This window comes from Pseudomonas sp. B21-012 (genome assembly GCF_024749305.1).
Lineage (GTDB): Bacteria > Pseudomonadota > Gammaproteobacteria > Pseudomonadales > Pseudomonadaceae > Aquipseudomonas.
In genome coordinates this window covers 182,672-644,044 of the sequence record NZ_CP087197.1, presented here as the reverse complement: position 1 = coordinate 644,044, position 461,373 = coordinate 182,672, and the positions used below count along the sequence as shown (strand labels likewise).

Here is a 461,373-nt window from a genome sequence, read left to right as displayed (position 1 = left end):
ATGAACTACGTCAAGGGCAACCAGACCAAGGCCAGCGAGCTGCTCGGGCTCAACCGCGGCACCTTGCGCAAGAAACTCAAGCAGTACGATTTGTTGTAAGCAAGCATCCAAACCAGAAAAGGCGGCTCCCATTCGATGAGGTCGCCTTTTTTGCTGACTCCACCGCGTTATGGAATCTGAAATGACCGACCAGACTACCCGCCTGCCGATCCGCCGCGCCTTGATCAGCGTCTCCGACAAGACCGGGATCCTTGAATTCGCCCGTGAGCTGCAACAGCTCGGCGTCGAGATCCTGTCCACCGGCGGCACCTTCAAGTTGCTCCAGGACAATGGCGTTGCCGCGGTGGAAGTTGCCGATTACACCGGCTTCGCCGAAATGATGGACGGCCGGGTCAAAACCCTGCACCCGAAAATCCACGGCGGCATCCTCGGCCGTCGCGGTACCGACGACGCCATCATGGCCGAGCACGGGATCAAGCCGATCGATCTGGTCGCGGTCAACCTCTACCCGTTCGAAGCCACTATCTCCAAGCCGGGCTGTGACCTGCCGACCGCCATCGAGAACATCGACATCGGCGGCCCGACCATGGTCCGCTCGGCGGCCAAGAACCACAAGGACGTCGCCATCGTGGTCAACGCCAGCGACTACGGCCAGGTCCTGGAAAGCCTCAAGGCCGGTGGGCTGACCTACGCCCAGCGCTTCGACCTGATGCTCAAGGCATTCGAGCACACTGCAGCCTACGACGGCATGATCGCCAACTACATGGGCACCGTGAACCAGGCCGCTGAAACCCTCAGCACCGAAGGTCGCAGCGAATTCCCGCGGACCTTCAACAGCCAGTTCACCAAGGCCCAGGAAATGCGCTACGGCGAGAACCCGCACCAGAGCGCGGCGTTCTATGTCGAGGCCAAGCCGGCCGAAGCCGGCATCGCCACCGCGGTGCAGCTGCAGGGCAAGGAGCTGTCGTACAACAACGTGGCCGATACCGACGCCGCGCTGGAATGCGTGAAGAGCTTCGTCAAGCCGGCCTGCGTCATCGTCAAGCACGCCAACCCGTGCGGCGTGGCGGTCAGCCCCGACGCTGAAGGCGGTATCCGCCAGGCTTACGAGCTGGCGTACGCCACCGATACCGAATCGGCGTTCGGCGGCATCATCGCCTTCAACCGCGAACTGGACGCCGAAACCGCCAAAGCCATCGTCGAGCGCCAGTTCGTCGAAGTGATCATCGCCCCGAGCGTCAGCGACGAAGCCCGCGCCGTGGTGGCGGCCAAGGCCAACGTGCGCCTGCTGGCCTGCGGCGAGTGGTCGGCAGAACGTGCCGCTGCCTGGGACTTCAAGCGCGTCACCGGCGGCCTGCTGGTACAAAGCCGCGACATCGGCATGATCACCGAGGGCGACCTGAAAGTGGTCACCAAGCGTGCGCCGAGCGAGCAAGAAATCCACGACCTGATCTTCGCCTGGAAAGTGGCCAAGTACGTCAAGTCCAACGCCATCGTCTACGCCAAGAACCGCCAGACCATTGGTGTCGGCGCCGGCCAGATGAGCCGCGTCAACTCCGCCCGTATCGCTGCGATCAAAGCCGAGCACGCCGGCCTGCAGGTGCAGGGCGCGGTCATGGCATCGGATGCGTTCTTCCCGTTCCGTGATGGCATCGACAACGCGGCCAAGGTCGGCATCACCGCGGTGATCCAGCCAGGTGGCTCGATGCGCGATGCCGAAGTCATCGCCGCCGCTGACGAAGCCGGCATTGCCATGGTCTTCACCGGCATGCGTCACTTCCGTCACTGAGTGAAGCAGCGACAAGCTCCAAGCTGCAAGCTGCAAGAAAAAGCGCATCGCGTCGCATCCTCTTGCAGTTGCAGCCCCTTAAATTTCAGAGTTGCAAGCTACGCAAATGGCAGCACTGGCTGCTTTTTCTTGTAGCTTGCAGCTTGCAGCTTCTCCGAAGGAGCCTTCATGAATATTCTGATTATCGGTAGCGGCGGTCGTGAACACGCCCTGGCCTGGAAAGTCGCTCAGGACCCACGGGTCGAAAAAGTCTTCGTTGCCCCGGGCAACGCTGGCACCGCCACTGAAGCCAAGTGCGAGAACGTCGACATCGACGTCAGCGCTTTGGAGCAACTGGCCGATTTCGCCGAAAAAAATGTCGCCCTGACCATCGTCGGCCCTGAGGGCCCGCTGGTTGCCGGTGTCGTCGACCTGTTCCGCAGCCGCGGCCTGGACTGCTTCGGTCCAACCAAGGGCGCGGCCCAGCTGGAAGGTTCCAAGGCCTTCACCAAGGACTTCCTGGCGCGCCACAAGATCCCGACTGCCGACTACCAGAACTTCACCGAGATCGAGCCGGCCCTGGCCTACCTGCGGGAAAAAGGCGCACCGATCGTGATCAAGGCCGACGGCCTGGCCGCCGGTAAAGGCGTGATCGTCGCCATGACCCTGGGCGAGGCCGAAGACGCCGTACGCGACATGCTCGCCGGCAACGCCTTTGGTGACGCAGGTTCGCGCGTGGTGATCGAAGAGTTCCTCGACGGCGAGGAAGCCAGCTTCATCGTCATGGTCGACGGCCACAACGTGCTGCCAATGGCTACCAGCCAGGACCACAAGCGCGTCGGCGACGGCGACACCGGCCCCAACACCGGCGGCATGGGCGCCTACTCGCCAGCGCCAGTGGTCACCGCCGACGTGCACCAGCGCGTCATGGACCAGGTGATCTGGCCGACCGTGCGCGGCATGGCCGAGGAAGGCAACGTCTACACCGGCTTCCTCTATGCCGGCCTGATGATCGATAAAGCCGGTAACCCGAAAGTCATCGAGTTCAACTGCCGCTTCGGCGACCCGGAAACCCAGCCGGTCATGCTGCGCCTGGAGTCGAGCCTGGTGCTGCTGATCGAAGCCGCTTTCGCCAAGGCCCTGGACAAGGTCGAAGCGCAGTGGGATCCGCGTCCGAGCCTGGGCGTGGTGCTGGCTGCTGGCGGCTACCCTGGCGACTACAGCAAAGGCGCGGTCATCCACGGCCTGGATGCTGCAGCGCAGATTGAAGGCAAGGTGTTCCACGCCGGTACCGCGCTCAAGGACGGCCAGGTAGTTGCCACTGGCGGCCGCGTACTGTGCGCCACCGCCATGGGCAGCAGCGTCGAGTCGGCCCAGCAACAAGCCTACCGCCTGGCAGCCGAGATCAATTGGGATGGCAGCTTCTACCGCAAGGACATCGGCTACCGTGCCATTGCCCGCGAACGCGGTGAACACCAGGAGTAAACTGGTGCCTGGTGGCAGCGGCGCGACGAGCGCCCTGCCCCCGGCTCGTCGACAGGGCCCGCCATGGGCCTTGCCTTCGGCTTGGCGCGCCGCGCATAGTTACCATCCGGCATTTGGCTAAGAAAGGATTTCGTCTTGCGTTGGCTCAGGATTGCCATTGGTCTTACTGTCAGCTTGCTGACCCTGCTCTGCCTGTTCCCGGCCGTGGCCGAACAGGGCAGTGGTTGGGCGGTATTGCTTGACGACCAGGCCAGCCTGCAATTGAGCGATGTACGTTCCGAACGCTACCGCAACCAGTTCAGCCCCCTCGAACTCAACGAACTCAACGCTGCCACGCCCGACCAGGCGTTGTGGCTGCACTATCGGCTGGAACCCGGACAGCAGGAAAAACTGCTGCGGGTGTTCGCCCCCGACCTGTCACGGCTGGACCTCTACGCCCTGCAAGGCGACCGGCTGATCAAGCAGATCCACAACGGTCGCCAGAGCGACAGCGGCGACCCTTACCTGCGCAGCAGCGACCATGTCCTGGCCCTGCCCAACAGCACGCAACCGCTGGATGTGTACCTGCGCCTGGTGTCGGAACACCAGCTGCGTCCGGCCATCAGCCTCGAGCCTGCCGCCCAGGCCGCCGCCGACCAGCGCCAGCCGCTGTTCTTCGGCCTGTTGTTCGGCTGCCTGCTGATGCTGATGCTGCACAACCTGATCCGCTTCGCTTACTCACGCTCCAGTACCAGCCTGGCCCTGGCGGTCTACCACGCGCTGATGCTGCTCAGCGCACTGATTCTGCTCAACCTCAGCGGCCCCTGGTGGAGCCTCTGGCATTCGGCACAAACACCGGCGGCCTACCTTACTGCCCTGCTGGCATCGCTGGCCGGCCTGACCTTTACCCTGCGCTTCTTCACGCCTTGCGAGCAACCGCGCCTGAGCCGCCTGCTGCAGGGCGAGATGCTGCTGATCGCGCTGTGCGGCCTGTTGCTGTTGTTCGTCGATACCTTGCCGCTGAACCTGATGACCTATGCGCTGATGGCCGTCGGTAGCCTGAGCATGCTGCTGGTGGCCAGCTACCACTGGTACAAGGGGTATGCCCCGGCGCGGCTGTTCGCCCTGGCCATGCTGGCGTTCAACATCGGTTGCCTGGTGGTGTTGCCGGCCCTGCTCGGCCTGACCCGCACGCCGACCCAATGGCTGCTGTTCATTCTCCTCGGGCTCACCAGTTTCAGCGGCCTGCTGCTCAACCTGGCCGTCAGCGAGCGCTTGCGGCGCATCAGCGAAGAGCGCTTCAGCGCCAGCCGCGAACTGGCCGCCAGCAACGCCGAGATCAACGCCAAGGCCGAGTTCCTGGCCAAGATCAGTCACGAGATCCGCACGCCCATGAACGGCGTGCTGGGCATGACCGAGCTGCTGCTCGGCACCCCGCTGTCGGTCAAGCAACGCGACTACGTGCAGACCATCCACAGCGCCGGCAACGAGCTGCTGACCCTGATCAACGAGATTCTCGACATCTCCAAGCTCGAATCCGGGCAGATCGAGCTGGATGACGTGCAGTTCGACCTCAATGCCCTGATCGAGGATTGCCTGAGTATCTTCCGGGCCAAGGCCGAGCAGCAAAACATCGAACTCATCAGCTTCACCCAGCCGCAGGTACCGCGGGTCATCAGTGGCGACCCGACGCGTCTGCGCCAGGCCTTGCTGAGCCTTTTGGAAAACGCCCTGAAGAAAACCGACCAGGGCGAGATCCTGCTGGTGGTCGCCCTCGACCAGCGCGGCGACAGCCCGCGCCTGCGCATTGCCGTGCAGGACAGCGGCGAACCGATCCCGCCGGGCGAGCGCGAAGCGCTGCTGCAGGCAGAGCTGCACAGCAAGCACTTCCTCTCCAGCAACAAGCTCGGCGGCCACCTGGGGCTGGTGATCGCCAAGCAACTGATCACTTTGATGCAGGGCGAGTTCGGCATCAAGACCAGCCACAACATGGGCAACACCCTGTGGATGACCCTGCCGCTCGACCCGCACCGCCTCGAACAGCCACCCACCGACCTCGACGGCCCGCTGCGCGGCGCCCGGGTGCTGGTGGTGGACGACAACGACACCTGCCGCAAGGTCCTGGTCCAGCAGTGCAGCGCCTGGGGCATGAACGTCAGCGCCGTGCCGTCGGGCAAGGAAGCCCTGGCCCTGTTGCGCACCAAGGCGCACCTGCGCGATTACTTCGATGCGGTGCTGCTCGATCAGAACATGCCGGGCATGACCGGCATGCAACTGGCGGCGAAGATCAAGGAAGACCCGAGCCTGAACCACGACATCCTGCTGGTGATGCTCACCGGTATCAGCAACGCGCCAAGCAAGGTCATCGCCCGCAATGCCGGGGTCAAACGCATCCTGGCCAAACCGGTGGCCGGCTACACCCTCAAGACCACCCTGGCCGAAGAGCTGTCCCAGCGCAGCAAGGGCCAGCCGAGTATCCCGGTGCAGACCGGGCTGTCGGCGCCACTGAACCTGCCCAGCGATTTCCGCATCCTGGTGGCCGAGGACAACAACATATCGACCAAGGTGATCCGTGGCATGCTCGGCAAGCTGAGCCTGGAGCCGGACACCGCCAGCAATGGCGAGGAAGCCCTGCAGGCGATGAAGGCCAACCATTACGACCTGGTGTTGATGGACTGCGAAATGCCAGTGCTCGATGGCTTCTCGGCCACCCAGCAACTGCGCATCTGGGAAGTCAGCAACCAGCGCCGGCGCACACCGGTGGTGGCCCTGACCGCGCACATCCTCGCCGAGCACAAGGAACGCGCACGCCTGGCCGGCATGGACGGGCACATGTCCAAGCCGGTGGAACTGTCGCAGTTGCGCGAGCTGATCGAGCATTGGGTGGCGCATCGCGAAGCCGAATCAAGTCAGATTCCAACCCCGTAATTCGCATACACTTGCTCCACATCACCCTTGCCGCGAGCCTCGACCATGCTCCATGAGTTGTTCAGCGTCTACCTGAAAATGCTCGTGCTCTACAGCCCGTTCTTCGTGCTCTCGTGCTTTATCAGCCTGACCCGCGGCTACTCCAGCAAGGAGCGCAAGCAACTGGCCTGGCGCGTGGCAATCGCCGTGTTGATCGCCAGCGTATTGCTATACCTGTTCGGCAGGGTGATCTTCGGCATATTCGGCATCACCGTGGATGCATTTCGCATCGGTGCCGGCAGCGTGCTGTTCATTTCCGCGCTGGGCATGGCCCAGGGCAAGTCGGCGGTGCAGACCGACAACGTGCAGCAGGATGTAACCATCGTGCCGCTGACCATCCCCCTGACCGTCGGCCCTGGCACCATCGGTGCACTGCTGGTAATGGGGATTGGCCAGCCGCACTGGGACGACAAGCTGCTGGCCATCGTCAGTATTGCCATGGCCAGCTTCACCGTCGGCCTGGTGTTGTACCTGTCGAACCGTATCGAGCGGATTCTCGGCGACCAGGGCCTGCAGATTGTCAGCCGTTTGATGGGGTTGTTTGTCTGCGCCCTGGCGGCGCAGATCATCTTTACCGGAATCAAGGGTTACCTGGTGCCCTAGACCAGAAATGTGCCCAGGTTGCGCATACGACCGGCCTGGCGCATTTTTTCCACCTTGGCACGCAGCTTCTGATCGAACAGCGCGACGTTGAAGCGCACCAGCTCGGCCTTGACCTGCCGGGTCTGGCGCTCGCGGAACAGAAAGCCGGCACTCGTCTGCGTAAGCGCCATCGTTTCGTGATACACCACCATGTCTACCTGCCCGGCCTTGCCTGGAGCACAGGGTAGCAATTGAAAAACTCCCGTTTTTTGCACCCGCTGCTCAAAATGCACCAGCGCGTCGCGTGCGCCCCTGAGGGCCTCCAGGGTCCCCCCCATCGATAGTGCCAGTTCACTACCGCCGCTGGCCGCGGCAATGCTGCGCAGAGCCTTGTCGACGATGTTCGGTCGTTCACCGCCGGGCCAGTGCACCTCGCTTGCCTGAAGCGGGTCGTAACCGTAGAACATCAATTGCCGACGGTAATAGTTGAACCAATCGTCGATCAGTCCCTGCTCGTAGGCATCACGGGTAACCATCTCGGCTGCCGATATGGCCAGTAGCACAGAATCGCGCTGCGCAGCGCTAACCTCCGGATGAAACGACAGGATGCTCGAGTCGGCGACCACGCCCGTTAGCTTACTCATGATTATCACCTTCAGGTTGACTGTCGAGCGCCATTACATAGTTGTGCTCCTGCTGCTTGCGCGCCATCAAACTGCGCAGATCGGCGCGCGAAGCCTCGAATAGCTTGCCATCCAACACAGCCGCCCCGCCGTTAATCACAACCTCGTTGCATAACACTTCGCCGGCCAACGACTGCTTGATCCCGGCCACTTCAGGCGCCTGTGCGTGGGTAATGAAGATACTGCACAAGTCGATTACAGGACCGGGGTGTACCAGCCCGATCTCCATGATCAGAACTGCGCCCGTATCGCGTGCCTCGAAAGTAAACCCACCAAAACACTCCAGGCCCTGTGCATCCCGAGTCAGCGCCGCAATCCCTTGATCGATGATTGCACTTGCGCCGGTATATCGGGTTTCCAGCCAGAGTTGCATCGGTTGGATCGCAGAGAGTAGCGAGCAATCCGATGCGGATTTGCTCTCATGATGGAACTTGGTGAAGATCCAGTCGCGTTCAGTCAGGGTGTTGCGATAGCGTTCGTACCACTTCTGGTAATTCGAAAAGCGCGAGCCGGCGAACTTGTTCGCCACCAGTTGCGCATACAACACAGAATCGAGTACTGCCTGGCGTTGATGCGGCAGTACGTCGGGGGCGATAAGCAACAACGAGCCACCATTCACCCATACACAATAGTCTTCCATGATCCCTCCTGGTCCAGTAGAAGCTTGAATGTCGGGATGGCTAAAGCCTCCAGCCATCCCGACCGCCCAATCAGATATCGTGGAGGAGGACACGGCTCTGCTTGTGTTGTTTCAGCTTGTCGATAATGGCATCGCGAATGCTGTGATAGAGCTTGCGGTTCAGCATCAACGCTGCCGCAGCCTCGTAGGTATCAGAAGAGCTGCCTGCCCATTCGAACAAGGCCCAGTCAGCGTCTTTACCCGACTTGCTCGTCTGCACAGCACTTGTCACCAGCACGACGTCGTCGCTTTCGGTCACCAGGCAAGCGGCGAGGCCTGCAGAGGCGGTTTTGCTATTGTCGGTCTTACGTTTGATTATTTGCTGAGCCTCTTCACTAAGGCCAAGCTTTTTCAGCGCCCCGTCAGCCAGCTTGCGCAAGGCCGTACCCGCCGGCCCGCCCAGAACAGCGCTGCCAATTCCGCTTACGGCTTTAGAGGCAATGGCGCCGATCTTGAGCGATTGGGATCCCGACTCAGTTTTTTGGTACTTCTGACGGACTACGACCCAGCCACAGTCCTGCATGACGCTGAGAAACTTCTTGAACCACTCTTCACTCTGGGTATTAGGGTTGAAGAGTTTCCCGGCAACTTCGGAAGAAAACTGATAAGAGTCAATTACATCTTCACGGGTTGGATCTTTGATCTTGCCGGCAATGGCCAACAGCGCGCCTGGAATAGCGATAGCCAGATCGTTAGAGGGCTCTTCTTTTTTAGCGACGTCGTTCATCTCGAATAATCCTTTATATGAAGCCCCGCTCGACATCGGCGGGAACTTCACACTATTCGAGCCACGACCTTCGGTCAGGGCCGAAAGCCTTCCACGCCAGCATCAACCCTGCGTCGTATACCAGCGCGGGGTATAGACCCACTGCCCACCGTCAGCACGGGCAAACTCGCAGGTCGTCGAGGATCCGACCAGCACCATGGTGCGCATATCGACCATGTCCGGTTGCAGCTCACCGAGATTGACTACTTTCAGCGTCTGCCCCGGCCTACCGATGTCGCGTCCAAGGACTACAGGGGTCAGGGCGGTGCGATGCTGGCGGACGATTTCCAGGGCCCGCCCGAGCTGCCACGGCCGCGAGCGCGAGATCGGGTTGTAGAAGGCCAGCGCCAGGTCGGCCTGGCAGGCCAGGTCCAGGCGCTTCTCGATGATCGACCAGGGCTTGAGGTTGTCCGACAGCGACAGCACGCAGAAGTCGTGGCCCAAGGGAGCGCCGGCCTGCGCTGCAGTTGCCAGGGAAGCGGAAACGCCGGGCAGCATTTCCAGCTCCACTGCGTGCCAATCCGGATCGTTCGACTCGTGCAGCGCTTCGAGCACCGCCGCGGCCATGGCGAACACACCAGGGTCGCCCGAAGACACCACCACTACCGAACGCCCTTGCGCCGCCAGCTCGAAGGCATGCCGGGCACGCTGCATCTCTTCGCGGTTGTCGGTGCAATGCAGCACCTGATCGGCACGGAACGGCCCGGCCATGCGCACATAGGTTTCATAGCCGAGCACATCGTTGGCTCGCGCAAGCTCGGCCTTGACCGCCGGCACCATCAGGTCGGCAGCGCCAGGGCCGAGACCGATCACCGCCAGGCGACCGCGGGCGCGGCCGATCTGCTGCGGGTCGATCGGCTGGTTCGAGACCACGATGGCCAGGCCATCGCTCACCGACTGCGGTGGCAGCAATTGCGGCAGTGCCTGAGCGGCCAGGGCGCTGGCATCACCAGCGCCTGGGGCAAAGCGCAGGGCCACACCCAGCTCGGCAGCAGCCGCGTGCAGGGCCGGGTTGGCCATGTGCGGCTCTGCGGCCAGCAGGCAAGCCAGCGCCGGCTCGGCAATGCGCGCCGCCTGCAGAGCAGCGCGAATGGCCTGGGCCAGTTCCGGCAGCACCTCGCTGACAGCCACCATGACACAACGCGGATAGATCACCAGCTCATTGGCCGAGGCTTCACGGGCGTCACAACCGACATGGATCGCCAGTTGCGCCTGCTCGCTTTGCGGCAGCTGCGCCTGTTCAAGCCAGGGCGCAGCGCCGTCGATACGCACGCTTTCGCCGGCCAGCAGGTCGGAGACGAAACGCTTGCCCAGCTCAAGGTCGGCCAGGGCATAACCGCTGGGCGGGTTGAGCAGGCAGGTACCGAAACGCAGCTCGCCACTGGTGGTGATCGCCGCCGCCACGCCCAGGCCGGCGCCGATTTCCCGGGCCATGCGATTGACCCCGCCGAGCCCGCCGAGCAGCGGCACCACAGCGCTGCCATCCTCGGCCACCGCCAGCACCGGCGGCTCGGCGCCCTTCTCCAGCAACAGGCCAGCCAGGGTGCGGATGACGATACCGGCAGCGCACAGGGCGATGATCGGTGTGTCGTGCTGATAGAGCTGGCGCACGGTGGCGCCGAATTCCTGGTAACTGCGGTCGGCGCCTTCGACCCGGCCCTCAAGGCCATGGATCAATGCGTCCGGGTACAGCTGCTGGATCTTGCGGGCAGTGGCCAGGCTGCCGTTGCCAAGGATGACAATGGCCGGGGCTTTACGGGTCATCAACCTTGCCACCTTTCACCGGGTACGATGATCAGCGAGAAGTACGGTGAGGACTGCGGGTCGACCTGGTCCAGGGCGACGATCTTCTGGTTGGCCATGGTTGCCCGCTCCACATACAGGGCACGCTCGGCCAGGCCGAGCTCGGCCAGCACATCGCGAACCTTGGGGAAGTTACGCCCAAGTTTCATGATCACCGCGGCATCGGCATCGGCCAGGCGGCGCTTGAGTTCGTCATGCGCCAGCACGCCGGAGAGCACCGACAGACTCTGGTTGCGATACACCAGCGGCGCACCGAGCACCGAGGCGCCGCCGAGCATCGAGCAGACCCCCGGGATCACCTGCGCATCGTAGCGCTCGGCGAGGCGGTCGTGCAGGTACATGTAGGAGCCGTAGAAGAACGGATCGCCTTCGCAGATCACCGCCACATCGCGGCCGGCATCCAGGTGCGCGGCAACCTCGAGGCTGGCGGCATCGTAAAAGTCGCTGATGACCTGTTCATAAGACAACGGCGCCGGCAGCACCTCGGTGGTCACCGGGTACACCAGCGGCAGCAAGGTCTGGGCTTCCTGCAGATGGCTTTCGATGATGCCGAAGGCGTTGCCGCGCTTGCCCTTGGCGACAAAGTAGGCCACCACCGGCGACTCGCGCAGCAAACGCAGCGCCTTGACGGTAATCAGTTCTGGATCGCCGGGGCCAACGCCCAGGCCCAGCAAACGTCCACGAGCCTGCATCATTCGACCTCCGTGGCCAGGGCATTGACCGCGGCGGCGGCCATGGCGCTGCCGCCCAGGCGCCCTTGCATGATCACGAACGGCACGCCACGGCTGTCGGCAGCGAGCATCGCCTTGGACTCGGCGGCGCCAACAAAGCCCACCGGGAAGCCGAGAATCAACGCCGGTTTAGGCGCGCCAGCGTCGAGCATTTCCAGCAGGTAGAACAGCGCGGTCGGCGCGTTGCCGATAACTACCACGCTGCCTTCCAGGTGCGGCCGCCACAGCTCCAGGGCCACCGCCGAGCGGGTGTTGCCCAGCTCGCGGGCAAGTTCCGGCACCTGCTCGTCGCGCAGGGTGCAGATCACCGGGTTGTTGGCTGGCAGGCGTGCACGGGTAATACCCTCGGACACCATCCGCGCATCGCAGAGGATCGGCGCGCCGGCGGCCAGGGCATCACGCCCGGCCTTGCCGGCACCCGGGGAGAACTGCAGGCCATCGATTGCATCGACCATGCCGCAGGCGTGTATCACGCGGACCGCAAGCTTTTCCAGATCGGCCGGGATGCGATCGAGCCGGGCTTCCTCTCGAATGATCGCGAAGGAATTGCGATAGATCTCCTGACCATCGCGGATGTAATCAATCATCAAGGGTGCTCCGTGAGCAGGCGTCTAGCAGTGCGCCGGCTTCTTTTAGTGTGAGGTTGCGTGCGCGCAGGCGGCCGAAGCCAGGCTCGGTTGCGTCACGCAGGTACAAGTCGTAGTGGCCGGGGCTTTGCGCCAGCAAGGTGGCGGGCGCCACGTGGGCCATGGCGCACGAGCGCAGGCAGCCGCTCAAGTGCACGCTGGCCGGTGCTCCGGGCGCCAGCATGGTGGCCAGCAGGCGCGCATCGCCCTTGGTTTCGGCCTGGCCTTTGGCGCAGCCGGCGCAACCGGTGCAGGCGACCAGGCGCGCCAGTCGATCATGGGTCGAGACCAGCAGCCCCAATCGGGCCAGGCCGTCGACCACCTGCCCGGCATGATGGTGGCCAATGTTGGGCAGCAGCACGCCCTGCCAAGGGGTCATGCGCAAGGTGCCGTCGCCCTGCTCCCGTGCCAGCCGGGCCGCAGCGCGCAGCATCGAAGGGTTCAGACGCCCCAGGGGCGCTGCCGAACCGACGGCGCTCAGGCCGTGTTGCAGCTGTGGATAAATCCCCAGATAGCCCGCCGTTACCGGCGAGCGACGCCACTGGCAAACCGCCGCATCCGCCCGCACCGGCAAAACCAGCCCGGCGATAAACGCCTCGGGCGTATGTTCGCTGAGCAACTGGCGCATCCGCGTCTGCTCTGGCCGGGCCAGATCGAGAAAGCGCTTGAGTACCGCCAGTACCAGTTCGTGCCCGCGCGTCAGGGGTACAGCACCCAACGGCGCATCCGCGGCCGGGCAACCGGCAAGGCCGAATGCCAGCCACAGTTCGTCGTCAAGCTTCAGCGGGCTGAGCCACAGGTCATGGGGGTGTTCAAGCATCGCCAGGGCCTCGCCGCCATCCAGCTGCACGGCGAACTTGGCCGAGAGCTGATGAAAACGCGGGGTGGTTTCCAGCGACTGCAGCACCTGCTGCGCCAAAGGCCGGGTATCGAACAGCATCTGCCGATCAAGGCCGGCGACGGGACTGAGCATCAGGTTGCGCACATCGTCGCCGGCGGCCTCGCGCGGGCCCAGGCCTGCGGCCAGCAGCCCTTCGATCAGCCCGGCGTGGTCGCCGCCGATGCCGCGAATCTGCAGGTTGCCACGGTTGGTGACTTCGATTTCACCACCGGCATAACGCTCGGCCGCAGCGGCCACGGCCTCGGCCTGAGCCGCCGTCAGCGCCCCGCCGGCCAGCTTGATCCGGCAGATGCCGCCGTCCAGCGCCTGGACGATGCGCCACAACCCCGGACAGGCCGAGGGACGCAGCGAAGCTTGGGGCTGGTGGGCCGATACAGGCTGGTTCAAAAGGTCACCCGGCAATCGTGAAAAGGCACTTCAGTGTAGAAGGCGCGGTATTATGCCTGCTTTGTCCAAAGGCATGAAAAGCCTGCCGGTCGGATTGCGTTGAATTGAGGAAATCCATGTCGCCCTGGCTGACAATAGTAGGTATCGGTGAAGACGGCTTCAGTGGCCTGGGCAAGCAGGCCCGGCGCGCGCTGCTGGGCGCTTCACGGGTGTTTGGCGGCCAGCGCCAGCTGGACCTGTTGCCGCACTGCATCAGCGGCGAACGCCTGCTGTGGCCCAGCCCGTTTTCCCTGGCGCCGGTACTGGCCCTGCGCGGCGAGCCGGTGTGCGTGCTGGCCAGCGGCGACCCGATGTTCTATGGCGTAGGCGCAAGCCTTGCGCGCCAGCTCGACGTCAGCGAAATGAACGTGTTGCCGATGCCCTCTTCCTGCGCCCTGGCCGCCGCCCGCCTGGGTTGGCCACTGCAGGAGGTGCTGACGCTCTCGCTGGTGGCGCGGCCGATCGCTGCGCTCAACGCCCAACTGTACAGCGGCGTGCGCCTGCTGGTGCTGAGCAACGATGGCAGCAGCCCGGCCGCGATCGCCGCCCTGCTGCGCGAACGCGGTTTCGCGCTGAGCCGCCTGCAGGTCTTCGAGCACCTGGGCGGCAGCGCCGAGCGTCGCCTCGAGGGCACTGCCGCGCACTGGCCGCACCCGCAAGTTGCCGACTTGAACCTGGTCGCCATCGAATGCCTGGCCACGCCCGATGCACCGCGCCTGTCGCCGCTTGCCGGTCTGCCAGACAGCGCCTTCAGACACGACGGCCAGCTGACCAAGCGCGATGTGCGCGCCATCACTCTGGCGCGCCTGGCCCCGCAGCCGGGCGAACTGCTCTGGGATGTCGGCGCCGGCAGCGGCTCGATCGGTATCGAGTGGATGCGCGCCCACCCCAGTTGCCGGGCGTTGGCGATCGAGTCCGACGAGGGCCGCCAGCAACTGATCGAACACAACCGCGATGCCCTTGGCGTGCCTGGCCTGCAGTTGATTCGAGGTCGTGCGCCGATGGCCCTGCAGGGCCTGGAACGCCCGGATGCGATCTTCATCGGTGGCGGCGTGACCCGCGAAGGCGTGCTGCAACACTGCTGGCAGCAACTGCGCCCGGGTGGCCGCCTGGTGGCCAATGCCGTGACCCTGCAAAGTGAACTGGCGCTGGTCAACTGGCGCGAGCAGCATGGCGGCGAGCTGACCCGCATCCATATCGCCCAGGCGCAACCCCTGGGCGAGTTCGACACCTGGCGCCAGGCCCTGCCGATCACCCTGCTAGACGCGGTCAAGCCTGCCGATGCGTGACGAAACCCGCGAACAACCCGCGCCACTGCGCAGCGGCCTGACCACTGGCAGTTGCGCCACCGCCACTAGCCTGGCGGCGGCGCGGCTGCTGCTGGGCGGCCAGAGCAACGATGCGGTGCAGATCACCTTGCCCAAGGGCAAGGTGGTGCAGATGCGCCTGGAGTTTTGTCGCCTGCACGAGGACGGCGCCGAAGCCGGCACCCTCAAGGATGCCGGCGATGACCCGGACGTGACCCACGGCGCCCTGCTCTACAGCCGCGTGCGCCTGCAGGCCGAACCCGGTGTGCGCTTTGTTGCCGGCCACGGCGTCGGCACGGTGACCCGCCCAGGCCTGGTGCTCGGCGTGGGTGAACCGGCGATCAACCCGGTACCACGCAGGATGATGACCGAGCACCTGCTGCGCCTGGCCGCCGAATTCGCCTACAGCGGCGGCTTCGAGGTCACGGTAAACGTGCAGGACGGTGAGAGCCTGGCGCTGAAGACCATGAACCCGCGTCTGGGCATTCTTGGCGGCCTGTCGATCCTCGGCACCAGCGGCATTGTCCGGCCGTTCTCCTGCTCGGCCTACATCGCCTCGATCCATCAGGGTATCGACGTGGCCAGGACCAATGGCTATCAGCACATCGCCGCCTGCACCGGCAATGCCAGCGAAGACACCATGCGCCGGGTCTACAACCTGCCGGAAATCGCCCTGATCGAAATGGGCGATTTTGTCGGCGCGGTGCTCAAGCACCTGCGCAAGGTGCCTGTGGATAAACTCAGCCTGTGCGGCGGCTTCGGTAAGATCAGCAAGCTGGCCGCCGGGCACATGGACCTGCACAGCCGCCATTCGAGCATCGACCTGCCGCAACTGGCCGACTGGGCTGCAGCCATTGGTGCCGACCCGGCGTTGCAAGACGCTATTCGCCAGGCCAACACCAGCCAGCAGGCGCTGGCCCTGGCCAGTGCCGCCGGCGTTGCCCTGGGCGATGCGGTCTGCGCCCATGCCCTGGCCTTTGCCCGTAGCGTGGTGCCGGCGCAGGTGCAGGTGGAAGTGTTCGCCATTGATCGTCAGGGCGGCATCGTTGGCCATGCAGGGGGCTTTGCATGAAGCGCATCCTGTTGCTCGGCGGCGTCACCGAGGCGCTGGCGATTGCCCGCACCCTGGGCCCACAGCACGTCTACAGCCTGGCCGGGATCGGCCGGGTGCCTACTGACCTGGACTGTCAGGTCCGGGTCGGCGGGTTTGGCGGCGCCGAGGGCCTGGCCGCTTACCTGCGCGCAGAACGCATCGACCTGCTGATCGACGCCACCCACCCCTACGCCGCCCGCATCAGCGCCAACGCCGCCCACGCCGCGCAACTCACCGGCGTGCCGTGCTGGGCGTTGCGCCGCCCGGCCTGGCAAGCCCAGGCCGGCGATGACTGGCGCGAGGTGAGCGACTGGGCCGAACTGATCGACGCCCTGCGCCCGTTCCAGCGCCCGCTGTTCACCCTCGGCCGTGAGCCATTGCAGCATCTGCACGAAATTCCCGCCCATCAATTCTGGACCTTGCGCGCCCTCGAAGCCTGCCCCGGCAATGCACGCTGCGAAGTGATCGGCGCCCGCGGGCCATTCCACCTGGAAGACGAACGCGCGCTGTTCGAGCGTCGGCAGATCGATGTGCTGATCAGCAAGAACAGCGGCAGCGGGGCGACCGAGCCTAAACTTGCAATCGCCAGGCAACGGCGAGTGCCGGTGTTGATCCTCAAGCGACCAGTGCTGCCGGAAGTTGACAGGGAGTTCTTCAGCCCTTCAGAGATGCTGGCAGACCTGCCTAGATAGATTCGCTTGCATCAAGACCTGAGGGTCATAGCCATACAAAAAAGCTTTTAGGAAGTTTCTTACTGGCTTGATTTGCCCCAACCTTACCCCACTGCCTTACACTACGCCCCTCCTCCCCCCGGAAGACTTCACCCATATGGAAATGCAATGGTGGATCTGGCTGGTATTCGGTTTCGGCCTCGTAGTGCTCGAACTGGTCCTGCCAACCTTCTTCATCCTCTGGTTCGGCATTGGTGCCGTGCTGGTTTCGTTCATTGCCTTCCTGGCACCGAGCCTGCAGCTCGATATGCAGGTGCTGCTGTGGGTGGTGTTCTCGTCGATCACCACGCTGCTGTGGTTCAAGGTATTTCGCAGAAAGCAGCCGGACACCCGCTGGACTGCCGACAGCGTGATCGGCGAAGTTGGCCTGCTCACCGCCACAGTCTCAGAGTTCCACAAGGGCCGCGTGCGCTTTCAAAAGCCGATTCTCGGCAATGAAGAATGGGTGTGCGTCGCCGATGCCGAGATCCCGGCCGGCGAGCGCGTGCGCCTCACTGCCATCGAAGGCAATACCGCCCGGGTTGCCCGGGCCTGATCAGTAAAAGGAAGCATTGACTCATGACCAGCCTTATCGTCGTCGGCACCATCGCCGCATTCGCCCTCATCACCCTGTTCAAGGGCGTGCGCATCGTGCCCCAGGGCGAGGAGTGGATCGTCGAGCGCCTGGGCCGCTACCACAGCACCCTCAAGCCGGGCCTGAACCTGCTGATCCCGTACATGGACGTGGTCGCCTACCGCCTGCCGACCAAGGACATCATCCTCGACGTGCAGCAGCAGGAAATCATCACCCGCGACAACGCGGTGATCGTCGCCAACGCCCTGTGTTTCGCCAAGGTCGTCGACCCGCAAAAAGCCGCCTACGGCGTGCAGGACTTTTCCTTCGCGGTCACCAGCCTGACCATGACCTCGCTGCGCGCCATCGTTGGTGCCATGGACCTCGACGAAGCGCTGTCGAGCCGCGAGCAGATCAAGGCGCGCCTGCGCGAAGCGATGTCCGAGCAGACCGAAGACTGGGGCGTGACCGTGCGCTCGGTAGAGATCCAGGACATCAAGCCGTCGCAGAACATGCAGGCGGCCATGGAGCGCCAGGCCGCCGCCGAGCGTGAACGCAAAGCCGACGTCACCCGCGCCGAGGGCGCCAAGCAGGCCGCCATTCTCGAAGCCGAAGCGCGCCAACAGGCGGCCAAGCTCGACGCTGAAGCGCAGATCAACCTCGCCGAAGCCTCGGCGCGTTCCATCACCCTGGTTCGGGACGCGGTCGGCACCGAAATCACCCCGGCCATGTACCTGCTCGGCGAGCGTTACATCGGCGCCATGGAAAGCCTTGCCAGCAGCGACAACGCCAAGGTCGTGGTGCTGCCGGCCGACCTGCAGGAAACCGTGCGCGGCCTGATGGGCCGCAACAAACAGGCCTGATGCGAACCGGGAGTGCGGCACTTCACCGCACCCCCGGTAATTTTTCCTATACTGGGCGCTACAATAGCCACCTCTGATTCCTGACCGGATCTTTCCATGTCCCCATATCGGCCCGCCATCGCCTGGATCGCCTGCTTCGCAGTGCTGTTCAATCTGCTGGCCATGCCGTTGGCGTCCGCAGCCCCCAAGGGCCCGGCCGAACAACTGCTGTGGGGGGCCTTCTGTTCGAGCGTCGGGGCCAAGGCCAATCCGGCAATCATGGCCCTGGGCAAGATCGACCTCGGCCAGCAAGGCGATGACCATTCGAACATGCAGCACTGCTGGTGCTGCTCGGGCGCCGCGCCGTTGCTGGCGCTTCCCGGGCATGCGCCGCAACTGAGCAAACCGCTGGCCCTGTCGATCGGGCTCGAACCGCTGCTCACCGCCTATCAACCCACGCCACGCCAACAGTGGCCGGCCCTCAACCCCCGCGCCTCCCCTCTGGTCTGAGTTCACTACGCTACCTGTTGCGAACCTGAATCGACTGGAGAATCACCATGTTCAAGAACGCCCTGCTGCTGGCCGCGCTGATGCTGCCGGCGACCTTTGCCACTGCCCATGAATACACCGTCGGCGAGCTGCATATCGCTCACCCGTGGTCGCAGGAGTTGCCGCCGAACGCGCCCAACGTTGCCGCCTATTTTGTCGTGCATAACAACGGCAAGAGCGCCGACACCCTGACCGGCGTCGACAGCCCGATCAGCGACGATGCCCAGCTGCACGAGCATGTGCACAAAGATGGCCTGATGAAAATGCAGCAGGTAATGAGCGTCGAAGTGCCTGCAGGCGGCGAGCTGAAATTCGCCCCCGGCGCCTACCATGTGATGCTGATGCAGCCCAAGGACCGCAGCCTGCTGGCTGACGGCAAGCGCTTCCCGCTGACCCTGCATTTCAAGCACGCCGGTGACATCACCGTCGAGGTCGCGGTGCAGAAACAGGCACCCGACGAGGCAGCCGCTCACAATCACTGATCGCTGAAGGCTGCCCGGCGTGACTAGCGCCCGCAGCAGGTTCACCCGCCCCGCGCGTCCTGGCTCCAGGACGCTTCGCGGCAGCTGGCTGAGCCTGTTCGCCATGTTGATGATCTTTATCGGCCCACTGGTTTCCCAGTCGATGCCGATGGATCACCGTGCCATGCCGCCAGGCATGAACATGAGCATGGCCATGGACAGCGCCGCCGATTGCCATGCCGACAACCATCACGGCGGCAGCCCGGCGCTGAAGGTGATCTGGGAGAAGTGCGGTTACTGCAGCCTGTTCTTCCATTGCCCGGCATTGCCCCAGGCCCTGAGCCTGCTCAACACTGAAGCCGTCCCCGCCAACAGCCAACTGCTCGTTCACCCGCGCCAGGGGCATGCCCGGCAGACAGTATTCCCCGGCGCCCGCAGCCGCGCGCCGCCACCCTTCATCGTCGTCTGAGTCCACTCCCTGCGCCCGAAGTCCGGCATCAGCCGTCGACTGCGCGCACCCTTATGACTGATCGATGTTGGAATCATTATGTCCGGCTGCACCGCTGTTTTTCGTCTGTCCCTGCAAGGGACCATCGCCGTGATCTGCGGCACCCTGCTCAGCCCCCTGGCCCTGGCCGCAAGCCAGGCCGAAGACGCGCATGTTCATGACCAGGCCGAGCTGAGCCCGACGGTGATCACCGCCGTGGCCCCGAGCTCGCCGCTGACTATCGTCACCAACCCCAAGGACCCACGCCAGCCGGTGCCGGCCAGCGATGGCGCCGACTACCTGAAAACCATCCCCGGCTTCTCGGCCATCCGCGCCGGCGGCACCAATGGTGACCCGGTGCTGCGCGGCATGTTCGGCTCGCGCCTGAACATCCTCACCAACGGCGGCGTGATGCTCGGCGCCTGCCCCAACCGCATGGACGCCCCGACCTCGTACATTTCGCCGGAGACCTACGACCGCCTGACCGTGATCAAGGGCCCGCAAAGCGTGATCTGGGGCCCGGGCGCATCGGCTGGGACCATCCTTTTCGACCGCGAGCCGGAAAAATTCGGCGAGCTGGGCAGTCGCGTCAACGCCAGCCTGCTGGGCGGCTCCAACGGCCGCTTCGACAAGGTCCTGGATGCCGCCGCCGGCAACCGCTACGGCTATGCGCGCTTCGTCGGCAACCAGTCGCGCTCGGACGACTATGAAGACGGCAATGGCGACACCGTACCGTCGCGCTGGGACAAGTGGAACGGTGACGTCGCCCTGGGCTGGACCCCGGACGCCGACACCCTGGTGGAACTGACCGCCGGCAAGGGCGACGGTGAAGCGCGTTATGCCGGGCGCGGCATGGACGGCTCGCAGTTCAAGCGCGAAAGCCTTGGCCTGCGCTTCGAGAAGTCCAACATCGGCGAAGTCTTCGACAAGCTCGAAGCCCAGGTCTACTACAACTACGCCGACCACGTGATGGACAACTACAGCCTGCGCACGCCCTCGGGCATGGGCATGATGGGCATGCCGATGGTCAGCAACGTCGACCGCCGCACCCTTGGCGGGCGGATCAAGGGCACCTGGCGCTGGGATGACCTGCAACTGATCAGCGGCATCGACGCACAAACCAACGAACACCGCCAGCGCAGCGGCATGGGCGTCGATGTGCACAAGCACATGGCCTGGACCAAGGACGCCGACTTCCACAACTACGGGGTATTCGGCGAACTGACCTGGTACGCCGCCGAACAGGACCGGCTGATCACCGGTGCGCGCCTGGACCGCGCCTCGGCCAAGGATTATCGCGCCACCAGCGCCACCGGTGGCGACACCCGCGCCGATACCCTGCCCAGCGGTTTTATCCGCTACGAGCACGACCTGGTGGATATCCCCGCCACCACGTACGTCGGCCTCGGCCACGCCCAGCGCTTCCCCGACTACTGGGAGCTGTTCTCGCCCAAGTCCGGCCCGGCAGGTTCGGTCAATGCCTTCGACAGTATCAAGCCGGAGAAAACCACCCAGCTCGACTTCGGCATCCAGTACCAGACCGAGACCGTCGACGCCTGGGCCTCGGGCTATGTCGGGCAGATCCGCGACTACATCCTCTTCGACTACCGCCCGGGGATGATGGGCATGCCAAGCTCGCAAGCGCAGAACATCGACGCGCGGATCATGGGCGGCGAACTGGGCGCGGCGTACAAATTGACCAGCAACTGGAAAGCCGACGCTACCCTGGCCTACGCTTGGGGCAAGAACAGCAGCGACGGCAAGGCACTGCCGCAGATGCCACCGCTTGAAAGCCGCCTGGGCCTGACCTACAGCCGTGATGTGTGGAGCGCCGGGGCTTTGTGGCGCCTGGTGGCGGCGCAGAACCGCATTGCCGAAAACTCCGGCAACGTGGTGGGCAAGGACTACGAGAAGAGCGGCGGTTTCGGCGTGTTCTCGCTGAACGGCGCCTACAAGGTCAGCAACAACCTCAAGCTCAGCGCCGGGGTCGACAACCTGTTCGACAAAGCCTACGCCGAGCACCTGAACCTGGCGGGCAACGCCGGCTTCGGCTACCCGGCCACCGACCCGCAGCCGATCAACGAGCCGGGGCGTACGTTCTGGACCAAGGTCGACCTGAGTTTCTGATCCAACCCGGGCGCGATCGTTGATCGCGCCTTACCCAGGCAACACGGGAGCGCTGCATGAGCAAACCGCACATATCCTTCTACAACCTGGCGTGGCGCTGGCATTTTTACGCCGGGTTGTTCGTCGCGCCGTTCATGATCCTGCTGGCGATCACCGGGATCATCTACCTGTTCAAGCCGCAGCTCGACCCATTGCTGTATCGCGACTTGATGGTGGTCGAGGCCGGGCATCACCGGCACAACGCCGACAGCCTGCTGCAACAGGTGCAGCAGGCTTACCCCAAGGGCCAGGTCAGCCAGTACCTGCCGGCAACCGCCAGTGATCGCAGTGCCCAGTTCGTGGTGCACAACGCTGGCCGTGAATTGAATGTGTTCGTCGACCCCTACAGCGGCCAGCTGCTCGGCGAACAGGACGCGAACAACAACCTGCAGGCCGTGGCCCGTGCGCTGCACGGTGAACTGATGATCGGCACCTCTGGCGATCGCCTGGTGGAACTGGCCGCCGGCTGGGGCGTGGTGCTGGTGGTCTCGGGCCTGTACCTGTGGTGGCCGCGCGGCACGCGCAGCGCCGGTGTGCTGTGGCCGCGCCTGAACGCCCGTGGCCGCCTGCTGTGGCGCGACCTGCATGCGGTCACAGGCTTCTGGGGCGCGGCGCTGTTGTTGTTGATGCTGCTCAGCGGCATGACCTGGACCGGCTTCTGGGGCAAGCAGTACGCCGACCTGTGGAACCGTTTTCCGGCGGCAATGTGGAACGACGTGCCGCAGTCCGACCAGCAAGCCCGGGCGCTCAACAGTGCCAGCCGCCAGACCGTGCCCTGGGCCATGGAAAACACACCGATGCCGCAATCCGCCGCCCACGCCGAGCATGCCGGCCACAGCATGGGCTCCAGCGCCCCGGCGGCGCCGCAGGTCAGCCTGCAACAGATCGAAGAGCTGGCCACTACCCGCCGCGTCGAACCTGGCTACAGCATTACCCTGCCAACCAGTGCCGAAGGCGTGTACACCATTGCCGTGTTCGCCGACGACCCGCGCAACGACGCCACCTTGCATGTCGACCAGTACACCGGCCAGGTGCTGGTGGACGTACGCTGGCAGGATTACAGCAACGTCGCCCGGGCCACCGAGCTTGGGGTGATGCTCCACGAAGGCAAGATGTTCGGCACGCTGAACCAGCTTATTGTCCTGCTGATCTGCCTGATGATCCTGCTCGGCTCGGTCAGCGGCCTGGTGATGTGGTGGAAACGCCGCCCCGAAGGTGGCCTCGGTGTACCGCCGCTGCGCCATGACTTGCCGCGCTGGAAGACCGCGACCGTGATCATGCTGATTCTGGGGGCGGCCTTCCCGCTGGTGGGCGGCTCGATGCTGCTGGTGTGGCTGGTGGATCGTTATGCACAACCGCTGGCGCGGACAAATCCGCTAACATGAGCGCCCGTTTTCGATACGGGCCTGTTTTTGGCGTCATCGCCCGCAGGCCCGCAGGACCTTGATGAGCACCCTGAGTATCAGCGACCTGCACTGGTCGCCCCTGGGCCACGGCCATTGCCACCACCAGTTCCAGCTGCGCGACGTCGAGTTGCAGGTCGGCGCCGGCGAGTTCGTCGGCCTGATCGGCCCCAATGGCAGCGGCAAGACCAGCCTGCTGCGCTGCGCCTACCGTTTCAACAAGCCGGAACGCGGCCAGGTGCGCCTGGGCGAGCATGACCTGTGGCAGCAGTCGCCGCGCTGGTGCGCCCAGCGTATCGCCGTGGTGCTGCAGGAGTTTCCCGATGCCTTCGGCCTGAATGTCGAGGAAGTCGTGGCCATGGGCCGCACGCCGCACAAAGGCCTGTTCGACGGCGACAGCCCAGCCGATCGCCAACGGGTCCAGGACGCCTTGCAGGCAGTCGGCCTGCAGGGCTTTGACGACCACACCTTCGCCAGCCTGTCCGGTGGCGAGAAACAGCGGGTGATCCTCGCCCGGGCTCTGGTCCAGCAACCGCAGGTGCTGATCCTCGACGAGCCGACCAATCACCTTGACCCGCGTTACCAGCTGGAGCTGCTGCAGCAGGTGCGGCGCCTGGGCATCGGCACCCTGGCGAGCATCCATGACCTGAACCTGGCGGCGGCCTTTTGCGATCGCCTGTACGTGCTCGACCACGGCCGCATCGTTGCCAGCGGCACGCCAGACCAGGTGCTGACCGCCGAATTGCTGCAGGAGGTGTTCGGCGTACAAGCGCTGATCGACCGCCACCCTCTGGCTGACCACCCTCGCCTTACCTGGATAACCCAGCGATGATTCGATCCATCCTGTTGCTCGGCCTGGCCTTGCTGCTGGCCAGCCCCGGCGCTTTCGCCGAGGCCACCCAATACCCATTGACGGTGCAGAGCTGCAACCGCCAGGTGACTTTCACCAAGGCCCCGGAGCATGCCCTGAGCCACGACATCAACATGACCCAGATGATGCTCGCCCTCGGCCTGCGTTCGCGCATGGTCGGCTACAGCGGTGTCAGCGGCTGGAAGGCGGTCACCCCGCAGCTGCGCAAGCAACTCGACGGCCTGCCGGAACTGGCGGCCAAGTACCCGTCGGTGGAAACCCTGCTCAACGCCAATGTCGACTTCCTGTTCGCCGGCTGGGACTACGGCATGCGCGTCGGCGGCGACCTCACCCCGCAAAGCCTGGCGCCGCTGGGCATCCCGGTGTACGAGCTGACCGAATCCTGTGCCTTTGTCATGAAGCGCCCGGCAGCCAGCCTCGACGACACCTACACCGACCTGCGCAACCTGGGCAGGATCTTCGACGTGCAGGCGCGTGCCGAGCAGTTGATCGGCGACATGCAAGCGCGCGTTGCCGTGGTCCAGCAGCAACTGCCGTCCGAGCGTCCACGGGTGTTCCTCTACGACAGCGGTGAAGACCGGGCCATGACCTCCGGGCGCCTGGGCATGCCCGAGGCGCTGATCACCGCCGCCGGCGGGCGCAATGTGCTCAATGACATCGAAGCCAGCTGGACCCGGGTCAACTGGGAGAGCGTGGTCGAGCGCAACCCCGAGGTCATCGTCATCGTCGACTACGGCGAAGTCAGCGCCGCGCAGAAACAGGCGTTCCTCGAACAGCATCCGGCCCTGCAATCGGTGGAGGCGATCCGCAACAAGCGCTTCGTGGTCATTCCCTACGTGGCGGCCACGCCGAGCCTTGAGAACGTCGAAGCCATCGAGACCATCGCCAAGAGCCTGCACGGCGCATGAGGTCGGCAAACTCCCGGCAGCGGTTGTTGCTGCTCGCGCTGTTGGCCCTGCTGCTGGTGTCCTGCGTGGTGTCCCTGGGCTTTGGCTCGGCACCGGTGCCGGTCGAGGTGGTGTGGCGCGTGCTGCTGTTCAAGCTGTTCGGCGTTACCCCCGAGACACCGGCGTGGACCACGGGCCAGGAACATATCGTCTGGCTGATCCGCGTGCCGCGCATGCTTCTGGCGGCGCTGGTGGGCGGCGGGCTGGCGATGATCGGCGCGGTGCTGCAGGCGGTGACGCGCAACCCGCTGGCCGACCCGCACTTGCTCGGCGTCACTTCCGGGGCAACCCTGGGTGCGGTACTGGTGGTGCTGCATATCGGCGAACTGCTCGGCGTGCTGACCTTGCCCCTGGCCGCCTTTATCGGCGCGCTGTGCAGCATGCTGCTGGTGCTGGCCATTGCCAGCCGCCACGGCCGCCTGGACAGCGACCGCCTGCTGCTGTGCGGCGTGGCCGTGGCCTTTGTGATGATGGCGGCGGCCAACCTGCTGCTGTTTCTCGGTGACCACCGGGCAAGCTCGGCGGTGATGTTCTGGATGCTCGGCGGCCTGGGCCTGGCGCGCTGGGAGCTGCTGCCGATTCCGGCGATCAGCGTATTGCTCGGCCTGGCCTTGTTGCTGGGCATGGCCCGCTCGCTGAATGCGTTGATGGCCGGCGAGCAGACCGCCGTGACCCTTGGCCTGAACGCGCGCAAGGTGCGCCTGCTGGCATTTCTGATCTGCTCGCTGCTGACCGGCGTGCTGGTGGCGATCAGCGGCTCGATCGGCTTTGTCGGCCTGATGGTGCCGCACATCGCCCGGCGCCTGGTCGGCGCCGAGCACAGCCGCCTGCTGCCGGTGTGCCTGCTGCTGGGCAGCCTGTTCCTGATCTGGGTCGACGTCGCCGCACGTACGCTGATTTCGCCCGAGGACCTGCCGATCGGCATCGCCACTGCCGCCATTGGCGGTCTGTTCTTTATCGGCCTGATGCGCCGACGTTGATCACGGTCAACACCGCCCCCGCGTTGAGACGTATTGTCGCGCTAGCGCCAGGAAGGCGCGTGTTAGCCTAGCGGCGCACAACAAGACTGAACTCAACGGAATGCCTGCCTATGACCGCGAACCTGCCCCCGCAACACCCCACGCCGGAAAACCATGACCACCTGCAACGCAGCCTGTCCAACCGCCATATCCAGCTGATCGCCATCGGTGGCGCCATCGGTACCGGGCTGTTCATGGGCTCGGGCAAGACCATCAGCCTGGCCGGCCCGTCGATCATCTTCGTCTACATGATCATCGGCTTCATGCTGTTCTTCGTCATGCGCGCCATGGGCGAGTTGCTGCTGTCGAACCTCAACTACAAGTCGTTCATCGATTTTTCGGCCGACCTGCTCGGGCCCTGGGCCGGCTACTTCACCGGCTGGACCTACTGGTTCTGCTGGATCATCACCGGCATCGCCGACGTCATCGCGATATCGGCCTATTCGCAGTTCTGGTTCCCCGACCTGCCGCAGTGGGCGCCGGCGATTGCCTGTGTCGGCCTGCTGCTGTCGCTGAACCTGATCACGGTGAAGATGTTCGGCGAGATCGAATTCTGGTTCGCCATGATCAAGATCATCGCCATCGTCGCCCTGGTCGGCACCGGCCTGTACATGGTCATGGCCGGCTTCCAATCGCCGGCCGGACGCACCGCGGACCTTGCCAACCTGTGGAACGACCAGGGCATGTTCCCCCATGGCCTGATGGGCTTCTTTGCCGGGTTCCAGATTGCCGTGTTCGCCTTTGTCGGCATCGAACTGGTGGGCACCACCGCCGCCGAAGCGAAGAACCCGGAGCGCAACCTGCCACGGGCAATCAACTCGATCCCGATCCGCATCATCGTCTTCTACGTGCTGGCGCTGATCACCATCATGGCGGTGACGCCGTGGCGTGACGTGGTGCCGGGTAAGAGCCCGTTCGTGGAGCTGTTCGTGCTCGCCGGCCTGCCGGCGGCGGCCAGCATCATCAACTTCGTGGTGCTGACCTCGGCGGCCTCGTCGGCCAACAGCGGCGTATTCTCCACCAGCCGCATGCTCTTCGGCCTGGCCCAGCAGGGGGATGCACCCAAGCGTTTCGAGCAGTTGTCCAAGCGCAGCGTGCCGGCCAGCGGCCTGCTGTTCTCGTGCACCTGCCTGTTGGCCGGGGCGCTGCTGATGTACGTGATTCCGGACCTGGTCGAAGCCTTCACCCTGGTGACCACGGTGTCGGCGATCCTGTTCATGTTCGTCTGGTCGCTGATCCTGCTGTCGTACCTGAACTACCGCAAACAGCGCGCCGCGCTGCACCAGGCCTCGAAGTACAAGATGCCTGGCGGGCGCCTGATGTGCTGGGTGTGCCTGGCGTTCTTCGCCTTCATCCTGGTGCTGCTGAGCCTTGAGCACGACACCCGCCAGGCGCTGATCGTCACGCCGTTGTGGTTCGTGCTGCTGACCGTGACTTACCAGTTCGTGCGGCGCAATCGCGCGCTGCTGACCGCCAACGCCGACAACTGATCAGTCGAACTTCAAGCCTTCTTGTTCGTACGCCGACGCCGCACGGTCCCACTGCTGTTCCAGTGCGGCGTCGGCTTCGGCTCGTTGCGCCTCGCTCGGGCCGTCGATGAACACACTGCGGCCCTGGCCAAGGCTCAGGCAGGCATTGATGTCACCTCCCCAGATGTAAGGAAGGATAACTAGAAAACTGTCCGAGTCGACTTCGGCGTAGTGCGCCAGTTGCCGCAGCGGCGCCAGCAGTTGCAGCATCTCGCCATAATTGTCGGTGAACTCCAGCACGGCGAACGTCCACACCCCAGCCTGCTCATCGTAATGACTGCTGTTGCCCGCAGAAAACTCAACCCAGCCTTCGATCAGATCACTCAGGCTGCAGGAGGCGGTACGATCCAGGTCCTCGGCGGGGAGTTCGCCCGGGCCGTACGCGTCTTTGCTGTCATACCAGCATTGCCAGTCGTCGAACTGCCGCGGGTTGGCTACCGGCGCGCTCATCGCGGCCTGATAGGCAGCGGGGTTGAGGTTACAGCGAATGTACAGCGACGAAGCTTCCATCGGGTCTTTCCTTGTTCCGTGGGTGAATACTGATCAAACCGAGCTCAGAGAGGCTCAGCCTTCTGCTGCCTTGAGCAGTTCGGCCAGCACGGCATCGGCCTCGGCGCGTTGCGCTGGGGTCGGTGCCTGGGCAAACTGGCTGCGGCCGTTGAGGGTCAGGTAGGCGTTGTCGCCGTCACCCCAGATGTACGAATAGACCAGCATGAAGCTGTCGGAGTCGGCGGCGCAGTACGGCGCGACACTGCGCAGTGGCGCCAGCATGGAGATCATCGCCCCGTAGTTTTCGCTGAACTGCAGCAGGGCGAAGCGCCACACGCCGGTTTTTTCGTCGTACTCCGATAGCGAGCCGTAACGGCTGCCGCCGGCGATCTGGCTAAGGGTCTCGGCCGGCATCGGCCGCAGGTCGTCTGTATCAACCTTGCCGCCACCGTACATTTCCTTGCTATCGAACCACTGCTGCCAGTCAGTGAATGCCGCGGCCTCGCCCGGCCGGGCGGCCATGACCGTGGCGTACTGCGCCTTGGTCATGCTGCAGCGAAAATACAGCGAGGACGGCTCACTGGCCTGTACCTGCCCCATCGCGGCCCACACGCCGGCCATCACCATCCCTGCACGGGCGAATCTGTTCACTGTCGTCATCCCTGAACTGCGTTCAAAGGCGGCGATGATACCTGCGCGAACCAAAGCTGTGCAGACTTGTTTGCCGCGCACCGGGCACAGCGCCATCACGGTGCAAGCATGCTCGCCCGCCATCGCCAATCGCCGTGCAAACCCCGCACCAGACAGCTGCGCGCCACTCGGCACAGCCCTTGCTAACGCTCTTGGGCGAAGTCGCCATCTGCCCAACAGAGCATCCGATTCCATGGAGAGAGCACTATGAAGCGTCGCAGTCTGATCAAGGCCTTTACCCTTTGCGCGTCCATCGCGGCGATGGGCCTGAGCTGGAGCATCCAGGCCGCCGAGACCATCAAGGTCGGCATCCTGCATTCGCTGTCGGGGACCATGGCGATTTCCGAGACTTCGCTCAAGGACATGGCCCTGATGACCATCGAGCAGATCAACGCCAAGGGCGGGGTCAACGGCAAGCTGCTGGAACCGGTGGTGGTCGACCCGGCGTCGAACTGGCCGCTGTTCGCCGAAAAGGGCCGCCAGTTGCTGACCCAGGACAAGGTCGCGGTGGTGTTCGGCTGCTGGACCTCGGTGTCGCGCAAGTCGGTGCTGCCGGTGTTCGAAGAGCTCAACGGTTTGCTGTTCTACCCGGTGCAGTACGAAGGCGAAGAGATGTCGCCGAACGTCTTCTACACCGGTGCCGCGCCCAACCAGCAGGCGATCCCGGCAGTGGAGTACCTGATGAGCGAAGACGGCGGCGCCGCCAAGCGCTACTTCCTGCTCGGTACCGACTACGTCTACCCGCGCACCACCAACAAGATTTTGCGCGCCTTCCTGCACAGCAAGGGCGTGGCCGACAAGGACATCGAAGAGGTGTACACGCCGTTCGGCCACAGCGACTACCAGACCATCGTCGCCAACATCAAGAAGTTCTCTGCTGGCGGCAAGACCGCGGTGATCTCCACGGTCAACGGCGACTCCAACGTGCCGTTCTACAAGGAGCTGGCCAACCAGGGCCTGAAAGCCACCGACGTGCCGGTGGTGGCCTTCTCGGTAGGCGAGGAAGAACTGCGGGGCATCGACACCAAGCCGCTGGTGGGACACCTGGCGGCGTGGAACTACTTCGAATCGGTGGATAACCCGGTCAACAGCCAGTTCGTCGCCGACTGGAAAGCCTACGCCAAGGCCAAAAACCTGCCGGGCGCCGACAAGGCGGTGACCAACGACCCGATGGAGGCCACCTACGTCGGCATCCACATGTGGGCCCAGGCGGTCGAGAAAGCCAAGTCCACCGATGTCGACAAAGTCCGCGAAGCCCTGGCCGGGCAGACCTTCAAGGCGCCATCGGGCTACACCCTGACCATGGACAAGAGCAACCACCACCTGCACAAGCCAGTAATGATCGGCGAGATCCAGGATGACGGCCAGTTCAGTGTGGTCTGGGAAACCGAGCAACCGCTGCGAGCGCAGCCGTGGAGCCCGTTCATTCCAGGTAACGACAAGCGGCCGGATTATGCGGTGAAGGGCAACTGAGCCCATCGCGGGTCAAGTCGAGTCGTCGCACCGCCGCTCCCACTGTAGGAGCGGCGGTGCGACGCCTCGACTTGACCCGCGATGCGGCCGTACAGCACACCACAAGGAAACCGTCATGTCCAAGGCCCTCCTGTGCCTTTTCCTCAGCCTCCTGCTGTTGCCCCTGACTGCCCAGGCCAGCGACGCAGACTACTTCATCGCCGCCAAGGCCAATGAGCAGGCGCGCCTGCTCCAGGACTGGGCGGCGCAACCGGACCCGGCCCGTCTTGAGCTGCTAAGCGCCCTGCAACAAGGCCGCATCGCCGCCGGCGACACCCGCAAGCTGCGCCTGAACAACCGCCTGCGCGGGCTTGTGGATAACGCCCTGGCCAGCCATCAGTTGCTCAGCGCAGATAGCACAGTGCGCCTGGCGGCTGCCCAGCAACTGCAAAAAAGTGCGCAGCCGGCCCAGGTCGCCTTCCTCGACCGGCGCTTCGCCAGCGAAGCAGACGCCGCCGTGCATGCCGCCCTCGGCCTGGCCCTGGCCAACCTGCAACTGGTCGACAGCGACCCGGCGGTACGCCTGGCCGCGGTGCGCCTGCTCGGCGAAACCGGCGATCCCATGGCCCGCACGCGCCTGGAGGCCTTGCTCACACCTGGTGTCGAAAACAACGCCGGGGTGCGCACCGCGGCCGAAACCAGCCTGGCCCAGGTCAAGCGCAAGCTGTTGTTCGGCGAGTTGCTCGGCCAAGCCTTCAGCGGCCTGTCGCTAGGCTCGATTCTGCTGCTCGCGGCCTTGGGCCTGGCGATCACCTTCGGCCTGCTCGGGGTGATCAACATGGCCCACGGCGAGATGCTCATGCTCGGCGCCTACGCCACTTACGTGGTGCAGATACTGGTGCAGCGCTACGCCCCCGGAGCCATCGAGTTCTACCCGCTGATCGCCCTGCCGGTGGCCTTCGCTGTCAGCGCCGGGGTCGGCATGCTGCTGGAGCGCACGGTGATCCGCCACCTGTACGGGCGGCCGCTGGAAACCCTGCTGGCGACCTGGGGCATCAGCCTGATCCTGATCCAGGCCATCCGCCTGCTGTTCGGCGCGCAGAACGTCGAAGTGGCCAACCCGGCCTGGCTTTCCGGTGGCCTTCAGGTGCTGCCTAACCTGGTGCTGCCCTACAGCCGCCTGGTGATCATCGCCTTCGCCCTGTTCGTGGTGCTGCTGACCTGGTTGCTGCTCAACCGCACGCGCCTGGGCCTGAACGTGCGCGCGGTCACCCAGAACCGCAACATGGCCGCCTGCTGCGGGGTGCCCACCGGGCGGGTGGACATGCTCGCCTTTGGTCTCGGCTCGGGGATCGCCGGGCTCGGCGGCGTGGCCCTGAGCCAGATCGGCAACGTCGGTCCGGACCTGGGCCAGAGCTACATCATCGACTCGTTCCTGGTGGTGGTGCTCGGCGGCGTCGGCCAGTTGGCCGGCAGCCTCTGGGCAGCCTTCGGCCTGGGCATCGCCAACAAGCTGCTGGAGCCGCAGATCGGTGCGGTGCTCGGCAAGATCCTCATCCTTGCGCTGATCATTCTGTTCATCCAGAAACGCCCGCAAGGCCTCTTCGCGCTCAAGGGACGGGTAATCGACTGATGAACCAGCCTCTGCTTGTAACCGCCAGCCAGAAGGCCGGCCCGCGCTGGACCCTGGCCATCGGCGCCGCTGTGCTGCTGGTGCTGCTGGCCCTGCCCGTGTTGTCGCTGCTGCCCGCCGGGCACAGCCTGCAGGTCTCGGCCTACACCCTGACCCTGGTCGGCAAGATCCTCTGCTACGCCATCGTCGCCCTGGCCCTGGACCTGGTCTGGGGCTACGCCGGGCTGCTGTCGCTGGGCCATGGCCTGTTCTTCGCCCTCGGCGGCTATGCCATGGGCATGTACCTGATGCGCGAAGCGGCCGGGGATGGCTTGCCGGCGTTCATGACCTTCCTGTCGTGGAGCGAGCTGCCCTGGTACTGGGCCGGCACCCAGCACTTTGCCTGGGCCCTGTGCCTGGTGGTGCTGGCGCCGGGGTTGCTGGCGCTGGTGTTCGGCTTTTTCGCCTTCCGCTCGCGGATCAAGGGCGTGTACTTCTCGATCATGACCCAGGCCCTGACCTTCGCCGGCATGCTGCTGTTCTTTCGCAACGAAACCGGCTTTGGCGGCAACAACGGCTTCACCAACTTTCGCAGCATCCTCGGCTTTGAAATCACTGCGCAAAGCACCCGCGCAGTATTGTTCCTGCTTACCGTCGCCTTGCTGGTGGCCAGCCTGTACCTGGGCTGGCGCCTGGCCCGGAGCAAGTTCGGCCGGGTATTGACCGCGCTGCGCGATGCCGAGAACCGGCTGATGTTCTGCGGCTACGATCCGCGTGGTTTCAAGCTGTTCGTCTGGGTCTTGAGTGCGGTGCTGTGCGGCCTGGCCGGGGCCCTGTACGTGCCGCAAGTAGGCATCATCAACCCCAGCGAAATGTCGCCGACCAACTCCATCGAAGCTGCGGTGTGGGTGGCCCTCGGCGGGCGCGGCACGCTGATCGGGCCGCTGCTGGGCGCCGGGCTGGTCAACGGCATGAAAAGCTGGTTCACCGTGGCCTTTCCCGAGTACTGGCTGTTCTGCCTGGGTGCACTGTTCATCCTGGTGACCCTGTACCTGCCACGGGGCGTGGTCGGTCTGCTGAAGAAAAGGGGCGAACAATGAGAGCCATCCCGTTAGCGCCGGTGCACCCGGAATTCATGCTTGAACCGATCCTCGACGCCGGCAGCGGCCGCGATGCCATCGGCCTTGGCCAGCGCCGCGGCGAAGGCCTGGACGTGCGTCACGGCACGGTGCTGACCCTGGAAGACATCAACGTCAGCTTTGACGGCTTCAAGGCGCTCAACAGCCTCAACCTGTACATCGGCGTCGGTGAACTGCGCTGCATCATCGGCCCCAACGGCGCTGGCAAGACCACGCTGATGGACGTGATCACCGGCAAGACCCGCCCCACCAGCGGCAAGGCCTGGTTCGGCGACACCCTGGACCTGACGCGCATGAGCGAAGTGCAGATCGCCCAGGCCGGGATCGGCCGCAAGTTCCAGAAGCCGACAGTGTTCGAGGCGCTGAGCGTGTTCGAGAACCTGGAGCTGGCGCAGAAGGCCGACAAGTCGGTGCTGGCCAGCCTGGTTGCGCGCTTGAGCGGCGAGCAGCGCGACCGTATCGACGAGATCCTGCAGACCATTCGCCTGAGCGGCTCGGCCCAGCGCCAGGCCGGGTTGCTCTCCCATGGCCAGAAGCAGTTCCTCGAGATCGGCATGCTGCTCATGCAAGACCCGCAATTGCTGCTGCTCGATGAGCCGGTGGCGGGCATGACCGATGCTGAAACCGAGTTCACCGCCGAACTGTTCAAGCGCCTGGCCGGCAAGCATTCGCTGATGGTGGTCGAGCACGACATGGGCTTTGTCGGCAGCATCGCCGACCACGTCACCGTGCTGCACCAGGGCAGTGTGCTGGCCGAAGGCTCGCTGGAGCAGGTACAGGCGGATGACCGGGTAATCGAGGTTTATCTCGGACGATGAGGCCAACACAGGACGACAACATGCTGAAAATCGATTCCCTGCACCAATACTACGGCGGCAGCCACATCCTGCGTGGCTTGTCGTTCGAGGCCAAAGTTGGCGAGGTCACCTGCCTGCTCGGGCGCAACGGCGTCGGCAAGACCACCCTGCTGCGCTGCCTGATGGGCCTGCTGCCCACCCGTGAAGGCAGCGTGCACTGGGAAGGCCAGGCAATCACTACGCTCAAGCCGCACCAGCGGGTGCACGCCGGGATCGCCTACGTGCCCCAGGGCCGGGAGATCTTCCCGCGCCTGACGGTCGAGGAGAACCTGCTGATGGGCCTGTCGCGCTTCGGCGCCGGCCAGGCCAAGAGCGTGCCGGCGTTCATCTACGAGCTGTTCCCGGTACTGGAGCAGATGAAGCAGCGCCGTGGCGGCGACCTCTCCGGCGGCCAGCAACAACAACTGGCCATCGGCCGTGCCCTGGCCAGCCAGCCGCGGCTGCTGATCCTCGACGAACCCACCGAGGGCATCCAGCCTTCAGTGATCAAGGAGATCGGCGCGGTGATCGCCAAGCTGGCTGCCCGTGGCGACATGGCGATCCTGCTGGTCGAGCAGTTCTACGACTTTGCCGCCGAGCTTGCCGACCAGTACCTGGTGATGTCACGCGGCGAAATCATCCAGGCCGGGCGTGGCGAAAATATGCAAGCCGAGGGTGTGCGCGGCCTGGTAACCATTTAACCTGAGCCGATCACAGTGCCCCTGTTCGAGACCCTGCCATGACCTACCTGCTGCGCGATGCTGTGCCTGCCGACCTGCCGGGCATTCGCGAGATCTACAACGATGCCGTGCTCAACACCACGGCGATCTGGAACGAGCAAGCGGTCGACCTCGCCAACCGCCAGGCCTGGTTCGACGCCCGCCAGGCCCAGGGCTACCCGATCCTGGTGGCGGTCGATGCTGGCGAGCAGGTACTGGGCTATGCTTCGTTTGGCGACTGGCGGCCGTTCGAAGGCTTTCGCCATACCGTCGAGCACTCGGTGTACATCCGCAGCGACCAGCGCGGCAACGGCCTGGGCCCCAGGCTGATGCAAGCGCTGATCGAACGGGCCCGCGCCTGCAACAAGCACGTGATGGTCGCCGCCATCGAAAGCGGCAACAGCGCCTCGATTCGCCTGCACCAGCGCCTGGGCTTCACCCTCAACGGGCAGATGCCCCAGGTCGGGGTGAAGTTTGGTCGCTGGCTGGACCTGACCTTCATGCAGTTGATCCTCAACCCCGATGCCCCGCCGCCGACAATGGAGTGACGCCTGTGAATGCTGCGCAGCTCAACCGTGTGACCCATGAAAGCTTTGCCTATTACCGCGACGGCCTGGTGGCGTTGCTGCTCGATGCCGTGCAACACGGCGCTTCGGTGGGGTTTCTGGCGGATATCGATGCGCAGCAGGCCGAGCACTACTTCGAAGAGGTGCGCCAGCGCCTGGTCAGCGGCGAGCTGTTGCTGTGGGTGGTGGGCAAGGACAAGGAAGTGCTCGGCAGTGTGCAGTTAGGGCTGTGCCTGAAACCCAACGGCTTGAACCGCGCAGAGGTGCAAAAGCTGCTGGTGCACAGTGCCGCGCGGCGTCGCGGCCTCGGTCAGCAACTGATCCAGGCGCTGGAACTGACGGCGCGGCAAAAGCAGCGCGGCATGCTTTACCTGGATACCGAGGCCGGCTCCGGGGCCGAGTTTTTTTATCGATCGCTGGGCTACAGCAAGGCCGGCGAGATTCCGGATTACGCCTGTGGCCCGGATGGGGTTTATCGGGCGACGGCGTTGTACTACAAATTGCTTTAGGGACTCATCGCGGGGCAAGCCCGCTCCCACAGAGATTGTGTGATCCTGTAGAAGCGCCCCGCGATCAGCCCTGCACAAACCGCCCCAGGCGCTGCCTGAGCATGCTGTTCTCGCTACGCAGCTGCTGCACTTCCTCCAGCAGTTCCAGCGCCAGCGCCACCCCTTCCCACTCCAGTTGCAAATCGTGATGCAGTTTGGCCGCGCGCTTGGCCAGCACCGGCGCCTGATCGTCAAACAGCCAGTCTTCCGGCGTTCGCCCGGAAGGCTCGACAATGCCGTGTTCGACGATTTCGATCACGTAGGCCGCCGGCAGATCGGCTTCCTGACAGAGGGTCTGCATGTCCAGTTGAACGATCAGGGTACTGCTCATGATCAGCTACTCCATTGTGTCCTCGGGTTGAACGCGGCCTTTTCCGACAACTTGCTCCACAGCTCACGGGCAGCGGCATCGGACTGGCTCGGCATCACCACCTTCAATTGCGCATACAGGTCGCCACGCTGGCCCTGCTTGTTGCTCAGGCCCATGCCCTTGATCCGCAGGCGCTGGCCGTTCTGGCTGTCCGGACGGATGGTCAGGTTGACCTTGCCGGTCAGGGTCGGCATCTCGACCTTAGTGCCCAATGCGGCTTCCCACGGTGCCAGCGGCACGGTGATGATCAGGTCATGACCTTCGACATCGAACAGCGGGTGCGGTGCCATGCGAATGGTCAGGAACAGGTCGCCATTGGCGCCGCCACCAACGCCCGGGGCACCCTGGCCCTTGAGGCGGATCTTCTCGCCGTCACTGACGCCGGCCGGGATCTTCACGTTCAAGGTCTTGGTGGTGAAGCCGGTGCGCTGGCCGCTGGCGTTGTGCTGCGGCACCTGGAAGCTGATCTGCTTGGATTCGCTGGACAGGGTTTCCTCAAGGAAAATCGCCAGTTCCATTTCCACGTCCTGCCCCCGCCGTCCGGCACTGCGTTGCTGGCCGCGGCCAAAAGGATTGCCGTTGCCACCGCGCGAACCGAAGATCGAGCTGAAGAAATCGGAAAAATCGCCACCGTCGCCGAAGCCCTCGGCACCTGCCGAACCACGGCTTTGCCAGCCCGGCGGGCCCTGGAACGGCCGGCCATGCTGGCCGTACTTGCGCAGCTCGTCGTACTCGGCGCGTTTTTCCGGGCTGCTCAGGGCTTCATAGGCCTCGTTGGCCTCCTTGAATTTCTCCTCGGCGTCACGCTCTTTGCTGACGTCGGGGTGATACTTGCGCGCAAGCTTGCGGTAGGCGGTCTTGATCGCCTTGTCATCCGCAGTGGGCTCAACGCCAAGAATCTTGTAATAGTCTTTGAAGTCCATCTAAGGAATCACCATGGGTTAATCGAATGCTTGTGTAGATTGGGGTCAAGCATAGCCTTTCAAGGTGCCCATGGGTTTGCCGCAAAGCAGATAATCGGTCTTGATTCTGCTGCCAGCTGGCATAAACTGCGCGGCCGTTTTTCCCCGGAAGTACAATCCATGAGTCAAGCATCCCCGGCCCGTGCCTGCGGCATCGACTTCGGCACCTCCAACTCCACCGTCGGCTGGCACCGCCCGGGCGTGGAGTCGTTGATCGCCCTGGAAGACGGCAAGATCACCCTGCCGTCGGTGGTGTTCTTCAACATCGAGGAGCGCCGCCCGGTGTACGGCCGCCTGGCCCTGCACGAATACCTCGAAGGCTATGAAGGCCGCCTGATGCGCTCGCTCAAGAGCCTGCTGGGTTCCAAGCTGATCAAGCACGACACCAGCGTGCTGGGCACCGCGCTGCCGTTCAAGGACCTGCTGGGCATGTTCATCGGCGAGCTGAAAAAGCGCGCCGAGGCCAATGCCGGCCGCGCCTTCGACGAGGTAGTGCTGGGCCGCCCGGTGCATTTCGTCGATGACGACCAGGCCGCCGACCAGGAAGCCGAGGACACCCTGGCAGAAGTGGCGAAGAAAATCGGCTTCAAGGACGTCTCGTTCCAGTACGAACCGATTGCCGCCGCATTCGACTACGAGTCGAGCATCCAGGGCGAAGAGCTGGTGCTGATCGTCGACATCGGCGGTGGTACCTCGGACTTCTCCCTGGTACGCCTGGCCCCGGAGCGGCACATGCTCGACGACCGCCAGCAGGACATCCTCGCCACCGGCGGCGTGCACATCGGCGGTACCGACTTCGACAAGCAGCTGAGCCTGCAGGGCGTGATGCCGCTGTTCGGCTACGGCAGCCGGATGAAAAGCGGCGCCTTCATGCCCACCAGCCACCACATGAACCTGGCCACCTGGCACACCATCAACTCGGTGTACTCGCAAAAATCCCAGCTGGCCCTGGGCAGCATGCGCTACGACATCGAAGACACCGACGGCATCGACCGCCTGTTCAAGCTGATCGAACAGCGCGCCGGGCACTGGCTGGCGATGGAAGTGGAAGAGACCAAGATCGAACTGACCCACAACGACCGCCGCCTGGTCGACCTCAAGCGGGTGCAGCCGGGGCTCAGCGTCGATCTGACCCGGGCGCTGTTCGAAGAGTCGATCGACAATCTGCTCGAGCGCGTGCGCGGCAGTGTCAGCGAGCTGCTGGCCAAGGCCGGCGTGGGTGTGGCGCAGGTCGATACGGTGTTCTTCACCGGCGGCTCCAGCGGCATTCCGGCGCTGCGCCAGAGCGTGGCGGCGATGCTGCCCAATGCCCGGCATGTCGAAGGCAACATCTTTGGCAGCATTGGCAGCGGCTTGGCGATCGAGGCGCGCAAGCGGTACGGCTGACAGCATCGCGGGCAAGTCGAGGCGTCGCACCGACTTGCCCCGCGATAAAATTCACACCAGCTCTTGCTGGCGCAACTCACTCTTCAGGTAGGCGTAGTAAATCGGCCCGGCCACCACCCCCGGCAGCCCGAACGCCGCCTCGCACACCAGCATCGCCAGCAGCAACTCCCACGACTTGGCACTGATCTGCCCGCCAACGATCCGCGCGTTGAGGAAGTACTCGACCTTGTGGATAACGATCAGATAACCCAGCGCCGCCATCGCCACCCAGATCGACAACGACAGGCCGACGATGGTGATCAGGGTGTTGGACATCAGGTTGCCGATCACCGGCAGCAGGCCGAGCAGGAAGGTCAGCACGATCAAGGTCTTGGTCAGCGGCAGGTGCACACCGAACAGCGGCAGCACCACGGCGAGGAAGATGCCGGTGAAGAAGGTGTTGAGCAGGGAAATCTTGATCTGCGCAAAGACGATGTTGCGAAACGCCTGCACCAAAAGCGCCAGGCGGTTGAACAGCGCCGCCGCCAGGGGCTTGCGCTTGGAAATGTCGGGAATGCGCTGCAAGGCGACGATGGCGCCGAGGATCATGCCGATCAGCAAGGTGACGAACATGTGCGCCGCGCCCTTGCCCACCAGTTGCAATTCGCCCAGGTGGGTCTTGAGCCATTCGCCGATGGCCACCTTGAACTCCGAGGCACTGGCCGGCAGGTAGGCGTCGATGAACGGCGGCAGTTGCCCGCGCGCCTGGTCGACCAGGAGCATGAACTTGTCCAGCGATGCCCCGGGGTTTTCAGCCTCGTGCAGCAAAAAACTGATGGCGCCGGCAAACAGCAAGGTCAGGGTGCTGACCACCAGGGTGCCGAGCAGCGCGACCGCCAGCCAGCGCGCCCGTTGCCCGGCAATCAGGTGCTGCAGCTTGGGCGTGAGCATGTTGACCAGTTCGAACACCAGCAGCCCGGCCAACAGGCTTGGCAGCAACTTGAGCGGCAACACCAGCAACAGGCCGGTGAAGACGATGATCCAACTGGCCAGGGTGATCTGGCGCTGAGTAAAGGTCATACAACCTCGAAAGGCGACGGCATGGAAAACCGGCAGTCTGCCAGCCTTCGCCCGGCAGGCATAGTGGCACGCAGCGGCGTTGCGGCTGGTAATGCCGCCCTGATGTTTCTATGATTGCCGCCCCCAATGGAATGGCGGCGCCGCGCTGGCGCATTCGCAGGCAGGCGAAACAGGAATCCCTCTGTGCCTTCCCACCTTCAAGGCACAGAGTTCAAAACCATGCGCAAACTGCTTGTCCTGCTTCCCCTGTTGCTGCTTGGCGGCTGTTCGGAAGATTTCGCCACCCTGCATTTCGCCCAGCCGGTCAGCGCCTACTATGGCGACCTCAAACAGCAGTACGGCGATGACCTGTACCAGGCCATCCTGAAACTGGGTATCGACCCGAAGGACATCGAGGTCGAACTCGACAATGACCACCGCCAGGACTTGCTCATCAGCGTCTCGCGCTCGCTCGATGCCGGTAAGCGTCAGGCCCTGCGCGAGTTGTTCGACGAAATCCCCCGGGCCCGAGCGGCCACGTCCTGGGAAGTCGACGTCACCCTTGAACCGCAGTCACTGGAGCCCCAGTACCAGGTCTGGCGCGAGGCGCTGGAAAAGATCAAGGGCCCGGTCACCCTCGAGATCAAGCTTGGCAGCCGTATCGAAGCGCTTTCCACCGCCACCCTCATGGACAGCATCCAGGCCGCCGAGAAAAAAAGCGAAGTGTCGAGCATCATCACCTGCCACGTGCTGGCCGAAGTTTCGCGCGGGCCATTCAAGCTCAGGTCGATCGTGCAGCTCGAGGAAGGCCCGTCGGAACGTGCGCAGGTGGTCATCGAGTACGGTCAGATGCGTTATGCCACGGTGCCTGCACAGTTCGACTTCAAGGACCCGGTCCTGAAGGAACGAATCCGTAATGGCCAGATCAAGGCCTGGCAAGCCGAACGGACGCTGCAGCGCAATCCGTACGGCCCGTTCGAGATGGCCTTCGAAATCGGCTCGCTGGGCAAGCAGAGCGTTAACCTCTACTCAGGCACCGACCAGCGCATCAGCATGCTCCAGAGTGACTGCCGGGAGCTGGCCGACCACGCCGGCCGGCCGTTCTCGCTGTTTATCGGCCAGGGCCTGGACCGGCTGGAGTCGGTGACTTACGCCAACTGACGCAGGTTACTTTTTCTTCAGGCAGTCGCTCATGTACGCCTTGCGCTCATCACCCTTGAGCGCTTTGGTGGTGGCGTCGGCGTTGCAGGTTTTCATTTTGTCCTGCTGGGTCGCAGGCTTGGCTTTCAGGCAGGTGCTCATGAACGCCTTGCGCTCGTCGCCCTTGAGCGCCTTGGTGGTGGCATCGGCGTTACAGGTTTTCATTTTCTCCTGTTGCGCCGTGGCGGCAAATCCTTGGGAACACATCAGCAAACCGAGCAACAGCAACGGCACACGCACCATCTTCATGGCGTTTTCTCCTGGTCGCTGCGCACCACGCGCAGCCTTGGCCGAAGTGTAGACAAATATTCTTACAAACCTCCAGCGCGAGCCTGCCGCCGGTACTGCTCCGGGGTGCAATGGGCCTGGCGCTGGAACATGGCGATAAATGCCGAGGCGCTGCTGTAGCCCAGGTCGAAGGCAATCTGCTGGGTCGGCAGGTTCTGCTCCAGGGCCTCGATGGCACGCAAAAAGCGCAGGCGCAGGCGCCATTCGCCAAAGCTCATGCCCAGCTCGCGAATGAACTGCCGGGCCAGGGTGCGTTCACTGACATGCACGCTGGCCGCCCAATGGCCGAGCGGGCGATTGTCGCCAGGCTCGGCGTGCAGCGCCTGCAACACCTCAGCCAAACCGGCGCTGCGGGCGTAGGGCAGGTAACAGGTCTGGGCCGGGGCGCGGCGCAGTTGGTCAACCAGCACCTGGGCCAGGCGCTGGTCGGTTTCATCTTCAGGCACCTTGACGTCACGGGCGGCAAAATCGCCGAGTATGGCTTTGAGTATGTCGCTGATCACCAAGGTGCAAGGCTCGCCTGGCAGCCCTTTGCACACCTCGCGATCCAGGTACACCGAGCGATAGACAATGGCCTGGGGGTTGTAGCAGCTGTGCTCGGTATCGGGCGGCACCCACACCGCATAGTGCGGCGGCGAGATGAAGCGCTGGCCGGCGATCTCCAGGTGCATGATGCCGTGGGCCGCATAGTTGAGCTGGCCCCAGGCGTGCCGGTGGGCGGCGCTGTGGGTGTCGGCGCCGAATTCGTCATAGCGAAAGTACACCGGGGCCGGCAAGGTCTCGAGTTGCGGGATGTTCAGGTACTTTATCGGCATGCTGTCTGGATCTATGCGCAAGTTGTCTGGATACAAGTATAAGCAACGGGACAGACAAGTGGATAATTGCCGCCTGTATCCTCAAGAGTTCCCGTTTCATGAATTACGCGTTTCCGTTGCTGGCAATCTTCATCTGGGCCGGCAATACCGTGGTCACCAAGATGTCCGCCGGGGCGATCTTCCCGGCCGAGATCGGTTTCTATCGCTGGCTGCTGGCCGGCCTGCTGTTCACCCCCTTCCTGCTGCGGCCGGTGTTGCGCAACTGGGCAGCCATCGGCCCGAACCTGGGCAAGATCTTCATCCTCGGCGTGCTCGGCATGGCGGTGTACCAGAGCCTGGCCTACTTCGCCGCCGCCATCACCAGCGCCACCAACATGGGCATCATCCTCTCGCTGATGCCGTTGATGTCCCTGGCCCTGGCGATCATCAGCCTCGGCCAGCGGCTGACCATCGGCGCGCTGATTGGCGCCGTGGTGTCGTTCGTCGGTGTGCTGGTGGTGGTCTCGGCCGGTGATCTGGCGGCGTTGGTGCAACACGGCGTAAACAGTGGCGATGCGCTGATGCTGATTGCCACCCTGGCCTATGCGGTGTACAGCACCCTGCTGAAAAAGTGGCAACTGCGCATCGCGCCGCTGCAACTGCTGTACCTGCAGGTGCTGGTGGCGATCATCGTGCTGTTTCCGCTGTTCGTGTTTTCACCGAAGACCGGCCTGGGCGCTGGCAATATCGGCCTGGTGATCTATGCCTGCGTACTGGCCTCGATGATCGCGCCGCTGGCCTGGATGCAGGCGGTCAGCCGCCTCGGCCCGAGCCGCACGACGCTGTTCTTCAACCTGCTGCCGGCAGTCACGGCAGTGATCGCCGCCATGGTGCTGGGCGAGCAACTGGCGCTCTATCACCTGGTCGGCGGGGTGTTGACCCTGGTCGGGGTGATCCTCGCCGAACGCTGGAAAACACCCCTGCACCGCCGCGCTACAGCCCCGCAGCCTTGAGCCTGGCGGCATGCTCGGTGAACAGCCGCACCGGCTCCGCGCCCTTGCCTACCGCCCCTAGCGACTGGTTGACGATGTCCAGGTGATCAAGCGGATAGTCATCGCCGATCACCTGGCCCAGGTGCGAACTGAAGCGCCCGACCATGCCGTCGCACTGGCCCTTTTCCCGTACGAAGGTGCGGGCGAACAGGCGGCAGAAGCGGTTGCTGCCATCCAGGCGGTTGAGACCGCGATCGGTCAGGCCCGGCTGCAAGGTGCCGGACCAGGAGTAGTAACGCACACCATTGACCTCGGCCGGGCCCTCGCCGCCCCAGGTCGTCGGCAGGCCCTGTGGATACGCCTGGTTGAAGCGCGCCACGCCGGCACTGGTGAGCGACTGGTGCGAGGCGTGCACGTCGATCGGCAGTTTCGGTCCGCGCCAGCCGGTTTCCAGCCAACCCATCAATACCGCCAAGCCGTGCAGCAAAGCCTTGAGCACACGGCCGCGGGCAGAGTGGGCGGGGTAATAGTCATGCAGGTGATCGGCCAGCTCCGAGCCGTGATTGGGCCCGGCAATCGAGGTGACCGAGGCCACCCATTCCGGCCGTTTGGCCGCCGCATAACGCGCGGTCAGGGCGCCCTGGCTGTGGCCGAGCAGGTTGACCTTGTCGGCGCCGGTACGCTGGCGGATATCGGCGATGATCAGCAGCAACTGCTCGCCGCGCACTTCGCAGGAGTTCAGCGGCGAGACCTGCACGGCAAACACCTGGGCACCGCCCCGGCGCAACGCCGAAACGATCCCGAACCAGTAGGGATACAGCAGCAAGCGGACAAACCCGAGCATGCCCGGCACCAGCAGCAGTGGATAACGCGTGGCGAGCCCTTGGGCCATGGCTGCATTCCCCGTTCCGTGGACACTCGGCCAACCCTACAGGCAATTCGATGGCAATCGCAATCGAACTCCCGCCGCTCGCTGGGGTTCCAAGCCAATAGACCCTCAGCAAGGAGCTCAACCATGTACAAGCATACCCTGGCCATTCTGCTGACCACCGCCACCCTGGCCGCCTGTGGCAGCCGGCCGGAGAACCCGGTGGACTACGTCACCTACCACGAGGAACCGCTGGTCAAGCAGGTCGAGAACGGCATGACCATGCAGCGGGTGATTGCCATTGGCGGCAGCCCCTCGACGGTGATCGACCTGCCCCATGGCGGTACCTGCAACAACTACATCCTCAACCGTGACGGCAAGCAGCAGGCCTACTACGTGCGCTTCGACGCCACCGGCCATGTCGACGCCAAGGGCTTCAAGACCTGCGAACAACGCCAGGTCGACGACGATGCCGTCGACAAGGCCAAGGCCAAGCTATAAAACTTTTCCGCGTGCCGGGGACTCACAGCTTAAGTAACCAGCGCGCCGACAGAGCGTGAAGATCGATCCGTTTTCAGCCTGGAGATGATGATGAGCAACGTTGAACTGACCGATGTTAAAACCTTGCGCGAACGCGCCCGCCAGCATGTCGAGCAGGGCGCGGTGACCGAGGGTTACAGCGCCGACCGGGAGAAAATCCTGCGCCTGCTCAACGAGTCGCTGGCCACCGAGTGGGTCTGCGCCCTGCGCTACAAGCGCCACTACTACATGGCCAGCGGGATCAAGGCCAGTGTCGCCGCCGACGAATTCCTCGAACATGCCACCCAGGAGCTGCAGCATGCCGACAAGCTGGCCGAGCGCATTGTCCAGCTGGGCGGCGAGCCGGACCTGAACCCCGACAACCTGAGCAAGAACTCCCATGCCCAGTACGTCGCTGGCAACAACCTCAAGGAAATGGTCCTGGAAGACCTGATCGCCGAGCGGATCGCCATCGATAGCTACCGCGAGATCATCCAGTACATTGGCGAAAGCGACCCGACCACCCGGCGCATCTTCGAAGATATCCTGGCCCAGGAAGAAGAGCACGCCGACGACATGGCGGATTTGCTGCAAGGTCTGTAGACCTTATCGCGGGTCAAGCCCGCTCCCACAGGTCTGGTGCACTCAGTTCCATTGTGGGAGCGGCGGTGCGACGGCTCGACTTGACCCGCGATTGCTTCCCCTCAACCCGCCTTCACCGCCCGCGGCGCCTTGCCAGCCTTCATCTGCTCCAGCAATGGCGTGCACTGGTTGGGCACATCACCACTCGGCGCAATCAACGCCAGCAAGCCGGCTGCCGGGCCGGCAACCACGCCCAACGCCACCATCCCCGCGCCCCGCAGCGCCAGCGGCAGCGCCTGCACGCCGGCACTGGGCTTGGCAAACGGCCCGCGCACATACAGCGGCGAGCGCAACGAGAACAGGCGCACGCCCTTGGATTCGGGGTTGATCTTCAGGTCCAGTTGCTCGCTGGCAAAGTTGGCCGTGCCATCGATGTAGATGATCGCGTTCTCGGTATCGAAGACGAACACCCGGGTCGTGGCCAAACCGTCCTTGATGCCGAAATCGGCTGCCGCGCAGTTGATCTTCACTTCCTTGTCGCCAAACAGCTTGCCGACCACGTAGTTGCCGACGTTGAGCCCGGCGATTTCCATCAGTCCGCGACTGATCGCACCGTCATTGATGAGCATCTTCAGGTCGCCATTGGCGGTGGCCAGCAAGGCTGCGACCGAGTTGCCGCGCCCACTGATGTCGGCGTCGCCATTGAGCTCGCCGAAGCTGGTCTTCATCGGCTCGAAGGTCGGGAACAGTTGCTTGAGCTTGAAGTTGCGCGCACTCAATTGCGCCCTGCCCTGCAACGGCACGCTACGGCCATCGAGGCGTACCTGGGCGTCGAGTTTGCCGCCGGCGATGCCAAAGCGCAGCGGCTCCAGGCGCAGCACACCGTCATCGAGGACGAAGTGGCTGGACAGGTCAGTGAACGGCAGCTCGGCACTGTGCACGATGCGCTTGCCGCTGAAGGTCACGTCGGCGTCCATGGTCCGCCAGCGTTCGGTACGAAACTCCTCGACCGGCAAGACCTTGCCTGCCGGTTGCTTGCTGGCACCGCCGCGAGCTTTCTGCTGGGCATTGGAGTCGGCGCCGATCAGCGGTGCGAGGTCTTTGAACAGCAACTGGTTGGAAACCAGCTTGCCGGTCAGCTTCGGCCTTGGCTGGCTGGAGACGAACGCCAGGTCGCCATGGATATCGCTGTCGCCGATCTTGCCGTTGAAGCCTTCATAGCGAAACACCGCGCCAGCGGGTTCATGCAGCTTGGCGGTCAGATGACCGTCGGTGGCGTAAGGCGGCGAATCGGGCAGGGTCACGCCGGTCAGCGGATACAGGTTAGCGAGGCTTGCGCCCGACAGCCGCAGGCGCAGGTCGAGGGCACCGAGGTTGCGGGGGTCGGTGAGGGTGCCAGCCACGGCGATGCGGGTATCGCCAATGGCCATGTCGGCCTGCAGCGGGAACGGTTGCGAGGCGTCCTGCAGGGCCAGCAAGCCGCCGATCTTGCCGGTACCGGCCAATGCCTGGCCTTTGTAGCGACCCTTGAGTTTGAGGCCGAAGGCGTAGTCCTGGGCGGCACCGGCCTTTTGTGCCGAAGCCTTGCCGACGATGTCGCTGAAAGGGATCGGCTTGCCCAGCGGGTCGATGAGCACGTCCAGCCGGGTCTTCAGGGTCTGGTCATCGAGGCTGACCTGGCCCTTGTCAAAGCCGATGGCGCCGATGTCCAGCACCCACTTCGACGGCTCTGCCTGCTCATCCTTGGGGCCGAAGTCGAAGGTCCAGTTGGCGCGACCATCGGCCAGACGCTTGAGGCTGGCGGTCGGCTGGTTGAGGTCGATGCGCGCAATGACGATCTGCTGCAGCAGCAGCGGCAGCGGCGCCAGGCGGAACTCGACGCGCTTTATGCCGACCATCTGCGGCTCTTTGAGCCAGTCGGGGTTGCCCAGGGTCAGGTCTTCGGCGATGAAGTGCGGCCATGGCAGCCAGGCGCGCCAACCAACCTGCTCCGGCTCGCGCTGCCAGCGCACCGCCAGGTTGCCGTTGATGGCGAAGGGCCGGTGTAGCGCTTCGGACACCTTGGCATTAAGGGTGGGCTTGACCCGGTTCCAGTCGAAGGTAGCGATGACGATTACCAGCACCGCCAGCACCAGCAGCAGGCTGGCGAGGGTCCAGGTGATGATTTTGGCGGGGCGCGTCATTGCACGATTCTCCTGATGACTGCATGGCAAAAAGCGGGCGCGTTGAGGGCACTTATCTGTTCGGACTGATGAAACGCCGAGGGGTTTAATCGATTGGCCATGATAACCAGGTTTTTTCTGACCTTTTTCTCAACTTTTGTCGATTGTTAGCGTGTTCGCCGACCTCGGTAACGGCCCCGCCGCAGTTGCTCATGGCGCCACAAACCACGTTCTAGAGCGGCTGGCGCGAAGCATCAATTGCGTTGATTGTTACCATTATCTTTATGAACTTTTATCTGGCGTTTCCCGGCGTAGCATTGGCTCCGTACCCACTTTCCAGCCCCGCCGAGGAGCACCGAATCATGAAACGCCAATTACTGCTGAGCCTGTCCCTGTCCATCCTGGCCGCCAACGCCTTTGCCGTACCTGCCGCCGACCAGGCGCTGACCGCTGAAGCGCGTTCGAGCTCGACGGTCATTTCGCAACCGCTGAACCCGCTGGCCGAAGGTGGTTCCGATCGCCTGATCGACCGTAACAACCGCGTTGCCGAAGGTGGCTCCGATCGCCTGCTGGAACGTAACAACCGCGTTGCCGAAGGCGGTGCTGATCGCCTGAACGACAGGGTCAAAGTCGCCGAGGGTGGTGCTGATCGCCTGAAACAGTATTACAAAGTAGCCGAAGGTGGTTCTGACCGTCTGAAAGCACGCTTGGAGGTCGCAGAAGGTGGCTCTGATCGCCTGATCGAAAACCAACGCGCGAGCTGAAGCCTATGCCAGACAACAAGACACACCAGCGCTGTAGCAGCTCCCCTCCCAGCCCGGTCCATTGACCGGGCTTTGTTTTTCTGGCGCCAGGCTATTAGAGTGCAGGGCTGTTTCACTGCCTGCCGATACTTGCCATGCTGCCGCGCGCCGAACAAAAGCAACAGACCCGCCACGCCCTGCTGGATGCCGCCCGCCACCTGATGGAGAGCGGTCGAGGCTTCGGCAGCATCAGCCTGCGCGAAGTGGCAAAAACCGCAGGCATCGTCCCTACCGGTTTTTACCGGCACTTTACCGACATGGACCAACTGGGCCTGGCCCTGGTCAATGAAGTGGGCGAAACCTTCCGCCAGACCATCCGCCTGGTGCGCCAGAACGAATTCGAGCTGGGCGGCATCACCGACGCCTCGGTGCGGATCTTTCTCGATGTGGTGGCGGCCAACCGTGCCCAGTTCCTGTTTCTCGCCCGCGAGCAATATGGCGGTTCGCAACCGGTGCGCCAAGCCATCGGTACCCTGCGCCAGGGCATCAGCTCGGACCTGGCCACCGACCTTGCGCGCATGCCGCGCTGGCAGCATCTGGACGCCGCGGCCCTGGCGGTGATGGCTGACCTGGTGGTGAAAACCGTGTTCGCCACCCTGCCGGAGCTGATCGACGAGCCAAGCGACAACGCCGGTGAACCGATCAGCGCCCAGGAGAAGATCACCCAGCAGCTGCGTTTCATCTTTGTCGGTGCCAAGCACTGGCAGGGGCTCAGTGCGCTGTAGGCAGTCTGCTGTGCTGGCTGTACTGGCCTCATCGCGGGGCAAGCCCGCTCCTAGCCCGCGATGAGGCCGGCAAAGTCAGCGCCTTTTCCTGCTACCATTGCGCGCAAACGCACCGACCGCGACGAAATTTTCCATGCCCGACCTTCATACTGCCCAGCCTGAACTGCCCGCCCTGCTCGCCGAGGTCCAGGCGCACTTTGACCAGCGCATCGTGCCGCTGTGGCAAGGCCCGGGCTGGAATGCAGAGATGGCCCTGCCCTTCGAAGCCCTCGACCCGCAGCAGCAACCCTTGCCGGTGCAACGCTACCGGGCCATGGCCTGCGCGCGCCAGCTGTACCTGTTCAGCAGCCGCATCGAGCAACCCGGCGCCAGCGAGCGCGCCGCCGCGCTGTTTCGCTCGTTGCAGCGGCATTTCCATGATGCCGAGCACGGCGGCTGGTTCTACAGCATCGACGCCCAGGGCAAGCCGCTGGACCGGCGCAAAGACCTCTACACCCATGCCTTCATCGTCTTTGCCTGCGCGCATTACTGGGGCAAGGTGCATGAGCCACTGGTCGAATCGGCCCTCAATGCCGCGCTGGAAGTGGTAACCGAGCAGTTCGCCCGTGATGACGGCCTGTACGAGGCGAGCCTTGGCGAAGACTGGTCGGACCTGGCCAGCGGCCCGCTGCAGAACCCGCTGATGCATCTGGCCGAAGCCTTCCTCGCCACCCTCTCGGTGCGTGACGACGAGGCTGTCGAACAAGCCCTGCAAAGCCTGGCTGCGGCGATGCAGACACACTTCATCGACCCCGTACACGGGGTGATGCTGGAGAAACCACGCGGGGCTGTGGATAACTGGTTCGAACCCGGTCACCAGTTCGAATGGTTCTACTTGCTGGAGTCTTCACCGCTGCTACGCGGTAGCGAGCTGCATGCCTCGCTCAGCCGCGCATTTGCCTATGCCGAACAGTGCGGTGTGAAGGACAGCTCCGTGCTGGCCATGCTCAGCGCCGAGGGCCAGGTGCGCGACGCCACCCAGCGCATCTGGGCCCAGGCCGAATACCTGCGCGCCCTGACCTTGCGCCCGGCCAGCGCCGCCACGGTGCTGGCCCAGCTCAAGGCGTTGCAGCAGAACTTCCTGCATGACGGTGGCTGGCATGAGTGCCGCGATGCCAGTGGCAAGGTCAGCCGCGCCGATATGCCGTCGACTACGCCTTACCACCTGGCGACTTGCCTGGAAGGACTGCAGCGTCAGGTTTGACGCTGTCGCGGGTCAGGCCTTGGCTGAACGATCGATCGAGAACCCTGCCCACGCCTGGCTCACCGGCATCAGCTCAAGGCTGTTGATGTTGATGTGCGCTGGCTGGTTCATGATCCAGAAGATGGTCTCGGCGATATCCTGCGGCTGGATCGCCTCAGCGCCGGCATAGGTGGCATCGTAACGCGCCTGGTCGCCAGCGAAACGCACCAGCGAGAACTCGCTCTCGCACAGGCCAGGCTCGATGTTGCTGACCCGCACGCCCGTGCCCTGCAGGTCGCAGCGCAGGCTCAGCGAGAACTGCCCGACGAATGCCTTGGTGCCGCCATACACATGGCTACCCGGATAGGGGTAATTGCCGGCTACCGAGCCGACGTTGAGGATGGTCGCGCCACGGCCGTGGGCGATCAGCCGCGGCAGCAGCAGGCGGGTGCTGTACATCAGGCCCTTGATATTGGTGTCGACCATGGTTTCCCAGTCGTCCAGGTCGCACTTGGGCGCCGGGTCGGCGCCCAGGGCCAGGCCTGCATTGTTGATCAGCCCGCGCAGCTTGGCGAACGACGGTGGCAGGTTGTTGATGGCTTCTTCCATGGCCTTGCGGTCACGCACGTCGAGTACCAGGCCGTGCACTTCGGTTTGTTGCGACAGCTCGGCACACAGCGCTTCCAGGCGCTCCTGACGGCGACCGGTCAGCACCAGCGACCAACCGGCTTGCGCAAAACGACGGGCGCAGGCTTCGCCGAAGCCGGAAGTTGCGCCAGTGATGAATACGGTAGAGGTCATGCGGGTCTCCTTGATGAGGCTGATCACAGGGGTTGCAGCATGCCCGCGGCCGCGTTCGGCAGCAAGCAATTCGCATCACTGTACAAAAAACGATCAAAGCTGTGAAAGCCCCGGTATAGAAGGCCTGCGGCAAGCTTTACGCATGTTATCCACAAGCCCTTCCACAAAATCCGGGGGCAACTCGAAAACCCTGCAAGCCGCGTAATCCGGGGCTTGCGCAAGTATTTCCCTTGACCTCTGGCGCAGGCCTTGACCTAAGGCCGGCAACAGGCGTCGAAGGCGTGGATTTCCATGATGGCTCCAGGCCTGTAACGACGCTGTCTTCGCCGATCTTTCCAAGGCTTGCCCACAGAGTTATCCACAGGCCGGAAGCGCGCTTTAATCGCCATTTGCGCTAAGGACAAAACACTTGACAAACCCCGATGCGAAAGCCGCGAAAAAACCTGATCAAAAAACAACCACAACTCTGGAAGCCTTGTAAACAAAGGGCTTCAGCAAGCTGCACCCAAGTTACCCACAGTCGGTTCCACACCAATGGTGGACAACTCAAACCTCTATGAAAACGCCCGCTGAAGCGACGTTCTGTCGCGCCCAAAAGAATGTCTGAACAATGTTTTCCACAAATCTGTGGACAAAAAAACGCCCCGTCAGCCGGGGCGCTTTTTTCACTACCGATCAGTGCCCGCCCAAGTAAGCGTTGCGCACCTCCTCGTTGACCAACAGCTCCTGGCCAGTACCGGTCATGCGGATATGACCGTTGACCATTACATAGGCGCGGTCCGAGAGCTTCAGCGCATGGTTGGCGTTCTGCTCCACCAGGAAGATGGTCATGCCGGTCTGCGCCAGCTCGCGCAAGGTGGCGAAGATCTGCTTGACCACGATCGGCGCCAGGCCCAGCGACGGCTCATCGAGCAGCAGCAATTTGGGCCGGCTCATCAAAGCCCGGGCGATGGCGAGCATCTGCTGCTCGCCGCCGGACATGGTCATGGCGCGCTGGTTGCGCCGCTCCTTGAGCCGCGGGAACAGTTCGAACATGCGCTGCATGTCCTCGCTGGCGAACTTGTCGCCGATCGGGATGGTGCCCATCATCAGGTTCTCTTCCACCGACATGTCGGGGAACACCCGGCGACCTTCCGGCGACTGGGCAATGCCGTTGGAAGCGATGTAGTGCGACGATTTGTGAGTAATGTCGGTGCCACGGTAGATGATCTGCCCGGCTGCCGCCCGCGGCTGGCCGAAGATCGACATCAGCAGGGTTGACTTGCCGGCGCCATTGGAGCCGATCAGGCTGACCGTTTCGCCTTCATCGATGTGCAGCGAGACTTTCTTCAGGGCCTGGATCGGCCCGTAGAACACGTCGATCTCTTTCAGTTCGAGGATCGGTGTACTCATACCAGTTCCTCTTCATCGGCGCCCAGGTAGGCGGCAATCACCGTCGGGTTGTGACGGATGTCCTGTGGCGCGCCTTCGGCGATCACGTTGCCGTGGTCAAGCACCACGATATGGTCGGAAATGCTCATGACCATGCCCATGTCGTGCTCGATCAGCACCACGGTCAGGTCATGTTCGTCGCGCAGCACGCGGATCATTTTGCTCAGCGCTTCGGTTTCCTGCGGGTTGAGGCCGGCAGCCGGTTCGTCGAGGCAGATGATCTGCGGCCGCGTGCACATGGCCCGGGCAATCTCCAGGCGCCGTTGCTGGCCGTACGACAGCTCACCGGCCAGGCGGTTGGCGCAGTCGACCAGGTCGACCACTTCCAGCCAGTAGAAGGCATGGTCGAGGGCATCGCTTTCGGCCTTGCGGTAGCCCTTGGTGTTGAGCACGCCGGCCAGCAGGTTGCGGTTGACCCACATGTGCTGGGCCACCAGCAGGTTCTCGACCACCGACATTTCCCGGAACAGGCGAATGTTCTGGAAGGTCCGCGCCAGACCTGCGCGGTTGACCAGGTGAGTACCGCCAAACATCTTGTAGTGCAGGCGGTTGATGAAGCGCTTGGGCGAGACGAAATCGCCCAGCTGAAAGCGTTCGCCCAGCAGCTGGATGACATTGGTGCGGGTGCCGCGCAGGTTCAGTTCGATCTTGCCGCCACTGGCTTTGTAGAAGCCGGTCAGGCAGTTGAACACCGTGGTCTTGCCGGCACCGTTGGGGCCGATCAGGGCGAAGATCTGGTTGCGTCTGACCTTGAGGCTGACATCGCTGAGCGCCTTGATGCCGCCAAACTGCATCATCAGGTTTTCAACCGAGAGAATCACGTCATCGCTCATGGCGCCACTCCTTTACGCGGGACTACACCGGTACGGCTGATACGAATCAGGCCGCGCGGTCTCCAGATCATCATCAACACCATCAGCACGCCGAACAGCAGCACCCGGTACTCGGAGAAGCTGCGCAATAGCTCCGGCGCCACGGTCAGCACGAACGCAGCAATCACCACGCCGACGGTCGAGCCCATGCCGCCGAGCACGACGATGGCAAGGATCAGCGCCGACTCGAAGAAGGTGAACGACGACGGGTTGACGAAGCCCTGGTAGCTGGCAAAGAACACCCCGGCAAGGCCGGCGGTAGAGGCGCCGAGGGTGAAGGCCGAGAGTTTCACCAGCACATGGTTCAGTCCCATGGAACGGCAGGCGATCTCATCTTCGCGCAGCGCTTCCCAGGCGCGGCCGACCGGCATGCGGGTCAACCGGTGCTTGATGTACAGCACCGCCAGCACCACCAGGAACAGCACGATGTAGATGAACAGGAATTTCACGTTGGGGTTGTAGGCAATGCCGAAGAACTCGTGGAACGGCACCCCGCCGTCCTTGGCCCGACGGCCGAACTCCAGGCCCATGAAGGTTGGCGACGGCACCGGCATGCCGTTGGGACCGCCGGTGAACGACAGCCAGTTGTTGAGCACCAGACGGATGATCTCACCAAAGCCGAGGGTAACGATGGCCAGGTAGTCGCCATGCATCCTCAGCACCGGAAAGCCCAATATGCACCCGGCCAGCGCCGCAGCGATTGCCGCCAGGGGCAACACCGTCCAGAAGCCCAGGCCCAGGTACTGGTAACCCAGGGCCAGGCCGTAGGCGCCGATGGCGTAGAAGGCCACGTAACCCAGGTCGAGCAGGCCGGCAAGACCTACCACGATGTTCAGGCCCAGGCCCAGCAGTACGTAGATCAGGCCGAGGATGACCACGGTCAGCAGGTACTTGTTGGCGAAGAATGGGAAGACGATGGCAATCACGATCAGTGCCGGAATGATCCAGCGCAGCCGCGACTTGTAGTCCGGCGCCAGCACGTGCACGCCGGAACCACTGCCCTCGAAGCCCTGGAGAATCGACTGGCCCTTGGGCGTCTGCAGGAACAGGCTGAGGAAAAACCGCCCGACCATCACCCCGGCCACCAGCCAGGCGACACGGGTCGGTTCAAGGTTGAAGCTGTAGCCGTCGAGCACCACGCCGACGATGGGCCCGAAAACGATCAGGGAAATCAGCCCGGCGAGGACCGTATCGATCAGGCTGCGCTTGATATCGAATGTAGTTGTTTTGGCAGCAGACATACTTACACCTTCGCCACGAGTGGGCGACCCAGCAGGCCTTGGGGACGGAAGATCAGGATCAGCACCAGCAGCGAGAAACTGAACACGTCTTTGTAGTCGGAGTTGATCAGCCCGGAGAACAGCGACTCGGAAATCCCGAGGATGATCCCGCCGAGCATGGCGCCCGGCAGCGAGCCAATGCCACCGAGCACCGCGGCGGTGAAGGCCTTGATGCCGATGATAAAGCCCGCATAGAAGTCGAAGGTGCCGTAGTTCATGGTGATCAGCACGCCGGCCAGGGCCGCCATGACCGCACCGATGACAAACACATAGGAGATCACCCGGTCAGTGTTGATACCGAGGATCGAAGCCATCTTGCGATCCTGCTGGGTGGCCCGGCACATGCGCCCGAGCTTGGTGAACTTGATGATGTAGGTAAGCGCCGCCATGCCGACGAAGGCCGCCACCAGGATGAAGATCTTGGTGTAGGTCAGTTGCACGAAACCGGTGCCCACTTCGACGCGCCAGGCGCCTTCAAGCAGGGTCGGTACGCCTTGCTGGCGTGCGCCCTGGCTGATCTGCGCATAGTTCTGCAGGATCAGCGAGATGCCGATGGCACTGATCAGCGGCGCCAGGCGGGTGGAGTTGCGCAGGGGTTTGTAGGCGATGCGTTCGATGGTCCAGCCGTAGACTCCGGTGACCACCACCGTGAAGATCAGCGTCCCGAGCATCAGCAAGGGGAAGGATTCGATACCGAAATACGCCAGCAATGCCAGGCTGATTGCCGCCAGGTACGCGGAAATCATATACACCTCGCCGTGCGCGAAGTTGATCATGCCGATAATGCCATAGACCATTGTGTAGCCGATGGCGATCAGGCCATAGACGGACCCGAGGGTCAGCCCGTTGACCAGTTGCTGCAGGAAAATACCATCCATAACGCAATCTCACGTATTTGAGATTGCACAAGCGCCGACTACGGTGAGCCCCGGATGAAGCGGCCCTCGCAGCGCAGGGTTGTGCAGATCTACGAGAAAAGACAGGTACGGCGCAAAACCGGGTAGCGACCCGGGCTCAGGCCCGGGTCGCCTACCGTTGTTATTTTTGTTTTTCCAGCTGGTGGTACTTGCCGTCCTTGTCCCATTGGTAGACCACATAGTCGGAGACCGTCAGGTCGCCCTTGCTGTCCCACTTTTTCTCGCCCATCACGGTTTGCACCGGGTTGGCCTTGAGCCACTTGGCAGCGTCTTCGCCCTTGTTCGACTTGGCGCCGTTGAAGGCTGCAGCCAGGGCCTGGACCGAAGCGTAGGCATACAGGGTGTAGCCTTCTGGCTCGGTGCCGCCTTTGCGGAACTCCTCGACCACCGCCTTGCTGTCTGGCAGCAGGCGCGGGTCGGCGCCGAAGGTCATGTACACGCCATCGACGTATTGCGCGCCACCGGCAGTGGCCACCAGTTCGTCGGTTACGATGCCGTCGTCGGACATGAACTTGACGTCTTTCAGGCCCGCTTCACGCAGTTGTCGCACCAGTGGACCGGCTTCCGGGTGCAGGCCACCGAAGTAGACGACGTCGGCACCGGCACCACGAATCTTGGTGACCACGGCGCTGAAGTCTTTCTCGCCACGGGTCAGGCCTTCGTACAGCACCGGTGTCACGCCGCGTTTGACCAGTTGAGCCTTGGTCGCATCGGCCAGGCCCTGGCCGTAGGTGTCCTTGTCATGCAGGACGACAACCTTCTTGCCCTTGAGCACGTCGACGATGTAGTCGCCGGCGACGATGCCCTGCTGGTCGTCACGTCCGCACATGCGAAACATGCCAGTCAGGCCGCGTTCGGTAACCGCCGGGTTGGTCGAGCCCGGGGTGATGGCGATGACACCGGCTTCGTCATACACCTCAGACGCCGGAATGGTGTTGGACGAGCAGAAGTGCCCGACCACACCGATCACCTTGTCCTGGTCGACCAGGCGGTTGGCCACCGCCACGGCCTGCTTCGGCTCGCAGGCATCGTCGCCCTTGACCAGCACGATCTTCTCGCCGTTGACGCCGCCCGCGGCATTGACCTTGTCAGCCGCTGCCTGTGCACCTTTCATGTACTGCTCGCCAAACGCTGCGTTGGCACCGGTCATCGGGCCTGCTACGCCGATCTTGATGTCGGCCTGAACATACGAAGAAACGCCCAGCGCCGTAGCTACGGCGAGGGCCAGAAAGCCTTTCTTGTAAAACGTCTGCGACATGAGGTGGTGCTCCTGGAGTTTTTTTTGGTTGGCACTACAACTTTCAGCAATTGCTCTGAGCAAGGGCCGTGCCATTGGTTTTTTATTCTGGAAAAACTCGTGAACAAGTTGCGCAGCCAGGATTCACGGCCTTTTTTTACTGGTCGTGCAACCGTCTGCCTCACGACAAGCGCCACCGGACACGAGAAAAAAGAGCAACCGCGAAGTGCCATCATTGCAACCCTGGGTTGTGGTTACGTGCAACCAGCCTGTAACAGGATGCGTAACCGAACTGCACATCCTTGGTGCGCGACTGCTACAGCGGGCACCATTACAGGCTAGCCGCTGCCCGACAAAAGCGCCGCTACCTGTAGCCTGCTACCGAATTACCCCGGCCTCGGCCTGCCCGCGTGGCGGCAAAGGCTGGCACAATGCGCAGGTCTGTGCGCCGTCGCTGGCGGTGATGGCGCGCGCCCCCTTTGGAGCCCCCTATGAGCGAGAGTGCATTTGCCGATCGCATCGTGCAGAACCTGCTCGACACCGATTTCTACAAGCTGACCATGATGCAGGCCGTGCTGCACAACTACCCCAACGTCGACGTGGAATGGGAGTTCCGCTGCCGCAATGGTGAAGACCTGCGCCCTTATCTGGCGCAGATCCGCGAGCAGATCGAGCAGTTGTGCGAACTGAGCCTGGGTAATGGCCAGCTGGGCTTCCTCGAGCAGATCAGCTTCATGAAGCCGGACTTCCTGCGCTTTCTCGGCCTGTTCCGCTTCAACCTGCGCTACCTGCAACTGGGGGTCGAGAACGACCAGCTGTACTTGCGCCTGCGCGGCCCCTGGCTGCACGTGATCCTGTTTGAAGTACCTTTGCTTGCGATCATCAGTGAGGTGCGCAACCGCCATCGCCACCCCCAGGCCAAACTCAGCGACGCCCGCGACCAGCTGTACCGTAAGTTCGACTGGCTCAAGGCCAATGCCAGCAGTGAGGAGCTGGCCGAATTGCAGGTCGCCGACTTCGGCACCCGCCGACGCTTCTCCTACAAGGTTCAGGAAGAAGTGGTACGGGTGCTCAAGGAAGATTTCCCCGCGCGTTTCGTCGGCACCAGCAACGTGCACCTGGCACGGAAACTGGATATCAAGCCACTGGGGACCATGGCCCACGAGTGGATCATGGCCCACCAGCAACTGGGGCCGCGGCTGATCGACAGCCAGATTGCCGCGCTCGATTGTTGGGTGCGCGAGTACCGCGGGCTGCTGGGCATCGCCCTGACCGATTGCATCACCATGGATGCTTTCCTGACCGATTTCGACCTGTACTTCGCCAAGCTGTTCGACGGCCTGCGCCATGACTCGGGCGATCCGGTGCAGTGGGCGGAAAAGGCCATCAGCCACTATCGCAAGCTGGGGATCGACCCGATGACCAAGACCCTGGTGTTCTCCGACGGCCTGAACCTGACCAAGTCGCTGGAGATCTTCCGGGCCCTGCGCGGGCGCATCAATGTCAGCTTCGGCATCGGTACCAACCTCACCTGCGATCTGCCCGGGGTGGCGCCGATGAGCATCGTGCTTAAAATGACCGACTGTAACGGCCAGCCCGTCGCCAAGATTTCCGATGAGGCGGCCAAGACCCAATGCCGCGACGAAAACTTCGTCGCCTACCTGCGCCACGTCTTCAAAGTGTCCAAGGAGTAATTCATGCAAGCCGTCCAGCGAGAGATTGCGCAAGCGCTCAAGGTCCAGCCGCCGTTCGCCGACAGCGCCGCGCTCGAAGCCGAAGTGGCCCGGCGCGTGGCCTTCATCAAGACCTGCCTGCACAACGCACGGCTCAAGACCCTGGTGCTGGGTATCAGTGGTGGTGTTGACTCGCTGACCGCCGCGCTGATGGCGCAACGGGCGATCAATGAACTGCGCAGCGAGACGGCTGATGAGCAGTACCGCTTCATTGCCGTGCGCCTGCCGTACCAGGTGCAGCACGACGAACACGACGCCCAGGCCTGCCTGGAGGTGATCAAGGCCGACGAGGTGCACACTGTCGACATCGCCCCGGCCGTGCGTGCCCTGGCGACCGAGGTCAAGGCCCTGGAAAACGGCGCGCCGGCGATGGTCGATTTCGTCGTCGGCAACACCAAGGCGCGCATGCGCATGGTTGCCCAGTACACCATCGCCGGCGCCCGCCAGGGCCTGGTGATCGGCACCGACCATGCCGCCGAAGCGGTGATGGGCTTCTTTACCAAGTTTGGTGATGGTTCCTGCGACCTGGCACCGCTCAGTGGCCTGGTGAAAAACCAGGTGCGGGCCATCGCGCGCAGCTTTGGCGCGCCGGAGTCACTGGTGGAGAAGGTGCCGACTGCAGACCTTGAGGACCTGGCGCCAGGCAAGCCGGACGAAGCGTCCCACGGCGTCACCTATGCGCAGATCGATGCGTTCCTGCATGGCGAGGCGGTGAGCCAGGAAGCGTTCGACATCATCAGCGCCACCTACCGCAAGACCCAGCACAAGCGCGAGATGCCGTTCGCGCCTTGAACGCATCGCGGGGCAAGCCCGCTCCTGTGGGAGCGGGCTTGCCCCGCGATCAGGTACCCGAATTACTTCAGGGTAACAGTGCCTTTCATCATCGAGATGTGGCCAGGGAACGAGCAGAAGAAGCCGTACTTCTCGTCAGCTTTCAGCTTGGACACGTCGATGGTCAGCGAATCCTTCTCGCCAGCGCCGATGATCTTGGTGTGGGCGATCACGCGCTCGTCGCCTTCTTTCAGGTAGCTCTTGTCGATGCCGGCAGCCAGGCCGTCGGTGGCGATCGGCTGCATGTCAGCTTCTTTGCTGATGACCAGGTTGTGGCCCATGACGTTCTTCGGCAACGAACCTGAGTGGGTCAGTTCGACAGTGAAGGTCTTGCAGCTCTTGTCGATTTCGATGGCCTTGGTGTTGAAGGACATCTGGTCGGTGGAGTCGATCGTCGCCTTGCACTCAGCGGCAAATACCTGAGTGCTGGCGAGGGTCAGCAAGGATACTGCGACAACTTTGGCAAACATCGTGAATCTCCATGGCAGGGGTTTTTTATCAGTTTGCAGACTGCCTGAAACCGCAAGGCCGGCCCATGATGTGGGTCAAGCACTGGCCGAAGAGCCAGGCAGTGAATTTGTTCTATGGATTGTATACAGGAAATCTAAGTGCCCATCATGCACCTTTGAGGGAGGATGAGACAACCTCTCATTTAGGAGTAAACGATCATGTCCTTTGGTACTTTCTTCAATGGCCTGCTGGCCGCCTACGCCTGCGGCGCTGCGGGCGCCTCATGCGAATTCGCCCGGCCGGAGTAACGACTGCGGGCTTGGAAGCGAGCGGCCAGCACCTTACTCTGTGTGCGCTTGTAACCGGAGAGAAGCAATGCCCGTACGTTCCGTTTGTGTGTTCTGTGGCGCCAGCACCGGCGTCAACCCGGCCTACCGCGAGGCGGCCATCGCCCTCGGCCAGGCCATCGCCGCGCGCGGCCTGACCCTGGTGTACGGCGGTGGCGCCGTGGGCCTGATGGGTATCGTTGCCGATGCGGCCATGGCCGCCGGTGGCGAAGTCATCGGCATCATCCCTGAAGCGCTGAAAAACGCCGAGATCGGCCACACCGGCCTGACCCGCCTGGAAGTGGTCGACGGCATGCACGCGCGCAAGGCACGCATGGCCGAACTGAGCGACGCATTCGTGGCCCTGCCCGGTGGCCTGGGCACCCTGGAAGAGCTGTTCGAAGTCTGGACCTGGGGCCAGTTGGGTTACCACGCCAAGCCCCTGGGCCTGCTCGACGTCAACGGCTTCTACAGCAAGCTGGGCAGCTTCCTTGACCATGTGGTGGAAGAAGGCTTCGTGCGCCCGCAACACCGCGCCATGCTGCAACTGGCCGACTCGCCAGCCGAGCTGCTCGAGGCCATGGACAACTTTGAAGCCCCGGTGCTGCCCAAGTGGGTCGACAAGAAGCCTGATTGACCCGCCTCATCGCGGGGCAAGCCCGCTCCTACAAGGCTGTGGCCTCATCCAGCGGCATCACCGTGACCTGCACCTGCGGGTCATGGCTGCCGCCACCGAGGATCACCCCACGCAGCGGCGAGACATCGGAAAAATCCCGGCCCCAGGCCAGGGTGATGTGTTCCAGCGCCGGGCGCAGGTTGTTGGTGGGATCGAAATCGATCCAGCCCTGCCCCGGGCAAAACACTGAAATCCACGCATGCGAGGCATCGGCGCCGATCAGCCGTGGCTGGCCGGGTGGCGGCCGGGTCAGCAGGTAGCCGCTGACATAACGCGCCGCCAGGCCGCGCGAGCGCAGGCAGGCGAGCATCAGGTGGGCAAAGTCCTGGCACACGCCGCGGCGGCGCTCCAGCACCTCCACCAGCGGCGTGGCGACCTGGGTCGCCTCGGCATCGAAGGTGAACTCGCTGAAGATCTTCTCCATCAACGCCTGCACGCCTTCCAGCAATGCCCGGCCAGGCTCGAAAGAGGATTCGCTGAAGGCCACGAAGCGCTGCTTGAGGCGTACATAAGGCGACTCGAATCGATAACGGCAGGCTTCCAGAAGCGCCGCTGCCATCGGCTGACTGGCATAGGTCAGGGCCTCGCGCACCTGCTCCCAGGCCGGCGAGGCGGCAAAGTCCGGCGCCGCCCGCTCGAGCACTTCAACCTGCAAGCGCGCCACCACCCGCAACTGCTCATGCTGGCGCTCGAACGCCAGGCGCGTCAGCGGGTTGCCGAACACGTCCCACTCATCGCGCCGCAGGGTCGGCTGCGGGCTGACCTGCAGGGCCTGGGCCGTGCAGCGTTGCCAGGCGCAAGGCCGTGGCCATAAGTGCGCCAGCTGCTGGGCCAGGGACACCGGGCTGTCGTAGCGGTAATGGGTGTCGTGGATAATCTGGTAGCGCGCACTCATCACAGCGACACCGTCTGCTGGCTGACATCGTCGACGTGAGCGAAATGGCGCAGGGCCAGGCGCTCGGAAATCTCGCCACTGGCCAGGGCCACCCCTTGCAGCAGGTCAGCAAGCCCCGACAGCACCGCTTGTACACTGGCGCTGCCGAACAACGGGTCTTCCAGGCTGCGCAGGTCGAAGTGACGCAATTGCTCGGCCAGTAGCGCCAGAGCCGGGTCGCGCGGGCTGTCGAATTCCTCGCTCAAGCGTTGGTTGGCACGCACCAGCAGTTTGAGCTGGAACAGCACGGCGTGGGGGTTCTGTTCATCGAGCAGGAGCAGATCGAGCACCGGGATCAACTGCGCCACCGCCAGGTAGCGCGAGCGGTAGGTGATGCTGCTATTGCCCAGCTCCAGCAACCATTCAAGCCCGGCCTGGTCGTACACCGCCGGCCCGCGCAGAAACGCCGCCAGGCTGCTGCACAGTGACTGCAATCGCTCGATACGCCGGCCAATCATCAGGAAGCGCCAGCCTTCGTCGCGGGTCATGTCGTCGAGGGCAAAACCCGACAGCGCCGCCAGCGACATCACCAGGCGGTTGAGAAAATCCACCCGCTCGCCAAAGTCCGCCTCGGCATCTTCCAGGCATTGCGCCTCCCGCTGCAGCTCGACCAGCGCCTGCCAGTTCTCCCGCGAGAGCTTGCCGCGCACCTGCGACGCCGCCCAGTGCAGACGCTGCAAATTGGCCCGCAGGCTGAAGGCCCAGTCGCCATCGTCCAGCGCCGCGCGCAGGCGCTCGGGCAACTCGCCCTCCTCCGGCAGCAGCGACAATTCATCGGCCAGTTCCACCGCCGCCTGCAGGGCCAGCGGATCGTCGCCGTCCAGGTAGCGGGTGAGGATGATCCGCAGCAGGCGCGCACTGGCATCGCAGCGCTCGCAGTAGCGCCCGAACCAGAACAGGTTCTCCACCACCCGCGACGGCAGGTAAGGGTCCTGGCGGATCAGTTCGGCCACGCCGATGGTGCGCTGGGCCCGCCATTGCTCGCCCGCTGGCGCCGCTTCGCCGAGCACCCAGGTGTCCTTGCTGGCGCCACCGCGCTGCATCGACACCACCTCGGCGTCAGCTTGCGCAGCAACCCGGGTCAGGCCACCGGGCAGCACCCGATAACCGTCCGCCGAGGCCACCGCGTACACACGCATGCCAATGGCCCGCGGCTGCACCTGGCCCTTGTCGGCCTGCCACACCGGCGCCTGGGACAACTGCGCCAGCTCCTGGGCGACATAGGCGTAGGGCCGTGCCTGGATGCGTTCGGCCAGGGCCTGGCGCTGGGCCGGGTCGAGGTCACGGCCGAACACCGGGCTGAAACTCTGTGACGGGAACGCCGGCTTGACCAATAGCTTCGGCAACTGCTCCAGTGCCCGCGCCATCACCGGTGGCTCACCGCACCACCAGGTGGCGATCGACGGCAGGCTCAGTTCTTCAGCAAACAAGCGCTGGTTGATCGCCGGCAAGAAACCGAGCAGGCCCGGCGACTCAAGCACGCCGCTGCCCAGCGCATTGGCCACCAGCACCCGGCCCTGGCGCACGGCATCGAGCAAGCCGGGCACGCCCAGGGCCGAGTCGGTGCGCAGCTCCAGCGGGTCGCAGAAATCATCGTCCAGGCGCCGCATGATTGCGTGCACCCGGCGCAGGCCGCTCAGGGTCTTGAGGTATACGGTGGCATCGCGCACGGTCAGGTCGCTGCCCTCGACCAGGGGATAACCCAGCTGCCGCGCCAGGTACAGGTGCTCGAAATAGCTCTCGTTGAAGCGCCCTGGGGTCAGCAGCACCACCAGTGGCGCCTCCTGGTCACTGGGTGCCAGGCGCGCCAGGGTCTGTTGCAGGGTGCGGAAGAAACCGGCCAGGTGTTGCACCTGCAAGTCGCGGTATAGCTCGGGCAACGCCCGCGAAACGATGGTGCGATTCTCCAGCGCGAAGCCTGCGCCCGACGGCGCCTGGGTGCGGTCTGCCGTCACCCACCAGCGCCCGTCCGGGGCACGGGCCAGGTCCACCGCGTAGACATGCAGGTAGGTGCCTTCAGGTGGCGCTATACCCTGGCAGGGCCAGAGGAAATTGTTGTGGCCATAGACCAGCTCGGCCGGCAGCAGGCCTTCGCTGATCAACTGCTGCGGCCCGTAGATATCGGCCAGTACCGCATTGAGCAAGCGCGCGCGCTGTTCAACACCGGCGGCCAGTTGCTGCCATTCGGCGGCAGGCAGCAGGTGCGGCAACAGGTCCAGCTCCCAGGGCCGGTCGGCGCCCTTGGGGTCGGCGTAAACGTTGTAGGTGACGCCGTTCTCGCGCAACTGGCGGGTCAGCGAGGCCTGGCGCTGGGCCAGTTGTGCCGGCCCGCTGCGCTGCAGGTAGGCGCACAACGGCTGCCAGTGCGGGCGCACCGCGCCCTGGCTTTCGAGCATCTCGTGATAAGTCCCCGCACTCAGCGGGTAAGCATCCAACAGGTCAGGCATGGCAATGCTCGAAGGCCACAGGTCAGTTCAGAGTAGCGCTCAGCCGCGGCGCAGATCCAGGGTAAAGGGTAGTTCCGGGTTCACCTGCGCCGATGGTATCTCCACTACACCCGGGCTGTGTCCGAGGCGGAAGAAGCGCGCCTGGCGCCGGCTCTGGGCTTCGTTGGCATTGACCGGCAGGGTCTGGTAGTTGCGCCCGCCCGGATGCGCCACGTGGTACTGGCAACCGCCCAGCGAGCGGCCCATCCAGGTATCGAGCAAGTCGAACACCAGCGGCGCATGCACCGCAATGCTTGGCTGTAGGCAATTGGCCGGCTGCCAGGCGCGATAGCGCACCGCCGCGACGAACTCACCGACGCGCCCGGTGGCTTGCAAGGGTAGCGCCCGACCGTTACAGGTCAGTTGATAACGCTCCGGCGGCAGGCCGCTGACCTTGACCTGCAGGCGCTCCAGCGACGAGTCGACATAACGCACCGTGGCACCGCCCGCGCCCTCCTCGCCCAGTACATGCCAGGGCTCCAGGGCCTGGCGCAGTTCCAGCTCGATGCCGTTGACGGCATAGTCGCCGACCTTGGGGAAGCGAAACTCCAGGTGTGCGGCAAACCACTCGGCACGCAGCGGGTAGCCGGCGGCGTTGAGCTCGACCAGCACATCGGCAAAGTCCTGTTCGATAAAGTGCCCCAGCATGAACCGGTCATGCAGCTCGGTGCCCCAGCGGGCCAGGCGCTTGGGCGCATAGGGCTCACGCCAGAAACGCGCGACCAGGGCGCGCAGCAGCAGTTGCTGGACCAGGCTCATGCGCGCATGCGGCGGCATCTCGAAGGCGCGCAGTTCCAGCAACCCCAAACGCCCGGCCGGGCCGTCCGGGGAGTACAGCTTGTCGATGCAGAACTCGGCGCGGTGGGTATTGCCGGTAACGTCGATCAGCAAGTTGCGCAGCAGCCGGTCGACCAGCCACGGCGGGCCTTCCTCGCCCGCTGCCGGCATCTGCGCGAAAGCGATTTCCAGCTCATACAGCGCATCGTTACGCGCTTCATCCACCCGCGGCGCCTGGGAAGTCGGACCAATGAACAGGCCGGAAAACAGGTAGGAAAGTGACGGGTGATTGTGCCAGTAGCTGATCAGGCTACGTAGCAAGTCAGGGCGGCGCAGGAACGGCGAGTCGGCCGGGGTGGCGCCACCGAGGACGAAATGGTTACCGCCACCGGTGCCGGTGTGTCGGCCGTCGATCATGAATTTTTCGCTGCTCAAGCGCGTCAGGCGCGCCTGCTCGTATAGGAACTCGGTGCGCTCCACCAGTTCGTCCCAACTGGCCGAAGGCTGCACGTTGACCTCGATGACGCCGGGGTCGGGAGTCACCTTGAAGTTGGCCAGGCGCGGATCGGCCGGCGGCTCGTAGCCTTCGAGGATGACCGGGCAATGCAGCTCGGCCGCGGTGGCTTCGATCACCGCAACCAGCTCGAGGTAATCCTGCAATCGAGACAGCGGTGGCATGAACAGGTACAGGCGCCCTTCTCGCGGCTCTGCACACAGCGCGGTACGGGTCAGCCAGTCGGCCGAGGCATCGACCTCGGGTGCTGCGTGCTCCTGCTCATCGAGCGCCTGCCCGGCGCTGGCCTTGAGCAGTTGGTCACGATCAGGCAGATCGCCGAGCACCTGGTTGGGATCGGTCGGATGCACGTAGGGATATTCCGCGGCCTTGACCCAGGGCTGCGCCGCCAGCGGCAAGCGGTAACCCAGCGGCGAGTCGCCCGGCACCAGGCGGCAATGCTCATCGCGCAAGTACCAGCGTCCGCTCTGCCAGCGTTGCTCGTCGGCACTGCGGGCCAGCGGCAGCACCTGGCCGATGACCTTGTCCAGGCCCTGGCTGAACACCTTGCGCAGCCTTGCACGCTCCATCTCGTCGTCCAGGCGCGCAGCGTCGGGGCGCACATTGGACGGCAGGCCGCCCTCGCGCCACAGGTAATAGAGTGAGTCTTCGTAGGCGCCGAAGACATAACGCGCAGGCAGCCTCAGCCGTTCGGCAACGCTGGCCAGGAAGCGCGCGGCCAGCGCGCTGTCGGCGCCGAGGTCCTGGTGTTGGTCGGCGATCAACGCCGGATTGTTCCACAGCGGCACACCATCACGCCGCCAAAAGCAGTTGAGCGACCAACGCGGCAGTTGCTCGCCCGGGTACCATTTGCCCTGGCCGAAGTGCACCAGGCCATGGGGCGCGTAATGCTTGTACAGGCGCTGGAACAGCTCACCGGCCAGGCGCCGTTTGTTCACGCCCAGCGCTGCGGTGTTCCACTCGGCGCCGTCAGGGTCGTCAATGGCCACGAAGGTTGGTTCACCGCCCATGGTCAGGCGCACGTCCGCTGCTTTCAGGTCGCTGTCCACCTGGCGCCCGAGGGCGACGATGGCCTGCCATTGTTCGTCGCTGTAGGGCAGCGTAACCCGCGGCGATTCCCACAGGCGCTCGACACTCATTTCATGCTCGAAAGTGCATTCGCAGGGCTCGACCAGGCCGCTGATCGGCGCCGCTGAAGTCGGATCGGGGCTACAAGCCAATGGGATATGCCCTTCCCCGGCAAACAGCCCGGAGGTGGCGTCCAGGCCGATCCAGCCGGCGCCGGGCAGGTACACCTCGCACCAGGCGTGCAGGTCGGTGAAGTCCTCTTCGGTGCCCGACGGGCCGTCCAGTGCCTTGATGTCGGCGGTCAGCTGAATCAGATAACCGGAGACGAACCGCGCCGCCAGGCCCAGGTGGCGCAACAACTGCACCAGTAGCCAGGCCGAGTCGCGGCAGGAGCCGGAACCCAGTTCCAGGGTCTGCTCCGGGGTTTGCACACCGGGCTCGAGGCGGATGAGGTAGCTGATGTCCTCGCTCAGGCGCTGATTGAGCGCCACCAGGAAATCGACACTGGCCTGGGGCGTGCGCTCGATGCTGTCCAGGTAGGTGGCGAACTTCGGCGTCAGCGGCAGTTGCTCCAGGTAGGGCAGCAGTTCGTGGCGTTCGTCTCGGCCATAACTGAAGGGAATCTGCTCGGCGTAGGGTTCGAGAAAGAAGTCGAACGGATTGAACACCGCCATCTCGGCGACCAGGTCGACTTCCACGCGCAGGCTGTCAGTCTTTTCCGGGAATACCAGGCGCGCCAGGTAGTTGCCCTGTGGGTCCTGCTGCCAATTGATGAAATGCCCACCCGGCTGCACCTTCAGCCCGTAGGAGAGGATCCGGGTACGGCTGTGGGCGGCCGGGCGCAGGCGAACAATTTGCGGGCCCAGTTCAACTGCACGGTCGTAGCGGTACTCGGTGACATGGTGCAAGGCGACATGAATCGACACGGCGGGCCTCCTGCGAGCCTGGGCGGTAGTGGAACCGCGCAAGACTTGTGCCATGGGCCCAGGCCTGCGATTCCCTGCATGCAGCCGGTACAGTCGCACCAAAAGCGCACCGTAGCGAGGCCGCCGTGCAAGCCTTGCACAGATTTGAGGCTTTGCCAGCGACGCAAACAAAAACGCCAGCCCGAAGGCTGGCGTTTCAGTTAGCGCGGCAGAACCGGCTGGCGGGCGGGCTTTTTCTTGCCCTTGCCGCCCTTGGCGGCATCTTTGCGCGCCTTGGCCGCTTCCTGGTTGCGGGCAAACGCCGCCGCCTTGGCCTGTTCACGCTTGTCCCACGGCTTGGAACCATCGCTGGCACGCGGCGGCAAGCCGTTGTGCTGGGTGAGGATCTTCTGCTCTTTGGCCACCTTGTGGCTGCCGGCCGGGGTCGAGTTCTTGCGCCGGGCACTCTGGTAGCTGTCGGTCGCCGGCTGGTGCAGCGGGATCAACTGGTGCTTGCCCGGGCCGATCAGGTCGGCGCGGCCCATGCGCTCCAGGGCTTCACGCAGCATCGGCCAGCCCTTCGGATCGTGGTAGCGCAAAAAGGCCTTGTGCAAGCGGCGCTGCTGCTCGCTCTTGACGATGGTCACCGGGTCGCTCTTGTAAGTGACCTTGCGCAGCGGGTTCTTGCCCGAGTGGTACATGGCCGTGGCCGAGGCCATTGGCGACGGGTAGAACGCCTGCACCTGGTCGGCACGAAAGCCGTTGCCCTTGAGCCACAGGGCCAGGTTCATCATGTCTTCGTCGGTGGTGCCCGGGTGCGCGGCGATGAAGTACGGGATCAGGTACTGCTCTTTGCCCGCCTCTTTCGAGTACTTCTCGAACATGCGCTTGAAGCGGTCATAGCTACCGATGCCCGGCTTCATCATCTGGTTCAGCGGGCCTTCCTCGGTGTGCTCCGGGGCAATCTTCAGGTAGCCGCCGACGTGGTGGGTCACCAGCTCCTTGACGTATTCCGGCGACTCTACCGCCAGGTCGTAACGCAGGCCCGAGGCGATGAGGATCTTCTTCACCCCCGGCAGGTCACGGGCGCTGCGGTACAGCTTGATCAGCGCCGAGTGGTCGGTGTTCAAGTTCGGGCAGATGCCCGGGAACACGCACGACGGCTTGCGGCACGCCGATTCGATCTCGGGGCTCTTGCAGGCGATGCGGTACATGTTCGCAGTCGGGCCGCCGAGGTCGGAGATGACCCCGGTAAAGCCGGGCACCTTGTCGCGAATCTCTTCGATCTCGCGAATGATCGACTCGTGCGAGCGGTTCTGGATGATGCGCCCTTCGTGCTCGGTGATCGAGCAGAAGGTGCAGCCGCCGAAGCAGCCGCGCATGATGTTCACCGAGAAGCGGATCATGTCGTAGGCGGGGATTTTCTCCTTGCCGTACGCCGGGTGCGGGATGCGCGCATAGGGCATGCCGAACACGTAGTCCATTTCTTCGGTGGTCATCGGAATGGGTGGCGGGTTGAACCACACGTCCACTTCGCCATGCTTCTGCACCAGGGCACGGGCGTTACCCGGGTTGGTCTCCAGGTGCAGCACGCGGTTGGCGTGGGCATAGAGCACCGGGTCGTTGCGGACCTTCTCGAACGACGGCAGGCGGATGACCGTCTTGTCACGGGTCATGCGCGGGCTGGCGAGGATCTGCACAACCTTGGCTTCGTTGGGGTCTTCGACCTCGCCCTTTTCCTGCTCGATGGCGCAGGCCTGGGTGTCCTGGGTGTTGACGTACGGGTTGATGATCTTGTCGACCTTGCCCGGACGGTCGATACGGGTCGAGTCGACCTCGTACCAGCCTTGCGGGGTATCACGGCGTACGAAGGCGGTGCCGCGAATGTCGGTGATGCTCTCGATCGACTCGCCGAACGACAGGCGCTGGGCCACTTCGACGATGGCCCGCTCGGCGTTGCCGTACAGCAGGATGTCGGCGCAGGCGTCGATCAGGATCGAATGACGGACCTTGTCCTGCCAGTAGTCGTAGTGAGCGATGCGGCGCAGGGAGGCTTCGATGCCGCCGAGGACGATCGGCACATGCTTGTAGGCTTCCTTGCAGCGCTGGCTGTATACCAGGCTGGCGCGGTCCGGACGCTTGCCGGCCATGCCGCCCGGGGTATAGGCGTCGTCGGAGCGGATCTTCTTGTCGGCGGTGTAGCGGTTGATCATCGAATCCATGTTGCCGGCCGCGACGCCGAAGAACAGGTTCGGCTCGCCGAGCTTCATGAAGTCGTCTTTGGACTGCCAGTCCGGCTGGGCAATGATGCCCACGCGAAAGCCCTGGGCTTCCAGCAGGCGGCCAATGATGGCCATGCCGAACGACGGATGGTCGACGTAGGCATCACCGGTCACGATGATGATGTCGCAGGAATCCCAGCCGAGCTGATCCATCTCCTCCCTGCTCATCGGCAGGAACGGTGCTGGCCCGAAGCATTCGGCCCAGTACTTGGGATAGTCGAAAAGTGGTTTGGCTGCTTGCATGTCAGTGACCGGTGGCTAATCGATGAAAAATCGCGGGCGCGGAATATAGCACAAAAATTGACCAATTCCGACGCTCAAGGTCGGAATTGTCCAAATTGCCCTTACTCGTCGTCGTCGAAGTTGTAACTGCCCGGCGCGAGGTTTTCGAAGCGTGTGTACTTGCCGATGAAGGCCAGGCGGATAAAGCCGATCGGGCCGTTGCGCTGCTTGCCGATGATGATTTCGGCAATGCCCTTGTGCTCGGTCTCCGGGTGGTACACCTCGTCGCGGTAAACGAACATGATCACGTCGGCGTCCTGCTCGATCGCACCCGATTCGCGCAAGTCGGAGTTCACCGGGCGCTTGTTCGGCCGCTGTTCGAGGGAGCGGTTGAGCTGCGACAGGGCAACTACCGGGCAGTTGAACTCTTTGGCCAGGGCCTTGAGCGAGCGGGAGATCTCGGAAATCTCGTTGGTACGGTTGTCGCCGCTGGAGCCCGGGATCTGCATCAGCTGCAGGTAGTCGATCATGATCAGGGCGATGTCGCCGTGCTCGCGCACCAGGCGGCGGGTCCGGGCGCGCATTTCCGACGGGCTGATGCCGGCGGTGTCATCGATGAACAGCTTGCGATCGTTGAGCAGGTTGACCGCCGAGGTCAGCCGCGGCCAGTCGTCGTCTTCAAGCTGGCCGGAGCGCACCTTGGTCTGGTCGATGCGCCCGAGCGACGACAGCATACGCATGATCAGCGATTCGCCTGGCATCTCCAGGGAGTACACCAGCACCGCCTTGTCGCTGCGCAGTACCGCGTTCTCGACCAGGTTCATGGCGAAGGTGGTCTTACCCATCGACGGCCGGCCGGCGACGATGATCAGGTCGGCCGGCTGCAGGCCGCTGGTCTTCTCGTCGAGGTCGGTGTAGCCGGTGGACAGGCCGGTGATCGCACTGTCGGTATTGAACAGCGTGTCGATGCGGTCGATGGCCTTGGTCAGCAGGTCGTTGACGCCCACCGGGCCACCGGTCTTCGGCCGCGCTTCGGCGATCTGGAAGATCTGCCGTTCGGCTTCGTCGAGGATCTCGGCAGCATTGCGCCCTTGCGGGTTGAAGGCGCTATCGGCGATCTCGTTGCTGATGCTGATCAGCTGACGCAGGGTTGCTCGCTCGCGGATGATCGCGGCATAGGCCTTGATGTTGGCCACCGACGGGGTGTTCTTGGCCAGTTCGCCCAGGTAACCCAGGCCGCCAACCTGCGAACTCAGGCCTTCCTTGTCCAGCTGCTCGTGCAGGGTCACCACGTCGAACGGGGCGTTCTGGTCAGCGAGCTTGTGGATGGCGCGGAAGATCAGGCGGTGGTCATGCCGATAGAAGTCGCCGTCGGAGACTTGATCGAGCACGCGCTCCCAGGCGTTGTTGTCCAGCATCAAGCCACCGAGCACGGCCTGTTCGGCCTCGATGGAATGCGGCGGCACCTTCAGGGCAGCGGTTTGCAGATCATATTGCTCGGGGGCGGTTATCTCGTTCATGGCCACGCAGGAATCAGGGTGATGAAAAAGACAAAGGGCACGACCTGCAAAGCAGGATCGTGCCCGATGTTAACCGGCTGACACCCAAGGTGCCAGCCGATCGGTACAGCTTAGGCTGCGACAACAACCACGCGAACGGTGGCTTCAACGTCGCTGTGCAGGTGCACGGCAACGTCGTATTCGCCGACGTTACGGATGGTGCCGTTCGGCAGACGAACTTCAGCTTTAGCCACTTCAACGCCGGAGGCGGTCAGGGCATCAGCGATGTCGTGGGTGCCGATCGAACCGAACAGCTTGCCTTCGTCACCGGCGGTGGCAGTGATGGTCACTTCCAGCTCAGCCAGTTGGGCAGCGCGAGTTTCGGCCGAAGCTTTTTTCTCTGCAGCGATTTTTTCCAGCTCAGCACGACGCTCTTCGAACGCAGCCAGGTTGGCAGCGGTCGCAGCGGTGGCTTTGCCGAATGGCAGCAGGTAGTTACGACCGTAACCGGACTTAACTTTTACCTTGTCGCCCAGGTTGCCCAGGTTGGCGACTTTTTCCAGCAGGATCAGTTCCATTTGGTAATAACCTCTTAACTTTTAACCTTCACCGTTCGCGGAATCGTTATCGGCGCCTTTTGGGGGCGCCTTGCGACCGCGAAAATCAATCAGGCTGTCGACAATGGCCAGGACCACGAGCAACGGATAAGTCAGCTGCATAAACAGCACCAGCGTCACGTACAACCCGACCAGCCAGAACTTGGCCAGTCGTCCTTGCGCCACCAGCCCATGCAGCAGAGCGAGCCCTGCAAACATCAGCGGTATGCTGCACAGGGGTGTCAACATCGCCAGCTCAGGACCGAAATTCGGCCCCACCAGCATGAGCACCACCAGCACCAGCGCCGGCACCAGGGGGAGCCTGACCGCTTGAAACTCGCGACCAAAACCACCCGGGTTATACAACAACGCCTGCCAGTAACGGCCCAACATCAGGGCCAGCACACTGACGGCTTGCAACAACGCCGCAATCAGGCCGACGAGCACCGGTGCAATAAGGCTTCCAAGACGGCCCCGCTCCTCTACCGATAACTGTTGGTAGAGACCGTCGAGCATCTGCGGCAGGGCTTTTTCAAGCGCTCCAGCCAGAGCTTCAATCGGTTCGCGGAACACCGAACCCAGTACAACCCCGTACACCAGGCCCATGCCGATGCTGAACAACAGCACCCGGTTCCAGGACTGCCCGGCGCGCAACAGCGCCGCCAGACCCAGCGTACCCAGCAACACCATCAAGGTGCGCGGCTCGCCGAAGAACCACCAGGCCATCGCCGGCAACAAAGCCCAGGCGAGGACACCGGAAGCGTCCTTGAAACCGCGCCGCAGGAACACCAGGCTCCCGGCGGCGGCACTCAACCAGAACAACAGCGGCAAAGCCGCACAACCCACCACCACGAGGGTGGCTTGCACGCGACCGCGCATGATGAAATCAGCCAAGGCGCGCATGCATTTTATCCTTTGCTACTTGTCGACGACCCGGTCTCAGCGGCCGTGGCTGTCGGTGTAGGGCAGCAGGGCCAGGAAGCGGGCGCGCTTGATAGCGGTAGCCAGCTGACGCTGATAACGAGCTTTGGTACCGGTGATACGGCTTGGAACGATTTTGCCGGTTTCGGATACATAAGCTTTCAGGGTGTTGAGATCTTTGTAATCGATCTCTTTCACGTCTTCAGCAGTGAAGCGGCAGAATTTACGACGACGGAAGAAACGTGCCATGTAATAGGCTCCTCAAAAGGTCCGTGGATTACTCGTCAGCGTTATCGCTGTTGTCGCTGTCATCACTATCAGCGCTTTCGGCGCTTTCGTGCTCAGGACGGTCGCGACGCTCACGGCGCTCACTGCGGTTCTCTTCAGCCTTGAGCATCTCGGACTGGCCGGTAACGGCTTCGTCGCGACGGATGACCAGGTTACGGATCACGGCATCGTTGTAGCGGAAGTTGTCTTCCAGCTCGGCCAGGGCCTTGCCGGTGCACTCAACGTTCAGCATCACGTAGTGAGCCTTGTGAACATTGTTGATTGCATAGGCCAGTTGACGACGGCCCCAGTCTTCCAGACGGTGGATTTTACCGCCGTCTTCTTCGATCAGCTTGGTGTAACGCTCAACCATGCCGCCGACTTGCTCGCTCTGGTCAGGGTGGACCAGAAAGATGATTTCGTAATGACGCATGAATGCTCCTTACGGGTTGTAGTCTGCCACCAGAGTGGTCAGACAAGGAGTGAAGGACACTTGTATGTCTTGCCCTGGGAAGAGGCGCGTGAACGCCTGCCAACATGGCAAGGGGCGCAATTGTAGAGAAGCGCCGGGGGACAAGCAAGGTCATTGGTGATTATTTGAACAGCCTTAAAAGCATCGCGGGTCCAGCCCGCTCCCACAAGGACCTGTGGGAGCGGGCTGGACCCGCGATAGATGCAACGCCGAAATCAAGCCTGGCGCTTTGCCTGGCGCTGACGAACGGCCTCGAACAGGCACACACCCGTCGCCACCGACACGTTCAGGCTGCTGACGCTGCCGGCCATCGGCAGCTTGACCAGAAAATCACAGTGCTCGCGGGTCAAGCGGCGCATGCCCTTGCCCTCGGCGCCCATGATCAGGATGGTCGGGCCGGTCAGGTCCTGCTGATACAGCTCTTGCTCGGCCTCGCCCGCAGTACCGACCACCCACAGGCCACGCTGCTGGAGTTTCTCCAGAGTCCGCGCGAGGTTGGTGACCGCCACCAGCGGAATGACTTCTGCCGCACCGCAGGCCACTTTCCGAACCGCTGGGGTCAGGGTCGCCGACTTGTCTTTGGGCACCACCACCGCCAGCGCGCCGGCGGCATCGGCGGTGCGCAGGCAGGCGCCGAGGTTGTGCGGGTCGGTAACGCCGTCGAGCACCAGGATCAGCGGCGCGCCTTCAGTGCGGTCGAGCAGCTCTTCAAGCATCGCCTCACCCCAGACCTGGCTCGGGCTGACTTCAGCCACCACGCCCTGGTGCACGCCTTCAACCCAGGCATCCATCTCGCGGCGTTCAGCCTGGCCGACCGCCACGCGGTTTTGCCCGGCCAGCTCCAGCAGCGCCTGCAGGCGCGGCTCGCTACGGCCTTCGGACAGCCAGATCTGCTTGACCCGCTTGGGGTGGTGACGCAACAGGGCTTCCACGGCATGCACGCCGTAGATTTTTTCCAACTGACTCATGACTTGGCCTTGGGTTTACGTGACGCGGAGCCGGCTTTCGGCGGCCCTTTACGATGCTTGCTCGGTTTTTCCGATTTGCCCGACTTCGACGCAGGCTTGCCGCCTGCGTGCTTGGCATCGGACATCAAGGCCTTTTTCATTTCCCGGCTCTTGCGCACTTCGGCGTTGTTGGCCACGGCATTGGCTGGGAAATAGGCTTCGGCAGTTTCGTTCTTGCGGCTTCGACGGGCAGGCTCTGCAGCCTTGGCCGGCGCCTCGGCCTTCTTGTCGAGCACCGGCACCGGCTTGCCGTCTTGCGGGCGCACGCCTTCACCACGCTGCTTGCGGCCAATCGGCGCCTTGAGGGTGTTCTCGGCCATCTCGAAGTCGATCTTGCGCTGCTCGAGATCGACGCGCATCACCCGCACTTCGACGGTATCGCCCAGGCGGAAGCTGCGCCCGGTACGCTCACCGGCCAGGCGGTGGTGCACAGGGTCGAAGTGGTAGTAGTCGCCCGGCAGGGCACTGACATGGACCATGCCTTCGACGTAGATGTCGGTCAGCTCGACGAACAGGCCAAAGCCGGTCACCGCGGTGATCACACCCGGGAAGCTCTCGCCGACGCGGTCTTTCATGTACTCGCACTTGAGCCAGTTGACCACGTCGCGGGTGGCCTCGTCGGCACGCCGCTCGCTCATCGAGCACTGCTCGCCGAGCTGCTCCAGGGTCGCCTCGTCGTACGGGTAGATGCGCGCCTTGGGGATGCTCATGGCACCGGCACGCTTGACGTGCGGGGTTTCCTGACGCGAACGGATCACGCTGCGGATCGCCCGGTGGGTCAGCAGGTCCGGGTAGCGGCGGATCGGCGAGGTGAAGTGGGTGTACGCCTCGTAGTTCAGGCCGAAGTGGCCGTTGTTGTCGGCGCTGTACACCGCCTGGCTCAGCGAGCGCAGCATCACGGTCTGGATCAGGTGGAAATCCGGGCGGTCGGCGATGCTCGCCAACAATGCCTGGTAATCCTTGGGCGACGGGCCGTCCTTGCCCTTGTGCAGGGACAAGCCCAGCTCGCCGAGGAAGGCGCGCAGTTTTTCCAGGCGCTCCGGTGGCGGGCCGTCGTGAACACGGTACAGGGCCGGAATTTCGTGCTTCTTGAGGAACTCGGCGGTGGCCACGTTGGCCGCCAGCATGCACTCTTCGATCAGCTTGTGGGCGTCGTTGCGCACGGTCGGGCGGATTTCGGCGATCTTGCGCTCGGAACCGAAGATGATCCGGGTTTCCTGGGTTTCGAAGTCGATCGCGCCACGGGTATGACGGGCCGCCAGCAGCACCTTGTACAGCGCATAGAGCTGCTTGAGGTCCGGCACCACTTCGCTGTACTGCTCGCGCAGGGCCTTGCCTTCGCGGGTACGAGCGTGTTCGAGCATGCTGCTGACCTTGTTGTAGGTCAGGCGTGCATGGGAGTGGATCACCGCTTCATAGAACTGGTAATCGACCATCTGCCCGGACTTGTTGATGGTCATTTCACAGACCATCGCCAGCCGGTCGACGTGCGGGTTCAGCGAGCACAGGCCGTTGGACAGCTCTTCAGGCAGCATCGGAACCACGCGCTCGGGGAAGTACACCGAGTTGCCGCGCACCTGGGCTTCGGCATCCAGGGCAGAGCCCAGGCGCACGTAGCTGGAAACGTCGGCAATCGCCACGTACAGGCGCCAGCCACCGGAGAACAGGCGCAATTTGCCCAGGCTCTCGCAGTACACCGCATCGTCGAAGTCGCGGGCGTCTTCGCCGTCAATGGTGACGAACGGCAGGTGACGCAGGTCGACGCGGTGCTCTTTGTCTTTCTCTTCGACTTCCGGCTTGAGCTTGCGCGCTTCCTTGATCACCGCTTCTGGCCAGACGTGCGGAATGTCGTAGCTGCGCAGGGCAACGTCGATTTCCATGCCCGGGGCCATGTAGTTGCCGATCACTTCGGTAACGTCGCCCTGGGGCTGGAAGCGCGGGGTCGGCCAGTGGGTGATCTTGACTTCGACGAACTGGCCGATCTTGGCACCGCCGTTACGCCCCGGGGTGATCAGCACTTCTTGCTGGACCTTGGGGTTGTCGGGGGTGACAAAGCCGATACCGCCTTCTTCGAAGTAGCGGCCAACGATGCTTTCGTGGGCGCGGGAGATCACTTCGACCACCACGCCTTCGCGGCGGCCACGACGATCCAGGCCGGAAACCCGGGCCAGGGCGCGGTCGCCATCGAACACCAGGCGCATTTGCGCAGGGCTCAGGAACAGGTCGTCGCTGCCGTCATCCGGGATCAGGAAGCCAAAGCCGTCACGGTGGCCGGCGATGCGGCCGAGGATCAGGTCGAGCTTGTCTACCGGGGCATAAGTGCCGCGCCGGGTATAGATCAGCTGGCCGTCACGCTCCATCGCGCGCAGACGGCGGCGCAGGGCTTCGATCTGGTCTTCGGTGGTCAGGCCGAACTCTTCGACCAGCTGCTCACGGGCTGCCGGCGAGCCGCGCTCGTCCAGACGCTGGAGGATCAGCTCACGGCTAGGAATAGGGTTTTCGTATTTTTCCGCTTCACGAGCGGCCTCGGGATCGAGGGTCTGCCAATCGGCCATTAGGAGGGGTTCACCTTGTCTATATAAGGGTTAGTTTGGCATAGGCGTATTGAAACCGGAAATTTCAGGCTTGGACAGCCCTGTCAGAGCCCCCTGGATGCTGCCAAAACCATCATAAGGAACAACGACTTGAATTTTTTAAGATTTTTTCTGAACGGGGGTTTACAGCTCTCAGGAGCATCCGTATAGTGCGCACCACAACGACGGACACCGTCGTTATAGTTGAGAAGCAGCACGATGTGAAGCATCATGTTCCTCAGCGAAATGCCCAGATGGTGAAATTGGTAGACACGCCAGCTTCAGGTGCTGGTGACCTTACGGTCGTGGAAGTTCGAGTCTTCTTCTGGGCACCAATTTCAAATCTTAGAACTGCCGCTGGCTTCTGAGATTTACTGCAACACGCTACACTGTTTTCGTTACAAGCTACACCGCTTCATTTTGCCCAGATGGTGAAATTGGTAGACACGCCAGCTTCAGGTGCTGGTGACCTTACGGTCGTGGAAGTTCGAGTCTTCTTCTGGGCACCAATTCAGATCAAACCCGCGAAAGCGGGTTTTTTCGTTTCTGCCCTACCCTTTTCCTCGCCTGCAATCCCGAAACGACCGATAGCCTGCTCATGAATTTTCCCTCACAAGGGCATTTGAGAAGCGATATCGATTATCATTGTTTCCAGATATGTAGCCGCAAGCGAGGAAGTACCCGCATGACGTTCCGCAATAACCCCCTGTTGCGCGGCCTGGCCGTCTCTGTTTTCGCCATGCTGCTCGGCACCCCAGCCGCCATGGCCGCCGACCCGGTGTCGCTGACCCTGTACAACGGCCAGCACAAGGAAATCGGTGAAGCCATCGCCAAGGCCTACGAGGCCAAGACCGGCATCCACATCAATATCCGCAAGGGCAGCAGCAACCAGCTGGCCAGCCAGATCATCGAAGAAGGTGATCGCTCCCCCGCCGACGTCATCTACACCGAAGAATCGCCACCGCTGAACAACCTCGGCGAACTGGGCCTGCTGGCCAAGATCGATGATTCGACCCTGCAGGTCCTGCCCAAGGAATACGTCGCCGCCAACGGTACCTGGATGGGCGTTACCGCACGCACCCGCGTGGTCGCCTTCAACCCCAAGGTAATCGACGAGAAAGACCTGCCACCTTCAGTGATGGACTTTGCCGACCCCGAGTGGGACGGCAAGATCGGTTTCGTGCCGACCAGCGGCGCCTTCCAGGAACAGGCCGTGGCCATCCTCAAGCTGCACGGTCGCGAGGCCGCCGAAGAATGGCTGACCGGCCTCAAGGCCTTCGGCAAGACCTACACCAACAACATGGTTGCGCTCAAAGCCGTGGAGAATGGCGAAGTGGCGGCCGTGCTGGTCAACAATTACTACTGGTACGCCCTGAAGAAAGAGCGCGGCCAGCTGGATTCGAAACTTTATTACCTGGCCGACGGCGACGTCGGTGGCCTGGTGACCATCTCCAGCGCCGCGGCGGTAAAAGCCAGCAAGCACCCGAAAGAAGCCCAGGCCCTGCTGGCCTGGATGGCCAGCGAAGAAGGCCAGCGGGTAATCACCCAGACCACCGCCGAGTATCCGCTGCATAAAGGCATGGTCTCGGACCAGGGCCTGAAGCCCTTCGAAGACCTGCGTCCGCCAAAAATCACCCCGGCCGACCTGGGTAACGCTGAAGAAGCCCTGGAACTCGAACGCGAAGTTGGCCTGCTGTAATGAGCGCAGCCCTGCCCGCGGCCGCACTGGCCAGCCGTTATATTCCCAAGCGCAAGCGCCCGTCGATCTGGGTGGTGCTGCCGGTGCTGCTGCTGGTCGGGCTGAGCCTGCTGCCGCTGCTGTACGTAGCGCTGAAAACCTGGGAAGCCGGCTGGCGCGAAGCCTTGCACTTGCTCTGGCGCCCGTTCGTCTGGGGCCTGATGCGCAACACCCTGATGCTGATGGCCGGCGTCACCCTGGCCTGCATGGCCTTGGGTGTATCCCTGGCCTGGTTGCTGGAGCGCAGTGACCTGCCCGGACGGCGCCTGTGGGGCGTGATCCTGTGCCTGCCGTTTGCCGTGCCAGCCTTTGTCAGCGGCTTTACCTGGGTGTCGCTGAGCCCGCGCTTCGAAGGCCTGGGCGGTGCCATCCTGGTGATGAGCCTGTCCAAGTACCCACTGGTGTTCCTGCCGGTTGCAGCGACCCTGCGCAACCTCGATACCTCACTGGAAGAGTCGGCACGGACCCTGGGGCAGACGCGCTGGGGGGTGTTCTGGCGCATCACCCTGCCACTGCTGTGGCCGTCGATCATTGGTGGCAGCCTGCTGATTGCCCTGCACATGCTGGTGGAGTTCGGCGCCCTGTCGATCCTCGGCCTGCAGACCTTTACCACGGCGATCTACCAGCAATTCGAGCTGGAGTTCAGCAACGCCAACGCCGCGATGCTCTCGGCAGTGCTGTTGTTCATGTGCTTGCTGATGCTCTGGCTGGAGCTGCGCGTGCGCGGCAAGGCCCGCCATGTGCGCATCGGCCAGGGCGTGGCGCGGCGCGGTGCGCCGATTCGCCTGCGCGGGTGGATGCCGGTCGGGCAGCTGTATTGCCTGGTCCTGGCGCTGCTGGGCAGCGGTATTCCACTGGGCATGCTCGGTTACTGGCTGAGCGTTGGTTCGTCGGCGGCCTTTCCGGTGGCCGATATCAGTCGCGCGCTGTTCTCATCGTTGTCGCTATCGCTGGGTGGTGCCGGATTGAGCTTGCTGCTGGCACTGCCGGTGAGTTTCCTGGTGGTGCGCTACAAGGGCCGCCTGGCGATCTGGGCCGAACGCCTGCCGTACCTGCTGCACGCCCTGCCCGGCCTGGTGATCGCCCTGACCCTGGTGTACTTCGCCCTGCACTATGTGCCGGCGCTGTACCAGACCACTGGCTTGCTGCTGCTGGCCTACGCGCTGCTGTTCCTGCCCCTGGCCCAGGCGCCGGTGCGCACAGCCCTGAACAAGGCGGCGCCGCAGCTCGAAGAAGCCGCCCGCACCTTGGGCGCAACCCAGTTCACGGCGTTTTGCCGGGTGACCCTGCCGATCATCTTCCCGGCCCTGGCGGCGGCGTTCGCACTGGTGTTCCTGGACGCCATGAAGGAGCTGACCGCAACCCTGCTGCTCAGCCCGACCGGCATGACCACCCTGGCCACCGAAGTGTGGGCGCATACCGCCAACGTCGAGTTCGCGGCGGCAGCGCCCTATGCGGCGTTGCTGATCCTGGTGTCGGGGCTGCCGGTGTACCTGCTGACCACGCGGATGTATCTGAACCGCGCGTGATATCTAAAAAGCATCGCGGGGCAAGTCGAGTCGTCGCACCGCCGCTCCCACCGCGGGAGCGGCGGTGCGACGACTCGACTTGCCCCGCGATTACTCTCACGCGCGGAACTGCCCCAGGCTGGCCTTGAGCTGCGCCGCCAGGTCATCGAGCACCTTGCTGCTGGCGGTGGTTTGCAGCACCACCTCGGCAGCCCGCTCGGCCTGGGCATGAATGGTCTGCACCCGACCACGCACGGCCTGCGCGCCATGAGCCTGCTGCTCGGCCGCACGGGTAGCCAGGCCAATCGCCGCATGCACCTGCTCAACCGATGCCTGCACCGTTTGCTGCAAGCGCGCGTTGTCGCGCAGTACCAGCAGGCCTTCGCTAGCCTGGCGCCCGGCCTGGCTGATCGCCGCCACTGCCTCTTTGGCGCCCTGCTGCAATGCGCCGATGTGCGCCTGGATATCGCCGGTCGAGCTTTGGGTCTTGCTCGCCAGTGCTCGCACCTCATCGGCCACCACGGCAAAACCGCGCCCGGTTTCCCCGGCGCGCGCCGCTTCGATGGCAGCGTTGAGCGCCAGCAGGTTGGTCTGTTCGGCAATGCCGTGAATTACCGTCAGCACCACCTCGATCTGCTCACTTTGCTGGGCCAGGCGCTCGATGACCTTGGAGCCGGTCTCGACCTGCCCGGCCAGGTCTTCGATAAGCTTGGCCACCTGGGTGGAAGTGCGGCTGTTCTCGTCAGTGGCCTGGCGAATATCCACCACCTGCTGCAGGGCCGATTGCATCGCCTGGCTTTCGGCCTGGGCCTCATCGGCCATGCTCGACAGGTCGCGCAGGCTGGCGGCGACTTCATCACGCTGCAGCTCGGCAGCAGCATCGGCGCCGGCATTGCGCTGGGTCATGGCGCCGATCTCGATGCCGGTACGCTGGGCCACTTCGCCAGCCTCACGCACAATAGGCTGCAGCTTGGCGACGAACTGGTTGACCGCCGCCGCCATGTCGCCGATCTCGTCGCGACTGTCGATGGAAACACGCTTGGTCAGATCACCCTCACCCGCCGCCAGGTCGTTCAGTGCCGCAATCAGCAGGCGCAGCTTGTTGACCACGCGCCGCCCCAGCACCACGGCGACCACCAGCAGCACGCCCAGGCCGACCAGGGCCAGCCCCACGCCGATGTTCCAGCGCAGGGTCGCGGCCGCGTCCTGAACGCTTTGCGAGGTGTTGGCCTGCATACCGGCAGCACTGCCCTGCGCTGCCTCCAGGCGCGCGCGCAAAGCCTTGTTGCTGTCGGCGGCGGCACCCACCAGGCTGTCGCCGACCAACTGATCACCGCTGGCGATCAACGCCGAGAAACGCTTGTCCAGCGCCACCAGCTCGTGGTCGACCACGGCCGTGGAAACGCCCATCAATACCTTGCCGATCTCGACCCCGTTAGGGTTGATCGAGGCCTCGACGAAGTACACCGAAGGGTCGTTGCGCGCGGCGTCCAGTACCTTGTCCAGCGCCCGCTCGCCCTGGCCCTTTTCCAGCAGCGCCTGGTTGATCGGGTTCTGCCGGTTGAGGTAGCGGGTCAAGTGCTGACCCTGGGCGTCGTCGTATACCACGAACAGCACGCTAGGGTTGCGCTGGGCCCGGCGGGAGAACTCCGACAGGGTCGGCACGTCGTTGTCCCACATGGCCCGTGGCGCCACCGAGGCGAGCAGTTCGGCCATGTCGTTGGCCGAATCCTTGAGGTTCTTTTCCAGGGTCGCGCGCAACTGCGCCTGCTCATCCTGCAAACGCGTGGACAAACCTGCGGTCAGGCGCTGGCGGGTACTGGCGGAGAGGCTGTCGAGCCCGGAGCTGACTTCGCGCCCGGCCTGCTCAAGCTCGGCGGAAAGTTGCTGGCTGTCGGCGGCCAGACGCTTGCCCAGATCGGCCTCAAGGGCTGTGACCGTGCTCCGGGTCAGCGCGACCGCGACCAGCACTTGCACCAAAAGAGCGATACCGAGGGCAACAAAGACAGGCCGCAACAGGCGGCTTCGTAACAGTGAGAGAACGGCGGACACGAAAGAACCCTCTACTTCTGGGGCCATTAAAGTGATGGCACCACTGGAGTGATTCTTACAGCAAAGGTTGTGCCGATCAGCCGACAGAAACGACAAAGGCCCCTATCAAGGGGCCTTTGTCTTTACATCAGTCGCGAATCAGGCGAACGGATGACGCAGCACGATGGTCTCGTTGCGGTCCGGGCCGGTGGAGATGATGTCGATCGGCGCGCCGACCAGCTCTTCCACACGCTTGATGTAGGCACGGGCGTTGGCCGGCAGTTCTTCCAGGGTCTTGGCACCCAGGGTCGACTCGCTCCAGCCCGGCATTTCTTCGTACACCGGCTCCAGGCCGATGTAGCTGTCGGCGTCGGTCGGGGCATCGATGACCGCACCGTTCTCGTTCTTGTAGCCAACGCAGATACGGATGGTTTCCAGGCCGTCGAGCACGTCCAGCTTGGTCAGGCACAGGCCGGAGATGCTGTTGACGTCGATGGCGCGACGCAGGATCACGGCATCGAACCAGCCGCAACGGCGGGCGCGACCGGTGGTGGCGCCGAACTCGTGACCACGCTTGGCCAGGAAGGCACCGACGTCATCGAACAGTTCGGTCGGGAACGGGCCCGAGCCAACGCGGGTGGTGTAGGCCTTGGTGATACCGAGGATGTAGTCCAGGTACATAGGGCCAACGCCCGAACCGGTAGCGATGCCGCCAGCGGTGGTGTTGGAACTGGTCACGAACGGGTAGGTACCGTGGTCGATGTCCAGCAGCGAGCCCTGGGCGCCTTCGAACATGATGTCCTTGCCAGCGCGACGCAGGTTGTGCAGCTCGGCGGTGACGTCGAGCATCATCGGCTTGAGCAGCTCGGCGTATTCCATGCACTCGTCCAGGGTCTTCTGGAAATCGATTGCAGGTTCTTTGTAGTAATTGACCAGCACGAAGTTGTGGTAGTCCAGCAGCTCGCCGAGCTTGGCAGCGAAACGCTCGCGGTGGAACAGGTCACCGATGCGCAGGCCGCGACGGGCAACCTTGTCTTCGTAGGCCGGGCCGATGCCGCGACCGGTGGTGCCAATCTTCTGCTCGCCACGGGCTTTCTCACGAGCCTGGTCGAGGGCCACGTGGTAGGACAGGATCAGCGGGCAGGAAGGGCTGATGCGCAGGCGCTCGCGCACCGGTACGCCTTTCTCTTCGAGCTTGTTGATTTCACGCAGCAGGGCGTCCGGTGCTACCACCACGCCGTTGCCGATCAGGCACTGCACGCCTTCGCGCAGCACGCCCGACGGGATCAGGTGCAGCACGGTCTTCTCACCGTCGATCACCAGGGTGTGGCCTGCGTTGTGGCCACCCTGGTAGCGCACTACGGCGGCAGCATGTTCGGTCAGCAGATCAACGATCTTGCCTTTGCCCTCATCACCCCACTGGGTGCCCAGGACTACGACATTCTTACCCATAACACTTGTCCTCATTCGCGCAAACTTGGCGCCGGCTCGTGCCGGCGGGGAATCTCAAATGGCCAGCGGCAGAACCTGCCAAAGCCCGTTTTGCTGAATCAATTGCCGATCGCAATCCGCCTCTACGGCGGCAGTCAATGGCTGCCCAGGCAAGGCCTGAACCACCCGCTGACCTTCACTGCGCAATTGGCAGACCAACTGCCAGAGTGCCGCATCGCTGCTGTCGGGCATCCAGATCCCGCCAGACGGCAATACCACCTCGGCTCGCCCCAGTGTGACCAGGGTCTTCAAATCCGTGGAGAAACCAGTGGCCGGGCGTGCCCGGCCAAAGTCCGCTCCGATGTCGTCGTAACGACCGCCCTGGGCGATCGACTGACCGACACCCGGGACGAACGCGGCAAACACCACACCGGTGTGGTAGTGGTAGCCGCGCAACTCGCCCAGGTCAAAATACAGCGGCAGCCCGGGATAACGCGTGGCCAGCCGCTCGGCGATCGCCATCAGGTCATCCAGTGCCGCCAGTACCGCAGCCGGTGCACGGCCCAGGCGCACGCGCGCCTCGGCCAGCACTTCACGGCCACCGCACAGCTCGGTGAGCGAGCGCAACATAGCGGCGAGGTCCGCTGGCAGCTTGGCAGTCAGCTCGATCACTTCGTCGACGGCCTTGCGCTGCAGGGCATCGAACAACTGCTGCTCGATTGCTCCGGACAGACCGGCGGCGCGGGCCAGGCCACGGTAGATACCGACATGACCGAGGTCCATGTGCACGTCCGGCACATCGGCCAGTTGCAGCATGGCCAGCATCAGGCTGATCACCTCGACATCGCTGACCGGGCTGGCGTCGCCGTACAGCTCGGCACCGAGCTGGATCGGGCTGCGCGACGTCGACAGCGCCCGCGGCAAGGCGTGCAGCACGCTGCCGGCATAGCACAGGCGGCTCGGGCCTTCACGACGCAGGGTATGCGCATCGATGCGCGCAACCTGTGGAGTGATGTCGGCACGGAAACCCATCTGCCGGCCCGATTGCGGGTCGATGACCTTGAAGGTCCGCAGGTCCAGGTCCTGGCCGGCACCGGTGAGCAGCGATTCCAGGTACTCGATATGTGGGGTCACGACAAAGTCATAACCCCAGCTCTGGAACAGATCCAACACCTGCCGACGCGCGATCTCGATGCGCGCCGCCTCAGGTGGCAGTACTTCTTCGATGCCATCTGGCAGCAGCCAGCGGTCTACCGTTGCCATTACGCCATTTCCCCTATGGTCCGGGCGGCTTGCCCGCGGGCGAGCCTTGAGTGAAGCAGGTATCGGCAAACAATGGCGCGCAGCACCGATTCCAGCGCTACCGCCGTGCCTATACCCTCGAATACCTTGGGCTGCTCTGTAGACCCGAACCGGGTTTGAACCGTTCGATCTTGCAGACGCAAAAAAGCCGGGAATTTCCCGGCTACCGCATCATACACCCGTTTTCTCGCGGGATCACCCCGCCAGGCGTTTTAGCCGCCCGGCGGGGTAGATGCTTATGGCTTGGACTTGCCCATGAAGCGGAAGAAGTCGCTGCTCGGATCGAGCACCAGCACATCGCTCTTGTCGGCAAAGCTCTCGCGGTAAGCCTTGAGGCTGCGATAGAACGCGTAGAAGTCCTGGTCCTGACCGTAGGCCTTGGCGTAGATCGACGCCGCCTGGGCATCACCGTCACCGCGGGTTTCTTCCGATTCCCGGTAGGCTTCAGCCAGCAGAACCCGGCGCTGACGATCGGCGTCGGCACGAATGCCTTCAGCCAGCTCGTTACCCTTGGCACGGTGCTCGCGGGCTTCACGCTCACGCTCGGTGCTCATGCGCTCGAACACGCTGCGGTTGACTTCCTTGGGCAGGTCGATGGCCTTGACGCGAACGTCGACCACTTCAATACCCAGCTCCTTGCTGGCCATGCGATTCAGCGAGGCAGTGATGTCAGCCATCAGCGCGTCACGCTCACCGGAGACCACTTCGTGCAGGGTGCGTTTACCGAACTGGTCACGCAGGCCGCTTTCCAGACGGCGCGACAGACGTTCGTCGGCAATCTGCTTGAGGCCCGAGGTTGCAGTGTAGAAACGCTCGGCATCCTTGACCCGCCACTTGGCGTAGGCATCGACCATCACCGCTTTCTTTTCCAGGGTCAGGAAGCGCTGGGTCGGGGCGTCCAGGGTCATCAGGCGGGCGTCGAACTTGCGCACCTGGTTGACGTAAGGAACCTTCACATGCAGGCCGGGCTGGACATCAGCCTGGACCACACGACCAAATTGCAGGAGTACCGCACGCTCGGTCTGGGCCACGATGTAGAAGCTGTTCCAGGCCACGATCCCCAGCACCACGGCCACGATCAGGGCGATCAGCGATTTATTGCTCATCAGCGGCTCTCCCTAGTACGCAACTGTGTTTGCTGCTGTTGCAGTTCCGCCGCACGGGCCGCATCAGCGTTGGCCGAAGGCGCAGCGCTGGTGGTCGGCGCAATACGCGAACCACTGTTCTGGATCATCTTGTCGAGCGGCAGGTACAGCAGGTTGCTCTGACCGTCCTTGCCGGAGACCAGGACCTTGCTGGTGTTGCTGTAGACTTCCTGCATGGTGTCCAGATACAAGCGCTGACGGGTCACTTCAGGGGCCTTGCGGTACTCGGCGACCAGCTTGGTGAAGCGGTCGGCCTCACCCTTGGCGCGCGAGACGACTTCGTCGCGGTAACCGTTGGCGTCCTCGATGATCCGCTGGGCCTGACCACGGGCTTCTGGCACCACGCCATTGGCGTAGGACTCGGCCTGGTTGCGGGCACGCTGCTCGTCTTCACGGGCACGGATCACGTCGTCGAAGGCTTCCTGCACTTCACGCGGGGCTGCCGCGCTCTGTACGTTGACCTGGGTGACGGTGATACCGGTACGGTAGGTATCGAGGAAACGCTGCAGGCGCTCCTTGATTTCCACGGCCATCTGCTCACGACCTTCGGTCAGTACCTTGTCCATTGCGGTGGAACCCACCACATGACGCAGGGCGCTGTCGGTCGCGTGCTGCAGGCTGACTTCAGGCTGATCGACGTTCAGCACGAAATCCTGCAGGTTGGTGATCTTGTACTGCACGGTCAGCGGCACCTCGACGATGTTCTCGTCTTCGGTCAGCATCTGCCCCTGCTTGGTATAGGCACGTTCGCGGGTAACGTTCTCCATGTACTTGCGATCGATCGGCGGGAAGTAGATGTTCAGGCCCGGCCCTACGGTTTCGTAGTATTTGCCGAAGCGCAGCACGACTGCCTGCTCCTGTTCGTCGACCACGTACACGGCGCTGTACAGCCAGATAGCTGCAAGCACGGCGAGACCGATACCGAGCAGGCCGAAGCCACCGCCCTTGCCGATGCCGCCATCACCACCGCGTTTCTTGCCACTGCCGAACATGCCGTTCAGGCTGTCCTGCAGCTTGCGGAAGGCCTCGTCGAGATCCGGTGGCCCTTTCTTGTCGCCACCACGGCGCCCGCCCCACGGATCCTGATTGTTCGAGTTGCCACCCGGCTCATTCCAAGCCATAGCGCTCTCCATCTGATAAAGCAAAGACGCGCCCACGGCGCGCCGTCCAATGCTACAGAATGCCTGTCACGGCTGCCCGACCGCGTCGCCGGGCATTTATTGCAAAGTATGTTGCTCGATGAACTCCAGCGGCTGCAAACCTTCGCGGCTGACCAGGCGGTTCAACTCCACCCGCGGCAGTCGCACAGCCAGCAGGCTGCTGCCTTCATCGTCGTGCTCTTCGCTCTGCACCGCACCCAGTTCAAAGAACTGCGCGCGCAGCCGGGCAAAACGCTGCTCAAGGCGCAAGGTACCGACAAACAGGTCATCCCCCAGCAATTCGGCGACCGCCTGCCCCACCAGCTCCAGCCCCCGACCATCGCGGGCCGAGACCCAGACCCGTTGCGGCTTGCCATCGGCATCGCGCTGAATCTGCGGCTCGACGCCTTCAAGCAGGTCGAGTTTGTTATAGACCTCGAGGATCGGCAAGCCTTCTGCACCGATCTCTCCCAGTACCGCCATGACCTGCTCGATCTGCGCCATGCGCTCAGGCTCATGGGCGTCGATCACGTGCAGCAGCAGGTCGGAGTTGCTCGACTCTTCGAGCGTAGCCCGAAATGCCTCGACCAGCTTGTGCGGCAGGTGACGAATGAAGCCCACGGTGTCGGCCAGCACGATCGGCCCGAGGTCGTCGAGCTCGAGCCGGCGCAAGGTCGGGTCGAGGGTCGCGAACAACTGGTCGGCAGCGTAGACCTCGGACTGGGTCAGGGCGTTGAACAGCGTGGATTTGCCGGCGTTGGTGTAGCCGACCAGGGAAACCGAAGGGATATCCGCCCGTTTACGGCCACGACGAGCCTGCTCACGCTGGCTGCGGACCTTCTCCAGGCGCGCCTTGATCTGGCGCAGGCGTACCCGCAGCAGGCGGCGGTCGGTTTCCAGTTGGGTTTCACCCGGGCCGCGCAGGCCGATACCGCCTTTTTGCCGCTCAAGGTGAGTCCAGCCACGTACCAGCCGCGTGCTCATGTGCTCGAGCTGGGCCAGTTCGACCTGCAGCTTGCCTTCATGGGTACGCGCCCGCTGGGCGAAGATATCGAGAATCAGACCGGTGCGGTCAAGCACGCGACACTCGAAGACTCGTTCGAGGTTACGTTCCTGACTGGGGGTGAGGGTGTGATTGAAAATCACCAAATCTACCTGTTCGGCGTTGACCAGGTCGCGCAATTCTTCGACCTTGCCGCTGCCAATCAGGTATTTGGCGGTGGGCTGATGTCGCGCCACATTGGCGAACGCGACAATATCGGCCCCAGCCGACAGTGCCAGCTCCTGAAACTCCTGCGGATCTTCGCGCGCCTCAGGGTTCTGACCTTCCAAGTGAACGAGGACTGCCCGTTCACCACCACCGTGGCGCTCAAAGAACAAAGCAGACTCCTATCAGGCGTTACCTGGCTCAGCGTCGCCTTGCTCGGATTCGGTTGCGCTAGGCAGACGGATCGGACGCACAGGGACAACTGTCGAGATGGCGTGTTTGTAAACCATCTGGCTGACGGTGTTCTTCAGCAGAATCACGAACTGGTCGAAGGATTCGATCGTGCCTTGCAGCTTGATGCCGTTAACCAGATAGATCGAAACCCCAACTTTTTCTTTTCTCAAAGTATTCAAGTAAGGGTCTTGTAGCGAATGCCCTTTTGACATATGCCGCACTCCTGTAAGGATCAATAGTAAAAAAATCAAAGAAAAACTGATGGCTCAAGCCGCCCCACCCCAAGGATAGACGGCAATTGCAAGGACTCAGCTCAATATGGAGACCGATCCAAGGTATTTCAAGGTGCGAGACAGATTGTCGCAGTCAAGGCTGTCCAGCCAGTGCAGGTCAGCCCAACTACGCAACCAGGTGAACTGCCGCTTCGCCAGTTGGCGAGTGGCAATAATGCCGCGCTCCTGCATTTCAACTGAAGTCAACTTGCCATCAAGGTGATCCCAGACCTGGCGATAACCAACCGCCCGTATAGACGGCAGCCCCGCGTGCAAGTCACTTCTGGCTCGCAGCAATCGGACCTCGTCAACGAAGCCCTGTTCCAGCATTTGCCCGAATCGTAGCGCAATCCGCTCGTGCAGTATGTGCCGATCGGTTGGCGCAATGGCCAGGCTGGCGACAGTATAGGGCAATTGTCCCGCTGCGGACGCGCCTGCGGCGCTACTTTGCGCGGATTGACGCTGACGATGTTCGGTCATCGTCAGGCCGCTGACCCGGTAAACCTCCAGCGCGCGGATCAGCCGCTGCGGGTCATTGGGATGAATACGCGCCGCCGACTCCGGGTCGACCGCCGCCAGTTGCTGGTGCAGGGCTTGCAAACCCAGGCGCTGAACCTGCTCTTCGAGCTCGGCACGCACGTGCGGGTCAGCCGCCGGCATGTCCGCCAGGCCTTCGAGCAATGCCTTGTAATAAAGCATGGTGCCGCCGACCAGCAGCGGAATCTTGCCGCGCGCGGTGATCTCGGCCATGGCCTCCAGGGCATCACGACGAAAATCGGCGGCCGAATAGCTTTCGGCCGGGTCGAGGATGTCGATCAGCCGGTGCGGATGGGCGGCGAGGATCTCTTTCGACGGCTTGGCGCTGCCGATGTCCATGCCACGGTAGACCAGCGCCGAATCGACACTGATCAGCTCGCACGGCAACACCTTGGTCAGTTCGATGGCAAGGTCGGTCTTGCCCGCCGCAGTCGGGCCCATCAGGAATATCGCGGGGGGTTTGCCGCTCATGTCATCGACCGCGCAAAAACAGTTTGTCCAGATCGTCCAGGCCCATCTGGGTCCAGGTCGGCCGGCCATGGTTACATTGACCGCTACGCTCGGTGTTTTCCATATCGCGCAACAGGCCGTTCATTTCAGCGATGGCCAGGCGCCGGTTGGCGCGGATGGCGCCGTGGCAGGCCATGGTCCCGAGCAGTTCGTTCAGGTGCGCCTGAATGCGGTCGCTAGTGCCGTACTCCATCAGGTCGGCCAGTACGTCCTGGACCAGGCGGTTGGCCTCGGCCTGCTTGAGCAGCGCCGGAATCTGCCGTATCGCCAGGCTTTCCGGGCCCAGGCGCTGCAACTCGAAGCCCAGGCGCTGGAACCACTCGGCGTGCTCTTCGGCGCAATCGGCTTCGCGCTGGCTCAAGGCCAGGGATTCGGGCACCAGCAGCGGCTGGCCGCTGAGGCCTTCGCTGGCCATGGCCACCTTGAGGCGCTCGTACATGATCCGCTCATGGGCGGCATGCATGTCCACCAGCACCAGGCCGACGGCGTTTTCAGCCAGGATATAGATGCCCTTGAGCTGGGCCAGGGCATAGCCCAGCGGCGGGATGTCGCCCTGGCCTTCGGGCAAGGCTGGCGGTGCTGCCTCGGCCAGCGGCGCGAAAAATTCCCGGTACACACCCTGGGCCTCGGCCGCAGGCAATGCCTGGGTCGGCCTTGGCGTGTACTGGTATTGATAACCGGCGCCACTGCCATTGCTGCCCACGGACGGGCGCAGGCCCGGTTCAGCGGGCGACTGCTCCAGCAGATTGGCGGCCAGGCGCATCTCGCCCTGGGGGCCGAATTCACCGGCCTGGATACCACTGGGGCGGACGATCTCGCTGCTGGCAGCGGGCGCGGCCAGTTGGTCTTCCGGGCGTACATCGGCCAGGGCGCGGTGCAGGGTGCCGTACAGAAAGTCATGGACCATGCGCCCGTCACGAAAGCGTACTTCGTGCTTGGTCGGGTGCACGTTGACGTCGACACCGGTAGGGTCGACCTCGAAAAACAGCACGAAAGTCGGGTGCCGGCCGTTGAACAGCACATCACGGTAGGCCTGGCGCACGGCGTGGGCGACCAGCTTGTCGCGCACCGCGCGGCCGTTGACGAAGAAGTACTGCAGATCAGCCTGGCTGCGCGAGAAGGTCGGCAACCCGACCCAGCCCCACAGGTGCAGGCCGTTGCGCTCGACCTCGATCGGCAGTGCCTGCTCGAGAAAACCCGGGCCGCAGATCGCCGCGACACGGCGAGCGCGCGCGGTATCGTCATGGGCTTCATGCAGGCTGAGGATGCTCTTGCCGTTGTGGCGCAGGTGAAAACCCACATCGAAACGCGCCAGCGCCAGGCGGCGGATCACTTCCTGCAGGTGATCGAATTCGGTTTTCTCGGTCTTGAGGAACTTGCGCCGTGCCGGGGTATTGAAGAACAGGTCACGCACTTCCACCGAGGTACCGACCGGATGCGCCGCCGGCTGCACCCGCGGGGCCATGTCGCGGCCTTCGGTTTCCACCTGCCAGGCCTGTTCGGCGTCGCGGGTACGCGAAGTCAGGGTCAGGCGGGCGACCGAGCTGATCGAGGCCAGGGCCTCACCGCGAAAGCCCAGGCTCATGACCCGTTCGAGGTCTTCCAGGTCGCGGATCTTGCTGGTGGCGTGACGGGCTAGGGCCAGCGGCAAGTCGTCGGCCGCGATACCACCACCGTCGTCGCGAACGCGCAGCAGCTTGACGCCGCCCTGCTCGACTTCGACGTCGATGCGCTTGGCACCGGAATCGAGGCTGTTTTCCAGCAGTTCCTTGATCACCGAGGCCGGGCGTTCGACCACCTCACCGGCGGCAATCTGGTTAGCCAGCCGCGGGCTGAGCAGCTCGATCCGGGCACTGCTGCTCATTGCTGGGCCGCCAGTGCCGTGGTCGGGATGTTCAGGTGCTGGCCGACTTTCAGTTCATCGGTCTTCAGGCTGTTGGCACTGCGCAGGCTGGCGACGCTGACCTGATAACGCACGGCGATCATCGCCAGGGTCTCGCCCGGGCGCACCGAATGCTCGCGCGGGCCCTGGGCGATCTTGCCGCTGTCACGCAGCCAGGCCACGTAGGTGCCCGGCGGCGGGTTCTGCTGGAAGAACTGGCGTACGCCACTGTGAATCGAACGCGCCAGCGACTGCTGGTGGCTTGGGGTGGCCAGCTTGGCCGCCTCGTTGGCGTTGGAGATAAAGCCGGTTTCCACCAGGATCGACGGGATGTCCGGCGATTTCAGCACCATGAACCCGGCCTGCTCGACGCGCTGCTTGTGCAGCGGCGTGATGCGGCCCATGTTGCCCAAAACCTTCTGGCCGACGTTGAGGCTGGAGCTCAACGAAGCGGTCATCGACAGATCAAGCAACACCCCGGCAAGCATGCGGTCCTTGTCATCGAGGCTGACGTTGCCGGCGCCACCGATCAGGTCGGAGCGGTTTTCGCTATCGGCCAGCCAGCGCGCGGTTTCCGAGGTAGCGCCGCGATCGGACAGGGCAAACACCGAGGCACCGAAGGCGGCCTTGGACGGTGCGGCGTCGGCGTGGATCGAGATGAACAGGTCAGCGCCCTTCTTGCGGGCAATCTCGGTGCGTTTGCGCAGCGGGATGAAGTAATCGCCGGTACGGGTCAGCTCGGCGCGAAAGCCCTTCTCGGTGTTGATCTGGCGCTGCAGCTCCTTGGCGATGGCCAGGACGATGTCTTTTTCATGCTGGCCCCGCGAACCGGAGGCACCCGGGTCTTCACCGCCGTGACCGGCGTCGATGGCGATGACGATGTCACGTTTGCCATTGGGCACCGGGGTCAGCTTGATCGCCGGTTGCGCCGGCGTGACCGGTACCGCAGGGGTGGTTGCCACCGGCGGTGTGGGCGGTGGCGGCGCGGCATCGGCTTCCTGGTCGAACAAGTCGACTACCAGGCGGTTACCGTACTGGGCATTGGGCGCCAGGGTGAAGCTCTTGGGCGTCACCGACTTTTTCAGGTCGACCACCACGCGCAGGTCGGTCGGCGTACGCTGGGCCGAGCGCACGCTGGTAATCGGGGTATTGGAGGTGGACACCGACAACGGCGCAGCCAGGGTCGCGCCATTGATGTCGATCACCAGGCGGTCCGGGGCGGTCAAGGTAAACACGCTGTGCTGCACAGGGCCCGAGAGGTCGAAGACCAGCCGTGTGTTATCGGGCGCTCGCCATAAACGCACACTTTTGACTTGCGTGACGGCCAGAGCGTTAACGGTCACTACCGTAAGCAGCAGTCCTACGACAGAAACCAGTGCGCGAATGCGCATACCTATCCCCATTTTCTATTTGAATTCCAAGGCCAGAGCGGCACACCAGGCTTCGCCACGTGCCCCCTGCGGCGACAGGTTGAGCGAACGACCGCCCGCCTGGGGGCTTATGGTAATGGTCAGGTCGGGCTTTGGCAAAATGCCTGCCCCTTTTTGCGGCCACTCGAACAGGCACAAGGCGTCACCTTCGAAATAATCGCGGATGCCCATGAATTCAAGCTCCTCCGGATCGACCAGACGATAGAGGTCGAAGTGGAAGGCACGAATGTCGTCAATCTCGTAAGGCTCAACCACAGTAAAGGTAGGACTCTTTACCGCACCTTGGTGGCCGAGGCCGCGAATAATGCCCCGCGACAGGGTGGTCTTGCCGGCCCCCAGGTCCCCTTCAAGAAAAATCACACCGTGGCCTTTGGTCACTTCGGCAATACGCTTGCCCAAATTCACCATGGCCTCTTCATCGGCCAAAAACAGGGTTATGCCAGACACGCTGAATGTTCCTCCAATAACTGACGAATTGCCGGGACCATGTCGCTGGCGGCCAGGCCACGGCCCTGCGCGCCTAGGCGCTCGCCGGCGCAGGCATGCAGCCAGACGCCCAGACAGGCCGCGTCCCAGGCCGACATGCCCTGGGCCAGCAAAGCGCCGAGCACGCCGCTGAGCACATCGCCCAGACCGGCGCCGGCCATGGCCGGATGACCACGCGAGCACAGCGCCAACTGCCCGGCCGGATCGGCGACCAGGGTGCCGGCGCCTTTGAGCACGCATACGACCGCGTATTTGCGTGCGAGTTTGCGCGCCGCCCCGGGCCGGTCGGCCTGTACCGCCTCGGTCGATACCCCAAGCAGGCGCGCCGCCTCGCCCGGGTGCGGGGTAATGATGCTGGCCTTGGGAAAGGGCAAGGGTTGGCGCGCCAGCAGGTTGAGGGCATCGGCGTCCCACACTTGAGGCAGTGGGCTGCTGGCCACCGCCGACAACAGGCTGCGCCCCCAGGCCGCCTGGCCCAGGCCTGGACCTGCCACCAGCACCGAGGCCCGCTCGATCGGCGCCATCAGCTGGTTGGCCGAATGCACGCCCAGGCTCATCACCTCGGGCAGGCGGGCCATGGCCGCAGGCACATGCTCAGGCCGGCTGACCAGCGATACCAGGCCGGCGCCGCAGCGCAACGCCGCTTCGGCGCTGAGCAGCACCGCGCCGCCAGTGCCGCGATCACCACCGACCACCAGCACATGGCCGAAGTCGCCCTTATGGGCGTCAGCAGGACGTGGCGCCAGGGGCGCAAGGGTGACGCTGGTGAGCCGATGGGGCTCGTTTGCGGGGTGTTTGGTCTGAGGCATGGGTCAAAGGCTCTGATGTCTGGCAGAATTATACGCACCTGAGTCCGTATTGCCTTATTCCCATGTCTGCTTCTGCCCCCGATCTACCTGCGCTGGCCCAATCGATCAAGGATTGGGGCCGAGAGCTCGGTTTTGCCCATGTCGGCATCACCGGGGTGGACCTGGGCGAGCATGAAAAACATCTGGAACGCTGGCTCGAGGCGGGCTACCACGGCGAAATGGATTACATGGGCGCCCACGGCAGCAAGCGCTCGCACCCCGATGAGCTGGTGCCCGGCACCTTGCGCGTGGTGTCGCTGCGCATGGACTACCTGCCGGGCGACACGCGCATGGCCCAGCAGCTGGCGCATCCAGAAAAAGCCTACATCTCCCGCTACGCCCTGGGTCGCGACTACCACAAGCTGGTGCGCAAACGCGTGCAGCACCTGGCCGAGCGCATCCAGAAGGATATCGGCCCGTTCGGCTTCCGGGCCTTTGTCGACAGCGCCCCGGTGCTGGAAAAGGCCATTGCCGAGCAGGCTGGCCTGGGCTGGATCGGCAAGAACACCCTGCTGCTCAACCGCAAGGCCGGCAGTTACTTCTTTCTTGCCGAGCTGTTTGTCGACATGCCGCTGCCGGTCGACCCGCCGCAGGCCAGCGAACACTGCGGCCGCTGCAGCGCCTGCCTGGACATCTGCCCGACCCAGGCCTTTGTCGGCCCCTATGTGCTGGATGCCCGGCGCTGTATCTCGTACCTGACCATCGAACTGAAAAGCGCGATCCCGGAAGATCTGCGACCGTTGATCGGCAATCGGGTATTTGGCTGCGATGACTGCCAGATCGTCTGCCCATGGAACCGCTTCGCCCGACCGAGCGGTGAAAACGACTTCAAGCCCCGGCACAACCTCGACAGCGCCGGGCTTGCCGAGCTGTTCATGTGGGATGAACAGACCTTCCTCGACAGCACTGAAGGCTCGCCGCTGCGCCGTGCCGGCTATGAGCGCTGGTTGCGCAACCTGGCGGTGGGGCTTGGCAATGCGCCGTCGACCATCCAGGTACTGGAGGCGCTCAAGGCGCGGCAGGATTTTCCGTCGGAGCTGGTGCGTGAGCATGTGCAGTGGGCACTGGGGCAACATGCCATGAAAACAGCGGCGAGCACCAAGCCACAAGCTTCAAGCTGATCGCCTCAACTTGCAGCTTGTGGCTTGCCACTTGCCGCTTAAGCCTTCAATGCTCGTCGTTGTAATGAAACTTGGGCATTTCCCAGTGGAAGCGAATCGCCAGCAGGCGTAGCAGGAAGCCGCCGAACAGGGTCAGCAGAATCGCCTGCTCGCCTGGCACATTGAAGTACACGCAGCCCAGGTAAAACCAGGCCGCGGCGAACGACACACTGGCATACAGCTCCCGACGGAAGATCAGCGGAATATCGTTACAGAAGATATCCCGGAGGATCCCGCCGAACACCCCGGTGATTACCCCGCTGATCGACGCCACCAGCATGCCCTGGCCCATTTCCAGCGCGGTCATGCAGCCAATCAGGGTAAAGGCCACCAGCCCCAGGGCATCGAGCACCAGGAATAGCGAGCGCAAGTGACGCATCAACGGCGCGATAAAGATCGTCATCAGCGCTGCGAAACTGGTCAGCACCAAGTATTCCGGGTGCTTGACCCAGGTCAGCGGGTAATGCCCCAGCAGCACGTCGCGCACCGAACCACCGCCCAGGGCGGTGATGCAGGCGATCAGCACCACGCCGAACCAGTCCATGCCGCGGCGCCCGGCAGACAGCGCGCCAGTCATGGCTTCGGCAGTGATAGCAATGAGGTAGAGCATCAACAACATGGCGCAGATCCGTGCAAAGGGGCGCGCAGTCTAACCAGTTGCCACAGGCACCAAAAGGGGGCGCCGCGCGGATTGTCTGTACAAGCCGGCGGCGTTGCGATCAGAACTTGATGAAGTGCTGGCGATAGTGGCGCAGTTCGTTGATCGACTCGCGGATATCGTCCAGCGCCAGGTGGGTGCCGCCTTTCTTGAAGCTGTCACGCACTTCAGGGGCCCAGCGTGCTGCCAGCTCCTTGAGGGTCGAGACGTCGAGGTTGCGGTAGTGGAAGTAGTTTTCCAGGCTGCGCATGTGGCGATAGAGGAAGCGGCGGTCCTGGCAGATGCTGTTGCCGCAGATCGGCGACTTGCCCTTTGGCACCCACTGTTCCAGGAAGGCGATGGTCTGCGCCTCGGCTTCGGCCATGCTGACGCGGCTGTCCTTGACCCGCTGGGTCAGGCCGGAGGCGCCGTGGGTGCGGGTGTTCCACTCGTCCATGCGCGCCAGCACCTCGTCACTGTGGTGAATGGCGATCACCGGGCCTTCGGCCAGGGTATTGAGGTCGCTGTCGGTGACGATGGTGGCCATTTCGATAATGACGTCTTGATCCGGATCCAGACCGGTCATTTCCAGGTCGATCCAGATCAGGTTCTGTGGGTTCTGCATGATTCTGCTCCTCGGTAGGTGCGCAGTTTAGCCTAGTGGAGCGTGCTAAACTCCCCGCGGTTAAATATTGCCTCCCGAACACGGAACCTTCATGGCCAAACGCCAGCTCAATCGACGCCAGAACTGGCGCATCGAAAAAATCCAGGGTGAACGCGCTGCCCGCGCCGCCAAACGCGAACAACAGACCCTGAAGGAGCTCGAAGGCGGTGACCTCGGCCCGGAGCAAATGGGCCTGGTCATCGCTCACTTTGGCGTGCAGGTCGAAGTCGAAGCCCAGGACGGCGACGTTGCCGGCCAGGTGTTCCGTTGCCACCTGCGGGCCAACCTGCCGGCGCTGGTCACCGGCGACAAGGTAGTCTGGCGCGCCGGCAACCAGGGCATTGGCGTGATTGTCGCGCAGATGCCGCGCCATACCGAGCTGTGCCGCCCGGACAGCCGTGGCCAGCTCAAACCGGTAGCGGCCAACGTCGACCTGATCGTGATCGTCTTCGCCCCGGCGCCGGAACCCCATGCCAACCTGATCGACCGCTACCTGGTCGCGGCCGAGCATGCCGGCATCCGCCCCTTGCTGCTGCTGAACAAGGCCGACCTGATCGACGAGCAGAACGCTCCGGCGCTCAATGCATTGCTGGCAGTTTACCGCCAGCTTGGCTACCCGTTGCTGGAAGTGTCGGCGCACCACGGCAACGGCATGGAGCAACTGCAGGCCCAGCTCGACGGCCATATCAGCGTGTTTGTCGGTCAGTCCGGGGTTGGCAAGTCGTCGCTGGTCAACAGCCTGCTGCCCGAGGTTCAGACCCGCGTCGGCGATCTGTCGGAATGGTCCGGCCAGGGCACCCACACCACCACCACCGCCCGTCTTTACCACTTCCCCGGTGGTGGCGAGCTTATCGACTCCCCGGGCATCCGTGAATTTGGACTGGGCCACGTCAGCCGCGCCGATGTCGAAGCCGGCTTTATCGAGTTCACCGACCTGCTCGGCACCTGCCGCTTTCGCGACTGCAAGCACGACCGCGAGCCGGGTTGTGCGCTGCTCAAGGCCCTCGAAGACGGCCGCGTGCAGCAGCAACGGATGAACAGCTACCGCTCGATCATCGCCAGCCTGCCGCAAGACACTTACTGAAACATCTGAGGCCCGGAAACGGGCCTCAAACGGTTCAAAGTAGGACTAATCCGTAGGATTTATTACCCAGCAAAGCAGGAAGCATCTGCTTTGCTGGTCGTACCTTGCTGTGCGAAAGACTTTCGCTGATTGTCACCTTTCAAGATTCGCCGCCATGAAGCGAATCGACCCCATGCCCTGCGTATGAAAGGAATCAACCATGACAATTCAGCTATTGCGCATCAATGCCACTCCCTCCTGCGTGGGAGGGCACTTCTGATGCCAGTCTTTATCAGCTATCGCCACAGCGAACGCCTGGACGCCTTCATCATCAATGAGCGGCTCAAGCTTGAAGGCATCAATACCCAGCTGGACCTGTTCGACAGCGAGGCCCAGCAGACCACCGACGACATCAGCGGAATCATCCGCCGCAATATCAGCCAGTGCACCCACCTGATTGCCGTGCTCGCACCGGAAACCGCCGAGGCCTGGTGGGTGCCCTTCCAGCTTGGCGCCGCCACCCTGGTCAATCGCCGGGTAGCCTTTTACCAGTGCGGCGAGGCCACGCTGCCGGGGTATCTGGAGAAGTGGCCAACCATGACCAACCGCGAACACATCGACCTCTACGTGCGCGCCTACCATGACGAGCAAACCTTCAAGCGCTCGATCGACAGCGAAGCCTGCGAGGCCAATGCCACCAACCGCTCCAACGCCGACTTCTTCCATGCCGACCTCAAGGCCAAGATCCGCCGCGGCTTTTAGCCTGTAGCGCCAAGCAAAACGCCCGTGGGCATCGCTGCGCACGGGCGTTTTTTTTCAGCCAGCAGGCTTACTGCTTGTTTTCGTCCATCTTCAACACACCGTCTTCGAAGATGTTCAGCTTCTGGCGCAACTCCCGTGGCTGCATCGGCTCGGGCTCGGCCGCCGGGGCTGGCTCCGGGGTCGCCCCTGGAGCCGGAGTCGGGGCGCCTGGCTGGCCGGCTTCGGGGGCGGCAGGCTGGGTCTGCTCGCCTTCGATGGTGCGCTGGGCCTTCTTGGTCAGGACGATGATGTCGATCCGACGGTTGACCGGGTTGAGCGGGTTTTGCCGGTCGAACAGCGACGACGAGGCATAGCCGACCACCCGCGCCACCTGGGTATCCGGGTAGCCACCGGCGACCAGCGCGCGGCGTGCGGCATTGGCGCGGTTGGCCGACAGTTCCCAGTTGCCGAAGTCGCCGGTGCCGGCGTATGGCTTGGCATCGGTATGGCCACTGATGCTGATCTTGTTCGGCACCGCCTTGATGGTGTCGGCCATGGCCAGCAGGATGTCCTCGAAGTACGGCTGCAGGCGCGCGCTGCCAAGGTCGAACATTGGCCGGTTCTCGGCATCCATGATCTGGATGCGCAGCCCGTCCTGGGTGATCTCAAAGAGGATCTGGTCCTTGAACTTCTGCAGTTGCGGGTTCTCTTCAACCTTGTTCTGCAGCTCCTGCAGGAGCAACTCGAGGCGCTCGCGCTCAACCTGCTCGGCCATGTTCTCGACCGTATTCTGGTCGATCGGGATGCTGGACTCAGGCGTTGGCTCGGACTTTTCTTCCGGGTTGATGGTTTTTTCCGGGGCGAGCTGGGGCGAACCGCCCAGGTCGATGATGTACGGCGTGCCGCTTTCGGAAAAGCCGATCGGGTCCTTGAAGTAGCCGGCAATGGCGATCTTCTGCTCCGGTGTGGCCGTCGACAGCAGCCACAGCACCAGGAAGAACGCCATCATCGCCGTAGCGAAGTCGGCGAAGGCAATCTTCCAGGCGCCACCGTGGTGGCCGTCGCCAAAGCGCTTGATGCGCTTGACGATAATGGGCTGATTGTTCTCCATGGCTTAGCGACCGCGAACTGCTTGTTCCAGCTCGGCGAAGCTCGGGCGGTGGGCCGGGAACAGCACCTTGCGCCCGAATTCCACGGCCAGCGATGGCGGCATGCCCGAGGCCGAAGCCACCAGCGAGGCCTTGATCGCCTCGTAGACGTTCAGCTCTTCCTTGGCGTCATGGCGCAGGGAAGTAGCCAGCGGGCCGAAGAAGCCGTAGGCGGCGAGAATACCGAAGAAGGTACCGACCAACGCCGCGCCGACGTGCAGGCCGATCGACTTCTGGTCGCCATCGCCCAGCGAGGCCATGGTCACTACGATACCCAGTACCGCGGCAACGATACCGAAGCCGGGCATGCCGTCGGCGATGCCGGTCACGGCATGGGACGGGTGCTCGAGCTCTTCCTTCATGCTCAGCAGTTCCATGTCGAACAGGCCCTCAAGCTCGTGCGGGGCCATGTTGCCAGTGGACATGATGCGCAGGTAGTCACAGATGAACGCAGTCATGCGTTCATCACCCAGTACCGCCGGGTACTTGGCGAAAATCGGGCTGGCAGCGGCGTCTTCGATATCGGCTTCGATCGCCATCATGCCTTCGCGACGGGATTTGTTGAGAATCTCGTAGACCAGGCCCAGCACCTCGATATAGAAGGTGTGGGTAAAGCGCGTGCCGAACATCTTCAGCGACTTCTTGATTACATGCATGGTCATGTAACCAGGGTTGGCCTGGAGGAACGCACCGAAAGCAGCACCACCGATGATCAGCACTTCGAAAGGCTGGATCAGGGCCGCAATCTTGCCGTGGGAAAGTACATATCCGCCGAGCACACTCGCGAATACGACGATGATGCCGATAATTTTAGCCATAGATAGAAAGCACTTACTGTCGTGGTCAGGGTCGTGAGCGGAAGTTAAAAAAACTCTTCTTCTACTTATCGGCAGAACTGCGCCAGACTATAGTCAGTCAAGGCGAAAAGCCAGTTCGGCCTACCTCCAGCATGCCTATTGAAACCATCGTGCCAAGTCAAACACCAAAAACACTCGATGCCTGGGTCAAGCTCCTCGATAGCGTGCGCCTGCCGGTTCCGCTGGCCAGCTACGAACGGGTCAAAGCCGCCATTGGCGACAGCCGCCGCTCGTTGCGCGACATCGCCGAACTGATGCAGGACAGCCCGGCGCTGGTGCTCAGCGTCATGCGCGAGGCCAACCACCACAGCAATACCGGCCTGGGCGAACCGGCCGAGAGCCTGGAGATCGCCCTCAACCGCCTGGGGCTGGCGCGTACCGCAGAACTGCTGGAGCGCCTGCCGGCGCTGCCCGAAGCCGAAATTGCCCCGACCCTGCGTCAGCTGCAGCTGGTCAGCCAGCACGCCAGCCAGCAGGCCAACGGCCTGTTCGCCAGCCGCCTGGCGCGGCTGTGGCAGGAAATCCATTGGGGCAGCCTGCTGTTTCTGTCACCGCTGTGGCCCCTGGCGCTGACTCACCCCAAGCTTCTCGATGAGTGGGAGCTGCGTGTGGTGCACAAAGGCGAATCGGCACTGCGGGTGGAACAAGAGCTGTTCGGCGTGCGGGTCATGAGCCTGTGCAAGGCCCTGGCCGAACACTGGCGCCTGCCGGACTGGGTAACGCGCGGTTACCATTTACTTCAGGAGGAGCGCCGGCTACTGGCCCAGGCGATCCTCATCGCCCGTGACCAGGACAGCCTGCACCAGCAGCAGCGCCTGGACGATCAACCAAGCCTGCGCCGCTGGTTCAACCAGCCGGCCAATACCGTGCTGCTGGCCAACGGCCTGGCCCTGGCCTCGCAGGTTGGCTGGACCAATGCCCATGTGCAGCGCTGGCAACTGCTCACCAGCCTTTACCTGCAAACGCCGCTGGATGATGTCCAGCAACTGGTGCACCAACAAGCGGCAATCAGCGCCCGTCATCACGCCTGCCCTGGCCTGTTCCACCCGGCCGAAGCGCTGCTCTGGCCCTGGCACCAGCAACGCCTGCATCAGGGCCAGATCGCCCCGCCGACACCATCGGCCCAGGCCCTGGGTACCTGGCGCAAGCTCTGCGGCGAGCTGTTGGCCGAGCCCAGCCCGTTCAGCAATGCTATCCACCTGACGACGTTGGCCCGCGACGCGCTGGTCGCCTGCGGCATGCAGCGGGTGATGCTGCTGATGACCGACAAGACCCTGAGCCAGCTGCGCGTCCATCAGATTGCCGGCCTGCCGGCGGATGCCGCCAGCCTGGTGCTGCCGATTGAACAAAGCAAACTGTTGCAACGGTTGCTGAGCAAAGCGGCGCAACTGCGCCTGACCCCGGAAAACCACGCGCAGTTCTCGGCCCTGCTGCCGCCCAGCCTGCGCGCCCTGTTTCGCAGTGAACACGTGCTGCTGCGCTCGCTGTCAAGCAATGGCCGGGTGGTGATGCTGCTGGTCGCCGACCAGGGCGGCAAGCCGTTGGCGGACGTCAGCGTGCAAGCCTTCGGCAAAACCGCGCAATGCATCGAGCGGGCCCTGACCGCCTTCGGCAACCGCAGCGCCTGAGCCATGCGCTACAATCGCCCCCTCTGTTCCGCCCTGGAGACTCTGGATGACTGACTTTTCTGGCCTGCCCCTGGTTATCGAGCCGGCAGACCTGCTAACCCGCCTGGATGCGCCAGAGTTGATCCTGGTCGACCTGACCAGCCCCAACCGCTATGCCAGCGGGCATATTCCGGGGGCGCGCTTCGTCGACTTCAAGCGCACCCAGCTAGGCCAGCCTCCTGCGCCGGGCCTGTTGCCGGCCAAGGCCGACCTGGAAAAACTCTTCGCCGAGCTCGGCCATAACGCCAATGCGGTCTATGTGGTCTATGACGACGAGGGCGGCGGCTGGGCCGGGCGTTTCATCTGGTTGCTGGATGTAATCGGTCACTCCCGTTACCACTACCTCAACGGCGGTGTCCACGCGTGGCCAGCGAGCAACCTCAGCACTGAAGTACCCGACGCTGCAAGCAGCACGGTCAACCTGACCCTGCACGAAGAGCCTACGGCCACCCGCGAATACCTGCAAAGCCGCCTCGGCGCCGCCGACCTGGCGATCTGGGACGCGCGCAGCCCGGCCGAATACCGCGGCGAGAAAGTTCTCGCAGCCAAGGGCGGGCACATTCCCGGCGCAGTCAATTTCGAATGGACCGCCGGCATGGACCTGAACGATCACCAGCGCATCCGCAAGGACATGCCCGAGATCCTCGAGCAGCTGGGCATCAGCAAAGACAAGGAAGTGGTCACCCACTGCCAGACCCACCACCGATCCGGCTTTACCTACCTGGTAGCCAAGCATCTGGGCTACCCTCGGGTCAAAGCCTACGCCGGATCCTGGGGCGAATGGGGCAACCACCCCGACACCCCTGTCGAAGTTTTTAAGGAAACCCAATGAAATCCCGCTTGTTCATCATCAGCCAGTACCTGCTGCCCCACCACCTGCTCTCGCGCCTGGCCGGCTGCGTTGCCGAATGCCGCGTGCGCTGGTTCAAGAACGCCTTCACCAGCTGGTTCGCCAAGCGCTACCAGGTGGACATGTCCCAGGCCCTGGTCGAAGACGTTACCGCCTACGAGCACTTCAACGCCTTCTTCACCCGCGCCCTCAAGCCCGGTGCACGCCCGCTGGATGAAACCCCGGGGGCAATCCTCTGCCCGGCCGACGGCGCCGTCAGCCAGCTCGGTCCGATCGAGCACGGCCGCATCTTCCAGGCCAAGGGCCACAGCTTCAGCGCCCTCGAGCTGCTGGGTGGCGATCCGGCCAATGCCGCGCCGTTCATGGGTGGCCAGTTCGCGACCATCTACCTGTCGCCCAAGGACTACCACCGCGTGCACATGCCGCTGGCCGGCACCTTGCGCGAGATGATCTACGTACCGGGCCGGTTGTTCTCGGTCAACCAGACCACTGCCGAAAACGTTCCGGAGCTGTTCGCCCGCAACGAGCGCGTTGTCTGCCTGTTCGACACCGAGCGCGGGCCGATGGCCGTGGTGCTGGTGGGCGCGATGATCGTCGCCTCGATCGAAACCGTCTGGGCCGGCCTGGTAACGCCACCCAAGCGTGAACTGAAGACGGTGCGCTACGACGAAGCCAGCCGCGCGCCGATCCATCTGGAAAAAGGCGCGGAACTGGGCCGTTTCAAACTCGGTTCGACAGCTGTCGTACTGTTCGGGCCAGAGCAGGTGAAATGGGCCGAACAGCTCGGCGCCGGCTCTGCCGTGAGCATGGGCGAGCGCCTGGCACTGCCGGTACAGGCCTGAAACTGAAAAAGCCCGCAGCGATGCGGGCTTTTTTGTACCTGTGGAAGCTGGATGGGCCGCCAGGCGGCCCCGCAGTCAGGCGCGACCGTCGCGATCGCGAAAACCCAGCAGGTAAAGCACACCATCGAGACCCAGGGTCGAGATCGCCTGCTTGGCCGACTGCTTGACCAGTGGCTTGGCCCGGAACGCCACGCCCAGGCCGGCAATCGCCAGCATCGGCAGGTCGTTGGCGCCATCGCCGACGGCAATGGTCTGCTCCATCTGCAGGCCTTCTTTGCGCGCCAGCTCACCCAGCAGGTCAGCCTTGCGCTGGGCGTCGACGATCGGCTCGACCGCCACGCCGGTCACCTTGCCATCCACCACTTCCAGCTCGTTGGCGAACACGTAGTCGATGCCCAGCTTGGCTTGCAACTGCTTGGCAAAGTAGGTGAAGCCACCGGAGAGGATGGCGGTCTTGTAGCCCAGGCGCTTGAGTTCGGCGAACAGCGTCTCGGCGCCTTCGGTCAGGCGCAGCGAAGCGCCGATTTCGTCGAGCACGCCAACGTCCAGGCCCTTGAGCAGCGCCAGGCGCTCCTTGAAGCTGGCACGGAAATCCAGCTCGCCACGCATGGCCCGCTCGGTGATTTCCGATACCTGCTCACCGACCCCGGCAGCCTTGGCCAGCTCGTCGATCACTTCGGCTTCGATCAGTGTCGAGTCCATGTCGAACACCGCCAGGCGGCGGTTGCGACGGAACAGCGAATCCTGCTGGAAGGCGATGTCGACGTTCAGCTCCTGGGCGACGCTAAGGAACTCGGCGCGCAGGGCTTGCGGATCAGCCGGCTCGCCTCGTACCGAGAACTCGATGCAGCCCTTGCTCTGCTCGGCCGGGGTGTCCAGCGCGACACGACCCGAGAGGCGATCGATATGGTCGATGTTCAGCCCGTACTTGGCGGTGATCGAGCTGACCCGCTGCAACTGCTCGGCAGTCACCCGCCGGGTCAGCAGGGTGACGATGTGCCGGGCTTTGCCCTGGCCTTCGACCCAATTCTGGTAGTCGGCTTCGGAAACCGGGGTAAACCGCACCTGCTGGTCGAGTTCGTTACCCGCAAACTGGATGTTCTTGAGCACCGACGAGGCCTTCTCGGTATCCGGAATTTCGACCAGGATGCCAAAGGACAGGGTGTCGTGAATCACCGCCTGACCGATGTCGAGGATGTTCACTCCACCCTGGGCCAGGACGCCGGTGATGGCGGCGGTAAGACCCGGGCGGTCTTCACCGGTGATGTTAATCAGAACGATTTCGCGCAAGACGGGCTCCGACTCGTTGAAAAAAAGCGCATTCTACCGATTTTCGCTGACCATCGGGCGCAGTCGATACTTTGCCCGCCCCTGAGCGCTCGCTATACTGCGCAGCAACTTCTCCGACATAAAGAGCCGCGCTCTGTGAACCGGCCCACGCCCGTTAAGACCGACAACTTCTTCCTGCTGATCTTCCACGCCCTGCGCCAACGCCGAATACCGCTGGCGCTGCGTATCGCCTGCCATAACGTGTTTCTGGTGGCACTGGCGCTGGTGATCTACGCCTGCGTGATGGGCCTGCAGTTCAAGGAAGCCATGCATGAGCAGGCCGATGCCCTCGGGCAGAGCCTGACCACCCAGACCGCCACCTCGGCCACCGAGCTGCTGGTGTCCAACGACATCCTCAGCCTCAACGTGCTGCTGGGCAACCTGGTGAAGAACCCGCTGGTGGCCCATGCGGCGATCTACAGCGTCGACAACCGGATCCTCGCCGAAGCCGGCCAGCGCCCGAAAAACGGCCTGCTGGGTGAAGCCGAAGGCCTGTACCAGACCAAGATCACCTTCCAGGACGTGACCGCCGGGCAACTGCGCATCAGCCTGGACATGAGCCAGTTCCAGCAGCCGCTGACCATCAGCCTGCAGAGCATGGGCATCCTTGCCGGTATCCTGCTGGCCCTGGCGCTAGCCATGAGCCTGCGCCTGGGCCGCTACATCTCCACGCCGCTGTTGCAGCTGCGGGTCTGGCTGCGCGACATCAACGAGTTCACCCCGGCCATCGAACGCCAGGATGAAATCGGCGACCTGGCGCGCCAGCTGCACACCCGCCTGGCCCCGCCACCACGGGAAATCGAGCCGGAAGAAGAAGAGTCCTTCGATGAGGATGAGCCGGAGTTCGAAGTGCGTAACCTGCGCGACCCGAGCTTCGACGAACAACCGGCTGTGGCCAAGGCCGCCAAACCGGTCAAGCCTGTAACGGACGACGACAGCGATGACGCCTTCGCCGACCTGCTCGACGAGGACCACAGCCCCGCCCCTGCCCTGGCAGCCCCGGTCAACCGCGAGCCACAGGCCAGCGCCGTGCTGGCGGTGCAACTGGGCTCCCAGGAGCAACTGCGACGCCTGCCACGCACGCGCCTGACCGAGCTGCTGGAACGCTACCGCGACTGCCTCGACCAGGCAGCCTCACTGTATGAAAGCGAAGTGCATACCCTCAACGACGGCAGCACCCTGCTGTTGTTCCACAGCCAGGATAGCGGCGAGGACTACCTCACCAATGCCATCTGCTGTGGCGAGCTGCTGCGTGCCCTGGGCCATGAGCTGCAAATCGAAGTGGCCGACAGCGGCATCACCCTGCAACTGCAGCTGGGCCTGGCCCTGGGTGAAGACCTGCACGGCCTGAGCCAGATCGACCTGCTGCTGACCGAAAAAGCCCAGGACGCCCTGGCCCTGTCGCAGCACAGCCGCAACCTGCTGCTGGTCGAGCGCAAGATCAGCGACGACGCCCTGGTTCGTCAGCGTGCGCGGATTCGCCCGATCGCCAGCCCCGAAGGCGCTTGCTGTGTCGAGCGTCTGATGGAGCCGTACCCATCGATGCTGGAGCGGCAACTGGCACGGATGCATGAGCGCCGGGTCAAGAGCTGACCCCTTGGCAGAGCAAAAGCCCGCAGTGATGCGGGCTTTTTTATGGCTCTTCACGGAATCCCGGGTTGGGATGTTGAGGCTGCGAGTTTATCCATTCAGTGTGGGGCTGCTGCTGGCCCCTTCCGCCTTTACGGCGGCCTACTTTTCTCTTGGGAAGAAGTAGGCAAAACCGCTTGCTCCTGCATACGGCCCTACGCTGCGCTTCGGGTCCCCTCGCTACGGCACCTTCCGGGGCATCGCGGCCTACGACTTGCTTCGCAAGTCTACATCTCGCGTCTTCGGCTGCCGCCGAAGGTGCTGCGCACCGCCCCTACAGGCACCTCCGCTCGGCCTCCTGAAGTCGCCTTTCGCGGCGCCTGGAAGTACGTGCATGAACATCAAGATGAAGCAAGTTGGTACTCATTTTACCAGCGGGCTTGTCCCGCTCCTGCGTCAGCATGGCTTCGCCAGCATCTGCTTTCGTAGATACGTCAGTGCAGGCGCCGCCCGTAACTTCGCGACTTCAGGAGGCTGAGCGCAGGTGTCTGGAGGGGGCTGGTGCGTAGCACCCTTCGGCCGAGGCCGAAGTCGCGAGACGTAGACTTGGCGAAGCAAGTCGTAGGCCGCGATGCCCCTGGAAGGCACCGTAGCGAAGGAACCCGGAGCGCAGCGTAGGGCCGTATGCTGGAGCGAGCGGTTTTGGTTCCTTTTGCCAAGAACAAAAGGGACCCGCCGTAAGGGCGGAAGGGGCCAACAGCGGCGCCACACCGAATGGATAAGTCCGCAACCCAACCCAAGAATCATAGCCCCCGGGATTCCGTGAAGAACCTTTTTTATTGCCCCGCGAAAACGCTAGCAACCCGATGTGTCGCCTGCGCCGACCGCATCGCGGGTCAAGTCGGATCGTCGCACCGCGGCTCCCACACGGGCACAAAAAAGCCCGCATCGCTGCGGGCTTCTTGTAAGTCCTCGACTTAGAAGCGGAACACTTCCAGGTCGGTACGAATCGGCGTAGCCAACGGGATCTTCGGCTTTTCCGGCTCTTTGCGCACTTGTACCGGTGCAGCTTTCTTCGGTTGTTGTTCTTCCACCACTGCCGGCTGGTTGGCCAGCGGCTTCAAGGCAATGCTCAACTGCTCGGCGAGCTTTTGCAGCAACTGGCCCTGGGCTTGTACCTGGGCGCTCTCGCTACCCTGGTGCTGCTGCTCCAGGTGCACGATGCGGTTGTCACGGACCTGGCCACGGCGATCGAGCAGGCGCCACTGGGCGTCGAGAATCGCTGGCTGGTTGGTGCCGGAGTCCAGGCGGGTAATCGACAGCAGCACTTGTACATCCGGGGTGAAACCGGTGCTGGCCGGGGCCAGGACCACACGTTGGCTGTCCAGACGCCAGGCCAGCTGACGGACCAGCAACTGGTCGATGTCGGCCGACAGGCTACCGGCCCAGCGGCCATCGGTGGCAGCAGTCAGGCTGCCATCGGCCTGGCGTTGCAGCAGGGTTTCGCGTTGCAGGTAGTCGGCAATCGACACTGGGCCGAGAACCACTGCCATACCCGCGCTTTGCTTGGGTTGGCCAGGCTCACCGCTGTCGAGCTGATACAGGGATACCGGTTGGTGCATGCTGCAACCAGCCAGTCCGAGCACGCCACACAGCAGAACCAACGGAAGGCGCAGAAATTTCATCATCCCATCCAGGCGGTCGCCACAAGGCAAACCGCAGTGATACTCATATAGATTCGTTCGGATACACAGCCACGCTGGTACCGCAAGGGGCCTATCATCCGCGAAATAGCGGCTCGACTCCAGTGTTTCAACCGCGAACGGGCACGAAAATACCCGTTCAGGCTGTCTAACCCGGCTTATCCGGGAATTTCGACCAACAGCGCGTCAACCCGCTGGAAGCCACGGGGCAATTTGTTGCCCCGGCGCCCACGTTCGCCCTTGTAATGCTCAAGGTCGTCGGCCTTCAGAGACAGGGTACGCTTGCCGGCCTGCAATACAAGGGTCGCGCCGTCGGGAATGACCGCCAGATCAGTGACAAATTCTTCACGCGAGGCCACCCGGTCGCCCGGGATGCCGATGATCTTGTTGCCCTTGCCCTTGCCCAGTTGCGGCAGGTCGCTGACCTTGAAGATCAGCAGGCGGCCTTCGGTGGTCACCGCCGCCAGCCAGTTGTGCTCGCGATCGGCGACCGGGCGCGGGGCAATGACCTTGGCACCGTTGGGCAGGCTGAGCAGGGCTTTACCGGCCTTGTTCTTGGCCTGCAGGTCCTCGCCCTTGACCACGAAGCCGTAACCGGCGTCGGAGGCGATCACATACAGGGCGTCATCTTCGGGCAGCAGCACGCAGTCGAAGCTTGCGCCCGGTGGCGGCGTCAGACGGCCGGTCAACGGCTCGCCCTGGCCACGGGCCGATGGCAAGGTGTGGGCGGCCAGCGAGTAGCTGCGGCCGGTGGAGTCGATCAGCACGGCAAACTGGTTCGAGCGCCCGGCAGCGGCGGCCTTGAAGCCATCGCCAGCCTTGTAGGAAAGGCCCGTGGCGTCGATATCGTGGCCCTTGGCGCAACGCACCCAGCCCTTCTCCGAGAGCACCACGGTGACCGGTTCGGTCGGCATCAGCTCGTTTTCCGACAGGGCCTTGGCTTCGGTACGGGCGACGATTGGCGAGCGGCGGTCGTCGCCGTAGGTTTCGGCATCCTTGATCAGCTCGGCACGCACCAGCTTGCGCAGCTTGGTTTCGCTGCCCAGCAGGGCGATCAGCTTGGCTTGTTCCTTGGCCAGTTCGTCCTGCTCGTTGCGGATCTTCATCTCTTCCAGGCGCGCCAGTTGGCGCAGGCGGGTCTCGAGGATGTACTCGGCCTGGGTCTCGGTAAGGTCGAAGCGGGCAATCAGCGCAGCTTTCGGCTGGTCCTCGGTGCGGATGATGTGGATAACTTCATCCAGGTTGAGGAAGGCTACCAACAGGCCTTCGAGCAGGTGCAGGCGGCGCTCGACCTTGTCGAGGCGGAACTTCAGCCGGCGGCGCACCGTCTGCACGCGGAATTCCAGCCATTCGACCAGCAGCGCCCGCAGGTTTTTCAGCTGCGGGCGGCCATCCAGGCCGATGATGTTGACGTTGACCCGGTAGCTGGACTCAAGATCGGTGGTAGCGAACAGGTGCTGCATCAGCTCGTCGAGGTCAACCCGGTTGGAGCGGGCGATGATGACGATGCGGCACGGGTTCTCGTGGTCCGACTCGTCGCGCAGGTCGGCGACCATCGGCAGCTTCTTGGCCTGCATCTGCGCGGCGATCTGCTCCAGCACCTTGGCCCCGGAGACCTGGTGCGGCAGCGCGGTAACGACGATATCGCCGTCCTCAATGCGGTAAACCGCGCGCATGCGCACCGAACCACGACCACTTTCGTAGATTTTCAGCAGTTCGGCACGCGGGGTGATGATCTCGGCTTCGGTCGGGTAGTCCGGGCCCTGGATGTGCTCGCAAAGCTGCTCGACCGTGGCCTTGGGCTCATCGAGCAGGCGTACGCAGGCCGAGGCGACTTCGCGCAGGTTGTGTGGCGGCACGTCGGTGGCCATGCCCACGGCGATACCGGTGGTGCCGTTGAGCAGGATGTTCGGCAGGCGCGCCGGCAGCACCGCAGGCTCATCGAGGGTGCCGTCGAAGTTCGGCACCCAGTCCGCAGTGCCCTGGCCCAGCTCGCTGAGCAGTACTTCGGAGTAGCGCGACAGGCGCGCCTCGGTGTAGCGCATGGCGGCGAAGGACTTCGGATCGTCCGGCGCACCCCAGTTGCCCTGGCCATCGACCAGGGTGTAGCGGTAGCTGAACGGCTGCGCCATCAGCACCATGGCTTCGTAGCAGGCCGAGTCGCCATGAGGGTGGAACTTGCCGAGCACGTCACCGACGGTACGCGCCGACTTCTTGTGCTTGGAGTCGGCGTCCAGGCCCAGTTCGCTCATGGCATAGACGATGCGCCGTTGCACCGGCTTCAGGCCGTCGCCGATATGCGGCAAGGCGCGGTCCATGATCACGTACATGGAGTAGTTGAGGTAGGCCTGTTCGGTGAAGTCAGCCAGTGACCGGCGCTCTACGCCATCGAGGCTGAGATCAAGGGAGTCGCTCATGCGGGCCTCATCATTTCAGGTTCTGGCGCAGCAGCAAGGTGCCGCCACGCTGGGTAAATTCGAGTTGTTTCAGGGCACTCATGCCCAGTAATACCTGTTCGCCATCGAGCCCCGGCACCACCAGCGCGCGCACATTGCGCAGGAGGATATCGCCCAGCTGCAGTTGGTCCAGGCGCGTGCGGTAGCCCTGGGTGCGGCCATTGGCGGTGCTCAACATCACCGGCGCACCGCGCTCCAGGCCTAGCTTGCCGGCCAGGGCTTCGGGGATCGCCACGTCGGTCGCCCCGGTATCGAGCAGAAAATGTACCGTCTGGCCGTTGATCCGGCCATCGGCGACGAAATGCCCCTGGCCGTTGCCGGCCAGTTGCACTTCGATGTAACCCTCGCCATGTTGCGAGGTGACCACGGCATTGGGGTTGGCCTGACGCTGCTCCCACTCGCCGAAAAAGCGCGTGGCCAGGAACAATCCAGCCGCCCAGGCCAGAATCAGCAGTACCCGGCCAGCACGCTTGCCCGGCGGCTGGCTCACGATTTGCCACTCCAGCCGCCGGCCGGCGCGGCAAAGCGCCAGACGATCGGTCGCGATTCGCCGTCCTGGCGGGTCGCACCGTTGTTGTCCAGGCCAATCCAGGCGCCCTTGTCATCGATCACCAGCGCCTCGGCCAGGCCGAATGGCTGCGAGTAACGCCGGGGTTCGGCCAGGGCATCGGCGGCAAACGACCAGCAGCGCTCGACCTTGGCTGTCTGCGCATCACGCCGGCAAATGCGATAGGCGTTGCGCTCCAGGGTAAAGAGCTTGTCGTTGAACAGGGCCAGATCGGCAAAGTCGCGCGACACCGGGCGCGGCCTGGGCATCTGCGGCGGCTGCATCTCGACCCCGGCTTCGCTGAGCAGCACGCAACCGTTGCCGCAGTTCCAGGTGGTCTGCTGGCGGTTGATCAGCAGCAGGCCGCGGCGCTCGCGCTCGGCCGCCAGCCAGATACGGTCACCGGCCGGGCTTACCGCCAGGCCTTCGAACAACGCATTGAAGTGCAGCAGCATGCCGCTGGCGCGCGCCTGGCGGACCATGCTCGAATCGATTTTCAGCCAGTTGGGCGCGCCTTCCATTGGTACCTGCAGCACGGCCGCATGGGCTTCACTGACCAGGTAATGGTTGCCGGCGGCATCACAGCTGATGCCTTCGAAGTCCAGCTCGCCGCCGCGCACCTGCGCGGCAGCCCAGGTGCGCGAGCGCAAGCCCCAGGGCAAACCGCTGTCCGGTACCGGCGGTACCTCCATGCGCTGCGCTTCGGCTTGCCAGACGGCAGCCGAGGTATCCAGGCGGTAAAGCAGCTCGTCATCGCGGTCGGAAACCGCCCACAGCCCGCCTCGGCATTCGCTCAGGCCAGACAGATTGCCGCCACGCATGCCCTCGACCGGGTGTTCGGCGACCAGCTTGAGCTCCGGCCACGGCGCGGCCAGTGCCGGAAGCGTCAACAACGCCAGAGCCGCAGTCAGGGCCACACGTATCAAGCCAGGACCTCGGCCAGGTTGCCTTTGGATTCCAGCCAGCTCTTGCGATCGCCGGCGCGCTTCTTGGCCAGGAGCATGTCCATGATTTCGCGGGTGCCGTCCAGATCGTCGAGGGTCAGCTGGACCAGGCGTCGGGTGTTCGGGTCCATGGTGGTTTCCCGCAGTTGCGGCGGGTTCATCTCACCCAGGCCCTTGAATCGGGTGACCTGCGGCTTGCCGCGCTTCTTCTCGGCCACCAGGCGGTCGAGGATGCCGTCGCGTTCGGCTTCGTCGAGGGCGTAGTAGATTTCCTTGCCCAGGTCGATGCGATACAGCGGTGGCATGGCCACATAGACGTGGCCGGCTTCGACCAGCGGGCGGAAATGCTGGACGAACAGCGCGCAGAGCAAGGTGGCGATGTGCAGGCCGTCGGAGTCGGCGTCGGCAAGGATGCAGATCTTGCCGTAGCGCAACTGGCTCATGTCGGCAGCGCCGGGATCGACGCCAATGGCCACGGCAATGTTGTGCACTTCCTGGCTGGCCAGGACTTCGCCGCCATCGACTTCCCAGGTGTTGAGGATCTTGCCGCGCAGCGGCAGGATGGCCTGGAACTCTTTGTCCCGCGCCTGCTTGGCCGAACCGCCGGCCGAGTCACCCTCAACCAGGAACAGCTCGGCGCGCATCGGGTCCTGGCCGGCGCAGTCGGCCAGCTTGCCCGGCAGTGCCGGCCCCTGGGTGACGCGCTTGCGCTCGACCTTCTTGCTCGCCTTCAGGCGCCGGCCGGCGTTGTTGATCGCCAGCTCCGCCAGTTGCATGCCCACCTCCGGGTGAGCGTTGAGCCACAGGCTGAAGGCGTCTTTGACCACCCCGGAAACGAACGCGGCAGCCTCGCGCGAGGACAGGCGCTCTTTGGTCTGCCCGGAGAACTGCGGCTCCTGCATTTTCGTCGAAAGCACGAAGCTGATGCGCTCCCAGACGTCTTCCGGCGCCAGCTTGACGCCGCGCGGCAGCAGGTTGCGGAACTCGCAGAACTCGCGCATGGCATCGAGCAGGCCCTGGCGCAGACCGTTGACGTGGGTACCGCCCTGGGCCGTGGGGATCAGGTTGACGTAGCTTTCCTGGACACTGTCGCCGCCTTCAGGCAGCCACAGCAGGGCCCAGTCGACCGCCTCTTTGTTACCGGCCAGGCTGCCGCAGAATGGCTCGTCGGGCAGGCGCAGGAACTCGCTGACCGAGTCGACCAGATAGGAGCGCAGGCCGTCTTCGTAGTGCCACTCGACCTTCTCGCCGGTGCCTTTGTCTTCGAAGCTGACCAGCAGCCCCGGGCACAATACGGCCTTGGCCTTGAGCACGTGCTTGAGGCGGCTGATGGAGAATTTCGGCGAATCGAAATACTTGGGGTCCGGGGCGAAGTACACGCTGGTGCCGGTGTTGCGCTTGCCAACGCTGCCGACTACTTCAAGCTCGGTGGCCTTGTAGCCATCGGCGAAGGTCATCTGGTACTCGTTGCCGTCGCGCTTGACCTTGACCCGCACCTGGCTGGACAAGGCGTTGACCACCGAAATACCCACCCCGTGCAGGCCGCCGGAGAACTGGTAGTTCTTGTTCGAGAACTTGCCACCCGCGTGCAGCTTGGTGAGGATCAGCTCGACCCCGGACACGCCCTCTTCAGGGTGGATGTCCACCGGCATGCCGCGACCATCGTCGGACACTTCCAGGGAATGGTCGGCGTGGAGGATCACCTGCACCGACTTGGCGTGCCCGGCCAGGGCTTCGTCGACACTGTTGTCGATCACTTCCTGGGCCAGGTGGTTCGGCCGGCTGGTGTCGGTGTACATGCCCGGGCGCTTGCGCACCGGGTCAAGGCCGGAGAGGACTTCGATGGCGTCTGCGTTATAGGCACTAGCGCTGGGAATGGCCATGGGTTCTCGTCGTCAGTCGTGGGTGAAAATAGGTTATCAAAATACAGAAAAATCGAGTGTTTGATACTGCTGCGGGGCAATGCCGGCAAAGCTCAGCAGGGCTGGCAGGCGTTCGGCAAAGCCCTGGAAGCTGTGATCGCCACCGGCCTGGATGCGCAGTGCACAGGCACGGTAGAACTGCTCAGCCTGGCGGTAGTCCAGGGTTTCATCGGCGGTCTGCAGCCACACTTGAAAGCGCCCGGCATCGGTCGGCGCCGGCACTTCCAGCTCGGCCAGGGCCTGCACGTGGTCCAGGGTCAGTTCCCAGGTTTCGCCGGTGTAGAGGTTCTGCTGCGGCCCCAGGTAGCCGTCGAACAGCCGGTGCGGGTTGATCGCCGGGTTGACCAGCAGGGCCTTGAGCCCATGGCGTTCGGCCAGATGGGTGGCATAGTAGCCGCCGAGCGAGCTGCCGACCAGTAATGGCGATTCGAGCTCGGCAATCGCCGCCTCAAGCTGGGCGATGGCCTGGCGCGGGTGATGATGCAGGGCCGGCACGCGCAGGCGCTCGGCCAGCCCCAGCTGGGCCATGACTGCTACCAGCTGGCTGGCCTTCTTCGACGACGGCGCGCTGTTGAACCCGTGAATATAGAGAATCGAACCCGACATGCCGCCCCCGATGCGCCTTGAATGCCTGGATCGCCAGGCAGGAAAGCGCGCATTTTAGCCTGTTAGACGGCAGATGCAGCAGTTTCAGCGATTTGGCAACACTTAATAGCCGTCGCCTTCGTAGTCGACGGTGAATTCGAAGTCGCTGACCCGTGACACGCCGGTGTCGATCGAGCCGTCCGCCTGCAGGCGCAGCCAGCGGTAGCCGGGGGCCTGCTCGCCGACTTTGAAGTCTTCGCTGCGCGGCTCGAACTGGATGCAGGTCGAGGGTGAGGCCAATAGCCGCACGCCGTCGCGAACCTGGTCCCACTCCTGGTGAATATGGCCCCAGAGCAAGGCCCGTACCTGTGGATAACCTTGCAGCACAGCAAACAGTGCGTCGGCGTTGCGCAAGCCGATCGGCGCCATCCAGGCGCAGTCGATAGATACCGGTTGGTGATGGAAACAGATCAGGTGATGGCGCTCGGGCGCTTCGTCCAAGGCGCTCTTTAGCAACCTGAGCTGGCCGTCATCGAGCAAGCCCGGCACCGAACCGGCCACCGCCGAGTTGAGCATGAGGATTCGCCAATTGCCGATATCCACCTGCGGATCAAGCAAATCAGTGCCCTGCGCCGCCTGTTCCATTGGCAACGGCTCGTCATGGTTGCCGGCGAGCCAGCGCGCGGGGGCCTCAAGGCTCGCGGTCAGGTCACGAAAACAGCGGTAGGACTCGACCGAACCATCCTGGGACAAATCGCCGGTGGCCAGCAGCAGGTCGATCCGCGGCTGCTCGTCGCGTACCCGCTCGATCACCCGCTGCAGGCTGTCGCGGGTATTCATGCCCAGCAGCGTGCCTTGCGCGTCGGCAAACAAATGACTGTCGGTCAGTTGCACCAGGTACACCGGCGCGTCGCTAGGGGGGATCGATGGTTGCGGCAAGGGCCGACTCCTTGAACGGATTCAGCGCGATTATGGCGGCTGGCGGGCGTTGAGCAAATACTCGAAAACGACCGTCATCACATTTCAGCGAACGACGGCCAACTCATGGCCACAGGCCAGGCAATGGCTCAGCCATTCACCGAGGAACAGATTCAGCTGGGCCTTTTCGTCCGGCTGGTGCATGGCCGCATTGGGGTACGGATAGATACTGCGAAAACGCCGGGCGTGCTCGGCGCTGACCACTTCGGCCATGCGCGCGTCGTGGTAGACCTGCACCTCCAGCTGCGGCACCGGAAGCCAGGGCAGGCTGTGCTCCTGGCGCACGCGCAAGGTGGTGGTGTAGGGACAGGCGAGCACTACATCGAGGACCAGCACGCCAAGCATCTGGTCGCCCTGGGTCATGCCGATCCGGCGCGAGCTCTGGGTGCTGCGCATGTCGGGCAGCAGGCGCATCAGGCGCGCATAGTTGGCCTCGCAGGCAGCCTGCAACCCGACCAGATCTACCCGGTAGCGCTCGCGCAGCAGATTCACGACCATAGCCCCCTGACTTCAGCGCGGTTCAAGGCCAGCCATTGCAAGGCAATGATGGTTGCCGCGTTGGCAATTTTGCCGTCGCGCACGGCCTGCAGCGCATCCTCGAACGCCCAGACCTTCACGCGAATATCCTCGCCTTCTTCTTCCAGCCCGTGCAGGCCACCGGCCCCAACGCTGCTGCAACGGCCCAGGTAAAGATGCACAAACTCGTCGCTGCCGCCCGGTGACGGGAAATACCGGGTCATCGGCCACAGCGTACTGAACACCAGCCCAGCTTCCTCCTCGGCCTCACGGTGTGCAACTTCTTCCGGTTGTTCGTCCTTGTCGATCAGACCGGCGACCAGTTCGATCAGCCAGGGGTTGTCGACCTTGCCGATGGCGCCGACGCGAAACTGCTCGATCAGCACCACTTCGTCGCGCTGGGCATCGTAAGGCAGCACACACACCGCATCATGGCGCACGAACAGCTCGCGGCTGATCTCGCGCCCCATGCCACCGGCGAACAGCTCGTGGCGCAGGCGCACCTTGTCGAGGCGGTAGAAGCCCTTGTAGCAAGTGGCCCGATCGACGATCTCGACCTGGCTGGGCACAGCGTTGTTGAACGTGTCAGACATGGGAATCCTCATTACCTCATTTACCGCATCGCGCCATCCTAACCTGCGTACCGCTGCGTTTCACCTCTTTAAAGATACCGTCCAGGCTGCGAGGATAGGCACCCCGCTGGTCTATTCAGCTTAGTGGCGAACTGACGGCCTTGCCGACGGTCCAAGTCCGATCACCTTTGCCTTACAAGGATCATCATGACGCTTGTGAAACTGACTTCCGTGGCCGTGCTGGCCCTGGCCCTTGGCGCTTGTCAGAGCCTGTTCCAGCCCAACATGCGCACGCCGCTGGAGGTCAAGCGCGATCGCTGGGAGCACATCAAGCCCGGTTGCAGCAATGCCGATTGCCCGCTGGTCAACATCGACACCATCCACTTCCCGGCCAACCCCAAGCTGGACGGGATCGTCGAGAAACGCCTGCTGCAACTGACCCAGGACAACGAGCGCAGCGCCCTGCCCAGCTCGCTCAAAGCCTACGAAGAGCAGTTCATGGCCAGCGCGCAAAGCCGCAACAGCAGCTACCTGCAAGCCAAGGTACGCGAGCAGCATGACGGACTGGTGATCATCGAACTGTCCAGTTACCTGGACACCGGCGGCGCCCACGGCATGCCCGGGCGCGGCTTCATCAACTATTCGCGCCAGCAGGACAAGGTGCTGAGCCTGCAGGACATGCTGGTGCCGGGCCAGGAAGCGACCTTCTGGAAGACCGCCGAAGAAGCCCACAAAGGCTGGCTGATCAGCACCGGCATGGACAAGGACGCCGAGTTCGTCAAGACTTGGCCGTTCCGCCAGACCCCGCACATCGCCCTGACCTACGGCGCGGTGGTGCTGAAGTACGAGGTCTATGCCATCGCCCCGTACTCCATGGGCCATATCGAGCTGAAAATCCCCTACCCGCGCCTGAACGGCGTGATCAGGCCGGAGTTGTTTCCCGGTCGCGGCTGACTGCCGGCGCGGCGGCCCAATAGACCACCCCTGCCAGCAGCAAGGCCGGCAGGGTCGAGCCGACGTTCGGCGCGTAGTGCGCCAGCAAATGGTAAGCCGCGACGCCAATCGCCCAGGCCAGCAATGCCGGCCAGTGCAGGCTGTGGATCGGGCTTGAGTCGCTGCGCCGGCGGCGGACGATGAAGTGATCGACCAGCACCACGCCGAACAGCGGCGCGAACACCGAGCCGATCAGCAACAGGAAGTTCTGGTACTGCGCCAGCGGCGCCAAGCTGGCGATCAGGGTGCACAGCACGCCAATGGCCAAGGCCAGGTGCTCGACCTTCAAGCGCAGCAGAAAACCTGTGGAAACCGCCGCCGAGTGAATATCGGCAAAGGCTTTTTCCGACTCATCAAGCAGGATCAGCAGCAACGGAATGCCCAGGCCGGCGCCAGCCAGGGCCAACAGCAAGGTATTGACCTCGCCCGCCGGAGCAAAGGCCAGGGTGTAGGCCACGCCCAGGCTCATCATCCACACGTTGCCGATGAAATAGCCCAGCGCCGTGCCGGCAAACACCCGGCTGGCGCGCTGGCTGAAGCGTGAGTAGTCGGCAATCAATGGCAGCCACGACAGCGGCATGGCAATGGCGATATCAATGCCAATCGCCAGCGGCATCGAACCATCGCCGGCGCGCGCCCACAGCGCGGCCAGGTCGGCCTTGGCAAACAGGTTCCAGGTCAGCCACAAGCAGGCGCCGATCAGCAGCCAGATGCCCCACTTGCGCAAAATCTTGCGCACGAAGGTCAACGGCCCGCTGACCGCCAGCAAGGTGGCCAGCGCGCCGAAGCACAAGGTCCACAGCAACGGATTGGTCAGCACGCTGCCTTCGCCGAAGGCGCGCTCGCCAAGCAGGCTGGCGGCATCGCGCATGACGATGATTTCGAACGAGCCCCAGCCGATCAGTTGCAGGAGGTTGAGCATAGCTGGCAGACGCGCGCCATTGCTGCCCAGGCTGCGGCGCAGGGCGGCCATCGACGACAGGCCGGTATCACTGCCGATGACCGCGACCGCGGCGAGCAGCAGCACGCCGACGCTGGTGCCGACGATGATCGCCAGCACAGCGTTGGCCAGGCCCAGGCCGGGGCCGAGCAAAGCACCGGTCTGCAGCACCATCAGGCCGATGCCGAGGGAAAACCACAAGGAACAGAGGTCGCGGCCGCTGAGCACGCGTTGCTCGGCGCTGACCGGGTGATCGGGGGAAAACTGGCTGGGTGTGCTCACGAGTGTGGTCTCGACAGGAGGGAAGTAGTTGTTCTTTAAGGCCCTATCGCGGGTCGAGCCCGCTCCCACAGGGGGAGCAGGTTTTACCCGTTAATCGGGTCAGACTTTTTTGTACAACTGGCTGCCTTCCTGGCGGAACCGCTCGGCCTGCTCGCGCATGCCATCCTCGAGCGCCACGTCCACCGCTTCGATGCGCTGGTTGGCAGCGTATTCACGCACTTCCTGGGTGATCTTCATCGAGCAGAACTTCGGCCCGCACATCGAGCAGAAGTGCGCGACCTTGGCCGAATCCTTGGGCAGGGTTTCGTCATGGAAGCTGCGTGCGGTGTCCGGGTCCAGGCCGAGGTTGAACTGGTCTTCCCAGCGGAATTCGAAGCGCGCCTTGGACAGTGCGTTGTCGCGGATCTGCGCGCCGGGATGGCCCTTGGCGAGGTCGGCGGCATGGGCGGCGATCTTGTAGGTGATGATGCCGGTCTTGACGTCATCCTTGTTCGGCAGGCCCAGGTGTTCCTTGGGCGTGACGTAGCAGAGCATGGCGCAACCGAACCAGCCGATCATTGCCGCACCGATGCCCGAGGTAATGTGATCGTAGCCCGGGGCGATGTCGGTGGTCAGCGGGCCAAGGGTGTAGAACGGCGCTTCGTCGCAGCATTCGAGCTGCTTGTCCATGTTCTCCTTGATCAACTGCATCGGCACGTGGCCCGGGCCTTCGATCATGCACTGGACGTCATGCTTCCAGGCGATCTTGGTCAGCTCGCCGAGGGTTTCCAGCTCGCCGAACTGCGCTTCGTCGTTGGCGTCGGCAATCGAGCCCGGACGCAGGCCATCGCCGAGCGAGAAGCTGACGTCGTAGGCCTTCATGATTTCGCAGATTTCGTCGAAGTGGGTGTAGAGGAAGTTCTCTTTGTGGTGCGCCAGGCACCACTTGGCCATGATCGAGCCACCGCGGCTGACGATGCCGGTGACGCGCTTGGCGGTCAGCGGCACATAGCGCAGCAGTACGCCGGCGTGGATGGTGAAGTAGTCAACGCCTTGCTCGGCCTGTTCGATCAGGGTGTCGCGAAACAGCTCCCAGGTCAGGTCTTCGGCCACGCCATTGACCTTCTCAAGGGCCTGGTAGATCGGTACGGTACCGATTGGCACTGGCGAGTTGCGGATGATCCACTCGCGGGTTTCGTGGATGTGCTTGCCGGTGGACAGGTCCATCACCGTGTCCGAGCCCCAGCGGATGCCCCAGGTCAGCTTGGCCACTTCTTCTTCGATGGACGAGCCCAGGGCGCTGTTACCGATGTTGCCGTTGATCTTCACCAGGAAGTTGCGGCCGATGATCATCGGCTCCAGCTCCACGTGGTTGATGTTGGCCGGGATGATCGCGCGGCCGCGGGCGATTTCTTCGCGGACGAATTCGGCGGTGATTTCTTTCGGGATGCTCGCGCCGAAGCTGTGCCCGGCATGCTGTTGGTCAAGCAGGCCGGCGGCACGGGCTTCTTGCAGCTTCATGTTTTCGCGGATGGCGACGTATTCCATCTCGGCGGTGATGATGCCCTGGCGGGCGTAGTGCATCTGGCTGACGTTGGCGCCGGCCTTGGCCCGGCGCGGATTGCGCACGTGGGCAAAACGCAGCTTGGTCAGCTCGGCATCGGCCAGGCGCTGCTGACCGAAGTCCGACGACAGGCCGGCCAGGCGCTCGGTATCGCCACGGGCGTCGATCCAGGCCGAGCGTACGTCGCCCAGGCCCTTGCGCACGTCGATGATAACGCTAGGGTCGGTGTAGGGGCCGGAAGTGTCGTAGACCAGTACCGGGGCGTTGGCTTCGCCGCCGAAGTCGGTCGGGGTGTCGTCGAGGCTGATTTCACGCATGGGCACACGGATGTCCGGGCGCGAGCCTTCGACATAGATTTTGCGCGAGCGGGTGAATGGCTGTACGGATTGTTGATCGACCCGGGCCGATTCACTCAGATTGGTATATTTTTCTTGTTTACTCATCACAGGCTCTCCAGACGACTTCCTAGCAGTGGAATGTCGGGGAGAACCTGAAAGGCACGGACGCACCATGGGTGGTGCTGTGCCAAATGCGCGGTGATGCCTGCAGCTGTGGTGGCTGACTCGACATTCCCGGACCTGGCACAAGAGACTCGCCGGGAAAGCGAGAAATCTTGTTCCCTACGCAGGCGCTAACCTGATCAGGTTCAACGGGATCCGGATTATCCGATCTCAGCCTCAACACAAGGCACCCCGACAAGAACGCGGCCAGTCTAAGCTGGAGTGGCATACAAAGCCAAGCACCTGGACATGGACACGATAAATGGCGCAAATAGCGGATTGTTGCAAAATGGCTGCGCAACTACACTCACCAGTTCAGAAATTCTCACCGTTCAAGGATTGCCCTATGCTGCGCAAACTTTCACTGGCCCTTGCCGTGTCTTGTGCTACCAACGGAATGGCCTGGGCAGCGGACGTGCCCCTGTCGGCGAAGACCGACCTGGTCAGTGTCTATCAGGAAGCCGTGAACAATAACGCCGACCTGGCGGCCGCCCGCGCCAACTACGGCGCCCAGAAGGAAGTGGTGCCCCAGGCCCGCGCCGGCCTGCTGCCGAACCTTTCGGCCGGCGCCGAAATGATGAACAACCGCACCAAGATCGACAGCCCTTCGATTACCGCCAACCGCAGCGGCAACTCCTGGTCCGCGACCCTGGCCCAGCCGGTCTTTCGCGCTGATCGCTGGTTCCAGTTGCAGGCGGCCGAAGCGGTCAACGAACAGGCGGCACTGGAGCTGTCGGCCACCGAGCAGAACCTGATCCTGCAAAGCGCCGAAAACTATTTCGCCGTGCTGCGCGCCCAGGACACCCTGGCCTCGACCAAGGCCGAAGAAGCGGCGTTCAAGCGCCAGCTCGACCAGTCCAACGAACGTTTTGACGTTGGCCTGTCGGACAAGACCGACGTGCTGCAGTCCCAGGCCAGCTACGACACCGCCCGGGCCAACCGCATCGTTGCCCAGCGCCAGGTCGACGACGCCTTCGAGGCGCTGATCACCCTGACCAACCGCGACTACAACTCGGTGCAGGGCATCGTCCACACCTTGCCGGTGCAACTGCCGGTGCCGAACGACGCCAAAGCCTGGGTCGAGACTGCCGGCAAGCAGAACCTCAACCTGCTGGCCACCAACTACGCGGTGAGCGCCGCCGAAGAGACCCTGCGCCAGCGCAAGGCCGGGCACGCGCCGACCGTCGATGCGGTAGCGCGCTACCAGAAGGGCGACAACGACAGCCTGGGCTTTTCCAACCCCAACCTCACCGGGCAGAACTACAGCGGCGATGTCGAGCAGACCAGCATCGGCCTGCAGTTGAACATTCCGATCTACAGCGGCGGCCTGACCAGCTCGCAGGTACGCGAGGCTTACCAGCGCCTGAGCCAGAGCGAGCAGCAGCGCGAGAGCCTGCGCCGCCAGGTGGTGGAAAACACCCGCAACCTGCACCGCGCGGTGAACACCGACGTCGAGCAGGTGCAAGCGCGCAAGCAGTCGATCATCTCCAACCAGAGCGCCCTGGAAGCCACCGAAATCGGCTACCAGGTCGGTACCCGCAACATCGTCGACGTGCTCGATGCCCAGCGCCAGCTGTACACCTCGGTGCGTGACTACAACAACACCCGCTACGACTACATCCTCGACAACCTGCGCCTGAAGCAAGCCGCTGGCACCTTGAGCCCGCAGGACCTGAGCGATTTGAGCCGCTACCTGAAACCGGACTACAACCCGGACAAGGACTTCCTGCCGCCAGACCTGGCAGCAGCGGCCAAGGCCAACTTCGAAGCCCGGCCCTGAAAAGCATCGCGGGTCAAGCCCGCTCCTACTGTAGGAGCGGCGGTGCGACGCCTCGACTTGACCCGCGATGATGTCAGAGCAAGCGCCCCAACCCTTCAAGCAAACGCTGCAAGGCCCCCTGGTTGGCCTTCATCACCGCCAACCCCGCCGCGCCCATGCGCTGCGCATCCCGCGGCAACTCAATCAGGCGGCGAACTTCGGCCGACAGCCCCTGGGCATCATCGACTTCCTGCAAGGCGCCGGCCTCGCGCAGCATGGCCGCAATTTCCAGGAAGTTGAACAGGTGCGGACCACTGAGCACCGGCAGCGACAGCGCCGCCGGCTCCAGCAGGTTGTGCCCGCCATTGGCCACCAGGCTGCCGCCTACGAAGGCGATATCGGCCAGGGCATAGAGAAACAGCAGCTCGCCCATGGTGTCGCCGAGCAGCACTGCGGTATCGGCCGCGACCGCTTCACCACTGGAGCGGCGCACGGTCGGCAACTGCCCGCGGCACAGCTCGAACACGCTGTTGAAGCGCTCCGGGTGACGCGGCACAAGGATCAGCAAGGCGTCGGCATGGTGTTCGCGCAACTGCCGGTGGGCGGCGAGAATGATTTGGTCCTCGCCTTCATGGGTACTGGCCGCGATCCATACCGGCCGCTGGCCGGCCTGCCACTGCTCACGCAGGGCACGGGCGCGCGGCAACAGTTGCTCGTCAATGCTCAGGTCGAACTTGATCGAGCCGGTTACCTGCACGCATTCCGGACGCGCCCCCAGTTGGCGAAAGCGCTGGGCTTCGGTTTCGGTCTGTACCGCGATCAGGCTCATCTCGGCCAGCATCGGCCGGGTCAGGCCAGCAAAGCGCGCATAGCCCCGGGCCGAACGCTCGGACAACCGCGCATTGGCCAGGACCACCGGAATGCCACGCTTGGCGCACTGGTGAATGTGGTTAGGCCACAGCTCGGTCTCCATGATCACCGCAAGCCTGGGCTGCACGTGATCGAGAAAGCGCCCGGCGGCCCAGGGCAAGTCATAGGGCAGGTAGCAGTGCTGGATGCGCGGCTCGTCGGCGAACATCGCCCGCACCCGCTCGGAACCGGTCGGGGTCATGCAGGTGATGGTGATCGGCAGCTGTGGATAAGCCTGCAGCAAGGCGCGAATCATCGGCGCAGCGGCGATGCTCTCGCCCACCGACACCGCGTGCACCCAGATGCCGCCCCTGGCCATGGCCGGCAGCTTGAAGGCAAAACGCTCAGCGATGCGCTGCCCATAGGCCGGCGCCTTGCGCGAACGCAGGAACAGGCGCAGCGCAACCAGCGGCAGGCCCAGGTGAAACAGCAAGGTATAGAGGGTTCTGTTCATGGCGCCGAAGTGTACTAGCCAATGGCGCGCAAGTGCACTGCGAAGCGTTCGGCCAACCACTGCGCGGCAGGGCCCAATGGCTCGTCACGGCGCCACACCAGCTCGACCACCAGTGCCGGCGGCGTCCATTCGCTGGCAAGCTCGACCATCTGCGCCTGATAGGTCGGGTACTGCACCACATGCCGCGGCAACCAGGCCCAGCCCAGGCCACGCATCAGCAATTCGGCCATGGCGTAGAAGCTGTCGGCGCGCCAGATCTGCGGGCTGATCGGCTCGCCACCGGGGTAGCCGCTTTCCTGCGGGGTGATCAGCAACTGGCGGTGGCGGGCCAGGTCCTGACGGCTGACGCGCTCAAGACGGGTCAAGGGATGATCCACGGCGCAGGCAGTAACCATCTCTATCCGCCCCACCGCCCGGCGCTCAAGAGACACCGGCATCTGGTCATGGTGGAACAGCAGGCCAAGATCGGCGCGCCGCTCGATCAGCTTGCGCGCCACGTCGCCCTGGGCGCCGCTGGCCATCTGCACTTCGAGCAAGGGGAACTGCCGGGCCAGTTCATCGAGGCTGTCGATCACCGGTTGATAGGGCATGGCCTCATCCTGGGCCACCCGCAATTGCGCCTCTTGCCCGCGCATCAGGGCCAGGGCCCGGCCATCCAGGCGCTCGCACTGGCGCAGCAGCTCGCGGGCATCTTCCAGCAAGGTTGCGCCGGCTTCGCTCAGGCGCGGCTGGCGGCCGCTGCTACGCTCGAACAGGGTCACCCCCAGGTCAGCCTCAAGCAAAGCGATGCCGTTGCTCACCGCCGATTGCGCCTTGCGCTGTTCACGGGCTACTGCCGAGAACGAGCGCAGTTCGGCGACCCGCACGAACATGCGCAACTGCTCCAGATTCCACTGCTCGGCCATCAACCTATCTCCAGAAAAGATAGGTAATGACTTTACCCCATTCAGGCTTGCTCTAGAATGCCCAGCCAGAACAGAGGATCACCGTCATGAATGCCTACACCTACCTGGCTATCGCCATCTGCGCCGAAGTCATCGCCACCGCCTCAATGAAAGCCGTCAAGGGCCTGAGCACGCCCCTGCCGCTGCTGCTGATGGTCTGTGGCTATGCCGTGGCGTTCTGGATGCTGACCCTGGTGGTGCGCAGCATTCCGGTGGGCATTGCCTATGCCATCTGGTCGGGCCTGGGCATCGTCCTGATCAGCATCGCCGCGCTGGTGATCTACGGCCAGAAGCTGGACCTGCCGGCAATGCTCGGCATGGCCATGATCGTCGGCGGCGTGGTGGTGATCCAGGTCTTCTCGAAAACCGCCGGGCATTGATCGGCAACAGGTGCAATGGCTCACAGGCTGTATACTGGGCGTCTGTCCACGCTTGTGAGGTTCATGCATGCCAACCGTAATTTCCACCGATGTGCTGATCGTCGGCGCCGGGGTCGCAGGCCTCTGGCTCAATGCCCGCCTGCGCCGGCTCGGCTATTCGACAGTTCTGGTGGAACGCGCCAGCCTCGGTGGCGAGCAGACCCTCAAATCCCAGGGGATCATCCACGGTGGCGCCAAGTACGCGCTGCACGGTGCCCTGACCGGCGCCTCGGAAGCCATCGCCGACATGCCCCGGCGCTGGCGCGAGGCCCTGGCCGGCAATGGCGAGCTGGACCTGTCCGGCGTGCGCCTGCTGTCCGAAGCCCACTACCTGTGGTCACCTGGCACCCTGGCCGGCAACCTCACCAGCTTCTTTGCCAGCAAGGCCGTGCGCGGCCGGGTCGATCAGGTCAAGGGCGAGCAGTTGCCACCCGCCCTGCAGGACCGTGCCTTCAAGGGCAAGGTCTATCGCCTGGCCGAATTGGTCGTCGATGTGCCAAGCCTGCTCAACAAGCTCGCGGAACTGGCCGGTGACAGCCTGCTTGCCGGGCAAAGCATCGAACCGTTTGAAGAGAATGGCGAACTGGCCGGCCTGCGCGTCGATGGCCGCGAAATTCGCGCCCAGCGCGTGGTGCTCAGCGCCGGTGCCGGCAACGCCGCCTTGCTCGAAGCCTTGGGCCTGAGCCAGCCAGCCATGCAGCGCCGGCCGCTGCACATGGTCATGGCCAAGGGCGCCAGCCTCAAGCCGCTGTACGCCCATTGCCTGGGCGGCGGGCCGAAGCCGCGCATCACCGTCACCAGCCACCCGGGCGCCGATGGCCAGTGGGTCTGGTACCTGGGCGGCGACCTGGCCGAAGCCGACGGCGTAGCCCGCGAGCCTGAAGCGCAGATTGCCGCGGCGAAAAAAGAAGTCAGCAACCTGCTGCCCTGGATCGACCTCAGCCAGGTGCGCTGGGCCACCGTGCGCATCGACCGCGCCGAGCCTGCGCAATCGGGCCTGGTGCGCCCCGACAACGCCTTCCTCGCCGAGCAGCAACGCCTGCTGGTGGGCTGGCCGACCAAGCTGGCCCTGGCGCCGGACTTCAGTGACCGGGTGCTGGCCAACCTTGAGCGCGACGGCATCAAGCCAGGCGGCCAGCCGGCCCTGCCCGAATTGCCGCGACCGCCCATGGCCCTGCCGGTGTGGGAGCAACTGCTGCCATGAGCCTGCCGAGCCTGCACGATTTGCATCGGCCCCTCGGCAGTACCGGTCTGACGGTTTCGCCACTGGGCCTGGGCACGGTCAAGCTTGGCCGCGACCAGGGCGTCAAATATCCCAGCGGCTTCACTATTCCCGACGACCACGAAGCACGGATGCTGCTGGCCCAGGCTCGCGAGTTGGGCATCAACCTGATCGATACCGCACCCGCTTATGGCCGCAGCGAAGAACGCCTCGGCCCGCTGTTACGCGGCCAGCGCGACCAGTGGGTGATCGTCAGCAAGGTCGGCGAGGAGTTCGAGGACGGCCAGTCGCGATTCGACTTCAGCGCAGCGCACACGCGCTTTTCCATCGAGCGTAGCCTCAAGCGCCTGGAAACCGACTGCATCGACCTGGTACTGGTGCATTCCGACGGCAACGACTTGCACATCCTTGAGCACGAGGAGGTTTACCAAACCCTCGAAGCCCTCAAGCAGGAGGGCAAGATCCGTGGTTTCGGGCTGTCTGGCAAAACCGCAGCGGGCGGTCTCAAGGCGCTCGAGCGCGGCGATTGCGCCATGGTCACCTACAATCTGAACGAGCAGGCCGAACGGCCGGTGATTGATTACGCCGCCAACCACGGCAAGGCGATCCTGGTGAAAAAGGCCCTGGCCAGCGGCCATGTGTGCCTTAGCCCCGGTGTCGACCCGGTGCGTGCCAGCTTCGAACTGCTGTTCGCCCACCCCGGGGTCAGCAGTGCTATTGTCGGCACCATCAATCCGCTGCACCTGGCCCATAACGTGGCAACCGTTGCCAAGGTGCTGCGCCGCTGACACTCACGCCGCCGCCGCGGCCGACCCCAACGCAAGACGGAGCCGACATGCCGCGAACGCTGATCCGCAAGAACCCGAGCAACTTCAAGACCCTGCCCTTGCACGTCGAGGCCAGCCCCGAAGGGCTGGTGTACCAGAGCATCGGCATGCCGCTGAACTTCGCCCAGACCCTGCAACGGCGCAAGCCGATCCAGGTTGCCGACAGCCAGCACTTTGCTGTCGAACTGGCCAACCTCGGCGTCTCGGTGCGCCTGACCCTGCGCTGGCAGAACCGCGATTACTGGGTGCTGGTACGCCAGCGCCGCCAGGACCGTGGCGATGTCGTGCTGAAACTGATTTCAGGCTATGTGCCGGCCCAGGAGCTGAACCTGCCGCTGCATACGGCAATTCAGGAGGTGGCCGAGGAATGCCTGCTGGAAACCCCGGAAGGCTGGCTGGGCGGGCGCTTCAACGATACCTGGCTGCCGGCGCCCTACGCCGACGCCCTGCACTACCGCGAAGCCCTGCCCTTTGTGCTGACGCCGCAGTCCGGCGCCGCACGGCCGGTACGCTGCGCCAACCTGCAGTTGCTGGAACGGCCACGGGCATATGTGCACTTGCCAACTGCCTCGCTGCAGCTGATCTACGACCTGTGCCTGCAAGTACCACGCGAGGCCAAGTCACTGAGCCTGTTCCACGTCGACGAACGCCTTGAAGGCGACCAACTGGTCGCGCGCCTCAACCGTAAACGCCCCGACCTGTACCTGATGCCGCTGGAAGACGGCCAGCCACGCGCCGAGCTCTACACCCTGAGCAAGGATCGCCTGGTGCCGGCCAGCACCCGCGGGCTGTACCTGGCAGAAAGCTTTGCCCAACAGGATGGCTGGCTGGTCAGGGATGAGCGGATTCGCTGGAAGGATTGGGTCAGGCAGCAAGGCCTGACACCCGCAAAACCGGACAGCGGCTTGAAGCGGCTGACCGGCAGGGCGAGGGAGTTGTTGCAGATGGCGCGTGGCGGGCTGCGCAAGTAGAACCGAGTGCGGGGCGACTTGCCCCGCGATGCTTCAGTTCTTGCGGATCTTCTCGACGATGGCGGTGGTCGAGCTGTTTTCCACCAGCCCCAGCACCTTCACGGTACCGCCGTAGGCCTTGACGATGTCGGCGCCGACCACCTGGTCGATGCCATAGTCACCACCCTTGACCAGCACATCCGGCTTGACCTGGCTCAGCAGGTTTTCCGGGGTACCTTCAGGGAAGCTGATCACCCAGTCCACGGCGCCGAGGCCAGCGAGTACGGCCATGCGCCGGTCAACGCTGTTGATCGGCCGGCCCGGGCCTTTAAGGCGGCTGACCGAGGCGTCGTCGTTGACCGCGACGATCAGGCGATCGCCCTGGGCCCGGGCCTGCTCCAGGTAGGTCACGTGGCCGGCATGGAGAATGTCGAAGCAGCCGTTGGTGAAGACGATCTTCTCGTTGTGTGCGCGAGCATCGTCGATGGCCAGCAGCAACTGGTCGAGGCTCAGTACGCCACGCTCGGAACCCTCTTCGCGCTGGATCGCGCGGCGCAGCTCGGGGGCACTGATAGCTGCAGTACCCAGCTTGCCCACCACGATACCGGCGGCAAGGTTTGCCAGGCCGACCGCATGAGGCAGCTCTTCACCGGCAGCGATGGCGGCGGCGAGGGTCGAGATCACAGTGTCACCGGCACCGGTCACGTCGAACACTTCACGGGCCCGGGCCGGCAAGTGCAAGGCCGGGTGATCGGGGCGCAGCAGGGTCATGCCGTGCTCGCCACGGGTCACCAGCAAGGCACCCAGTTCCAGCTCGCTCATCAACTGGGCGCCCTTGGCCACCAGCTCGGCCTCGTCGGCACAACGGCCAACGATGGTTTCGAACTCGCTGAGGTTCGGGGTGATCAGGCTGGCGCCTCGGTAGATCGAGAAATCCTTGCCCTTGGGGTCGGCCAGCACCGGAATGCCTTTGGCGCGGGCGGCCTGGATCAGGCTCTGGTGGTTTTTCAACGCGCCCTTGCCGTAGTCCGACAGCACCAGCACCTTGACGCCGTCGAGCAAGGTATCGACCTCGGCGCCCAGGGACAGCGGGTCGGTGGCGAAGGGTTCTTCGAAATCGATACGCAGCAACTGCTGGTGGCGGCTCATGACCCGCAGCTTGACGATGGTCGGCTGATGGGCGATACGCTGGAAGATCGAGCGCACACCGGCAGCCTGCAGGCTGTTGGCCAGGCTGTCGGCAGCCTCGTCCTGGCCGGTCACCCCGACCAGCGCCGCCGGCGCGCCAAGGGCAGCGATGTTCAAGGCGACGTTGGCGGCACCGCCCGGACGGTCCTCGATCTGTTCGACCTTGACCACCGGCACCGGCGCTTCAGGTGAAATCCGTGAGGTACCGCCATGCCAGTAGCGGTCGAGCATGACATCGCCCACCACCAGTACCGGGGCTTGATCGAAACGCGGCATGGACAACTTCATGGGCAACCCATATACAAAATAATTAACAGGGGCAGGATATTAGCACAGGCAAAGCGACGGCTTGTTTACCGCCTTGTTGCTAGGCATTCCAGGGAAACGCTGCCGGGGCACAAGGCCCCGGCGCGGTTGACTCAGGTGATGTCGACCTTGGCCGGCTCGTCCAGGCCCATGGCGTGCAGCCTGGCGTAAAAGCCGTTGGCTGCCAGCAGCTCGGTATGGGTGCCACGCTCGACCAGCTTGCCCTGGTCCATGACCAGGATCATGTCGGCCTTCTCGATGGTCGACAGGCGGTGGGCGATCACCAGGGTGGTGCGGCCTTTCATCACATGATCCAGGGCTGCCTGGATGTGTCGCTCGGACTCGGTATCCAGGGCCGACGTGGCCTCGTCGAGAATCAGCAATGGCGCATTCTTGAGCAACGCCCGGGCAATCGCCAGGCGCTGGCGCTGGCCACCGGAGAGCAGCACGCCGTTTTCACCGACCTGGGTGTCGAAGCCTTGCGGCAACTGCTCGACGAACTCCTTGGCATAGGCATCGGCGGCAGCGGCTTCGATCTCGGCCCGCGGCGCCCCGGCCAAGTCGCCATAAGCGATGTTGTTGGCCACGGTGTCGTTGAACAGGGTCACGTGCTGGGTCACCTGGGCGACGTGCTTGCGCAGGTTGCGCAGGCGGTAGTTCTCGATCTCCACGCCGTCGAGGAGGATCTGTCCGTCATCGTGGTGATAGAAGCGTGGTATCAGTGCCGCCAGGGTCGACTTGCCGCTACCTGAACGCCCCACCAGGGCGATCATCTGCCCGGGCTCTGCGGTAAAGGAAATATCGGTCAGCACCTGGCGGTCAGTACCCGGATAGGTAAAGTTCAGGTTGCGCACTTCAAGCCGCCCGACCACACGGTCCAGCTCGACGGTGCCGCTGTCGACTTCCGGCGCCTCGTCCAGTTGCTCGAAGATGCTTTCAGCACCGGCCAGGCCTTTCTGGATGGTCGAGCTAACCTCCGACAACTGCCGAATCGGCTTGGGTAGCAGACCCGCTGCGGTAATGTAGGCCACCAGGTCACCGGCAGTAGCCTCGCCGCGCAGGAACAGCACCAGGAACATCAATGCCGCCATGGCGGTGTAGATCACCAGTTGCAGCATCGGCGTGTACACCGCGCCGGTCTTGGTCATGCGCAGCTGCTTGTCGGTGTTGCTCTGGCTGGCGTTGGCAAAGCGCTGCTGCTCGTAGCTCTCGCCACCGAAGCTGCGCACCACGCGGTAGCCCTGGATGGTTTCCGAGGCAACATGGGTGACATCGCCCATGGCCACCTGGATCTTCTTGCTCTGCTTACGGAATTTCTTGCTCGCGGTACCCACCATCACGGCGATGATCGGCAGGATCGCCAGCATCACCAGGGTCAGCTTCCAGTTCATCCACAGCAGGTAGATGAACAGGAAGACCACGGTCAGGCCTTCGCGGATCACCACCTTGATGGCATCGGTCGCAGCACCGGTGACCATGGTCACATTGAAGGTGATGCGCGAAATCAGGTGGCCGGAATTGTGGCTGTCAAAGTAGCGGTTGGGCAGCACCAGCAGCTTGTTGAACAACTCGACCCGCAGGTCGTGAACCAGACCCAGGGAAACCTTGGCCAGGAAGTAGTTGCCCAGGAACGAGCCCAGACCCTGCCAGGCGGCGATCAGCACGATCAGCAGCGGCACGGCCTGCAGCAGTTGCAGGTCCTTGAGATACGGCACGTTGGGGAACAACACCGCCTGCGGGTTGCTCAAGCCATCGACGAAGTACTTGAGGATGCCGGCCAGCATCGGCTGGGTCGAGGCAAAGATCACGAAGCCGATGATACTCAGCAGAAAAATGCCGATATACGGCTTCACGTAGCTCAGCAGCCGGAAGTAGATTTTCAGGCTGGAGCTCTGCTCCGCCTCTCGCGGTGTTTCGGCCATCGTCGAGCTCGCTGTTCAGATAGAACCGGAAATTTTATCACAGCCTGGCGCCCGGGCACGTACCCAGACCAGGACAGTGGCCAGGCCGACCGGCAGCCAGCTGATGAACCACTCTGCACGCGGGGTGCCGGTCAGGCTTGCGGCGTCGAACTGCATGGCCAGGGTCGAGAACAACCACAGGCCCATCAGACCTTTGCCAAAGGCTGTATCGCGGGTTTTCCAAATTTCGCGCAAAGTGCACAGCCACACCGCCAGCCACAACAGCATGCCGGGGATACCCAGTTCGATGGCAATGTGGGTGAACATGTTGTGGGTGTGGTCGAACTGCATACCGGCGGCGCTGATGGAGTAGAACGACCCCAGGCCCAGGCCGGTCCAGGGATGTTCACCGATCATCTGCAGGCTTACCTCGAAGATCTCCGGCCGGTAGGACGCCCCCCGGTACATGACCAGCGAGTACAACAGCGCAAAACCAATGGCAGCGCCTACCAGCGCTGTTGCAGCAATCACCCGGCTTCTGCGGTCACGGCACCAGAGCGGCATGGCCAGCATCGTGATCAGCAAGCCCAAGGCCGCACCACGACTCTGGCACAACAACACGAATGCCCCCAGGCAGAGCAGGGCAACACCCCAGAGCAACTGCATCAGGCGTTGTTTAACTGGCCAATGGATCATCCAGACAATCGCTGCGCCGATGACGTAAGAACCAAGGATTGGGTGGGAAATTTCACCGATGCCATACAGCCTGGATGCCCACTCCTCGCCGCGGACCAGATAAAACTGCACGATCGACAATACGGCACCGATAGCCAGCCCCGCCCCACCCAGAAGCATCAGCAGGCGAATGCGCTGCTCCCCGAGCTGGGCCAACAGGGGGAAGAACAGCAGGAATACCGCTATGTACAGCAGGCGCTTGAGTTCACGCCCGGGCTCCTCTGTGGCGGCCCACGACAAGCTCAAAGCGGTCCAGCCGAGCATCAGCAGCAACGCCAGGCACAGTGCCTTTTGTGCATGCCAAAGCTCGACCAGCAATGCGCGGGCAGACCACAGCATGACCAGCGTAGGCAGCCACAGAAACGCAACCAGCCCTTGCTGGTAAAGCTTGTTGCTTGGCGCCAGGGCAATGCCCACCAAAAACCAGAAAAAGCCAATTGCCAGCCAGGCCTGCGCCCAGCGCCTCGAATACATCATGCACTTCCCCATTGATTCAACAACACCGGCATGGTGCAACCCTGAACTTTTCGGCATTATTGCCGGTCATTTTGCTTGCCCGCTAACAAGGCCCCTACCATGCAATGTTCCCGGCTCCCCCAAGTCGACTTCAATCAGCTGACGCTTGGTGCCCAGATACTGGAGGCCGACAGCTACGGCGCTAAAGTCTACCTGTTAACAGACGGCAATATCCTCAAGCTCTTCAGGCGCAAGCGGTTAATTTCATCTGCGCTGCTGCGACCTTACTCCCGACGCTTTATCGATAACGCGGTGATGCTAAAGAAAAAGGGAATTCCTACGCTTGAAGTGCTGGAGTACTACAAGCTGGACGCACCTGGAATGACGGCGGTACTGTACCGTCCACTGCCCGGCAAAACCTTGAGCCAGCTGTCTCGCGAGCCCGGTTTCAGCTGGCAGGAACGCCTTCCGGATCTGATCGGACTGGTGCGCCACCTGCATCAGGCGGGTATTTACTTCCGCTCACTGCACCTTGGCAACATTGTTGTTACCCCTGAGCAGCAACTTGGCTTGATCGATGTCGCCGACATGCGTTTCCTGCGAGCCCCGTTGTCCAGCCGAATGATTCGACGCAACGTGCAACATTTTGCCCGGTACATTGCCCGGGAACAGTTGGCTGACCAGTTTCCCCTGGCTGAGCTTGAGCGCGCACTGCTGCCGTAAAGAACTCAGGCCCTGCCCAGTAACGCCCTGGAAGCCTGACTGAAGCGTTGCCAGGCCTGCTCGGGCTGCAGGGCCTGGTATTGAGCGTTGGCAACAGTGCTTGCCTGAAGATCCGAGCACGCGGCAATCGCGTTGCTCCAGGCGCCGACATCACCCGCCGGCGCATAGTAGCCTGCGCTTCCCAACTGCTCGCGAAACACCGGCAACTCGCTGCACAGGACAGGCACATCGGCCATTACCGCCTCTTGCAGCACCAGGCCCAACCCTTCGGAGTGCGAAGGAATCAACAGCCAGTCAAATGCCCTGTAGAGCTTTTCCAGCCCGACACAGTGCCCTGGCATCGAGACTTTCTGAGCCAGGTCAAGCGCCTGGATCCGCGCCTGCAACTGTGAGCGCAAGCCGCCCTCACCGAGGATCACCAGGCGCAGATCAGCTTGCTGCCGAGCAGCCTGGGCAAAGGCATCGAGCAAGTAGTCAAAACCCTTGCTATCGACCAACCGGCCGACTGCGCCCAGGACACGTACGCCGTGCTCCGCGAGCCCCAGCGCCTGACGTGCCTGTTGCCGGCCTAGCAAGTTGCGACGAAAGCCATCTGGTTCAAGGGCGGTACGCAACACCTGCACCGGCACCCCGAGGTCTTGCTCCAATGCATCGGCAAGGGTTTGTGAGACGGCGACAAACGTCAGCCGAGAGGCAGGAAAAGCGCGCAACAAGGCAATATCGGCCCGGCGCAGGCGGGTCTTGCCATGAAACACGACGGTGGCCCGCAAGTCCGGCATGACCTTGAGCAGCGGCAGTATCAAGCGCGACACGCCCAACCCGTCAAGCAACAGCACCTGAGCATTGGCTTGTTCCAGCGCATCGCGAAACCGCCCCCGCAACCAGGGACGCAATGCGCGCCAGACATGCCGCCCCTTGAGCAGGCGATGGGACAAATGCCACTCGCGCGTTGACTCACCGCCATAGCAGGCACCCTGCCCCTGCAGCAGCCAACTGCTGATTTTCGCCCCAGGCCCGGCCTGGGACAGAATGTGTTGATGCACCTTGTGCACCGAGACATACGGCGAACCGCCAGCCCACATAATGTTGACGATATTCACGGGGATGTACCCCTTTTATCGGACTGGATCACTGGCAAGCCAGTTGAATCAATTCGCAAGAAAGCCAATAGCCACTCCCACTGCCAAACCGATCAACAAGGCAGCAGCCAGCTTGACCCGCTCGCGCTGACGCCGGCGTGCTTTGCGCTGACGCTCTTCAGGCAGGCTGACGTGCATGCCGAAGCCGGTATGCAACACGGCATCACCTTCCAGGCTCACGCCGGTCAGGTTCAATTCTGCATAGCGCTTTGACAGTGCCTTTTCACCAGCATAGGCGGCGAACGGCGCACAGCGCTGATAATCGCTCAAACGGCGCAACCCCGGGTTCAGAGAAAAACTCTGCCACTCAGGCTTGTCCGACAACAACGGGTAGCAGGGCACACCGGCAATCACCTGGCGCTCACCAAGGTGGATGTAGGGGCTATGCAACTTCAGGTCATAGACATAACTGCGCAACCAGACCTGAAGCAGCTCAGGGCTGACCGCCAGGATCGCTTGCGAGTCTTCGACGAAGCCAGGACGGTAGAACTCCCAATCATCTTCACAATGGAAGATGTAAGAGGTTTTTACATGGCTGTAAGCGAGATCGATCGAGGCCAGCTGACCCAGTTTCGGACGATTGACGAAGACCTTGCAGTGCGGCTTCCAATGCTCGGGCACAGCCTGGTGAACAGCGTCATCTCCCGAATCTTCGGTGATGAACACTTCACGAATAGGCGCGGTATTGAAGCGGTCAAAGCTTTCCAGCGTAAGTTTTAGCAAATCGAAGCGTCCGCAACTGGTGACAACCAGTGTTACGTCGCTATCTTGGCAGAATCGCACCGGACTCCCTCCCCATAAACTGTATTCAAATGTTCGAGACTACTTGCCTGGTTTCAGGACAGCCGGCTCATATGCCCAGTCTCAAACGCAAGCGTTGCCAGCCGGTCAGGGCTGGACGGGGACGAAGAGGTGGCTGCATTTTTTCCACGATGCTACGACCTACCTGGGCGAAGCTGAATTGCGAGACGGCCAGATCACGGCCGTTGTTGCCGATACGCTCGACCAGCCCGGGGTCGGCACGCAATACTTTCAGCTTCTCTTGCAACTGGGCAATGCTGTCATAGAGCACCACGTTATGCATGTCTTTCAAACCCAGGGCGCGATTTTCCGCCTCACCCTGGTCAAAGGCCAGCAAAACGCAGCCACAGGCCATCGCCTCGAAATTCTTGATCATGTATTCGCCCATGCCGACATCCGCGCTAACAAAAAAACGGATGCGGTTGAGCGTGTCGCAATACTCTTCACCGGACTTGGTACGGGTTACCAGCAGGTTTTCCACCTGCGCCAACTCATCGAGCAACGCCTTGCGGCCACTGTAGGCAACGCTGTTGGTGCTGCCGACAAAAGCCAGCTCGATATCCCGTTCACGACCCTGGTCGGCCAACAGCTGCTGGTCGTAGCCCTTGGGTACGAACTCGGCATCGAAACCCTCCTGACGCAGGCGCTCACTGACCATGTAACCGGAACTGATGACCCGCGCCCAAGGCAGTTGGCGGTAATGGGCGCTGAACTTGCCGGTGTACTTGCAGGGGATGTAGTTCTGGTAGGCATCATGTTCGAGGATGACCAGATTGGGCACCTTACGAATGAAACCGACCTGGCGAATCTCTTGCTTGAAGCGCAGGAAAAACACGATCCGGTCGTACTTGTCGACGTCGACTTCGCGGCGGAAGTAGCGGCGCAGGTTGCGCTGCTCGTCACTGCTCAGCCAGCGCAGGTCGCAGTCGCTGTGCGCAGCAACGCCGTCATACAAACGGTCTAGGATCGCCCGTTGTTCTTTCTGCACCAGAAATAGAACTTTCATTGTCTTCCTTGCGGCGCTCAGGCCACAGCTTTCAATCTTGTAGCATCGTGATCAGAGCTCACGACGCCAGAACAATTCGTGTCGACGCACAGCCTTGCGAAAGAATTCGTTCTCGCCATAGGGCGAAGGACGACGCCCGGCCAGCCAGCGTTGCAGCAGGCGGCGCAGGCGGCGCTTGAACGGCGCAGGCGGCTGCAGGTCGTGCATCATGCCCAGGGCCATGGCTTTGTCGCGCTGGGCGGGCAGGCCCAGCACCAGGCAGTAGGGAGACCAGGCCTGGGCTGCTTGCAGTTGCGGCGGCAAAGCAATGCCTGCACCGCTATCACCCATGGGCCAGCGGTCGTTGTCATGCAGGTGATTGGCATAGCACAGCAGGGTTTCAGGTTGCCACTCAAGGCCTTGCAGCGCTTCGAGCACAGCAGCCTGGGCGCAGATATGATCAGGGTGCGGATCGAGGGTCGGGTGCGGCATCACCAGCACCTGCGGCCGGGCCCTGAGCAACAATGCACGCAGATCGGCCAGCAGGTTGTTCCAGGTTGGCGCGCCGTCTTCATCACCCGGCAGGGTCAGCGGGTTGAACTGGCGAAACAGGCGGGTATCGGCAAGCCCGGCCTCGCGCGAAGCCATTGGCTCTGCAGGCGCAGCCTGCATGGCCGGGAGTTGCAAGCAGAAATACCCCAGCTGCACGCAGCGAGACTCGGGCACCCCGGCCCAACGCGGCACAGCGATGCTGTCCCAGGCTCGTAAACGGCCTTTCAGGCGCGCAGCCTCAGCCTTTTCCAGGCCCATTTGCTGGTAGTGTTCGGCTTCGATTTCACCGGCAGTCAAGGTCACCACCCAGGTCTCCTCGGCCTGGCTGTAGAAGCCAAAGGCTGCGAGCTCGGCATCATCGGCATGGGGCGCGATGACCATGACCCGGCGCTGGCGAAGATCGGCCTGTGGCGCAACCCATAGCGTTGCCTCGCCCACCAGGCGGCAGTGGCGTCCACGCAGGCGCAACTGTCCAGCCATCAACGGCTCGGCCAGCCCGGTGAGGTTCAGGTAACGCAGGCCGTTCACGCCCCGCTCGAACGTCTGAACGTCGTCACCGCCCAGGCTTACCGCAGGATCAAGGAACCGCCCCAGCCAATTGCTTTTCAGGTGCACCTGAAGAATCACCGTCTGCTCAGCACCAAGCTGCAGCGGCGATTCCAGGCACACAATTCCATCGACCAGTCCGACCGAATGCGCCACACAGTCTGGCGGGAACTGATACTGATAGTCTTCAGCCGGAGAGTAGAACAGATGGTCGGCAAACCACGCCTCGTGGGCGACCCACAACAGCGGCAACAGCAGCAGCGGCAACCACCACTGGACAAAAAACCCCAGGGCGAGCAGCACCAGCAAGCCGATCAGCAGCCCGAGGCGCTTGTTGCGCCGGTGGCGCTTGAGCAACTGCTGCTTGCGGCTCACACCTGAAACACCGGCACGGGGTTGCACCAACGGTCCTTGTACTCGCGATCGGCACGGCCGAAGGAGAACCGCAGGGGTTTGTTACACGCACGGGCATCTTCCCAGGCAGCCTGGGTATTGAGGAAGCTCAGCACGCTACCGGGGCTGAAAGCCTTGGTTTGCGGATCGACACCCCCGTTGATGTACTCGACGCTGATCCACGCTGGCGCTTCGACCCGATAAACCAGCTGGATGGCAATCGGCGCATCGTCAAGAAACAGCACCGAACCGATCAACAGCTCGCGCAAGCGCTCGATCACCTCGGCCATGCGCTCGGCGCCAGTAGCCGGAAACTCCCAGCGGCGCTGGAACAGGTCGCAGTAGATCGCCGCAAGTTCGCTACTGGAAAAATCCGTGACCGGCCGCACCTGGCCGCCCGCCTCTTCCAGCAGGCGCAGTTCGCGTCGCTGGTTGTAGCGAAACTTCTTCGACAGGTCTTCCGGCGTACGCGCCATGGCCAGCGATTCGGCCTGCGCCTTGAGGTTGGCAAAACGGCCCTGGTTGAGCTCGGACAGATAACGTCCGGCATGACGCAGCGGCGCCTGGGCATCGGCAGCGGCGGGCAGGATCAGCTCGGCATTGCCCAGGTCGTACAGGCCTTTTTTGCCCTGACGCTTAAGCACATCTTTGGACAGCGCCAGGTAGCGACCCCAGGTGGGAATCGCAGCCTTGAGCTCGCCGTTTTGCTCCCAGCCCAGGTAACGCACCGGGATCTGCGCCAGGTCAGCCAGCTGTTCAACAACAAGCGGATGGGTGGCGACACTGCCGCCAAACTTTTCCCAGGCCAGGGCGTAGGTTGGCGCATCGATCTGCGTCCAGCCGCGCTCGCGCCAGCCCTGAATATGGTTGAGCATCAGGCCTCCGCTGTCAGGGCACGAACGTGCGGCAATTGCCAGAAGGACTCGCGCACTGCGGCATCGGAGAAGCGCTCACGCAAACGCTCAAGCATGCGCCCGGCGCACTCCTGGCGCTGCCCGGCATCCAGTGCGGCCAGGTGCTGCAAACCTTGCCCAAGACGCTCGGCGTCGCCCAGCGGGAAGAGGATGCCGACACCCTCGACCACCTCGACCGCACCGCCGCAGGCCGTAGCCAGTAGCGGCACGCCGGCGACCATGGCTTCAAGCAGGACCATGCCGAACGGCTCATGGTCGGAGCTCAAGGCGAAGGCGTCAAAAGCACGAAAGTAGCGACGAGCGTCAGGCACCTGACCGAGAAAATCCACGTGCGCGGCGATTCCCAGTTCGGCGGCCTGCTCTTTGAGTTGCTGCTCCAGGCGACCCTTGCCAAGAATGGCCAGGCGAGCGCCGGCCGGCAGTTGCGGCAAGGCCTGGGCAAAACCACGCAGCAAGGTGGCCTGGTCTTTGTCTGGATGCAGGCGGCCGACGTTGCCGACGATCCACGCTTGCGGGTCCAGGCCCAACGCCTCGCGCGCCTGCGCGGCGGGCACCTGGCTGGCCTGCAGCGCCTCGATGTCGATGCGGTTGTAGAGGGTCTGGATACGCTCGGCCGGCCACTTGCGCAGGCATTTGCGCATGTCGTCGCGCACTGCGTCAGAAACACCGAGCAGGCTCAGGCGTTTGCTGAACAGGTTGGCAAACAGCTGGCGGCTGCGGCGCAGGTAGTCACCGAAGGCGTGGTGCACGCCGATCACTGGCAAGTTGCTGCCGAGCAAGGCGATATAGATCGGCTTGAAGCGGTGCGCGATGCAGAAGCTGAACTGGCGGCTGGCGACGATCCGCCGCAAGGCGCGGATCGCCCCCAGCTTAAGGCCACGAATGGCCTTGGAGCTGAACTCGAGGAAAATCACCTCGTCCGAGGCGCAGCCGGCCGCGACCTGAGGGTCGGCAGCGCCGGTCAGGAACACCGTGGTGACCTTGTAGCCGCTACCGTCGAACAGGCTGGCGTACTGGCGCGCACAGTCCAGGAACGGACCGTCATAACCATGACAGAACTGCAGGACGCGTTTTTCAGCCCTGGACGTCATAAGTGTCCGCGCCGTCCTTGACCACCAGGATGTCTTCCATGATCAGGTACTGCAGGTCCGAGCCGAAGAACATGTTCAGCGCATCGGTCGGCGAGCAGATCATCGGCTCGCCACGACGGTTGAGCGAAGTATTCAGCGACACGCCGTTGCCGGTCAGGGTCTCCAGCGCCTTCATCATGTCGTAGTAGCGCGGGTTGTACTCGCGCTTGAGCACCTGGGCGCGCGAGGTGCCGTCTTCGTGGACGACTTCCGGCACGCGGGTCTTCCACTCTTCAGCCACTTCGAAGGTGAAGGTCATGAACGGCGCCGGGTGATCGATCTTGATCATCTGCGGCGCGACGGTGTCGAGCATCGACGGGCAGAAAGGCCTCCAGCGCTCGCGGAACTTGATCTGGTGGTTGATGCGGTCGGCAACGCCTTCCACGCTCGGGCAACCGATGATCGAACGACCGCCGAGGGCACGCGGGCCGAACTCCATGCGGCCCTGGAACCAGGCCACCGGGTTGCCGTCGACCATGATCTTGGCGATCTGCTCGGGCATGTTCTCCAGCTTGCGCCATTTTGGCTGGCTCGGATGACGGGCACAGGCGGCGATCACGTCTTCGTTGGAGTACGCAGGGCCGAGGTAGACGTGCTCCATCTTCTCGACCGGTACACCACGGGCGTGGGACACATAAGCAGCAGCTCCGACCGCGGTGCCGGCGTCGCCGGAAGCCGGCTGGACGAACAGTTCCTTGAGGTCAGGGCGGGCAATGATCTTCTGGTTGAGCTTGACGTTAAGCGCGCAGCCGCCAGCGAAGGCCAGTTTGCCGGTCTCCTTGAGGATGTCGCCCAGGTAGTGGTCGATCATCTGCAGGGCGAGCTTCTCGAACAGCGCCTGCATGCTCGCGGCGTAGTGGATGTACGGCTCGTCGGCGATGTCGCCTTCGCGTTTCGGGCCCAGCCACTCGATCAGTTTTGGCGAGAAGTAGAAACCCTTGCCCTTCTCTTTATAACGACGCAGGCCGATGACATTGGCGTAGTCGGTGTTGATCACCAGCTCGCCATTTTCGAACGAGGCCAGGCGCGAGAAATCGTACTTGCTGGCGTCGCCATAAGGCGCCATGCCCATGACCTTGAACTCGCCATCGAGCATTTCGAAACCGAGGAACTCGGTGATCGCGCCGTACAGGCCACCGAGGGAGTCCGGATCGAAGAATTCCTTGATCTTGTGGATCTTGCCGTTTTCGCCGTAGCCAAAGAAGGTCGTGGCGTATTCGCCCTTACCGTCGATACCGAGGATCGCGGTTTTCTCTTTGAAACCGGAGCAGTGGTAGGCACTGGAGGCGTGGGCCAGGTGGTGCTCGACCGGCTCGATCTTGACCTTTTTGGGGTCGAAGCCCAGTTGCTCCAGGCACCAGACGATCTTCTTGCGGTAACGCTTGTAGCGACGGTTGCCCATCAGGATCGCATCAAGGGCGCGGTCCGGGGCGTACCAGTAACGCTTGGCGTAGTGCCAGCGAGCTTCGCCGAACAGGCTGATCGGGGCGAACGGAATCGCCACCACATCAACGTCGGACGGCTTGATACCGGCCTGCTCCAGGCAGAACTTCGCCGATTCGTAGGGCATGCGGTTCTTTGCATGTTTATCGCGCACGAAGCGCTCTTCTTCAGCGGCGGCAATCAGCTTGCCGTCGATGTACAGGGCCGCGGAAGGGTCATGACTAAGGGCGCCGGACAGGCCAAGAATCGTCAATGCCAAGGGTCTAGCCTCTTCAATCTGTAAAAGTGCGCCTCGGCCCGGAGGGCGGATGGCAGCGAAAGGGCGGGATTATAGCGCATTCACCTGCAACGCGGCACCGGGTGGAACTGGACAGATCGCAGGTGATGAATGAAGGCACCGCGCGGTCATTGCCCGAACGAAAGCCCCACAACGGCATGCACTCATACGACTTCAGCGAAAAGAAAAAGAAACAACTTACATTGCCGTGAGAAGTTTCTATATATACACAAAAGCCCGATAAGAATTAGATAGTCAACACCAGACGACCATCAACAAACAAGGGCACACACATGCAAATTGAACTTGCACCCACAATTGTTTACCCAGATGACTATGGAACCCCTACTTCAAAAGGCGGACAAACACCGCCAGGGCACCCCCTGGTTATTGCCAGAATGTGGAGCCAGCGAAACGAGGCTTATCTATCTGGCAATTGGTGGTCAATGCTTTGCCTCGACCTAAAAAGAGCGCAATACAACAAGCCTCCTTTCTCCCCCGGCCTAATGACCCTGGATCTTATTTGCGCCCACCACGCCGACCAACTAAAAGCGCTCGACCCGACACTAGAAAACAAAGTGGCATGGCATAAGGGGCGCATCAGGGCTAATACTTACGGAGCAGACAAATCACCATCCCTGACAACCGAAGTGCAATTTTCCGGAGGAATTTTTACCGCCACAAAAGCCATCGCGCATGCCATCTATGGCAAAGGGGCAAAAGCCACAGTCTCACTGAAAGACATCGGAATCTCTCCCAGCGTCGAAAAATCCCAGAACTCAAGAGTCTAATCGAGGCTGCAGAAATCGGCTCAACACAAATTGACATCAATGTACCGTATTACACAGGCCAAGACTCGTTCGCAGCCAGGACCTATCTCGGCAATATAACATTGCGAATTATTGGCACAATAACTCGAGACAGCGAGGGAAACGTCAGCTTCTCGGGACAGGCAAAAGCGTACAACGATCTATACGATGCAGAAGCAAGCGATCACAGAATACCTCTCGACGAATCAGCTACTACGGCATTGAGAAGCATGTTCAAAGTCACCAATGCAGTGAGCTACGAAATTGAAATGCCGGGCTCATTGCCAATCAACTATTCAACGACCCCATGAAAGCGCCAACCCTTATAACGACGGCAACTCTACTTCTACCCTCATTACTTCTGACACTAGCATGGATCAGCCTTACATTGGCCGTTCAAGGCATCCCTGAAAACCTGGACGATCCACTCGACACCAGAGGGGTGCCGGCCTCCGCAATCTGGACGGTTATTATCGCCATGCTTGGAGCACCTAGCATCGCGCTCTCAAGCATTGCAAATTTTTTAGCCAATAAGACAAGACACAAAGAGATAGGCCGATCAGTGAGCCTGCTGGCAAACCTTCCGACAATAGCGACTTCATTACTTGGGTTATTTGTTACGACAAGCTATGGCAGCGTGTCTATCGCCACAATACTTCCCGGAGCCTTGTTCCTGGCAAGCGCTGCAGCATCGAGCATCCTGATCCGGGCCCGCTTCAAAGCACCTAGCCAGTAACTGTGGGCAATCAAAGTCTGATTGCCTACCGCCCCTGCCGCGCTTATTCGGCGATCAGCCAATCCATCCGCCAGCTGCCCTGAGTCTGCGCCAGCACCTGCGACAGCCATGGCAACAGCGTGCGCAGTTCTTCTTCCAGGCCCCATGGCGGGTTGGCGATGGCCAGGCCCGAGCCGTTGAGGCCCTGCGGGCTGTCCTGCGGGTGCACATACAGCTCGACCCGCAGCAGTTTAGGCGCGCCGGTGCTGGTCAGGTCCTGGTAGAAGCGCACCAGCTGGCGCTGGTCCTTGATCGGGTACCAGATGGCCGCGACAGTCTGGCGCATGCGACTGATGGTCTCTTTCATCGCCTGGGTGCAACGCTTGAGCTCGTCGGCCTGCTCGAACGGCGGGTCGATGAGCATCACCGCACGCTTTTCCTGCACCGGCAGCAAGGCCCGCGGCACATGCCAGCCCTCGCCCAGGTGCACGGCAACGCGCGGGTCCTTCTTCATGTTGTCTTTGAGCAGGCGACCGTCTTCGGGGTGCTTCTCGTTGAGCAGCACGCGATCCTGCTGACGGGCCAGGCGTCGGGCCAGTTCCGGGGAGCCCGGGTAATAGCGCAGCTCGCCATCGGGGTTCATCTTACGCAGGATGCGCAGGTAGTCTGCGGTGATTTCCGGCAGGTCGTCGCGCCCCCAGAGGCGGCCGATACCTTCCAGCCACTCGCCGGTACGTGTCGCCTGATCGCCCTGCAGGTCGTAAAGACCCAGGCCTGCGTGGGTGTCGAGGTAGGCAAACGGCTGTTCCTTGCGCGACATCAAGGCGATGAGGCGGGTCAGCACAAGGTGTTTGAAGACGTCGGCGTGGTTGCCGGCGTGGAAGGCGTGACGATAGTTCATGGCAACTCCTGCAAGACCGCGCAGTTTACCTTGTCCCGCAGGCGCCGTCAGGCACGGCCCGCCAAAACGACCAAGGCCCGGACTCTTGCGAGGCCGGGCCTTGGTAAGACGCCACTCAACAGTCGATCAATGACCGGCCTTGAACGCCTCGTCGGCGGCTTCGAAGCGCGAAACCATCGCCTTCGAAGGGCTGCCGGCCCGGCTGACGAAGTAGATCGCCAGGGCGCCGAGGATGAAGCCCGGGATGATTTCGTACAGGCCCCAGATGGAGAAGTGCTTCCACACCACCACGGTGATCGCACCGACCAGGATACCGGCCAGTGCGCCGTCACGGGTCATGCCTTTCCACAGTACCGAGATCAGTACCACCGGACCGAAGGCAGCACCGAAGCCGGCCCAGGCGTAGCTGACCAGGCCCAGCACGCGGTTCTCAGGGTTGGAGGCGATCAGGATGGCGACCACGGCCACCAGCAGCACCATGGCGCGACCGACCCAGACCAGCTCCAGCTGCGAGGCACCCTTGCGCAGGAAGGTCTTGTAGAAGTCTTCGGTCAGGGCGCTGGAGCACACCAGCAGCTGGCAGCTCAGGGTACTCATGACAGCCGCCAGGATGGCCGACAGCAAGACACCGGCAATCCATGGGTTGAAGAGGATCTTGGCCAGCTCGATGAACACACGCTCGTGGTTCTCGGTGACCGGGCCTGCGACTTCAGGGTGCGCCGAGAAGTAGGCGATACCGAAGAAGCCCACAGCGCAAGTACCTACCAGGCAGAGGATCATCCAGGTCATGGAGATGCGACGGGCCTTGGCGATCGACTTGACCGAGTCAGCGGCCATGAAGCGCGCCAGGATGTGCGGCTGGCCGAAGTAGCCCAGACCCCAGCCCATCAGCGAGATAATGCCGATGAAAGTGGTGCCCTTGAGCATGTCGAAGTTGCCCGCGTCTTTCAGCTCGATGGCAGCGAAGGTGGTGTCAAGACCGCCGGTTGCGATCAACACGATAACCGGGGTCAGGATCAGGGCGAAGATCATCAGCGTAGCCTGGACGGTGTCGGTCCAGCTCACTGCCAGGAAACCACCAACGAAGGTGTAGGCAATGGTTGCCGCCGCACCAGCCCACAGCGCTGTCTCGTAGGACATGCCGAAGGTGCTTTCGAACAGACGGGCGCCGGCAACGATGCCGGAGGCGCAATAGATGGTGAAGAACACCAGGATCACCACGGCGGAGATGATCCGCAGCAGCCCGCTGTTATCTTCGAAGCGGCTGGAGAAGTAATCCGGCAGGGTCAGCGCATCACCGTTGTGCTCGGTCTGCACCCGCAGGCGGCCGGCAACAAACAGCCAGTTCAGATAGGCACCGATGATCAGGCCGATGGCGATCCAGCTTTCCGACAGGCCCGACATGTAGATAGCGCCCGGCAGGCCCATCAACAGCCAGCCACTCATGTCCGAAGCACCGGCCGAAAGCGCGGTAACCACGCTGCCGAGGCTGCGACCGCCAAGAATATAGTCGGAAAGGTTGTTGGTAGAGCGATAGGCCATGAAGCCGATCAGCACCATTGCCGCGATATAGATCACGAACGTGATCAAGGTTGGATTGCTTACACTCATTGTTGCGCCCTGGCGTTTGTTTTTATGTAGCGACAGCCTCGAAGAGGTTGCACCCAGGCCGCGAATCCTATGCAACAACGCAAAGAGGGTGCAACCTGTTTTTACAATCAAGTTGCACCTCGTCGGAAATTTTGCGTAACAGCAGGTTTTTGCTCCCTTTTGGAGCAAGAAGACCTGTTTTCAGAAGAAAATGCACCACAAACAGCCATTTTTGCTGTGTGGTTTTACCCTCCGGACGAGTAGCACTTTTTTCCTGCATATTTTGGGTTGCACTAGGTTGCACCCAAAATCGCGCACGGCTAATCTTGGCGCCAGCTTAAGCCACAGCCGGTGGCAATAATGAGGATAAGAAATGGCGACGACCACCCTTGGGGTCAAACTCGACGACCCTACCCGTGAGCGACTCAAAGCAGCTGCGACCTCTATCGATCGCACGCCGCACTGGTTGATCAAACAAGCGATCTTCAATTACCTGGAGAAGCTCGAGGGTGGCGCCACCCTGACCGAACTCAACGGTCAGCCCGGCATTCATGCCGACGATGCCGGTGAAGTACAGGCCGACCACGCCCACCAGTGCTTCCTCGAATTTGCCGAAAGCATTCTGCCGCAGTCGGTCTTGCGCTCGGCCATCACCGCCGCCTATCGCCGCCCTGAGCCGGAAGTGGTACCGATGCTGCTGGAGCAGGCGCGCCTGCCGGCCGCCATGGCCGAGGCCACCAACAAGCTGGCCGCCGGCATCGCCGAAAAACTGCGTAACCAGAAGAGCGCTGGCGGCCGTGCCGGCATCGTTCAGGGCCTGCTGCAGGAATTCTCCCTGTCGTCGCAGGAAGGCGTGGCGCTGATGTGCCTGGCCGAAGCCCTGCTGCGCATCCCCGACAAAGGCACCCGCGACGCCCTGATCCGCGACAAGATCAGCACCGGCAACTGGCAGCCGCACCTGGGCAACAGCCCGTCGCTGTTCGTCAACGCCGCCACCTGGGGCTTGCTGCTGACCGGCAAACTGGTCTCGACCCACAACGAATCCGGCCTCACCTCTTCGCTCAGCCGCATCATCGGCAAGAGCGGCGAGCCGATGATCCGCAAGGGCGTCGACATGGCCATGCGCCTGATGGGCGAGCAGTTCGTGACCGGCGAAACCATCGCCGAAGCCCTGGCCAACGCCAGCAAGTTCGAAGCCAAAGGCTTCCGTTATTCCTACGACATGCTCGGCGAAGCGGCGCTGACCGAACATGACGCGCAGAAATACCTGGCGTCCTACGAGCAGGCTATCCATTCGATCGGCAAGGCTTCCCACGGTCGCGGCATCTATGAAGGCCCGGGCATCTCGATCAAGCTCTCGGCCCTGCACCCACGCTACAGCCGCGCCCAGTACGAGCGCGTCATGGACGAGTTGTACCCGCGCCTGCTGTCGCTGACTCTGCTGGCCAAGCAATACGACATCGGCCTGAACATCGACGCCGAGGAAGCCGACCGCCTGGAGCTGTCCCTGGACCTGCTCGAGCGCCTGTGCTTCGAGCCGCAACTGACCGGCTGGAACGGTATCGGTTTCGTCATCCAGGCCTACCAGAAGCGCTGCCCGTATGTGATCGACTACGTCATCGACCTGGCCCGCCGCAGCCGCCATCGCCTGATGATCCGCCTGGTAAAAGGTGCTTACTGGGACAGCGAGATCAAGCGCGCCCAGGTCGAAGGCCTGGAAGGCTACCCGGTGTATACCCGCAAGGTGTACACCGACGTTTCTTACATTGCTTGTGCACGCAAACTGCTGTCGGTGCCGGAAGTCATCTACCCGCAGTTCGCCACCCACAACGCCCACACCCTGTCGGCCATCTACCATATCGCCGGCCAGAACTATTACCCGGGCCAGTACGAATTCCAGTGCCTGCACGGTATGGGCGAGCCGCTGTACGAGCAGGTTGTCGGCAAGGTCGCCGATGGCAAGCTGAACCGTCCGTGCCGCGTGTATGCCCCGGTCGGTACCCACGAAACCCTGCTGGCCTACCTGGTTCGCCGCCTGCTGGAAAACGGCGCCAACACCTCGTTCGTCAACCGTATTGCCGACCAGTCGATCTCGATCCAGGAACTGGTCGCCGACCCGGTCGCCACCATCGAACAGATGGCTACCCAGGAAGGCAATACCGGCCTGCCGCACCCGCGCATTCCGCTGCCGCGTGACCTGTATGGCACCGAGCGGGCCAACTCCGCCGGTATCGACCTGGCCAACGAACACCGCCTGGCTTCGCTGTCCTGCGCCCTGCTGGCCAGCGCCCACAACGACTGGAAAGCCGCGCCGATGCTCGGTTGCGCCTCCAGCACCGAAGCAGCTGCGCCGGTGCTGAACCCGGCTGACCTGCGCGATGTGGTGGGTCATGTCCAGGAAGCCAACGTCACTGACGTCGACAACGCCATCCAGTGCGCGCTCAATGCCGCGCCGATCTGGCAGGCCACCCCGCCGGCCGAACGCGCCGCGATCCTGGAGCGTGCCGCCGACCTGATGGAAGCCGAGATCCAGCCGCTGATGGGCCTGCTCGCCCGTGAAGCCGGCAAGACCTTCGCCAACGCCATCGCCGAAGTGCGTGAAGCCGTCGACTTCCTGCGTTACTACGCCGTCCAGGCGCGCAACGATTTCAGCAACGACGCTCACCGCCCATTGGGCCCGGTAGTGTGCATTAGCCCATGGAACTTCCCCCTGGCGATCTTCAGCGGCCAGGTTGCCGCGGCCCTTGCCGCCGGTAACCCGGTGCTGGCCAAGCCGGCCGAACAGACCCCGCTGGTTGCCGCCCAGGCCGTGCGCCTGCTGCTCGAAGCCGGTATCCCCGAAGGCGTAGTGCAACTGCTGCCGGGCCGCGGCGAAACCGTCGGCGCCCGCCTGGTCGGTGACGATCGGGTCAAAGGCGTGATGTTTACCGGTTCCACCGAAGTCGCCCGCCTGCTGCAACGCAACATCGCCGGCCGCCTGGATGCCCAAGGCCGTCCGATCCCGCTGATCGCCGAAACCGGCGGCCAGAACGCAATGATCGTCGACTCCTCGGCGCTCACCGAACAGGTGGTCATCGACGTCGTATCTTCTGCCTTCGACAGCGCTGGCCAGCGTTGCTCGGCCCTGCGCGTACTGTGCCTGCAGGAAGATTCTGCCGATCGCGTGATCGAAATGCTCAAGGGCGCCATGGCCGAAAGCCGCCTGGGCAACCCTGAACGCCTGGCCGTGGACATTGGCCCGGTGATCGACGCCGAAGCCAAGGCCGGTATCGAGAAGCACATCCAGGGTATGCGCGACAAAGGCCGTACCGTGTACCAGATGGCAATCGCCGATGGTGAAGAGATCAAGCGCGGCACCTTCGTGATGCCAACCCTGATCGAACTGGAAAGCTTCGACGAACTGCAACGCGAGATCTTCGGCCCGGTCCTGCACGTGGTGCGCTACAACCGCAAGAACCTCGACCAGTTGATCGAGCAGATCAACGCCTCCGGCTACGGCCTGACCCTGGGTGTCCACACCCGGATCGACGAAACCATTGCCAAGGTCATCGACAACGTCAATGCCGGTAACGTCTACGTCAACCGCAACATCGTCGGCGCCGTGGTCGGCGTGCAGCCATTCGGCGGTGAAGGCCTGTCCGGTACCGGCCCGAAAGCCGGTGGCCCGCTGTACCTGTACCGCCTGCTGTCGACCCGCCCGGCGGGCGCCATCGAGCAGTCGTTCCAGCGCACCGACGGCGAAAACGCCCCGGACACCCGCCTGCGCGACAGCCTGAGCAAACCGCTGCAAGCCCTCAAAGCCTGGGCGGCGAGCAATCAGCTGAACGACCTGAGCGGCCTGTGCGAGCAGTTCGCCCAGCAATCGCAAAGCGGTATCAGCCGCCTGCTGGCGGGCCCGACCGGCGAGCGCAACAGCTACACCATCCTGCCGCGCGAGCACGTGCTGTGCCTGGCCGAGGTCGAAGCTGACCTGCTGACCCAACTGGCGGCGGTACTGGCCGTGGGCAGCTCGGCGGTGTGGCCGGAAGGCGAGCTGAGCAAGACCCTGCGCAATCGCCTGCCGAAGGAAGTGCAAGCGCGCATCCAACTGGTGGCCGACTGGAACAAGGATGACTTGGTATTCGACGCCGTCCTCCACCATGGCGACTCCGACCAACTGCGCGCCGTGTGCGAGCAGGTGGCCAAGCGCGCCGGCGCCATCGTCGGTGTTCACGGCCTGTCGTCGGGTGAAACCGCGATTGCCCTGGAGCGCCTGGTGATCGAGCGCGCGCTGAGCGTCAACACCGCTGCTGCCGGTGGTAACGCGAGCCTGATGACTATCGGCTGATAGCCAGCAGCGCCTCTATCGCGGGTCAAGCCCGCTCCTACAGCGTAGGAGCGGGCTTGACCCGCGATGCTTTCTAGCCCAGAAACTTCGCACGTTGATGACGTACCAGCCACCCCAGGCTACCCGCCTTCACGACCTCGGAAGCAATGACGAAAACCAGGGGATCTGACCGCCACGAAGACTACCCTGGACATAAAAGACTATAAAAAATGCATCCATCCCACCCCACCAAAACCGGGTCATACGTGGGAGCTGATTCATAGGCTGACGACTGAAGGCCTCAGACATCAACAAAGATCCCGATGAAAAAACCTGCCAGCAAAACCACGAGAAAAGACACCAGCACTATCCAAACCAGAATCCCGACCGACATCCAGGCCCAATTCAGGAGTGACAAGCGGGAATTAGACTGGCCTTTCGGGTCGCCTACGCAGGTGTTTATCGCTCCCTGAATCCTGGCCATTACCCAAAGAATCACGACATCCATAGCCAATACCGCACTCAACAACGGCAGCGGCGCCAGCTCCATCATCTGGTTTGCCCACAACGAGAACGCTGTCAGCAGGATCAAGGCGCATACCAACCAGAACGGTGACCACCTGTAGCTACGGCCAGACAGGTGTAATTGCCGATCGACCCTGCTCAGCAGGCTGTAAAGAAACAGAATGCCGAAGATGCTTCTTACCAGCGGTAACACTCGCTCCCCGGTTTCCCGCCGGTAGAGCGCCCAGCTTTGGTAATGGCAAAAAGCCCAATAAAAGCCAAAGGTGAACAGGTTCATCACGATCATCTTTCTGATCGATACGACGAAGAACATTGGCCCCCTGCCTGAAGCATCAGAGAGATCAGGGCTCATCGAAGCGGTGCTGTTAGTGGTCATGGCTACGGCCTTCGGTAATGGGCCGACTATCAAAGCCTGCTCGTGCATCACAGATCTGCCCTCTGGCTCCTAAGCAAGGGTACGAACATTCCCAAACGCCTTGTGCCTTGCCATCACCCGCATCTATTTCACTGTGCAGTAGCAACGTCACTACCTAGACTCGGCCCATCCCCAGACAGGAATGCCGCCATGTCCGAGACCCTGCTCAGCGCCCGCAACCTGGCCTTCGAACTCTACGAAGTGCTCGATGCCGAGGCCCTGACCCAACGCCCGCGCTTTGCCGAGCACAACCGCGAAACCTTCGATGCCGCGCTGAGCACTGCGCGGACCATCGCCGAGAAGTATTTCGCCCCGCACAATCGCAAGGGCGACGAGCACGAGCCGCGCTATGAAAATGGCGAGGCGCTGTTGATCCCCGAGGTCAAGCCTGCGGTCGATGCCTTCCTTGAAGCCGGCTTTCTCAACGCCAGCCGTGACTTCGAGGCCGGTGGCATGCAGTTGCCGACCCTGCTCTCGCAAGCCTGTTTCGCCCACTTCCAGGCGGCCAACGCCGGGACCACGGCCTACCCGTTCCTGACCATGGGCGCCGCCAACCTGATTGAAAGCTTTGGCAGCGACGAGCAGAAGCGCCTGTTCCTGCAACCCATGATCGAAGGCCGCTTCTTCGGCACCATGGCCCTGACCGAGCCGCACGCCGGTTCGTCCCTGGCCGATATTCGCAGCCGCGCCGAGCCAGTCGGCGATGGCAGCTACCGGCTGCGCGGCAACAAGATATTCATTTCCGGCGGCGACCATCCATTGTCGGAGAACATCGTGCATATGGTCCTGGCCAAGCTGCCCGATGCGCCGCCCGGGGTGAAGGGCATTTCGCTGTTTATCGTGCCCAAGTTCCTGGTCAACGCCGACGGCAGCCTCGGCCCGCGCAACGATGTGTTGCTGGCCGGGTTGTTCCACAAGATGGGCTGGCGCAGCACCACGTCGACGGCGCTGAACTTCGGCGACAACGGCCAGTGCGTCGGCTACCTGGTGGGCAAGCCACACCAGGGCCTGGCCTGCATGTTCCAGATGATGAACGAGGCGCGTATCGGCGTCGGCATGGGCGCGGTGATGCTTGGTTATGCCGGCTATCTGTACTCGCTGGAGTACGCCCGCCAGCGTCCGCAAGGGCGCCTGCCAGACAACAAGAACCCGGCCACCGCTGCCGTGCCGATCATCAATCACAGCGACGTCAAGCGCATGCTGCTGACCCAGAAGGCCTACGTCGAAGGCGCCTTTGATCTGGGCCTGTACGCCGCGCGGCTGTTCGATGACACCCAGAGCGGCGAAAGCGATACGGTTCGCCAGCAAGCCCATGAACTGCTCGACCTGCTGACGCCGATCGTCAAATCCTGGCCTTCGGAGTTTTGCCTCAAGGCCAACGAGCTGGCCATCCAGATTCTCGGCGGCCATGGCTACACCCGCGAGTACCCGGTCGAACAGTACTACCGCGACAACCGCCTGAATCCGATTCACGAAGGCACCCACGGCATCCAGTCGCTGGACCTGCTCGGGCGCAAGCTGGCGCAGAACGGTGGTGCCGGGCTCAAGCAACTGGTCCGCCTGATCGCCAGCACCTGCGAGAGAGCCCATCCGCACGGCAGCCTGGATCGTCTGCGAGTACCGCTGGAGCAGTTGCTCAATCGCCTGCAGGAAGTGACCCTCGGCCTGCTCGGCGACCTGGCCCAGGGCCAGGTCAATGCCGCCCTGGCCAACTCGGCGCTGTATCTAAAGGCTTTCGGTCACTGCGTGATCGGCTGGCGCTGGCTGGAGCAGGCAATCCACGCCGAACAAGGCCTGGCCCGAGGCAACCCGGCCGATCGCGACTTCTACCTGGGCAAATTGCAGGCCGCGCGTTATTTCCTGACCTGGGAAGTGCCGGGCTGCCATAATGAGCTGGCATTGCTCGCGGCCCGTGACGATACCTGCCTGAGCATGCACGACGAGTGGTTCTGAGGGGGAACCACCGCGCACACGGAGGTTCCCGCATGTTCGAGTTGACCGCATTGCTGCGCCAGCGCTTCGCCGCCCTGCGCAGCAGTGGCGAATTTTTCTCCCTGCGTTATGTGCAACAAAGCCAGCAACACCTGTCGGTGCGCAAGAATATCGCCGAGCCGCCGTTTCTCAGCCGCGACGAAGGCGCGATGCTCACCGTGCGCGTCCATGGCGTGGAAACCTACGCCGCCACCGCCGACCTCTCGCAAGCCGGCTTGCAGCGTGCCTTGGAGCAAGCTGAGGCACTGGCCCGGCAAATCGCCGGGCGCGCCCTGCTCGACCTGCGCGAGCAACCGCTGGCCACAGGCCGCGCCGATTACTGCTCGCCCAACCTTGAGCAAGCCTTCCCGTCCCTGGCCGACTGCTACGCCCTGCTTGCCCAGGAATCTGCCAGCGTGCCGGACGACAGCCGCCTGGTGAACTGGCAGGCAAGCCTTGGCATCAGCACTATCGAGCAGATCTACCTGAACACCGCCGGCGCTGAACTGCGCCAGGCCCAGCGCTTTATCTACCCGGGTTTCAGCACCACCGCCTTCGACGGCCAGGACAGCCAGACCCGCACCCTGGGCCGGGAAAACTTCGGCCAGCAGGGCGGCCTCGATGTGATCGAGCGTTGCGGCCTGGTTGGTGCCGGGGCCAAAGTCGCCGAGCAGGCCCTGCAACTGCTGCTGGCGCCGAACACCCCCAGTGGTGTGCGCGACCTGCTGTTGATGCCCGACCAGATGATGCTGCAGATCCACGAATCGATCGGCCACCCGCTGGAAATGGACCGCATCCTCGGCGACGAGCGTAATTACGCCGGCACCAGCTTTGTCAAAGCCAGCGACTTCGGCAGCCTGCAGTACGGCTCGAAATTGCTCAACGTGACCTTCGACCCGTCGATCCGCGAAGAGCTTGCCAGCTACAGCCACGACGATGACGGCAGCGCTGCGCACAAGCAGTACCTGATCAAGGACGGTTTGCTGGTCCGCCCGCTCGGTGGTGCCCTGTCGCAGTTCCGTTCCGGCCTTGAAGGGGTGGCCAACAGCCGCGCCTGCGGCTGGAACCGCGCACCGATCGACCGCATGGCCAACCTCAACATCGAGCCGGGGGACAAGACCCTGGCGCAACTGATCGGCGGTATCGAGCAGGGCATCCTGATGCGCACCAACCGCTCGTGGTCGATTGATGATGCGCGCAACAAGTTCCAGTTCGGCTGCGAATGGGGCCAACTGATCGAAAACGGCGAGCTCAAGGGCGTGGTCAAGAATCCCAACTACCGCGGCATCTCCGCCCGGTTCTGGGGCAATCTCAGCGCCGTCGGTGACGCCAGCACCTTACAGGTACTGGGCACGCCAAACTGCGGCAAGGGCGAGCCCAACCAGGTGGTACGCGTGGGCCACGCCTCCCCCGCCTGCGTATTCAGCCAGATCGACGTATTCGGAGGAGACGCCTGATGGCTGCCACCCCACTGCAAAGTTTCCAGCACCTGGTCGCCAGCCTGCGCGACGCGGTGTGCGCGCCAGAGCATTTCACCTTGAGCTACAGCGGCGAGCACTCGCAGTTCATCCGCTTCAACCACGCCAGGGTGCGCCAGGCCGGCGAAGTGCAACAGGCCAGTTGCGTGCTCAAGCTGGTCGCCGACGGGCGCCAGGCCGAGCTGCAGTTCACCCTCGGCAACGACGCCGAGGTCGATCAGCTGCGCCTGCAACAAGCCCTGGAGCAACTGCGCCAGACCCTGCCGCTGCTTGAGCCCGACCCTTACCTGCAACTCAATGACAGCGCCTGGCACAGCCATAGCGTGCAGGATCAAGCGCTGCCAGACAGCGCTGCGGTGCTGGCGCAGATCGAGCAAGGCGCGGGTGATCTGGACCTGGTTGGCATCTACGCCGCGGGCCCGATCTGCCGGGGTTTTGCCAGCTCGTTCGGGGCCTTTGGCTGGCACCAGGCCAACAGTTTCAACTTCGACTGGAGCCTGTTCCACAGCAACGGCGAGGCGGTCAAAGCCAACTATGCCGGCCAGTCCTGGGACGGCGAAGCCTTCGCCCTGCGCCTGCAGCAGGCCCGCGAACAGCTCGACTACCTCGGCCGCCCGCTGAAAAAGCTCGCCCCCGGTCAGTACCGCGCCTACCTGGCACCGGCAGCGCTGGACGAGATCATGGGCATGCTCTGCTGGGGCGGCTTCTCGGCCCAGGCCATCGCCACCAAGAACAGCCCGCTGCAACGCCTGTACAGCGCCGATGCCAGCCTGAGCCCGTTGGTCCAGATAAGCGAGCAGGTCAGCGGCTCGCTGAGCCCGTCGTTTTCGGACGAAGGCCTGGTGCGCAGCGACCTGCGCCTGATTGACCAGGGCCGGGCCCACGATCGGCTGATCTGCGCCCGTAGCGCCGCCGAGTTCGAACTGGCGGCCAACGGTGCCGATAGCTACGAGTCGCCATGCGCGCTGAGCATGGCCGGCGGCGAGCTTGCGCAGAGCGAAGTCCTCGCCCGCCTGGGCACCGGCCTGTACATCAGCAACCTCTGGTACCTGAACTACTCGGACCTGCCCGCTGCGCGCATGACCGGCCTGACCCGCTTCGCCACCTTCTGGGTCGAGAACGGCGAGATCCAGGCGCCGGTGAGCACCATGCGCTTTGACGACAGCGTCTACAGTTTGCTGGGTTCGCAACTGGAGGCATTGACGACCGAACGCGAGCTGATTCTGTCGACCAGCACCTACGGCCAGCGCCAGACCAGTTCGAGCCATTTGCCGGGAGCGTTGGTCAAACGCCTGACGTTGACACTGTAATTAGCCCATCGCGGGTCAAGCCCGCTGCCACAGACCCGCGATGAGGCCCTCAAGGACTGCACACCAACCCATGCCCAACCGCGCCCCGCTGGACCCGACCACCGCCCGCTGGATTCCCTGGGTGGTGGCCATCGCCTTTTTCATGCAGTCGCTCGACGGCACCATCCTCAACACCGCCCTGCCGGCCATGGCCCGCGACCTGGCCGAAGACCCGCTGCGCATGCAGTCGGTGATCATCGCCTACATGCTCACCGTGGCCCTGCTGATCCCGGCCTCGGGCTGGATTGCAGACCGCTTTGGCACCAAGCGCATCTTCTTCGGCGCCATCCTCCTGTTCAGCCTAGGTTCGCTGCTCTGCGCCCTGGCCAGCAGCCTCGGCATGCTGGTAGCGGCACGGGTGATCCAGGGCCTGGGCGGTGCCTTGATGCTGCCGGTCGGGCGCCTGGTGGTGCTGCGTGCCTATCCGCGCTCGGAGCTGGTGCGGATCATGAGCTTCATCACCATCCCCGGCCTGCTCGGGCCGTTGCTGGGCCCGACCATGGGCGGCTGGCTGGTGGAAATTCTCAGCTGGCACTGGATTTTCCTGCTCAACCTGCCGGTTGGCGCCATCGGCTGTTATGCGGTGTGGAAGTTCATCCCCGACCTGCGCGGCTCTGAGCGTACCCGCTTCGACGGCATCGGCTTCGTGCTGTTCGGCGCGGCAATGGTGTTGATCACCATTGCCATGGAAGGCCTGGGCGAGCTGCACCTGCCGCACCTGCGGGTAATGCTGCTGCTGTTTGCCGGCATGGCCTGCCTGGCCGCCTACTGGCTGCGCGCCGGCAGCGTCGACAACCCGCTGTTTTCGCCAAAACTGTTCCGCACCCGGACCTTTTCAGTGGGTATCCTCGGCAACCTGTTTGCCCGCCTGGGCAGCGGCGCCCTGCCGTTCCTGGTGCCGCTGTTGCTGCAAGTGGCGCTGGGTTACTCACCGTCCCAGGCCGGCATGAGCATGATCCCCCTGGCTGCGGCGGCGATGGTCGCCAAGTCGATTGCCAGGCCACTGATCGAACGCTTCGGCTACCGCAACATTCTCACCGGCAATACCCTGCTGCTGGGCCTGCTGCTGGCAAGCCTGGGGCTGGTCGACGAACAGACGCCCTACGCCCTGTTGCTGTTGCAACTGGGCTTGCTGGGTGCGGTCAACTCGATGCAGTTCACAGCGATGAACACCGTGACCCTGATCGATCTCGACGACAACAGCGCCAGCAGCGGCAACAGCCTGCTGTCGGTGGTCGCGCAATTGTCGCTGAGCCTCGGTGTGGCCTGTGCCGGCGCCCTGCTTGGCGGTTTTACCGCAGCGGGCAGTGCCGAAGGCGTCGAGAGCACCCTCGGGGCGTTCCAGCTGACCTTTGTGACCATCGGCCTGATGGCCATGCTGGCGGCGGCGATCTTCATGCAGCTGTCCAGGGCGGACGGAAGGCGTGCCCCTCGTCCGGAACCGGAGATCGAGCCTTAGGGCTAAAGGCCATGAGGCTGGTACACTGCGCGACATTTTGTTTTGCAGGCCCGTCTCGTGACCACCATTGCCACCGCCTTCGCCACTTTGCCGCTGTCCGCCGCCATGCTGGCCAACCTGGACGCCCTCGGCTACGCCCAGATGACCCCGATCCAGGCCCAAAGCCTGCCGGTGATGCTCAAGGGCATGGACCTGATCGCCCAGGCCAAGACCGGCAGCGGCAAGACCGCCGCCTTCGGCATCGGCCTGCTCAACCCGCTCAACCCGCGTTACTTCGGGTGCCAGGCGCTGGTGCTGTGCCCGACCCGCGAACTGGCCGACCAGGTGGCCAAAGAGCTGCGTCGCCTGGCCCGCAGCGAAGACAACATCAAGATTCTGACCCTCTGCGGTGGCGTGTCCCTGGGCCCGCAGATCGCTTCGCTGGAGCACGGCGCGCACATCATCGTCGGCACCCCGGGCCGCGTGCAGCAGCACCTGAGCAAAGGCACCCTGGTGCTCGATGGCCTCAACACCCTGGTGCTCGATGAAGCCGACCGCATGCTCGACATGGGCTTCTACGACGCCATCGCCGACATCATCGGCCAGACCCCGAAGCGCCGCCAGACCCTGCTGTTCTCCGCCACCTACCCGGCCGGCATCAAGCAACTGGCCTCGGCCTTCATGCGCGACCCGCAAACCGTCAAGGTCGAGTCGCAGCACGCCGACAGCCAGATCGAGCAGCGCTTCTACGAGATCACCCCGGAACAGCGCATGGACGCGGTGAGCAAGCTGCTCGGGCATTTCCGCCCGCAGTCGTGCGTAGCGTTCTGCTTCACCAAGCAGCAGTGCCAGGAGCTGGTCGAGCACCTGCAGGCCAAGGGTATCGCCGCCCAGGCCCTGCATGGCGACCTGGAGCAGCGTGACCGCGACCAGGTCCTGACCCTGTTCGCCAACCGCAGCCTGTCGGTGCTGGTGGCCACTGACGTCGCCGCCCGCGGCCTGGATATCGACGCCCTGGACATGGTCATCAACGTCGAGCTGGCCCGCGATGCCGAGATCCACGTGCACCGTGTCGGCCGTACCGGTCGTGCCGGTGAGAAAGGCCTGGCGGTGAGCCTGGTGGCCCCGGCCGAAGGCCATCGCGCCCAGGCCATCGAAGACATGCAGAAGGCCGCCCTGCGCTGGGAACAGCTGGACAGCCTCAAGGCCCAGAATGGTGCACCGCTGCTGCCGACCATGAGCACCCTGTGCATCGCTGCCGGGCGCAAGGACAAGCTGCGCCCTGGCGACATTCTTGGCGCCTTGACCGGCGATGCCGGACTGCCGGGCACCCAGGTCGGCAAGATTGCCATCTTCGACTTCCAGGCCTTCGTCGCCGTCGAGCGCGCGGTGGCCAAACAGGCGCTGCAGCGGCTCAACAGCGGCAAGATCAAGGGCCGCTCGTTGCGGGTGCGGATCGTCTGATTACTTTTTTCGCGGGGCAAGCCCGCTCCTACACACCCTCCCTGTAGGAGCGGGCTTGCCCCGCGATCGCTTCACCACCGAATTCTCGAGGATTTTGCAGTGCGTTCCACCGAAGTGATCATCATCGGCGCTGGCGCCGCCGGCCTGATGTGCGCCCTGAGCGCCGCCAAACGCGGCCGTCAGGTGCTGCTGCTCGACCACGCCAACAAACCGGGCAAGAAGATCCTCATGTCCGGCGGTGGCCGCTGCAACTTCACCAACATGTACACCGAGCCGAGCAATTTCCTCTCGCACAACCCGCACTTCTGCAAATCGGCCCTGGCCCGCTACACCCAGTGGGACTTCATCGAGATGGTCGGCAAGCACGGCGTGCCCTACCACGAGAAAAAGCTCGGCCAGCTGTTCTGCGATAACAAGTCCAGCGACATCCTCGGCATGCTTCTGGACGAGTGCGACAACGCTGGCGCCGAGCTGCGCATGGAAACCCGCATCGAGCAAATCGAAAAACTCGACAGCGGCTACCTGCTGGAAACCAGCGCCGGCCAGTTCCAGTGCCAGTCGCTGGTCATCGCCACCGGCGGCCTGTCGATCCCGACCCTGGGCGCCACCGGCTTCGGCTACCAGGTGGCCCGCCAGTTCGGTCACACCCTGCTGCCGACCCGTGCCGGCCTGGTGCCGTTCACCATCACCGAGCCGCAGCTCAAGGCGATCTGCACTGAACTGTCGGGCACCTCGGTGGATTGCGTGGCCAGCTGCAACGCCAGCAGCTTCCGCGAAAACCTGCTGTTTACCCACCGCGGCCTGAGCGGCCCGGCGATCCTGCAGATTTCTTCGTTCTGGCAGGCCGGCGACACGGTTGAGATCAACCTGCTGCCCGAGCACGACGCCCTGAGCTGGCTGCAACAGCAGCAAGCCGAGCGCCCCAACAGCGAGCTCAAGACCCTGCTCGGCGAGATCTTCACCAAGAAGATGGCCAACCTGCTGGCCGAGCACTGGTTCGTCTCCAAACCGATGAAGCAGTACACCCCGGCGGAACTGGCCCAGGTCAGCGACAAGCTCGGGGCCTGGCAGGTGGTGCCGGCCGGTACCGAGGGCTACCGCACCGCCGAGGTAACCCTGGGCGGCGTCGATACCCGCGAGGTTTCGTCGAAAACCATGGAGTCGCTGAAAAGCCCGGGGCTGTACTTTATCGGTGAAGTGCTCGACGTCAGTGGCCACCTGGGCGGCTTCAACTTCCAGTGGGCCTGGGCCTCGGCTTACGCGGCCGCGCAGTTCGTCTAACCTTCGCGGTAGAATCAGCGCATCAAGGAACAAATTTTGCTGGTCAGATGGCGGCGGTAACACCGCTGCCATCTGACTGGCTCAATTTCGATCATCGCCCAAGGCCTGCCGACCCGACATGTCATCTTCCTCGTTCAGCCAATCGTTGCGCCGCCTCTGGGCCCTGGACAAGTTCAGCTACGCCATCCGCGTTCTCATCGCCCTGACCGGCAGCATGCTGCTGTGCTGGTACAAGGACGAGATGAGCCTGCTGATCCCGCTGTTTCTGGGGATTATCGCCAGCGCCCTGGCCGAGACCGACGACAGCTGGCAGGGGCGCCTGAATGCCCTGGCGGTGACCCTGGTGTGCTTCACGGTTGCCGCGCTGTCGGTGGAGTTGCTGTTCCCCTACCCGATCATCTTCGGCTGCGCCCTGGCCCTGGCCAGCTTTGCCCTGACCATGCTCGGTGCGCTCGGCGAGCGCTACGGCGCGATTGCCTCGGCGACGCTGATTTTGTCGGTGTACACCATGATCGGCGTCGACCAGCGCGGCGGCGAAGTCACTGACTTCTGGCACGAGCCGTTGCTGTTGGTGGCCGGCGCCGCCTGGTACGGCCTGCTTTCAGTGCTATGGCAGGCGCTGTTTTCCAACCAGCCGGTGCAGCAGAGCCTGGCCCGGCTGTTCCGCGAGCTGGGTCGCTACCTCAAGCTCAAGGCCACCCTGTTCGAGCCGATCCGCCAGCTGGATGTCGAAGCCCGGCGCCTGGAACTGGCGCAGCAGAACGGCCGGGTGGTGGCCGCACTGAATGCGGCCAAGGAGATCATCCTGCACCGGGTCGGCAATGGCCGGCCTGGCTCGAAGGTCAGCCGCTACCTGAAGCTGTACTTCCTGGCCCAGGACATCCATGAGCGTGCCAGTTCTTCGCACTACCCCTACAACGCCCTGACCGAAGCCTTTTTCCACAGCGACGTGCTGTTCCGCTGCCAGCGTCTGCTGCGCCAGCAGGGCGTTGCGTGCCAGCAGTTGTCCGAATCCATCCAGCTGCGCCAGCCGTTCACCTACGACACCAGCTTCGCCCAGGCCCTGGAAGACCTGCACGCCTCGCTCGAACACCTGCGCATCCAGAGCAACCCGGCCTGGCGTGGCCTGCTGCGTTCGCTGCGGGCGCTGGCGGCAAACCTGGCGACCCTCGACCGCCTGCTCAGCGATGCCAGCAACCCCGACAACCTTGCCGATGCCAGCGACAGCAGCCTGCTCGACCGCTCGCCGCGCAATTTCAAGGACGTCTGGAGCCGCCTGCGCCAGCAACTGACGCCGACTTCGCTGCTGTTTCGCCACGCCCTGCGCCTGCCTCTGGCGCTGTCGATCGGCTATGGCATGGTGCACCTGATTCACCCGACCCAGGGCTACTGGATCATCCTCACCACCCTGTTCGTCTGCCAGCCCAACTACGGCGCCACGCGGCGCAAGCTGGTGCAACGGATCATCGGTACGGGCATCGGCCTGACCGTCGGCTGGGCGTTGTTCGACCTGTTCCCCAGCCCGATCATCCAGTCACTGTTCGCCGTGGCCGCCGGGGTGGTGTTCTTCGTCAACCGCACCACCCGCTACACCCTGGCAACCGCAGCGATCACCCTGATGGTGCTGTTCTGCTTCAACCAGATCGGCGATGGCTACGGGCTGTTCCTGCCGCGCCTGTTCGATACCCTGGTGGGCAGCCTGATCGCCATCCTCGCCGTATTCCTGTTCCTCCCGGACTGGCAGGGCCGGCGCCTGAACAAGGTGCTGGCCAACACCTTGAGCTGCAACAGCACCTACCTGCGCCAGATCATGCAGCAGTACGCCCAGGGCAAGAGCGACGACCTCGCCTACCGCCTGGCCCGGCGCAACGCCCACAACGCCGACGCAGCGTTGTCGACCACCCTGGCCAACATGCTCATGGAGCCGGGGCATTTTCGTAAGGAGGCCGACGTCGGTTTCCGTTTTTTGGTGCTGTCGCACACCCTGCTCAGTTATCTGTCGGGCCTCGGCGCGCACCGCGACACGGCCCTGGATGCCGAGGTTCGCCAGCAGTTGATCGATGGCGCCGGGGCCAGCCTGGCCAGCAGCCTGGATGAAATCGCCGAAGGCCTGGCCAGCAAGTTGCCGGTAGCGATCCACAGTGATGCCGAAGAGGCCCTGGCCAATGAGCTTGAGCAGATGCCCGAAGAGCTCGACGAAAACCAGCGCCTGGTGCAAACCCAGCTGGCGCTGATCTGCCGGCAACTGGCGCCACTGCGCACCCTCGCCGCACACCTGATCAAGGACAGCGCGCCTGCCTGATTACAGGCCGTGCTGCTTGAGCAGCCGGGCATAACTGCCATCGGCTTTCATCTGGGCAATGGCGCGGTCGAAGCCGGCGACGATCTGCTGGTGCTCGGGATTCTTCAGGCTGACGAGGATATGCAGGCTGTTCTCGCTGACCGGCTTGTCGAAGAACTCCACCGCCTCACGCACTTCTTTCGGTTCGCGCTTGAGGTAATAACCGGCAACGAACTCATCCTCCAGCGCCAGGCGTACACGCCCGGCGGCGAGCATGCCGACAGCAACGGAAAAACTGCGCACCGGAACCTTCTGCAATTGGGCGTCACTGTCGAACTCGGGCGAGTAGGCGTAATCGCGTACCACGGCGACTGGGAACGGATGGAGGTCGCTCAAGGCATTGAAGCGCAGCGCATCGCCTTTGCGCTTGAGCAGCCGAATACGGTTGGTCAGGTAGCTGGCGGAGAACTGGCCAATTTGTGTACGCGAGTCGTTGTACCAAGCGTTGACCAGCACATCGTAGCGGCCTTCCCCCACCCCCAGCAGCGCCCGGGCCCAGGGCACCTGCTCGTACTGGCTGGTATAGCCGGCACGGGTCAGGGCGGTGGTGACGATGGCCGTGGCCAGGCCGCCGTTGGCCATGCTGGCATCGGTGAACGGTGGCCAGCTGTCGGCCACCAGCCGCAGCCGGGTGGCCTGCGCCGATGTGCTCAGCAGTAGCAGTATTCCCATTGAAGCCAAGACTCGAAGCAATGGCCGCATGCTCAAATCCTTTAGCGAACCCCTGGTTCGCGCCGTTGATTTCAACTGCTTGAGAATGTTCAGTGCCTATCAGCCATCGCAGGTTACACAAAGAAGAAGTAATCGGGCAGAGGCAAATGATATCAAATGGCCTCTATTCCGGTCGACTTCGAGCCTGTATTGACCTGGCGCAATTAGACCCTCGCCGCGCAGTCTGCCATGATCAGGACTATCAACCGCTTGAGAGACGCCCATGGCCATCGACTGGATCTGCAAACACCACAGTGACATTGGCAAGGAACAACTCTATGCCATTCTGCGACTGCGTACCGAAGTGTTCGTGGTCGAACAGAAATGTGCCTACCAGGAAGTCGATGGCCAGGACCTGGAAGGCGACACCTGCCACCTGATGGCCTGGGAAGGTGACCAGTTGCTGGCGTACCTGCGTTTGCTCGATCCACAGTCCCAGGGCGGTGACGTGGTCATAGGCCGGGTGCTGATCGCCCCCGAGGCACGTGGTCGTGGACTGGGCCATGAACTGATGGAGCATGGGCTCAAGTACGCAGAGCATTACTGGCCTGAAGTGCCGGTGTACCTGTCAGCCCAGGCGCACTTGCAGGGCTACTATGCACGCCATGGTTTCAAGGTGGCGGGAGAGGAGTATCTGGAAGACGATATCCCACACATTGGTATGCGGCGGGACTAGCAACATCGCGGGGTCAAGTCGGGTCGCCGCACCGCCGCTCCCACAATTATGTAAGAGCGGGATTGACCCGCGATGGGGCCTTCAGGGATAGCCCAGCACTTCACGAATACCGCGCAAATGCTGGGTGATCCACTGCTTGTCGATCGCCCCCCAGTCGCGAATCCGGTAGTGCCCGGCATGATTGCGCGCCCCTGCCTGCTGCTCGAACTCACAGACGATGTCCAGGTCGGCCAGGGCGGCAATGGTGTCCTGGGCGGTGCGCCGCGGCATGCCGGTGGCTTCCATCAAGGCCGGGACGGTGCTGGCAGTCTGGCTGTCGATCAGCCAGGCGACATACAGCCGGCGGTAGAAACTGCTCTTGGTCTTGCTCACTTCCATTGGCAAATCCTCAGGGCCTACAGGCTGGCGGGCAGCTCGCGGTAGGTCAGGTAAACGCGCAGGTCGAATTCCAGTTGATGGTAGCCCGGCTGCATATATTCACAGAGCTGGTAGAACGCCTTGTTGTGATCGGACTCTTTCAGGTGCGCCAGTTCGTGCACCACGATCATCTTCAGAAACTGCGGCGCCGCCTCCTTGAACAACGAAGCGATGCGGATTTCCTTCTTGGCCTTGAGCTTGCCGCCCTGCACCCGCGACACCGCCGTGTGCAGGCCGAGCGCGCGGTGGGTGAGGTCAAGGCGGTTGTCGAACAGCACCTTGTCGAGGTTCGGCGCGTTGCGCAGGTGCTCCTGCTTGAGCGCCTGGGCATAGCTGTACAGCGCCTTGTCGCTTTGTACCGCGTGCCGGTCCGGGTAGCGCTGCTGCAAGTAGTCGCCCAGGCAATTGCTGGCAATCAACTGGCGGACCTGGTCTTGCAGGGCGGGCGGATAGGCTTGCAGGTACTTGAGCACGGTCATGGGCAAAACGGCTGACGGTAAAGGCGCCAGTGTACCCAACTACAGCTGCTGCCAGGCAAAAAAGCCCGGAAACACCCCGGCATCACTGGCCGTCATCGGTCGCGCCACCAAAAAGCCCTGCACATATTCGCAGCCGTTGGCCTGCAGCCAGTGCGCCTGCTCGAGGGTTTCGACACCTTCGGCGATCACGCTGATTGCATACTGGCGACACAGGTCGATGACGCAACGCACCAGCGCCGCGTCCGCTTGCGAGCCGGGCAAGCGTGCGACCAGGTGGCGGTCGAGTTTAAGCGTGTCGATTGGCAGGTCGCGCAGCAGCCGCAGCGAACAATCGCCCGCACCAAAATCGTCGAGGGCGATGCGCACGCCCAGCTCGCGCAACTTGTGCAACTGTTTCAAAGCCACGTCGTTATTGACCATCAACGACGTCTCGGCCACCTCGACTTCCAACTGCGCCGGATCAAGGCCCTGGATGGCGATCACCCGGCCCAGTTCCTCGGCCAGGTTGGGCATGGCGAACTGCACGCGGCTGAGGCTAATGCCCAGCACCAGTGTCGGCTCGAAGCATTCCTGCCAGTCACGCCGCTGCGCCGCGCCCTGGGCGTATATCCAGCTGGCCAGGCGCGAAATCAGCCGCGCCTCTTCCAGCAAGGGCAGGAACAACCCCGGCGGCACGTCGCCGACACTGGGGTGCTGCCAACGCAGCAGCGCCTCGAAGCCGCGTAGACGGCCGTCGGCAAATGCCACCTGGGGCTGGTAGACCAGGCTGAAATCCTTGTGCTCGATGGCGCTGCGCACCGAGTCTTCGAGCATCAGCCGCGAGCGCGCCCGGCCATTGAGGTCCTGGTCGTAGTAGCGATACTGCTGGCGCCCGGCCTGCTTGGCCGCATACATCGCAGCGTCGGCCGCGCGCAGCAGGCCGTCGAGGTTGGCGCCGCAATCGGGGTAGGTGGCAATGCCGATGCTCACGCCGAGGGTCACTTCCATGCCCTCTATCTGCTGGCAGATCGACATGCGCTCGATCACCCCCTCGGCGAAACGCGCCGCCTGCTCGGGGTATTCCAGGGCATCGAACAAGGCGGTGAACTCATCGCCGCCCATGCGCGCCAGGATCGCATTGGCGCCCAGGCAATCCTTGAGCTGCTCGGCGACCCAATGCAGCACCCGGTCACCGGCCTCATGGCCGAGAAAATCATTGATACGTTTGAAACCGTCCAGGTCCAGGTACATCAGCGCCTGGGTCTTGTCGCTGCGTTCGTTGCGCACCAAGGCGCTTTCAGCGGCCTGGTAGAAGCCACGGCGGTTGAGCAGCCCGGTCAAGGGGTCGGTAACCGCCTGAAACTCCAGTTGCTGGTGCAGGTGGCGCACCACCGACATGTCCAGCACCGTCACCACCATGGCGCGCTGACCGTCGGTCAATGGCGAGCACGACAGCGCTACCGGCACCGGCTGGCCGCCGGCAGTACGCAGCAGGGCATCGTGGATACGGAAGATCTGCCGCTCCAGGTAGGCCTGGTAGAACGCCGATTCGGCCCACAAGGTCATCCCCGGCGACTGCACGAAATCCAGCAGGTTGGCGCCTTGCAGCAGCTCGACCGGGGCTTGGAGCAATTGCGAAATGGCCGGGTTGGCAAAGCTGATCTCACCCTTTTCGCCCACCACCAGGATGCCTTCGGCGGCATTGTTGAGCACCGAGGCGTTGAACGCCCGCGCCGCTTCCAGGTCGCGGCTCAAGCGCTGCAGTGAGCGCCGGTTGCGCTGCTGCTCGAGCAGGGCCTGAACCTTGGGCTTGAGGATTTGCGGATCGAAGGGCTTGAACAGGTAATCCACCGCACCACTGGCGTAGCCCTTGAGCACGGCAGCCTGGGACTGTTCGTTGGCGGTGAGGAAGATGATCGGCGTCAACCGCGTACGCTGGCTACCGCGCATCAGGCGGGCAACCTCGAAACCGTCCATGCCCGGCATCTGCACATCGAGCAGCACCAGGTCCACTTCATGTTCGAGCAGCGCGCTCAGGGCTTCCGTCCCCGAGCTCGCGGTGAGTACTTGCCAGTCCTGGCGGGCCAGCAAGGCCCGCATGCTGATCAGGTTTTCCGGATAATCGTCAACGACCAGCAGTACTGAGCCGCTATCGTGTGACTGAGGTTGCGCGCAATCCATGCTGCTTCTCTTAAGACACCAATGCCGGGCTTCGGCTGAAATCTGTGCGTAACTCTAGACCCGGCTGCCATAAATCTGAAGTCAGCACATTGCCATCATGGTCGGAATGGCCTGTTAGCCGACTAACGGTCTGTCCGTCCGGGCCATGCGCATTGCCTTCCTGGCGCGCAGGCACAAAAAAGCCCGCATCGCTGCGGGCTTTTCTGTTCAGGCTTAGTTGACCTTGGCGGCCAGCTCACCTTTGGCGTAGCGCTGGAACATCGCTTCGAGGGAGATCGGCTTGATCTTCGAGGCGTTACCAGCAGTGCCGAAGGCTTCGTAACGGGCGATGCAGACGTCGCGCATGGCCTTGACGGTTTCGCCGAAGAACTTGCGTGGGTCGAATTCGCTCGGGTTGGTGGCCATCAGGCGACGCATGGCACCGGTGGACGCCAGGCGCAGGTCGGTGTCGATGTTGACCTTGCGCACGCCGTACTTGATGCCTTCGACGATTTCTTCAACCGGCACGCCGTAGGTTTCCTTGATGTCGCCGCCGTACTGGTTGATGATCGCCAGCCACTCTTGCGGTACCGAGGACGAACCGTGCATCACCAGGTGGGTGTTGGGGATGCGCTTGTGAATTTCCTTGATGCGGTCGATCGCCAGCACGTCGCCAGTAGGCGGCTTGGTGAACTTGTAAGCACCGTGGCTGGTACCGATGGCGATGGCCAGGGCATCGACCTGAGTGCGCTTGACGAAGTCGGCAGCTTCTTCCGGATCGGTCAGCATCTGGCTGTGATCCAGTACGCCTTCAGCGCCGATACCGTCTTCTTCACCGGCCATGCCGGTTTCCAGCGAACCCAGGCAGCCCAGCTCGCCTTCAACCGAAACGCCGCAGGCGTGAGCCATGGCAACGGTTTGCTGGGTAACACGGACGTTGTAGTCGTAGTCAGTCGGGGTCTTGCCGTCTTCGCCCAGCGAGCCGTCCATCATCACCGAGCTGAAGCCCAGCTGGATCGAGCGCTGGCAGACGTCAGGGCTGGTGCCGTGGTCCTGGTGCATGCACACCGGGATGTGCGGGAATTCTTCGATCGCAGCCAGGATCAGGTGGCGCAGGAACGGCGCGCCGGCGTATTTGCGGGCACCGGCCGAGGCCTGGACAATCACCGGGGAGTCGGTCTTGTCAGCGGCTTCCATGATGGCGCGCATCTGCTCGAGGTTGTTGACGTTGAAAGCTGGAACGCCGTAGCCGAATTCAGCGGCGTGGTCCAGCATCTGGCGCATGCTAATGAGTGCCATTGTGTATCTCTCTCCCGACAAGCGTCGTTTTTCGTGCAAGCCTGCCGCAGCGGCGGTTGCTATTCAAGTAGTGTGGGCCTTCGAGGCCCGGCCAGTCACGGCGCCTTGCAGCCCCGCCCTATCAAATCGTTGGTGGCGACCCAGTACACCAGGCCTTCGTCACCCTTGCTGTGGAACGCCAGCACTCCATCGCTGTACAACGCACCCGAGCCACTAGGCTCCGGCTTGAGCCGGTAGACCTGGTCGCCGCCACCCAGGCGAACGTCCACCTCCTGCTGGCTGCTGTCGGCAAAGCGCCAGAGCACTTCAACCTGGCTGTCGCAGACCCAGCGGGTCCAGTTGTCGGCCGGTGCCGGCGCAGGCTTGAGGCTTGCGCAACCACCGAGTACTGCCAGGGCCATCAAGGCCGCAACCGCTTTCATCCAATATCCTCTAGCAGACCACAAACCGGCCGGTAGGTTGCCGTGAACCGATCAAGGGCAACCCTGGGCCCGGCGCTGATGTTCGTCGTCGTATTTTTCCAGGCCATCCGGGCCCAGCCTTTTGTTGATCACCGGTGCCGTTTCAGCCTGCCATTCAGACTGATAGCAGCCGCCTTTCGGCGCGCCGGGCTTTGCCGGCGCCTGCTCCGGGTTACTGGAGCAAGCGCCGAGCAGACCGGCCAGGATAATCACAGGCAATTGCTTGACCATGCAGGTCGCTCCCTTTGCCAGGCCGAATGGATCAGGCCTTGGCTCGCTGTTCCAGCACTTCAACGGCCGGCAGCACTTTACCTTCGACGAACTCGAGGAAAGCACCGCCACCGGTAGAAATGTAGGAGATTTGCTCGGCAACGCCATATTTGTCGATGGCCGCCAGGGTATCGCCACCACCGGCAATGGAGAACGCCGCGCTCTCGGCGATGGCCTGGGCCAGGACCTTGGTGCCATTACCGAACTGGTCGAATTCAAACACGCCGACCGGGCCGTTCCAGAGGATGGTCTTCGACGACTTCAGCAGCTCGGCGAAGTTGGCCGCGGTTTGCGGGCCGATGTCGAGGATCATGTCGTCTTCGGCAACGTCGGCAACCAGTTTGACGGTCGCGGCGGCGCTTTCGGCGAATTCCTTGGCAACCACGACGTCCACTGGCAGCGGTACGTTGACCTTGGCAGCGATGGCCTTGGCGGTGTCGATCAGGTCAGGCTCGTACAGCGACTTGCCGACCGGGTGACCGGCCGCGGCCAGGAAGGTGTTGGCGATGCCGCCGCCGACGATCAGCAGGTCGCAGATCTGGCTCAGGCTGTTGAGTACGTCCAGCTTGGTCGACACCTTGGAGCCGGCAACGATCGCCGCCATCGGCTTGGCCGGGGCTTTCAGGGCCTTGCCCAGGGCATCCAGCTCGGCCGCCAGCAGCGGGCCGGCAGCAGCGACCTTGGCGAACTTGGCTACGCCGTGGGTCGAGCCTTCGGCGCGGTGAGCGGTACCGAAGGCGTCCATCACGAACACGTCGCACAGGGCAGCGTACTTCTGCGCCAGCTCGTCGGCGTTCTTCTTCTCGCCCTTGTTGAAGCGCACGTTCTCGAACAGGACGATGTCACCGGCCTTGATTTCGACACCGTCGAGGTAGTCGGCAACCAGCGGCACGTCGCGGCCCAGGGCCTTGCTCAGGTACTCGGCGACCGGCTTGAGGCTGTTCTCGGCAGAGAACTCGCCTTCGCTCGGGCGGCCCAGGTGCGAGCAGACCATCACGGCCGCGCCCTTTTCCAGGGCCAGCTTGATGGTCGGCAGCGAAGCGAGGATGCGCGCATCGCTGGCAACCACACCGTCCTTCACAGGCACGTTGAGGTCTTCGCGGATCAGTACGCGCTTACCTTGCAGATCGAGGTCGGTCATCTTCAACACGGTCATGAATGCAGTCCTTCAGGGCTGTTTACAAGTGGAGCGGGTTTGATTGACGACGTGCAGAAAGTGATCGGCAACGTCGAGCATACGGTTGGCAAAACCCCATTCGTTGTCGAACCAGGCCAGCAGGTTGACCAGCCGGGGGCCGGAAACGCGGGTCTGGCTGGCATCGACAATCGCCGAATGCGGGTCATGGTTGAAATCACAACTGGCGTGCGGCAGTTCAGTGTAGGCCAGCAGCCCCTGCAGCGGGCCGCTCAGGGCGGCTTCGCGCAGCACCCGGTTGACCTCGGCCGCGGTGGTGTCGCGGGCGGTCTGCAGGGTGATGTCCAGGCACGACACATTGACGGTCGGCACGCGTACGGCTTTGGCCTGAATTCGCCCGGCAAGTTCCGGCAGCAGCCGTTCGATACCACGGGCAAGGCCCGTGGACACCGGGATCACCGACTGGAACGCCGAACGGGTACGGCGCAAGTCTTCGTGGTGATAGGCGTCGATGACCGGCTGGTCGTTCATCGCCGAGTGGATGGTGGTAATCGACACGTACTCCAGGCCAAAAGCCTGGTCCAGCACCCGCAACAGCGGCACGCCGCAGTTGGTGGTGCAGGAGGCGTTGGACACCAGCTTCTCGCTGCCGTCCAGGCAATCCTGGTTGATTCCGTAGACCACCGTGGCGTCGACATCCGCCTCGCTGGCCATGGGCTGGGAAAACAGCACCCGCGGCGCGCCGGCGTCGAGAAAACGCATGGCATCGGCGCGGGTGTTGTAGGCGCCGGAGCACTCCAGCACCAGGTCGACGCCCAGCGCCGCCCAGTCGATCCCTTCCGGGGTGGCACTGCGCAAGACTTTCACGCAGTCGCCATTGATATGCAGACAATCGCCGTCGACCTTCACCTCTCCGGGGAAACGCCCGTGGGTGGAGTCGAAGCGTGTCAGGTATTCGATACTGGCCTGGTCGGCCAGGTCGTTCAGCGCAACGATCTCGAAGCCCGCCTTCGCCCCCCGTTCAAAGAGTGCGCGCAAGACGCAACGACCAATACGGCCGTAGCCGTTGAGTGCAACTTTGTAAGGACGCGATTGGGGCATGGGATGCTCACGGAACAGAAGCGTTATCTGCAATCGCGGGGCAAGCCCGCTCCTACAGAACTGTAGGAGCGGGCTTGCCCCGCGATGATTCCAGCACTGTTGATCAGTCTTCCAGCAGCTCTTCAGCAGTACCCAGGATGTTTTCCAGGGTGAAACCGAACTCTTCGAACAGGGCCGATGCAGGTGCCGACTCGCCGTAGGTGGTCATGCCGATGACGCGGCCTTCGAGGCCGACGTACTTGTACCAGAAGTCGGCGTGGGCCGCTTCGATGGCGATCCGCGCGCCGACTTGCAGTGGCAGTACCGACTGCTTGTAGCCAGCATCCTGGGCATCGAACACGCTGGTCGACGGCATCGACACGACGCGGACCTTGCGGCCCTGCTCGGTCAGCTTGTCGAACGCCTGAACCGCCAGGCCGACTTCGGAGCCGGTGGCGATCAGGATCAGCTCAGGCTCGCCGGCGCAGTCCTTGAGGACGTAGCCGCCGCGGCTGATGTTGGCGATCTGCTCGGCATCACGCTCTTGGTGCTGCAGGTTCTGACGCGAGAAGATCAGCGCCGACGGGCCGTCTTTGCGCTCCAGGGCGGACTTCCAGGAAACCGCCGACTCGACGGCATCGGCTGGGCGCCAGGTGTCCAGGTTCGGGGTGCTGCGCAGGCTGGTCAGTTGCTCGATCGGCTGGTGGGTCGGGCCGTCTTCGCCAAGACCAATGGAGTCGTGGGTGTAGACGTGGATGACCCGCTGCTTCATCAGCGCCGACATGCGCACCGCGTTGCGGGCGTATTCCATGAACATCAGGAAGGTCGCGCCGTAAGGCACCAGGCCGCCGTGCAGGGCGACGCCGTTCATGATCGCGGTCATGCCGAACTCGCGCACGCCGTAGAACATGTAGTTGCCGCTGGCGTCTTCAGCGCTGACGCCTTTGCAGCCTTTCCACAGGGTCAGGTTGGAACCGGCCAGGTCAGCCGAGCCGCCGAGCAGTTCAGGCAGCAGCGGGCCGAAGGCGTTCAAGGCGTTCTGGCTGGCTTTACGGCTGGCGATGGTCTCGCCCTTGGCCGCGACTTCAGCGATGTAGGCTGCTGCTTTCTCGGCGAAATCGGCCGGCAGGTCACCGCTCAGGCGACGCACCAGTTCGTTGGCCAGCTCCGGGTGAGCGGCGGAGTAGGCAGCGAAACGCTGGTCCCACTCGGCTTCGACGGCCTTGCCGGCTTCCTTGGCGTCCCACTCGGCGTAGATCTCAGCCGGGATTTCGAACGGGCCGTGGTTCCAGTTCAGCTCTTTGCGCGCCAGGGCGATTTCGTCGTTGCCCAGCGGAGCACCGTGGCAATCTTCCTTGCCCTGCTTGTTCGGCGAGCCGAAACCGATGATGGTCTTGCAGCAGATCAGGGTCGGCTGCTCGCTCTTGCGCGCGGTGTCGATGGCGGTGCGGATTTCGTCGGCGTCATGGCCGTCGACATTGCGGATCACCTGCCAGTTGTAGGCTTCGAAACGCTTAGGGGTGTCATCGGTGAACCAGCCTTCGACTTCGCCGTCGATGGAGATGCCGTTGTCGTCGTAGAAGGCGATCAGCTTGCCCAGGCCCAGGGTACCGGCCAGGGAAGCGACTTCGTGGGAAATACCTTCCATCATGCAGCCGTCACCCAGGAACACATAGGTGTGGTGGTCGACGACATTGTGGCCTGCGCGGTTGAACTGGCCAGCCAGGACTTTTTCCGCCAGGGCGAAACCGACGGCGTTGGCCAGGCCCTGGCCCAGCGGGCCAGTGGTGGTCTCGACGCCCGGGGTGTAACCGAACTCCGGGTGGCCCGGGGTACGGCTGTGCAGTTGACGGAAGCTTTTCAGGTCGTCGATCGACAGGTCGTAGCCAGTCAGGTGCAGCAGCGAGTAGATCAGCATCGAACCGTGGCCGTTGGACAGCACGAAGCGGTCGCGGTCGGCGAAGTTCGGGTTGGTCGGGTTGTGCTTCAGGTAGTCACGCCACAGAACCTCGGCGATATCCGCCATGCCCATAGGGGCACCGGGGTGGCCGCTGTTGGCCTTTTGCACGGCATCCATGCTGAGGGCACGAATGGCGTTGGCACGCTCACGACGGCTGGGCATCGCTTATCTCCTGGGTGTTGAATTAGTTACGAAACGAAAAAAGGCGGCCATTTTCGCCCAGGCACGTGCCCGGGGGCAATGACGGATGGTCGATGCAGCATGATTTTCCTGTGATTGAGCAAAGAATCAGGCGTTAACTCGGGCAAACAGCCGGATCGGTCGCTTGGCCTGCGACGAATTGCCCCGCTTATCGAGCAATATCAAAACTTTTTGATATTGGCCTTGCGAGGCAATCGTTGCCTGACTAGACTGCCGCTCCATGAACCTACCCGTGCCGTCGATCCGCCAAGAGCAAAGCGATGCGCTGGCTGCCCTGTGCAAAGCCGGCGGCGATCCGCTGCGCCTTAACGTATTGCGCGCCCTGGCCAGCGATTCGTTCGGCGTACTGGAACTGGCGCAGATCTTCGCCATTGGCCAGTCGGGCATGAGCCATCACCTCAAGGTCCTGGCCCAGGCAGGCCTGGTCGCGACCCGCCGCGAAGGCAATGCGATCTTTTACCGCCGCGCCCTGCCCGATGGCCTGAGCCTGGGCGGCAAGCTGCATGCGGCATTACTCGAAGAAGTCGACGGGCTGAGTCTGGCCGATGAGGTCCAGGCCCGTATCGCCCAGGTGCAACAACGCCGGGCTGCCACCAGCCAGGACTTTTTCCTGCGTGTCGAAGAGAAATTTCGCGCCCAGCAAGATTTGATTGCCGGCTTGCCGCAGTACCGCGAAAGCTTGCTGGCCCTGCTCGACAAGCTCAGTTTTGAAGCCGGCGCCGATGCCCTTGAAGTGGGCCCCGGCGATGGCGAGTTTCTTCCCGAGCTGGCCCGGCGCTTTGCCCGGGTCACCGCCCTGGACAACAGCCCGACCATGCTCGACCTGGCCCGTAGGGTCTGCGAGCGTGAAGGTCTGGCTAATGTGAACCTGCAGTTGGCCGATGCACTCAGTGCAACGGATGTGGAAGCCGACTGCGTAGTGCTGAACATGGTCCTGCACCATTTCAGCGCCCCGGCCGAAGCCCTGCGGCAGCTGGCCAACCGCGTGAAACCAGGCGGAAGCCTGTTGGTAACAGAGTTGTGCAGCCACGACCAGAGCTGGGCCAGAGAGGCCTGTGGCGATATCTGGCTGGGCTTCGAGCAGGACGACCTGGCCCGTTGGGCCAGCGCTGCGGGACTGGCTCCCGGGGACAGCCTCTATGTGGGCTTACGTAATGGTTTCCAGATTCAGGTCCGCCATTTTCAGCGACCGGCTGGCGACATCACCATCGGTAAATTTTAGGAACCCGTCGAGATGAGCGAATACTCCCTTTTCACCTCCGAGTCCGTGTCTGAAGGGCATCCGGACAAAATCGCCGACCAGATTTCGGATGCGGTGCTGGACGCCATCATCACCCAGGACAAATTCGCCCGCGTGGCGTGCGAAACCCTGGTAAAAACCGGCGTCGCGATCATCGCTGGCGAAGTCACCACCTCGGCCTGGGTCGATCTGGAAGACATCGTTCGCAAAGTCATCGTCGATATTGGTTACAACAGCTCCGACGTTGGCTTCGACGGCGCGACCTGCGCGGTCATGAACATCATCGGCAAGCAATCGGTAGACATCGCCCAGGGCGTTGACCGCAGCAAGCCTGAAGACCAGGGCGCCGGCGACCAGGGCCTGATGTTCGGCTACGCCAGCAACGAAACCGACGTGCTGATGCCAGCACCGATCTGCTTCTCGCACCGTCTGGTCGAGCGCCAGGCCGAAGCGCGCAAGTCCGGCCTGCTGCCGTGGCTGCGCCCGGACGCCAAATCGCAGGTTACCTGCCGTTACGAAGGCGGCAAGGTAGTGGGTATCGACGCCGTGGTGCTGTCGACCCAGCACAACCCTGAAGTGTCGCAAAAAGACCTGCAGGAAGCGGTGATGGAGCTGATCGTCAAGCACACCCTGCCGGCCGAACTGCTGCACAAGGACACCCAGTTCCACATCAACCCGACCGGCCAGTTCATCATCGGTGGCCCGGTAGGCGACTGCGGCCTGACCGGTCGCAAGATCATCGTCGACAGCTACGGCGGCATGGCCCGTCACGGCGGTGGCGCGTTCTCCGGCAAGGACCCGTCCAAGGTTGACCGTTCCGCCGCCTACGCCGGGCGCTACGTGGCCAAGAACATCGTCGCCGCCGGCCTCGCCGAGCGTTGCGAGATCCAGGTTTCCTACGCCATCGGTGTCGCTCAGCCGACGTCGATTTCGCTGAACACCTTCGGCACCGGCAAGATCTCCGACGACAAGATCGTCCAGCTGGTGCGCGAGTGCTTCGACCTGCGTCCGTACGCGATCACCACCATGCTCGACCTGCTGCACCCGATGTACCAGGAAACCGCTGCCTACGGTCACTTCGGCCGTATCCCGCAGCAGAAGACTGTCGGCGACGACACCTTCACCACCTTCACCTGGGAACGCACCGACCGCGTCGACGCCCTGCGCGCTGCTGCCGGTCTGTAAGGGCTGAAGCTACAAGCTGCAAGTTGCAAGCTGCAAGCGAAGCCCCGGCCGGGTGACTGGTCGGGGCTTTTTCATTGGCCTAGACACATGACCTGACATGTTGAACACCTTCAAGGCGCTCAATCTTTCCTAGGCTTGGTATTCCACCCCGCCGAGCAAGGATGCTCGCCATGCTGCACACGTCCCTGCTGTCCCTTCTGCTCTTCTTCTGGCTGCTTCCGGCACACGCGCAGACTTGCCCCGACTGGCCGTCTGTTCAGGCCCGGGCTGAAATCCGCCAGCTCCAGCAGACGCTTGCCGACTGGGACGATCACTATCACCGTCAGGGTGTCTCGCTGGTCGCTGACGAACTCTATGACCAGAGCCGCACACGCCTGGGCCATCTGCAAAGCTGCTTCCCGACGCCAGCCAGGCCGCAGGACAGCCCGTTGAAAACCGCTGTCGGCCCCTTGCGCCACCCGATTGCCCATACCGGCCTTGGCAAGCTGGCCGACGACGCGGCGGTCAAAGCCTGGATGCACGGCAAGCAAGAGCTGTGGATTCAACCCAAGGTCGATGGCGTGGCCGCTACCCTGGTTTATCGCGACGGCAAGCTGGTGCAACTGATCAGCCGCGGCGACGGCGTCCATGGCCACGACTGGAGCCGGCACATCCCGGCCCTGGGCACACTCAACCAGCAATTGCCCAAGCCGCTCGACCTGGTGCTCCAGGGCGAACTGTTCTGGCGCCTGGAAGGCCACGTACAGGCCAATGCCGGCAGCCTCAACGCCCGCGGCAATGTCGCCGGCCTGCTGGCGCGCAAACGTATCAGTGCCGAACAGGGCGCGGTGGTCGGCTTGTTTGTCTGGGCCTGGCCACTGGGGCCGGCCGATCAGCGCGAGCGGCTCAAGGGCTTGAACGCGTTGGGTTTTGAGCATAGCGAGCGTTACAGCGAGCCCTTGAGCAGCTTCGCCGAGGCTGCCCGCTGGCGCGAACACTGGTACCGCAGCCCGCTGCCCTTCGCCAGCGACGGCGTGGTGCTGCGCCAGGGCCAGCGCCCGCACGGCAGTCGCTGGCAAGCGCGCGACCCGTACTGGGCAACCGCGTGGAAATACCCCTTTGCCCAGGCGCTGGCGCAAGTCCGGGGCGTACACTTCAACATCGGCCGTACCGGGCGTATCACCCCGGTATTGAAGATCGAGCCGGTGCAGCTGGATGACCGGCAGATCCGCCAGGTCAGCCTCGGCTCCTTCCAACGCTGGCAGCAGCTGGACATCCGTCCTGGCGACCAGGTGGCGATCAGCCTCGCCGGGCTGACCATTCCACGCCTGGATGCGGTGGTGCACCGCAGTGTTCAACGCATGGACATCGCAACCCCTGACCCTGCCCACTACCACTCGCTAAGTTGCTGGCAACCCGACGATGGCTGCCGTAGCCAATTCGTCGCCCGCCTCAATTGGCTCAGCTCCAAGCAAGGCCTGAACATGCCCCGTTTGGGCCCAGGCACCTGGGAAAAACTCATCGACAGTGGCCATGTGCAAGGCCTGGGCGACTGGCTCGACCTGCAGGATGAAGACTTGCAATCGGTGCCAGGGCTTGGCGAACGCAGCCGCCAGCAATTACTGCAAGCCTTCGACCAGGCCCGCCAGCAACCCTTTGTTCGCTGGCTCAGTGCCCTCGGCGTTCCAGCCGCGACGCCGTTGGCAGCAGACACCACCTGGACAGACCTGCGCCAGCGCGATGCCGGGCAATGGCTGGCCGAGCCGGGTGTTGGCCCAGGCCGCAGCGCGCAATTGCTGGCATTTTTCCGCTCACCGCAGGTGCAGATAGTGGCCGAACAATTGCGCAGACACACAATCGAGGGTTTCTAATTTCGCCGGATCAGGGCAGCATCATGGATTCTGCCAAGCCCGCGACAACGGAGCCCCTAATGAAACTGCTTTCCCCGCTTGCCCTGTTCACCGTCTGTTCACTCCTGGCCACGCCCCTGCTGGCTGCCGAACAACAGCCAGGCCTGACCGGTTGCGCAGCCAAGAAGCAAGCCATCAGCGAACAGATCGAACAGGCTCGCGCCCATGGCAACAGCAATCAGCAAGCCGGCCTGGAAAAAGCCCTCAGCGAAGTGACCGAGCATTGCACCGATGCCAGCCTGCGCAAAGAGCGCGAACAGAAAGTCCTCGATGCCCGTCACGAAGTGAACCAGCGCACCAAGGACCTGGACAAGGCCATGAAAAAAGGTGACGCCGAGAAGATCAACAAGCGCAAGGACAAGCTGGCAGAGTCCAAGCAGGAGCTGCAAGACGCTCTGAAAGAGCTGGAGAAGTAACTGACAGCGTTATTGTCGGAGCGGATTTATCCGCTCCCACAGCCACTCAGTGATTTCGAAACTCGGTATGACAGGCTTTGCACGCCGCCTCGACCTTGTCCATCGGCGCAGCCAGGTCAGCCGCCTTGAGCGGCTGGGTGCGGGTCACCGCGACCAGTTCGGCGGTACTGGCCTCCATCTGCCGAGCCAGGTCCTGGAAGCGTGCCTGCTTCTCCCAGACATCGGCGCGGGCGCTGGTATCATCCTCTTCGCGAACCTGTGGAAAGTGCTTCCAGGGCTCGCGGGACAGGTTGTCGAGCTTGACCGCGCCATCGGCGAACTTCTGCCCATCGAAGGCCAGGCGCCCACGCAGCATGCCGCCGAGGTCTTCACTGGTCTTGAGCATTTGCTTGAAGATCGTCTTGCGCTGGCCCAGTGGCGAGTTGGGATCGACCCCGCCACAGGCACTCAGGGTCAAACACGCCAGCAGTACAACAGAAAGTCGCTTGAGCATCTTGATCACTTCGGCTCACGGAAAAAGGCGGCCAGTATCCTCGCCTCACCGGCAAAGACCAATACCCTTATTAAAACTACGGTTTGCGAAAACGGCTGCAAGCCACGCCAACCGTCGAGGAACCCCGTTGATGAAACTTCCTTTGCGCCACCTCGGCTGGACCCTGTCGGTGCTGGCCCTGCTGGCCGGCTGCAACGGCAGCGCGCCGGAAAAACCCAAGCCACACCCGCTGGCTACCTACGTCGGCGCCACCTGGGAAGACCTGCCACAGGTCAGCGACAGCGACCTGGTCGCCGGTTTCGAGTCCTGGCGCAGTGCCTGCGAGCGGCTCAAGCGTGATGCGATCTGGGCCAACACCTGCAGCGCAGCGGCAGCCATTGCTGCCAGCCCGGCTGAAGTACGCAGCTTTCTTCAGGCGCAGCTGGACGTCTACAGCATGCGTTCGGCCGAGAACAACGCCAACGGCTTGATCACTGGTTACTACGAGCCGGTCTACCCCGGTAGCCTGACCCAGACCGACAGCGCCACTGTGCCGGTCTATGGCGTACCGGACGACATGATCGTGGTGGCGCTGGACAGCGTCTATCCCGAACTCAAGGGCAAGCGTCTGCGTGGCCGCCTCGAAGGCCGGGTACTCAAACCCTACGACACCGCAGAAACTATCAATGCCCAGGGCGCCAAGGCACCGGTACTGGCCTGGCTGACCGACCCGATGGACCTGCAGTTCCTGCAGATCCAGGGTTCTGGCCGCATCCAGCTGGAAGACGGCCGCCAACTGCGCATCGGCTATGCCGACCAGAATGGCCACCCCTATCGCCCGATCGGCCGCTGGCTGGTGGAACAAGGGCAATTGAAGAAAGAAGAAGTGACCATGGGCAGCATCCATGCCTGGGCCCAGAGCAATCCGGCGCGGGTTCCGGAACTACTGGCGAGCAACCCCAGCTACGTGTTCTTCAGCACCCGCCCGGACAGCAACGAAGGCCCGCGCGGCTCGCTCAATGTGCCATTGACCGCCGGCTACAGCGTGGCCATCGACCGCAAGGTGATTCCGCTGGGCAGCCTGCTGTGGCTCTCGACCACGCGCCCTGATGGCGCGCCGGTGGTGCGTCCGGTGGCCGCCCAGGATACCGGCGGGGCGATCACCGGCGAAGTGCGCGCCGACCTGTTCTGGGGCACTGGCACTGAAGCCGGCAAACTGGCCGGCGACATGAAGCAGCAAGGCCAGATCTGGCTGCTGTGGCCCAAGGGCGCAGCCTTGCCGGCCGTGCCCCAGGTGCCGTGACGCGGCTCAGATCGAGACGAAGAAGAACGACGCGATCAGGCCCAGGCCGACGAACCACACCAGCGAACGCAGGGCGGCCCAGTCGGCCAGGTAGCAGATGATGTAGAGCAGGCGGCTGGTGATGTACAGCACCGCCAGCACGTCCTGGGTCACCTGCTCGGCGTTGCCGACGATGTCGGCGATGATCACTGCCGCGGCGAACGCCGGGAAAGCTTCGAAGCTGTTCAATTGCGCCGCGTGGGCCCTGCGCGGCAAGCCTTCGAGTTTGTCGAGGAAAGCCCGCGGGTCGTGGTTCTGGCGCAGGTTGAAGCGCCCGCTGGCAACCTTGGCGATGCTGGTACAGACAATGGGCAAAAACAACGCAATCAGTACACACCAGAAGGCAACGGTCATGGCCAAGTCCTTGTCAGTAGAATTATCAGAGTTTCATGATCAGCATGCCGATCAGCACCAGGGCACAGGCTAAGAGCCTCGGCCCGCCAAAAGGTTCTTTGAGGTAGCGCATGCCGAACAGCACCACCAGAATCACGCTGACCTCGCGCAGCGCCGCCGCCTCGGCCACCGACCCCAGTTGCATGGCCCAGAGCACCAGGGCATAGCTGAACAACACGCAAAAACCCACCGCCAGGCCCAAGCGCCACTGCAGCCGCCAGAACAGCATGAACGGCGCGCGCCGGGCCACCCCTGCCAGCAGCGGAAACGGCCAGGCACTGATCAGCGTCAGCCATACAAGATAGTCCAGCGGCTGTGACCACAGGCGGATCGCCTGGCCGTCGAGCCAGGTGTAGCAACCGATGCACAGGCCGATCAAGGCCACCACCGGCAGCATCGACCAGGGCAGCCGGTCACCGCCGCCGCCCTGCCAGAGCAGGCAGGCCATGCCACAGGGAATGAGCAGGATGCCGATGATCTGCTGGCTGCTCAGGGCTTCGCCGGCAAAGGTCAGGGTCAGCGCCAGCACCACCAGCGGCGACAGGCCGCGCATCAACGGATAGACCAGCCCCAGGTCACCGACCCGATAGGCCTGTATCAGCAGGAACCGGTAGAAGAGTTCAAACACTGCCGAGGCCAGCATCCACGGCCAGACCTCGGCCGGCGGCACCTGGACGAACGCGACCATGGCGAGGGCAAATACCAGCGCCACCACGTCCATGCTGGCAATCACCAGCAGGCGTTCGCCGCTGAATTTGATCAGGGTGTTCCAGGTCGCGTGCAGCAGCGCCGCGACCAATACCAATGAGGTGGCTAACACGCAATGGTCCTTGGCAAGGCAGGTGAGGTCATCAATGGCCAGGCGCTATATAACCATTTCAGCACAGGCGGCTGGAAACGAAATCGAAAGAACGCGGTCAACGAAACCAGTCAAAAGTGTGTCCCGAAGCCCTCGGCAGGTCATCAAAGAAATGCCCGAGGCTATCGGGTGTCGACTTGGAAGCCACTACAGGACCTAGGATGCTTGAGCTCGTTGCTGCGTTTATCTGTTTGACCACCCTCCTCACCTATGTAAATTACCGTTTCATCGGCCTGCCCCCAACCATCGGCGTGATGGTCACCGCCTTGCTGTTCTCGCTGCTGCTGCAAGGCTTGAGCGTGATCGGCTACCCCGGCCTGGAAGAGCGCGTGCAGGGTTTGATGAACCAGATCGACTTCAACGATCTGCTGATGCACTGGATGCTGTCGTTCCTGCTGTTCGCCGGCGCCTTGCACGTAAACCTTGCCGACCTGCGCAGCTACCGCTGGCCGATCGGGCTGCTGGCGACCGTCGGCGTGCTGATCGCCACCGTGGTCATCGGCTTTCTCGCCCACTGGATTTTCGCCCTGTTCGGCTGGCATGTGAGCCTGCTCTACTGCCTGCTGTTCGGTGCCTTGATCTCGCCGACCGACCCGATCGCGGTTCTCGGCGCACTGCGTACCGCCAATGCCTCCAAGCCACTGAAGACCACCATCGTTGGCGAGTCGCTGTTCAACGACGGCACTGCAGTCGTGGTGTTCACCGTATTGCTGGGCATCGCCCAGCTTGGCGAAACACCGACGGCGGCCGACACCGCGATCCTGTTCGCCCGCGAAGCCATTGGCGGCATTCTGTTCGGCGGCCTGGTGGGCTACATCACCTACCGCATGATCAAAAGCATCGAGCAGTACCAGGTCGAGGTCATGCTGACCCTGGCACTGGTGATCGGCGGTTCGGCCATGGCCTATGAGCTGCACGTTTCGGCGCCGATCGCCATGGTCGTGGCCGGCCTGATCATCGGCAACCTGGGCCGCAACCTGGCAATGAACGACATGACCCGCCGCTACCTGGACGGTTTCTGGGAACTGATCGACGACATGCTCAACGCCCTGCTGTTCGCCCTGATCGGCCTGGAGCTGTTGCTGCTGCCATTCTCGTGGATGCACCTGGCCGCGGCCGGCGTGCTGGCGGTGGCGATCCTGCTGTCGCGCCTGCTGACCGTGGCACCGGCCATCCTGATGCTGCGCCGTTGGCGCACCGTTCCGCGCGGTACCGTGCGGGTGCTGACCTGGGGTGGCCTGCGTGGCGGTGTGTCGGTGGCCCTGGCGCTGTCGCTGCCATCGGGCACCGAGCGTGATCTGCTGCTGAGCATCACCTACATCGTGGTGCTGTCGTCGATCCTGTTGCAGGGCCTGACGATCGGCCGGGTGGTGCGCGGGGTTACCGAGCAGCCTTGAGACCGCTATCGCTGGCAAGCCTGCTCCCACAGGGATATATGGGAGCCGGCTTGCCGGCGGCGCCTATCACTCCACCGTGGTATCGAACTGATCCTTGATGTACTTGATCTCGGTCCGCCCGTGCGCTGCCGGCAAGCCGTCTTCACCGAGGTTGACGAAGACCATGCGGTCGACGGTGAGGATGCTCTTGCGGGTGATCTTGTTGCGCACTTCGCACTTGAGGGTGATCGAGGTGCGGCCGAATTCGGTGGCGGTGATGCCCAGTTCGATGATGTCGCCCTGGCGCGAAGCGCTGACGAAGTTGATCTCCGAAATGTACTTGGTCACCACGCGCTGGTTGCCCAGCTGGACGATCGCATAGATCGCCGCCTCTTCGTCGATCCAGCGCAGCAGGCTGCCGCCGAACAGGGTGCCGTTGGGGTTGAGGTCTTCGGGTTTTACCCATTTGCGGGTGTGGAAATTCATATCTGCTCCTGACCGTCTTGCCAATCGATGTGGGTAATGATGGCAGAGCCTGACCCCCTCCTCCATTTAACATCGACTATGGTCTCGATTAATCGACAGAAAACCTTGGGCAGTTGCGCTGGCGCAGCTATAATCGCCAACGCTTCAAAATGGTCATCGTCATCCACGACCGTTCCCGCCACCTGTCCGAGGGGCGCTGCAGCAGGTTCAACCTGTCAGGCTCGGATGGGGCGTTGTCCCGCCAGGCCTGCCTGCGGACACTAAACGCACAACGGCGCCCATTCGCACACTACGAATGGAGGCTCTCAATGAGCGCTGTAAACACGCCTGCTGGTTTTACCGATTACAAAGTCGCCGACATCTCCCTGGCTGCCTGGGGCCGTCGCGAGACCATCATTGCCGAATCGGAAATGCCAGCGCTGATGGGCCTGCGCCGCAAGTACCTTGAAGAGCAACCGCTCAAGGGTGCGAAAATCCTCGGCTGCATCCACATGACCATTCAGACCGCCGTGCTGATCGAAACCCTGGTCGCCCTGGGTGCCGAAGTGCGCTGGTCGTCCTGCAACATCTTCTCGACCCAGGACCAGGCCGCTGCCTCCATTGCCGCTGCCGGCATCCCTGTGTTCGCCTGGAAAGGCGAGACCGAGCAAGAGTACGAGTGGTGCCTGGAGCAGACCATCCTCAAGGATGGCCAGCCATGGGACGCCAACATGATCCTCGACGACGGCGGCGACCTCACCGAGCTGCTGCACAAGAAATACCCGGCTGTGCTGGATCGCGTCCACGGCGTCACCGAAGAAACCACCACCGGTGTGCACCGCCTGCTCGACATGCTGGCCAAGGGCGAGTTGAAAGTCCCGGCGATCAACGTCAACGACTCGGTCACCAAGAGCAAGAACGACAACAAGTACGGCTGCCGTCACAGCCTCAACGATGCCATCAAGCGCGGCACCGATCACCTGCTGTCGGGCAAGCAGGCGCTGGTCATCGGTTACGGTGACGTGGGCAAGGGCTCGGCCCAGTCGCTGCGTCAGGAAGGCATGATCGTCAAGGTTTCCGAAGTTGATCCGATCTGCGCCATGCAGGCCTGCATGGACGGCTTCGAGCTGGTCTCGCCGTTCATCGACGGTATCAACAACGGCACCGAAGCGAGCATCGACAAGGCCCTGCTGGGCAAGATCGACCTGATCGTGACCACCACCGGTAACGTCAACGTTTGCGATGCCAACATGCTCAAGGCCCTGAAAAAGCGCGCCGTGGTCTGCAACATCGGCCACTTCGACAATGAAATCGACACCGCTTTCATGCGCAAGAACTGGGCCTGGGAAGAAGTCAAACCACAGGTACACAAGATCCACCGTACCGGCCACGGCGATTTCGACCCACAGAACGACGACTACCTGATCCTGCTGGCCGAAGGCCGCCTGGTGAACCTGGGCAACGCTACCGGTCACCCAAGCCGGATCATGGACGGCTCGTTCGCCAACCAGGTCCTGGCACAGATCTTCCTGTTCGAACAGAAGTACGCCGACCTGCCAGCCGCTCAGAAAGCCGAGCGCCTGACCGTTGAAGTCCTGCCGAAGAAACTCGACGAAGAAGTGGCCCTGGAAATGGTCCGCGGCTTCGGTGGTGTAGTGACCCAACTGACCCCGCAACAGGCCGAATACATCGGCGTGACTGTTGAAGGGCCATTCAAGCCACACGCCTACCGTTACTGAAAGTTGGTAGCTGCAAGCTGCAAGCTGCAAGCGGTTCGCGCCGCTTCTGCTTGTCGCTTGCGGCTTGTAGCTTGCCGCTGAAGAGAACCTTCTATGTCTCAGGAACGTCGTTACAGCTTCGAGTTCTTCCCGACCAAGACCGATGCTGGACATGAAAAACTGCTCGCCACTGCCCGTCAGCTGGCCAGCTACAACCCGGATTTCTTCTCCTGCACCTACGGTGCCGGTGGCTCGACCCGCGACCGCACGCTGAACACCGTGCTGCAGCTGGAAAGCGAAGTGAAAGTCCCTGCCGCCCCGCACCTGTCGTGCGTCGGTGACAGCAAGGACGACCTGCGCTCGCTGCTGACCCAGTACAAGGCAGCCGGCATCCAGCGCATCGTCGCCTTGCGCGGCGACCTGCCGTCGGGCATGGGCATGGCCAGCGGTGAGCTGCGCTACGCCAACGAACTGGTGGAGTTCATCCGCCAGGAAAGCGGCGATCACTTCCATATCGAAATCGCCGCCTACCCGGAGATGCATCCCCAGGCGCGCAACTTCGAGGACGACCTGAAGAACTTCGTGCGCAAGGCCAACGCCGGCGCCGACAGCGCCATCACCCAGTACTTCTTCAACGCCGACAGCTACTTCTATTTCGTCGAGCGCGTGCAGCAGATGGGTGTGGATATTCCGGTAGTACCGGGGATCATGCCGATCACCAACTACAGCAAGCTGGCGCGCTTCTCTGACGCTTGCGGCGCCGAGATCCCACGCTGGATCCGCAAGCAGCTGGAAGCCTACGGCGACGATGTGAAGAGCATCCAGGCTTTCGGTGAAGACGTCATCACCCGCATGTGCGAGCAACTGCTGCAAGGCGGCGCTCCAGGGTTGCACTTCTACACCTTGAACCAGGCCGACCCGAGCCTGGCGATCTGGAACAACCTCAAGTTGCCCCGCTGATCGAACCGCTACACCGCAGGTAACAATTGCGTCAGAATACTGAAAAGGCCTTTAGCTTACGCTAAGGGCCTTTCTGCATTCCTGCCCCCAGACGGATTTTCGTGCCTTCCATGCGCCAAGGACTTACCCCTGCTCGACCGCAACTCGTTTACCTGGTCTTCGGGCCGCCCACCTACCACCAGGAAGCCCAGTTCAGCATCGTCAGCGCCCTGGCCAACCTGCGCAAGACCCCCGGGGAAGCACTTGATATCCAGGTCTACAGCGACAATCCCGAACCCTACCGGCACCTGCCGGTAACTGTTCATCCACTCGACGCCGCCACCCGTGAAGCCTGGAACCAGCCCTACGGCTACCACTTTCGCAGCAAGCACGTGGTGCTGCGTCAGGTGCTGGCCAGCGCGCCCATGGCCGTGCTGATCGATACCGACACGTTCTTCCATCAGTCGCCCATCGAGCTGTTCCGCCGGGTCAAGCCAGGCACCCTGCTGTGCAATGCCATCGGCAGTACCTATGGCAGTGATCTGCAGTGCCCGCTGTTCCAGAGCCTGGCAGCAATGCTCGAAGAACGCGGGCTGGCCGACCGGCACATGCCGCTGCTGAACTCCGGGGTGATTGGCCTGATGCAGGAAGATGCGCCATTGCTGGACCGCTCCATCGCCTTGATGGACGAGTACTACCCCCACGCCAACGGCGCCTACACCCTGGAGGAGTTCTGCCTGGGCGTGGCCGCCTACCGGCAGATGCAGGTCAACCAGTGCACCGACCTGATCCATCACTACTGGAGCCGCAAGCAGCTGTTCCGGGCCAAGGTCCAGGCCTGGCTGGCCAAGCACCAGCACGCGCCCCTGAGCGAAGAGGCGTTGGCGGATGTCACCCGCGTCAACGCCCAGTTGCCCAAACCGCCTACCTTGCAACGCCTGGGCTACAAGGCGCTGAGCCTGGCCCTGCCGAGCGAACAGCGCCAGTTCATGCGCGAGTTGCTCAATGGCTGCTACGACTACCCCAACGAGTTCGACCGCGCCTGTGCTTCGGCCTGGTGGGACAAGGCCCTGGACAACGTCAAGGCTCGCCATCCACGACCTATTTGCCCCGACACCCTGCAGCGATGGTTCGAGCACCCTGGCATGCGCCTGTCGCTGGGCCGCAAGCACCGCACGGTGCGTGATTCACTGTTAAAGCGATCACAGCACTGACACCCGGGCTGGCTCGACATGCACGGCTACTAGCCATAGCCGTGCACACGTCGTAATCTCCAGCCATGCCCGATTTCACCCGCCTGTTGACCGCGCTGATCCTCACTTGCCTGAGTGCCTTTGCCCACGGCGAGAAGCTGCGTATCGTCACCGAACCCTGGGCCCCCTACGTCTATCTCGAAGACGGCCAGGCCAAAGGCATCGACTATGAGGTCACCGCCGAGGTATTCAAGCGCCTGGGGGTCGAGGTGGAATGGCAGTTCCTGCCCTGGAAGCGCTGCCTGGCGATGATCGAGCAGGGCCTGGCCGATGGCGTGCTGGACATCTTCCAGACCGAACAACGCGACAGCCAGTTGTTCTACCCCAGCGAGCCGCTGTCCGACGTCGAATTTACCCTGTTCTATGCCAACGCTCGCCCGCACAAGGTCAAGCGCCTGGAAGACCTGCGCGGCCTTACCGTCGGCACTTCGCCCGGTTACAGCTATGGTGGCGCGTTTATCGACTCACCGCTGTTCACCCGCGAGCCGGCACCCACTCACGAGGCCAACTTCGGCAAGCTCCAGCGCGGACGTATCGACCTGTTGATCACCGACCGCCGTGTGGGCCGCTATATGATCAAGACATTGGGCCTGGAACAGCAGATCAGCGAACTGCCTCTGGTGATCAGCCGCCACAGCCAGTACCTGGCGGTGCGCCGCAATGTCGGCATGGACCTGCTGGCCCAGCGCTTTGCCGCCGAGCTGCGGCGCTTCAAGCGCGAGCCGGCCTATGCCGCGCTGCATGCACGCTACGCCGGCACTGCGGAAAACTTTCCAACCGCCGTTGAGCAGCAGGAAAGCAGCATGCGCTGAATGCTCTGTTATACTCGGGCCTTCCCGCCAGGCTTACGCCCGGACGCTCGGCCTTGCAAAAGGCATCCCGACCGGCAGGACAGCGCGGCCCAGAGCCCGCCCGCCGCCCCGGATGCGCATTGAAGACCCTGCTGGACCGGACGCGATAGCATCAGCTGATGCCCGTCGCGCCAGGCAAGATTATCCCATCGGGCTCAGCCCCCATTAGAACAGGATTACTCATGTCCTTTGCTTCCCTCGGTCTCTCCGAGGCTCTAGTTCGCGCCATCGAGGCTGCGGGCTACACCCAGCCCACTCCGGTGCAACAGCGGGCCATTCCCGCCGTGTTGCAAGGCCGCGACCTGATGGTTGCCGCCCAGACAGGTACTGGTAAAACCGGCGGTTTCGCCCTGCCGATCCTTGAACGCCTGTTCCCCGGTGGTCACCCGGACAAATCCCAGCGCCATGGCCCACGCCAGCCGCGGGTACTGGTGCTGACCCCGACGCGCGAACTGGCCGCCCAGGTTCACGACAGCTTCAAGGTCTACGCCCGCGACCTCAAATTCGTCAGCGCCTGCATCTTTGGTGGCGTCGGCATGAACCCACAGGTTCAGGCCATGGCCAAGGGTGTCGACGTGCTGGTGGCCTGCCCCGGCCGCCTGCTGGATCTCGCCGGCCAGGGCAGCGTTGACCTGTCCCACGTCGAGACCCTGGTGCTCGACGAAGCCGACCGCATGCTCGACATGGGCTTCATCCATGATGTGAAGAAGGTCCTTGCCCGCCTGCCGGCCAAGCGTCAGAACCTGCTGTTCTCGGCGACCTTCTCCAAAGACATTACTGACCTTGCCGACAAGCTGCTGCACAACCCCGAGCGCATCGAGGTCACGCCGCCGAACACCACGGTCGAGCGTATCGAGCAGCGCGTCTACCGCCTGCCGGCCAGCCACAAGCGCGCCTTGCTGGCACACCTGATCACCACCGGTGCGTGGGAACAGGTGCTGGTGTTCACCCGTACCAAGCATGGCGCCAACCGCCTGGCCGAGTACCTGGAAAAACACGGCCTGACCGCCGCCGCGATCCACGGCAACAAGAGCCAGAACGCGCGCACCAAGGCCCTGGCCGACTTCAAGGCCGGCAGCGTGCGCATCATGGTTGCCACCGATATCGCCGCCCGTGGCCTGGACATCGACCAGTTGCCGCACGTGGTCAACTTCGAACTGCCCAACGTTGAAGAAGACTACGTTCACCGTATCGGCCGTACCGGTCGTGCCGGTCGTTCGGGCGAGGCCATCTCGCTGGTCGCTCCGGATGAAGAAAAGCTGCTCAAGAGCATCGAGCGCGTTACCCGCCAGAAGATCCCGGATGGCGACCTGATGGGCTTTGATGCCTCCAAGGTCGAAGCCGAGAAACCCGAGACCCGTGAGCGTCCGCAAAACAATCCGCGTGGTGGCCGTGGCCAGCGCGCCGATGGCAGCAATGCCGGTAGCGGCGGTCGTAAGGACAAGGGTAAGGACCAAGGCAAAGACAAAGGCCGCGACAAGGACAAGGAAAAAACCGCGGAGAAATCCGCCGGTGGTCGCCAGGAGCGCAAGCCCCGCGACAACAAACCGCGTCAGGCCCAGTCGGGCCAGCCAGGTGTTCCGCAAGTTCCGGCCAATCGTGATCCGGAAGAGTTCCTGGATGACGAAGTCGACAACTTCGGCAACCGCGCCGACTACGTCAGCCCTTACCAGAACAAGGGCAACCAGGGCCGTAACCGTCGTCCGGGCGCACCTGCCCAGACCGGCACCGGCGCCAGCACCGGTGGCCAGCCACGTGGCGGCCAGCCGCGCAGCAACAACGGTCCGCGCAGCGGTGGTGGTGCTTCGGCCAATGGCGAGAAGCGCGGCGGCGGTGCCCGTAATGGTGGCGGCAGCCGCGACGGTGGCGGTCGCAATCGCCGCCCGGCGCGCGACGATCAAGCGAGCAAAGAGCCGGCCGTGCGCAATCCGCGTGAGGGCCAGCCGCAGCCGAAGATCGTGCACAAGGAGTCGAAGGTCGACCGCTTCCCGACTGCCGAACAGCTCGAGCAGCTGCCAAGCCGTCCACGTGGCGAGAAGCCTGCGCTGCTGACGCGTAACCGCTGATTCAGCGACCGCGCCAACAAAAACGCCGCCCCTAGGGGCGGCGTTTTCGTTTATGCAGCAAGCATTACTTCTGCTTGATACCTTCGATCGAGATGTCCAGATCCAGGGTCTGCGAAGACGGGCCTGGGCCTTTGATACCGAAGTCGTTCAGGTTCAGCGTAGTCTTGGCGTTGAAACCGGCGCGCTCGCCGCCCCATGGATCCTTGCCCTCACCGTTGAAGGTGGCCTTGAAGATGACTGGCTTGGTGACGCCGTGCAGGGTCAGGTCGCCAGTCACGTCAGCAGTTTTCTCACCGGTCGATTTGACAGCGGTGGAGACGAACTTGGCCTCTGGGAACTTGCTCACATCGAGGAAATCTTTGCTGGCGATGTGCTTGTCACGCTCGGCGTGGTTGGACCACAGGCTGGCGGTTTTCAGGTCGACGGCGATCTTGCTGGCTTCAGGCTTGGCGGCGTCCCAGCTGAAGGAGCCATCGAAGTCCTTGAAAGTGCCGTGGATGAAGCTGTAACCCAGGTGGCTGATCTTCCAATCAACGAAGGCGTGCTGGCCTTCCTTGTCGATCTTGTAGTCTGCTGCCATTGCCTGACCGGCCGAGAACAGTGCGGTACCGAGCGCCAGAGCGGCAAAAGTCTTTTTCAACATGCGTCTATATCCCTTTTGGAGTTGAGGTTGAACATCAAGCTTTGCGGCCCAGCATGCGGATCAGGGTCGCGTCACGGTCGATAAAGTGGTGTTTCAGGGCTGCCAGGCCGTGCAGCCCGGCAAAGATCACCAGGCCCCAGGCCAGGTAGAAATGGATCTCGCCGGCGACATCGGCCTGATCGGGCAGGTTGCTGACCAGCGCCGGCACTTCAAACAGGCCGAACACCGGGATGCCAACGCCGTCGGCGGTGGAAATCATGTAGCCAGCAACCATCACCGCGAACAGCCCCAGGTACAGCAGGCCATGGCCGGCCTTGGAGGCGAGGCGGGTGAGTTTGCCGTGGTTGGGCAGCGCTGGCGGCGGTGGGCTGAGAAAGCGCCAGAGCACGCGCAGGAGCATCACACCAAGCAGCACCAGGCCGATACTTTTGTGCAGGTCGGGGGCGTCTTTGCGCCATGGGCTGTAGTAGTCCAGGCCCATCATCCACAGGCCCAGGCCGAACAGGCCGAATACAGCCAGTGCAACACCCCAGTGCAGGACGATGCTGACAAAGCCATAACGAGAAGGTGAGTTGCGCAGTTGCATTGCCGTGTTTCCCTGTAAGAACTGTGCTCAGACTAACGATTTATTAATCGAATAAAAGCAGAAAAACTTGCTCTGAAATATCGAGAAATATGATCTTTAGTATGAAACGAAGCTATTAAGGAAACATTAACTACGTGGGAAGGGAAGACCCTGCGGGCCTTGGGGCCGCTGCGCGGCCCATCGCCGGCAAGGCTGGCTCCCACAGGTTCGGTGTGTACTTGCCCCTGTAGGAGCCGGCGTTGCCGGCGATGAAGTCAGCGCATTACTGCGCCTTGGCCTGGGTATTGGCTACCGGCTTTTTCACTGGTTCCGCCTTGGCGGCGGCTTTTTTCGCAGGCGCAGCCTTGGCTGCGGTTTTCTTCGGCTGTTGCGCCTTGGCTGCCGGCTTTTTCGCCGGTGCCTGCTTGGCCGCTGGTTTGGCCGGAGCGGCTTTCACCGGCGCCTTGGCTGGCTCTTCCTTGGCAACCGGGGCGACCGCAGGTGCTGGCGCAGCCGCCGGCGCGGGGGCCGGAGCCACCTCGGCCTGCTTGGCCGCTGGCTGCTCGGCAGGCTTGTCATCGCTACCGAACATGCGCTTGAAGAAGCCAGGCTTGCCCTCTTCCTTCTTCACCGGCTCTTCGGCCTTGGCCGGTTTGTCGGACGAGCCGCCAAACAGGTTGCTGAAGAAATTACCTTTGCTCGCCGCGGCAGCCGCGGTGCCGGCAGCGGCCGTGGCGGCAACCGCCTTGACCGGCTCGAACGACTTGCCCGCGGCCAGGTCCTGGACCTGGCTGGCAGCGCGCTGGCCACTGCGCAGAGCGCCTTCGAGGGTGCCTGGGTACATCGCATCGGTGTGCTCGCCAGCAAAGGCAACCCGCTGCACCGGACGCTCCCACAGGCGCCAGTACTTGCTGATCTGCCCAGGGCCATAGGCCAGGTAGGCGCCACCGGTACCCACGTCAGTGCTGTAACGGCGTACTTCGTAGCCGGTGAAGGCGCCACGGGCTTGCGGGTAGAAGGCGTGCAGGCGGATCAACACCTGGTCGACCATCTGCTTGTCGCCAAAGGCCTGCAGCAGGCGCGCGTTGTCACCGGAGAGGTTGATCACCACGTTAGCGCCGCCCTTGAGCGCAGGCTCGATCCAGAGCATGCCCAGGCCGGTGTTGCTGTAGATCTCGCCAGACATCCGCGCCCGGCTTTCCCACACCGGGGTCTTGAACTTGAGCATCAGCTGGTCGCGCCAGCCGTAGTTGGTGCCCTTGAGGGCGGCCAGGTGCTTGGTGTCCAGGCCCGGAGTCATCTGGATCTTCGACAGCGCGCGCAGCGGTACGGCCAGCACCACGTAGTCGGCCTGGTAACCGACGCTACCAACCTTGACGGTGACGCCGTCCTTGTCCTGGATGATGGCGCTGACCGGCGACTGGGTCTTGATGGTTTTCAATTGCTTGACGAAGGCCTGGGCCAGCACCGGGCTACCGCCTGGCAGGCGTGCGGCGCGCAGGTCACGGTCGCTGACGCCGCGGTAGACGCGGGTCTGCTGGGCGAAATAGAGCAGCGACAGGCGCGACGGCTCGTCATAGCGGGTACGGATTTGCTGGTTGACCAGCTGGCGCGCGGTGGCCGGCAGTTGCAGCTTGTCGAGCCAGCCGGAAACGTTGAGCTGGTCGAGGGCGAACAGGGTGCTGTTGGCTGCCGGGTTCAGCGGATCGTCGATCGAGCGTGCGAGGTCGTCGAGGGTCTTCTCGTAACGCTTGAGCGCTTCGGCGGTGGCCGGTTGCTTGGTGCTGAGGTCGGCGGCGCTGAAATACTCGCCATCGATCAGGTAACCCGGGGTACGCACGAACTCAGGTGCCGGCAAGGTGCTGAGCTTGAAGGCATCCAGGTACTGGTTGAGCACCGGCTGGGCCTTGCTGTTGCCGATCCATTCACTGGTGGCCAGGCCCGAGCGCCCGCCCATACCGGTCTTGGCTTCCAGCAGGGTCACCTGCCAGCCCTTGTTCTGCAACTCATAGGCGGCTGTCAGGCCAGCCAGACCGCCACCGACGACGATTGCCGTCGGGGCCTTGTCCTTGGCCAGCGCAGTGCCGCTGAACAGTCCTATCATTACCAGCGCACAGGCGCGCAGCCAACCAGCAGACATTCGGCGAACTCCGGATCAAAGCAGAAGTGTTTGGGGGGATCCCCCAGAAAGAGTAGCCGAAGGATACGCCACGCCAAGCGCCCCCGCCAGCAACGCCAGCACCCTGATTGCAGCGCACGGGTTGTTCTCGACCGGCGCATTGCATAGGCTTGCGCGGCATGTCCGAGCCGCCGTCGCCAGGAGAATCGAAATGGGCCTCAACCAACAGTGGATGCAACGTGACCTCAAGGTCCTGTGGCACCCCTGCACCCAGATGAAAGATCACGAACAACTGCCGCTGATTCCGATCAAGCGCGGCGAAGGCGTGTGGCTGGAAGACTTCGAAGGCAAGCGCTACCTCGACGCCGTCAGCTCCTGGTGGGTCAACGCCTTCGGCCATGCCAACCCGCGCATCAACCAGCGCATCAAGGACCAGGTCGACCAGCTTGAGCACGTGATTCTCGCAGGCTTCAGCCACCAGCCGGTGATCGAGCTGTCCGAGCGCCTGGTGCAGATCACCCCCGAAGGCCTGGACCGGGTGTTCTACGCCGATAATGGTTCGTCCTGCATCGAAGTGGCGCTGAAAATGAGCTTTCACTACTGGCTGAACAAAGGCCAGCCAGAGAAGAAGCGCTTCGTCACCCTGAGCAACAGCTATCACGGCGAGACCATCGCGGCGATGTCGGTCGGCGACGTGCCGTTGTTCACCGAGACCTACAAGGCGCTGCTGCTCGACACCATCAAGGTGCCAAGCCCCGATTGCTACCTGCGCCCCGAGGGCATGGGCTGGGAAGAGCACTCGCGCAACATGTTCGCGGCCATGGAGCAGACCCTGGCTGAACACCACGCCACGGTCGCCGCGGTGATCGTCGAACCGCTGATCCAGGGCGCCGGTGGCATGCGCATGTACCACCCGGTATACCTCAAGCTGCTGCGCGAGGCCTGTGACCGCTATGGCGTGCACCTGATCCACGACGAGATCGCCGTGGGCTTTGGCCGCACCGGGACGATGTTCGCCTGCGAGCAGGCCGGCATCCGCCCGGATTTCCTGTGCCTGTCCAAGGCCCTGACCGGTGGCTACCTGCCGCTGGCCGCGTGCCTGACCACCAACGAGGTGTACAGCGCCTTCTACGACGATTACCCGACCCTGCGCGCCTTCCTCCACTCGCACAGCTACACCGGCAACCCGCTGGCCTGTGCCGCGGCGCTGGCGACCCTGGATATCTTCGTGCAGGACAACGTCATCGAGGCCAACAAGGCCCTGGCCCAGCGCATGGCCAGCGCCACCGAGCACCTAGTCGACCACCCGCATGTTGGCGAAGTGCGCCAGACCGGCATGGCCCTGGCCATCGAGATGGTCCAGGACAAGGCCAGCAAGACCGCCTACCCGTGGCAGGAACGCCGTGGCCTGAAGGTCTTCGAGCACGCCCTGAGCCGTGGCGCCCTGCTGCGCCCGCTGGGCAGCGTGGTGTACTTCCTGCCGCCATACGTGATCACCCCGGAGCAGATCGACTTCCTTGCCGAGGTGGCCACTGAGGGTATCGACATTGCCACCAGCAGCCGTGTCAGCGTGGCGGTGCCGGCTGATTTCCACCCTGATTTCCGCGATCCGGGCTAACAGCATCGCGGGGCAAGCCCGCTCCTGCAAAGATCCCTGTAGGAGCGGGCTTGCCCGGCGATGAAGCCCGCACTGCCAACACATTTTTAGAGTTAGAACATGAGACTGTCCCGCTTCTTCATCGACGCCCCCCTGAGCCTCGGCGCCCACGACCTGCCTGAAGCCCAGGCCCACTACATCGGCCGCGTGCTGCGCATGGCGGTTGGCGATGCCGTGCAACTGTTCGACGGCAGCGGCCAGGAGTTTCGCGGCCAATTGCTGGAAGTCGGCAAGAAAACCGTCCGCGTGCAGCTCGACGAAGCCTTCGCCGGGCAAGCCGACTCCAGCCTGCAGGTTCACCTCGGCCAGGGCCTGTCGCGCGGCGAGCGCATGGACTGGGCAATCCAGAAGGCCACCGAACTGGGCGTCAGCGCTATCACCCCGATCGTCAGCGAGCGCTGCGAAGTACGCCTCAAGGATGAACGCGCCGACAAGCGCATGGCTCATTGGCGCCAGGTGGCGATCAGCGCCTGCGAGCAATGCGGGCGCTCCAGCGTACCGGTCATCCACCCACCACAGCCGCTGGCAGACTGGCTCAAGGCCTGCGACCAGGACCTCAAGCTGGTCCTGCACCCGGTCGCCGAACCCATGGTCAGCCATCAGCAGCCCGCCAGCCTGGCGTTTTTGATCGGCCCAGAAGGCGGCCTCAGCGAGGCCGAAGTCGAGCAGGCCAAGGCCACCGGCTTCCATGCCGCACGCCTGGGCCCGCGCGTATTGCGCACCGAAACCGCGCCAGTCGTGGCCCTGGCCGTGGCCCAGCAGCTGTGGGGCGACTTCTAGAGCACGTAGAAGAACACCGCGATGAAGTGCAGCAGGCTGCCGGCGATCACGAACAGGTGCCAGATGCCATGCCAATGGCGAAAGCGGCTGTCGTAGGCAAAGAAGATGATGCCGATGGTGTAGAACGCGCCACCGGCCGCTAGCCAGGCAAAGCCTGCGGCGCCGAGGCTGGCGAGCAGCGGCTTGACCGCCACCAGCACGATCCAGCCCATCAGCGCATAGATGATGATCGACATGACCCGCGCTTCGGAGCGCGGCTTGATCTCTTGCAGCATGCCGATCACCGCCAGCCCCCAGACCACCCCGAACAGGCTCCAGCCCCAGGGCCCGCGCAGGCTGACCAGGCAGAACGGCGTATAGCTGCCGGCGATCAACAGGTAGATCGACAGGTGATCGAGCTTGCGCATGATCACTTTGGCTTTGCCGCGCACGCTGTGATAAAGGGTCGAGATGCTGTAGAGCAACAGCAGGGTAAAGCCATAGATCGCCAGGCTGACGATCTTCCAGGGGTCGCCTTGCAGGCTCGCCACCACCAGCAGCCAGATGGCGCCGATGCAGGCCAGAACGGCGCCGACCAGATGGGTCCAGGCGTTGAAACGTTCACCGTGATACATGCAACAGGATCCTCCTGACTTAAAACAGGTCTCCCATCCTACACAGGCAAATGCTTCAAACCACCCCTGCGTCTACCAACAGTTGCTCCAGCGCGGGCAGGTCCGGCACCCGTGCCACCTGTTCGCCCACCTGTACCGCCGCCAGCTCCAGGCCGGCCAGCGGCACATCGACGTAGTTGAGCTGGCTGTCGAGCTTGCACGAGCGCGGAATACCCTGCACCAGCAAGGCGACAAAGCGCAGCGAGCTGTTGCCCAGGGCATTGAGCACAACGATCCGCGCCCGCTCGCCCACCTGCAACTGGCCATCGCAGGCCGACTCAAAACTCAGCAGCGGCAGGCGCTGGCCGCGCCAGTCGATCCAGCCAAGCATCCACTCGGGCGCGTCCAGCGCCGGGCTGCCGGCCTGAAAGCCGATCAGTTCGGCCACGGCCACGTTGGGCAGTACCAGGCAGCGATCGCTCAAGGGCAGCAGCAGGCCGGTGAGGCTGCTGCGCCGGTTTTGCCGGGCCGGTTGTTCAAGCATCGCGGCGACTCCATTGGGCGATGCTCTGCAGCAGCACCGATTCCTGATAGGGCTTGCCCAGGTAGTCATTGACGCCGATGGCCATGGCCCGGTCGCGGTGTTTCTGGCCGGTACGCGAAGTGATCATGATGATCGGCAGGTCCTTGAGCTTGGGGTCGTGGCGGATCTGCGTGGCGACTTCAAAGCCGTCCATGCGCGGCATCTCGATATCCAGCAGGAGAATGTCCGGGCGATGCTCCTGCAGCAGGGCCATGGCATCGACCCCGTCCTTGGCGGTCAGTACGTTCATGCCGTGGCGTTCGAGCAGGCGCCCGGTAACCTTGCGCACCGTCACCGAGTCATCCACCACCATTACCAACAGCGGCCGTTGCGGCAAGCTGCCATGGCTGTCCCGGCGCAGGCCTTCGCTGCTGTGCTGGTGCAGTGCCAACTGCTGCTGCAAACCGCGCAACTGGCCGAGCAGATCGAGAATCAGCACCACCCGGCCATCGCCCAGCAAGGTCGCCCCGGACAAGCCCTGGACCGCGGCAAACTGCGGCCCCAGGCTTTTGACCACGATCTCGCGGCTGGCCGCCAGGCCATCGACCTGCACAGCGTATTGCTGGTCGTGGGAGTGCACCAGCAGCACCGGCAGCGGCAGGCTCTGGCCCAACAGTTTCGGCTGCGCCGCCCCCTGCAGCAGCTCGCCCAGGTAGCGCAGCTCGTAGCGATGCCCGGCGTACTGGTAATGCGGCGGATCAAGCTGATAGCACGCCTCGAGTTCGGCCGGCGGCACGCGGACGATGCCTTCGATGGTATTGAGCGGAATCGCGTACTGCTCTTCGCCGTAGTGCACCATCAAGCCACGGTTGATCGACACCGTGAATGGCAGGCGAATCAAAAAGCGCGCGCCCTTGCCCGGCTTCGACTCGATCACCATCGAACCTCCGAGCTGCTTGACCTCTTCATGGACCACGTCCATGCCCAGGCCGCGCCCGGAAATCTGGGTGATCTTCTCGGCGGTGGAAAACCCTGGCTGGAGGATGAACTGCATGATCTCGTGGTCACTGAGCACCGCTGCAGGGTCGAGCAAACCGCGCTTGATCGCCTTGCGCCGCACGGCTTCCAGCGGCACCCCGGCACCGTCGTCGGTCATTTCAATGACGATGTCGGCGCCTTCATGCAGCAGGTTCAGCGAGATCAGCCCGTGCGCAGGCTTACCCGCTGCCAGGCGCGCCTCGCGCGACTCCAGGCCATGGTCGACGGCGTTGCGCAGCATGTGCTCCAGCGGCGCCATCATGCGTTCCAGAACGCTGCGGTCCATCTCGCCCTCGGCATTGCCGACCACCAGTTCGACCTGCTTGCCCAGCTCACTGGAGACCTGCCGCACCACCCGCTGCAAGCGCGGCACCAGGCGCTCGAACGGCACCATGCGGGTGCGCATCAGGCCTTCCTGCAGGTCGCTGTTGACCCGCGCCTGTTGCTGCAACAGGCTGTGCGCGTCATGGGCGCGCACGCTCAGGGTTTCCTTGAGGTCGAGCAGGTCGGAGGCCGATTCGAACAACGCCCGCGACAATTGCTGCAGCTGCGAATGGCGGTCCATTTCCAGCGGGTCGAAATCGTCGTAGGCCTGGCCGTCGCCATCGGCCTGGCGGCTGAGGATGCGCCCCTGGGTTTCGGTATCCAGGCGGCGCAACTGGTCGCGCATGCGCTCCAGGGTGGTTTCCATCTCGTTCAGGGCCACTTGGGCGTCGTTGACCTGCTGCTCAATGCGGCCACGGATGATCGAATTCTCTCCGGCCAGGTTGCCCAGGTCATCAAGCAGCTCCGAGGCCACCTTGACCATATCCCCGGCGCCACGCTCAGGGGCGGTCACCGGCAGCTCTGGCGGCGCCGTATCCGGGTGCGCCTGACCGGCAGCGGTATCGGCCAATGCGGCGCTGCTGAAGTTGCGGATGTAGTCGATCAGCGCCGTGGCCGCGTGCAACGGTTGCTGCAGGCGCACCGCATCGAGCATGTGCGCCAGGCGGTCGTGGCAATTCTGCAGCAGGCTGAACAGCGCCGGGCTCGGTTGCAACTGGCCGGCGGCGAGCAGTTCGTAGAGAAACTCCAGTTCATGGGCCAGATCGCCGATCGGCCCGATCTCGACCATCCGCGCACCGCCCTTGAGGGTGTGCAGGTCGCGCAGCAGGTTCTCTACCTCAACGCCATTACGCGGCTCGGCCTGCCAGCGCAGCAAGGCCGCGCTGGAGCTTTCGACCAGGTCCAGGCTTTCTTCGAGGAAGATCTCCAGCAGCTCTTTGTCGCCGGCATCCTGCTGCGCTTCGACGGGTTTATCCACAGGCACCGGCGGCGGCGCCTCATGACGAAACTCGCGCAGCGCCGCCAGCAGCTCTACCTGGGCAGCCGGCACCTGGCCTTGCTGCAGTTGTTCGAGCATCTGCGCCAGTTGCTGGTGGCTGCGCTTGAGCAGGGCAAACAGCTCGGCGCCAGGGCTGAAGCGCCGGTCCACCAAACCTTCGTAAAGCAGCTCAAGCTCTTGTGCCAGCACCTCGAACGCGCCCATGGCGGCCATCTGCGCGCCACCCTTGAGGGTTTGCAGGTCGCGGGCCAGCGACGACAGCGCCGAGGCGTTGTCGGTATCCAGCAGCCAGCGCGCCAGGGCCTGGTCGGCGCTGTCGAGAATGTCGCTGGCTTCATCGAGAAACAGTTCGAGCATGGCCGGGTCCGGCGCTTGGGCCGCAAGTTCGGCGGTGGCACTGGCAAGCTCGGTGATTGTCCCGCCCTGGCTATTGACCAGGCCCATGGCCGCTGGGTCGAGGCCTTCGTCAAGCAGCTCGCGCAAGGCCTGCAGGCGTTCCGGACGCGGGTCGACTTCCTGGCCGGCGGCGATCTGGTCGAGCATGTCAATCAGCGCTTCATGGGCGCTTTGCGCCTCGCTGAAGAACCGCGGGCTGACCGCCAGGCTGCTCTCCTCCACGGCGCCATAGAGGTCGAGCAAGGCTTCACACAGCTCATCCACCTGCCACAGGTCGGCCAGGTGTGCGCTTTGGCCGAGGGTGGTCAGTTCATCAAGCAGGGCATTGAGTTCCTGGCGCTCGCCCGGGTGCTCCTGCCAGCGCAAAAGCAACGATTCGGCGTCGAGCAGGATGTCCATGCCCTGGGCCAGGAAGCTGGCAATCAGTTGCGGGTCGCGCTTGACCCGCAGGCCCTGGCTTGGCGCCTCGAGCAAAGCTTGCAGGCGAGCATCAACCACCTGGTGAATATCGGCGATCAGCGTCGCGGCCCCGGCAATCGGCGCCAGAGGCGCGCTGGAGAGCTGCTGCACGCCACGGCGCAGCAGCGGCTCGGCAGTTTCCAGCAGGTAGATTTCTTCCAGGTCGAAGGCCAGCTGATGGGCCTTGAACTCCCGCGCCAGCAAGTCCAGGGCGCCGGCCAGCTCGGCAATCGGTACTACCCCGGCCATCGCCGCACTGCCCTTGAGGGTGTGCAAAGCGCGCTGCAGGTTATCGCTGACCGCCAGCGGCAACTGCTTGTCGGCCTCGTGCAGGAAGGCTTCGAGACTGTCCAGGTGACCCAGGGCTTCGTTGCGAAAGATCTCCAGCAATTGCGGGTCGATGGCTTCGCCGGCCTCGGCCTCGCTGCGCGGGTCGTTCATGGCCAGGGCGTGCAACTGCGCGGCCAGTTGCTCAACGTCCGGATGCGCCGGCACCAGCGCCTGGGCAAACTCGCCGAGCAACGCAGGCAGCGTGTCCAGCGCCTGCTGCAAGGCAGCCAGGGGCGCCGCGCCGATTTCCACCCGGCCTTCGAGCACCCGGTTGAGCAGGTGCTCCGCCGCCCAGGCCAGTTCCGCCAGCACCTGGGCACGGACCATGCGCCCGCTGCCTTTAAGCGTGTGCAGGCCACGGCGCAGCTCGATCAGGGCGTCGCGGTCGGTGCCGTCGGCTTGCCAGCGCGTCCACATCTGATTGAGCAATGGCAGCAGTTCATGCGCCTCTTCGAGGAATATCTCTCGCAGTTCATCGTCGATCGGCGCTTCTTCGGCGGCAACCACCACTGGCGCTTCTGCCACGGGATCCGGCTCAAGGCGGTAACCCAAGGCTGCCAGGCTGTGCTGAGCCGCCTCGAGAAACCGCGAAGGATTGGCCTGGGAATCGGCAATCAGCCATTGCAGGTAGCACTCGCAGGCGCTCAAGGCCTCGGCCAGATGGGTCAGGGCCGCAGGATCGGCAAGGGTTTCACTGCCCAGCAGCTGCTCATGCACATAGTCGCCGCATTGCCCGATCAACGCCGCTGCGCGCGGCAGCATCAACATCGCCAGCGCGCCACGCACCTGTTGCAACAGGCCCGGCACTGGCTGCAGACGCTGGGGCTGCCAGCCGGCGTCGAGGCAATCGCCGATCAAGTCCTTGACCTGCTGCAGCACGGCGAAGGCTTCTTCCAGCACCAACTGGCGAATCTCGGCCAGGTCGGTGCCCGGCAGCGGGCTCTGGCTGTTCTGTTCCAGCGGCCCGACCATGCCGGCCAGGGTGGCTTCGACATACAGCAGCGCGCCGGCGATATCCATCAACAGCGCATCGGCAGGCTCGCGCTGGCCCTGAGCCAGGCTTTGCAGCACCAGCACCTGGTCGATGATCACCCGCCGCGGCTGGCCAAAGCCGAGGACCGCCAGGGTGTCGGCGATCTGGCGCAGCGGCGCCAGCAGCGGTTCCAGTTCATCCAGGTGCTGGCGGTCGCCGCGCACGAACTGGTCGAGGCGTTCCTTGACCCGTTTGAGGTCTTCGCACAGGGCGGCGACCACCGAACGCAAGGCATCACGATCGGGGCCGGCCTGCAGGCGATCGCGCCAGGTGCCCAGGTACAGGTCGAGGTTGGCCAGCTCTTCGGCGTCGGCCGGGCTGCTGCTCAGCAGGCTGTCCTGGGCCAGGGCCTGGGCACCGCGCTCGGCACGCAATTGGTTGAGCACTGGCAACACCACCAGCGGCAAGTCGCGGCGGGCGCTGCGCAGGCGCTCCAGGTACAGCGGCAATTGCTCAAGGCCGCGAAACAGCGCGCCCAGCGCTTCACCGCGCTGGCTGGCACGGCCCTGGCGCAAGGCCAGGCCCAGTTGTTCCATTTCTTCGGCGAGCAACGCTGCGCCGTTGAGTTCGAGCATCAGCAGGCAACCGCGCACCTGATGCAGCTGTTCGACAAAGCCATCGAGCACGGCTTCATCGCCGGGCTCGGCGGCGAAGTGCTCAAGGGTCAGGCGCGCCTGGCCCAGGCAGTCGGCGATCGCCCCTCTGACCCAGGCCAGCGCTACCGTATCGTGCCGATCCGCCATAACTGCTCCCATCACCATGATGCCCTCAACGCGGCGGCGTCGGCGGCAGGGTAAAACCGGACACCGAGCGGCGCATTTCACTGGCCATGCGTGCCAGGTTGCCGATGCTCTCAGCGGTGGCGGTTGAGCCGGCCGAGGTTTGCGAGGTGATCTGCTGGATCACCGACATGGTATGCGAGATCTGCCCGGCCGAAGAGGTCTGCAGCTGGGCGGCGTCGGAGATGCTGTGAATCAGGTCGGCGAGGGTCTGCGACACGCCTTCGATTTCCGCCAGCGCCACCCCGGCATCCTGGGCCAGGCGCGCACCGCGCACCACTTCGGCGGTGGTCTGCTCCATGGAAATCACCGCTTCGTTGGTGTCGGCCTGAATGGTACGCACCAGCGCTTCGATCTGCCGCGTGGCCGACGATGAGCGTTCGGCCAGGCGCTGTACCTCGTCGGCAACCACGGCAAAACCGCGCCCGGCCTCACCGGCCAGCGAAGCCTGGATCGCCGCGTTGAGGGCGAGGATGTTGGTCTGGTCGGCAATGTCGTCGATCAGGCTGACGATATCGCCGATTTCCTGGGACGACTCGCCCAGGCGCTTGATCCGCTTGGCGGTGTCCTGGATCTGCTCGCGGATGTTGTCCATGCCGTTGATGGTGTTGTGCACCACCTCGTTGCCCTTGTTGGCGATGGCCACCGAACGCTCGGCCACCTTGGCCGATTCGTAGGCGTGGGTCGAAACGCGGTCGATGGATTCAGCCATGTCGCCCACCGCCACCGAGGCATCGCTGATCTGCTGGGCCTGGTGCTCGGAGGCCTTGGCCAGTTGCCGCGCGGTGTTCTGGGTGTCTTGCACGGCGGCGGCAACTTCCTCGGCGCTGAGGTTGATGGTCGCCACCAGGTCGCGCAGCTGGTCGATGGAGTAATTGATCGAATCGGCAATGGCGCCGGTGAAGTCTTCGGTCACCGACACGGTTACGGTCAGGTCGCCGTCAGCAAGGTCTTCAATTTCGTCGAGCAGGCGCATGATCGCTTGCTGGTTGCGCTCGTTCTTCTCGGCAGTTTCGTGCAACTGGCGGTGGGTGGTGCGAACCATCACCAGGCCGATGAGAATGATCGACGCCAGCGCCAGCAAGCCCAGTACATAGCCGCCAACGGTATCCAGGGTTCGGCCGCCAGCCAGGTTTTCAAACCCGGTGGCCAGGCGCGAGGCTTCATCGAGCAGGGTTTGCGACAGACCGAAGATGCTCCCGGCGGCTTCGCGCACACGGAACAGCTCGGGCGAGGTTTCGAGGATTTCGTCGACGGAGCCTGCGACAAACTGGAACAGCTCGGCGATCTCGCCCAGGCGCGCGCGGGCGTCCGGATCCTGCACGCGGGTAACCTGGATCGCTTCGTTACCGCCGAGCATGGCCTCGAGCACCTGGCCGAAACGACTGGCGTCGCGGCCGAAGGCATCGGCGGCCTGCACAGCGGTGTCGTCGCCGGCCAGTACGGTATTCACCGAGCCAAGAATACGCTCGGCCAGCAACGACTGGCGCTGAGCCACGGCTACCTGGCTGGCCGGCGCACCGCTTTGCAGGAGGATCTCGACGACCTTCTCGTATTCCACCTGCAACTGCGGCACGGTTTCAGCCAGGGTCGCGGCGACCTGGTGCAACGACAGCACGGTCTGCTCGCTGGCCAGGATGGTGTCGGTGTTCTTGCGCAGGTTTTCCCAGTCACGCAGCACTGCGTCCATTTCCTTGCGCACCGCCGGTGGCGCAGCGGGCAGGCCGGTGCTGGCATCGCCCTTTTTCAGGTAGCCCCAACGCTGCTCGAAGTCGTTACGCGCCTCGCTCAACAAGCGGAAAGCCACGGCCTTGCCGGCCGCCGCTTCAGTGGCGTTCTTGGCGATGCGCTGGGACAGCACCCGCAGTTCACCGGCATGGCCAATGTACTGCTTGTCGTAGTTGGCCTGGGTGTTGAGGTAGGCGAAGTTGGCAAACAGCAGGATGATCGACAGGATCAGCACCACGAACAGCGCGGCGATCTGTGCGCTGCTGCGGGAACCCTGGGTCGATGGAGCCGTCTTGGTCGTGGTCACGGAGGTGGCGTTCCTTTACAGCGCGACATCGAGAAAACCCGGCGCCTGGGCCAGGGCGAAGGGGCTGAAGATCGCCCAGCTGCGCTCGCGCTGGAAATGCCCCTGGACGAAGGGTGCGGCAGCGCTGAGCAACGGCGTTGGCGGCGACAGATCGAGGCTGTGCAGCGGGAAATGCTGCAAGCCCAGCACTTCATCGACCAGCAAGCCGGCAAACAACTCGTCATGATCGAGCACCAGCACCCGCCGCTGCTTGCGCGGTGCCGACAGGCCCAGGCCGAAGAAACCGCAGAGGTCCATCACCGGCAGCAGCCGGCCACGCAGGTTGGCGACGCCGCTGACCCAGGGCTTGACCCCGGGAATGCGGCTCAGGCGCGGCTCGTGCAGCACTTCGGCGACTTCGCCCATGGGCGCGACGAACCACTGCTCGGCGATACGAAAGCCAATGCCGCTCCAGCTCTGCAGGCGGGTTTCCTGCAACGGCAGGTCGGCGGCCAGCAGCCGGCAACGCCGGTCGATGTCCAGCAGCAGCTCGAAGGCCGTCAGCGACTCGCCCATGGGCCGGGTGGTCAACCTTTGAGCACGTCGTTGAGCTTTTTGATCAGGGTGTCTTCGTCCACCGGCTTGGTCAGGTAGTCCTTGGCGCCCTGGCGCTGGCCCCAGACCTTGTCGGTCTCCTGGTCCTTGGTGGTGACGATGATCACCGGGATATGCGCGGTTTCCGGGTCTTTGCTCAACTGGCGGGTAGCCTGGAAGCCGTTGACCCCGGGCATGACGATGTCCATCAGTACCGCATCGGGCTTTTCGTGGCGGGCCAGGGCTACGCCATCGGCGCCGTTTTCGGCCTTGAGCACTTCATGCCCGTGCTTTTCGAGCATACCGGTCAGTTTGTACATTTCGGTCGGCGAATCGTCGACGATCAGAACTCGGGCCATGCTGTTCCCCATAAGGAATAGACGCCTGCGCGGCGGCGCAACGTCAGGGTGCGTGTTGTTCTTCTGCGGCGAATCCGGGCACATGGGCCTTGATTGCGTCCAGCAGCTCTTCCTTGCTGAAAGGTTTGGTCAAAAATTGATCAGAGCCGACGACACGGCCACGGGCCTTGTCGAACAGGCCATCGCGGGACGACAGGAGAATCACCGGCGTGTCCTTGAAGGTGCTGTTCTGCTTGATCAGGGCGCAGGTCTGGTAGCCGTCCAGACGCGGCATCAGCACGTCGACGAAAATGATCTGCGGCTGGTGGTCGATGATCTTGGCCAGGGCATCGAAACCGTCGATGGCCGTGATGACCTCACACCCTGCTTCACCGAGCAATATCTGGGCGGTGCGGCGAATCGTCTTGGAGTCGTCGATCACCATCACCTTCAATGCCGCGCCGGGCTGTTCCATAATTGCTCTACCATCGCTGCTCGCTATGAGCGGCAAGCTACAAGTTTCTGGCGGCAAGAAAAAGCAGGGTGAACGCGGCGTGCTTTTTCTTGTGGCTTATGGCTTGTGGCTTGCAGCTGGAGACGGCCGTGCAGGCCACGTGCCAGGCCTTTTTAGCACACTCTGGGGGGTGCATTCCATCGGCCCGCGCCGACGCCCGGCGCAGCGCCGCCCAGGATGCGTTTTTCCCTTGACCGCCAGCGCTGCGAGCGCCACCCTGACGCCACTTTTCATTCGAGCCAATGCGGCCCATAGCCGCTGAGAGGATTTTGCCCATGAGCGTTCGCCTCGGGATTGTCATGGACCCCATTGCGCGCATTTCCTATAAAAAGGACAGCTCGCTGGCCATGTTGCTGGCCGCCCAGGAGCGCGGTTGGTCGCTGTTCTACATGGAGCAGCAGGACCTCTACCAGGGCGCCGGCCAGGCCCGCGCACGCATGCGCCCGCTGAAAGTGTTCGCCGACCCGGAGCACTGGTTCGAGCTCGACGCCGAGCAAGACAGCGCCCTGAGCGAGCTGGACGTGATCCTGATGCGCAAGGATCCACCGTTCGACATGGAGTTCGTCTACAGCACCTACCTGCTGGAACAGGCCGAAGCCGCCGGCGTGCTGGTGGTCAACCGCCCGCAGAGCCTGCGCGACTGCAACGAAAAACTGTTCGCCACGCTGTTCCCGCAGTGCACGCCACCGACCCTGGTCAGCCGCCGCGCCGATATCCTGCGCGAATTCGTCAACCAGCAGGGCGACACCATCCTCAAGCCGCTGGACGGCATGGGCGGCACCTCGATCTTCCGCCATCGCCCGGGCGACCCGAACCTCTCGGTAATCCTCGAGACCCTGACCGGCAACGGCACCCAGCAAATCATGGCGCAAGGCTACCTGCCGGCCATCAAGGACGGCGACAAGCGCATCCTGATGATCGACGGCGAGCCGGTGCCCTATTGCCTGGCGCGAATTCCGGCCTCGGGCGAAACCCGTGGCAACCTCGCCGCCGGCGGCCGTGGCGAAGCCCGCCCACTGACCGACCGCGACCGCTGGATCGCCGCACAGGTCGGCCCGACCCTGCGCGAGAAGGGCCTGCTGTTCGTCGGCCTGGACGTGATCGGCGAGCACCTGACCGAAATCAACGTCACCAGCCCGACCTGCATCCGCGAGATCGACAACGCCTTCGGCACCCAGATCGGCGTGCAGTTGATGGATGCCATTGATCGCAAGCTCAAGGCGCGCTGACAGCCGACGCGGAGCAACCGCGCAGAGTGGGGTATCATGCCGGTCGTTTTTATGACCTGGGCACCTGCTCTGCCGGTTCCCCCCGGTCTTTGCAGCTGCTGGATACCTGATGACGCTTCCTGCTGACATCCCTGCCGACTTCTCTCCACCCCGCGTACGCCCGGTGGATCGCCTGGGTTTTACCTTGTTCCTGGCAGCGCTGCTGCACCTGGCGCTGATTCTCGGTGTCGGCTTCACCTTCGCCAAGCCCGAAGAAATCCGCCGGACCATGGAAATCACCCTGGCCACCTTCAAAAGCGAGAAAGCGCCGCAGAAGGCCGATTACCTGGCCCAGGACAATCAGCAAGGCAGTGGCACCCTGGACAAGAAGGCGGTGCCGAAAACCACCGAAGTAGCGCCCTTCCAGGACAGCAAGATCAACAAGGTCACCCCGCCGCCGGCCGCCAAGCCCGAAGTACAACCGCAACCGACACCGCCCAAGGCAGTAGTGGCGACCAAGGCGCCGAAGCCGGAAAAGGTCGAAACCCGACCCAAGGAAGCCAAGCCGCAGCCCAAACCCAAGGCCGCGACCCCGGACTTCGACAGCTCGCAGCTGTCCAGCCAGATCGCCAGCCTCGAAGCCGAACTGTCCAACGAGCAGCAGCTGTACGCCAAGCGCCCGCGCATCCACAGGCTTAATGCCGCCTCGACCATGCGCGACAAGGGTGCCTGGTACAAGGACGAGTGGCGCAAGAAGGTCGAGCGTATCGGCAACCTCAACTACCCCGACGAAGCCCGGCGCCAGCAGATCTACGGCAGCCTGCGGCTGATGGTGTCGATCAACCGCGACGGTTCGCTGTATGAAGTGCTGGTGCTGGAGTCCTCCGGCCAGCCGCTGCTCGACCAGGCCGCCCAGCGCATCGTGCGCCTGGCCGCACCGTTCGCGCCGTTCACCGGAGACCTGGCCGATATCGACCGGCTGGAGATCATCCGCACCTGGCGTTTTGCCCGTGGGGACCGGTTGCAGAGTAATTGACTCGAACGTTCTGAGTTAAATTGCCAACACTCAAGAGTAACCCAGAAGACTATCTCTGTTACCTGATAAAACTGACAGTTTCGATATCACTCCCAAGCGCTCAATATCGCCATGTAAATCACCAAACTGGGAGGTTGCCATGAGCACTATCGTTGAGCTTGCTAGCGCAAAATTCAAATACAGCCTTAAGCACGCCAGTGGTTATTTCAAAGTAACCGTACGAAATGGCGTGAACGAAACAGTATACGAGAACGACAACGTCAGCTTTCTACGAGCTGGGGAGGCGAGTCTTATTTACTGCGTATTTAATGACTGGCCTTTCGATCCAAGCAAAACCTATCCGGCTGTGTGGATCTCAACACGCGGCCTTTTGGAATTACGTGAATATGCAATAAAGCCTGACCCAGCCGAGGGCGAGTTTTTGGGTCTTCTTGCAACGTACTCCAATGGCAATGTCAGCGGTAACAACCCAGGCACAGGAAAGCTGGAAATCACATCACTTTCCAACCAAACGGACCTGCTCCATATAGAAGGCAAAGGCGATTTCAGTTTCACACTTGCTGATGGTCGGACTACAAACGTAGTCATCGATATGTTTACCGCTCAATATCATTCACCGACTCTTCTTTTCTGAAAATACCATGGTCCTCTCTCGCCTCTGCTGGCTGCTGTCGGCCGCAACAGGCGGGCGGGATCTAAGGCTATACCTGATGGCAAAACAATAGCCATTTTGCGATGATGCGCGCCCGTATATCCCCTCAAGAAAGGATTCTGTTGATGTCGCGCATCAATTTCGCCCGCAAAACAGCCGCCCTCGGCCTGGCCCTGGCGGCCGGCGCCCTGCCTGCTGCTGCCTTCGCCGACGCCGCCGAGCTGTCGCAGAAGCTGTACAACGAAGTTGGCGAGTACAAGTACGACGAAACCCCGGCGCGCCTGGCCAAGATCCAGGCCTTGCTCGACCAGGGTGCCGATCCGAAAGGCCAGCCGATGTTCCTGGCCGCCTCCTACAAGATCGTCGCGCCGTTCGAGCTGTTCCTGCCAAAGATCGGTGACGTCAACACACCGATCCAGGAAAACGGCGAAACCCTGCTGCTGTTCGTCCTCAACCAGGCCGAGCAATCGAAGGCCTCCGAGGCCGACCTGCGCATGGTCAAGGGCCTGATCAAGGCCGGCGCCGACGTCAACGTGCTGGCCCAGGGCGATTCCGCTACGCCGCTGAACACCGCGGCAGGCAAGGGCTCAGCCGAACTGATCAAGCTGCTGCTGGCTTCCGGCGCCGATGCCAAGGCCGTCCGGCCGAACGGCTTTACCCCATTGACCGGACCGGGTGCCTCGAACCTGGAGGTGATCAAGCTGCTGGTCGCTGCCGGCGCCAATCCCTACCAGGTAACCCTGACCGGCACGACGCCGCTGCACCATGTTTGCGAACGCGCCTTTGAGATGAACGGCCAGCCTGACCCACAAGCGGCCGAGCGCATTGCCCTGCTGCTGAAAAAAGGCAGCTCGATCGATGCCTACCACGAGCAGCACGGCACCTTCCCGGTCGGTACGCCGCTGGAAGAAGCCGCCCGCACGGACAACCCGGACTGCGTCGCCGCGCTGATCAAGGCCGGCTCCAGCCTCAAGGCCCCGGCGTTCCCGGAGAGCTACCTGGCCAAGTACCCGCAGGCCAAGCAGCAAACCGTCCAGGAGTACGTGCTGTCGGCCGCTGAAGAGTCGCCAACCCTGTACACCGAAGAAGTGGTCAAGCTGTTCAAGTAACCCCGCAGTAAAGCTGACAAGGTGACGCCAGCACCTTGTCAGCGTGGCCACTCACCGCCACACTATCAGGCATGAAGAACCTCAGCCCGGATTACCTCAAGCATCAGTTCCTGATTGCCATGCCACACATGGCCGACCCGAACTTCGCGCAGACCTTGACCTACATCGTCGAGCACAACGCCAATGGGGCGATGGGGCTGGTGGTCAATCGGCCACAAGACCTCAACCTGGCCGATATCCTCGAACAGCTGCGCCCGGACGTCGAACCGCCGGCCAGCTGCATTCATGTACCAATCTATATGGGCGGCCCGGTGCAAACCGACCGCGGCTTCGTCCTGCACACCAGCGAGCGCAGCTTCCAGGCCACCGTCGAACTCGACGGCCTGTCGCTGACCACCTCCCAGGACGTGCTGTTCGCCATCGCCGACGGCCTTGGCCCGAAACAGAGCCTGATTACCCTCGGCTATGCCGGCTGGGAAGCCGGGCAGCTGGAAGCGGAGCTGGCCGACAACGCCTGGCTGAACTGCCCGTTCGACCCCGAGATCATCTTCGGCATGGCCTGTGAGCAGCGCCTTGCCGCCGCGGCGGCAAGCCTGGGGATCAACCTCAGCCTGCTGACCAGCCAGGCGGGGCACGCCTGATGGCCGAAGTACGTCTACTGCTGGGCTTTGACTACGGCAGCCGCCAGATCGGCGTCGCCGTCGGCCAGGTGATCACCGGCCAGGCCCGCGAGCTGTGCACCCTCAAGGCGCAGAACGGCACGCCGGACTGGGCCCAGGTGGAAAAACTGATCAAAGAGTGGAAACCCGACGCCCTGGTGGTCGGCCTGCCCTTGAACATGGATGGCAGCCCCAGCGAGATGAGCGAGCGCGCAGAAAAATTCGCCCGCCGCCTTAATGGTCGATACAACCTGCCGGTCCACACCCACGACGAACGCCTGACCACTTTCGAAGCCAAGGGCGAGCGCATGGCCCGTGGCGGCCAGCGCGGCAGTTACCGCGACAATCCGGTGGATGCCATTGCCGCCGCCTTGCTGCTGCAGGGCTGGCTGGAGGCCAATACCGGGGCCTGAGACCCGATCATCGCATTCAAGCCGGGCCAGCGCACCGCTCCCCGGCCTCTTGAGGAGCAAGCATGAGCCTACCCAATCCCGCCGAACTGATCCGGCAGATGGCCGTCGACCTTCGCGCCCATCTGGCCCGCCGCGCCATTGCCGAGCCGCGTTTCATCGGCATCCGCACCGGGGGTGTCTGGGTCGCCCAGGCCCTGCTCGAAGAGCTGGGCAGCGACGCCGCCCTGGGCACGCTCGACGTTTCCTTCTACCGCGACGACTTCAGCCAGAACGGCCTGCACCCGCAGGTGCGCCCGTCCGACCTGCCGTTCGAGATCGAAGGCCAGCACCTGGTGCTGATCGACGACGTACTGATGAGCGGGCGCACCATCCGCGCCGCCCTCAACGAGCTGTTCGACTATGGCCGCCCGGCCAGCGTGACCCTGGTCTGCCTGCTCGACCTGGATGCCGGCGAATTGCCGATCCGGCCGAATGTGGTCGGCGCCACCCTGTCGCTGGCCACCCATGAACGGGTAAAATTGACCGGACCCGCACCGCTCGCCCTCGAGCGCCAGGACCTCGCCTCCGCTTCCGCCCTTTAAGAGTCCCCCGCGATGACGCCAATCGACGCCAAGCGCCCGCTGCAGCTCAATGATCAGGGCCAGCTGCGCCACTTTCTCTCGCTCGACGGTTTGCCCCGCGAACTGCTGACCGAAATCCTCGACACCGCCGACTCGTTCCTCGAAGTCGGCGCCCGGGCCGTGAAGAAGGTCCCGTTGCTGCGCGGCAAGACCGTCTGCAACGTGTTCTTCGAGAACTCCACGCGCACCCGCACCACCTTCGAACTGGCCGCCCAGCGGCTGTCGGCCGACGTCATCACCCTGAACGTGTCGACCTCTTCGACCAGCAAAGGTGAAACCCTGTTCGACACCCTGCGCAACCTCGAAGCCATGGCCGCCGACATGTTCGTCGTGCGTCATGCCGACTCGGGCGCCGCGCACTTCATCGCCGAGCACGTGTGCCCGGAGGTGGCGATCATCAACGGCGGCGACGGCCGCCACGCCCACCCGACCCAGGGCATGCTCGACATGCTCACCATTCGTCGGCACAAGGGCGGCTTCGAGAACCTCTCGGTGGCCATCGTCGGCGACATCCTGCACTCGCGGGTGGCGCGCTCGAACATGCTCGCGCTGAAAACCCTGGGCTGCCCGGACATCCGCGTGATCGGCCCGAAAACCCTGCTGCCGATCGGTATCGAGCAGTATGGGGTGAAGGTCTACACCGACCTCGAGCAAGGCCTCAAGGACGTCGACGTGGTGATCATGCTGCGCCTGCAGCGTGAGCGCATGGCCGGCGGCCTGCTGCCCAGCGAAGGCGAGTTCTACCGCCTGTTCGGCCTGACCACCGCGCGCCTGGCCGGGGCCAAGCCGGATGCCATCGTCATGCACCCGGGCCCGATCAACCGCGGCGTCGAGATTGAATCAGCGGTGGCCGACGGCGCCCACTCGGTGATCCTCAACCAGGTCACCTACGGCATCGCCGTGCGCATGGCGGTGCTGTCCATGGCCATGAGCGGGCAGACCGCGCAACGTCAATTCGAGCAGGAGAACGCCCAGTGACCCTCAGTATTCTCGGCGCCCGGGTCATCGACCCGCTGAGCGGCCTGGACCAGACCACTGACCTGCACATCGATGCCGGCAAGATCATCGCCATCGGCGCCGCCCCGGCAGGCTTCAAGCCGGCGCGCAGCATCGACGCCCAAGGCCTGGTAGCCGCCCCCGGCCTGGTCGACCTCAACGTCGCCCTGCGCGAGCCCGGCTACAGCCGCAAGGGCAGCATCGCCAGCGAAACCCGCGCTGCCGCTGCCGGTGGCGTCACCAGCCTGTGCTGCCCGCCGCAGACCAAGCCAGTGCTGGACACCTCGGCAGTGGCCGAGCTGATTCTCGACCGCGCCCGCGAAGCCGGGCACAGCAAGGTCTACCCGATCGGCGCCCTGAGCAAAGGCCTTGAAGGCGAGCAGCTTGCCGAGCTGATTGCCCTGCGCGACGCCGGCTGCGTGGCCTTTGGCAACGGCCTCAATGCCTTTGCCAACAACCGCACCCTGGCCCGCGCCCTGGAATACGCCGCGACCTTCGACCTGACGGTGATCTTCCACTCCCAGGACCGCGACCTGGCCCAGGGTGGCCTGGCCCACGAAGGCGCCATGGCCAGCTTCCTCGGCCTTCCGGGCATCCCGGAAACCGCCGAGACCGTGGCCCTGGCGCGCAACCTGCTGCTGGTCGAACAGACCGGCGTGCGTGCGCACTTCAGCCAGCTGACCAGCGCCCGCGGCGCGCGGCTGATCGCCCAGGCTCAGGAACTGGGCCTGCCGGTGACCGCCGACGTGGCCCTGTACCAGCTGATCCTCACCGACGAAGCGCTGCGCGACTTCTCCAGCCTCTACCACGTGCAACCGCCGCTGCGCACCCGCGCCGACCGCGACGGCCTGCGTGAGGCGGTGAAGTCCGGGGTGATCCAGGCGATTTCCAGCCATCACCAGCCCCACGAGCGGGATGCCAAACTGGCACCGTTCGGCGCCACCGAGCCAGGTATCAGCAGTGTCGAACTGTTGCTGCCGCTGGCCATGACCCTGGTGGAAGACGGCCTGCTCGATTTGCCGACTTTGTTGCAACGTTTGTCTGCAGGCCCTGCAGCAGCGCTGCGCCTGCCAGCGGGCGAGCTGAAGGTAGGAAGTGCCGCAGACCTGGTGCTGTTCGACGCCAAGGCCTCGACCCTGGCCGGCGAGCAATGGCGCTCGAAGGGCGACAACTGCCCGTTCATCGGCCACTGCCTGCCGGGCGCGGTGCGTTATACCTTGGTCGATGGGCATATCAGTCACGAAGCCTGAGTTTGCGCTGCTACATCGCGGGTCAAGCCCGCTCCCACAGGATTTCACCCATCTCTGTGGGAGCGGGCTTGACCCGCGATAGCCATTACCACTCATCCTGCAAGGTTGAAATCCTTCCCACCACCCCCATATGAGTCTGCATCAGGCATTTTCGCCCCGCTGCGTGGAGACTCTCCCTTGACCACCATCGTTTCAGTTCGCCGCCACGGCAAAGTCGTCATGGGCGGCGACGGCCAGGTTTCTCTCGGCAACACCGTGATGAAAGGCAACGCCAAGAAAGTCCGCCGCCTGTACCACGGCCAGGTCATCGCCGGTTTCGCCGGTGCCACCGCCGACGCCTTCACCCTGTTCGAACGCTTCGAAGGGCAACTGGAAAAACACCAGGGCCATCTGATCCGCGCCGCCGTGGAGCTGGCCAAGGAGTGGCGTACCGACCGTTCCCTGAGCCGCCTGGAAGCCATGCTGGCGGTAGCCAACAAGGACGCATCGCTGATCATCACCGGCAACGGTGACGTGGTCGAGCCCGAAGACGGCCTGATCGCCATGGGCTCCGGTGGCGCCTACGCCCAGGCCGCCGCCCGCGCGCTGCTGCAAAAGACCGACCTCTCGGCCCGCGAAATCGCCGAGACCGCGCTGAACATCGCCGGTGACATCTGTGTGTTCACCAACCACAACCTGACCATCGAGGAGCAGGACCTGGCCGAGTAATTCAGCTGTTCTGGCGCCCGGCCCCGGTGGCCGGGCTTTTCCACGCTGACTTATCGAGCCCAAGGACCATCACTATCATGTCCATGACCCCCCGCGAGATCGTCCACGAACTCAACCGCCATATCATCGGCCAGGACGACGCCAAGCGCGCCGTCGCCATCGCCCTGCGCAACCGCTGGCGGCGCATGCAACTGCCGGCCGAGCTGCGCGTTGAAGTGACGCCGAAGAACATCCTGATGATCGGCCCGACCGGCGTCGGCAAGACCGAAATCGCCCGGCGCCTGGCAAAGCTTGCCAACGCCCCGTTCATCAAGGTCGAAGCGACCAAGTTCACCGAGGTCGGCTATGTCGGCCGTGACGTCGAGTCGATTATCCGCGACCTCGCCGATGCGGCGATCAAGATGCTCCGCGAGCAGGAAATCATCCGCGTCGGCCACCGCGCCGAAGATGCTGCCGAAGAGCGCATCCTCGACGCCCTGCTGCCACCGGCGCGCACCGGCTTCAACGAAGACCAGGTCGCCAGCCAGGACTCCAACACCCGCCAGCTGTTCCGCAAGCGCTTGCGCGAAGGCCAGCTGGACGACAAGGAAATCGAGATCGAAGTGGCCGAGGCCGTGGGTGTCGATATTTCCGCGCCGCCGGGCATGGAGGAGATGACCAACCAGTTGCAGAACCTGTTCGCCAACATGGGCAAGGGCAAGCGCAAGAGCCGCAAGCTCAAGGTCAAGGAAGCGCTCAAGCTGGTGCGCGACGAAGAAGCCGGGCGCCTGGTCAACGAAGACGAGCTCAAGGCCAAGGCCCTGGAAGCGGTCGAGCAGCACGGCATCGTGTTCATCGACGAAATCGACAAGGTTGCCAAGCGCGGTAACGTTGGCGGCGCCGATGTTTCCCGTGAAGGCGTGCAGCGCGACCTGCTGCCACTGATCGAAGGCTGCACGGTGAACACCAAGCTGGGCATGGTCAAGACCGACCACATCCTGTTCATCGCCTCCGGTGCCTTCCACCTGAGCAAGCCAAGCGACCTGGTGCCCGAGCTGCAAGGTCGCCTGCCGATTCGCGTCGAACTCAAGGCCCTGAGCCCGGAAGACTTCGAGCGTATCCTCAGCGAGCCGCACGCCTCGCTCACCGAGCAATACCGTGAGCTGCTGAAAACCGAAGGCTTGAACATCGAGTTCGCCGCCGACGGCATCAAGCGCCTGGCCGAGATCGCCTGGCAGGTCAACGAGAAAACCGAGAACATCGGTGCCCGTCGCCTGCACACCTTGCTCGAGCGCCTGCTCGAAGAGGTGTCGTTCAGCGCCGGCGACCTGGCCAGCGCCCACAGCGAAGCGCCGATCCGCATCGACGCCGACTACGTCAACAGCCACCTGGGCGAATTGGCGCAGAACGAAGACCTGTCTCGCTACATTCTCTAAAGCGGCAAGCTTCAAGCGGCAAGCTGCAAGTCAAGCGCGCTGGACGCCTTCTCTTGTAGCTTGTAGCTTGCAGCTTGTAGCCCAAGAGCCCTTATCCATGACCAGAATCCCCACCGGCATCAATCTGCATAAAGCCTCCAAGACCCTCACCCTGACCTACGGGCCAGGCGAGGTGTACAACCTGACCGCCGAATTCCTGCGCGTGCACTCCCCCTCCGCCGAGGTCCAGGGCCACGGCAATCCGATCCTCCAGTACGGCAAGCTCGGCGTTGGCTTGAGCGGGCTGGAACCTGCCGGCCAGTACGCCCTGAAACTGACCTTCGACGACGGCCACGACAGCGGCCTGTTCACCTGGGAATACCTCGAGCAGTTGTGCCTGCGCCAGCAGGAACTCTGGGATGACTACCTTGGCGAGCTGAAAAAAGCCGGCAAATCCCGCGACCCCAACGAGTCGATCGTCAAGCTGATGCTCTAGCTCGGGCCCCTCAGGGTTTAGAGCGCATTTTCTAATTCTATTTGCTTGAATGCCTGCACCACGGCCAATGAGTGGCCGTCTTGCGCTATACCAAAAAGTCGGGTAACCAATGGATCTGGCAAGTTCCCTGCATCGGATTTAATGCAGGGTCGGGCTGGTATGTAGAGGTCGCGAGCGAAAGCAGGCAGTCTTCTCACGCAGAAAAAACCCGCATGGCTCATCGTCGTTTGCATCCGGCCGCAGGACCGCAGTTCGTTATCACTGGTCACCCGAGCAGCAGTACCGGGCGTTCGTCTGTGTAACGCGCACAGTCAAACCGGTACTCGTCTCAGGACAACGGAGCGTCGTAGATGAGTAACAAGAATAACGATGACCTGCAGCGCCAAGCCTCGGAAAACACCCTGGGTCTGAACCCGGTGATCGGCTTGCGCCGCAAGGATTTGCTGACATCTGCTCGAATGGTCCTGCGTCAGGCCATTCGTCAACCGCTGCACAGTGCCAAGCATGTCGCCCATTTCGGCATGGAGCTGAAAGATGTGATCTTCGGCAAGTCGAGCTTGCAGCCCGAGGGCGACGACCGCCGTTTTCACGACCCGGCCTGGAGCCAGAACCCGCTGTATCGCCGCTACCTGCAGACCTACCTGGCCTGGCGCAAGGAACTGCACGACTGGATCGATACCAGCAACCTCTCCGACCAGGACATCAGCCGCGGCCACTTCGTCATCAACCTGATGACCGAGGCCATGGCGCCGACCAACACCGCAGCCAACCCGGCGGCGGTCAAGCGCTTCTTCGAAACCGGTGGCAAGAGCCTGCTCGACGGCCTGTCGAACCTGGCCAAGGACATGGTCAACAATGGCGGCATGCCCAGCCAGGTGAACATGGACGCCTTCGAAGTCGGCAAGAACCTCGGCACCAGCGAAGGCGCGGTGGTGTTTCGCAATGACGTGCTGGAACTGATCCAGTACCGGCCGATCACCGAGCAGGTGCTGGAAAAGCCGCTGCTGGTGGTACCGCCGCAGATCAACAAGTTCTACGTCTTCGACCTCAGCCCGGAAAAGAGCCTGGCGCGTTTCTGCCTGCGCTCCAACGTGCAGACCTTCATCGTCAGTTGGCGCAACCCGACCAAGTCCCAGCGCGAATGGGGCCTGTCGACCTACATCGACGCGCTCAAGGAAGCGGTCGACGTGATCCTGGCGATCACCGGCAGCAAGGACCTGAACATGCTCGGCGCCTGCTCCGGCGGTATCACCTGCACTGCGCTGGTGGGCCACTACGCGGCGCTGGGCGAAAAGAAGGTCAACGCCCTGACCCTGCTGGTCAGCGTGCTCGATACCACCCTCGATACCCAGGTGGCGCTGTTCGTCGACGAGCAGACCCTCGAGGCGGCCAAGCGCCACTCCTATCAGGCCGGTGTGCTCGAAGGCCGCGACATGGCCAAGGTATTCGCCTGGATGCGCCCCAACGACCTGATCTGGAACTACTGGGTCAACAACTACCTGCTGGGCAACGAGCCGCCGGTGTTCGACATCCTGTTCTGGAACAACGACACCACGCGACTGCCGGCCGCCTTCCACGGCGACCTGATCGAAATGTTCAAAAACAACCCACTGCTGCGCCCCGATGCACTGGAAGTGTGCGGCACGCCGATCGACCTCAAGCAGGTGACCACCGACATCTTCAGCGTCGCCGGTACCGCCGATCACATCACCCCGTGGCAGTCATGCTACAAGTCGGCGCAGCTGTTCGGTGGCAAGGTCGAGTTCCTGCTGTCCAACAGCGGCCATATCCAGAGCATCCTCAACCCGCCGGGCAACCCCAAGGCGCGCTACATGACCAACAGTGAAATGCCCGCCAGCGCCCTCGACTGGCAAGAGAACTCGACCAAGCACACCGATTCCTGGTGGCTGTACTGGCACACCTGGCTGGCCGAGCGTTCCGGCAAGCTGAAAAAAGCCCCGGTCAACCTTGGCAACAAGGCTTACGTCGCCGGTGCCGCCGCGCCAGGGACCTACGTTCACGAGCGTTGATAGCGAACACCGCCGCAGCTCGCGAGGGCTGCGGCGTTTATCCAACACAGGGCTTCGCGCATGCCGCAACCGTATATTTTCAGGACCGTCGACCTGGATGGCCAGACCATCCGCACCGCCGTCCGACCCGGCAAGCCGCACTTGACGCCCTTGCTGATCTTCAATGGCATCGGCGCCAACCTGGAGCTGGTGTTCCCCTTCATCCAGGCCCTGGACCCGGACCTTGAGGTAATTGCTTTCGACGTGCCGGGGGTCGGCGGTTCATCGACCCCGCGCCACCCCTACCGTTTTCCGGGCCTGGCCAAGCTCACCGCGCGCATGCTCGACTACCTCGACTATGGCCAGGTCAATGTCATTGGCGTGTCCTGGGGCGGGGCGCTGGCCCAGCAGTTCGCCCATGACTACCCCGAGCGCTGCAAGAAACTGGTGCTCGCGGCCACCGCCGCTGGCGCGGTGATGGTGCCGGGCAAGCCCAAGGTGTTGTGGTTGATGGCCAGCCCAAGGCGCTACGTACAGCCGTCCCATGTGATCCGCATCGCCCCGCAGATCTACGGCGGCGCCTTTCGCCGGGACCCGGACCTGGCCCTGTCGCACGCGGCCAAGGTGCGCTCAGGCGGCAAGCTGGGTTACTACTGGCAACTGTTCGCCGGGCTTGGCTGGACCAGCATTCACTGGCTGCACAAGATCCAGCAGCCGACCCTGGTGCTGGCCGGTGACGATGACCCGTTGATTCCCTTGATCAACATGCGCCTGCTGGCCTGGCGAATTCCCAATGCCCAGCTACACATAATCGACGACGGCCATTTGTTCCTGATCACCCGGGCCGAGGCCGTCGCCCCGATCATCATGAAGTTTCTCCAGCAAGAGCGCCAACGCGCCGTCATGCACCCTCGGCCCGCCCCCAGCAGCTGAGACGCCTGCCACACCCGAGCCCATGGCAGGATGCCAGGCACCCCGGGTGCGCGGCGTGAGGTTGGTGTCGCTCTTGCATTGATGTGTTTGTTGATGGCCTGACGACGGAGTGTTGCCTGATGAAAGACAAACCCGCTAAGGGATCGCTACCGGTCCCCGCCACCTATATGAACGTGCAGAGTGCAATCAGCGGTCTGCGCGGCCGCGACCTGCTCTCGACCTTGCGCAGCGTCAGCCGTCATGGCTTGCGCCATCCGCTGCATACCGCCAAGCACATGCTTGCCCTGGGCGGTCAGCTGGGCAAGGTGCTGCTGGGTGAAACGCCCTACCAGCCCGGCCCTCGAGACAACCGCTTCAAAGACCCCGCCTGGAGCCAGAACCCGCTCTACAGCCGCGGCCTGCAGGCCTACCTGGCGTGGCAGAAGCAGACCCGCCTGTGGATCGATGAAAGCCAGCTGGCACCCGATGATCGCGCCCGCGCACACTTTCTGTTCACCCTGCTCAACGATGCCGTGGCGCCGAGCAACTCGCTGCTCAACCCGCTGGCGGTCAAGGAGCTGTTCAACTCCGGCGGCCTGAGCCTGGTGCGCGGCATCAACCACCTGCTCGATGATTTGCGCCACAACGACGGCCTGCCGCGCCAGGTCAATCCGCAGGCCTTCGAAGTCGGCCGTAACCTGGCCACCACGCCGGGCTCGGTGGTGTTTCGCAACGAGCTGCTGGAACTGATCCAGTACAAGCCGATGAGCGAAAAACAGTACGCCAGGCCGTTGCTGATCGTGCCGCCGCAGATCAACAAGTTCTACATCTTCGACCTCAGCCCGGCCAACAGCTTCGTCCAGTACATGCTCAAGAACGGCCTGCAGACCTTTATGATCAGCTGGCGCAATCCCGACCCGCGCCACCGTGAGTGGGGCCTGTCGAGTTATGTCGAGGCGCTGGAGGAAGCACTCAACGTGTGCCGGGCGATCACCGGCAGCCGCGAGGTCAATCTCATGGGCGCCTGTGCCGGTGGCCTGACCATGGCGGCGCTGCAAGGCCATTTGCAAGCCAAGCGCCAACTGCGCCGGGTCAGCAGCGCCACCTACCTGGTCAGCCTGCTCGACAGCCAGATCGACAGCCCGGCGAGCCTGTTCGCCGACGAGCAGACCCTCGAAGCGGCCAAGCGCCGTTCCTACCAGCAAGGCGTGCTCGATGGCCGCGAGATCGCCCGGGTGTTCGCCTGGATGCGCCCCAACGACCTGATCTGGAACTACTGGGTCAACAACTACCTGCTGGGCAAGGCGCCACCGGCGTTCGACATCCTTTACTGGAACAACGACAACACCCGCCTGCCAGCGGCGCTGCACGGCGACCTGCTGGACTTCTTCAAGCACAACCCGCTGGCCCGCGCCGCAGGCCTTGAGGTATGCGGCACGCCGATCGACCTGCAGAAGGTCAACGTCGACAGCTTCAGCGTCGCCGGCAGCAACGACCACATCACCCCCTGGGATGCGGTGTACCGCTCGGCGGCACTGCTCGGCGGCGACAAGCGCTTCATCCTCGCCAACAGCGGCCATGTGCAAAGCATCATCAACCCGCCGGGCAACCCCAAGGCGCACTACGTCGACAACCCGCGCCTGAGCAGCGACCCGCGGGCCTGGCTCTACGATGGCAAGCAGGTCGACGGCAGCTGGTGGCCGCAGTGGCTGGAGTGGATTCAGGCACGCTCCGGCGTGCAGCGCGAAACCCTGATGGCCCTCGGCAACCAGAACTACCCTCCCATGGACCCCGCGCCCGGCAGCTACGTGCAGGCGCGCTGAATAAGAAGAACGGATGAAAACCCGCGACCGTATCCTCGAATGTGCCCTGCAACTGTTCAACCGCCAGGGCGAGCCGAATGTCTCGACCCTGGAGATTGCCAACGAGATGGGCATCAGCCCGGGCAACCTCTACTACCACTTCCACGGCAAGGAGCCGCTGGTGCTGGGGTTGTTCGAACGCTTCGAGGACGAGCTCACGCCGCTGCTCGACCCGCCGCTGGAAGTGCGCCTGGATGCTGAGGACTACTGGCTGTTCCTGCACTTGATCGTCGAGCGCATGGCCCAGTACCGGTTTCTGTTCCAGGACCTGTCGAACCTGACCGGGCGCCTGCCCAAGCTGGCCCGCGGCATGCGCAACCTGCTCAACGCGCTCAAGCGCACCCTGGCGGCGCTGCTGGCCAGCCTCAAGGCCCAGGGCCAGGTGCTCAGCGATACGCGGGCGCTGGGGCAACTGGTGGAACAGATCACCCTGACCCTGCTGTTCTCGCTCGATTACCAACGGGTGCTGGCTCGCGAAGGTGAAGTCGGAGTGGTGGTCTACCAGGTGATGATGCTGGTGGCGCCGCACCTGGAGGCGGGGTCGCGGTATGCGGCAGAGCAGTTGGCCTTGAGGTATCTGGATGGCTGACCCTAGGACTGCTTCGCAGCCCGTTCGCCGGCAAGGCCGGCTCCCACAAACCCGGTACAACACCCATAATGAAAACGCCCGGCACAAGGCCGGGCGTAGACTGACAGCCGCCTGAAATCAGGCCTGGCTGGTCGGGCTTGCCGATGGCGACGACGCCGGTGCGACCGGTGCAGCACTGGCTGCTGGCGCCGGGCTTGGTGACGGTGCAGCGCTGGCCGCAGGGGCCGCCGGCTTCGCCGCTGCAGGTTTAGCTGCTGGCTTGGCCGCTGGCTTTTTCACTGCCGGCTTCTTCGCCGCAGCCGGTTTGGCTGCAGGCTTGGCTGCTACCGGCTTGGCTGCTGGCTTGGCCGCAGGTTTAGCCGCTGCGGTTTTCGCCGCTGGCTTGGCTGCAGGTTTTGCCGCTGCAGTTTTCGCCGCTGGCTTGGCTGCAGGCTTGGCCGCAGGTTTCGCTGCAGCCTTGGCCAATGGCTTGGCTGCGGTCTTGCTCGCTGCCGGTTTCTTCGAGATAGGCGTAACCGATGCACCGGTCAGCTTCTCGATCTGCTTGGTCAGCGTATCGACCTTCGAATGCAGCGCCTTGACCTCACTGCGGCTCGGCACGCCAAGGCGCGAGATCGCACTGTTAAGGCGCTTGTCGAAAGCACCTTCGAGCTCGTCCCACTTGCCCAGTGCGCGGTCCTTGACGTCGCTGATGCGCGAGGTCGCCGACTTGGCGGTTGCCTTGGCGGAGTCGACAGAGCCCTTGGCGAGTTTTTCAGCTTTCTCACCCTCCTTGACCAGGTTGTCAAACACCTTGCTGCCATCCTGATCGATCTTGGAGTAGATACCCAAACCAGCCAGCCAGATCTTGCGGGAATACTTCTCGATCCCCCCGACCCAGGAGCTGCCTTCTTTTTCAGTATTCTTCTTGCCAGCCATCCCGCTCTCCTTATTGTTTACGTGCGACACGTTCAAGCAATGCCGTGAGCTCATCGAGCTTGACAGAGAGTGTCTCCACGTCATGTTTAGACGGAATGCCGATGCGATTCAAGGCGCTCGCGACCCGTGTGTCGAAAGCCTTTTCGATTTTGTCGAGTTGAACCTCGACCTTGCCCTTCACGCTGCTCAGTTCGCCCTTCACCGTATCGATCTCGGAGTTGGCGGCATCGACCTTGGCATCGAGCTTTTTCTTGCCGCGTTTTTCTACCGATTCACCGGCCTTGACCAGCTCTTTCAGGTAGTCGGCACCTTCCTGGCCGACCCGGGTGTAAGCCCCGAGGCCTGCCAGCCAGATCTTGCGCGCGTAGCTGCGCACTTCACCCAACGTGCGCTGGGCGTCGTCTTTTTTCTTCAGGATAACTTTGGCCATGCTCTGCACCTCACGCTCTGAACGGAAATGGAGGAACTGCCCAGGGAAGTTGGGCTTGAGCACAAGGTAGGGGGAAAAATTAGAATTGGCACACTAATAAAGGGGGCAGCGACAAGCTTCAAGCTTCAAGCTTCAAGCTTCAAGCGGCAAGAAAGGCAGCGGTGATCTTGAAACTGTCGTGCCCCTCCCACTCACCGCGAACCACTTGCAGCTTAAAGCTTGCAGCTCCCCCCTTGAGCCGCTAGGCGAGCGCCTTATCCAGCGCCCGCTCGATCTCGCTTTTGATGGTCCCGCTCATCATCGACAGCATCATGCCCAGCTTCAGCTCGACCTTGATGCTGTCCTCGCCAATCTGCACGCTGCCGTTGGCGCCGCTGCGCTTGACCTCGACCCTGTCGCCGTTCCAGCTGGCCTTGAGGTCGTATTCGCGGGCCAGCTTGTCGACCAGGGCCTCGGCCTTTTGCCGGGCCGCGTCGCGGCCCAGGCTGTGTTTGCGTTCAACGCTGATCTGGGTCATTCATTCAATCCTGGGTTCGAAGGCATACTTATATTATGCCCGCGCCCCACCTGCGACACACCCCGCCAAGACAAATCCGACCGTACGCCCTAGAATGGCCAGTAATTTTTTCCGGTGAAGCGATATGAACGATCAGCGCAAAGGCGACCACGCCGAACCCACCACCCACTTCGGCTACAAAGACGTGCCGGAAAGCCAGAAGGCCGAGAAAGTCGCCGAGGTGTTCCACTCGGTGGCGGCCAAGTACGACCTGATGAACGATGTGCTCTCCGGCGGCATGCACCGCCTGTGGAAGCGCTTCACCATCGAGCTGTCGGGCGTGCGCCCGGGTAACCGGGTGCTCGACATCGCGGGCGGCACGGGCGACCTAGCGGCCAAGTTCTCGCAACTGGTCGGCCCCACCGGCCAAGTAGTACTGGCCGACATCAACGAGTCGATGCTCAAGGTTGGCCGCGACCGCCTGCTCGACCGCGGCGTGGCCGGCAACATCGAGTTCGTCCAGGCCGACGCCGAAAAGCTGCCGTTCCCGGACAACCATTTCGACTGCGTGACCATCGCCTTCGGCCTGCGCAACGTCACCCACAAGGAAGACGCCATCCGCTCCATGCTGCGGGTGCTCAAGCCCGGCGGCCGCCTGCTGGTGCTGGAATTTTCCAAGCCGACCAACAAGCTGATGTCCAAGGTCTACGATGCCTATTCGTTCGCCTTCATGCCGCTGGCCGGCAAGCTGATCACCAACGACTCGGAAAGCTATCGCTACCTGGCCGAATCGATCCGCATGCACCCTGACCAGGAAACCCTCAAGGCGATGATGGTCGAGGCCGGTTTCGACCGCGTCACCTACCACAACATGACCAGCGGCATCGTCGCCCTGCACCGCGGAATCAAGCCCTGATGCTCCTGGCCGGCCTGCTCGCCAGCGTCGAACACGGCCTCAACCGTGTTTTGCGCCTGGACAGCACAGCGCTGCCGCGCCTGCGCCCGCTCGACGGCAAGGTGATTGCCATCGACTGCCGCCAGCCGGCCCTGCAGCTGTTCATCCTGCCCAGTGACGAAGGCCTGATGCTTGCCACGCACTGGGCCAATGAGGCCGACTGCACCTTGCGCGCGCCGGCCAGCAGCCTGCTGCGCCTGGCCCTCAGCCAGGACAAGAGCGCCGTGTTGCACAGCCCGCAGGTCGAGCTTGAAGGCGACAGTGCGGTGCTGCTCGACCTGGTGGCGGTACTGCAGGACCTGGAGCTCGACTGGGAGTACGAAGTCTCGCGCTGGCTCGGCCCGGTCGCCACGCAACTGCTCAGCGGCCACTTGCGCAGCCGCGCCAACTGGACCCGCCAGGGCCTGGCGGCGCTCAACCAGAACCTTTCCGAGTACCTCGCCGAAGAGGCCCGGACCCTGGTCGGCCAGCGCGAAGCCGAAGCCCGTTTCAGCGAACTCGACACGCTCAAAGTCGATATTGAACGCCTTGAGGCGCGCATCGAGCGCCTTGCCCGATCCCTTGATACCAGCGATAACGCATGAAGCTGCTTGCCGTCCGCCGTCTGTTGCGCATCCAGCGCGTCGTGATCCGTTACCGTCTCGATGACCTGCTGTTCGCCCTGCCCCTGCCCTGGTGGCTGATGGGCCTGCGCTATGCCATGCCCTGGCGCTGGCTACCGCGCAAGGAGCTGCAGCTTAGCCGTGGCGCGCGCCTGCGCCTGGCGTTGCAGGACCTGGGACCGATCTTCATCAAGTTCGGCCAGTTGCTCTCGACCCGTCGCGACCTGCTGCCCGAAGACATCGCCGACGAGCTGATGCTGCTGCAAGACCGGGTTCCGCCGTTCGATCCGCAAAAAGCCATCGCCCTGATCGAAGAACAGCTCGGTGCGAAGATCAGCGAAGTGTTCAGCCGCTTCGACGTCGAGCCGCTGGCTTCGGCGTCGGTAGCCCAGGTCCACGCGGCCAAGCTCAAGAGCGGTGAAGAGGTGGTGGTCAAGGTCGTGCGCCCGGGCCTCAAGCCGATCATTGCCCAGGACCTCGCCTGGTTGTTCCTGATCGCCCGCGGTGCCGAACGGGTTTCGGCCGATGCGCGCCTGCTGCACCCGGTGGAAGTGGTCAACGACTACGAAAAGACCATCTACGACGAACTTGACCTGTTGCGCGAGGCGGCCAACGCCAGCCAGCTCAAGCGCAACTTCGAAGGCTCGGAGATGATGTACGTGCCCCAGGTCTACTGGGACTGGTGCCGGCCGAAGGTGCTGGTGATGGAGCGCATCTACGGTATTCAGGTCACCGACCTTGCGACCCTGGCCGACCAGCGCACCGACATGAAGATGCTCGCCGAGCGCGGCGTGGAGATCTTCTTCACCCAGGTGTTTCGTGACAGCTTCTTCCACGCCGACATGCACCCTGGCAACATCTTCGTCAGCACGGTCAAGCCGTGGAGCCCGCAGTACATTGCCATCGACTGCGGCATCGTCGGCAGCCTGACCCCCGAGGACCAGGACTACCTGGCGCGCAACCTGTTTGCCTTCTTCAAGCGCGACTACCGCCGTGTGGCGCAGTTGCACATCGATTCGGGCTGGGTACCCGCGCAGACCAAGCTCAACGAATTCGAAGCGGCGATCCGCACCGTGTGCGAGCCGATCTTCGAAAAACCGTTAAAGGATATTTCCTTCGGCCAGGTGCTGATGCGTCTGTTCCAGACCGCGCGGCGCTTCAACATGGAAGTCCAGCCGCAGCTGGTGCTGCTGCAGAAAACCCTGCTCAACATCGAAGGCCTGGGCCGCCAGCTGTACCCCGACCTCGACCTGTGGAGCACCGCCCAGCCGTTCCTCGAACGCTGGATGCGCGAGCGCGTCAGCCCCAAGACCCTGCTGCAGAACCTGCATGGCCAGGTCGAGCAGATCCCGCACCTGGCCGGCATGACCCGCGACCTGCTCGAACGCATGTCGCAGCCGCACCTGTCCGACCCGCCAGCGCCCTGGCAGCACAAGAGCGATCACTGGGCCCTGCGCCTGCTCGGTGCCGGCCTGCTTGGCGGCGGCGCCACTCTGGCAGCCGGCGCGGTGAGCCTCAACGCCCCTGCTGCCTGGCCGGCCTGGCTGATGCTGGCCGCCGGCCTCTACCTGATCGTGCGTCGATAGCCAGCCGGGCCGCTGGCTGGCACACTAGCGCAAGGGTTCGGCGAAGGATCGAACCCGGTTTTGGAGTCGAAGATGAAAGACTGGCTGGACGAGATCAACTGGAACAGCGATGGCCTGGTACCGGCTATCGCCCAGGACCACAAGACCGGGCGCGTGCTGATGATGGCCTGGATGAACCGCGAATCGCTGGCGCTGACCGCCGCTGAGCAGCGGGCCATCTACTGGTCACGTTCGCGTGGCAAACTGTGGCGCAAGGGCGAAGAGTCCGGCCACGTGCAAAAACTGCACGAAATGCGCCTGGACTGCGACGCCGACGTGATCATCCTGATGGTTGAGCAACTGGGTCATATCGCCTGCCATACCGGCCGCGAAAGCTGCTTCTACCGGGTCTTCGAGCACGGTGAATGGAAGACCGTCGACCCCGTCCTCAAGGACCCGAATGCCATCTACAGCGCAGGACACTGACATGAGCGACACCCTGACCCGCCTGGCCGAAGTACTGGAAGCGCGCAAAGGCGCCGAGCCCGACAGCTCGTACGTGGCCAGCCTGTATCACAAGGGCCTGAACAAGATTCTGGAAAAGCTCGGCGAAGAGTCGGTCGAGACCATCATCGCCGCCAAGGACGCCGCCCACAGTGGCGACTGCAGCGATGTCATCTACGAGACCGCCGATCTGTGGTTCCATAGCCTGGTCATGCTCGCCCAACTGGGCCAGCACCCGCAGGCGGTGCTGGACGAACTGGACCGCCGCTTCGGCCTGTCCGGGCACGCCGAGAAAGCAGCGCGTCAGCCGTCGGCCTAACTGAATTATTTCGAGGGATTGCACCATGGGTATTTTTGACTGGAAACACTGGATCGTCCTGCTGGTCGTGGTGGTACTGGTGTTCGGTACCAAGAAACTGAAGAACTTCGGCAGCGACCTGGGCGAGTCGATCAAGGGCTTCAAGAAAGCCATGAACGAAGAAGAGTCCAAGCCGGCCGAGCAGACGCCACCGCCAGTGCAACCGGTCCAGCCCCAGGCCGCTTCGCCGCTGAACCAGCCGCAGACCATCGATGGCCAGGCCCACAAGGTCGAAGAGCCGATCAGGAAAGATTGATTAATGTTCGGGATCAGCTTCAGCGAACTGTTGCTCGTGGGCCTGGTGGCCCTGCTGGTGCTCGGCCCCGAGCGCCTGCCGGGTGCCGCGCGCACCGCCGGGCTGTGGATCGGCCGGCTCAAGCGCAGCTTCAATGCGATCAAGCAGGAGGTCGAGCGCGAAATCGGCGCCGATGACATCCGTCGTCAGTTGCACAACGAGCACATCCTCTCCATGGAGCAGGAAGCGCGCAAGATCCTCAACCCCAACAGCGTCACGCCCGAGCCGCCGGCAACCCCGGCAGCCACCAGCGAAAGCGCCCCGGCGCCCGCCCCGGTCAGCAGCGAACCCACGCCGCCAGCCACCAGCGCGCCCACCGAACCGACACAGCCACCGCGAGCCCCATGAGCGATATTCCGGAAAACGACCAGCCGATGCCGCTGGTTTCGCACCTCACCGAGTTGCGTACACGCCTGCTGCGCTGCGTCGCGGCCATCTTCCTGATCTTCGCCGGGCTGTTTTCCTTCGCGCAGCAGATCTACACCCTGGTCTCGGCGCCATTGCGCGCGCACTTGCCGGCCAACGCGACGATGATCGCCACCGACGTCGCCTCGCCGTTCCTGACGCCGTTCAAGCTGACCATGATCGTTTCGCTGTTCCTGGCCATTCCGCTGATCCTGCAGCAGATCTGGGGCTTCATCGCGCCGGGCCTGTACCGCCATGAAAAGCGCATCGCCATTCCGTTGCTGGTGTCGAGCATCATCCTGTTCTACGCCGGCATGGCCTTCGCCTATTTCCTGGTGTTCCCGCTGATCTTCGGCTTCTTCGCCAGCGCCACCCCGGAAGGGGTGTCGATGATGACGGACATTTCCAGCTACCTGGATTTCGTCATGACCCTGTTCTTCGCCTTCGGCGTGGCCTTCGAGATCCCGGTGGCCGTAGTGCTGCTGGTGTGGATCGGCGTGGTCGACGTGAAGTACCTGAGAAAGATCCGCCCGTACGTGATCATCGGCTGCTTCGTGGTCGGCATGATCCTCACCCCGCCGGACATCTTCTCGCAGACCCTGCTGGCGGTGCCGATGTGGCTGCTGTTCGAGATCGGCGTGCTGTTTGGCGGGCTGATCCGCAAACGCAGCGAGCACCCGCAAGACGCTGCCGACGACCATAACGACCAACCGCCAGCGACCCAGCCGTGAACCTGCTGTTACTCGAAGAAGCCGATTTCATCGCGGCCGACCGTGTGGTGCTGGCTGACCGGCGCTTCACCCACATGCAGGAAATCCACCGCGTGGCAGTGGGCGACAGCCTGCGGGTCGGGCGTATCGGCGGGCTGATGGGCCAGGCCGAAGTCCTGCGCCTGGAAGGCCATGAAGCAGAACTCAAGGTCAGTTTCGACCAGCCGCCTCCGGCCAAACTGCCGCTGACCCTGGTGCTGGCGCTGCCACGGCCGAAGATGCTCCGCCGGGTGTTCCAGACCGTTGCCACCATGGGCGTGCCGAAGGTCATCCTGGTCAACAGCTACCGGGTCGAAAAGAGCTTCTGGCAAACACCGTTCCTCGAACCCGAGGCGATCCGCGAACAACTGATCCTCGGCCTTGAGCAGACCCGCGACACGGTGCTGCCCGAGGTCATCATCGAGAAGCGCTTCAAGCCCTTTGTCGAAGACCGCCTGCCAGCCATCAGCGCCGGCACCCTCGGCCTGGTCGGCCACCCTGGCCAGTACCCGCCGTGCCCACGCGGGTTGAACGAGCCCGTTACCCTGGCGATCGGCCCGGAAGGCGGCTGGATTCCCTACGAGATCGACCTGCTGGGCAAAGCCGGCCTTGCCCCGGTACAGCTTGGCGAACGCATCCTGCGCGTCGAGACCGCGGTCACCGCGCTATTGGCACGCTTGTTCTGACTTCAGTTTTGCCGCTCCAGGCCGATGCATTGGCACCAGAACAATAATCGCCTCTGCCGATCGCAATGGAGTCCCACCATGTACCGTTGGTTAGCCCAGCACCTGGGTAACGTGAGCGTCAATCTCAAACTCGGCATCGGCTTCGGCCTGGTCCTGTTGCTGACCCTGGCCATTACCCTGACCGGCTGGCAGGGCCTGAACGGCATTACCGAGCGTGGCGACACCCTGGGCGGCATCTCCCAGGTGCACCAGGCCACCCTGGAGCTGCGCATTGCCCGCCAGGGCTTCCAGCTCAAGGGCGACGAGGCTGCAGCGCAGGGCCTGAGCAACGCCCTGGCGGCGCTTGAGCGCCAGCTGCAAGCGGTCGACCAACGTATTGTCCTGCCTGAGAACCGCCGCCGTATCGAGCAGCAGCACGACGCCGTGCGCCAGTACCACCAGGCCCTGACCAGTGCCGACAAAGCCGCCCAACAGCGCGAAGCCGCTCGCGCCGTGCTCGGCAGCAGCGCCGACGAGGCCGCAGCGCTGATCGCCCAGGTCGAGCAACAACTGCTCGGCGGTAGCGACCTGAATCTGTTCAACAGCGTGGTCGGCGCCAGCAAACTGCTGCAACAGGCGCGCTTCCAGGTGCGTGGCTATACCTACAGCGGCAAGCCCGAGTTCCAGCAAACGGCGCTTGAAGCCATCGACCAGGCCACCTCGCAGCTCAAGACCCTGGCCGAAGTACTGCCGGCCAGTTACACCAGCAACTTCAACCAGGCCGCCCGTGCCCTGGGCAACTACCGTGGCGCGGTGGTCGAGTTCGGCAATGCGCAAAGCGCCTCCGAGCAGGCCGCGCAGCACATGATCGTGCTCGGCCAGAGCCTGATCGAGCAAAGCCAGCAACTGACCACCACCCTCACTGGCCTGCGCGATGCCGAGTCGCAGCATGCCAAGTCGATGCTGGCCCTGGCCACCGTGCTGGCCCTGTTGTTCGGCCTGCTGGCCGCCTGGGCGATTACCCGGCAGATCGTCATCCCCCTGCGCCAGACCCTCAACGCCGCCGACCGCGTCGCCAGTGGCGACCTGCGCCACGACCTCAAGGTCGATCGCCGTGACGAGCTGGGCCAATTACAGCGCAGCATGCAGCGCATGACTGTGAGCCTGCGCGAACTGATCGGAGGCATCGGCGACGGCGTCACCCAGATTGCCAGCGCCGCCGAAGAGCTGTCGGCAGTCACCGAGCAGACCAGCGCCGGGGTCAACAATCAAAAGGTCGAGACCGACCAGGTCGCCACCGCCATGAACGAAATGGCCGCCACTGTGCAGGAAGTCGCGCGCAACGCCGAGGAAGCCTCCGAGGCGGCGGTAATGGCCGACCAGCAGGCCCGCGAAGGCGATCGGGTGGTCGGCGAAGCCATCGCCCAGATCGAGCGCCTGGCCAGCGAGGTCAACCACTCCAGCGAAGCCATGGGCCAGCTCAAGGCCGAAAGCGACAAGATCGGCAGTGTGCTCGATGTGATCAAGTCGGTGGCCCAGCAGACCAACCTGCTGGCCCTCAACGCCGCCATCGAAGCTGCCCGCGCCGGTGAAGCCGGGCGTGGCTTTGCCGTGGTCGCCGATGAAGTGCGCAGCCTGGCCCAGCGCACCCAGCAGTCCACCGAAGAGATCGAACAGCTGATCGCCGGCCTGCAAAACGGCACCCAGCAGGTTGCCACGGTCATGGACGCCAGCCGCGGCCTGACCGACAGCAGCGTCGAGCTGACCCGCCGCGCCGGCACCTCGCTGGAAACCATCACCCGCACCGTGTCGTCGATCCAGGCGATGAACCAGCAGATCGCCGCTGCTGCCGAGCAGCAGAGCGCGGTGGCCGAAGAGATCAACCGGAGCGTGATGAATGTGCGCGACGTGTCGGACCAGACCTCGGCCGCCAGTGAAGAGACCGCGGCGTCGAGCGTCGAGCTGGCGCGGTTGGGGACGCATCTGCAGACGCTGGTCGGCAAATTCCAGCTGTAGAAAGCATCGCGGATCAAGCCCGCTCCCACATAAGTGGGAGCAACTGTCTTGATCAGGCTGTTTGCACTCGCCAAGGGGTATTGTCCCGCAGCATTGCATTCAGCCTGACGATCAGCACCCGCATACAGGCTACGAGGGCGACTTTGGCGCACTTGCCACGCTCCCGAAGTGCTTCGTAGCGTGCTTTAAATTCCGTGTTGTGACGGATGATGATCCAGCTCGACATGTACAGGACTCGCCTTACATGCGCCCGGCCACCCCATATCTGGCGGTGCCCTTGATGGCTACCGCTATCGTTGTTGTAAGGCGCTACGCCCACTAGCGCGGCGATCTGACGGCGGTCCAATTGCCCCAGCTCTGGCAGTGAGGCGAGCAGATTTGCGGCGGTTACCCGACCAATTCCGCTCACCGCCAACAACTGACGCGCCCTGGTGTCGTCCAGTTGCACCATCGCCTGGTCAATTTCTTCGTCAAGGCGTTTGATCAGCACTTTCAGCTGCTCTATGTGCTCATCAAAGTGAGCCATCACCATTGCCGAGCGGCATTGCAGGCGGCGCCGTTTGTAGTCATCACGGCTCTGCACAAATTGGGCGCGCTGCTTCACCAACTCGCGCAGCTCTTCGCGTTCCGGGCTGATTAGTTGGTCTTGAGGAGCGCTGAGGTGTGCAGCGAAGTCCGCAAGGACCTCGGCGTCGATCTTATCGGTTTTGGCTTTTTTACCCATCGCCTCGGCGAATTTCCGGGCACGGGCTGGGTTGATGCAGATGGTTTCGAAACCGGCCGAGCGCAATGCAATCAGCACGTCTTTCTCGTAGCCGCCGGTCGCTTCAATCAACACTCTGCTGATCTTGAAGTCCTTCAGTCGCCCGATCAGCACATCAAAGCCTGGGCGCTCATTGATTACTTCGAAGCGGATTTTCTGAGGTTTGATGCAGATTTCCAACGTGGCTTTGGCAGTGTCGATTCCAACAGAAGACAACATGGCTGAACCCTCTTACACTCAGTTGTGAGAGCGCTCTGGCTTGGCCCACGCTTGTGATTCGAGAGGCGCTCAATCAACTGTTCGGGCTCGGGCCAGAGTGGAGAGGTGAATGGCAGCTTTGCTCCCACACGTGCTTTAAGCACTACCGGCGTACAGCTTGCCATTCACCGCTCTCACTTCTGATTCTATTCCAACCTCAAGACACAAGCGGCGGTGCGACGACTCGACTTGCCCCGCGATGAGGCCCTAGAGCACCTGGCGCAAAAACGCCTGGGCGCGCAGGTCCTTGGGTGAAGTGAAGAACGCCTCCGGCGGCGAATCTTCCAGCAGCTTGCCGTGATCGAAGAACAGCACCCGATCCGCCACTTCCCGGGCGAAGCCCATTTCGTGGGTGACGCAGACCATGGTCATGCCTTCCAGGGCCAGGGTCTTCATCACATCGAGCACTTCGCCGACCATTTCCGGGTCGAGCGCCGAGGTCGGCTCATCGAACAGCATCACCTTGGGGTCCATGGCCAGGGCGCGGGCGATCGCCACCCGCTGTTGCTGGCCACCGGACAAGCGTGATGGGTACTCGTTGGCCTTCTGGGCGATACCAACCTTCTCCAGCAGCGCACGGGCCTTGGCTTCGCGCTCGGCCTTGCCGCGCTTGCGCACGACTTTTTGCGCCAGGCACAGGTTCTCCAGCACGGTCATGTGCGGGAACAGGTTGAAATGCTGGAACACCATACCGACTTCGCGGCGGTAGGCGTTGACGTCGGTCTTCGGGTCGGCCAACTGCAGGCCGTCGATGGCCACGGTGCCTTCATCGAACGACTCCAGGCCGTTCAGGCAGCGCAGGAAGGTCGACTTGCCCGAACCCGAAGGGCCGAGCACTACCAGCACTTCGCCCTTGGCCACGTCGGTGCTGACGTGATCGACCGCGCGCACCACCTGCCCACGGGTGTCGAAGACTTTTACCAGGTCACGGACTTCAATCACTTTGCGCAAGCCTCCGCTCAAGCCGGCTGGCCATGTGCGACAGCGGCAGGTTGATCAACAGGTACAGGCCGGCGACGCAGAACCAGATCTCGAAGGTCGAGAACGAAGTGGTGATCGCCTCGCGACCGCTTTTGGTCAGTTCGGTGATGGCGATCACCGAGACCAGCGAGGTGTCCTTGACCAGGCTGATGAACTGCCCGGCCAGCGGCGGCAGCACGCGCTTGAAGGCTTGCGGCAGCACCACATGACGCATCGACTGGCCAGCGCTGAGGCCCAGCGAACGGGCCGCTTCACCCTGGCCCCTGGCAATCGACTGCACCCCGGCACGGACGATCTCGGCGACGTAGGCGCCGGTAAACAGCGCCAGCGCCGCCACCCCGGCAAACTCCCGGGACAGGTTGAGCACGGTGCCGATGAAGAAGTAGAAGATGAAGATCTGCACCAGCAGCGGCGTGCCGCGCACCAGCTCGACATAGACCGTCGACAGGTCGCGCAATGTCGGGTTGTTCGACAGCCGGCAGAGCCCGGCAAACAGTCCGATCAACAGCCCAAGCACACCGGAGGCGACCGAGATCCATACCGTGGTCCACAGGCCCCAGGCCAGCGGGCCCGCGGCCCAGTGGTGGGTAACGCCGATCAGGTCGCCTTCGGCCACATCGTCGCCGCGCGACAGCTGTACGCTGGCCTGCTCGACCTCGAAGACCTGCTCGCCACCGCTCTCGTCACGTACGGTGACGCTGGCCATGTCGCCCTTGCTGACGATGGCTTCGATGGTGCCGTTTTCACTCACGCGCTGGGCGACTTCGGCCTGGTAGGCGAAATACTGCGGCACCCGGTTCCAGCGCCACTCGTAGGACATCAGCGAGGTCGCGTAATACAGGCTGATCGCCAGGCCGATCAGGACCAGCGCGGTCAGCCCGTGCCAGGGCCACTGGGCTTTGTTGTGTTTGATCACGAGGGTACTTCCGTAAAAGCGAACGCGCAGGACCAGCCTGCGCGTCGGGTTTCAAGCCAGGCGTGGGGCCTTGGCCTTATTCCATGTCCTTGAGCCAGGCGGTGTCCTTGAACCACTTGTCGTGGATTCGATCGTAGGTACCGTCGTGCTTGATCTGGTGCAGGAAGTTGTTGATGAAGTTGAGGCTGTCGTAGTCGCCCTTCTTCAGGCCGAAGGCCAGCGGTTCGAAGGTGAACGGCTTGTCGAGGAACAGCAGCTTGCCAGCGCCAGCCTTGTTCACCGCCACGACGTTGTACGGCGCGTCATAGACGAAGGCGTCGGCCTTGCCGTTGACCACGTCCATCACCGCTTCCTGCTCGTTGTCGTAGCCGTGGTACTTGGCTTTGCCGATCAGCTTCTTGGCGACCATTTCGCCGGTGGTGCCGAGCTTGGAGGTCAGGCGGTACTTGTCGTTGTTCAGGTCTTTGTAGGACTTGATCTCGTCTGCCAGTTCCTTGCGGATCAGCAGGGTCTGGCCAACCACGATGAAGGGTTCGCTGAAGTTCAGCTTGAGGTTGCGTTCCTGGGTCAGGGTCATGCCGCTGCCGATCATGTCGAACTTGTCGGTCATCAGCGCCGGGATGATGCCGTCATAGGCGGTGGAGACCATCTCCAGCTTGACGCCCATGGACTTGGCCATGGCCTTGAGGATATCGACCTCGAAGCCGATGATCTCGCCGCGCTTGTTGGTCATCTGGAACGGCATGTAGGTAGGATCCATGCCGACACGCAGGGTGCCGCGCTTGACCGCGTCATCGATGGCACCAGCCGCCTGCGCGGCACTTACCGCAACCAGCGCCGTGACGCCGACCAGCAGCATCGACAGATACTTCTTAATCATCACCAGATCCCCTAGCAGGAAAGCTCGAATTTTATTTTTGGCGCGAACCGTCCTACAGCGACGGGTGCGAGATATTCGGGGTGGGATGCTAACGCATGAACGGCACGGTACATATAGCCGAAGATGACTTTGTTACGCATTGATACCAGAAAAAGCATCGCCGGCAACACCGGCTCCCCCAAGGTCAGTTGTGCATACAACCCTGTGAGAGCCGGCGTTGCCGGCGATTGCTTGAGCCTGTCAGACGATCAGGCGCTGGCCATCGAAGGCTGCGCCGCAGGCTCTGGATGCAGCGGCAGCAGCGGCGAGTGCGGATCGTTGGCGATCGACTGGCGCCAGACGCCCAGCCAGGCCTCGTTCTGCCCATCCCAGACTGCTGTGTGCAGGCGCGCCAGGGCGACCGGGTCGCTGAGCAGGGCCAGGCGGGTGTTGCCGTCCAGGCCGTTCGGGCCGACCTCCAGGGCATGGGCGATACGCTCGGCACGCAGTGCCTCGATCGGCGCCGCGACACCGTGGCGAGCGGTCGCCAGGGCACAAGCCAGGGCGTTCTGCTGCGGATCGACCACGGCACGCACGAAACCGTCGTGCATGGCATGCCAGCGGTTCTCGTGGGTGTACTGGTCGGTGGCCAGCAGCTCCTGCGGCGTGGCGTATTCCTCAGGGATCAGGAACAGGCTTTCGTCCTTGGCACGCAGGCCCAGGTGCACGCGGCTGGAGATCACCGAGACCGGGATCGACAGCATCAGCGAACCGACGATCGGCACCAGCCACCACAAAAAGCTCGGGTTGAGCCAGGCCACCAGCAGTGCCCAGGCCACGCCCAGCAGGGTTTGCGGACCATGGCGGCGTACCGCTTCGCTCCAAGGAGTGGAGTCGTCGTCACGCTGCGGCGAGTTCCAGGTCGCGGCCCAACCGAGGAACGCGGCGAGCACGAAGCGGGTGTGGAAAATCATCCGCACCGGCGCCAGGAGCATGGAGAAGAGCATCTCCAGCAGCATCGACACGGTGACCTTGAAGCGCCCGCCGAACTCTTTCGCGCCCTTGGCCCAGATCAGGATGACGCTGAGCAGCTTGGGCAGGAACAGCAGCACGATGGTGGTGGAGAACAGCGCGATGGCTTTCTCCGGGTGCCACTGCGGCCACAACGGATAGAGCTGGCGCGGTTCGAGGAAGTACTGCGGCTCCATCAGGGTGTTGGTCGCCAGCAACGCGGTCGACAGCACCAGGAAGAAGAACCACAACGGCGCCGACAGGTACGACATCACCCCGGTGAGGAACACCGCACGGTGTACCGGGTGCATGCCTTTTACCAGGAACAGGCGGAAGTTCATCAGGTTGCCGTGACACCAGCGGCGGTCGCGCTTGAGCTCGTCGAGCAGGTTCGGTGGCAGTTCTTCGTAACTGCCCGGCAGGTCGTAGGCAATCCACACGCCCCAGCCGGCACGACGCATCAGCGCCGCTTCAACGAAGTCGTGGGAGAGGATCGCACCGGCAAACGCGCCCTTGCCCGGCAATGGCGCCAGGGCGCAGTGCTCGATGAAGGGCTTCATGCGGATGATCGCGTTGTGGCCCCAATAGTGCGACTCGCCGAGCTGCCAGAAGTGCAGGCCGGCGGTGAACAGCGGGCCGTAGACGCGGGTGGCGAACTGCTGCATGCGCGCATACAGGGTGTCCATGCCCGAGGCTTTCGGCGCGGTCTGGATGATCCCGGCGTCCGGGTTGGCCTCCATCAGGCGCACCAGGCTGGTCAGGCATTCGCCGCTCATCACGCTGTCGGCATCGAGCACGACCATGTAGCGGTAGTCGCCGCCCCAGCGCCGGCAGAAGTCGTCGAGGTTGCCGCTCTTGCGTTTGACCCGGCGACGCCGGCGACGGTAGAAGATCCGCCCGAAACCTTTGGACTCGCGGCAGACTTCCAGCCAGGCCTGTTGCTCGGCCACGGCGATGTCGGTGTCGTTGGTGTCGCTGAGCACGAAGAAGTCGAAACGGTCGAGGTCACCGGTGGCGGCCACCGACTCGAAGGTCGCCCGCAGGCCGGCGAACACCCGTGGCACGTCTTCGTTGCAGATCGGCATGACGATCGCGGTGCGGGCACCGGCCTCGATCGGCTCATTGCCGGCACTGCTGCCCGAGATGCGGTATTTGTCCCGCCCGGTGAGCAGCTCGAGGAAGCCCATCAGCGCGGTCCAGAAACCCGCCGAGACCCAGCAGAAGAGGATCCCGAAGAGGATCAGGATGCTGGTCTGCAGGGCATACGGCCAGACTTGCGTGGCGGTTTGCAGCAGCGGCTGGTGCATGACCTCGTCGAGGTCGACGAACGACCAGCCCTGGTACGGCAGGATGCCCTTCATGTACCAACCGGCGACGATGGTCTGGCCGAGCATCAGCGCCAGCAGGATGTAGCGGCGCATCGAGCCGACCCAGCGCCAGCGTGCCTTGGGCAGCTCGCGTTTTTCCGGGGCCGGGGCGTTGGTGCGGCCGGTCAGGCGGCGCCAGGCGCGGATCAGGATGTTGGTCCGCCATGGCTCGGGGATGACCCGGGTGCGCCGGATCGGCGGCGTGGCCTTCAGGCACACCCGGCCGCTGCCGTCCACCGCGAGCATCTCGGCGTCTTGCAGCTCTTCGGCGCAGGTCACGTGCAGGCGCTCGCCCACCGAGGCCTGGACGGCCTCGGCAGCGTCGGCGCCCGGCTGGGCAGACAGGCGTTGATGCAGCTCGCTGAACGAGGAGCAGCGGGCGAGTTCCGCGCGCTGCTCGTCGCTCAGGGGCAGGTGGGCCAGGTATTCGCTGAGCGATTCTGGCCGGGTATGGGCATTACTCATCGGCAGGCAACTGATAGCTCCAGGTCTCGGTCAGCACCTGTTCGGTGGTGGCCGGTGCCCCGGTGGTGGACGCCGCGTCGGCGGCAGGTTGCTCGGCAGGCTTGTCGGCCTTGGCGTGTTTGGCCGCGGCTTTGTCCTGCTTGCTTGGTTTTGCAGGCTTGGCTGGCTCGACCGGAACGTCACGCAGCAGGGCGGCGCGCATCTCCACGGACTTGCCCGGATCCTTGATCTTCAACCGCAGGGTCAGGCGCCAGCCCTTGATGTCCGGGTTGTAGCGCAGGTTGTTCTCGACCACTTCGGCATTGTCGCCAACGCTGACCTGGCTGCGCACGGCGGTGTCTTCCGGCAGTTTAGCCAATACCGGGCCTTCGAAGTCGACCAGGAAGGCCACGCTGCCATCGGGCTGGCGGATCAGGTTGGACTGCTTGACGTCACCGGTCGAGCGCAGGGTCTGCTTGACCCAGCCCAGGTTCGGCGAATGCAGGTTGGACTCGTCGATGGTCCAGTGCAGGCGGTAGGCGTATTCGAACGGGGTACCTGGCTCCGGCAGTTTCTCCGGGCTCCAGAAGGCCACGATGTTGTCGTTGGTTTCGTCGGCAGTCGGGATCTCGACCAGATCGACGGTACCCTTGCCCCAGTCACCGACCGGCTCGATCCAGGCGCTTGGACGCTTCTGGTAGTTGTCGTCGAGGTCTTCGAACTGGCTGAACTCGCGCTGGCGTTGCAGCAGGCCGAAACCACGCGGGTTCTCGACGCTGAAGTTGCTCACGGCCAGGTGTTTCGGGTTGTTCAGCGGGCGCCACAGCCACTCACCGTTGCCGGCATGGATCGACAGGCCTTCGGAGTCGTGCAGGGCCGGACGGTAGTTGAGTACCTTGGACGGCTGGTTGCCGCCGAACAGGAACATGCTGGTCAGCGGGGCGATTCCCAGGCGGCTGACGTGGTCACGCAGGAACACCTTGGACTGCACGTCGACGATGGTGTCGCTGCCCGGACGCAGGGTCAGGCGGTAGGCGCCGGTGGAACGCGGCGAATCGAGCAGCGCGTAGATCACCAGTTGCTTGTCGGCAGGCTTTGGCCGCTCGACCCAGAACTCGGTGAAGCGCGGGAACTCTTCGCCCGATGGCAGCGCGGTATCGATCGCCAGGCCACGGGCCGACAGGCCATACACATGGCCCTTGCCGACCACGCGGAAATAGCTGGCGCCCAGCAGGGTCATGATTTCATCCTGCTTGTCGGCCTTGTTGATCGGGTAAAGCACGCGGAAACCGGCGTAACCCAGTTGTTCGGTGGCCTTGGCGTCGAACTGCAGGTCGCCGAAATCGAAACGACTCGGGTCGTACTTGATCTCTTTCACCGCCTTGGTGGTGATTTCGTTGATCTTGACCGGCGTGTCGAAATGCATGCCCTGGTGGTAGAAGGACAGCTTGAACGGCGTCTTGTCCTTGGCCCACTCGGCTTTTTCGTTGAGGAAGCGGATTTTCTGGTAGTCCGCGTACTTCATGTCACGGAACACCGCCGGCAGATTGCTTTTCGGCGCTTCGTACTTTTGTCCGGCAAGATCCTTCGCCTTGGCCGCGACATCGTCAAGGTTGAACGCCCAGAGCTGGCCTGCGCCGAGCAGGCTTACCAGCGTTGCGCCTGCCAACAGCGCCGTGCGCAGCCGATTGCCAGGAGTTCTTGGTGCATTACAGGGACTTACAATCACGAGCAACCCTCGCCGAAAACAGATCATAAAACCAACGGCCAGCGACATATGCCAGGTTGGCGAGCACTGTTCGGACTCCGAAAGGGCGCAATGATTCCCCAAACGGTTCCGGACAGTCTCAAGTCAGAGTGAAACGAACCCACGAACGCAGGCCCACATGGCGCGCGATTATCCAGCAGGCTGCGTTACAACGCATCAGGCTGATCAAACTATTTATGCTACAAAACCCCTTGTTTTCCCGCAAACAGGGGTTTTTTGCCATCAGATTTGTAACATAAATGTTACGGGGCCATCATTGACCAGGTGCACTTGCATGTCAGCACCGAACTGACCACTGGCAACCGTTGCATGTTGCGCCTGCGCCTGGGCCAGCAAATAGTCGAAAAGCTCGGCCCCTAGCGCTGGCGGCGCAGCCGTCGAAAAGCTCGGGCGCAGGCCGCTCTGGGTATCGGCGGCCAGGGTGAACTGCGACACCAGCAGCAGGCCGCCGCCGATATCCTTGAGCGACAGGTTCATCTTGCCCTGTGGGTCGCTGAACACCCGGTAGTTGAGCAGCTTGTGCAGCAGCTTGTCGGCATGGCCGCGGGTATCGCCGGGCTCGACCGCGACCAGCACCAGCAGGCCCTGGTCGATCGCGCCAACGGTTTTGCCCTCGACATCCACCCGCGCGCCACGCACGCGTTGCAGCAAGCCCTTCATGCTTCTTCCAGGGGCAGGTCAAGCAGGCGCCGGGCCATCTGGTCGGCGGCGCGCACCAGGGCGTCGGTGATGCCGGGCTCCGAGGCCGCGTGGCCAGCGTCGCGAATCACCTTAAGCTCACTGTTCGGCCAGGCCTGGTGCAGCTCCCAAGCGTTGTCCAGCGGGCAGATCACGTCGTAGCGGCCATGCACGATCACCGCCGGCAGGTGGGCGATCTTCGGCATGTCGCGGATCAGCTGGTCCGGTTCAAGGAAGGCATTGTTGGTGAAGTAGTGGCACTCGATGCGGGCGATCGACAGCGCGCGCTGTGGCTCGGAGAAGCGATCAACCACCAGCGGGTTGGGCCGCAGGGTCGCGGTGCGTCCTTCCCAGGTCGACCAGGCCTTGGCTGCGTGCATCTGGGCGATCTGGTCGTTGCCGGTGAGGCGCTTGTGGAAAGCCTTGACCAGGTCGCCGCGCTCTTCGGCCGGGATCGGCGCGATGTAGTCCTGCCAGTAATCGGGGAACAGGCGGCTGGCGCCGGCCTGGTAGAACCATTCGATCTCTTGCGGGCGGCACAGGAAGATGCCACGCAAAATCAGCCCATGCACGCGCTCGGGGTGGGTCTGGGCGTAGGCCAGGGCCAGGGTCGAGCCCCACGAGCCGCCGAACAGCACCCACTTGTCGATCCCCAGGTGCTTGCGGATGCGCTCCAGGTCTTCGACCAGGTGCCAGGTGGTGTTGTTTTCCAGGCTGGCATGCGGGGTCGAACGGCCGCAGCCGCGCTGGTCGAAGGTGATGATGCGGTACAGATTGGGGTCGAAGTAGCAGCGGCTCTGGGCATCGCAGCCGGCACCCGGACCACCATGGATGAACACCACCGGCAGACCTTCCGGCGAACCGCTTTCATCGACATACAGCACATGCGGTGCTTCCACGGCCAGATCGTGCCGGGCGTAGGGTTTGATCTGCGGGTACAAGGTCTGCATTACGCACTCCGTGTGGGAATTATTCTGCCGTTGGGCATCATAAACCTGAATTGCGCTTTGAGCATGTACCTGTGATGGCTTTGGGGCCTCATCGCGGGGCAAGCCTGCTCCAACGAGAACTGTGGGAACGGGCTTGCCCCGCGATGCAGGCGCCGCGCAATCAGCGTGAATAGCGCTCCTTGCCCCACGCCAGCAAGGTCTGGAGCAACTGCTTCAACACCACCTGGGTCGGCGCCGCCAGGTCCTCGCGGTACTTGAACGGCTCGACCTCTTCCATGTAGGTGCTCTGCGCCAGCTCCAGCTGCACTGCATGAATGTTGTTGGCCGGGTCGCCATAGTGGCGGGTGATATGCCCACCCTTGAAGCGGCCATTGAGCACGTGACTGTACTGCTCAAATTTTGCACAAACACCTTGCAGCCGTTCGGCCAGTTGCGGATCACAACTGGCGCCATTGAAGGTGCCGAGGTTGAAGTCCGGCAGCTTGCCGTCGAACAGGTGCGGGATGTGTGAACGAATCGAGTGGGCATCCCACAGCAAGGCATAGCCGAACTGCTCGCGCAGGCGCGCCAGCTCGCTGCGAATGGTGTCGTGGTAGGGCCGCCAGATGGCTTCCAGGTACCCCGCCCGCTCCTGCGCCGAGGGCGCCTGGCCGTCCTTGAACAACGGCTCGCCCTCAAACAGCGTGGCCGGGTACAGGCCGGTGGTGGCGCCAACGTACAGCGGCTTGTCGTCGTCCGGGCGGTTCAGGTCGATGACGAAACGCGAGTACTCGGCGGCGACCACGCTCACGCCCAGGCCTTGGGCAAACTCATATAGCTGCGGAATGTGCCAGTCGGTGTCCGGCAAGCTTTGCGCCTGCTTGACCAGGCCGTTCTGCACCGCCGGGGTCAGCTTCAAACCGGCGTGGGGCATGCTGATCAGCAGCGGCAGCGTGCCCTGGTGAAATTTCAGTACCTTGTCCATACGCCCTCTCTCAATTGGAAATTTCATCGCCCAGGCGCACCACCCGCTTGGGCAGGTCGCCGCCGAGCCAGTAGGCCAGGTCGGCCGGTCGCTCGATCTGCCAGGCGACAAAGTCGGCAACCTTGCCCACTTCCAGCGAACCGTGGCTGTCGCCCAGGCCCAAAGCGGTTGCCGCATGCAGGGTGACACCGGCCAGGGCTTCTTCCGGGGTCATGCGGAACAAGGTACAGGCCATGTTCAGCATCAGCCGCAGCGACAGCGCCGGCGAAGTGCCGGGGTTGAGGTCGCTGGCAATGGCAATTTTCACCCCATGCTTGCGCAGCGCATCCATCGGTGGCAACTGGGTTTCGCGCAGGAAGTAGAACGCACCGGGCAGCAGTACCGCTACGGTCCCGGCCGCAGCCATGGCGATGGCGTCGTCTTCGGTCATGAATTCCAGGTGATCGGCCGACAGCGCCTGGTAACGCGCCGCCAGGCTCGAGCCTGCCAGCGACGACAGTTGCTCGGCATGCAGCTTGACCGGCAGGCCCAGTTCGCGAGCCTTGATGAACACCCGCTCGACCTGGGCCGGCGAGAACGCCAGGTACTCGCAGAAGGCATCCACTGCATCCACCAAACCCTCGGCCGCCAGGGCCGGGAGCATTTCGTCGCAGATATGGCTGATGTAGTCGTCAGCCCGATCCTTGTATTCCGGTGGCAAGGCGTGGGCTGCCAGGCAGGTGCTGCGCACGGTGAGCGGCAGCTCCTCGCCAAGGCGGCGGATAACCTTGAGCAGCTTGCGCTCGCTGGCCAGGTCCAGGCCGTAGCCGGACTTGATCTCCAGGGTGGTGACGCCATCATGCATCAGCGCCTGCACGCGCTGGCGGGCACTGGCGAACAGCTCGTCTTCGCTGGCCGCGCGGGTCGCCCGCACGGTACTGGCGATGCCGCCGCCCTGGGCGGCGATCTCGGCATAGCTGACGCCTTGCAGGCGCTGCTCGAACTCGCCGCTGCGGTTGCCGCCAAACACCGCGTGGGTGTGGCAGTCGATCAACCCCGGAGTGACCCAGGCGCCGCCCAGGTCCACGGTTCTGTCAGCGACCAGGGCCGGCAGCTGCTGGCGCGGCCCGATCCATTCGATATGGCCGGCGCTGGTGACGATCGCCGCATCCTCGATGATCGAGTAAGTACCTTGCGCCATGCTTGCCACATGGCAATGCTGCCAGAGGGTTTTCATCCAGAGTCTCCTTGATCAGAGTTGAGAAGGTTCCTGCACCAGCGGCTGCTCGGCGGCAACCACCTGCGGCTTGCACCAGAGCTTGTAGGCCACCACCAGGAACAATACCCAGACCACGCCGACCAGCAGCGCGGCTTGAGTATCAGGGAAGTACCCGAGTACGCCAAAGACGAACAGCATGAAGGCAATCGCTGCCGCCGGGCCATAAGGCCAGAACGGTACCGGGAATTTCAGCTGGGCAACTTCTTCACGGCTCATGCTGCGGCGCATGGCAACCTGGGTTACCAGGATCATCAGCCACACCCAGACGGTCGCGAAGGTGGCGATCGAGGCAATCAGCAGGAACACGTTTTCCGGGATCAGGTAGTTGAGCACCACACCGCCGAGCAACGCTGCGCCCATGACCAGCACGGTCATCCATGGCACGCCATGCCGGGAGATCTTGGCAAAGCCTTTGGGCGCCTGACCTTGCTGGGCCAGGCCGTACATCATGCGCCCGGCGCCGAAAATGTCGCTGTTGATCGCCGAGACCGCGGCGGAAATCACCACGATGTTCAGCACGGTCGCCGCCGAGCCAATCCCCAGGTTACTGAAGATCTGCACGAACGGGCTGCCCTGGCTGCCGATTTGCGGCCATGGGTACAGGCACATCAACACGAACAACGTCAGCACATAGAACAGCAGGATGCGCATCGGCACGGCGTTGATTGCCTTGGGGATAACGCGCTGCGGGTCCTTGGCTTCACCGGCGGTGATGCCGATGATTTCGATACCGCCAAAGGCAAACATCACCACGGCAAACGAGGCGATCAGGCCACCAATGCCGTTGGGCATGAAGCCGCCATGCTCGAACAGGTTGCTGATGCCCACGGCGTTATCGGCAGCGGCATTGCTCAGGCCGAAGGCCATGATGCCGAAACCGGCGAGGATCATCGCGACGATGGCGCCGACCTTGAGCAGCGACAGCCAGAATTCCATCTCGCCGAACACCTTGACGTTGCACAGGTTCAGGCCGCCGATCAGGAAGACGATGCCCAGCACCCAGATCCAGCGCGCCACTTCCGGAAACCAGAAGCCCATATAGATGCCGAAGGCGGTGACGTCGGCGAGGCAGACGATGATCATTTCAAAGGCATAGGTCCAGCCGAGGATAAACCCCGACATCGGTCCCAGGTAGGTACTGGCGTAGTGGCCGAAGGAACCGGACACCGGGTTGTGCACGGCCATTTCACCCAGCGCGCGCATGACCATGAAGACCGCTGCACCACCGATCAGGTAGGCCAGCAGCACTGCAGGGCCGGCCATCTGGATGGCCGAGGCGGAGCCGTAGAACAGCCCGGTACCGATCGCCGAGCCCAGCGCCATGAAACGAATGTGTCGCGCGGTCAGCCCGCGCTTGAGTCCTTGAGCTTCTTGCATGTCACGTCCTTATTCTTGTTCTGGTCGTGAGAATGAACGGGCGCGCCAATCCCGGGGCAAGCCCGCCCCCGAAGTGGGAGCGGGCTTGCCCCGCGAAGGGCCCCGGGAGCAATTACAGGCTAGGCAGGACCTTGGCCGGCAGCAGGCCGGTCAGGCGCCCTTCGGCCAGCAGGGCGATGGCCGCCTCGATGTCCGGGGCGAAGAAGCGGTCTTTGTCGTAGTAGGCAACCTTGCTGCGCAGGGTTTGACGCGCCTGTTCCAGCTTCGGCGAGGTCTTCAGGCCTTCGCGCAGGTCCAGGCCCTGGCAGGCAGCCAGCCATTCGATGGCAAGGATACCGCGCACGTTGTCGCTCATTTCCCACAGGCGCTTGCCGGCAGCCGGGGCCATCGACACGTGGTCTTCCTGGTTGGCAGACGTTGGCAGGCTGTCGACACTGTGCGGGTGCGCCAGGGCCTTGTTCTCGCTGGCCAGGGCCGCGGCGGTAACCTGGGCGATCATGAAGCCGGAGTTAACCCCGCCATTGGCAACCAGGAACGGCGGCAGCTGGGACATGTGTTTGTCCATCATCAGCGAGATGCGGCGCTCGCTCAGCGAACCGATTTCGGCAATGGCCAGGGCCATGTTGTCGGCAGCCATGGCCACCGGCTCCGCGTGGAAGTTACCACCGGAGATCACGTCACCTTCGGCAGCGAACACCAGCGGGTTGTCGGACACGGCGTTGGCTTCGATCACCAGCACTTCGGCGGCCTGGCGGAACTGGGTCAGGCAGGCGCCCATGACCTGTGGCTGGCAACGCAGCGAGTACGGGTCCTGGACCTTGCCGCAGTTCTCGTGGGAGGCGGAAACTTCGCTGCCATCACCCAGCAGGTCGCGGTAGCACGCGGCTGCATCGATCTGGCCGCGCTGGCCACGGGCTTCGTGGATGCGCGCATCGAACGGCGAACGCGAACCGAGCACGGCTTCGACGGTCAGGCCACCGACCGACATGGCCGCGGCGAACAGGTCTTCACCTTCGAACAGGCCGCGCAGGGCAAAGGCGGTGGATGCCTGAGTGCCATTGAGCAGTGCCAGGCCTTCTTTGGCCGCCAGGGTCAGCGGCTCAAGGCCAGCAACCGCCAGGGCCTCGGTGGCCGACAGCCATTGACCGTTGTGGCGCGCCTTGCCTTCACCCAGCAGTACCAGCGACATGTGCGCCAGCGGGGCGAGGTCGCCGGACGCGCCGACCGAACCCTTGAGCGGGATGTGCGGATAGACTTCGGCGTTGATCAGCGCGATCAGGGCGTTGATCACCTTGCGGCGGATGCCGGAAAAACCACGGCTCAGGCTGTTGACCTTGAGCACCATGATCAGGCGCACCAGGGCGTCGTCGATCGGTTGGCCGACGCCGGCGGCGTGGGACAGCACCAGCGAACGCTGGAGGTTTTCCAGGTCGTGGCTGGCGATACGGGTCGAGGCCAGCAAGCCGAAACCGGTGTTGATGCCGTAGGCGGTGCGGTTCTCCGCGAGAATCTGCTCGACGCAGGCGACGCTGGCGTCGATCTGCTGGTCAGCGCTGGAATCCAGCTTGAGTTTTACCGGCTGCTGGTAGATCGCACGCAGCTGAGCCAGGGTCAGGGTGCCAGGCTTCAGGGTCAATTCAGTCACGTTAATGCTCCGTACTCGTGAGGCGTAGGCGCCTGCATAGATATCAGTATCAACCATTTAGCGCAGATCAGCGCGTGATCATCGGCAGGTTCAAGCCTTGTTCCTTGGCGCAGTCGATGGCGATCTGATAACCGGCATCGGCGTGACGCATGACACCGGTAGCCGGGTCGTTGGTCAGTACCCGGGCGATCCGCTCGGCAGCTTCGTCGGTACCGTCGCAGACGATGACCATGCCCGAGTGCTGGGAGAAGCCCATGCCTACGCCACCACCGTGGTGCAGGGATACCCAGGTCGCACCGCTGGCGGTGTTGAGCAGGGCGTTGAGCAGCGGCCAGTCGGAGACGGCGTCGGAACCATCCTGCATCGATTCGGTTTCACGGTTGGGGCTGGATACCGAGCCGGAGTCCAGGTGGTCGCGGCCGATAACGATCGGCGCCGACAACTCGCCGCGGCGGACCATTTCGTTGAACGCCAGGCCCAGCTTGGCGCGCTGGCCCAGACCAACCCAGCAGATACGCGCCGGCAGGCCCTGGAAGCTGATGCGCTCGCGGGCCATGTCCAGCCAGTTGTGCAGGTGGTCGTCGTCCGGGATCAGTTCCTTGACCTTGGCGTCGGTCTTGTAGATGTCTTCGGCATTACCCGACAGCGCCGCCCAGCGGAACGGACCGATACCACGGCAGAACAGCGGACGAATGTAGGCCGGTACGAAGCCCGGGAAGTCGAAGGCATTGGCAACGCCCTCTTCCTTGGCCATTTGACGGATGTTGTTACCGTAGTCGAAAGTCGGCACGCCCTGCTTCTGGAACTCGAGCATGGCTTGAACGTGGACAGCCATCGATTGCTTGGCGGCCTTGACCACCGCAGCCGGTTCGGTCTGCGCACGGTCGCGGTATTGCTCCCAGGTCCAGCCGGCTGGCAGGTAGCCGTTGAGCGGGTCGTGGGCGCTGGTCTGGTCGGTGACCATGTCCGGGCGCACGCCACGCTTGATCAGTTCAGGCAGGATTTCGGCGGCGTTGCCCAGCAGGGCAATGGAGATGGCCTTGCCTTCGGCGGTGTATTTGGCGATGCGCGCCAGGGCGTCGTCCAGGTCCTTGGCTTGCTCGTCGACATAACGGCTGCTCAGGCGGAAGTCGATGCGGCTCTGCTGGCATTCGATGTTCAGCGAGCAGGCGCCGGCCAGGGTCGCCGCCAGTGGCTGGGCGCCGCCCATGCCGCCCAGGCCCGCGGTCAGTACCCACTTGCCTTTGAGGCTGCCGTTGTAGTGCTGGCGGCCGGCTTCGACGAAGGTTTCGTAGGTGCCCTGGACGATGCCCTGGCTGCCGATGTAGATCCAGCTGCCGGCGGTCATCTGGCCGTACATGGCCAGGCCCTTGGCGTCCAGTTCGTTGAAGTGTTCCCAGTTGGCCCAGTGCGGTACCAGGTTGGAGTTGGCGATCAGTACGCGCGGGGCGTTGCTGTGGGTCTTGAACACGCCGACCGGCTTGCCCGACTGCACCAGCAGGGTTTCGTCGTCGTTCAGGTTGGTCAGGCTCTCGACGATCTTGTCGTAGCACTCCCAGTTACGCGCGGCACGGCCAATACCGCCATACACCACCAGCTCTTTCGGGTTCTCGGCGACTTCCGGGTCAAGGTTGTTCATCAGCATGCGCAACGGTGCTTCAGTCAGCCAGCTTTTGGCGGTCAGCTTGTTGCCGCGCGCTGCGCGGATTTCGACGTCACGGAATTTCTTGAAGTTGTTGTCAGTCACGGAAATGGCTCCTAAGCGATCGGTCCAGAGCAACCCAGGCATTGGGTGGGTCATGGCACTTATACAAACACATCTTTACTTGTATGTACAAGCATAGGCAATTGAAGTGCCAACTCCTGACCAGAGCGCTTTCCCCGGCGCCAACGCAGGTGCTAGAGCCCCGCGATGCGCGGGCTGTGGCGAATTAAAATTTTTTCCAGGAGATGAGCGGTCGAACCAAGGGGATCAGTGGCGTTGCACCACTTTGGGTCAATCGGTAACAGCCTCGGCCGCGCTGAACGGCCGAGGCGTAACACACTCAGCGCGGGCTGAGCTCGATCAGGCAGCAGCGCCCCTGAATGTTCAAGGTCTGCAGGCCCTGACTCGCCTCCAGGTGCAAGCAGTCATAGCGCCCGAGCAGCTGCACACCGCTGTCCAGTGTCACCTCGACCTGGGAAGCCACGGCAAACAGCAGCACGGTCGTGGCCGAACTGAACAGCCGCTGGCTGCCATCGAGCCACTGCAGGCGGGCGTTGTAGCGCTCGGGAGAATAGATCAGGTTGAAATCGCGAATTGCACCACCGAGCAGCGTGCAACTGACCTGGCTCTGGCCGCTGAAGGCAAAGGCGTCGAACGGCAGCAACGGCCGCGTCGGCTGGCCATCGACCTGCAGGCGCATGCCCTCGCCCTCGAGCACGGTGATGATCCGCTGATACCCGGCAAAGCTGGAAAAACCACCGGACTCGCTGATATCGGCAATCGACAGGCGCCAGCCGAAGCCGTCCAGGCCGACGCCGGCATCGCGGGCAATCTCTTCGGTGCTGCCGCCGCCGTTCTTCCATGGCATGCGGGGGTAGTCTTTGGCGCGTAATACCTGCAACTGGCTCATTTGCTGAAGCGTCCTTCCAAGCGATGACGGGATCCGGGATGAATCAGACGAGCGGCAGTCACTGGCTGACGCCCCGACCAGGTGCGGCGGCGGATCAGCAGGCACGGCTCGCCCGGTTCGATTTGCAGCAGGCGGCATTCATCCGGGTCGGCAAGAATCGCCTCGACCACGTGTTCGCCCTCGGTCAAGGGTGCGACCTGGGACAGGTAGGCGTAGGGCGTTTGCCGGGTGAAGTCCTGCTGGAGGTATTCGGGCGCTACCGCAGCATTAACGAAGCGGTCTTCGATCTGCACGGCGACGCCGTTCTCGTAATGCACGATCAGCGAGTGGAACACCCGCTGGCCTTCACGCATGTCCAGGGCCAGGGCGCGCTCGGAACCGGCGGCCTCTTCGGCGAGGATGATCACCTGGCAGCTGTGCTCGTGGCCACGGGCGGCGATCTCGTCGGCAATGTTGTTGACCTCGAACAGCGCCGAACGGCTCTTGGGCTCGGCCACAAAGGTGCCGACGCCCTGCATGCGCACCAGCAAGCCTTCGGCAGTGAGCTCGCGCAAGGCGCGGTTGATGGTCATGCGGCTGAAGCCCAACTGGTTGACCAGTTCGCTCTCGGACGGCACCCGGTGATGCGGCGGCCAGCTGCCATTCTGGATCTGCTGGGCGATCATCTGTTTGACCCGGGCGTACAGCGGCGCCGGACCCTCGCCCATCTGGGCAACCAGCGCGGAGACAGGAGGTGTCGGCACGGAAGATATCCTTGTTCGGTTGAATGAACGGTAGCTTGCCGGAGTTTACCCAGCAGGCAAACGTCTGTATATGTATATACAAATAATCACAATGAGGTGCCGTGCCGATGTCCGTCTTCTTTGCCGAACGTGCTTTGCTGCCTACAGGCTGGGCCGAAAACGTCCGAATCGAGGTCGGCGCCGACGGCCTGCTGACCCGCATCGAGGCCAACGCCTCGGCCGAAGGCGCCGAGCACCTGGCCGGCCCGCTGCTGCCGGGCATGCCCAACCTGCACTCGCACGCCTTCCAGCGCGCCATGGCCGGGCTTGCGGAAGTGGCCGGCAACCCCAATGACAGCTTCTGGACCTGGCGCGAGCTGATGTATCGCCTGGTCGGCAAGATCAGCCCTGAGCAGCTGCAGGTCATTGCCCGCCAGCTGTACATCGAGATGCTCAAGGCCGGCTACACCTCGGTCGCCGAATTCCACTACGTTCACCACGACACCCAGGGCCAGGCCTACGCCGACCCCGCGGAGCTGTCGCTGCGCATCAGCGCTGCGGCGCGCGCCAGCGGCATCGGCCTGACCCTGTTGCCGGTGCTGTACAGCCACTCCGGCTTTGGCGGGCAAGCACCGAACGAAGGCCAGCGGCGCTTTATCAACAGCACCGAACAGTACCTGAACCTGCAGGCGCGTCTGGCGCCGCTGCTCGTCGAACAGCCGGCGCAGGCCTTGGGCCTGTGTTTCCATTCGTTGCGCGCGGTGACTCCGGAGCAGATCGCCGAGGTCATGGCTGCCAGCGACAAGGCCTGTCCGGTGCACATCCATATCGCCGAGCAACAGAAAGAAGTCGACGACTGCCTGGCCTGGAGCGGGCGCCGGCCGTTGCAGTGGCTCTACGAGAACACCGAGGTGGATCAGCGCTGGTGCCTGGTGCATGCCACCCATGCCGAGCCCGACGAAGTCGAGTTGATGGCCCGCAGCGGCGCGATCGCCGGCTTGTGCCTGACCACCGAGGCGAACCTGGGCGACGGCATCTTCCCGGCCGTGGATTACCTGGCCCGCGGCGGGCGCCTGGGGATTGGTTCGGACAGCCATGTGTCATTGAGCGTGGTAGAGGAATTGCGCTGGCTGGAATATGGCCAGCGTTTGCGTGACCAGCGCCGTAACCGCCTGTACCGCGGCGATCAGCCAATGGTCGGGCGCACCCTGTACGACGCCGCCCTGAGTGGCGGCGCCCAGGCCATGGGCCAGCCGATTGGCGAACTGGCGGTGGGCAAGCGCGCGGACTGGCTGGTGCTCGATGGCAACGACCCGTACCTGGCGACAGCCAGTGAAGACGGCATTCTCAACCGCTGGCTGTTTGCCGGCGGTGACCGTCAGGTGCGCGATGTGATGGTCAACGGCCAGTGGGTCGTGCGCCAGGGTCGCCATGCCCAGGAAGAAGACAGCGCACGGGAATTTGCCGGGGTGCTGCGCAGCCTGTTGGGCTGATTACGCCATCGCGGGGCAAGCCCGCTCCTACACTGACGGAGTTGGCTTGCCAGCGATTTGGGTATCAAGGCTTGTGCGCCGCCATGTCCTTGTCCGTCACCCGCCAGATCAGCCGCTGGGTGTCGTAGCCCTGCTGGCGCGCCTTGGCCAGCAGGCTTTCGCGCTGCAACGCCGGAATGGTCGGGGTGCGCGAAAGTATCCACAGGTACTTGCGATCCGGATTGCCGACCAGCGCAGTCTGGTACTTGTCGTCGACGTAAAGGATCCAGTAGTTGCCCTTGGCGACCCCAGGCAGCAAGGTCGAGAACCAGTTGTCGAACTCCACCCAGAGCTTGTCGGTCTTGCCTGGCACCTGCGCAGTGGCCGTGCCGCTGGCCTCCTGCCATTCACCTTGCAGGGTCTGGCAGCGGTTGAGCACCCCGACATTACCGTCCGGCTTGAGGTTGTAATGAGCCTCGGACTGGGCGCAGTCGCGCTGGAAGAACATCGGCAGCCGCGCCAGTTCATACCACTTGCCCTGGTAGCGCTTGAGGTCGACGCTGCCGGCAGTCTTGGGCTCCAGCGAGCCTGCGCCGGTGCTGGCACAGCCGCCGAGGATCAACCCGGCGCACAGCGCCAGCAGCAGATGCAACCGCTTCATTTGAGGCCCTGCCCGGAATACATCAGCACTTTGTCACCGGCGTACTGGACACTGATAAAGGTCTTCTCGTCGCCCCAGGTGCAGCTGGACATGCCCAGGGCGCCCGAGCAATCGGTCGGCGCGCCGAGCAGTTTTTCGACCTCGGCCTTGGCCATCCCGGACTTGAGCTGTGAATAGTTTTCCTGGTTGATCTTGTTGCACGCAGTGAGGAACACGCACAAGGACAGCAGGGCGAGGGAACGCAACGACATGAAGGGTCACTCCTGGACATGAGGGTGCAGGCGCGGTGGCCTACCGACAGCTTAGAAGGGAAAAAGCTCATCCGGTTCCCGAGCGCCCAGGTTTTGTTGGCGTCAAAGCCCCGCCATTGGTCGACTGGTGAGTTCTGCGATTAATCTTTTGCCCATAACGGACGACACAGGAAGGCGCTGCGACCGATTGCCGCGCCCCACCCGTTGACCCGCCTTGTGCAGACAGACCTCGCAATGACAAAAAACCTGAAGTTCAGCCACAAGATTCTGCTCGCCGCCGCCCTGGTGGTCGCTGTCGCCTTCACCTGTTTCATCCTGTTCAACGATTACCGCCAGCGCCAGACCCTGCGCAGCAACACCGAAGCCTCGATGCAGGAGCTCGGCAGCCTGACCAGCAGCAATATCCAGACCTGGCTGCAAAGCCGCATGCAGCTGCTGCAGTCGCTGTCCCAGCAAGTCGCCATCGATGGCGCCAGCAAGGACAGCCTGACCCGCAGCCTGAGCTTGCCGGTGTACGGCAGCAATTTTTTGCTGACCTACTTCGGTGGCCAGGACGGCTACATGCAGTCGGTGCCGCTGGGCAATCGCGCCGCCGACTACGACCCGCGGGTGCGCGGCTGGTACAAGGCCGCCACCAGCGCCGGCCAGACCATCATTACCGAGCCGTACATTTCCGCTTCGGCCAACAAGCTGGTGATCACCCTGGCCACCCCGGTGCAGCACCAGGGCCGGCTGATCGGCGTCAACGGCGTCGACACCGACCTGGACAGCATCAGCGCGATCATCAATGCGCTGAACTTCGACGGCCACGGCCAGGCCTTCATCGTCAACGGCGCGGGCAAGATCCTCGTCCACCCGAAAGCCGACCTGGTGCTGAAGAACCTCAGCGACGCCTACCCGCAAGCCCCCCCGCAGGTCGGTAGCGGCCTGAAAGAAGCCGAGCTCAACGGCCACAAGCAGTTCATCACCTTCACCAAGGTCAACGGCGTGGCGTCGGCGGACTGGTACGTGGCGCTGGAGCTCGACCAGGATTTCGCCTTTGCCATGCTCAGCGAACTGCGCACCTCTGCAGTGGTGGCCACGGTGATCGCCGTGCTGATCATCATCGCCCTGCTCGGCGTGCTGATTCGCGTGCTGATGGAGCCGTTGCACGTGATGGGCCGGGCCATGCACGACATCGCCGAAGGCGAAGGCGACCTGACCCGGCGCCTGCGCATTCATGGCCAGGACGAATTCGGCAGCCTCGGCCAATCGTTCAACCGCTTTGTAGAACGTATTCACGAGTCGATCCGCGAAGTGGCCTCGGCCACCGGCCAGGTCAACGAAGTGGCGCTGCGCGTGATCAGTGCCTCGAACGCCTCGATCCACAATGCCGACCAGCAGTCGAGCCGCACCAGCAGCGTCGCTGCGGCGATCAACCAGCTTGGCGCCGCCGCCCAGGAAATCGCCCAGAACGCCGCCCTCGCCTCGCAGCACTCCAGCGACGCGCGCAACCTGGCGGCGCAGGGCCAGCAGGTGGTCGAGCAGACCATCGAAGTGATGAACCAACTGTCGGCGAAAATCAGCGACTCGTGCGGCAACATCGAGACGCTCAATGCCAACACGGTGAACATCGGCCAGATTCTCGAGGTGATCAGCGGCATTTCCCAGCAGACCAACCTGCTGGCGCTCAACGCCGCCATCGAAGCAGCCCGTGCCGGCGAGGCCGGACGCGGCTTTGCCGTGGTGGCCGACGAGGTCCGCAACCTCGCCCACCGCACCCAGGATTCGGCGCAGCAGGTTCAGCGCATCATCGAAGAGCTGCAGGCCGGCGCCCAGGTGGCGGTCAGCACCATGACCGAAAGCCAGAGCCACAGCCAGCACAGCGTCGGCATCGCCAACCAGGCCGGCGAGCGGCTGGGCAGCGTAACCTTGCGTATCGGCGAGATCGACGGAATGAACCAGTCGGTAGCCACCGCCACCGAAGAGCAGACGGCCGTGGTCGAGTCGATCAATGTCGATATCACCGAAATCAATACGCTGAATCAGGAAGGGGTAGAGAACCTGCAGGCAACCTTGCGCGCCTGCAATGACCTGGAGAATCAGGCCAATCGTTTGAAGCAATTGGTGGGGAGTTTCAGGATCTGATGTGAAGCTGATCGCGGGGCGACGACTCGACTTGCCCCGCGATTGAGCTCAACTCAAAACCTTGAGCCCGGCTCCAGCAGAAAATCCATCTCTTCGTCGGTGCTCGGCCGATTCAGCAACAGATTGCGATGCGGGAAGCGGCCAAAGCGGGCAATCACCCGCTGGTGCTGCTCGGCGTAGTCAAGGAACCCTTCGAACAAGCGCCGATCGGCATCCGGCTGGGCATCGAGCAGCAACTGGTAACGCTCGACGCTGATGTTCTGCCAGTCCAGTACCTCGGCATGCTCCAGCACCAACAGGATGAACACCCGCTGGATCGGCAGCAACTGGTAATCCCAGGCCTTGTCCAGCCCCTGCATCACCAGCACCTGGGCACGTCGGTCGCCATCGAAGGCGCGCGGCGTGTCGCGGTGGATCATGCGCGGCAACTGGTCGAGCAGCAACACCAGGCCAAGCCAGCCCTGCGGGCTTTGCAGCCACTCATCGAGGCCGCCGGCCAGCGCTTGCTCGACCAGCTCGCCGAAGCGCTCACGCGCTTCGTCGTCGTGGTGCTTGCCGAACCACAAGGTGCTCTTCTCGTCAGCCACATCCTGGGGGCTGGTGCCCCAGCCAAACCACCACTCCAGCAAAGGCTGCCAAGGTGCGAGCATGATTTACTCCTTGTGATAACCGGTAACGCGCTCGACTTCCTGCTTGGAGCCGAGGAACACTGCCACGCGCTGGTGCAGGCTCTCTGGCTGGATGTCGAGGATGCGCTGGCGACCGTCGGTGGAAGCACCGCCGGCCTGCTCGATGATGAAGGACATCGGGTTGGCTTCGTACATCAGACGCAGCTTGCCCGGCTTGGACGGTTCGCGGGCATCGCGCGGGTACATGAACAGGCCGCCACGGGTCAGGATGCGGTGCACATCGGCAACCATCGAGGCGATCCAGCGCATGTTGTAGTTCTTTTTCAGCGGACCGGTTTCACCGGCCAGCAGCTCGCCCACGTAGCGGGTCACCGGCTCTTCCCAGTGGCGCTGGTTGGACATGTTGATAGCGAATTCGGCGGTGGTTTCCGGCACCTGGATGTTCTCGTGGGTCAGTACGAAACTGCCCAGTTCGCGGTCCAGGGTGAAGCCCTTGACGCCGTTGCCCAGGGTCAGGATCAGCATGGTTTGCGGGCCGTAGATCGCGTAACCGGCGGCAACCTGCTTGGTGCCTGGCTGCAGGAAGGCCTGCTCGTTGAGGCTCTCGTTCTGGCTCAGGTATTCGTTCGGGCAGCGCAGTACCGAGAAGATGGTACCGACCGAGACGTTGACGTCGATGTTCGACGAACCGTCCAGCGGGTCGAAGACCAGCAGGTAGGCGCCTTTCGGGTATTTGCCCGGGATCTGGTAGGCGTTGTCCATCTCTTCGGAAGCCATGCCGGCCAGGTGACCGCCCCACTCGTTGGCTTCGAGGAGGATGTCGTTGGAGATCACGTCGAGTTTCTTCTGGACTTCGCCCTGCACGTTCTCGGTGCCCATGCTGCCCAGGACACCGCCCAGCGCGCCTTTGGAGACGTTGTGGCTGATTTCCTTGCACGCACGCGCCACCACTTCGATCAGGAAGCGCAGATCGGCAGGGGTACTGTTGCTGCGGGTCTGCTCAATCAAATAGCGACTCAGGGTAACGCGGGACATGTAAGGCTCCGAAGGAAGGGGGTAATAAAAACCCACGCAGTTTACAGGGAGAGTGAAGCGCTAGCGAGCAATCAGACACGCTTGGCCGATCAGACGGCACATCGGCCCGAGAGTTCAGCGCTCCCGGGCCGGCCTTTGCAGCTTAGTCAAGGGCTTTCCAGATATCGGTTGCGTACTCGCGGATGGTCCGGTCCGAAGAGAACCAGCCCATGCGCGCGCTGTTGAGCACTGCCATGCGCCACCACTGCCTGGGCTCGCGCCAGAGCGCTTCGACGCGCAATTGCGCTTCCCAGTAGGCATCGAAATCGGCGCACACCAGGAAGCGGTCATAAGCCACCAGCGAGTCGACCAAACCGACATAGCGGGCCGGGTCATCCGGTGAAAACACCCCGCCACGAATGGCCTGGAGCACGTCGTTGAGCCGATGGGAGGCACCGATCGCGGCACTGGCGCCAAAGTCGCCGCTGCGCTTGCGCGCCTCCACCTGCTGGGAGGTCAGGCCGAAGATGAACATGTTCTCGGCACCGACCTGCTCGCACATTTCGACATTGGCGCCATCCAGGGTGCCGATGGTCAGCGCGCCATTGAGGCCGAATTTCATGTTGCTGGTGCCCGACGCCTCGTAGCCGGCGGTGGAAATCTGCTCGGACAGATCGGCCGCCGGAATGATGCTCTCGGCCAGGCTGACGTTGTAGTTGGGCAAAAACACCACCTTGAGCAAGCCGCGCACGGTCGGGTCGTTGTTGACCACCTTGGCGATGTCGTTGCTCAGTTTGATGATCAGCTTGGCCTGGTGATAGCTGGCGGCGGCCTTGCCGGCGAAGATCTTCACCCGCGGCGCCCAGCCGCTGCCAGGTTCGGCGCGGATGGCCTGGTACAGGGCCACGGTGTGCAGCAGGTTGAGCAACTGGCGTTTGTACTCATGGATGCGCTTGACCTGCACATCGAACATCGCCTCGGGGTTGAGGGTAATGCCCAGGCGCTCCTGGACCAGGCTGGCCAGGGCCTTTTTGCTGTGCAGGCGCTGGGCGGCGAACTGCTTGCAGAACGACGCCTTGTCGGCAAACGGCTCAAGGTCGCGCAGGCGCCCCTGCGGGTCATCGAGCAGGTCGGCGCCGAGGGCCTCGACCAGCATGCCGGTCAGTTGCGGGTTGGCCTGGAACAGCCAACGACGGAAGGTGATGCCGTTGGTCTTGTTGTTGATTCGCTCGGGGTAGAGCTTGTGCAGTTCGGCGAACACCGTGCTGCGCATCAGCTTTGTGTGCAGCGCCGACACACCGTTGACGCTGTGCGAACCGAGGAACGCCAGGTTGCCCATGCGCACCCGGCGGCCGTTGTCTTCCTCGATCAGCGACACCGCGCGCAGCACGTCGAAGTCGTGGATGCCCTTGGCGCGCAAGGCGTCGATATGAAAGGCATTGATCAGGTAGATGATCTGCATGTGCCGCGGCAGCATGCGCTCCATCAAACCCACCGGCCAGGTTTCCAGGGCTTCGGGCAGCAAAGTATGGTTGGTGTAGGCCAGGGTCTCGACGGTCAGCTGCCAGGCGGTGTCCCAGGGCACTTCGTGCTGGTCGACCAGCAGGCGCATCAGCTCGGCGACCGCGATCGAGGGGTGGGTGTCGTTGAGCTGGATCGCCGCCTGCTGCGGCAGGTTGAGCAGGCTGTCATGCATGTTCAGGTGCCGGCGCAGCAGGTCCTGCAGCGAGGCGGAAACAAAGAAGTACTCCTGCCGCAGGCGCAGCTCCTGGCCGGCCTCGGTACTGTCGGCCGGGTACAGCACCCGCGAGATACTTTCGGCGCGCGCCACTTCGGCGACAGCGCCAAGGTGATCGCCGGCATTGAAGCGCTCCAGGTGTAGTTCTTCCAATGCCCGCGCCCGCCACAGGCGCAAGGTGTTGACGCTGGCACCGCGCCAGCCGACCACCGGCGTGTCATAGGCCACCGCACGCACCGTCTCGGCCGGCCACCACACCTGGCGCTGCTGGCCACTGGCATCGTGCACGGTCTCGACACTGCCACCAAAGCTGATCGGGTAGATCACCTCGGCCCGCTCGAACTCCCAGGGGTTGCCGAAATCCAGCCAGTTCTCGGTCTGCTCCTGCTGCCAGCCATCCACTACCGCCTGGCGGAACAGGCCGTGCTCGTAACGAATGCCGTAACCGTGGGCGGCGATGCCAAGGGTCGACATGCTCTCCATGAAACACGCCGCCAGACGCCCCAGGCCGCCGTTACCCAGCGCCGCATCGGGCTCCAGCAGGCGAATGCGCTCAAGGTCGACGTTAAGCCCGTCCAGCGCTTCACGGGCAACATCGAGCAGGCCGAGATTGCTCAGGCTGTCGTACAGCAGACGGCCGATCAGGAACTCCAGCGACAGGTAATACACCCGCTTCTGGCTCTTGCGGTAGATCTGCCGGGTATGGTCCATCCAGTGGTCGACCATGTGATCGCGGGCAGCCAGGGCAATGGCTTCGAACCAGTCGTGATCGAAGGCATGCTCCGGGTCCTTACCGACCGCGTAGGTCAATTTATCCAGCACAGCGGTGCGAAAAGCGGCCACCTCTGCGTCACGAGCGAGTGGTTCCTGAGACATGCGACGTCCTCGGGCAAGTTGACGAATGCGGATGGAGATTTCTCAGCCTAGACCGTTCGACACAGAGGGGAAGCTCTGGTTCGCGACTTTCTTGCGGCCAGCGGCAAACAAACCCGGAATAAAGCGGCAAATGGTTGTTCACAATTTGATCAACTCCGGTATCATCGCGCGCCCACAAGACTCTTCTAGCCTGAGCCCGATGAAACCGACCCTGATTGCCGCCGCCGAAGTCGACCGACTGGAAACCTGGCAGAAGTACCAAAGCCATATGTGCGGAGGCTGCAACTCGACCTGCTGCACCTTACCGACGGAAGTGAAAATCAAAGACCTGATCCGCATGGGCGTGGTGGATGAGTTCGAGGTGGGCGAGCCGCCGAAGAACATTGCCAAGCGCTTGCAGAAGGACGGGATCATCCAGCGCTTCAACCAGAAGTCGGGGATTTTCACCCTGGCGCAGATGAGCAACGACGATTGCCTGTACCTGGACCGTAAAAGTCGCATGTGCACCATTTACGACAAGCGCCCGGACACCTGCCGCAACCATCCACGGATCGGCCCGCGGCCGGGGTATTGCGCATATATCCCCAAGCCTGCGGTGCGCTCGCGCTAAGCGACGACCACTGATCGGAACGCCCGACCGAAGCGAGCTGGGCGTTTGACGATGACACCATGTTATGTTTACCTGACATTAACCAGCTAATGTTATGGATACGTAACATGCAGACCACGCTAATTTCCCAGCGCATCGGGCACAGCATCGAGCAGATGAGAAAACGCCGCGGCCTGACCAAAGTGCAACTGGCGGAACGTATCGGCATCACTCGGCAGAAGCTCAGTGAGATCGAGCAGGGCTCAAGCACCGTCGCTATCTCGTTTTACAGCAGAGCATTGAATGCCCTCGGCTGCGACGTCGAGGTCGTGGCAAAGTCCCTGCCGACCCTGGATGAGCTTGAGGACGTGTTCCGGTGAGCGCGGCAGACGAGCTGCTGGTGTCAACGCCTCAAGGCGTCAGCGGCAAGATTTACCAGCAGCCAAACGGCGACTACGTCTTTCGCTATAGCGACTCATCCTCGGCCTCGATTGCGGTGAGCATGACCATGCCCCCTCGCCGCGACGACTTCGTATCCAGGGACCTTCATCCGATTTTCCAGATGAACCTGCCCGAAGGCTATGTACTGGAGCAACTGCGCAATCGCCTGGCCAAGGTAGCAACCGTCAAGGCTATTCTCGACTTCGCCAAACGCTGCCATGTCAGTGACCCCAAAAGCCGCATCCAGGCAATCCTGCAAGCCGTCGAAGGCACACTGCTGCATCATCAGGAGCTGACGGAACAAGCACCGGACATAGCTGCTGCCATCCGCGCCAGCGCCGCGCCGTTCGAACAGTCCTTCGGCTGATTCACACTTTCCGCGCACAAAAAAACGCCCCCGGCCTTGCGACCGGGGGCGTTTTCATTCAGCCGGAACTAAGACTCAGTTCTTGGCTTTCTTGGCAGCGCGGGTACGCTCGCCTTCGTCGAGGATCTTCTTGCGCAGACGGATCGACTTAGGGGTCACTTCGCACAGCTCGTCGTCCTGGATGAATTCCAGAGCCTGTTCCAGGGTGAAACGAACAGGTGGAACCAGGGCGATGGTTTCGTCTTTACCCGAAGCACGCATGTTGTCGAGCTTCTTGCCCTTGGTAGGGTTGACGCCCAGGTCGTTGTCACGGCTGTTCAGACCAACGATCTGACCGTTGTAGATCTCCTGGCCGTGCTCGACGAACAGCTTGCCGCGCGCCTGCAGGGTTTCCAGGGAGTAGGTCAGGGCCTTGCCGGTTTCAACCGAAACCAGTACGCCGTTCTGACGGCCGGACATGTGGCCGGACTTCATCGGAGCGTAACGGTCGAAGATCGAGGTCAGGATGCCTGCACCGTTGGTCAGGGTCAGGAACTGGTTACGGAAACCGATCAGACCACGGGCTGGAATGTTGTATTCCAGGCGTACACGGCCCTTGCCATCCGGAACCATGTTGGTCAGGTCGCCTTTACGCAGACCCATTTCTTCCATGACCTTGCCCTGGGAGTCTTCAGGGATGTCGATGGTGACGTTTTCGAACGGCTCGTGCTTGGCACCGTCGACTTCACGGATGATCACTTCCGGACGACCAACACCCATTTCGAAGCCTTCGCGACGCATGGTTTCGATCAGAACCGAGAGGTGCAGCTCACCACGGCCGGAGACCTTGAACTTGTCAGCCGAGTCGCCTTCTTCAACGCGCAGTGCAACGTTGTACAGCAGCTCTTTGTCCAGACGTTCCTTGATGTTGCGGGAAGTCACGAACTTGCCTTCTTTACCGCAGAACGGCGAGTCGTTGACCTGGAAGGTCATCGAAACGGTTGGCTCGTCAACGGTCAGCGGCTTCATCGCTTCAACTGCGTCCGGGGAGCACAGGGTGTCGGAGATGAACAGCTCGTCGAAACCGCTGATGCAGACGATGTCGCCAGCCTGGGCTTCTTCGACGTCAACGCGGTGCAGGCCGTGGTGACCCATCAGCTTGAGGATACGACCGTTGCGCTTCTTGCCATCGACGTCGATAGCCACCACCGGGGTGTTCGGCTTGACGCGACCGCGAGCGATACGGCCAACACCGATAACACCGAGGAAGCTGTTGTAGTCCAGTGCCGAGATCTGCATCTGGAACGGACCGTCACGGTCAACAGCAGGGGCCGGTACGTTGTCGACGATCGACTGGTACAGCGGGGTCATGTCTTCGGCCATTTCGGTGTGGTCCAGACCGGCAATGCCGTTCAGGGCCGAGGCGTAGACGACTTTGAAGTCCAGCTGTTCGTCGGTGGCACCGAGGTTGTCGAACAGATCGAAGATCTGGTCCAGAACCCAGTCAGGACGCGCGCCCGGACGGTCGACCTTGTTGATCACCACGATTGGACGCAGGCCGGCTTCGAAAGCCTTCTTGGTCACGAAACGGGTTTGCGGCATAGGGCCGTCTTGAGCGTCGACCAGCAGCAGTACGGAGTCGACCATCGACATTACACGTTCAACCTCGCCACCGAAGTCGGCGTGGCCGGGGGTGTCGACGATGTTGATGTGGTAGCCGTTCCAGTTGATGGCGGTGTTTTTCGCCAGAATGGTAATACCGCGCTCTTTTTCCTGGTCGTTGGAGTCCATGACGCGCTCGTCGTTGAGCTCGTTACGCTCCAGAGTGCCGGACTGACGCAGGAGTTTGTCGACCAGGGTGGTTTTACCATGGTCAACGTGGGCGATGATGGCGATGTTACGCAGATTTTCGATCACGTGTGTATCTCGATCAGAGGATTCGGGTTGCCGCCCAGTCTAGGCGGCGAATATGAATGAATGGCGCTCAAACGGCCCGGTGGTCGGGAGGGCGATGGCGGATGCTCCCGCCATATAGCCCCGGCGTCTTATGTCGGACGATAAACGCGCACATTGGCATGTCCCTCACTGAGCAGATGATGGGCATGCAGGCGACTCATTACTCCCTTGTCGCAATACAGCAGGTACTGGCGCGTGGCATCCAGCTCCTTGAAGCGACTGTTCAGGGCGTAGAACGGCAAGGCCTGGACCTCGATGCCGTCCAGTTCCAGGGGCTGGTCTTCCTGGGCATCAGGGTGGCGAATGTCGATCACCACCTGCCCGGCCAGCGCCTGGCTGACTTCTTCGATCTGGATATCCTGGCTGAGTTCATCGATCACGTGGTCGATGGAGATCAGCCGAGCGCGCTCCAGGGCACGCTCGAGCACCGCCATGTCGAACTGCTTCTCTTCATGCTCGAGGCGATGACGCTTGGCGCAAGTGGTCGGGTTCACCGAAATCACGCCGCAGTATTCAGGCATGTGCTTGGCGAACTCGGCGGTGCCGATCTGCTGGGCCTGGTCGATGATGTCCTGCTTGTGGCTGGCCAGCAGCGGGCGCAGCACCAGCTTCTCGGTGGCCGAGTCGATCACCGCAAGGTTCGGCAGGGTCTGGCTCGAGACCTGGGAGATGGCTTCACCGGTCACCAGGGCGTCGATCTGCAGGCGGTCGGCGATGTTGGTCGCCGCGCGCAGCATCATGCGCTTGAGGGTCACGCCCATGTAGCTGTTGTCGACCTTGCCGAGGATCTCGCCGACCACTTCTTCGAACGGCACGCTGACGAACAGCACGCGCTGGCTGCTGCCGTACTTTTTCCACAGGAAGTGGGCGACTTCCATCACCCCCAGCTCGTGGGCGCGGCCACCAAGGTTGAAGAAGCAGAAGTGGGTCATCAGGCCGCGACGCATCATCTGGTAGGCGGCGACGGTAGAGTCGAAACCACCGGACATCAGCACCAGGGTCTGCTCCAGCGCGCCCAGCGGGTAACCGCCGATGCCTTTGTGCTGGTTGTGGATGACGTACAGGCGCTTGTCGCGCACCTCGATGCGCACTTCGACTTCAGGCGTGCGCAGATCGATACCGGCGGCGCCGCACTGCTGGCGCAGCTGGCTGCCGACGTAGCGGTCGACGTCCATCGAGGTGAAATCGTGGTGACCGCCGCGCTTGCAGCGTACGGCGAAGCGCTTGCCCGCCAGCAGGTGACCGAAGTGCTGCTTGCACTTGGCGACGATGTCGTCGAAATCACCCAGCGGGTATTCGTCGACCTGCAGGAAATGGGCAATGCCCGGCGTGCAGCTCAGACGCTCGGTCATCTCGCGCAGGACCTTCTCGTCCTCGATGTGAGTGATCACTTCGAGGTTATCCCAGACACCGTTAACCGCGAGCGCAGGATCGAGGTCCTTGAGCACGTTGCGGATGTTGCGGGCCAGTTGTCGGATGAAGCGCTTGCGAACCGGCCGGCTCTTGATGGTGATCTCTGGGAAGACTTTTACGATTAGTTTCATGAAAAACAGCGCGCGAGGTGCCGACTAAAAAAGTGGGGCGCGGATTATAGCGGAAATTGCTCAAGCTTTGAGCAACTTTTGTACAGAAGGTTTTTATCGCACCGTTATGGTGCATCATGGCTGTTTAGCGCATCGTAAGGGTGCAGAAAAAACCGCTGATTTCAGCGAATCGGGCGAAAACGCTTGGGTTTGGGGCAAAAATCCCAACTCGGGGCACTGGCATGCAATTTGCTCCCTTGTGAGGCAGGTTGCCTTGGCCGACTATTCGCGCCCGGCATCACCCAAATTAAAGGGCTGCACAGGCAAGCTCTACCCCACCCGGAGGACACTATGTCGAAGTCGGTTCAACTCATCAAAGATCATGACGTTAAATGGATTGATCTGCGCTTCACAGACACCAAAGGCACTCAGCACCACGTGACCATGCCAGCTCGTGATGCGCTGGATGAAGATTTCTTCGAAGCCGGCAAGATGTTCGACGGTTCCTCCATCGCTGGCTGGAAAGGCATCGAAGCCTCCGACATGATCCTGATGCCGGACGACTCCTCCGCCGTGCTCGACCCGTTCACCGAAGAGCCGACCCTGATCCTGGTCTGCGACATCATCGAACCTTCGACCATGCAAGGCTACGACCGCGACCCACGCGCCATCGCCCGCCGCGCCGAAGAGTACCTGAAGACCACCGGTATCGGTGACACCGTGTTCGTCGGCCCAGAGCCTGAGTTCTTCATCTTCGACGAAGTGAAGTTCAAGTCCGACATCTCCGGCTCGATGTTCAAGATCTACTCCGAGCAAGGCTCGTGGATGTCCGACCAGGACGTCGAAGGCGGCAACAAAGGCCACCGTCCAGGCGTCAAAGGCGGCTACTTCCCGGTACCACCGTTCGACCACGACCACGAAATCCGTACTGCCATGTGCAACGCCATGGAAGAAATGGGCCTGGTCATCGAAGTCCACCACCACGAAGTGGCCACTGCCGGCCAGAACGAAATCGGTGTGCAGTTCAACACCCTGGTGAAGAAGGCTGACGAAGTTCAGACCCTCAAATACTGCGTGCACAACGTTGCCGACGCCTACGGCCGCACCGCTACCTTCATGCCTAAGCCACTGTACGGTGACAACGGCTCGGGTATGCACGTGCACATGTCCATCTCCAAAGATGGCAAGAACACCTTCTCCGGCGAAGGCTATGCCGGCCTGTCCGACACCGCCCTGTACTTCATCGGCGGTATCATCAAGCACGGTAAGGCCCTGAACGGCTTCACCAACCCGGCTACCAACTCCTACAAGCGTCTGGTACCAGGCTTCGAAGCACCGGTCATGCTGGCCTACTCGGCGCGCAACCGTTCCGCCTCGATCCGCATCCCGTACGTTTCCAGCCCGAAAGCCCGCCGCATCGAAGCGCGCTTCCCGGACCCGGCTGCCAACCCGTACCTGTGCTTCGCAGCACTGATGATGGCCGGCCTGGACGGTATCCAGAACAAGATCCACCCAGGCGATGCCGCCGACAAGAACCTGTACGACCTGCCGCCTGAAGAGGCGAAAGAGATCCCACAGGTTTGCGGCAGCCTGAAAGAAGCCCTGGAAGAGCTGGACAAGGGCCGTGCGTTCCTGACCAAGGGCGGTGTGTTCTCCGACGACTTCATCGATGCCTACATCGCGCTGAAAAGCGAAGAAGAAATCAAGGTCCGCACCTTCGTACACCCACTGGAATACGAGCTGTACTACAGCTGCTAAGCCAGTGACGCTCGCGCAAGCGGCGTAGCTTGAAAAAAAGGCCTCCTTCGGGAGGCCTTTTTCATACATATTCTTCAGATGTTCCCGATAGGTCAGCCTCCTGACCTCGACCATGCTGGCTCAGCAATCCACGCCCGAGCCCATCATGACCCGCACCCCGATCACACTCACCCTGCTTGCCTTGCTGACAGGCTGCAGTACCCCGCCAGCACCGCTCGAATCACAGGTGCTGCTACGCACCAACACCGCCTGGGACGGCAGCCCCTACCCGCGCTACCCCGACGGCCCAGCGGAGCTGACCCTGGTTAAAATCCACATTCCGCCTGAAACAACCCTCGACTGGCACAGCCATCCGCTGCCCAACGCCGGCTACCTGCTTGCAGGTGAACTGCTGGTGGAAACTCGCGACAGCAACAAACAGGTAAGCATCAAGGCCGGAGACGCCCTCGCCGAGATCGTCGATGGCGTGCATCGCGGGCGTACAGGCGCGCAAGCGGCCGAACTGATTGTTTTTTATGCCGGCAGCCAGGGTGTGCCGCTTTCCCAGCCTGCGCCAGCCAGCACACCACTCGCCGCCTTGCTCGATAGCATCGACCAGCGCCTGCACATCGCCCACGCGGTTGCCCTGAACAAATGGGACTCGGGCCAGCCAGTAGAAGCGCCTGAACGCGAGCAGCAGGTGATTGCCAATGCCCAGTCCCAGGCCCTGCGCTTTGGTGTCGACGGGCAACGGGCAGCGCTGTTCTTCGCCGATCAGATCGAAGCCAACAAGCTGCTGCAGTACAGCGCGCTGTCGCGCTGGCATGCCGTCGGCAGCGCACCGCAAACCCCGCGGGTCGATCTGGGCAGCCAGTTGCGCCCGCAGCTGGATCGCCTGCAGCGCACCCTGCTCAGCCAGTTGGCCGAGTTTGATCGCAACCGCCCGGCCCACTGCCCGGCAACCCTTGCCCAGGCCATCGCGCAACGAGCCCGAGACCCGCAGCAATCCTTGGCGCTGATCCGCGCCACCACGCATTTGTGCTCGCCGCAGTAATCCTTCCTCTATGCTCTATATTGGTGCACGCATCTGCCTGCACCTGAGCAACTCAGCCCATTTTGGTTCACAAAAAGCGTGATCTCAGGACTTTGTAGGCATTTTTCGCGCAAATACAGGTCTTAATCCGGAAATTCCGCTTCTTTTCGGAGCCTTGGTTTGCTTTTTGCATTTTCTTTGTACCAGCGGATTACCAGCGACCGCGACTTGGGCCCAGGCCGAGGTTGTATGAGCCAAAAGAGGTCAACGACGCCCCATGACCATCAGCGATGCACTGCACCGACTGCTACTGGACAACCTGACCACCGCCACCATCCTGCTCGACGCCGAGTTGCGCCTTGAGTACATGAACCCGGCAGCGGAGATGCTCCTGGCCATCAGCGGCCAGCGCAGCCATGGTCAGTTCATCAGCGAGCTGTTCACCGAATCGCCCGAGGCGCTGAACTCCCTGCGCCAGGCAGTGGAACAGGCGCACCCCTTCACCAAGCGCGAAGCGCAACTGACCTCGCTGACCGGCCAGACCCAGACCGTCGACTACGCGGTAACGCCGATCCTCAGCAAGGGCGCGACCCTGCTGCTGCTCGAAGTGCACCCGCGTGACCGCCTGCTGCGCATCACCAAGGAAGAGGCCCAGCTGTCCAAGCAGGAAACCACCAAGATGCTGGTGCGCGGCCTGGCCCACGAGATCAAGAACCCGCTCGGTGGCATTCGCGGCGCCGCCCAGCTGCTGGCCCGCGAACTGCCCGAGGAAGGCCTGAAGGATTACACCAATGTGATCATTGAAGAGGCCGACCGCCTGCGCAACCTGGTCGACCGCATGCTCGGCTCGAACAAGCTGCCGTCGCTGGCCCTGACCAATATTCATGAGGTGCTGGAGCGGGTCTGCAGCCTGGTCGAGGCCGAAAGCCAGGGTGGCATTACCCTGGTGCGCGATTACGACCCGAGCCTGCCGGACGTGCTGATCGACCGCGAACAGATGATCCAGGCGGTACTCAACATCGTGCGCAACGCCATGCAGGCCATCAGCGGCCAGAACGAGCTGCGCCTGGGCCGCATCAGCCTGCGCACCCGGGCCATGCGCCAGTTCACCATCGGCCACACCCGTCACCGCCTGGTGGCCCGCATCGAGATCATCGACAACGGCCCGGGCATCCCTGCCGAACTGCAGGAAACCATCTTCTACCCCATGGTCAGCGGCCGCCCGGACGGTACCGGGCTGGGCCTGGCCATTACCCAGAACATCATCAGCCAGCACCAGGGCCTGATCGAATGTGACAGCCACCCTGGCCACACCACCTTCTCGATCTTCCTGCCGCTGGAACAAGGAGCCACCGCCTCATGAGCCGAAGTGAAACTGTCTGGATCGTCGACGATGATCGTTCCATCCGCTGGGTGCTGGAAAAAGCCCTGCAACAGGAAGGCATGACCACCCAGAGCTTCGACAGCGCCGACGGGGTCATGAGCCGCCTGGCCCGGCAACAGCCAGACGTGATCATTTCCGATATCCGCATGCCCGGCGCCAGCGGCCTGGACTTGCTCGCGCAGATCCGCGAGCAGCACCCGCGCCTGCCGGTGATCATCATGACCGCCCATTCCGACCTCGACAGCGCGGTGGCGTCCTATCAGGGCGGCGCCTTCGAATACCTGCCCAAGCCATTCGATGTCGACGAGGCGGTATCGCTGGTCAAGCGCGCCAACCAGCACGCCCAGGAGCAACAGGGCCTGGACGTCGCCCCGAGCCTGACCCGCACCCCGGAGATCATCGGCGAAGCACCGGCAATGCAGGAGGTGTTCCGCGCCATCGGCCGCCTGAGCCACTCCAACATCACCGTGCTGATCAACGGCGAGTCCGGTACCGGTAAAGAACTGGTCGCCCACGCCCTGCACCGTCACAGCCCACGGGCGGCGTCACCGTTCATCGCCTTGAACATGGCGGCGATCCCCAAGGACCTGATGGAATCGGAACTGTTCGGCCACGAGAAAGGCGCCTTCACCGGCGCTGCCAACCTGCGCCGCGGACGCTTCGAGCAGGCCGATGGCGGCACGCTGTTCCTCGACGAGATCGGCGACATGCCGGCCGATACCCAGACCCGCCTGCTGCGGGTGCTGGCCGATGGTGAGTTCTACCGGGTAGGCGGCCATGTGCCGGTCAAGGTTGATGTGCGAATCATCGCCGCCACCCACCAGAACCTGGAAACCCTGGTGCAGGCCGGCAAATTCCGCGAAGACCTGTTCCACCGCCTGAACGTGATCCGCATCCACATCCCGCGCCTGGCCGATCGTCGCGAAGACATCCCGACCCTGGCCCGCCACTTCCTCGGCCGCGCCGCCCAGGAACTGGCGGTGGAGCCCAAGCTGCTCAAGGCCGAAACCGAGGAGTTCATCCGCAACCTGCCGTGGCCGGGCAACGTGCGCCAGCTGGAAAACACCTGCCGCTGGATCACGGTGATGGCCTCCGGACGCGAAGTGCATATCGGCGACCTGCCGCCCGAGTTGCTCAACCTGCCGCAAGATTCAGCGCCGGTGACCAACTGGGAACAGGCCCTGCGCCAATGGGCCGACCAGGCCCTGGCCCGCGGCCAGTCGAGCCTGCTCGACAGCGCCGTGCCGAGTTTTGAGCGGATCATGATCGAGACCGCCCTCAAGCACACCGCCGGCCGCCGCCGCGATGCCGCAGTGCTGCTGGGCTGGGGCCGCAACACCCTGACGCGCAAGATCAAGGAGTTGGGGATGAAGGTCGATGGCGGCGACGAGGACGGTGACGACGAGGCCTGAGCGTTAACCTGATCGCGGGGCAAGCCCGCTCCTACCAATTGGTGTGGGAGCGGCGTTGCGGCGATCCGACTTGCCCCGCGATGCTTTTGCACCGAACCTGTGCCCTGCGCACCGCAGCAAAGCACAATTCCCCCGCCTACCCTCGCCTAAGCCCTTAAAATCCGCCATTTCCCGCACTGCAACAAAACTGGCACACACCCTGCATTAGTATCAGTACTTCCAGTTTTGGGGACCTTGGTACAGGCAGGCCGGGGAATCCCCTCTTTTATTCGCGCAGTTTCACCTGCACCCGCCAGCGTCCGCCCTCCTCTGCACCGGCCCATTCGCCATGCAGAGGGCGGGCCGCGACCAGGGTCACAAGCAAGCCACCGTCACTGTGCTGCACCCGCCAGCTCACCGGTTTGCCCTGCAACTGCAACTGACCCCGCGCAACCTTGCCCTCGGCCTCGAACAGCAGCGCCAGGGTACCTTCGACTTCTTCGCCGTGCAGTTGGGGTTCTTCGTTGAACCACAGGTTCAACCCCGCCTCGACCACCTCGACCTGCTCCAGCACCCGTGGCTCTGGCGCAGTCAGGCGACCAATCATCAGCCCCACCAGCATGCCGAACAGCGCCAGGGAAAACAGCACGCGCGGCCATAGCTGCGAACGCGGGTCCGGTTCAGGAGTAGAATGCTCGACATCTTTATGTTCGGAGCCGTGCATGTTTCACGTCATCCTCTTTCAACCAGAGATTCCGCCGAATACCGGCAACATCATCAGACTGTGCGCCAACAGCGGCTGCCACCTGCACCTGATCGAGCCGATCGGCTTCGAGCTGGACGACAAGCGCTTGCGCCGGGCCGGTCTGGACTACCACGAGTATGCCACGCTCAAGCGCCACCCAGACCTGCCCAGTTGCCTGGAAAGCCTTGGCCAGCCGCGGCTGTTCGCCTTCACCACGAAGGCCTCGCACCCTTACCACGAAACCGCCTTCCAGCCGGGCGACGCCTTCCTGTTCGGCCCGGAAAGCCGTGGCCTGCCGGCCGAGGTGCTGGACAGCCTGCCCGCCGAGCAGCGCCTGCGCCTGCCGATGCGCCCGGGCTGCCGCAGCCTGAACCTGTCCAACACGGTGGCGGTGACGGTGTACGAAGCCTGGCGCCAGCAAGGGTTTGCCTGAGCCAAGAAAAAAGCGCCCCGAGGGGCGCTTTTTGCTTCATCGCAACAGGCTTATTGCAGCGAAGGGGCTTCGCCAGCTTCCTGCATGCGTTGCATTTCCTGAGCGTACAGGGCGTCGAAGTTGACCGGCGAGAGCATCAGCGCCGGGAACGAACCACGGGTCACCAGGCTGTCCAGCGCTTCACGGGCGTACGGGAACAGGATGTTCGGGCAGAACGCGCCCAGGGTGTGGCTCATCGACGCCGGGTCGAGGTTCTTGATCAGGAAGATACCGGCTTGTTGCACTTCAGCGATGAAGGCCACTTCGTCGCCGTTCTTCACGGTCACCGACAGGGTCAGCACGACTTCGTGGAAGTCGCCTTCCAGGCCTTTCTGCTTGGTGTTCAGGTCCAGGGCAACGCTTGGCTCCCACTGCTGACGGAAGATCGCCGGGCTTTTTGGCGCTTCGAACGACAGGTCGCGCACGTAGATGCGCTGCAGGGAGAATTGCGGAGCGTTGTCGTCGGCTGCGGCTGCGGCGTCGTTGTTCTGTTGATCAGTCATGACAGATCCTTCTTTCCAGAGTCTTTAATGGTTTTCTGATTCAGGCCTTGAGCAGCGCATCGAGCTTGCCGGCGCGCTCCAGGGCATACAGGTCGTCGCAACCGCCGACGTGGGTGGAGCCGATCCAGATCTGCGGCACCGAGGTACGACCGGCCTTCCGGCTCATTTCGGCGCGCACCTGAGGCTTGCCATCGACCTTGATCTCTTCGAAGGCCACGCCTTTGCTTTCAAGCAGGTATTTTGCCCGCGAGCAGTAAGGGCAGTAATCGCTGGAGTAGACGATGACGTTGCTCATGTCACTTCACCAACGGCAGGTTATCGGCCTTCCAGCTCGACACGCCGCCCGACAGCTTGGCAGCGGTGAAGCCGGCCTTGAGCAGTTCGCGCGCGGTGGTGCCGGCGTGCTGGCCCATGGCGTCGACGATGATCAGGGTCTTGTTGGCCTTGTGCTTTTCCAGCTCGCCGATGCGCGCGGCGACCTTGTCCTGGGGAATGCTCACGGCGCCCACGATGTGACCGGCGGCGTAGTCCTTGCTCGAACGGATGTCGATCACCAGGCCCTTGTCGGCGTTGACCAGCGCGGTCAGTTCGCCAGTGCTGAGGCTGCGGCCGCCCTTGCGTGCTTCGGTGACGATCAGCAAAACCAGCAGAACGACGAAGATACCGACCAGCAGATAGTGATTTGTTGCGAATTCAATCAGGTGAGCAACCATCGGAGGGTGTTCCAGGCCATTAAAAATGTTGGCCAGTATACACAGCCCCCAAGGTCGGCCAAAGCCCGCCGGGCAGGCTAATCGCCAGTAATTCTCATTGCCGGGCTACAGCCCGTCGGCCCGCGCCGTCGGGCCTGCAAGGTTAATTCGTCATTCCTGGCCAATTTGCCCTAAAATGCGTGTCTTTATCATCTGAACAACCGTGAGTGTGGGATTGATGACGAGCACGCCAAAACCCTTGGTCCTGATCATCCTCGATGGTTTCGGTCACAGCGAAAGCCACGAATACAACGCCATCTATTCGGCCAACACGCCAGTCTACGATCGCCTGCGCGCCACCCAGCCGCACGGCTTGATCTCTGGCTCCGGCATGGATGTCGGCCTGCCGGACGGGCAGATGGGCAACTCCGAGGTCGGTCACATGAACCTCGGCGCTGGCCGCGTGGTTTACCAGGACTTCACCCGGGTGACCAAGGCGATCAAGGACGGCGAGTTCTTCACAAACCCCGTGCTGTGCGGCGCGGTCGACAAGGCCGTCGGCGCCGGCAAGGCGGTGCACATCCTTGGCCTGCTGTCCGATGGCGGCGTGCACAGCCACCAGGACCATCTGGTGGCCATGGCCGAGCTTGCCGCCAAACGCGGTGCCGAGAAAATCTACCTGCACGCCTTCCTCGACGGTCGCGACACCCCGCCGAAAAGCGCGCAATCCTCGATCGAACTGCTCGACGCCGCCTTCGCCAAACTGGGCAAGGGCCGCATCGCCAGCCTGATCGGCCGCTACTACGCCATGGACCGCGACAACCGCTGGGACCGCGTATCGGCTGCCTACAACCTGATCGTCGACAGCAGCGCCGAATTCACCGCCGACACCGCCCTGGCCGGCCTTGAAGCCGCCTACGCCCGCGACGAGAGCGACGAATTCGTCAAGGCCACGCGCATTGGCGAAGCGGTAAAAGTCGAAGACGGCGACGCGGTAATCTTCATGAACTTCCGTGCCGACCGCGCCCGCGAGCTGTCGCGGGTGTTCGTCGAGCCGGACTTCAACGAATTCCCACGGGCACGCCTGCCAAAACTGGCCGCCTACATCGGCCTGACCCAGTATTCGGCAAAAATCCCCGCCCCGGCCGCCTTTGCCCCTGGCAGCCTGAACAATGTGCTCGGCGAATACCTGGCGAAAAACGGCAAGACCCAGCTGCGCATCGCCGAAACCGAGAAATACGCCCACGTCACCTTCTTCTTCTCCGGTGGTCGCGAAGAGCCGTTTGAAGGCGAAGAGCGCATCCTCATCCCGTCGCCGAAGGTCGCCACCTATGACCTGCAGCCGGAAATGAGCGCACCGGAAGTCACCGACCGCATTGTCGAAGCCATCGAGCAGCAGCGTTACGACGTGATCGTGGTCAACTACGCCAACGGCGACATGGTCGGCCACAGCGGCGTGTTCGAGGCCGCAGTCAAGGCCGTCGAGGCCCTGGACCTGTGCGTCGGGCGCATCGTCGAGGCGCTGGACAAGGTCGGCGGCGAAGCGCTGATCACCGCCGACCACGGCAACGTCGAGCAGATGGAAGACGAATGCACCGGCCAGGCGCACACTGCGCACACCACCGAGCCGGTACCGTTCATCTATGTCGGCAAGCGCAAGGTGCAGGTCCGCGAAGGCGGCGTGCTGGCCGACGTGGCGCCGACCATGCTCAAGCTGCTGGGCCTGGAAAAACCGGCAGAAATGACTGGCACCTCGATTCTGATCGACGGCTAAAGCCGTTAGCGACAAGCTGCAAGCCGCAAGAAAGAGCCCATTGACCCGCTTTTCTTGCCGCTTGTGGCTTGCCGCTTGTAGTTAAAGCCGTTTTTTTTGCCGCCTATGGCGGGCATACTAGGCCAGTCTCTATGCCTGGTGCCGCCCACCCCATGTTTCGCGCCCTGATCGTACTCGCCCTGTCTTGCCTGCTCAGTCCGGCTTTTGCCGATGAGCGCGCGCAAACCCAGCAGCAACTGGACGCTACGCGCCAGGACATCGCCGAGCTGAAAAAGATGCTTGGCAAGCTGCAGGAAGAAAAATCCGGCGTGCAGAAAGACCTGCGCTCAACCGAAACCGACATCGGCAAGCTGGAAAAGCAGGTGGAGGCCCTGCAACTCGAACTAAAAAAGACCGAAGGCGAACTGGAGCGCCTTGATACCGAGAAAAAAAAACTCCAGAGCGCCCGCATTGAACAGCAACGACTGATCGCCATCCAGGCCCGTTCGGCCTACCAGAATGGCCGCGAGGAGTACCTGAAGCTGCTGCTCAACCAGCAGAATCCAGAAAAATTCGCCCGCACCCTGACTTATTACGATTACCTGAGCCAGGCACGCCTGACCCAGCTGCGTAATTTCAACGAGACCTTGCGCCAATTGGCCAACGTCGAAAAAGACATCAACCTGCAGCAGGCCCAGTTGCTGGCCCAGCAAGGCACCCTCGACAGCCAGCGCCAGGCGCTGGAAAAAGTCCGCACCGAGCGTAAAGAGGTGCTGGCCAAGCTCAACAACGACGTCAAGGCCCGCGACCAGAAGCTGCAGGCCCGTGAGCAGGACCAGGCCGACCTGAGCAAGGTGCTCAAGACCATCGAGGAAACCCTCGCCCGTCAAGCCCGCGAGGCCGAAGAAGCACGGCAAAAAGCCCTGCTCGCCGCCCAGGAAGCGGAAAAACAACGCCAGCGCGAAGCCCTCGCCGCCAACAGCAGCGACGCGCCGAAAAAGCCCAAGGCGCTTCCCGGCCCGCTGGTGTCCAGCAGCGGCGAAACCTTCGGCGGGGCTTTTTCTGCTGCACGGGGAAAACTTCCATGGCCCGTCAATGGTCGATTGCTGGCACGCTTTGGCGAAACCCGCGGCGATGACTCACGGGCCAAGTGGGACGGGGTAATGATCAGCGCCTCCCAAGGCAGCCAGGTGCGCGCCGTGCATGGCGGCCGGGTAGTGTTTGCCGACTGGTTGCGCGGCGCTGGACTTCTGGTCATTCTCGACCATGGTAATGGTTACCTGAGCCTGTACGGCCATAACCAGAGCCTGCTCAAGAGCGCCGGCGATGTGGTCAAGGCCGGTGAGGCCATCTCCACCGTCGGCAACAGCGGTGGCCAGGACAGCTCGGGGCTGTATTTCGCCATCCGCCAGCAGGGCCGCCCCAGTGACCCCGCACAATGGTGCCGTGCCCAGGGATAGGCAACACCCCTTATTTGACGGCGTAGCGCAACTTCGGGCTGCGCCGATGCTCTACGGAGCGCTACCAGGATCAGGAGTTCGTTCGACATGCTGCAATCGCCTCGCCTCACCTCGCTGGCCCTGACCATCGCCATGGTCCTCGGCGCGCCCCTGGCCCGCGCGGCCGAGCCGGCCAAGCCCGCCGCGATTCCAGCGACGACGGTCTCGGCACCCTCGGCCAAGGCACCGCTGCCGCTGGAAGAGCTGCGCACCTTCGCCGAGGTCATGGACCGCATCAAGGCTGCTTATGTCGAACCGGTAGACGACAAGACCCTGCTGGAAAACGCCATCAAGGGCATGCTTAGCAACCTTGATCCGCACTCGGCCTACCTCGGCCCGGAAGACTTCCTCGAACTGCAGGAGAGCACCAGCGGCGAGTTCGGCGGCCTGGGCATCGAAGTGGGCATGGAAGACGGCTTCATCAAGGTGGTCTCGCCGATCGACGAGACCCCGGCCTCGCGCGCCGGCATAGAAGCTGGCGACCTGATCGTCAAGATCAACGGCCAGCCGACCCGTGGCCAGACCATGACCGAAGCGGTCGACAAGATGCGCGGCAAGGTCGGCGAGAAAATTACCCTGACTTTGGTGCGCGACGGCGGCAACCCGTTCGATGTCACCCTTGCCCGCGCGGTCATCCAGGTCAAGAGCGTCAAGAGCCAGATGCTCGAAGACGGCTACGGCTACATCCGCATCACCCAGTTCCAGGTCAAGACCGGCGAAGAAGTCGGCAAGGCCCTGGCCAAGCTGCGCAAGGACAACGGCAAGAAGCTGCGCGGCCTGGTCCTGGACCTGCGCAACAACCCGGGCGGCGTGCTGCAATCGGCCGTGGAAGTGGCCGACCACTTCCTCACCAAGGGCCTGATCGTCTACACCAAGGGCCGCATCGCCAACTCCGAGCTGCGCTTCTCCGCCGACCCGGCCGATGCCAGCGAAGGCGTGCCATTGGTGGTGCTGATCAACGGCGGCAGCGCCTCGGCCTCGGAAATTGTCGCTGGCGCCCTGCAAGACCAGAAACGCGGCGTGCTGATGGGCACCGACAGTTTCGGCAAGGGCTCGGTGCAAACCGTACTGCCGCTGAACAACGACCGCGCACTGAAGATCACTACCGCGCTGTACTTCACCCCCAACGGCCGCTCGATCCAGGCCCAGGGCATCGTCCCGGACATCGAGGTGCGCCGCGCCAAGATCACTGCCGAGCAGGACAGCGAGAACTTCAAGGAAGCCGACCTGCAGGGTCACCTGGGCAACGGCAACGGCGGCGCCGACCGTCCGTCAGGCAAGGCCGGCAGCGCCAAGCCGCGCCCACAGGACGATGACTACCAGCTGAGCCAGGCCCTGAGCTTGCTCAAGGGCCTGAGCATCACCCAGGGTAAATAAGGCCAGTTGATGCGGTACCTGCTGCTGGCCCTGTTGTACCTGATGAGCGGCGTCGCCCTGGCGGCGCCGGCTCAAACGGGCAAGGCCTACCTGACACTGATCATCGACGACCTGGGGCAGAACCCTGCGCGCGACTCACGCACCCTGGCCCTGCCCGGGCCGGTGACCCTGGCGATCATGCCCGATACCCCGCATGCCACCGACTTCGCCCGCCAGGCCCATCGCGCCGGCAAGACGGTGATCCTGCACATGCCCATGGACCCGGCCACCGGCCCTTATGCCTGGCACCCCGGCACGCCGCTGCCGGAGCTGGAACGACGGCTGAACGCGGCGCTCGACAAAGTCCCCTATGCCGTCGGCATCAACAACCACATGGGCAGCCGCATGACCGCCGAGCCTGCGGCTATGGCCTGGTTGATGGGAGAATTGCAGCGCCGCGGCCTGTTCTTCGTCGACAGCCGCACCAGCGCCGCCACGGTAGCCGCCAAATCCGCGCAGGACATCAGCCTGGCCAGCGTCTCGCGGGATGTCTTTCTCGATGACGTGCGCACCACCGACGCCATTGCCGGCCAGCTGCAACAGGGCATCGCCCTGGCGCGCAAGCAGGGCACAGCAGTGCTGATCGGCCATCCTTATCCACAGACCCTGGAAGTGCTCGAGCGCGAACTGCCCAAGCTCAAGGCCCAGGGCATCGAATGGATCGAAATTGCGCAGATGATCGCCGAGCGCGGCAATCGGGCGATGCCGGCTCACGGCAAGCAGGGCCTTTACAGCCCTGCTCGTGCGGCCCAGTGAGCCTTCGTCAATCCCAGGGAAGGATTCGTTCGAGCTGACTGGCCTTCAGGTCTGCCCGATAGATCTCCAGGAACTGCTGGTTAGTCTTCGCCGCCTGCAACTGCGTCTCGCGTCCCCACGTGCGCTCGGCCCAGAGTTTCAGATGGCCTTTGCTGAACTGACGCCGGTTGGCGGCCTGGGAGCTGTAGTGCAGATGCACTTCCCATACACCGCTGTCCCGCACAGGCCCTTGCGCCTTGCGCACCTCATAGACATCCAGGTAATCGTCAGCTGCCAGCCTCTTGCGCTCAACGGTCCTTGCGATGGTGATCTGCCCTTCAGCGTGAAGGTAGGCAAGACTTTCACCCGTCGGTCGACTGCTGGCCAGATGCAGCGTCACCAGCAGAGTGCGCTTGCGCTCATTCAAGTGGCTGATGCTCTGCTCCACAGTTGTTCGCAATGCACTGTCATTGGCTGCGGCGTCTGTGCCTTCAAGCATTTTGGCTACGCGCTGCAGTTTCTCGACATGACGTTCGATGACAAAAGACAAGCTATGTGGTTCGTTCGAGGCGATGTAGCGCTTTGCCAGGGCGATTACACCGGCAACCTCGTTGTTCAGGCGCGAAGCCTGGGTACGCGCCTGCGCCCGCTCACTGGCGGTCACGGGCGCGGACTCAACCGGGAGCGTGGCCGGCATCACTTCGACCCAGACGTCACCCTGCTGGTGGTAGGTGCCAAGCACCTTTTTGCTCACGGGGTCACGCTGCTCGACCACTGGCTCGCCGAGCAGTTGCGTCTCTTCGCCGACCAGTGTTTTGCCTCCTCGCAAATGAACCACTCGACGCATGCCGGTCCGTGGCTTGTACGGCAAGCGCTTGAACGGTAGCGGGGTCTTCCATTGCTGCTCGCGAACGGCCGCCTCCAGCTCCAACTCCGCCGTCGCTTTAACCAGCCGCACCTGCTCCTTGTAATAATTGAGTGCCTGCTTGTTTACCGCCACACCACCAAAGCGCTCAAGATAGTCGACCATGGTCAAGGCATTGGCATACTCACTCTGCACGCTTTGCAGACCGCTGATGGTTTCTTCTGAGGTAAAGTTGCCGCTGATCAATTCATCCAGGGTACTGCCTGCACCGCTGACGGACTTGCCAATCAGGTAATCATTGGTGGAAACAAGTGTCTGCTCATCGGCGCCCGATAGTCGTTCAAGCGAGAGTTCGGCAAGATCTGCGATCTGGCCGATTCTCAGTTGCAGGGTTGTCACTGAGCGCTGGCCAACAATACTGTGAACCTGCTCCTGCTTGCCGTCATAGGCAATCGTGCCGTCGGTCAATGTATCAATCAGCAGCACGTCGAGTTTTTCCATGACCTCGAGTAGACGCAACTGCAATGGCACCACCGCTATGTGCCTTGCTCGGTAGGTGTTGTACGCCGCAGTCTGTTCCGGGGTGGCCGGCAAGGTTACAACCTGGTTGCGAAGTGCAGTTACCTCATCGAACCTGGCCAGCAGTAGCAATTCATCATGGAGTAACACATAGTTCCTGAGGATCTGCCTACGTACCGTACCCCGTCGCTGTTTCATCGGCATTGCCGTGGCTTCGGGCATGAATTTGGCGAACTTCGGCGTGAGCAGCTCTTTCATGCTGACCTCCACCTTCAGGTCAATATTGATTGACTGTTCCAACGTGTCGATCAGCGCCCTGCGTGTCGTGTCCAGCATGCTCTTCTTATCAGCAATCTTCGTACTTGTACTGTCGACCAATGCGCCCAGGCCTACAGCACCATCGCCTTGATCAATACGCGCCTGCAAGCTATCGCGCAGGTTCAGCAACTTCTGCAACGCACCCGAATGCTCCGCCATCGATGCCCACTGCGGTGTCAGTTGGGCAGCCAGCGCATTGTTTTTCAGGTCCAGTTCACCGATCTCGGACTGCAGCTTGCGCAGCGCTTCCTGGTTGACGTCCTGTTGCCCCGCCACTCGCCGCTTGGGGCCCCCTCCTCTGAGCCGCAGCCTCAGGTCAAACTGCCATGAATTGTTGTCCAGGGTCAGCCAGGGGCCAGGCTGGCTTTGCTCGTCGACTACCTGCACCCCCTGGGCGTCCGCCCTGACGGCATAAACATGACCTTCGATCAACGCGTAGTATCGTTCCCCAAGCAGGTAAAGCCCCCGGTACGGCCCTTGGCTCAACGGCGAATGATTCTCCAGTGAAGTCGCTGAGCGGTAACTGGAGAGCGGTCGAGGATAATCCATCGAGCTCGACTTGAGCCCCCGTGGCCCATACCAGGAAAAGTCCAGCTCCATGTCCGCTTTCCCCCGCAGGGCAGTGCGTGGAAAGGTTTTGCCCTGGACAGCAGTTACCCGGGGCACGGACGGCATGACCCGGCGCCCCGGACCAAAGACCGGGATCTCACGCTTGTCTGCGGCAACTGGCGGTTCGACCTTCGGCAGGCTGGCGTGAAACAGCACCATGACCAGGTTGAGCAGCAGATCGACCACTGCCGTTGATTTTTCGAACTCATTGCCATTTTTCAATGCACCTGCATCAGCATGCACCGTCAGCGCGCCCTGAACGAGCCAGGCAAGCACAGCCACTGGACCCCGTAAAAACGGCGTCGCCACGCTGAACAGCAGGTTGAACAACAAGCCTGCACCCTCGAGCAGCATCGCCCAGCGGTCTTCGGCGTTGGAGATCGTCTCGCGCTCGGCCAGCTCCACCAGCATCTGCGTATTGGCCATGTACAAGTTGGTGTCCGCTCCCGGTTGCCAGCCCTGCAACTCCAGCTGTGCCGGCTGAACGGGCTCCAGTTCCAGTTGAGTATCGAGAACAGGCCGACGCAGATGCGGCTCCTGGAAACCGCCATTGGCATATACCCGCTGAGCGTCGCTGCTCATCCAGGCCAAAATGCCTTGCTGCAGACCCTCGTCTGCGAGGATCTGTTCAAGCAACGCCTGTTGGCTGGCAAACTCCTGGAACGGTCTGTCGGCGCTCATTGGCCGGTAGAGCACGACCTTTCCCGCAGCGTGCGCCGAGATAAACACAAAGGTATTGGTCACCCGATCGGCTTCGCTGGCAGCCTCCTCACGCTTGAACGCCAAAGGCGCCAACAGGCTTTGACCCTCTCCGCTGTCCGCTCGAAAGAACGCGACAACACGCTGGTAACCGGTTTCAGACAGCGCTCCATCGATCTTGGCCTTGAGCGCAAGGAGCGGCAACTGGCTTGCCTGCTCCATGGCAAACAGGCTTATCCGCTCGACGTTCTGGTCCGTTTCCTGAAGCCTTTTGCTCAGGTACTGGGGATAGGTGCGACCGATATCTGCACGCTGCACCAGCGCTTTCAGGTAATCGGTAGTCAACCAGGACCACAGCTGCTGGTCGGTTTTGTGCGTGATTTTTTCCAACCTGGCGCCCTTGGCCGAGCCCAGGTTGCCAATGGCAAATTCAGTCAGGGACAACCGCTTGATCTCAACGCTCCCTGACGATGTACCCGCAACTCCACGCGCCAACCAGAACTCCAGCACCAGGTCGTCGGCATCATAATTGGCCTCAGTCAGATGGTCAGCGCGCATCAGTTCAAGCAGGGACTTGCGCGTAAAGGCGCGTAGATCAAGGATGCCATCAAGGGAGGATTTGCCGTTGGAGCTGGCTTGCGCGACCAGCAGATCCAGCACCCGCGCACGGTACTCCAGTCGATCCGCCAGGGAAGCTTGACGCAACCATTGCGGCAGTTCGGATTCGCCCTGCCGTAACTGCAAGAGCCGGTAAGGATGTGCGCTGAAGAAAGACGCTGGATCGGTCAAGGCAGCGCACCCCTGCTCCAGCTCGACTACGGTGCTGAAATGCCGCCCGTTCACAGGCTCCAGACCTTCAAGCAGCAGGTTCAGGAGCACTGCCCCCTGCATCGCAAACATGTCGGTTGTGATGGGGTATCGATCCCAAGCGAATGAATCAAGCTGATACTGAAGGGCCAGCCCATCACTCAGGTTCTGGGCCATGCTGTCCAGCGAGTCAAAGGCATCGATACGCCCACTGGGCTTGCACAACAGAACGATGTTGCGATTGCCCAATGTCCGCGTCACCAACAGGTCCGGCAGCAACTGCTGGTAACGGGCCTCGGCGCTAGCCACCGTGACATCCAGCAAAAAAACTTCAGGCACCCCGCTGGGATTGTGCCACTTGGTGCTGTTACTCGCTGCCAACAGCGCATAGATGCAGTTGCGCTGCTCATCATCCAGGCCTTGTGCTTCAACCCCGCTGGCCAGGGCGGCCTTGAGCATGTGCCCCACCTCCTGCAGAGGCGTGCTACCCGAACGGCTTCGCGCCTGCCAGAAATCGACCTGGGCGCGTTGAAGAAACGGCTCGACATTGGCCAGCAACTCATTGAGCGCGTCAGTGACCAGGGTCAGATCGAGAAGTCTGTCCAGACCACTGGCCGGGTCGCGGTCATAAATGGGTCGGGGCGTAGGGGTAAAGCTCAGGAAACAATTGGTCAGCTCAACCCCGGTGAAATTGAAGGTTGATTGCGAGACGAGCTTTTCGAGAAAGACTTCGGCCAGTGACATTATCGTCAATGTGTCGAGATCTTCAGGCTCTCGCGTACAGAGATAAATCTCTCTTGACTCGCGCAGTTGCGGGTAGTTTTTGTCGATTTCGGGGTATTGCTTGGCCAGCCGCTGCACCAATTGCTGATGCACTACAGCGCGCAGCGTTGGCCGGGAAGCAAACGCCAGGCCGACGGCTTGCTCAAAGGAGTCCAAGGCGATGTTCATTGTCGTTGTCTCTGGGTAAGGGACCCGTGACGATAACGACACCTATCGCATTGCCTGCGTTAACTATTGCTCAGGACTTTTACAGGTAACGAGCGAACACCTGCTCGACAAAGCCGTCGCGGCGCATCTGCTCAAGGGCCTGCTGCAGTTTGTTCACCACCTCGTCCGGCACTTCGCGGTTGAGCGCCAGGTACAGCTCGGCACCGTGAAAACGCAGCACCGTCTTGAGCTTGCTCACACCTACCTGACGCGCCAGGTAGCGACCAGCCGGATCGCCACTGGCCCACAGGTCGATTTCGCCGTTCAGCAGTTTTTTCGCGTTGTCGCGGTCGCGCAGCACCAGTACCGGGTTAAGGCCTTGCGCGGCCAGGTACTCGGCGATCGCATCGCCCTTGTAGGCCCCGATGCGGTAGCGCTTGGCCTCCTGGAGGTTGCTGATGGCAATCGGGCTGCCTTCGGGGGCCAGCAAAATCCAGTCATCCGGCCCCAACGGCCCGACCCACTTGAACAGCTTTTCCCGCTCCGGCTGTCGGGCCATGACGAATACGCCGTAGCCGGGCGTTTGCAGGGCCTGCTCGTAGATGCGCTGCCAGGGGAAGCGCAAGGTCATGCTGTAGGGCACCCCGGCGCGCTTGAACATCTCGCGCACCAGGTCCGCGGCAATGCCGTTGATGCCATCGTCACGGGCGAAGCTCTTGCCGTTGATGGCCATGTTGTAGGGCGGGAAGTTTTCGGTGAGCAGCACCATAGGCTCGCTGGCGCGGGCGAGGTGGCTGAACGACAGGCAACTGCACAACAACAGGACAAGACGCTTGAACATGATGGCACCGGGCTCCTTGGCAACGCCAAGAGTGCCGGGGCCTGCTGCGCCTGTCCAGTCTGCACCGGTATCACAACAAAAAGGGCCCTGTTCCTGCGAACAGAGCCCTTGCGGTGCATCAGCCGTTGTCAGCTATAGACACGCCCCAGCAACTGGCGGTGGCTTTCGAACTGATCGAGCACATCACGGGTGATCTGCTCCGGGGTGAAGCCCATCAGGTCGTACTCCTGGCTGCCATTGTGCAGGTACACCTCGGCGCGGTAGAAGCGCTGACGCACTTCCGTCTCGCCTTCCACCGGTGCCTCGCTCGGCGCGGCCAGGTAGCCGTCCAGGCTCACTTCATAAACGAACGGATTGCCTTCTTCCATGTCGATGCGCAGGCCCATGGCCGAGCGCGACTGGCCGACCCGGGTCTGCACCTGGAAGCCCAGGGTCTGCAACTGCGCAGCCGCTTCCTTGAGCGCCGGGCTGACGCGTTTGTCCATGAAGCGCTGAACGATGGCCTGGGTTGGCTGCAGGTCCAGCTGGCTCAAGCGCTCGCTGAAACCGCGACGACCACGGGCAGCCAGTTCGGCCTGCTCCTGCTCGACCTGGCTGTCCTGTTTCATGGCCTTGTACAGGCCGAACATGAACAGCACCAGCACCACCGAGAACGGCAGCCCCGCCAGTACCACCATGGTCTGCATGGCCTGGAAGTTACCGGCCAGAAGCAAACCGATGGTGACCACGGTAATGATCGCCGACCAGAGGATACGCAGCCAGTTCGGTGCATCTTCGTCGACATGGCCGCCTTTGCAGGAAAGGTTGGCCATCATCACCGCGCCGGAGTCGGCCGGGGTCAGGAACAGTACGAAGCCAACGAAAATCGCCACACCGACCACGATCTTGGCGAACGGATAGTGCTCGAGCAACTGGTAGATCGACATCGCCGGCTGTTCCAGCGCTGTTCGCCCAAGCTCCACCGCGCCCTGGTTCATGACCAGGTCCAGCGCCGAGTTGCCGAAGATCGACAGCCAGGCCAGGGTGAAGCCCAGCGGGATCAGCAGTACGCCGGCGACCAGCTCGCGCACGGTACGACCGCGCGAAATGCGGGCAATGAACATACCGACGAACGGGCCCCAGGAAATCCACCAGGCCCAATAGAACACGGTCCACAGGCCCAGCCAGCGCTCGGACTTGTCACTGTCACCTTCATAGACGTACAGGTCGAAGGTTTTGAGCACCACGCCGTTGAGGTAGTCGCCGATGTTCTGCACGAAGCTGTTGAGCAAGTGCAGGGTCGGGCCGTTGAGCAGCACGAACAGCAGCAGGCCGCTGAACAGGATGATGTTGAGGTTGGACAGGCGGCGGATGCCGTTCTCCACACCCGACACGGCGGCGATGGTCGCCACGGTGCTCATCACCAGAATCACGATCAGCAGGTTGGTGTCGCTGTGCTGCATGCCGAACAAATATTCCAGGCCCGAGGATACCTGCATCGAGCCAATGCCCAGGTTGGTCACCAGGCCCAGCAGGGTCACGAACATGCCGAAGATATCGACAGTGTGGCCTGCGGCGCCCTTGACCCAACGCTCGCCGACCAGCGGGTACAGCGCCGAGCGCAGGGCCAGCGGCTGGTTGTGGCGGTAAGCGAAGTAGGCAACGGACAGGCCGACCAGGGCATAGATCGCCCAGCCATGCAGGCCCCAGTGCAGGAAGGTCAGCTGCAGGCCTTCACGGGCCGATTGCAGGCTGGCCGGTGCGCCTTCAGGCGGGTTGAAGTAGTGATCCAGCGGCTCGGACGCGCCGAAGTACAGCAGCGAGATACCGATACCGGAGGAGAACAGCATCCCGGCCCAGGCACCGTAGCTAAAGTCCGGCTTGTCATCCTTGCCGCCAAGCTTGAGCTTGCCGAAGTTGGAGAAGGCCAGAACGATGACGAACAGCAGGTAGCCGCCAATCACCAGCATGTAGTACCAGCCGAAGCTGCGCGACAACCAGGCCTGAGCCTCGTTCAGCACGCGGCCGGCGGTTTCGGGAACTGCGATCAGCAAGGCAGTCAACAACAGGATCAGCAACGTCGAGGTGAAGAACACCACGCTGTTGACCCGGACCCTCTCGGCAGGGGTCTTGATTAGGGAGGCAGAACTCATTGCACATATGCTCCGGGCAGTGCGAGAGAAACACGAAACAATCGTTACCCGAGCAAATGGTGCAATAGCCCCACAGCTGCAGGTGTTATAAAAGCACCTTGAAAAAACCGTGATCCCGAATCGATTGCGTTGAAAAAAACAGGCCGAAAACCCCGTCCCGAGGGTTGGCCGCGCGGTGCTATACCGCTCGGCAGATCTGTTCAACGCGCCGTTTACACCCGTCAACACCTTGTATTCCGGGGGTTCCACGTCTTTTTGGGGTGCCAATTTGTGCAAACCGCAGGTAGGAAAAACCTGTCAATTGCACAGATTGTCGCAGAGCTTATTCTTTGTTGATTGAACGTTCAATCAAAACAAAATAGACTGGCCTTCGCCGAGGCAGCCGCTCGTCGACTGCTCGCAGGCCTGAGGAGATTTGCAAGATGCCCAAGGTCGGTATGCAACCCATCCGCCGTCAGCAGTTGATCGAAGCCACGTTGCTGGCCATCGACCAGGTCGGCATGGGTGACGCCAGCATTGCGCTGATCGCCCGTTTGGCCGGTGTGTCGAATGGCATCATCAGTCACTACTTTCAGGACAAGAACGGCCTGATCGCAGCGACCATGCGGTACTTGATGAGCGTGCTGAACGAGAACGTCGTCGCCAACCGGCAGGCGCTCAAGGACAACAGCCCGCGCGCCCACCTGCAGGTGATCATCGAAGGCAACTTCGACGCCAGCCAGGTCAACGGCCCGGCAATGAAAACCTGGTTGGCCTTCTGGGCCTCCAGCATGCACCAGCCGTCTTTGCACAGGTTGCAGCGGATCAACGATCACCGCTTGTATTCCAACCTGTGCTGCCAGTTCCGCCGCGCCCTGCCGTTGCCAGAAGCACGCAGCGCGGCCCGCGGGCTGGCAGCCTTGATCGACGGTCTGTGGCTGCGCGGTGCGCTGTCCGGAGACGCTTTCGACACCGACCAGGCGAAACAAATCGCTTACGAATACATGGATTTACAACTGGCGAAACAGACGAGCCCGGACACGCAAAACCAGGCCTCTGAACCACCGCGCGTCGCGATTGCCAAACAAGCAGGAGCGCTGCACGGATAGCCAAACACACATATGCACTTGCGAGGACACTATGGCCCGTTTCGAACTGCAAAAACTCTACATTGATGGTGGTTATGTCGACGCTTCCAGCGACGCTACCTTCGACGCCATCAACCCGGCCAACGGCGAAGTCCTCGCCCAGGTGCAACGCGCTACCGAAGCCGATGTCGAGCGCGCGGTAGAAAGCGCCGAACGTGGCCAGAAAGTCTGGGCAGCGATGACCGCCATGCAGCGTTCGCGCATCCTGCGCCGCGCCGTCGACATCCTGCGCGAGCGCAACGATGAACTGGCCGCCCTGGAAACCCTGGACACCGGCAAGTCGTACTCCGAAACCCGCTACGTCGACATCGTCACCGGCGCCGACGTGCTGGAATACTACGCAGGCCTGGTACCGGCCATCGAAGGCGAGCAGATCCCGCTGCGCGACAGCTCGTTCGTCTACACCCGCCGCGAGCCGCTGGGCGTGACCGTCGGTATCGGTGCCTGGAACTACCCGATCCAGATCGCCCTGTGGAAATCCGCACCAGCCCTGGCGGCCGGTAACGCGATGATCTTCAAGCCGAGCGAAGTCACCTCGCTGACCACCCTGAAACTGGCCGAGATCTACACCGAAGCCGGCCTGCCAGACGGCGTGTTCAACGTCCTGACCGGCAGCGGCCGCGAAGTCGGCACCTGGCTGACCGAGCACCCGCGCATCGAGAAAATCTCCTTCACCGGCGGCACCACCACCGGCAAGAAAGTCATGGCCAGCGCTTCGAGCTCGACGCTCAAGGAAGTCACCATGGAACTGGGCGGCAAGTCGCCGCTGATCATCTGCGACGACGCCGATCTGGATCGCGCCGCCGACATCGCCATGATGGCCAACTTCTACAGCTCGGGCCAGGTCTGCACCAACGGCACCCGCGTGTTCGTCCCGGCCTCGATGAAAGCGGCTTTCGAAGCCAAGATCGCCGAGCGCGTTGCGCGCATCCGCGTTGGCAACCCTGAAGACGAAAACACCAACTTCGGCCCGCTGGTCAGCTTCGCCCACATGGAAAGCGTGCTGGGCTACATCGCCAAGGGCAAGGAAGAAGGCGCACGCGTTCTGTGCGGCGGCCAGCGTCTGACCGAAGGCGAATTCGCCAAGGGCGCATTCGTGGCACCGACCGTGTTCACCGACTGCCGCGATGACATGACCATCGTCAAGGAAGAAATCTTCGGCCCAGTAATGAGCATCCTCTCCTACGAGACCGAAGAAGAAGTCATCCGCCGTGCCAACGACACCGAATACGGCCTGGCCGCGGGCGTCTGCACCAACGACATCAGCCGCGCCCACCGCATCATCCACCAGCTGGAAGCCGGTATCTGCTGGATCAACGCCTGGGGCGAGTCGCCAGCCGAAATGCCGGTTGGCGGTTACAAGCAATCCGGTGTTGGCCGCGAAAACGGCGTGAGCTCGCTGGCTCAGTACACTCGTATTAAATCGGTGCAGGTGGAACTGGGTGCGTACAACTCGGTTTTCTGAGGTGACACGTAGCCAGATGCTCTGAAGCCTCAAGCTTCGAGCTGCAAGCTGCAAGTAAAAGCCGGTGCGCGTTATGCCAACCGGCACTTGCAGCGCCCACTAAATCGCGAGCCTTGCACGACCGCTTTTTCTTGCGGCTTGTAGCTTGAGGCTTGCAGCTGCTTTCGGAGAAAGCCATGGAATATGACTACATCATCGTCGGTGCCGGCTCTGCCGGTAACACCCTGGCGACCCGCCTGACCGAAGACGAAGGCGTTACTGTCCTGCTGCTCGAGGCCGGTGGCCCTGACTACCGCATGGACTTTCGCACCCAGATGCCAGCCGCGCTGGCTTTCCCGCTGCAAGGCCGTCGCTACAACTGGGCCTACGAGACCGACCCGGAGCCGCACATGGACGGCCGCCGGATGGAATGCGGTCGCGGCAAGGGCCTGGGTGGCTCGTCGCTGATCAACGGCATGTGCTACATCCGCGGCAACGCGATGGACTTCGACGGCTGGGCAAAATTGCCAGGCCTGGAAGACTGGAGCTACCTGGACTGCCTGCCGTATTTCCGCAAGGCGGAAACCCGCGACATCGGCGCCAACGATTATCACGGTGGCGAAGGCCCGGTCAGCGTCACCACGCCTAAAGCCGGCAACAACCCGCTGTTCCACGCCATGGTCGAAGCCGGCGTGCAAGCCGGTTACCCGCGCACCGAAGACCTCAACGGCTACCAGCAGGAAGGTTTCGGCCCAATGGACCGTACCGTCACGCCTAAAGGCCGTCGCTCCAGCACCGCCCGCGGCTACCTGGACACTGCCAAAAAGCGTTCGACCCTGACCATCGTCACCCACGCCCTGAGCGATCGCGTGCTGTTCGACGGCAAGCGCGCTGTTGGCGTGAGCTACCTGGTCGGCGCCAGCGAAGAGCGCGTCGAAGCCCGTGCGCGCAAGGAAGTGATCGTCTGCTCCGGCGCCATCGCTTCGCCGCAACTGCTGCAGCGCTCCGGCGTTGGCCCGCGTGCTCTGCTCGAAAGCCTCAACGTGCCTGTGGTTCACGACCTGCCGGGCGTGGGCGAAAACCTGCAGGACCACCTTGAGCTGTACCTGCAGTACGCCTGCACTCAGCCGGTATCGCTGTACCCGTCGCTGCTCTGGTACAACCAGCCGGCCATCGGTGCCGAGTGGCTGTTCAAGGGCACCGGTATCGGCGCCAGCAACCAGTTCGAAGCGGGCGGTTTCATCCGTACGCGCGAAGAGTTCGAATGGCCGAACATCCAGTACCACTTCCTGCCAGTAGCGATCAACTACAACGGCAGCAACGGCGTACAGGAACACGGCTTCCAGGCCCACATGGGGTCGATGCGCTCGCCTAGCCGCGGCCGCATCCAGCTGAAGTCGAAAGACCCGCGCCAGCACCCGAGCATCCTCTTCAACTACATGGCCACCGAGCAGGACTGGCAGGAATTCCGTGACGGCATCCGCCTGACCCGCGAAATCATGGCCCAGCCGGCACTGGACGCCTACCGTGGCCGCGAAATCAGCCCGGGCGCCGACGTGCAGACTGACGAGGAACTGGACAAGTTCATCCGCGAGCACGCCGAAACCGCGTTCCACCCGTCCTGCTCGTGCAAGATGGGCGACGACGACATGGCCGTGGTCGACGGCCAGGGTCGCGTGCATGGCATGCAGGGCCTGCGTGTGGTCGATGCCTCGATCATGCCGATCATCATCACCGGCAACCTCAACGCCACCACGATCATGATCGCCGAGAAAATCGCCGACAAGATCCGCAACCGCCAGCCGCTGCCACGCAGCACCGCCAAGTACTACGTCGCCAACGGCGCGCCGGTCAAAGGCAAGGCGATGCGTGAGGTCAAGCAGGCCTAAGCTTTTTTCGCCAGGCAAGCCCGCTCCTACCTGTGGGAGCGGGCTTGCCCCGCGATGAGGCCCGCAAGAAGCGACACAATAAGGCACTCCAAGGAGTGCTTTTTTTGTCCCCGCGATTAACCCTTTACAGCCCGCCAACCCCTCAGGTTAGAATCCTTGGCACGCGACCTGCTTGATATTCAAAGCAAACCGCCCCTCCTTCCTGCTTTTCCCCGGAGTACTGCCTTTGGATGCGTCCACCATCAATAGCCTGTTCTTGATCGGCGCATTGCTGGTAGGTGCAAGTATTCTGGTCAGCTCACTGTCATCGCGCCTGGGCATCCCGATCCTGGTCATCATCCTTGCGGTCGGCATGATTGCCGGGGTCGACGGTGGCGGCATCATCTTCAACAATTACCCGACCGCCTACCTGGTGGGCAACCTGGCGCTGGCGGTGATCCTCCTCGACGGCGGCCTGCGCACGCGGGTGGCGAGTTTCCGCGTGGCCCTGTGGCCGGCGCTGTCGCTGGCCACAGTCGGCGTGCTGATCACCACCGGCCTGACCGGCATGGTCGCCGCCTGGCTGTTCGACCTGAGCCTGATACAGGGCCTGCTGATCGGCGCCATCGTCGGCTCCACCGACGCCGCAGCGGTATTCTCGCTGCTCGGCGGCAAAGGCCTGAACGAGCGGGTGACGGCAACCCTGGAGATTGAATCGGGCAGCAACGACCCGATGGCGGTGTTCCTCACCGTGACCCTGATCGAGATGATCGCCAGTGGCCAGACCGGCCTGCACTGGAGCCTGCTCACCCACCTGCTGCGCGAGTTCGGCATCGGCGGCCTGCTGGGCCTGGGTGGCGGCTGGCTGCTGCTGCAACTGGTCAACCGCATCAACCTCGCCGGCGGCCTCTATCCGATCCTGGTAGTGGCCGGCGGCCTGGTGGTGTTCTCGCTGACCAACGCCCTGCACGGCAGCGGCTTTCTCGCCGTGTACCTGTGCGGCCTGGTGCTCGGCAACCGGCCGATCCGTAGCCGCCATGGCATCTTGCACATGCTCGACGGCATGGCCTGGCTCGCGCAGATCGGCATGTTCCTGGTCCTCGGCCTGCTGGTCACACCGCACGACCTGCTGCCCATCGCCCTGCCGGCACTGGGCCTGGCGCTGTGGATGATCATCTTCGCCCGGCCACTGTCGGTAATCGCCGCCCTGCTGCCGTTCAAGGCTTTCCATGGCCGCGAAAAAGCCTTTATTTCCTGGGTCGGCCTGCGCGGCGCGGTACCGATCATTCTCGCGGTGTTCCCGCTGATGGCCGGGCTGCCCGATGCGCAGCTGTTCTTCAACCTGGCGTTCTTCATCGTGTTGGTCTCGCTGCTGGTGCAGGGCACCAGCCTGCCGTGGGTGGCCAAGCTGCTGAAAGTGACAGTACCGCCAGACCCGGCGCCGATCTCCCGCTCGGCCCTGGAAGTGCACATCACCAGCGAGTGGGAGCTGTTCGTCTATCGCCTGGGCGCCGAAAAATGGTGCATCGGCGCCGCCCTGCGCGAGCTGAAAATGCCCGAAGGCACCCGCATCGCCGCACTGTTTCGCGGCCAGCAACTGCTCCATCCGTCGGGAAGTACCACCCTGGAAGTCGACGACCTGCTCTGCGTAATCGGCCACGAACACAACCTGCCGGCCCTCGGCAAGCTGTTCAGCCAGGCACCGCAGCGAGGCCTGGACCTGCGCTTCTTTGGTGACTTCGTGCTCGAAGGGGACGCAGAACTGGGGGCTGTAGCGGCGTTGTACGGTTTGCAGCTCGACGGTCAGGACCCGCACATGCCACTCAGCCGCTTCATCGCGCAGAAGGTTGGCGGCGCGCCGGTGGTCGGCGACCAGATCGAATGGAACAGCACCTTGTGGACGGTTGCAGTGATGGAAGGGAACAAGATCCTCAAAGTGGGCGTCAAATTCCCCGAAGGTACTCGACCCGGCCCAGGGTTGTTCCTTTAAACTCCGTTCTTCGCCTCTGCCTGTACGAATTTTCTGCCTATGTCCCTGCGCACGTTTTTAAGCGCAGCCCTGATCGGGCTGTGCCTGTCCTTCTCCCCGGTGTGGGCGGCGGAACCGCCGACCACGGCAGCGATCCAGAAAAGCCTGGACAAGATCGCCGAACGCAAGCTGCCCGAGGCTGAACAGAAAGCCCTGCAGCAGGTGCTCGAAAAGACCCTGGCCTTCCTCGGCAACAAAGAGGACAGCGAGAAGAAGCTCACTGCGCTCAAGCACCAGCTCAACGACGCGCCGCGCCAGACCAGCGAAAACCAGCGCGAGCTGGCCAAGCTCAAGGACAGCAAGGTGATCCCGGTCACCCAGCGCTACGCTGCCTCCAGCGTGCCGCAGCTGGAGCAATTGCTGGCCGAGCGCACCACCGAGCAGGGCGAACTGCAAAAAGCGCTGTCCGAGGCCAACAGCCTGACCATCACCGCGCAGACACGCCCCGAACGGGCCCAGGCAGAAATCAGCGCCAACCAGACCCGCACCCAGCAGATCAACACCAGCCTGAAGATCGGCAAGGACGGCGGCAAGCCGCTCAGCGCCGACCAGCGCAATCAGCTCAACGCCGAACTCGCCGCGCTCAACGCCCTGACCCTGCTGCGCCGCCAGGAACTGGCCGGCAACAGCCTGCTGCAAGACCTGGGCAACAGTCAGCATGACCTGTTGATCGAGCGCGCCGCGCGCCTGGAACAGGAGATCCAGGACCTGCAGACGCTGATCAACCAGAAGCGCCTGGCCCAGTCCCAGCAAACCGTCACCGAACAGTCGATCGAAGCGCAGAAAGCCGGCGGCAGCACCCTGCTGGCCACCGAAAGCGCCGCCAACCTCAAGCTCTCCGACTACCTGCTGCGCAGCACCGACAGCCTCAACGACCTGACCCAGCAGAACCTCAAGACCAAGCAGCAGCTGGACAGCCTGACCCAGAGCGACCAGGCCCTCGACGAGCAGATCAGCGTGCTCAAGGGCAGCCTGCTGCTGTCGAAGATCCTCTACAAGCAGAAGCAGGCGCTGCCGCACCTGAAGCTCGACCGCGACCTGGCCGACCAGATCGCCGACATCCGTCTGTATCAGTTCGAGATCAACCAGCAGCGCGAGCAGATCAGCAGCCCGAGCAGCTATGTCGACAAGCTGCTCACCGCGCAACCGCCCGAGACCGTCACCCCGCAACTGCGCAAGGCCTTGCTGGAAGTGGCGATCACTCGCAGCGACCTGCTCGAACGCCTGAACCGTGAACTGAGCGCGCTGCTCAACGAATCGATCACCTTGCAGTTGAACCAAAAGCAACTGTTCAGCACCGCACAAAACCTGCGTGCAACCCTTGATGAGCAGATGTTCTGGATTCCCAGCAACAAGCCACTGGACCTGGAATGGCTGCGCAGCGTGCCCGAGCGCCTGCAAAAACAGGTTGTCAGCCTGCCTTGGGGTTCAGGCCTGCGCGAGCTGACCGACGGCCTGGCCCAGCGCCCGTTGCTGTTCCTGCCGTTGCTGTTGCTGATCGGCACCCTGCTGTGGCGGCGCAAATACCTGTATGCGCGCCTGACCAAGGTTCACCAGGATGTCGGCCACTTCAAGCGTGACAGCCAGTGGCACACGCCCCAGGCGATCCTGATCAACATCCTCCTGGCCATGCCCCTGAGCCTGGGCCTGGCCCTGTGCGGCTATGCCCTGCAGGTCGACGCCCGCGGGCAGAACGCCAACCTCGCCTCGGCGCTGTTCCAGGTGGCCCAGGCCTGGCTGGTGTTCTACACCGCCTACCGGATACTCGCCCCGGGCGGCGTGGCCGAGCTGCACTTTCGCTGGGAAAAGCCCCAGGTCGAATTCCTCCGTGGCTGGATCCGCCGCCTCGGCACCGTGGTCCTGGCCCTGGTCGGGGTGGTGGCGGTGGCCGAACATCAACCCTCGGCGCTGGCTGAAGACGTGCTCGGCATCGGCGTGGTGCTGACCTGCTATGCGCTGATGGCCTGGCTGCTCAGCCGCCTGCTGCTGAGCAGCCCCACCCACCGCAACACCTCGCTGTTTCGCAAGGCCGTGGGCGTGGCCTTTACCGCGTTGCCGGTGGCGCTGTTCATCGCCGTGTGCTTTGGCTATTACTACACCGCGCTCAAGCTCACAGACCGCCTGATCGATACTTTGTACCTGCTGATGTTCTGGCTGGTGATCGAAGCCGCCTTCGTCCGCGGCCTGGCCGTGGCTGCCCGGCGCCTGGCCTACCAGCGGGCGCTGAGCAAGCGCCAGGCGGCCAAGGAAGGCCTGGATGGCGAAGTGCTGGTCGAAGAGCCGACCCTGGACATCGAACAGGTCAACCAGCAGTCGCTGCGCCTGATTCGCCTGGCCCTGCTCGGCGGCTTCATCGCCGCCCTCTACTGGGTCTGGTCGGACCTGATCAGCGTGTTTGCCTACCTCGACAACATCACCCTGTACGAGTACACCAGCGGCACCGGCGCATCCATGAGCATGGTGCCGATCAGCCTGCGCGACCTGCTGGGTGCACTGGTGATCATCGGCATCACCATTGCCCTGGCCGGCAACCTGCCGGGCCTGCTCGAAGTGCTGGTGCTGTCACGCCTGAACCTGGCCCAGGGCAGCGCCTACGCCACCACCACGTTGCTGTCCTACGTGATTGCCGGGGTCGGCTTTGTTTCCACCCTTTCAGCCCTGGGCGTCAGCTGGGACAAACTGCAATGGCTGGTGGCGGCACTGTCGGTGGGCCTGGGCTTCGGCATGCAGGAGATCTTCGCCAACTTCATCTCCGGGATCATGATCCTGTTCGAGCGCCCGGTGCGCATCGGCGACACCATCACCATCGGCAACCTCTCCGGCACGGTGAGCAAGATCCGCATCCGCGCCACCACCATCACCGACTTCGACCGCAAGGACATCATTGTCCCGAACAAGACCTTCATCACCGGGCAACTGATCAACTGGTCGCTGACCGACACCATCACCCGGGTAACCCTCAAGCTCGGCGTCGACTACGGCTCGGATCTGGACCTGGTGCGCACCCTGCTGCTCAAGGCCGCCAACGACAACCCGCGGGTACTCAAGGAACCGGCGCCGATCGTCTACTTCCTGAACTTCGGCGAAAGCACCCTGGACCACGAGCTGCGCATGCACGTGCGCGACCTGGGCGACCGCAACCCGGTGCTCGACGAGATCAACCGCTACATCAACAAAGAGTTCAAGAAGCAACACATCAACATCTCCTTCCGGCAGATGGAGATCTACCTGAAGAACATGCAGGGCCAGGAATACAAGATGGTCCCGGTGGAAAACCTCGACAAGACCGTGCTGCCAAACGCCAGCGATGGCGAGAAGCCCGGCGACGAGGCCAGCGGCAAACCGGCCTGACTGGACGCCAGCGGCCATACCCTTGCAGAATGCTCAGGTTTTCTTCAGGAGATGGCCGTTGAAAGCCCTCGACGAACTGACTTTCAATAACCGTTTCGCCCGCCTGGGCGATGCCTTCTCTACTTCGGTGCTGCCCGAGCCGATTGCCGAACCGCGCCTGGTGGTCGCCAGCGAGGCAGCCATGGCGCTGCTCGACCTTGAGCCCACCGAGGCCCATTCGCCGGTATTTGCCGAACTGTTCAGCGGCCACAAGCTGTGGGCCGAGGCCGAACCGCGGGCGATGGTCTATTCCGGGCATCAGTTCGGCTCCTACAACCCGCGCCTTGGCGATGGCCGCGGGCTGTTGCTGGGCGAGGTGCGCAACGACGCCGGCCAGTCCTGGGACCTGCACCTCAAGGGCGCCGGGCAGACGCCTTACTCGCGCATGGGTGATGGCCGCGCCGTGCTGCGTTCATCGATTCGCGAGTTCCTTGCCAGCGAGGCCCTGCCGGCCCTGGGCATCGCCAGCAGCCGCGCGCTGTGCGTGATCGGCTCGAGTACGCCGGTGTGGCGAGAAACTCAGGAGCGCGCCGCCATGCTGCTGCGCCTGGCGCCGAGCCATATCCGCTTCGGGCATTTCGAGTACTTCTACTACACCCGCCAGCCCGAGCAGCAGCGCATCCTCGCCGATCACGTGCTCAACAGCCACTTTGCCGAGTGCAAGGACGAACCCGAGCCGTACCTGGCGATGTTCCGCACCATCGTCGAGCGCAATGCCGAGCTGATTGCCCGCTGGCAGGCCTATGGTTTTTGCCACGGGGTGATGAACACCGACAACATGTCGATCCTGGGCATCACCTTCGACTTCGGCCCCTACGCCTTCCTCGACGACTTCGACGCCAACTTCATCTGCAACCACTCCGATGACCAGGGCCGCTACAGCTACAGCAACCAGGTACCCATCGCCCACTGGAACCTCAGCGCCCTGGCCCAGGCCCTGACGCCGTTTATCAGCGTCGAAGCGCTTAAGGAAACCCTCGGGCTGTTCTTGCCACTATACGAGGCCCATTACCTGGACCTGATGCGCCGACGCCTGGGCCTGACCCAGGCAGAAGACGACGACAAGCTGCTGATCGAGCGCCTGCTGCAACTGATGCAGCCCGGCGCGGTGGACTACACCCTGTTCTTCCGCCATCTCGGCGACCAGCCTGCCGAGCAGGCGCTGCAGGTGGTGCGCGACGACTTCATCGATCTGGCCGGTTTTGACCTGTGGTCAGCCGATTACCTGGCGCGCCTGCAGCGCGAACCCGGCAACGCCGAAGGCCGGCGCGAGCGCATGCATGCGGTCAACCCGCTGTACATCCTGCGCAACTACCTGGCCCAGCGCGCCATCGAGGCGGCCGAGGGGGGTGACTACGAGGAAGTACGCCGCCTGCACCAAGTGCTGAGCAAACCGTTCGACGAGCAGCCGGGCATGCAGGCCTATGCCCAGCGGCCGCCGGAGTGGGGTAAGCACCTGGAGATCAGTTGCTCGTCGTGAGGCTTCACCGCCTCTGATCTTTAGAAGAACACGTCTGCGGGCACCGAAAAGCGCTTGGCCAGTTCACGCACCTGACGCAGATTGAGCTGACGCTTGCCCGCCAGCACCTCCGACACTACCGATTGCGAACCAATCTCCGGCAGATCGCTTTGCTTGAGACCATGTTCCTGCATCAGGTAGCGCAACGTGTCGACGCCACTGGCCCGGGGCAAAGGTCGATGCGCATGGTCATAGGCCTGCAGCATATCCCCCAGATGTACAGCGAGACTTGCCAGGGGATGGCCCTCATCCTCGCCGACCAAAACCAGCAGTTCATCCAGCGATTCGACCAGTGCATCGTAGTCCGCTTCGCTGGCTGGTTTGCGCAGCAACGGCGACACATACTGCCAATGCGCTGCCGCTTGCTTGATCAGTGGGCTCATTGCCTTCACTCCTTCCACTTGCCTTTGTCGTACTCGCCATGATCAAGCACATGCTTGATATACAGGCGCTGCGTCTTGTAGTGCACAACCGCAATCAGCCGCAATTTGTTGCCGCCGATATCGAATACATGCAACGCCCCTACCTTGTCAGTGGCAGGAAATGTCCCTTTCATCGCCGCAAAGTCCGCGGGATTGCAGGCCTTGACCAGTCGATACCAAGCGTCCAGCGCCGAGGCTGCTCGCGGCCATTTCGCCTTGGCCTCCCAGATGCGTTTTTCCGTTATCACATGCATGCCACACCCGAATCGCAAAGTGCTTTCAGGAGGGAGCTTGAGAGCAATACACAAATATAGCAATCTGCGATACTTATCAAAACATTCCGGATAATCGGCAAGCAAGCGGCGGCGGTATTTGTCTTTGCCCGAGAATGTTCTTAGTGTTTCAACATTCTCACCCTTCTCAGGTACTCAAATGAGCGACCCACTACTCATCCCCTGCCCCCACTGCAACGGCCTCAACCGCATCCCCGGCGAGCGCCTCGGCGACAGCCCTAAATGCGGCCGCTGCAAGAACCCGGTGCTGCTGAGCACGCCGTTCGATCTGCAACAGGGCGATTACGCCAGCCAGATCAAGGGCGACCTGCCGCTGCTGATCGATGTCTGGGCCGACTGGTGCGGGCCGTGCAAGTCGTTTGCGCCGATCTTTGCCCAGGCCGCCGCTCAGCTGAGCGGGCGCTGCCGCCTGGCCAAACTGGACAGCGAGGCCAACCAGCAACTGGCCGGGCAATTGGCGATTCGCTCGATCCCCAGCCTGATCCTGTTCAAAAACGGCCGGGAAGTGGCGCGCCAGAGCGGTGCATTCCCACTCCAGCAACTGCTGGAGTGGCTGCGCAGCCAGGGCGTCTAGGCGTTTTCTTCGAGCAGAGCGTGCAGCTCGACAAACTGCTGGGTCAGTTTATGCCGAGGCTCCAGGTGAATCAGCGGCAGGCTGGCCTGGTGTGATTCGCGCATCTTCACCGAGCTGTTGAGGTACACCGGCAGCACCGGCAGGCCCTCGGCGATCAACTCGTCGAGCATCTGCTGGGGCAGGCTGGCGCGGGCCTGGAACTGGTTGACGACGATGCCTTCGACCTGCAGCTCTTCGTTGTGGTCGTCCTTGAGTTCTTCGATCTCGGCCAGCAGGCCATACAGGGCCTGGCGAGAGAAGCTGTCGCAATCGAAGGGGATCAGCACACGATCGGCAGCGATCAGCGCCGAAACCGCATAAAAATTCAGCGCTGGCGGAGTGTCCAGGTAGATCCGGTCGTAGTCCTCGTCCAGCTCATCGAGCAGTTTGCGCAGCTTGTTGATCTTGTGCTTGGCCTCAAGCTTGGGCTGCAGGTCGGCAAGCTCGGCGGTGGCGGTCACCACATGCAGGTTGTCGAAGGGCGTTTCGTAGATATCGACCTTGTTCTTCTTGGCAAACGGCCCGGACGACAGGGTCTGCTTGAAGAAGTCGGCAATGCCCATGGGAATGTCCTCGCCGGTCAGCCCGGTGAGGTACTGGGTCGAATTGGCCTGGGCATCCAGGTCGATCAGCAGGGTCCGATAGCCTTCATTGGCACTCACCGCTGCCAGGTTGCAGGCAATGCTCGACTTGCCAACGCCACCTTTCTGATTGAATACCACGCGCCGCATGGAAAGACCTCCGTGTGTCTGGGGATGAGCGAGTATGTGCGGCCAATGACGGCTTGACCAGCCGCCAATGGCTCAAGTTTTCGGCGATCCGACCGAATAAACAACACCGCCATTGGTCGGGAAACCTCGGATCGGTCCGACGAATCATAAGGACCGCTGTCTGTTGCAGACGACAATCCGTACAACCAATATTTGCTACACACCAACTCCACCGGGATAATGCGCGCCACTCGGCGATTGCGCCACACCCCTGTCAGGTCGTTGTTCCGAGTCACTCCCTCGGCAAGGAAGTCCCTCAGGGCGGGAAGTACAGCTAAGTGATCACATTCAATATCAGCCAGTGGCGCGCGTGGGCGCCAGGCCTGCAGACGGCTGCCGATTGGCAGGCCTGGAGCCAGGCACAGCACTGCCCGGCAGTGGCTGAACAGGCACCGGATGTGTCGTTTTTGCCGGCCATGCAGCGCCGGCGCCTGAGCCGACTGGCGCGCATGGCCTTTGCCGTGGGCTGGCCATTGGCCGAAGGAATGCAGGATTTGCCGCTGGTGTTCGTCTCCCGGCATGGCGAAACCCCACGCACCTTCGAGATACTCAGCGACCTGGCCAACGAGCAGCCGCTGTCGCCAACCCAGTTCAGCCTGTCGGTACACAACGCGGTGATCGGCCTGTGGTCGATCATGCGTGGCGAAACCAGCGAAATGACCGCCCTGGCCGCTGCCGGTGACGGTTTCGAACACGGCGTGATGGAAGCCGCCTGCCTGCTGCGCGAAGGCGCCCCGGCAGTGCTGCTGATAATCACTGAAGAACAGCCGCCCGCGGCCTACGGCCCGTGGATCGATGACGTGCCGTTTGCCTACGCCCTGGGCCTGCTGCTGACGCCTGGCGACGACTGGCAACTGACCCTTGGCGATAACAGCGCTGGCGCGGCTGCGAGCGAACCCCATGCCCTGAGCTGGTTGCGTTGCCTGCTCAAGGGCGAAAGCACCTGTACCCACACCTGGAAGAGTCGCACATGGAACTGGCAACGCAAGCCATAAGCAGACCGCGCGACGCCTATTACTGGCGCCTGCTCGCCACCGCCGTCAGCTTCCTGCTGTTCGGTGTCGGCGGCCTGTGCCTGCGCCTGCTGGTGTTCCCGCTGCTGGCCTGCCTGCCCGGCGACGGCGTACGCCATCGCCAGCGCGCGCGGCACACCATCAGCTGGCTGTTCTGGCGTTTCATTCGTTTCATGGCCGCCAGCGGCGTGCTCACCTATGAGGTCAAGGGCGCGGAAAAACTCGGCCGCCCGGGGCAGATGATCATTGCCAACCACCCGTCGCTGATCGACGTGGTGTTCCTCATCGGCCTGGTACGCCAGGCCAACTGCGTGGTCAAGCAGAGCCTCTGGCACAACCCCTGCACCCGCGGCCCGGTGCGTTCGGCCGAATACATCAGCAACGACGGCAGCATGGACATGCTCGACAGCGCCGTCGGCGCACTACAAGGCGGCCAGACCCTGATCATCTTCCCCGAAGGCACGCGCACCCAGCCGGGCCAACCGCCGGCCTTCCATCGCGGCGCAGCGGCCATCGCCCTGCGCGGTGCGCAGATCATTACCCCGGTAACCATCAAGGTCACCCCCAGCACCCTGACCAAGGCCGAACCCTGGTACCGCATACCCCAGCGCCGGGTGCATTTCAGCCTGCAGGTCGGTGCCGACATCGACCCGCAGGCCTTCGCCGCACAAGGCCCCGCCCCGCAGGCCTCACGCAAACTCAACGACTATTTGCATCAGCACTTCACCAAGGAGCTCGCCGAAGATGAGCGATCCACAGAACACCCTTAACCACGACATCAAGCTGTTGATCATCGACGCCCTGGGCCTTGAAGACATCAGCGCCCAGGACATCGGTGACCAGCAGACCCTGTTCGGCGAAGGCCTGGGCCTGGATTCGGTGGACGCCCTCGAACTCGGCCTGGCGATCCAGAAGAAGTACGGCATCAAGATCGACGCCGACGCCAAGGACACCCGTAACCATTTCACCAGCGTGGCCAGCCTTGCGGCTTTCGTCACCGCCAAACAGGCAGCCTGAGACAGCACCATGCAAACCCGCGAAGACATCTTCAACACCCTGCGCGATGCCCTGGTCGAACTGTTCGAACTGGACCCGGCCAGCATCAGCCTGGAATCGAACCTGTATCAGGACCTGGAAATCGACAGCATCGACGCGGTCGACCTGATCGATCACATCAAGCGCCAGACCGGCAAGAAAATCGCCGCCGACGAGTTCAAGGCCGTGCGTACGGTCAACGACGTGGTCGAGGCGGTCTACCGCCTGGTCAACAACGCGGCATGAAACGCCTGATCGGCCTCGGCCTGCTGCTGGCCGGTCTGCTGTACCCCTTTGCGGTGCATTTTGGCATGGCCCACTTTGCCCCCTGGCAGTTCGGCCTGTTGCTCGGCGGCCTGTGGCTGGCGCGCGCCTTGAGCGAGCGGCGGCGCCCCGGCGGGCACTGGATGGCCGTGGCGGCGATTGCCTTCTGCGCGTTGCTGGCGCTGTTCAACAGCCCGCAGCTGCTGCGTTGGTACCCGGTGTTGATCAGCGCGTTCATGCTTGGCCTGTTCGGCCTGAGCCTGAAATTCGGCCCGCCGGTGGCCGAGCGCCTGGCGCGCCTGCGCGAGCCGCAACTGCCCGAGGTGGCGATCCACTACACACGCCAGGTGACCAAGGTCTGGAGCCTGTTCTTCCTGGCCAACGGCCTGGTCGCCGCCGCCCTGACCCTGTGGGCGCCGCTGAGCTGGTGGACCCTGTACAACGGCCTGATCGCCTACGGGCTGATGGGCCTGCTGTTTGCCATTGAATGGCTGATAAGACAACGCGTGCGAGGACGCTCATGAAATGGATTGCTCTTGAGCAACTGCTGCACCCAAGCGACGCGCCGCGCCCGGTAACCTTCGCCCCGGCGCTGGACCACGCGGGCCTGCGCCAGCAAGCCCTGCAACTGGCCGCTGGCCTTGAGCGCCGTGGTGTGAAGCGCATTGCCGTGCACCTGGAAGACGCCGCCGAGCTGGCCGTGGCCCTGCTCGGCGCCTGGCGCGCCGGCGTACAGGTGCTGCTGCCGGCCGACCTGCAAGTCCAGACCCGCCAGCGCTGGCAAGGCGAAGTCGAACTGTGGCTGAGCGACCAGGCGCAAGACACTGCGCTGGATGCACTGCTGGAGACGCCCCTGGCCGCTGCCCAACTGGACCTGGACGCTTGCCTGCTGAGCCTGTGCACCTCCGGCTCCAGCGGCGAACCCAAGCGCATCGACAAGAGCCTGCGCCAGCTGGCCAATGAAGTGCAGGCCCTGGAACAGCTATGGGGCACAGAGCTGGGCGCTGCGTGCATCATCGGCAGCGTCGCCGCCCAGCACATCTACGGCCTGCTGTTTCGCGTGCTCTGGCCGCTGTGCGCCGGGCGCCCGTTCGTGCGTCGGCAGTTGCCCTTCCCCGAAGACCTGCAGCGCGCCAGCCGCGAGCACCCGGCCTTTGCCTGGGTGGCCAGCCCGGCGCTGCTCAAGCGCATGGGTGACAACCTCGACTGGCCCGCGTTAAGCGCGGTACGCCGGGTGTTTTCCTCCGGCGGCGAGCTGCCGGCCAGCGCCGCCCAGGCCTTGCACCAGCGCCTGCAGCAATGGCCGAGCGAAATTCTCGGCAGCTCGGAAACCGGCGGCATTGCCTGGCGCCAGGGCGACAGCCTGTGGCAACCCTTTGCCGAGGTGCGCCTGAGCCAGAATGAACAGGGTGCGCTGCGTATCGAATCGACCTATTTGCCACCCGGCCACATCGAGCAAAGCGCCGATGCCGTCGAGTTCACCGCTGACGGGCGCTTTCGCCTGCTGGGGCGCCTGGACCGGATCGTCAAACTGGAAGAAAAACGCATCTCCCTACCAATGCTCGAACAGGCCCTGGTCGCCCACGATTGGGTCGAGGAAGCGCGCCTGGCGGTGATCCAGGAAAACCGCGCCAGCCTCGGCGCCCTGCTGGTGCTCAGCGCCGCAGGCCTGCACGCCCTGCGCAATCAGGGCCGACGCGCACTCACCGAAGGCCTGCGCCAGCACCTCAGCCAGCACTGCGAAGCCCTGGCCCTGCCCCGACGCTGGCGCCTGCTGCGACAACTGCCGTTCAACGCCCAGGGCAAACTGCCCCAGGCCGAGCTCGAAGCCCTGCTGCTGGCTCCACGGCCCAAAGGCCCGGAAGTGCTGAGCCAGGCCGAGGTCAACGGCGAACTGCAGTTGCAACTGGCGGTGTCGGCAGACCTTGCCTATTTCAACGGCCACTTCCCGCAGACGCCGGTACTGCCGGGGGTAGTCCAGGTCGACTGGGCGCTGGCGCTCGGGCAACAACTGCTCGACCGGCCACGCCAGTTCGCCGGCATGGAAGTGCTGAAGTTCCAGCAACTGGTGCGCCCCGGCGACCCGCTGCAACTGACCCTGCGCTTCGATGCCGAGCGTGGCAAGCTCTACTTTGCCTACAGCAATGCCGGGGCAGCCTGCTCCAGCGGCCGCATCGTGCTGGAGGCCATCGGTGAATAAACCCTGCGCGGTGATCCCGGTGTACAACCACGAACTGGCGGTGCCAGCGGTAGTTGCCGACCTGCTCGCAGCCGGCCTGCCTTGCGTACTGGTCGACGACGCCAGCAGCCCGGCCTGCGCCGCCGTGCTGCGCCAGCTGGCCGAACAGCAGCAGGTTTATCTGGTGACATTGCAGGTCAACCAGGGCAAGGGCGGCGCGGTCATGGCCGGCCTGCGCGAAGCGGCGCGCCTGGGCTTCAGCCATGCCCTGCAGGTGGATGCCGACGGCCAGCACGACCTGGCCGATGTCAGCCGCTTTCTGCAGCAGTCGCAGGCTTATCCACAGGCACTGATTTGCGGTTATCCACAGTACGACGCCAGTGTGCCCAAAGGCCGCCTGTACGCGCGCTACCTGACTCACGTGTGGGTGTGGATCAACAGCCTGTCGCTGCAGATTCCCGATTCGATGTGCGGCTTTCGCGTCTACCCGCTGCCGCCGACCCTGGCGCTGATCGATGCGGTCAAGCTCGGCAAGCGCATGGACTTCGACCCGGAGATCCTCGTGCGCCTGGCCTGGCGCAACCAGCCGATGCGCTGGCTGCCGACCAAGGTGCATTACCCGGCTGATGGCCTTTCGCACTTTCGTCTGTTCCACGACAACGCCTTGATCTCGAAGATGCACACCAAGCTGTTCTTCGGCATGTTGCTGCGTGCCCCGGCGATCCTCTGGCGGCGGTGGCAGGCATGAGCAACGGCGAACAACACTGGGCCGACCACCAGGAGCGCGGCAGCTTCTGGCTGATGAAGCTGACCGCCTTCGGTATCAAACTGCTCGGCCGACGCCTGCTCAGCCCGGTGCTGTATGGCATCGTCCTGTACTTCTTCGTGTTTGGCCGCCGCGCCCGGCAGAGCATCTGGCAATACCAGCAGCGCCTGGCCGACTGGAGCGGGCAAGCCGGCCTGCGCCCCAGCCAGCGGCGGGTGTTCGGCCAGTTCATGGCCTTTGCCGAGGCCCTGCTGGACAAGCTCGACGTGTGGAACGGCAAGCTGCGCCTGGAGCAGATCGAAATCGTCGACCCGGCACAATTGCGCACTCAACTGCGCGCCGAGCGCGGGCAGATGCTGGTCGGCGCGCACCTGGGCAACCTTGAAGTCTGCCGCGCCCTGGCCGAGCTCGGCGAGCAAGTGACCATGAACGTGCTGGTGCACACCAAGCACGCCGAACGCTTCAATCGCCTGCTCGGTGAATCGGGGGCGAGCAACCTGCGCCTGATCCAGGTCAGCGAGCTGGACCCGGCGATCATGCTGCAACTGAGCCAGCGCCTGGACCGCGGTGAATGGCTGGCGATTGCCGGTGACCGCGTGCCACTGCATGGCGCGCGCACGGTCGAGACGGATTTTCTCGGCCACCGCGCCGCCTTCCCGCAAGGCCCGTGGTTACTGGCCGGGCTGCTCAAGTGCCGACTCAACCTGTTCTTCTGCCTCAAGCAGCAAGGCCGCTATCAGGTGATTCTCGAACCCTTCGCCGAGGCCATCGAATGGCGCCGCGGCCAGCGCGATCAGGTGATCGCCGACTGGGCCGGGCGCTATGCCGAGCGCCTGGGCCACTATTGCCTGCAAGCGCCGCAGCAATGGTTCAATTTCTACCCTTTCTGGAAGACCGATGACGATGCATCCGCATAAGCCCGTGACCTTCGGCGCGTTGCCGCTGGCAATCGAAGACGTCCTCGCCCTGGCCAATCGCCAGACCGAAACCCGCCTGCAGGACGACGCCGAGTACTGCGCGCGGATTGCCCGTGGCGCGCAGTTCCTCGACTCGCTGCTGGACAAGGAAGGGGTAATCTACGGCGTGACCACCGGCTACGGTGACTCGTGCGTGGTGGCGGTGCCGCTGGAGCATGTTGAAGCGCTGCCCAAGCACCTGTACACCTTCCACGGCTGTGGCCTCGGCCAATTGCTCGATGCACCGGCCACCCGCGCGGTGCTGGCCGCCCGCTTGCAGTCGCTGTGCCATGGCGTGTCCGGGGTGCGCGTCGAGCTGCTGGAGCGCCTGCAGGCGTTTCTTGCCCACGACATCCTGCCGCTGATTCCCCAGGAAGGCTCGGTGGGCGCCAGCGGCGACCTGACGCCGCTGTCCTACGTGGCCGCCACCCTGTCGGGCGAGCGCGAGGTCCTGTACCGGGGCGAGCGCCGCAGCGCCGCCGACGTCCATCGTGAACTGGGCTGGCAGCCGCTGGTGCTGCGGCCCAAGGAAGCCCTGGCGCTGATGAACGGCACCGCGGTGATGACCGGCCTGGCCTGCCTGGCCTTCGCCCGCGCCGATTACCTGCTCAAGCTGGCCACGCGCATCACCGCGCTGAACGTGGTCGCCCTGCAAGGCAACCCGGAGCACTTCGACGAGCGCCTGTTCGCCGCCAAGCCCCACCCGGGGCAAATGCAGGTAGCCGCCTGGTTGCGCCAGGATCTGGCCATCGACGCACCGACCGCGCCGCTGCACCGCCTGCAGGACCGCTACTCGCTGCGCTGCGCACCGCATGTGCTCGGTGTGCTGGCCGACAGCCTGGGCTGGCTGCGCGGTTTTATCGAGACCGAACTGAACAGTGCCAACGACAACCCGATCATCGACGCCGAAGCCGAACGCGTGCTGCACGGCGGGCATTTTTACGGCGGTCATATCGCCTTCGCCATGGACAGCCTGAAGAACCTGGTGGCCAATGTCGCCGACCTGCTCGACCGCCAGCTCGCGCTGCTGGTCGACAGCCGCTACAACCATGGCCTGCCGAGCAACCTGTCGGGCGCCAGCGCCGAGCGGGCGATGCTCAACCACGGCTTCAAGGCGGTGCAGATCGGCGCCAGCGCATGGACTGCCGAAGCGTTGAAAAACACCATGCCGGCCAGCGTATTCTCGCGCTCCACCGAGTGCCACAACCAGGACAAAGTGAGCATGGGCACCATCGCCGCCCGCGATGCCCTGCGCACGCTCGAACTGACCGAGCAGGTTGCCGCCGCGACCTTGCTGGCGGCCAACCAGGGTGTCTGGCTGCGCGGCCGCGAAGCCGACGCCCGCGACCTGCCGCCAGCACTGGCCCAGATGCACGCCGCGCTGCTCGAAGACTTCGCCCCGGTCATCGAAGACCGTGCCCTGGAAGGCGACCTGCGCCTGTGCCTGAGCCGAATTGCCGAACAACACTGGAGGCTGCATGCGTAGTCAGGGAGTGTTGCACGTCGATAGCGAAGTGCTGGTGCCGTTCTTCGATGTCGACAGCATGCTGGTGGTCTGGCACGGCCACTACGTCAAATACCTCGAGGTGGCGCGCTGCGCGCTGCTCGACAGGCTCGAACACAACTACCTGCAGATGCAGGCCTCCGGCTTCGCCTGGCCGGTGATCGACCTGCAGCTGCGCTATGTGCGTGGCGCCACCTTCGGCCAGCGCCTGAACGTGCGCGCCAGCCTGGTGGAGTGGGAGAACCGCCTGAAGATCAACTACCTGATCAGCGATGCCGTCACTGGCGCACGCATGACCCGCGCCAGCTCGGTGCAGGTCGCGGTCGAGATCGCCAGCGGCGAGATGCAACTGGCCTCGCCGCAGGTGATGATCGACGCTGTGAACAAGGTGCTGCCATGAAGACGCTGTTGCGTGGCCTGCTGTGCCTCGGCCTGCTGGCCAGCTGCACCCTGGCCCACGCCTTTGGCCTCGATGACCTGAGCAAGCAACTGGGCGAACCTGCGGTCATCAAGGGCCCGTTCATCCAGGAAAAGCACCTGCGCGCCCTGCCACAGCCACTGGTCAGCAAAGGCCAGTTCGTGCTCGCCCGTGACCATGGCCTGCTGTGGCTGCTGCAAACGCCGCTCAAGCAGGACTACCGCCTCAACGCCCAGGGCATCGCCCGCCGCGCCCCGTCCGGCTGGCAGATGCTGCCGGGCAAGAGCGCCGGCGCCGAGCAGAACCGCCTGTTCTTCGCCGTGCTGCAAGGCGACAGCAGCGGCCTGCAGCGTGACTTCGAGCTGAGCCTGCAAGGCGATGCCCAGCACTGGCAACTGCGCCTGACTCCGCGCTCGCTGCTGCTCAAGCAGGTGTTCAGCCAGATCGATATTGAGGGCGGGCGCTACGTCGAACGCATCCAGTTGCTGGAAACCCAGGGCGACAGCACGGTGCTGCGCATGCCATCGAGCAGCAGCGCCAGCCTGACCGACACGGAGCGCCGCGATTTTGCCGAGTGAGCGCCTGTTGCCAAGGCTGTTTTTGCTGTTGCTGATCGCTGTGCTGGCCCTCGCCGGCTGGCAATGGCACCGCGCCGCGCCGTTGTCTGCCGACCTGATGACGCTGGTGCCCGGCGCCACCCAGGACCCGCTGGTGCAACGCGCCGAACAGCGCATGCAGGAGCCGCTGAACCGCGAGATGCTGGTGCTGGTCGGCCATCCCCAGCGTGACCAGGCCATCGCCCTGGCCCAGCAGCTGGCCGGGCAATGGCAGGCCAGCGGCCTGTTCGAGAAGGTCCAGTGGAGCCTGCAAACCGACCTGCAGGCATTGCGCGAGCAGTTGCTGCAAGGGCGCCTGGCGATGCTCTCGCGCGCCGACCGCAGCAGCCTGGTCGACAACCCGCAAGGCTTTATCGAGCAGCGCGTGCAGAGCCTCTACGATCCCTTTGCCGGCTTCAGCCTGGTGCCCAGCCAGGACGACTGGCTGGGCCTGACCGGGCGCATCCAGAACAGCCAGCCACGCCCTGCTGCGGTACAACTGGACACCGCCAGCGGCGCGCTGCTGGCCGAGGCCGACGGCCAGCACTGGGTGCTGCTGCGCGCGCGCACCCTGGGCAATGCGTTCGACCTGCAACTGCCGCTGCAGGTCGCCGACCTGCTCGCCGCCAGCCGGGTTGAAGCCGGGCAGCGCGGCGCCCGCCTGCTGGCCGCCAGCGGCTTGCTGTATGCCGCCAACGGCCAGCGCCAGGCCAGCCAGGAAATCACCTGGGTTGGCGGCGGCGCCACGGTCGGCATCCTCTTGCTGTTGCTGCTGGCGTTCCGGCGCCTGCGGGTGTTGCTGGCGTTCATGCCGGTGCTGGTCGGCATGCTGTTCGGTGCGGTGGCCTGCGTGGCGCTGTTCGGCCAGATGCACGTGATGACCCTGGTGCTCGGCTCAAGCCTGATCGGTGTCGCCGTCGACTACCCGCTGCACTACCTGTCCAAGAGCTGGAGCCTGCGCCCCTGGCGTGCCTGGCCGGCCTTGCGGCTGACCTTGCCGGGCCTGAGCCTGAGCCTGGCCACCAGTTGCATCGGCTACCTGGCCCTGGCCTTCACGCCGTTCCCGGCCCTGACCCAGATCGCCGTGTTTTCCGCCGCCGGCCTGGTCGGCGCCTACCTCAGCGCCGTGTGCCTGCTGCCGGCATTGCTCAAGGGTATCGAGCTGCAGCCGGCGCAATGGCCGCTGCGCATTGCCCAACGGTTGGTGGACCTGCGTCTGAAGCTACTGAACAAGGTGCCAAGCCCGGTGTTGCTCGGCCTGCTGATCCTGTTTTGCGCGGCGGGCCTGTGGCAGCTGGACAGCCGCAACGACATCCGCCAGTGGGTCGGCAGCCCGCCGCAACTGCTCGAAGAAGCCCAGGCCGTGGCACGCATCACCGGTTACCAGCCCACCAGCCAGTTCTACCTGGTTCGCGGCGCCGACCAGACGCAGTTGCTGGGTCGCCTGCAAGCGCTGAGCACGCGGCTCGATGAACTGGTCGAAACCGACAAGCTCAAGGGCTACATGGCCCTCAGCCAACTGGTCGCCAGCCCTGCCGAGCAGCAACAGGTACGCGATGCACTGGGCAGCCTGCCACTGCAGCCGCTGCTGGCCCTGGGCGTACCGCAAAGCGCGTTACAGGCGGAACTGGCAAAAGTGCAGGCCTTGCCTACGCTCGACATCGATCACGCCCTCAGCGGCCCGCTGGGCGAGCCCTGGCGCACCCTGTGGCTGGGCGCCGATGGCCAGGGCGTGGCCGCCATCGTCAGCCTCCAGGGCTTGAACGATCCGGCATTGCTGCGCCTGCAAGCCGACGACCTCGACGGCGTGCAACTGGTCGACCGCCTCGGCGACCTCAACCGGGTGTTTGCCGCCACCCAGGTCAGCGCCGCCGAGCTCAAGCTGTTGTCGTGCGCGCTGATCGTGGTGTTGCTGATCCTGCCGTTCGGCCTCGGCGGTGCCCTGCGCATCGTCGCCCTGCCGCTACTCGCCGCGTTGTGCAGCCTGGCCTGCCTGGGCTGGCTGGGCCAGCCGCTGACCCTGTTCAGCCTGTTCGGCCTGCTGCTGGTGACCGCCATCAGCGTCGACTACGCGATCCTCATGCATGAGCAGATCGGCGGCGCCGCCGTCAGCCTGCTCGGCACCCTGCTGGCGGCGACCACCACCTGGCTGTCGTTCGGCCTGCTGGCGGTGTCGAGCACCCCGGCGGTGAGCAACTTTGGCCTGGCGGTGAGCCTCGGCCTGGCCTTCAGTTTTGTCCTGGCGCCCTGGGCTGCCACCGGCCACAAGGAACAGGCGGCATGAGTATCGTGTTGTTCTGGGTCCTGGCCCTGGCACTGTTCTGGATCGCCAGTGAGCTGGGCCGGCGCCTGGGGCTGATCCCGATTGTCAGCCAGTTGTTGCTGGCGACCCTCGGCCTGCCGCTGCTGATGCTGTTCTGGGTCGAGCCGCACTGGCAGCTCAGTGGCGCCGCACTGGTGGCGCCGTCCTGGCTGAAAACCCTGTATGGCCTGAGTTTCGCCCTGCTGCTGGGGCATATTCTGGCTGACGTGGTGGAGCTGAAGTTCGACCGCCAGAGCCTGAAGATCGCCCTGCCAAGTTTCTTCGTGCCCTTTGCCTGTGGCCTGGCCTGCGGCGCCTTGCTGCTGCCGACGCAGCCCTGGCTGACCACCCTGGCGCTTGGGCTGGTGTTCGCCATCACCGCCATTCCGGTGCTCTACCTGTACCTGCGCAACATCGACTATCCGCCTGCAGCAACCCGGCGCCTGATGCAGTCGGCGATCCTCATCGACCTGACCTGCTGGCTGCTGTTTGGCCTGGGCAAGGGTAGCCTCGACCCCGTGAGCCTGCTGCTGCCCGTGCTGGGCGCCTGCCTGCCGCTGCCACTCTACGCCCTTGGCCTGCGCCGGCCGTGGGTCTACAGCCTGGGCTTTTTCGCCCTGCTGTTCGTTGCCGAGCACTACCGCCTCAATGCGTTGATTTTCGGTATCGGCTACCTGTGCTGCCTGGCCTGGCTCAAGCTGCCACTGCACATGCCGCTGTCGGCGCTGTGGATAAAACGCCTGCAGAACGGCATTGCGATCCCGCTGATCATGACCTTCGGCATCATCCAGATCGATATCCACAACGTGCTGCAGGGCTTCAATGCCATCCAGTTGAGTGCCTTGCTGCTGTTACCGATCGTCAGCAAGCTGCTCGGCAACTGGCTGGGCCTGTGCTGGGCGACGCCGTCGTTCGCCGGCGCGAGCAAATGGCGGGAAAGCCTGCTGCTCAATATTCGCGGCTTGAGCGAGATCGTCTTTCTCAACCTGCTGCTGCAACAACAGCTGATCAGCCCGGCGCTGTACTTCGCGCTGATGCTGATGAGCCTGGTCGCCACGCTGATGCCCGCGCTGGCCGGCCTGCACCGGATTCCATTGAAGACTGCCCAACCGGCAAGGAGGCCTTATGCCGAACACTGAACTGCAACAACGGCAGGTATTGATCATCGGCGCCGGTCCGTCCGGCGCCATCGCCGGGGCCTTGCTCAAGCGCAATGGCCACGACGTACTGATCATCGAGCGCCAGCGCTTTCCGCGCTTTTCCATCGGCGAGAGCCTGCTGTCGCACTGCATCGACTTCGTCGAGGAAGCCGGCATGCTCCCGGCCCTCGAAGCGGCAGGCTTCCAGCGCAAGAACGGCGCGGCCTTCGCCTGGGGCGAGGAATACAGCGCGTTTGATTTTGGCGACACCTTCAGCAACGGCAAGCCGAGCACCTTCCAGGTCCAGCGCGCCCAGTTCGACCAGTTGCTGGCCGACCAGGCCGCCGCCCAGGGCGTGGAAATCCGCTACGAAGAAGAGATCATCGCCGCCGACTTCGAGCGCGCCCGCCCGCAGGTGCGCGTGCGCCGCCTGGATGGCAGCGAGTACCGCGTCGAAGCTGAGTTTGTCCTCGATGCCAGCGGTTATGGCCGCGTCCTGCCGCGCCTGCTGGACCTCGAAGCACCGTCGAACTTCCCGGTGCGCCAGGCGGTGTTCACCCACATCGAAGACCGCATCGACCACCCGGCGTTCGACCGCGAAAAGATCCTCATCACCACCCACCCGCAGCACCGCGATATCTGGTTCTGGACCATTCCCTTCAGCAACGGCCGCTGCTCCCTGGGCGTGGTCGCCGCCGCCGAGCACTTTGCCGCCGCGCCGGCTGACCTGGATGCCTGCCTGAAAGACTTCGTCGCCCAGACCCCAAGCCTGGCCAAGGTACTGGCCAATGCCGTGTGGGACACCCCGGCGCGGACCATCGGCGGCTACTCGGCCAACGTCAAGACCCTGCACGGCCCGGGCTTTGCCCTGCTCGGCAACGCCGCCGAATTTCTTGACCCGGTGTTCTCCTCCGGGGTGACCATCGCCATGCGCTCGGCGAGCATGGCCGCCGGCGTGCTGCACCGCCAGCTGCAAGGTGAAAACGTCGACTGGCAGAGCGAGTTCGCCGAGCCGCTCAAGCGTGGCGTCGATACCTTCCGCGCCTACGTCGAGGGCTGGTACAACGGCAGCTTCCAGGACGTCATCTACCACCCGGCCAGCTCACCGGAAATCCGCGCGATGATCAGCTCGATCCTCGCCGGTTACGCCTGGGACCTGCGCAACCCGTTCGTCAGCGAACCCAAGCGGCGCCTGCGCATGCTCGCCGAAGTCTGTGCAAGGACGGCGGCATGAGTCAGCAACCGTTCCTCAGCGACAGCTACGTCGAGGAAACCCGTTTCGGCTTCTGGTTCCTGCGCAGCCACACCTGGCAGCACCATGTGCTGCGGGTGGCGATCAACGACCTGCGTCGGCTGTTCGACACCCCGCTGCCGCAAGCACCGGTGCTGCTCGATGCCGGCTGCGGCCAGGGCAAGTCGTTCCAGTACCTGCAGCAGGTGTTCAGCCCCGGCCAGTTGCTGGGCACCGACGCCGACCCGCACAGTCTCGAACTGAGCCAGGCCGAGGCCCGGCGCCTGGGCCTGGAGGTCGAGCTGCGCGGCAGTGACTGCGCGGCCTTGCAGTTTGCCGACAACAGCGTCGACATGCTCTTTTGCCACCAGACCTTCCACCACCTGGTCGAGCAGGAAAAGGCCCTGGCCGAGTTCTACCGGGTGCTCAAGCCCGGTGGTTACCTGCTGTTCGCCGAGTCCACCGAAGCCTATATCGACACCTGGGTGATCCGCTGGCTGTTCCGTCACCCCATGCATGTACAGAAAAGCGCCGAACAGTACCTGCAGATGCTGCGCGACCAGGGCTTCGAATTCGGCGCGCAGAATGTCTCTTACCCGTACCTGTGGTGGAGCCGTTCCAGCGACTTCGGCCTGCTCGAACGCTTCGGCCTGCGCAAGCCGCCGCCCGTCGGCCAGCGCGAAGAAACCCTGGTCAACGTGGTGGCGCGCAAACCATTGAACCCCACCGAGCCGAGTGCATGAAACGCCTGTTGCTGATCCTCGCCTTTGCCCTGCTGAGCGCCTGCGCCAGCCGGGTGCCGCTGCCCACGCAAATGCCGGCGCTGACGCTGCCGATGCAGCTGCATATTCAGCGCCAACAGGCGGGGCAAAGCCAGGACTGGCTGCTGGTGATCCAGCGCGAAGACGCCAGCCTGCGCTGGTCGTTGCTGGACTTGCTGGGCATTCCGCAGGCACGGCAGTTGCTCAACGACGGCCAGTGGCACGCCGATGGCCTGCTGCCACCCAACCCGGGTGCCCGTGAACTGTTCGCCGCCCTGCTGTTCGCCATGACCCCGGCCGAGCAGGTGCAAACGCTCTACCCCGGCGCCCGCCAGCAAGGCCAGCAACGCTGGCTGGGTGAGCGCTGGCATGTCGACTACCGACAAGCCGACGACTTCACCTTGAACCTGGGCCAGGGCCTGCGTTATCTAGTCAGCCCACTGCCCAGCGAGAACACGCCATGACCGCTTACCTCAATGCCCTGGGCCTGGTCTGCGCCCTGGGGCGCGGCCAGGCCGAAGTTGCCCGCAAACTGTTTGCCGGCGACTGCTCTGGCATGCGCGTGGAGGAGGGCTGGGTAGCGCAGCGCAGCCTGCCGGTAGCAGCCGTGCACGGCGAACTGCCCGAGCTGCCTGCCGGCCTGCAGGCCCACCAAAGCCGCAACAACCAGTTGCTGCTGGAGGCCTGCCTGCAGATCAGCTCAGCGATCGAAGCGGCCATCGCCCGCTTTGGCCGCCCGCGCATCGGTATCGTCCTGGGCACCAGCACCTCGGGCATCAAGGAGGCCAGCGAGGGCATCGCCCACTACCTGCGCGAGCAACAATTTTCGCCCAGCTACGACTATGCCCAGCAGGAGCTCAGCGCCCCGGCCAATTTCCTTGCCGACTGGCTGCAACTGAGCGGCCCGGCCTATGTGATTTCCACCGCCTGCACTTCCAGCGCCCGGGCCTTGATGAGCGCCCGGCGCCTGCTCGACCTGGGGCTGTGCGATGCGGTGATCTGCGGCGGTGTCGACAGCCTGTGCAAGCTGACCCTCAACGGCTTCAGCGCCCTCGAGGCGGTGAGCGCCGAGCGCTGCAACCCGTTCTCGGTCAACCGCAATGGCATCAACATCGGCGAAGCGGCGGTACTGTTCCTGATGACTCGCGATGCCAACCACGAAGGCCCCGGCATTGCCCTGCTCGGTGCCGGTGCCAGCTCCGATGCGCACCATATCTCGGCGCCAGAGCCCGGCGGCAAGGGCGCCTTGCAGGCCATGCGCAAGGCGCTGGACAATGCCTGCCTGCAACCACAAGACATCGACTACCTGAACCTGCACGGCACCGCCACCCGGCACAACGACGCCATGGAAAGCCTGGCCGTGCATGAACTGTTTGGCAGCCAGCTGGCCTGCTCGTCGAGCAAGCCGATGACCGGCCACACCCTGGGCGCCGCCGGTGCACTGGAAGCGGCGTTCTGCTGGCTGAGCCTGGCCGCCGGCAATACTGAAGGGCGCCTGCCGCCGCATGTCTGGGATGGCGTCGATGACCCGCAGTTGCCAGCCCTGAACCTGGCCGATGCCAGCCAGCGCCTGCCGGCCAGCGGCCCGCGACGCCTGATGAGCAATTCGTTCGCCTTCGGTGGCAACAATGTCAGCCTGATTCTCGGAGACACCCCATGATCACCTGGCCACTGGCCGAACTGCTGCCGCACGCCGGCGACATGATCCTTATCGATCAGGTCGAGTCGTTCGATGAAGAGCAGATCCATACCCACCTGACCGTACGCCCCGGCGGCCTGTTCAACCGCGCCGACGGCAGCCTGCCGGCCTGGGTCGGCATCGAGCTGATGGCCCAGAGCGTGGCCGCCTATGCCGGTTGCCGCGCGCGCCAGCAAGGCCAGCCGATGGAGCTGGGCTTTTTGCTCGGCACGCGTAAATTCGAATGCAATGTCGAACATTTCCCTGCCGGTGCCCACTTGCGCATCCATGCCCTGCGCTCGCTCGAAGACGACAACGGCATGGGCGTGTTCGAGTGTCACCTGCGCGGCCCGGGCATCCATGCCATGGCCCGTTTGAACGTTTTTCGCCCGCCGCAGGTGGCCAGCTACCTGGCCGAAGCGGGCCCTGAGGAGTCCCCCCATGACTGACACCATCCTGGTCACCGGTTCCAGCCGTGGCATTGGCCGGGCCATTGCCCTGCGCCTGGCGCACGCCGGTTTCGACCTGGTCCTGCATTGCCGAAACGGGCGCAGTGAAGCCGACGCCGTTGCCGCAGAAGTCCGGGGCCTGGGCCAGCAAGCCCGCGTGCTGCAGTTCGACGTCGCCGACCGCGCCGCCTGCGCGGCCATCCTCACTGATGACGTAGAAACCCACGGCGCCTACTACGGTGTGGTCTGCAACGCCGGCCTGACCCGCGACGGCGCCTTCCCGGCGCTGACCGAAGACGACTGGGACCAGGTGCTGCGCACCAACCTCGACGGTTTCTACAACGTCCTGCACCCACTGATGATGCCGATGATCCGCCGGCGCAAAGCCGGGCGTATCGTCTGCATCACCTCGGTGTCGGGCATGATCGGCAACCGTGGCCAGGTCAACTACAGCGCCTCCAAGGCCGGCGTCATCGGCGCCGCCAAGGCCCTGGCAATCGAGCTGGGCAAGCGCAAGATCACCGTCAACTGCGTTGCCCCGGGGTTGATCGATACCGCCATGCTCGACGAGCACGTGCCGGTCGAAGAGCTGCTGAAGATGATCCCGGCACAACGCATGGGCACCCCGGAAGAAGTCGCCGGCGCGGTGAACTTCCTGATGTCGGCCGAAGCCGCCTACATCACCCGCCAGGTGCTGGCGGTCAACGGAGGCCTGTGCTGATGAAACGTGTGGTCGTCACCGGCATGGCCGGTATCACCTCGCTGGGCAGCGACTGGCAGACCATTGCCGGCAACTTCGCCAGCAACCGCAGCGGCATTCGCCGCATGGATGAATGGGACCGTTTCGAGGAGCTCAACACGCGCCTGGCCGGCCCCATCGACGATTTCAAGGTGCCGAGCGGCTGGACCCGCAAGCAGCTGCGCAGCATGGGTCGGGTCTCGCGCCTGGCCGTGGCGGCAGCGCAGAACGCCCTGCGCGACGCCGGCCTGCTCGACGACCCGTCGATCCGCGACGGGCGCATGGGCGTGGCCTGCGGCTCGTCCACCGGCAGTACCGACGAGATCAAGGCGTTCGGCAACATGCTGCTCAACTCGGTGGCCGAAGGCCTCAACGCCAACTCCTACGTGCGCATGATGCCGCACACCACCGCAGCCAATATCAGTATCTTCTTCGGCCTCACCGGGCGCCTGATCCCGACCTCCAGCGCCTGCACCAGCGGCAGCCAGGGTATCGGCTATGCCTATGAAGCGATCAAGTTCGGCCGCCTGCCGCTGATGCTCGCCGGCGGCGCCGAAGAGCTGTGCCCGACCGAGGCTATGGTCTTCGACGCGCTGTACGCCACCAGCCTCAAGAACGACACCCCGCACAAGAGCCCGAGCCCCTACGACAGCGGTCGCGATGGCCTGGTGATCGGCGAAGGCGGCGGCATGCTGGTGCTCGAAGAGCTCGAGCACGCCCTGGCCCGGGGCGCGCACATTTATGCCGAGATCGTCGGCTTTGGCAGCAACGCCGACGGCCAGCACACCACCCGCCCGGAGCAGGCGACCATGCGCCGGGCCATGGAGCTGGCGCTGGAAGACGCAAACCTCACGCCGGCTGCCATCGGCTACGTCAACGGCCACGGCACCGCCACCGAGCAGGGCGACATCGCCGAAACCCTGGCCACCAGCAGCCTGTTCGGCCCGCGCATGCCGATCAGCTCGCAAAAAAGCTTCCTCGGCCACACCCTCGGTGCTTGCGGCGCGCTGGAGTCCTGGTTCAGCATCGAGATGATGAACAGCGACCGCTATGTGCACACCCTCAACCTTGAGCACATCGACCCGCGCTGCGGCGAGCTGGACTACCTGTGCGGCGAGTTTCGCAGCATGAGTCACGACTACGTGATGAACAACAACTTCGCCTTTGGCGGGGTCAACACCTCGCTGATTTTCCGCCGCTGGACCTGACCTCAAACCTGCTGGAGAGAAAGGAATGTCTTCATTGATTCGCGCCGCTGTCCTCGGCCTGGCCCTGGCGGGCCTGGCTGGCTGTACCTCAAAGCCGGTACTGACCCCGCAAGAGCAACTTGTGGTCGGCCACAACTACAGCCACGAGCAAGTGCAGCAGGCCATCCTCAAGGCCGTCGCCGAGCGCGGCTGGACCGCACGCACGGTCAGCCCGAACCTGATCCAGGCCGACATCCTGGTGCGCAATACCTTCTATGCCGCCATCGACATCCGCTACAGCGTCAGCAACTTTCGCATCAACTACCGCGACAGCCGCGAGCTGGGTTACAAGAACGGCAAGATTCACCGTAATTACAACCGTTGGGTGAACAACCTCGACAAAAGCATCCTGCAAGAGCTGAACAGGATGGAAGCGCAAAACATGGTGCAACGCGCCATCAACGAACAGCACTCGAACACTGTCAAGTAATCAAGGAACGACACAATGCGTCTGAAAACCTGGACCGCCACCGCCACTCTGCTGCTCTGCGCCCTGCCCGGCCTGAGCCAGGCTCGCGACACCACTCACTACCTGCCGTTCGAGAAAGTCGTGGCGCAGATGACCGCCGAGAACAAGCTCGACGGTTCGGTGAAGTTCTACCTGGCCGGCGTGCAGCCAAAAGGCAAGGTCACCGTGGTCAGCCCGGCGGCGATCACCAACAAGAAGACCAACGCCTTCAACAAGTCTGATGAAGCGGCCTGCGAATGGGCCCTGCAATCGGCGCTGCTGACCATGCAGGACGCCGCGCGCAAGGTCGGCGCCAACGCCGTGACCAACATCAGCAGCTACTACAAGCGCAACGAGCGCAAGGACGCCACCACCTACGAATGCCACGCCGGCGCGGTCATGGCGGGCGTTGCGCTGAAGGGCGACCTGGCCAAGGTCCAGTAACTCAGCTGCGTTACAGGGCTTGCCGGGTCAACAGCTCGGCAAACGCCCTGGCCATCGCCGACGGCGCAGCGCGGCGCTGCACCAGCCACACCGCCGTCACCGCGTCGTCGTCAAGCAAGGTCCGGTACACCACGCCATCGATACGCATGCGCTGGAACGAAGCCGGCAACACCGACACCCCCAACCCCGCCGCTACCAGGCCGATGATAGTCATCGCCTCCCCTGCCTCCTGGGCAAAATGCGGACTGAACCCGGCCTGACGTGCCAGGCTCAGCAGTTGCGCATGCAAGCCACTGCCGTAGCTACGCGGAAAAAACACAAAGGGTTCGTGGGCCAGCTCGGCCATGTGCACCCCGGCTTCGCTGCCCTCGGCCAACGGGTGAGCGGCATTGATCACCGCCACCAGCGGCTCGCGAAACAGCTCGACGGCATTCAGGCTCTCGGGCAACGCCAACGGCCGCATCAGGCCGACTTCGATCGACTCGTCGAGCAAGGCATCGGCCACGTCGCGGCTGCTCATCTCCTTGAGGTTCAGGTGCACGGCCGGGAAGCGCTGGCGAAAGGCGTGAATGGCCTTGGGGATACTCGAATTGAACGGCGCCGACGAAGTGAAGCCGATCTTCATCTCGCCCAGCTCGCCCAATTGCGCGCGCCGGGCGACATCGGCGGCCTTGTCGACCTGCGCCAGCACCAGCCGCGCCTCTTCAAGGAATAGCCGCCCGGCCTCGCTGAGCTCGACCCGACGATTGGTACGCTCGAACAGGCGCGCCCCCAGCTCCTGCTCCAGGGCCTGAATTTGCTGGCTCAACGGTGGTTGGGAGATCCCCAGGTTCTGCGCCGCCCGGCCAAAATGCAGCTCTTCGGCGACGGCAATGAAGTAGCGCAGGTGACGCAATTCCATGGCGGCCCCAATAGGTCGTAAAACCTCTTAAACAGGTCGAACAATATATTGGAAATGATCATTAGCCAGCTATATGCTTTTTTCACTGCCTGACAGGCCGTAGCGCCCCCGAGGTCCCCCGTGAAAACTGCTGTTGCGCCACACGCCCACGAACTGCCCCCTGCTCCGCTGGACGAAATCGTCGCCACCCTTAACGAAAGCTGGATCGAAAAAGGCACCCCGGCCTTTTTGCGCACCGTACTGGCGCTGTTCTGCGGCGGCTTTGCCACCTTTGCCCTGCTGTACTGCGTACAGCCGATGATGCCGCTGCTGTCGCAGGAATTTTCCATCAGCGCCGCGCAGAGCAGCCTGATCCTCTCGGTGTCCACCGGCATGCTGGCCTTCGGGCTGCTGATCACCGGGCCGATTTCCGACCGCATCGGGCGTAAGCCAGTGATGGTCTTCGCCCTGTTCTGCGCCGCGCTGTGCACCATCGTCAGCGCCCTGATGCCCAGCTGGCACGGCGTGCTGCTGACCCGCGCGCTGCTCGGGTTGTCGCTCAGCGGCCTGGCGGCGGTAGCCATGACGTACCTGAGCGAAGAGATCCACCCCCAGCACATTGGCCTGGCCATGGGCCTGTACATCGGTGGCAATGCCATCGGCGGCATGAGCGGGCGTTTGATTACCGGGGTGCTGATCGACTTCGTCAGCTGGCACACGGCGATGTTGGTGATTGGTGGCCTGGCGCTGATTGCTGCGGCGGTGTTCTGGAAGATCCTCCCCGAATCGCGCAACTTCCGCCCGCGCTCGCTGCACCCGCGCAGCCTGCTCGACGGCTTTACCCTGCACTTTCGCGATGCCGGCCTGCCGTGGCTGTTCCTCGAAGCCTTCCTGCTGATGGGCGCGTTCGTCACCCTGTTCAACTACATCGGCTATCGCCTGCTGGCCGAACCCTATCACATGAGCCAGGCGCTGGTCGGGCTGCTGTCGGTGGTGTACCTGTCGGGCATCTACAGCTCGGCGCAGATCGGCGCCCTGGCCGACAAGCTGGGCCGGCGCAAGGTGTTCTGGGCAACCATTCTGCTGATGTTCAGCGGCTTGTTGATGACCCTGCTCAGCCCCTTGGCGCTGATTATCGTCGGCATGCTGGTGTTCACCTTCGGCTTTTTCGGCGCGCATTCAGTGGCCAGCAGCTGGATCGGCCGCCGGGCGACCAAGGCCAAGGGCCAGGCGTCGTCGTTGTACCTGTTCAGTTACTACGCGGGGTCGAGTGTGGCGGGGACGGCAGGCGGGGTGTTCTGGCATCAGGCAGGGTGGAACGGCATCGGCCTGTTCATTGGCAGCTTGCTGGTGGTGGCGTTGCTGGTGGCGGTGCACCTGAGCCGGTTGCCGGCCAAGGCCTGAAATGCAAATCGCGGGGCAAGTCGGGTCGCCGCACCGCCGCTCCCACAGGTTCCGTGTAGGAGCGGCGGTGCGGCGACCCGACTTGCCCCGCGATGCATTCGTTAGTTGATCACTTCAACCAGATCGACATCCACTTCACGGCTCATCAGGTGCTTCTCGACTTCACCGGTCAGCTTGACCTTGGTCTTGTCGTTGAAGGCCACCGGCGGCAGGTCTTCGTCATCGATCTCGACGGTGATGGTGCCGGTGGTGTCCTTGAACTCGTACTTGTCATCGTTGTTCACTTTCTTGATGACGTAGCCTTGCAGCACAACCGGGGTGTCGTCAGCGGCGTCGTTAGCGGCAGCCACCGTGGTCACCGACTGGGCGCCAGGGCCGGTGTAGCCGGCGGCCAGGGCAGCGGTGCTGAACAACGGGGCAAGCAGCAGAGCGAGGTAACGGGTTTTCATGGTGAAGATCCTGTCTGGGTTTCGATGGAGCCAGATTACCCAGGCAGGCTGAATTGAACCTTAATGGCTGTGGGAGCGGGCTTGCCCCGCGATTGCGCTGGTTCAGTCAGGTCGCAATCGCGGGTCAAGCCCGCGCCTACTAGTGGTATTGCGCCGACAGCTCGTGCACAGCGTTGATGAACGCGCCGGCGTGCTCCGGATCAACCTCGGGGGTGATGCCGTGGCCAAGGTTGAACACATGACCGCTGCCCTTGCCGTAGCTGGCGAGGATGCGCCCGACTTCGGCACGAATGGCCTCTGGCTTGGCGTACAGCACGGTCGGGTCCATGTTGCCCTGCAGGGCAACCTTGCTGCCGACGCGCTGGCGCGCTTCGCCGATGTCGCAGGTCCAGTCCAGGCCCAGGGCATCAGCGCCGGCATCGGCGATGCTTTCCAGCCACAGGCCGCCGTTCTTGGTGAAGAGAATGACCGGCACCTTGCGCCCTTCGTGCTCGCGGATCAGGCCGCTGACGATCTTGCGCATGTAGGCCAGGGAGAACTCCTGGTAGGCCGCCGCCGACAGGTTGCCGCCCCAGGTGTCGAAGATCTGCACCGCTTGTGCGCCGGCGAGGATCTGCCCGTTGAGGTAGCTGATGACCGACTGCGCGAGTTTGTCGAGCAGCAGGTGCATGGCTTGCGGGTTGTCGTAGAGCATGGCCTTGGTCTTGCGGAAGTCTTTCGACGAGCCGCCTTCGACCATGTAGGTGGCCAGCGTCCAGGGGCTGCCGGAGAAGCCGATCAGCGGCACGCGGCCGTTGAGCTCGCGGCGGATGGTGCTGACCGCGTCCATGACGTAGCCCAGGTCCTTTTGCGGATCAGGGATCGGCAGCGCCTCGATATCGGCCAGGGTGCTGACGACCTTCTTGAAGCGCGGGCCTTCGCCGGTTTCGAAATACAGGCCCTGGCCCATGGCGTCGGGGATGGTGAGGATGTCCGAGAACAGGATCGCGGCGTCCAGCGGGTAGCGGTCCAGCGGCTGCAGGGTGACCTCGCAGGCAAACTGCGGGTTCATGCACAGGCTCATGAAGTCGCCGGCCTTGGCGCGGCTGGCGCGGTATTCCGGCAGGTAGCGGCCGGCCTGGCGCATCATCCACACCGGGGTGACGTCTACGGGTTGCTTGAGCAGGGCGCGCAGAAAACGATCGTTCTTCAAGGCAGTCATGTCGGCATCCGGAAAAAAAGTGGGGGCATTTTCTCAGAGCCCAACGTAAAAGGCACGGTATCAACCGTGCCTTTTGTCTATCGACTTGTGACAGGTCAATAGATTTTGTTGAATTCATCGCGGGTCAAGCCCGCTCCTACACAGGTTCTGTAGGAGCGGGCTTGTCCCGCGAAGCTGTTTCAGACGCCCAGGTAATCCAAGATCCCCTCGGCAGCATTGCGCCCCTCGAAGATCGCCGTCACCACCAGGTCGGAACCGCGGACCATGTCGCCACCGGCGAAGATCTTCGGGTTGCTGGTCTGGTGCTTGTAGGTGTTCTTCTCCGGTGCCACCACGCGGCCCTGGCTGTCGGTCTGGATGCTGAACTGCTCGAACCACGGCGCCGGGCTCGGACGGAAACCGAAGGCGATGACCACGGCATCGGCCGGGATGATCTCTTCGGAACCCGGGATCGGCTCGGGGCTGCGGCGGCCACGGGCGTCCGGCTCGCCGAGACGGGTCTCGACCACCTTCACACCTTCGACCTTGTCTTCCCCGACGATCGCGATCGGCTGGCGGTTGTAGAGGAACTTCACCCCCTCTTCCTTGGCGTTCTTCACCTCTTTGCGCGAGCCAGGCATGTTCGCCTCGTCACGACGGTAGGCACAGGTCACGGCCTTGGCGCCCTGGCGGATGGAGGTGCGGTTGCAGTCCATCGCCGTGTCGCCACCACCGAGGACCACGACCTTCTTGCCCTTCATGTCGACGAAATCTTCCGGCGACTTTTCAAAGCCCAGGTTGCGGTTGACGTTGGCCACCAGGAAATCCAGGGCATCGTGCACGCCCGGCAGGTCTTCACCGGGGAAGCCGCCCTTCATGTAGGTGTAGGTGCCCATGCCCATGAACACCGCATCGTATTCCTCGAGCAGTTGCTCCATGCTGACATCCTTGCCCACCTCGGTGTTGAGGCGGAACTCGATGCCCATGCCGGTGAAGACTTCGCGGCGATTGCTCAGCACGGTCTTTTCCAGCTTGAACTCGGGGATGCCGAAGGTCAGCAGGCCGCCGATTTCCGGGTTGCGGTCGAACACCACCGGGGTTACCCCGCCGCGCACCAGTACGTCAGCGCAGCCCAGGCCCGCCGGGCCGGCGCCGATGATGGCGACGCGCTTGCCAGTTGGCTTGACCTTGGACATGTCCGGGCGCCAGCCCATGGCGAAGGCGGTGTCGGTGATGTACTTCTCCACCGAACCGATGGTCACCGCGCCGAAGCCGTCGTTAAGGGTACAGGCACCCTCGCACAGGCGGTCCTGCGGGCACACCCGGCCGCAGACTTCCGGCAGGGTGTTGGTCTGGTGCGACAGCTCCGCGGCGGCGAGGATGTTGCCTTCGGAAACCAGCTTCAACCAGTTGGGGATGAAGTTGTGCACCGGGCACTTCCACTCGCAGTACGGGTTGCCACAACCGAGGCAGCGGTGGGCCTGCTCGGCCGATTGCTGGGGTTTGAAGGGTTCGTAGATTTCCACGAACTCTTTCTTGCGTTGACGCAACAGTTTCTTCTTCGGATCCTTGCGCCCGACCTCGATGAACTGGAAGTCATTGCTGAGACGTTCAGCCATTTTCAATACCTCTTTACCGCAGTTGCTAGCTTCAAGCTGCAAGCTGCAAGACGATCACGTGGGCCGGCAAACCTCGTACTGCTTTGAACTTGCAGCTTGAGGCTTGCCGCTTGCCGCTACTGCGGGTTGGCACGGGTGCTGGACAGCAGGTTCTTCAGGTTGGCCGCCTTCGGCTTGACCAGCCAGAAGCGCCGCACGTAATCGTCCAGGTTTTCCCAGAGCTCACGACCCCATTCGCTGTTGGTTTCTTCGACGTATTCAGCCAGCACGCGCTGCAGGTGGCTGCGATAAGCCTCCATGGCCTCGCCACTGATGCGCTGGATCTCGACCAGTTCGTGGTTGAGCTTGTCGACGAAGCTGTTGTCCATGTCCAGCACGTAGGCAAAACCACCGGTCATGCCCGAGCCGAAGTTGTAGCCGGTCTTGCCCAGAACGCAGACAAAGCCACCGGTCATGTACTCACAGCAGTGATCGCCCGTGCCCTCGACAATCGCGTGGGCACCGGAGTTGCGCACGGCAAAGCGCTCGCCCGCGGTACCGGCGGCGAACAGCTTGCCGCCCGTGGCACCATACAGGCAGGTGTTACCGATGATGGCGCTGTGCTGGGTGGCGAACGGGCTGCCCGCAGGCGGCACAATCACCAGCTTGCCACCGGTCATGCCTTTGCCGACGTAGTCGTTGGCATCGCCTTCGAGGTACATGTTCAGACCACCGGCGTTCCACACCCCGAAGCTCTGCCCGGCAGTGCCCTTGAAGCGGAAGGTGATCGGTGCCTTGGCCATGCCCTGGTTGCCGTGCAGACGGGCGATTTCGCCGGAGATCCGCGCGCCGATGGAGCGGTCGCAGTTGCAGATGTCCAGCTCGAACTCGGCGCCCGACAGGTCGCGAATGGCCGGCAGGGCCATGTCGACCATTTTCTCGGCCAGCACGCCCTTGTCGAACGGCGGGTTGCGGTCGACTTCGCAGAACTGCGGCTTGTCGGCCGGCACGTGTGGGCTGCCCAGCAACGGGCTGAGGTCCAGGTGTTTCTGCTTCTCGGTTTCGCCGGGGAGCATTTCCAGCAGGTCGGTACGCCCGATCAGCTCGCCGAGGCTGCGCACGCCCAGCTTGGCCAGCCACTCGCGGGTTTCTTCGGCGACGTAGGTGAAGAAGTTCACCACCATGTCGACGGTGCCGATGTAGTGGTCCTTGCGCAGCTTGTCGTTCTGGGTGGCGACGCCGGTGGCGCAGTTGTTCAGGTGACAGATACGCAGGTATTTGCAGCCCAGGGCGATCATCGGCGCGGTACCGAAACCGAAGCTTTCGGCGCCGAGGATGGCCGCCTTGATCACGTCCAGGCCGGTTTTCAGGCCGCCGTCGGTCTGCACCCGGACCTTGCCGCGCAAGTCGTTGCCGCGCAGGGTCTGATGGGTTTCGGCCAGGCCCAGTTCCCACGGCGCGCCGGCGTACTTGATCGAGGTCAGCGGCGAAGCGCCGGTGCCACCGTCATAGCCGGAGATGGTGATCAGATCGGCATAGGCCTTGGCCACGCCGGCGGCGATGGTGCCAACACCGGCTTCTGCCACCAGCTTGACCGAGACCAGCGCCTGCGGGTTGACCTGCTTGAGGTCGAAGATCAGCTGCGAGAGGTCTTCGATCGAGTAGATGTCGTGGTGCGGCGGAGGCGAAATCAGGGTCACGCCAGGCACGGCGTAACGCAGCCGGGCGATCAGGCCGTTGACCTTGCCGCCTGGCAGTTGGCCGCCTTCACCCGGCTTGGCGCCCTGGGCAACCTTGATCTGCAGCACTTCGGCGTTGACCAGGTACTCGGGAGTGACGCCAAAACGGCCGGTGGCCACCTGCTTGATCTTCGAGCTCTTGATGGTGCCGTAGCGAGCCGGGTCTTCGCCGCCCTCACCGGAGTTGGAGCGCGCGCCCAGGCGGTTCATCGCCTCGGCCAGAGCTTCGTGAGCCTCCGGCGACAGCGCGCCGAGGGAGATACCGGCCGAGTCGAAGCGCTTGAGGATCGCTTCCAGCGGTTCGATCTCGCTCAGTTCCAGCGGCTGCTCCAGGGTTTTCACCTTGAGCAGGTCGCGGATCATCGACACCGGACGCTTGTCGACCAGTGCGGTGTATTCCTTGAACTTGGCGTAGTCGCCCTGCTGCACGGCGGCCTGCAGGGTGTTGACCACGTCCGGGTTGTAGGCGTGGTACTCGCCACCATGGACGAACTTCAGCAGGCCACCCTGCTGGATCGGCTTGCGCGCGCTCCAGGCTTCGGCGGCGAGCAGCTTCTGCTCATTCTCGATGTCGACGAAGCGTGCGCCCTTGAGGCGACTGGCAACGCCACGGAAGCTCAGGTTGACCACCTCTTCCGAAAGGCCGACGGCTTCGAACAGCTGTGCACCCCGGTAGGAACCGACGGTCGAGATGCCCATCTTCGAGAGGATCTTCAACAGGCCCTTGGAGATGCCCTTGCGGTAGTACTTGAAGACTTCTTCAAGATCACCGAGCACTTCGCCGGTACGGATCAGGTCGGCCAGCACTTCGTAAGCCAGGTACGGATACACGGCCGAAGCGCCGAAGCCGATCAGCACGGCAAAGTGATGCGGGTCGCGGGCGGTGGCGGTTTCCACCAGGATGTTGCTGTCGCAGCGCAAGCCCAGTTCAGTCAGGCGGTGATGCACCGCCCCGACGGCCAGCGAGGCATGCACCGGCAGTTTGCCCGGGGCGATATGGCGGTCGCTCAGCACCAGCTGGGTCTTGCCGCTGCGCACGGCTTCTTCGGCCTGATCGGCGATGTTGCGCACCGCCGCTTCCAGGCCCAGGCTCTCGACGTAGTTGAGGTCGATCAACTGACGCTCGAAGCCGGGGCGGTCGAGGTTCATCAGCGAGCGCCACTTGGCGGGCGAGATCACCGGCGAGCTGAGGATCACCCGCGAGGCGTGCTCTGGGGATTCCTGGAAGATGTTGCGCTCGGCGCCCAGGCAGATCTCCAGCGACATGACAATCGCTTCACGCAGCGGGTCGATCGGCGGGTTGGTGACCTGGGCGAATTGCTGGCGGAAGTAGTCGTAGGTCGAACGCACGCGCTGCGAAAGGATCGCCATCGGCGTGTCGTCGCCCATTGAACCGACCGCTTCCTGGCCTTGTTCGCCGAGCGGACGCAGCACCTGGTCACGCTCTTCGAAGGTGACCTGGAACATCTTCATGTATTGCTTGAGCTGGTCAGCATCGTAGCTGGCCACGCCCTGGTCATCGCTGAGGTCGGCCTGGATGCGCAGGGCATTCTGGCGCAGCCAGCGCTTGTACGGATGGCGCGACTTGAGGCGGTTGTCGATGGCGTCGGTGTCGAGGATCTGCCCGGTTTCGGTGTCCACGGCAAAGATCTGCCCCGGGCCGACCCGGCCCTTGGCGATCACGTCTTCAGGCTTGTAGTCCCACACGCCGATTTCCGACGCCAGGGTGATGTAGCCGTTCTTGGTGGTGACCCAGCGCGCCGGGCGCAGGCCGTTGCGGTCGAGCAGGCACACCGCATGGCGGCCTTCGGTCAGTACCACGCCGGCCGGGCCGTCCCACGCTTCCATGTGCATGGAGTTGTATTCGTAGAAGGCGCGCAGGTCGGCGTCCATGGTCTCGACGTTCTGCCACGCCGGCGGAATGATCATGCGCACGCCGCGGAACAGGTCGATGCCGCCGGTGACCATCAGTTCGAGCATGTTGTCCATGCTCGAGGAGTCGGAACCGACGCGGTTGACCAGCGGGCCGAGTTCTTCGAGGTCCGGGATCAGGTCGTTGGCGAACTTGGTGCGCCGCGCCTGGGCCCAATTGCGGTTACCGGTGATGGTGTTGATCTCGCCGTTGTGGGCGAGGAAGCGGAACGGCTGCGCCAGCGGCCATTTCGGCAGGGTGTTGGTGGAGAAGCGCTGGTGGAACACGCAGATCGCGGTTTGCAGGCGCTCGTCGCTGAGGTCCGGATAGAAGGCGGCGAGGTCCGCCGGCATCATCAGGCCTTTGTAGATGATGGTTTTGTGCGAAAAGCTGCAGATGTAGTGGTCGGTGTCGGCGGCGTTGGCCACCGAAGAGCGACGACGCGAACTGAACAGCTTGATGGCGAATTCCTGATCGCTCAGGCCTTCACCGCCAATGAACACCTGCTCGATCTGCGGCAGGCGCTCCAGGGCCAGGCGGCCGAGGACGCTGGTGTCGATCGGCACTTTGCGCCAGCCCACCAGTTGCAGGCCGGCCGCGAGGATCTCGCGGTTCATGTTGGCGCGCGCGGCTTCAGCCTTGGCGTTGTCCTGATTGAAGAACACCATGCCGACCGCATATTGCTTGGGCAGCTCAGTGGCGAACTGTTCGCGGGCCACGGCACGCAGGAACTGATCGGGCTTTTGCATGAGCAGACCGCAACCGTCGCCGGTCTTGCCGTCGGCGTTGATCCCACCGCGGTGGGTCATGCAGGTCAGGGCCTGGATGGCCGTTTGCAAAAGGTGGTGGCTGGGTTCGCCCGTCATATGGGCGATCAGGCCGAAACCACAGTTATCCTTGAATTCTTCGGGATGGTACAGACCTGTTTTCATAGACACTTTCTCACCAGGTTCGCCTCTCACCAAGGCAAATCTTTTTTTAGTACAACCACTTACCATCCACGCCGAACGAATGCCAGCTTTGCGGGGGCAATAGGGGAGCCATTGTTGCACAGCGACAGGGAAGCCCACAAATTTACGACGAATTGCCGTAAGTCCATGTCGCATTTTTGAATGTTTTTAAGCGTGCGCCGTGGTAACGGCATGGCTTGAGTCTGAAGCGTTTCAGCCTGGACTGCAAGAACGGCTTGTGGCCGGCAGTCTGGGACAGAAAAGCCTGCCGCGCAGTACGCAGCAGGCTTGACCGATGTTCAGGAGTCGCTCAGCAGGTGGCGGGGGTAGTGCCACCAGGCTATATCAGCGGGTCGAGGCCAGTTCTTGTTGGACGCTGGCGACGGTACGAGGCCAAGGTTTACCAGCCTGGACCTTGGCTGGCAAGGCCTTGATTGCAGCCAGGGCGGCATCACGGCTGGCGAAGTTGCCGTAGGTGATGACGTACAGCGGCTTGCCCTGCAGGGTTTTCTTGAAGTAGCGATAGTCGCCACCCTGAGCCTTGACGTAGGCCTGGGCCGACGCTTCGGAGCTGGTGCCGAGGATTTGCACGACATAATTGCCCGGCTTCTGCCCGGCGTACCAGCTACCACCGGCTGCGGGCTTGGCGGCCGGCTTCTCGACAGGCTTGGGCGCAGGCTTGGCGGTTGCAACCTGGGTTGGCGCAGGCTTGGCTGCAGGAGCAACCGGCTTGCTGGCAACAGGTGCTACCGACTGCTGCACAGGTGCAACCGGTTGCGCAGGGGTTGGTGCGGGGCCAGCGGTGACACCTGCCGGTGGCGCGATAGTGGTGACGGTCGGCGGAGTAGACGGCTGCAGCGCGGTTTCGCCGGCTGGCGTCGACTCTTCGCCTTCACCCATGCCGGTAGACTCGGCCAGCGGGCCACGCATGACCGGTTGCGACTGACCTACCAGCGGCAGTGGCATCGGCTGCGAATTGCCGGCGAATTCGATCGCCGGGCCGCCGTTGTTCGATTGGGCATTGCCTGGCTGACCTTCGCCCAGCGGCAGTTGCGCCTGTTCGGCAGGGGCAGTTGGCGCCTGATCACCCTTCTTCGGCATCAGCACGGCGGCCGCGACGGCGACCACGACAACTGCAGACAGCGCCAGCACATGTTTCTTCGGCATATTGAACCCCATTGATGGTCGCTTCGCCGTGGTCCGGCTGGCGATCATGGCTTCGATCAAGGTATCGCGGGCAACCTGGTTGATAGTCCCGGGCCAGCCGTCAGAGTTTTGGTGAATATCAACGATCTGCTCACTGCTGAACACTTCGATGCCCCGCCCGGCACCTTCCAGGCGCTGCTCGAGGTATTCACGGGTTTCTTCTTCGCTGTAGGGCTCAAGCTCGATGACATGAAAGCGCTCCTGCTCGGCATTGAGCTCTTCCAGCCCGGCGATCAGTGACGGCTCGCCAAACAGGAAGACATGCGGACGCCCTTCCGGGGTACCCGCCGCCAACTCCAGCAAGGCTTGGAGTGCCGACTCGCCAAGTTGTTCCGCATCGTCCACCAGCAGATAGACTTCCTGCCCGGTCAGCGCCAGTTGCACCACCTGGGCAAGGATGTCCGGGACTTCAGCCTGGGCCACGCCCAGCGACTGGGCCACCTGGCCGAGCAGGCTGGCGGCATCGCTGGCGCCACGGGCGGAAACCACCACGCTCTGCACCGATTGCTTGTTGGTGCTGGCCACCAGGGCCTGGCGCAGCAGGGTCTTGCCACTGCCTTGAGGGCCAGTGACCACCAGCAGCAACTGGCTGTAGCGGGCCAGGTGGTGCAATTGGCCGAGTACCGGCTTGCGCTGGGCTGGGAAGAATTTGAAACCCGGCACCCGTGCAGCGAAGGGGTCGTGGTTCAACTGGTAATGGCCGAGAAAGGCCTCGTCGGCATGCAAACTAGTCATCGGACGCTCATCAACCTCAAAGCTGGGCCACGATCGCGCGGTAATCCGCGGCCAGCGTGGCCTGAAGAATCTCTTTCGGATAGTCGTCGGTGACCACCGCTTCGCCCATGCGGCGCAGCAGGACCAGACGCAGACGACCGTCGAGTACCTTTTTATCTACTGCCATGTGTTCCATAAACTGCGCCGGGGTCATCTCGGCGGGCGGCACCACCGGCAAGCCTGCGTTCTGGAACAGACGGATACCACGGTCACGCTCCTGCTGGCTGATCCAGCCCAGGCGCATGGACATTTCCAGGGCCATTACAGTGCCCGCCGCGACGGCCTCACCGTGAAGCCACACACCATAGCCCATGTGGGTCTCGATGGCGTGACCGAAGGTGTGGCCCAGGTTCAGCGTGGCACGCACGCCCGACTCGCGCTCGTCGGCGCCCACCACCGCAGCCTTGGCCGCGCAGGAACGACGAATGGCCTCGGTCAGCGCCACCTGGTCAAGGCCGCGCAAGGCCTGCATATGCTCTTCGAGCCAGCCAAGGAAGGGTTCGTCACAAATCAGGCCGTATTTGATCACTTCGGCCAGGCCTGCCGACAGCTCGCGCGGCGGCAGGCTATTGAGGCTGCGGGTGTCGATCAGCACCGCGTTGGGCTGATAGAAGGCACCGACCATGTTCTTGCCCAGCGGGTGATTGATGCCGGTCTTGCCGCCTACCGACGAATCGACCTGGGACAACAAGGTAGTCGGCACCTGGATGAAATCCACGCCGCGCTGGTAGCAGGCGGCGGCAAAGCCGGCCATGTCGCCGATCACCCCGCCGCCAAGCGCTACCACGGTAGTGCGGCGGTCGTGGCGGGCGGTCAGCAGCGCATCGAAGATCAACTGCAGGGTTTCCCAGTTCTTGTAGGCCTCGCCGTCGGGCAACACCACCGGCAGTACCGAATAGGCACCCAGGGTCTTGCTCAGGCGTTCGAGATAGAGGGGTGCGACAGTCTCGTTGGACACGATGGCGACCTGCCGGCCAGCGATATGCGGCGCCAGCAGTTCAGGTTGATCCAGCAGGCCTTCGCCAATGTAGATCGGGTAGCTACGTTCGCCCAATTCGACCTTTAGTGTCTGCATGTGTCCCCACAATGAACTAGGCGCGGCATCGATGGCTCGAACCGCGCGATAACGGTGTGCCCTGTCACGGCATGACTGGTCGCCGAGGATAGTCCTGGCTTAACGGGGCGGCAACTTCTGCAAGCGCTCGAGAATATCCTGCACCACCATTCGCGGTGGCCGTTCGTCGGTTTCCACCACCAGATCGGCGATCTCGCGATAAAGCGGGTCACGAACTTCCAGCAGCGCGCGCAAAGTCGCTTCCGGGTTGGCGGTGCGCAGCAAAGGCCGGTTGCGATCACGCGAGGTGCGCCCGACCTGCTGCTCGACCGAGGCGTGCAGGTACACCACTCGCCCGCCGGCATGCAGGGCCTGACGGTTGGCATCGCGCATTACCGCGCCGCCACCGGTAGCCAGCACCACGCCATCGAACGCGCAGAGCTCGGCGATCATCGCCTGCTCGCGGTCACGAAAGCCCGGCTCGCCTTCCTTATCGAAGATCCACGGGATATTGGCGCCGGTGCGCAATTCAATTTCCTTGTCGGAATCCTTGAACGGCAGGCGCAGCTCTTTGGCCAGCAGGCGGCCGATGGTGCTTTTGCCAGCACCCATCGGCCCCACAAGTATCAAATTTCGCACAGAATCAACGACTCACAGCAATCGCCTGGTCACTCATGATACGCGGAGTCAGGAAGACCAGCAGCTCGGATTTTTTCTCTTGTAGAACATCGCGACGAAACAGCCGCCCAACATACGGCACATCGCCGAAAAATGGCACCTTGTCGACAACTTTACTTTGCACCGTCGAGTACACGCCGCCGATGACGATGGTCTCGCCATCATTGATACGCACCTTGGCGTTGACCTCGTTTTTACGGATCGCCGGCACGTGATCCAGGGCGTTGAGGTAGTCGGGCTCGTCCTTGGTCACCTTGACTACCATGATTACCCGGTTGTCCGGGGTGATCTGCGGGGTGACCTCAAGGGACAGCGAGGCCTCGCGGAAGGTCACCGAGGTAGCGCCGCTGCCGCTGGTTTCCTGATACGGCACCTCGGTGCCCTTGAGGATCCGCGCGGTTTCCTTGTCAGCGGTGACCACCTTGGGCTGGGAAATGATTTCGCCGTTGCCGGTGCGCTCCATGGCGCTCAGTTCCAGGTCGAGCAGCGCACTATTGCGCACCAGGCCAAAGCCGATACTCGACGATGCCCGGTCCGCGCCAAGGTCGACGAAGGTATCGCCACCGCCCAGGCTCAAGCCCTTGCCCAACTGCACCTCGCCACCCCAGCGCACACCCAGGCTCTTTTCAAAATCGACGTTGGCCTCGACGATCCGCGCCTCGATCATGACCTGGCGTACCGGCACATCGAGTTCGCCGATCAACCTGCGCAGCTCTTCCAGACGTTCCGGCGACTGGCTGGCGACCAGGGTGTTGGTGCGCTCATCGACACTTAGCGAACCATGGCTGGCGCCGCCGGCCTCATGGGCCATCAGGCTGTGGAAAAGCTCGGCGATATCGGTGGCCCTGGCGTGGTGGATCGGTATCAGCTCGCGCCGCGACGGCGCGGACCCGGCCAGTTCGGCAAGCGGTGCGACCAGCAATACATTGCCATCCTTGCGCTGCTCCAGGCCCTTGCTGCGCAGCACCAGCTCCAGCGCCTGGTCCCAGGGCACATCCTGCAAGCGCAAGGTCACCTTGCCCTGCACCGCATCACTGGCCACCAGGTTGACCCCGGAAAAATCAGCCAGCACCTGCAGTACCGTACGCACCTCGACATCCTGAAAATTCAATGACAGCGGCTCACCGCCGTACAGTTGCTTGCCCGCAAACGCGCCGGCAGACAGGCAACAGCCTATCAGCACCGCAACCACAGCCCCCTTGCCCATCGATGACCTCCCTGGTCGGCACCTTCAGCGCAGGGCGAGAGTTCGCCGCCGCGCTTGCCAGCCTTGGCCGGCAACAAAAACCTGCTGGATGACCTCGACATGGCGCTCGCCAATCTCGGCCACCTGCCCCTGGTCACGACCCAAGCGGTCACCGACCTGCAGCCGATGCACGCGGCCATCAGCCTGGATCAGCGCGTAGCGCACGCCGCGACTGGCGAGGCTGCCGACCATTTCCAGCTGCTCCAGCGCCAGGCGCTGCAAGACATCGGCCTGCACCGCCAGCGCAGATGGAGCGAATGGATTGCGCAGCATCGCAACCGGCCGTCGCTGCGCCGCCTGTGGCTGCGCGCCAGGGGCCAACTGCGGCTGCGAGCGAGGCTGGTATGAGCGAACCTGCAATTCCATGTGCAGCAACTGCGCATCGGCCGGCTTCAGCGAAAGCCCTTGCACGGTAATCAGCCGCGGCTGCGCGGCCAGGTCCGCGAAAAATTCGGCAAGCGCCGAAAAGGCGCCACGCAAGCGCAGTTGCACGGGCAGTTCCAAGTAATGCTCAGCGGTCGACGCTTGGACTACCTGCAACTGTTCAATGGCCACTTCATGGGCCTCGGCCAGGCGGGAGAGCAACTCGAACACGGCAGGCTCGGCGCTCCCTGCCGACAATTGCCAGCGCGCTTGCTGCAAGCCGCTGTGCAATTCGGCCGTCGGCTCAACGCTGTCTGCGTTGGCGTGCGCCAAGGCATCGACCATCAGCGCCTCCTGCGTCATCAGCGGCCGTAAATGCACGACGTAAGCCAGGCCTGCCAGAAGCGCCAGCAAGCCCGTCAGTATCAACGCCTGTACTGGCCAGGCTCGACTTGCCAGCACACCGCAGAAGCTCAAGGTGCAACCTCAAGGGCTGCTACCAGCTCAAACGCATGCCCCTCCTCGACCGCACTTAGCTGCTGCAATTCGGCAGTACTGATCAAGGATGAAGACTTCAGGCGGTCTGCCAGTTCCGCAACCAGGGCAGCCGAACCGGCCATGCCGGCAAGCCTCAGCCCAGCCGGCTCCTGGCTCAGGGCGGTCAGGTACACGCCATCGGGCATGGCCCGCTCAACCTGCTCGAAGACATCCACGGCGAAATGCCGGCCAGCCTGCACGCGTTGCAACTGCCTCAGTTCCTGCCGCAAAGCCTCGGGCTCCAGTTGCCCGCCGGGCGGGCTGAGCGACTGCTGCTGCATGACGCCACGAAAATGCTGGTCGATGAGACCACTGGCAACGGCAACCAGCAGCACAACACTTGCACAGCCTGCCTGAAACCCTCGAGTACGCAGACGCTGGCGGCGCTCGCGCCATGGCAACAAATTAAGTCGCACGCCGCCCATGGCCAGGGCGCAGGCCACGTCCAGGCTCGAGCCCGCGTGGTCCAGTTCGGCGTCGAGCGCTACTGCCGGAGCACGCTGCAGCGCCTGGCTATCGATCTCCAGCACCCGTGCATTGAGCCCGGCGACTTCAAAGGTGGCCTCAAGTGTTTCCAGCAAACCGCGATGACAGGCCGCGATCTGAACGCTCACCGCATTAGCGCCAGCCGGCGCCTGCAGCCGGTAATCCAGCGCGGTGTCTTCAAGGTCGAAGGGAATGAACTGCTCAGCGGCATCGTGCACCTGCGCAGCCACTTCAGTATCGGCCAGACCCGCCGGCAGGCTTATCGATTTGCTGATAGCCCGCGCCGCCGGCAAGGCCACCGCGGCTTGCCGACAGCGGCTGCCACTGCGCTGCAGCGCGCGTTTCAGGGCCAGGCCGACCACCTCGGGGTCGGCAATCCAGCCGTCGAGCATGGCCCCGGCAGGCAGCGGTTCAAGCGCCCAGGCCCGCACGCGCCACGCGCCTTTGCGCCGGTGTAATTGCACCAGTCGGATAGACGGCGGGGCAATTTCTACCCCCAGGAGTGAACCGGCATCCATGCCGAAGCGTCCAAGCATTGGTTTTTTCCTTGCTGGCGACAGCCGCGTGCGTAACGCGGCGAGTTGAAAAATGCTTATAATGCCCAGCGTTTATCCTTTGTCCGCTGGCCCCGCGCGCAACCCATTCTTTTATCTGGACGCCCTAAAGCCTTGATACGCCTGCTGAAGTTCTTCTGGTGGTCTTTCGTCGCAGTCATCTGCGCGCTCGTGCTCGGTCTGAGCGGCGCATTTCTGTATCTTAGCCCCAGCTTGCCCTCGGTAGAGGCCCTCAGAAGCATCCAGTTGCAGATCCCTTTGCGGGTCTACAGCAGCGACGGCAAGCTGATCGCCGAGTTCGGCGAAATGCGCCGCTCGCCCATCCGTTTCGCCGACATTCCGCCGCATTTCATCCAGGCTTTGCTGTCGGCTGAAGACGACAATTTCGCCAATCACTACGGCGTTGACCCCAGCAGCCTGATGCGTGCTGCAACACAATTGCTCAAGTCCGGGCACATCCAGACCGGCGGCAGCACCATCACCATGCAGGTGGCGAAGAACTTCTTCCTCAGCAGCGAACGCAGCTTCTCGCGCAAGACCAACGAGATTCTCCTGGCCCTGCAGATCGAACGCGAACTGACCAAGGACGAGATCCTCGAGCTGTACGTCAACAAGATCTACCTGGGCAACCGCGCCTACGGCATCGAGGCCGCCGCGCAGGTGTACTACGGCAAGTCGATCCGCGATGTCAGCCTGGCGCAGATGGCGATGATCGCCGGCCTGCCGAAAGCGCCGTCGCGCTTCAACCCGCTGGCCAACCCGGTGCGCGCCAAAGAGCGCCGCGACTGGATCCTGGGGCGCATGTACAAGCTCGGCAAAATTGATGAAGCCAGCTACCAGACAGCATTGGCCGAACCGATCAACGCCAGCTACCACGTGCCGACCCCAGAAGTTAACGCACCCTACATCGCCGAGATGGCCCGCGCCGAAATGGTCGGCCGCTACGGCAGCGATGCCTACACCGAAGGCTTCCGCGTCACCACCACGGTGCCGAGCGACCTGCAGGAAATCGCCAACAAAGCCGTACTCAACGGCCTCACCGCCTACGACGAGCGTCATGGTTACCGTGGCCCCGAGTCGCGCTTCCCGGGCAAGACCCGTGACGCCTGGCTGCAGGAACTGAGCAAGCAACGCCCGTTGGGCGGCCTGGAGCCGGTGATCGTCACCGAAGTCAGCAAGACCGGCCTGCAGGTGCTGACCCGCGCCGGCAACCAGGAGTCGGTGGCCTGGGAGACCATGAAGTGGGCCCGCCCGTTCCTCAACACCAACAGCCAGGGCCGTGCACCACAGCAGCCTGCCGACGTTGCCCAGGTCGGCGACCTGATTCGCGTGCAGCGCCTGGACGACGGCAGCCTCAAATTCAGCCAGGTGCCGGGGGCGCAGAGCGCGCTGGTATCGCTGGACCCGAACAGTGGTGCGATCCGCGCCCTGGTTGGCGGTTTCTCGTTCGAGCAGAGCAACTACAACCGCGCCATGCAGGCCAAGCGTCAGCCGGGCTCGAGCTTCAAGCCGTTCGTGTACAGCGCTGCGCTGGACAACGGCTACACCGCCGCCAGCCTGGTCAACGACGCGCCGATCGTATTTGTCGACGAATACCTGGACAAGGTCTGGCGGCCGAAGAACGACACCAACACCTTCCTCGGCCCGATCCGCATGCGCGAGGCGCTGTACAAGTCGCGCAACCTGGTATCGATTCGCCTGCTGCAGGCCATGGGTGTAGGCCCGACCATCGACTACATCAGCAAGTTCGGCTTCAACAAGCAGGACCTGCCGCCCAACCTGTCGCTGGCCCTGGGCACCGCAACCCTGACGCCGATGGAAATCGCCACCGGCTGGAGCACCTTCGCCAACGGCGGCTACAAGATCAGCCCATACCTGATCGAACGCATCGAGAGCCGCAACGGCGAGACCCTGTTCACTGCCAACCCGCCACGGGTCCCGCAAAGCGAACAGGTCGAAGCCGGCATCGCCGCCCCCGAGCAGCCGATCAGCACCCAGCTGCCGGGCGAAGGCCTGAGCACCGTGGCCAGCGATCCGGCCGCCGCCGTCGCCCAGCCGCCGGCCGTGGCCGAGCGCATCATTGACGGGCGCACCAGCTATATCCTCACCAGCATGCTCCAGGACGTGATCAAGCGCGGTACCGGGCGCCGCGCCCTGGCCCTGGGCCGTACCGACCTTGCCGGCAAGACCGGTACCACCAACGAATCCAAGGACGCCTGGTTCTCCGGCTACAACGCCGACTACGTAACCACCGTCTGGACCGGCTTCGACCAACCGGAAACCCTCGGCCGCCGCGAGTACGGCGGCACCGTGGCGCTGCCGATCTGGATGAGCTACATGGGCGCTGCACTCAAAGACAAGCCCAACCATGCCCCGGCCGAACCGGAAGGCATCCTCAGCCTGCGCGTCGACCCGGTCAGCGGCCGGGCGGCAACGCCAAGCACGCCGAATGCCTACTTCGAGCTGTTCAAGGCCGAAGACACACCGCCTTCGGTCAACGAGCTGGGTAACGGCAGCGCACCAGGCAGCCCGCTGCCAGCGGACGAGGCAGCGCCGATCGATCTGTTCTGATGACGGAGGCGCCCACAGATCCTTTGTGGGCGCTGGCCTTGCCAGCGATGAAGCCAACACCGATCCACAGCCGTCACCCACAAAAAAGCCCCGACTCTCGCGAGCCGGGGCTTTTTGTTATGACGCTACAACAGCTTAGCCGTTGAACACGTCATCCACGCTTTTCAGCGGGTAGTTCTTCGGATACGGCAGGGTCGCCACACCAGTCTCGATCGCGGCCTTGGCCACGGCATCGGAAACCACGGTGATCAGACGAGCGTCCATTGGCTTCGGAATGATGTACTCACGGCCGAATTCCAGGGCGTCGACGCCGTAGGCTGCGCAGACTTCCTTAGGCACTGGCAGCTTGGCCAGGTCTTTCAGGGCGTTGGCGGCGGCGATTTTCATTTCTTCGTTGATGCGCTTGGCGCGAACGTCCAGGGCACCGCGGAAGATAAACGGGAAGCCCAGTACGTTGTTGACCTGGTTCGGGTAGTCGGAACGACCGGTAGCCATGATCACGTCGTTACGGGTGGCGTGGGCCAGCTCCGGGGAGATCTCTGGATCAGGGTTGGAGCAGGCGAACACGATCGGGTTCGGCGCCATCGACTTCAGGCCTTCAGGGCTCAGCAGGTTCGGGCCGGACAGGCCGACGAACACGTCAGCGCCTTGCAGGGCGTCAGCCAGGGTGCGCTTGTCGGTAGCGTGGGCGAACACCGCCTTGTACTGGTTCAGGTCGTCACGGCCAGCGTGGATCACGCCAGTACGGTCAACCATGAAGATGTTCTCGATCTGTGCGCCCATGCTCACCAGCAGTTTCATGCAGGAGATGGCGGCGGCACCGGCGCCCAGGCAGACGATCTTGGCGTCGGCCAGGGTTTTGCCAGCGATTTCCAGGGCGTTGATCATGCCGGCGGCGGTAACGATCGCGGTGCCGTGCTGGTCATCGTGGAATACCGGGATGTCGCACTGTTCGATCAGCGCGCGCTCGATTTCAAAGCACTCTGGCGCCTTGATGTCTTCCAGGTTGATGCCACCGAAGGTGATCGAGATGCGCTTGACGGTGTCGATGAAGGCTTGCGGGCTCTCGGAGTCGACTTCGATGTCGAACACGTCGATACCGGCGAAACGCTTGAACAGAACGCCCTTGCCTTCCATGACCGGTTTGGAGGCCAGTGGGCCGAGGTTACCCAGGCCGAGGATGGCGGTGCCGTCGGAAATGACTGCTACCAGATTGCCCTTGCCGGTGTACTTGTAGGCCAGTTCCGGATCGCGACCGATTTCGCGAACCGGCTCAGCCACGCCAGGGCTGTAGGCCAGCGCCAGGTCGCGAGCAGTCGCGGTAGGTTTGGTGAGCTCGACGCTCAGTTTCCCCGGACGAGGTTGAGCGTGGTATTCGAGAGCGGCAGTTTTCAAATCTGACATGGTGGGCATTCCGCTATTTACTGTTCTGACGGACCGCCGAGGATACGCAAAGAGCAAAGGGCCGACAAGACTGCCCGGTCACTTGTGTCAAGGCCTTTAACCTACGACTTTCCGCCAAGAGCCACGGCCTGCAAGGGTTTCGATGTGTACAATCGAAATTAAAAATGTAGACAATTTTTTATCTTTCGACCCGTTCCAGCATCGACGGATCGGTCAGGGGCAGCAACCAGCGTTGCTGTCCCGGCTTCAGGCCACCTTTGCGGGAACGATCCAGCACCCAACCGCGGGCTTCGATCGATCGACCTTTCAGATCAGTGAAGAACGAAGAGGGGAAATTGCGCTGCAGGCGTGCCGGCACCTGAAGCACCAGAGAATCGTCGATTTCGATCCAGATACCCCCGCGATTGCGCTGGATATCCATCACCTTGCCACTTATCAGGGCAAAACCGGACTGACGCACGGCGCTTGCCGGGGTCAATGGCGATTGCCGCCACAGGCCTTTGCCGGCCTGACGAGCGGCCTGCTCGGCCTGCGCCTGGCAGCCGGCCAACGCGACGTTGGGAGCCACCGCAACCCGGTAGCCAAGGCCTTCACTGAGCAGTTGTGCTTCGACATTGTCGCCAGAGCGGCCGTAGACATGCGCCAGAGTACGGCCATATTTGTCCCGCGCCTCGACGCCAGGAACCAGCCCCACCTGCCCGCCGCTGGCCTTGACCAGGGCCTGCAAGCGCTGCCGTGCAGCCTCGGCGAAGGCTTCACTGCTGCGACCTTTGCGACCGATTTCCGGTGCATTGATACCAATCAGGCGAACACTGCGGCCATCATTCAGACGCAAGGTATCGCCATCGACCACCTGGCGCACGCTGACCACCTGCGCATCGACCGGTGCCGCGCAGAATGCCAGGGCCGGCAACTGCCAGATCGCGCCCATAAAAAAGGCGCCCACGAGGGACGCCTTTTTCAGCAGCAATGCCAAACCCATTGGGCCAGCGTCGCGCAATCTTACTTCTTGGCACCGAACATGCCGAAGCGATCGGCGAACTTCTGTACGCGGCCGCCGGTGTCCAGGACCTTCTGCTTACCGGTGTAGAACGGGTGGCAGAGGTTGCAAACGTCGATCGGCAGGGCCTTGGCCAGAGTCGAACGAGTTTCGAATTTGTTACCGCAGCTGCAGGTAACTTCTACAGCTTCGTATACCGGATGGATATCGGCTTTCATGGTGTTTCCTCAGTGCTGACGTGCCGCCACTCAACACCATTGTTGAATACCGCACGCAAAATAGGGTCGGAATAATACCAGAGCAAACAGCCAACGCAAGTTGTCGCTTAGACCGGCGGTCGTCTGCTAGGCTCGCCGGACCCTGGAATTCCCCCTGCAGAGAACCTTTCGCGTGTCCGACGTCATTCTACGCCTTGCCCTGCCCTCGCCCCTGCGGCGGCTGTTCGACTACAGGGCACCGGCAAGCATGGCGCGCCAGGCACTGACCCCGGGCATGCGTATCCGCGTGCCGTTTGGTCGACGCGAGATGATCGGTATCCTGATCGAGATCAGCGACACCAGCGAGGTGCCGGCCGACAAGCTCAAGCCCGCAATCGCCCTGCTCGATCCGGTGTCGCCGCTGCCGCCGGCACTGTTCAAGCTGTGCCTGTGGACTGCGCAGTATTATCAGCACAGCCTCGGCGATACCCTGAGCTGGGCCCTGCCGGTGCTGCTGCGCCAGGGCGAACCGGCGCAAGCGCGCCAGGAGCGCTTCTGGCAAGTGGCCCCAGGCGCGCGCCTGGACGACCCGCGCATCGCCCGCGCGCCGCGCCAGCGCGAAGCCCTGGCAACCCTGGCGCAGCACCCCCACGGCGTGGCCCATACCCTGCTGAGCAAGCTGATGCTGAGCAAGGACAGCCTCGACCTGCTGCTGGCCAAGGAGCTGGTGCAGGTCGAGGTGCGCCGCCACTTGCCCCAGGAACGCCACGAACACTGGCTGGCGCAGCCGGAGCTGCCGCTCAACGACGAGCAGCGCACCGCCTTCAATGCGGTACGCTCAGGCTTCGACAGCTTTCATGCCTTCTTGTTGGCCGGGGTCACCGGCAGCGGCAAGACCGAGGTCTACCTGCAGCTGATCCGCGAAACCCTGGAGGCCGGCAAGCAGGCGCTGATTCTGATCCCGGAGATCAACCTGGGGCCGCAAACCCTGGCGCGCTTCGAGCAGCGTTTTAACGCGCGCATCGCCCTGCTGCACTCGGCGGTCAATGACCGCGAGCGCCTGGATGCCTGGCTGGCCGCACGTGACGGCGAGGCCGACATCATCATCGGCACCCGCTCGGCATTGTTCACACCGATGAAAAACCCCGGCTTGATCATCATCGACGAAGAACACGACGGCTCGTATAAACAGCAGGAAGGCCTGCGCTACCACGCTCGCGACCTGGCGCTGGTGCGCGCGCGCCAGGAGAACATCCCGATCCTGCTGGGCTCGGCCACGCCGTCGCTGGAGAGCCTGCATAACGCCCACAGCGGCCGCTATGGCCTGCTGCGCCTCAACCAGCGCGCCGGCGGCGCCCAGCAGCCGCGCTTCCTGCGCCTGGATGTGAAGAGCCGGCCACTGGACAGCGGCATCAGCGGGCCGATGCAGCAAGCCATCGGCCAGACCCTGGCGGCCGGCCAGCAGGTACTGGTGTTCCTCAACCGCCGCGGCTTTGCGCCGACGCTGCTGTGCCATGACTGCGGCTGGATGTCCGAATGCCCACGCTGCGATGCGCGCATGACCGTGCACCAGCGCTCCAACGAGCTGCGCTGCCATCACTGCGGCTACGATGAGCGCGTGCCGCGCCAGTGCCCGCAGTGCAACAAAGTCGACCTGCGCCCGGTGGGTGCCGGCACCGAGCGCGCCGAGGAGCGCCTGAGCATTCTTTTTCCGGATTACCCAGTGCTGCGCGTCGACCGCGACAGCACTTCGCGCAAGGATGCGATGAACCAGTTGTTCGCCACCATCCAGCGCGGCCAGCCGTGCATCCTGGTTGGCACCCAGATGCTCGCCAAGGGCCACCATTTTCCGCGGGTGACCCTGGTGTCGATCCTCGATGCCGACGGCGGCCTGTTCTCCGGCGATTTTCGCGCCAGCGAGCGCATGGCGCAGATGATCGTCCAGGTCGCCGGCCGCGCCGGGCGCGCCGAGGAGCCGGGCAAGGTGATCATCCAGACCCACCTGGCCGACCATCCTTTATTGGTGCAACTGACCGAGCAGGGTTACTTCGCCTTTGCCGAGCAGGCCCTGAGCGAGCGCCGCGCCGCCGGCCTGCCGCCTTTCGCGCACCTGGCGCTGTTGCGCGCCGAAGCGCATAAGCCGGGGCAGGCCGAGGGGTTTCTCGATGAAGCCTGCAGCGCCGCCGAGCAGTTGCTGGCCGAACAGAACCTGCACGGCATCGAACTGCTGGGCCCGGTACCGGCGCCGATGGAACGCCGTGCCGGGCGGTTTCGTGCGCAATTGTTGCTCCAGGCCAATGCCAGGGCACCTTTGCATCGACTGATCAGCGCCTGGTTGCTAGTGTTGGAACAGATGCCGTCCGGGCGCCAGGTGCGTTGGTCGCTGGATGTCGATCCGGTGGATTTGTACTGACAGCATTGGCCCCATCGCTGGCAAGCCAGCGATGAGGGCCGAACAGAACGCCCCAAAGGTTGGCAACCTCGCCCCAGCAACGGATAATGTCCAGTTTTTCCACCTGCGCATCGAAGCGCCGCCGCGCTTGCGGTCGAAAGAGAAGCCCATGAAAGACACCATTCGCCAGCTGATCCAGCAAGCCCTCACCCAACTCGTCACCGACGGTGTGCTGCCTGAAGGGCTGACGCCGGCGATCCAGGTGGAGAACGCCCGGGACAAGACCCACGGCGACTTCGCCAGCAACATCGCGATGATGCTGGCCAAGCCTGCCGGCATGAAACCGCGCGACCTGGCCGAGAAGATCATCGCCGCCCTGCCTGCCGACGAGCAGGTAAGCAAGGTCGAGATCGCAGGCCCAGGCTTTCTCAACTTCTTCCAGAACACCCAGGCCCTGGCCTCGCGCCTGGATGCGGCCCTGGCCGACGCCAAGCTTGGCGTGAAGAAAGCCGGCCCGCAGCAGAAGGTGGTGGTCGACCTGTCGGCCCCTAACCTGGCCAAGGAGATGCACGTCGGCCACCTGCGTTCGACCATCATCGGTGATGCCGTATCCCGCGTGCTGGAGTTCCTCGGCGATGACGTAATCCGCCAGAACCACGTCGGCGACTGGGGCACCCAGTTCGGCATGCTGATGGCCTACCTGCAGGAAAACCCGATCACCAGCGACGAGCTGTCGGACCTGGAGAACTTCTACCGTGCGGCGAAAAAACGCTTCGACGAGTCCGAAGAGTTCGCCGACCGCGCCCGTGGCCTGGTGGTCAAGCTGCAAGCCGGCGACCCGGAATGCCTGAAGCTGTGGACCCGCTTCAAGGACATCTCGCTGTCGCACTGCCAGAAGACCTACGAACTGCTCAACGTCAAACTGACCATGGCCGACGTCATGGGCGAAAGCGCCTACAACGACGACCTGGCCAATGTCGTCAGCGACCTCAAGGCCAAGGGTCTGCTGGTCGAGAGCAAGGGCGCCCAGTGCGTATTCCTTGAAGAATTCAAAACCGCCGAAGGCGAGCCACTGCCGGTGATCGTGCAAAAGGCCGACGGCGGCTACCTGTACGCCACCACCGACCTCGCTGCCGTGCGCTACCGCAGCAACGTGCTCAAGGCCGACCGCGCCCTGTACTTCGTCGACCAGCGTCAGGCCCTGCACTTCAACCAGGTGTTCGAAGTGGCTCGCCGCGCCGGTTTCGTCGGCCACCCGATGCAAATGGAGCACATGGGCTTCGGCACCATGAACGGCGCCGACGGCCGTCCGTTCAAGACCCGTGACGGCGGCACGGTGAAGCTGATCGACCTGCTCACCGAAGCCAAGGAGCGTGCCTACGCCCTGGTCAAGGAGAAGAACCCGGAGCTGGCCGAGGCCGACCTGCGCGCCATCGGCGAAGTGGTCGGCATTGGCGCGGTGAAATACGCCGACCTGTCCAAGCACCGCACCAGCGACTACAGCTTCAACTTCGAACTGATGCTCAACTTCGAAGGCAACACCGCGCCTTACCTGCTGTACGCCTACACCCGCGTCGCCGGTGTGTTCCGCAAGCTGGGCAAGAGCTTTGAAGAAGTCGACGGCCAGATCATCCTGCAAGCACCGCAGGAGCAGGACCTGGCCGCGCGCCTGGCGCAGTTCGGCGAGATCCTCAACAACGTCGCCGAGAAGGGCACGCCGCACGTGCTGTGCGCTTACCTGTACGACGTTGCCGGCCTGTTCTCGAGCTTCTACGAGAACTGCCCGATCCTCGCCGCCGACACCCCTGAACAGCAGCAGAGCCGCCTGCGTCTGGCCGCCCTGACCGGTCGTACCCTCAAGCAAGGTCTGGAACTGCTCGGCCTGGAAACCCTGGAGCGCATGTAAGTTGGCTGCCAAGAAAAAACCCGCACCCAAGCGCGGCGCGAGTCGCTATCAGGCACCTGCCAAGCAGCCGATCCCGGGCTGGCTGTGGCTGGCAATCGGCTTGTCGGTGGGCGCCTTTGTCGTGTTCCTGATGAAGCTTGAGCCTGGCAACGGCGAGGTCAAGCGCACCAAGCCCGAGCAGCAGAAGGCCGAGAAGGTCGCCGAAGCCAACAAGACCGCACCAAGCCCGCAGCAGCCGGTGAAGCCCAAGTACGACTTCTATACCTTGCTGCCGGAATCGGAAGTGATCGTGCCGCCTGAAGCGGTGCCGGAAAAAACCCCGCCGGTGCCGGCGCAACCTCCGGTCACCCCGGCGGAAGCGGCGAAGATCGACACCGCTCGTGCCCAGGCCGCGTTGATGGGCCAGACACCTCCGCCAGCACCACCGGTGATCAAGCCGGCGGCGACCACCCAGTTCTTCCTGCAGGCCGGCTCGTTCCGCAAGCAGGCCGACGCCGACAAGGTCCGCGCGCAGATCATCCTGCTCGGCCAGGCGGTCAAGGTGGAGTCCGGCACGGTGAAGGAAGAAACCTGGTACCGCGTGCTGGTTGGCCCGTTCAGCAACCGTGAACAGCTGACCGTGGCACAGAAACAACTGGCCGGCAGCGGCTTCAGCAACCTGCTGTTGCAGCAGCGCCAGACCCGCCAGTAACCCCGCCGCAAAAGCCTTGTCGCATTCGCTGCGACAAGGCTTCAGGCCTTAACGCCGCTGGGCGTTGGCCAGTGACACCTGGGTATTGAGCGTCCAGAAGTCATACAGCACCCCCACCAGGAATAACCCGCCGGTGCACAGGTAGATCAGGCCGGTGATCCACTTGCCCTGGTACATGCGGTGCACGCCAAACACCCCGAGGAAGGTCAGCAGGATCCACGCCAAGCTGTAGTCCAGTGGACCCGGCTGAAAGCGCAGGTCGGCTTCGCGGTCCATCGCCGGAATCAGAAACAGGTCGATCAACCAGCCGATGCCGAGCAGGCCCAGGGTAAAGAACCAGATCGTGCCAGTGACCGGCTTGCCATAGTAGAAGCGGTGCGAACCGGTGAAGCCGAAAATCCACAGCAGATAACCGATCACCTTGCTGTGGGTGTCGTGTAGCTGACCGCCCTGTTGATAACTGTTCATTCATAGCCCCTGTGGGTTATCGATAAATTTTCTAAAGAAAAATGTGACTTTTCTGTGGCAAGCCGACGTGTGGTCATTTGCCACCCTACCCGCCGCAAACCCCTATCCTGTCTGGCCCGCGCCTTTCGAATGCAGGCCAATCGCCGCTTTTACCGGTTTTTGCCGCCCCCTGGAATCGACCAACGGATCAGAATTTGATCAAAAAGCTGTTATAAAGTTGCGCGCTAACCAACCAGAGCCCTGCCTATGCGTCCTTTTTTCAAGACATGGCTGACCATCTGCCTATTATTGCCACTGGCTGCCCACGCCACCAATCGTGAGCAACGGTTACCCAACGGTTTCTCCGGGTACACCTCCAATTCCACTGCTGCGCGTCCACACAAGAACGTCAGCAGCAACAAAGTCCAGCACAGCCCCAAGCGCAGCGCTCGCCCGGGCAAACCGCTGCCGGTTGCCGCGGCCATGTCGCCGCAGCAGAGCAGCGATGTGCTCAGCCGCGCGGTCAACGTGCTCGGCACCCCGTATCGCTGGGGCGGCAGCAGCCCGAGCAAGGGCTTTGACTGCAGCGGCCTGGTCAAATACGCCTTCAACGACATCGATGAAGTCGACCTGCCCCGCACCTCCAACGCCATGGCCAGCGGCCACGGCATAAAAGTCGATCGCAACGACCTCAAGCCCGGCGACCTGATCTTCTTCAATATCAAGAGCCGCCGGGTCAACCACGTCGCCATCTACCTGGGCAACGACCGCTTCATCCACGCGCCGCGCACTGGCAAACGGGTAAGCATCGACACCCTGAACAAGCCGTACTGGAACAGCCGTTACGTGGTTGCCAAACGTGTCTTGCCAAAAAGCCAGCAACTGGCCCTGGCCAAACGCTAGAAACGCCCCGGCGCCCGCTCCCGGGCGCTTTCAGGGCTGACCAGCCCTTGACGCACCAGGCCCTGCAGACACGCGTCGAGGGTCTGCATCCCCTGTGCCCCGCCTGTCTGTATCGCCGAATAAATCTGCGCCACCTTGCCCTCGCGCACCAGGTTGCGCACCGCAGGCGTTGCCAGGAGTATCTCGTGGGCTGCCAGCCGGCCGCCGCCAACCTTCTCCACCAGAACCTGCGAGACCACTGCCTGCAGCGACTCGGCGAGCATGGCGCGTACCAGTTGCTTCTCTTCGGCGGCGAACACATCCACCAGGCGGTCAATGGTTTTCGCCGCCGAGCCGGTATGCACCGTGGCCAATACCAGGTGCCCGGTTTCCGCTGCAGTCAGGGCCAGGCGAATGCTCTGCGGATCGCGCAGTTCAGCGAGCATGATCACATCCGGATCCTGGCGTAATGCTGCGCGCAAGGCCTGGGCAAAACCCCGGGTGTGCCGGCCGATCTCGCGCTGGCTGATGCGGCTGCGCTGCGAGCTGTGGATAAATTCGATGGGGTCCTCGAGGGTGACGATGTGCAGCGCCCGCTCACGGTTCAGGTGATCGACCAGAGCCGCCAGGGTGGTCGATTTGCCCGACCCTGTGGGCCCGGTAACCAGCACCAGCCCGCCCGACAGCTCGGCAATTTGCCGAAACACATCCCCCAGGTCGAGTTCTGCCAGGCTGCTGACCTGCGCCGGAATCACCCGCAGCACTGCAGCGGCGCCATGGAGTTGCTGGAAAGCATTGACCCGAAAGCGCGCCAATGCTGGCACGGCAAAGGCAAAGTCGATATCCAGATGTGTTTCAAAATCCTTTTGCTGCGCCGCGGACATTACCTGCCCGAGCATTTCGTCCATGTCTTGCGGCGTCAGCGCCGGCAACTCCAGCGGCCGCAAACACCCCCCAAAACGCAGCGCCGGCACCTCGCCCGCCGCCAGGTGCAGGTCACTGGCACCGGCTTGCACAGCCAGCGCCAGCAGTTCAGTCACATCCATGAGACTCCCCAAAGGCCGCCAAGCAGGTAGAATGCCGCAGACCCAAAGAGCCGCTGGCATCGATCAATGTCCACCATAGCAGACAACCTTTCCACGCTCGCCGCACGCATCCGTGCCGCCGCGCTGGCCGCCGGGCGCGAGCCTGCGGCCGTGCAGCTGCTGGCCGTGAGCAAGACCAAACCCGCCGCTGCCGTGCGCGAAGCCTTCGCCGCCGGGGTGCGCGATGTCGGTGAGAACTACCTGCAGGAAGCCCTGAACAAACAGGGCGAATTGACCGACCTGCCCTTGACCTGGCACTTCATCGGCCCCATTCAGTCGAACAAGACTCGTGCGATTGCCGAGCACTTTGACTGGGTACATTCCGTGGACCGTCTGAAAATCGCCCAACGCCTGTCCGAGCAACGCCCTGACAACCTTGCAGCGCTGAACATCTGCCTGCAGGTCAACGTCAGTGGCGAAGCCAGCAAGTCTGGCTGCACGCCCGAAGAGCTGCCGGCCCTGGCCAGCGCCATCGCCGCGCTGCCACGCCTGCGCCTGCGCGGGTTGATGGCGATTCCCGAGCCGACCGACGACGAGGCCGCCCAACAAGCGGCCTTCGCCCGGGTTCGCGAGTTGCAGGCGAACCTTCAGTTACCCCTCGACACCCTGTCCATGGGCATGAGTCATGACCTGGAAGCCGCGATTGCCCAGGGCGCGACCTGGGTGCGCATCGGCACCGCGCTGTTCGGTGCCCGCGACTACGGCCAGCCCTGACCCATGCTTTTTCCCTCTTTCCCTATCAAGGACCTGACATGAGCAAGACTCGTATTGCCTTTATCGGCGCCGGCAACATGGCTGCCAGCCTGATCGGCGGCCTGCGCGCCCAGGGCCTGGAAGCTTCGCAGATCCGCGCCAGCGATCCGGGCGCCGAGCAGCGGGCGAAAATCCATGCCGAGCACGGCATCGAGATGTTCGCCGACAACGCCCAGGCCATCGAAGGCGCCGATGTGGTGGTATTGGCGGTCAAGCCACAGGCAATGAAAGCCGTGTGCGAAGCGCTCAAGCCCAAGCTCAAGCCCGAGCAACTGGTCGTCTCGATCGCCGCCGGAATCACCTGCGCGAGCATGAACAACTGGCTCGACGCCCAGCCGATCGTGCGCTGCATGCCCAACACCCCGGCGCTGCTGCGCCAGGGCGTCAGCGGCCTGTTCGCCACCGCCGAGGTTTCGCCGGCCCAGCGCCAGCAGGCTGAGCAACTGCTGTCGGCCGTGGGCATCGCCCTGTGGCTGGACAACGAACAACAGCTGGATGCCGTGACTGCGGTGTCCGGCAGTGGCCCGGCGTATTTTTTCCTGCTGATCGAGGCCATGACCGCCGCCGGCGAGAAACTCGGCCTGCCACGGGAAACCGCCGCCAAGCTGACCCTGCAAACCGCCCTGGGCGCTGCGCACATGGCGGTCAGCAGCGATGTTGACGCCGCCGAACTGCGCCGCCGGGTCACCTCACCGGCCGGCACCACGGAAGCGGCGATCAAGTCGTTCCAGGCCAATGGATTCGAAGCGCTGGTGGAACAGGCGCTGGGTGCCGCTGCGCACCGCTCGGCCGAAATGGCTGAACAACTGGGCAACTAAGGAGCCGAAGATGATCGGATTGAACACCGCTGCAATCTATGTGCTGCAGACCCTCGGCAGCCTGTACCTGCTGATCGTGGTGCTGCGCTTTGTCCTGCAACTGGTGCGCGCGGACTTCTACAACCCGCTCAGCCAGTTCGCCGTACGCGCCACCCAACCGCTGCTCAAGCCGATGCGCCGGGTGATTCCGAGCCTGTTCGGCCTGGACATGTCGTCGCTGCTGCTGGCGATCATCATCCAGCTGCTGGTGATGGGCCTGACCCTGCTGCTGGCCTACGGCACCACCGGCAACCCGCTGCAATTGCTGGTCTGGTCGATCATTGGCGTGACCGCGCTGTTTCTGAAGATTTTCTTCTTCGCCCTGATCATCAGCGTGATCCTTTCGTGGGTCGCGCCGGGCAGCCACAACCCGGGCGCCGAGCTGATCAACCAGATCTGCGACCCGTTCCTGGCACCGTTTCGCCGCATCCTGCCGAACCTCGGCGGCCTGGACATCTCGCCGATCCTGGCGTTCATGGCGCTGAAGCTGATCGACATGCTGGTGATCAACAACCTGGCGGCGATGAGCGGGATGCCGGAGATTCTGCGACTGCTGGTCTGATCTCTCGCGGGGCAAGCCCGCTCCCACAGCACTTCTGTAGGAGCGGGCTTGACCCGCGATGCTCTCCTTGCCGCACTTCGCAGTGGTCTTTAGACTTACGCCTCATTCAAGCGTGAGCAGGGTCGATGTCCACTGTCTTTCCCGAAGATTCGGTCGGTCTGGTAACACCGCAACTGGCACAGTTCAGCGAGCCGCTGGCGCTGGCCTGCGGTCGCTCGCTGGCCGCCTATGAACTGATCTACGAAACCTACGGCACGCTCAACAGCAGCGCCAGCAACGCCGTGCTGATCTGTCATGCGTTGTCCGGCCATCACCATGCCGCCGGCTACCACAGCCCCGACGATCGCAAGCCGGGCTGGTGGGACAGTTGCATCGGCCCCGGCAAGCCGATCGATACCAATCGTTTCTTCGTGGTCAGCCTCAACAACCTTGGCGGTTGCAACGGCAGCACCGGCCCCAGCAGCATCAACCCGCTCACCGGCAAGCCCTACGGCGCCGATTTCCCGGTACTGACCGTGGAAGACTGGGTGCACAGCCAGGCGCGCCTGGCCGATCGCCTGGGTATCCAGCAATGGGCCGCCGTCGTCGGTGGCAGCCTGGGCGGCATGCAGGCGCTGCAGTGGACCATCACCTACCCCGATCGCGTGCGTCATTGCCTGGACATCGCCTCGGCACCCAAGCTCTCGGCACAGAACATCGCCTTCAACGAGGTGGCACGCCAGGCCATCCTCACCGACCCGGAATTCCACGGCGGCTCGTTCCAGGATCAGGGCGTGATCCCCAAGCGCGGCCTGATGCTGGCACGCATGGTCGGGCACATCACCTACCTGTCCGATGACTCCATGGGCGAGAAATTCGGCCGCGAGCTGAAAAGCGACAAGCTCAACTACGACTTCCACAGCGTCGAGTTCCAGGTCGAAAGCTACCTGCGCTATCAGGGCGAGGAGTTCTCCGGGCGTTTCGACGCCAACACCTACCTGCTGATGACCAAGGCACTGGATTACTTCGACCCGGCCGCCAGCCACGGCGGCGACCTGGCGGCAACCCTGGCGCATGTCACCGCGGATTACTGCGTGATGTCGTTCACCACCGACTGGCGCTTCTCGCCAGCACGCTCGCGGGAGATCGTCGATGCGCTGATCGCCGCGCGCAAGAACGTCTGCTACCTGGATATCGATTCGCCCTATGGCCACGATGCCTTCCTGATCCCGACCCCGCGCTACATCACGGGATTCACGAACTACATGAACCGCATCGTCTGCTGAGGAGCCTATGAGAGCCGACCTGGAAATCATCCAAGACTGGATCCCCGCCGGCAGCCGGGTACTCGACCTCGGTTGCGGTACCGGTGAACTGCTGGCGTCGCTGCGCGACCACAAGCAGGTTGCCGGCTATGGCCTGGAAATCGACCCCGACAACATCGCCCAGTGCGTGGCCAAGGGCGTCAACGTCATCGAGCAGGACCTCGACAAGGGCCTGGGCAACTTTGCCAGCAACAGTTTCGACGTGGTGGTCATGACCCAGGCCCTGCAGGCCGTGGAATACCCCGACCGCATTCTCGACGAAATGCTGCGCGTCGGCCGCCAGTGCATCATCACCTTCCCCAACTTCGGCCACTGGCGCTGCCGCTGGTACCTGGCGACCAAAGGTCGCATGCCGGTTTCCGACTTCATGCCGTATACCTGGTACAACACGCCGAACATCCACTTCTGTACCTTCGAAGACTTCGAGGCCTTGTGCAGCGAACGCCGCGCCCAGGTCCTCGACCGCCTGGCGGTCGACCATTTGCACCGCCACGGGTGGGCGAGCAAGCTATGGCCTAATCTTCTAGGTGAGATCGGCATTTACCGTGTCAGCAGCCCCGGCCTTACCGAACACAAGGTCGCGGTTTAACCCGCACACCGGAGGAGAACGATCATGGGCCGCTTGTTGAGTTTTTTACTGACTGCCTGCCTGAGTGTGACGGCGGTCGCCGCCGATGCCATCAAGGGCGAGCGCCAGGAAGTGTTCGGTGACACCACGGTGCACTACAGCACTTTCATTTCGACCTTCCTGCAACCAGATATTGCCAAGGCTGCGCAACTGGTGCGCAGCAAGAACCAGGGCGTGATCAACGTCTCGGTGATCAAGGCTGGCAAGCCACTGGTCACCCAGGTCAGCGGCACCGTCAAGGACCTGACCAGCAACTCGGTGCCGTTGAAGTTCAAGCAGATCACCGAACAGGGCGCCATCTACTACATCGCCCAGTTCCCTGTTGAACAACAGGAAACCCGGACCTTCACCATCGACGTTGGCATTGGTGGCAAGACCGAAACCATCAGCTTCAACCAAGAGCTTTTTCCAGGCGAATGATGACTTTTCAGCAAATCGTATTGGCCAGCCATAACGCCGGCAAACTCAAGGAACTGCAGGCCATGCTCGGTGACACCGTGCAACTGCGTTCCATTGGCGAATTCAGCAGCGTCGAGCCGGAAGAAACCGGCCTGTCGTTCGTCGAAAACGCCATCCTCAAGGCGCGCAATGCCGCGCGCATTTCCGGCATGCCGGCGCTGGCCGATGATTCGGGCCTGGCGGTGGACTTTCTCGGCGGCGCGCCGGGCATCTACTCCGCTCGTTATGCCGATGGCAAAGGCGATGCGGCCAACAACGCCAAGTTGCTCGACGTGCTCAAGGACGTCCCGCAGGAGCAGCGCGGCGCCCAGTTCGTCTGCGTGCTGGCCCTGGTCCGGCATGCCGACGACCCGCTGCCGATCCTCTGCGAAGGCCTGTGGCACGGGCGCATCCTGACCCAGGCCAGCGGCGAGCACGGCTTTGGCTATGACCCACTGTTCTGGGTGCCGGAGCGCGATTGCTCGAGCGCCGAGCTGAGCCCTGCCGACAAGAACCAGATCAGCCACCGTGCCCGCGCCATGAGCCTGTTGCGTCAACGTCTGGGCCTGGCATGACCGAGCGTTCGCCGGCACAGCCACTGCACCTGGGCGAGGCTGGCTTTACTTCCCAAGTACCGCGGGCGGCCCTGCCACAGCTGCCGCCCCTGGCGCTGTACATCCATATCCCCTGGTGCGTGCGTAAATGCCCGTACTGCGACTTCAACTCCCACGCCGCCACCCCCGAGCTGCCGGAAGAAGCCTACGTCGACGCCCTGCTCGCCGACCTCGACCAGGAGCTGGGCAACGTCCATGGCCGCCCGATCAGCTCGATCTTCTTTGGCGGCGGCACCCCGAGCCTGTTCAGCGCCCGCGCGCTGGGGCGCTTGCTGGTCGGTGTGGAGCAACGCATACCGTTTGCCAGCGACATCGAAATAACCCTGGAGGCCAACCCCGGGACCTTCGAGCAAGAGAAGTTCAAGGCCTACCGGCAACTGGGCATCAATCGCCTGTCGATCGGCATCCAGAGCTTCCAGCAGGCCAAGCTCGAAGCCCTGGGTCGCATCCACAACGGTGACGAAGCGATTCGCGCCGCCGACATGGCGCGCAATGCCGGCTTCGACAACTTCAACCTCGACCTGATGCATGGCCTGCCCGACCAGTCGCTGGACGACGCCCTGGGCGACCTGCGCCAGGCGATTGCGCTGAACCCCACGCACCTGTCCTGGTACCAGTTGACCCTGGAACCGAACACGGTGTTCTGGAACCAGCCGCCACTGCTGCCCGAAGACGACATCCTCTGGGACATCCAGGAAGCCGGCCAGGCCCTGCTGGCCAGCCACGGCTACGCCCAGTACGAAGTCTCGGCCTACGCCCAGCCGGGTCGTGCCGCGCGGCACAACCTCAACTACTGGAGCTTTGGCGACTTCATCGGCATCGGTGCCGGCGCCCACGGCAAACTCAGCCACCCCGACGGGCGCATCCTGCGCACCTGGAAGACGCGGCTGCCCAAGGACTACCTGAACACGGCCAAGCCCTTCAAGGCGGGCGAAAAGCTGCTGCCAGTGGACGAGCTGCCCTTCGAGTTCCTGATGAATGCCCTGCGCCTGACCCAGGGCGTAGACATCGAGCTGTTCAGCCAGCGTACCGGCCTGCCCCTGGAGCAACTGGCAGCGGCGCGGCGGGAAGCCGAACAAAAAGGGCTTTTGCAGGTCGAACCGACGCGACTGGTCGCTACCGCGCGTGGCCAGTTGTTCCTCAACGACCTGCTGCAGTATTTCTTGACCTAAGGATTGCGAATGGACCTGGTACTCGACCTGCTCTCGACCGTTTCCCGCTGGAGTCGCAGCAACCTGTCGGAGATTTCCCTGGCCTTGGTGGGCTGTTTGCTGGTGCTGTTTGGCACCGATATCAAAGGCTGGGTCGAACAACGCCTGGGCGGCCTTGCAGGCGCCTTGCGCGTACCGTTCATGGCCCTGCTGGTGATGATCGGCAGCGGTGCCGCGCTGATCTATGCCACCCCGTGGGTGGTGAAGGGGCTGGCGCAGTTCAACAACTATGCGTTGGCGCCGGTGTTGCTGATTGTGCTGGTGCTTATCGGCGTGGTTGCTGATCGGCGCTGACCACCCGTCGGCACCTGATATTTTTGTCAGTATCGCCACGCTCTCAAGCAGTGCTTAGATGATCTCGAGTTTCGTAGCGGCCACTGTGCCGCTGCGAACGTCCCCCTGCGCCATGCCATTAAGCCGTTGCGTCGCGCTGGATCTCGACTTTCAGGCAAGCCTCTTGAGGGACCAGGGTATGTCACAACTACCTTATCTGGACTTTTCTCCGTTCGCAGACGAAGACTGGCAGGGCTGGGAAAAAGGCCCTAATGGCGCGCAACTCAAAATGCTCAATGAATCAGGTAATTACTACCTGCGTTTTGAGAACCCGCAAGGCCATATCACCGGTCGAATTCTGAGCAAAACGGTTTCCGGTTTCATTCCCGGCAACCTATACCGCTTCAGCGTCGACTTTCGCAGAAACATGGAGCAGGACTATTGGCGACCGGTCGTTGAATTGGCCGTTGCGGGGATTGGCCGCGCGCCCGACCAAGCCATCGTCGAACCGCATTGGGTCACCTTCTCGTTTGACTTCGTGGCCACCGACAGCACCCACAGGCTGGATATAGCCACATTCGACCGCGCACCTGACGCGAATGCCTGCTCCCCCGAGACAGCAACGTCCAGTGCGCCGCCGGACGCGGTCTCTGCTGACTACAGCCTCGATCAAATTCGCGTTTTCGAACCCGGCCCTGTGACGGAGAATTTCGACAGCTATCCAGACACACACGTCGGGCCCGGGGAAAGCTTTTCAACGGAACACATGAGCATCAGCCTCGCCTCCGACCAGCCCGGCAGCATTGCCCTGCACCAGGCCAGGGAAGAGGATCCCGGTTATGCACAGCGCCAGATACTTTGTCTGGGTCACAACACCGGCAATATCTACCCTCCACAAACCACCCGGTTCGACCTTCCCAGGGTCTGCCAAGCACTGACGTTCGATTGGGCAGATATCCGCCAGCCCGCCCAGGCCAATGCCTATGATGCCGATGGCAACCTGCTCGCCTCTAAGGACTTTAACCCAGGCAGCAATACCTTGAATGCCAAGGTTCAGCTGAATGCCCCGCGTGATTCGCTTATCAGCCGATTCGAGCTCACCACGCGCAACCGTACATCGGTCGATCATTTTGACTTTGCTGCGGATTGATCAATAGCCAGGCAGGTCGCTCTGAGGAGATAACCATGGACATCAAGGCACTGGAATCTACACCTTTTAATACCGACAACTGGAACAACTGGGAAAAAACCGCGGCAGGTATCGACTTGGAGATACTTGAAGACGTCTTCCCCGATGCTCGCCACATAGTGGGCCCTCGGGAGGGGGTCCTACAGCAATTGCCTGGTACATTGCTACGCAAGAAAGTCAGCGGTTTCATCATCGGTGCGACATATAAAATGGCAGCCCTGGTGCGAAATCACCAACAATCAAATGGGCCGACATCGATTCAGTTAGGGGTAGAGGGTCTTCCCTCAGGTACTTCAGCGGCTGTGGGCAACGGAAGTTTCGCTCAGGTAAATCATTACTTTATCGCCAGGCAATCGCTTCATACATTGACCATTGGGAGTCCAGGCGGGAATAAAAATAACGCTTTCTATCTGGACAGTACCAGTACAGTGCAAGTCCCCAGCATTACTGAAACCTTCAACACGTTACCCAATAGTCCAACCATTACCGCCGGAGGCACGATCAGGACTCCGCATATGGATATTCATTTACCCGCCGGGCAACCTGGAATGGCGCAGATTCATAGCGACGAGTCTTTGGGGGATATGCGCAGCGGTCAGTGCATTTGCCTCTACCATCACCAAAGCGCCCCTGTGCCCACACTACAGCGTGCGCGCATTACCTTAAAAGAAGTTTGTGCCAGCCTGAAGTTCTCGCTGACCCGAGCAACCGCAAACACCAAGGTCTGGGTTTATGACAATAATGACCAGTTACTTACTGAAAGAAATGTACCGTTAGCCGATCAGTGGCTAACGTTTGACAGCCTGCCTGGGCGCTTTATCAAACGTTTTGAAGTGCAGGTCACAAGTACCACCATGATCGACAATGTCATGATGATCAATCGGTGAACCGGGTGGGAGGCCCAGGAACGGCCTCCCAGCTCGGTGAGTTGCTTATGCCAGTTTTTCGAACTTCAGATCCCAGACCCCATGCCCAAGCCGCTCGCCACGGCGTTCGAACTTGGTGATCGGGCGTTCGGCCGGGCGCTCTACGCACTTGCCGTCTTCGGCCAGGTTGCGATAACCCGGGGCGACGTTCATCACTTCCAGCATGTATTCGGCATAGGGCTCCCAGTCGGTGGCCATATGGAATACACCGCCCACCTTGAGCTTGCTGCGCACCAGCTGCGCGAATTCCGGCTGAACGATGCGGCGCTTGTGATGACGGCTCTTGTGCCAAGGGTCGGGGAAGAACAGCATCAGCCGGTCGAGGCTGTTGTCAGCCACGCACTTGTTCAGCACTTCGATAGCATCGCAGTCATACACCCGCAGGTTCTTCAGGCCCTGGGTCAGCACGCCATTGAGCAGCGCCCCGACACCCGGACGGTGCACTTCGACACCGATGAAGTCCTGCTCCGGCGCGGCAGCAGCCATTTCCAGCAGGGAGTGGCCCATGCCGAAGCCGATCTCCAGGGTACGCGGCGCCGAGCGGCCGAAGACCTGGTCGTAGTCCACCGGGCTCTCGGCCAGGGGCAGGATGAACAGCGGCCCACCCTGGTCCAGGCCGCGCTGCTGGCCTTCGGTCATGCGCCCGGCGCGCATCACGAAACTCTTGATGCGGCGGTGTTGGCGCTCTTCGCCTTCGGTGGTGATCGGCGTTTCTTGCGATTCAGTCATCAGGGGCTCTTACTTGATCAGACCATCCAGCGGCGACGACGCGCTGGCATAGAGTTTTTTCGGCATACGCCCGGCAAGGTAAGCCAGGCGGCCAGCGACAATGGCGTGTTTCATGGCTTCGGCCATCATGACCGGCTGCTGTGCGTGCGCGATCGCCGAGTTCATCAGCACCGCCTCACAGCCCATTTCCATGGCGATGGTGGCGTCGGACGCGGTACCGACACCGGCATCGACCAGCACCGGGACTTTCGATTCTTCGAGGATGATCTGCAGGTTGTACGGGTTGCAGATCCCCAGGCCCGTACCGATCAGCCCGGCCAGTGGCATTACCGCGATGCAACCGGCTTCGGCCAGCTGGCGGGCAATGATCGGGTCGTCACTGGTGTAGACCATCACGTCGAAACCGTCCTTGACCAGCACTTCGGCGGCCTTGAGGGTCTCGATCACGTTGGGGAACAGGGTCTTCTGGTCGGCCAGTACTTCGAGCTTGACCAGGTTGTGGCCATCGAGCAGCTCACGGGCCAGGCGGCAGGTGCGCACGGCTTCGACCGCGTCATAGCAGCCAGCGGTGTTCGGCAGGATGGTGTAGCGATCGGGCGGCAGCACGTCGAGCAGGTTCGGTTCGCCCGGGTTCTGGCCGATGTTGGTGCGGCGCACGGCAACCGTGACGATCTCGGCGCCGGAGGCCTCGATGGCCAGGCGGGTTTCTTCCAGGTCACGGTACTTGCCGGTGCCAACCAGCAGGCGCGACTGGAAGGTACGACCGGCCAGGGTGAAGGGCTTGTCGCTACGAACGTTGCTCATCGGTAATCCTCTTGAAGGTTGAGGGACTTGCAGGTGAAGCGCGAAGGCCTAGCCGCCGCCAATGGCGTGCACCACTTCAACCTGGTCGCCGTCGTTCAGCGTGGTGACGTCGTGCTGGCTGCGCGGCACGATGTCCAGGTTGAGTTCGACCGCCACCCGGCGACCCGCCAGGTCAAGCCGGTTGAGCAGGGCCGCGACGCTTTCGCCATCGGGCAATTCGAAAGGTTCACCGTTCAGTTGAATGCGCATGCGCACGGCCGCCATTATTTTTAGGGGCCCGCATTCTAGCCCTGATCAGGGCGCAAACCCAAGGCCGGGCCGCGCCATTCGTCTCGATCCGGACTCGCGGGTCAGCTCAGGCGCCAGGCTGCAAGGCCCAGGCACAGCCATCCGCCGAGAAACGCCAGGCCGCCAAAGGGAGTGATGATACCGAGCTTGCCGATGCCGCTCAGGGTCAGCACATACAGGCTACCGGAAAACAGCAGGATCCCCAGGGTGAACAGACCACCGGCCCACCCGACCAGACGCCCGGGCAGGTGCACCGACAGCACTGCTACCGCGAGCAGGGCCAGGGCGTGTACCAGCTGGTAGGTGACGCCGGTATGAAAGATCGCCAGGTATTCGCTGCTCAGCCGGCCCTTGAGGCCATGGGCAGCAAAGGCGCCCAGGGCCACGCCGGTAAAGCCGAAAAACGCCGAAAGCAGCAGAAAACTACGCAGCATTGGGAAGACTCCTAGTCAGCACAGGGTCTGTATAATGGCCCGCTCCATCGCTTCGGCCAAGCCATCGCCTATGCTGTCTTCAATTTTCCGTCGCCTCACCCGTGCCCTGCTGTGGTTTGCCGCAGGCAGCGCCCTGCTGGTGCTGGTGTTTCGCTGGGTGCCGCCGCCCGGCACCGCCCTGATGGTCGAGCGCAAGGTCGAGTCCTGGGTCGATGGCCAGCCGATCGACTTGCAACGGGACTGGGAGCCGTGGGAGCGAATCTCCGATGAGCTGAAAGTGGCTGTGATTGCTGGCGAAGACCAGAAGTTCGCCAACCACTGGGGCTTTGACTTCAACGCCATCCAGGCGGCGCTGGCCCATAACGAGCGCGGCGGCAGCATCCGCGGCGCCAGCACCTTGAGCCAGCAAGTGGCCAAGAACCAGTTCCTCTGGGCCGGCCGTAGCTGGTTGCGCAAGGGGCTCGAAGCCTGGTTCACCGCACTGATCGAGCTGCTATGGTCGAAAGAGCGGATTCTTGAGGTCTATCTCAACAGCGCCGAGTGGGGCGAAGGCGTGTTTGGTGCACAGGCGGCCGCCCGGCACCACTTCGGCGTCGATGCCAGCCAGCTTTCGCGCCAGCAGGCCAGCCTGCTGGCTGCGGTGCTGCCCAGCCCGCTGAACTGGAGCGCCAGCCGGCCCAGCACTTATGTGGCGCGACGCGCAGGCTGGATTCGCCAGCAGATGCGCCAGCTCGGCGGTAACAGCTACCTGGCCCAGCTGGACAGCCCACGTCGGGCACCTTGGAAGCAATAAAAAACCCGGCAAAGCGCACGCTTTGCCGGGTTTTAACTGCATGCCCATTACTGGGTAAACGTTTTAGAACGCGCCCATGTAGTCACGCTTGCCCACTTCTACACCGTTGTGACGCAGGATTGCGTAGGTGGTGGTGACGTGGAAGAAGAATTGCGGCAGGCCGTAGGTCAGCAAATAGGCCTGGCCACTGAAGCGCTTCTCTTTCGGCGTGCCCGGACGGGTCACGATTTCAATGCCTTCCTTGCCGTCGATCTGCGCCGGCGCAATGCCGTCCAGGAAAGCCAGGACCTTGCTGATCAGCGCTTGCAGCTCGGCAAAGGTGGTTTCGCTGTCATCGTATTTCGGCAACTCGACCTCAGCCAGGCGCGCCGAAACGCCCTTGGCGAAATCAACAGCGATCTGCACCTGGCGAACCAGCGGAAACATATCCGGATACAGGCGAGCCTGGAGGAAGACGCTCGGATCAATGTTTTTCGCCGTGGCGTGAGCTTCGGCCTTGTTCAGTACATCACTCAGGGCGTTGAGCATCTGCTTGAAGACAGGAACAGAAGCGGCATACAAGGAAATGGTCATAACAGCCTCGACAGGGGTGGCGGAGAATCATGAAAAAGCCCCGACACGTCGGGGCTTTTTGGTTATTGCCGTTTTGCGAATCAGACCGCGATCAAGGCTTTGACCTTGTTCATCGCGTTCTTTTCCAGCTGGCGTATCCGCTCGGCGGATACGCTGTATTTCTCGGCCAGGTCATGCAGGGTGGCCTTTTCCTCGGCCAGCCAGCGCTGATAGAGAATATCGCGGCTGCGGTCATCCAGGCCTTGCAGGGCTTCGTGCAGGTTGCTGGTGGAGTTGTCACTCCAGTCGGCATCCTCCAGTTGACGCGCAGGGTCGTAACGGTGGTCTTCCAGGTAGTTGGCCGGCGACTGGAATGCACTGTCGTCGTCGGCTTCACTGGCCGGGTCGAAGGCCATGTCCTGACCGGTCAGGCGGCTCTCCATTTCACGCACTTCACGCGGTTCGACACCCAGGCTTTCGGCGACACGATGAACTTCATCGTTGTTCAGCCAGGCCAGGCGTTTTTTCTGGCTGCGCAGGTTGAAGAACAGCTTGCGCTGGGCCTTGGTGGTCGCCACTTTGACGATCCGCCAGTTGCGCAGGATGAACTCGTGAATCTCGGCCTTGATCCAGTGCACCGCAAAGGACACCAGGCGCACACCCATTTCCGGGTTGAAGCGCTTGACCGCTTTCATCAGGCCAACGTTGCCTTCCTGAATCAGGTCGGCCTGGGCCAGCCCGTAGCCCGAATAGCTGCGAGCGATGTGTACAACAAAACGCAGGTGGGCGAGCACCATCTGCCGAGCCGCCCCAAGATCCTGCTCATAGTAGAGACTCTCGGCCAGTTCACGCTCCTGCTCGGGCGTCAGCAATGGAATGCTGTTGACCGTGTGCACATAGGCTTCCAGGTTTGCGCCGGGAACCAGGGCATAGGCAGGTTGCAACGAAGTGGTCATACGAAAAAACCTCCGACTCACTAAACTCGTGCCAAAGGCACTGCCAACATTGACCGGGAACCGCGAAACAAGTTCCCTAAAAATGAAAAGAGTCAATACCAGCAAAAAGACACTATCGCGGTGCAAGCTCGCTCAAGTGGCGGGCGACCGCAATCCAAGCACCGATATACCCTAACAACACCGCCCCAAGCAAGAGGGACAGACCATCGGCTGACGGAACCCCGGCCAAGGCAAAATCACTGCCGTACAGCCCGGAGAGCCCGATAACCGCGTCGTTCAGCCAGTTCAGGCCAAACGCCAGCACGCCCCAGGCCAATACCCCGGCACCCAGGCCATACAAGGCACCCATGTACAGGAAAGGCCGGCGCACATAGCTGTCGGTGCCGCCGACCAGCTTGATCACCTCGATCTCGGTGCGGCGGTTCTCGATGTGCAGGCGAATTGTGTTACCAATTACCAAAAGCAGCGCCGAGACCAGCAAGACGGTCAGGCCGAAGACAAAGCGGTCGCCCAGTTTAAGGATCGCCGCCAGACGCTCGACCCACACCAGGTCCAGCTGCGCGGCTTCGACCTTGGGCAGCTCGGCCAGGCGCTGACGCAGGGCTTCCAGCGCCGGCTTGTCGACCTCTGCGGGAGTCACCACCACGACCCCAGGCAACGGGTTCTCCGGCAGTTCGCGCAGGGCTTCGCCCAGGCCGGACTGCTGCTGGAACTCGTTGAGGGCTTGTTCGCGGCTGACGTATTCGGCCTCGGCAACCCCTGGCAAACCTTTGATCTGCTCGCGCAAGGCTTCGCCGTCGTGGCTGCTGGCATCGAGCTTCAAGTACAGCGAGATCTGCGCCGCGCGCTGCCACGAGCCACCCAGGCGCTCGACGTTGCTCAGCAGCAACGACAAGCCCATGGGCAGGCTCAGGGCCACGGCCATCACCAGGCAGGTAAAGAAGCTGCCGATCGGCTGCTTACCCAGGCGCCGCAGGCTGTCGAGCAGGCTTGAGCGGTGGCTTTCCAGCCAGGCGTGCAGCAGGGTACGGAAATCCGGGCCGTCATCGTCGTGGCCGCCGCCGGTTTTTTTCTTTTCCGGCGCAGGGTCAGCGGCTTTTGGCGCTACCCGCTCGGAAACCTTGGGACTGCGTGTTGCACTCATTGCCCGGCCTCCCCATCGCCGATCAAGCGGCCGCGCTGCAGGGTCAGCATGCGATGGCGCATGCGCGCGATCAGCGCCAGGTCGTGACTGGCGATCAGCACGCTGGTGCCCAGGCGGTTGATATCTTCGAAAACACCCATGATCTCCGCGGCCAGGCGCGGGTCGAGGTTACCGGTGGGTTCGTCCGCCAGCAGCAAGGCCGGGCGGTGAACGATGGCGCGGGCAATGCCGACGCGCTGCTGCTGGCCGGTAGACAGGTCACCCGGGTACAGCTCGGCCTTGTCCGACAAGGCCACGCGTTCGAGCGCCGAGTCGACCCGCTTGGCCACTTCGGCCTTGGACAGGCCGAGGATCTGCAGCGGCAGGGCGACGTTGTTGAATACGGTACGGTCGAACAGCAACTGGTGGTTCTGGAACACCACGCCGATCTGCCGGCGCAGGAACGGGATTTGCGCGTTGCTGATCTGCCCCAGGTCCTGCCCGGCCAGCAGCAACTTGCCGCTGGTAGGGCGTTCCATGGCCAGCAGCAGGCGCAGCAGAGTGCTTTTGCCGGCGCCGGAATGGCCGGTCACGAACAGGAATTCGCCCCGACGCACCCGAAAACTCAACTCATGCAGGCCAACGTGACCATTGGGGTAGCGCTTGGCGACCTGTTCGAATCGAATCATGGATGCTCCCGCTCGGCAAACAGTGCTTTCACGAAGGGTTCGGCTTCGAAGGTGCGCAGATCGTCAATCCCTTCGCCCACGCCAATATAGCGGATCGGCAGGCCGAACTGCTTGGCCAGGGCAAAGATCACCCCACCCTTGGCGGTACCGTCGAGCTTGGTCAGGGCCAGGCCGGTCAGTTCAACGCTCTGGTTGAAGTGCTTGGCCTGGTTGATGGCGTTCTGGCCGGTACCGGCGTCGAGCACCAGCAGCACCTCGTGCGGCGCGTCGGCATCGAGCTTGCCGATGACCCGGCGAACCTTCTTCAGCTCTTCCATCAGGTTGTCTTTGGTGTGCAGGCGGCCGGCGGTGTCGGCGATCAGCACATCTATGTTACGGGCCTTGGCGGCTTGCACGGCATCGAAGATAACCGAGGCCGAATCGGCACCGGTGTGCTGGGCGATGACCGGGATCTGGTTACGCTCGCCCCAGACCTGCAGTTGCTCGACCGCTGCGGCGCGGAAGGTGTCACCCGCGGCGAGCATGACCTTCTTGCCTTCAAGCTGCAGCTTCTTCGCCAGCTTGCCGATGGTGGTGGTCTTGCCGGCGCCATTGACGCCGACCACGAGGATCACGAACGGCTTGCTCTGGGCTTGAATGTACAGCGGTTGCTCGACCGGCTTGAGCAAGTCGGCCAGCTCGTCTTGCAGCGACTTGTACAGCGCGTCGCTGTCGGCCAGTTGCTTGCGCGCGACCTTCTGGGTCAGGCTCTGGACGATCACCGAGGTGGCTTCGACGCCGACGTCGGCGGTCAGCAGGCGGGTTTCGATTTCATCAAGCAGGTCGTCATCGATGGCCTTCTTGCCGAGGAACAGGCTGGCCATGCCTTCGCCAATGCTGGCGCTGGTCTTCGACAGGCCCTGCTTGAGGCGGGCGAAGAAGCCGCCCTTGCTCTCTTCGCTGCGCACAGGTGCGGCAGGCTCGGCCGGGGCTGGCTCGGCAACCGGAACTGGCGCTGCAACAGCAGCGGCTACAGGCTCGGGTTCGGGTTCGGGCACTACCACTGGTTCCGGCGCTACAACCGGTTCAGGTGCAACCACCACCGGCTCAGGCGCGATGAACACTGGCTCAACCACTGGCGCGGGAGCAGGCTCCTGACGCGGCGGAATCGGCGGCGGTGTGTGTGGCTCAAGGTCGGCGACCAGGGCAACCGGCTCTTCTGGCACGGGCAGCACCAGGCCGGCGGGCGCTGCGGGCTGGACCTCGACCGGCGCCGCAACGGGCGCAACGGCAGCGGGCTCTGGAACAGCAACCGGTGCAGGCGCAGCAACAGGTGCTGCAGCCACCTCGACCGGGGCAACGGCAGCCGGCGTTTCGACCGGCAACGCAGCCGGTTGCTCCGCTTCAGCCGGAATGGGGTTTTGCGGCTGTTCGGCTACGGGTTGCTGCGGTTTTTTGCGCAACCAGCCGAACAGGCCTTTCTTTTCACCAGCCGCGGCCGGCGTCTTTTTGTCGTCGTTGGAACCAAACATGGAAGACGGCTATCTCAGGGTAGCGATGCGCCACTGCGGCGCTTCTTAAATTCTTTTAACGCAGAACAGTCTACTTTTAATCCGGCTCGTTCTTGCGCAGCATTTTGTCATCAAGCCTTCGGGCTGGTTCCATGACAGGCATGGTCCTCAGGCAACCGGATCAGTATCCTAGCACCTCCAAGCCCGCCGACGCTAAGACCACGCGGGCAGTCCTACAGGTTAAACAACGTATGAATGCTCTAGCCCGCCGCGCCGCTGGCCTGTTGCTCAGCACAGTTTGTCTGCCGTTCGCGGCCTTCGCCGCCGATACGCAACCCACCCACGAATTCATTCTCGACAACGGCCTTAAAGTGGTCGTGCGCGAGGACCACCGGGCGCCGGTGGTGGTCTCGCAGATCTGGTACAAGGTCGGTTCGACCTACGAATCACCGGGCCAGACCGGCCTTTCCCATGCCCTGGAACACATGATGTTCAAAGGCAGCGAGAAGCTCGGCCCTGGCGAAGCCTCGCGCATCCTGCGTGACCTGGGCGCCGAAGAGAACGCCTTCACCAGCGACGATTACACCGCCTATTACCAGGTGCTGGCCCGCGACCGCCTGCCGGTGGCCCTGGAGCTTGAAGCCGACCGCATGGCCAGCCTGCGCCTGCCGGCCGACGAATTCAGCCGCGAGATCGAGGTCATCAAGGAAGAGCGCCGCCTGCGCACCGACGACCAGCCCAACGCCAAGGCCTTCGAGCTGTTCAGCGCCATGGCTTTTCCGGCCAGCAGCTACCGCACCCCGACCATCGGCTGGATGGCAGACCTTGACCGCATGAAGGTCGAGGAACTGCGCCACTGGTACGAGTCCTGGTACGTGCCGAACAACGCCACCCTGGTGGTGGTTGGCGATGTCACCGTCGACGAGGTCAAGGGCCTGGCCCAGCGCTTCTTCGGCGCCATCCCGAAACGCGCGGTGCCACCGGCCAAGCTTCCACTCGAACTGGCCGAGCCAGGCCTGCGGGAAACCACCCTACATGTGCAAACCCAGCTGCCGAGCCTGATCTACGGTTTCAACACCCCGGGCCTGGCCACCGCCAAGGACCCGCGCAGCGTGCACGCCCTGCGGCTGATCTCGGCATTGCTCGACGGCGGCTACAGCGCGCGCCTGCCAAGCCGCCTGGAGCGCGGTCAGGAGCTGGTCACCGGGGCTTCGTCGAGCTACAACCCGTTCACCCGCGGCGACAGCCTGTTCGTGATCTCGGCCATGCCGAACCTGCAAAAGCACAAGACCCTGGCCGACGTCGAAGCCGGTATCTGGAAGCTGCTCGACGAGCTGAAAACCACCCCGCCGTCGGCTGAAGAGCTTGAGCGCGTACGTGCCCAGGTCATCGCCGGGCTGGTCTACGACCGTGACTCGATCAGCAGCCAGGCCACCGCCATCGGCCAACTGGAAACCGTCGGCCTGTCGTGGAAACTGATCGACAGCGAGCTGGACGAGCTCAAAAGCGTGACCCCGGCCGACATCCAGAACGCCGCCCGTACTTATTTCACCCGTGAACGCCTGAGCGTTGCCCATGTACTGCCCGAGGAGAACGCTCATGAGTGAACGCAGCGCACCCCGCTACACCCTGATCGGCCTGGGCCTGTTGTTGCTGATTGGCCTGCTGGCGTTCTTCCTGGCCAAACCTGCGCAATCGGATAACGCCGCGCAGCCGGCTGCGGTCACCGAAGCCAAGGCGGCCAACACCCTGCAATCGCTGGCCGAGCTGAATGGCAAGGCGCCAAGCCGCCGGCAGCTGAACATCCAGACCTGGAACACCGCCGAAGGCGCCCGCGTGCTGTTCGTCGAAGCCCGCGAGCTGCCGATGTTCGACCTGCGCCTGACTTTCGCCGCCGGCAGTAGCCAGGACGGCGATGCCCCGGGGCTGGCGACCCTGACCAACGCCATGCTCAACGAAGGCGTGGCCGGCAAGGACGTTACCGCCATCGCCGAAGGCTTCGAGGGCCTGGGCGCCGACTTTGGCAACGGCGCCTACCGCGACATGGCCGTGGCCTCGCTGCGTAGCCTGAGCGCGGCCGACAAGCGCGAACCTGCGCTCAAGCTGTTCGCCGAAGTGGTCGGCAAGCCGACCTTCCCGCAGGACGCCCTGGCGCGCATCAAGAACCAGATGCAGGCCGGCTTCGAATACCAGAAGCAGAACCCCGGCAAGCTGGCCAGCATCGAGCTGTTCGAGCGCCTGTACGGCACCCACCCCTATGCCCACCCGAGTGACGGCACCGCCAAGAGCATTGCGCCGATCACCCTGGAGCAACTGCGTGCCTTCCACGCCAAGGCCTATGCCGCTGGCAATACGGTGATCGCCCTGGTCGGCGACCTGAGCCGCAGCGAAGCCGAAGCCATTGCCGCACAGGTGTCCTCGGCCCTGCCCAAAGGCCCGGCCCTGGCCAAAGTGGCCCAGCCAAGCGAACCCAAGGCCGGCGCAACCCACATCGATTTCCCGTCCAAGCAGACCCACCTGATGCTCGCGCAACTGGGCATTGATCGTAACGATCCGGACTACCCGGCGTTGTCGCTGGGCAACCAGATCCTCGGGGGTGGCACCTTCGGCACCCGCCTGATGAGCGAAGTGCGCGAGAAACGCGGCCTGACCTACGGCGTATACTCGGTGTTCAGCCCGATGCAGGTGCGTGGCCCGTTCATGATCAACCTGCAGACCCGTGCCGAGCTCAGCGAAGGCACCCTCAAGCTGGTCCAGGACATCCTCGCCGACTATCTCAAGAGCGGCCCGAGCCAGGCTGAGCTGGACGACGCCAAGCGGGAACTGGCCGGCAGCTTCCCGCTGTCCAATGCCAGCAACGCCAGCATCGTTGGCCAACTGGGTGCCATCGGCTTCTACAACCTGCCACTGACCTGGCTGGAAGACTACATGCAGCAGTCCCAGCAACTGACCACTGAACAGGTCAAGGCAGCGCTGAACAAACACCTGGCCGCTGACAAGATGGTTATCGTCACCGCCGGGCCAAGCGTGGCGCAAAAACCCTTGCCGCCGCCCACTGACAAACCCGCCGAGCAACCGCTTGGCGTACCGGAGCATTAATGGCCAGTCCATCCGCAAAACCGGCCAAGCCGCACCACGGCCAGGGCCAGCTGCGCATCATTGCCGGCGAATGGCGCAGCCGGCGCCTGGGCTTCCCTGACGCGCCGGGCCTGCGCCCAACCCCGGACCGGGTTCGCGAGACCCTGTTCAACTGGCTTGCCCCGCACATCGAAGGAGCCAAGGTGCTCGACGCCTACACCGGCAGCGGCGCCCTGTACCTCGAAGCGCTGTCCCGTGGCGCGGGCGATTCCGTGGCCCTGGACAGCAACCCGGCGGCCATCGCCAGCCTGCGGCAGAACCTCGAGACCCTGCGCTGCCCTCGCGGCCAGGTGATCCAGACCGACGCCCAGCGCTACCTGCAGGGTGAGCCGAAGCTGGCCTTCGACCTGGTGTTCCTCGATCCGCCGTTCAACCAGGGCTTGCTGCCGACCACCTGCGCCCTGCTTGAAGAGCGTCAGTGGCTGGCCGAAAACGCCTGGATCTACACCGAGAGCGAAACCCCGCCATCGACCTTGCAGTTGCCTGGCAACTGGCGCCTGCACCGCGAGAAAAAGGCCGGCCAGGTCTACTACGCACTCTGGCAGCGCGGCTGAGCAATCAGCACGACCCGGCCGCCGCCGGGTCGTGCCCGCTAAATATCTAACGCCTTTCACCTTTACGCTTGCTTGATCGTGCGCCTTGTTTTCAACCACAAGGACCACTGTCATGGATCGACGCACCTCCCTCAGGAGCAGCCTGCTCGGCCTGTTTCTGCTATCCGGCCAGGCCCTGGCCGAACCCTCCATTCGCCATGAGTTCACCCTCGACAACGGCCTGCACGTAGTCATCAGCGAAGACCGCCGGGCTCCCGTGGTCACCACACATATGATGGTCAAGGTGGGTTCGAGCCATGAGTACCCCGGGCAGTCCGGCTTATCCCACGCCCTCGAACACCTGCTCTACCGAGGCAGCGCCAAGACCGCCCCGGGTCAGCTCTCCCAGATCATCGAACGCCTGGGCGGCGAGGACAACGCCTACACCCTCCGTGACTTCACCGTGCATCATCAGACGCTCCCCAGTGATCGGCTGGCTGTAGCGCTGGAGCTCAATGCCGATCTGCTCAAAGGCGCAGTGCTGAGCGAACACGAGTTCGTTCGCGAGATCGAAGCGGTCAAGGCTGAGCGGCGAGAGAATGTCGATAACGATCCATTGCTAAGGCTCTTTGAGCAACTGCAGGCCATTGCCTACCCGCAAAGCAGCTATCACACCCCGGTGATCGGCTGGATGAGCGATCTGCAGCGCATGCACAACGAAGAACTGCGCGCCTGGTATCGCACCTGGTACGCGCCCAACAATGCCACGCTGATCATCGTTGGCGATGTACAGCGTGATGCGGTGAAACGCGAGGTTGAAAAGTATTTTGCCGGTTTCCCCCGCCAAGACCTGCCGTTCATTAAAAAGCCCCTTCAGACCGCTGCCCCCGGCCCCCGTCAGGTTACGGTCTACGAAGATGTCAGTACGCCAACCCTGGTCATGGCCTTCAACGTGCCGACCTATGCCAGCGCAGCGTCGGCAACCGACGTACATGCCTTGCGCCTGCTTTCGGCCCTGCTGGGCAAAGGCTTGAGCGCCCGCCTCAGCACCCGGCTGGAGCGCCAGCAAACTCTGCTGACACGCCCTGAAGTCAGCTACGACCCGGTGGCCAGGGGCGATAACCTGTTCGAGATCCAGGCTTCAATCAACACCGTTCAGCCCAGACCACTGGACGAACTGCAAGCGGCGATCTGGGCACAACTGCAGGCACTGAAAAAAAACCCTCCCGAACCTGGCGAACTTGCCCGCGCGCAAACACTGCTGCTGGCAGAAAACACCTTCGCCCGCGATACCCTCGCCTATCAGGCCGGCGACTTGGCTGCCCTGCTCGGCAGTGGCCTGCCAGCCGCTCAACTGGACAATGATGCCGACGACCTGGCGCGAATAACGCCTGAACAACTACAGCAGGCTGCCAACACCTACTTCACCCGCGAACGGCTTACGGTCGCCTACCTGCAGGCCAAGGAGGCCGATGATGAATAAGTTCAGGAGAAACCTTTTACCGATCGTCCTGTTGATAGCATCTGTCACTGCATACGCCCAGAGCGCTGCGGCTGAGCTGCAATCCCTGAAATCCACCGCCCCCCTGACAAGCATCCCTCAATTGCCGATCGAATCGTGGCACACGCCTCAGGGCAGCCAGGTGTTGTTTGTGCAGAACAAGCATTTGCCGATGTTTGACCTGCAGGTTGTATTCGCTGCCGGCAGCGCCCGCGATGATGGCGCAGCAGGCCTGGCACAACTCACCCTGGGCATGCTCGATGAGGGCGCAGGCCAGTACGATGCCCTGCAGATTGCCGAAGGTTTCGATGCGGTCGGCGCACAGTTTCACAAGCAGGCCGGGCGAGACAGCCTGGCCGTAACCCTGCGCAGCCTCAGCAACCAGGAGCACAGCAGCAAAGCCGTCGGCTTGCTGACAGATGTGCTCGGCAAACCGCAACTTGCCGATGACAAGCTGCAGGCGATCAAGGATCAGCTCACCAGCCAGCTCATACAACGCCAGGAGTTGCAGAACTACAGGGCCACCGACCTGCTTTACCAGCATGCTTACGCCAATCACCCCTATGCGACGAACAGCACCGGCACCAGCCAGGCAATTGAATCGCTGACCATTGCCGATATCCGCGCGTTCCACCAGCAAGCGTTCGCTGCGGGCAATGCACTGATCACCCTGGTCGGTGACCTTTCGCTTGAGCAGGCTCAAGCCATTGCGCTTCAAGTTTCGTCAGCACTGCCCGACGGGCCGGCACTCTCACCTTTACCCGTGCCCGCTGCTTTCGAGCCGGAGATCTATCACCTTGAGCATTCGGGCAGCCAGGCGCTGTTGTTGTTTGCCATACCCGGCATCAGCGTGCACCATGCCGATGCACCGGCGCTGACCCTGGCCAATCTGATTCTAGGCGGCCCCGGTGCGACTTCGCGCCTGTTCGATGAACTGCGCAGCCAACGTGGTTTGACCTATGGCGCCAGATCAAAGCTGATCCAGCACCCTGCCAGCGGCCTCTGGACCTTTACCACTGCGGTCGAGGCCAGGTACCGCGATGCCAGCATGGCGTTGCTCGAGCAATTACTTGCAGACTACGCCGCACAGGGGCCGACCGCGCAGGAGGTTGAAGGCGCGAAGCACAAGCTGCGCGGCAGCTACCTGTTGGGTTCAGTGAGCAACCAGCAGATCAGCGATATCCTGACCCACACTGGGGTCAACCAGTTGCCGCTGGACAGCCGCCAGGCGTTTCTCGACAAGCTCCAGGCGCTGACCCTGGATCAGCTGAAAGTCGCGTTGAAAAAACACCTGAAGCTCGACAAGCTGGTGCAAATCAGTGTCGGCCCGACGGTCGAACAAGACGCCTTGCCGAACATCGAGCCTGCAACCGGCTGATCGGTGCGGGCAACTGCCAGGAACCGGACATACACTTGTCTGAAACAGATCTGCGAGTACGCCACGATGTTTGCCTCAACCCCCAGCCCCTTCAAACCCGCCCTGGGGCTGGGCAATCCGCACATGCAGACGCTCTGGGGGCCGCTATGGCGCAAGTCAGCGGCCCTGAGCCGCCAGCGCGAACGTCTGTGGCTGGCTGATGGCGATTTCCTCGACCTCGACTGGCACGGCCCCCATGAAGCGACAACCCCGGTGGTGCTGGTGCTGCACGGGCTCACCGGCTCGTCCAGCTCGCCGTACGTCATCGGCATGCAGCAGGCCCTGGCCGACCGTGGCTGGGCCAGCGTGGCGCTGAACTGGCGCGGCTGCTCGGGCGAACCCAACCTGCTGCCACGCAGCTACCATTCCGGTGCCAGCGAAGACCTGGCCGAAGCCATTGATCACCTGCGCGCCCAGCGCCCGCAGGCACCGCTATACGCCGTGGGTTATTCGCTGGGCGGCAATGTGCTGCTCAAGCACCTGGGCGAAGCCGGCTCGGCCAGCCAGTTGCAGGCGGCGGTGGCGGTGTCGGTGCCGTTTCGCCTGGACCAGTGCGCCGACCGCATTGGCCTGGGTTTTTCCCGGGTGTACCAGGCGCATTTCATGCGCGCCATGCTCGCTTATGTGAAGGATAAGCAGCGCCACTTCCAGCATCACGGCCACCACGAAGGGTTGGCCGCGCTGGAGCGCCTGGGGCCGCTGGAAAACCTGCGCACCTTCTGGGATTTCGACGGCCGGGTGACCGCGCCGCTCAATGGCTTTAGCGATGCCAAGGACTACTACCGACGTGCTTCCAGCCGGTATTTTCTGGGCGAGAACCGCACGCCGACGCTGATCATCCATTCCAGCGATGATCCGTTCGTGTTCGCCCATAGCTTGCCAGCAGCCAATGAACTGGCTGCGCAGACCACCTTTGAGCTGCATGCGCGGGGTGGGCATGTGGGGTTTGTCGATGGCAGCGTGCGCAACCCGGGGTATTACCTGGAGCGACGGATTCCGCAGTGGCTGGCGATAAACAGAACTGACTGAAAAAGGCTTACTCAGTCGCCGGTGGCCACCGCCCGTTTGGAGTCGGTAATCCACTCACTCCACGAGCCCGCATACAGCTTGCCCAGCGGATACCCCGCCAGCGCCAGGGCAAACAGGTTGTGGCAAGCCGTCACCCCCGACCCGCAGTAAGCGACCAGTTGCTCTGGCGAACGCTTGTCCAGCTTCTGGGCAAAGCGTTGCTTGAGCTGCTCGGCTGGCAGAAACCGCCCGTCGGCGCCGAGGTTGTCGGTAAAGGCTGCGCATTGTGCACCGGGAATATGCCCGGCCACCGGATCGATCGGCTCGACCTCTCCGCGAAAGCGCGGCAGGCCACGGGCATCGATCAACGTAAGCTCCGGCTTGCCCAGGCGCTCGCCCAACTGCGCAGCATCCAGCACCAGGCTGGCGTCCGGCTCACCACGGAAGTTGCCTTCGCGCTTGGCCGGCGGGTCGAGGCTCAGCGGCAGCCCGGCCGCGTGCCAGGCCTTGAGGCCGCCATCGAGGATGAATACACCACTGCGCTTGCCCAGCCACGCCAACAGCCACCAGGCCCGCGCGGCGAAGGCGCCTGGGCCGTCGTCGTACAGAACAATTTCGCTGTCGTTGTCGATGCCCCAGTCCCGCAGGCGCTCGACCAGACGCTCCGGGTCCGGCAACGGGTGGCGCCCGGTCACGCCCTTGATGATTGGCCCGCTGAGATCGCGCTCAAGGTCGGCAAAGTGCGCCCCGGCAATATGCCCCTCGGCATAGCTGCGCTGACCATAATCGATGTCTTCCAGGGCAAAACGGCAATCGAGAATCACCAGCGCCGGCGCCTCCAGGCGTTCGGCCAATTGCTGGGCGGTGATCAGTTGCGCGAGGGGCATGACAGTCTCCTGAACGATTGAACGGATAAGGCCCGGGCGTTATTGCTCCAGTGCCTGGTTAAGCGAAACGTAGAATTCCTGGCACAAGGCGTCGACGGCGGGGCGCGCCTCGGCGGTGACGAAGCCAAGCTCCAGCACCAATACCTGATAGACACCGCGCTTGAAGGCTTCTTCACTCAAGTGCGCGGAATTTTCGCGAGTGGTACAGAGAAAACGCACCCAGGACGTAAGGATGATCCAGGCATTGAGGGTCAGCGACTCGATCTGCACGCTGTCCATCTCGACGATGCCGGCCTCGACAAAGCCGCGGTAGATCGCCTGGCCCTGCAGCAGGCAGCGCTGGGAGAAGCGCCGGTAACGGGCGGCCAGCTCCTTGTCGCTGTCGAGCAGGTGTTCCAGGTCGCGGTGCAGAAAGCGGTAGTTCCACATCGCCGCCAGCAGCGCCTTGAGGTAGAAGCGCTTGTCTTCGACCGTGGCAACACGCCCCTGGGGCGGGCGCAAAAAGCTTTCCACCAGCTCTTCATACTGGGTGAAGAGCACGGCGATGATTTCTTGCTTGTTGGCGAAGTGGTAGTACAGGTTGCCGGGCGAAATCTCCATGTGCGCGGCAATGTGGTTAGTGCTGACACTGCGCTCGCCCTGCTGGTTGAACAGCTCCAGGCTGTTCTGCACGATGCGCTCGCGGGTCTTGATACGCGGGGCCATGATCAATTCCAGGCGTTGAGCTTGAATGAATAGGTCCATCTTACGGTGTATCCACACCGGTATGTACCCGCAGGCGCTGTGAAAAACAGTCGCACCGGACACATATTAGAGTATATGCTCTAGAAAACCTGCCTTGCCGTGGAGTTTCGCATGCTCGCCGACGCTACCCGCTCCCTGCCGCCCACCGAATTCGCCGCCCTTGACGCGGTGTTCGCCACCCAGCGCCAGGCCTTTGCCGGCAACCCCCTGCCCTCTGCGCCACAGCGCCGGCAATGGCTGAAAAGCCTGCGCGAAGCCCTGCTGGAGCAACAGGACGCGTTGATCGCAGCGATCAACGAGGACTTCTCTGGCCGTAGCGCCAACGAAACCCTGCTGGCCGAATTGATGCCGAGCATTCAGGGCCTGCGCCATGGCGAAAAGCACCTCAAGCAGTGGATGAAAGCCTCCAGGCGCAAGGTCGGCCTGGCCTTCCAGCCGGCCAGCGCCGAGGTCCAGTACCAACCGCTGGGAGTGGTCGGCATCATTGTGCCGTGGAACTACCCGCTGTTTCTTGCCATCGGCCCGCTGACCTGCGCTCTGGCCGCCGGCAACCGGGTAATGCTCAAGCTCAGCGAAGCAACCCCGGCGACCGGCCTGTTGCTCCAGCAACTGCTCGACAAGATCTTCCCCGAAGACCTGGTCAGCGTGGTGCTGGGTGAGGCCGATGTTGCCCAGGCCTTCTCGCGCCTGCCGTTCGATCACCTGCTGTTTACCGGGGCCACCAGCGTCGGCCGCCAGGTGATGCTCGCCGCCGCGCACAACCTAACGCCAGTGACTCTGGAACTGGGCGGCAAATCGCCGGCCATTGTCTCGGCCAGCGTGCCGCTGGCCGACGCCGCCGAACGCATCGCCTTCGGCAAGACCCTCAACGCCGGCCAGACCTGCGTGGCTCCCGACTACGTGCTGGTGCCACGTGATCGCCTGAGGGACTTCGCCACGGCCTACCGCGACGTCGTGCGGCGCTTTTACCCGACCCTGGCCGACAACCCGGACTACAGCGCGATCATCAACCCGCGCCACCTGGCCCGCCTGGAGAGTTATCTCGAGGAGGCCCGCAGCAAGGGCGCCGAGATCATCGACCTGTACCCCCAAGAGCCACGCCATGGCCGGCGCCTGCCGCCGCACCTGCTGCTCGGAGTCAGCGACGACATGCGCGTGATGCAGGACGAAATCTTCGGCCCGCTGCTGCCGTTGGTGCCCTACGACAGCCTCGACCAGGCGCTGGCCTACATCAATCAACGCCCGCGCCCACTAGCGCTGTATTACTTCGGCTACGAGCGCAGCGAGCAGCAACGGGTACTGGAACAGACCCACTCCGGCGGCGTATGCCTTAACGACACCCTGCTGCACGTCGCCCAGGACGACCTGCCGTTCGGCGGCATTGGCCCCTCGGGCATGGGCCATTACCACGGCCATGAAGGTTTCCTGACCTTCAGCAAGGCCAAGGCGGTGTTCGCCAAGCAGCGTTTCAACGCCGCGCGGCTGATCTACCCGCCTTACGGCAAGGGGCTGCTCAAGCTGGTGTACAAACTGTTCATTCGCTGAAAAACCACCCTCGGGCCTGATAACAATGACCACAAGCCTGCCTGTAAACCCCGCGCTGAGCCGGCGTGGGCTGCTCAAGTTCAGCCTCGGCGCCAGCGCCTTCCTCGCCACCGCCGGGTTGGGCGCCAGCCTAAGCGGCTGCTCGGCGCAAACACCGGCCAGCGGCTTCATTACCTTGCGCGAAAACGACTTGCCGATCCTCCACGCGCTGATTCCGGTAGTCCTGGCTGGCACCCAGGCGGCGGACAACCGCGAAGCCTTGCTGCGCGGGCTGGACAACAAGCTCGCCGCGCTGTCGCCGGCCATGCTCAACTTGACCCGGCAATTGTTCGACGTGCTCGCCATGGCACTCACCCGCGGGCCGTTGACCGGCATCTGGGGCAGTTGGGACAACGCCAGCAGCGTGCAGATCGAAGCCTTTTTGCAGCGCTGGCAGGACAGCTCGCTGAACCTGCTGCGCATGGGCCATGCCTCGCTGCTGCAACTGCTGCACATGGCCTGGTACGAACTGCCGCAATCCTGGGCCCATTGCGGCTACCCAGGGCCACCCAAGGTCTGATCCACCGATAACCACAAGAGGCTGAACATGCCCGTACCCGATCTGTTTCGCGACGGCCTTGGCCGTGGCTGGAAAACCCGTGATGCCTCGCGCCTGGACCAGGACCTGAGCCTTGAAACCGACATCGCCATTATCGGCAGCGGCGCCGGCGGCGCCACCAGTGCCGAGCTGCTCAGTGCTGCAGGCTTCAAGGTACTGCTCATCGAAGAAGGCCCGCTGAAAACCAGCAGCGACTTTCACATGCTCGAAGACCAGGCCTACGCCAGCCTTTACCAGGAAGGCATCGGGCGCATGAGCAAGGACGGCGCCATCACCATCCTGCAAGGCCGCGCGGTCGGCGGCACCACCCTGATCAACTGGACCTCGAGTTTTCGCACACCGGAGCCAACCCTGGAGCACTGGGCCCGCGAACACGGGGTTAAAGGCCTGAGCAGCGCCGAATTGGCGCCCTGGTTCGCACGCATGGAACAGCGCCTGGGTATCGAGCCATGGATCATGCCGCCCAACGCCAACAACGAAGCACTGCGCCGCGGCTGCGAAGCGCTGGGCTACAGCTGGAAAGTGATCCCGCGCAACGTGCGCGGCTGCTGGAACCTGGGCTATTGCGGCATGGGTTGCCCGGTCAACGCCAAGCAGTCGATGCTGGTCACCAGCATTCCGGCAACCCTTGAGCACGGCGGCGAGCTGCTGTACCTGGCCCGCGCCGAGCGCCTGGAGCACAACGGCGAACAGATCAGCGGCCTGCAGTGCGTGGCCATGGACGCGCGCTGCGTCGAGCCCACTGGCCGGCAGATCCGGGTCAAGGCCCGGCATTACATCCTTGCCGGTGGCGGCATCAACAGCCCCGGCCTGCTGCTGCGCTCGGACGCTCCGGACCCCCATGAGCGCCTGGGCAAGCGCACCTTCCTGCACCTGGTCAACTTCAGCGCCGGGCTGTTCAAGGACAAGGTCAATCCGTTCTACGGCGCGCCGCAGTCGATCTACTCCGACCATTTCCAGTGGCGCGACGGCGTCAGCGGGCCGATCGGCTACAAGCTCGAGGTGCCGCCCCTGCACCCGGCGCTGGCCAGCACCTTGCTGGGCAGCTTCGGCAAGGACAACGCCCTGCGCATGGAGCAACTGCCGCACACCCACGTGATGCTCGCCCTGCTGCGCGACGGTTTTCACCCCGACAGCGTCGGCGGCGAGGTGCAGTTGCGCGGCGATGGCTCGCCGGTGCTCGACTACCCGCTGTCGGCCTATGCCTGGGACGGCGTGCGCCGGGCCTTCCAGAGCATGGCCGAGATCCAGTTCGCCGCCGGCGCCGACAGCGTGTTGCCGGTGCACAGCGATGCCCGCCATGTAAAAAACCTGGCCGAGGCGCGGCAGATGATCGACGGCCTGAACCTTGAACTGTTTCGTACCCGCCTGGGCAGCGCCCATGTCATGGGCGGCTGCGCCATGGGCGAAGACCCGCGCCAGGCGGTGTGCGACAGCCTGGGCCGGCACCATCAGCTGGAAAACCTGTCGATTCACGACGGCTCGCTGTTCCCCACCAGCATCGGCGCCAACCCGCAATTGTCGGTGTACGGCCTCAGTGCCCGGCTCAGCGACGCCCTGGCCGCGCGCCTGGTGGCTGGCAGATGACAACAAATGGCCGCACTGTCTATAGTGCCTTCAGCGTGGTCGGGCGACTTGGCCGACCGCCACTGCTGCGATACCATCCGACTCCCCAACGCACTCCTGCCAGGACGACGCGATGAACCGAGTGTTGTACCCAGGTACTTTCGACCCTATTACCAAGGGCCATGGCGATCTGGTCGAGCGTGCCTCGCGGCTGTTCGACCAGGTGATCATTGCGGTCGCCGCCAGCCCGAAGAAAAACCCACTGTTCCCGCTGGAGCAACGGGTGGAACTGGCTCGCGAGGTCACCAAGCACCTGCCCAATGTCGAAGTCATCGGCTTCTCCACTTTGCTGGCGCATTTCGCCAAGGAACAGCAGGCCAATGTGTTCCTGCGCGGCCTGCGGGCTGTTTCGGACTTCGAGTACGAGTTCCAGCTGGCGAACATGAACCGCCAACTGGCGCCCGACGTCGAGAGCCTGTTCCTCACCCCTTCAGAGCGCTATTCGTTCATTTCCTCGACCCTGGTCCGGGAAATCGCGGCGCTGGGCGGTGACATCACTAAATTCGTCCACCCGGTGGTGGCCGAGGCCCTGACCGAACGCTTCAAGAAGTGACATCGGCGATTTGACCACGGCGCCCGCGTGCACTGCGGGCGCTAATGCGGCACAATTGTGCCCATTGGTTTTCAAATGCCCGGGTTCTGAGCCCTGGCCGGAGTCCCCATGTCCCTGATCATCACCGACGATTGCATCAACTGCGACGTCTGCGAACCCGAGTGCCCGAACGCTGCGATCTCTCAAGGCGAAGAGATCTACGTGATCGACCCCAACCTGTGCACCCAGTGCGTCGGCCACTACGACGAGCCGCAATGCCAGCAAGTCTGCCCGGTTGACTGCATCCCGCTGGATGAAGCGCATCCGGAGAGCGAAGCGCAGCTGATGGAAAAATACCGCCGAATTACCGGCAAGGCCTGATGCCGTTCGTCGCCCGGGTTACCCCGCTGGTCCTTGGCGCCGTACTGGCGCTGGGGATGGCCAGTGCCCAGGCACAAGGCCCGGGCCGCGCGGCGATTGCCACGCCGCATAGCGACGCGACTGCCGCCGCACGCGAAATTCTCGAGCAAGGCGGTAACGCCTTTGACGCCGCCATTGCCGTCAGCGCCGCGCTGGCGGTGGTCGAGCCTTATGGTTCAGGCCTGGGCGGCGGCGGCTTCTTCCTGCTGCGCGAGGGCGACACACCCGCCCGCTATGCCTTTATCGATGCCCGCGAGCGCGCACCTGGCAAGGCCAGCGAAGCCATGTACCTCAAGGACGGCAAGGTCCAGCCGGGCTTGTCGATCAATGGCCCGCTGGCGGCGGCGATTCCCGGCTTGCCGGCAGCCCTCGCCGACCTTGCTGCCCATTACGGCAAGCTGCCACTGAAAAGTACCCTGGCCCCGGCTATTCGCCTGGCCAACCAGGGCTTTGCCGTCGACCGCATCTATCGCGACCGCGCGCAGATGCGCTTGAGCGCACTGCGCGACGATCCAGAAAGCGCCCGTCTGTTCCTGATCAACGGTGAAGTGCCGGCCCTGGGCGCTAAAATCCGCCAACCGCAACTGGCCATAACCCTTGAACGTATCGCCAGCCAGGGCCGCGACGGTTTCTATGCCGGCCCGACCGCCCAGGCCATGGTGCAGGGGGTACAGGCCGCGGGCGGGATCTGGAGCCTGGATGACCTGGCCAACTACCGCACCGCCAAACGCGAGCCGCTGCGCTACCAGCTGGCCAATCAACGCGAACTGATCAGCGCCCCGCCGCCCTCGGCCGGTGGCGTGGCCCTGGCCCAGAGCCTGGCGATGCTGCAGCGCCTGCCCTGGCAGAGCGCCGAGCCTGTACAGCGCAGCCATTACGTACTGGAAGTATTGCGCCGGGCCTACCGTGACCGCGGCCTGCTCGGCGATCCGGACTACGTCAGCAATCCGATACCACAGCTGCTCGCGCGTAATTACCTGACGTCGCTGGCCGACAGCATCGACGTGCGCCAGGCCACGCCCAGCAGCAGCCTGCCGCCCGCCCCGGCCTGGCGCGAGGGCGATCACACCACCCACTTTGCAGTGATTGACGCCGACGGCAATGCCGTGGCCGCGACGCTGTCGGTCAACCTGCCGTTTGGCGCCGCGTTTACTGCCCCGGGCACCGGCGTGGTGCTGAACAACGAAATGGACGACTTTGCCGCCGACCCGCGTGGCAGCAACAGTTACGGCCTGGCCGGCAGCCAGGCCAATGCCGTGGCCGCCGGCAAACGGCCACTGTCGAGCATGAGCCCGAGCTTTATCGAGAGCCCGACCCAGTTCGCCGCCTTCGGCACGCCGGGCGGCAGCCGTATTCCGAGCATGGTGCTGCTGTCGATGATGGGCTTTCTTGAGGGCCGGCCGGTGGCCGAATGGCCGGCGGTGCCGCGCTACCACCACCAATACCTGCCCGATGTGGTCGAACACGAACCGGGGGCTTTCAGCACCGGGCAGCAGCGCGAGCTGCAGGCGCGCGGCTACCCGCTCAAGGACCTGGGCCGCAGCTATGGCAATCAGCAGGTGCTGTACTGGGACAAGGCCGGGCAAACCCTCGAAGCCGCCAGCGACCCCCGCGGCGTGGGCGCCGCGCAAGTGCTCAGCCCGCGCTGAGCACCTTCACTTCTGGCAGCGCGGGCAGTAGACGCTGGCGCGCTGGCCAAGCTTGACCTCACGCAGGATGCTGCCGCAGACCTTGCACGGCTCTTCCCCGCGCCCGTAGACGAACAGTTCCTGCTGGAAGTAGCCCGGCTGGCCGTCGCCGCCGATAAAGTCGCGCAAGGTGGTGCCGCCGCGCTCGATGGCGCAGGCGAGGATGCGCTTGATCTCGATCGCAAGCTTCAGGTAGCGCGCCCGGGAAATGCCCCCGGCTTCGCGGCGCGGGTCGATACCGGCAGCGAACAGCGCCTCGGTTGCATAGATATTGCCAACCCCGACCACCACCGCGTTGTCCATGATGAACGGCTTGACCGCCATCGACTTGCCCCGCGACAGCTGGAACAACCGCTCGCCGTCGAACAGATCGGTCAATGGCTCCGGGCCGAGCTTGATCAGCAGCTCATGGTTGAGCGGATCGAGGCTCCAGAGCATCGCGCCGAAGCGCCGCGGGTCGGTGTAGCGCAAGGCCAGGCCCGACTCCAGTTCGATATCCACATGCTCGTGCTTGGCCGCCGGCAATCCAATCTCGACCAGGCGCAAATTACCGGACATGCCCAGGTGGCTGATCAGGGTGCCCACTTCGGCATTGAGCAGCAGGTACTTGGCGCGCCGCTCGACCTTGACGAAGCGCTGCCCGGAAAGGCGAATGTCGAGGTCCTCGGGGATCGGCCAGCGCAGGCGCCGGTCGCGCACGATTACCCGGCTGACCCGCTGGCCCTCCAGGTAAGGCGCAATACCGCGCCGGGTGGTTTCGACTTCTGGTAATTCCGGCATGGATCAGTGACCGCCCAGTTCGCGAATGGTCTGCTTGAGGTTCTCGAAGTCATACTCGGACAGGCCGACATAATCGAGCACCAGGTGCCCGACGGTATTCCATTCGTGGTCGATGCTCTGGTTGCCCAGCACCCGGTACGAAGCGCAGATGTGCTCGGCCATTTTCAGGATCGCCAGCAGGTTTTTCAGCTGGCTGTTGCGCGCCGAGTCATCGCTGAATACCGCCAGGGCGTTGTGATGGTTGGCGATGGCGTTGCTCAGGTGCTCGGGCAGGCGCCACGACTTGGCGGTGTAGTAACCGACCACCGCGTGGTTGGTGTTGAACACCTGGTTCTCGGTGTCGACCACCCGCTGCTCGGCACCGGCGCTGGCGTAGGCATCCTCGAGCACGCGCATGTACTCGGGGAAGCGTTTGAGCATCAACGGCACGCCGCAATCGTGGAACAGGCCCAGGGCATAGGCTTCGTCCACCGCCTGCGAGCCGATGCGCTTGGCCAGGGTCAGGCAGGTCATGGCTACGTCCTGGGCGGTGTCCCAGAAACGGTTGAGGGTGACGATGGTGTCGTCGCTCATCTCGCCCTTGATCGACTGGGCGTTGATCAGGTTGATGATCGAGCGGCTGCCGAGCAGGTTCACCGCGCGCTGGATCGAGGCGATCTTGTTGGTCAGGCCGTAGTACGGCGAGTTGACCAGCTTGAGCAGCGCGCCGGACAGGCCCGGGTCCTGGGAGATCAGCTTAGCGATCACCTCCAGGTCAGGGTCGGGCATGTATTGCTCGAACTGCAGGTCAACCATGATCTGCGGCTGCGGCGGTACGCTGATGCCTTGCAGGGCATGCTGGATCTGTTCGGCGGAGAGTTCCTGGGACATAAGTACACACTCGGGGCTGAGCGGCGATTCTAACCTGATCGTACTGGCCAGCGGTGAAGCTAAAGGCCATCGCTCTGTTGCAATTTGTCGCTATTCCCCATCGAGGCGTCAGGCATCGGGTTATAATCCCGCTCTTTTTTCCCGGAGCGACGTCATGTCCCTGCCCAGCCTTCGTCTCAAAGCCAATGCCGACCGCCGCCTGCGCGCCGGCCACCTGTGGGTCTACAGCAACGAAATCGACGTCGCCGCGACCCCGCTGCATGGCTTCAAGGCCGGTGACCAGGCGATCCTCGAGACCGCCGGCGGCAAGGCCCTGGGCGTCGTCGCCATGAGCCCGAACAACCTGATCTGCGCCCGCCTGCTGTCACGTGACGCCAAGCTGGCCCTGGACAAATCGCTGCTGGTGCACCGCATCAACGTAGCCCTGTCGCTGCGCGAGCGTCTGTTCGACAAGCCGTTCTACCGCCTGGTGTACGGCGATTCCGACCTGCTGCCGGGCCTGGTGGTCGATCGTTTCGGCGATATCCTGGTGGTCCAGCTCGCTTCGGCGACCATGGAACAGCACAAGGATGACGTGGTTGCCGCGCTGGTCCAGGTGCTCAAGCCCACCGGCATCCTGTTCAAGAACGACTCGGCCGCGCGCGACGCCGAAGGCCTGGGCCGTTACGTTGAAACCGTGTTCGGCCTGGTGCCGGAATGGGTGGCCCTGGAAGAGAACGGCGTGAAGTTCGAGGCGCCGGTCATGGAAGGCCAGAAGACCGGCTGGTTCTACGACCACCGCATGAACCGCGCGCGCCTGGCGCCGTACGTCAAGGGCAAGCGCGTGCTCGACCTGTTCAGCTACATCGGCGGCTGGGGCGTGCAGGCCGGTGCCTTTGGTGCCAGCGAAGTGTTCTGCGTCGATGCCTCGGGGTTTGCTCTGGACGGCGTCGAGCGTAACGCCGGGCTCAACGGCATTGCCGAGAAGCTGACCTGCATCGAAGGCGATGTGTTCGAAGCGCTGAAAGAGCTCAAGGCCTCCGAAGAGCGTTTCGACGTGATCGTGGCCGACCCGCCCGCCTTCATCAAGCGCAAGAAAGACCTGAAAAACGGCGAAGGCGCCTACCGCCGCCTGAACGAGCAAGCCATGCGCCTGCTGACCAAGGACGGCATTCTGGTCAGCGCATCGTGCTCGATGCACCTGCCTGAAGACGACCTGCAGAACATCCTGCTGACCAGCGCCCGTCACCTGGACCGCAACATCCAGCTGCTCGAGCGCGGCGGCCAGGGCCCGGATCACCCGGTGCACCCGGCGATCCCGGAAACCCGCTACATCAAGAGCATCACCTGCCGCCTGCTGCCCAACAGCTAAGGCGTGGCGCAATAAAAAATCCCGGCCTGGTGCCGGGATTTTTTTCGCCTGCAAGACGCTAGCGGTTGGGCTGCCAGGTCAGGTCGACACCATCAATGGTCAGCGTCTTGTAGCGCGGCATCACCGGTTTCATCTGGCCATGGCGGATCAGCTGAACCAGGCGCTCGGTGTTATCGCGAATACTGTGCAGACTACCGACTTCGCGCCACTCACCCTTGCCCTCGCGGGCAAACAGAAAAACGCTGGATGCGTAGGTGTGCCGCGGAATCATCAACACTTCGTTGCGCCCGTCGCCGTCCATGTCCACGCCCCACAAAAAGCAGCCCCTGCCGGTGCATTGAGTCTCGGCCATGACCATCTTGGCGAACGCCTCGCTGCCAGGCTGCTCGGGGCCCAACCATTCCAGTTTCGGCCCGCGAGTGTCTTCGCCGTACCGCGCGTGGGATTCTTCCATGATCCACTGCAGCCTCTTGCGCCCTTCAGCGTCGAACAGCTCGTCAGTCTTGAGCCGCTCTTGCAGCGCCGTGAACGCCTCACGTCCCGGCTTGCCCAGGCCGTGATACAAGGTTCTGGCATCGAATTCCTGGATCGCGGTGCGCCCGCTAAGCAGACGCTCGACCTGGTTGTTGGCACTGAGCTGCAAAGGGTTCAGCAGCGGCGTATAGAACAGCACCACCAACACCGCGCTGAGCAGGGCAATCCACGGGTTACTGACCCGCAGGCTATTGAGCCAGCCCTTGCCCGAGGCGAACACCGCCCACAGCGCAGCAAGGCTGTGCACCTGCATCACACCAATCAGCAACAGGGCGAGAATACGCTCAGGCGTCAGGCCGTACTGATTCACCCGCAACCAGCTTGAATAGCCCGCCAACGCCACCAGCACCGGCAAGCACAGCAAGCAGGCCTCGACCAGGCGCTTGAGCACACCCGGATAAGGATTGGCCTGATGGCCATCCTGGAACACGCCGTTGACCAAAAACAGGTTGATGGCCACCAGCAACAGCAGGATGGTGGTCGAGTAGCCGGTGTTCCAGATCGGCTGCAACCCGGTAAACGGCAGCATCAGGCTGAACAGCAAGGCGATCAGTGCGCTCAGTGGCAGCAACACACGGCACAGGGTCAGCAGCACACCGCGCAACAGGCCGATGACCTTTTCGTTCTCCAGGCCCATGCGCATCCCCAGGGAGAACACCACAGCCAGACCGATACGCACCACTGGCGCCGAGGTCAGCACATCTTCGACCTGGGGGATGCCGAGCATCAGGAACAAGCGCCCGCACAGCCACAGCAGCAGCCAGAACAACAGAGTGAACAGCAGCGCCAGGAGGACGATGAAGATGTTGTTCCAGGCATGCCGGAACAGGTCTTCATAACGCGGCCGCAGCCCTTCGCGGGTCGGCCAGCTGAGGATGAAGGCGGTGCCGATGTAGGTCACCACAACCGCGGCCAGCCATGAGCTCTGCCAGACCCAGCCCAGGGTGTCCTGGCTGAAGGTCCAGCTGCTGATAAAGCCGATCAGCAGCGTCAGGCCCAGGACCAGCCAGGCGGTACCGCGTTGCAACACCGCACTGCCGAGCAGTTGCAGGTTGACCCCGGCCACCAGCACGGCGGCGCACAGGCCAAATGGCAGCCCGGCGATATCAATCTGGATGTGCCTGGCGAAGAGGAACACCAGGCCTTGCAGCAGGCCAATGGCCAGGTAGAACAGTAAAGATCGACTTATCGCAGGCATTGCAAATCCTTTTGGCCAGTGGGGTGCGAAACGCGCAAGTCTACCCAAAGCCTGGCAGCCGACGCCAAGGCCTTTACCTTGCGGGCTGCACCAACGGCCAATTATCACAACGCCATTCCCTCAAGGCCGCAGCGGTGTAGAATCGGGCTATTCATCGCCAGTCATCCCCGGCGGGTTTATGAGCTCTGGCCGAGCGCACGGCGATCCCGCGGCGATCTCGGCTTCATCCGTACCAGCGGCCACCTGCCTTCGGTGCAAAGGACAAGAGAAGCTCACTCCCCTTTTTGTTACCTGATTAGCCGCCAGGAGTGCTTCATGCCTGATTACCGCTCGAAAACGTCCACCCACGGCCGCAATATGGCCGGCGCCCGCGCCCTCTGGCGTGCCACCGGGATGAAGGACGAAGACTTCAAGAAACCGATCATCGCCATCGCCAACTCGTTCACCCAGTTCGTCCCGGGCCACGTGCACCTGAAGGACCTCGGCCAGCTGGTGGCTCGCGAGATCGAACGCGCCGGTGGCGTGGCCAAGGAATTCAACACCATCGCGGTCGACGACGGCATCGCCATGGGCCATGACGGCATGCTCTATTCGCTGCCAAGCCGCGAAATCATCGCCGACTCGGTCGAGTACATGGTCAACGCCCACTGCGCCGACGCCATTGTCTGCATCTCCAACTGCGACAAGATCACCCCCGGCATGCTGATGGCCGCCCTGCGCCTGAACATCCCGGTGATCTTCGTTTCCGGCGGGCCGATGGAAGCCGGCAAGACCAAACTGGCCAGCCACGGCCTGGACCTGGTCGATGCCATGGTCATTGCCGCCGACTCCACTGCCAGCGATGAAAAAGTCGCCGAGTACGAGCGCAGCGCCTGCCCGACCTGCGGTTCGTGCTCCGGCATGTTCACCGCCAACTCGATGAACTGCCTGACCGAAGCCCTGGGCCTGGCCCTGCCGGGCAACGGTTCGACCCTGGCCACCCACAGCGACCGCGAGCAGCTGTTCCTGCAGGCCGGGCGCACCATCGTCGAGCTGTGCAAGCGCTACTACGGCGACAACGACCAGAGCGTACTGCCGCGCAACATCGCCAACTTCAAGGCGTTCGAGAACGCCATGATGCTCGACATCGCCATGGGCGGTTCGACCAACACCATCCTGCACCTGCTGGCCGCCGCCCAGGAAGCCGAGATCGCTTTCGACCTGCGCGACATCGATCGCCTGTCGCGCAAAGTGCCGCAGCTGTGCAAAGTGGCGCCGAACATCCAGAAGTACCACATGGAAGACGTCCACCGCGCCGGCGGCATCTTCAGCATCCTCGGCTCGCTGGCCCGTGGCGGCCTGCTGCACACCGACCTGCCGACCGTGCACAGCCCGAGCATGGAAGAAGCCATCGCCAAGTGGGACATCACCCAGACCAGCGACGAAGCGGTGCACCACTTCTTCAAGGCGGGCCCGGCCGGTATCCCGACCCAGACCGCGTTCAGCCAGTCGACCCGCTGGCCGAGCCTGGACGACGACCGTGAAAACGGCTGCATCCGCAGCGTCGAGCACGCCTACTCGCAAGAAGGCGGCCTGGCGGTGCTGTACGGCAACATCGCCCTGGACGGCTGCGTGGTGAAAACCGCCGGCGTCGACGAGTCGATCCACGTCTTCGAAGGCAACGCCAAGATCTTCGAAAGCCAGGACAGCGCCGTGCGCGGCATCCTTGCTGACGAAGTGAAGGCCGGTGACATCGTCATCATCCGCTACGAAGGCCCGAAAGGCGGCCCGGGCATGCAAGAGATGCTCTACCCGACCTCGTACCTCAAGTCCAAGGGCCTGGGCAAAGCCTGCGCCCTGCTCACCGACGGCCGTTTCTCTGGCGGCACCTCGGGCCTGTCGATCGGCCACGCTTCGCCAGAAGCCGCAGCCGGCGGCGCTATCGGCCTGGTGCAGGACGGCGACAAGGTGCTGATCGACATCCCCAACCGCTCGATCAACCTGCTGGTCAGCGATGAAGAGCTGGCGGCGCGCCGTGTCGAGCAAGACAAGAAAGGCTGGAAGCCGGTCGAAGCGCGGCCACGCAAAGTGACCACGGCGCTCAAGGCCTACGCCCTGCTGGCGACCAGTGCCGACAAGGGCGCGGTACGCAACAAGGCACTGCTGGACGGGCTATAAGCAGAAAAGCATCGCGGGGCAAGCCCGCTCCTACAGGTGTGGGAGCGGGCTTGCCCCGCGATGGCCTCAATTCAGTACTTGGCCCGTACAGTGAACGTCAGGTTGCGCGGCTCGCCATAGAAGTTCGACCCCCACGAACTGTCCACCCGCTCATAGTAAGTACGATCAAACAGGTTGTTGGCCGTCAGCGTTGCCGACAGGTTCTGGTTGATTTTGTACCCTACCTGGGCCGTGGCAATGCTGTAGCCGCCCTGGACGAAGTCGACGTCACGCTTGTAGTAGGTGGCGCTCACCGCCCGTAGCCCGCCACCGACACTGAAGTCCTTCAACGGGCCATCGGCGAACTCGTAGCGCGTCCACAGGTTGAAGTTGTGCTTGGGGGTGATGGTGGTGCCCTGGTTGGTGTCTTCGCCGCTCAGCGACTTGAGCATGGTGAAGGCGTAGCCGGTGCTGATGCTCCAGTTGTCGGTGAGGTTGCCGCTCAGCTCGGTTTCCCAACCCTGGCTACGGATCTTGCCTTGCGGCTCGTAGTACTGGTTGTTGGCGACCAGCTCGGCGCGGTTTTCGTCGTAGATGCGAAACAGCGCCACGCTGCCATTCAAGCGCCCCTCATAAAACTCGCGCTTGAGGCCGATTTCGTACTGCTTGCCTTTGCGCGGGGCGATGGTCTCGCCGCCGGCATTCACATCGGTCTGCGGCTTGAACACGCTGGTGTAGCTGGCATAGGCCGACAGTTCCGGGGTCAGTTTGGCCACCAGCGCGCCATAGGGGATGACCTTGCGGTTGATGCTCGACTCGGTGCTGTTGAAGTTGTTGAAGAAGGCGTTGGCGTTGTGCGCTTCGCTTTCGAACCAGGTCACCCGGCTGCCGAGGATCACGTCCAGCCAGTCGGTGGCGCTGATCTTGGTGCGGGCGTAGAGGCCGTACTGGTGCGATTTCGACCAGTTGCCGTTGTCCATTTGGTACTTCTGCTTAGGGATATTGATGCTGCCCGGGTCGAACACGTTGGTGTCGAAGTATTCTCCGCCGCCGTAGGTGAAGTCCTTGTCCAGGTGCTGGTATTCGGCGCCCACCGTCAGCTCGTGGGTACGGCCAAAGGCTTCCACGGGCAAGGTCACGAAGCTGTCCAGGCCCAGGGTCTTGATGTGGGTGTAGTAGGAATAGGCCACGGCCGAGCTGGCGCCGGTGGCCGGGTCGACCGCACCGTCGCTCCAGGTGAAGTTGCGGGTCGGGGTCTCGGCGTCGCGGTAGGTCAGCGAGGTCTTGAACTGGCCGCCGTTGTCCAGGGCATGATCGACTTCGAAGAAGCTTTCCCAGACGTGCTCGTCCAGTTCGTTCCATTTGGCATCGACAAAGGTCGAGCGCTTGACGTCCAGCAACTTGCCATTGGCGTACGCCGGCAGGCCGAACGCCGGGGTGGAGTGGTTTTTCTGATAGGCGCCACCCAGCGACAGGGTGGTGTCCGGGGTCACGTCGTATTCCAGCCGGCCGTAAACCATTGGCCGCTCGTTCTGGGCGTAATCGACGAAGGACTTGTTGTCTTCATAGGCGGTGACGAAGCGCCCGCGCAGGCTGCCGTCGCTGTTGAGCGGGCCGGTGATGTCGACGGTCGAGTGGTAATGATCGTAGGAGCCTGCCGACAACTCGCCGCTCAGGGCGAACTGGCCGAGGGCGCGCTTGCGCACCAGGTTGATGGTGCCACCAGGTTCACCGGCGCCCTGATACAGGCCGGAAGGCCCGCGCAGCACTTCGACGCGGTCGAACATCGCCAGGTCGAAGCTGGTCATCAGGTCGCCCTGGCCAGTCATTTGCGAAACACCGTCGACCTGCACCTGATCGACCAGGAAGCCGCGCATGTACACATCGTTGAGGCTGGAGCCGGAGTTGTAGCTTTTGATCGTCGCCCCGGTCACCTGACGCATGGCGTCCTGCAGGCTGTTCATGTTCTGGTCGTCCAGGCGCTGGCGGGTGACCACCGAAACCGACTGCGGAATGTCCTTGAGCTTCTGTTCGCCCTTGCCGATGGTCAACGCAGCGGTGGTGTAGGACTGGCTGCCTTCAGTCGTAGCCCCAAGCACCTTGCCGCCGACCATGGTCGCGCCCAACTGCAACGCCGCCTCTTCACCCTGGCGTTTTTCCAGGGTCACGCTGTCGCGGTCAATGTAGCTGGCGCTCAGGCCGGTGCCAGCCAGCAGGCGGGCCAACGCCTGGTCCTGTGGATAACTGCCGCTGATGCCCGGGGAGCGCAAGCCTTGAGTGACCTCGGCGCCGACCAGCACCTGCACCCGGGTAACCGCACTGAAAGCCGCCAGCGCTGCATCCAGCGATTGCGCCGGAATCTCGAAGCGATACTCCTGCGCTTGCGCGGCAGGCGCGGCCAGTATCGGCGTTGCCAGTGTGCCGCAGCCCAGGGCAATGGCCAGGCTCAGCAGGGTGGGCACGCCGGGCAGGCGCCGGGTGGCGGTGGTATGTTCCATCAGTGAAGCTCCCCAGAATCGTCGAAGTCGTTGAATAGCGCCGCACTGTCTGAGAGTGCTTATTATTTGCGCCTACGAAATCAAGGACGTCAGTTGCTAGGGAAACCCTGAAACTTTCGTAAGAAATTTTTCAGCCCTCACGCAACACCCGCAGATACGGGGTGTAATGCTCGGCGCGCAGGCCCAGGGTGTGGGTCAGGGCCTTGAGCACCGCCTCGGGCTTGTCGATCTCGAACACCCCCGAGACCTTGCGCTGGCGCAGGCTCTCGCCCAGCACCAGGGTCTGCCCCGGCCAGTAACGGTTTAGGGCATCGACCACTTCGACCAGCGGCTGCTCGCGAAATACCAGCTGGCGTTGGCGCCAGGCGAACTCGGCGGCCACATCGAAAGCATGTGCCGAACCCAGTTGTGTGCCGCGATACTCGACGGCGCGACCAGGCTCCAGCAACACCGACTGATGGCTATCGGCACCGACCTGGACCTTGCCCTGGGCAACCCGCACTCGGGTCTGGTCACCTTCCCGGGCGACGCTGAAACGCGTGCCCACCACCTTCACCCAGCCATCGCCGGAGCGAATCACGAATGGCCGCGCCGGATCATGGCTGACCTCGAACCACGCCTCGCCACGCAGCAGCCGCACCCGCCGCTCGCCACCTGCCAGCTCGACCTGCACGGCCGTGTCGGTGTTGAGCTGCAGTTGCGAACCGTCCGCCAAGGCAATGCTGCGCGACTCGCCAGTGGCGGTGGCGTAGTCGGCACGCCAGCGGTCCGGCCAGGGGCTATTCACCAGTAAAGCGACCATCAGCAATACCGCCGCGGCACTCGCCCAGAGCTGCAGCCGCGGTCGGCGCCAACGCGCGCGCTGGGCCTGACGCAGTTGCCGTGCCGGCTCACGCAGGGCCCCGAGCAGGCCAAGCACCTCGTCCCAGGCCTGGGCCTGTTCCGGGCCCTGGCCCAGCCAGGCGCTGAAGGCCTCACGTTCTGCGGGCGTGACGTCGTCGGCCTGCAGGCGGTAGTACCAGCCACTGGCTTCGGCGAACAGGTCGTCGGCATCCGTGGCGTGAGGGTCGGTCATCGGGGTATCCGTCACTGCAAATGGCCGGTTCATGGACGCGGCCCCGGTGTGCCACTGAGCAAGCGCGCCTTGATAAAGGCGCGGCAGTCGATCAGCGCACGGCGCAATTGGTATTCGACACTACGCGGGGAGATCTGCAGCCGCTCGCCAATTTCCCGGTAGGAACATTCGTCGACATGATAAAGCAGGAAGATATGCCGGGTCGCCTCGGGCAGGGCCTGAATGGCCTCGTGCATCAGCGCTTGTTCCTGCAGCGCCGACAGTTGCTCGTCGGCCCCGGGCGTTTCGCAGGCCAGCTCGTCGCTGGGCTCACCGCCGTCCAGGCGCTCGCGGCGGATGGCCTGGCGCTGGTGGTCACGGATCAGGTTGCTGGCAATGGTGAAAAGAAAGGCCGGCAAGTTGTCGATCTTCTTGTCGGCAGGCAGCCGCGCCAGGCGCAGGAAAGACTCCTGGGTCAGGTCGGCTGCCACCTGCGAATTGCCCGTGCGGCGCGCAACAAAGGCTTCCAGCGCTTTCTTGTGCTCGGCAAACAGGCGGGCAATCTGCGTATTCCACGAAGACACGGTACTTCCTGGCGATGGACCTCAAGGTGCGCGCACGCTAGCAGAAGATGAGATGAATTCGCAATTGATATCTATTTTGCTTACTGAATCTGCTCCGGTGTAACGATCACCCAGTTCTTGTCCGCCGTCACCGGCAAGCCTTCCTTGGCCTGCGCCGCGGCATGCTTGGCGATCATGCCGTTGAGCTGGTCCATGTACTTGGCCTTACGGTTTATCCACAGGTGGATGCCGCCCTTGGCCACGTCGACGCTATGAAACTGCATGTAGCCGTCACTGGTCGGAGTATCACCACCGACCAGCACCGGCTTCTTCCATTCGTCGATATAGGTGAGGATGGCCGCCTGCTTGCCGGCCATCCAGGTGGCCGGGGTCCACAGATACGGGGTCAGCTCAAGGCCCATGTTGGCCTGCGGGTCATAGCTGCCGGCGCTGATCTGCTTGCGCGCGGTGGTCAGGGCGCCGCTGTTGCGGTCCTTGAGCAGCAGACTGACGCCGATCACGTTCTGCGGTTTGACGTTGTAGCCGTACTTGGGGTCGGCAGCGACCATGCGCACCAGCTCTTCAGAGGCTGCGCTGATCACGTAGACCTCAATGCCGTTCTCCATCAGCTTGTTGAACAGCTCGGCCTGGCCGGCGAACACTTTCGGCGGTTGCACCTCAATGGGCTTGACCTGGTCACCCTCGTAATAGGTGCTCGGCACCGGCTTGCCCGAGGCCATCAGCTCGTCGACATAGCCCTTGAGCTCCTTGAGGGTGAAACCGGAAAACACCTGGGCGACCCAGGGGTAGCAGACCATGTCGTCGATTTCGCAGAGCCGATAGTAGTAGCTGAACAGGCTCTCCTTGTGCTCGGCGGTGTCTTTGAAGGGGATGAGCTTGAGCGACGGGTCGAGTTTGTCGCGGCTGAGCAGGCCCTTGTTCTCCATGAACGGCAGCAGCGATTCTTCGAGGTCGAAGCGGTAGCTGGTGTTGTCCATGTCGAAGACCGCATAGTTGCCCTTGTTGGCATTGGCCGCGATCATGCTGTCCAGTTGCTTGGCAGCCTCGGCCGGCCAGTGCTTGAGCTCGGTGGCCCAGCTGTGCCCGGTAAGCAACAGGGCGAGGCCGGCGGCGAGGATTTTCGGAGCAGACGTCATGTGCTTTTCTCCAGAAAAGTGGCCCGCCCACGCTAGCAAAGCCTGCAATGCGCACCGACCCGACAGCGACACCGACACGCCCCTGAGCGGCCAAGAGCATTCTGTTTGCGACCTGGCGTTATTCCAAAAACGACTATAGAAATTCCATTTCGATATAAATTCGTTGGTTTTCATGCTGTTAGCATTTCTGTTCGCAATCGCACACAGAGGCGATGCCCCGCCTTTTTTCCTGGAGCTTCAATGAATCTGCCGTTGTCTCTCAATCTGCTGGCGTTCCTGGCCTTGCTGCTAGGCCTGGCGCAAACCCGTCATGGCAACTGGAGCCTGGCCAAGAAAGTGCTGGTCGGCCTGGTCCTCGGCGTGCTGTTTGGCGCTGCCCTGCATGCCATTTACGGCGCCGGCAACCCGGTCCTCAAGGCCACCATCAGTTGGCTCGACCTGGTCGGCAACGGCTACGTGCAGTTGCTGCAGATGATCGTCATGCCGCTGATCTTCGCCTCGATCCTCAGTGCCGTGGCGCGCCTGCACAATGCTTCGTCGCTGGGCAAGATCAGCTTCCTGACCATCGGCACGCTGCTGTTCACCACGGCCATCGCCGCGTTGATCGGTATCGTGCTGACCAACCTGTTTGGCCTGACCGCCGAAGGCCTGGTGGCCGGTACCGCCGAAACCGCGCGCATGGCGGCGATCCAGAGCGACTACGTGGGCAAGGTCACCGACCTGAACATCCCGCAATTGCTGCTCTCGTTCATCCCCAGCAACCCGGTAGGCGACCTGGCCCGGGCCAAGCCGACCTCGATCATCAGCGTGGTGATCTTTGCCGTGTTCCTCGGCATGGCCGCCCTGCAGTTGCTCAAGGATGACGCCGAGAAGGGCAACCGCGCCCTGGCCGCCATCGACACCCTGCAAGCCTGGGTGATGCGCCTGGTGCGCCTGGTGATGAAGCTCACCCCCTACGGCGTGCTGGCGTTGATGACCAAGGTAGTGGCCAGCTCGAACCTCGACGACATCCTCAAGCTCGGCAGCTTCGTGGTGGTCTCGTACATCGGCCTGGGCCTGATGTTCGTGGTACACGGCGTGCTGCTGGCGATGAGCGGCGTCAACCCGCTGCGCTTCTTGCGCAAGGTCTGGCCGGTACTGACCTTCGCCTTCACCAGCCGCTCCAGCGCCGCCAGCATCCCGCTGAGCATCGAGGCGCAAACCCTGCGCCTGGGTATTCCGCAGTCGATCGCAAGCTTTGCCGCGTCATTTGGCGCAACCATTGGCCAGAACGGCTGTGCCGGCCTGTACCCGGCAATGTTGGCGGTGATGGTGGCGCCAGCGGTGGGCATCGATCCGTTTGACCCGCTGTGGATTGCCACTCTGGTGGCGATCGTCACCCTGAGCTCGGCAGGTGTTGCCGGTGTCGGCGGCGGTGCGACGTTCGCGGCGCTGATCGTATTGCCGGCCATGGGCTTGCCGGTGGAGCTGGTGGCCTTGCTGATCTCGGTCGAGCCGCTGATCGACATGGGCCGCACGGCGCTGAACGTCAACGGCTCAATGACGGCCGGGGCGATTACCAGCCAGATGCTCAAACAGACCGACAAGTCGGTGCTGGATGCGCAGGAACATGCGCAGCTGACGCACTCCTGACGACCTCATCGCGGGGCCTCGACTTGCCCCGCGATGCTTTTCAGGCCTTTTCCCAGACCTCGAAGTGATACGCCGGCTTGTCACCCTCAGCCGGATTGGCCTGAGTCGACGCCCGCTTCCACTGCGCCGGATCAAACTCAGGAAACCACGCATCCCCTTGCGGGCTGAGCTCAACCCGGGTCAGGTACAGGCGATCCGCTAGGCCGCGCTCGATGGCCTGGGTATACAGCTGCGCGCCGCCGATCAGCATCAGCTCGTCGACGCCCTGCGCCAGTGCCCACTGCTCGGCACGCTCAATGGCAGCCTCCAGCGAGGCGAACACTTCGGCACCTTCGAGCTGCAAGCCCGGCTGGCGGCTGACCACCAGGTTCAGGCGCCCCGGCAGTGGGCGACCCAGCGAATCCCAGGTCTTGCGCCCCATGATGATCGGCTTGCCCAGGGTGGTGGCCTTGAAATACTTGAAATCCCCCGGCAAGTGCCAGGGCATGCTGTTGTCGATGCCGATCACGCGGTTCTCGGCGAGGGCCGCGATCAGGCTGAGGGGGAGTGATGTTTTCATGCCGACGAGGATAGCAAAGCCCGATCTTCGATGCCTGGGTTATGCTTTGGGCTGACTTGATCAATGGAAGACCGTGTGACTGCACTGACTGACCTGGACAAACGCTGGCTCACCGAAGCCGTGCGCCTGCGCGAAGAACATGCAGGCCCCTTGGAAGACCAGGAAGCCAACCGCCGCGCTCGCCAGGTAGGCGGCGACCTGCCGGCGCGCATCGAAAGCCGCGCCCTGTGGCTGGCCGAACGCGACGGCATGCGCAGCGCCCTGCAACACTGGAAACAAGGCGCTCGCCTGGCGCTGGCAGCCCTGGTGGTACTGGCCGTGCTCAGCGGCGCCGGCCTGGCCCTGGCCGCCCTCGGCGACAGCCTGCGCCCGGTCAACGTGTTCTGGGCCCTGGGCAGCCTGCTCGGGTTGAACCTGCTGCTGTTGCTGGGCTGGCTGCTGGGCTTTTTTCTGGCCGGTGAACAGGGCGCCAGCCTTGGTCGCCTGTGGCTGTGGCTGAGCGAAAAATTCGCCCGCGATGCCCAGGCCGCACACCTGGCCCCCGCCCTGCTGGTGATGCTGCAGCGACAAAAACTCAATCGCTGGCTGCTCGGCCTGTTGGTGCACAGCCTGTGGCTGCTGGCCTTGAGCACTGCGCTGTTGATGCTGCTGATGCTGCTGGCCACCCGCCGTTACGGCTTCGTCTGGGAAACTACCATTCTCGGCGCCGACACCTTCGTCGCCCTGACCCAGGCCCTTGGCGCCCTGCCCGCATTACTCGGCTTCAGCGTGCCGGACGTGGCCATGATCCGCGCCAGCGGCGACACGCAACCGGCACTTGAGCTGGCCCGCCAGGCCTGGGCCGGCTGGCTGCTCGGCGTGCTGCTGGTATACGGCATCGTTCCGCGCCTGCTGCTTGCCGCCCTGTGCCTGTGGCGCTGGCGCAGTGGCCGGGCACGCCTGCAACTGGACCTCAAGCTGCCCGGCTACAGCCAGCTGCGCGATGTGCTGATGCCCAGCAGCGAACGCCTGGGCGTCAACGACGCCGCGCCTGATGCCTTGCCGCAGATCGTGCGTGGCGTTGGTGAAGAACACAGCGAAGGCGCCCTGCTGGTCGGCCTGGAGCTGGACGACAAACGCCCGTGGCCACCTACCCTGCCGGCAACGGTGAGCAACGCCGGTATCCTCGATAGCCGCGAGTCGCGCAACAAACTGCTGGAACAGCTCAGCCGTTTTCCGCCAGCGCGCCTGGCGATTGCCTGCGACCCGCGCCGCTCGCCCGACCGTGGCAGCCTGGCGCTGCTCGCCGAGCTTGCGCGCAATGCCGGGGCCACGCGCATCTGGCTGCTGCAGGCAATGCCCGGTCAGGCACTGGACGCTGAACGCCTGGGTGACTGGCATCAGGCCCTGGAACAGCTGGGTTTGAGCTACGCCGACAGCGCCCCGCTGAACTGGCTGGAGCATGGCCATGACTAAGCCGCTGAAACTGGCCGTGGTCGGCCACACCAACGTTGGCAAGACCTCGCTGCTGCGCACCCTGACCCGCGATGTCGGCTTCGGCGAGGTGTCGCATCGGCCGAGCACCACCCGTCATGTCGAGGGCGCACGCCTGTCGGTGGACGGCGAGCCGTTACTGGAGCTCTACGACACCCCGGGGCTGGAAGATGCCATCGCCCTGCTCGACTACCTTGAGCGCCTGGAACGGCCGGGCGAGCGCCTCGATGGCCCGGCGCGGCTGGAGCGTTTTCTGCAAGGCAGCGAAGCGCGCCAGCGTTTCGAGCAGGAGGCCAAGGTGCTGCGCCAGCTGCTGGCCAGCGATGCCGGCCTGTATGTGATCGATGCCCGCGAGCCGGTGCTGGCCAAGTACCGCGACGAACTGCAAGTGCTGGCCGGCTGCGGCAGGCCGTTGCTACCGGTGCTCAACTTCGTCGCCAGTAGCGACCATCGCGAAGCTGACTGGCGCGAAGCCCTGGCGCGCCTGGGGCTGCATGCGCTGGTGCGCTTCGACAGCGTCGCCCCGCCAGAAGACGGCGAGCGCCGCCTGTACGAAAGCCTGGCGTTGATGCTGGAGCACTCACGACCAGCGCTGCAACGCCTGATCGACGATCAGCAGGCCCAGCGCCAGGCTCGGCGTGAAAGCGCCAAGCGCCTGGTCGCCGACCTGCTGCTCGACTGCGCCGCTTGCCGGCGCAGCGTGGTCGCCGAGCCTGGCGCCGAAGCCGTGGCCATCGAAGCCCTGCGCCGCGATGTGCGCCAGCGCGAGCAACGCTGCGTCGAAGCGCTGCTCAAGCTCTATGCGTTTCGCAAGGAAGACGCCGCCAGCAGCGACCTGCCTTTGCTCGACGGGCGCTGGGGCGATGACCTGTTCAACCCGGAAACCCTCAAGCTGCTCGGTGTACGCCTGGGCAGTGGCGTGGCAGCCGGTGCGGCGGCCGGGGCCGGGGTCGATTTGCTGGTCGGCGGCCTGACCCTCGGTGCCGCGGCGCTGGCCGGGGCGATAGCCGGCGGCGCGCTACAGACTGCCCGCAGCTACGGCTCGCGCCTGCTCGGCAAACTCAAGGGCCAGCGCGAGTTGACGGTGGACGACAGTGTGTTGCGCCTGCTGGCGTTGCGTCAGCATCAGCTGATTCACGCCCTGGATGCCCGTGGCCATGCGGCGCTGGAGCGGATCAAGCTGACGGCGCCACAAGAACAGACCTGGCGCGAAGGCAAGCTGCCGCAAGCGCTGGGCAAGGCCCGGGCGCATCCGCAGTGGTCGTCGCTCAATCCCGGGGCGAAAGTGAATCAGGCCGAGCGCCAGGAGCAGATTGATGCGCTAGTGCAGGAGCTTTAGCGCCTTGCCCTTGAGCAGTTGCAGGTCAATCACCGGCACATTCATCTCCTTGGCCAGCTCATCCCACTGGCGCATGCGCAGGCTCACCGCACACAGTGGGTCTTGCTCGAAGGCATCGGCCTCGGCCTCGCTCATCACCCCGCCCTGGTACTCCAGGGTGCGCCGGCTGGCCTCACTCAGGCGCTGGTAATAACCCGGCTGGCGCAAGGTCAGGTAGCGCTTGGCCTCGACGTGGTACTCCACCAGCCTGGCCAAACGCTCGCTGAAGCCGCAGCGGCGCAGGTAGTTGGCGCCAACACGCTCATGGCTGACCGCGCCATAGCCGCCCATGTCGCCTTCGGCGCTGCCACAGATATGGCCGATGTCATGGAAGAACGCCGCCAGTACCACCTCGTCGTCATAGCCCTCGGCCAACGCCAGCTGCGCCGCCTGGGACATATGCTCGAGCTGCGAAACCGGCTCGCCGATGTAGTCCTCATTGCCATGCTGCTGATACAAGGCGAAGACCTCGCTGACAATCTGTTCGGCACTAACCATGATCAGTCACTCTCCTCCAGCAAACGGGCGATATGTTGCTCGGCCAGGGCCGGGCCGACGCTCATGCCGACACCGCTGTGCATCAGCGCAACGCTGATACCCGGCGCCACCTGCAGCAAGGAAAACGGCCCCGGCCCGCCAGAACCATAGACGCCCTGCCAGCGTTCGACCACCTCGATGCGCCCGCCCAGGGTCTGCTCGGCCAGCTCGATCATCCAGTTGTCGACCTGCTCGGCGTTGAACGGTGAAGCATCGCTGCCATAGGCATGGGAGTCGCCGATGATCAGCTCGCCATGGGGCGTCGGGCTGATCAGCAGGTGGATGCCATGCTCCAGCAGGTGCGGGCTGTTGGCCTGCAGTTGCGCTTTCAGCGCCTGGGCCTGCGGCAGGTCGGCGAAGGCGCCGTAGTGCACACAGCTCAGGCCAGTCAGCAAGGCGTGCTGCAGGTCGAGTTTGAAGCGCGGCCGGGCGCGCAGCATCTGCAGACGGCAAACCTGCGGTTGCAGGGCGGCGATGGGTTCGGCGAGCAGGGTCTGGTAGTCGTGGCCGGAGCAGACCACGATCTGTCTGGCGCTGAAGTCCCCCGCCGTGGTCGATACGCGACCAGGTTCGATAGCACGTACCAAGGTTGAAAAGTGAAACGCTACATCCAGTTCCTGCTGCAAGAAGCGGATCAGGCTCGGCAGCGCTTCGCGGGAATACAACTGCTGGTCTTGCAAGCCACGCAAGGCGGCGCGGTGGTGGCGAAACTGGCCGCCGTACAGGTCGTTCAAGGCGGCGCCGCTGAGCAGTTCCACCTGGTAATCATGTTGTGGCGCGCGCTCGGCACAGAAGGCTTCGAGCAGTTCCAGCTCCAGCGCAGTGCGAGCAAACAGCAGCGAGCCATTGGCCTTGAGCTCGAAGCCGGCCTGCTGCGCCCAGTGCTTCCAGATACCACTGCTGGCCTTGGCCAGTTCGAGCATCTGGCCGGGTGGCTGGCCGGTTACCAGGGCCTGGCCGAAGTTGCGCACCGAAGCGCCCAGGGGCGTCGCGCTGCGCTCGAAGACCCGCACTTTGAGCCCGCGTCGGGCAGCGGCGTATGCATGGGACAGGCCGAGGATGCCGGCGCCGACGATGAGTAGATCGGTCATCTGAGGTTCCTTGAAGAATGCTATCGCGGGGCAAGCCCGCTCCTACAGTAGGAGCGGGCTTGCCCCGCGATGCGGTTACTGCTGCGCGACCTTCTCCGACTTGCCGTCATAGCGCTTGCGCCATTCGGCGAGGATGTTGTCGCGGTTCTTCGAAGCCCAGGCGAAGTCGTTCTTGATCAGGCGCTGTTCGTAGTCGGCCGGCAGTTCGGTCTGCGGCTTGGCGATGCCCGGCTGGGCCAGGACGGCGAAGTTTTCCTTGTACAGCTCCATGGCCGCCGGGCTCGCCGAGAAGTCGGCCAGGCGCTTGGCCGCGTCTTCATGCTGGCTGCCCTTGATCACCGCGGTGGCTTCGATCTCCCAGCCCAGGCCTTCCTTCGGCAGGACGATGTCCAGCGGCGCACCCTGGCGCTTGAGCTGCACGGCTGGGTATTCGAACGAGATGCCGATCGGGAATTCGCCAGCAGCAGCCAGCTTGCACGGCTTGGAGCCAGAGTGAACATACTGGCCGATGTTCTGGTGCAGCCCGTCCATGTACGCCCAGCCCTGCTTCTCGCCGAAGGTCTGCAACCAGGCGCTGACATCGAGGAAACCGGTGCCGGAAGACGCCGGGTTAGGCATGACGATCTTGCCCTTGTACTCAGGCTTGGTCAGGTCCTGCCAGCTCAGCGGCTTGCTCAGGCCCTGCTTCTCGGCCTCGACGGTGTTGAAGCAGATGGTCGCGGCCCAGACGTCCATGCCCACCCAGGCCGGCGGATTGGCGGCATCGCGGTAGTTGGCGCCGATCTTGCCGAGGTCTTTCGGTGCGTAGCTTTGCAGCATGCCCTGCTGGTCGAGGATTGCCAGGCTCGATGCCGCCAGGCCCCACACGGCATCGGCTTGCGGGCGGTCTTTTTCGGCCAGCAGCTTGGCAGTGATGATGCCGGTGGAATCACGCACCCACTTGATTTCGATGTCCGGGTTGGCCTTTTCGAAGGCCTGCTTGTAACTCTTGAGCTGTTCGGCTTCGAGCGCGGTGTACACCGTCAGTTGGGTATCGGCGGCAAAGGCCTGCACGCTGAATGCAGTGAGGACGGCAGCGGCAAGAGCAAGTGGCTTGAACATGATGCGGTTCCTTTGAACAGTACAGGTTGGGAGAGGCAATCAGTGACCCGGCGCGCGCTGGCGCCAGGCTTGGGAGCGTTGCAACAGGCCGCGCGAGGCCCAGGCCAGGAGCAGCGAAACGGCCGCGCTGGTAATCAGGATCAGGGTCGACATCGCTGCGGCGCCGCCGACGTTGCCGGCATCATCCATGTTCAGCACGGCGACCGCGGCAAGGATGGTGTCGGGGCTGTAGAGGAAGATCGCCGCCGACACCGTGGTCATCGCCGAGACGAACAGGTAGCGAATGATGTCGAGCAATGCCGGCAGGCAGATCGGCACGGTGACCCGCATGAAGTGCCGGTACAGCGGTGCCTTGAGCGACAGCGCGGCAGCCTCGAACTCGCCATCGAGCTGGCGCAGGGCAGTGGTCGCGGTCATGTTGGCGGTGGTCAGGTAGTGAGCAATGGTGCACACCACCAGCAGCGCCATGCTGCCGTAGAACACATGCAGCGGGTTGCTGCTGAGGTTGAAGAAGAACACGTAGCCAAGGCCCAGCACCAGGCCCGGCACCGCCATCGGCACGAAGCTGAGCAGGCGCAGCAGCAGGTTCAAGCTGCGCTGGCCCTTGGTTTTTTCCATCAGGTAGGCGCCGGTGAAAATCACCGCGCTACCGATCAGCGCCGTGCCCAGGGCCATGGTCAGGCTGTTGCGGTAGGCCAGCCAGCCGCCACCGGCGGTTTCGTCGAACTGGTAGTGCTTGAGCGACAGCGACAGGTTGTAAGGCCAGAACTTGACCAGCGATGAGTACACCGCCATGCCCACCACCAGCAACAGCACCGCGCAAATCAGGATGACCACGGCCATGAAGCAGGCATCGCGACGCCGCGACGGCTGTGGCTGGAACACCTGCGCCCGGCCGCTCATCGAATCGCCCTGACGGCGGCGCAGCCAGGCATCGACGGCAAAGCTGAGCAGCGCCGGCACCAGCAGGACCATGCCGATCAAGGCGCCACGGCCGAACTGCTGCTGGCCGACCACGGCCTTGTAGGCTTCCAGCGCCAGCACCTGGTAGTCGCCACCGACTACCACCGGCACACCGAAGTCGGTGATGGTCAGGGTGAACACCAGGCAGAAGGCGGCGAACACCGCCTGCCGGGTGGCTGGCCAGGTGATGCTGTGAAACGCCCGCCAAGGCCCGGCGCCCATGCTCGAGGCGGCGTCGAACAAGCGCGCATCGGCCAGCGACAGCGCCGACAGCAGGATCATCAGCGCATGCGGGAAGGTGTAGATCGCCTCGCCGAGGACAATGCCCCAGAAGCCGTAGATATTGTCGCTGAGCAGCCCGCGCAGCAGCCCCTGGTTGCCGAACAGATAGACCAGGGCAATGGCCGGGAGCATCGACGGCGCCAGCAATGGCAGCAGCGAAATGCCGCGCCACAGGCCCTTGGCCGGAATCAGTGTACGCTGCAGAGCGTAGGCGAACAGGTAGGCCAGCGGCACCACAATGGCTGCAACGCTGAGCGAGACTTTCAGGCTGTTGCCCAGCAACCAGTGAAAGTTGGCGCTGGCAAACAGTTCGCGAGCTGCGACCAGGCCGCCGCCCTGGCCGGCATCGCTGCTGAAACCGCGCCAGAAGATCGCCAGCAGCGGCATCAATACCGCGACGGTAAGCAAGAGCAGCAGCAACCACTTGCCGCCGACCACGAACAGTCGATCACCCAGCGAAACGCCAGCGCGCTGGCTTGCCTTCGCGTGCGCGATCGGCATGGCGATTGGCGCGGCCATCTCAGGCAAACACCTGCAGGCTGCGCGGCGGCAAGGCGACCCAGATGTCCTGGGAGCCCAGGCGCGGCATCGACTCGGGGGCGACTTCGGCAAGCAGGGCATGGCCTGGCAGTTCGTTGAATTCGAAACTCATGCGGCAGCGATTGCCGAGGAAGGTGATCTCGCGCACCCGCGCCGGGAACAGGTTCTCTTCATGCACCGGCGGGTTGACGCTGATCGCTTCCGGGCGGCAGAACAGCCGACCGCTACGGGCCTGGCTGGCGCCATCGGCCAGGCGCATGTTCAGCGCACCGACCAGGGCATGGCTGTCGCTGTGGCGCTGGAACGGCAGCCAGTTACCCTGGCCAACGAACTCGGCAACGAACGGCGTGGCCGGCTTGTCGTAGATTTCCTGCGGGGTGGCGTACTGCTCGACCTGGCCGTTGTTCATCACCGCGATACGGTCGGCCATCAACATGGCTTCGTCCTGGTTGTGGGTGACCATCAGGGTGGTGATGCCGAGCTGGCGTTGCAGTTGGCGCAATTCGCTGCACAGGTGTTCGCGCACCCGGGCGTCGAGGGCCGACATCGGCTCGTCGAGCAGCAGCAACGACGGTGCCGGGGCCAGGGCTCGGGCCAGGGCCACGCGCTGTTGCTGGCCGCCGGAAAGCTGGCCGGGGTACTTCTTCTCGCTGCCGCTCAGGCCCACCAGCTCAAGCATCTGCGCCACCCGCTGACGCACTTCGTCACGACCGCTGCCGGCCAGGCCGTAAGCGATATTGGCTTCGACGGTCAGGTTGGGGAACAGCGCATAGGACTGGAACAGAATGCCGTAGTCGCGGGCCTGGGGCGGTAGCTCGGAGATATCACGGTCGCCGATGTACAGGGTGCCGCGATCCTGGCGCTCGAGGCCGGCGATGCAGCGCAGCAGGGTGGTCTTGCCACAGCCGGAGGGGCCCAGCAGGCACACCAGCTCACCAGCGGCGACGTCGAGGGAAACATCGTGCAGGGCGGTAAAGGCGCCGAAGCGCTTGTGGATACCGTGCACTTTCATCTGTGCGCCAGGGTTTGCGACCGGAGTGTTCATGGCAGGACCTCATCGAACGAATGAGGGCCATGCTAGGCGGACAATGCGAAGGTTCTGTGGCGCAGAGGCAAAAGTTGCCGATAGTGGTATAGGCAGATTTTGGTGTGATGCAAATCCCGCTCCTACACCTCGACCGCCGCCACTTCCTGAGCCAACCCCAGAAACGCCGCCGGCAACCGCGCCTGGCGCCGCTCCTTCAAGCAATACAGATACTCATGCATCAGCGGCGCGCCCTCCAGGCTCAGCACCCGCAGCTCGGGGTTATGCGGCACTTCATGGCGGGCAATGATGCTGATGCCGATATTGCGCAGCACCGCCTCGCGAATCGACTCGCGACTGCCGATCTCCAGCAGCGAGCCGACCTTCACCCCCGCCGCTTCAAGCATCTGCTCGGTCAGCTTGCGCGTGGTCGAGCCCTGCTCACGCACCAGCAGGCAATGCCCGGCCAGCGCCGACAGCGGCAGCGATTCGCGGCTGGCCAGCACATGGTTGCGATGCACCGCCACCACCAGCGGATCGGTACCCAGCACCCGCCGCACCAGCCGTGCATCCTCGACCAGTTGCGATGAGGCGGCCAGATCGACCCGGTAGTCCTCAAGCAATTCCAGCACCTGCTGGGAGTTGCCGATCTCCACCGACACCTCCACCTGCGGCAAGCGCTCGCGGAAGATCTTCACCAGGTCGAGGATGTAGTACGGCGCCGTGGCAGCGATACGCAAACTGCCCTGACCCTGGCCACTGTTGCGCAGGAAGAACTCGATATCGGCTTCCTGCTGCAGCAGCGCCTTGACCATCGGCAGCAGCCGCGTGCCGTCGTCACTGAGGGTCAGGCGGCGACCGCCACGGTAGAACAGCTCCACCGCGTACTGGCTTTCGAGGTTGCGGATCTGCGTGGTTACCGTCGGTTGGCTGAGCCCGAGTTTCTTCGCCGCCAGGGTAATGCTGCCCAGGCGGGCAACCATGTAGAAGGCTTTCAACTCGGAACTCAACATAGATCCTCTATTTACGCAGCAGGCGCAGGCCGTTGAAGACCACCAGCAAACTCACGCCCATGTCGGCAAACACCGCCATCCACATGGTTGCCATGCCGGCGAAGGTGACTGCCAGGAAGATCGCCTTGATCCCCAGCGCCAGAACAATGTTCTGAGTCAGGATCGCCGCACTCTGGCGCGAGAGCCTGACGAAGGCCGGGATTTTGCGCAAGTCATCATCCATCAATGCCACGTCGGCGGTCTCGATGGCGGTGTCGGTACCGGCCGCGGCCATGGCAAAGCCGATCTCGGCGCGGGCCAGTGCCGGCGCATCGTTGATGCCGTCGCCGACCATGCCGACCCGATGGCCCTGGGCGTACAGGTCCTCGATGGTCTTGAGCTTGTCGGCCGGCAGCAGGTTGCCATGGGCCTGGTCGATCCCGACCTGGGCGGCAATCGCCTGGGCCGTGTGCGGATTGTCGCCGGTCAGCATGACAGTCTTGATACCCAGCTCATGCAGCTCGGCAATTGCCTCGCGGCTGCTGTCCTTGACCGTGTCGGCGACGGCGAACAGCGCCAGCGGGCCGGACTTGTCGAGCAGCAGCACGACGGTCTTGCCCTGCCGCTCCAGGGTATCGAGCCGGGCTTCGAGCTGTGCCGAGCACAGGCCCAGCTCCTCGACCAGGCGATGGTTACCGAGGTGATACAGCTCGCCGTCGATCTCGCCACGTACGCCGCGACCTGCCAGGGCTTCAAAGGCCGTTACTTCACTCAGGGGCAACCGCTGCTCATTGGCAAACACGGCAATGGCGCGCGATACCGGGTGGTCGGAACGATCGGCAAGGCTTGCCGCCAGCGCCTGGGCGCGGCCTTCGAACAACGGTTCGAGCACTTCATGGTCGGTTTGCACCGGCTTGCCGTGGGTGATGGTGCCGGTCTTGTCCAGGGCCAGGAAGTCGAGTTTGCGCCCGCCCTCCAGGTACACCCCGCCCTTGACCAGGATGCCTTTGCGCGCCGCCGCGGCCAGGCCGCTGACGATGGTCACCGGGGTGGAAATCACCAAGGCACAGGGGCAGGCCACCACCAGCAACACCAGCGCGCGGTAGATCCAGTCGAACCAGGCGCCAGCCATGAACAGCGGCGGAATCACCGCCACCGCCAGGGCGAAGGCAAACACCGCCGGGGTGTAGATGCGCGAGAACTGGTCGACGAAGCGCTGGGTCGGCGCCCGCGCGCCCTGGGCTTCTTCCACGGCCTTGATGATCCGCGCCAGGGTCGATTGCCCGGCCGCCGCCGTCACCCGGTACTCCAATGCCCCGGCCTGGTTGATGGTGCCGGCGAACACCTTGTCACCGGGGCCCTTCTCTACCGGCAGGCTCTCGCCGGTGATCGGTGCCTGGTCGATACTCGACTGGCCGCTGACCACCTCGCCGTCCAGGCCGATGCGTTCGCCGGGACGCACGCGCACCAGGTCACCGAGGGCGACCTGCTTGACGTCCAGCTCACGCCACTGGCCATCGGCTTGCTGCACGGTGGCAAGGTCCGGGCTCAACTGCATCAGACCGCCGATGGCGTTGCGCGCGCGGTCCAGCGAGCGCGCTTCGATAAGCTCGGCGACGGTGAAGAGGAACATGACCATGGCCGCTTCCGGCCACTGGCCGATCAGCACCGCGCCGGTCACGGCGATGCTCATCAGTGCGTTGATGTTGAGGTTGCCGTTCTTCAGGGCGATCCAGCCCTTTTTGTAGGTGCCCAGACCGCAACTGAGGATCGACACCAGGGCGACCAGGGCCACTACCCAGGACGGCGCCAGCTCGGCAAAGTGGATTGCTTCGGCGCCCAGTGCCGCAACACCGGCCAACGCCAGCGGCCACCAGTGTTTTTTCACCGGCGCAGGCGCAGCGCCAGCTTCTTCGCTGGCCTCGCTCAACGGGTCGGCCTGCATACCCAACGAGGCGACCGCCTGCTCGATGGCGACAGTGTCGGCATGGGTGTGGCGCACGCCGAGGATGCGGTTGATCAGGTTGAATTCCAGCTGCTCGACCCCGGCCAGCTTGCCCAGTTTGTTCTGGATCAGGGTCTGTTCGGTCGGGCAATCCATGGCCTCGATGCGAAAGCGGCTCAGGCGCGCACCGGCGCTGCTCGCCTCGCTCAGTTGCACCAGCGCCGGTGCGGCGTCGTGGGAACAGCAGCTGTGGGCGTGCTCGGCATGTTCATGCCTGGCGTGATCATGGCTGTGGTCATGATCGTGAGGAGCTTTACCGGGGGTGTGGCTGACAGGCTGATTCATGGGTTCATCCTTAAATGTCCTGTTGCCAAGTGAACACCCTGTAGCCACTATAGGGTCAAGCCACTTGTCGAGGTATTTGCAGATGAAGATCGGAGAACTGGCCAAGGCCACCGATTGCGCGGTGGAAACCATCCGTTACTACGAGCGGGAAAACCTGCTGCCGGAGCCGGCGCGCAGCGAAGGCAACTACCGGATGTACACCCAGGCCCACGTCGAGCGCCTGACCTTCATCCGCAACTGCCGCACCCTCGACATGACCCTGGAAGAAATCCGCAGCCTGCTGCACCTGCGCGACAGCCCGGATGACCAGTGCGAAAGCGTCAATGCGTTGATCGACGAGCACATCCAGCACGTCAAGGCGCGCATCGATGGGCTGCAGGCACTGCAGGCGCAACTGCTGGAACTGCGTCAGCACTGCCATCCCAAGGAGGTCCAGTGCTCGATCCTGCAGCATCTTGAGGTCAATGGCGCAGTAACGGCGCCAGAGGCGGAGCATTCACATGTGGGCAGAAGCCACGGGCACTGATTAAGGTACCTGTAGGAGCGGCGGTGCGGCGACCCGACTTGCCCCGCGATGCGATGTGACTGACAGACCGCATCGCGGGTCAAGCCCGCTCCTACAGGATCAGACCGCCATCGGCGCCGTCATTGGCGCGTGGTGCTCGTAGCCTTCGAGGCTGAAGTCGCTCGGTTCGATCTTCTCTAGCCACTCTGGCTCGTACACGCCAGTCTTGGCGAATTCCGGCACGCGATCACTGATCACCAGCTTCGGCGCAGCCAGCGGCTCGCGCTTGAGCTGTTCGCCCAGCATGTCCAGGTGGTTTTCGTAGACATGCGCATCACCGATGAAATAGGTGAACCAGCGCGGCGTGTAGCCGGTCAGGCGGCCCATCAGCGACAGCAGTGCGGCGCCTTCGGTGAGGTTGAACGGCGTGCCCAGGCCCAGGTCGTTGGAGCGGATGTAGAGGGTCAGGGAAATTTCCCTGGTCTCGACATTCGGGTGGAACTGGTACAGCAGGTGGCACGGCGGCAGGGCCATTTCGTCGAGCTGGGCGCAGTTCCAGCCGTGGAACAGGATGCGCCGGCTGCCCGGGTCGTTGTGGATGGTGTCGATGCACTGGCGGATCTGGTCGATGGCCTTGTACAGCACCACGAAGGCTTCGCCGTCTTCCTCGGCCTGGGCGATCTGCTGGAAGCCCTGGCTCTTGGCCAGTTCGATGGCCGCCGGGTTGCTCAGCGGGATGCGCTTGTAGGCCGGCCACTGGCGCCATTGCACGCCGTAGATCTCGCCGAGGTCGTCATGGCCCTGGCGAAACGGGTTGGCCAGCCACTGGGCGTTTTCGTTGGCGTTCTGATCCCAGACCTTGCAGCCCAGCTCACGGAACTCGCCGGCGTTCTTCACGCCACGCAGGAAGCCGACCATCTCGCCGATGGCCGACTTGAACGCCAGCTTGCGGGTGGTGATGGCCGGGAAGCCCTTCTGCAGGTCGAAGCGCAGCATGGCGCCAGGCAGGCTGATGGTGCGGATACCGGTACGGTTACCTTGAAGGGTGCCGTTTTCGATGACGTCGCGGACCAGATCTAGATACTGTTTCATGGCTTACCTGTAGCAAAGACGGCAGGGGATCGCCCTGCCGTGGAAATTCAAACGGCGGCCTTGACCGTGGGTTTGCGGTTGTAGGCCCACCAGATCAGGAAGATGCCACCGACAATCATCGGCACGCAGAGCAACTGACCCATGGTCAACCAGCCGAAGGCGATGTAGCCAAGCTGGGCATCGGGTACCCGCACGAACTCTACGATGAAACGGAAAATACCGTAGAACAGCGCGAACATGCCGGAAACGGCCATGGTCGGGCGCGGTTTGCGCGAGTACAGCCAAAGGATCAGGAATAATGCCACACCTTCCAGGGCGAACTGGTACAGCTGCGACGGGTGACGCGGCAACTGCGCCGGGTCGCTGAACGGCGGGAAGACCATCGCCCACGGCACATCAGTGGCCTTGCCCCACAACTCGGCGTTGATGAAGTTGCCGATACGCCCCGCACCGAGGCCGATCGGTACCAGTGGCGCAACGAAGTCCATCAGCTCGAAGAACGACTTGTTGTTGCGCTTGCCGAACCACAAGGCGGCGAGCATCACGCCGATAAAGCCGCCGTGGAACGACATGCCGCCCTTCCACACTTCGAGGATCAAGGTCGGGTTGGCCAGGTAGGCGTGCAGGTCATAAAACAGCACGTAGCCCAACCGCCCGCCGACAATTACGCCCATGGACAGCCAGAACACCAGGTCCGAGAGTTTTTCGCGGCTCCAGGTCGGGTCGAAGCGGTTCAGGCGACGCGAGGCCAGCAGCCAGGCGCCGCCGATGCCGACCAGGTACATCAGACCGTACCAATGGATTTTGATCCATTTCAGGTCAAGGGCTACTGGATCTATCTGCGGATAAGGCAGCATGGTGACTCCTCTCGTTAAAGCAAAAAGCTAAGGCCGACGCAAAACAGCAGCGCGGCGAACAGCCGCTTGAGCAGGCGTGGCGACAGTTTATGTGCCAGGCGCGCGCCGAAGCGGGCGAAAAACATGCTGGTCAGGGCAATCCCCAGCAGCGCCGGCAGGTACACAAAACCCAGGCTATGGGCGGGCAGGTGCGGGTCGTGCCAGCCGAGCCAGATGAAACTCAGGGCGCTGGCCACCGCAATCGGAAACCCGCAGGCCGACGAAGTTGCCACCGCCTGCTGCATCGGCAGGCTGCGCCAGGTCAGGAACGGCACGGTCAACGAGCCGCCGCCAATGCCGAAGATCGCCGAGGCCCAGCCGATCACGCTGCCGGCGAGGGTCAGCCCGGGCTTGCCAGGGATGCCGCGGCTGGCCTTGGGCTTGAGGTCGAGGGCCATCTGCGCGGCGATCACCAGAGCGAACACGCCGATGATCTTTTGCAGCATTGGCCCCTGAATGGCCGAGGCGGTCTTGGCACCGATACCCGCACCGACCAGGATCCCCAGGGTCATCCAGACAAAGATCGGCCACTGCACCGCGCCCTTGCGGTGGTGCTCGCGGATGGCATTGACCGAGGTGAAGACAATGGTCGCCAGCGAGGTGCCCACCGCCAGGTGGGTCAGCACCGACGCGTCGAAGCCTTGCAGGGTGAAACTGAACACCAGCACCGGCACGATGATAATGCCGCCACCAACCCCAAACAGCCCGGCCAGCACGCCTGCGCAGGCGCCCAGCGCCAGATAGAGCACGAATTCCATTGTCGCCCCCGTAAATTCAGTCCGGCATGGTAACGGAAGGTAGGCCTGCGGCTCTAGTGAAGACACATTAAGTCGATGGATCGCGTCGGACGCTATCGGTAGAGTGGGCAAAAACACAGAGGTCCACCTATGTGTCTGATCGTCTTTGCCTGGCGGCCTGGGCATGCCCAGCCGCTGATCGTCGCGGCCAACCGTGATGAGTTCTACGCCCGCCCCAGCCGCGTACTGGGGGCCTGGGAAGATGCGCCCGGGGTTTACGCCGGGCGCGACCTGGAAGCCGGCGGCACCTGGCTGGGGGTCGGCCCCAACGGCCGCTTCGCCGCGCTGACCAATATCCGCGACCCGCAGCAACCCCAGGGCACGCGCTCGCGCGGCGAGCTGGTGGCGGCGTTTTTGCGCGGGGAGCTTGGGGTTGAGGCTTACCTGGATCAGGTGGCCAGCCGCAGCCAGCAATATTCGGGGTTCAACCTGCTGGTCGCCGACAGCACGCAACTGGGTTACCTGAATGCCCGGCAAGCCACGCCGCAGTTGCTGGGCGCCGGGGTTTACGGGTTGTCCAACGCCGGCCTGGATACGCCCTGGCCGAAGCTGATCAAGGCGCGGGCGGGCTTGCAATTGCAACTGGCCGATCCACAGCCGCAACGCTTGCTGGAGTTACTTGGGGATAACCTGCCGGCGGCAGACAGCGAGCTGCCAGAGACCGGCGTCGGCCTGGGTACCGAGCGGTTATTGTCGAGCGTGTTCATTGCCAGCCAGAACTACGGGACCCGAGCCAGTACCGTGCTGATTGTCGAGGCCGATGGCCGGCGACATTTAGTGGAGCGCAGTTTTGGGCCGCTTGGAGGGCATCTGGGGGAGGTGTGTTTGCAGGTCTGACGCTATCGCTGGCAAGCCAGCGATGGGCTGCAAAGCAGCCCCCAAACCTCACAAAGGCTTGCCCACTCCTGGCCCGATCATCCGCGCCAGGCCCAGGTTCTTCAGGGCCAGCTGCAGCGAGCTGTGGATAACTTGCGGGTTGTCGATGCCCATGGCCTGGGCCAGCAGTTCCTTGGACTTGCTCATGCTGACCTGACGCAACATCCACTTCACCTTGGGCAGGTTGGTAGCGTTCATCGACAGGCTGTCGAAACCCATGGCCATCAGCAGCACCGCCGCCGCCGGGTCACCGGCCATCTCGCCGCAGATGCTCACCGGCTTACCTTCGGCATGGGCATCGCGCACCACGTTCTGCAGGGCCTGGAGCACCGCCGGGTGCAGGTAGTCATAGAGGTCGGCGACGCGCGGGTTGTTGCGGTCGACCGCCAGCAAATACTGGGTCAGGTCGTTTGAGCCGACCGAGAGGAAGTCCACCTGGCGCGCCAGCTCGCGGGTCTGGTACACCGCCGCAGGGATTTCGATCATCACCCCCACCGGCGGCATCGGCACGTCGGTGCCTTCGTCGCGCACTTCGCCCCAGGCCCGGTGGATCAGGTGCAGGGCTTCTTCGAGTTCGTGAATACCGGAAATCATCGGCAGCAGAATGCGCAGGTTGTTCAGGCCTTCACTGGCCTTGAGCATGGCGCGGGTCTGCACCAGGAAGATTTCCGGGTGGTCGAGGGTGACGCGAATACCGCGCCAGCCGAGGAACGGGTTGTCTTCCTTGATCGGGAAGTACGACAGCGCCTTGTCGCCGCCGATATCCAGGCTGCGCATGGTCACCGGCAGCGGGTGGAAGGCCGCCAGTTGCTCGCGATAGATCGCCAGCTGCTCCTTCTCGCTGGGGAAGCGCTGGTTGATCATGAACGGCACTTCGGTGCGGTACAGGCCGACGCCTTCGGCGCCACGCTGCTGGGCGCGAGCGACATCGGCAAGCAGGCCGGTGTTGACCCACAGCGGCATGCGGTGGCCATCGAGGGTCACGCAAGGCAGTTCGCGCAGGGCGTCAAGGCCCTGGGCCAGCTGGCGTTCTTCTTCGACGACTTCGGCGTACTGCTTGCGCAGCACTTCGCTGGGGTTGGTGTAGACCTCGCCCTTGTAGCCATCGACGATCATGTCGATGCCGTCGACCTTGGAATACGGCAGGTCGACCAGGCCCATGACGGTCGGAATGCCCATGGCCCGGGCCAGGATGGCAACGTGGGAGTTGCCCGAGCCCAGTACCGAGACCAGGCCGACGAGCTTGCCTTCCGGCACTTCGCCGAGCATCGCCGGGGTGAGTTCTTCGCTGATGAGAATGGTGTTGTCGGGATAGACCAACGACAGCTGACGGGCCTCCTGCAGGTAGGCCAGCAGTCGCCGGCCCAGATCCTTCACGTCCGAAGCCCTCTCGCGCAGGTAGGCGTCGTCCATCAGTTCGAAGCGATTGACGTGCTCGCCGACCACCTGGCGCAGCGCGCCCTGGGCCCATTGGCCGGTCTTGATCACCTGCACCACTTCACCGCCCAGGGCCGCGTCTTCGAGCATCATCAGGTAGACGTCGAACAGCGCGCGCTCTTCCGGGCGCAACTGGGTGGCGAGTTTGGCGGAGAGGTTGCGCATGTCTTCGCGCACCCCTTCCAGGGCGTTGTTGAACAGTTTCAGTTCGGCGTCGATGTCATCAACGGTCTTGTCCGGCACCACATCGAGGTCGGCCGGTGGCAACATGACCACCGCCTTGCCCACCGCAGCGCCGGGTGAACCGGGCACACCGACGAACTTGGCCTCCTGGATACCCTTGCCCTGACGGCCCAGGCCACGGATCGAACCGGTGGCCTCGGCATGGGCGATAACCCCGGCCAGCTGCGCGCTCATGGTCACCAGAAAGGCTTCTTCGCCCTCGTCGAACTGGCGCCGCTCCTTTTGCTGGATGACCAACACCCCGACCACCCGACGGTGGTGGATGATCGGCGCACCGAGAAAGGAAGCAAAGCGCTCCTCGCCGGTTTCAGCAAAGTAGCGATAACGCGGGTGGTCGGCGGCGTTTTCCAGGTTCAGCGGCTCTTCGCGGGTGCCGACCAGGCCCACCAGGCCCTCGTTGGGGGCCATGCTGACCTTGCCGATCGAGCGCTTGTTCAGGCCCTCGGTGGCCATCAGCACGAAGCGGTTGGTCTCGGGGTCGAGCAGGTAGACGGAGCAGACCTGACTGCCCATGGCCTCTTTTACGCGCAACACAATGATCCCCAACGCCGTCTTGAGATCCTTGGCGGAGTTAACTTCCTGGACGATCTTGCGCAGCGTATTGAGCATGGCTCGGGGTCGAACTCCGTCGTCAGTCGCGCGCCAGCAGGCGCGGGGCAAGCTCTTTGAGAGCGCGGCGGTAAACCTCGCGCTTGAATGTCACCACCTGGCCCAGCGGATACCAATAGCTGACCCAGCGCCAGCCGTCGAACTCCGGTTTACCGGTCAAGTCCATTCGCACCCGTTGCTCGTTGGAGACCAGGCGCAGCAGGAACCATTTCTGTTTCTGGCCGATGCACAGCGGTTGGCTGTGGGTACGGACCAGGCGTTGGGGTAAACGATAACGCAACCAGCCGCGGGTGCAGGCAAGAATTTCAACATCATCTCGCTCCAGCCCCACTTCTTCGTTCAGCTCGCGGTACAGGGCATCTTCCGGCGTTTCCTCGGGGTTGATACCTCCCTGGGGAAACTGCCAGGCATCCTGGTTGATCCGTCGAGCCCATAGCACCTGCCCAAGATCATTCGTCAGAATGATCCCGACATTGGGGCGAAAACCATCGGGGTCGATCACGGCAGCAACCTCGCAAACGCATGTCACGGCATTGTTCCACAAAGGTCACAAGGCCAGCAACGCGCCTGTTTACCTTATGTGCACCGATGTGAAAAGTCCGTATTCTGTGGGACTTTTCAGATGTTATGCGAGTGACTTAAATGCGCCTGGCTTTATTCGATCTGGACAACACGCTCCTTGGTGGCGACAGCGACCACGCTTGGGGTGACTACCTGTGCGAACGCGGCATTCTCGACCCGGTCGAGTACCAGAACCGCAACGACGCCTTCTATCAGGACTATCTGGCCGGCAAGCTGGACCTGAACGCCTACCTGAACTTCAGCCTGGAAATCCTCGCGACCACGGAAATGGCGCAACTCGACGAATGGCATCGCGACTTCATGCGCGACTGCGTCGAGCCGATCATCCTGCCCAAGGCCCTGGCCCTGCTGAAAAAGCACCAGGATGCCGGCGACAAACTGGTGATCATCACCGCCACCAACCGTTTCATCACCGGCCCGATCGCCAAACGCCTGGGCGTGCAGACCCTGCTGGCAACCGAATGCGAAATGGTCGACGGCCGTTTCAGCGGGCGCAGTACCGATATACCCTGCTTCCGTGAAGGCAAAGTGACGCGCCTGAACCGCTGGTTGCTGGAAAACGGCTACAGCCTGGACGACAGCTACTTCTACAGCGACTCGATGAACGACCTGCCGCTGCTGGAGAAGGTGGCCAACCCGGTCGCCGTCGATCCGGACCCGAACCTGCGCGCCGAAGCTGAAAAGCGCGGTTGGCCGGTGATCAGCCTGCGCGATTGATCGCCGCTATGGGAGCGACTGCTCGCTCCCACCGAAGCCCGCTTGATCAGACCGGCTTGGCACCCATCAGCCCGGCGATGGCGATAAAACAGACACCGCTGAACACCGCCAGCGCCAGGGTGAACTTCGGGTTGCCCACAGTCGGCGCCGTGCGCAGGCGGTTGACCCGCGCCAGCAGCCAGAACCAGCTGAACGCTGCGAAGGTGTAGATCACGCTGGACCCCAGCACCCAGGTCTGGCCCAGCGGCCAGCCGATCAGGTGCACCAGCCACCAGCCGGTAAAGGGCATGCTCACCAGGCAGATGCCCATCAACAGCCAGACAAACACCAGTGGCCGGGCCATCAGCCGGGTGTGGGCACTGGCATCGCCCTTGCGACGCGCAATAAAGGTCCAGATCGCCAGCCCCAGGGCGCTGCCCAGCAGCAACACGGTGGCCAGGATGTGGGCGGTTTTCAGGGTAGTCAGCAGTTCCATTTCTTATTTCTTCCTCAGGCGTTGCCCAACAGCGTAGACGCTCAGCCCAGGAACAGCCGGTACGCCGGGTTATCGGTTTCGTCCCAGTACGGGTAGCCAATCTTGGCCAGCGCCGCCGGCACCAGGTGGCGCTCATCATCCGGTACCTGCAGGCCGGCGACCACGCGACCATCGGCCGCGCCATGGTTGCGGTAGTGGAACATCGAGATGTTCCAGCGCCCGCCCAGCTTGTTGAGGAAGTTGAACAGCGCCCCCGGACGCTCCGGAAACTCGAACCGCAGCACCAGCTCGTCGCTGACCCGCGCCGCATGGCCGCCGACCATGTGGCGGATATGCAGCTTGGCCAGCTCGTTGTCGGTCAGGTCGAGCACCGGGAAGCCTTGCTCGGTCAGGCTCTGGATCAGCGCGCTACGCGGGTCGGTATCCGGATGGGTCTGCACGCCGACAAAGATGTGTGCTTCGCCGTCGGCATGGTAGCGGTAGTTGAATTCGGTGATCTGGCGCTTGCCCACCGCCTCGCAGAAGGCCTTGAAGCTGCCCGGCTGCTCGGGGATGGTCACGGCGATGATGGCTTCGCGGCCCTCGCCAAGCTCGGCGCGCTCGGCAACATGGCGCAAGCGGTCGAAGTTGACGTTGGCGCCGGAGTCGATGGCCACCAGGGTCTGGCCGGCCACGCCATTGAGTTCGACGTACTTCTTGATCCCGGCAACACCCAAGGCTCCGGCAGGTTCGGTGATCGAGCGGGTATCGTCGTAGATATCCTTGATGGCTGCGCAGATCTCGTCGGTACTGACGGTAATCACCGCGTCGACGTAGTCCTTGCAGATGTCGAAGGTGTGCTGGCCGATCTGCGCCACCGCCACGCCATCGGCAAACAGCCCGACCTGCGGCAATATCACGCGCTCACCCGCGGCCATGGCGGCCTGCAGGCAGTTGGAGTCGTCCGGCTCGACGCCGATCACTTTGATTTCCGGGCGCAGGTACTTCACGTAGGCGGCGATGCCGGCGATCAGGCCGCCACCACCGACCGGGACGAAGATCGCGTCCAGCTGACCCGGGTGCTGACGAAGGATCTCCATGGCCACAGTGCCCTGCCCGGCGATGGTGTGCGGATCGTCATAGGGGTGGATGTAGACATAACCCTTCTCGTCCACCAGCTTCAGCGAATAGGCCAGCGCTTCCGGGAACGAGTCACCGTGCAGCACCACCTTGCCGCCGCGCGAACGCACGCCTTCGATCTTGATCTCGGGGGTGGTCTTGGGCATCACGATGGTAGCCTTGATCCCCAACTCACGGGCCGCCAGGGCCACGCCCTGGGCGTGGTTGCCAGCCGATGCGGTGACCACGCCACGGGCCAGTTCCTCAGCACTGAGCTGGGCCAGCTTGTTATAGGCACCGCGAATCTTGAACGAGAACACCGGCTGCAAGTCTTCACGCTTGAGCAGGATGTTGTTGCCCAGACGCTTGCTCAGCTGGCCGGCGGTCTGCAACGGAGTTTCGACGGCGACGTCGTAAACGCGCGAGGTGAGGATCTTCTTGACGTACTGTTCGAGCATCGGGAAAGCATCACTGAGCGGTTGGGCGGGGTTTGCGAGTCTACCCCAGCGCCCTGTCGGGCGACCACAGCAAGGCAGGGGTTTTAGCCGCTATACTACGCGCCTTCACGATACTCCTCCCCGCTTCGGAGCCCGCATGACCCAGGACCAACTCAAACAGGCTGTCGCCCAGGCCGCTGTCGATTTCATTCTGCCCAAGCTCGACGACAAGAGCATCGTCGGCGTCGGCACCGGCTCGACCGCCAACTGCTTCATTGATGCCCTGGCCAAGCACAAGACCGCCTTCGACGGCGCGGTCGCCAGCTCCGAAGCGACCGCGGCACGCCTGAAGGGTCATGGCATTCCGGTGTACGAGCTGAACACTGTCAGTGACCTGGAGTTCTACGTCGACGGCGCCGACGAAAGTGACGAGCACTTGAACCTGATCAAAGGTGGTGGCGCGGCCCTGACCCGCGAGAAAATCGTTGCCGCCGTGGCCAAGACCTTCATCTGCATCGCCGACGCCAGCAAGCTGGTACCGGTGCTGGGCGCCTTCCCGCTGCCGGTCGAAGTCATCCCCATGGCCCGCAGCCATGTGGCCCGCCAGCTGGTCAAGCTCGGTGGCGACCCGGTGTACCGCGAGGGTGTGCTGACCGATAACGGCAACATCATTCTCGATGTGCACAACCTGCAGATCACCAACCCGGTCGAGCTGGAAAGCCAGATCAACGCGATTGTCGGCGTGGTCACCAACGGCCTGTTCGCGGCGCGCCCGGCGGATCTGCTGTTGCTGGGGACTTCGGAAGGGGTCAAGAGCCTCAAGGCCTGATAGCATCGCGAGGCAAGCCCGCTCCTACAATGTAGGAGCGGGCTTGCCCCGCGATAATGCCTACTCGGTCGGCTTCTTGAACACGTAAAACAGGTTCGGCTCGCTGACCAGGTAAATGGTCCCGGCATCGTCCATGGCGATACCTTCGGCCTGCGGCACACTCTTGTTCAAGCCCTGAAAACCCTTGCGCAGCGACAAGGTGCTCAACGGCTTGCCCTGCACATCCAGCTCCAGCACCAGTTGCGACTCATCCGACAGCGCCAGCAAGTGGCCGCTGCGCTCATCGAACTGCAAGCTCGACAGATCCCGCACAAACAGTCGCGAATCACGCTTCTGGTCCTGCACCACATGCACCGCATACGGCTGCTCGGGGTTGTCGTGGGGGAAGCCATGCACTTCGTAGATCAGCATCGGGTCGCGCTCCTTGGCGACGAACAGACGCTTGCCGGCCGAGTCGTAGGCCAGGCCTTCAAAGCCTTTGTTGCCATTGAGGCCAATGCCCAAGGTCAGCTGTTCGGCATCCTTGGCGTCGAGAAACGGCGTGTTGTCGGTCAGGCGCACGCGAATCAGGCGCTGCTCGCGCTCATCGGTAATCACGTAGCTGTTGGCGCCGACGTACTCCACCGCCTCCGGATCGCCAAAGCCGGTCAACGGCACGCGCCGCAGGATGCGCCCGTCCAGCGACAGCTCGATCAGCTCGGAGCGCTTGTTGGTCACGGTGAACAGGCTGTTGCGGTCAGGGTCGAAGGTCAGCGCCGAGATATCGTCGTCCAGGCCTTCGATGGGTTGCGCCTCAAGCACCACCTGGTATTGATCCAGGCCGATGCTCTGCTCGAACGGCTGCCACCAGGTCTTGAGGTTGAACCAGCCGCGCTCGAACAAACGGTATTGCTGCCCGGCAACGGCGACCAGGAGCAAGGCGAGCAGGCTCGCAACCAGGAAAATCAGCGGCAGGCGGATGTAGCGACGCATTCAGGTGGACTCTTTGGGTGACAGCCTGAATCTTCCCACACTCAACTGAAGCGAAACTTAAATCCTGACGTAGGAAAAGTCTGAAATCACGGCTTTTTGAAACGATAGAACAAGTCCGGCTCACTGACGATGTACAGCGTGCCGTGTTCGTCCATCGCCACGCCTTCGGCGCGCGGAATTCGCTTCTTCAGGCCGTTGAAGCCGCCCAGCAGGGTCATGAAGCTGACCTGCTCGCCCTTCTCGTCCAGCTCCAGGAGCATGTTGGAGTCAGCCGACAGCACCAGCAGATGCCCGGTGCGCGGGTCGACACCCAGCGCCGAGAGGTTGCGCAGGTCCAGTTCGTCGCTTGGCAGCGGCTGCTTGTCGCCGGTCAGCGGGCTGTGGCCGTCGCTTTTCCAGGTGAACAATGCCGGCGGCCGCTCTTCACCGAGGATGATGCGCTGCTGCAGAGGGTCCCAGGCCACGGCTTCGAAGGCCTTGTTCTGGTTTGCCGAGGGGCCGAGGTCGTATTGGGGGAAATCGGCGATGTTCAGCGACTTGGTGTCGGCAGCAAGGGTGACGATGGTCATCTTGTGATCGCGCTCGTCGACGATCGCCAGGCGCCCGCCTTCAAGCACGGCCACGCCCTCGGGGTTGCTCCAGCCTACCAGGGGCATCTTGCGCAGCACATCGCCTTCAAGGGTCAGTTCGACCAGAAAGGGATTCTTGCCCATGACCGCGAACAGAGTTTTGCTCACCGGGTTGTAGGACAGGTCGGAAGCTTCATCGTCCTCCATGCCCGGCAATACCTTGGCATCGATATCGACCTGGTAGTCCGGCAACCAGATGCTCGCCTGTTGCTCGCTCTGGCTTTCGAAACGCTCCTGCAACCAGAGCAGGCCACGGTCATCCCAATGCATGGCGATCGCCACGCCATAGCCGATGATCGCCGCGGCCACCAGCCAGGTGGACCAGCGCAGGGCCAGGCCACGCTTGCGCGCAGGCGGCAGGGAATTGCTCGAAGGAAGAGGAGTGGCCATGGATTTGTGCTCTTTTTGCCAGTTGATAACACCGTACCGGCACATTTCGCAGAGCCAGGTCCGCAAGCATTATCCGGATCGATTGTGAAAAAAATGGCAAAAGCCGACGGGCAGTATGGCAGCCAGTATTTCTGGCTGCCACGTCGGTGGTTCAGAGCACCTGGCTTTCGAAACGGCTGACGCCTGGCAGTTCGAGCACCAGTTGGTCGCCGGGGTTGAGCGGGCCGACGCCAACCGGGGTACCGGTGAGGATCACGTCGCCGGCCAGCAGCGAGAATTGCGTGGCCATGTGCTGGATCATCGGCACGATCGGGTTGAGCATCAGCGCGCTGTTGCCGTCCTGGCGCACCTCACCGTTGAGGGTCAGGCGGATGCCGATGTCAGTCAGGTCTTCAAAGGCACTGACTGGCACGAACGGCGGCAGTACGCAGGCGCCATCGAAGCACTTGGAGCGCTCCCACGGCAGGCCCTTCTCTTTGAGCTGCGCCTGCAGGTCGCGCAGGGTCAGGTCTAGGGCTGGGGCAAAACCGGAAATGGCGTCGAGCACTTCTTCTTCTGTGGGGCTGGTGGACAGCGACTTGCCGAGCAATACGGCAATTTCCGTCTCGTAGTGCACCGAGCCACGCTCGGTCGGGATCTTGAAGCCGCTGTCGAGCGGCACCACGCAACTGCCTGGCTTGATGAACAGCAGCGGCTCACTCGGGATCGGGTTATCCAGCTCTTTGGCGTGCTCTGCATAGTTGCGCCCGATGCACACCACCTTGCCCAGCGGAAAGTGAATACGCGTGCCGTCTACATACTGGTGCTGATAGCTCATTACCGACTCCTGGCGCTATTGGATGCTCTTGTGCCTGTGGCTTACTCGACCGCGAAGATCTTGCCCGGGTTCATGATCCCGTTAGGATCGAACGCCGCCTTCACTGCTTTCATGTATTCGATTTCGACCGGCGAACGGCTGTAGGTCAAGTAGTCGCGCTTGGTCATGCCGACGCCATGCTCGGCAGAGATCGAGCCGTTGTACTTCTCGACGGTCTCGAACACCCACTTGTTGACCGTCGCGCACTTGGCAAAGAACTCGTCCTTGCTCAGGTTGTCGGGCTTGAGGATGTTCAGGTGCAGGTTGCCGTCGCCGATGTGGCCATACCAGACCACTTCGAAGTCCGGGTAGTTATCGGCGACGATCGCGTCGATATCTTTCAGGAACGCTGGCACTTTCGACACGGTCACGGAAATGTCGTTCTTATACGGGGTCCAGTGCGAGATGGTCTCGGAGATGTACTCGCGCAACTTCCACAGGTTCTGCAGTTGCTGCTCGCTCTGGCTCATGACGCCGTCGAGCACCCAACCCTGCTCGACGCAGTGCTCGAAAGTGGCCAGGGCATCATTGGCCACCTCTTCGTTGCTGGCTTCGAACTCCAGCAAGACATAGAACGGGCAGTCGGTTTCGAACGGTGCCGGCACGTCGCCACGGCCCATGATCTTGGCCAGGGCCTTGTCGGAAAAGAACTCGAAGGCTGTCAGGTCGAGCTTGGCGCGAAACGCGTGCAGCACCGGCATGATCGAGTCGAAATCCGGGGTACCGAGGACCATCGCCGTGAGGTTGTTCGGCGCCCGATCCAGGCGCATGGTCGCCTCGACCACAAAGCCCAGGGTGCCCTCGGCGCCGATGAACAGCTGGCGCAGGTCGTAGCCGGTGGCGTTCTTGATCAGGTCCTTGTTCAGCTCGAGCAGGTCGCCCTTGCCGGTGACGACCTTGAGGCCGGCCACCCAGTTGCGGGTCATGCCGTAGCGAATAACCTTGATCCCGCCGGCATTGGTGCCGATATTGCCGCCAATCTGGCTGGAACCTGCCGAGGCAAAGTCCACTGGGTAGTAGAGGCCCTTGTCTTCGGCAAAATCCTGTAGCTGCTGGGTAACCACCCCCGGCTGACAGACCACCGAGCGGTCGAACTCGTTGAAATCGAGAATCTGGTTCATGTAGTCGAACGCCACGACCACCTCGCCATTGGCCGCCACCGCTGCAGCTGATAGCCCGGTGCGACCGCCCGACGGCACCAGGGCGACCTTGTGCCGGTTGGCCCAGCGCACGATGGCCTGGACCTGGTCGATGCTCTTGGGGAAGACGATGGCCGAGGGCGCGGGGGCGAAGTGCTTGGTCCAGTCCTTGCCGTAAGCCTCAAGGGAGGCGGCATCGGTCAGCACCTTGCCGGGCTCTACCAGGGTCATCAGCTCATCAATCAGCGCAGAATCGGTCATCGATAGAACTCTCGAACTATTCATAGTCACCCTGAGCACTCTTCACGTCCCAGGGATGGGCGTATCGGGGGGTACTCATGCTAGCATACGCCCCCCGCTGATCGTGCTTCAGGCCGATGCTGCGAGAGCTTCACTTCCCTGCCATTTTTCTCCGGGACACAGGTTTACGCAGATGAGCAAGACTTCTCTCGATAAGAGCAAGATCAAGTTCCTTCTTCTCGAAGGCGTCCACCAATCCGCCGTGGACGTCCTCAAGGCCGCCGGGTATACCAGCATCGAGTACCTCACCGGTTCTCTGCCCGACGCTGAGTTGAAAGAAAAGATCGCTGATGCCCATTTCATCGGCATCCGCTCGCGCACTCAACTGACCGAAGAGGTTTTCGACTGCGCCAAGAAACTGGTCGCTGTCGGCTGTTTCTGCATCGGTACCAACCAGGTTGACCTGAACGCCGCTCGTGAGCGCGGTATCGCCGTGTTCAACGCGCCGTACTCCAACACCCGCTCGGTGGCCGAGCTGGTGCTGGCCGAAGCGATCTTGCTGCTGCGCGGCATCCCCGAGAAAAACGCTTCCTGCCACCGTGGCGGCTGGATCAAGAGCGCGGCCAACTCCTTCGAGATCCGCGGCAAGAAGCTGGGCATCGTCGGCTACGGCTCGATCGGCACGCAACTGTCGGTCCTGGCCGAAAGCCTGGGCATGCAGGTGTTCTTCTTCGACCCGCTGACCAAGCTGCCACTGGGCAACGCGACCCAGGTCACCAGCCTCAACGAACTACTGGGCCTGGCCGACATCGTCTCGCTGCACGTGCCTGAGCTGCCATCCACCCAGTGGATGATCGGCGAGAAAGAAATCCGCGCGATGAAGAAGGGCTCGATCCTGATCAACGCCGCCCGCGGTACCGTGGTCGAACTGGATCACCTGGCTGCGGCGATCAAGGACAAGCACCTGATTGGCGCCGCCATCGACGTGTTCCCGGTCGAGCCGCGCTCCAACGACGAGCAATTCGAAAGCCCGCTGCGTGGCCTGGACAACGTGATCCTGACCCCGCACATCGGCGGTTCCACCGCTGAAGCCCAGGCCAACATTGGTCTGGAAGTGGCCGAAAAGCTGGTCAAGTACAGCGACAACGGTACTTCCGTGTCGTCGGTCAACTTCCCTGAAGTGGCCCTGCCGGCGCACCCGGGCAAACACCGCCTGCTGCACATCCACGAAAACATCCCGGGTGTACTCAGCGAAATCAACAAAGTGTTCGCCGAAAACGGGATCAACATCTCCGGTCAGTTCCTGCAGACCAACGAGAAAGTCGGTTACGTGGTTATCGACGTTGACGCCGAGTACTCGGACCTGGCGCAAGAAAAACTGCAACAGATCAAGGGCACCATCCGTTCCCGCGTTCTGTTCTAAGTTTTCCGTGCGACAAAAAAGGGAGGCCGTGATGGCCTCCCTTTTTTATGCCCGCCTTACTTGACGGTAACGGTGATCTTCTTCGACTCGACGCTTGGCTTGAACGGCACGTGGAACTTGTCGCCCAGCACCAGTTGCAGAGTGTGCTTGCCCGGGGTCAGGGTCAGTTTTACTTCAGTCTGTGCCTTGCCGAAGTGCAGCACCTGTGGGCCCGCCGCCAGCGGCGCGTTGTTTTCCGGCAGCAGGCTGGTTGGCAGTACCTGGTCGGCTGCAGGTTCTTGATCGACGTCCACCAGCAAGTGGTGGTGGCCGCTATGCGGGGTCTGATCACCCGCCGGCTTGAGCTCCATGCCCTCGATGCCGAATTTGACGGTAAAGGTCTGGTCGACCGTGGCGCCATCGGCCGGGGAAACGATGAAGACCTTGGCGTCTTTTGGCGGCTCCTGGCTTTTCAGGCCATCGGCGGCAGCGGCAAAGGCCGAGACCCCCATCAGCAATCCGGCGACGGCTGCACGCGAAAATAGGCTTTTCATTCACTTCTCCTGTGTTTTACTTCAATAACCCTTGCCACTGAACGAACGGCAACGGTGGATTACCATAGTCCAAATGCGTCAAAACATGTTTAACAACGGTGACAGAAAAATTTCACCGCCCGTTAAACATCCTCCACCTGACGTGGTCTTAAGTTGTGTTCGACCGTGACAACACCAGAAAGTCGCGGCGACTCGATTTCACTGCCAAGCATTCAAGGGGCTTAAATGCGTTTTGCCATTGGGGTACTACTTGCCACCCTGCTCAGCCCATGGGCACAGGCCGAGCTGATCGACGACGTCAACGACCGCGGTGAACTGCGCATTGCCGTAGAAGCCAACATGGCGCCGTTCAATTTCAAGGAAAACGACAAGCTGAGCGGCTTCGAAGTCGAACTTGGACAGTTGCTGGCCAACGAACTGGATGTGCGCGCCGAGTTTGTCGTGGTTGAAGCCAAAGACCTGCTGCAAGGCGTTGAAAGCGGCAGCTACGACATCGCCATCAACCACATCGCCGCTACCCCTGAGCTTAAGGAGCGCCTGGATTTCAGCGAGCCCTACGCGTATTCCAGTGCCCAACTGATCGTGCGCAAGGAAGAAAAGCGCCCGCTGAGTTCCCTCCAGGCCCTCAAGGGCCATAGCCTGGGCGTGGTCCAGGGCAGCCAGTTCGCCGAACAGGCGCGGGTGGTCGAAGGCGTGGACCTGCGCAGCTACGCGGATGCCATGCAGCCGATCAAAGACGTGGCCAGCGACCAGATCGATGCCGCCATCAGCGACCGTTTGCTGGTGCCCTATGCCATCCGCGACAGCCAGCAAGCGGTGAGCAAGGGGGCCACCGTTGGCCCGATCCTGACCCTGGCGATTCCGTTTCAGAAGGGAAACCCGGCGTTCCAGAACTCCCTGGACGGCGCGCTGCAGCGGATCAAGGCCGATGGCCGGCTGAGCGAGCTGTCGCAGAAGTGGTTCGGGATGGATGCGAGCAAGCCGCCTAAGTAACAAAAGCTTCGCGGGGCAAGCCCGCTCCCACCGGGCCCGGTGCCCCGCGATGGTGTTAAAGCTGTTTCAAGGCTTGCTCTGCCGCCTCAAGCTCCAGCTCACTGAACACCTGCACCCCTTCCCGGCGCAGTAACGCCACAGTCACCCCTTCGCCGGTGACTTTGGTGCCACTGAAGGTACCGTCATAAGTCAGCAGATTGCCACACGAAGGACTGCCTGACTTGAGCACCGCGATACGGATGCCATGCCGCCGCACCAGCTCCAGCGCCCGCTGCGCACCGGCCAGAAATTGCACACTGACATCCTCGCCCGTGACGGTCAGTACCTGCGTGTCACCTTCGAGCACCGCTGCGCCCTGGCCACCGAGGATCTCCGCCGGTGGCCGTGGCGTTGGCAAGCCGCCGGCCACTTCAGGGCACAAAGGCACGATGCGCCCCTGGTTTTGCCACTGCTGGAGCAAATCCGGATGGCCGCTGGCGCGTCCGTCATAGCGCACCGGCTGGCCGAGCAGGCAGGCACTGACCAGGACCTTGTGCATCTCAGAACGGCTCGTTGCCACGGCGGCGGAACCAGCCGGTCAAGGACAGGCGGTCGCGATGGGCCGGCAGCACCTCATGGGGGACTTCGCCGGACAGGAACACCACCAGGCAACCGCCGATCGGTGGCACGTCGTGCTCGACCTCACCCTTGAGGGTCATGCGTAGCTGGCCGCCATGTTCGGGCTGCCAGCCTTCATTGAGGTAGATCACCGCCGAAACCATGCGCCGGTCGTCGTCGCGAAAGCGGTCAAGATGTTTGCGATAAAAGGCACCCGGCGGATACAGGGCGAAGTGGCACTCGAAGTCCTCAAGACCGAGGAACAGCCCGCGATTGAGGGCCAGGCGCAGGCTGTCCATCAGCGCCAGGTAGTGGTCGCAAGGCTCGGCCTGGCCGGGCTCCAGCCACTGGATGCGGTCGCCGCGGATGCCCTCGCGGACCTCCTGGGCAACGCCCCGACCCACGGCTGCCGGTTCCAGCTCGCCCTCGGCGGCGCGTTTGCGGCACTCGGCCGCCAGCGCCAGGGTCAGAGGCTCTGGAAGAAAGGTATCTTGCTGCGACCAGCCACGGGTGGCCAGGTCGTCGACGATGCGCAACAGCAGGGGGTCATCAGGGGATATGTGCATGTCGCGCATAGTATCGATCTGCTGCGAAATCCGACAGCGCCACTTGGCCGAGAGTATGCAATGGCTTCTCGACAAAGCCCCGCCATGGCAAGGACAATAGCGCCCTGCCGACAGGAGTCCTGAATGCGCCGTTTGTTTTTACTGCTGATGATGATCTGCACCACGCCTGTCTGGGCAGACAGCCTCGACCAACTCTACAAGGTCGCCGGCTGGCCCGAGCAGCGCGCCCACTTTACCGATGCCCTCGATGTCGCCCAGCAGCGCTATCGCAACAGCCTGCCGCCTGCGGTTTACCAGGCGCTGGTCAATAACAGCAATCAGCGCTTCCAGGCCCAGGCCGTGGATAAACGCGCCGAGGCCCAATTGCGCGCCAATCTCAGCGATCCAGCGCCGGCCCTGGCGTTCTTCCAGTCGCCGCTGGGGCGCAAGATCGTCGCCGCCGAACTGCTCGCCACCCGTCGCGACCAGTTGGCCAAGAATGCCAAGGGCCTGCCCAAGGTCCAGGCCAGCGACAACCGCCTGCTGATCATCGGCCACCTGGCCCAGGCCCTGCCGGCCCGTGAAGCCGGTGCCGAAGTGAGCCTGGCGATTGCCGGGGTCGCCGCCGACAGCCTTAGCCAGATGATCCCCGGCCTGCTCGGTGGCGGCCAGGCCCAGGGCCTGCTCGACGGCCAGCGCCAGCGTTTGATGGAGCAGATCGGCAGCGAGCTGAACAACACCTTGCTGTACGTCTATCGCGACCTGTCCGACGCCGAGCTTGAAGAGTTCGCCACCTTTGCCGAATCCGCTGAAGGCAAGGCTTACTACAAGGCGGCCCTGGCGGCGATCCGCGCGGGCCTTGCGGTGGGCCAGGAAACCTCGCAGCTGAAGTGATCAGCCCAGGCGCTGGTCGATGAACTCGAAATAGCGCGCGCGAATCGCCGGCAGCTCGTTGGCCAGGTGATGCCGCGCTTCGGGGATCATCAGGATCCGCGGCGCAGCGAACTTCTCCCCCAGCACCTTGAGGTTGTACGGCCAGTCGACGGTCATGTCGCATTCGCCCTGGATGATCAGCGGCTGGCGCGGGCTGAGCGGCGCCGCCTCGATACGCTTGACCCAATCGAGCAGCGCCCCGACCCAGGCCGTCGGCAGGCGCCTTGGCTGCAGCGGGTCGGCCAGCAGGAACGGCAAGAAGGTCGGGTCGTTGCTGTTCTCGCTGAAGCGCCGTTCGATGCCGTTGACGAACGGCTTGAGCACCCGGTAGCTGAACTTCGACCAGCGCCAGGCCCGTGGCCGTACCAGCGGCGCCAGCAGGATCACCTCGCCCTGGGCCGGGCTCTGGGCGCCGTGATGCAGCAGATGGTCGACGACGATCGCGCCACCGGTACTTTGCCCGAACAGGTGCCAGGGCTGCGGCAACTCAAGGCTGCGGGCCTGCTCGAACAACGCATGCAGCACCTGCTGGTAGGCGCTGAAATCATCGATGCTGGCCCGCTCGCCGCTGGACAGCCCGTGCCCAGGCAAGTCGCAGGAGATCACCGCATAGTGCTGGTCCAGCGCCCAGTCGATGACATGCCGGTACAGGCCCATGTGATCGTAAAAGCCATGCAGCAGAATCAGCGTTGCCACTGGCGCTGCCGGCAGCCACACCTGGCCGACCACCTCGAAACCTGCGGCGTCGAAGCGCCCGAGCCAGCTCTGCGGGGCCTCTTCGCGGGCGGGCAGATCCAGCCCGTAGAAGCGCTGATAGGCCTGGCCCTGCGTCGACAGCGGCTGCCGCGCCGCCAGGGAGGTCAGGCTGGCACGTAGGGAGTCGGGCTGAAATGACGCGGGCATAAAAGAATTCCAGACGCAAAAGCGGGTTATTGACCTGTGATATTCATCTGTCGCCGCCGGCATGGCAAGCTAGGCGACTTTTTTCGGACACTGCCGACATGCCCCGCTCGCCCCTGCGTACCCTGCTTGGCCTGTTGCTCGCCGCCCTCTGCGGCGCCGGCCTGTGGTGGGCCTACGACAGTTTTCAGAGCCGCTACCTGCGCACCTTCGACAACCAGACCGCGCTGTTCTCCGGCGACCGCCTGCAACTGCCGGCGGGCATTGCCGGCCCCGGCCCGATCCGCCTGGTGCACTTCTGGGACCCGGCCTGCCCGTGCAACGTCGGCAACCAGCAGCACCTGGGCGAGCTGATCGAGCACTTCGCCCCCCAAGGCGTGGAGTTCTACGTGGTGCAAAAACCCGGCACCCGCGGCCAGCTGCCTGCCACCCTCAGTGCGCTCAAACCGCTGGGCGAGCTGCCCGGCGCCGAACACCTGCCGGCCACCCCCGGCGTGGCGATCTGGGACCGCAACGGCCAACTGGCCTACTTCGGCCCCTACAGCGAAGGCGCCACCTGCAACTCCAGCAACAGCTTCATCGAGCCGATCCTGCTCGCCCTGAGCCAGGGCCGCGCCGTCAGCGCCACGCACACCATGGCGGTGGGCTGCTACTGCCCCTGGCAGCCCTAGCGCACCCGCGCAGGGTTGCCCACCACGGTGGCACCCGCCGGCACATCGCGGGTGACCACGCTGCCGGCGCCGATCACCGCGTTGTCGCCCACCGTCACCCCCGGCAGGATGATCGCGCCGCCGCCGATCCACACGTTGTTGCCGATCTTCACCGGCCGCCCGCTTTCCAGGCCGCTGCGGCGTAGCGCCGGGTCCAGCGGGTGGTCGGCGGTGTAGATCTGCACCGCCGGGCCGATCTGGCAGTCATCGCCGATGCTTACCGGGGTGACGTCGAGGATCACGCAGTTGAAGTTCATGAACACATTGGCGCCGACACTGATGTTGTAGCCGTAGTCGCAATAGAACGGTGGGCGAATCACCGCGCCGTCACCGACCTTGCCGAAATGCTCGACCAGCAAACCATGGCGCTGCTCATTGAGCAGCTCGGCGCTGTTGTTGTAGCGCTGCATCCAGTGCTTGTTGGCGATCTGTTCGGCCTGCAGCTGCGGGCAGCTGGCGTGATAGAGCTGGCCGCTGAGCATCTTCTGCTTTTCACTGAGATTCATCTTCCCTCCTTTGGGGCTATCCTCTGTCCGACTTTACCTCGATGATCGGACCACACGATCCGCTAAAAAGCACAAGGAGTCACGATGAAGCGCAGCCTGACTTTCCTCGCCGTGGTCATCGCCGCGGCCGCCGGCGGCGGCTACTGGTACGTGCACGGCAAGCTGCCGCAACGCCAGGGCGAGGTTACCCTGAGCAGCCTGCAGGCACCGGTCAATGTGCGCTACGACGCCCGCGGCGTGCCGCATATCCAGGCGCAGAACGAGGCCGACCTGTACCGTGCCCTGGGCTATGTGCATGCCCAGGATCGCCTGTTCCAGATGGAGATCATCCGCCGCCTGGCCCGTGGTGAGCTGGCCGAGATCCTTGGCAGCAAACTGGTCGCTACCGACACCCTGTTCCGCAGCCTGCGCATTCGCGAGCAAGCCGAGCTTTACGTCGAACGCCAGGACAAAACCTCGCCCGCCTGGCTGGCCCTGCAGGCCTACCTTGAGGGCGTCAACGCCTGGCAGGACAGCCATCCCAAGCCGATGGAGTTCGACGTGCTGGGCATTTCGCCACGGCCCTTTACCGCCCAGGACACCATCAGCATCGCCGGCTACATGGCCTACAGCTTTGCCGCAGCGTTTCGCACCGAGCCTGCGCTGACCTATATCCGTGACCAGCTGGGCGCCGACTACCTGAAGATCTTCGACCTCGACTGGAACCCGCAAGGCGCCCTGGCCAGCACGCCAGCCCTGGCCGCCAGCGACTGGCAAAGCCTGCAGCAGCTTGCGCAGCTCAGCCAGCAAGCCCTGGGCGATGCCGGCATTCCCCAATACGAAGGCAGCAATGCCTGGGCCATTGCCGGCAGCCGCACGCGCAGCGGCAAGCCGCTGCTGGCCGGCGACCCGCATATCAGTTTCGCCGTGCCATCGGTGTGGTACGAGGCGGAACTGAGCGCACCCGGCTTCAACCTCTATGGCTATCACCAGGCGCTCAATCCCTTCGCATCGCTCGGGCACAATCGCGACTTCGGCTGGAGCCTGACCATGTTCCAGAACGATGACGTCGATCTGATCGCCGAACAGGTCAACCCCGACAACCCCGAGCAGGTCAAGATCAACGGCCAGTGGCAAACCCTGAGCCAGACCCACGAGCAGATCGCGGTGAAGAACGAGGCGCCGGTGGACATCACCCTGCGCCGCTCGCCCCACGGGCCGATCGTCAACACGGTGCTGGGCGACATGGCGGGCCCGACGCCGATTGCCGTGTGGTGGGCGTTCCTGGAGACCGAGAACCCGATCCTCGATGGCTTCTACCAGGTCAACCGTGCCGACACCCTCGACAAGATGCGCGCCGCGGCGGCGAAGATCCAGGCACCCGGGCTCAACCTGATCTGGGCCAACGCCCGTGGCGATATCGGCTGGTGGGCGGCGGCGCAGTTGCCGATTCGCCCTGCCGGAGTCAACCCGGGCTTCATTCTCGATGGCAGTACGGCGCAGGCCGACAAGCTCGGTTTTTATCCTTTCAGCGCCAACCCGCAGGCGCAGAACCCGGCCAGCGGCTACATCGTCTCGGCCAACTTCCAGCCGCCAGCGAACATACCGGTGCCGGGCTATTACAACCTGGCCGACCGTGGCCAGCGCCTGAACCAGCACCTGGCCGACCCGCAGATCAAGTGGGACCAGCAAAACAGCCAGGCGCTGCAACTGGACACCGCCACCGATTACGGCCCGCGCACCCTGGCGCCGCTACTGGCAGTGCTGCGCGAAGTGGCCGAGGGCGATCAGGAGAAGGAACTGGTCGAGCAACTGGCGGCGTGGAATGGTGACTATCCGGTGGACTCGGTCAGTGCCACGCTGTTCAACCAGTTCCTCTACGAACTGGCCTACGCGGCGCTGCACGACGAGCTGGGCGACACCTGGTTCCAGACCCTGATCAGCACCCGCGCCATCGACGCCGCATTGCCGCGCCTGGCGGCCGACGTCGGTTCACCCTGGTGGGGCAAACAGGGCAGCAGCGAACAAGGCGATCGCACCGCAGCGGTGAAGCAGGCCTGGGGCAACACCCTGGCGCACCTGCGCGAGACCTTCGGCAACGACCCGGCCGGCTGGCAATGGGGCAAGGCACACACCCTGACCCACAACCACCCATTGGGGCTGCAGAAGCCGCTCAACCTGTTGTTCAACGTCGGCCCGTTCGCCGCGCCGGGCAGCCATGAAGTGCCCAACAACCTGTCGGCGAAAATCGGCCCGGCGCCATGGCCGGTGACTTATGGGCCATCGACCCGGCGCCTGATCGACTTTGCCGATGCCGGCCAGGCCCTGACCATCAACCCGGTCGGGCAAAGCGGGGTGTTGTTTGACCGCCACTATGGCGACCAGGCCAAGGACTATATCGAGGGCCGCTACCACAAGGCGCAGATGGGGGTGATTCCGGCGCAGAGCACCTTGAAGCTGGTGCCTTGAAAGCTTCGCGGGGCAAGTCGGGTCGCCGCACCGCCGCTCCTACCGACACTGATGGGAGCGGCGGTGCGGCGACCCGACTTGCCCCGCGATTGATCAGCCCTGCCAGTTACCGCCTTCGACAATTACGCTCTCAGGCTTGGTGTCATCGCTCAGTTCCTTGCGCACATATTGGTCATACAGCTTGAGCAGGTACTTCTGCTCGCCCAGGCGCGCCAGTTCGGCGTTGACCCAGTCGCGCAGCTCGATGTTGCCCTTCTTCACCGCCGGTGCAATCGGCGCTTCCTCACCGAGTTTTTCTTCCAGCACGCGGTAGCCCGGGTTCTGTTTCGACCAGCTGAACAGGATCAGGTTGTCCTGGGCATAGGCATCACCACGACCACTGGCCAGGGCCTGCAGCGACTCGGTGTTCTTCTCGAACTTGAGCAGCTTCCAGTCCGGATGGTTCTTGGTCAGCCAGATATCAGCGGTGGTGCCGGTGGTGACGATGGTGGTCTTGTCGGCCAGGTCATCGAGTTTTTTCACGCTGCTGCCTTCCGGCACCAGGGCCTGCACGGCAACCCGCAGGTTGGGGTTGGTGAACTCCACCGCTTCCTTGCGCTCCGGGGTCACGGTCATGTTGGCCAGGATCAGGTCGACCTTGTCGCTTTGCAGGAACGGAATACGGCTGGCAGGCTCGACCGCCACGAACTCGACCTTGTTCTCGTCGCCGAGCAGGTCCTTGGCAAACTGGCGGCCGATGTCGGTATCAAAACCGGCATAGCGCCCGGCCTCATCGACAAAGCCGAATGGCGGCTTGTCGGTGAAGACGCCGACGATCAGCTTGTCGCGGGCCTTGATGGTTTCCAGATAGCTGGTGGCCGGAGCGGCGCCAGCGGCGGCCGGCTTGCCCGGTTCTTCAGCCTTGTTGCAGCCGGCCAGCAAGGCCAGGCCGAGTAGGGACAACAGCAGTTTCGACGTCTTGGCAGTTTTCATGACAATTCCTTTGCGGGTGTTTTGGGCAGGCTTTCAACAAAGGAGAATTTCTCCAGGAACTGCTGCGCGCGTGCGCTTTGCGGGTTCGTAAAGAAGCTCTCGGGGTCGCGCTGTTCAAGGATCCTGCCGGCCTCCATGAACACGATGCGGTCGGCCACCGCACGGGCGAAGGCCATTTCATGGGTGACGATGAGCAGGGTCATGCCGTCGCGCGCCAGGCCCTGGATTACCTGCAGCACTTCCTTGACCATTTCCGGGTCGAGCGCCGCGGTGACTTCATCGAACAGCATCACTTGCGGGTTCATGCACAGCGAGCGGACGATGGCGATGCGTTGCTGCTGGCCCCCGGAAAGCTGGCGCGGGAAGGCGTCGCGCTTGTCCAGCAGGCCAACCCGGGCCAGCAGGGCTTCGGCCTGGGCCTGGGCCTCGCGGCGCTCGCGCTTTTGCACCTTGAGCGGGCCGAGCAGCAGGTTGTCGATCACGCTCATGTGACCGAACAGGTGATAACTCTGGAACACCATGCCGACCTGCTGGCGCACCTGGCGCCAGTCGGTGCCAGGCGTCAGCAGCTCTTCACCGGCCAGGCGCAGGCTGCCGCTGTGGGCGCTTTCCAGGCCATTGAGGCAACGCAGCAAGGTGCTCTTGCCGCAGCCGCTGGGGCCGAGGATCACCACCACTTCACCGCTGCGCACCTGCAGGTCGACGTGGTCGAGCACCTGCTGCTCGCCGAAGAATTTATTGAAGCCCTTGAACTCGATCAGTGCGCTCATGCGTGTGTCCAGCGACGCTCCAGCGCGCGCGAGGCGGCTGACAGCGGGTAGCAAATGAAGAAGAAAAACAGGAACAGCGCGCCATAGATCAGCACCGACTCGTAGGTGCGCTCGATGATCTGCTGGCCGACCTTGATCACATCGACCACGCCGATCAGCACGGCCAGCGAGCTGGTCTTGATGATCCGCGTGTAGATGTTGATGGTCGGCGGGGTCATGCGCTTGAGCGCCTGGGGCAGCAGCACGTAGCCATACAGCTGCGCGCCGGACAGACCGATCGACAGCCCCGCTTCACGCTGCCCGCGCGGCAACGACTGCAGCGCACCGCGCACTACTTCGCCCACTTCGCTGGCGCCCCACAACGACAGCACCAGCACCGCACACCAGAAGCTTGGGATGCTCACGGCAAAGAAAATCGGCAGGCCGAAGAACAGCAGGTACAACCAGACCAGCACCGGAATCGCCCGAAACAGCTCCAGGTAGATGCGCAGCAGCAGGTTCACACTGCGTTTGCCCAAGGTCGCCAGCACGCCGTAGAGCACGCCGCCGAGGGTGGCAAAGAGGATGCTCAGCGCCGAAATCGCCAGGGTTTGCGCAGCGCCCTTGCCCAGTTGCGGCAAAGACACCAGCAACAACTCAAGACCCGAACTGGCCATGTTGCAGCCTCCGTTCCAGGCGGCTGAGCAGCAGCGACAAAGGCAGGAACAACAGCACGCAGATCAGCGTCAGCACCGCGAGCATCTCGTAGGTCTTGTAATACAGGGCGATGTAGCTCTTGGTGGTGTAGAGGATCTCTGGCACCGCCACCGCCGACACCACGGTGGTTTCCTTGAGCAAAAAGATGAAGTTGGCGAACAGCGCCGGCAGGCTGAGGATCCCCGCCTGCGGCAGGATCACATGGCGCAGCAACTGGCCTTCCGACAGGCCGATCGAGCGGCCGGACTCCAGTTGCGCCACCGGCACCGCCTCGACGCCGGCGCGCAGCACCTCGGTGAGGTAGGCGCCGCCGAGGAAGGTCATGGTGATGATCGCCGCGGCGAAGCCGGAAATCTTCAGGCCCAGCTCCGGCAAGGCGAAGTAAACGAAGAACAGCTGGATCAGCAGCGGCGTGTTGCGCGCCAGCTCCACGTAGAGTTTGACCAGGCGCTGCAGGTACGGCGTGCGGTAAACCAGAATCGCGGCGTTGACCAGCGCCACCAGCAGCGAAGTACCGATGGCGATCAGGCCGACTTGCAGTGTGACGCCCACCGCCTTGAGAAAGGCTGGCAATGTGCTAAGGATAAAGGCGAAGTCGAAGCTCATGGAGTGAGCCTCGGCAGACGATGACGATGCGACATGGACAGGATCTCGGACCGGCCCGAGGGTAAACGGGCGGCTCTACACAGGGGTTGTCAGTGCGGGTGAGCACAATAGGTAGACTCTAAAGGTATAAAAATATTTCTTTAAATACCTTTATTGCATATTGATATCACCCAAACAGCTAACCTGCGAAATCCTTGGCGGTGACGGGATCTTTCTGCTGAAAATGCCATCCAAGCGCTGTCGACCCATCACACCAACAAGGAAGACAAAGGATGAATAGCGCCCCCACTCTCGATGCAAAAGAACTGATCAAGTGGCTGACGGCATTGCGCCGGGCGGTCAATGCGGGGAATTGAAAGCACTGTGGGAGCAAGGTTGACCCGCGATGCGATTTGACTGGTAGATCGCATCGCGGGGCAAGCCCGCTCCCACAGGATGTGTGTGTGTGTGTGTGTGTGTGTGTAGCCTCTTAGAACGCCGGCAGTACCGCGCCGCTGTATTTCTTCTCGATGAAGGTCTTCACTTCAGGGCTGGTCAGGGCCTTGGCCAGCTTCTGGATGGCGTCGCTGTTCTTGTTGTCCGGACGGGCCACCAGGAAGTTCACGTACGGCGAGTCGGCGCCTTCGATCACCAGGGCGTCCTTGGCCGGGTTCAGGCCGGCTTCCAGGGCGTAGTTGGTGTTGATCATGTCCAGGTCGACCTGATCGAGCACACGCGGCAGCATGGCCGATTCAAGCTCGCGGAACTTCAGCTTCTTCGGGTTCTCGGCGATGTCTTTCGGGGTCGCCAGGGCGTTCTTCGGATCCTTCAGGGTGATCAGGCCAGCCTTCTGCAACAGCAGCAGGGCACGACCGCTGTTGCTGCCTTCGTTAGGAATGGCAACGGTAGCGCCTTCCTTCAGTTCGCTCAGGCTCTTGACCTTCTTCGAGTAGCCGCCGAAGGGTTCGACGTGCACGCCGATCACGGTTTCCAGGTGGGTGCCTTTGCCTTCGTTGAAGTTCTTCAGGTACGGCAGGGTCTGGAAGTAGTTGGCGTCCAGGCGCTTCTGGTCGACCTGCACGTTAGGCTGCACGTAGTCGGTGAATACCTTGATCTCCAGGTCCACACCTTCCTTGGCCAGGGTCGGCTTGATCAGCTCGAGGATTTCCGCGTGCGGTACCGGGGTAGCGGCAACTACCAGCTTCTCGCCCGCCTGGGCAAAACCTGCAACCGACAGAGCGGCCGCCAGAGCAGTCAACAACAGAGCCTTTTTCATGCGCAGTCCTTATTCGAATACATGGCCATCGGGCGACGGCGAAGATGGGGGTTGCCAGCACTTTGCTAGCTGGCTTGAAGCGGACAATACCTAGATTTTTTATACCAGAACAATATCTTTTATTTTGCTGCTTATGCCATTTTTAACGGACGCCGCCATGCACCCCATACATGGCATCAGGCAGCGGGTTGCGTCAGACGCAACAGAGTCTTCTCCAGCAATTGTTGCAGAGCACTGCGCTCACCCGGCTCACCAAGGCTCAGAAGCTGCTCCAGCTGGCTGGCCAGAGCGCTCAAGGGTGTCGGCAGGTTCAAATGCTCGGGGAGGATTTCTTCACCGCTGCTGACCAGCAGGGCAAAGTGAATGACGTTCTCAAGCTCACGGGTATTGCCCGGCCAGCTGTGCAGCTCCAATACCCGCTGCGCCGCTTCGCTGATCAACGGCACCGGCAGGTTCAGGCGCGGGCTATAGATACCAACGAAATACTCGGCCAACGGCAGGATATCGCCGACCCGTTCACGCAAGGCCGGCAGCTCCAGCTGGCCTTCGCGCAGGTAGTGGTACAGGCGGTCGTGGAACTTGCCGGCGCTCACCGCCTCGGCCAGGTCGATGCTCGAGGCGGCGACCAGGCGCACGTCCACCGGGTTTGGTTGCTGGGCACCGACGCGGGTGACTTCGCGGTTTTCCAGCGCCGAGAGCAGCTTGATCTGGATCGGCAGCGGCAGGTCGGCGATTTCGTCCAGGTACAGGGTGCCGCCGTTGGCCGAGCCGAACCATCCGGCCCGGCTGCTGGCCGCGCCGCTGTGGGCACCGGCGCTGTAGCCAAACAACTCGGCGTCGGCATAGGTCGGGCTGATCGCCCCGCAGCTGACCGAAACAAACAAGCCGCCGCGATCACTGGCGCGATGAATCTGGCGGGCCAGCAATTCCTTGCCAGTCCCGGTTTCGCCGCGGATCAGCACTGGCAGGGCCAGGGGCGCTAGCAGCTCGAGCTCTTCGCGCAATTGCCGCGACCGCGGATCGACGAATACCAGCGCCTTGGCGCGGATGCTCAGCGGGCTCTTGTCCAGCTCGGGAAACGTCAACAAAGGCTGGCCGAAGGTGTCGTGATTACTCATGGCAAACTCCCGCCCTTGGCGCTTTCCGGCCGGGCGTTCGAATCAAGGCAAATGGTCAGCGCCTGAAGCTCAGGCGCGGCGTAGAGCGTGCTGTTCCAGACGGTTCTGCAGGCGGTACAGGTAAGCGAAGCCCTGCTCCCAGCGACGGTGCCCGGACTTGACGTTGATATGCCCGGCACCTGCGAGGAAGCCCGTTTCGGCGCCCCAGGCACGGGCCAGCTGCATGGCCCGCGGGACACTGACAGCCGGGTCGTTGTCGGAGCTGACCACCTGGCTTGGGAACGGCAGCAGCAGCTGCGGAATCGGTGCAAAGTTGCGCAGTGCCGGCGCACAGGTCGGCCGCTCGACGTCAGCCGGCGCCACCAGCAAGGCACCGCGTACCCGGCGCAACAGGGTGGCGCTGGCTTGCGCGGCCCAATGGGCAACGGTGATGCAACCCAGGCTGTGGGCGATCAGGATCACCGGCGACTCATCGGCGGCCACCGCTTGCTCAAGTGTTGCGACCCAGTCCTGGCGCTGCGGGTTCAACCAGTCGGCCTGCTCGACCCGGGCGCTGTTGGGCAGCACCTGCTGCCAGTGGGTTTGCCAATGCTCGTCTGGCGAACCTTGCCAGCCCGGCACAATCAGGTAACGGATCGACTCGTTGCGCATGGGACGCCTCCTGCTGCGTTTGCGTGCATGAGGCTCAGTATAGGGGGGTGGTTATATTCGTAAAGGAATAAGAAGCTATTTATTAATAACCAAAATATAAATTTTCCATAAAAAAAGGGACCACCCCCTGCCGAAGGACCGGTCCCTGAAGCATTGCCTGAGAGATGTTGCTCAGCGGGCGGTGATCACCGACAACTTGGTGATTCCGGCACGTTCGATCGAGGCCATGGCGCGCGCCACCTCCCCATAATTAACGCCATCGTCGGCCTGCAGCTGTACGCGCAGTTCCGGGTCTTTGGCCTTGGCCGCCTGCAGGTTGGTTTCCAGCAGATCCGGCTGGATCTCGTCCTTGTTGATAAACAGCTTGCCGCCGCCGTCGATGCTCACCACCAGCGGATCCTTCTGTTCCACCGGAGCCACGGCCTCGGTCTTGGGCAAGTTGATCGGGATGGCGTTGGTCAGCAGTGGCGCGGTAACGATGAACACCACCAGCAGCACCAGCATCACGTCCACCAGCGGCGTCACGTTGATCTCGCTGAGTACTTCGTCACTGTCCTGGGTCGAGAAGGCCATATCAGGATGCCTCCTTCACTTTCTGGGTGTGCTGGCCAGCGCCGACCTTGTAGGCAGTCGGGTGCACCAGTACCCGGAACGCGCTCTTCTGCGCCAGGCTGTAGAAGTCGTGGGCAAAGTCATCGAGGTCGGCGGCGGTCAGCTTCAGGCGGCGCAGGAAGTAGTTGTAGACCAGCACCGCCGGCACCGCGACGGCGATACCGACACCGGTGGCGACCAGCGCCGCACCGATCGGCCCGGCCACGGTTTCCAGGCTCGCCGAACCTGCGGCGCTGATGCCCTTGAGCGCTTCCATGATGCCCCAGACGGTGCCGAACAGGCCGATGAAGGGCGAGGTGCTGCCGATACTGGCGACTACCGCCAGGCCGGTTTCCAGCGAGCGGCGCTCACGCACGATCTGCTGGCGCAGGGCGCGTTCGAGGCGGTCCTGATGGTTGATCGCCTGGCTCAGGTCGCTGGCTTGCTGGCCTGGCTCGCCGACCGCGATAGCGGCGTAACCGGCCTGGGCGACCCGGGCTGCGGCGCCGGGTTGTGCATGGCTGAGCTCGGCAGCGGAATCCAGGCTTGAAGCCGCCCAGAATTGTTTGTGAAAGCGTTTGTCCTGGTTCTTCAGGCGCACGAACTGCACGCCCTTGACCAGGGCCAGGCCCCAGGTGACGACGGAGAAGCCCACCAGCAGCCAGATCACCGCGCTTTCGATGGATTCGAGGGGGGATGCCAATACAGTCATGATCAATACTCTCTTCTGTTAGCGCGAATTAGCGGATCTTGAAGTCGATGGGTACGCTGACCCAGCCGTCCTGGGCCACGTCGCCCTGCTTGGCCGGGACGAAGCTCCAACGCTTGACCGCAGCCAGGGCGGCGTCGTCGAGTTGCTGGCGGCCACTGCTTTTCTGAATCTGGATGTCACCCGGCTTGCCGCTGGCCAGTACCCGCACCCGCAACAACACCGTGCCTTCCCAGCCGCGACGCTGGGCCAGCGACGGGTACTCCGGCGCCGGGTTCTTCAGGTACGCGGCGTTGGCCGACGCCGGGGTCACCGGCGCTGGTGCCGGCGGAGCCGGGGGCGCTGGTGGTGCTGCCGGTTGTGGCGGTGCGGGCGGTTGCTCGACCGCCTTGGGCGCAGGCTTGGGTACCGGTTTGGGCACAGGTTTCGGCTTGGGCTTGGGTACCGGCTTGGGCGCAGGCTTGGCGGCCAGCTCATCAACCACCGGTGGCGGCGGCTCGACCACCGCCGGAGGCGGAGGCGGAGGCGGCTCGACGGCCGGTGGCGCTGGCTGGGAAAACTCGATGGTCATCGGCGGAATTTCCGGCGGCACCACCGGCAACACCGGGGTCGGCGCCTGGCTTACCCAGTACGCCAGCGCACCGTGCAAGGCCAGGGCAAACACCCCGAGCAGAATCTTCTCCCGACGGCTCAGCGCGCTTTTCGGCGTGCTTTGCAGACGCAACTGCGCCAGCGGCAACCGCAGCGGGCGACCGAGGTCGACCAGCTCGCCGCTCGGCGACTGGCGCCAAAGCACATCGTGAGCACTGGCGGCGGTCTGGACATTACCCATTGATCAACTCCTGGGACGTGAGTGCGTTTCGTCGAAGGCAGGTCAATTGCCTTCGCTGGGGTGGATCATCAACTTCTGTTACTTATGTCTTAAAGTAATTTTTAAAGTTATGGATAGAACCAAAATACATATACAAATGGGTCGAACCGCTCTAAGCCGCGCCCTTCAAGGGCTGGCGCCAACGCCCTGAAACGCCATGCCTGCAGGGCATGAAAAATATTCGCCAAAGGCATCGAAAAACACCGTTTCAGAAGTCGTAGCGGCCGGTCACACCCAAGGTCCGCGGGGTGCCGAGCAGGCCTTCATAACCGCCGTTGGCCGCGCTCCAGAGGGTGGTGTAGTAGGTTTTGTCGAAAGCGTTCTTCAGCCACAGCGAGACATCCCACTGGCCCTGGCCAAGGTCGCCACGCAAGCCGGTGGAGAGGTTGACCACGGCGTAGCTGGGGATTTGCGCGAAGTCAGAGTCCTCGACCGTGCCCACCGCCTTGGAGCGGAAGGCGTAACTGGCGGTGAGGTAAGGTTGCAGGCCGTTGTCCAGATCCCACTGGTACTGGCCGTTGGCGTTGGCGATCCATTTCGACGCGCCGACTACCTGGTGGCCACTGAGGTCGCAGGCCGCCGGTGCCCCCGGTTGCAGGGCGACTTCCGGCGCGCACGGGGCGTCCTTGTAAGACAGATACCGCACGTCGTTGTAGGAGCCGTTGATGTTCAGGGTCAGGCCACGCACCGGGATCAGCGTGCTTTCCAGCTCCACCCCGCGTGAGCGCACGGAGCCGGCATTGGTCAGATACTGCACGCGGTTGGCGTCGTCGTAGGCGTTGGTCTGGTAGCCGTGCACCTCGGTCCAGAACAGGTTGGCGTTGAGCTGCAGGCGACGGTCCCAGAGGGTGCTCTTCAAGCCCAGCTCGGCGTTGTTGGCGCGCTCGGTGCCGATCAGCAGCGAATCGGCGCCGGCAACCGGTGCGGTACCGACCGCCAGGTTGACGCCACCAGACTTCTCGCCGTGGGACAAGGTGGTGTAGCCGAGCAGGTCATCGGTAAAGCGATAACTCAGGTTGAGCAAGCCCGACGGACTGGTGCTGTACTGGTTGAGGTCGCCCGAGTCATAAGCACCCACCCGGCCCTGGCGCGCAGTTGCCGCAGCGCCTGCAACCGCCGCACCACCGACGGGCGCGGCGCGATCGACCCAGGCGCTTTTCTCCTCATAGGTGCCGCGTACCCCGGCGGTGAAATCCAGGCGCTCGGTCAGGTGCCAGGTGCCCTGGGCGAACAAGGCAAAGCTGTCGGTCTTGATATGGCCCTTGCCGACGCTGCTGACATTGGCCAGCGCTCCGGCCGGCGTACCGTTCCAGATATCCGCCTGGGGCCCGTAATGGACGAAGGATTTGTTGTCCAGGTCGGAGCCGAAGTAATAGGCACCCAGTACATAGTCGAAGAAGCCGCCGGTTGGCGAGGCCAGGCGAAATTCCTGCGAGTACTGTTTATCACGCACCGACACCCCGGCGTTGTAGGCCGCCGGCACGTTCAGGCCATCATCGTTGCGCGGGGTGAAGTCCCACCAGCGGTAGGCGCTTACCGAGGTCAGGGTGAAGTCGTTGTCCAGGGTCCAGTTGGCTTCCAGGGAAGTCCCGCCCTGGAACACCGTGACCTGCTGATCGTCATCGAGGTTGACCTTGCGCTTGCTGCCATCGACCAGCGTCGCCCCGGCCGCCTGGGCCCGCGCTTCATAGCGGTTGACGCCGTTGATGGTCGGCCCGGTGCTGTACAGCAGGCGAGTGCCGGCGCTGGAGTCCTCTTCGTTGTAGTCGCCGATCCAGCGCAGGTTGAACTGCTCGTTGGGCTTGTACAGCAGCTGGCCGCGAAAGCCCTGGCGCGAACCGCCGTTGAGGGTATGGCCGTCGAATTCGTTCTTGATGTCGCCATCGTTGCGCGTGCGGTAGGCCGAAATGCGCCCGGCCAGGGTCTCGCTCAAGGGCCCGGACAAGGTGCCCTTGGTCTGGAAGTAGCCATCCTCGCCCACCGAGGTTTCGATGCTGCGCTCGGGGGTGAAGCTCGGCGCACGGGTGCTGATGTTGATCACCCCGGCGGTGGTGTTCTTGCCAAACAGCGTGCCCTGCGGGCCGCGCAGCACTTCCAGTTGCTCGATGTCCATGAGGTCGAACACGGCCATGCCCGGGCGGCCGAGGTAGACGTTGTCCAGGTACAGGCCGACGCTGCCTTCCAGGCCGTCGCTGGCCGGGTTGTTGCCCAGGCCGCGGATCGACACGCTGGACTGGCGCGCGTGCATGTAGGCGACGTTGACGCTGGGCACCAGCTGCTGCAGGTCCTGAATGCGATACACCCGCTGGCTTTCCAGGGCCTGGCCGTCAAGCACGCTGATCGGCGTCGGCACGTCCTGGGCGCTCTCTTCGCGGCGCCGGGCGGTGACGGTGACGGTCTTGAGCTGGCTGTCGCTGGCCTTGACCTCAGGCTTTGCCGAGTCGGCGGCCTGAGCCGGCAACCAGTGCGCGCTGCCGGCCAGCAGCAAGGCCAGGGGCAGGCGCTGGAGCCGCCGTGAAGACAAGGGTGCAGCGCGAAGGGTCGGGCTCATGGGCGGCTCCTGGCAAAGGAATTTATATTCCTTTAAGTTATTTATTTATGATTCGACATACATTTACTGCATAAGAGATTGCCTTTATAAGGAGTGCACCAGAGGCAGAGCAAATGCATTTGCCCGATACTTTTTATGTGAAAAATGCATATAGACCTGCGCCAACTCCGCCACCTGATTGCCCTTGCCGAGCACCGCAGCTTCGTCGCCGCGGCGACCGCGGTGAACCTCTCGCAATCGGCCTTCAGCCGCAGCATCCAGGCCCTGGAGCACAGCGCCGGCTGCCAGTTGGTGGACCGCTCACACAAAGAACTGCCACCGACCAAGCAGGGCCTGGTGGTGCTCGAACACGCGCGCCGGCTGATCAGCGGCGCGCGCCAGTTGAGCAACGAGATCAGCCAGTTCAATGGCCTGGAAGCCGGCGAGCTGCGCTTCGGCTGCGGCCCGGCGCCCGCCGCGGGCCTGGTGCCACGGGCGATTGGCGGCTTCATCGGCCGCTACCCCAAGGCGCGGGTGCAGTTTCAGGTCGATGACTGGCAGAGCCTGAACAAGCGCCTGCTGGCCGAGGAGTTCGAATTCTTCGTCGCCGACACCCGCAGCTTCGAGGCCGACCCGCAATACCAGACCCTGCGCCTGCGGCCTCGACGCTGGCATTTTTGCTGCCGCGCCGGGCACCCGCTGGCGGCGCTATCGAGCGTCAGCGCCGAGCAACTGTTGCACTACCCCTTGGCCGTCACCCTGCGCCCACCCAACCTGCGCAAGGTGATCGCCGACCTCAGCGGCCGCCCGGATTTCGTCGCCAATGTCGAATGCGAAAACAGCTACAGCCTGCTTGGGGTGGTGCTCAATTCCGATGCCATCGGCATCTGCGGCGCCTACAGCGACGCCCTGCACAACGCCAACGGCAAGCTGGTGCGGCTGAGCATCGACGGTCTGAGTGACGACTGCGAAGAGCTCTACACCCGCTACGGCATCGTCAGCCAGGCGCGCCTGCGCCTGTCGCCGCTGGCCGAGGCGATGATCGAACAGATCATCCTCACTGATCAGGCCGACCGCGCCCTCGACGCCTGCAACCTGGAGCAACTGGCGATCTGAGCCATTGCGCAAAACGCATCGACTGCATTCGGCAAATGCGCTTGTGATACGCGCCCCGGGCGGCGAAAACAGTCAACTGAAATCTGCCCAGGTGACTGCCATGCCCCACCCCACTGACGTGCGCAACGTGCTGTACATCATGTGCGACCAACTGCGTCGCGATTACCTCTCGTGCTATGGCCACCGCCATCTGCACACGCCGAACATCGACCGCCTGGCCGCCGCCGGGGTGCGCTTCAGCCGCGCCTACACCCAGGGCACCATCTGCGGCCCGTCGCGGATGTCGGCCTACACCGGGCGTTATGTCAGCAGCCACCAGGTGGCCTGGAACGGCGTGCCGCTGCCGCTGGATGAACTGACCCTCGGTGACTACCTGCGCCCTGCCGGCATCCGCACCGCGCTGGTGGGCAAGACCCACGCCACGCCGAACCAGGACGCCTTGCAACAGCTGGCCATCGACCCGCTGATGGCCGAGCAGCTCAACGAGGTGGGGTTCGAACCGGTTGCCCGCCACGATGGCATCTTCCCCGACGACCCGCTGTTCGCCGACAAGCGCGAAAGCGCGCCCTACACTCGCTACCTGCGCGACCACGGCTTTACCGGCGACAACCCCTGGCACAGTTGGGCCAATGCCGCCGCAGGCGAAAACGGTGAAATTCTCAGCGGCTGGCACATGCGCAACGCCGACCTGCCCACGCGCCTGCCCGAGCAGCACTCCGAGACGGTCTACAGCACCGACCGCGCCATCGACTTCATCCAGGCCCAGGGCGAGCAGCCCTGGTGCCTGCACCTGTCGTACATCAAGCCGCACTGGCCCTACATCGCCCCGGCGCCTTACCACGCGCTGTACAACGCCAGCCAGGTGCAGGCGCCGATAGCTGTTCAGCCAGGCAACGACCATCCGGTGTATGCCGCGTTCCGCCAGCACCAGGAAAGCCTCAACTTCTCTCGCGAAGAGGTACGCCTGAAAGTGATCCCCACCTACATGGGCCTGATCAAACAGATCGACGACCAGCTCGGGCGCCTGTTCGATGTGCTGCAAAGCAATGGCCGCTGGGATGACACGCTGATTGTGTTCACCAGTGATCACGGTGATTTTCTCGGCGACCATGGCCTGGGCGAAAAGGAGTTTTTGCTAGAGCCTGCGGTGGGCGTACCGCTGATCGTGCGTGATCCACGGGCGGCGGCGGATGTCAGCCGCGGCACGGTGGATGAGCGCTTGGTGGAAACCATCGATGCGCTGCCGACCTTCCTCGACGCGATGGGGCTGCCGAGTGCCGAGCATCGGCTGGAGGGGCGTTCGCTGATTCCGCTGTTGCATGGCACCGCCAGCGCCTGGCGCAGCTATGCCATCGCCGAATACGACTACGCCTTCCAGGCCCCGGCCCGCGAGCGCCTGGGCCAGCCGATCGACCGTTGCCGGATGACCATGGTGCGCAGCGAGCGCTGGAAGTACCTGGCCTATGACGGCTTTCGCGCACAGCTATTCGACCTGCTCAACGACCCGCAAGAGCTGCACGACCTGGGTGCGGACCCGGCCTATGCCAGCGTGCGCGAGGCCCACCAGGGTTATCTGTTCGAATGGCTCAGGAGCTTGAAGCGGCGGACCACCATCAACCATGCCGAGATCGAGCGGCGTGGGCAATGGTTTCGCTATGGCGAACCGCGCGAGGACAGCGTGGTGAAGATCGGGGTGTGGTAGGGGCTGCTTTGCAGCCCATCGCTGGCAAGCCAGCTCCCACAGGGTTCAGTGTATGCAGTACCTGTGGGAGCGGGCTTGACCCGCGATGAGGCCCTTAGATATTGGCCACTTTCTGCCAGACCTTGGGCTTGAAGAACAAGGTCTCGCCACGCGCCAGACCGCTCAGGCTGTCATGGTCCTTGACCACCTCGGCCTCGATCAGCTCGCTCTGCCCTTCGACCTTCAAGGTCACCCGGGTCGTCGCCCCCAGCGGACGGATGTCGCGCACCTGCGCCGCGTGATGGCCTTCGATCTCGTGACGCGACAGCGACACTTCATGCGGGCGGAACATCACGTGCTGGCCTTCGCTCAGGTGCAGGCGGTTGGAATCGCCTAGGAAGTGATAAACGAAGTCGCTGGCCGGGTTCTCGTAGACCTCGCCCGGCGAGCCGATCTGCTCGATCACGCCCTTGTTCATCACCACGATACGGTCGGCGACTTCCATGGCCTCTTCCTGGTCGTGGGTAACGAACACCGAGGTCAGGTTGATGTCTTCGTGCAGGCGCGCCAGCCAGCGGCGCAGCTCTTTGCGTACCTTGGCATCCAGGGCACCGAACGGCTCGTCGAGCAGCAGTACCTTGGGCTCCACCGCCAGGGCGCGGGCCAGGGCGATACGCTGGCGCTGGCCGCCCGACAGTTGCTCGGGGTAACGGTCGCTGAGCCAGTCGAGCTGGACCATGTTCAGCAGCTCGTGGACCTTCTCGGCAATCTTGCTTTCGTTCGGGCGCTCGCCCTTGGGCTTCATGCGCAGGCCGAAGGCGACGTTGTCGAACACGCTCATGTGGCGAAACAGCGCGTAGTGCTGGAACACGAAACCGACGTTGCGATCACGCACATCGTGGCCCGAGACATCTTCACCGTGGAAGACGATGCTGCCCTGGTCGGGGGTTTCCAGCCCGGCGATGATCCGCAGCAGGGTGGTCTTGCCGCAGCCGGACGGGCCGAGCAAAGCCACCAGCTCGCCGCTGTGGATATCCAGGTTGATGCTGTCCAGAGCCTGGAAAGCGTTGAAGCGCTTGCTGACGTTACGAACTTCGATCGACATGAATTATTCCTCCGCCGCGTTATGGCGCAGACGGTTAATACGGGACTCGCTCCACTGCTTGAGCAGCAGGATGAAGAGCGCCAGGATCAGCAACAGGCTGGCGACGCTGAAGGCCGCAACGTGGTTGTATTCGTTGTAGAGAATCTCGACGTGCAGCGGCAAGGTGTTGGTGACCCCGCGAATATGCCCGGACACCACCGACACCGCACCGAACTCGCCCATCGCCCGCGCGGTACACAGCACCACGCCGTAGATCAGGCCCCATTTGATGTTGGGCAGGGTCACGTGCCAGAACATCTGCCAGCCGTTGGCGCCGAGCAGGCGCGCGGCCTCCTCTTCCTGGGTGCCCTGCTCCTGCATCAGCGGGATCAGTTCACGGGCCACGAACGGCACGGTGACGAAGATGGTCGCCAGAACGATACCCGGCAAGGCGAAGACGATCTGGATGTCGTGATCCTGCAACCACGGCCCGAACAGGCCCTGGGCGCCGAACATCAACACATAGACCAGGCCCGCGATCACCGGCGACACCGAGAATGGCAGGTCGATCAGCGTGACCAGGATGCTCTTGCCACGGAAGTTGTATTTGCTCACACACCAGGCAGCGCTGACCCCGAACACCAGGTTCAGCGGCACCGAGATGGCCACGGCGATCAGGGTCAGCTTCAACGCCGACAGGGCGTCGGGCTCGAAGATCGCCTCGAAGAACGTGCCCAGGCCCATTTTCAGGCCCTGGGACACCACGATCACCAGCGGCAGCAGCAGGAACAGGGCGAAGATCAACCAGCCAAGGCTGATCAGGATACGCCGTGAAGTGGCGCTGCCACGGCGGGCGGCATTGGCCGAAGCGGCCGCGCCAATAGAAGTCGCAGACATGGACGTGGCCTCCTTCAAGGGGTTTCGATGCGCCGCTGCAGCAAGTTGATCAGCAGCAACAGGATGAAGGAAACCACCAGCATCAACACGCCGATGGCGGTGGCGCCGGTGTAGTCGTACTGGTCGAGCTTGACCATGATCAGCAGCGGCAGGATTTCGGTCTTCATCGGCATGTTGCCAGCAATGAAGATCACCGAACCGTACTCGCCAACGCCACGGGCAAAGGCCAGGGCAAAACCGGTCAGCCAGGCCGGCAACAACGCCGGCGCCAGCACGTAGCGGAACACCTGCAGCGGCTTGGCGCCCAGGCAGGCGGCGGCCTCTTCGACTTCACGGGGAATGTCAGCCAGCACCGGCTGCACCGTGCGCACCACGAACGGCAGGGTCACGAAAGTCAGCGCCAGGGTGATGCCCAAGGGGGTGTAGGCGATCTTGAAACCGAGGTCGGTGGCGAACTGGCCGACCAGGCCGGCTGGCGCGTACAGCGCGGTCAGGGCAATGCCGGCCACCGCAGTAGGCAGGGCGAACGGCAAGTCGATCATCGCATCGATGATCTTGCGCCCGGGAAAGGTGTAGCGCACCAGCACCCAGGCCAGCAGGGTACCGATGATGCCGTTGATGATGGCAGCGTAGAGGGCAGTGCCGAAGCTCAGCTTGAGCGCCGCGAGCACCCGCGGGGCACTGACGATGGCCCAGAACTGCTCCCAGGTGAGCTGGGCGGCATGTATGAACATGGCGGCCAGCGGTATCAGCACAATCAGGCTGAGGTACACCAAGGTGTAGCCCAGCGTCAGCCCGAAGCCGGGTATGACGGGGGAAATACGACGTGACATAAAGGTCCCTGGTTGAACGCACGAAGCCCGGGACGAATCCCGGGCCCATGCTGGCTACTGAACGGCGATTATCCTGCCGGGCATCACTGCGCCGTGTAGATCTGGTCGAACACGCCACCATCGTTGAAGAACTTGGGTTGGGCAGTTTTCCAGCCACCGAAGTCTTTGTCGATAGTCACCAGGTCCAGTTTAGGGAACTGCTTGGCGTATTCGGCGGCGACTTGCGGATCACGCGGACGGTAGAAGTTCTCGGCCGCGATCTTCTGCCCGGCCGGGCTGTACAGGTGCTTGAGGTACGCCTCGGCGATCTGCTCGTTGCCCTTTTTCTGCGCGTTCTTGTCGACCACCGCCACTGGCGGTTCGGCAAGGATCGACAGCGACGGCACGACGATGTCGAACTTGTCGGCGCCACCGTCTTCCTTGAGGGCCAGGAAGGCTTCGTTTTCCCAGGCCAGCAACACGTCACCCTGACCGTTGTTGACGAAGGTGATGGTCGAGCCACGGGCGCCGGTGTCCAGTACCGGTACGTGCTTGAACAGCTCTTTCACGTACTCCTGGGCCTTGGCTTCGCTGCCACCGGCTTTCAGGCCGTAGGCCCAGGCGGCGAGGAAGTTCCAGCGGGCGCCGCCGGAAGTTTTCGGGTTCGGGGTAATGACCGAGACGTCCTTCTTGATCAGGTCGCCCCAGTCCTTGATGCCTTTCGGGTTGCCCTTGCGCACCAGGAAGACGATGGTCGAGGTGTACGGGGTGCTGGCGTCCGGCAGGCGGGTCTGCCAGTTGTCCGGCAGGGTCTTGCCGAGCTTGGCCACTTCGTCGATGTCGCCGGCCAGGGCCAGGGTCACCACGTCGGCACGCAGGCCGTCGATCACCGCGCGGGCCTGCTTGCCCGAACCCCCGTGGGACTGCTGGATCTTCACCTTGTCGTCCGGGTGAGCCTGCTGCCAGTGCTTGATGAACTCGGCGTTGTACTGCTGATACAACTCGCGGGTCGGATCATAGGACACGTTCAGCAGTTCGTAGTCCTTGGCGATTGCGGAACCGGCAAAAACGGCGCTGGCGAGTGCAGCCAGGGCATAACGGCGGATGGACATGGTGAAGCTCCCGATTGGCGTATTTTTCTAATTAGGTGGCGCGATAATCAGCTGGGCTTGTTGCCGGGGTTCTGCAGGCGGAACTTTTCCTTGCGTTCGATCTGGACGACCTGGGCGTTGTGCACGGTGATTTCCACCGCGCCAAACCGCAGGTCGCGCAGGGCGCTCTGGATTTCGCGCAGAATGGTGGCTTCGTCCTGACCGTCAACGCTACGCAGAGATGCGCTCATGCTCGTGCTCCTGTGATATGGGTGCCGTGCAGTGCGTGAAGGGGAGCGACTGCGCCTGGCTTGAGGGCAATCTTAGGGGGGCGCGAATATTCTTAAAAATACTATTTAAGAATTTTTATATAACTGAAATAGAGTTTCGCGGGACAAGTCGGATCGCCGCCCCGCCGCACCTGCACTTATAGGAGCGGGCTTGCCCCGCGATAGGGCCCTCAAGCCCAGCGCAATTGCTGTGCCGGCACCGGCCGGCCAAACCAGTAGCCCTGGCCCAGCTGGCATTGCTGCTCCAGCAGAAAGCGCGCCTGCTCGGCCTGCTCGATACCCTCGGCATGCACCAGCATGCCCATGCTCCGGGCCAGGGCGATGATCACCCGGACAATCGCCACATCGTCTTCATCACAAGGCAAGCCGGCGACAAAGCCCTGGTCGATCTTGAGCTTCTGCACCGGCAGACGCTTGAGCCGCAGCAGCGACGAATAACCGGTGCCAAAGTCATCGATGGCCAGGCGCAAGCCCAGTTCACGCAAGCGGTGCAGTTGCTCGAGCGCCACCTCGGGGTCTTCCATCACCGCGCTTTCGGTCACTTCCAGCTCCAGCAGGGCGGGGTCCAGCGCCGTATCGTGCAGCACCTGCGCGACCTGCTGATAGAGGTCGCGATGGCCAAACAGACGACTGGAAATATTCACCGCGACAAACTCCAGTGCCCGCCCCTCGGCCTGCCACTTAACCATCTGCAGACAGGCCTGGCGCAGCACCCAGGTGTCGATATCGGCAATCAGCCCGGTGCGTTCGGCAATCGGGATGAACTCCCCGGGCGGCACCAGCCCGCGCTGCGGATGTTGCCAACGCACCAGTGCCTCGACGCCAATCATCTTGCTGCTGAACAGGTCGTGCACCGGCTGGTAATAGACCCGCAGCTCTTCCTGCTCCAGGGCGCGGCGCAGCTCGCCAGCGGTTTCGACCCGCTGCTGGGCATGGGCGGTCAGCTCCTCGGTGTACAGCGCATAACCGGCGCGCCCGCAGGTTTTGGCCTTGAACAGCGCCGAGTCGGCATTGCGCAGCAATTGCTCGGCGCTCAGGGCGTCGCTGGGGAACAGGCTGATGCCGATGCTGACGCTGATGAACAGGCGCTGGCGGTCGACTTCGAACGGCGCCTTCATGCCGTCGATGATGCTCTGGGCCAAGGCCGCGGCCTGGCCGACCTGCGGGCAGTTCTCGGCGAGCACGGCGAACTCGTCACCGCCCAGGCGCGCCAGGGTCACGCCGTTGCCCAGCAGCGCCTTCAAGCGCTCGCCGACCCCCTTGAGCAACTGGTCGCCGATGTTGTGACCGAGGCTGTCGTTGATGCTCTGGAAATGATCGAGGTCGAGCAGCAGCAAGGCGCAACCGCGCTTGTTGCTCTGCGCTGCGGCCAGGGCCTGCTGGGTGCGGTCGTTGAACAGCAGGCGGTTGGGCAGGTCGGTGAGCGGATCGTGATGGGCAAGGTAGGCCAGCTCGCGCTCGGAATGCTTGATCGCGCTGATGTCGCTGAATACCGCAACGTAATGGCTCAACTCGCCGCTGTCATCGCTGATGGCGCAGATGGTCTGCCATTGCGGATACACCTCGCCGCTTTTGCGCCGGTTCCAGATCTCGCCGCTCCACTCACCCTTTTCGGCCAGGGTGGCGTAGATCTGCTGGTAGAACGCCGGGCCGTGGCGGCCGGACTTGAACTTGCTCGGGCGCTGGCCGAGCACTTCGTCCTTGTCGTAGCCGGTGATCTGCATGAACGCCCGGTTGACGTGCACGATCAGGCCATCGCGGTCGGTGACCAATACCCCTTCAAGGGTGCTGTCGAACACCGCCGCCGCCATGCGCAGGCGCTCGCGGTCCTCGCGGCGCAAGCGCACGCCGACGCCAATGAAGTTGAGCAAACGGGCGCGCGAGACAAAAATCAGCAAGGCGCTGCACAGCACCCAGAAGTGCGCGCTGATCAGTTGCCAGCGGGCGATTTGCTCGGGAGCATCGAAAAGACTGTTCAATAATTGATCAGACAGAGCCAGCCACAGTACCGACAGCACGAGGTAGAGCGCCGCCATGCGCATGGCGTCTCGAATGGAAGCAGACATAAGGTCCCGGGCAAACCCACAAAAATTTGTGGGGGATTATAGGGTAGAAACATCCGGTGACCTCCTATCTAAAAGGCCGACTGGTTTTATTTGCTGGCGCAGGGATAATGTTTCCCGCTGTTCCCTATGTTTTTGAGGGCCATTTAGCCTATGTGGTACGAAGGTTTGCTCAACTTGTCAGTGTGGCAATTGCTGGCAGTTACCCTGGTAATGACGCATGTGACCATCGTCAGTGTCACCGTTTACCTGCACCGTTACTCTGCCCACCGCTCGCTGGAACTCAACGCCGGGCTCAAGCACTTTTTCCGTTTCTGGCTGTGGCTGACCACGGCGCAGAACACCCGCGAGTGGACTGCCATCCACCGCAAGCACCACGCCAAATGCGAAACCGTCGATGACCCGCACAGCCCGGTGATCAAGGGCCTGTCCACGGTGCTGCGCAAGGGCGCCGAGCTGTACCGCGAAGAGGCGCAGAACCCGGAAACCTTGCGTATCTACGGCAAGAACTGCCCGGAAGACTGGATCGAACGCAACCTCTACAGCCGCTACAAGCTCGGTGGCATCGCCCTCATGGCGGTGATCGACCTGCTGCTGTTCGGCACCGCCGGCATCACCATCTGGGCGGTGCAGATGATGTGGATTCCGTTCTGGGCTGCCGGCGTGGTCAACGGCCTGGGCCATGCGGTCGGCTATCGCAACTTCGAATGCCGCGACGCCGCCACCAACCTGGTGCCCTGGGGCATCATCATTGGTGGTGAAGAACTGCACAACAACCACCACACCTACCCCAACTCGGCCAAGCTCTCGGTCAAGCGTTGGGAGTTCGACATGGGCTGGGCCTGGATCAAGCTGTTCTGCTGGCTGCGCCTGGCCAAGGTGCAACGCGTCGCGCCCATCGCCCACCGGGTCGAAGGCAAGGGCCAGCTGGACATGGACACCGCCATGGCGATCCTCAACAACCGCTTCCAGATCATGGCCCAGTACCGCAAGCTGGTGATCGCGCCGCTGGTCAAGCAGGAGCTGGCCCGCGTCGACGACTCGGTGCGCCACCAGTTCCGCCGCGCCAAGCGCTTGCTGTCGCGGGAGACCAGCCTGCTGGAAGACCGTCACCACCTGCGCATCCAGACCATGCTCGAGCACAGCCAGGCGCTCAAGACCATCTACGAAAAACGCCTGGCCCTGCAGCAAATCTGGGTACGTACCAGCGCCAACGGCCACGACATGCTCGCGGCCATGAAAGACTGGGTGCACGAAGCCGAAGCCAGCGGTATCCAGTCGCTGCGCGACTTCGCCGCCCAGCTCAAGACGTACTCGCTGCGCCCTGCCCTGGCCTGATGCCGTTGATCGGCGCGCCCGTCCCGCGGCGCGCCGACCGGAACTTAGCCGCCTAATCTCACTCTGACAGGCATATCGCCCGCGTGGCGGGCCGGGTCGTGGCCGCACGCCCCCGTCGTGAGAATTTCCGCGCAAATGGTCAAGAACAAACCAACAACCCTGGCCTGCAATCCGCCACCTGAAGCCGCCCAGACCCTGCTGGCCCTGATGCACGCCCAAGGCGAAGTCGCGCGCCTGAGCGAGCGTGAACAGCTGTTCAGCTCGTTGCTCGACAGCGTTAACGCCGTGCTCTGGGCCTTCGACTGGGAAAGCCGCCAGGTGCTTTACGTCAGCCCCGCCTACGAGCGCATTTTTGGCCGCCCGGCCGGCCTGCTGCTGGCTGACTTCAATGAGTGGCGCGACAGCATCTACCCCGACGACCTCGACTACGCCGAACGCAGCCTGGCCGAAGTGCTGGTCAAAGGCGCAGTGGAAGACCGCGAATACCGCATCATCGCCGCCGACGGCCAGGTGCGCTGGATCAGCGACAAATGCTTCATCAACCAGCAAGCCGACCCCAGCCAGCGGGTGATCATCGTTGGCATGGCCGAGGACATCACCGAAAAGAAGCAGCTCGAAGGCGAGCTGCAGCGCCTGGCCACCACCGACGTCCTGACCCAGAGCAGCAACCGCCGGCACTTTTTCGAGTGTGCCCAGCACGCTTTCGAAACCGCGCGACTGGAGCACACGCCGTTGGCGTTCCTGCTGCTCGACATCGATGACTTCAAGCAGATCAACGACACCTACGGCCATCAGGAAGGCGACTATGTGCTGCAGCGCATCGCCGACACCGGCAAGGCGGTGTTGCGCCGTGGTGATCAGTTCGGGCGCATTGGCGGTGAAGAATTCGCCGCAGTGTTTCCGGGTTGCACCCCAGAGATCGCCCAGCAGATTGCCGAACGCCTGCAGCGCGAGATCCAGCGCTTGAGCTTCAGCCATGACGAAAAGGTATTTGGAGTGACGGTGAGCCAGGGGCTGACCGGGATTACTGAAGAAGATGAGTCGCTGGACAGCCTGTTCGCCCGGGCGGATGCGGCCATGTACCAGGCCAAGCGCCAGGGCAAGAATCAGATTGTAAGAGGCTGAAAAGCATCGCTGGCCTTACCAGCGATTGGGCCGCACAGCGGCCCCAGAATCTCAAACCTTGCGCAACCTGCCCAGCTCCGCCATCCCCACCTTGAGCAAGCGCGCCGTCTTGCTTTCAGCCAGGCCTTCGAGCCCCTGATCCGCCGGCAGGCGCGCCAGTTGCCCGGCCAGGTTCATCACCAGCGCATCGCGTGAATACACGCCGCCGCCCAACTGGTAGATCGCTGCAATCAGCTCACGCAGCTCCAGCGGCAAGCGCCAGCGGGTGCGCAGCGCCGAGCCGAACGCCGCGCCAAACTCGTTGAGCGACAGCTCCACCGAGTCTTCATCCAGCTCACCGCCGGCCTGCTGCCATTCCTGCAAACAACGCAACAGCGCCAGATCGCCCAGGCAATGCAGCAGGCCGGCGCAATAGCAGCGCTCCTGCTCGAGCTCGAGCATACGGGCCAGGGTTCGCGCGTATTCGGCAGTGTGCAGTGACAACTCCCAGAAATGCTCGGCATGACGCGACAGGATCGGATCACTGAGTTTGGCGCTGCGCTTGAGCGCAAGCCCCAGTATCAAGTTCATGCTCTGGGTGGTGCCCAGCTTGTTCAGCGCCTGCATCAGGCTCTGCACCGCGCCATCGCGATGCAATGCGGCGCTGTTGGCGGCGGCAATGAGCACGGCGGTAACCTGCGGGTCATTGCGGATCTCGGCCTCCAGCACCTTGAGGTCCAGGCCCTGGGGTTGCAGGCTGCGCTTGATCGCCAGTTTCACGTCAGCAAACAGCGGGCCGCCATCGGAATTGGCGCGACGCCCTTCGAGAAAACGCGGCAAGGTCGAGCCCGGCTGCAACGGCGGCACCGGACAGGCAACCTCCTCGCCGGCGCTGAGCAGCAGGTCTTCCAGGCGCTGACGCAGCGAATCCATGTTCAACGGCTTGCTCAGGTATGCGGTGGGTGCGAACGGCAGCACCTCGCGGACACTGGCGGCATCACTGCGGTTGCTCATGAGAATGAACGGCAGCGCCGGCTGGCGGCCTTTGGCCCGTACGTTGCGCAGCAAGTCGAGGCCGTCGCCGCCGGGCAGCTCGCGCGCGGCGATGATCAGGTCCGGCTTGCTGGCCAGCGCCGCCAGCGCCTGCGAGCCATCGGCACACACCTGCAAACGCGCATCGCAGCGCACGCTCAGCAGCATCTGGCTCAGCATGTCCCGCACCCAGGGGTCGCCTTCGGCAATCAGCACGCAAGGTGCCTGGGCGGGCTCTACAACGCTCATACACAACTCTCCCGATATTCCGCTACACGCAATCCTGTGCACCTTCCAAGGTGTCTCCTTACAGGCAACCTTAGCCGCCTGGCCTTCCTTTGGGCGAAAAAAAACCCGCCGAAGCGGGTTTTTCTTCTAATGCGTCACAGTTTACGCAAGTTCTGCGAAGCACTCTTCGATGATTGCCAGACCTTGGTCCAGTTGCTCATCAGGCGAGGTCAGCGGAACCAGGATACGCAGGACGTTGCCGTAAGTGCCGCACGACAGCAGGATCAGACCCTTGTCACGCGCCTTGGCCACAACCGAGGCTACAGCGGCAGCGTTAGGGGTGTGGGAACCGGCTTTGTCGAACACTTCAATAGCGATCATCGAACCCAGGGCACGCACGTCACCGATGATCGGGTGCTTGTCCTGGATCTTGCGCAGGCCGGCGACCAGGCGCTCGCCAACGGCCTTGCTGCGGTCCAGCAGTTTTTCTTCTTCGAACACTTCCATCACGGCCAGGGCCGCGGCGCAAGCGATCGGGCTACCAGCGTAGGTGCCGCCCAAGCCGCCTGGAGCGATGGCGTCCATGTACTCGGCCTTGCCGCACACACCGGCCAGCGGGAAGCCGCCAGCGATGGACTTGGCGAAGGTGGTCAGGTCTGGAGCAACGCCCATCTGTTCCATGGCGAAGAAGGTACCGGTACGGCCAGCGCCGGTCTGAACTTCGTCGGCGATCAGGAGGATGCCGTGCTGGTCGCACAGGGCACGCAGGCGCTTCATGAACTCTTTCGGTGCAACGTAGAAACCACCTTCGCCCTGAACTGGCTCGAGGATGATTGCGGCGATGTCACGGGCTTCGGCGTCGTTCTTGAAGATGCGTTCGATGGATGCGATCGAGTCGTCGATGCTCACGCCGTGCAGTTCGTTCGGGTAGATGGCGCGGAAGATGCCGCCTGGCATCAGGCCCATGCCGGCCGAGTAAGGCACGACTTTACCGGTCAGGCCCAGGGTCATCATGGTGCGACCGTGGTAGGCGCCGGTGAAGGCGATTACGCCGGCACGGCCAGTGGCGGCACGGGCGATCTTGATGGCGTTCTCAACGGCTTCGGAACCGGTGGTAACCAGCAGGGTTTTCTTGGCGAAGTCGCCTGGCACCTTGGCGTTGATCTTTTCGCACAGCTCGACGTAAGGCTCGTAGGCCAGTACCTGGAAGCAGGTGTGGGTCAGCTTGTGCAGTTGGGCTTCAACGGCAGCGATGATTTTCGGGTGCACGTGACCGGTGTTCAGTACCGCGATACCGCCGGCGAAGTCGATGAACTCGCGGCCTTCGACGTCAGTGACGGTGGCGTTTTTTGCCGACTCGGCGAAGATTGGGTGGATCTGGCCAACACCGCGTGGAACAGCGGCGACACGACGTTGCATCAAAGATTCGTTGGTCTTGCTCATAATGTCCTCAATTCGCCACACACAAGGTGGCGCGATTCAAGTCGGAGTGGCCGGTATTCAACTGCAGGCAGCATGCGTTGATCGACTGCTGCAGGGGCCCAGGCCACTGGATGTACGGTGTAAAAAAGGCCAGCGAGACGTCGCTCTCGCGCCCCGCTGGCAGAGGTAAAGCTTTACGCTGCGATCAGACGCTGATGCACAGGTATTTGATTTCCAGGTAGTCCTCGATGCCGTACTTGGAGCCTTCGCGGCCCAGGCCCGAAGCCTTGATACCGCCAAACGGCGCGACTTCGTTGGAGATCAGACCGGTGTTGATACCGACCATGCCGTACTCCAGGGCTTCGGCGACACGGAACACACGGCTCATGTCACGGGCATAGAAGTACGAGGCCAGGCCGAACTCGGTGTCGTTGGACATGGCGATGACTTCGGCCTCGTCCTTGAAACGGAACAGCGGCGCCAGCGGGCCGAAGGTTTCTTCCTTGGCCACGGCGGCGTTCTTCGGTACGTCGACCAGAATGGTCGGCTCGAAGAAGTTGCCTTCGATCAGCTTGCCGCCGCTGAGCACCTTGGCGCCCTTGGCGACTGCGTCTTCGATGTGTTCCTGGACCTTGGCCACGGCCTTGCCGTCGATCAGCGGGCCGGTAGTGGTGCCGTCTTCCAGGCCGTTGCCGATTTTCAGCTTGGCCACTGCGGCCTTGAGCTTCTCGGCGAAGGCATCGTAGACGCCGTCCTGAACGTAGATACGGTTGGCGCAGACGCAGGTCTGGCCGTTGTTGCGGTACTTGGAGATGATCGCGCCGTCGACGGCCTTGTCCAGGTCAGCGTCGTCGAACACGATGAACGGCGCGTTGCCGCCCAGCTCGAGGGAAACCTTCTTGATGTCCTTGGCGCATTCGGCCATCAGTTGGCGACCGATCTCGGTGGAGCCGGTGAACGACAGCTTGCGCACGATCGGGTTGCCGGTCAGCTCGCTGCCGATGTCGCCGGCGCTGCCGGTGACTACGCTGAGCACGCCAGCCGGGATACCGGCACGGGTGGCCAGCTCAACCAGGGCCAGGGCCGAGTACGGGGTTTGCGAAGCAGGCTTGAGCACCATGGTGCAGCCAGCGGCCAGGGCCGGACCGGCTTTACGGGTGATCATCGCCGCCGGGAAGTTCCACGGGGTGATGGCTGCGGTCACGCCGATCGGCTGCTTGATCACGATCAGGCGCTTGTCTGGCTGGTGGCCGGGGATGGTGTCGCCGTACACGCGCTTGGCTTCTTCGGCGAACCACTCGATAAAGGAAGCGGCATAGGCGATTTCGCCCTTGGCTTCGGCCAGTGGCTTGCCCTGCTCGGTGGTCATCAGGCGGGCCAGGTCATCCTGGTGCTCGATCATCAGCTCGAACCAGCGACGCAGCTTGCCAGCACGTTCTTTGGCGGTCAGCGCACGCCAGGCCGGCAGCGCCTTGTCGGCGGCCTCGATGGCACGGCGGGTTTCAGCGGCGCCCATCTTCGGCACAGTGCCGATGATCTCGCCCGTTGCCGGGTTGTTGACCTTGATCGTCTGGCCGTTGTCCGCGTCCAGCCACTCTCCATTAATGAAGGCTTGCTGGCGGAACAACTGGGCGTCTTTAAGCTGCATGTCGGGCTTCCTTAACTGCACCGTGCAGGCACGGAGCGAATTATTGATTGTAGAAAAAGGAGAGCGTTTGAAATCTCAAACGAATCCTAGGATCAACGACGAGAAAGGACAATAGGGTGTTCGAAAAAAAGAACAAAAAGCGCTGTGCGGCGGATTTTTTCGGATCAACGTCACTTATAGCCCCTGGAGTGTGCGAAATCGACCACAGCCATTTCGACGATGGACGCCGCCAGCCTAGATGGGTATTATGGCGCCCGCGTTGCACTCGTAGCTCAGCTGGATAGAGTACTGCCCTCCGAAGGCAGGGGTCGTGGGTTCGAATCCCGCCGAGTGCGCCATATCGATCAAGGCTCAGGTGAATACCTGGGCCTTTTTTGTTTTCCGGCCCAGTTACTCCCTGTGTGGGAGCGGGCTTGCCCCGCGATCCGATACGGCAGACAAACCGCGATCGCGATGCAAGTCGGGTCGTCGCACCGCCGCCCCTACCGGGTTAGAAACTCAGGCGCGCACCGGCATACAGCGTGCGCCCAGGCCCCGGTTCGTAGTAACGCCCGGCGCCATCGTTGATGCGCAGGTTGTCGTAGTACTGGCGGTCACTGAGGTTATCCACACCCAGGTACGGCTCCAGGGTCTGGCCGCCAAGATCAAACTGCTTGCCAAGGCGCAAGTTGAGCAAAGCGACCCCGGCCACCCGCGCGCTGTTGGCGTTGTCTGCGTACTGCGGGCCGTAGGCATTCATGTTCACGCGCGCATAAAAGCCATCACGCTCGTAAGCCACTTCGCTAAACAACGTCTGACGCGGGATGCCCGGCAGGCGGTTGTCGTCAAAGCCGTTGAAGTCGGTGTAGCGGTAGTTGTTGAAGCTGTAGGCCATGGACAGACGCCAGTGCTCCAGCACCTGGTAGTCGGCGCTCAGCTCAACGCCGTCGCGGCGCGACTTGCCGGCGTTGCGGTAGAAGGTCTGGCCGCCGTCGACGTAAGGCACCAGCTCATCCTCAAGCGCGATGCTGTAAAGCACCGCCTCGGCGCGCACGTCGCTCCATTCGCCTTTGATTCCCAGCTCACGGTTGAGCGCCTTGGCCGGTTGCAGGCCCGGGTTGAAGCCGCCACCTGCCGGGTTGGCCAGTTCGTTGACCGTGGGCGTTTCGAACGAGGTGGCGACGCGGGCGTAGACCAGGTAATGCTCGCTCAGGCGATAGCTGAGGCCGGCGCTGTAGTTCCAGTCATCCAGCGTGCGCGAGCCGGAGTCGTCGCCGTCCCCCTCGAAACGGTCGTCCACCGCCAGGCGCATGCTGTCGTAGCGCCCGCCCAGGGTCAGTTGCCAGCGCTCGCTGAGGTCGATGCTGTCTTGCAGGTACAGGCCAACGCTGCCGGCCTTCTCTTGCTGACGCAGGGTCAGTGCCCCGGTGCCACCGCCGATCTGGTTGTTGTGGCGTTCACGCTCATCGCGCTGCTGTTCAAGATCGACACCGGCGGTGACGTGTTGATCCAGGCCGAACCAGCTGGCCTTGTGCGTGTACTGCCCGCCTACTCCGGCGAACAGCCGGGTGTAAGAGGTTTGCCCGCCGTTGGCGTAAGGCAGGCGGTTGCCAAACTCGCGGCGCCCCAGCCAGCTGCGCACTTGATAGCTGTCGGCCTCGCCAAGATCGCCCGTCCAGTTCAGCGCCAGACGCTGCTGGGTGATGTCTTCGTCGGAGTTGTACAACAGGCTCTGGGCGCGGGCCTGGTCACGTTTGGCGTGCACTTCGGCGAGGGTCAGGGCGCCAGGGTCTTCGGAACGGTTGTCGAGCGCCTGGAACGTTACCCCCAGTTGCCCGGCATCGCCCTGCCAGCGCAGCTTGCCGGTAAGGTTGCGCGCCTCGGAGCTGGAGTGCTGGCGATAGCCGTCGAGGTTGGTGACATTGAGCGCCAGCAGGCCGCCAAGGTTGCCGGAGGTGCCGCTGGTTTCCGCACGCAGGCGTTGGTAGCCATACTCGCCACCACTGACATCGATGGACGATTGCGGTGTCAGCGACGGCTCGCGGGTCTGGATTGCCAATACCCCGCCTGCACCGTTGCCATAAAGCGTCGAGGCCGAGCCGCGGATCACTTCGACGCGCTCCACCAGGCCCAGGTCTACGCCGTCCATTTCGGTCTGGCCATCGGGCATGGTCAGCGGTACGCCGTCGACCATCACGCGAATGCCGCGCATGCCGAAGCTCGAACGCGCACCAAAGCCACGAATCGACAGGCGCATGCCCTGGGCCATGTTGTAGCGGCTCTGCGACACGGTGCCGGGAACGGCCGAAAGCAGGCCATCGAGGGTCAGCAGTTGCTCGCCGGGCTTCTCGGCGATGTCCACGGCGCTTACCGAAGCCGGGGTCTGCAACCAGGCGGAATTGACCCGGGTCGAGGTCACTTCCAGCGGCGCCAGTTCGACGCTGTCGGCACAGGCGCTACCGGCGCCGAGCAACAGGAGGGTCATGACGGAGTGCCGCCTGGTAAACATGCTGAATCCTTGAATCGATAGGGACAGAAAACGCAGGAAAACCTGCGCTGAAAAAATTGGCGCAGCAGCAACAGCCAGTTATAAGGCAAAATGCTACTAACTGATTCGCATTTAACGAGTCAGACCCCTGGAATACACCAGCAAGAAGGATCTTTATGAAGCGGTTCGCTGTGACCCCGGCCCGGTGGGTCGGGATGCTGTGCTGCCTGTTCGCCTTGAACATCGCACAGGCCAAGGACGACGGTACCGACCCCTCCGTCACCATCGAAAAGGACATTCTACGCACCGTGGTGGCCGAAGACGGCAGCTACGCCGCCACCCAGGACCTGGTCCTGCTGATCAATGAAGAACGCGCGATCCAGGCCAAGGCCCAGCAGTCGTTGTACTACAACCGCACCCTGGAAACCCTCGAGGTGACCCAGGCCTACACCCAGAAACCCGATGGCCGCAAAGTGCAGGTCAGCCCCGAGCAGATCAAGGAGCAACAGGAGCAGCAATCGTCCCAAGCGCCGATGTTCCATGACAGCCTGGTCAAGGTAGTGATCTTCCCCGAAGTCGCCGTCGGCGATCGCCTGGTGCTGAGCTTCAAGAAACAGCGCAAGACCCCGCTGTTCCCTGGCCAGTTCGAAGACCTGGCGATGCCGCAGTTCCACCCGACCCAGCAGTTCACCCTGATCTACGACCTGCCGAAGAACCTCAAGCTCAATGCCGAGGCCAAGGGCTTCAAGGCGTCCAGCCCGAAGGCCGAGCCTGGGCGCAAGGTCTACCAGTGGGATTATGTGCAGGGTGACAACGCCCGTACAGAACTGGGCGCAGTAGCCTACTCGGACTACGGCAAGTACCTGGCGGTTTCCACCTTCGCTGACTACAGCGAGTTCGCCAAAGCCTACGCGGCGCGCGCCAACAGCGAAGTGACGCCCGCCATCCGCGAACTGGCAGAAAAGCTCACGGCCAAGATCGACGACCCGCGCGACAAGGCCCTGGCCCTGGGTGACTGGGTGCGCCGCAACATTCGCTACGTGGCGGTTTACATCGGTGCTGGCGGCGTGGTGCCGCATGCCGCCGATACCGTGCTGAGCAACCGTTATGGCGACTGCAAGGACCACGTGGCCCTGCTCGAAGCGCTGCTGGCCGCAGTCAATATCGACAGCACCCCGGCGCTGATCAACCTCGGCAATGCCTACGCGTTACCCAAGGTGCCGACCCTGGGCGTGATCAACCACGTGATCACCTACATCCCGAGCCTGGACCTGTACCTGGACTCCACCGCCGAAGCCATTGCCAGCGGCTACCTGCCCGCTCCGGTGCTGGACAAACCCACCGTGCTGAGCCGCTCCGGCAAGCTCGGCCACACTCCGGCCACTCAGGCAGGCCTGGTGCACAACAGCACCACCTACACCGTGGCCAGCAGCGGCGCCGCCGACTTCAGCCACGCTTCGAAAATCGACGGCTGGGCCGCCGAGATGAACCGCTGGATGATGCGCAACATGCAACCGGCCGAGCGCGACCTGCTGACCCAGCGCATCCTCGCCGCCTACGGCCAGCGCGGCAGCGGCAAGATCAGCAGCGACGACCTGGAAACCAGCGGCGCCTTCGAGATGCACATCAACGGTCGCAGCGAAAACCTGGTCAACCTGCCCGGCCCGATCGGCGTGCCGACCCTGACCAGCCTGGCGGGCGGCATCGCCCAGAATATCTTCGGCTTTATCGCTGAAAAGCAGCGCACCCAGGACTTCACCTGCATCTCCGGCATCACCGAAGAACAAGCGCGCTTCGAGTTCCCGGCCGACGTCAAGATCATCGCCGCGCCCAAGCCTGTGAGCCTCAAGGACAAACACTTCGACTACAGCGCCGACTATGCCCTGCAAGGCAACAGCCTGGTGATCAAACGCCGCCTGGACTTCCACAACCCGAAAGCGGTGTGCAGCGTGAAAGACTTCGAAAAGATGAAGCCAACCCTGGACGCCATGCTCAACGACCTGAACAGTCAGGTGATCGTGCAGAAGAGCTGAGGTACTGCGCCCTGCCAAATCCCTCGGGAGGTCAGCAGGGCGCTGTCACTGTTACGCCAACGTCGAAGTCTTTGATAAACTCCGCCGCGCCCTGCTGCGCCACGCAAGCGGAACTATCAAAAGGAATTGTCATGGCAATGGTTTTTTGCCGCGGTTGTGCCATGGAAATCCATGAAACGGCGCCCAGCTGCCCACAGTGCGGCGCCCCTCAGACTCCCTCTGCCACCACGCAACCTGCCGGCAAGCGCTTGTCCTGGATGGCAGCCAGCTCGCTGATCCTGTGCATCGCCTGTGTATTGACGCTGTTCGAACCAGCCAGCTGGGATCGTAACACCCTGTGGGGGATGGGCTTGTTTGCACTGACCGGGCTGGTCCTGAGCTCGCTCAGCCTGGTCAAAAAAGAACCGCGAACCTACATGGCAATTACTGGCGCGGTGTTGTCAGGCATTTTGCTCATTTTGCTGATCTGGCTAGTCATGTAAGGGACAACACATGAATATGGTTTTTTGCCGTGGCTGCGCCAAGGAAATCCACAACAGCGCCGTGGCTTGCCCAGCCTGCGGTGCACCGCAACCTGCTGCAACCTTCACTGCAGCACCTGCGCCAGCCGG

Annotated in this window: 411 protein-coding genes, 3 tRNA genes, 4 pseudogenes and 2 riboswitches (2 of these 420 only partly in view); of the genes and pseudogenes, 202 read left to right on the top strand and 216 right to left on the bottom strand. The window is 63.2% G+C overall.

The annotated features are described in order from the left end of the window. The 5 genes from fis to LOY37_RS02840 all read left to right on the top strand — a co-directional run. Positions 1-99: the end of a DNA-binding transcriptional regulator Fis gene (gene fis, locus LOY37_RS02860; protein WP_003186237.1), read on the top strand. It extends 222 nt beyond the left edge of the window; 99 of the gene's 321 nt are visible here — the last part of the coding sequence; its start codon lies off the left edge, out of view; it ends in the stop codon at positions 97-99. Positions 100-181: 82 nt separating this feature from the next. Further along, positions 182-1,789, top strand: a complete 1,608-nt coding sequence (purH, locus tag LOY37_RS02855) for a bifunctional phosphoribosylaminoimidazolecarboxamide formyltransferase/IMP cyclohydrolase (protein ID WP_045196998.1) — start codon at positions 182-184, stop codon at positions 1,787-1,789. A 168-nt stretch (positions 1,790-1,957) separates the two neighbouring features. Then, a complete protein-coding gene (gene purD, locus LOY37_RS02850; RefSeq protein WP_045196997.1) occupies positions 1,958-3,253 on the top strand; it encodes a phosphoribosylamine--glycine ligase in 1,296 nt (431 codons plus the stop codon). A gap of 135 nt (positions 3,254-3,388) precedes the next feature. Continuing rightward, positions 3,389-6,160 carry a hybrid sensor histidine kinase/response regulator gene (locus tag LOY37_RS02845; RefSeq protein WP_045196995.1) on the top strand — a complete coding sequence of 924 codons (2,772 nt, stop codon included), beginning with the start codon at positions 3,389-3,391 and terminating at the stop codon, positions 6,158-6,160. A gap of 45 nt (positions 6,161-6,205) precedes the next feature. Continuing rightward, on the top strand, positions 6,206-6,802 hold the full coding sequence (locus LOY37_RS02840) for a MarC family protein (RefSeq protein ID WP_093376541.1): 597 nt from the start codon (positions 6,206-6,208) through the stop codon (positions 6,800-6,802). Here LOY37_RS02840 and LOY37_RS02835 read toward each other — a convergent pair. From LOY37_RS02835 to cobG, 7 genes are all read right to left on the bottom strand, one after another. Beyond that, positions 6,799-7,425, bottom strand: a complete 627-nt coding sequence (locus tag LOY37_RS02835; protein ID WP_258716264.1) for a hypothetical protein — start codon at positions 7,423-7,425, stop codon at positions 6,799-6,801. The genes LOY37_RS02840 and LOY37_RS02835 overlap by 4 nt on opposite strands. Then, the gene (locus LOY37_RS02830) at positions 7,418-8,104 is read right to left on the bottom strand and encodes a hypothetical protein (RefSeq protein WP_258716263.1); all 687 of its coding nucleotides are present in this window, start codon (positions 8,102-8,104) and stop codon (positions 7,418-7,420) included. Before LOY37_RS02830 ends, LOY37_RS02835 begins: the two co-directional genes overlap by 8 nt. A gap of 70 nt (positions 8,105-8,174) precedes the next feature. Then, positions 8,175-8,870: a hypothetical protein gene (locus tag LOY37_RS02825; protein WP_258716262.1), complete on the bottom strand. Its 696-nt coding sequence runs from the start codon at positions 8,868-8,870 to the stop codon at positions 8,175-8,177. A 102-nt stretch (positions 8,871-8,972) separates the two neighbouring features. Continuing rightward, a complete protein-coding gene (gene cobJ, locus LOY37_RS02820) occupies positions 8,973-10,673 on the bottom strand; it encodes a precorrin-3B C(17)-methyltransferase (protein WP_258716261.1) in 1,701 nt (566 codons plus the stop codon). Continuing rightward, entirely contained in the window at positions 10,673-11,404 is a 732-nt protein-coding gene (locus LOY37_RS02815) for a precorrin-2 C(20)-methyltransferase (protein ID WP_258717165.1), read from the bottom strand. Before LOY37_RS02815 ends, cobJ begins: the two co-directional genes overlap by 1 nt. Then, on the bottom strand, positions 11,404-12,030 hold the full coding sequence (locus tag LOY37_RS02810) for a precorrin-8X methylmutase (RefSeq protein ID WP_123565000.1): 627 nt from the start codon (positions 12,028-12,030) through the stop codon (positions 11,404-11,406). The genes LOY37_RS02815 and LOY37_RS02810 overlap by 1 nt, the downstream gene beginning before the upstream one ends. Further along, positions 12,023-13,357, bottom strand: a complete 1,335-nt coding sequence (cobG, locus tag LOY37_RS02805) for a precorrin-3B synthase (RefSeq protein WP_283817167.1) — start codon at positions 13,355-13,357, stop codon at positions 12,023-12,025. Before cobG ends, LOY37_RS02810 begins: the two co-directional genes overlap by 8 nt. Positions 13,358-13,473: 116 nt before the next feature. Here cobG and cbiE point away from each other — a divergent pair, with 116 nt between their 5' ends. The 14 genes from cbiE to cycA all read left to right on the top strand — a co-directional run bounded on the left by cbiE (position 13,474) and on the right by cycA (position 27,315). Next, complete coding sequence (cbiE, locus tag LOY37_RS02800; RefSeq protein WP_093376572.1) at positions 13,474-14,685, top strand: precorrin-6y C5,15-methyltransferase (decarboxylating) subunit CbiE; 1,212 nt, start codon at positions 13,474-13,476, stop codon at positions 14,683-14,685. Beyond that, positions 14,678-15,775: a cobalt-precorrin-5B (C(1))-methyltransferase gene (locus LOY37_RS02795; RefSeq protein ID WP_258716260.1), complete on the top strand. Its 1,098-nt coding sequence runs from the start codon at positions 14,678-14,680 to the stop codon at positions 15,773-15,775. Before cbiE ends, LOY37_RS02795 begins: the two co-directional genes overlap by 8 nt. Then, positions 15,772-16,488 (top strand): cobalt-precorrin-6A reductase, encoded by a 717-nt coding sequence (locus LOY37_RS02790; protein ID WP_258716259.1) that lies wholly within the window; start codon positions 15,772-15,774, stop codon positions 16,486-16,488. The genes LOY37_RS02795 and LOY37_RS02790 overlap by 4 nt, the downstream gene beginning before the upstream one ends. A 136-nt stretch (positions 16,489-16,624) precedes the next feature. After that, on the top strand, positions 16,625-17,062 hold the full coding sequence (locus tag LOY37_RS02785; protein ID WP_045196974.1) for an NfeD family protein: 438 nt from the start codon (positions 16,625-16,627) through the stop codon (positions 17,060-17,062). A gap of 23 nt (positions 17,063-17,085) precedes the next feature. Beyond that, complete coding sequence (locus LOY37_RS02780; protein ID WP_045196972.1) at positions 17,086-17,943, top strand: SPFH domain-containing protein; 858 nt, start codon at positions 17,086-17,088, stop codon at positions 17,941-17,943. A 96-nt stretch (positions 17,944-18,039) separates the two neighbouring features. After that, positions 18,040-18,432, top strand: a complete 393-nt coding sequence (locus LOY37_RS02775) for a DUF2946 domain-containing protein (RefSeq protein ID WP_045196971.1) — start codon at positions 18,040-18,042, stop codon at positions 18,430-18,432. Between the two features lie 47 nt (positions 18,433-18,479). After that, the gene (locus LOY37_RS02770) at positions 18,480-18,953 is read left to right on the top strand and encodes a copper chaperone PCu(A)C (RefSeq protein ID WP_045196966.1); all 474 of its coding nucleotides are present in this window, start codon (positions 18,480-18,482) and stop codon (positions 18,951-18,953) included. Positions 18,954-18,972: 19 nt separating this feature from the next. After that, entirely contained in the window at positions 18,973-19,401 is a 429-nt protein-coding gene (locus LOY37_RS02765; RefSeq protein WP_258716258.1) for a DUF2946 domain-containing protein, read from the top strand. A 78-nt stretch (positions 19,402-19,479) separates the two neighbouring features. Then, positions 19,480-21,546, top strand: a complete 2,067-nt coding sequence (locus LOY37_RS02760) for a TonB-dependent copper receptor (RefSeq protein WP_258716257.1) — start codon at positions 19,480-19,482, stop codon at positions 21,544-21,546. 56 nt (positions 21,547-21,602) lie between these two features. Further along, positions 21,603-22,970: a PepSY domain-containing protein gene (locus LOY37_RS02755; protein WP_258716256.1), complete on the top strand. Its 1,368-nt coding sequence runs from the start codon at positions 21,603-21,605 to the stop codon at positions 22,968-22,970. A gap of 61 nt (positions 22,971-23,031) precedes the next feature. Further along, complete coding sequence (locus LOY37_RS02750; protein ID WP_258596191.1) at positions 23,032-23,820, top strand: ABC transporter ATP-binding protein; 789 nt, start codon at positions 23,032-23,034, stop codon at positions 23,818-23,820. Beyond that, a complete protein-coding gene (locus tag LOY37_RS02745; RefSeq protein WP_258716255.1) occupies positions 23,817-24,767 on the top strand; it encodes an ABC transporter substrate-binding protein in 951 nt (316 codons plus the stop codon). Before LOY37_RS02750 ends, LOY37_RS02745 begins: the two co-directional genes overlap by 4 nt. Beyond that, complete coding sequence (locus LOY37_RS02740) at positions 24,764-25,786, top strand: iron ABC transporter permease (RefSeq protein WP_045196952.1); 1,023 nt, start codon at positions 24,764-24,766, stop codon at positions 25,784-25,786. Before LOY37_RS02745 ends, LOY37_RS02740 begins: the two co-directional genes overlap by 4 nt. Before the next feature lie 110 nt (positions 25,787-25,896). Continuing rightward, on the top strand, positions 25,897-27,315 hold the full coding sequence (gene cycA / locus LOY37_RS02735) for a D-serine/D-alanine/glycine transporter (protein ID WP_045196950.1): 1,419 nt from the start codon (positions 25,897-25,899) through the stop codon (positions 27,313-27,315). On the opposite strand, the gene LOY37_RS02730 is transcribed toward cycA, so the two are convergent. Together LOY37_RS02730 and LOY37_RS02725 are read right to left on the bottom strand one after the other, a co-directional pair. Continuing rightward, on the bottom strand, positions 27,316-27,864 hold the full coding sequence (locus LOY37_RS02730; protein ID WP_258716254.1) for a hypothetical protein: 549 nt from the start codon (positions 27,862-27,864) through the stop codon (positions 27,316-27,318). It abuts the gene before it with no gap. A gap of 54 nt (positions 27,865-27,918) precedes the next feature. Next, positions 27,919-28,494 carry a hypothetical protein gene (locus LOY37_RS02725; protein ID WP_258716253.1) on the bottom strand — a complete coding sequence of 192 codons (576 nt, stop codon included), beginning with the start codon at positions 28,492-28,494 and terminating at the stop codon, positions 27,919-27,921. Positions 28,495-28,740: 246 nt separating this feature from the next. Between LOY37_RS02725 and urtA the strand changes: the two genes are divergently transcribed. The 7 genes from urtA (at position 28,741) to LOY37_RS02690 (ending at position 35,366) form a co-directional block, all read left to right on the top strand. Continuing rightward, on the top strand, positions 28,741-30,006 hold the full coding sequence (gene urtA, locus LOY37_RS02720) for an urea ABC transporter substrate-binding protein (protein WP_258716252.1): 1,266 nt from the start codon (positions 28,741-28,743) through the stop codon (positions 30,004-30,006). A 115-nt stretch (positions 30,007-30,121) separates the two neighbouring features. Continuing rightward, complete coding sequence (urtB, locus tag LOY37_RS02715) at positions 30,122-31,618, top strand: urea ABC transporter permease subunit UrtB (RefSeq protein ID WP_093376623.1); 1,497 nt, start codon at positions 30,122-30,124, stop codon at positions 31,616-31,618. Continuing rightward, the gene (gene urtC, locus LOY37_RS02710; protein WP_258716251.1) at positions 31,618-32,697 is read left to right on the top strand and encodes an urea ABC transporter permease subunit UrtC; all 1,080 of its coding nucleotides are present in this window, start codon (positions 31,618-31,620) and stop codon (positions 32,695-32,697) included. Before urtB ends, urtC begins: the two co-directional genes overlap by 1 nt. Then, positions 32,694-33,554, top strand: a complete 861-nt coding sequence (gene urtD / locus LOY37_RS02705) for an urea ABC transporter ATP-binding protein UrtD (RefSeq protein WP_371128632.1) — start codon at positions 32,694-32,696, stop codon at positions 33,552-33,554. Before urtC ends, urtD begins: the two co-directional genes overlap by 4 nt. A 20-nt stretch (positions 33,555-33,574) precedes the next feature. Next, positions 33,575-34,273, top strand: a complete 699-nt coding sequence (gene urtE / locus LOY37_RS02700) for an urea ABC transporter ATP-binding subunit UrtE (protein WP_093376637.1) — start codon at positions 33,575-33,577, stop codon at positions 34,271-34,273. Positions 34,274-34,311: 38 nt separating this feature from the next. Further along, a complete protein-coding gene (locus LOY37_RS02695; RefSeq protein ID WP_258609148.1) occupies positions 34,312-34,839 on the top strand; it encodes a GNAT family N-acetyltransferase in 528 nt (175 codons plus the stop codon). A 5-nt stretch (positions 34,840-34,844) separates the two neighbouring features. Further along, positions 34,845-35,366 carry a GNAT family N-acetyltransferase gene (locus LOY37_RS02690; protein WP_258716250.1) on the top strand — a complete coding sequence of 174 codons (522 nt, stop codon included), beginning with the start codon at positions 34,845-34,847 and terminating at the stop codon, positions 35,364-35,366. Between the two features lie 64 nt (positions 35,367-35,430). Here LOY37_RS02690 and LOY37_RS02685 read toward each other — a convergent pair whose 3' ends face one another. Together LOY37_RS02685 and cbpA are read right to left on the bottom strand one after the other, a co-directional pair. Beyond that, positions 35,431-35,736, bottom strand: a complete 306-nt coding sequence (locus tag LOY37_RS02685) for a chaperone modulator CbpM (protein ID WP_045196932.1) — start codon at positions 35,734-35,736, stop codon at positions 35,431-35,433. Positions 35,737-35,738: 2 nt separating this feature from the next. Further along, entirely contained in the window at positions 35,739-36,698 is a 960-nt protein-coding gene (gene cbpA / locus LOY37_RS02680; RefSeq protein ID WP_045196930.1) for a curved DNA-binding protein, read from the bottom strand. A gap of 159 nt (positions 36,699-36,857) precedes the next feature. On the opposite strand from cbpA, the gene LOY37_RS02675 reads away from it, so the two are divergent. Further along, on the top strand, positions 36,858-38,123 hold the full coding sequence (locus LOY37_RS02675) for an Hsp70 family protein (RefSeq protein WP_195885570.1): 1,266 nt from the start codon (positions 36,858-36,860) through the stop codon (positions 38,121-38,123). Positions 38,124-38,174: 51 nt separating this feature from the next. Here the strand turns inward: LOY37_RS02675 and LOY37_RS02670 are convergent, their stop codons facing one another. Next, positions 38,175-39,182, bottom strand: a complete 1,008-nt coding sequence (locus LOY37_RS02670) for an AI-2E family transporter (RefSeq protein WP_045196927.1) — start codon at positions 39,180-39,182, stop codon at positions 38,175-38,177. A gap of 219 nt (positions 39,183-39,401) precedes the next feature. Between LOY37_RS02670 and LOY37_RS02665 the strand changes: the two genes are divergently transcribed. Continuing rightward, positions 39,402-40,322: a hypothetical protein gene (locus tag LOY37_RS02665; protein WP_143013252.1), complete on the top strand. Its 921-nt coding sequence runs from the start codon at positions 39,402-39,404 to the stop codon at positions 40,320-40,322. Between the two features lie 6 nt (positions 40,323-40,328). On the opposite strand, the gene LOY37_RS02660 is transcribed toward LOY37_RS02665, so the two are convergent. Together LOY37_RS02660 and LOY37_RS02655 are read right to left on the bottom strand one after the other, a co-directional pair. Next, the gene (locus tag LOY37_RS02660) at positions 40,329-40,610 is read right to left on the bottom strand and encodes a PsiF family protein (protein WP_045196923.1); all 282 of its coding nucleotides are present in this window, start codon (positions 40,608-40,610) and stop codon (positions 40,329-40,331) included. 62 nt (positions 40,611-40,672) lie between these two features. Continuing rightward, a complete protein-coding gene (locus tag LOY37_RS02655) occupies positions 40,673-41,464 on the bottom strand; it encodes a helix-turn-helix transcriptional regulator (RefSeq protein ID WP_258716249.1) in 792 nt (263 codons plus the stop codon). 98 nt (positions 41,465-41,562) lie between these two features. Here LOY37_RS02655 and LOY37_RS02650 point away from each other — a divergent pair, with 98 nt between their 5' ends. Then, on the top strand, positions 41,563-42,456 hold the full coding sequence (locus LOY37_RS02650) for a DMT family transporter (RefSeq protein ID WP_195885568.1): 894 nt from the start codon (positions 41,563-41,565) through the stop codon (positions 42,454-42,456). On the opposite strand, the gene LOY37_RS02645 is transcribed toward LOY37_RS02650, so the two are convergent. Beyond that, positions 42,437-43,327, bottom strand: coding sequence for a triacylglycerol lipase (locus LOY37_RS02645; protein ID WP_258609136.1), 891 nt, complete (start codon positions 43,325-43,327; stop codon positions 42,437-42,439). The genes LOY37_RS02650 and LOY37_RS02645 overlap by 20 nt on opposite strands. A 123-nt stretch (positions 43,328-43,450) precedes the next feature. Between LOY37_RS02645 and osmE the strand changes: the two genes are divergently transcribed. Both osmE and LOY37_RS02635 read left to right on the top strand, forming a co-directional pair. Beyond that, positions 43,451-43,804, top strand: coding sequence for an osmotically-inducible lipoprotein OsmE (gene osmE / locus LOY37_RS02640; RefSeq protein ID WP_045196915.1), 354 nt, complete (start codon positions 43,451-43,453; stop codon positions 43,802-43,804). Between the two features lie 90 nt (positions 43,805-43,894). Further along, entirely contained in the window at positions 43,895-44,425 is a 531-nt protein-coding gene (locus LOY37_RS02635) for a bacterioferritin (RefSeq protein ID WP_045196913.1), read from the top strand. 101 nt (positions 44,426-44,526) lie between these two features. Here LOY37_RS02635 and LOY37_RS02630 read toward each other — a convergent pair whose 3' ends face one another. After that, positions 44,527-46,587 carry an AsmA family protein gene (locus tag LOY37_RS02630; RefSeq protein ID WP_258716248.1) on the bottom strand — a complete coding sequence of 687 codons (2,061 nt, stop codon included), beginning with the start codon at positions 46,585-46,587 and terminating at the stop codon, positions 44,527-44,529. Positions 46,588-46,928: 341 nt separating this feature from the next. Between LOY37_RS02630 and LOY37_RS02625 the strand changes: the two genes are divergently transcribed. The 3 genes from LOY37_RS02625 (at position 46,929) to LOY37_RS02615 (ending at position 49,337) form a co-directional block, all read left to right on the top strand. Then, the gene (locus tag LOY37_RS02625) at positions 46,929-47,330 is read left to right on the top strand and encodes a hypothetical protein (RefSeq protein WP_258716247.1); all 402 of its coding nucleotides are present in this window, start codon (positions 46,929-46,931) and stop codon (positions 47,328-47,330) included. A gap of 134 nt (positions 47,331-47,464) precedes the next feature. Further along, the gene (locus tag LOY37_RS02620; protein WP_045196907.1) at positions 47,465-48,094 is read left to right on the top strand and encodes a TetR family transcriptional regulator; all 630 of its coding nucleotides are present in this window, start codon (positions 47,465-47,467) and stop codon (positions 48,092-48,094) included. 133 nt (positions 48,095-48,227) lie between these two features. Next, positions 48,228-49,337 (top strand): AGE family epimerase/isomerase, encoded by a 1,110-nt coding sequence (locus LOY37_RS02615; protein WP_258716246.1) that lies wholly within the window; start codon positions 48,228-48,230, stop codon positions 49,335-49,337. Positions 49,338-49,349: 12 nt separating this feature from the next. Here LOY37_RS02615 and LOY37_RS02610 read toward each other — a convergent pair whose 3' ends face one another. The 6 genes from LOY37_RS02610 to LOY37_RS02585 form a co-directional block, all read right to left on the bottom strand. Further along, on the bottom strand, positions 49,350-50,117 hold the full coding sequence (locus LOY37_RS02610; protein ID WP_195885562.1) for an SDR family oxidoreductase: 768 nt from the start codon (positions 50,115-50,117) through the stop codon (positions 49,350-49,352). A 675-nt stretch (positions 50,118-50,792) separates the two neighbouring features. Continuing rightward, positions 50,793-51,509, bottom strand: coding sequence for an ABC transporter ATP-binding protein (locus LOY37_RS02605; RefSeq protein WP_038997425.1), 717 nt, complete (start codon positions 51,507-51,509; stop codon positions 50,793-50,795). Then, positions 51,506-52,381, bottom strand: a complete 876-nt coding sequence (locus LOY37_RS02600; RefSeq protein ID WP_038997426.1) for an ABC transporter ATP-binding protein — start codon at positions 52,379-52,381, stop codon at positions 51,506-51,508. The genes LOY37_RS02605 and LOY37_RS02600 overlap by 4 nt, the downstream gene beginning before the upstream one ends. Beyond that, complete coding sequence (livM, locus tag LOY37_RS02595; protein ID WP_045196897.1) at positions 52,378-53,661, bottom strand: high-affinity branched-chain amino acid ABC transporter permease LivM; 1,284 nt, start codon at positions 53,659-53,661, stop codon at positions 52,378-52,380. The genes LOY37_RS02600 and livM overlap by 4 nt, the downstream gene beginning before the upstream one ends. 2 nt (positions 53,662-53,663) lie before the next feature. Next, positions 53,664-54,578 carry an ABC transporter permease subunit gene (locus tag LOY37_RS02590; RefSeq protein ID WP_010221625.1) on the bottom strand — a complete coding sequence of 305 codons (915 nt, stop codon included), beginning with the start codon at positions 54,576-54,578 and terminating at the stop codon, positions 53,664-53,666. A 160-nt stretch (positions 54,579-54,738) separates the two neighbouring features. After that, on the bottom strand, positions 54,739-55,875 hold the full coding sequence (locus LOY37_RS02585) for a branched-chain amino acid ABC transporter substrate-binding protein (protein ID WP_045196895.1): 1,137 nt from the start codon (positions 55,873-55,875) through the stop codon (positions 54,739-54,741). Positions 55,876-56,345: 470 nt separating this feature from the next. Between LOY37_RS02585 and pncB the strand changes: the two genes are divergently transcribed. Next, positions 56,346-57,548 (top strand): nicotinate phosphoribosyltransferase, encoded by a 1,203-nt coding sequence (pncB, locus tag LOY37_RS02580; RefSeq protein WP_045196893.1) that lies wholly within the window; start codon positions 56,346-56,348, stop codon positions 57,546-57,548. 3 nt (positions 57,549-57,551) lie between these two features. Then, positions 57,552-58,379: an ammonia-dependent NAD(+) synthetase gene (gene nadE, locus LOY37_RS02575; RefSeq protein ID WP_045196892.1), complete on the top strand. Its 828-nt coding sequence runs from the start codon at positions 57,552-57,554 to the stop codon at positions 58,377-58,379. A gap of 62 nt (positions 58,380-58,441) precedes the next feature. Here the strand turns inward: nadE and azu are convergent, their stop codons facing one another. After that, the gene (gene azu, locus LOY37_RS02570; protein WP_045196890.1) at positions 58,442-58,888 is read right to left on the bottom strand and encodes an azurin; all 447 of its coding nucleotides are present in this window, start codon (positions 58,886-58,888) and stop codon (positions 58,442-58,444) included. A 355-nt stretch (positions 58,889-59,243) separates the two neighbouring features. On the opposite strand from azu, the gene LOY37_RS02565 reads away from it, so the two are divergent. Continuing rightward, the gene (locus LOY37_RS02565; RefSeq protein ID WP_045196888.1) at positions 59,244-59,831 is read left to right on the top strand and encodes a TIGR00730 family Rossman fold protein; all 588 of its coding nucleotides are present in this window, start codon (positions 59,244-59,246) and stop codon (positions 59,829-59,831) included. A gap of 28 nt (positions 59,832-59,859) precedes the next feature. On the opposite strand, the gene LOY37_RS02560 is transcribed toward LOY37_RS02565, so the two are convergent. The 11 genes from LOY37_RS02560 to rnr all read right to left on the bottom strand — a co-directional run bounded on the left by LOY37_RS02560 (position 59,860) and on the right by rnr (position 76,375). Continuing rightward, the gene (locus LOY37_RS02560; RefSeq protein WP_093376693.1) at positions 59,860-60,765 is read right to left on the bottom strand and encodes a transglutaminase family protein; all 906 of its coding nucleotides are present in this window, start codon (positions 60,763-60,765) and stop codon (positions 59,860-59,862) included. Continuing rightward, on the bottom strand, positions 60,765-63,251 hold the full coding sequence (locus tag LOY37_RS02555; RefSeq protein WP_258716245.1) for a circularly permuted type 2 ATP-grasp protein: 2,487 nt from the start codon (positions 63,249-63,251) through the stop codon (positions 60,765-60,767). The genes LOY37_RS02560 and LOY37_RS02555 overlap by 1 nt, the downstream gene beginning before the upstream one ends. Before the next feature lie 39 nt (positions 63,252-63,290). Then, complete coding sequence (locus LOY37_RS02550; RefSeq protein WP_258716244.1) at positions 63,291-66,575, bottom strand: DUF2126 domain-containing protein; 3,285 nt, start codon at positions 66,573-66,575, stop codon at positions 63,291-63,293. A gap of 200 nt (positions 66,576-66,775) precedes the next feature. Next, positions 66,776-69,079, bottom strand: coding sequence for a YgiQ family radical SAM protein (locus LOY37_RS02545; protein WP_045196880.1), 2,304 nt, complete (start codon positions 69,077-69,079; stop codon positions 66,776-66,778). Positions 69,080-69,180: 101 nt separating this feature from the next. Continuing rightward, positions 69,181-70,578, bottom strand: a complete 1,398-nt coding sequence (gene dnaB / locus LOY37_RS02540; protein ID WP_045196878.1) for a replicative DNA helicase — start codon at positions 70,576-70,578, stop codon at positions 69,181-69,183. A gap of 110 nt (positions 70,579-70,688) precedes the next feature. Then, positions 70,689-71,135, bottom strand: coding sequence for a 50S ribosomal protein L9 (rplI, locus tag LOY37_RS02535; protein WP_093376705.1), 447 nt, complete (start codon positions 71,133-71,135; stop codon positions 70,689-70,691). A 21-nt stretch (positions 71,136-71,156) separates the two neighbouring features. After that, positions 71,157-72,056, bottom strand: coding sequence for a hypothetical protein (locus LOY37_RS02530; RefSeq protein WP_045196874.1), 900 nt, complete (start codon positions 72,054-72,056; stop codon positions 71,157-71,159). 36 nt (positions 72,057-72,092) lie between these two features. After that, positions 72,093-72,323, bottom strand: coding sequence for a 30S ribosomal protein S18 (gene rpsR, locus LOY37_RS02525; RefSeq protein ID WP_009403887.1), 231 nt, complete (start codon positions 72,321-72,323; stop codon positions 72,093-72,095). 28 nt (positions 72,324-72,351) lie between these two features. Continuing rightward, entirely contained in the window at positions 72,352-72,774 is a 423-nt protein-coding gene (gene rpsF / locus LOY37_RS02520; protein ID WP_045196870.1) for a 30S ribosomal protein S6, read from the bottom strand. Between the two features lie 254 nt (positions 72,775-73,028). Continuing rightward, positions 73,029-73,781, bottom strand: a complete 753-nt coding sequence (rlmB, locus tag LOY37_RS02515) for a 23S rRNA (guanosine(2251)-2'-O)-methyltransferase RlmB (protein WP_045196868.1) — start codon at positions 73,779-73,781, stop codon at positions 73,029-73,031. Further along, positions 73,778-76,375 carry a ribonuclease R gene (rnr, locus tag LOY37_RS02510; RefSeq protein ID WP_045196866.1) on the bottom strand — a complete coding sequence of 866 codons (2,598 nt, stop codon included), beginning with the start codon at positions 76,373-76,375 and terminating at the stop codon, positions 73,778-73,780. Before rnr ends, rlmB begins: the two co-directional genes overlap by 4 nt. Positions 76,376-76,641: 266 nt before the next feature. Here rnr and LOY37_RS02505 point away from each other — a divergent pair. The 4 genes from LOY37_RS02505 to LOY37_RS02490 all read left to right on the top strand — a co-directional run bounded on the left by LOY37_RS02505 (position 76,642) and on the right by LOY37_RS02490 (position 79,660). Then, positions 76,642-76,728, top strand: a tRNA-Leu gene (locus tag LOY37_RS02505). An 87-nt stretch (positions 76,729-76,815) separates the two neighbouring features. Further along, positions 76,816-76,902: transfer RNA gene (locus LOY37_RS02500), tRNA-Leu, on the top strand. A 176-nt stretch (positions 76,903-77,078) separates the two neighbouring features. After that, positions 77,079-78,092 carry an extracellular solute-binding protein gene (locus LOY37_RS02495; protein ID WP_045196863.1) on the top strand — a complete coding sequence of 338 codons (1,014 nt, stop codon included), beginning with the start codon at positions 77,079-77,081 and terminating at the stop codon, positions 78,090-78,092. Further along, a complete protein-coding gene (locus tag LOY37_RS02490) occupies positions 78,092-79,660 on the top strand; it encodes an iron ABC transporter permease (RefSeq protein WP_195885554.1) in 1,569 nt (522 codons plus the stop codon). Before LOY37_RS02495 ends, LOY37_RS02490 begins: the two co-directional genes overlap by 1 nt. Before the next feature lie 96 nt (positions 79,661-79,756). Here the strand turns inward: LOY37_RS02490 and LOY37_RS27465 are convergent, their stop codons facing one another. From LOY37_RS27465 to LOY37_RS02430, 13 genes and pseudogenes are all read right to left on the bottom strand, one after another. Next, positions 79,757-80,461: a methyl-accepting chemotaxis protein gene (locus LOY37_RS27465; RefSeq protein ID WP_408980577.1), complete on the bottom strand. Its 705-nt coding sequence runs from the start codon at positions 80,459-80,461 to the stop codon at positions 79,757-79,759. A gap of 201 nt (positions 80,462-80,662) precedes the next feature. Beyond that, positions 80,663-80,875: pseudogene (locus LOY37_RS27460) on the bottom strand (methyl-accepting chemotaxis protein); the annotation flags it as partial. Between the two features lie 954 nt (positions 80,876-81,829). Then, entirely contained in the window at positions 81,830-83,122 is a 1,293-nt protein-coding gene (locus LOY37_RS02480) for an adenylosuccinate synthase (RefSeq protein ID WP_010221599.1), read from the bottom strand. Between the two features lie 54 nt (positions 83,123-83,176). Beyond that, complete coding sequence (locus LOY37_RS02475; RefSeq protein ID WP_045193730.1) at positions 83,177-84,364, bottom strand: ATP phosphoribosyltransferase regulatory subunit; 1,188 nt, start codon at positions 84,362-84,364, stop codon at positions 83,177-83,179. Positions 84,365-84,639: 275 nt separating this feature from the next. Next, a complete protein-coding gene (gene hflC, locus LOY37_RS02470) occupies positions 84,640-85,509 on the bottom strand; it encodes a protease modulator HflC (protein ID WP_045193732.1) in 870 nt (289 codons plus the stop codon). Further along, complete coding sequence (gene hflK / locus LOY37_RS02465) at positions 85,509-86,669, bottom strand: FtsH protease activity modulator HflK (protein WP_045193733.1); 1,161 nt, start codon at positions 86,667-86,669, stop codon at positions 85,509-85,511. The genes hflC and hflK overlap by 1 nt, the downstream gene beginning before the upstream one ends. 96 nt (positions 86,670-86,765) lie before the next feature. After that, on the bottom strand, positions 86,766-88,067 hold the full coding sequence (gene hflX, locus LOY37_RS02460; RefSeq protein WP_010221595.1) for a ribosome rescue GTPase HflX: 1,302 nt from the start codon (positions 88,065-88,067) through the stop codon (positions 86,766-86,768). 12 nt (positions 88,068-88,079) lie between these two features. After that, the gene (hfq, locus tag LOY37_RS02455; protein ID WP_010221594.1) at positions 88,080-88,340 is read right to left on the bottom strand and encodes an RNA chaperone Hfq; all 261 of its coding nucleotides are present in this window, start codon (positions 88,338-88,340) and stop codon (positions 88,080-88,082) included. A gap of 96 nt (positions 88,341-88,436) precedes the next feature. Further along, positions 88,437-89,408 (bottom strand): tRNA (adenosine(37)-N6)-dimethylallyltransferase MiaA, encoded by a 972-nt coding sequence (gene miaA, locus LOY37_RS02450; protein ID WP_258716243.1) that lies wholly within the window; start codon positions 89,406-89,408, stop codon positions 88,437-88,439. Position 89,409: 1 nt separating this feature from the next. Continuing rightward, positions 89,410-91,311: a DNA mismatch repair endonuclease MutL gene (mutL, locus tag LOY37_RS02445; protein WP_258716242.1), complete on the bottom strand. Its 1,902-nt coding sequence runs from the start codon at positions 91,309-91,311 to the stop codon at positions 89,410-89,412. Then, positions 91,308-92,732, bottom strand: a complete 1,425-nt coding sequence (locus tag LOY37_RS02440) for an N-acetylmuramoyl-L-alanine amidase (protein WP_213602626.1) — start codon at positions 92,730-92,732, stop codon at positions 91,308-91,310. Before LOY37_RS02440 ends, mutL begins: the two co-directional genes overlap by 4 nt. Before the next feature lie 3 nt (positions 92,733-92,735). Then, positions 92,736-93,206 (bottom strand): tRNA (adenosine(37)-N6)-threonylcarbamoyltransferase complex ATPase subunit type 1 TsaE, encoded by a 471-nt coding sequence (tsaE, locus tag LOY37_RS02435; protein WP_093376720.1) that lies wholly within the window; start codon positions 93,204-93,206, stop codon positions 92,736-92,738. Beyond that, positions 93,194-94,054, bottom strand: a complete 861-nt coding sequence (locus LOY37_RS02430; protein ID WP_258716241.1) for an NAD(P)H-hydrate dehydratase — start codon at positions 94,052-94,054, stop codon at positions 93,194-93,196. The genes tsaE and LOY37_RS02430 overlap by 13 nt, the downstream gene beginning before the upstream one ends. A gap of 62 nt (positions 94,055-94,116) precedes the next feature. Here LOY37_RS02430 and queG point away from each other — a divergent pair, with 62 nt between their 5' ends. Then, complete coding sequence (gene queG / locus LOY37_RS02425) at positions 94,117-95,214, top strand: tRNA epoxyqueuosine(34) reductase QueG (RefSeq protein WP_093376728.1); 1,098 nt, start codon at positions 94,117-94,119, stop codon at positions 95,212-95,214. A 46-nt stretch (positions 95,215-95,260) separates the two neighbouring features. Here queG and LOY37_RS02420 read toward each other — a convergent pair whose 3' ends face one another. Together LOY37_RS02420 and orn are read right to left on the bottom strand one after the other, a co-directional pair. After that, a complete protein-coding gene (locus tag LOY37_RS02420) occupies positions 95,261-95,872 on the bottom strand; it encodes a trimeric intracellular cation channel family protein (protein ID WP_038997454.1) in 612 nt (203 codons plus the stop codon). A 100-nt stretch (positions 95,873-95,972) separates the two neighbouring features. After that, complete coding sequence (gene orn / locus LOY37_RS02415) at positions 95,973-96,515, bottom strand: oligoribonuclease (protein WP_045193742.1); 543 nt, start codon at positions 96,513-96,515, stop codon at positions 95,973-95,975. A 91-nt stretch (positions 96,516-96,606) separates the two neighbouring features. Here orn and rsgA point away from each other — a divergent pair, with 91 nt between their 5' ends. Both rsgA and LOY37_RS02405 read left to right on the top strand, forming a co-directional pair. Then, positions 96,607-97,638: a small ribosomal subunit biogenesis GTPase RsgA gene (gene rsgA / locus LOY37_RS02410; protein ID WP_093376733.1), complete on the top strand. Its 1,032-nt coding sequence runs from the start codon at positions 96,607-96,609 to the stop codon at positions 97,636-97,638. A 258-nt stretch (positions 97,639-97,896) separates the two neighbouring features. Continuing rightward, positions 97,897-98,379: a TIR domain-containing protein gene (locus LOY37_RS02405; protein WP_045193744.1), complete on the top strand. Its 483-nt coding sequence runs from the start codon at positions 97,897-97,899 to the stop codon at positions 98,377-98,379. A 67-nt stretch (positions 98,380-98,446) separates the two neighbouring features. Here LOY37_RS02405 and motB read toward each other — a convergent pair whose 3' ends face one another. Continuing rightward, positions 98,447-99,469 carry a flagellar motor protein MotB gene (gene motB / locus LOY37_RS02400; protein WP_258716240.1) on the bottom strand — a complete coding sequence of 341 codons (1,023 nt, stop codon included), beginning with the start codon at positions 99,467-99,469 and terminating at the stop codon, positions 98,447-98,449. Positions 99,470-99,472: 3 nt separating this feature from the next. Beyond that, complete coding sequence (gene motA, locus LOY37_RS02395; protein WP_038997459.1) at positions 99,473-100,324, bottom strand: flagellar motor stator protein MotA; 852 nt, start codon at positions 100,322-100,324, stop codon at positions 99,473-99,475. A gap of 131 nt (positions 100,325-100,455) precedes the next feature. On the opposite strand from motA, the gene LOY37_RS02390 reads away from it, so the two are divergent. From LOY37_RS02390 to asd, 3 genes are read left to right on the top strand one after another with little or no spacing between them, the layout of a single operon-like run. Continuing rightward, positions 100,456-101,991, top strand: a complete 1,536-nt coding sequence (locus LOY37_RS02390; RefSeq protein ID WP_258716239.1) for an HDOD domain-containing protein — start codon at positions 100,456-100,458, stop codon at positions 101,989-101,991. Positions 101,992-102,037: 46 nt separating this feature from the next. After that, complete coding sequence (locus tag LOY37_RS02385) at positions 102,038-102,862, top strand: rhodanese-like domain-containing protein (protein ID WP_258716238.1); 825 nt, start codon at positions 102,038-102,040, stop codon at positions 102,860-102,862. Then, positions 102,859-103,722: an archaetidylserine decarboxylase gene (gene asd / locus LOY37_RS02380; RefSeq protein WP_258716237.1), complete on the top strand. Its 864-nt coding sequence runs from the start codon at positions 102,859-102,861 to the stop codon at positions 103,720-103,722. The genes LOY37_RS02385 and asd overlap by 4 nt, the downstream gene beginning before the upstream one ends. A 75-nt stretch (positions 103,723-103,797) precedes the next feature. Here the strand turns inward: asd and serB are convergent, their stop codons facing one another. Beyond that, on the bottom strand, positions 103,798-105,012 hold the full coding sequence (gene serB / locus LOY37_RS02375) for a phosphoserine phosphatase SerB (RefSeq protein ID WP_123564940.1): 1,215 nt from the start codon (positions 105,010-105,012) through the stop codon (positions 103,798-103,800). A gap of 135 nt (positions 105,013-105,147) precedes the next feature. Here serB and LOY37_RS02370 point away from each other — a divergent pair, with 135 nt between their 5' ends. Both LOY37_RS02370 and LOY37_RS02365 read left to right on the top strand, forming a co-directional pair. Continuing rightward, entirely contained in the window at positions 105,148-106,644 is a 1,497-nt protein-coding gene (locus tag LOY37_RS02370; protein ID WP_258716236.1) for a histidine kinase, read from the top strand. A 370-nt stretch (positions 106,645-107,014) separates the two neighbouring features. Continuing rightward, the gene (locus tag LOY37_RS02365; RefSeq protein ID WP_258716235.1) at positions 107,015-107,158 is read left to right on the top strand and encodes a hypothetical protein; all 144 of its coding nucleotides are present in this window, start codon (positions 107,015-107,017) and stop codon (positions 107,156-107,158) included. A 439-nt stretch (positions 107,159-107,597) separates the two neighbouring features. Here LOY37_RS02365 and LOY37_RS02360 read toward each other — a convergent pair whose 3' ends face one another. The 9 genes from LOY37_RS02360 to LOY37_RS02320 all read right to left on the bottom strand — a co-directional run bounded on the left by LOY37_RS02360 (position 107,598) and on the right by LOY37_RS02320 (position 116,864). Further along, positions 107,598-108,305, bottom strand: a complete 708-nt coding sequence (locus LOY37_RS02360; RefSeq protein ID WP_045193753.1) for a membrane integrity-associated transporter subunit PqiC — start codon at positions 108,303-108,305, stop codon at positions 107,598-107,600. A gap of 176 nt (positions 108,306-108,481) precedes the next feature. Next, positions 108,482-110,740, bottom strand: coding sequence for a DNA topoisomerase IV subunit A (gene parC, locus LOY37_RS02355; protein ID WP_258716234.1), 2,259 nt, complete (start codon positions 110,738-110,740; stop codon positions 108,482-108,484). Positions 110,741-110,750: 10 nt separating this feature from the next. Beyond that, positions 110,751-111,269, bottom strand: a complete 519-nt coding sequence (locus LOY37_RS02350; protein WP_045193755.1) for a TIGR02281 family clan AA aspartic protease — start codon at positions 111,267-111,269, stop codon at positions 110,751-110,753. Beyond that, positions 111,266-112,252 carry an esterase-like activity of phytase family protein gene (locus LOY37_RS02345; protein ID WP_258716233.1) on the bottom strand — a complete coding sequence of 329 codons (987 nt, stop codon included), beginning with the start codon at positions 112,250-112,252 and terminating at the stop codon, positions 111,266-111,268. Before LOY37_RS02345 ends, LOY37_RS02350 begins: the two co-directional genes overlap by 4 nt. Continuing rightward, positions 112,249-114,153, bottom strand: a complete 1,905-nt coding sequence (gene parE, locus LOY37_RS02340) for a DNA topoisomerase IV subunit B (RefSeq protein ID WP_258716232.1) — start codon at positions 114,151-114,153, stop codon at positions 112,249-112,251. The genes LOY37_RS02345 and parE overlap by 4 nt, the downstream gene beginning before the upstream one ends. Before the next feature lie 36 nt (positions 114,154-114,189). Beyond that, a complete protein-coding gene (locus LOY37_RS02335) occupies positions 114,190-114,798 on the bottom strand; it encodes a YqiA/YcfP family alpha/beta fold hydrolase (RefSeq protein ID WP_045193759.1) in 609 nt (202 codons plus the stop codon). A gap of 102 nt (positions 114,799-114,900) precedes the next feature. Beyond that, a complete protein-coding gene (gene cpdA / locus LOY37_RS02330) occupies positions 114,901-115,716 on the bottom strand; it encodes a 3',5'-cyclic-AMP phosphodiesterase (protein ID WP_093376759.1) in 816 nt (271 codons plus the stop codon). 84 nt (positions 115,717-115,800) lie between these two features. Further along, on the bottom strand, positions 115,801-116,253 hold the full coding sequence (locus LOY37_RS02325; protein WP_045193762.1) for a DUF1249 domain-containing protein: 453 nt from the start codon (positions 116,251-116,253) through the stop codon (positions 115,801-115,803). Further along, positions 116,244-116,864 (bottom strand): NUDIX domain-containing protein, encoded by a 621-nt coding sequence (locus tag LOY37_RS02320; protein ID WP_093376764.1) that lies wholly within the window; start codon positions 116,862-116,864, stop codon positions 116,244-116,246. Before LOY37_RS02320 ends, LOY37_RS02325 begins: the two co-directional genes overlap by 10 nt. A 186-nt stretch (positions 116,865-117,050) precedes the next feature. Here LOY37_RS02320 and LOY37_RS02315 point away from each other — a divergent pair, with 186 nt between their 5' ends. After that, positions 117,051-117,797 carry an RsiV family protein gene (locus LOY37_RS02315; RefSeq protein WP_093376769.1) on the top strand — a complete coding sequence of 249 codons (747 nt, stop codon included), beginning with the start codon at positions 117,051-117,053 and terminating at the stop codon, positions 117,795-117,797. On the opposite strand, the gene cytX is transcribed toward LOY37_RS02315, so the two are convergent. Both cytX and thiC read right to left on the bottom strand, forming a co-directional pair. Beyond that, positions 117,766-119,058, bottom strand: a complete 1,293-nt coding sequence (gene cytX, locus LOY37_RS02310) for a putative hydroxymethylpyrimidine transporter CytX (RefSeq protein WP_195885542.1) — start codon at positions 119,056-119,058, stop codon at positions 117,766-117,768. The two genes, LOY37_RS02315 and cytX, sit on opposite strands and share 32 nt — an antisense overlap. Positions 119,059-119,157: 99 nt before the next feature. Next, positions 119,158-121,044, bottom strand: coding sequence for a phosphomethylpyrimidine synthase ThiC (gene thiC / locus LOY37_RS02305; RefSeq protein ID WP_213602633.1), 1,887 nt, complete (start codon positions 121,042-121,044; stop codon positions 119,158-119,160). Between the two features lie 157 nt (positions 121,045-121,201). Beyond that, positions 121,202-121,306: riboswitch (TPP riboswitch) on the bottom strand. Between the two features lie 141 nt (positions 121,307-121,447). Here thiC and LOY37_RS02300 point away from each other — a divergent pair. After that, on the top strand, positions 121,448-122,881 hold the full coding sequence (locus LOY37_RS02300) for a TolC family outer membrane protein (RefSeq protein ID WP_045193767.1): 1,434 nt from the start codon (positions 121,448-121,450) through the stop codon (positions 122,879-122,881). 73 nt (positions 122,882-122,954) lie between these two features. Here LOY37_RS02300 and waaA read toward each other — a convergent pair whose 3' ends face one another. Both waaA and LOY37_RS02290 read right to left on the bottom strand, forming a co-directional pair. Next, positions 122,955-124,223 carry a lipid IV(A) 3-deoxy-D-manno-octulosonic acid transferase gene (gene waaA / locus LOY37_RS02295; protein ID WP_258716231.1) on the bottom strand — a complete coding sequence of 423 codons (1,269 nt, stop codon included), beginning with the start codon at positions 124,221-124,223 and terminating at the stop codon, positions 122,955-122,957. 14 nt (positions 124,224-124,237) lie between these two features. Next, complete coding sequence (locus LOY37_RS02290; RefSeq protein WP_045193769.1) at positions 124,238-125,128, bottom strand: LysR family transcriptional regulator; 891 nt, start codon at positions 125,126-125,128, stop codon at positions 124,238-124,240. Between the two features lie 86 nt (positions 125,129-125,214). On the opposite strand from LOY37_RS02290, the gene LOY37_RS02285 reads away from it, so the two are divergent. The 4 genes from LOY37_RS02285 (at position 125,215) to LOY37_RS02270 (ending at position 128,606) form a co-directional block, all read left to right on the top strand. Then, positions 125,215-125,547: a multidrug efflux SMR transporter gene (locus tag LOY37_RS02285; protein ID WP_028945643.1), complete on the top strand. Its 333-nt coding sequence runs from the start codon at positions 125,215-125,217 to the stop codon at positions 125,545-125,547. A gap of 67 nt (positions 125,548-125,614) precedes the next feature. Then, positions 125,615-126,790 carry an FAD-binding oxidoreductase gene (locus LOY37_RS02280; protein WP_093376795.1) on the top strand — a complete coding sequence of 392 codons (1,176 nt, stop codon included), beginning with the start codon at positions 125,615-125,617 and terminating at the stop codon, positions 126,788-126,790. Continuing rightward, on the top strand, positions 126,787-127,596 hold the full coding sequence (locus LOY37_RS02275) for an aldo/keto reductase (protein WP_258716230.1): 810 nt from the start codon (positions 126,787-126,789) through the stop codon (positions 127,594-127,596). The genes LOY37_RS02280 and LOY37_RS02275 overlap by 4 nt, the downstream gene beginning before the upstream one ends. A 47-nt stretch (positions 127,597-127,643) precedes the next feature. After that, on the top strand, positions 127,644-128,606 hold the full coding sequence (locus tag LOY37_RS02270; RefSeq protein WP_045193775.1) for a hypothetical protein: 963 nt from the start codon (positions 127,644-127,646) through the stop codon (positions 128,604-128,606). A gap of 33 nt (positions 128,607-128,639) precedes the next feature. Here LOY37_RS02270 and hldE read toward each other — a convergent pair whose 3' ends face one another. From hldE to LOY37_RS02255, 3 genes are all read right to left on the bottom strand, one after another. Then, positions 128,640-130,061, bottom strand: a complete 1,422-nt coding sequence (gene hldE, locus LOY37_RS02265) for a bifunctional D-glycero-beta-D-manno-heptose-7-phosphate kinase/D-glycero-beta-D-manno-heptose 1-phosphate adenylyltransferase HldE (RefSeq protein WP_045193776.1) — start codon at positions 130,059-130,061, stop codon at positions 128,640-128,642. A 131-nt stretch (positions 130,062-130,192) separates the two neighbouring features. Then, the gene (gene msbA / locus LOY37_RS02260; RefSeq protein WP_045193777.1) at positions 130,193-132,001 is read right to left on the bottom strand and encodes a lipid A export permease/ATP-binding protein MsbA; all 1,809 of its coding nucleotides are present in this window, start codon (positions 131,999-132,001) and stop codon (positions 130,193-130,195) included. Between the two features lie 15 nt (positions 132,002-132,016). Beyond that, positions 132,017-133,192 (bottom strand): O-antigen ligase, encoded by a 1,176-nt coding sequence (locus LOY37_RS02255; protein WP_258609066.1) that lies wholly within the window; start codon positions 133,190-133,192, stop codon positions 132,017-132,019. Positions 133,193-133,291: 99 nt separating this feature from the next. Between LOY37_RS02255 and LOY37_RS02250 the strand changes: the two genes are divergently transcribed. Continuing rightward, entirely contained in the window at positions 133,292-133,894 is a 603-nt protein-coding gene (locus LOY37_RS02250; RefSeq protein WP_045193779.1) for a toluene tolerance protein, read from the top strand. A 5-nt stretch (positions 133,895-133,899) separates the two neighbouring features. On the opposite strand, the gene LOY37_RS02245 is transcribed toward LOY37_RS02250, so the two are convergent. From LOY37_RS02245 to LOY37_RS02215, 7 genes are all read right to left on the bottom strand, one after another. After that, complete coding sequence (locus LOY37_RS02245) at positions 133,900-134,994, bottom strand: glycosyltransferase (RefSeq protein ID WP_258609063.1); 1,095 nt, start codon at positions 134,992-134,994, stop codon at positions 133,900-133,902. Positions 134,995-135,042: 48 nt separating this feature from the next. Further along, on the bottom strand, positions 135,043-135,816 hold the full coding sequence (locus LOY37_RS02240) for a glycosyltransferase family 2 protein (protein ID WP_093376811.1): 774 nt from the start codon (positions 135,814-135,816) through the stop codon (positions 135,043-135,045). Positions 135,817-135,883: 67 nt separating this feature from the next. Then, positions 135,884-136,840 carry a glycosyltransferase gene (locus LOY37_RS02235; RefSeq protein ID WP_258716229.1) on the bottom strand — a complete coding sequence of 319 codons (957 nt, stop codon included), beginning with the start codon at positions 136,838-136,840 and terminating at the stop codon, positions 135,884-135,886. A gap of 51 nt (positions 136,841-136,891) precedes the next feature. Beyond that, positions 136,892-138,292 (bottom strand): PIG-L deacetylase family protein, encoded by a 1,401-nt coding sequence (locus tag LOY37_RS02230; RefSeq protein ID WP_258716228.1) that lies wholly within the window; start codon positions 138,290-138,292, stop codon positions 136,892-136,894. Further along, a complete protein-coding gene (locus LOY37_RS02225; RefSeq protein ID WP_258716227.1) occupies positions 138,289-139,185 on the bottom strand; it encodes an antimicrobial resistance protein Mig-14 in 897 nt (298 codons plus the stop codon). The genes LOY37_RS02230 and LOY37_RS02225 overlap by 4 nt, the downstream gene beginning before the upstream one ends. Then, on the bottom strand, positions 139,185-140,315 hold the full coding sequence (locus LOY37_RS02220; RefSeq protein ID WP_258716226.1) for a glycosyltransferase: 1,131 nt from the start codon (positions 140,313-140,315) through the stop codon (positions 139,185-139,187). The genes LOY37_RS02225 and LOY37_RS02220 overlap by 1 nt, the downstream gene beginning before the upstream one ends. Further along, a complete protein-coding gene (locus LOY37_RS02215; protein ID WP_038997493.1) occupies positions 140,299-142,056 on the bottom strand; it encodes a carbamoyltransferase in 1,758 nt (585 codons plus the stop codon). The genes LOY37_RS02220 and LOY37_RS02215 overlap by 17 nt, the downstream gene beginning before the upstream one ends. Before the next feature lie 311 nt (positions 142,057-142,367). Between LOY37_RS02215 and LOY37_RS27455 the strand changes: the two are divergent. Beyond that, positions 142,368-143,194 (top strand): annotated as a pseudogene (locus LOY37_RS27455) (lipid II-degrading bacteriocin). A gap of 468 nt (positions 143,195-143,662) precedes the next feature. On the opposite strand, the gene LOY37_RS02205 reads toward LOY37_RS27455, so the two are convergent. Together LOY37_RS02205 and putP are read right to left on the bottom strand one after the other, a co-directional pair. Beyond that, a complete protein-coding gene (locus tag LOY37_RS02205) occupies positions 143,663-144,499 on the bottom strand; it encodes a 23S rRNA (adenine(2030)-N(6))-methyltransferase RlmJ (protein WP_045193787.1) in 837 nt (278 codons plus the stop codon). 126 nt (positions 144,500-144,625) lie between these two features. After that, positions 144,626-146,110: a sodium/proline symporter PutP gene (gene putP, locus LOY37_RS02200; protein ID WP_045193789.1), complete on the bottom strand. Its 1,485-nt coding sequence runs from the start codon at positions 146,108-146,110 to the stop codon at positions 144,626-144,628. Positions 146,111-146,462: 352 nt separating this feature from the next. Between putP and putA the strand changes: the two genes are divergently transcribed. Then, complete coding sequence (gene putA, locus LOY37_RS02195) at positions 146,463-150,416, top strand: trifunctional transcriptional regulator/proline dehydrogenase/L-glutamate gamma-semialdehyde dehydrogenase (protein WP_258716224.1); 3,954 nt, start codon at positions 146,463-146,465, stop codon at positions 150,414-150,416. A 280-nt stretch (positions 150,417-150,696) separates the two neighbouring features. On the opposite strand, the gene LOY37_RS02190 is transcribed toward putA, so the two are convergent. Next, positions 150,697-151,296 carry a hypothetical protein gene (locus tag LOY37_RS02190; protein ID WP_258716223.1) on the bottom strand — a complete coding sequence of 200 codons (600 nt, stop codon included), beginning with the start codon at positions 151,294-151,296 and terminating at the stop codon, positions 150,697-150,699. A 189-nt stretch (positions 151,297-151,485) separates the two neighbouring features. On the opposite strand from LOY37_RS02190, the gene LOY37_RS02185 reads away from it, so the two are divergent. The 7 genes from LOY37_RS02185 to yccS all read left to right on the top strand — a co-directional run bounded on the left by LOY37_RS02185 (position 151,486) and on the right by yccS (position 162,618). After that, positions 151,486-153,288 carry an acyl-CoA dehydrogenase gene (locus tag LOY37_RS02185; protein ID WP_258716222.1) on the top strand — a complete coding sequence of 601 codons (1,803 nt, stop codon included), beginning with the start codon at positions 151,486-151,488 and terminating at the stop codon, positions 153,286-153,288. A 32-nt stretch (positions 153,289-153,320) separates the two neighbouring features. Next, entirely contained in the window at positions 153,321-154,763 is a 1,443-nt protein-coding gene (locus LOY37_RS02180) for a TldD/PmbA family protein (RefSeq protein ID WP_093376844.1), read from the top strand. After that, positions 154,763-156,094, top strand: a complete 1,332-nt coding sequence (locus LOY37_RS02175) for a TldD/PmbA family protein (RefSeq protein ID WP_258716221.1) — start codon at positions 154,763-154,765, stop codon at positions 156,092-156,094. The genes LOY37_RS02180 and LOY37_RS02175 overlap by 1 nt, the downstream gene beginning before the upstream one ends. 40 nt (positions 156,095-156,134) lie before the next feature. Then, positions 156,135-157,592 (top strand): multidrug transporter subunit MdtD, encoded by a 1,458-nt coding sequence (gene mdtD / locus LOY37_RS02170; RefSeq protein ID WP_258609045.1) that lies wholly within the window; start codon positions 156,135-156,137, stop codon positions 157,590-157,592. 105 nt (positions 157,593-157,697) lie between these two features. After that, on the top strand, positions 157,698-159,035 hold the full coding sequence (dbpA, locus tag LOY37_RS02165; protein WP_249744453.1) for an ATP-dependent RNA helicase DbpA: 1,338 nt from the start codon (positions 157,698-157,700) through the stop codon (positions 159,033-159,035). A 99-nt stretch (positions 159,036-159,134) separates the two neighbouring features. Next, positions 159,135-160,316, top strand: a complete 1,182-nt coding sequence (locus tag LOY37_RS02160; protein WP_258716220.1) for an NAD(P)/FAD-dependent oxidoreductase — start codon at positions 159,135-159,137, stop codon at positions 160,314-160,316. Between the two features lie 118 nt (positions 160,317-160,434). Then, complete coding sequence (gene yccS, locus LOY37_RS02155; RefSeq protein ID WP_093376854.1) at positions 160,435-162,618, top strand: YccS family putative transporter; 2,184 nt, start codon at positions 160,435-160,437, stop codon at positions 162,616-162,618. Here the strand turns inward: yccS and LOY37_RS02150 are convergent, their stop codons facing one another. Further along, the gene (locus tag LOY37_RS02150; RefSeq protein ID WP_093376858.1) at positions 162,619-163,359 is read right to left on the bottom strand and encodes an ABC transporter substrate-binding protein; all 741 of its coding nucleotides are present in this window, start codon (positions 163,357-163,359) and stop codon (positions 162,619-162,621) included. It lies immediately after the preceding gene. A gap of 232 nt (positions 163,360-163,591) precedes the next feature. Between LOY37_RS02150 and LOY37_RS02145 the strand changes: the two genes are divergently transcribed. Beyond that, positions 163,592-164,044 carry a GNAT family N-acetyltransferase gene (locus LOY37_RS02145; protein WP_093376860.1) on the top strand — a complete coding sequence of 151 codons (453 nt, stop codon included), beginning with the start codon at positions 163,592-163,594 and terminating at the stop codon, positions 164,042-164,044. A gap of 81 nt (positions 164,045-164,125) precedes the next feature. Here LOY37_RS02145 and LOY37_RS02140 read toward each other — a convergent pair whose 3' ends face one another. The 9 genes from LOY37_RS02140 to tkt form a co-directional block, all read right to left on the bottom strand. Beyond that, the gene (locus LOY37_RS02140; RefSeq protein ID WP_093376863.1) at positions 164,126-164,422 is read right to left on the bottom strand and encodes a helix-turn-helix domain-containing protein; all 297 of its coding nucleotides are present in this window, start codon (positions 164,420-164,422) and stop codon (positions 164,126-164,128) included. A gap of 17 nt (positions 164,423-164,439) precedes the next feature. After that, positions 164,440-164,940, bottom strand: a complete 501-nt coding sequence (locus LOY37_RS02135; protein ID WP_258716219.1) for a M48 family metallopeptidase — start codon at positions 164,938-164,940, stop codon at positions 164,440-164,442. A 39-nt stretch (positions 164,941-164,979) separates the two neighbouring features. After that, entirely contained in the window at positions 164,980-167,100 is a 2,121-nt protein-coding gene (locus LOY37_RS02130) for a bifunctional diguanylate cyclase/phosphodiesterase (protein ID WP_258716218.1), read from the bottom strand. 213 nt (positions 167,101-167,313) lie between these two features. Then, complete coding sequence (gene fba, locus LOY37_RS02125) at positions 167,314-168,378, bottom strand: class II fructose-bisphosphate aldolase (protein ID WP_043863595.1); 1,065 nt, start codon at positions 168,376-168,378, stop codon at positions 167,314-167,316. A 95-nt stretch (positions 168,379-168,473) separates the two neighbouring features. Beyond that, positions 168,474-168,800, bottom strand: coding sequence for an MliC family protein (locus LOY37_RS02120; RefSeq protein ID WP_045193810.1), 327 nt, complete (start codon positions 168,798-168,800; stop codon positions 168,474-168,476). A 51-nt stretch (positions 168,801-168,851) separates the two neighbouring features. Then, the gene (locus LOY37_RS02115) at positions 168,852-169,070 is read right to left on the bottom strand and encodes a hypothetical protein (protein WP_045193812.1); all 219 of its coding nucleotides are present in this window, start codon (positions 169,068-169,070) and stop codon (positions 168,852-168,854) included. Positions 169,071-169,101: 31 nt separating this feature from the next. Continuing rightward, positions 169,102-170,265: a phosphoglycerate kinase gene (locus tag LOY37_RS02110; protein ID WP_045193813.1), complete on the bottom strand. Its 1,164-nt coding sequence runs from the start codon at positions 170,263-170,265 to the stop codon at positions 169,102-169,104. A gap of 12 nt (positions 170,266-170,277) precedes the next feature. Beyond that, positions 170,278-171,345, bottom strand: a complete 1,068-nt coding sequence (gene epd / locus LOY37_RS02105; RefSeq protein WP_093376873.1) for an erythrose-4-phosphate dehydrogenase — start codon at positions 171,343-171,345, stop codon at positions 170,278-170,280. Positions 171,346-171,448: 103 nt separating this feature from the next. After that, positions 171,449-173,446 (bottom strand): transketolase, encoded by a 1,998-nt coding sequence (gene tkt, locus LOY37_RS02100; RefSeq protein ID WP_258716217.1) that lies wholly within the window; start codon positions 173,444-173,446, stop codon positions 171,449-171,451. A 259-nt stretch (positions 173,447-173,705) separates the two neighbouring features. On the opposite strand from tkt, the gene LOY37_RS02095 reads away from it, so the two are divergent. From LOY37_RS02095 to LOY37_RS02080, 4 genes are all read left to right on the top strand, one after another. After that, positions 173,706-174,707 (top strand): metalloregulator ArsR/SmtB family transcription factor, encoded by a 1,002-nt coding sequence (locus tag LOY37_RS02095; RefSeq protein WP_123564900.1) that lies wholly within the window; start codon positions 173,706-173,708, stop codon positions 174,705-174,707. A 12-nt stretch (positions 174,708-174,719) separates the two neighbouring features. Then, positions 174,720-175,910, top strand: a complete 1,191-nt coding sequence (gene metK / locus LOY37_RS02090) for a methionine adenosyltransferase (RefSeq protein WP_038997515.1) — start codon at positions 174,720-174,722, stop codon at positions 175,908-175,910. 161 nt (positions 175,911-176,071) lie between these two features. Continuing rightward, positions 176,072-177,760 (top strand): NAD-dependent DNA ligase LigB, encoded by a 1,689-nt coding sequence (gene ligB / locus LOY37_RS02085; RefSeq protein WP_408980683.1) that lies wholly within the window; start codon positions 176,072-176,074, stop codon positions 177,758-177,760. Positions 177,761-177,819: 59 nt separating this feature from the next. After that, the gene (locus LOY37_RS02080) at positions 177,820-178,215 is read left to right on the top strand and encodes a DUF1090 domain-containing protein (RefSeq protein WP_045193820.1); all 396 of its coding nucleotides are present in this window, start codon (positions 177,820-177,822) and stop codon (positions 178,213-178,215) included. Between the two features lie 46 nt (positions 178,216-178,261). Here the strand turns inward: LOY37_RS02080 and LOY37_RS02075 are convergent, their stop codons facing one another. Beyond that, entirely contained in the window at positions 178,262-178,708 is a 447-nt protein-coding gene (locus tag LOY37_RS02075) for a cytochrome c (protein WP_093387186.1), read from the bottom strand. Between the two features lie 130 nt (positions 178,709-178,838). Here LOY37_RS02075 and LOY37_RS02070 point away from each other — a divergent pair, with 130 nt between their 5' ends. Then, positions 178,839-179,990: a murein transglycosylase A gene (locus LOY37_RS02070; RefSeq protein WP_045193821.1), complete on the top strand. Its 1,152-nt coding sequence runs from the start codon at positions 178,839-178,841 to the stop codon at positions 179,988-179,990. A gap of 6 nt (positions 179,991-179,996) precedes the next feature. Here the strand turns inward: LOY37_RS02070 and LOY37_RS02065 are convergent, their stop codons facing one another. Together LOY37_RS02065 and LOY37_RS02060 are read right to left on the bottom strand one after the other, a co-directional pair. After that, positions 179,997-180,383 carry an MAPEG family protein gene (locus tag LOY37_RS02065; RefSeq protein ID WP_093376890.1) on the bottom strand — a complete coding sequence of 129 codons (387 nt, stop codon included), beginning with the start codon at positions 180,381-180,383 and terminating at the stop codon, positions 179,997-179,999. A gap of 25 nt (positions 180,384-180,408) precedes the next feature. Next, positions 180,409-181,242 (bottom strand): EamA family transporter, encoded by an 834-nt coding sequence (locus LOY37_RS02060; protein ID WP_045193824.1) that lies wholly within the window; start codon positions 181,240-181,242, stop codon positions 180,409-180,411. 200 nt (positions 181,243-181,442) lie between these two features. Between LOY37_RS02060 and LOY37_RS02055 the strand changes: the two genes are divergently transcribed. Continuing rightward, entirely contained in the window at positions 181,443-182,678 is a 1,236-nt protein-coding gene (locus tag LOY37_RS02055) for a sodium:proton antiporter (RefSeq protein WP_258716215.1), read from the top strand. A gap of 66 nt (positions 182,679-182,744) precedes the next feature. Here LOY37_RS02055 and LOY37_RS02050 read toward each other — a convergent pair whose 3' ends face one another. After that, positions 182,745-183,143, bottom strand: a complete 399-nt coding sequence (locus tag LOY37_RS02050; RefSeq protein WP_274117322.1) for an acyl-CoA thioesterase — start codon at positions 183,141-183,143, stop codon at positions 182,745-182,747. Positions 183,144-183,325: 182 nt separating this feature from the next. After that, positions 183,326-183,430, top strand: a riboswitch (S-adenosyl-L-homocysteine riboswitch). A gap of 21 nt (positions 183,431-183,451) precedes the next feature. Here LOY37_RS02050 and ahcY point away from each other — a divergent pair. From ahcY to LOY37_RS02025, 5 genes are all read left to right on the top strand, one after another. Continuing rightward, positions 183,452-184,861 (top strand): adenosylhomocysteinase, encoded by a 1,410-nt coding sequence (gene ahcY / locus LOY37_RS02045; RefSeq protein WP_258716214.1) that lies wholly within the window; start codon positions 183,452-183,454, stop codon positions 184,859-184,861. 93 nt (positions 184,862-184,954) lie between these two features. Beyond that, positions 184,955-185,800 (top strand): methylenetetrahydrofolate reductase [NAD(P)H], encoded by an 846-nt coding sequence (gene metF, locus LOY37_RS02040; RefSeq protein ID WP_258716213.1) that lies wholly within the window; start codon positions 184,955-184,957, stop codon positions 185,798-185,800. A gap of 110 nt (positions 185,801-185,910) precedes the next feature. Then, positions 185,911-186,993 (top strand): hypothetical protein, encoded by a 1,083-nt coding sequence (locus tag LOY37_RS02035; RefSeq protein ID WP_258716212.1) that lies wholly within the window; start codon positions 185,911-185,913, stop codon positions 186,991-186,993. 65 nt (positions 186,994-187,058) lie between these two features. After that, complete coding sequence (locus LOY37_RS02030) at positions 187,059-187,844, top strand: ABC transporter substrate-binding protein (RefSeq protein ID WP_093376907.1); 786 nt, start codon at positions 187,059-187,061, stop codon at positions 187,842-187,844. A 221-nt stretch (positions 187,845-188,065) separates the two neighbouring features. Continuing rightward, entirely contained in the window at positions 188,066-189,949 is a 1,884-nt protein-coding gene (locus LOY37_RS02025) for a DEAD/DEAH box helicase (protein WP_045193831.1), read from the top strand. Positions 189,950-190,013: 64 nt separating this feature from the next. On the opposite strand, the gene LOY37_RS02020 is transcribed toward LOY37_RS02025, so the two are convergent. From LOY37_RS02020 to LOY37_RS02010, 3 genes are all read right to left on the bottom strand, one after another. After that, positions 190,014-190,592, bottom strand: a complete 579-nt coding sequence (locus LOY37_RS02020) for a YceI family protein (RefSeq protein ID WP_093376912.1) — start codon at positions 190,590-190,592, stop codon at positions 190,014-190,016. Positions 190,593-190,626: 34 nt separating this feature from the next. Continuing rightward, positions 190,627-191,178 carry a cytochrome b gene (locus LOY37_RS02015; protein ID WP_258609018.1) on the bottom strand — a complete coding sequence of 184 codons (552 nt, stop codon included), beginning with the start codon at positions 191,176-191,178 and terminating at the stop codon, positions 190,627-190,629. Positions 191,179-191,440: 262 nt separating this feature from the next. Beyond that, positions 191,441-193,297 carry a flavin monoamine oxidase family protein gene (locus tag LOY37_RS02010; RefSeq protein WP_258716211.1) on the bottom strand — a complete coding sequence of 619 codons (1,857 nt, stop codon included), beginning with the start codon at positions 193,295-193,297 and terminating at the stop codon, positions 191,441-191,443. Positions 193,298-193,487: 190 nt separating this feature from the next. Here LOY37_RS02010 and LOY37_RS02005 point away from each other — a divergent pair, with 190 nt between their 5' ends. After that, the gene (locus LOY37_RS02005) at positions 193,488-194,894 is read left to right on the top strand and encodes an adenosylmethionine--8-amino-7-oxononanoate transaminase (RefSeq protein WP_258716210.1); all 1,407 of its coding nucleotides are present in this window, start codon (positions 193,488-193,490) and stop codon (positions 194,892-194,894) included. A gap of 99 nt (positions 194,895-194,993) precedes the next feature. Continuing rightward, entirely contained in the window at positions 194,994-195,713 is a 720-nt protein-coding gene (locus LOY37_RS02000; protein ID WP_045193840.1) for a 16S rRNA (uracil(1498)-N(3))-methyltransferase, read from the top strand. Here the strand turns inward: LOY37_RS02000 and LOY37_RS01995 are convergent. The 7 genes from LOY37_RS01995 to pilG are packed head-to-tail and all read right to left on the bottom strand — an operon-like array spanning position 195,710 to position 205,609. After that, the gene (locus LOY37_RS01995; protein ID WP_045193841.1) at positions 195,710-196,327 is read right to left on the bottom strand and encodes a PAQR family membrane homeostasis protein TrhA; all 618 of its coding nucleotides are present in this window, start codon (positions 196,325-196,327) and stop codon (positions 195,710-195,712) included. The genes LOY37_RS02000 and LOY37_RS01995 overlap by 4 nt on opposite strands. Before the next feature lie 55 nt (positions 196,328-196,382). Beyond that, entirely contained in the window at positions 196,383-196,850 is a 468-nt protein-coding gene (locus tag LOY37_RS01990; RefSeq protein ID WP_258716209.1) for a chemotaxis protein CheW, read from the bottom strand. Beyond that, positions 196,843-202,152, bottom strand: a complete 5,310-nt coding sequence (locus LOY37_RS01985) for an Hpt domain-containing protein (protein ID WP_258716208.1) — start codon at positions 202,150-202,152, stop codon at positions 196,843-196,845. The genes LOY37_RS01990 and LOY37_RS01985 overlap by 8 nt, the downstream gene beginning before the upstream one ends. Positions 202,153-202,177: 25 nt before the next feature. After that, positions 202,178-204,223, bottom strand: a complete 2,046-nt coding sequence (locus LOY37_RS01980) for a methyl-accepting chemotaxis protein (RefSeq protein ID WP_258716207.1) — start codon at positions 204,221-204,223, stop codon at positions 202,178-202,180. A gap of 15 nt (positions 204,224-204,238) precedes the next feature. Beyond that, entirely contained in the window at positions 204,239-204,793 is a 555-nt protein-coding gene (locus LOY37_RS01975) for a chemotaxis protein CheW (protein ID WP_115089245.1), read from the bottom strand. Continuing rightward, a complete protein-coding gene (gene pilH, locus LOY37_RS01970) occupies positions 204,790-205,155 on the bottom strand; it encodes a twitching motility response regulator PilH (RefSeq protein ID WP_045193983.1) in 366 nt (121 codons plus the stop codon). The genes LOY37_RS01975 and pilH overlap by 4 nt, the downstream gene beginning before the upstream one ends. 43 nt (positions 205,156-205,198) lie before the next feature. Then, complete coding sequence (pilG, locus tag LOY37_RS01965) at positions 205,199-205,609, bottom strand: twitching motility response regulator PilG (RefSeq protein WP_045193849.1); 411 nt, start codon at positions 205,607-205,609, stop codon at positions 205,199-205,201. A gap of 314 nt (positions 205,610-205,923) precedes the next feature. Between pilG and gshB the strand changes: the two genes are divergently transcribed. From gshB to LOY37_RS01885, 16 genes are all read left to right on the top strand, one after another. Then, positions 205,924-206,877 (top strand): glutathione synthase, encoded by a 954-nt coding sequence (gene gshB / locus LOY37_RS01960; RefSeq protein ID WP_045193851.1) that lies wholly within the window; start codon positions 205,924-205,926, stop codon positions 206,875-206,877. Positions 206,878-206,986: 109 nt separating this feature from the next. Beyond that, positions 206,987-207,892, top strand: coding sequence for an energy transducer TonB (locus LOY37_RS01955; RefSeq protein ID WP_038997538.1), 906 nt, complete (start codon positions 206,987-206,989; stop codon positions 207,890-207,892). A gap of 139 nt (positions 207,893-208,031) precedes the next feature. Next, positions 208,032-208,526 carry a hypothetical protein gene (locus tag LOY37_RS01950; RefSeq protein ID WP_258716206.1) on the top strand — a complete coding sequence of 165 codons (495 nt, stop codon included), beginning with the start codon at positions 208,032-208,034 and terminating at the stop codon, positions 208,524-208,526. A gap of 143 nt (positions 208,527-208,669) precedes the next feature. Then, positions 208,670-209,653, top strand: a complete 984-nt coding sequence (locus tag LOY37_RS01945; protein WP_258716205.1) for an ankyrin repeat domain-containing protein — start codon at positions 208,670-208,672, stop codon at positions 209,651-209,653. 71 nt (positions 209,654-209,724) lie between these two features. Further along, positions 209,725-210,294, top strand: coding sequence for a YqgE/AlgH family protein (locus LOY37_RS01940; protein WP_045193852.1), 570 nt, complete (start codon positions 209,725-209,727; stop codon positions 210,292-210,294). Beyond that, on the top strand, positions 210,294-210,725 hold the full coding sequence (gene ruvX, locus LOY37_RS01935) for a Holliday junction resolvase RuvX (RefSeq protein ID WP_093376944.1): 432 nt from the start codon (positions 210,294-210,296) through the stop codon (positions 210,723-210,725). The genes LOY37_RS01940 and ruvX overlap by 1 nt, the downstream gene beginning before the upstream one ends. Before the next feature lie 62 nt (positions 210,726-210,787). After that, positions 210,788-211,306: a bifunctional pyr operon transcriptional regulator/uracil phosphoribosyltransferase PyrR gene (gene pyrR, locus LOY37_RS01930; RefSeq protein WP_258716204.1), complete on the top strand. Its 519-nt coding sequence runs from the start codon at positions 210,788-210,790 to the stop codon at positions 211,304-211,306. A 12-nt stretch (positions 211,307-211,318) separates the two neighbouring features. Beyond that, positions 211,319-212,323 (top strand): aspartate carbamoyltransferase catalytic subunit, encoded by a 1,005-nt coding sequence (locus tag LOY37_RS01925; protein ID WP_010221491.1) that lies wholly within the window; start codon positions 211,319-211,321, stop codon positions 212,321-212,323. Continuing rightward, complete coding sequence (locus LOY37_RS01920) at positions 212,320-213,591, top strand: dihydroorotase (RefSeq protein WP_258716203.1); 1,272 nt, start codon at positions 212,320-212,322, stop codon at positions 213,589-213,591. Before LOY37_RS01925 ends, LOY37_RS01920 begins: the two co-directional genes overlap by 4 nt. Before the next feature lie 177 nt (positions 213,592-213,768). Then, complete coding sequence (hslV, locus tag LOY37_RS01915; RefSeq protein ID WP_028945572.1) at positions 213,769-214,299, top strand: ATP-dependent protease subunit HslV; 531 nt, start codon at positions 213,769-213,771, stop codon at positions 214,297-214,299. Positions 214,300-214,376: 77 nt separating this feature from the next. Next, complete coding sequence (gene hslU / locus LOY37_RS01910; RefSeq protein ID WP_045193855.1) at positions 214,377-215,714, top strand: ATP-dependent protease ATPase subunit HslU; 1,338 nt, start codon at positions 214,377-214,379, stop codon at positions 215,712-215,714. 97 nt (positions 215,715-215,811) lie between these two features. Next, entirely contained in the window at positions 215,812-216,189 is a 378-nt protein-coding gene (locus tag LOY37_RS01905) for a DUF971 domain-containing protein (RefSeq protein WP_258716202.1), read from the top strand. Positions 216,190-216,539: 350 nt separating this feature from the next. Then, positions 216,540-218,219 (top strand): class II poly(R)-hydroxyalkanoic acid synthase, encoded by a 1,680-nt coding sequence (gene phaC, locus LOY37_RS01900; protein WP_213602665.1) that lies wholly within the window; start codon positions 216,540-216,542, stop codon positions 218,217-218,219. Between the two features lie 60 nt (positions 218,220-218,279). Further along, positions 218,280-219,131: a poly(3-hydroxyalkanoate) depolymerase gene (gene phaZ, locus LOY37_RS01895; RefSeq protein ID WP_045193860.1), complete on the top strand. Its 852-nt coding sequence runs from the start codon at positions 218,280-218,282 to the stop codon at positions 219,129-219,131. Between the two features lie 119 nt (positions 219,132-219,250). Further along, positions 219,251-220,933, top strand: a complete 1,683-nt coding sequence (gene phaC / locus LOY37_RS01890) for a class II poly(R)-hydroxyalkanoic acid synthase (protein ID WP_093376960.1) — start codon at positions 219,251-219,253, stop codon at positions 220,931-220,933. Between the two features lie 13 nt (positions 220,934-220,946). Next, entirely contained in the window at positions 220,947-221,561 is a 615-nt protein-coding gene (locus tag LOY37_RS01885) for a TetR/AcrR family transcriptional regulator (RefSeq protein WP_045193863.1), read from the top strand. A gap of 117 nt (positions 221,562-221,678) precedes the next feature. Here LOY37_RS01885 and LOY37_RS01880 read toward each other — a convergent pair whose 3' ends face one another. The 3 genes from LOY37_RS01880 to LOY37_RS01870 all read right to left on the bottom strand — a co-directional run bounded on the left by LOY37_RS01880 (position 221,679) and on the right by LOY37_RS01870 (position 223,426). After that, on the bottom strand, positions 221,679-222,479 hold the full coding sequence (locus tag LOY37_RS01880) for a phasin family protein (protein ID WP_258609003.1): 801 nt from the start codon (positions 222,477-222,479) through the stop codon (positions 221,679-221,681). Between the two features lie 10 nt (positions 222,480-222,489). Next, entirely contained in the window at positions 222,490-222,909 is a 420-nt protein-coding gene (locus tag LOY37_RS01875) for a phasin family protein (protein ID WP_258716201.1), read from the bottom strand. Positions 222,910-223,150: 241 nt separating this feature from the next. Further along, positions 223,151-223,426, bottom strand: coding sequence for a polyhydroxyalkanoic acid system family protein (locus LOY37_RS01870; RefSeq protein WP_045193867.1), 276 nt, complete (start codon positions 223,424-223,426; stop codon positions 223,151-223,153). Positions 223,427-223,550: 124 nt separating this feature from the next. Between LOY37_RS01870 and ubiE the strand changes: the two genes are divergently transcribed. From ubiE to LOY37_RS27445, 11 genes and pseudogenes are all read left to right on the top strand, one after another. Further along, complete coding sequence (ubiE, locus tag LOY37_RS01865) at positions 223,551-224,321, top strand: bifunctional demethylmenaquinone methyltransferase/2-methoxy-6-polyprenyl-1,4-benzoquinol methylase UbiE (protein ID WP_045193869.1); 771 nt, start codon at positions 223,551-223,553, stop codon at positions 224,319-224,321. Further along, entirely contained in the window at positions 224,321-224,944 is a 624-nt protein-coding gene (locus LOY37_RS01860) for an SCP2 domain-containing protein (RefSeq protein WP_123564872.1), read from the top strand. Before ubiE ends, LOY37_RS01860 begins: the two co-directional genes overlap by 1 nt. Continuing rightward, positions 224,941-226,548, top strand: coding sequence for a ubiquinone biosynthesis regulatory protein kinase UbiB (gene ubiB / locus LOY37_RS01855; RefSeq protein WP_258716200.1), 1,608 nt, complete (start codon positions 224,941-224,943; stop codon positions 226,546-226,548). Before LOY37_RS01860 ends, ubiB begins: the two co-directional genes overlap by 4 nt. A gap of 72 nt (positions 226,549-226,620) precedes the next feature. Next, the gene (gene hisI / locus LOY37_RS01850) at positions 226,621-227,013 is read left to right on the top strand and encodes a phosphoribosyl-AMP cyclohydrolase (RefSeq protein WP_038997556.1); all 393 of its coding nucleotides are present in this window, start codon (positions 226,621-226,623) and stop codon (positions 227,011-227,013) included. A gap of 1 nt (position 227,014) precedes the next feature. Next, positions 227,015-227,350 (top strand): phosphoribosyl-ATP diphosphatase, encoded by a 336-nt coding sequence (locus LOY37_RS01845; protein ID WP_010222337.1) that lies wholly within the window; start codon positions 227,015-227,017, stop codon positions 227,348-227,350. A gap of 25 nt (positions 227,351-227,375) precedes the next feature. After that, the gene (locus LOY37_RS01840) at positions 227,376-227,645 is read left to right on the top strand and encodes a twin-arginine translocase TatA/TatE family subunit (protein ID WP_045193875.1); all 270 of its coding nucleotides are present in this window, start codon (positions 227,376-227,378) and stop codon (positions 227,643-227,645) included. 3 nt (positions 227,646-227,648) lie between these two features. Further along, the gene (tatB, locus tag LOY37_RS01835; RefSeq protein ID WP_045193877.1) at positions 227,649-228,032 is read left to right on the top strand and encodes a Sec-independent protein translocase protein TatB; all 384 of its coding nucleotides are present in this window, start codon (positions 227,649-227,651) and stop codon (positions 228,030-228,032) included. Next, complete coding sequence (gene tatC / locus LOY37_RS01830; RefSeq protein ID WP_045193879.1) at positions 228,029-228,820, top strand: twin-arginine translocase subunit TatC; 792 nt, start codon at positions 228,029-228,031, stop codon at positions 228,818-228,820. Before tatB ends, tatC begins: the two co-directional genes overlap by 4 nt. Then, a complete protein-coding gene (locus tag LOY37_RS01825; RefSeq protein WP_045193880.1) occupies positions 228,817-229,524 on the top strand; it encodes a 16S rRNA (uracil(1498)-N(3))-methyltransferase in 708 nt (235 codons plus the stop codon). The genes tatC and LOY37_RS01825 overlap by 4 nt, the downstream gene beginning before the upstream one ends. Before the next feature lie 24 nt (positions 229,525-229,548). Beyond that, positions 229,549-230,664, top strand: a pseudogene (locus LOY37_RS27450) (methyl-accepting chemotaxis protein); the annotation flags it as partial. Then, on the top strand, positions 230,647-231,519 hold the full coding sequence (locus tag LOY37_RS27445; protein ID WP_374045263.1) for a methyl-accepting chemotaxis protein: 873 nt from the start codon (positions 230,647-230,649) through the stop codon (positions 231,517-231,519). The pseudogene LOY37_RS27450 and the gene LOY37_RS27445, both read left to right, overlap by 18 nt. Before the next feature lie 52 nt (positions 231,520-231,571). Here LOY37_RS27445 and LOY37_RS01815 read toward each other — a convergent pair whose 3' ends face one another. The 15 genes from LOY37_RS01815 to hutC all read right to left on the bottom strand — a co-directional run bounded on the left by LOY37_RS01815 (position 231,572) and on the right by hutC (position 250,080). Next, a complete protein-coding gene (locus LOY37_RS01815; protein WP_258715096.1) occupies positions 231,572-232,501 on the bottom strand; it encodes a transposase in 930 nt (309 codons plus the stop codon). A gap of 246 nt (positions 232,502-232,747) precedes the next feature. Then, the gene (locus LOY37_RS01810; protein ID WP_038999651.1) at positions 232,748-233,482 is read right to left on the bottom strand and encodes an amino acid ABC transporter ATP-binding protein; all 735 of its coding nucleotides are present in this window, start codon (positions 233,480-233,482) and stop codon (positions 232,748-232,750) included. After that, entirely contained in the window at positions 233,475-234,437 is a 963-nt protein-coding gene (locus LOY37_RS01805; protein WP_045193883.1) for an amino acid ABC transporter permease, read from the bottom strand. The genes LOY37_RS01810 and LOY37_RS01805 overlap by 8 nt, the downstream gene beginning before the upstream one ends. Positions 234,438-234,513: 76 nt before the next feature. Next, on the bottom strand, positions 234,514-235,314 hold the full coding sequence (locus tag LOY37_RS01800; protein WP_176794300.1) for a transporter substrate-binding domain-containing protein: 801 nt from the start codon (positions 235,312-235,314) through the stop codon (positions 234,514-234,516). Positions 235,315-235,565: 251 nt separating this feature from the next. Beyond that, on the bottom strand, positions 235,566-238,139 hold the full coding sequence (gene mdoH / locus LOY37_RS01795) for a glucans biosynthesis glucosyltransferase MdoH (RefSeq protein WP_258716199.1): 2,574 nt from the start codon (positions 238,137-238,139) through the stop codon (positions 235,566-235,568). Further along, positions 238,132-239,847, bottom strand: a complete 1,716-nt coding sequence (locus LOY37_RS01790; RefSeq protein ID WP_093387197.1) for a glucan biosynthesis protein G — start codon at positions 239,845-239,847, stop codon at positions 238,132-238,134. The genes mdoH and LOY37_RS01790 overlap by 8 nt, the downstream gene beginning before the upstream one ends. A 261-nt stretch (positions 239,848-240,108) precedes the next feature. Further along, positions 240,109-240,546 (bottom strand): D-aminoacyl-tRNA deacylase, encoded by a 438-nt coding sequence (gene dtd, locus LOY37_RS01785; protein ID WP_045193886.1) that lies wholly within the window; start codon positions 240,544-240,546, stop codon positions 240,109-240,111. Continuing rightward, the gene (gene pip / locus LOY37_RS01780) at positions 240,543-241,514 is read right to left on the bottom strand and encodes a prolyl aminopeptidase (RefSeq protein ID WP_045193887.1); all 972 of its coding nucleotides are present in this window, start codon (positions 241,512-241,514) and stop codon (positions 240,543-240,545) included. The genes dtd and pip overlap by 4 nt, the downstream gene beginning before the upstream one ends. Before the next feature lie 160 nt (positions 241,515-241,674). Further along, on the bottom strand, positions 241,675-242,478 hold the full coding sequence (gene hutG, locus LOY37_RS01775; RefSeq protein ID WP_258716198.1) for an N-formylglutamate deformylase: 804 nt from the start codon (positions 242,476-242,478) through the stop codon (positions 241,675-241,677). A 10-nt stretch (positions 242,479-242,488) separates the two neighbouring features. Then, complete coding sequence (gene hutI, locus LOY37_RS01770; protein WP_213602679.1) at positions 242,489-243,694, bottom strand: imidazolonepropionase; 1,206 nt, start codon at positions 243,692-243,694, stop codon at positions 242,489-242,491. 15 nt (positions 243,695-243,709) lie between these two features. After that, on the bottom strand, positions 243,710-245,113 hold the full coding sequence (locus LOY37_RS01765; protein WP_093377005.1) for an amino acid permease: 1,404 nt from the start codon (positions 245,111-245,113) through the stop codon (positions 243,710-243,712). A 112-nt stretch (positions 245,114-245,225) separates the two neighbouring features. Beyond that, positions 245,226-246,758 (bottom strand): histidine ammonia-lyase, encoded by a 1,533-nt coding sequence (gene hutH / locus LOY37_RS01760; RefSeq protein WP_045193891.1) that lies wholly within the window; start codon positions 246,756-246,758, stop codon positions 245,226-245,228. Positions 246,759-246,825: 67 nt separating this feature from the next. After that, complete coding sequence (gene hutU / locus LOY37_RS01755; protein WP_045193892.1) at positions 246,826-248,505, bottom strand: urocanate hydratase; 1,680 nt, start codon at positions 248,503-248,505, stop codon at positions 246,826-246,828. Between the two features lie 298 nt (positions 248,506-248,803). Beyond that, positions 248,804-249,373 carry a HutD family protein gene (locus LOY37_RS01750; protein WP_093377014.1) on the bottom strand — a complete coding sequence of 190 codons (570 nt, stop codon included), beginning with the start codon at positions 249,371-249,373 and terminating at the stop codon, positions 248,804-248,806. After that, positions 249,370-250,080 carry a histidine utilization repressor gene (gene hutC / locus LOY37_RS01745; protein ID WP_184959372.1) on the bottom strand — a complete coding sequence of 237 codons (711 nt, stop codon included), beginning with the start codon at positions 250,078-250,080 and terminating at the stop codon, positions 249,370-249,372. The genes LOY37_RS01750 and hutC overlap by 4 nt, the downstream gene beginning before the upstream one ends. 143 nt (positions 250,081-250,223) lie before the next feature. Between hutC and LOY37_RS01740 the strand changes: the two genes are divergently transcribed. Continuing rightward, positions 250,224-251,588 (top strand): formimidoylglutamate deiminase, encoded by a 1,365-nt coding sequence (locus LOY37_RS01740; RefSeq protein ID WP_258716197.1) that lies wholly within the window; start codon positions 250,224-250,226, stop codon positions 251,586-251,588. A 64-nt stretch (positions 251,589-251,652) separates the two neighbouring features. Here the strand turns inward: LOY37_RS01740 and LOY37_RS01735 are convergent, their stop codons facing one another. Both LOY37_RS01735 and LOY37_RS01730 read right to left on the bottom strand, forming a co-directional pair. Beyond that, entirely contained in the window at positions 251,653-252,228 is a 576-nt protein-coding gene (locus LOY37_RS01735) for a lipocalin family protein (RefSeq protein WP_045193896.1), read from the bottom strand. After that, positions 252,225-252,479 carry an outer membrane protein assembly factor BamE gene (locus LOY37_RS01730; RefSeq protein WP_010222308.1) on the bottom strand — a complete coding sequence of 85 codons (255 nt, stop codon included), beginning with the start codon at positions 252,477-252,479 and terminating at the stop codon, positions 252,225-252,227. Before LOY37_RS01730 ends, LOY37_RS01735 begins: the two co-directional genes overlap by 4 nt. 234 nt (positions 252,480-252,713) lie before the next feature. Here LOY37_RS01730 and LOY37_RS27440 point away from each other — a divergent pair. Beyond that, positions 252,714-253,751: pseudogene (locus LOY37_RS27440) on the top strand (cache domain-containing protein); the annotation flags it as partial. A 24-nt stretch (positions 253,752-253,775) separates the two neighbouring features. Then, the gene (locus tag LOY37_RS27435; protein ID WP_408980717.1) at positions 253,776-254,606 is read left to right on the top strand and encodes a methyl-accepting chemotaxis protein; all 831 of its coding nucleotides are present in this window, start codon (positions 253,776-253,778) and stop codon (positions 254,604-254,606) included. A gap of 53 nt (positions 254,607-254,659) precedes the next feature. On the opposite strand, the gene LOY37_RS01720 is transcribed toward LOY37_RS27435, so the two are convergent. From LOY37_RS01720 to LOY37_RS01710, 3 genes are all read right to left on the bottom strand, one after another. Next, complete coding sequence (locus tag LOY37_RS01720) at positions 254,660-255,256, bottom strand: DUF924 family protein (RefSeq protein WP_045193897.1); 597 nt, start codon at positions 255,254-255,256, stop codon at positions 254,660-254,662. Between the two features lie 3 nt (positions 255,257-255,259). Further along, on the bottom strand, positions 255,260-256,270 hold the full coding sequence (locus LOY37_RS01715) for a class 1 fructose-bisphosphatase (protein WP_045193898.1): 1,011 nt from the start codon (positions 256,268-256,270) through the stop codon (positions 255,260-255,262). Between the two features lie 142 nt (positions 256,271-256,412). Next, positions 256,413-258,863, bottom strand: a complete 2,451-nt coding sequence (locus LOY37_RS01710; protein WP_045193899.1) for a glycogen/starch/alpha-glucan phosphorylase — start codon at positions 258,861-258,863, stop codon at positions 256,413-256,415. Between the two features lie 199 nt (positions 258,864-259,062). On the opposite strand from LOY37_RS01710, the gene LOY37_RS01705 reads away from it, so the two are divergent. The 3 genes from LOY37_RS01705 to LOY37_RS27430 all read left to right on the top strand — a co-directional run bounded on the left by LOY37_RS01705 (position 259,063) and on the right by LOY37_RS27430 (position 260,260). Beyond that, positions 259,063-259,473 (top strand): YkgJ family cysteine cluster protein, encoded by a 411-nt coding sequence (locus LOY37_RS01705; protein ID WP_230090916.1) that lies wholly within the window; start codon positions 259,063-259,065, stop codon positions 259,471-259,473. Between the two features lie 107 nt (positions 259,474-259,580). Beyond that, positions 259,581-259,832 (top strand): helix-turn-helix transcriptional regulator, encoded by a 252-nt coding sequence (locus tag LOY37_RS01700; protein ID WP_123564854.1) that lies wholly within the window; start codon positions 259,581-259,583, stop codon positions 259,830-259,832. Next, positions 259,829-260,260 carry a HipA N-terminal domain-containing protein gene (locus LOY37_RS27430; protein WP_408980680.1) on the top strand — a complete coding sequence of 144 codons (432 nt, stop codon included), beginning with the start codon at positions 259,829-259,831 and terminating at the stop codon, positions 260,258-260,260. Before LOY37_RS01700 ends, LOY37_RS27430 begins: the two co-directional genes overlap by 4 nt. 75 nt (positions 260,261-260,335) lie before the next feature. On the opposite strand, the gene typA is transcribed toward LOY37_RS27430, so the two are convergent. Then, on the bottom strand, positions 260,336-262,156 hold the full coding sequence (typA, locus tag LOY37_RS01690) for a translational GTPase TypA (RefSeq protein ID WP_045193901.1): 1,821 nt from the start codon (positions 262,154-262,156) through the stop codon (positions 260,336-260,338). Positions 262,157-262,284: 128 nt separating this feature from the next. After that, the gene (thiI, locus tag LOY37_RS01685; RefSeq protein WP_093377039.1) at positions 262,285-263,739 is read right to left on the bottom strand and encodes a tRNA uracil 4-sulfurtransferase ThiI; all 1,455 of its coding nucleotides are present in this window, start codon (positions 263,737-263,739) and stop codon (positions 262,285-262,287) included. Between the two features lie 330 nt (positions 263,740-264,069). Between thiI and glnA the strand changes: the two genes are divergently transcribed. The 4 genes from glnA (at position 264,070) to ntrC (ending at position 269,284) form a co-directional block, all read left to right on the top strand. After that, on the top strand, positions 264,070-265,476 hold the full coding sequence (gene glnA / locus LOY37_RS01680) for a glutamate--ammonia ligase (RefSeq protein WP_038997584.1): 1,407 nt from the start codon (positions 264,070-264,072) through the stop codon (positions 265,474-265,476). A 145-nt stretch (positions 265,477-265,621) separates the two neighbouring features. Further along, a complete protein-coding gene (locus LOY37_RS01675; protein WP_258716195.1) occupies positions 265,622-266,509 on the top strand; it encodes a chorismate mutase in 888 nt (295 codons plus the stop codon). A gap of 256 nt (positions 266,510-266,765) precedes the next feature. Further along, complete coding sequence (gene glnL, locus LOY37_RS01670) at positions 266,766-267,851, top strand: nitrogen regulation protein NR(II) (RefSeq protein WP_045193903.1); 1,086 nt, start codon at positions 266,766-266,768, stop codon at positions 267,849-267,851. Then, positions 267,848-269,284, top strand: coding sequence for a nitrogen regulation protein NR(I) (gene ntrC, locus LOY37_RS01665; protein WP_093377053.1), 1,437 nt, complete (start codon positions 267,848-267,850; stop codon positions 269,282-269,284). Before glnL ends, ntrC begins: the two co-directional genes overlap by 4 nt. A 265-nt stretch (positions 269,285-269,549) precedes the next feature. Here ntrC and LOY37_RS01660 read toward each other — a convergent pair whose 3' ends face one another. Beyond that, positions 269,550-269,987 carry a hypothetical protein gene (locus LOY37_RS01660; RefSeq protein WP_195885494.1) on the bottom strand — a complete coding sequence of 146 codons (438 nt, stop codon included), beginning with the start codon at positions 269,985-269,987 and terminating at the stop codon, positions 269,550-269,552. On the opposite strand from LOY37_RS01660, the gene LOY37_RS01655 reads away from it, so the two are divergent. Then, on the top strand, positions 269,986-270,441 hold the full coding sequence (locus LOY37_RS01655) for a tRNA (cytidine(34)-2'-O)-methyltransferase (protein ID WP_195885493.1): 456 nt from the start codon (positions 269,986-269,988) through the stop codon (positions 270,439-270,441). The two genes, LOY37_RS01660 and LOY37_RS01655, sit on opposite strands and share 2 nt — an antisense overlap. 50 nt (positions 270,442-270,491) lie before the next feature. Here the strand turns inward: LOY37_RS01655 and secB are convergent, their stop codons facing one another. The 3 genes from secB to LOY37_RS01640 are packed head-to-tail and all read right to left on the bottom strand — an operon-like array spanning position 270,492 to position 271,696. Next, a complete protein-coding gene (gene secB / locus LOY37_RS01650; protein ID WP_045193907.1) occupies positions 270,492-270,983 on the bottom strand; it encodes a protein-export chaperone SecB in 492 nt (163 codons plus the stop codon). 40 nt (positions 270,984-271,023) lie between these two features. Continuing rightward, complete coding sequence (grxC, locus tag LOY37_RS01645; protein WP_258716194.1) at positions 271,024-271,278, bottom strand: glutaredoxin 3; 255 nt, start codon at positions 271,276-271,278, stop codon at positions 271,024-271,026. 1 nt (position 271,279) lies between these two features. After that, positions 271,280-271,696 (bottom strand): rhodanese-like domain-containing protein, encoded by a 417-nt coding sequence (locus LOY37_RS01640; RefSeq protein ID WP_258716193.1) that lies wholly within the window; start codon positions 271,694-271,696, stop codon positions 271,280-271,282. 217 nt (positions 271,697-271,913) lie between these two features. Here LOY37_RS01640 and gpmI point away from each other — a divergent pair, with 217 nt between their 5' ends. From gpmI to LOY37_RS01620, 4 genes are all read left to right on the top strand, one after another. Then, positions 271,914-273,449: a 2,3-bisphosphoglycerate-independent phosphoglycerate mutase gene (gene gpmI, locus LOY37_RS01635; RefSeq protein WP_093377059.1), complete on the top strand. Its 1,536-nt coding sequence runs from the start codon at positions 271,914-271,916 to the stop codon at positions 273,447-273,449. Positions 273,450-273,601: 152 nt separating this feature from the next. Then, the gene (locus LOY37_RS01630; RefSeq protein ID WP_258608968.1) at positions 273,602-274,888 is read left to right on the top strand and encodes a murein hydrolase activator EnvC; all 1,287 of its coding nucleotides are present in this window, start codon (positions 273,602-273,604) and stop codon (positions 274,886-274,888) included. 87 nt (positions 274,889-274,975) lie between these two features. Then, positions 274,976-276,304: a S41 family peptidase gene (locus tag LOY37_RS01625; RefSeq protein WP_045193911.1), complete on the top strand. Its 1,329-nt coding sequence runs from the start codon at positions 274,976-274,978 to the stop codon at positions 276,302-276,304. A 9-nt stretch (positions 276,305-276,313) separates the two neighbouring features. Next, a complete protein-coding gene (locus tag LOY37_RS01620) occupies positions 276,314-277,099 on the top strand; it encodes a divergent polysaccharide deacetylase family protein (protein WP_258716192.1) in 786 nt (261 codons plus the stop codon). Between the two features lie 7 nt (positions 277,100-277,106). Here the strand turns inward: LOY37_RS01620 and LOY37_RS01615 are convergent, their stop codons facing one another. From LOY37_RS01615 to betT, 3 genes are all read right to left on the bottom strand, one after another. Next, positions 277,107-281,846, bottom strand: coding sequence for a dermonecrotic toxin domain-containing protein (locus LOY37_RS01615; RefSeq protein ID WP_258716191.1), 4,740 nt, complete (start codon positions 281,844-281,846; stop codon positions 277,107-277,109). A gap of 79 nt (positions 281,847-281,925) precedes the next feature. After that, entirely contained in the window at positions 281,926-282,666 is a 741-nt protein-coding gene (locus LOY37_RS01610; RefSeq protein ID WP_258716190.1) for an ABC transporter substrate-binding protein, read from the bottom strand. A 128-nt stretch (positions 282,667-282,794) separates the two neighbouring features. Next, a complete protein-coding gene (gene betT, locus LOY37_RS01605; RefSeq protein WP_045193915.1) occupies positions 282,795-284,798 on the bottom strand; it encodes a choline BCCT transporter BetT in 2,004 nt (667 codons plus the stop codon). Positions 284,799-285,220: 422 nt separating this feature from the next. Here betT and betI point away from each other — a divergent pair, with 422 nt between their 5' ends. From betI to selO, 6 genes are all read left to right on the top strand, one after another. Further along, complete coding sequence (betI, locus tag LOY37_RS01600) at positions 285,221-285,886, top strand: transcriptional regulator BetI (RefSeq protein ID WP_093377074.1); 666 nt, start codon at positions 285,221-285,223, stop codon at positions 285,884-285,886. Positions 285,887-285,917: 31 nt separating this feature from the next. After that, positions 285,918-287,390 carry a betaine-aldehyde dehydrogenase gene (gene betB / locus LOY37_RS01595; protein WP_045193917.1) on the top strand — a complete coding sequence of 491 codons (1,473 nt, stop codon included), beginning with the start codon at positions 285,918-285,920 and terminating at the stop codon, positions 287,388-287,390. A 176-nt stretch (positions 287,391-287,566) separates the two neighbouring features. Beyond that, complete coding sequence (betA, locus tag LOY37_RS01590) at positions 287,567-289,258, top strand: choline dehydrogenase (RefSeq protein WP_093377077.1); 1,692 nt, start codon at positions 287,567-287,569, stop codon at positions 289,256-289,258. Between the two features lie 226 nt (positions 289,259-289,484). After that, positions 289,485-291,227 (top strand): potassium/proton antiporter, encoded by a 1,743-nt coding sequence (locus LOY37_RS01585; RefSeq protein ID WP_258608958.1) that lies wholly within the window; start codon positions 289,485-289,487, stop codon positions 291,225-291,227. Positions 291,228-291,266: 39 nt separating this feature from the next. Then, positions 291,267-294,617, top strand: coding sequence for a mechanosensitive channel MscK (gene mscK, locus LOY37_RS01580; RefSeq protein WP_258716189.1), 3,351 nt, complete (start codon positions 291,267-291,269; stop codon positions 294,615-294,617). 58 nt (positions 294,618-294,675) lie between these two features. Next, on the top strand, positions 294,676-296,136 hold the full coding sequence (gene selO / locus LOY37_RS01575) for a protein adenylyltransferase SelO (RefSeq protein ID WP_258716188.1): 1,461 nt from the start codon (positions 294,676-294,678) through the stop codon (positions 296,134-296,136). A 20-nt stretch (positions 296,137-296,156) separates the two neighbouring features. Here selO and LOY37_RS01570 read toward each other — a convergent pair whose 3' ends face one another. Then, a complete protein-coding gene (locus LOY37_RS01570) occupies positions 296,157-296,558 on the bottom strand; it encodes a type II toxin-antitoxin system HigA family antitoxin (RefSeq protein WP_258716187.1) in 402 nt (133 codons plus the stop codon). A 5-nt stretch (positions 296,559-296,563) separates the two neighbouring features. Beyond that, positions 296,564-296,851 (bottom strand): type II toxin-antitoxin system HigB family toxin, encoded by a 288-nt coding sequence (locus tag LOY37_RS01565; protein WP_258716186.1) that lies wholly within the window; start codon positions 296,849-296,851, stop codon positions 296,564-296,566. A 178-nt stretch (positions 296,852-297,029) separates the two neighbouring features. On the opposite strand from LOY37_RS01565, the gene trxC reads away from it, so the two are divergent. Continuing rightward, a complete protein-coding gene (gene trxC, locus LOY37_RS01560) occupies positions 297,030-297,464 on the top strand; it encodes a thioredoxin TrxC (RefSeq protein ID WP_093377092.1) in 435 nt (144 codons plus the stop codon). Here the strand turns inward: trxC and LOY37_RS01555 are convergent. After that, positions 297,461-298,234 (bottom strand): ParA family protein, encoded by a 774-nt coding sequence (locus tag LOY37_RS01555; RefSeq protein ID WP_038997609.1) that lies wholly within the window; start codon positions 298,232-298,234, stop codon positions 297,461-297,463. The genes trxC and LOY37_RS01555 overlap by 4 nt on opposite strands. A 317-nt stretch (positions 298,235-298,551) precedes the next feature. On the opposite strand from LOY37_RS01555, the gene LOY37_RS01550 reads away from it, so the two are divergent. The 22 genes from LOY37_RS01550 to LOY37_RS01445 are packed head-to-tail and all read left to right on the top strand — an operon-like array spanning position 298,552 to position 317,442. Beyond that, positions 298,552-299,268 (top strand): beta-ketoacyl synthase chain length factor, encoded by a 717-nt coding sequence (locus tag LOY37_RS01550; RefSeq protein WP_258716185.1) that lies wholly within the window; start codon positions 298,552-298,554, stop codon positions 299,266-299,268. Beyond that, a complete protein-coding gene (locus LOY37_RS01545; protein ID WP_045193925.1) occupies positions 299,244-300,056 on the top strand; it encodes a 1-acyl-sn-glycerol-3-phosphate acyltransferase in 813 nt (270 codons plus the stop codon). The genes LOY37_RS01550 and LOY37_RS01545 overlap by 25 nt, the downstream gene beginning before the upstream one ends. Then, positions 300,031-300,303 carry a phosphopantetheine-binding protein gene (locus tag LOY37_RS01540; protein WP_258608947.1) on the top strand — a complete coding sequence of 91 codons (273 nt, stop codon included), beginning with the start codon at positions 300,031-300,033 and terminating at the stop codon, positions 300,301-300,303. Before LOY37_RS01545 ends, LOY37_RS01540 begins: the two co-directional genes overlap by 26 nt. A gap of 9 nt (positions 300,304-300,312) precedes the next feature. Further along, positions 300,313-300,567, top strand: coding sequence for an acyl carrier protein (locus LOY37_RS01535; RefSeq protein ID WP_045193926.1), 255 nt, complete (start codon positions 300,313-300,315; stop codon positions 300,565-300,567). Beyond that, positions 300,564-301,109, top strand: coding sequence for a hypothetical protein (locus LOY37_RS01530; RefSeq protein WP_258716184.1), 546 nt, complete (start codon positions 300,564-300,566; stop codon positions 301,107-301,109). The genes LOY37_RS01535 and LOY37_RS01530 overlap by 4 nt, the downstream gene beginning before the upstream one ends. Further along, positions 301,106-302,785, top strand: a complete 1,680-nt coding sequence (locus LOY37_RS01525; RefSeq protein ID WP_045193928.1) for an acyl-CoA synthetase family protein — start codon at positions 301,106-301,108, stop codon at positions 302,783-302,785. Before LOY37_RS01530 ends, LOY37_RS01525 begins: the two co-directional genes overlap by 4 nt. Continuing rightward, positions 302,778-303,512 carry a glycosyltransferase family 2 protein gene (locus LOY37_RS01520; protein ID WP_045193929.1) on the top strand — a complete coding sequence of 245 codons (735 nt, stop codon included), beginning with the start codon at positions 302,778-302,780 and terminating at the stop codon, positions 303,510-303,512. The genes LOY37_RS01525 and LOY37_RS01520 overlap by 8 nt, the downstream gene beginning before the upstream one ends. Beyond that, complete coding sequence (locus LOY37_RS01515; protein ID WP_045193930.1) at positions 303,509-304,447, top strand: glycosyl transferase; 939 nt, start codon at positions 303,509-303,511, stop codon at positions 304,445-304,447. The genes LOY37_RS01520 and LOY37_RS01515 overlap by 4 nt, the downstream gene beginning before the upstream one ends. Beyond that, on the top strand, positions 304,428-305,972 hold the full coding sequence (hutH, locus tag LOY37_RS01510) for a histidine ammonia-lyase (RefSeq protein WP_258716183.1): 1,545 nt from the start codon (positions 304,428-304,430) through the stop codon (positions 305,970-305,972). Before LOY37_RS01515 ends, hutH (LOY37_RS01510) begins: the two co-directional genes overlap by 20 nt. Beyond that, positions 305,965-306,390, top strand: coding sequence for a thioesterase family protein (locus LOY37_RS01505; RefSeq protein ID WP_045193932.1), 426 nt, complete (start codon positions 305,965-305,967; stop codon positions 306,388-306,390). The genes hutH (LOY37_RS01510) and LOY37_RS01505 overlap by 8 nt, the downstream gene beginning before the upstream one ends. Further along, positions 306,387-306,986 (top strand): outer membrane lipoprotein carrier protein LolA, encoded by a 600-nt coding sequence (locus LOY37_RS01500; RefSeq protein WP_258716182.1) that lies wholly within the window; start codon positions 306,387-306,389, stop codon positions 306,984-306,986. The genes LOY37_RS01505 and LOY37_RS01500 overlap by 4 nt, the downstream gene beginning before the upstream one ends. Then, positions 306,976-309,288 (top strand): MMPL family transporter, encoded by a 2,313-nt coding sequence (locus LOY37_RS01495; protein ID WP_258716181.1) that lies wholly within the window; start codon positions 306,976-306,978, stop codon positions 309,286-309,288. Before LOY37_RS01500 ends, LOY37_RS01495 begins: the two co-directional genes overlap by 11 nt. Continuing rightward, positions 309,285-310,445 carry a sodium:proton antiporter gene (locus LOY37_RS01490; protein WP_258716180.1) on the top strand — a complete coding sequence of 387 codons (1,161 nt, stop codon included), beginning with the start codon at positions 309,285-309,287 and terminating at the stop codon, positions 310,443-310,445. The genes LOY37_RS01495 and LOY37_RS01490 overlap by 4 nt, the downstream gene beginning before the upstream one ends. After that, the gene (locus LOY37_RS01485) at positions 310,432-311,679 is read left to right on the top strand and encodes an NAD(P)/FAD-dependent oxidoreductase (protein WP_258716179.1); all 1,248 of its coding nucleotides are present in this window, start codon (positions 310,432-310,434) and stop codon (positions 311,677-311,679) included. The genes LOY37_RS01490 and LOY37_RS01485 overlap by 14 nt, the downstream gene beginning before the upstream one ends. Continuing rightward, complete coding sequence (locus LOY37_RS01480) at positions 311,676-312,419, top strand: class I SAM-dependent methyltransferase (RefSeq protein WP_258716178.1); 744 nt, start codon at positions 311,676-311,678, stop codon at positions 312,417-312,419. Before LOY37_RS01485 ends, LOY37_RS01480 begins: the two co-directional genes overlap by 4 nt. Continuing rightward, positions 312,416-312,901: a hypothetical protein gene (locus LOY37_RS01475; RefSeq protein ID WP_258608926.1), complete on the top strand. Its 486-nt coding sequence runs from the start codon at positions 312,416-312,418 to the stop codon at positions 312,899-312,901. The genes LOY37_RS01480 and LOY37_RS01475 overlap by 4 nt, the downstream gene beginning before the upstream one ends. Further along, the gene (locus tag LOY37_RS01470) at positions 312,898-314,097 is read left to right on the top strand and encodes a beta-ketoacyl-[acyl-carrier-protein] synthase family protein (RefSeq protein ID WP_258716177.1); all 1,200 of its coding nucleotides are present in this window, start codon (positions 312,898-312,900) and stop codon (positions 314,095-314,097) included. The genes LOY37_RS01475 and LOY37_RS01470 overlap by 4 nt, the downstream gene beginning before the upstream one ends. Continuing rightward, positions 314,094-314,564: a hotdog family protein gene (locus LOY37_RS01465; RefSeq protein WP_258716176.1), complete on the top strand. Its 471-nt coding sequence runs from the start codon at positions 314,094-314,096 to the stop codon at positions 314,562-314,564. The genes LOY37_RS01470 and LOY37_RS01465 overlap by 4 nt, the downstream gene beginning before the upstream one ends. Continuing rightward, complete coding sequence (gene fabG, locus LOY37_RS01460) at positions 314,557-315,285, top strand: 3-oxoacyl-ACP reductase FabG (protein ID WP_045193941.1); 729 nt, start codon at positions 314,557-314,559, stop codon at positions 315,283-315,285. Before LOY37_RS01465 ends, fabG begins: the two co-directional genes overlap by 8 nt. Further along, complete coding sequence (locus LOY37_RS01455; protein ID WP_093377139.1) at positions 315,285-316,511, top strand: beta-ketoacyl-ACP synthase; 1,227 nt, start codon at positions 315,285-315,287, stop codon at positions 316,509-316,511. Before fabG ends, LOY37_RS01455 begins: the two co-directional genes overlap by 1 nt. Before the next feature lie 25 nt (positions 316,512-316,536). Beyond that, positions 316,537-316,980 carry a hypothetical protein gene (locus LOY37_RS01450; RefSeq protein ID WP_045193943.1) on the top strand — a complete coding sequence of 148 codons (444 nt, stop codon included), beginning with the start codon at positions 316,537-316,539 and terminating at the stop codon, positions 316,978-316,980. A 15-nt stretch (positions 316,981-316,995) separates the two neighbouring features. Next, on the top strand, positions 316,996-317,442 hold the full coding sequence (locus LOY37_RS01445; protein WP_045193944.1) for a hypothetical protein: 447 nt from the start codon (positions 316,996-316,998) through the stop codon (positions 317,440-317,442). A gap of 10 nt (positions 317,443-317,452) precedes the next feature. On the opposite strand, the gene LOY37_RS01440 is transcribed toward LOY37_RS01445, so the two are convergent. Then, positions 317,453-318,343: a LysR family transcriptional regulator gene (locus tag LOY37_RS01440; RefSeq protein ID WP_045193945.1), complete on the bottom strand. Its 891-nt coding sequence runs from the start codon at positions 318,341-318,343 to the stop codon at positions 317,453-317,455. 153 nt (positions 318,344-318,496) lie between these two features. Here LOY37_RS01440 and LOY37_RS01435 point away from each other — a divergent pair, with 153 nt between their 5' ends. Beyond that, positions 318,497-319,726 (top strand): MFS transporter, encoded by a 1,230-nt coding sequence (locus LOY37_RS01435; RefSeq protein ID WP_371128663.1) that lies wholly within the window; start codon positions 318,497-318,499, stop codon positions 319,724-319,726. Positions 319,727-319,827: 101 nt separating this feature from the next. On the opposite strand, the gene LOY37_RS01430 is transcribed toward LOY37_RS01435, so the two are convergent. The 10 genes from LOY37_RS01430 to pilM all read right to left on the bottom strand — a co-directional run bounded on the left by LOY37_RS01430 (position 319,828) and on the right by pilM (position 334,434). Then, on the bottom strand, positions 319,828-320,175 hold the full coding sequence (locus LOY37_RS01430) for a YgiW/YdeI family stress tolerance OB fold protein (protein WP_038997632.1): 348 nt from the start codon (positions 320,173-320,175) through the stop codon (positions 319,828-319,830). 139 nt (positions 320,176-320,314) lie between these two features. Then, complete coding sequence (gene hemE, locus LOY37_RS01425; RefSeq protein ID WP_045193947.1) at positions 320,315-321,376, bottom strand: uroporphyrinogen decarboxylase; 1,062 nt, start codon at positions 321,374-321,376, stop codon at positions 320,315-320,317. Positions 321,377-321,555: 179 nt separating this feature from the next. Then, entirely contained in the window at positions 321,556-322,974 is a 1,419-nt protein-coding gene (locus LOY37_RS01420; protein ID WP_045193948.1) for an FAD-dependent oxidoreductase, read from the bottom strand. A 116-nt stretch (positions 322,975-323,090) separates the two neighbouring features. After that, positions 323,091-327,536: a glutamate synthase large subunit gene (gene gltB, locus LOY37_RS01415; protein ID WP_045193949.1), complete on the bottom strand. Its 4,446-nt coding sequence runs from the start codon at positions 327,534-327,536 to the stop codon at positions 323,091-323,093. A gap of 363 nt (positions 327,537-327,899) precedes the next feature. Further along, the gene (locus tag LOY37_RS01410; RefSeq protein WP_045193950.1) at positions 327,900-329,495 is read right to left on the bottom strand and encodes an SPOR domain-containing protein; all 1,596 of its coding nucleotides are present in this window, start codon (positions 329,493-329,495) and stop codon (positions 327,900-327,902) included. A gap of 16 nt (positions 329,496-329,511) precedes the next feature. Beyond that, the gene (gene aroB, locus LOY37_RS01405; protein WP_010222232.1) at positions 329,512-330,609 is read right to left on the bottom strand and encodes a 3-dehydroquinate synthase; all 1,098 of its coding nucleotides are present in this window, start codon (positions 330,607-330,609) and stop codon (positions 329,512-329,514) included. A gap of 99 nt (positions 330,610-330,708) precedes the next feature. Then, positions 330,709-331,227: a shikimate kinase AroK gene (gene aroK, locus LOY37_RS01400; RefSeq protein ID WP_010222231.1), complete on the bottom strand. Its 519-nt coding sequence runs from the start codon at positions 331,225-331,227 to the stop codon at positions 330,709-330,711. A 4-nt stretch (positions 331,228-331,231) separates the two neighbouring features. Next, positions 331,232-332,473, bottom strand: a complete 1,242-nt coding sequence (locus tag LOY37_RS01395) for a type IV pilus secretin PilQ (RefSeq protein WP_258716175.1) — start codon at positions 332,471-332,473, stop codon at positions 331,232-331,234. 24 nt (positions 332,474-332,497) lie between these two features. After that, positions 332,498-333,352 carry a pilus assembly protein PilP gene (locus tag LOY37_RS01390; RefSeq protein ID WP_258716174.1) on the bottom strand — a complete coding sequence of 285 codons (855 nt, stop codon included), beginning with the start codon at positions 333,350-333,352 and terminating at the stop codon, positions 332,498-332,500. Continuing rightward, positions 333,349-334,434 (bottom strand): pilus assembly protein PilM, encoded by a 1,086-nt coding sequence (gene pilM, locus LOY37_RS01385; protein WP_258716173.1) that lies wholly within the window; start codon positions 334,432-334,434, stop codon positions 333,349-333,351. The genes LOY37_RS01390 and pilM overlap by 4 nt, the downstream gene beginning before the upstream one ends. A 135-nt stretch (positions 334,435-334,569) precedes the next feature. On the opposite strand from pilM, the gene LOY37_RS01380 reads away from it, so the two are divergent. Next, positions 334,570-337,023 carry a penicillin-binding protein 1A gene (locus LOY37_RS01380; RefSeq protein ID WP_177329133.1) on the top strand — a complete coding sequence of 818 codons (2,454 nt, stop codon included), beginning with the start codon at positions 334,570-334,572 and terminating at the stop codon, positions 337,021-337,023. Positions 337,024-337,158: 135 nt separating this feature from the next. Here LOY37_RS01380 and LOY37_RS01375 read toward each other — a convergent pair whose 3' ends face one another. From LOY37_RS01375 to rpmE, 3 genes are all read right to left on the bottom strand, one after another. Further along, entirely contained in the window at positions 337,159-338,427 is a 1,269-nt protein-coding gene (locus tag LOY37_RS01375; protein WP_045193954.1) for a malic enzyme-like NAD(P)-binding protein, read from the bottom strand. A gap of 178 nt (positions 338,428-338,605) precedes the next feature. After that, positions 338,606-339,427: a thermonuclease family protein gene (locus LOY37_RS01370; RefSeq protein WP_258716172.1), complete on the bottom strand. Its 822-nt coding sequence runs from the start codon at positions 339,425-339,427 to the stop codon at positions 338,606-338,608. A 2-nt stretch (positions 339,428-339,429) separates the two neighbouring features. After that, positions 339,430-339,645, bottom strand: coding sequence for a 50S ribosomal protein L31 (gene rpmE, locus LOY37_RS01365; protein WP_010222223.1), 216 nt, complete (start codon positions 339,643-339,645; stop codon positions 339,430-339,432). Between the two features lie 172 nt (positions 339,646-339,817). Here rpmE and LOY37_RS01360 point away from each other — a divergent pair, with 172 nt between their 5' ends. The 3 genes from LOY37_RS01360 to LOY37_RS01350 all read left to right on the top strand — a co-directional run bounded on the left by LOY37_RS01360 (position 339,818) and on the right by LOY37_RS01350 (position 344,613). Beyond that, positions 339,818-342,037 carry a primosomal protein N' gene (locus tag LOY37_RS01360; RefSeq protein WP_045193956.1) on the top strand — a complete coding sequence of 740 codons (2,220 nt, stop codon included), beginning with the start codon at positions 339,818-339,820 and terminating at the stop codon, positions 342,035-342,037. Positions 342,038-342,185: 148 nt separating this feature from the next. Then, positions 342,186-343,922 carry an arginine--tRNA ligase gene (gene argS / locus LOY37_RS01355; RefSeq protein ID WP_258608909.1) on the top strand — a complete coding sequence of 579 codons (1,737 nt, stop codon included), beginning with the start codon at positions 342,186-342,188 and terminating at the stop codon, positions 343,920-343,922. A 1-nt stretch (position 343,923) separates the two neighbouring features. After that, positions 343,924-344,613 carry an SPOR domain-containing protein gene (locus LOY37_RS01350; RefSeq protein WP_038997644.1) on the top strand — a complete coding sequence of 230 codons (690 nt, stop codon included), beginning with the start codon at positions 343,924-343,926 and terminating at the stop codon, positions 344,611-344,613. Between the two features lie 48 nt (positions 344,614-344,661). Here LOY37_RS01350 and LOY37_RS01345 read toward each other — a convergent pair whose 3' ends face one another. Next, positions 344,662-345,081 carry a TM2 domain-containing protein gene (locus tag LOY37_RS01345; RefSeq protein ID WP_045193957.1) on the bottom strand — a complete coding sequence of 140 codons (420 nt, stop codon included), beginning with the start codon at positions 345,079-345,081 and terminating at the stop codon, positions 344,662-344,664. Between the two features lie 246 nt (positions 345,082-345,327). Between LOY37_RS01345 and LOY37_RS01340 the strand changes: the two genes are divergently transcribed. Beyond that, the gene (locus LOY37_RS01340) at positions 345,328-345,963 is read left to right on the top strand and encodes a C40 family peptidase (protein ID WP_045193958.1); all 636 of its coding nucleotides are present in this window, start codon (positions 345,328-345,330) and stop codon (positions 345,961-345,963) included. Here LOY37_RS01340 and LOY37_RS01335 read toward each other — a convergent pair. Next, the gene (locus LOY37_RS01335) at positions 345,960-346,988 is read right to left on the bottom strand and encodes a type IV pilus twitching motility protein PilT (protein ID WP_258716171.1); all 1,029 of its coding nucleotides are present in this window, start codon (positions 346,986-346,988) and stop codon (positions 345,960-345,962) included. The two genes, LOY37_RS01340 and LOY37_RS01335, sit on opposite strands and share 4 nt — an antisense overlap. A 66-nt stretch (positions 346,989-347,054) precedes the next feature. Between LOY37_RS01335 and LOY37_RS01330 the strand changes: the two genes are divergently transcribed. The 11 genes from LOY37_RS01330 to LOY37_RS01280 all read left to right on the top strand — a co-directional run bounded on the left by LOY37_RS01330 (position 347,055) and on the right by LOY37_RS01280 (position 355,743). Beyond that, the gene (locus LOY37_RS01330; RefSeq protein ID WP_213602719.1) at positions 347,055-347,741 is read left to right on the top strand and encodes a YggS family pyridoxal phosphate-dependent enzyme; all 687 of its coding nucleotides are present in this window, start codon (positions 347,055-347,057) and stop codon (positions 347,739-347,741) included. A 38-nt stretch (positions 347,742-347,779) separates the two neighbouring features. Beyond that, positions 347,780-348,598: a pyrroline-5-carboxylate reductase gene (gene proC / locus LOY37_RS01325; RefSeq protein ID WP_258716170.1), complete on the top strand. Its 819-nt coding sequence runs from the start codon at positions 347,780-347,782 to the stop codon at positions 348,596-348,598. 10 nt (positions 348,599-348,608) lie between these two features. Further along, positions 348,609-349,199, top strand: a complete 591-nt coding sequence (locus LOY37_RS01320) for a YggT family protein (protein WP_045193962.1) — start codon at positions 348,609-348,611, stop codon at positions 349,197-349,199. 125 nt (positions 349,200-349,324) lie between these two features. Continuing rightward, positions 349,325-350,464 carry a homoserine O-acetyltransferase gene (locus tag LOY37_RS01315; protein ID WP_045193963.1) on the top strand — a complete coding sequence of 380 codons (1,140 nt, stop codon included), beginning with the start codon at positions 349,325-349,327 and terminating at the stop codon, positions 350,462-350,464. 7 nt (positions 350,465-350,471) lie between these two features. After that, positions 350,472-351,092: a methionine biosynthesis protein MetW gene (gene metW, locus LOY37_RS01310; RefSeq protein ID WP_038997652.1), complete on the top strand. Its 621-nt coding sequence runs from the start codon at positions 350,472-350,474 to the stop codon at positions 351,090-351,092. Between the two features lie 24 nt (positions 351,093-351,116). Continuing rightward, entirely contained in the window at positions 351,117-351,551 is a 435-nt protein-coding gene (locus tag LOY37_RS01305; protein ID WP_195885461.1) for a DUF4426 domain-containing protein, read from the top strand. Next, positions 351,548-352,144, top strand: a complete 597-nt coding sequence (rdgB, locus tag LOY37_RS01300) for an RdgB/HAM1 family non-canonical purine NTP pyrophosphatase (protein WP_045193965.1) — start codon at positions 351,548-351,550, stop codon at positions 352,142-352,144. The genes LOY37_RS01305 and rdgB overlap by 4 nt, the downstream gene beginning before the upstream one ends. Then, positions 352,141-353,355, top strand: a complete 1,215-nt coding sequence (gene hemW, locus LOY37_RS01295) for a radical SAM family heme chaperone HemW (RefSeq protein WP_258716169.1) — start codon at positions 352,141-352,143, stop codon at positions 353,353-353,355. Before rdgB ends, hemW begins: the two co-directional genes overlap by 4 nt. Before the next feature lie 9 nt (positions 353,356-353,364). Then, a complete protein-coding gene (locus tag LOY37_RS01290; protein ID WP_010222202.1) occupies positions 353,365-353,688 on the top strand; it encodes a DUF3392 domain-containing protein in 324 nt (107 codons plus the stop codon). A 178-nt stretch (positions 353,689-353,866) separates the two neighbouring features. Beyond that, positions 353,867-354,817: a hypothetical protein gene (locus LOY37_RS01285; protein ID WP_258716168.1), complete on the top strand. Its 951-nt coding sequence runs from the start codon at positions 353,867-353,869 to the stop codon at positions 354,815-354,817. Positions 354,818-354,852: 35 nt separating this feature from the next. Then, a complete protein-coding gene (locus LOY37_RS01280) occupies positions 354,853-355,743 on the top strand; it encodes a hypothetical protein (RefSeq protein WP_258716167.1) in 891 nt (296 codons plus the stop codon). Positions 355,744-355,788: 45 nt separating this feature from the next. On the opposite strand, the gene trmB is transcribed toward LOY37_RS01280, so the two are convergent. From trmB to LOY37_RS01260, 4 genes are all read right to left on the bottom strand, one after another. Beyond that, positions 355,789-356,511, bottom strand: a complete 723-nt coding sequence (trmB, locus tag LOY37_RS01275) for a tRNA (guanosine(46)-N7)-methyltransferase TrmB (RefSeq protein WP_195885458.1) — start codon at positions 356,509-356,511, stop codon at positions 355,789-355,791. A gap of 9 nt (positions 356,512-356,520) precedes the next feature. Next, positions 356,521-357,315, bottom strand: a complete 795-nt coding sequence (locus LOY37_RS01270) for a thiazole synthase (protein WP_093377214.1) — start codon at positions 357,313-357,315, stop codon at positions 356,521-356,523. 48 nt (positions 357,316-357,363) lie between these two features. Next, entirely contained in the window at positions 357,364-357,564 is a 201-nt protein-coding gene (gene thiS, locus LOY37_RS01265; RefSeq protein ID WP_045193991.1) for a sulfur carrier protein ThiS, read from the bottom strand. Between the two features lie 101 nt (positions 357,565-357,665). After that, positions 357,666-358,037, bottom strand: coding sequence for a DUF423 domain-containing protein (locus LOY37_RS01260; RefSeq protein WP_045193969.1), 372 nt, complete (start codon positions 358,035-358,037; stop codon positions 357,666-357,668). A 34-nt stretch (positions 358,038-358,071) separates the two neighbouring features. Here LOY37_RS01260 and mtgA point away from each other — a divergent pair, with 34 nt between their 5' ends. After that, positions 358,072-358,830, top strand: a complete 759-nt coding sequence (mtgA, locus tag LOY37_RS01255) for a monofunctional biosynthetic peptidoglycan transglycosylase (protein ID WP_176794197.1) — start codon at positions 358,072-358,074, stop codon at positions 358,828-358,830. Between the two features lie 63 nt (positions 358,831-358,893). Here mtgA and LOY37_RS01250 read toward each other — a convergent pair whose 3' ends face one another. From LOY37_RS01250 to ftsY, 5 genes are all read right to left on the bottom strand, one after another. Further along, positions 358,894-359,403 (bottom strand): DUF1993 family protein, encoded by a 510-nt coding sequence (locus LOY37_RS01250; protein ID WP_045193971.1) that lies wholly within the window; start codon positions 359,401-359,403, stop codon positions 358,894-358,896. An 80-nt stretch (positions 359,404-359,483) separates the two neighbouring features. Continuing rightward, positions 359,484-360,338, bottom strand: coding sequence for an RNA polymerase sigma factor RpoH (rpoH, locus tag LOY37_RS01245; RefSeq protein WP_010222193.1), 855 nt, complete (start codon positions 360,336-360,338; stop codon positions 359,484-359,486). Between the two features lie 112 nt (positions 360,339-360,450). Further along, a complete protein-coding gene (ftsX, locus tag LOY37_RS01240) occupies positions 360,451-361,482 on the bottom strand; it encodes a permease-like cell division protein FtsX (protein ID WP_093377228.1) in 1,032 nt (343 codons plus the stop codon). Beyond that, on the bottom strand, positions 361,479-362,150 hold the full coding sequence (gene ftsE, locus LOY37_RS01235) for a cell division ATP-binding protein FtsE (RefSeq protein WP_010222191.1): 672 nt from the start codon (positions 362,148-362,150) through the stop codon (positions 361,479-361,481). Before ftsE ends, ftsX begins: the two co-directional genes overlap by 4 nt. After that, on the bottom strand, positions 362,147-363,661 hold the full coding sequence (gene ftsY, locus LOY37_RS01230) for a signal recognition particle-docking protein FtsY (RefSeq protein ID WP_258716166.1): 1,515 nt from the start codon (positions 363,659-363,661) through the stop codon (positions 362,147-362,149). The genes ftsE and ftsY overlap by 4 nt, the downstream gene beginning before the upstream one ends. Positions 363,662-363,891: 230 nt before the next feature. Between ftsY and LOY37_RS01225 the strand changes: the two genes are divergently transcribed. From LOY37_RS01225 to LOY37_RS01200, 6 genes are all read left to right on the top strand, one after another. Continuing rightward, positions 363,892-365,247, top strand: coding sequence for a pitrilysin family protein (locus tag LOY37_RS01225; protein WP_045193974.1), 1,356 nt, complete (start codon positions 363,892-363,894; stop codon positions 365,245-365,247). Beyond that, positions 365,240-366,739 carry a pitrilysin family protein gene (locus LOY37_RS01220; protein WP_258716165.1) on the top strand — a complete coding sequence of 500 codons (1,500 nt, stop codon included), beginning with the start codon at positions 365,240-365,242 and terminating at the stop codon, positions 366,737-366,739. Before LOY37_RS01225 ends, LOY37_RS01220 begins: the two co-directional genes overlap by 8 nt. Continuing rightward, positions 366,739-367,332: a 16S rRNA (guanine(966)-N(2))-methyltransferase RsmD gene (gene rsmD / locus LOY37_RS01215; protein WP_045193976.1), complete on the top strand. Its 594-nt coding sequence runs from the start codon at positions 366,739-366,741 to the stop codon at positions 367,330-367,332. Before LOY37_RS01220 ends, rsmD begins: the two co-directional genes overlap by 1 nt. Positions 367,333-367,444: 112 nt before the next feature. Then, complete coding sequence (locus tag LOY37_RS01210; RefSeq protein WP_258716164.1) at positions 367,445-368,794, top strand: pitrilysin family protein; 1,350 nt, start codon at positions 367,445-367,447, stop codon at positions 368,792-368,794. Positions 368,795-368,915: 121 nt separating this feature from the next. After that, complete coding sequence (locus LOY37_RS01205; protein WP_258716163.1) at positions 368,916-370,190, top strand: pitrilysin family protein; 1,275 nt, start codon at positions 368,916-368,918, stop codon at positions 370,188-370,190. Between the two features lie 66 nt (positions 370,191-370,256). Beyond that, on the top strand, positions 370,257-371,258 hold the full coding sequence (locus tag LOY37_RS01200; protein WP_258716162.1) for a hydrolase: 1,002 nt from the start codon (positions 370,257-370,259) through the stop codon (positions 371,256-371,258). An 11-nt stretch (positions 371,259-371,269) separates the two neighbouring features. Here the strand turns inward: LOY37_RS01200 and LOY37_RS01195 are convergent, their stop codons facing one another. Next, positions 371,270-372,124: a sulfurtransferase gene (locus LOY37_RS01195; RefSeq protein ID WP_258716161.1), complete on the bottom strand. Its 855-nt coding sequence runs from the start codon at positions 372,122-372,124 to the stop codon at positions 371,270-371,272. Positions 372,125-372,163: 39 nt separating this feature from the next. Continuing rightward, complete coding sequence (locus tag LOY37_RS01190; RefSeq protein WP_258716160.1) at positions 372,164-372,829, bottom strand: TetR/AcrR family transcriptional regulator; 666 nt, start codon at positions 372,827-372,829, stop codon at positions 372,164-372,166. Positions 372,830-372,979: 150 nt separating this feature from the next. Here LOY37_RS01190 and LOY37_RS01185 point away from each other — a divergent pair, with 150 nt between their 5' ends. The 6 genes from LOY37_RS01185 (at position 372,980) to ggt (ending at position 379,238) form a co-directional block, all read left to right on the top strand. After that, a complete protein-coding gene (locus LOY37_RS01185; RefSeq protein WP_258716159.1) occupies positions 372,980-374,413 on the top strand; it encodes a coniferyl aldehyde dehydrogenase in 1,434 nt (477 codons plus the stop codon). Between the two features lie 25 nt (positions 374,414-374,438). Further along, complete coding sequence (locus LOY37_RS01180) at positions 374,439-374,972, top strand: twin-arginine translocation pathway signal protein (protein ID WP_258716158.1); 534 nt, start codon at positions 374,439-374,441, stop codon at positions 374,970-374,972. 27 nt (positions 374,973-374,999) lie between these two features. Beyond that, entirely contained in the window at positions 375,000-376,598 is a 1,599-nt protein-coding gene (locus LOY37_RS01175; protein ID WP_258716157.1) for a GMC family oxidoreductase, read from the top strand. A 112-nt stretch (positions 376,599-376,710) separates the two neighbouring features. Beyond that, complete coding sequence (gene coaD / locus LOY37_RS01170; RefSeq protein WP_038997673.1) at positions 376,711-377,190, top strand: pantetheine-phosphate adenylyltransferase; 480 nt, start codon at positions 376,711-376,713, stop codon at positions 377,188-377,190. A 108-nt stretch (positions 377,191-377,298) separates the two neighbouring features. Then, positions 377,299-377,550 (top strand): YfhL family 4Fe-4S dicluster ferredoxin, encoded by a 252-nt coding sequence (locus tag LOY37_RS01165; protein ID WP_045201878.1) that lies wholly within the window; start codon positions 377,299-377,301, stop codon positions 377,548-377,550. Further along, positions 377,550-379,238 carry a gamma-glutamyltransferase gene (ggt, locus tag LOY37_RS01160; RefSeq protein ID WP_258716156.1) on the top strand — a complete coding sequence of 563 codons (1,689 nt, stop codon included), beginning with the start codon at positions 377,550-377,552 and terminating at the stop codon, positions 379,236-379,238. The genes LOY37_RS01165 and ggt overlap by 1 nt, the downstream gene beginning before the upstream one ends. A 6-nt stretch (positions 379,239-379,244) precedes the next feature. Here the strand turns inward: ggt and mutM are convergent, their stop codons facing one another. Both mutM and LOY37_RS01150 read right to left on the bottom strand, forming a co-directional pair. Further along, positions 379,245-380,057, bottom strand: a complete 813-nt coding sequence (gene mutM, locus LOY37_RS01155) for a bifunctional DNA-formamidopyrimidine glycosylase/DNA-(apurinic or apyrimidinic site) lyase (RefSeq protein ID WP_045201873.1) — start codon at positions 380,055-380,057, stop codon at positions 379,245-379,247. Positions 380,058-380,060: 3 nt separating this feature from the next. Beyond that, on the bottom strand, positions 380,061-380,927 hold the full coding sequence (locus tag LOY37_RS01150) for an HDOD domain-containing protein (protein WP_258716155.1): 867 nt from the start codon (positions 380,925-380,927) through the stop codon (positions 380,061-380,063). Positions 380,928-381,081: 154 nt separating this feature from the next. Here LOY37_RS01150 and LOY37_RS01145 point away from each other — a divergent pair, with 154 nt between their 5' ends. Next, positions 381,082-382,278, top strand: a complete 1,197-nt coding sequence (locus LOY37_RS01145; RefSeq protein WP_010222172.1) for a class I SAM-dependent rRNA methyltransferase — start codon at positions 381,082-381,084, stop codon at positions 382,276-382,278. A 58-nt stretch (positions 382,279-382,336) separates the two neighbouring features. Here the strand turns inward: LOY37_RS01145 and LOY37_RS01140 are convergent, their stop codons facing one another. Further along, positions 382,337-384,010 carry a DUF4153 domain-containing protein gene (locus LOY37_RS01140; protein WP_045201869.1) on the bottom strand — a complete coding sequence of 558 codons (1,674 nt, stop codon included), beginning with the start codon at positions 384,008-384,010 and terminating at the stop codon, positions 382,337-382,339. A 315-nt stretch (positions 384,011-384,325) separates the two neighbouring features. Here LOY37_RS01140 and ilvD point away from each other — a divergent pair, with 315 nt between their 5' ends. Then, positions 384,326-386,167, top strand: coding sequence for a dihydroxy-acid dehydratase (ilvD, locus tag LOY37_RS01135; RefSeq protein WP_093377274.1), 1,842 nt, complete (start codon positions 384,326-384,328; stop codon positions 386,165-386,167). A 71-nt stretch (positions 386,168-386,238) separates the two neighbouring features. Here the strand turns inward: ilvD and LOY37_RS01130 are convergent, their stop codons facing one another. From LOY37_RS01130 to LOY37_RS01115, 4 genes are all read right to left on the bottom strand, one after another. Then, on the bottom strand, positions 386,239-388,644 hold the full coding sequence (locus LOY37_RS01130; RefSeq protein WP_258716154.1) for a TonB-dependent receptor: 2,406 nt from the start codon (positions 388,642-388,644) through the stop codon (positions 386,239-386,241). Positions 388,645-388,774: 130 nt separating this feature from the next. Beyond that, complete coding sequence (locus LOY37_RS01125; RefSeq protein WP_258716153.1) at positions 388,775-389,719, bottom strand: FecR family protein; 945 nt, start codon at positions 389,717-389,719, stop codon at positions 388,775-388,777. Positions 389,720-389,748: 29 nt separating this feature from the next. Continuing rightward, the gene (locus LOY37_RS01120) at positions 389,749-390,282 is read right to left on the bottom strand and encodes an RNA polymerase sigma factor (RefSeq protein ID WP_093377285.1); all 534 of its coding nucleotides are present in this window, start codon (positions 390,280-390,282) and stop codon (positions 389,749-389,751) included. 80 nt (positions 390,283-390,362) lie between these two features. After that, a complete protein-coding gene (locus tag LOY37_RS01115) occupies positions 390,363-391,418 on the bottom strand; it encodes a phosphorylcholine phosphatase (RefSeq protein WP_093377290.1) in 1,056 nt (351 codons plus the stop codon). 240 nt (positions 391,419-391,658) lie between these two features. Between LOY37_RS01115 and LOY37_RS01110 the strand changes: the two genes are divergently transcribed. Next, a complete protein-coding gene (locus LOY37_RS01110; protein ID WP_258608864.1) occupies positions 391,659-393,050 on the top strand; it encodes an L-cystine transporter in 1,392 nt (463 codons plus the stop codon). 40 nt (positions 393,051-393,090) lie between these two features. Here LOY37_RS01110 and LOY37_RS01105 read toward each other — a convergent pair whose 3' ends face one another. After that, positions 393,091-393,609 carry a dihydrofolate reductase gene (locus LOY37_RS01105; protein WP_258716152.1) on the bottom strand — a complete coding sequence of 173 codons (519 nt, stop codon included), beginning with the start codon at positions 393,607-393,609 and terminating at the stop codon, positions 393,091-393,093. Between the two features lie 63 nt (positions 393,610-393,672). On the opposite strand from LOY37_RS01105, the gene LOY37_RS01100 reads away from it, so the two are divergent. Further along, positions 393,673-395,064: a DUF2868 domain-containing protein gene (locus tag LOY37_RS01100; protein WP_258716151.1), complete on the top strand. Its 1,392-nt coding sequence runs from the start codon at positions 393,673-393,675 to the stop codon at positions 395,062-395,064. Beyond that, positions 395,057-396,421, top strand: a complete 1,365-nt coding sequence (locus tag LOY37_RS01095; RefSeq protein WP_258716150.1) for a GTPase/DUF3482 domain-containing protein — start codon at positions 395,057-395,059, stop codon at positions 396,419-396,421. The genes LOY37_RS01100 and LOY37_RS01095 overlap by 8 nt, the downstream gene beginning before the upstream one ends. Here the strand turns inward: LOY37_RS01095 and LOY37_RS01090 are convergent. From LOY37_RS01090 to LOY37_RS01060, 7 genes are all read right to left on the bottom strand, one after another. Further along, positions 396,404-396,958 carry a phosphonate degradation HD-domain oxygenase gene (locus LOY37_RS01090; RefSeq protein WP_258716149.1) on the bottom strand — a complete coding sequence of 185 codons (555 nt, stop codon included), beginning with the start codon at positions 396,956-396,958 and terminating at the stop codon, positions 396,404-396,406. The genes LOY37_RS01095 and LOY37_RS01090 overlap by 18 nt on opposite strands. Positions 396,959-396,960: 2 nt before the next feature. Beyond that, entirely contained in the window at positions 396,961-398,088 is a 1,128-nt protein-coding gene (locus LOY37_RS01085; RefSeq protein ID WP_195885440.1) for a TIGR03364 family FAD-dependent oxidoreductase, read from the bottom strand. A gap of 75 nt (positions 398,089-398,163) precedes the next feature. Continuing rightward, complete coding sequence (locus LOY37_RS01080) at positions 398,164-399,189, bottom strand: putative 2-aminoethylphosphonate ABC transporter substrate-binding protein (RefSeq protein ID WP_045201846.1); 1,026 nt, start codon at positions 399,187-399,189, stop codon at positions 398,164-398,166. A gap of 39 nt (positions 399,190-399,228) precedes the next feature. After that, a complete protein-coding gene (locus LOY37_RS01075; RefSeq protein ID WP_258716148.1) occupies positions 399,229-400,953 on the bottom strand; it encodes a putative 2-aminoethylphosphonate ABC transporter permease subunit in 1,725 nt (574 codons plus the stop codon). Between the two features lies 1 nt (position 400,954). Next, entirely contained in the window at positions 400,955-402,019 is a 1,065-nt protein-coding gene (locus tag LOY37_RS01070) for a putative 2-aminoethylphosphonate ABC transporter ATP-binding protein (protein ID WP_258716147.1), read from the bottom strand. A 122-nt stretch (positions 402,020-402,141) separates the two neighbouring features. After that, complete coding sequence (locus tag LOY37_RS01065; RefSeq protein ID WP_093377326.1) at positions 402,142-403,011, bottom strand: LysR family transcriptional regulator; 870 nt, start codon at positions 403,009-403,011, stop codon at positions 402,142-402,144. Positions 403,012-403,018: 7 nt separating this feature from the next. Further along, positions 403,019-405,280 carry a heavy metal translocating P-type ATPase gene (locus tag LOY37_RS01060; RefSeq protein WP_258716146.1) on the bottom strand — a complete coding sequence of 754 codons (2,262 nt, stop codon included), beginning with the start codon at positions 405,278-405,280 and terminating at the stop codon, positions 403,019-403,021. Between the two features lie 82 nt (positions 405,281-405,362). On the opposite strand from LOY37_RS01060, the gene cadR reads away from it, so the two are divergent. Beyond that, entirely contained in the window at positions 405,363-405,806 is a 444-nt protein-coding gene (gene cadR, locus LOY37_RS01055) for a Cd(II)/Pb(II)-responsive transcriptional regulator (protein ID WP_045201835.1), read from the top strand. Positions 405,807-405,905: 99 nt separating this feature from the next. Here cadR and LOY37_RS01050 read toward each other — a convergent pair whose 3' ends face one another. Genes LOY37_RS01050 through LOY37_RS01040 form a run of 3 tightly spaced genes read right to left on the bottom strand, consistent with a single transcriptional unit; the run spans position 405,906 to position 408,531 of the window. Further along, complete coding sequence (locus LOY37_RS01050) at positions 405,906-406,877, bottom strand: thymidylate synthase (protein WP_045201834.1); 972 nt, start codon at positions 406,875-406,877, stop codon at positions 405,906-405,908. Positions 406,878-406,924: 47 nt separating this feature from the next. Then, positions 406,925-407,734 (bottom strand): prolipoprotein diacylglyceryl transferase, encoded by an 810-nt coding sequence (gene lgt, locus LOY37_RS01045; RefSeq protein WP_045201832.1) that lies wholly within the window; start codon positions 407,732-407,734, stop codon positions 406,925-406,927. Positions 407,735-407,748: 14 nt separating this feature from the next. Further along, a complete protein-coding gene (locus LOY37_RS01040) occupies positions 407,749-408,531 on the bottom strand; it encodes a sulfite exporter TauE/SafE family protein (protein ID WP_045201826.1) in 783 nt (260 codons plus the stop codon). Positions 408,532-408,660: 129 nt separating this feature from the next. On the opposite strand from LOY37_RS01040, the gene LOY37_RS01035 reads away from it, so the two are divergent. Continuing rightward, positions 408,661-409,407 carry an NRDE family protein gene (locus LOY37_RS01035; protein WP_258716145.1) on the top strand — a complete coding sequence of 249 codons (747 nt, stop codon included), beginning with the start codon at positions 408,661-408,663 and terminating at the stop codon, positions 409,405-409,407. 48 nt (positions 409,408-409,455) lie between these two features. On the opposite strand, the gene ptsP is transcribed toward LOY37_RS01035, so the two are convergent. Both ptsP and LOY37_RS01025 read right to left on the bottom strand, forming a co-directional pair. Then, complete coding sequence (gene ptsP, locus LOY37_RS01030) at positions 409,456-411,735, bottom strand: phosphoenolpyruvate--protein phosphotransferase (RefSeq protein WP_045201822.1); 2,280 nt, start codon at positions 411,733-411,735, stop codon at positions 409,456-409,458. Between the two features lie 22 nt (positions 411,736-411,757). Then, positions 411,758-412,237, bottom strand: coding sequence for an RNA pyrophosphohydrolase (locus LOY37_RS01025; protein ID WP_010222140.1), 480 nt, complete (start codon positions 412,235-412,237; stop codon positions 411,758-411,760). A 140-nt stretch (positions 412,238-412,377) separates the two neighbouring features. On the opposite strand from LOY37_RS01025, the gene LOY37_RS01020 reads away from it, so the two are divergent. Continuing rightward, positions 412,378-413,034: an HAD family phosphatase gene (locus LOY37_RS01020; protein WP_258608847.1), complete on the top strand. Its 657-nt coding sequence runs from the start codon at positions 412,378-412,380 to the stop codon at positions 413,032-413,034. Positions 413,035-413,080: 46 nt separating this feature from the next. Here the strand turns inward: LOY37_RS01020 and LOY37_RS01015 are convergent, their stop codons facing one another. Then, a complete protein-coding gene (locus LOY37_RS01015; RefSeq protein WP_045201819.1) occupies positions 413,081-413,509 on the bottom strand; it encodes a DUF2269 family protein in 429 nt (142 codons plus the stop codon). Between the two features lie 41 nt (positions 413,510-413,550). Then, the gene (gene ilvA, locus LOY37_RS01010; RefSeq protein ID WP_258716144.1) at positions 413,551-415,065 is read right to left on the bottom strand and encodes a threonine ammonia-lyase, biosynthetic; all 1,515 of its coding nucleotides are present in this window, start codon (positions 415,063-415,065) and stop codon (positions 413,551-413,553) included. A gap of 136 nt (positions 415,066-415,201) precedes the next feature. On the opposite strand from ilvA, the gene rpiA reads away from it, so the two are divergent. Continuing rightward, a complete protein-coding gene (gene rpiA / locus LOY37_RS01005; RefSeq protein ID WP_010222132.1) occupies positions 415,202-415,873 on the top strand; it encodes a ribose-5-phosphate isomerase RpiA in 672 nt (223 codons plus the stop codon). 60 nt (positions 415,874-415,933) lie between these two features. Here the strand turns inward: rpiA and LOY37_RS01000 are convergent, their stop codons facing one another. From LOY37_RS01000 to LOY37_RS00985, 4 genes are all read right to left on the bottom strand, one after another. Beyond that, positions 415,934-416,845 carry an SdiA-regulated domain-containing protein gene (locus LOY37_RS01000; RefSeq protein WP_195885432.1) on the bottom strand — a complete coding sequence of 304 codons (912 nt, stop codon included), beginning with the start codon at positions 416,843-416,845 and terminating at the stop codon, positions 415,934-415,936. 86 nt (positions 416,846-416,931) lie between these two features. After that, positions 416,932-417,864, bottom strand: a complete 933-nt coding sequence (locus tag LOY37_RS00995; RefSeq protein ID WP_093377345.1) for an SdiA-regulated domain-containing protein — start codon at positions 417,862-417,864, stop codon at positions 416,932-416,934. Positions 417,865-418,015: 151 nt separating this feature from the next. After that, positions 418,016-418,681 (bottom strand): fumarylacetoacetate hydrolase family protein, encoded by a 666-nt coding sequence (locus LOY37_RS00990; RefSeq protein WP_258716143.1) that lies wholly within the window; start codon positions 418,679-418,681, stop codon positions 418,016-418,018. Positions 418,682-418,722: 41 nt separating this feature from the next. Then, positions 418,723-420,120, bottom strand: a complete 1,398-nt coding sequence (locus LOY37_RS00985) for an FAD-binding oxidoreductase (protein WP_045201810.1) — start codon at positions 420,118-420,120, stop codon at positions 418,723-418,725. 172 nt (positions 420,121-420,292) lie between these two features. On the opposite strand from LOY37_RS00985, the gene serA reads away from it, so the two are divergent. Continuing rightward, positions 420,293-421,522, top strand: a complete 1,230-nt coding sequence (gene serA, locus LOY37_RS00980; RefSeq protein ID WP_045201808.1) for a phosphoglycerate dehydrogenase — start codon at positions 420,293-420,295, stop codon at positions 421,520-421,522. 56 nt (positions 421,523-421,578) lie between these two features. On the opposite strand, the gene LOY37_RS00975 is transcribed toward serA, so the two are convergent. Continuing rightward, complete coding sequence (locus tag LOY37_RS00975) at positions 421,579-422,055, bottom strand: DUF4399 domain-containing protein (protein ID WP_258716142.1); 477 nt, start codon at positions 422,053-422,055, stop codon at positions 421,579-421,581. Positions 422,056-422,280: 225 nt separating this feature from the next. Here LOY37_RS00975 and LOY37_RS00970 point away from each other — a divergent pair, with 225 nt between their 5' ends. Further along, complete coding sequence (locus LOY37_RS00970; RefSeq protein WP_258608835.1) at positions 422,281-423,048, top strand: transporter substrate-binding domain-containing protein; 768 nt, start codon at positions 422,281-422,283, stop codon at positions 423,046-423,048. A 55-nt stretch (positions 423,049-423,103) separates the two neighbouring features. Here LOY37_RS00970 and LOY37_RS00965 read toward each other — a convergent pair whose 3' ends face one another. After that, a complete protein-coding gene (locus LOY37_RS00965; RefSeq protein ID WP_093377352.1) occupies positions 423,104-423,586 on the bottom strand; it encodes a DUF523 domain-containing protein in 483 nt (160 codons plus the stop codon). Between the two features lies 1 nt (position 423,587). After that, the gene (locus LOY37_RS00960) at positions 423,588-424,220 is read right to left on the bottom strand and encodes a 2OG-Fe(II) oxygenase (RefSeq protein WP_258716141.1); all 633 of its coding nucleotides are present in this window, start codon (positions 424,218-424,220) and stop codon (positions 423,588-423,590) included. A gap of 114 nt (positions 424,221-424,334) precedes the next feature. Between LOY37_RS00960 and LOY37_RS00955 the strand changes: the two genes are divergently transcribed. Next, positions 424,335-425,084 carry a DUF2059 domain-containing protein gene (locus tag LOY37_RS00955; RefSeq protein ID WP_258716140.1) on the top strand — a complete coding sequence of 250 codons (750 nt, stop codon included), beginning with the start codon at positions 424,335-424,337 and terminating at the stop codon, positions 425,082-425,084. On the opposite strand, the gene LOY37_RS00950 is transcribed toward LOY37_RS00955, so the two are convergent. Next, positions 425,085-426,026 (bottom strand): alpha/beta hydrolase, encoded by a 942-nt coding sequence (locus LOY37_RS00950; protein ID WP_195885428.1) that lies wholly within the window; start codon positions 426,024-426,026, stop codon positions 425,085-425,087. It lies immediately after the preceding gene. 98 nt (positions 426,027-426,124) lie between these two features. On the opposite strand from LOY37_RS00950, the gene LOY37_RS00945 reads away from it, so the two are divergent. Then, complete coding sequence (locus LOY37_RS00945; RefSeq protein ID WP_093377366.1) at positions 426,125-426,694, top strand: DUF6436 domain-containing protein; 570 nt, start codon at positions 426,125-426,127, stop codon at positions 426,692-426,694. Here the strand turns inward: LOY37_RS00945 and LOY37_RS00940 are convergent. Continuing rightward, positions 426,691-427,239, bottom strand: coding sequence for a sugar O-acetyltransferase (locus LOY37_RS00940; RefSeq protein WP_258716139.1), 549 nt, complete (start codon positions 427,237-427,239; stop codon positions 426,691-426,693). The genes LOY37_RS00945 and LOY37_RS00940 overlap by 4 nt on opposite strands. A gap of 84 nt (positions 427,240-427,323) precedes the next feature. On the opposite strand from LOY37_RS00940, the gene LOY37_RS00935 reads away from it, so the two are divergent. Beyond that, positions 427,324-429,687 carry a penicillin acylase family protein gene (locus tag LOY37_RS00935; protein ID WP_258716138.1) on the top strand — a complete coding sequence of 788 codons (2,364 nt, stop codon included), beginning with the start codon at positions 427,324-427,326 and terminating at the stop codon, positions 429,685-429,687. Between the two features lie 93 nt (positions 429,688-429,780). On the opposite strand, the gene LOY37_RS00930 is transcribed toward LOY37_RS00935, so the two are convergent. The 11 genes from LOY37_RS00930 to LOY37_RS00880 form a co-directional block, all read right to left on the bottom strand. Next, positions 429,781-430,659: a transporter substrate-binding domain-containing protein gene (locus tag LOY37_RS00930; RefSeq protein WP_258716137.1), complete on the bottom strand. Its 879-nt coding sequence runs from the start codon at positions 430,657-430,659 to the stop codon at positions 429,781-429,783. Next, positions 430,656-431,429 carry an amino acid ABC transporter ATP-binding protein gene (locus tag LOY37_RS00925; RefSeq protein ID WP_045201779.1) on the bottom strand — a complete coding sequence of 258 codons (774 nt, stop codon included), beginning with the start codon at positions 431,427-431,429 and terminating at the stop codon, positions 430,656-430,658. Before LOY37_RS00925 ends, LOY37_RS00930 begins: the two co-directional genes overlap by 4 nt. Further along, the gene (locus LOY37_RS00920; RefSeq protein ID WP_093377382.1) at positions 431,426-432,085 is read right to left on the bottom strand and encodes an amino acid ABC transporter permease; all 660 of its coding nucleotides are present in this window, start codon (positions 432,083-432,085) and stop codon (positions 431,426-431,428) included. The genes LOY37_RS00925 and LOY37_RS00920 overlap by 4 nt, the downstream gene beginning before the upstream one ends. After that, complete coding sequence (locus LOY37_RS00915) at positions 432,066-432,731, bottom strand: amino acid ABC transporter permease (protein ID WP_038997719.1); 666 nt, start codon at positions 432,729-432,731, stop codon at positions 432,066-432,068. Before LOY37_RS00915 ends, LOY37_RS00920 begins: the two co-directional genes overlap by 20 nt. Before the next feature lie 469 nt (positions 432,732-433,200). After that, positions 433,201-433,986: a MetQ/NlpA family ABC transporter substrate-binding protein gene (locus LOY37_RS00910; RefSeq protein WP_045201774.1), complete on the bottom strand. Its 786-nt coding sequence runs from the start codon at positions 433,984-433,986 to the stop codon at positions 433,201-433,203. 176 nt (positions 433,987-434,162) lie between these two features. After that, positions 434,163-435,104: a sigma 54-interacting transcriptional regulator gene (locus tag LOY37_RS00905; protein ID WP_258716136.1), complete on the bottom strand. Its 942-nt coding sequence runs from the start codon at positions 435,102-435,104 to the stop codon at positions 434,163-434,165. A gap of 69 nt (positions 435,105-435,173) precedes the next feature. Continuing rightward, positions 435,174-435,755 (bottom strand): alpha/beta hydrolase, encoded by a 582-nt coding sequence (locus LOY37_RS00900; RefSeq protein WP_258595807.1) that lies wholly within the window; start codon positions 435,753-435,755, stop codon positions 435,174-435,176. Between the two features lie 171 nt (positions 435,756-435,926). Further along, complete coding sequence (locus LOY37_RS00895) at positions 435,927-436,328, bottom strand: biopolymer transporter ExbD (protein WP_045201768.1); 402 nt, start codon at positions 436,326-436,328, stop codon at positions 435,927-435,929. A gap of 1 nt (position 436,329) precedes the next feature. Further along, positions 436,330-437,058, bottom strand: a complete 729-nt coding sequence (locus tag LOY37_RS00890; RefSeq protein ID WP_258716135.1) for a MotA/TolQ/ExbB proton channel family protein — start codon at positions 437,056-437,058, stop codon at positions 436,330-436,332. A gap of 28 nt (positions 437,059-437,086) precedes the next feature. After that, entirely contained in the window at positions 437,087-437,887 is an 801-nt protein-coding gene (locus LOY37_RS00885) for an energy transducer TonB (protein ID WP_045201766.1), read from the bottom strand. A gap of 247 nt (positions 437,888-438,134) precedes the next feature. Further along, complete coding sequence (locus LOY37_RS00880) at positions 438,135-440,477, bottom strand: TonB-dependent receptor (RefSeq protein WP_258716134.1); 2,343 nt, start codon at positions 440,475-440,477, stop codon at positions 438,135-438,137. Positions 440,478-440,621: 144 nt separating this feature from the next. Between LOY37_RS00880 and LOY37_RS00875 the strand changes: the two genes are divergently transcribed. Both LOY37_RS00875 and LOY37_RS00870 read left to right on the top strand, forming a co-directional pair. Beyond that, the gene (locus LOY37_RS00875) at positions 440,622-441,572 is read left to right on the top strand and encodes a LysR family transcriptional regulator (RefSeq protein WP_258716133.1); all 951 of its coding nucleotides are present in this window, start codon (positions 440,622-440,624) and stop codon (positions 441,570-441,572) included. A 100-nt stretch (positions 441,573-441,672) separates the two neighbouring features. Then, on the top strand, positions 441,673-443,274 hold the full coding sequence (locus LOY37_RS00870) for an alkaline phosphatase family protein (protein ID WP_258716132.1): 1,602 nt from the start codon (positions 441,673-441,675) through the stop codon (positions 443,272-443,274). A gap of 94 nt (positions 443,275-443,368) precedes the next feature. Here LOY37_RS00870 and LOY37_RS00865 read toward each other — a convergent pair whose 3' ends face one another. The 6 genes from LOY37_RS00865 to dibA all read right to left on the bottom strand — a co-directional run bounded on the left by LOY37_RS00865 (position 443,369) and on the right by dibA (position 449,493). Then, positions 443,369-444,358 carry a sulfate/molybdate ABC transporter ATP-binding protein gene (locus LOY37_RS00865; protein WP_045201760.1) on the bottom strand — a complete coding sequence of 330 codons (990 nt, stop codon included), beginning with the start codon at positions 444,356-444,358 and terminating at the stop codon, positions 443,369-443,371. Positions 444,359-444,361: 3 nt separating this feature from the next. Continuing rightward, positions 444,362-445,234: a sulfate ABC transporter permease subunit CysW gene (gene cysW, locus LOY37_RS00860; protein WP_045201758.1), complete on the bottom strand. Its 873-nt coding sequence runs from the start codon at positions 445,232-445,234 to the stop codon at positions 444,362-444,364. A 14-nt stretch (positions 445,235-445,248) separates the two neighbouring features. Beyond that, on the bottom strand, positions 445,249-446,067 hold the full coding sequence (gene cysT, locus LOY37_RS00855; protein WP_010222098.1) for a sulfate ABC transporter permease subunit CysT: 819 nt from the start codon (positions 446,065-446,067) through the stop codon (positions 445,249-445,251). An 83-nt stretch (positions 446,068-446,150) separates the two neighbouring features. Further along, entirely contained in the window at positions 446,151-447,158 is a 1,008-nt protein-coding gene (locus LOY37_RS00850; RefSeq protein ID WP_258716131.1) for a sulfate ABC transporter substrate-binding protein, read from the bottom strand. Positions 447,159-447,205: 47 nt separating this feature from the next. After that, a complete protein-coding gene (gene oscA / locus LOY37_RS00845; RefSeq protein ID WP_007941032.1) occupies positions 447,206-447,388 on the bottom strand; it encodes a sulfur starvation response protein OscA in 183 nt (60 codons plus the stop codon). A gap of 209 nt (positions 447,389-447,597) precedes the next feature. Further along, on the bottom strand, positions 447,598-449,493 hold the full coding sequence (gene dibA, locus LOY37_RS00840) for a phosphodiesterase DibA (RefSeq protein WP_258716130.1): 1,896 nt from the start codon (positions 449,491-449,493) through the stop codon (positions 447,598-447,600). Between the two features lie 150 nt (positions 449,494-449,643). Between dibA and desA the strand changes: the two genes are divergently transcribed. Both desA and LOY37_RS00830 read left to right on the top strand, forming a co-directional pair. Continuing rightward, on the top strand, positions 449,644-450,828 hold the full coding sequence (gene desA, locus LOY37_RS00835) for a delta-9 fatty acid desaturase DesA (RefSeq protein ID WP_195885418.1): 1,185 nt from the start codon (positions 449,644-449,646) through the stop codon (positions 450,826-450,828). 135 nt (positions 450,829-450,963) lie between these two features. Then, complete coding sequence (locus LOY37_RS00830) at positions 450,964-451,953, top strand: sensor domain-containing diguanylate cyclase (RefSeq protein ID WP_258716129.1); 990 nt, start codon at positions 450,964-450,966, stop codon at positions 451,951-451,953. Between the two features lie 51 nt (positions 451,954-452,004). Here the strand turns inward: LOY37_RS00830 and LOY37_RS00825 are convergent, their stop codons facing one another. The 3 genes from LOY37_RS00825 to gabD all read right to left on the bottom strand — a co-directional run bounded on the left by LOY37_RS00825 (position 452,005) and on the right by gabD (position 456,262). Further along, complete coding sequence (locus LOY37_RS00825) at positions 452,005-453,213, bottom strand: response regulator (protein ID WP_258716128.1); 1,209 nt, start codon at positions 453,211-453,213, stop codon at positions 452,005-452,007. 141 nt (positions 453,214-453,354) lie between these two features. Next, the gene (gene gabT, locus LOY37_RS00820; protein WP_038997739.1) at positions 453,355-454,635 is read right to left on the bottom strand and encodes a 4-aminobutyrate--2-oxoglutarate transaminase; all 1,281 of its coding nucleotides are present in this window, start codon (positions 454,633-454,635) and stop codon (positions 453,355-453,357) included. Between the two features lie 184 nt (positions 454,636-454,819). Next, complete coding sequence (gene gabD / locus LOY37_RS00815; protein ID WP_045201748.1) at positions 454,820-456,262, bottom strand: NADP-dependent succinate-semialdehyde dehydrogenase; 1,443 nt, start codon at positions 456,260-456,262, stop codon at positions 454,820-454,822. Positions 456,263-456,523: 261 nt separating this feature from the next. On the opposite strand from gabD, the gene LOY37_RS00810 reads away from it, so the two are divergent. Continuing rightward, positions 456,524-456,600, top strand: a tRNA-Arg gene (locus LOY37_RS00810). A gap of 152 nt (positions 456,601-456,752) precedes the next feature. Here LOY37_RS00810 and LOY37_RS00805 read toward each other — a convergent pair. After that, entirely contained in the window at positions 456,753-458,726 is a 1,974-nt protein-coding gene (locus tag LOY37_RS00805; protein ID WP_258608801.1) for a TonB-dependent receptor, read from the bottom strand. A gap of 179 nt (positions 458,727-458,905) precedes the next feature. On the opposite strand from LOY37_RS00805, the gene LOY37_RS00800 reads away from it, so the two are divergent. The 3 genes from LOY37_RS00800 to LOY37_RS00790 form a co-directional block, all read left to right on the top strand. After that, a complete protein-coding gene (locus LOY37_RS00800) occupies positions 458,906-460,762 on the top strand; it encodes a DUF3857 and transglutaminase domain-containing protein (protein ID WP_258716127.1) in 1,857 nt (618 codons plus the stop codon). Between the two features lie 161 nt (positions 460,763-460,923). Beyond that, positions 460,924-461,244 carry a DUF4190 domain-containing protein gene (locus LOY37_RS00795; protein ID WP_258595779.1) on the top strand — a complete coding sequence of 107 codons (321 nt, stop codon included), beginning with the start codon at positions 460,924-460,926 and terminating at the stop codon, positions 461,242-461,244. 10 nt (positions 461,245-461,254) lie between these two features. Continuing rightward, positions 461,255-461,373, top strand: partial view of a DUF805 domain-containing protein gene (locus tag LOY37_RS00790; RefSeq protein WP_408980678.1) — the start only. It continues 325 nt past the right edge of the window; only the first 119 of its 444 coding nucleotides appear in the window; its start codon is at positions 461,255-461,257; its stop codon lies beyond the right edge, outside the window.

Coding starts and splice junctions, on each gene's coding strand:
- purH (WP_045196998.1), top strand. CDS start 182: ATGACCGACCAGACTACCCGCCTGCCGATCCGCCGCGCCTTGATCAGC.
- purD (WP_045196997.1), top strand. CDS start 1,958: ATGAATATTCTGATTATCGGTAGCGGCGGTCGTGAACACGCCCTGGCC.
- LOY37_RS02840 (WP_093376541.1), top strand. CDS start 6,206: ATGCTCCATGAGTTGTTCAGCGTCTACCTGAAAATGCTCGTGCTCTAC.
- LOY37_RS02835 (WP_258716264.1), bottom strand. CDS start 7,425: ATGAGTAAGCTAACGGGCGTGGTCGCCGACTCGAGCATCCTGTCGTTT.
- LOY37_RS02830 (WP_258716263.1), bottom strand. CDS start 8,104: ATGGAAGACTATTGTGTATGGGTGAATGGTGGCTCGTTGTTGCTTATC.
- LOY37_RS02825 (WP_258716262.1), bottom strand. CDS start 8,870: ATGAACGACGTCGCTAAAAAAGAAGAGCCCTCTAACGATCTGGCTATC.
- cobJ (WP_258716261.1), bottom strand. CDS start 10,673: ATGACCCGTAAAGCCCCGGCCATTGTCATCCTTGGCAACGGCAGCCTG.
- LOY37_RS02815 (WP_258717165.1), bottom strand. CDS start 11,404: ATGCAGGCTCGTGGACGTTTGCTGGGCCTGGGCGTTGGCCCCGGCGAT.
- LOY37_RS02810 (WP_123565000.1), bottom strand. CDS start 12,030: ATGATTGATTACATCCGCGATGGTCAGGAGATCTATCGCAATTCCTTC.
- cbiE (WP_093376572.1), top strand. CDS start 13,474: ATGTCGCCCTGGCTGACAATAGTAGGTATCGGTGAAGACGGCTTCAGT.
- LOY37_RS02795 (WP_258716260.1), top strand. CDS start 14,678: ATGCGTGACGAAACCCGCGAACAACCCGCGCCACTGCGCAGCGGCCTG.
- LOY37_RS02790 (WP_258716259.1), top strand. CDS start 15,772: ATGAAGCGCATCCTGTTGCTCGGCGGCGTCACCGAGGCGCTGGCGATT.
- LOY37_RS02785 (WP_045196974.1), top strand. CDS start 16,625: ATGGAAATGCAATGGTGGATCTGGCTGGTATTCGGTTTCGGCCTCGTA.
- LOY37_RS02780 (WP_045196972.1), top strand. CDS start 17,086: ATGACCAGCCTTATCGTCGTCGGCACCATCGCCGCATTCGCCCTCATC.
- LOY37_RS02775 (WP_045196971.1), top strand. CDS start 18,040: ATGTCCCCATATCGGCCCGCCATCGCCTGGATCGCCTGCTTCGCAGTG.
- LOY37_RS02770 (WP_045196966.1), top strand. CDS start 18,480: ATGTTCAAGAACGCCCTGCTGCTGGCCGCGCTGATGCTGCCGGCGACC.
- LOY37_RS02760 (WP_258716257.1), top strand. CDS start 19,480: ATGTCCGGCTGCACCGCTGTTTTTCGTCTGTCCCTGCAAGGGACCATC.
- LOY37_RS02755 (WP_258716256.1), top strand. CDS start 21,603: ATGAGCAAACCGCACATATCCTTCTACAACCTGGCGTGGCGCTGGCAT.
- LOY37_RS02750 (WP_258596191.1), top strand. CDS start 23,032: ATGAGCACCCTGAGTATCAGCGACCTGCACTGGTCGCCCCTGGGCCAC.
- LOY37_RS02745 (WP_258716255.1), top strand. CDS start 23,817: ATGATTCGATCCATCCTGTTGCTCGGCCTGGCCTTGCTGCTGGCCAGC.
- LOY37_RS02740 (WP_045196952.1), top strand. CDS start 24,764: ATGAGGTCGGCAAACTCCCGGCAGCGGTTGTTGCTGCTCGCGCTGTTG.
- cycA (WP_045196950.1), top strand. CDS start 25,897: ATGACCGCGAACCTGCCCCCGCAACACCCCACGCCGGAAAACCATGAC.
- LOY37_RS02730 (WP_258716254.1), bottom strand. CDS start 27,864: ATGGAAGCTTCGTCGCTGTACATTCGCTGTAACCTCAACCCCGCTGCC.
- urtA (WP_258716252.1), top strand. CDS start 28,741: ATGAAGCGTCGCAGTCTGATCAAGGCCTTTACCCTTTGCGCGTCCATC.
- urtB (WP_093376623.1), top strand. CDS start 30,122: ATGTCCAAGGCCCTCCTGTGCCTTTTCCTCAGCCTCCTGCTGTTGCCC.
- urtC (WP_258716251.1), top strand. CDS start 31,618: ATGAACCAGCCTCTGCTTGTAACCGCCAGCCAGAAGGCCGGCCCGCGC.
- urtD (WP_371128632.1), top strand. CDS start 32,694: ATGAGAGCCATCCCGTTAGCGCCGGTGCACCCGGAATTCATGCTTGAA.
- urtE (WP_093376637.1), top strand. CDS start 33,575: ATGCTGAAAATCGATTCCCTGCACCAATACTACGGCGGCAGCCACATC.
- LOY37_RS02695 (WP_258609148.1), top strand. CDS start 34,312: ATGACCTACCTGCTGCGCGATGCTGTGCCTGCCGACCTGCCGGGCATT.
- LOY37_RS02685 (WP_045196932.1), bottom strand. CDS start 35,736: ATGAGCAGTACCCTGATCGTTCAACTGGACATGCAGACCCTCTGTCAG.
- cbpA (WP_045196930.1), bottom strand. CDS start 36,698: ATGGACTTCAAAGACTATTACAAGATTCTTGGCGTTGAGCCCACTGCG.
- LOY37_RS02675 (WP_195885570.1), top strand. CDS start 36,858: ATGAGTCAAGCATCCCCGGCCCGTGCCTGCGGCATCGACTTCGGCACC.
- LOY37_RS02670 (WP_045196927.1), bottom strand. CDS start 39,182: ATGACCTTTACTCAGCGCCAGATCACCCTGGCCAGTTGGATCATCGTC.
- LOY37_RS02665 (WP_143013252.1), top strand. CDS start 39,402: ATGCGCAAACTGCTTGTCCTGCTTCCCCTGTTGCTGCTTGGCGGCTGT.
- LOY37_RS02660 (WP_045196923.1), bottom strand. CDS start 40,610: ATGAAGATGGTGCGTGTGCCGTTGCTGTTGCTCGGTTTGCTGATGTGT.
- LOY37_RS02655 (WP_258716249.1), bottom strand. CDS start 41,464: ATGCCGATAAAGTACCTGAACATCCCGCAACTCGAGACCTTGCCGGCC.
- LOY37_RS02650 (WP_195885568.1), top strand. CDS start 41,563: ATGAATTACGCGTTTCCGTTGCTGGCAATCTTCATCTGGGCCGGCAAT.
- LOY37_RS02645 (WP_258609136.1), bottom strand. CDS start 43,327: ATGGCCCAAGGGCTCGCCACGCGTTATCCACTGCTGCTGGTGCCGGGC.
- osmE (WP_045196915.1), top strand. CDS start 43,451: ATGTACAAGCATACCCTGGCCATTCTGCTGACCACCGCCACCCTGGCC.
- LOY37_RS02635 (WP_045196913.1), top strand. CDS start 43,895: ATGAGCAACGTTGAACTGACCGATGTTAAAACCTTGCGCGAACGCGCC.
- LOY37_RS02630 (WP_258716248.1), bottom strand. CDS start 46,587: ATGACGCGCCCCGCCAAAATCATCACCTGGACCCTCGCCAGCCTGCTG.
- LOY37_RS02625 (WP_258716247.1), top strand. CDS start 46,929: ATGAAACGCCAATTACTGCTGAGCCTGTCCCTGTCCATCCTGGCCGCC.
- LOY37_RS02620 (WP_045196907.1), top strand. CDS start 47,465: ATGCTGCCGCGCGCCGAACAAAAGCAACAGACCCGCCACGCCCTGCTG.
- LOY37_RS02615 (WP_258716246.1), top strand. CDS start 48,228: ATGCCCGACCTTCATACTGCCCAGCCTGAACTGCCCGCCCTGCTCGCC.
- LOY37_RS02610 (WP_195885562.1), bottom strand. CDS start 50,117: ATGACCTCTACCGTATTCATCACTGGCGCAACTTCCGGCTTCGGCGAA.
- LOY37_RS02605 (WP_038997425.1), bottom strand. CDS start 51,509: ATGAGTACACCGATCCTCGAACTGAAAGAGATCGACGTGTTCTACGGG.
- LOY37_RS02600 (WP_038997426.1), bottom strand. CDS start 52,381: ATGAGCGATGACGTGATTCTCTCGGTTGAAAACCTGATGATGCAGTTT.
- livM (WP_045196897.1), bottom strand. CDS start 53,661: ATGTCTGCTGCCAAAACAACTACATTCGATATCAAGCGCAGCCTGATC.
- LOY37_RS02590 (WP_010221625.1), bottom strand. CDS start 54,578: ATGGATGGTATTTTCCTGCAGCAACTGGTCAACGGGCTGACCCTCGGG.
- LOY37_RS02585 (WP_045196895.1), bottom strand. CDS start 55,875: ATGTCGCAGACGTTTTACAAGAAAGGCTTTCTGGCCCTCGCCGTAGCT.
- pncB (WP_045196893.1), top strand. CDS start 56,346: ATGAGCGAGAGTGCATTTGCCGATCGCATCGTGCAGAACCTGCTCGAC.
- nadE (WP_045196892.1), top strand. CDS start 57,552: ATGCAAGCCGTCCAGCGAGAGATTGCGCAAGCGCTCAAGGTCCAGCCG.
- azu (WP_045196890.1), bottom strand. CDS start 58,888: ATGTTTGCCAAAGTTGTCGCAGTATCCTTGCTGACCCTCGCCAGCACT.
- LOY37_RS02565 (WP_045196888.1), top strand. CDS start 59,244: ATGCCCGTACGTTCCGTTTGTGTGTTCTGTGGCGCCAGCACCGGCGTC.
- LOY37_RS02560 (WP_093376693.1), bottom strand. CDS start 60,765: ATGAGTGCGCGCTACCAGATTATCCACGACACCCATTACCGCTACGAC.
- LOY37_RS02555 (WP_258716245.1), bottom strand. CDS start 63,251: ATGCCTGACCTGTTGGATGCTTACCCGCTGAGTGCGGGGACTTATCAC.
- LOY37_RS02545 (WP_045196880.1), bottom strand. CDS start 69,079: ATGCAAGCAGCCAAACCACTTTTCGACTATCCCAAGTACTGGGCCGAA.
- dnaB (WP_045196878.1), bottom strand. CDS start 70,578: ATGAACGAGATAACCGCCCCCGAGCAATATGATCTGCAAACCGCTGCC.
- rplI (WP_093376705.1), bottom strand. CDS start 71,135: ATGGAACTGATCCTGCTGGAAAAAGTCGCCAACCTGGGCAACCTGGGC.
- LOY37_RS02530 (WP_045196874.1), bottom strand. CDS start 72,056: ATGCGCGCCTTGGCTGATTTCATCATGCGCGGTCGCGTGCAAGCCACC.
- rpsR (WP_009403887.1), bottom strand. CDS start 72,323: ATGGCACGTTTCTTCCGTCGTCGTAAATTCTGCCGCTTCACTGCTGAA.
- rpsF (WP_045196870.1), bottom strand. CDS start 72,774: ATGCGTCATTACGAAATCATCTTTCTGGTCCACCCTGACCAGAGCGAG.
- rlmB (WP_045196868.1), bottom strand. CDS start 73,781: ATGAGTCAGTTGGAAAAAATCTACGGCGTGCATGCCGTGGAAGCCCTG.
- rnr (WP_045196866.1), bottom strand. CDS start 76,375: ATGGCCGATTGGCAGACCCTCGATCCCGAGGCCGCTCGTGAAGCGGAA.
- LOY37_RS02495 (WP_045196863.1), top strand. CDS start 77,079: ATGACGTTCCGCAATAACCCCCTGTTGCGCGGCCTGGCCGTCTCTGTT.
- LOY37_RS02490 (WP_195885554.1), top strand. CDS start 78,092: ATGAGCGCAGCCCTGCCCGCGGCCGCACTGGCCAGCCGTTATATTCCC.
- LOY37_RS27465 (WP_408980577.1), bottom strand. CDS start 80,461: ATGGCCGATGAGGCCCAGGCCGAAAGCCAGGCGATGCAATCGGCCCTG.
- LOY37_RS02480 (WP_010221599.1), bottom strand. CDS start 83,122: ATGGGTAAGAATGTCGTAGTCCTGGGCACCCAGTGGGGTGATGAGGGC.
- LOY37_RS02475 (WP_045193730.1), bottom strand. CDS start 84,364: ATGGCAACGGTAGACCGCTGGCTGCTGCCAGATGGCATCGAAGAAGTA.
- hflC (WP_045193732.1), bottom strand. CDS start 85,509: ATGAGCAATAAATCGCTGATCGCCCTGATCGTGGCCGTGGTGCTGGGG.
- hflK (WP_045193733.1), bottom strand. CDS start 86,669: ATGGCTTGGAATGAGCCGGGTGGCAACTCGAACAATCAGGATCCGTGG.
- hfq (WP_010221594.1), bottom strand. CDS start 88,340: ATGTCAAAAGGGCATTCGCTACAAGACCCTTACTTGAATACTTTGAGA.
- miaA (WP_258716243.1), bottom strand. CDS start 89,408: ATGAGCGGCAAACCCCCCGCGATATTCCTGATGGGCCCGACTGCGGCG.
- mutL (WP_258716242.1), bottom strand. CDS start 91,311: ATGAGCAGCAGTGCCCGGATCGAGCTGCTCAGCCCGCGGCTGGCTAAC.
- LOY37_RS02440 (WP_213602626.1), bottom strand. CDS start 92,732: ATGGGGATAGGTATGCGCATTCGCGCACTGGTTTCTGTCGTAGGACTG.
- LOY37_RS02430 (WP_258716241.1), bottom strand. CDS start 94,054: ATGCCTCAGACCAAACACCCCGCAAACGAGCCCCATCGGCTCACCAGC.
- queG (WP_093376728.1), top strand. CDS start 94,117: ATGTCTGCTTCTGCCCCCGATCTACCTGCGCTGGCCCAATCGATCAAG.
- LOY37_RS02420 (WP_038997454.1), bottom strand. CDS start 95,872: ATGTTGTTGATGCTCTACCTCATTGCTATCACTGCCGAAGCCATGACT.
- orn (WP_045193742.1), bottom strand. CDS start 96,515: ATGCAGAACCCACAGAACCTGATCTGGATCGACCTGGAAATGACCGGT.
- rsgA (WP_093376733.1), top strand. CDS start 96,607: ATGGCCAAACGCCAGCTCAATCGACGCCAGAACTGGCGCATCGAAAAA.
- LOY37_RS02405 (WP_045193744.1), top strand. CDS start 97,897: ATGCCAGTCTTTATCAGCTATCGCCACAGCGAACGCCTGGACGCCTTC.
- motB (WP_258716240.1), bottom strand. CDS start 99,469: ATGGAGAACAATCAGCCCATTATCGTCAAGCGCATCAAGCGCTTTGGC.
- motA (WP_038997459.1), bottom strand. CDS start 100,324: ATGGCTAAAATTATCGGCATCATCGTCGTATTCGCGAGTGTGCTCGGC.
- LOY37_RS02390 (WP_258716239.1), top strand. CDS start 100,456: ATGCCTATTGAAACCATCGTGCCAAGTCAAACACCAAAAACACTCGAT.
- LOY37_RS02385 (WP_258716238.1), top strand. CDS start 102,038: ATGACTGACTTTTCTGGCCTGCCCCTGGTTATCGAGCCGGCAGACCTG.
- asd (WP_258716237.1), top strand. CDS start 102,859: ATGAAATCCCGCTTGTTCATCATCAGCCAGTACCTGCTGCCCCACCAC.
- LOY37_RS02365 (WP_258716235.1), top strand. CDS start 107,015: ATGAACATCAAGATGAAGCAAGTTGGTACTCATTTTACCAGCGGGCTT.
- LOY37_RS02360 (WP_045193753.1), bottom strand. CDS start 108,305: ATGAAATTTCTGCGCCTTCCGTTGGTTCTGCTGTGTGGCGTGCTCGGA.
- parC (WP_258716234.1), bottom strand. CDS start 110,740: ATGAGCGACTCCCTTGATCTCAGCCTCGATGGCGTAGAGCGCCGGTCA.
- parE (WP_258716232.1), bottom strand. CDS start 114,153: ATGGCCATTCCCAGCGCTAGTGCCTATAACGCAGACGCCATCGAAGTC.
- LOY37_RS02335 (WP_045193759.1), bottom strand. CDS start 114,798: ATGTCGGGTTCGATTCTCTATATTCACGGGTTCAACAGCGCGCCGTCG.
- LOY37_RS02325 (WP_045193762.1), bottom strand. CDS start 116,253: ATGGTCGTGAATCTGCTGCGCGAGCGCTACCGGGTAGATCTGGTCGGG.
- LOY37_RS02320 (WP_093376764.1), bottom strand. CDS start 116,864: ATGTCTGACACGTTCAACAACGCTGTGCCCAGCCAGGTCGAGATCGTC.
- LOY37_RS02315 (WP_093376769.1), top strand. CDS start 117,051: ATGACGCTTGTGAAACTGACTTCCGTGGCCGTGCTGGCCCTGGCCCTT.
- thiC (WP_213602633.1), bottom strand. CDS start 121,044: ATGAGTAAACAAGAAAAATATACCAATCTGAGTGAATCGGCCCGGGTC.
- LOY37_RS02300 (WP_045193767.1), top strand. CDS start 121,448: ATGCTGCGCAAACTTTCACTGGCCCTTGCCGTGTCTTGTGCTACCAAC.
- waaA (WP_258716231.1), bottom strand. CDS start 124,223: ATGAACAGAACCCTCTATACCTTGCTGTTTCACCTGGGCCTGCCGCTG.
- LOY37_RS02290 (WP_045193769.1), bottom strand. CDS start 125,128: ATGGCCGAGCAGTGGAATCTGGAGCAGTTGCGCATGTTCGTGCGGGTC.
- LOY37_RS02285 (WP_028945643.1), top strand. CDS start 125,215: ATGAATGCCTACACCTACCTGGCTATCGCCATCTGCGCCGAAGTCATC.
- LOY37_RS02280 (WP_093376795.1), top strand. CDS start 125,615: ATGCCAACCGTAATTTCCACCGATGTGCTGATCGTCGGCGCCGGGGTC.
- LOY37_RS02275 (WP_258716230.1), top strand. CDS start 126,787: ATGAGCCTGCCGAGCCTGCACGATTTGCATCGGCCCCTCGGCAGTACC.
- LOY37_RS02270 (WP_045193775.1), top strand. CDS start 127,644: ATGCCGCGAACGCTGATCCGCAAGAACCCGAGCAACTTCAAGACCCTG.
- hldE (WP_045193776.1), bottom strand. CDS start 130,061: ATGAAGTTGTCCATGCCGCGTTTCGATCAAGCCCCGGTACTGGTGGTG.
- msbA (WP_045193777.1), bottom strand. CDS start 132,001: ATGGCCGAAACACCGCGAGAGGCGGAGCAGAGCTCCAGCCTGAAAATC.
- LOY37_RS02255 (WP_258609066.1), bottom strand. CDS start 133,192: ATGATGTATTCGAGGCGCTGGGCGCAGGCCTGGCTGGCAATTGGCTTT.
- LOY37_RS02250 (WP_045193779.1), top strand. CDS start 133,292: ATGCAATGTTCCCGGCTCCCCCAAGTCGACTTCAATCAGCTGACGCTT.
- LOY37_RS02235 (WP_258716229.1), bottom strand. CDS start 136,840: ATGAAAGTTCTATTTCTGGTGCAGAAAGAACAACGGGCGATCCTAGAC.
- LOY37_RS02225 (WP_258716227.1), bottom strand. CDS start 139,185: ATGCTCAACCATATTCAGGGCTGGCGCGAGCGCGGCTGGACGCAGATC.
- LOY37_RS02220 (WP_258716226.1), bottom strand. CDS start 140,315: ATGACGTCCAGGGCTGAAAAACGCGTCCTGCAGTTCTGTCATGGTTAT.
- LOY37_RS02205 (WP_045193787.1), bottom strand. CDS start 144,499: ATGAACTATCGTCACGCCTTCCACGCCGGCAACCACGCCGACGTCTTC.
- putP (WP_045193789.1), bottom strand. CDS start 146,110: ATGAGTGTAAGCAATCCAACCTTGATCACGTTCGTGATCTATATCGCG.
- putA (WP_258716224.1), top strand. CDS start 146,463: ATGGCGACGACCACCCTTGGGGTCAAACTCGACGACCCTACCCGTGAG.
- LOY37_RS02190 (WP_258716223.1), bottom strand. CDS start 151,296: ATGACCACTAACAGCACCGCTTCGATGAGCCCTGATCTCTCTGATGCT.
- LOY37_RS02185 (WP_258716222.1), top strand. CDS start 151,486: ATGTCCGAGACCCTGCTCAGCGCCCGCAACCTGGCCTTCGAACTCTAC.
- LOY37_RS02180 (WP_093376844.1), top strand. CDS start 153,321: ATGTTCGAGTTGACCGCATTGCTGCGCCAGCGCTTCGCCGCCCTGCGC.
- LOY37_RS02175 (WP_258716221.1), top strand. CDS start 154,763: ATGGCTGCCACCCCACTGCAAAGTTTCCAGCACCTGGTCGCCAGCCTG.
- mdtD (WP_258609045.1), top strand. CDS start 156,135: ATGAGGCCCTCAAGGACTGCACACCAACCCATGCCCAACCGCGCCCCG.
- dbpA (WP_249744453.1), top strand. CDS start 157,698: ATGCTGGCCAACCTGGACGCCCTCGGCTACGCCCAGATGACCCCGATC.
- yccS (WP_093376854.1), top strand. CDS start 160,435: ATGTCATCTTCCTCGTTCAGCCAATCGTTGCGCCGCCTCTGGGCCCTG.
- LOY37_RS02150 (WP_093376858.1), bottom strand. CDS start 163,359: ATGCGGCCATTGCTTCGAGTCTTGGCTTCAATGGGAATACTGCTACTG.
- LOY37_RS02145 (WP_093376860.1), top strand. CDS start 163,592: ATGGCCATCGACTGGATCTGCAAACACCACAGTGACATTGGCAAGGAA.
- LOY37_RS02140 (WP_093376863.1), bottom strand. CDS start 164,422: ATGGAAGTGAGCAAGACCAAGAGCAGTTTCTACCGCCGGCTGTATGTC.
- LOY37_RS02135 (WP_258716219.1), bottom strand. CDS start 164,940: ATGACCGTGCTCAAGTACCTGCAAGCCTATCCGCCCGCCCTGCAAGAC.
- LOY37_RS02130 (WP_258716218.1), bottom strand. CDS start 167,100: ATGGATTGCGCGCAACCTCAGTCACACGATAGCGGCTCAGTACTGCTG.
- fba (WP_043863595.1), bottom strand. CDS start 168,378: ATGGCACTCATTAGCATGCGCCAGATGCTGGACCACGCCGCTGAATTC.
- LOY37_RS02120 (WP_045193810.1), bottom strand. CDS start 168,800: ATGAAAGCGGTTGCGGCCTTGATGGCCCTGGCAGTACTCGGTGGTTGC.
- LOY37_RS02115 (WP_045193812.1), bottom strand. CDS start 169,070: ATGGTCAAGCAATTGCCTGTGATTATCCTGGCCGGTCTGCTCGGCGCT.
- LOY37_RS02110 (WP_045193813.1), bottom strand. CDS start 170,265: ATGACCGTGTTGAAGATGACCGACCTCGATCTGCAAGGTAAGCGCGTA.
- epd (WP_093376873.1), bottom strand. CDS start 171,345: ATGCCCCAATCGCGTCCTTACAAAGTTGCACTCAACGGCTACGGCCGT.
- tkt (WP_258716217.1), bottom strand. CDS start 173,446: ATGCCCAGCCGTCGTGAGCGTGCCAACGCCATTCGTGCCCTCAGCATG.
- LOY37_RS02095 (WP_123564900.1), top strand. CDS start 173,706: ATGAACCTACCCGTGCCGTCGATCCGCCAAGAGCAAAGCGATGCGCTG.
- metK (WP_038997515.1), top strand. CDS start 174,720: ATGAGCGAATACTCCCTTTTCACCTCCGAGTCCGTGTCTGAAGGGCAT.
- ligB (WP_408980683.1), top strand. CDS start 176,072: ATGCTCGCCATGCTGCACACGTCCCTGCTGTCCCTTCTGCTCTTCTTC.
- LOY37_RS02080 (WP_045193820.1), top strand. CDS start 177,820: ATGAAACTGCTTTCCCCGCTTGCCCTGTTCACCGTCTGTTCACTCCTG.
- LOY37_RS02075 (WP_093387186.1), bottom strand. CDS start 178,708: ATGCTCAAGCGACTTTCTGTTGTACTGCTGGCGTGTTTGACCCTGAGT.
- LOY37_RS02070 (WP_045193821.1), top strand. CDS start 178,839: ATGAAACTTCCTTTGCGCCACCTCGGCTGGACCCTGTCGGTGCTGGCC.
- LOY37_RS02065 (WP_093376890.1), bottom strand. CDS start 180,383: ATGACCGTTGCCTTCTGGTGTGTACTGATTGCGTTGTTTTTGCCCATT.
- LOY37_RS02055 (WP_258716215.1), top strand. CDS start 181,443: ATGCTTGAGCTCGTTGCTGCGTTTATCTGTTTGACCACCCTCCTCACC.
- LOY37_RS02050 (WP_274117322.1), bottom strand. CDS start 183,143: ATGAATTTCCACACCCGCAAATGGGTAAAACCCGAAGACCTCAACCCC.
- ahcY (WP_258716214.1), top strand. CDS start 183,452: ATGAGCGCTGTAAACACGCCTGCTGGTTTTACCGATTACAAAGTCGCC.
- metF (WP_258716213.1), top strand. CDS start 184,955: ATGTCTCAGGAACGTCGTTACAGCTTCGAGTTCTTCCCGACCAAGACC.
- LOY37_RS02035 (WP_258716212.1), top strand. CDS start 185,911: ATGCGCCAAGGACTTACCCCTGCTCGACCGCAACTCGTTTACCTGGTC.
- LOY37_RS02030 (WP_093376907.1), top strand. CDS start 187,059: ATGCCCGATTTCACCCGCCTGTTGACCGCGCTGATCCTCACTTGCCTG.
- LOY37_RS02025 (WP_045193831.1), top strand. CDS start 188,066: ATGTCCTTTGCTTCCCTCGGTCTCTCCGAGGCTCTAGTTCGCGCCATC.
- LOY37_RS02020 (WP_093376912.1), bottom strand. CDS start 190,592: ATGTTGAAAAAGACTTTTGCCGCTCTGGCGCTCGGTACCGCACTGTTC.
- LOY37_RS02015 (WP_258609018.1), bottom strand. CDS start 191,178: ATGCAACTGCGCAACTCACCTTCTCGTTATGGCTTTGTCAGCATCGTC.
- LOY37_RS02010 (WP_258716211.1), bottom strand. CDS start 193,297: ATGTCTGCTGGTTGGCTGCGCGCCTGTGCGCTGGTAATGATAGGACTG.
- LOY37_RS02005 (WP_258716210.1), top strand. CDS start 193,488: ATGGGCCTCAACCAACAGTGGATGCAACGTGACCTCAAGGTCCTGTGG.
- LOY37_RS02000 (WP_045193840.1), top strand. CDS start 194,994: ATGAGACTGTCCCGCTTCTTCATCGACGCCCCCCTGAGCCTCGGCGCC.
- LOY37_RS01995 (WP_045193841.1), bottom strand. CDS start 196,327: ATGTATCACGGTGAACGTTTCAACGCCTGGACCCATCTGGTCGGCGCC.
- LOY37_RS01990 (WP_258716209.1), bottom strand. CDS start 196,850: ATGCTTGAACAACCGGCCCGGCAAAACCGGCGCAGCAGCCTCACCGGC.
- LOY37_RS01985 (WP_258716208.1), bottom strand. CDS start 202,152: ATGGCGGATCGGCACGATACGGTAGCGCTGGCCTGGGTCAGAGGGGCG.
- pilH (WP_045193983.1), bottom strand. CDS start 205,155: ATGGCCCGAGTTCTGATCGTCGACGATTCGCCGACCGAAATGTACAAA.
- pilG (WP_045193849.1), bottom strand. CDS start 205,609: ATGGAACAGCCCGGCGCGGCATTGAAGGTGATGGTGATCGACGACTCC.
- gshB (WP_045193851.1), top strand. CDS start 205,924: ATGAGCGTTCGCCTCGGGATTGTCATGGACCCCATTGCGCGCATTTCC.
- LOY37_RS01955 (WP_038997538.1), top strand. CDS start 206,987: ATGACGCTTCCTGCTGACATCCCTGCCGACTTCTCTCCACCCCGCGTA.
- LOY37_RS01950 (WP_258716206.1), top strand. CDS start 208,032: ATGAGCACTATCGTTGAGCTTGCTAGCGCAAAATTCAAATACAGCCTT.
- LOY37_RS01945 (WP_258716205.1), top strand. CDS start 208,670: ATGTCGCGCATCAATTTCGCCCGCAAAACAGCCGCCCTCGGCCTGGCC.
- LOY37_RS01940 (WP_045193852.1), top strand. CDS start 209,725: ATGAAGAACCTCAGCCCGGATTACCTCAAGCATCAGTTCCTGATTGCC.
- ruvX (WP_093376944.1), top strand. CDS start 210,294: ATGGCCGAAGTACGTCTACTGCTGGGCTTTGACTACGGCAGCCGCCAG.
- pyrR (WP_258716204.1), top strand. CDS start 210,788: ATGAGCCTACCCAATCCCGCCGAACTGATCCGGCAGATGGCCGTCGAC.
- LOY37_RS01925 (WP_010221491.1), top strand. CDS start 211,319: ATGACGCCAATCGACGCCAAGCGCCCGCTGCAGCTCAATGATCAGGGC.
- hslU (WP_045193855.1), top strand. CDS start 214,377: ATGTCCATGACCCCCCGCGAGATCGTCCACGAACTCAACCGCCATATC.
- LOY37_RS01905 (WP_258716202.1), top strand. CDS start 215,812: ATGACCAGAATCCCCACCGGCATCAATCTGCATAAAGCCTCCAAGACC.
- phaC (WP_213602665.1), top strand. CDS start 216,540: ATGAGTAACAAGAATAACGATGACCTGCAGCGCCAAGCCTCGGAAAAC.
- phaZ (WP_045193860.1), top strand. CDS start 218,280: ATGCCGCAACCGTATATTTTCAGGACCGTCGACCTGGATGGCCAGACC.
- phaC (WP_093376960.1), top strand. CDS start 219,251: ATGAAAGACAAACCCGCTAAGGGATCGCTACCGGTCCCCGCCACCTAT.
- LOY37_RS01885 (WP_045193863.1), top strand. CDS start 220,947: ATGAAAACCCGCGACCGTATCCTCGAATGTGCCCTGCAACTGTTCAAC.
- LOY37_RS01880 (WP_258609003.1), bottom strand. CDS start 222,479: ATGGCTGGCAAGAAGAATACTGAAAAAGAAGGCAGCTCCTGGGTCGGG.
- LOY37_RS01875 (WP_258716201.1), bottom strand. CDS start 222,909: ATGGCCAAAGTTATCCTGAAGAAAAAAGACGACGCCCAGCGCACGTTG.
- LOY37_RS01870 (WP_045193867.1), bottom strand. CDS start 223,426: ATGACCCAGATCAGCGTTGAACGCAAACACAGCCTGGGCCGCGACGCG.
- ubiE (WP_045193869.1), top strand. CDS start 223,551: ATGAACGATCAGCGCAAAGGCGACCACGCCGAACCCACCACCCACTTC.
- LOY37_RS01860 (WP_123564872.1), top strand. CDS start 224,321: ATGCTCCTGGCCGGCCTGCTCGCCAGCGTCGAACACGGCCTCAACCGT.
- ubiB (WP_258716200.1), top strand. CDS start 224,941: ATGAAGCTGCTTGCCGTCCGCCGTCTGTTGCGCATCCAGCGCGTCGTG.
- hisI (WP_038997556.1), top strand. CDS start 226,621: ATGAAAGACTGGCTGGACGAGATCAACTGGAACAGCGATGGCCTGGTA.
- LOY37_RS01845 (WP_010222337.1), top strand. CDS start 227,015: ATGAGCGACACCCTGACCCGCCTGGCCGAAGTACTGGAAGCGCGCAAA.
- LOY37_RS01840 (WP_045193875.1), top strand. CDS start 227,376: ATGGGTATTTTTGACTGGAAACACTGGATCGTCCTGCTGGTCGTGGTG.
- tatB (WP_045193877.1), top strand. CDS start 227,649: ATGTTCGGGATCAGCTTCAGCGAACTGTTGCTCGTGGGCCTGGTGGCC.
- tatC (WP_045193879.1), top strand. CDS start 228,029: ATGAGCGATATTCCGGAAAACGACCAGCCGATGCCGCTGGTTTCGCAC.
- LOY37_RS27445 (WP_374045263.1), top strand. CDS start 230,647: ATGCAGCGCATGACTGTGAGCCTGCGCGAACTGATCGGAGGCATCGGC.
- LOY37_RS01815 (WP_258715096.1), bottom strand. CDS start 232,501: ATGTTGTCTTCTGTTGGAATCGACACTGCCAAAGCCACGTTGGAAATC.
- mdoH (WP_258716199.1), bottom strand. CDS start 238,139: ATGAGTAATGCCCATACCCGGCCAGAATCGCTCAGCGAATACCTGGCC.
- dtd (WP_045193886.1), bottom strand. CDS start 240,546: ATGAAGGGCTTGCTGCAACGCGTGCGTGGCGCGCGGGTGGATGTCGAG.
- pip (WP_045193887.1), bottom strand. CDS start 241,514: ATGCAGACCTTGTACCCGCAGATCAAACCCTACGCCCGGCACGATCTG.
- hutG (WP_258716198.1), bottom strand. CDS start 242,478: ATGGACAAGGTACTGAAATTTCACCAGGGCACGCTGCCGCTGCTGATC.
- hutI (WP_213602679.1), bottom strand. CDS start 243,694: ATGAAAACCCTCTGGCAGCATTGCCATGTGGCAAGCATGGCGCAAGGT.
- LOY37_RS01765 (WP_093377005.1), bottom strand. CDS start 245,113: ATGCAAGAAGCTCAAGGACTCAAGCGCGGGCTGACCGCGCGACACATT.
- LOY37_RS01750 (WP_093377014.1), bottom strand. CDS start 249,373: ATGAGCCAGTTGCAGGTATTACGCGCCAAAGACTACCCCCGCATGCCA.
- hutC (WP_184959372.1), bottom strand. CDS start 250,080: ATGGGCGAGGGTCCGGCGCCGCTGTACGCCCGGGTCAAACAGATGATC.
- LOY37_RS01740 (WP_258716197.1), top strand. CDS start 250,224: ATGTCCGTCTTCTTTGCCGAACGTGCTTTGCTGCCTACAGGCTGGGCC.
- LOY37_RS01735 (WP_045193896.1), bottom strand. CDS start 252,228: ATGAAGCGGTTGCATCTGCTGCTGGCGCTGTGCGCCGGGTTGATCCTC.
- LOY37_RS01730 (WP_010222308.1), bottom strand. CDS start 252,479: ATGTCGTTGCGTTCCCTCGCCCTGCTGTCCTTGTGCGTGTTCCTCACT.
- LOY37_RS01720 (WP_045193897.1), bottom strand. CDS start 255,256: ATGCTCGCACCTTGGCAGCCTTTGCTGGAGTGGTGGTTTGGCTGGGGC.
- LOY37_RS01715 (WP_045193898.1), bottom strand. CDS start 256,270: ATGTCCCGCGTTACCCTGAGTCGCTATTTGATTGAGCAGACCCGCAGC.
- LOY37_RS01710 (WP_045193899.1), bottom strand. CDS start 258,863: ATGTCTCAGGAACCACTCGCTCGTGACGCAGAGGTGGCCGCTTTTCGC.
- LOY37_RS01705 (WP_230090916.1), top strand. CDS start 259,063: ATGAAACCGACCCTGATTGCCGCCGCCGAAGTCGACCGACTGGAAACC.
- LOY37_RS01700 (WP_123564854.1), top strand. CDS start 259,581: ATGCAGACCACGCTAATTTCCCAGCGCATCGGGCACAGCATCGAGCAG.
- thiI (WP_093377039.1), bottom strand. CDS start 263,739: ATGAAACTAATCGTAAAAGTCTTCCCAGAGATCACCATCAAGAGCCGG.
- glnA (WP_038997584.1), top strand. CDS start 264,070: ATGTCGAAGTCGGTTCAACTCATCAAAGATCATGACGTTAAATGGATT.
- LOY37_RS01675 (WP_258716195.1), top strand. CDS start 265,622: ATGACCCGCACCCCGATCACACTCACCCTGCTTGCCTTGCTGACAGGC.
- glnL (WP_045193903.1), top strand. CDS start 266,766: ATGACCATCAGCGATGCACTGCACCGACTGCTACTGGACAACCTGACC.
- ntrC (WP_093377053.1), top strand. CDS start 267,848: ATGAGCCGAAGTGAAACTGTCTGGATCGTCGACGATGATCGTTCCATC.
- LOY37_RS01655 (WP_195885493.1), top strand. CDS start 269,986: ATGTTTCACGTCATCCTCTTTCAACCAGAGATTCCGCCGAATACCGGC.
- LOY37_RS01660 (WP_195885494.1), bottom strand. CDS start 269,987: ATGCACGGCTCCGAACATAAAGATGTCGAGCATTCTACTCCTGAACCG.
- secB (WP_045193907.1), bottom strand. CDS start 270,983: ATGACTGATCAACAGAACAACGACGCCGCAGCCGCAGCCGACGACAAC.
- grxC (WP_258716194.1), bottom strand. CDS start 271,278: ATGAGCAACGTCATCGTCTACTCCAGCGATTACTGCCCTTACTGCTCG.
- LOY37_RS01640 (WP_258716193.1), bottom strand. CDS start 271,696: ATGGTTGCTCACCTGATTGAATTCGCAACAAATCACTATCTGCTGGTC.
- gpmI (WP_093377059.1), top strand. CDS start 271,914: ATGACGAGCACGCCAAAACCCTTGGTCCTGATCATCCTCGATGGTTTC.
- LOY37_RS01630 (WP_258608968.1), top strand. CDS start 273,602: ATGTTTCGCGCCCTGATCGTACTCGCCCTGTCTTGCCTGCTCAGTCCG.
- LOY37_RS01625 (WP_045193911.1), top strand. CDS start 274,976: ATGCTGCAATCGCCTCGCCTCACCTCGCTGGCCCTGACCATCGCCATG.
- LOY37_RS01620 (WP_258716192.1), top strand. CDS start 276,314: ATGCGGTACCTGCTGCTGGCCCTGTTGTACCTGATGAGCGGCGTCGCC.
- LOY37_RS01615 (WP_258716191.1), bottom strand. CDS start 281,846: ATGAACATCGCCTTGGACTCCTTTGAGCAAGCCGTCGGCCTGGCGTTT.
- LOY37_RS01610 (WP_258716190.1), bottom strand. CDS start 282,666: ATGTTCAAGCGTCTTGTCCTGTTGTTGTGCAGTTGCCTGTCGTTCAGC.
- betT (WP_045193915.1), bottom strand. CDS start 284,798: ATGAGTTCTGCCTCCCTAATCAAGACCCCTGCCGAGAGGGTCCGGGTC.
- betI (WP_093377074.1), top strand. CDS start 285,221: ATGCCCAAGGTCGGTATGCAACCCATCCGCCGTCAGCAGTTGATCGAA.
- betB (WP_045193917.1), top strand. CDS start 285,918: ATGGCCCGTTTCGAACTGCAAAAACTCTACATTGATGGTGGTTATGTC.
- betA (WP_093377077.1), top strand. CDS start 287,567: ATGGAATATGACTACATCATCGTCGGTGCCGGCTCTGCCGGTAACACC.
- mscK (WP_258716189.1), top strand. CDS start 291,267: ATGTCCCTGCGCACGTTTTTAAGCGCAGCCCTGATCGGGCTGTGCCTG.
- LOY37_RS01570 (WP_258716187.1), bottom strand. CDS start 296,558: ATGAGCCCACTGATCAAGCAAGCGGCAGCGCATTGGCAGTATGTGTCG.
- LOY37_RS01565 (WP_258716186.1), bottom strand. CDS start 296,851: ATGCATGTGATAACGGAAAAACGCATCTGGGAGGCCAAGGCGAAATGG.
- trxC (WP_093377092.1), top strand. CDS start 297,030: ATGAGCGACCCACTACTCATCCCCTGCCCCCACTGCAACGGCCTCAAC.
- LOY37_RS01555 (WP_038997609.1), bottom strand. CDS start 298,234: ATGCGGCGCGTGGTATTCAATCAGAAAGGTGGCGTTGGCAAGTCGAGC.
- LOY37_RS01545 (WP_045193925.1), top strand. CDS start 299,244: ATGGAACTGGCAACGCAAGCCATAAGCAGACCGCGCGACGCCTATTAC.
- LOY37_RS01540 (WP_258608947.1), top strand. CDS start 300,031: ATGAGCGATCCACAGAACACCCTTAACCACGACATCAAGCTGTTGATC.
- LOY37_RS01535 (WP_045193926.1), top strand. CDS start 300,313: ATGCAAACCCGCGAAGACATCTTCAACACCCTGCGCGATGCCCTGGTC.
- LOY37_RS01530 (WP_258716184.1), top strand. CDS start 300,564: ATGAAACGCCTGATCGGCCTCGGCCTGCTGCTGGCCGGTCTGCTGTAC.
- LOY37_RS01525 (WP_045193928.1), top strand. CDS start 301,106: ATGAAATGGATTGCTCTTGAGCAACTGCTGCACCCAAGCGACGCGCCG.
- LOY37_RS01515 (WP_045193930.1), top strand. CDS start 303,509: ATGAGCAACGGCGAACAACACTGGGCCGACCACCAGGAGCGCGGCAGC.
- hutH (WP_258716183.1), top strand. CDS start 304,428: ATGACGATGCATCCGCATAAGCCCGTGACCTTCGGCGCGTTGCCGCTG.
- LOY37_RS01505 (WP_045193932.1), top strand. CDS start 305,965: ATGCGTAGTCAGGGAGTGTTGCACGTCGATAGCGAAGTGCTGGTGCCG.
- LOY37_RS01500 (WP_258716182.1), top strand. CDS start 306,387: ATGAAGACGCTGTTGCGTGGCCTGCTGTGCCTCGGCCTGCTGGCCAGC.
- LOY37_RS01490 (WP_258716180.1), top strand. CDS start 309,285: ATGAGTATCGTGTTGTTCTGGGTCCTGGCCCTGGCACTGTTCTGGATC.
- LOY37_RS01485 (WP_258716179.1), top strand. CDS start 310,432: ATGCCGAACACTGAACTGCAACAACGGCAGGTATTGATCATCGGCGCC.
- LOY37_RS01480 (WP_258716178.1), top strand. CDS start 311,676: ATGAGTCAGCAACCGTTCCTCAGCGACAGCTACGTCGAGGAAACCCGT.
- LOY37_RS01475 (WP_258608926.1), top strand. CDS start 312,416: ATGAAACGCCTGTTGCTGATCCTCGCCTTTGCCCTGCTGAGCGCCTGC.
- LOY37_RS01470 (WP_258716177.1), top strand. CDS start 312,898: ATGACCGCTTACCTCAATGCCCTGGGCCTGGTCTGCGCCCTGGGGCGC.
- LOY37_RS01465 (WP_258716176.1), top strand. CDS start 314,094: ATGATCACCTGGCCACTGGCCGAACTGCTGCCGCACGCCGGCGACATG.
- fabG (WP_045193941.1), top strand. CDS start 314,557: ATGACTGACACCATCCTGGTCACCGGTTCCAGCCGTGGCATTGGCCGG.
- LOY37_RS01455 (WP_093377139.1), top strand. CDS start 315,285: ATGAAACGTGTGGTCGTCACCGGCATGGCCGGTATCACCTCGCTGGGC.
- LOY37_RS01450 (WP_045193943.1), top strand. CDS start 316,537: ATGTCTTCATTGATTCGCGCCGCTGTCCTCGGCCTGGCCCTGGCGGGC.
- LOY37_RS01445 (WP_045193944.1), top strand. CDS start 316,996: ATGCGTCTGAAAACCTGGACCGCCACCGCCACTCTGCTGCTCTGCGCC.
- LOY37_RS01440 (WP_045193945.1), bottom strand. CDS start 318,343: ATGGAATTGCGTCACCTGCGCTACTTCATTGCCGTCGCCGAAGAGCTG.
- LOY37_RS01430 (WP_038997632.1), bottom strand. CDS start 320,175: ATGAAAACCCGTTACCTCGCTCTGCTGCTTGCCCCGTTGTTCAGCACC.
- hemE (WP_045193947.1), bottom strand. CDS start 321,376: ATGACTGCCTTGAAGAACGATCGTTTTCTGCGCGCCCTGCTCAAGCAA.
- LOY37_RS01420 (WP_045193948.1), bottom strand. CDS start 322,974: ATGGCTGAACGTCTCAGCAATGACTTCCAGTTCATCGAGGTCGGGCGC.
- gltB (WP_045193949.1), bottom strand. CDS start 327,536: ATGAAAACAGGTCTGTACCATCCCGAAGAATTCAAGGATAACTGTGGT.
- LOY37_RS01410 (WP_045193950.1), bottom strand. CDS start 329,495: ATGACTAGTTTGCATGCCGACGAGGCCTTTCTCGGCCATTACCAGTTG.
- aroB (WP_010222232.1), bottom strand. CDS start 330,609: ATGCAGACACTAAAGGTCGAATTGGGCGAACGTAGCTACCCGATCTAC.
- LOY37_RS01395 (WP_258716175.1), bottom strand. CDS start 332,473: ATGGGCAAGGGGGCTGTGGTTGCGGTGCTGATAGGCTGTTGCCTGTCT.
- pilM (WP_258716173.1), bottom strand. CDS start 334,434: ATGCTTGGACGCTTCGGCATGGATGCCGGTTCACTCCTGGGGGTAGAA.
- LOY37_RS01375 (WP_045193954.1), bottom strand. CDS start 338,427: ATGTCAGATTTGAAAACTGCCGCTCTCGAATACCACGCTCAACCTCGT.
- rpmE (WP_010222223.1), bottom strand. CDS start 339,645: ATGAAAGCCGATATCCATCCGGTATACGAAGCTGTAGAAGTTACCTGC.
- argS (WP_258608909.1), top strand. CDS start 342,186: ATGAAAGACACCATTCGCCAGCTGATCCAGCAAGCCCTCACCCAACTC.
- LOY37_RS01345 (WP_045193957.1), bottom strand. CDS start 345,081: ATGAACAGTTATCAACAGGGCGGTCAGCTACACGACACCCACAGCAAG.
- LOY37_RS01340 (WP_045193958.1), top strand. CDS start 345,328: ATGCGTCCTTTTTTCAAGACATGGCTGACCATCTGCCTATTATTGCCA.
- LOY37_RS01335 (WP_258716171.1), bottom strand. CDS start 346,988: ATGGATGTGACTGAACTGCTGGCGCTGGCTGTGCAAGCCGGTGCCAGT.
- LOY37_RS01330 (WP_213602719.1), top strand. CDS start 347,055: ATGTCCACCATAGCAGACAACCTTTCCACGCTCGCCGCACGCATCCGT.
- proC (WP_258716170.1), top strand. CDS start 347,780: ATGAGCAAGACTCGTATTGCCTTTATCGGCGCCGGCAACATGGCTGCC.
- LOY37_RS01320 (WP_045193962.1), top strand. CDS start 348,609: ATGATCGGATTGAACACCGCTGCAATCTATGTGCTGCAGACCCTCGGC.
- LOY37_RS01315 (WP_045193963.1), top strand. CDS start 349,325: ATGTCCACTGTCTTTCCCGAAGATTCGGTCGGTCTGGTAACACCGCAA.
- metW (WP_038997652.1), top strand. CDS start 350,472: ATGAGAGCCGACCTGGAAATCATCCAAGACTGGATCCCCGCCGGCAGC.
- LOY37_RS01305 (WP_195885461.1), top strand. CDS start 351,117: ATGGGCCGCTTGTTGAGTTTTTTACTGACTGCCTGCCTGAGTGTGACG.
- rdgB (WP_045193965.1), top strand. CDS start 351,548: ATGATGACTTTTCAGCAAATCGTATTGGCCAGCCATAACGCCGGCAAA.
- hemW (WP_258716169.1), top strand. CDS start 352,141: ATGACCGAGCGTTCGCCGGCACAGCCACTGCACCTGGGCGAGGCTGGC.
- LOY37_RS01290 (WP_010222202.1), top strand. CDS start 353,365: ATGGACCTGGTACTCGACCTGCTCTCGACCGTTTCCCGCTGGAGTCGC.
- LOY37_RS01285 (WP_258716168.1), top strand. CDS start 353,867: ATGTCACAACTACCTTATCTGGACTTTTCTCCGTTCGCAGACGAAGAC.
- LOY37_RS01280 (WP_258716167.1), top strand. CDS start 354,853: ATGGACATCAAGGCACTGGAATCTACACCTTTTAATACCGACAACTGG.
- trmB (WP_195885458.1), bottom strand. CDS start 356,511: ATGACTGAATCGCAAGAAACGCCGATCACCACCGAAGGCGAAGAGCGC.
- LOY37_RS01270 (WP_093377214.1), bottom strand. CDS start 357,315: ATGAGCAACGTTCGTAGCGACAAGCCCTTCACCCTGGCCGGTCGTACC.
- thiS (WP_045193991.1), bottom strand. CDS start 357,564: ATGCGCATTCAACTGAACGGTGAACCTTTCGAATTGCCCGATGGCGAA.
- LOY37_RS01260 (WP_045193969.1), bottom strand. CDS start 358,037: ATGCTGCGTAGTTTTCTGCTGCTTTCGGCGTTTTTCGGCTTTACCGGC.
- mtgA (WP_176794197.1), top strand. CDS start 358,072: ATGGCCCGCTCCATCGCTTCGGCCAAGCCATCGCCTATGCTGTCTTCA.
- LOY37_RS01250 (WP_045193971.1), bottom strand. CDS start 359,403: ATGACCATTTCCTTGTATGCCGCTTCTGTTCCTGTCTTCAAGCAGATG.
- rpoH (WP_010222193.1), bottom strand. CDS start 360,338: ATGACCACTTCGTTGCAACCTGCCTATGCCCTGGTTCCCGGCGCAAAC.
- ftsX (WP_093377228.1), bottom strand. CDS start 361,482: ATGAGTGCAACACGCAGTCCCAAGGTTTCCGAGCGGGTAGCGCCAAAA.
- ftsE (WP_010222191.1), bottom strand. CDS start 362,150: ATGATTCGATTCGAACAGGTCGCCAAGCGCTACCCCAATGGTCACGTT.
- ftsY (WP_258716166.1), bottom strand. CDS start 363,661: ATGTTTGGTTCCAACGACGACAAAAAGACGCCGGCCGCGGCTGGTGAA.
- LOY37_RS01225 (WP_045193974.1), top strand. CDS start 363,892: ATGAATGCTCTAGCCCGCCGCGCCGCTGGCCTGTTGCTCAGCACAGTT.
- LOY37_RS01220 (WP_258716165.1), top strand. CDS start 365,240: ATGAGTGAACGCAGCGCACCCCGCTACACCCTGATCGGCCTGGGCCTG.
- rsmD (WP_045193976.1), top strand. CDS start 366,739: ATGGCCAGTCCATCCGCAAAACCGGCCAAGCCGCACCACGGCCAGGGC.
- LOY37_RS01210 (WP_258716164.1), top strand. CDS start 367,445: ATGGATCGACGCACCTCCCTCAGGAGCAGCCTGCTCGGCCTGTTTCTG.
- LOY37_RS01200 (WP_258716162.1), top strand. CDS start 370,257: ATGTTTGCCTCAACCCCCAGCCCCTTCAAACCCGCCCTGGGGCTGGGC.
- LOY37_RS01195 (WP_258716161.1), bottom strand. CDS start 372,124: ATGCCCCTCGCGCAACTGATCACCGCCCAGCAATTGGCCGAACGCCTG.
- LOY37_RS01190 (WP_258716160.1), bottom strand. CDS start 372,829: ATGGCCCCGCGTATCAAGACCCGCGAGCGCATCGTGCAGAACAGCCTG.
- LOY37_RS01185 (WP_258716159.1), top strand. CDS start 372,980: ATGCTCGCCGACGCTACCCGCTCCCTGCCGCCCACCGAATTCGCCGCC.
- LOY37_RS01180 (WP_258716158.1), top strand. CDS start 374,439: ATGACCACAAGCCTGCCTGTAAACCCCGCGCTGAGCCGGCGTGGGCTG.
- LOY37_RS01175 (WP_258716157.1), top strand. CDS start 375,000: ATGCCCGTACCCGATCTGTTTCGCGACGGCCTTGGCCGTGGCTGGAAA.
- coaD (WP_038997673.1), top strand. CDS start 376,711: ATGAACCGAGTGTTGTACCCAGGTACTTTCGACCCTATTACCAAGGGC.
- LOY37_RS01165 (WP_045201878.1), top strand. CDS start 377,299: ATGTCCCTGATCATCACCGACGATTGCATCAACTGCGACGTCTGCGAA.
- ggt (WP_258716156.1), top strand. CDS start 377,550: ATGCCGTTCGTCGCCCGGGTTACCCCGCTGGTCCTTGGCGCCGTACTG.
- mutM (WP_045201873.1), bottom strand. CDS start 380,057: ATGCCGGAATTACCAGAAGTCGAAACCACCCGGCGCGGTATTGCGCCT.
- LOY37_RS01150 (WP_258716155.1), bottom strand. CDS start 380,927: ATGTCCCAGGAACTCTCCGCCGAACAGATCCAGCATGCCCTGCAAGGC.
- LOY37_RS01145 (WP_010222172.1), top strand. CDS start 381,082: ATGTCCCTGCCCAGCCTTCGTCTCAAAGCCAATGCCGACCGCCGCCTG.
- LOY37_RS01140 (WP_045201869.1), bottom strand. CDS start 384,010: ATGCCTGCGATAAGTCGATCTTTACTGTTCTACCTGGCCATTGGCCTG.
- ilvD (WP_093377274.1), top strand. CDS start 384,326: ATGCCTGATTACCGCTCGAAAACGTCCACCCACGGCCGCAATATGGCC.
- LOY37_RS01130 (WP_258716154.1), bottom strand. CDS start 388,644: ATGGAACATACCACCGCCACCCGGCGCCTGCCCGGCGTGCCCACCCTG.
- LOY37_RS01125 (WP_258716153.1), bottom strand. CDS start 389,719: ATGACCGACCCTCACGCCACGGATGCCGACGACCTGTTCGCCGAAGCC.
- LOY37_RS01115 (WP_093377290.1), bottom strand. CDS start 391,418: ATGACGTCTGCTCCGAAAATCCTCGCCGCCGGCCTCGCCCTGTTGCTT.
- LOY37_RS01110 (WP_258608864.1), top strand. CDS start 391,659: ATGAATCTGCCGTTGTCTCTCAATCTGCTGGCGTTCCTGGCCTTGCTG.
- LOY37_RS01105 (WP_258716152.1), bottom strand. CDS start 393,609: ATGAAAACATCACTCCCCCTCAGCCTGATCGCGGCCCTCGCCGAGAAC.
- LOY37_RS01100 (WP_258716151.1), top strand. CDS start 393,673: ATGGAAGACCGTGTGACTGCACTGACTGACCTGGACAAACGCTGGCTC.
- LOY37_RS01095 (WP_258716150.1), top strand. CDS start 395,057: ATGACTAAGCCGCTGAAACTGGCCGTGGTCGGCCACACCAACGTTGGC.
- LOY37_RS01090 (WP_258716149.1), bottom strand. CDS start 396,958: ATGGTTAGTGCCGAACAGATTGTCAGCGAGGTCTTCGCCTTGTATCAG.
- LOY37_RS01085 (WP_195885440.1), bottom strand. CDS start 398,088: ATGACCGATCTACTCATCGTCGGCGCCGGCATCCTCGGCCTGTCCCAT.
- LOY37_RS01080 (WP_045201846.1), bottom strand. CDS start 399,189: ATGTTCAAGCCACTTGCTCTTGCCGCTGCCGTCCTCACTGCATTCAGC.
- LOY37_RS01075 (WP_258716148.1), bottom strand. CDS start 400,953: ATGGCCGCGCCAATCGCCATGCCGATCGCGCACGCGAAGGCAAGCCAG.
- LOY37_RS01070 (WP_258716147.1), bottom strand. CDS start 402,019: ATGAACACTCCGGTCGCAAACCCTGGCGCACAGATGAAAGTGCACGGT.
- LOY37_RS01065 (WP_093377326.1), bottom strand. CDS start 403,011: ATGTTGAGTTCCGAGTTGAAAGCCTTCTACATGGTTGCCCGCCTGGGC.
- LOY37_RS01060 (WP_258716146.1), bottom strand. CDS start 405,280: ATGAATCAGCCTGTCAGCCACACCCCCGGTAAAGCTCCTCACGATCAT.
- cadR (WP_045201835.1), top strand. CDS start 405,363: ATGAAGATCGGAGAACTGGCCAAGGCCACCGATTGCGCGGTGGAAACC.
- LOY37_RS01050 (WP_045201834.1), bottom strand. CDS start 406,877: ATGAAACAGTATCTAGATCTGGTCCGCGACGTCATCGAAAACGGCACC.
- lgt (WP_045201832.1), bottom strand. CDS start 407,734: ATGCTGCCTTATCCGCAGATAGATCCAGTAGCCCTTGACCTGAAATGG.
- LOY37_RS01040 (WP_045201826.1), bottom strand. CDS start 408,531: ATGGAATTCGTGCTCTATCTGGCGCTGGGCGCCTGCGCAGGCGTGCTG.
- LOY37_RS01035 (WP_258716145.1), top strand. CDS start 408,661: ATGTGTCTGATCGTCTTTGCCTGGCGGCCTGGGCATGCCCAGCCGCTG.
- ptsP (WP_045201822.1), bottom strand. CDS start 411,735: ATGCTCAATACGCTGCGCAAGATCGTCCAGGAAGTTAACTCCGCCAAG.
- LOY37_RS01020 (WP_258608847.1), top strand. CDS start 412,378: ATGCGCCTGGCTTTATTCGATCTGGACAACACGCTCCTTGGTGGCGAC.
- LOY37_RS01015 (WP_045201819.1), bottom strand. CDS start 413,509: ATGGAACTGCTGACTACCCTGAAAACCGCCCACATCCTGGCCACCGTG.
- ilvA (WP_258716144.1), bottom strand. CDS start 415,065: ATGCTCGAACAGTACGTCAAGAAGATCCTCACCTCGCGCGTTTACGAC.
- rpiA (WP_010222132.1), top strand. CDS start 415,202: ATGACCCAGGACCAACTCAAACAGGCTGTCGCCCAGGCCGCTGTCGAT.
- LOY37_RS01000 (WP_195885432.1), bottom strand. CDS start 416,845: ATGCGTCGCTACATCCGCCTGCCGCTGATTTTCCTGGTTGCGAGCCTG.
- LOY37_RS00995 (WP_093377345.1), bottom strand. CDS start 417,864: ATGGCCACTCCTCTTCCTTCGAGCAATTCCCTGCCGCCTGCGCGCAAG.
- LOY37_RS00990 (WP_258716143.1), bottom strand. CDS start 418,681: ATGAGCTATCAGCACCAGTATGTAGACGGCACGCGTATTCACTTTCCG.
- LOY37_RS00985 (WP_045201810.1), bottom strand. CDS start 420,120: ATGACCGATTCTGCGCTGATTGATGAGCTGATGACCCTGGTAGAGCCC.
- serA (WP_045201808.1), top strand. CDS start 420,293: ATGAGCAAGACTTCTCTCGATAAGAGCAAGATCAAGTTCCTTCTTCTC.
- LOY37_RS00975 (WP_258716142.1), bottom strand. CDS start 422,055: ATGAAAAGCCTATTTTCGCGTGCAGCCGTCGCCGGATTGCTGATGGGG.
- LOY37_RS00970 (WP_258608835.1), top strand. CDS start 422,281: ATGCGTTTTGCCATTGGGGTACTACTTGCCACCCTGCTCAGCCCATGG.
- LOY37_RS00965 (WP_093377352.1), bottom strand. CDS start 423,586: ATGCACAAGGTCCTGGTCAGTGCCTGCCTGCTCGGCCAGCCGGTGCGC.
- LOY37_RS00960 (WP_258716141.1), bottom strand. CDS start 424,220: ATGCGCGACATGCACATATCCCCTGATGACCCCCTGCTGTTGCGCATC.
- LOY37_RS00955 (WP_258716140.1), top strand. CDS start 424,335: ATGCGCCGTTTGTTTTTACTGCTGATGATGATCTGCACCACGCCTGTC.
- LOY37_RS00950 (WP_195885428.1), bottom strand. CDS start 426,026: ATGCCCGCGTCATTTCAGCCCGACTCCCTACGTGCCAGCCTGACCTCC.
- LOY37_RS00945 (WP_093377366.1), top strand. CDS start 426,125: ATGCCCCGCTCGCCCCTGCGTACCCTGCTTGGCCTGTTGCTCGCCGCC.
- LOY37_RS00940 (WP_258716139.1), bottom strand. CDS start 427,239: ATGAATCTCAGTGAAAAGCAGAAGATGCTCAGCGGCCAGCTCTATCAC.
- LOY37_RS00935 (WP_258716138.1), top strand. CDS start 427,324: ATGAAGCGCAGCCTGACTTTCCTCGCCGTGGTCATCGCCGCGGCCGCC.
- LOY37_RS00930 (WP_258716137.1), bottom strand. CDS start 430,659: ATGAAAACTGCCAAGACGTCGAAACTGCTGTTGTCCCTACTCGGCCTG.
- LOY37_RS00925 (WP_045201779.1), bottom strand. CDS start 431,429: ATGAGCGCACTGATCGAGTTCAAGGGCTTCAATAAATTCTTCGGCGAG.
- LOY37_RS00920 (WP_093377382.1), bottom strand. CDS start 432,085: ATGGCCAGTTCGGGTCTTGAGTTGTTGCTGGTGTCTTTGCCGCAACTG.
- LOY37_RS00915 (WP_038997719.1), bottom strand. CDS start 432,731: ATGAGCTTCGACTTCGCCTTTATCCTTAGCACATTGCCAGCCTTTCTC.
- LOY37_RS00910 (WP_045201774.1), bottom strand. CDS start 433,986: ATGAAAAAGGCTCTGTTGTTGACTGCTCTGGCGGCCGCTCTGTCGGTT.
- LOY37_RS00905 (WP_258716136.1), bottom strand. CDS start 435,104: ATGAGTAATCACGACACCTTCGGCCAGCCTTTGTTGACGTTTCCCGAG.
- LOY37_RS00900 (WP_258595807.1), bottom strand. CDS start 435,755: ATGCGCAACGAGTCGATCCGTTACCTGATTGTGCCGGGCTGGCAAGGT.
- LOY37_RS00895 (WP_045201768.1), bottom strand. CDS start 436,328: ATGGCCTTCTCGACCCAGGACAGTGACGAAGTACTCAGCGAGATCAAC.
- LOY37_RS00890 (WP_258716135.1), bottom strand. CDS start 437,058: ATGACTGTATTGGCATCCCCCCTCGAATCCATCGAAAGCGCGGTGATC.
- LOY37_RS00885 (WP_045201766.1), bottom strand. CDS start 437,887: ATGGGTAATGTCCAGACCGCCGCCAGTGCTCACGATGTGCTTTGGCGC.
- LOY37_RS00880 (WP_258716134.1), bottom strand. CDS start 440,477: ATGAGCCCGACCCTTCGCGCTGCACCCTTGTCTTCACGGCGGCTCCAG.
- LOY37_RS00875 (WP_258716133.1), top strand. CDS start 440,622: ATGCATATAGACCTGCGCCAACTCCGCCACCTGATTGCCCTTGCCGAG.
- LOY37_RS00870 (WP_258716132.1), top strand. CDS start 441,673: ATGCCCCACCCCACTGACGTGCGCAACGTGCTGTACATCATGTGCGAC.
- LOY37_RS00865 (WP_045201760.1), bottom strand. CDS start 444,358: ATGTCGATCGAAGTTCGTAACGTCAGCAAGCGCTTCAACGCTTTCCAG.
- cysW (WP_045201758.1), bottom strand. CDS start 445,234: ATGTCTGCGACTTCTATTGGCGCGGCCGCTTCGGCCAATGCCGCCCGC.
- cysT (WP_010222098.1), bottom strand. CDS start 446,067: ATGTCACGTCGTATTTCCCCCGTCATACCCGGCTTCGGGCTGACGCTG.
- LOY37_RS00850 (WP_258716131.1), bottom strand. CDS start 447,158: ATGTCCATCCGCCGTTATGCCCTGGCTGCACTCGCCAGCGCCGTTTTT.
- oscA (WP_007941032.1), bottom strand. CDS start 447,388: ATGAGCGCATCTCTGCGTAGCGTTGACGGTCAGGACGAAGCCACCATT.
- dibA (WP_258716130.1), bottom strand. CDS start 449,493: ATGTCTGCTTCCATTCGAGACGCCATGCGCATGGCGGCGCTCTACCTC.
- desA (WP_195885418.1), top strand. CDS start 449,644: ATGTGGTACGAAGGTTTGCTCAACTTGTCAGTGTGGCAATTGCTGGCA.
- LOY37_RS00830 (WP_258716129.1), top strand. CDS start 450,964: ATGGTCAAGAACAAACCAACAACCCTGGCCTGCAATCCGCCACCTGAA.
- LOY37_RS00825 (WP_258716128.1), bottom strand. CDS start 453,213: ATGAGCGTTGTAGAGCCCGCCCAGGCACCTTGCGTGCTGATTGCCGAA.
- gabT (WP_038997739.1), bottom strand. CDS start 454,635: ATGAGCAAGACCAACGAATCTTTGATGCAACGTCGTGTCGCCGCTGTT.
- gabD (WP_045201748.1), bottom strand. CDS start 456,262: ATGCAGCTTAAAGACGCCCAGTTGTTCCGCCAGCAAGCCTTCATTAAT.
- LOY37_RS00805 (WP_258608801.1), bottom strand. CDS start 458,726: ATGACCCTCCTGTTGCTCGGCGCCGGTAGCGCCTGTGCCGACAGCGTC.
- LOY37_RS00800 (WP_258716127.1), top strand. CDS start 458,906: ATGAAGCGGTTCGCTGTGACCCCGGCCCGGTGGGTCGGGATGCTGTGC.
- LOY37_RS00795 (WP_258595779.1), top strand. CDS start 460,924: ATGGAAATCCATGAAACGGCGCCCAGCTGCCCACAGTGCGGCGCCCCT.